The 451,630-nt window shown below is 67.9% G+C and carries 456 protein-coding genes, 4 tRNA genes, 3 pseudogenes and 1 riboswitch (2 of these 464 running past the window's edge); of the genes and pseudogenes, 179 read left to right on the plus strand and 284 right to left on the minus strand.

The window, feature by feature from the left end:
- The 6 genes from G6N34_RS18025 to G6N34_RS18050 all read left to right on the plus strand — a co-directional run.
- Positions 1-855 carry the 3' portion of an acyl-CoA thioesterase gene (locus tag G6N34_RS18025; protein WP_085149250.1) on the plus strand. Its footprint begins 45 nt before the window's first position, so the window shows 855 of its 900 coding nt (coding positions 46-900); its start codon lies beyond the left edge, outside the window; its stop codon occupies positions 853-855.
- Entirely contained in the window at positions 856-1,545 is a 690-nt protein-coding gene (locus tag G6N34_RS18030; RefSeq protein WP_085149253.1) for a histidine phosphatase family protein, read from the plus strand.
- Positions 1,546-1,596: 51 nt separating this feature from the next.
- Entirely contained in the window at positions 1,597-3,597 is a 2,001-nt protein-coding gene (locus G6N34_RS18035) for an SDR family oxidoreductase (RefSeq protein ID WP_109788300.1), read from the plus strand.
- Between the two features lie 210 nt (positions 3,598-3,807).
- Positions 3,808-4,920 carry an Rv2629 family ribosome hibernation factor gene (locus G6N34_RS18040; RefSeq protein ID WP_085149258.1) on the plus strand — a complete coding sequence of 371 codons (1,113 nt, stop codon included), beginning with the start codon at positions 3,808-3,810 and terminating at the stop codon, positions 4,918-4,920.
- A gap of 18 nt (positions 4,921-4,938) precedes the next feature.
- A complete protein-coding gene (locus G6N34_RS18045; RefSeq protein WP_085149261.1) occupies positions 4,939-5,367 on the plus strand; it encodes a pyridoxamine 5'-phosphate oxidase family protein in 429 nt (142 codons plus the stop codon).
- A 51-nt stretch (positions 5,368-5,418) separates the two neighbouring features.
- Entirely contained in the window at positions 5,419-6,462 is a 1,044-nt protein-coding gene (locus G6N34_RS18050; protein WP_085149264.1) for a nucleoside hydrolase, read from the plus strand.
- Positions 6,463-6,468: 6 nt separating this feature from the next.
- Here G6N34_RS18050 and G6N34_RS18055 read toward each other — a convergent pair whose 3' ends face one another.
- The 4 genes from G6N34_RS18055 to G6N34_RS18070 form a co-directional block, all read right to left on the minus strand.
- Positions 6,469-8,055, minus strand: coding sequence for a DNA polymerase Y family protein (locus G6N34_RS18055; protein WP_085149267.1), 1,587 nt, complete (start codon positions 8,053-8,055; stop codon positions 6,469-6,471).
- A 1-nt stretch (position 8,056) separates the two neighbouring features.
- A complete protein-coding gene (locus G6N34_RS18060) occupies positions 8,057-8,728 on the minus strand; it encodes a DnaE2-dependent mutagenesis accessory factor ImuA' (RefSeq protein WP_085149269.1) in 672 nt (223 codons plus the stop codon).
- Positions 8,729-8,918: 190 nt separating this feature from the next.
- Positions 8,919-10,520, minus strand: a complete 1,602-nt coding sequence (gene guaA / locus G6N34_RS18065; protein WP_085149272.1) for a glutamine-hydrolyzing GMP synthase — start codon at positions 10,518-10,520, stop codon at positions 8,919-8,921.
- Positions 10,521-10,551: 31 nt separating this feature from the next.
- Positions 10,552-12,285, minus strand: a complete 1,734-nt coding sequence (locus tag G6N34_RS18070; RefSeq protein WP_085149274.1) for a GMC oxidoreductase — start codon at positions 12,283-12,285, stop codon at positions 10,552-10,554.
- Positions 12,286-12,459: 174 nt separating this feature from the next.
- Between G6N34_RS18070 and G6N34_RS18075 the strand changes: the two genes are divergently transcribed.
- Positions 12,460-13,353 (plus strand): type IV toxin-antitoxin system AbiEi family antitoxin, encoded by an 894-nt coding sequence (locus G6N34_RS18075; protein ID WP_109788301.1) that lies wholly within the window; start codon positions 12,460-12,462, stop codon positions 13,351-13,353.
- A gap of 59 nt (positions 13,354-13,412) precedes the next feature.
- Here G6N34_RS18075 and G6N34_RS18080 read toward each other — a convergent pair whose 3' ends face one another.
- Positions 13,413-14,540, minus strand: coding sequence for a GuaB3 family IMP dehydrogenase-related protein (locus tag G6N34_RS18080; protein ID WP_109788336.1), 1,128 nt, complete (start codon positions 14,538-14,540; stop codon positions 13,413-13,415).
- Between the two features lie 22 nt (positions 14,541-14,562).
- Entirely contained in the window at positions 14,563-16,113 is a 1,551-nt protein-coding gene (gene guaB / locus G6N34_RS18085) for an IMP dehydrogenase (protein ID WP_085149283.1), read from the minus strand.
- Positions 16,114-16,237: 124 nt separating this feature from the next.
- Here guaB and G6N34_RS18090 point away from each other — a divergent pair, with 124 nt between their 5' ends.
- Complete coding sequence (locus G6N34_RS18090; RefSeq protein WP_085149286.1) at positions 16,238-16,642, plus strand: DUF5319 domain-containing protein; 405 nt, start codon at positions 16,238-16,240, stop codon at positions 16,640-16,642.
- A 16-nt stretch (positions 16,643-16,658) separates the two neighbouring features.
- On the opposite strand, the gene G6N34_RS18095 is transcribed toward G6N34_RS18090, so the two are convergent.
- The 3 genes from G6N34_RS18095 to G6N34_RS18105 all read right to left on the minus strand — a co-directional run bounded on the left by G6N34_RS18095 (position 16,659) and on the right by G6N34_RS18105 (position 19,262).
- Complete coding sequence (locus G6N34_RS18095) at positions 16,659-17,801, minus strand: anti-sigma-D factor RsdA (RefSeq protein ID WP_085149289.1); 1,143 nt, start codon at positions 17,799-17,801, stop codon at positions 16,659-16,661.
- Positions 17,794-18,372, minus strand: coding sequence for a sigma-70 family RNA polymerase sigma factor (locus tag G6N34_RS18100; protein WP_085149293.1), 579 nt, complete (start codon positions 18,370-18,372; stop codon positions 17,794-17,796). The genes G6N34_RS18095 and G6N34_RS18100 overlap by 8 nt, the downstream gene beginning before the upstream one ends.
- A gap of 89 nt (positions 18,373-18,461) precedes the next feature.
- The gene (locus G6N34_RS18105) at positions 18,462-19,262 is read right to left on the minus strand and encodes a hypothetical protein (protein WP_109788337.1); all 801 of its coding nucleotides are present in this window, start codon (positions 19,260-19,262) and stop codon (positions 18,462-18,464) included.
- Positions 19,263-19,623: 361 nt separating this feature from the next.
- On the opposite strand from G6N34_RS18105, the gene G6N34_RS18110 reads away from it, so the two are divergent.
- Positions 19,624-19,914 carry a WhiB family transcriptional regulator gene (locus G6N34_RS18110; RefSeq protein WP_085149298.1) on the plus strand — a complete coding sequence of 97 codons (291 nt, stop codon included), beginning with the start codon at positions 19,624-19,626 and terminating at the stop codon, positions 19,912-19,914.
- Here the strand turns inward: G6N34_RS18110 and G6N34_RS18115 are convergent.
- From G6N34_RS18115 to G6N34_RS18125, 3 genes are all read right to left on the minus strand, one after another.
- On the minus strand, positions 19,839-20,696 hold the full coding sequence (locus G6N34_RS18115; protein WP_407663278.1) for a DUF4349 domain-containing protein: 858 nt from the start codon (positions 20,694-20,696) through the stop codon (positions 19,839-19,841). The genes G6N34_RS18110 and G6N34_RS18115 overlap by 76 nt on opposite strands.
- 70 nt (positions 20,697-20,766) lie before the next feature.
- A complete protein-coding gene (locus G6N34_RS18120; protein WP_085149303.1) occupies positions 20,767-22,320 on the minus strand; it encodes an HD domain-containing phosphohydrolase in 1,554 nt (517 codons plus the stop codon).
- Between the two features lie 16 nt (positions 22,321-22,336).
- On the minus strand, positions 22,337-23,074 hold the full coding sequence (locus tag G6N34_RS18125) for a hypothetical protein (RefSeq protein ID WP_085149306.1): 738 nt from the start codon (positions 23,072-23,074) through the stop codon (positions 22,337-22,339).
- 83 nt (positions 23,075-23,157) lie between these two features.
- On the opposite strand from G6N34_RS18125, the gene G6N34_RS18130 reads away from it, so the two are divergent.
- A complete protein-coding gene (locus G6N34_RS18130; RefSeq protein WP_085149309.1) occupies positions 23,158-24,411 on the plus strand; it encodes a DUF7373 family lipoprotein in 1,254 nt (417 codons plus the stop codon).
- On the opposite strand, the gene G6N34_RS18135 is transcribed toward G6N34_RS18130, so the two are convergent.
- The 9 genes and pseudogenes from G6N34_RS18135 to groES all read right to left on the minus strand — a co-directional run bounded on the left by G6N34_RS18135 (position 24,412) and on the right by groES (position 33,815).
- Positions 24,412-25,161 carry an SDR family oxidoreductase gene (locus G6N34_RS18135; protein WP_085149312.1) on the minus strand — a complete coding sequence of 250 codons (750 nt, stop codon included), beginning with the start codon at positions 25,159-25,161 and terminating at the stop codon, positions 24,412-24,414.
- Positions 25,162-25,189: 28 nt separating this feature from the next.
- Positions 25,190-26,248 carry a 3-deoxy-7-phosphoheptulonate synthase gene (locus G6N34_RS18140; RefSeq protein ID WP_085149315.1) on the minus strand — a complete coding sequence of 353 codons (1,059 nt, stop codon included), beginning with the start codon at positions 26,246-26,248 and terminating at the stop codon, positions 25,190-25,192.
- 437 nt (positions 26,249-26,685) lie between these two features.
- On the minus strand, positions 26,686-27,492 hold the full coding sequence (locus G6N34_RS18145; protein WP_085149318.1) for an enoyl-CoA hydratase: 807 nt from the start codon (positions 27,490-27,492) through the stop codon (positions 26,686-26,688).
- 32 nt (positions 27,493-27,524) lie between these two features.
- Complete coding sequence (locus tag G6N34_RS18150; protein WP_085149320.1) at positions 27,525-27,794, minus strand: hypothetical protein; 270 nt, start codon at positions 27,792-27,794, stop codon at positions 27,525-27,527.
- Positions 27,795-27,856: 62 nt separating this feature from the next.
- A complete protein-coding gene (locus tag G6N34_RS18155) occupies positions 27,857-29,383 on the minus strand; it encodes an adenylate/guanylate cyclase domain-containing protein (protein WP_085149323.1) in 1,527 nt (508 codons plus the stop codon).
- A gap of 55 nt (positions 29,384-29,438) precedes the next feature.
- Positions 29,439-29,945: a lipocalin family protein gene (locus G6N34_RS18160; protein WP_085149326.1), complete on the minus strand. Its 507-nt coding sequence runs from the start codon at positions 29,943-29,945 to the stop codon at positions 29,439-29,441.
- Between the two features lie 48 nt (positions 29,946-29,993).
- A pseudogene (locus tag G6N34_RS18165) lies at positions 29,994-31,509 on the minus strand (adenylate/guanylate cyclase domain-containing protein).
- 294 nt (positions 31,510-31,803) lie between these two features.
- Positions 31,804-33,429 (minus strand): chaperonin GroEL, encoded by a 1,626-nt coding sequence (gene groL, locus G6N34_RS18170; protein ID WP_085149329.1) that lies wholly within the window; start codon positions 33,427-33,429, stop codon positions 31,804-31,806.
- Positions 33,430-33,512: 83 nt separating this feature from the next.
- Positions 33,513-33,815 carry a co-chaperone GroES gene (gene groES, locus G6N34_RS18175; protein ID WP_003929249.1) on the minus strand — a complete coding sequence of 101 codons (303 nt, stop codon included), beginning with the start codon at positions 33,813-33,815 and terminating at the stop codon, positions 33,513-33,515.
- A 248-nt stretch (positions 33,816-34,063) separates the two neighbouring features.
- Here groES and G6N34_RS18180 point away from each other — a divergent pair, with 248 nt between their 5' ends.
- Positions 34,064-35,641, plus strand: a complete 1,578-nt coding sequence (locus tag G6N34_RS18180; protein WP_085149332.1) for an HNH endonuclease signature motif containing protein — start codon at positions 34,064-34,066, stop codon at positions 35,639-35,641.
- Between the two features lie 9 nt (positions 35,642-35,650).
- Here the strand turns inward: G6N34_RS18180 and G6N34_RS18185 are convergent, their stop codons facing one another.
- From G6N34_RS18185 to G6N34_RS18225, 9 genes are read right to left on the minus strand one after another with little or no spacing between them, the layout of a single operon-like run.
- Entirely contained in the window at positions 35,651-36,100 is a 450-nt protein-coding gene (locus G6N34_RS18185) for a nuclear transport factor 2 family protein (protein WP_085149335.1), read from the minus strand.
- Entirely contained in the window at positions 36,097-37,122 is a 1,026-nt protein-coding gene (gene tsaD / locus G6N34_RS18190; protein ID WP_085149338.1) for a tRNA (adenosine(37)-N6)-threonylcarbamoyltransferase complex transferase subunit TsaD, read from the minus strand. Before tsaD ends, G6N34_RS18185 begins: the two co-directional genes overlap by 4 nt.
- The gene (gene rimI, locus G6N34_RS18195) at positions 37,119-37,595 is read right to left on the minus strand and encodes a ribosomal protein S18-alanine N-acetyltransferase (protein WP_085149341.1); all 477 of its coding nucleotides are present in this window, start codon (positions 37,593-37,595) and stop codon (positions 37,119-37,121) included. Before rimI ends, tsaD begins: the two co-directional genes overlap by 4 nt.
- Positions 37,592-38,230, minus strand: coding sequence for a tRNA (adenosine(37)-N6)-threonylcarbamoyltransferase complex dimerization subunit type 1 TsaB (tsaB, locus tag G6N34_RS18200; RefSeq protein ID WP_085149344.1), 639 nt, complete (start codon positions 38,228-38,230; stop codon positions 37,592-37,594). Before tsaB ends, rimI begins: the two co-directional genes overlap by 4 nt.
- Entirely contained in the window at positions 38,227-38,697 is a 471-nt protein-coding gene (gene tsaE, locus G6N34_RS18205; RefSeq protein WP_085150034.1) for a tRNA (adenosine(37)-N6)-threonylcarbamoyltransferase complex ATPase subunit type 1 TsaE, read from the minus strand. Before tsaE ends, tsaB begins: the two co-directional genes overlap by 4 nt.
- Positions 38,690-39,778, minus strand: coding sequence for an alpha/beta fold hydrolase (locus G6N34_RS18210; RefSeq protein WP_234812740.1), 1,089 nt, complete (start codon positions 39,776-39,778; stop codon positions 38,690-38,692). The genes tsaE and G6N34_RS18210 overlap by 8 nt, the downstream gene beginning before the upstream one ends.
- Positions 39,775-40,929: an alanine racemase gene (alr, locus tag G6N34_RS18215; RefSeq protein ID WP_085149347.1), complete on the minus strand. Its 1,155-nt coding sequence runs from the start codon at positions 40,927-40,929 to the stop codon at positions 39,775-39,777. The genes G6N34_RS18210 and alr overlap by 4 nt, the downstream gene beginning before the upstream one ends.
- Positions 40,930-40,966: 37 nt before the next feature.
- Entirely contained in the window at positions 40,967-42,355 is a 1,389-nt protein-coding gene (locus G6N34_RS18220; RefSeq protein ID WP_085149350.1) for a glutamate decarboxylase, read from the minus strand.
- Between the two features lie 10 nt (positions 42,356-42,365).
- Positions 42,366-43,781, minus strand: coding sequence for an NAD(P)H-hydrate dehydratase (locus G6N34_RS18225; RefSeq protein WP_085149352.1), 1,416 nt, complete (start codon positions 43,779-43,781; stop codon positions 42,366-42,368).
- Between the two features lie 32 nt (positions 43,782-43,813).
- Here G6N34_RS18225 and G6N34_RS18230 point away from each other — a divergent pair, with 32 nt between their 5' ends.
- Complete coding sequence (locus G6N34_RS18230) at positions 43,814-44,149, plus strand: hypothetical protein (RefSeq protein WP_165763631.1); 336 nt, start codon at positions 43,814-43,816, stop codon at positions 44,147-44,149.
- Positions 44,150-44,160: 11 nt separating this feature from the next.
- On the opposite strand, the gene glmS is transcribed toward G6N34_RS18230, so the two are convergent.
- Positions 44,161-46,029 (minus strand): glutamine--fructose-6-phosphate transaminase (isomerizing), encoded by a 1,869-nt coding sequence (gene glmS / locus G6N34_RS18235; RefSeq protein WP_085149355.1) that lies wholly within the window; start codon positions 46,027-46,029, stop codon positions 44,161-44,163.
- A 66-nt stretch (positions 46,030-46,095) separates the two neighbouring features.
- Between glmS and G6N34_RS18240 the strand changes: the two genes are divergently transcribed.
- Entirely contained in the window at positions 46,096-46,938 is an 843-nt protein-coding gene (locus tag G6N34_RS18240; protein WP_085149357.1) for a dienelactone hydrolase family protein, read from the plus strand.
- Here the strand turns inward: G6N34_RS18240 and G6N34_RS18245 are convergent.
- The 11 genes from G6N34_RS18245 to G6N34_RS18295 form a co-directional block, all read right to left on the minus strand.
- On the minus strand, positions 46,935-47,165 hold the full coding sequence (locus G6N34_RS18245) for a biotin/lipoyl-containing protein (protein WP_085149360.1): 231 nt from the start codon (positions 47,163-47,165) through the stop codon (positions 46,935-46,937). The two genes, G6N34_RS18240 and G6N34_RS18245, sit on opposite strands and share 4 nt — an antisense overlap.
- 28 nt (positions 47,166-47,193) lie before the next feature.
- Complete coding sequence (locus tag G6N34_RS18250) at positions 47,194-47,388, minus strand: ferredoxin (RefSeq protein ID WP_234812741.1); 195 nt, start codon at positions 47,386-47,388, stop codon at positions 47,194-47,196.
- Positions 47,385-48,533 carry a thiolase family protein gene (locus G6N34_RS18255; RefSeq protein WP_085149363.1) on the minus strand — a complete coding sequence of 383 codons (1,149 nt, stop codon included), beginning with the start codon at positions 48,531-48,533 and terminating at the stop codon, positions 47,385-47,387. Before G6N34_RS18255 ends, G6N34_RS18250 begins: the two co-directional genes overlap by 4 nt.
- Entirely contained in the window at positions 48,533-48,952 is a 420-nt protein-coding gene (locus tag G6N34_RS18260) for a Zn-ribbon domain-containing OB-fold protein (RefSeq protein ID WP_085149366.1), read from the minus strand. The genes G6N34_RS18255 and G6N34_RS18260 overlap by 1 nt, the downstream gene beginning before the upstream one ends.
- Complete coding sequence (locus tag G6N34_RS18265) at positions 48,949-49,257, minus strand: 2Fe-2S iron-sulfur cluster-binding protein (RefSeq protein ID WP_234812742.1); 309 nt, start codon at positions 49,255-49,257, stop codon at positions 48,949-48,951. The genes G6N34_RS18260 and G6N34_RS18265 overlap by 4 nt, the downstream gene beginning before the upstream one ends.
- Before the next feature lies 1 nt (position 49,258).
- Positions 49,259-50,386 carry an acyl-CoA dehydrogenase family protein gene (locus tag G6N34_RS18270; protein ID WP_234812743.1) on the minus strand — a complete coding sequence of 376 codons (1,128 nt, stop codon included), beginning with the start codon at positions 50,384-50,386 and terminating at the stop codon, positions 49,259-49,261.
- Positions 50,379-51,356, minus strand: a complete 978-nt coding sequence (locus G6N34_RS18275; RefSeq protein WP_234812744.1) for an acyl-CoA dehydrogenase family protein — start codon at positions 51,354-51,356, stop codon at positions 50,379-50,381. The genes G6N34_RS18270 and G6N34_RS18275 overlap by 8 nt, the downstream gene beginning before the upstream one ends.
- Entirely contained in the window at positions 51,353-52,843 is a 1,491-nt protein-coding gene (locus G6N34_RS18280; protein ID WP_085149372.1) for an AMP-binding protein, read from the minus strand. The genes G6N34_RS18275 and G6N34_RS18280 overlap by 4 nt, the downstream gene beginning before the upstream one ends.
- A gap of 5 nt (positions 52,844-52,848) precedes the next feature.
- On the minus strand, positions 52,849-53,889 hold the full coding sequence (locus tag G6N34_RS18285; RefSeq protein WP_085149375.1) for an alpha-ketoacid dehydrogenase subunit beta: 1,041 nt from the start codon (positions 53,887-53,889) through the stop codon (positions 52,849-52,851).
- A complete protein-coding gene (locus G6N34_RS18290; RefSeq protein ID WP_085149377.1) occupies positions 53,886-54,872 on the minus strand; it encodes a thiamine pyrophosphate-dependent dehydrogenase E1 component subunit alpha in 987 nt (328 codons plus the stop codon). The genes G6N34_RS18285 and G6N34_RS18290 overlap by 4 nt, the downstream gene beginning before the upstream one ends.
- 373 nt (positions 54,873-55,245) lie before the next feature.
- Positions 55,246-55,857 carry a TetR/AcrR family transcriptional regulator gene (locus G6N34_RS18295; RefSeq protein WP_085149380.1) on the minus strand — a complete coding sequence of 204 codons (612 nt, stop codon included), beginning with the start codon at positions 55,855-55,857 and terminating at the stop codon, positions 55,246-55,248.
- Between the two features lie 137 nt (positions 55,858-55,994).
- Between G6N34_RS18295 and G6N34_RS18300 the strand changes: the two genes are divergently transcribed.
- On the plus strand, positions 55,995-56,828 hold the full coding sequence (locus G6N34_RS18300) for a TauD/TfdA dioxygenase family protein (RefSeq protein WP_085149383.1): 834 nt from the start codon (positions 55,995-55,997) through the stop codon (positions 56,826-56,828).
- 1 nt (position 56,829) lies between these two features.
- A complete protein-coding gene (locus G6N34_RS18305; RefSeq protein ID WP_085149386.1) occupies positions 56,830-57,459 on the plus strand; it encodes a carboxymuconolactone decarboxylase family protein in 630 nt (209 codons plus the stop codon).
- Between the two features lie 6 nt (positions 57,460-57,465).
- Here G6N34_RS18305 and G6N34_RS18310 read toward each other — a convergent pair whose 3' ends face one another.
- Genes G6N34_RS18310 through chvE form a run of 7 tightly spaced genes read right to left on the minus strand, consistent with a single transcriptional unit; the run spans position 57,466 to position 64,661 of the window.
- The gene (locus G6N34_RS18310) at positions 57,466-58,383 is read right to left on the minus strand and encodes an aldose 1-epimerase family protein (protein WP_085149389.1); all 918 of its coding nucleotides are present in this window, start codon (positions 58,381-58,383) and stop codon (positions 57,466-57,468) included.
- The gene (locus G6N34_RS18315) at positions 58,380-59,483 is read right to left on the minus strand and encodes a galactokinase (protein ID WP_085149392.1); all 1,104 of its coding nucleotides are present in this window, start codon (positions 59,481-59,483) and stop codon (positions 58,380-58,382) included. Before G6N34_RS18315 ends, G6N34_RS18310 begins: the two co-directional genes overlap by 4 nt.
- Complete coding sequence (gene galT / locus G6N34_RS18320; protein ID WP_234812745.1) at positions 59,480-60,565, minus strand: galactose-1-phosphate uridylyltransferase; 1,086 nt, start codon at positions 60,563-60,565, stop codon at positions 59,480-59,482. Before galT ends, G6N34_RS18315 begins: the two co-directional genes overlap by 4 nt.
- Entirely contained in the window at positions 60,562-60,777 is a 216-nt protein-coding gene (locus G6N34_RS18325; RefSeq protein WP_085149398.1) for a hypothetical protein, read from the minus strand. Before G6N34_RS18325 ends, galT begins: the two co-directional genes overlap by 4 nt.
- Positions 60,778-60,781: 4 nt before the next feature.
- Positions 60,782-62,014: a multiple monosaccharide ABC transporter permease gene (mmsB, locus tag G6N34_RS18330; RefSeq protein ID WP_085149401.1), complete on the minus strand. Its 1,233-nt coding sequence runs from the start codon at positions 62,012-62,014 to the stop codon at positions 60,782-60,784.
- Positions 62,011-63,564 carry a multiple monosaccharide ABC transporter ATP-binding protein gene (gene mmsA / locus G6N34_RS18335; RefSeq protein ID WP_456320147.1) on the minus strand — a complete coding sequence of 518 codons (1,554 nt, stop codon included), beginning with the start codon at positions 63,562-63,564 and terminating at the stop codon, positions 62,011-62,013. The genes mmsB (G6N34_RS18330) and mmsA overlap by 4 nt, the downstream gene beginning before the upstream one ends.
- The gene (gene chvE / locus G6N34_RS18340; protein ID WP_085149404.1) at positions 63,561-64,661 is read right to left on the minus strand and encodes a multiple monosaccharide ABC transporter substrate-binding protein; all 1,101 of its coding nucleotides are present in this window, start codon (positions 64,659-64,661) and stop codon (positions 63,561-63,563) included. Before chvE ends, mmsA begins: the two co-directional genes overlap by 4 nt.
- A gap of 281 nt (positions 64,662-64,942) precedes the next feature.
- Here chvE and G6N34_RS18345 point away from each other — a divergent pair, with 281 nt between their 5' ends.
- The 8 genes from G6N34_RS18345 to araA are packed head-to-tail and all read left to right on the plus strand — an operon-like array spanning position 64,943 to position 74,391.
- The gene (locus G6N34_RS18345; RefSeq protein ID WP_085149407.1) at positions 64,943-65,923 is read left to right on the plus strand and encodes an ABC transporter substrate-binding protein; all 981 of its coding nucleotides are present in this window, start codon (positions 64,943-64,945) and stop codon (positions 65,921-65,923) included.
- Positions 65,923-67,452 (plus strand): sugar ABC transporter ATP-binding protein, encoded by a 1,530-nt coding sequence (locus G6N34_RS18350; protein WP_085149409.1) that lies wholly within the window; start codon positions 65,923-65,925, stop codon positions 67,450-67,452. Before G6N34_RS18345 ends, G6N34_RS18350 begins: the two co-directional genes overlap by 1 nt.
- Positions 67,449-68,477 (plus strand): ABC transporter permease, encoded by a 1,029-nt coding sequence (locus tag G6N34_RS18355; protein WP_234812746.1) that lies wholly within the window; start codon positions 67,449-67,451, stop codon positions 68,475-68,477. Before G6N34_RS18350 ends, G6N34_RS18355 begins: the two co-directional genes overlap by 4 nt.
- 5 nt (positions 68,478-68,482) lie before the next feature.
- Positions 68,483-69,469, plus strand: a complete 987-nt coding sequence (locus G6N34_RS18360; protein ID WP_234812747.1) for an ABC transporter permease subunit — start codon at positions 68,483-68,485, stop codon at positions 69,467-69,469.
- Entirely contained in the window at positions 69,466-70,512 is a 1,047-nt protein-coding gene (locus G6N34_RS18365; RefSeq protein ID WP_234812748.1) for a LacI family DNA-binding transcriptional regulator, read from the plus strand. The genes G6N34_RS18360 and G6N34_RS18365 overlap by 4 nt, the downstream gene beginning before the upstream one ends.
- A complete protein-coding gene (araB, locus tag G6N34_RS18370; protein ID WP_085149413.1) occupies positions 70,509-72,176 on the plus strand; it encodes a ribulokinase in 1,668 nt (555 codons plus the stop codon). The genes G6N34_RS18365 and araB overlap by 4 nt, the downstream gene beginning before the upstream one ends.
- A complete protein-coding gene (locus tag G6N34_RS18375; RefSeq protein ID WP_085149415.1) occupies positions 72,173-72,883 on the plus strand; it encodes an L-ribulose-5-phosphate 4-epimerase in 711 nt (236 codons plus the stop codon). Before araB ends, G6N34_RS18375 begins: the two co-directional genes overlap by 4 nt.
- Positions 72,880-74,391 carry an L-arabinose isomerase gene (araA, locus tag G6N34_RS18380; RefSeq protein WP_085149417.1) on the plus strand — a complete coding sequence of 504 codons (1,512 nt, stop codon included), beginning with the start codon at positions 72,880-72,882 and terminating at the stop codon, positions 74,389-74,391. Before G6N34_RS18375 ends, araA begins: the two co-directional genes overlap by 4 nt.
- 6 nt (positions 74,392-74,397) lie before the next feature.
- Here araA and G6N34_RS18385 read toward each other — a convergent pair whose 3' ends face one another.
- The 5 genes from G6N34_RS18385 to G6N34_RS18405 all read right to left on the minus strand — a co-directional run bounded on the left by G6N34_RS18385 (position 74,398) and on the right by G6N34_RS18405 (position 79,348).
- A complete protein-coding gene (locus tag G6N34_RS18385) occupies positions 74,398-74,940 on the minus strand; it encodes a TetR/AcrR family transcriptional regulator (RefSeq protein ID WP_085149419.1) in 543 nt (180 codons plus the stop codon).
- Positions 74,937-76,385: a carotenoid oxygenase family protein gene (locus G6N34_RS18390; protein WP_085149421.1), complete on the minus strand. Its 1,449-nt coding sequence runs from the start codon at positions 76,383-76,385 to the stop codon at positions 74,937-74,939. Before G6N34_RS18390 ends, G6N34_RS18385 begins: the two co-directional genes overlap by 4 nt.
- 113 nt (positions 76,386-76,498) lie before the next feature.
- Entirely contained in the window at positions 76,499-77,137 is a 639-nt protein-coding gene (locus G6N34_RS18395; protein ID WP_085150050.1) for a TetR/AcrR family transcriptional regulator, read from the minus strand.
- Between the two features lie 37 nt (positions 77,138-77,174).
- A complete protein-coding gene (locus G6N34_RS18400) occupies positions 77,175-78,575 on the minus strand; it encodes an aromatic ring-hydroxylating oxygenase subunit alpha (RefSeq protein WP_085149423.1) in 1,401 nt (466 codons plus the stop codon).
- Positions 78,572-79,348, minus strand: a complete 777-nt coding sequence (locus tag G6N34_RS18405; protein ID WP_085150053.1) for an SDR family NAD(P)-dependent oxidoreductase — start codon at positions 79,346-79,348, stop codon at positions 78,572-78,574. The genes G6N34_RS18400 and G6N34_RS18405 overlap by 4 nt, the downstream gene beginning before the upstream one ends.
- Before the next feature lie 127 nt (positions 79,349-79,475).
- Here G6N34_RS18405 and G6N34_RS18410 point away from each other — a divergent pair, with 127 nt between their 5' ends.
- The 11 genes from G6N34_RS18410 to G6N34_RS18460 are packed head-to-tail and all read left to right on the plus strand — an operon-like array spanning position 79,476 to position 91,425.
- Positions 79,476-80,759 carry a cytochrome P450 gene (locus G6N34_RS18410; protein WP_085149426.1) on the plus strand — a complete coding sequence of 428 codons (1,284 nt, stop codon included), beginning with the start codon at positions 79,476-79,478 and terminating at the stop codon, positions 80,757-80,759.
- Positions 80,756-81,592 (plus strand): MlaE family ABC transporter permease, encoded by an 837-nt coding sequence (locus tag G6N34_RS18415; protein WP_085149429.1) that lies wholly within the window; start codon positions 80,756-80,758, stop codon positions 81,590-81,592. Before G6N34_RS18410 ends, G6N34_RS18415 begins: the two co-directional genes overlap by 4 nt.
- A 1-nt stretch (position 81,593) precedes the next feature.
- Positions 81,594-82,451, plus strand: a complete 858-nt coding sequence (locus tag G6N34_RS18420) for an ABC transporter permease (RefSeq protein ID WP_085149432.1) — start codon at positions 81,594-81,596, stop codon at positions 82,449-82,451.
- On the plus strand, positions 82,451-83,713 hold the full coding sequence (locus tag G6N34_RS18425; protein WP_085149435.1) for an MlaD family protein: 1,263 nt from the start codon (positions 82,451-82,453) through the stop codon (positions 83,711-83,713). The genes G6N34_RS18420 and G6N34_RS18425 overlap by 1 nt, the downstream gene beginning before the upstream one ends.
- Positions 83,710-84,750: an MlaD family protein gene (locus tag G6N34_RS18430; RefSeq protein WP_085149438.1), complete on the plus strand. Its 1,041-nt coding sequence runs from the start codon at positions 83,710-83,712 to the stop codon at positions 84,748-84,750. The genes G6N34_RS18425 and G6N34_RS18430 overlap by 4 nt, the downstream gene beginning before the upstream one ends.
- Before the next feature lie 2 nt (positions 84,751-84,752).
- On the plus strand, positions 84,753-85,784 hold the full coding sequence (locus G6N34_RS18435; RefSeq protein ID WP_085150057.1) for an MCE family protein: 1,032 nt from the start codon (positions 84,753-84,755) through the stop codon (positions 85,782-85,784).
- The gene (locus tag G6N34_RS18440) at positions 85,781-86,884 is read left to right on the plus strand and encodes an MCE family protein (RefSeq protein ID WP_234812749.1); all 1,104 of its coding nucleotides are present in this window, start codon (positions 85,781-85,783) and stop codon (positions 86,882-86,884) included. The genes G6N34_RS18435 and G6N34_RS18440 overlap by 4 nt, the downstream gene beginning before the upstream one ends.
- The gene (locus G6N34_RS18445; RefSeq protein ID WP_085149440.1) at positions 86,881-88,005 is read left to right on the plus strand and encodes an MlaD family protein; all 1,125 of its coding nucleotides are present in this window, start codon (positions 86,881-86,883) and stop codon (positions 88,003-88,005) included. The genes G6N34_RS18440 and G6N34_RS18445 overlap by 4 nt, the downstream gene beginning before the upstream one ends.
- Positions 87,963-89,282 (plus strand): MlaD family protein, encoded by a 1,320-nt coding sequence (locus G6N34_RS18450; protein WP_234812750.1) that lies wholly within the window; start codon positions 87,963-87,965, stop codon positions 89,280-89,282. The genes G6N34_RS18445 and G6N34_RS18450 overlap by 43 nt, the downstream gene beginning before the upstream one ends.
- Positions 89,283-89,295: 13 nt before the next feature.
- Positions 89,296-89,937: a hypothetical protein gene (locus G6N34_RS18455; RefSeq protein ID WP_085149442.1), complete on the plus strand. Its 642-nt coding sequence runs from the start codon at positions 89,296-89,298 to the stop codon at positions 89,935-89,937.
- A 27-nt stretch (positions 89,938-89,964) separates the two neighbouring features.
- Complete coding sequence (locus G6N34_RS18460; RefSeq protein ID WP_085149444.1) at positions 89,965-91,425, plus strand: carotenoid oxygenase family protein; 1,461 nt, start codon at positions 89,965-89,967, stop codon at positions 91,423-91,425.
- Here the strand turns inward: G6N34_RS18460 and G6N34_RS18465 are convergent.
- Positions 91,403-92,098, minus strand: coding sequence for a DUF3298 domain-containing protein (locus G6N34_RS18465; protein ID WP_234812751.1), 696 nt, complete (start codon positions 92,096-92,098; stop codon positions 91,403-91,405). The genes G6N34_RS18460 and G6N34_RS18465 overlap by 23 nt on opposite strands.
- Before the next feature lie 254 nt (positions 92,099-92,352).
- Here G6N34_RS18465 and G6N34_RS18470 point away from each other — a divergent pair, with 254 nt between their 5' ends.
- Positions 92,353-93,393, plus strand: coding sequence for an LLM class F420-dependent oxidoreductase (locus G6N34_RS18470; RefSeq protein WP_085149446.1), 1,041 nt, complete (start codon positions 92,353-92,355; stop codon positions 93,391-93,393).
- An 8-nt stretch (positions 93,394-93,401) separates the two neighbouring features.
- Here the strand turns inward: G6N34_RS18470 and G6N34_RS18475 are convergent, their stop codons facing one another.
- The 6 genes from G6N34_RS18475 to adh all read right to left on the minus strand — a co-directional run bounded on the left by G6N34_RS18475 (position 93,402) and on the right by adh (position 99,280).
- Positions 93,402-94,745 (minus strand): hypothetical protein, encoded by a 1,344-nt coding sequence (locus G6N34_RS18475; RefSeq protein ID WP_109788302.1) that lies wholly within the window; start codon positions 94,743-94,745, stop codon positions 93,402-93,404.
- Between the two features lie 2 nt (positions 94,746-94,747).
- Positions 94,748-95,041: a hypothetical protein gene (locus G6N34_RS18480; RefSeq protein ID WP_109788303.1), complete on the minus strand. Its 294-nt coding sequence runs from the start codon at positions 95,039-95,041 to the stop codon at positions 94,748-94,750.
- A gap of 40 nt (positions 95,042-95,081) precedes the next feature.
- Complete coding sequence (glmM, locus tag G6N34_RS18485; RefSeq protein WP_085149452.1) at positions 95,082-96,419, minus strand: phosphoglucosamine mutase; 1,338 nt, start codon at positions 96,417-96,419, stop codon at positions 95,082-95,084.
- Between the two features lie 74 nt (positions 96,420-96,493).
- Positions 96,494-96,991, minus strand: a complete 498-nt coding sequence (rpsI, locus tag G6N34_RS18490) for a 30S ribosomal protein S9 (RefSeq protein WP_109788341.1) — start codon at positions 96,989-96,991, stop codon at positions 96,494-96,496.
- A gap of 11 nt (positions 96,992-97,002) precedes the next feature.
- On the minus strand, positions 97,003-97,446 hold the full coding sequence (gene rplM / locus G6N34_RS18495; protein ID WP_085149455.1) for a 50S ribosomal protein L13: 444 nt from the start codon (positions 97,444-97,446) through the stop codon (positions 97,003-97,005).
- 310 nt (positions 97,447-97,756) lie between these two features.
- A complete protein-coding gene (adh, locus tag G6N34_RS18500) occupies positions 97,757-99,280 on the minus strand; it encodes an aldehyde dehydrogenase (RefSeq protein WP_085149457.1) in 1,524 nt (507 codons plus the stop codon).
- Positions 99,281-99,440: 160 nt separating this feature from the next.
- On the opposite strand from adh, the gene G6N34_RS18505 reads away from it, so the two are divergent.
- A complete protein-coding gene (locus G6N34_RS18505) occupies positions 99,441-99,980 on the plus strand; it encodes a TetR/AcrR family transcriptional regulator (RefSeq protein ID WP_234812784.1) in 540 nt (179 codons plus the stop codon).
- Here G6N34_RS18505 and G6N34_RS18510 read toward each other — a convergent pair.
- The 6 genes from G6N34_RS18510 to eccCb form a co-directional block, all read right to left on the minus strand.
- Positions 99,952-100,884: an alpha/beta hydrolase gene (locus G6N34_RS18510; RefSeq protein WP_234812752.1), complete on the minus strand. Its 933-nt coding sequence runs from the start codon at positions 100,882-100,884 to the stop codon at positions 99,952-99,954. The two genes, G6N34_RS18505 and G6N34_RS18510, sit on opposite strands and share 29 nt — an antisense overlap.
- Before the next feature lie 99 nt (positions 100,885-100,983).
- On the minus strand, positions 100,984-102,273 hold the full coding sequence (locus G6N34_RS18515) for a GAF domain-containing protein (RefSeq protein WP_085149463.1): 1,290 nt from the start codon (positions 102,271-102,273) through the stop codon (positions 100,984-100,986).
- A gap of 103 nt (positions 102,274-102,376) precedes the next feature.
- Positions 102,377-102,673 carry a WXG100 family type VII secretion target gene (locus tag G6N34_RS18520; protein WP_085149466.1) on the minus strand — a complete coding sequence of 99 codons (297 nt, stop codon included), beginning with the start codon at positions 102,671-102,673 and terminating at the stop codon, positions 102,377-102,379.
- Positions 102,674-102,682: 9 nt separating this feature from the next.
- Complete coding sequence (locus tag G6N34_RS18525; RefSeq protein WP_165763632.1) at positions 102,683-102,994, minus strand: WXG100 family type VII secretion target; 312 nt, start codon at positions 102,992-102,994, stop codon at positions 102,683-102,685.
- Between the two features lie 67 nt (positions 102,995-103,061).
- A complete protein-coding gene (locus tag G6N34_RS18530) occupies positions 103,062-104,216 on the minus strand; it encodes a type VII secretion-associated protein (RefSeq protein ID WP_085149468.1) in 1,155 nt (384 codons plus the stop codon).
- Positions 104,213-107,767: a type VII secretion protein EccCb gene (eccCb, locus tag G6N34_RS18535; RefSeq protein WP_109788305.1), complete on the minus strand. Its 3,555-nt coding sequence runs from the start codon at positions 107,765-107,767 to the stop codon at positions 104,213-104,215. Before eccCb ends, G6N34_RS18530 begins: the two co-directional genes overlap by 4 nt.
- Before the next feature lie 92 nt (positions 107,768-107,859).
- Here eccCb and G6N34_RS18540 point away from each other — a divergent pair, with 92 nt between their 5' ends.
- Both G6N34_RS18540 and mycP read left to right on the plus strand, forming a co-directional pair.
- A complete protein-coding gene (locus G6N34_RS18540; protein ID WP_085149471.1) occupies positions 107,860-108,798 on the plus strand; it encodes an EsaB/YukD family protein in 939 nt (312 codons plus the stop codon).
- A complete protein-coding gene (gene mycP, locus G6N34_RS18545; RefSeq protein WP_085149474.1) occupies positions 108,798-110,126 on the plus strand; it encodes a type VII secretion-associated serine protease mycosin in 1,329 nt (442 codons plus the stop codon). Before G6N34_RS18540 ends, mycP begins: the two co-directional genes overlap by 1 nt.
- Here the strand turns inward: mycP and eccB are convergent.
- Complete coding sequence (gene eccB, locus G6N34_RS18550) at positions 110,082-111,419, minus strand: type VII secretion protein EccB (protein WP_234812753.1); 1,338 nt, start codon at positions 111,417-111,419, stop codon at positions 110,082-110,084. The genes mycP and eccB overlap by 45 nt on opposite strands.
- A gap of 51 nt (positions 111,420-111,470) precedes the next feature.
- Positions 111,471-112,523, minus strand: coding sequence for a polyprenyl synthetase family protein (locus G6N34_RS18555; protein ID WP_085149477.1), 1,053 nt, complete (start codon positions 112,521-112,523; stop codon positions 111,471-111,473).
- Between the two features lie 99 nt (positions 112,524-112,622).
- Here G6N34_RS18555 and G6N34_RS18560 point away from each other — a divergent pair, with 99 nt between their 5' ends.
- Positions 112,623-114,134: a hypothetical protein gene (locus G6N34_RS18560; protein WP_085149480.1), complete on the plus strand. Its 1,512-nt coding sequence runs from the start codon at positions 112,623-112,625 to the stop codon at positions 114,132-114,134.
- Complete coding sequence (locus G6N34_RS18565) at positions 114,131-114,850, plus strand: hypothetical protein (protein WP_085149482.1); 720 nt, start codon at positions 114,131-114,133, stop codon at positions 114,848-114,850. The genes G6N34_RS18560 and G6N34_RS18565 overlap by 4 nt, the downstream gene beginning before the upstream one ends.
- Before the next feature lie 3 nt (positions 114,851-114,853).
- Here the strand turns inward: G6N34_RS18565 and G6N34_RS18570 are convergent, their stop codons facing one another.
- Positions 114,854-115,555 (minus strand): hypothetical protein, encoded by a 702-nt coding sequence (locus G6N34_RS18570; RefSeq protein ID WP_085150073.1) that lies wholly within the window; start codon positions 115,553-115,555, stop codon positions 114,854-114,856.
- Positions 115,556-115,632: 77 nt separating this feature from the next.
- Between G6N34_RS18570 and G6N34_RS18575 the strand changes: the two genes are divergently transcribed.
- From G6N34_RS18575 to G6N34_RS18590, 4 genes are all read left to right on the plus strand, one after another.
- On the plus strand, positions 115,633-117,069 hold the full coding sequence (locus G6N34_RS18575; RefSeq protein WP_085149485.1) for a hypothetical protein: 1,437 nt from the start codon (positions 115,633-115,635) through the stop codon (positions 117,067-117,069).
- Positions 117,070-117,078: 9 nt separating this feature from the next.
- Positions 117,079-117,846 (plus strand): hypothetical protein, encoded by a 768-nt coding sequence (locus tag G6N34_RS18580; RefSeq protein ID WP_085149487.1) that lies wholly within the window; start codon positions 117,079-117,081, stop codon positions 117,844-117,846.
- A gap of 21 nt (positions 117,847-117,867) precedes the next feature.
- Positions 117,868-119,934 (plus strand): FAD-dependent oxidoreductase, encoded by a 2,067-nt coding sequence (locus G6N34_RS18585; RefSeq protein WP_109788306.1) that lies wholly within the window; start codon positions 117,868-117,870, stop codon positions 119,932-119,934.
- 85 nt (positions 119,935-120,019) lie between these two features.
- On the plus strand, positions 120,020-123,268 hold the full coding sequence (locus G6N34_RS18590) for an ATP-binding protein (RefSeq protein ID WP_234812754.1): 3,249 nt from the start codon (positions 120,020-120,022) through the stop codon (positions 123,266-123,268).
- Here G6N34_RS18590 and G6N34_RS18595 read toward each other — a convergent pair.
- Both G6N34_RS18595 and G6N34_RS18600 read right to left on the minus strand, forming a co-directional pair.
- A complete protein-coding gene (locus G6N34_RS18595; RefSeq protein WP_085149490.1) occupies positions 123,253-123,711 on the minus strand; it encodes a DUF3237 domain-containing protein in 459 nt (152 codons plus the stop codon). The genes G6N34_RS18590 and G6N34_RS18595 overlap by 16 nt on opposite strands.
- Positions 123,712-123,778: 67 nt before the next feature.
- A complete protein-coding gene (locus G6N34_RS18600) occupies positions 123,779-124,333 on the minus strand; it encodes a CGNR zinc finger domain-containing protein (RefSeq protein ID WP_085150079.1) in 555 nt (184 codons plus the stop codon).
- Positions 124,334-124,430: 97 nt separating this feature from the next.
- On the opposite strand from G6N34_RS18600, the gene G6N34_RS18605 reads away from it, so the two are divergent.
- The 4 genes from G6N34_RS18605 (at position 124,431) to G6N34_RS18620 (ending at position 127,507) form a co-directional block, all read left to right on the plus strand.
- Positions 124,431-125,429, plus strand: coding sequence for an EamA family transporter (locus tag G6N34_RS18605; protein WP_085149492.1), 999 nt, complete (start codon positions 124,431-124,433; stop codon positions 125,427-125,429).
- A gap of 10 nt (positions 125,430-125,439) precedes the next feature.
- Positions 125,440-126,099 (plus strand): cutinase family protein, encoded by a 660-nt coding sequence (locus tag G6N34_RS18610; RefSeq protein ID WP_085149495.1) that lies wholly within the window; start codon positions 125,440-125,442, stop codon positions 126,097-126,099.
- A 43-nt stretch (positions 126,100-126,142) separates the two neighbouring features.
- Entirely contained in the window at positions 126,143-126,805 is a 663-nt protein-coding gene (locus G6N34_RS18615) for a cutinase family protein (RefSeq protein WP_234812755.1), read from the plus strand.
- Between the two features lie 75 nt (positions 126,806-126,880).
- On the plus strand, positions 126,881-127,507 hold the full coding sequence (locus tag G6N34_RS18620; RefSeq protein WP_085149498.1) for a cutinase family protein: 627 nt from the start codon (positions 126,881-126,883) through the stop codon (positions 127,505-127,507).
- Between the two features lie 6 nt (positions 127,508-127,513).
- On the opposite strand, the gene truA is transcribed toward G6N34_RS18620, so the two are convergent.
- From truA to infA, 8 genes are all read right to left on the minus strand, one after another.
- Positions 127,514-128,410: a tRNA pseudouridine(38-40) synthase TruA gene (truA, locus tag G6N34_RS18625; RefSeq protein ID WP_085149501.1), complete on the minus strand. Its 897-nt coding sequence runs from the start codon at positions 128,408-128,410 to the stop codon at positions 127,514-127,516.
- Positions 128,411-128,417: 7 nt separating this feature from the next.
- Positions 128,418-128,945: a 50S ribosomal protein L17 gene (gene rplQ / locus G6N34_RS18630; RefSeq protein ID WP_085149505.1), complete on the minus strand. Its 528-nt coding sequence runs from the start codon at positions 128,943-128,945 to the stop codon at positions 128,418-128,420.
- A 92-nt stretch (positions 128,946-129,037) separates the two neighbouring features.
- Positions 129,038-130,090, minus strand: a complete 1,053-nt coding sequence (locus G6N34_RS18635) for a DNA-directed RNA polymerase subunit alpha (RefSeq protein WP_085149508.1) — start codon at positions 130,088-130,090, stop codon at positions 129,038-129,040.
- Positions 130,091-130,162: 72 nt separating this feature from the next.
- Entirely contained in the window at positions 130,163-130,768 is a 606-nt protein-coding gene (gene rpsD, locus G6N34_RS18640; RefSeq protein ID WP_085149511.1) for a 30S ribosomal protein S4, read from the minus strand.
- Positions 130,769-130,791: 23 nt separating this feature from the next.
- A complete protein-coding gene (gene rpsK / locus G6N34_RS18645) occupies positions 130,792-131,205 on the minus strand; it encodes a 30S ribosomal protein S11 (protein ID WP_085149513.1) in 414 nt (137 codons plus the stop codon).
- A 4-nt stretch (positions 131,206-131,209) separates the two neighbouring features.
- Positions 131,210-131,584, minus strand: a complete 375-nt coding sequence (gene rpsM / locus G6N34_RS18650) for a 30S ribosomal protein S13 (protein ID WP_068252661.1) — start codon at positions 131,582-131,584, stop codon at positions 131,210-131,212.
- Positions 131,585-131,753: 169 nt separating this feature from the next.
- Positions 131,754-131,867: a 50S ribosomal protein L36 gene (rpmJ, locus tag G6N34_RS18655; RefSeq protein ID WP_003879483.1), complete on the minus strand. Its 114-nt coding sequence runs from the start codon at positions 131,865-131,867 to the stop codon at positions 131,754-131,756.
- A gap of 48 nt (positions 131,868-131,915) precedes the next feature.
- Positions 131,916-132,137 carry a translation initiation factor IF-1 gene (infA, locus tag G6N34_RS18660; RefSeq protein ID WP_003418601.1) on the minus strand — a complete coding sequence of 74 codons (222 nt, stop codon included), beginning with the start codon at positions 132,135-132,137 and terminating at the stop codon, positions 131,916-131,918.
- Between the two features lie 289 nt (positions 132,138-132,426).
- On the opposite strand from infA, the gene G6N34_RS18665 reads away from it, so the two are divergent.
- From G6N34_RS18665 to rfbC, 9 genes are all read left to right on the plus strand, one after another.
- Complete coding sequence (locus G6N34_RS18665) at positions 132,427-132,933, plus strand: NfeD family protein (RefSeq protein WP_085149516.1); 507 nt, start codon at positions 132,427-132,429, stop codon at positions 132,931-132,933.
- Between the two features lie 81 nt (positions 132,934-133,014).
- Positions 133,015-134,529 (plus strand): flotillin family protein, encoded by a 1,515-nt coding sequence (locus tag G6N34_RS18670; protein ID WP_085149519.1) that lies wholly within the window; start codon positions 133,015-133,017, stop codon positions 134,527-134,529.
- 50 nt (positions 134,530-134,579) lie between these two features.
- Positions 134,580-136,268, plus strand: coding sequence for an NAD(P)/FAD-dependent oxidoreductase (locus G6N34_RS18675; protein ID WP_085149522.1), 1,689 nt, complete (start codon positions 134,580-134,582; stop codon positions 136,266-136,268).
- A 4-nt stretch (positions 136,269-136,272) separates the two neighbouring features.
- A complete protein-coding gene (locus G6N34_RS18680; RefSeq protein ID WP_085149525.1) occupies positions 136,273-137,721 on the plus strand; it encodes a sensor histidine kinase in 1,449 nt (482 codons plus the stop codon).
- Positions 137,722-137,734: 13 nt separating this feature from the next.
- Positions 137,735-139,243: an ATP-binding protein gene (locus tag G6N34_RS18685; protein ID WP_085149528.1), complete on the plus strand. Its 1,509-nt coding sequence runs from the start codon at positions 137,735-137,737 to the stop codon at positions 139,241-139,243.
- On the plus strand, positions 139,240-140,091 hold the full coding sequence (locus G6N34_RS18690; protein ID WP_085149531.1) for an LLM class F420-dependent oxidoreductase: 852 nt from the start codon (positions 139,240-139,242) through the stop codon (positions 140,089-140,091). The genes G6N34_RS18685 and G6N34_RS18690 overlap by 4 nt, the downstream gene beginning before the upstream one ends.
- Before the next feature lie 19 nt (positions 140,092-140,110).
- Complete coding sequence (locus tag G6N34_RS18695; protein WP_085149534.1) at positions 140,111-140,971, plus strand: LLM class F420-dependent oxidoreductase; 861 nt, start codon at positions 140,111-140,113, stop codon at positions 140,969-140,971.
- A gap of 10 nt (positions 140,972-140,981) precedes the next feature.
- The gene (gene rfbB / locus G6N34_RS18700) at positions 140,982-141,977 is read left to right on the plus strand and encodes a dTDP-glucose 4,6-dehydratase (RefSeq protein ID WP_085149537.1); all 996 of its coding nucleotides are present in this window, start codon (positions 140,982-140,984) and stop codon (positions 141,975-141,977) included.
- A gap of 1 nt (position 141,978) precedes the next feature.
- Positions 141,979-142,569, plus strand: coding sequence for a dTDP-4-dehydrorhamnose 3,5-epimerase (rfbC, locus tag G6N34_RS18705; RefSeq protein ID WP_085149540.1), 591 nt, complete (start codon positions 141,979-141,981; stop codon positions 142,567-142,569).
- Here the strand turns inward: rfbC and G6N34_RS18710 are convergent.
- Positions 142,566-144,593, minus strand: coding sequence for a serine/threonine-protein kinase (locus G6N34_RS18710; protein WP_085149543.1), 2,028 nt, complete (start codon positions 144,591-144,593; stop codon positions 142,566-142,568). The two genes, rfbC and G6N34_RS18710, sit on opposite strands and share 4 nt — an antisense overlap.
- Positions 144,594-144,723: 130 nt before the next feature.
- On the opposite strand from G6N34_RS18710, the gene G6N34_RS18715 reads away from it, so the two are divergent.
- The 3 genes from G6N34_RS18715 to mmsB (G6N34_RS18725) are packed head-to-tail and all read left to right on the plus strand — an operon-like array spanning position 144,724 to position 148,303.
- Entirely contained in the window at positions 144,724-146,244 is a 1,521-nt protein-coding gene (locus tag G6N34_RS18715) for a CoA-acylating methylmalonate-semialdehyde dehydrogenase (protein WP_085149546.1), read from the plus strand.
- 10 nt (positions 146,245-146,254) lie between these two features.
- The gene (locus G6N34_RS18720) at positions 146,255-147,415 is read left to right on the plus strand and encodes an acyl-CoA dehydrogenase family protein (RefSeq protein WP_085149549.1); all 1,161 of its coding nucleotides are present in this window, start codon (positions 146,255-146,257) and stop codon (positions 147,413-147,415) included.
- A 12-nt stretch (positions 147,416-147,427) separates the two neighbouring features.
- Positions 147,428-148,303: a 3-hydroxyisobutyrate dehydrogenase gene (gene mmsB, locus G6N34_RS18725; protein WP_085149552.1), complete on the plus strand. Its 876-nt coding sequence runs from the start codon at positions 147,428-147,430 to the stop codon at positions 148,301-148,303.
- Here the strand turns inward: mmsB (G6N34_RS18725) and G6N34_RS18730 are convergent.
- The 7 genes from G6N34_RS18730 to secY form a co-directional block, all read right to left on the minus strand.
- Entirely contained in the window at positions 148,290-148,691 is a 402-nt protein-coding gene (locus G6N34_RS18730; protein WP_085149554.1) for a hypothetical protein, read from the minus strand. The two genes, mmsB (G6N34_RS18725) and G6N34_RS18730, sit on opposite strands and share 14 nt — an antisense overlap.
- Before the next feature lie 231 nt (positions 148,692-148,922).
- The gene (locus G6N34_RS18735) at positions 148,923-149,426 is read right to left on the minus strand and encodes a MarR family winged helix-turn-helix transcriptional regulator (RefSeq protein WP_068246448.1); all 504 of its coding nucleotides are present in this window, start codon (positions 149,424-149,426) and stop codon (positions 148,923-148,925) included.
- A gap of 20 nt (positions 149,427-149,446) precedes the next feature.
- Entirely contained in the window at positions 149,447-150,205 is a 759-nt protein-coding gene (locus G6N34_RS18740) for an anti-sigma factor family protein (protein ID WP_085149557.1), read from the minus strand.
- On the minus strand, positions 150,202-150,693 hold the full coding sequence (locus G6N34_RS18745) for a sigma-70 family RNA polymerase sigma factor (RefSeq protein ID WP_085150083.1): 492 nt from the start codon (positions 150,691-150,693) through the stop codon (positions 150,202-150,204). Before G6N34_RS18745 ends, G6N34_RS18740 begins: the two co-directional genes overlap by 4 nt.
- Before the next feature lie 105 nt (positions 150,694-150,798).
- Entirely contained in the window at positions 150,799-151,605 is an 807-nt protein-coding gene (map, locus tag G6N34_RS18750) for a type I methionyl aminopeptidase (RefSeq protein ID WP_085149560.1), read from the minus strand.
- A 9-nt stretch (positions 151,606-151,614) separates the two neighbouring features.
- The gene (locus G6N34_RS18755; RefSeq protein ID WP_085149563.1) at positions 151,615-152,160 is read right to left on the minus strand and encodes an adenylate kinase; all 546 of its coding nucleotides are present in this window, start codon (positions 152,158-152,160) and stop codon (positions 151,615-151,617) included.
- Positions 152,157-153,482 (minus strand): preprotein translocase subunit SecY, encoded by a 1,326-nt coding sequence (gene secY / locus G6N34_RS18760; protein ID WP_085149566.1) that lies wholly within the window; start codon positions 153,480-153,482, stop codon positions 152,157-152,159. The genes G6N34_RS18755 and secY overlap by 4 nt, the downstream gene beginning before the upstream one ends.
- A gap of 277 nt (positions 153,483-153,759) precedes the next feature.
- Here secY and G6N34_RS18765 point away from each other — a divergent pair, with 277 nt between their 5' ends.
- The 4 genes from G6N34_RS18765 (at position 153,760) to G6N34_RS18780 (ending at position 157,419) form a co-directional block, all read left to right on the plus strand.
- Positions 153,760-154,671 (plus strand): class I SAM-dependent methyltransferase, encoded by a 912-nt coding sequence (locus G6N34_RS18765; protein ID WP_085149569.1) that lies wholly within the window; start codon positions 153,760-153,762, stop codon positions 154,669-154,671.
- Positions 154,672-154,736: 65 nt separating this feature from the next.
- Positions 154,737-155,594, plus strand: coding sequence for an SAM-dependent methyltransferase (locus G6N34_RS18770; protein WP_085150085.1), 858 nt, complete (start codon positions 154,737-154,739; stop codon positions 155,592-155,594).
- On the plus strand, positions 155,594-156,511 hold the full coding sequence (locus G6N34_RS18775; RefSeq protein WP_085149572.1) for a class I SAM-dependent methyltransferase: 918 nt from the start codon (positions 155,594-155,596) through the stop codon (positions 156,509-156,511). Before G6N34_RS18770 ends, G6N34_RS18775 begins: the two co-directional genes overlap by 1 nt.
- A complete protein-coding gene (locus tag G6N34_RS18780; protein ID WP_085149574.1) occupies positions 156,508-157,419 on the plus strand; it encodes an SAM-dependent methyltransferase in 912 nt (303 codons plus the stop codon). Before G6N34_RS18775 ends, G6N34_RS18780 begins: the two co-directional genes overlap by 4 nt.
- 6 nt (positions 157,420-157,425) lie before the next feature.
- On the opposite strand, the gene sppA is transcribed toward G6N34_RS18780, so the two are convergent.
- Positions 157,426-159,207 carry a signal peptide peptidase SppA gene (sppA, locus tag G6N34_RS18785; RefSeq protein ID WP_085149577.1) on the minus strand — a complete coding sequence of 594 codons (1,782 nt, stop codon included), beginning with the start codon at positions 159,205-159,207 and terminating at the stop codon, positions 157,426-157,428.
- Positions 159,208-159,274: 67 nt separating this feature from the next.
- On the opposite strand from sppA, the gene G6N34_RS18790 reads away from it, so the two are divergent.
- The gene (locus G6N34_RS18790) at positions 159,275-160,507 is read left to right on the plus strand and encodes a serine hydrolase domain-containing protein (protein WP_085150087.1); all 1,233 of its coding nucleotides are present in this window, start codon (positions 159,275-159,277) and stop codon (positions 160,505-160,507) included.
- Between the two features lies 1 nt (position 160,508).
- Here G6N34_RS18790 and G6N34_RS18795 read toward each other — a convergent pair whose 3' ends face one another.
- The 29 genes from G6N34_RS18795 to rpsJ all read right to left on the minus strand — a co-directional run bounded on the left by G6N34_RS18795 (position 160,509) and on the right by rpsJ (position 181,763).
- Positions 160,509-160,853, minus strand: a complete 345-nt coding sequence (locus G6N34_RS18795) for a DUF732 domain-containing protein (RefSeq protein ID WP_085149581.1) — start codon at positions 160,851-160,853, stop codon at positions 160,509-160,511.
- 215 nt (positions 160,854-161,068) lie between these two features.
- Positions 161,069-161,518 carry a 50S ribosomal protein L15 gene (rplO, locus tag G6N34_RS18800; RefSeq protein WP_085149584.1) on the minus strand — a complete coding sequence of 150 codons (450 nt, stop codon included), beginning with the start codon at positions 161,516-161,518 and terminating at the stop codon, positions 161,069-161,071.
- The gene (gene rpmD, locus G6N34_RS18805) at positions 161,515-161,697 is read right to left on the minus strand and encodes a 50S ribosomal protein L30 (protein WP_068246330.1); all 183 of its coding nucleotides are present in this window, start codon (positions 161,695-161,697) and stop codon (positions 161,515-161,517) included. The genes rplO and rpmD overlap by 4 nt, the downstream gene beginning before the upstream one ends.
- A gap of 2 nt (positions 161,698-161,699) precedes the next feature.
- Positions 161,700-162,401 (minus strand): 30S ribosomal protein S5, encoded by a 702-nt coding sequence (rpsE, locus tag G6N34_RS18810; protein WP_085149587.1) that lies wholly within the window; start codon positions 162,399-162,401, stop codon positions 161,700-161,702.
- 31 nt (positions 162,402-162,432) lie between these two features.
- Complete coding sequence (gene rplR, locus G6N34_RS18815; protein WP_085149590.1) at positions 162,433-162,840, minus strand: 50S ribosomal protein L18; 408 nt, start codon at positions 162,838-162,840, stop codon at positions 162,433-162,435.
- Positions 162,841-162,842: 2 nt separating this feature from the next.
- Positions 162,843-163,382 carry a 50S ribosomal protein L6 gene (gene rplF / locus G6N34_RS18820; protein WP_085149593.1) on the minus strand — a complete coding sequence of 180 codons (540 nt, stop codon included), beginning with the start codon at positions 163,380-163,382 and terminating at the stop codon, positions 162,843-162,845.
- Between the two features lie 18 nt (positions 163,383-163,400).
- Positions 163,401-163,799 carry a 30S ribosomal protein S8 gene (rpsH, locus tag G6N34_RS18825; protein ID WP_085149595.1) on the minus strand — a complete coding sequence of 133 codons (399 nt, stop codon included), beginning with the start codon at positions 163,797-163,799 and terminating at the stop codon, positions 163,401-163,403.
- Between the two features lie 96 nt (positions 163,800-163,895).
- On the minus strand, positions 163,896-164,081 hold the full coding sequence (locus G6N34_RS18830; protein ID WP_085096437.1) for a type Z 30S ribosomal protein S14: 186 nt from the start codon (positions 164,079-164,081) through the stop codon (positions 163,896-163,898).
- A gap of 4 nt (positions 164,082-164,085) precedes the next feature.
- Complete coding sequence (rplE, locus tag G6N34_RS18835) at positions 164,086-164,649, minus strand: 50S ribosomal protein L5 (protein WP_085149598.1); 564 nt, start codon at positions 164,647-164,649, stop codon at positions 164,086-164,088.
- Positions 164,649-164,966, minus strand: a complete 318-nt coding sequence (rplX, locus tag G6N34_RS18840; RefSeq protein ID WP_068246347.1) for a 50S ribosomal protein L24 — start codon at positions 164,964-164,966, stop codon at positions 164,649-164,651. Before rplX ends, rplE begins: the two co-directional genes overlap by 1 nt.
- The gene (rplN, locus tag G6N34_RS18845; protein WP_003883432.1) at positions 164,967-165,335 is read right to left on the minus strand and encodes a 50S ribosomal protein L14; all 369 of its coding nucleotides are present in this window, start codon (positions 165,333-165,335) and stop codon (positions 164,967-164,969) included.
- A gap of 247 nt (positions 165,336-165,582) precedes the next feature.
- Positions 165,583-166,491: a formylglycine-generating enzyme family protein gene (locus tag G6N34_RS18850; RefSeq protein WP_085149601.1), complete on the minus strand. Its 909-nt coding sequence runs from the start codon at positions 166,489-166,491 to the stop codon at positions 165,583-165,585.
- A gap of 5 nt (positions 166,492-166,496) precedes the next feature.
- Complete coding sequence (locus tag G6N34_RS18855; protein ID WP_234812756.1) at positions 166,497-167,210, minus strand: LpqN/LpqT family lipoprotein; 714 nt, start codon at positions 167,208-167,210, stop codon at positions 166,497-166,499.
- A gap of 3 nt (positions 167,211-167,213) precedes the next feature.
- Positions 167,214-169,565, minus strand: coding sequence for an arylsulfatase (locus G6N34_RS18860; protein WP_085149604.1), 2,352 nt, complete (start codon positions 169,563-169,565; stop codon positions 167,214-167,216).
- A gap of 80 nt (positions 169,566-169,645) precedes the next feature.
- The gene (locus G6N34_RS18865) at positions 169,646-171,331 is read right to left on the minus strand and encodes a glycosyltransferase family protein (RefSeq protein ID WP_085149607.1); all 1,686 of its coding nucleotides are present in this window, start codon (positions 171,329-171,331) and stop codon (positions 169,646-169,648) included.
- Positions 171,328-172,824 (minus strand): glycosyltransferase, encoded by a 1,497-nt coding sequence (locus G6N34_RS18870; protein ID WP_234812757.1) that lies wholly within the window; start codon positions 172,822-172,824, stop codon positions 171,328-171,330. The genes G6N34_RS18865 and G6N34_RS18870 overlap by 4 nt, the downstream gene beginning before the upstream one ends.
- Positions 172,821-174,335: a hypothetical protein gene (locus tag G6N34_RS18875; protein ID WP_085149610.1), complete on the minus strand. Its 1,515-nt coding sequence runs from the start codon at positions 174,333-174,335 to the stop codon at positions 172,821-172,823. The genes G6N34_RS18870 and G6N34_RS18875 overlap by 4 nt, the downstream gene beginning before the upstream one ends.
- Position 174,336: 1 nt before the next feature.
- Positions 174,337-176,268, minus strand: coding sequence for a hypothetical protein (locus G6N34_RS18880; RefSeq protein WP_234812758.1), 1,932 nt, complete (start codon positions 176,266-176,268; stop codon positions 174,337-174,339).
- Between the two features lie 133 nt (positions 176,269-176,401).
- The gene (rpsQ, locus tag G6N34_RS18885; RefSeq protein ID WP_085149613.1) at positions 176,402-176,698 is read right to left on the minus strand and encodes a 30S ribosomal protein S17; all 297 of its coding nucleotides are present in this window, start codon (positions 176,696-176,698) and stop codon (positions 176,402-176,404) included.
- Positions 176,698-176,931, minus strand: a complete 234-nt coding sequence (gene rpmC, locus G6N34_RS18890; RefSeq protein ID WP_068246371.1) for a 50S ribosomal protein L29 — start codon at positions 176,929-176,931, stop codon at positions 176,698-176,700. The genes rpsQ and rpmC overlap by 1 nt, the downstream gene beginning before the upstream one ends.
- Complete coding sequence (gene rplP / locus G6N34_RS18895) at positions 176,931-177,347, minus strand: 50S ribosomal protein L16 (protein ID WP_085149615.1); 417 nt, start codon at positions 177,345-177,347, stop codon at positions 176,931-176,933. The genes rpmC and rplP overlap by 1 nt, the downstream gene beginning before the upstream one ends.
- A gap of 3 nt (positions 177,348-177,350) precedes the next feature.
- Complete coding sequence (gene rpsC / locus G6N34_RS18900; RefSeq protein WP_085149618.1) at positions 177,351-178,175, minus strand: 30S ribosomal protein S3; 825 nt, start codon at positions 178,173-178,175, stop codon at positions 177,351-177,353.
- Positions 178,175-178,669 carry a 50S ribosomal protein L22 gene (gene rplV, locus G6N34_RS18905; protein ID WP_085149621.1) on the minus strand — a complete coding sequence of 165 codons (495 nt, stop codon included), beginning with the start codon at positions 178,667-178,669 and terminating at the stop codon, positions 178,175-178,177. The genes rpsC and rplV overlap by 1 nt, the downstream gene beginning before the upstream one ends.
- Positions 178,669-178,950, minus strand: coding sequence for a 30S ribosomal protein S19 (gene rpsS / locus G6N34_RS18910; protein WP_003892827.1), 282 nt, complete (start codon positions 178,948-178,950; stop codon positions 178,669-178,671). The genes rplV and rpsS overlap by 1 nt, the downstream gene beginning before the upstream one ends.
- An 18-nt stretch (positions 178,951-178,968) precedes the next feature.
- On the minus strand, positions 178,969-179,805 hold the full coding sequence (gene rplB, locus G6N34_RS18915) for a 50S ribosomal protein L2 (protein WP_068246385.1): 837 nt from the start codon (positions 179,803-179,805) through the stop codon (positions 178,969-178,971).
- A 24-nt stretch (positions 179,806-179,829) separates the two neighbouring features.
- Positions 179,830-180,132, minus strand: a complete 303-nt coding sequence (gene rplW / locus G6N34_RS18920; protein ID WP_068246388.1) for a 50S ribosomal protein L23 — start codon at positions 180,130-180,132, stop codon at positions 179,830-179,832.
- Entirely contained in the window at positions 180,132-180,788 is a 657-nt protein-coding gene (gene rplD / locus G6N34_RS18925) for a 50S ribosomal protein L4 (RefSeq protein WP_085149624.1), read from the minus strand. Before rplD ends, rplW begins: the two co-directional genes overlap by 1 nt.
- A 2-nt stretch (positions 180,789-180,790) precedes the next feature.
- Positions 180,791-181,444, minus strand: coding sequence for a 50S ribosomal protein L3 (gene rplC, locus G6N34_RS18930; protein ID WP_085149627.1), 654 nt, complete (start codon positions 181,442-181,444; stop codon positions 180,791-180,793).
- A gap of 13 nt (positions 181,445-181,457) precedes the next feature.
- The gene (gene rpsJ, locus G6N34_RS18935) at positions 181,458-181,763 is read right to left on the minus strand and encodes a 30S ribosomal protein S10 (protein WP_003883485.1); all 306 of its coding nucleotides are present in this window, start codon (positions 181,761-181,763) and stop codon (positions 181,458-181,460) included.
- Between the two features lie 369 nt (positions 181,764-182,132).
- On the opposite strand from rpsJ, the gene G6N34_RS18940 reads away from it, so the two are divergent.
- Complete coding sequence (locus G6N34_RS18940; protein WP_085149630.1) at positions 182,133-182,606, plus strand: hotdog fold domain-containing protein; 474 nt, start codon at positions 182,133-182,135, stop codon at positions 182,604-182,606.
- An 8-nt stretch (positions 182,607-182,614) separates the two neighbouring features.
- On the opposite strand, the gene G6N34_RS18945 is transcribed toward G6N34_RS18940, so the two are convergent.
- Positions 182,615-184,144 (minus strand): carboxylesterase/lipase family protein, encoded by a 1,530-nt coding sequence (locus G6N34_RS18945; RefSeq protein ID WP_179965842.1) that lies wholly within the window; start codon positions 184,142-184,144, stop codon positions 182,615-182,617.
- Between the two features lie 165 nt (positions 184,145-184,309).
- On the opposite strand from G6N34_RS18945, the gene G6N34_RS18950 reads away from it, so the two are divergent.
- The 3 genes from G6N34_RS18950 (at position 184,310) to G6N34_RS18960 (ending at position 188,339) form a co-directional block, all read left to right on the plus strand.
- A complete protein-coding gene (locus G6N34_RS18950) occupies positions 184,310-185,563 on the plus strand; it encodes a cytochrome P450 (RefSeq protein ID WP_085149636.1) in 1,254 nt (417 codons plus the stop codon).
- Positions 185,564-185,688: 125 nt separating this feature from the next.
- The gene (locus tag G6N34_RS18955) at positions 185,689-186,936 is read left to right on the plus strand and encodes a cytochrome P450 (RefSeq protein ID WP_276061501.1); all 1,248 of its coding nucleotides are present in this window, start codon (positions 185,689-185,691) and stop codon (positions 186,934-186,936) included.
- A gap of 137 nt (positions 186,937-187,073) precedes the next feature.
- Positions 187,074-188,339, plus strand: coding sequence for a cytochrome P450 (locus G6N34_RS18960; RefSeq protein WP_109788311.1), 1,266 nt, complete (start codon positions 187,074-187,076; stop codon positions 188,337-188,339).
- On the opposite strand, the gene G6N34_RS18965 is transcribed toward G6N34_RS18960, so the two are convergent.
- Positions 188,305-188,955, minus strand: coding sequence for a TetR/AcrR family transcriptional regulator (locus G6N34_RS18965; RefSeq protein WP_085149645.1), 651 nt, complete (start codon positions 188,953-188,955; stop codon positions 188,305-188,307). The two genes, G6N34_RS18960 and G6N34_RS18965, sit on opposite strands and share 35 nt — an antisense overlap.
- A 90-nt stretch (positions 188,956-189,045) precedes the next feature.
- Here G6N34_RS18965 and G6N34_RS18970 point away from each other — a divergent pair, with 90 nt between their 5' ends.
- Positions 189,046-190,641, plus strand: coding sequence for an MFS transporter (locus tag G6N34_RS18970; protein ID WP_085149648.1), 1,596 nt, complete (start codon positions 189,046-189,048; stop codon positions 190,639-190,641).
- On the opposite strand, the gene mftG is transcribed toward G6N34_RS18970, so the two are convergent.
- From mftG to mftA, 7 genes are all read right to left on the minus strand, one after another.
- Positions 190,625-192,088: a mycofactocin dehydrogenase MftG gene (gene mftG / locus G6N34_RS18975; RefSeq protein ID WP_085150095.1), complete on the minus strand. Its 1,464-nt coding sequence runs from the start codon at positions 192,086-192,088 to the stop codon at positions 190,625-190,627. The two genes, G6N34_RS18970 and mftG, sit on opposite strands and share 17 nt — an antisense overlap.
- A 5-nt stretch (positions 192,089-192,093) precedes the next feature.
- Positions 192,094-193,506, minus strand: a complete 1,413-nt coding sequence (mftF, locus tag G6N34_RS18980; RefSeq protein WP_085149651.1) for a mycofactocin biosynthesis glycosyltransferase MftF — start codon at positions 193,504-193,506, stop codon at positions 192,094-192,096.
- Entirely contained in the window at positions 193,503-194,276 is a 774-nt protein-coding gene (mftE, locus tag G6N34_RS18985) for a mycofactocin biosynthesis peptidyl-dipeptidase MftE (RefSeq protein WP_085149654.1), read from the minus strand. The genes mftF and mftE overlap by 4 nt, the downstream gene beginning before the upstream one ends.
- A 113-nt stretch (positions 194,277-194,389) precedes the next feature.
- The gene (gene mftD / locus G6N34_RS18990) at positions 194,390-195,574 is read right to left on the minus strand and encodes a pre-mycofactocin synthase MftD (RefSeq protein ID WP_085149657.1); all 1,185 of its coding nucleotides are present in this window, start codon (positions 195,572-195,574) and stop codon (positions 194,390-194,392) included.
- A 4-nt stretch (positions 195,575-195,578) separates the two neighbouring features.
- The gene (gene mftC, locus G6N34_RS18995; protein ID WP_085149660.1) at positions 195,579-196,769 is read right to left on the minus strand and encodes a mycofactocin radical SAM maturase; all 1,191 of its coding nucleotides are present in this window, start codon (positions 196,767-196,769) and stop codon (positions 195,579-195,581) included.
- Entirely contained in the window at positions 196,766-197,098 is a 333-nt protein-coding gene (gene mftB / locus G6N34_RS19000; protein ID WP_085149663.1) for a mycofactocin biosynthesis chaperone MftB, read from the minus strand. The genes mftC and mftB overlap by 4 nt, the downstream gene beginning before the upstream one ends.
- 1 nt (position 197,099) lies before the next feature.
- The gene (gene mftA, locus G6N34_RS19005) at positions 197,100-197,195 is read right to left on the minus strand and encodes a mycofactocin precursor MftA (RefSeq protein WP_109788312.1); all 96 of its coding nucleotides are present in this window, start codon (positions 197,193-197,195) and stop codon (positions 197,100-197,102) included.
- Between the two features lie 104 nt (positions 197,196-197,299).
- On the opposite strand from mftA, the gene mftR reads away from it, so the two are divergent.
- Positions 197,300-197,893, plus strand: a complete 594-nt coding sequence (gene mftR, locus G6N34_RS19010; protein WP_085149668.1) for a mycofactocin system transcriptional regulator MftR — start codon at positions 197,300-197,302, stop codon at positions 197,891-197,893.
- 68 nt (positions 197,894-197,961) lie between these two features.
- Here mftR and G6N34_RS19015 read toward each other — a convergent pair whose 3' ends face one another.
- Positions 197,962-198,846 carry a type IV toxin-antitoxin system AbiEi family antitoxin gene (locus G6N34_RS19015; RefSeq protein ID WP_085149671.1) on the minus strand — a complete coding sequence of 295 codons (885 nt, stop codon included), beginning with the start codon at positions 198,844-198,846 and terminating at the stop codon, positions 197,962-197,964.
- 183 nt (positions 198,847-199,029) lie between these two features.
- Between G6N34_RS19015 and G6N34_RS19020 the strand changes: the two genes are divergently transcribed.
- Together G6N34_RS19020 and G6N34_RS19025 are read left to right on the plus strand one after the other, a co-directional pair.
- Positions 199,030-199,560, plus strand: a complete 531-nt coding sequence (locus tag G6N34_RS19020; protein ID WP_085149674.1) for an RNA polymerase sigma factor — start codon at positions 199,030-199,032, stop codon at positions 199,558-199,560.
- Positions 199,557-200,846, plus strand: coding sequence for a VOC family protein (locus tag G6N34_RS19025; protein WP_085149677.1), 1,290 nt, complete (start codon positions 199,557-199,559; stop codon positions 200,844-200,846). Before G6N34_RS19020 ends, G6N34_RS19025 begins: the two co-directional genes overlap by 4 nt.
- Positions 200,847-200,924: 78 nt before the next feature.
- Here G6N34_RS19025 and G6N34_RS19030 read toward each other — a convergent pair whose 3' ends face one another.
- Both G6N34_RS19030 and G6N34_RS19035 read right to left on the minus strand, forming a co-directional pair.
- Complete coding sequence (locus G6N34_RS19030) at positions 200,925-202,106, minus strand: NAD(P)/FAD-dependent oxidoreductase (RefSeq protein ID WP_085149679.1); 1,182 nt, start codon at positions 202,104-202,106, stop codon at positions 200,925-200,927.
- A gap of 52 nt (positions 202,107-202,158) precedes the next feature.
- Positions 202,159-202,611 (minus strand): Rv2324 family transcriptional regulator, encoded by a 453-nt coding sequence (locus G6N34_RS19035; RefSeq protein WP_085149682.1) that lies wholly within the window; start codon positions 202,609-202,611, stop codon positions 202,159-202,161.
- Positions 202,612-202,735: 124 nt separating this feature from the next.
- On the opposite strand from G6N34_RS19035, the gene ddaH reads away from it, so the two are divergent.
- The 4 genes from ddaH to G6N34_RS19055 are packed head-to-tail and all read left to right on the plus strand — an operon-like array spanning position 202,736 to position 207,249.
- Positions 202,736-203,596, plus strand: a complete 861-nt coding sequence (gene ddaH, locus G6N34_RS19040) for a dimethylargininase (protein ID WP_085149685.1) — start codon at positions 202,736-202,738, stop codon at positions 203,594-203,596.
- Complete coding sequence (gene rocD / locus G6N34_RS19045) at positions 203,593-204,870, plus strand: ornithine--oxo-acid transaminase (protein WP_407663238.1); 1,278 nt, start codon at positions 203,593-203,595, stop codon at positions 204,868-204,870. The genes ddaH and rocD overlap by 4 nt, the downstream gene beginning before the upstream one ends.
- Before the next feature lie 19 nt (positions 204,871-204,889).
- Positions 204,890-206,371 (plus strand): amino acid permease, encoded by a 1,482-nt coding sequence (locus G6N34_RS19050; RefSeq protein ID WP_085149691.1) that lies wholly within the window; start codon positions 204,890-204,892, stop codon positions 206,369-206,371.
- Positions 206,368-207,249 (plus strand): universal stress protein, encoded by an 882-nt coding sequence (locus G6N34_RS19055; protein WP_085149694.1) that lies wholly within the window; start codon positions 206,368-206,370, stop codon positions 207,247-207,249. The genes G6N34_RS19050 and G6N34_RS19055 overlap by 4 nt, the downstream gene beginning before the upstream one ends.
- A 3-nt stretch (positions 207,250-207,252) precedes the next feature.
- Here the strand turns inward: G6N34_RS19055 and G6N34_RS19060 are convergent, their stop codons facing one another.
- The 10 genes from G6N34_RS19060 to G6N34_RS19105 form a co-directional block, all read right to left on the minus strand.
- On the minus strand, positions 207,253-208,101 hold the full coding sequence (locus tag G6N34_RS19060; RefSeq protein ID WP_085149697.1) for a mycofactocin-coupled SDR family oxidoreductase: 849 nt from the start codon (positions 208,099-208,101) through the stop codon (positions 207,253-207,255).
- Positions 208,102-208,172: 71 nt separating this feature from the next.
- Positions 208,173-209,417, minus strand: coding sequence for an arginine deiminase (locus G6N34_RS19065; protein WP_085149699.1), 1,245 nt, complete (start codon positions 209,415-209,417; stop codon positions 208,173-208,175).
- 12 nt (positions 209,418-209,429) lie between these two features.
- Positions 209,430-210,887 carry a basic amino acid/polyamine antiporter gene (locus G6N34_RS19070; protein WP_085149701.1) on the minus strand — a complete coding sequence of 486 codons (1,458 nt, stop codon included), beginning with the start codon at positions 210,885-210,887 and terminating at the stop codon, positions 209,430-209,432.
- Positions 210,884-211,099 carry a hypothetical protein gene (locus tag G6N34_RS19075; protein WP_085149703.1) on the minus strand — a complete coding sequence of 72 codons (216 nt, stop codon included), beginning with the start codon at positions 211,097-211,099 and terminating at the stop codon, positions 210,884-210,886. The genes G6N34_RS19070 and G6N34_RS19075 overlap by 4 nt, the downstream gene beginning before the upstream one ends.
- Before the next feature lie 113 nt (positions 211,100-211,212).
- Positions 211,213-212,052, minus strand: coding sequence for an SHOCT domain-containing protein (locus G6N34_RS19080; RefSeq protein ID WP_085149705.1), 840 nt, complete (start codon positions 212,050-212,052; stop codon positions 211,213-211,215).
- 148 nt (positions 212,053-212,200) lie between these two features.
- The gene (gene tuf / locus G6N34_RS19085; protein WP_085149707.1) at positions 212,201-213,391 is read right to left on the minus strand and encodes an elongation factor Tu; all 1,191 of its coding nucleotides are present in this window, start codon (positions 213,389-213,391) and stop codon (positions 212,201-212,203) included.
- Positions 213,392-213,502: 111 nt separating this feature from the next.
- Positions 213,503-215,605, minus strand: coding sequence for an elongation factor G (fusA, locus tag G6N34_RS19090; RefSeq protein WP_085149709.1), 2,103 nt, complete (start codon positions 215,603-215,605; stop codon positions 213,503-213,505).
- Positions 215,606-215,684: 79 nt separating this feature from the next.
- Positions 215,685-216,155, minus strand: a complete 471-nt coding sequence (gene rpsG / locus G6N34_RS19095; protein ID WP_085149711.1) for a 30S ribosomal protein S7 — start codon at positions 216,153-216,155, stop codon at positions 215,685-215,687.
- The gene (rpsL, locus tag G6N34_RS19100; RefSeq protein ID WP_068245964.1) at positions 216,155-216,529 is read right to left on the minus strand and encodes a 30S ribosomal protein S12; all 375 of its coding nucleotides are present in this window, start codon (positions 216,527-216,529) and stop codon (positions 216,155-216,157) included. Before rpsL ends, rpsG begins: the two co-directional genes overlap by 1 nt.
- A gap of 277 nt (positions 216,530-216,806) precedes the next feature.
- On the minus strand, positions 216,807-217,433 hold the full coding sequence (locus G6N34_RS19105) for a TetR/AcrR family transcriptional regulator (RefSeq protein WP_085149713.1): 627 nt from the start codon (positions 217,431-217,433) through the stop codon (positions 216,807-216,809).
- Between the two features lie 160 nt (positions 217,434-217,593).
- On the opposite strand from G6N34_RS19105, the gene G6N34_RS19110 reads away from it, so the two are divergent.
- Positions 217,594-217,971 carry a DUF3060 domain-containing protein gene (locus G6N34_RS19110; RefSeq protein WP_109788313.1) on the plus strand — a complete coding sequence of 126 codons (378 nt, stop codon included), beginning with the start codon at positions 217,594-217,596 and terminating at the stop codon, positions 217,969-217,971.
- 5 nt (positions 217,972-217,976) lie between these two features.
- Positions 217,977-218,372, plus strand: coding sequence for a DUF3060 domain-containing protein (locus tag G6N34_RS19115; protein ID WP_179965775.1), 396 nt, complete (start codon positions 217,977-217,979; stop codon positions 218,370-218,372).
- 13 nt (positions 218,373-218,385) lie between these two features.
- On the opposite strand, the gene G6N34_RS19120 is transcribed toward G6N34_RS19115, so the two are convergent.
- Genes G6N34_RS19120 through G6N34_RS19135 form a run of 4 tightly spaced genes read right to left on the minus strand, consistent with a single transcriptional unit; the run spans position 218,386 to position 222,453 of the window.
- Positions 218,386-219,150, minus strand: coding sequence for a crotonase/enoyl-CoA hydratase family protein (locus G6N34_RS19120; protein WP_085149716.1), 765 nt, complete (start codon positions 219,148-219,150; stop codon positions 218,386-218,388).
- Positions 219,147-219,884, minus strand: a complete 738-nt coding sequence (locus G6N34_RS19125; protein ID WP_085149718.1) for a PaaX family transcriptional regulator C-terminal domain-containing protein — start codon at positions 219,882-219,884, stop codon at positions 219,147-219,149. Before G6N34_RS19125 ends, G6N34_RS19120 begins: the two co-directional genes overlap by 4 nt.
- A gap of 1 nt (position 219,885) precedes the next feature.
- Positions 219,886-220,797, minus strand: coding sequence for a crotonase/enoyl-CoA hydratase family protein (locus G6N34_RS19130; RefSeq protein WP_085149720.1), 912 nt, complete (start codon positions 220,795-220,797; stop codon positions 219,886-219,888).
- A 27-nt stretch (positions 220,798-220,824) separates the two neighbouring features.
- Positions 220,825-222,453, minus strand: a complete 1,629-nt coding sequence (locus G6N34_RS19135) for an acyl-CoA dehydrogenase family protein (protein WP_085149722.1) — start codon at positions 222,451-222,453, stop codon at positions 220,825-220,827.
- A 94-nt stretch (positions 222,454-222,547) separates the two neighbouring features.
- Between G6N34_RS19135 and G6N34_RS28095 the strand changes: the two are divergent.
- Positions 222,548-222,781, plus strand: a pseudogene (locus G6N34_RS28095) (cupin domain-containing protein); the annotation flags it as partial.
- On the opposite strand, the gene G6N34_RS19140 reads toward G6N34_RS28095, so the two are convergent.
- The 6 genes from G6N34_RS19140 to G6N34_RS19165 all read right to left on the minus strand — a co-directional run bounded on the left by G6N34_RS19140 (position 222,710) and on the right by G6N34_RS19165 (position 237,654).
- A complete protein-coding gene (locus tag G6N34_RS19140) occupies positions 222,710-223,897 on the minus strand; it encodes a phosphatase PAP2 family protein (protein WP_407663279.1) in 1,188 nt (395 codons plus the stop codon). The pseudogene G6N34_RS28095 and the gene G6N34_RS19140 sit on opposite strands and share 72 nt — an antisense overlap.
- Positions 223,898-224,021: 124 nt before the next feature.
- Positions 224,022-227,975 (minus strand): DNA-directed RNA polymerase subunit beta', encoded by a 3,954-nt coding sequence (locus G6N34_RS19145; RefSeq protein ID WP_085149724.1) that lies wholly within the window; start codon positions 227,973-227,975, stop codon positions 224,022-224,024.
- 39 nt (positions 227,976-228,014) lie between these two features.
- On the minus strand, positions 228,015-231,539 hold the full coding sequence (gene rpoB / locus G6N34_RS19150) for a DNA-directed RNA polymerase subunit beta (protein ID WP_085149725.1): 3,525 nt from the start codon (positions 231,537-231,539) through the stop codon (positions 228,015-228,017).
- A gap of 379 nt (positions 231,540-231,918) precedes the next feature.
- On the minus strand, positions 231,919-234,822 hold the full coding sequence (locus G6N34_RS19155; protein WP_133057714.1) for an alpha/beta hydrolase family protein: 2,904 nt from the start codon (positions 234,820-234,822) through the stop codon (positions 231,919-231,921).
- 139 nt (positions 234,823-234,961) lie between these two features.
- Entirely contained in the window at positions 234,962-236,041 is a 1,080-nt protein-coding gene (locus G6N34_RS19160) for an ABC transporter ATP-binding protein (protein ID WP_085149729.1), read from the minus strand.
- Positions 236,042-236,139: 98 nt separating this feature from the next.
- The gene (locus G6N34_RS19165) at positions 236,140-237,654 is read right to left on the minus strand and encodes a carotenoid oxygenase family protein (protein ID WP_085149730.1); all 1,515 of its coding nucleotides are present in this window, start codon (positions 237,652-237,654) and stop codon (positions 236,140-236,142) included.
- Between the two features lie 71 nt (positions 237,655-237,725).
- On the opposite strand from G6N34_RS19165, the gene G6N34_RS19170 reads away from it, so the two are divergent.
- Positions 237,726-238,403 (plus strand): TetR/AcrR family transcriptional regulator, encoded by a 678-nt coding sequence (locus tag G6N34_RS19170; protein WP_085149732.1) that lies wholly within the window; start codon positions 237,726-237,728, stop codon positions 238,401-238,403.
- Positions 238,404-238,466: 63 nt separating this feature from the next.
- Here G6N34_RS19170 and rplL read toward each other — a convergent pair whose 3' ends face one another.
- From rplL to G6N34_RS19195, 5 genes are all read right to left on the minus strand, one after another.
- On the minus strand, positions 238,467-238,856 hold the full coding sequence (rplL, locus tag G6N34_RS19175) for a 50S ribosomal protein L7/L12 (RefSeq protein ID WP_085149734.1): 390 nt from the start codon (positions 238,854-238,856) through the stop codon (positions 238,467-238,469).
- A gap of 48 nt (positions 238,857-238,904) precedes the next feature.
- Positions 238,905-239,498, minus strand: a complete 594-nt coding sequence (rplJ, locus tag G6N34_RS19180; protein ID WP_085149735.1) for a 50S ribosomal protein L10 — start codon at positions 239,496-239,498, stop codon at positions 238,905-238,907.
- Positions 239,499-239,770: 272 nt separating this feature from the next.
- The gene (locus tag G6N34_RS19185; RefSeq protein WP_085149738.1) at positions 239,771-240,673 is read right to left on the minus strand and encodes an ROK family protein; all 903 of its coding nucleotides are present in this window, start codon (positions 240,671-240,673) and stop codon (positions 239,771-239,773) included.
- Positions 240,673-241,302, minus strand: a complete 630-nt coding sequence (locus G6N34_RS19190; RefSeq protein WP_109788314.1) for a DUF7158 domain-containing protein — start codon at positions 241,300-241,302, stop codon at positions 240,673-240,675. Before G6N34_RS19190 ends, G6N34_RS19185 begins: the two co-directional genes overlap by 1 nt.
- Positions 241,299-245,456 carry a glycoside hydrolase family 38 N-terminal domain-containing protein gene (locus G6N34_RS19195; RefSeq protein WP_085150101.1) on the minus strand — a complete coding sequence of 1,386 codons (4,158 nt, stop codon included), beginning with the start codon at positions 245,454-245,456 and terminating at the stop codon, positions 241,299-241,301. Before G6N34_RS19195 ends, G6N34_RS19190 begins: the two co-directional genes overlap by 4 nt.
- Positions 245,457-245,629: 173 nt before the next feature.
- Between G6N34_RS19195 and G6N34_RS19200 the strand changes: the two genes are divergently transcribed.
- Together G6N34_RS19200 and G6N34_RS19205 are read left to right on the plus strand one after the other, a co-directional pair.
- Positions 245,630-245,794: a hypothetical protein gene (locus G6N34_RS19200; protein ID WP_163645439.1), complete on the plus strand. Its 165-nt coding sequence runs from the start codon at positions 245,630-245,632 to the stop codon at positions 245,792-245,794.
- Between the two features lie 33 nt (positions 245,795-245,827).
- Positions 245,828-247,102, plus strand: coding sequence for an amidohydrolase (locus tag G6N34_RS19205; RefSeq protein WP_085149739.1), 1,275 nt, complete (start codon positions 245,828-245,830; stop codon positions 247,100-247,102).
- A gap of 13 nt (positions 247,103-247,115) precedes the next feature.
- Here G6N34_RS19205 and G6N34_RS19210 read toward each other — a convergent pair whose 3' ends face one another.
- Positions 247,116-248,066 (minus strand): helix-turn-helix transcriptional regulator, encoded by a 951-nt coding sequence (locus G6N34_RS19210; RefSeq protein ID WP_085149741.1) that lies wholly within the window; start codon positions 248,064-248,066, stop codon positions 247,116-247,118.
- Between the two features lie 62 nt (positions 248,067-248,128).
- On the opposite strand from G6N34_RS19210, the gene G6N34_RS19215 reads away from it, so the two are divergent.
- The 6 genes from G6N34_RS19215 to G6N34_RS19240 all read left to right on the plus strand — a co-directional run bounded on the left by G6N34_RS19215 (position 248,129) and on the right by G6N34_RS19240 (position 253,602).
- A complete protein-coding gene (locus G6N34_RS19215; protein WP_085149743.1) occupies positions 248,129-248,665 on the plus strand; it encodes a DinB family protein in 537 nt (178 codons plus the stop codon).
- A 1-nt stretch (position 248,666) separates the two neighbouring features.
- Complete coding sequence (locus G6N34_RS19220) at positions 248,667-249,278, plus strand: DinB family protein (protein ID WP_085149745.1); 612 nt, start codon at positions 248,667-248,669, stop codon at positions 249,276-249,278.
- Between the two features lie 67 nt (positions 249,279-249,345).
- Positions 249,346-250,704: an ABC1 kinase family protein gene (locus G6N34_RS19225; protein ID WP_085149746.1), complete on the plus strand. Its 1,359-nt coding sequence runs from the start codon at positions 249,346-249,348 to the stop codon at positions 250,702-250,704.
- The gene (locus G6N34_RS19230) at positions 250,704-251,618 is read left to right on the plus strand and encodes an alpha/beta fold hydrolase (RefSeq protein ID WP_085149748.1); all 915 of its coding nucleotides are present in this window, start codon (positions 250,704-250,706) and stop codon (positions 251,616-251,618) included. The genes G6N34_RS19225 and G6N34_RS19230 overlap by 1 nt, the downstream gene beginning before the upstream one ends.
- 167 nt (positions 251,619-251,785) lie before the next feature.
- The gene (locus G6N34_RS19235; protein WP_085149750.1) at positions 251,786-252,652 is read left to right on the plus strand and encodes a cyclopropane mycolic acid synthase family methyltransferase; all 867 of its coding nucleotides are present in this window, start codon (positions 251,786-251,788) and stop codon (positions 252,650-252,652) included.
- A gap of 89 nt (positions 252,653-252,741) precedes the next feature.
- Positions 252,742-253,602 (plus strand): cyclopropane mycolic acid synthase family methyltransferase, encoded by an 861-nt coding sequence (locus tag G6N34_RS19240; protein ID WP_085149752.1) that lies wholly within the window; start codon positions 252,742-252,744, stop codon positions 253,600-253,602.
- A 27-nt stretch (positions 253,603-253,629) separates the two neighbouring features.
- On the opposite strand, the gene G6N34_RS19245 is transcribed toward G6N34_RS19240, so the two are convergent.
- From G6N34_RS19245 to G6N34_RS19310, 14 genes are all read right to left on the minus strand, one after another.
- Positions 253,630-254,232 carry a M15 family metallopeptidase gene (locus G6N34_RS19245; RefSeq protein ID WP_085149754.1) on the minus strand — a complete coding sequence of 201 codons (603 nt, stop codon included), beginning with the start codon at positions 254,230-254,232 and terminating at the stop codon, positions 253,630-253,632.
- Positions 254,233-254,306: 74 nt separating this feature from the next.
- Positions 254,307-255,014 (minus strand): 50S ribosomal protein L1, encoded by a 708-nt coding sequence (rplA, locus tag G6N34_RS19250; RefSeq protein WP_085149756.1) that lies wholly within the window; start codon positions 255,012-255,014, stop codon positions 254,307-254,309.
- An 88-nt stretch (positions 255,015-255,102) separates the two neighbouring features.
- Positions 255,103-255,531 (minus strand): 50S ribosomal protein L11, encoded by a 429-nt coding sequence (gene rplK / locus G6N34_RS19255; protein WP_068250595.1) that lies wholly within the window; start codon positions 255,529-255,531, stop codon positions 255,103-255,105.
- A 65-nt stretch (positions 255,532-255,596) separates the two neighbouring features.
- Positions 255,597-256,400 (minus strand): transcription termination/antitermination protein NusG, encoded by an 804-nt coding sequence (gene nusG, locus G6N34_RS19260; RefSeq protein ID WP_085149758.1) that lies wholly within the window; start codon positions 256,398-256,400, stop codon positions 255,597-255,599.
- Between the two features lie 31 nt (positions 256,401-256,431).
- Positions 256,432-256,890, minus strand: a complete 459-nt coding sequence (gene secE / locus G6N34_RS19265; protein WP_085149760.1) for a preprotein translocase subunit SecE — start codon at positions 256,888-256,890, stop codon at positions 256,432-256,434.
- 88 nt (positions 256,891-256,978) lie between these two features.
- A tRNA-Trp gene (locus G6N34_RS19270) sits at positions 256,979-257,051 on the minus strand.
- 145 nt (positions 257,052-257,196) lie between these two features.
- Positions 257,197-257,700 carry a (3R)-hydroxyacyl-ACP dehydratase subunit HadC gene (gene hadC, locus G6N34_RS19275; protein WP_085149762.1) on the minus strand — a complete coding sequence of 168 codons (504 nt, stop codon included), beginning with the start codon at positions 257,698-257,700 and terminating at the stop codon, positions 257,197-257,199.
- Between the two features lie 14 nt (positions 257,701-257,714).
- Positions 257,715-258,143: a (3R)-hydroxyacyl-ACP dehydratase subunit HadB gene (gene hadB, locus G6N34_RS19280; protein ID WP_085149764.1), complete on the minus strand. Its 429-nt coding sequence runs from the start codon at positions 258,141-258,143 to the stop codon at positions 257,715-257,717.
- A complete protein-coding gene (gene hadA, locus G6N34_RS19285; RefSeq protein ID WP_085149766.1) occupies positions 258,130-258,609 on the minus strand; it encodes a (3R)-hydroxyacyl-ACP dehydratase subunit HadA in 480 nt (159 codons plus the stop codon). The genes hadB and hadA overlap by 14 nt, the downstream gene beginning before the upstream one ends.
- A gap of 68 nt (positions 258,610-258,677) precedes the next feature.
- The gene (rpmG, locus tag G6N34_RS19290; RefSeq protein ID WP_068250576.1) at positions 258,678-258,845 is read right to left on the minus strand and encodes a 50S ribosomal protein L33; all 168 of its coding nucleotides are present in this window, start codon (positions 258,843-258,845) and stop codon (positions 258,678-258,680) included.
- 43 nt (positions 258,846-258,888) lie between these two features.
- Positions 258,889-258,962, minus strand: a tRNA-Met gene (locus tag G6N34_RS19295).
- Between the two features lie 39 nt (positions 258,963-259,001).
- Positions 259,002-259,074: transfer RNA gene (locus G6N34_RS19300), tRNA-Thr, on the minus strand.
- Between the two features lie 103 nt (positions 259,075-259,177).
- Positions 259,178-260,425, minus strand: a complete 1,248-nt coding sequence (locus G6N34_RS19305) for a globin domain-containing protein (RefSeq protein ID WP_085149768.1) — start codon at positions 260,423-260,425, stop codon at positions 259,178-259,180.
- Positions 260,422-260,871 (minus strand): RrF2 family transcriptional regulator, encoded by a 450-nt coding sequence (locus G6N34_RS19310; protein ID WP_085149770.1) that lies wholly within the window; start codon positions 260,869-260,871, stop codon positions 260,422-260,424. The genes G6N34_RS19305 and G6N34_RS19310 overlap by 4 nt, the downstream gene beginning before the upstream one ends.
- Before the next feature lie 99 nt (positions 260,872-260,970).
- Between G6N34_RS19310 and G6N34_RS19315 the strand changes: the two genes are divergently transcribed.
- The 4 genes from G6N34_RS19315 to G6N34_RS19330 all read left to right on the plus strand — a co-directional run bounded on the left by G6N34_RS19315 (position 260,971) and on the right by G6N34_RS19330 (position 263,852).
- Entirely contained in the window at positions 260,971-261,687 is a 717-nt protein-coding gene (locus tag G6N34_RS19315; protein ID WP_085149772.1) for an MBL fold metallo-hydrolase, read from the plus strand.
- Between the two features lie 77 nt (positions 261,688-261,764).
- The gene (locus G6N34_RS19320) at positions 261,765-262,460 is read left to right on the plus strand and encodes a phospholipase effector Tle1 domain-containing protein (protein ID WP_085149774.1); all 696 of its coding nucleotides are present in this window, start codon (positions 261,765-261,767) and stop codon (positions 262,458-262,460) included.
- 75 nt (positions 262,461-262,535) lie between these two features.
- Complete coding sequence (locus tag G6N34_RS19325) at positions 262,536-263,234, plus strand: crotonase/enoyl-CoA hydratase family protein (RefSeq protein WP_085149775.1); 699 nt, start codon at positions 262,536-262,538, stop codon at positions 263,232-263,234.
- A 9-nt stretch (positions 263,235-263,243) separates the two neighbouring features.
- A complete protein-coding gene (locus G6N34_RS19330) occupies positions 263,244-263,852 on the plus strand; it encodes a TetR/AcrR family transcriptional regulator (RefSeq protein ID WP_085149777.1) in 609 nt (202 codons plus the stop codon).
- Positions 263,853-263,924: 72 nt separating this feature from the next.
- Here the strand turns inward: G6N34_RS19330 and G6N34_RS19335 are convergent, their stop codons facing one another.
- The gene (locus tag G6N34_RS19335; protein ID WP_085149779.1) at positions 263,925-264,395 is read right to left on the minus strand and encodes a carboxymuconolactone decarboxylase family protein; all 471 of its coding nucleotides are present in this window, start codon (positions 264,393-264,395) and stop codon (positions 263,925-263,927) included.
- 53 nt (positions 264,396-264,448) lie between these two features.
- Here G6N34_RS19335 and G6N34_RS19340 point away from each other — a divergent pair, with 53 nt between their 5' ends.
- Together G6N34_RS19340 and G6N34_RS19345 are read left to right on the plus strand one after the other, a co-directional pair.
- Positions 264,449-265,432 carry a pirin family protein gene (locus G6N34_RS19340; RefSeq protein ID WP_085149781.1) on the plus strand — a complete coding sequence of 328 codons (984 nt, stop codon included), beginning with the start codon at positions 264,449-264,451 and terminating at the stop codon, positions 265,430-265,432.
- On the plus strand, positions 265,429-265,758 hold the full coding sequence (locus tag G6N34_RS19345) for a GNAT family N-acetyltransferase (protein ID WP_085149783.1): 330 nt from the start codon (positions 265,429-265,431) through the stop codon (positions 265,756-265,758). The genes G6N34_RS19340 and G6N34_RS19345 overlap by 4 nt, the downstream gene beginning before the upstream one ends.
- Positions 265,759-265,762: 4 nt before the next feature.
- Here the strand turns inward: G6N34_RS19345 and G6N34_RS19350 are convergent, their stop codons facing one another.
- Both G6N34_RS19350 and usfY read right to left on the minus strand, forming a co-directional pair.
- Positions 265,763-265,987, minus strand: coding sequence for a hypothetical protein (locus G6N34_RS19350; protein WP_085149785.1), 225 nt, complete (start codon positions 265,985-265,987; stop codon positions 265,763-265,765).
- Positions 265,988-266,235: 248 nt separating this feature from the next.
- A complete protein-coding gene (gene usfY, locus G6N34_RS19355; RefSeq protein WP_085149787.1) occupies positions 266,236-266,553 on the minus strand; it encodes a protein UsfY in 318 nt (105 codons plus the stop codon).
- Positions 266,554-266,668: 115 nt separating this feature from the next.
- Between usfY and G6N34_RS28510 the strand changes: the two genes are divergently transcribed.
- Both G6N34_RS28510 and G6N34_RS19365 read left to right on the plus strand, forming a co-directional pair.
- Positions 266,669-266,887 (plus strand): hypothetical protein, encoded by a 219-nt coding sequence (locus G6N34_RS28510; protein ID WP_165763626.1) that lies wholly within the window; start codon positions 266,669-266,671, stop codon positions 266,885-266,887.
- A gap of 7 nt (positions 266,888-266,894) precedes the next feature.
- Positions 266,895-267,995 carry a DUF2855 family protein gene (locus G6N34_RS19365; protein WP_234812760.1) on the plus strand — a complete coding sequence of 367 codons (1,101 nt, stop codon included), beginning with the start codon at positions 266,895-266,897 and terminating at the stop codon, positions 267,993-267,995.
- A 4-nt stretch (positions 267,996-267,999) separates the two neighbouring features.
- On the opposite strand, the gene G6N34_RS19370 is transcribed toward G6N34_RS19365, so the two are convergent.
- On the minus strand, positions 268,000-268,752 hold the full coding sequence (locus tag G6N34_RS19370; protein WP_085149791.1) for an O-methyltransferase: 753 nt from the start codon (positions 268,750-268,752) through the stop codon (positions 268,000-268,002).
- Between the two features lie 126 nt (positions 268,753-268,878).
- On the opposite strand from G6N34_RS19370, the gene G6N34_RS19375 reads away from it, so the two are divergent.
- Positions 268,879-269,664 (plus strand): methyltransferase family protein, encoded by a 786-nt coding sequence (locus G6N34_RS19375; RefSeq protein ID WP_179965777.1) that lies wholly within the window; start codon positions 268,879-268,881, stop codon positions 269,662-269,664.
- On the opposite strand, the gene G6N34_RS19380 is transcribed toward G6N34_RS19375, so the two are convergent.
- Both G6N34_RS19380 and G6N34_RS19385 read right to left on the minus strand, forming a co-directional pair.
- Positions 269,594-270,532 carry a membrane protease subunit, stomatin/prohibitin gene (locus G6N34_RS19380; protein ID WP_085149793.1) on the minus strand — a complete coding sequence of 313 codons (939 nt, stop codon included), beginning with the start codon at positions 270,530-270,532 and terminating at the stop codon, positions 269,594-269,596. The genes G6N34_RS19375 and G6N34_RS19380 overlap by 71 nt on opposite strands.
- On the minus strand, positions 270,529-272,001 hold the full coding sequence (locus tag G6N34_RS19385; RefSeq protein WP_234812761.1) for a PE-PPE domain-containing protein: 1,473 nt from the start codon (positions 271,999-272,001) through the stop codon (positions 270,529-270,531). The genes G6N34_RS19380 and G6N34_RS19385 overlap by 4 nt, the downstream gene beginning before the upstream one ends.
- Before the next feature lie 93 nt (positions 272,002-272,094).
- Between G6N34_RS19385 and G6N34_RS19390 the strand changes: the two genes are divergently transcribed.
- A complete protein-coding gene (locus G6N34_RS19390) occupies positions 272,095-272,328 on the plus strand; it encodes a hypothetical protein (protein ID WP_407663239.1) in 234 nt (77 codons plus the stop codon).
- 64 nt (positions 272,329-272,392) lie between these two features.
- Here G6N34_RS19390 and G6N34_RS19395 read toward each other — a convergent pair whose 3' ends face one another.
- Positions 272,393-272,707 (minus strand): ArsR/SmtB family transcription factor, encoded by a 315-nt coding sequence (locus G6N34_RS19395; RefSeq protein ID WP_085149797.1) that lies wholly within the window; start codon positions 272,705-272,707, stop codon positions 272,393-272,395.
- Positions 272,708-272,807: 100 nt separating this feature from the next.
- On the opposite strand from G6N34_RS19395, the gene G6N34_RS19400 reads away from it, so the two are divergent.
- Positions 272,808-274,019, plus strand: a complete 1,212-nt coding sequence (locus G6N34_RS19400; RefSeq protein WP_085149799.1) for an MFS transporter — start codon at positions 272,808-272,810, stop codon at positions 274,017-274,019.
- 80 nt (positions 274,020-274,099) lie between these two features.
- Here the strand turns inward: G6N34_RS19400 and G6N34_RS19405 are convergent, their stop codons facing one another.
- The 5 genes from G6N34_RS19405 to G6N34_RS19425 form a co-directional block, all read right to left on the minus strand.
- Complete coding sequence (locus G6N34_RS19405; RefSeq protein WP_085150107.1) at positions 274,100-275,413, minus strand: HNH endonuclease signature motif containing protein; 1,314 nt, start codon at positions 275,411-275,413, stop codon at positions 274,100-274,102.
- A gap of 146 nt (positions 275,414-275,559) precedes the next feature.
- The gene (locus tag G6N34_RS19410; protein ID WP_234812762.1) at positions 275,560-276,414 is read right to left on the minus strand and encodes a DMT family transporter; all 855 of its coding nucleotides are present in this window, start codon (positions 276,412-276,414) and stop codon (positions 275,560-275,562) included.
- A 56-nt stretch (positions 276,415-276,470) separates the two neighbouring features.
- Positions 276,471-277,442 carry a tripartite tricarboxylate transporter substrate binding protein gene (locus G6N34_RS19415; protein ID WP_234812763.1) on the minus strand — a complete coding sequence of 324 codons (972 nt, stop codon included), beginning with the start codon at positions 277,440-277,442 and terminating at the stop codon, positions 276,471-276,473.
- Positions 277,439-278,323 (minus strand): SDR family oxidoreductase, encoded by an 885-nt coding sequence (locus tag G6N34_RS19420; protein WP_085149803.1) that lies wholly within the window; start codon positions 278,321-278,323, stop codon positions 277,439-277,441. The genes G6N34_RS19415 and G6N34_RS19420 overlap by 4 nt, the downstream gene beginning before the upstream one ends.
- Before the next feature lie 236 nt (positions 278,324-278,559).
- Positions 278,560-278,642: transfer RNA gene (locus tag G6N34_RS19425), tRNA-Tyr, on the minus strand.
- 124 nt (positions 278,643-278,766) lie between these two features.
- On the opposite strand from G6N34_RS19425, the gene G6N34_RS19430 reads away from it, so the two are divergent.
- From G6N34_RS19430 to G6N34_RS19445, 4 genes are all read left to right on the plus strand, one after another.
- Entirely contained in the window at positions 278,767-279,258 is a 492-nt protein-coding gene (locus tag G6N34_RS19430) for a YajQ family cyclic di-GMP-binding protein (RefSeq protein WP_085149805.1), read from the plus strand.
- Between the two features lie 72 nt (positions 279,259-279,330).
- Positions 279,331-280,842 carry a flavin-containing monooxygenase gene (locus G6N34_RS19435; RefSeq protein ID WP_085149807.1) on the plus strand — a complete coding sequence of 504 codons (1,512 nt, stop codon included), beginning with the start codon at positions 279,331-279,333 and terminating at the stop codon, positions 280,840-280,842.
- A 139-nt stretch (positions 280,843-280,981) separates the two neighbouring features.
- On the plus strand, positions 280,982-281,266 hold the full coding sequence (locus tag G6N34_RS19440) for a hypothetical protein (RefSeq protein WP_085149809.1): 285 nt from the start codon (positions 280,982-280,984) through the stop codon (positions 281,264-281,266).
- A gap of 67 nt (positions 281,267-281,333) precedes the next feature.
- Entirely contained in the window at positions 281,334-282,359 is a 1,026-nt protein-coding gene (locus G6N34_RS19445; protein WP_085149811.1) for an NAD(P)H-dependent glycerol-3-phosphate dehydrogenase, read from the plus strand.
- Between the two features lie 2 nt (positions 282,360-282,361).
- Here G6N34_RS19445 and G6N34_RS19450 read toward each other — a convergent pair whose 3' ends face one another.
- A complete protein-coding gene (locus G6N34_RS19450; protein ID WP_085150111.1) occupies positions 282,362-282,895 on the minus strand; it encodes a hypothetical protein in 534 nt (177 codons plus the stop codon).
- A 476-nt stretch (positions 282,896-283,371) separates the two neighbouring features.
- Between G6N34_RS19450 and G6N34_RS19455 the strand changes: the two genes are divergently transcribed.
- The 10 genes from G6N34_RS19455 to G6N34_RS19500 are packed head-to-tail and all read left to right on the plus strand — an operon-like array spanning position 283,372 to position 293,935.
- Positions 283,372-284,190, plus strand: coding sequence for an MlaE family ABC transporter permease (locus G6N34_RS19455; RefSeq protein WP_085150113.1), 819 nt, complete (start codon positions 283,372-283,374; stop codon positions 284,188-284,190).
- A 1-nt stretch (position 284,191) separates the two neighbouring features.
- A complete protein-coding gene (locus G6N34_RS19460; protein ID WP_085149813.1) occupies positions 284,192-285,049 on the plus strand; it encodes an MlaE family ABC transporter permease in 858 nt (285 codons plus the stop codon).
- Complete coding sequence (locus G6N34_RS19465; protein WP_085149815.1) at positions 285,050-286,663, plus strand: MlaD family protein; 1,614 nt, start codon at positions 285,050-285,052, stop codon at positions 286,661-286,663.
- On the plus strand, positions 286,660-287,715 hold the full coding sequence (locus G6N34_RS19470) for an MCE family protein (RefSeq protein ID WP_085149817.1): 1,056 nt from the start codon (positions 286,660-286,662) through the stop codon (positions 287,713-287,715). Before G6N34_RS19465 ends, G6N34_RS19470 begins: the two co-directional genes overlap by 4 nt.
- Positions 287,708-288,754, plus strand: a complete 1,047-nt coding sequence (locus tag G6N34_RS19475; protein ID WP_085149819.1) for an MlaD family protein — start codon at positions 287,708-287,710, stop codon at positions 288,752-288,754. The genes G6N34_RS19470 and G6N34_RS19475 overlap by 8 nt, the downstream gene beginning before the upstream one ends.
- Positions 288,751-289,869: an MCE family protein gene (locus G6N34_RS19480; RefSeq protein ID WP_085149821.1), complete on the plus strand. Its 1,119-nt coding sequence runs from the start codon at positions 288,751-288,753 to the stop codon at positions 289,867-289,869. The genes G6N34_RS19475 and G6N34_RS19480 overlap by 4 nt, the downstream gene beginning before the upstream one ends.
- Positions 289,866-291,170 (plus strand): MlaD family protein, encoded by a 1,305-nt coding sequence (locus G6N34_RS19485; RefSeq protein WP_085149823.1) that lies wholly within the window; start codon positions 289,866-289,868, stop codon positions 291,168-291,170. The genes G6N34_RS19480 and G6N34_RS19485 overlap by 4 nt, the downstream gene beginning before the upstream one ends.
- On the plus strand, positions 291,167-292,420 hold the full coding sequence (locus G6N34_RS19490) for an MlaD family protein (RefSeq protein ID WP_085149824.1): 1,254 nt from the start codon (positions 291,167-291,169) through the stop codon (positions 292,418-292,420). The genes G6N34_RS19485 and G6N34_RS19490 overlap by 4 nt, the downstream gene beginning before the upstream one ends.
- Before the next feature lie 25 nt (positions 292,421-292,445).
- Positions 292,446-293,132 (plus strand): Rv1363c family protein, encoded by a 687-nt coding sequence (locus tag G6N34_RS19495; protein ID WP_085149826.1) that lies wholly within the window; start codon positions 292,446-292,448, stop codon positions 293,130-293,132.
- Positions 293,133-293,137: 5 nt separating this feature from the next.
- Positions 293,138-293,935 (plus strand): DUF3298 domain-containing protein, encoded by a 798-nt coding sequence (locus G6N34_RS19500; protein ID WP_085149828.1) that lies wholly within the window; start codon positions 293,138-293,140, stop codon positions 293,933-293,935.
- Between the two features lie 27 nt (positions 293,936-293,962).
- Here G6N34_RS19500 and htpX read toward each other — a convergent pair whose 3' ends face one another.
- The gene (htpX, locus tag G6N34_RS19505; protein WP_085149830.1) at positions 293,963-294,871 is read right to left on the minus strand and encodes a zinc metalloprotease HtpX; all 909 of its coding nucleotides are present in this window, start codon (positions 294,869-294,871) and stop codon (positions 293,963-293,965) included.
- Between the two features lie 72 nt (positions 294,872-294,943).
- A complete protein-coding gene (grcC1, locus tag G6N34_RS19510; protein ID WP_179965778.1) occupies positions 294,944-295,951 on the minus strand; it encodes a nonaprenyl/(2E,6E)-farnesyl/geranylgeranyl diphosphat synthase in 1,008 nt (335 codons plus the stop codon).
- A 21-nt stretch (positions 295,952-295,972) separates the two neighbouring features.
- Here grcC1 and menJ point away from each other — a divergent pair, with 21 nt between their 5' ends.
- Both menJ and G6N34_RS19520 read left to right on the plus strand, forming a co-directional pair.
- The gene (gene menJ / locus G6N34_RS19515; protein ID WP_220097369.1) at positions 295,973-297,205 is read left to right on the plus strand and encodes a menaquinone reductase MenJ; all 1,233 of its coding nucleotides are present in this window, start codon (positions 295,973-295,975) and stop codon (positions 297,203-297,205) included.
- Positions 297,202-297,723 (plus strand): GAF domain-containing protein, encoded by a 522-nt coding sequence (locus G6N34_RS19520; RefSeq protein ID WP_085149834.1) that lies wholly within the window; start codon positions 297,202-297,204, stop codon positions 297,721-297,723. Before menJ ends, G6N34_RS19520 begins: the two co-directional genes overlap by 4 nt.
- On the opposite strand, the gene G6N34_RS19525 is transcribed toward G6N34_RS19520, so the two are convergent.
- The 9 genes from G6N34_RS19525 to G6N34_RS19565 form a co-directional block, all read right to left on the minus strand.
- A complete protein-coding gene (locus tag G6N34_RS19525; protein ID WP_163645446.1) occupies positions 297,702-298,085 on the minus strand; it encodes an SgcJ/EcaC family oxidoreductase in 384 nt (127 codons plus the stop codon). The two genes, G6N34_RS19520 and G6N34_RS19525, sit on opposite strands and share 22 nt — an antisense overlap.
- Positions 298,086-298,144: 59 nt before the next feature.
- The gene (locus G6N34_RS19530; RefSeq protein ID WP_234812765.1) at positions 298,145-299,353 is read right to left on the minus strand and encodes a cytochrome P450; all 1,209 of its coding nucleotides are present in this window, start codon (positions 299,351-299,353) and stop codon (positions 298,145-298,147) included.
- A 41-nt stretch (positions 299,354-299,394) separates the two neighbouring features.
- Positions 299,395-300,147 (minus strand): SDR family oxidoreductase, encoded by a 753-nt coding sequence (locus tag G6N34_RS19535; protein ID WP_197746692.1) that lies wholly within the window; start codon positions 300,145-300,147, stop codon positions 299,395-299,397.
- 31 nt (positions 300,148-300,178) lie between these two features.
- The gene (locus tag G6N34_RS19540; RefSeq protein ID WP_207576304.1) at positions 300,179-301,483 is read right to left on the minus strand and encodes an amidohydrolase family protein; all 1,305 of its coding nucleotides are present in this window, start codon (positions 301,481-301,483) and stop codon (positions 300,179-300,181) included.
- 10 nt (positions 301,484-301,493) lie between these two features.
- Positions 301,494-302,480: an enoyl-CoA hydratase/isomerase family protein gene (locus G6N34_RS19545; RefSeq protein ID WP_085149842.1), complete on the minus strand. Its 987-nt coding sequence runs from the start codon at positions 302,478-302,480 to the stop codon at positions 301,494-301,496.
- A gap of 25 nt (positions 302,481-302,505) precedes the next feature.
- Positions 302,506-304,167: a class I adenylate-forming enzyme family protein gene (locus G6N34_RS19550; protein WP_085149844.1), complete on the minus strand. Its 1,662-nt coding sequence runs from the start codon at positions 304,165-304,167 to the stop codon at positions 302,506-302,508.
- Positions 304,168-304,182: 15 nt separating this feature from the next.
- Positions 304,183-304,716: a VOC family protein gene (locus tag G6N34_RS19555; RefSeq protein WP_133057715.1), complete on the minus strand. Its 534-nt coding sequence runs from the start codon at positions 304,714-304,716 to the stop codon at positions 304,183-304,185.
- Positions 304,717-304,727: 11 nt separating this feature from the next.
- Positions 304,728-305,582, minus strand: coding sequence for a phytanoyl-CoA dioxygenase family protein (locus G6N34_RS19560; protein WP_085149848.1), 855 nt, complete (start codon positions 305,580-305,582; stop codon positions 304,728-304,730).
- Between the two features lie 65 nt (positions 305,583-305,647).
- Complete coding sequence (locus G6N34_RS19565) at positions 305,648-307,057, minus strand: amidohydrolase family protein (protein ID WP_163645448.1); 1,410 nt, start codon at positions 307,055-307,057, stop codon at positions 305,648-305,650.
- 191 nt (positions 307,058-307,248) lie between these two features.
- On the opposite strand from G6N34_RS19565, the gene G6N34_RS19570 reads away from it, so the two are divergent.
- The gene (locus tag G6N34_RS19570) at positions 307,249-307,893 is read left to right on the plus strand and encodes a TetR/AcrR family transcriptional regulator (protein WP_163645451.1); all 645 of its coding nucleotides are present in this window, start codon (positions 307,249-307,251) and stop codon (positions 307,891-307,893) included.
- A 32-nt stretch (positions 307,894-307,925) separates the two neighbouring features.
- Here G6N34_RS19570 and G6N34_RS19575 read toward each other — a convergent pair whose 3' ends face one another.
- Positions 307,926-308,852, minus strand: a complete 927-nt coding sequence (locus G6N34_RS19575; protein ID WP_085149854.1) for an SDR family NAD(P)-dependent oxidoreductase — start codon at positions 308,850-308,852, stop codon at positions 307,926-307,928.
- A gap of 289 nt (positions 308,853-309,141) precedes the next feature.
- On the opposite strand from G6N34_RS19575, the gene G6N34_RS19580 reads away from it, so the two are divergent.
- Positions 309,142-310,326, plus strand: a complete 1,185-nt coding sequence (locus G6N34_RS19580; RefSeq protein ID WP_085149856.1) for a cytochrome P450 — start codon at positions 309,142-309,144, stop codon at positions 310,324-310,326.
- A 53-nt stretch (positions 310,327-310,379) separates the two neighbouring features.
- Positions 310,380-310,796, plus strand: a complete 417-nt coding sequence (locus tag G6N34_RS19585; protein WP_085149858.1) for a VOC family protein — start codon at positions 310,380-310,382, stop codon at positions 310,794-310,796.
- A 57-nt stretch (positions 310,797-310,853) separates the two neighbouring features.
- Here G6N34_RS19585 and G6N34_RS19590 read toward each other — a convergent pair whose 3' ends face one another.
- Complete coding sequence (locus tag G6N34_RS19590) at positions 310,854-312,089, minus strand: TetR/AcrR family transcriptional regulator (protein WP_085150119.1); 1,236 nt, start codon at positions 312,087-312,089, stop codon at positions 310,854-310,856.
- A gap of 282 nt (positions 312,090-312,371) precedes the next feature.
- On the opposite strand from G6N34_RS19590, the gene G6N34_RS19595 reads away from it, so the two are divergent.
- The 11 genes from G6N34_RS19595 to G6N34_RS19645 are packed head-to-tail and all read left to right on the plus strand — an operon-like array spanning position 312,372 to position 323,228.
- Positions 312,372-313,184, plus strand: coding sequence for an MlaE family ABC transporter permease (locus G6N34_RS19595; protein WP_085150121.1), 813 nt, complete (start codon positions 312,372-312,374; stop codon positions 313,182-313,184).
- Positions 313,181-314,047: an MlaE family ABC transporter permease gene (locus G6N34_RS19600; RefSeq protein ID WP_085149860.1), complete on the plus strand. Its 867-nt coding sequence runs from the start codon at positions 313,181-313,183 to the stop codon at positions 314,045-314,047. The genes G6N34_RS19595 and G6N34_RS19600 overlap by 4 nt, the downstream gene beginning before the upstream one ends.
- Positions 314,047-315,525 (plus strand): MCE family protein, encoded by a 1,479-nt coding sequence (locus tag G6N34_RS19605; protein WP_085149863.1) that lies wholly within the window; start codon positions 314,047-314,049, stop codon positions 315,523-315,525. Before G6N34_RS19600 ends, G6N34_RS19605 begins: the two co-directional genes overlap by 1 nt.
- Positions 315,522-316,568 (plus strand): MCE family protein, encoded by a 1,047-nt coding sequence (locus tag G6N34_RS19610; protein ID WP_085149865.1) that lies wholly within the window; start codon positions 315,522-315,524, stop codon positions 316,566-316,568. The genes G6N34_RS19605 and G6N34_RS19610 overlap by 4 nt, the downstream gene beginning before the upstream one ends.
- Positions 316,569-317,624, plus strand: coding sequence for an MCE family protein (locus G6N34_RS19615; protein WP_308213230.1), 1,056 nt, complete (start codon positions 316,569-316,571; stop codon positions 317,622-317,624).
- On the plus strand, positions 317,621-318,727 hold the full coding sequence (locus G6N34_RS19620) for an MCE family protein (RefSeq protein ID WP_085150123.1): 1,107 nt from the start codon (positions 317,621-317,623) through the stop codon (positions 318,725-318,727). Before G6N34_RS19615 ends, G6N34_RS19620 begins: the two co-directional genes overlap by 4 nt.
- Positions 318,728-318,733: 6 nt before the next feature.
- Positions 318,734-319,792 carry an MlaD family protein gene (locus tag G6N34_RS19625; RefSeq protein WP_085149867.1) on the plus strand — a complete coding sequence of 353 codons (1,059 nt, stop codon included), beginning with the start codon at positions 318,734-318,736 and terminating at the stop codon, positions 319,790-319,792.
- Positions 319,789-321,003, plus strand: coding sequence for an MlaD family protein (locus G6N34_RS19630; protein ID WP_085149869.1), 1,215 nt, complete (start codon positions 319,789-319,791; stop codon positions 321,001-321,003). The genes G6N34_RS19625 and G6N34_RS19630 overlap by 4 nt, the downstream gene beginning before the upstream one ends.
- The gene (locus G6N34_RS19635; protein WP_085149871.1) at positions 320,990-321,562 is read left to right on the plus strand and encodes an Rv1363c family protein; all 573 of its coding nucleotides are present in this window, start codon (positions 320,990-320,992) and stop codon (positions 321,560-321,562) included. The genes G6N34_RS19630 and G6N34_RS19635 overlap by 14 nt, the downstream gene beginning before the upstream one ends.
- Positions 321,563-321,583: 21 nt before the next feature.
- Entirely contained in the window at positions 321,584-322,489 is a 906-nt protein-coding gene (locus G6N34_RS19640; RefSeq protein WP_085149873.1) for an oxygenase MpaB family protein, read from the plus strand.
- 4 nt (positions 322,490-322,493) lie between these two features.
- A complete protein-coding gene (locus G6N34_RS19645; protein ID WP_234812766.1) occupies positions 322,494-323,228 on the plus strand; it encodes an oxygenase MpaB family protein in 735 nt (244 codons plus the stop codon).
- A gap of 19 nt (positions 323,229-323,247) precedes the next feature.
- Here G6N34_RS19645 and G6N34_RS19650 read toward each other — a convergent pair whose 3' ends face one another.
- On the minus strand, positions 323,248-323,934 hold the full coding sequence (locus G6N34_RS19650; RefSeq protein WP_085149875.1) for a demethylmenaquinone methyltransferase: 687 nt from the start codon (positions 323,932-323,934) through the stop codon (positions 323,248-323,250).
- A gap of 95 nt (positions 323,935-324,029) precedes the next feature.
- Here G6N34_RS19650 and G6N34_RS19655 point away from each other — a divergent pair, with 95 nt between their 5' ends.
- Positions 324,030-324,854, plus strand: a complete 825-nt coding sequence (locus tag G6N34_RS19655) for an SDR family oxidoreductase (protein ID WP_085149877.1) — start codon at positions 324,030-324,032, stop codon at positions 324,852-324,854.
- Here the strand turns inward: G6N34_RS19655 and G6N34_RS19660 are convergent.
- On the minus strand, positions 324,851-326,005 hold the full coding sequence (locus tag G6N34_RS19660) for a glycosyltransferase family 4 protein (protein ID WP_085149879.1): 1,155 nt from the start codon (positions 326,003-326,005) through the stop codon (positions 324,851-324,853). The genes G6N34_RS19655 and G6N34_RS19660 overlap by 4 nt on opposite strands.
- 78 nt (positions 326,006-326,083) lie before the next feature.
- Positions 326,084-327,397, minus strand: a complete 1,314-nt coding sequence (locus G6N34_RS19665; protein ID WP_085150129.1) for an HNH endonuclease signature motif containing protein — start codon at positions 327,395-327,397, stop codon at positions 326,084-326,086.
- 240 nt (positions 327,398-327,637) lie between these two features.
- Between G6N34_RS19665 and G6N34_RS19670 the strand changes: the two genes are divergently transcribed.
- Positions 327,638-328,306, plus strand: coding sequence for a DsbA family protein (locus tag G6N34_RS19670; protein WP_085149881.1), 669 nt, complete (start codon positions 327,638-327,640; stop codon positions 328,304-328,306).
- Here G6N34_RS19670 and G6N34_RS19675 read toward each other — a convergent pair.
- The 8 genes from G6N34_RS19675 to G6N34_RS19710 form a co-directional block, all read right to left on the minus strand.
- On the minus strand, positions 328,281-328,802 hold the full coding sequence (locus tag G6N34_RS19675) for a DUF3592 domain-containing protein (RefSeq protein ID WP_085149883.1): 522 nt from the start codon (positions 328,800-328,802) through the stop codon (positions 328,281-328,283). The genes G6N34_RS19670 and G6N34_RS19675 overlap by 26 nt on opposite strands.
- Entirely contained in the window at positions 328,799-330,445 is a 1,647-nt protein-coding gene (gene menD, locus G6N34_RS19680) for a 2-succinyl-5-enolpyruvyl-6-hydroxy-3-cyclohexene-1-carboxylic-acid synthase (protein WP_085149885.1), read from the minus strand. Before menD ends, G6N34_RS19675 begins: the two co-directional genes overlap by 4 nt.
- A 12-nt stretch (positions 330,446-330,457) precedes the next feature.
- The gene (locus G6N34_RS19685) at positions 330,458-331,243 is read right to left on the minus strand and encodes an alpha/beta fold hydrolase (RefSeq protein ID WP_085150131.1); all 786 of its coding nucleotides are present in this window, start codon (positions 331,241-331,243) and stop codon (positions 330,458-330,460) included.
- Positions 331,243-331,992, minus strand: a complete 750-nt coding sequence (locus G6N34_RS19690; protein WP_085149887.1) for a DJ-1/PfpI family protein — start codon at positions 331,990-331,992, stop codon at positions 331,243-331,245. Before G6N34_RS19690 ends, G6N34_RS19685 begins: the two co-directional genes overlap by 1 nt.
- A 50-nt stretch (positions 331,993-332,042) precedes the next feature.
- A complete protein-coding gene (locus tag G6N34_RS19695; RefSeq protein ID WP_085149888.1) occupies positions 332,043-333,032 on the minus strand; it encodes a GlxA family transcriptional regulator in 990 nt (329 codons plus the stop codon).
- Positions 333,033-333,094: 62 nt separating this feature from the next.
- Entirely contained in the window at positions 333,095-334,069 is a 975-nt protein-coding gene (locus tag G6N34_RS19700) for an o-succinylbenzoate synthase (RefSeq protein WP_085149890.1), read from the minus strand.
- On the minus strand, positions 334,066-335,643 hold the full coding sequence (locus G6N34_RS19705; RefSeq protein ID WP_085149892.1) for a long-chain-fatty-acid--CoA ligase: 1,578 nt from the start codon (positions 335,641-335,643) through the stop codon (positions 334,066-334,068). The genes G6N34_RS19700 and G6N34_RS19705 overlap by 4 nt, the downstream gene beginning before the upstream one ends.
- 69 nt (positions 335,644-335,712) lie before the next feature.
- The gene (locus tag G6N34_RS19710) at positions 335,713-338,487 is read right to left on the minus strand and encodes an FAD-binding and (Fe-S)-binding domain-containing protein (RefSeq protein WP_085149894.1); all 2,775 of its coding nucleotides are present in this window, start codon (positions 338,485-338,487) and stop codon (positions 335,713-335,715) included.
- Positions 338,488-338,524: 37 nt separating this feature from the next.
- Between G6N34_RS19710 and G6N34_RS19715 the strand changes: the two genes are divergently transcribed.
- Together G6N34_RS19715 and fadD8 are read left to right on the plus strand one after the other, a co-directional pair.
- Entirely contained in the window at positions 338,525-339,244 is a 720-nt protein-coding gene (locus G6N34_RS19715; protein WP_165763639.1) for a GntR family transcriptional regulator, read from the plus strand.
- Between the two features lie 42 nt (positions 339,245-339,286).
- On the plus strand, positions 339,287-340,909 hold the full coding sequence (gene fadD8 / locus G6N34_RS19720; RefSeq protein ID WP_085150133.1) for a fatty-acid--CoA ligase FadD8: 1,623 nt from the start codon (positions 339,287-339,289) through the stop codon (positions 340,907-340,909).
- 105 nt (positions 340,910-341,014) lie between these two features.
- Here the strand turns inward: fadD8 and G6N34_RS19725 are convergent, their stop codons facing one another.
- Genes G6N34_RS19725 through G6N34_RS19740 form a run of 4 tightly spaced genes read right to left on the minus strand, consistent with a single transcriptional unit; the run spans position 341,015 to position 344,047 of the window.
- Positions 341,015-341,641 carry a class I SAM-dependent methyltransferase gene (locus G6N34_RS19725; RefSeq protein ID WP_234812767.1) on the minus strand — a complete coding sequence of 209 codons (627 nt, stop codon included), beginning with the start codon at positions 341,639-341,641 and terminating at the stop codon, positions 341,015-341,017.
- Positions 341,638-342,396, minus strand: a complete 759-nt coding sequence (locus G6N34_RS19730) for a PIG-L deacetylase family protein (protein WP_085149898.1) — start codon at positions 342,394-342,396, stop codon at positions 341,638-341,640. Before G6N34_RS19730 ends, G6N34_RS19725 begins: the two co-directional genes overlap by 4 nt.
- The gene (locus G6N34_RS19735) at positions 342,393-343,337 is read right to left on the minus strand and encodes an acyl-CoA dehydrogenase family protein (RefSeq protein ID WP_085149899.1); all 945 of its coding nucleotides are present in this window, start codon (positions 343,335-343,337) and stop codon (positions 342,393-342,395) included. The genes G6N34_RS19730 and G6N34_RS19735 overlap by 4 nt, the downstream gene beginning before the upstream one ends.
- Positions 343,334-344,047, minus strand: a complete 714-nt coding sequence (locus G6N34_RS19740) for a glycosyltransferase family 2 protein (protein WP_085149901.1) — start codon at positions 344,045-344,047, stop codon at positions 343,334-343,336. Before G6N34_RS19740 ends, G6N34_RS19735 begins: the two co-directional genes overlap by 4 nt.
- A gap of 63 nt (positions 344,048-344,110) precedes the next feature.
- On the opposite strand from G6N34_RS19740, the gene G6N34_RS19745 reads away from it, so the two are divergent.
- From G6N34_RS19745 to G6N34_RS19770, 6 genes are all read left to right on the plus strand, one after another.
- A complete protein-coding gene (locus tag G6N34_RS19745; RefSeq protein ID WP_085149903.1) occupies positions 344,111-344,827 on the plus strand; it encodes an HAD family hydrolase in 717 nt (238 codons plus the stop codon).
- Positions 344,824-345,282 carry a nitroreductase family deazaflavin-dependent oxidoreductase gene (locus G6N34_RS19750; RefSeq protein ID WP_234812768.1) on the plus strand — a complete coding sequence of 153 codons (459 nt, stop codon included), beginning with the start codon at positions 344,824-344,826 and terminating at the stop codon, positions 345,280-345,282. The genes G6N34_RS19745 and G6N34_RS19750 overlap by 4 nt, the downstream gene beginning before the upstream one ends.
- An 85-nt stretch (positions 345,283-345,367) precedes the next feature.
- On the plus strand, positions 345,368-346,285 hold the full coding sequence (locus G6N34_RS19755; protein ID WP_085149905.1) for a 1,4-dihydroxy-2-naphthoyl-CoA synthase: 918 nt from the start codon (positions 345,368-345,370) through the stop codon (positions 346,283-346,285).
- A gap of 254 nt (positions 346,286-346,539) precedes the next feature.
- Entirely contained in the window at positions 346,540-347,949 is a 1,410-nt protein-coding gene (locus G6N34_RS19760; RefSeq protein WP_163645453.1) for an HNH endonuclease signature motif containing protein, read from the plus strand.
- 184 nt (positions 347,950-348,133) lie between these two features.
- On the plus strand, positions 348,134-348,979 hold the full coding sequence (locus G6N34_RS19765; protein WP_085156218.1) for an SDR family oxidoreductase: 846 nt from the start codon (positions 348,134-348,136) through the stop codon (positions 348,977-348,979).
- A gap of 51 nt (positions 348,980-349,030) precedes the next feature.
- Complete coding sequence (locus G6N34_RS19770) at positions 349,031-349,417, plus strand: VOC family protein (protein WP_085156215.1); 387 nt, start codon at positions 349,031-349,033, stop codon at positions 349,415-349,417.
- Here G6N34_RS19770 and G6N34_RS19775 read toward each other — a convergent pair.
- Genes G6N34_RS19775 through G6N34_RS19785 form a run of 3 tightly spaced genes read right to left on the minus strand, consistent with a single transcriptional unit; the run spans position 349,414 to position 351,282 of the window.
- A complete protein-coding gene (locus G6N34_RS19775; protein ID WP_085156212.1) occupies positions 349,414-349,719 on the minus strand; it encodes a DUF3349 domain-containing protein in 306 nt (101 codons plus the stop codon). The two genes, G6N34_RS19770 and G6N34_RS19775, sit on opposite strands and share 4 nt — an antisense overlap.
- 7 nt (positions 349,720-349,726) lie before the next feature.
- Complete coding sequence (locus tag G6N34_RS19780) at positions 349,727-350,011, minus strand: hypothetical protein (RefSeq protein ID WP_085156209.1); 285 nt, start codon at positions 350,009-350,011, stop codon at positions 349,727-349,729.
- Entirely contained in the window at positions 350,011-351,282 is a 1,272-nt protein-coding gene (locus G6N34_RS19785; protein ID WP_085156261.1) for an inorganic phosphate transporter, read from the minus strand. Before G6N34_RS19785 ends, G6N34_RS19780 begins: the two co-directional genes overlap by 1 nt.
- Before the next feature lie 218 nt (positions 351,283-351,500).
- Here G6N34_RS19785 and G6N34_RS19790 point away from each other — a divergent pair, with 218 nt between their 5' ends.
- Genes G6N34_RS19790 through G6N34_RS19805 form a run of 4 tightly spaced genes read left to right on the plus strand, consistent with a single transcriptional unit; the run spans position 351,501 to position 354,156 of the window.
- Positions 351,501-351,803, plus strand: a complete 303-nt coding sequence (locus tag G6N34_RS19790) for a DUF3349 domain-containing protein (RefSeq protein WP_085156206.1) — start codon at positions 351,501-351,503, stop codon at positions 351,801-351,803.
- A gap of 50 nt (positions 351,804-351,853) precedes the next feature.
- Positions 351,854-352,948 (plus strand): o-succinylbenzoate--CoA ligase, encoded by a 1,095-nt coding sequence (gene menE, locus G6N34_RS19795; RefSeq protein ID WP_085156258.1) that lies wholly within the window; start codon positions 351,854-351,856, stop codon positions 352,946-352,948.
- A gap of 42 nt (positions 352,949-352,990) precedes the next feature.
- Positions 352,991-353,605, plus strand: a complete 615-nt coding sequence (locus G6N34_RS19800; RefSeq protein ID WP_085156203.1) for a pyridoxamine 5'-phosphate oxidase family protein — start codon at positions 352,991-352,993, stop codon at positions 353,603-353,605.
- A gap of 23 nt (positions 353,606-353,628) precedes the next feature.
- Positions 353,629-354,156 carry a hypothetical protein gene (locus G6N34_RS19805; protein WP_085156200.1) on the plus strand — a complete coding sequence of 176 codons (528 nt, stop codon included), beginning with the start codon at positions 353,629-353,631 and terminating at the stop codon, positions 354,154-354,156.
- On the opposite strand, the gene G6N34_RS19810 is transcribed toward G6N34_RS19805, so the two are convergent.
- Entirely contained in the window at positions 354,145-354,468 is a 324-nt protein-coding gene (locus tag G6N34_RS19810) for a branched-chain amino acid transport AzlD family protein (RefSeq protein WP_085156197.1), read from the minus strand. The genes G6N34_RS19805 and G6N34_RS19810 overlap by 12 nt on opposite strands.
- On the minus strand, positions 354,461-355,156 hold the full coding sequence (locus tag G6N34_RS19815) for an AzlC family ABC transporter permease (protein WP_085156194.1): 696 nt from the start codon (positions 355,154-355,156) through the stop codon (positions 354,461-354,463). Before G6N34_RS19815 ends, G6N34_RS19810 begins: the two co-directional genes overlap by 8 nt.
- Positions 355,157-355,254: 98 nt before the next feature.
- Between G6N34_RS19815 and G6N34_RS19820 the strand changes: the two genes are divergently transcribed.
- Positions 355,255-355,956: a response regulator transcription factor gene (locus G6N34_RS19820; protein ID WP_109788670.1), complete on the plus strand. Its 702-nt coding sequence runs from the start codon at positions 355,255-355,257 to the stop codon at positions 355,954-355,956.
- Positions 355,957-355,958: 2 nt separating this feature from the next.
- Positions 355,959-356,987, plus strand: coding sequence for a sensor histidine kinase (locus G6N34_RS19825; protein ID WP_085156254.1), 1,029 nt, complete (start codon positions 355,959-355,961; stop codon positions 356,985-356,987).
- A gap of 5 nt (positions 356,988-356,992) precedes the next feature.
- Here the strand turns inward: G6N34_RS19825 and G6N34_RS19830 are convergent, their stop codons facing one another.
- Both G6N34_RS19830 and G6N34_RS19835 read right to left on the minus strand, forming a co-directional pair.
- The gene (locus G6N34_RS19830) at positions 356,993-358,123 is read right to left on the minus strand and encodes a nitronate monooxygenase (RefSeq protein ID WP_085156187.1); all 1,131 of its coding nucleotides are present in this window, start codon (positions 358,121-358,123) and stop codon (positions 356,993-356,995) included.
- Between the two features lie 172 nt (positions 358,124-358,295).
- A complete protein-coding gene (locus G6N34_RS19835) occupies positions 358,296-359,072 on the minus strand; it encodes an S-methyl-5'-thioadenosine phosphorylase (protein ID WP_085156183.1) in 777 nt (258 codons plus the stop codon).
- Between the two features lie 69 nt (positions 359,073-359,141).
- Between G6N34_RS19835 and G6N34_RS19840 the strand changes: the two genes are divergently transcribed.
- Positions 359,142-360,011, plus strand: coding sequence for a 1,4-dihydroxy-2-naphthoate polyprenyltransferase (locus G6N34_RS19840; RefSeq protein ID WP_085156180.1), 870 nt, complete (start codon positions 359,142-359,144; stop codon positions 360,009-360,011).
- 20 nt (positions 360,012-360,031) lie between these two features.
- On the opposite strand, the gene G6N34_RS19845 is transcribed toward G6N34_RS19840, so the two are convergent.
- Positions 360,032-360,586, minus strand: coding sequence for a Clp protease N-terminal domain-containing protein (locus G6N34_RS19845; protein ID WP_085156177.1), 555 nt, complete (start codon positions 360,584-360,586; stop codon positions 360,032-360,034).
- A gap of 4 nt (positions 360,587-360,590) precedes the next feature.
- Positions 360,591-360,824, minus strand: coding sequence for a helix-turn-helix domain-containing protein (locus G6N34_RS19850; RefSeq protein WP_085156174.1), 234 nt, complete (start codon positions 360,822-360,824; stop codon positions 360,591-360,593).
- 177 nt (positions 360,825-361,001) lie between these two features.
- Between G6N34_RS19850 and G6N34_RS19855 the strand changes: the two genes are divergently transcribed.
- From G6N34_RS19855 to G6N34_RS19865, 3 genes are read left to right on the plus strand one after another with little or no spacing between them, the layout of a single operon-like run.
- The gene (locus tag G6N34_RS19855; protein WP_085156171.1) at positions 361,002-361,877 is read left to right on the plus strand and encodes a polyphosphate polymerase domain-containing protein; all 876 of its coding nucleotides are present in this window, start codon (positions 361,002-361,004) and stop codon (positions 361,875-361,877) included.
- A gap of 9 nt (positions 361,878-361,886) precedes the next feature.
- The gene (locus G6N34_RS19860; RefSeq protein WP_085156168.1) at positions 361,887-362,564 is read left to right on the plus strand and encodes a DUF4956 domain-containing protein; all 678 of its coding nucleotides are present in this window, start codon (positions 361,887-361,889) and stop codon (positions 362,562-362,564) included.
- Positions 362,564-364,069 carry a CotH kinase family protein gene (locus tag G6N34_RS19865; RefSeq protein WP_085156166.1) on the plus strand — a complete coding sequence of 502 codons (1,506 nt, stop codon included), beginning with the start codon at positions 362,564-362,566 and terminating at the stop codon, positions 364,067-364,069. The genes G6N34_RS19860 and G6N34_RS19865 overlap by 1 nt, the downstream gene beginning before the upstream one ends.
- 4 nt (positions 364,070-364,073) lie before the next feature.
- On the opposite strand, the gene G6N34_RS19870 is transcribed toward G6N34_RS19865, so the two are convergent.
- Both G6N34_RS19870 and G6N34_RS19875 read right to left on the minus strand, forming a co-directional pair.
- Complete coding sequence (locus G6N34_RS19870) at positions 364,074-364,328, minus strand: DUF6480 family protein (protein WP_085156164.1); 255 nt, start codon at positions 364,326-364,328, stop codon at positions 364,074-364,076.
- A 42-nt stretch (positions 364,329-364,370) separates the two neighbouring features.
- On the minus strand, positions 364,371-364,652 hold the full coding sequence (locus G6N34_RS19875; RefSeq protein WP_109788678.1) for a DUF4229 domain-containing protein: 282 nt from the start codon (positions 364,650-364,652) through the stop codon (positions 364,371-364,373).
- Between the two features lie 61 nt (positions 364,653-364,713).
- Between G6N34_RS19875 and G6N34_RS27635 the strand changes: the two genes are divergently transcribed.
- Entirely contained in the window at positions 364,714-364,890 is a 177-nt protein-coding gene (locus tag G6N34_RS27635) for a hypothetical protein (RefSeq protein ID WP_276061378.1), read from the plus strand.
- Between the two features lies 1 nt (position 364,891).
- On the opposite strand, the gene G6N34_RS19880 is transcribed toward G6N34_RS27635, so the two are convergent.
- The gene (locus tag G6N34_RS19880) at positions 364,892-366,166 is read right to left on the minus strand and encodes a MinD/ParA family ATP-binding protein (protein WP_085156251.1); all 1,275 of its coding nucleotides are present in this window, start codon (positions 366,164-366,166) and stop codon (positions 364,892-364,894) included.
- A gap of 234 nt (positions 366,167-366,400) precedes the next feature.
- Here G6N34_RS19880 and G6N34_RS19885 point away from each other — a divergent pair, with 234 nt between their 5' ends.
- Positions 366,401-367,153: a serine hydrolase gene (locus G6N34_RS19885; protein WP_085156248.1), complete on the plus strand. Its 753-nt coding sequence runs from the start codon at positions 366,401-366,403 to the stop codon at positions 367,151-367,153.
- 173 nt (positions 367,154-367,326) lie between these two features.
- On the opposite strand, the gene ccsB is transcribed toward G6N34_RS19885, so the two are convergent.
- Genes ccsB through hemL form a run of 6 tightly spaced genes read right to left on the minus strand, consistent with a single transcriptional unit; the run spans position 367,327 to position 373,226 of the window.
- Positions 367,327-368,313, minus strand: a complete 987-nt coding sequence (gene ccsB / locus G6N34_RS19890) for a c-type cytochrome biogenesis protein CcsB (RefSeq protein WP_085156162.1) — start codon at positions 368,311-368,313, stop codon at positions 367,327-367,329.
- Positions 368,313-369,872 carry a cytochrome c biogenesis protein ResB gene (gene resB / locus G6N34_RS19895; RefSeq protein ID WP_085156245.1) on the minus strand — a complete coding sequence of 520 codons (1,560 nt, stop codon included), beginning with the start codon at positions 369,870-369,872 and terminating at the stop codon, positions 368,313-368,315. Before resB ends, ccsB begins: the two co-directional genes overlap by 1 nt.
- Before the next feature lie 47 nt (positions 369,873-369,919).
- Positions 369,920-370,696, minus strand: coding sequence for a cytochrome c biogenesis CcdA family protein (locus G6N34_RS19900; protein ID WP_085156160.1), 777 nt, complete (start codon positions 370,694-370,696; stop codon positions 369,920-369,922).
- Positions 370,693-371,304, minus strand: a complete 612-nt coding sequence (locus G6N34_RS19905) for a TlpA disulfide reductase family protein (protein WP_085156242.1) — start codon at positions 371,302-371,304, stop codon at positions 370,693-370,695. The genes G6N34_RS19900 and G6N34_RS19905 overlap by 4 nt, the downstream gene beginning before the upstream one ends.
- 2 nt (positions 371,305-371,306) lie before the next feature.
- Positions 371,307-371,891, minus strand: a complete 585-nt coding sequence (locus tag G6N34_RS19910) for a histidine phosphatase family protein (protein WP_276061532.1) — start codon at positions 371,889-371,891, stop codon at positions 371,307-371,309.
- A 27-nt stretch (positions 371,892-371,918) separates the two neighbouring features.
- The gene (gene hemL / locus G6N34_RS19915) at positions 371,919-373,226 is read right to left on the minus strand and encodes a glutamate-1-semialdehyde 2,1-aminomutase (protein WP_085156153.1); all 1,308 of its coding nucleotides are present in this window, start codon (positions 373,224-373,226) and stop codon (positions 371,919-371,921) included.
- 128 nt (positions 373,227-373,354) lie between these two features.
- Here hemL and G6N34_RS28315 point away from each other — a divergent pair, with 128 nt between their 5' ends.
- Positions 373,355-373,489, plus strand: a complete 135-nt coding sequence (locus G6N34_RS28315; protein WP_264016714.1) for a hypothetical protein — start codon at positions 373,355-373,357, stop codon at positions 373,487-373,489.
- 46 nt (positions 373,490-373,535) lie between these two features.
- Here G6N34_RS28315 and G6N34_RS19920 read toward each other — a convergent pair whose 3' ends face one another.
- Complete coding sequence (locus G6N34_RS19920) at positions 373,536-375,728, minus strand: molybdopterin-containing oxidoreductase family protein (protein WP_085156151.1); 2,193 nt, start codon at positions 375,726-375,728, stop codon at positions 373,536-373,538.
- Positions 375,725-376,204: a limonene-1,2-epoxide hydrolase family protein gene (locus G6N34_RS19925; RefSeq protein ID WP_085156148.1), complete on the minus strand. Its 480-nt coding sequence runs from the start codon at positions 376,202-376,204 to the stop codon at positions 375,725-375,727. Before G6N34_RS19925 ends, G6N34_RS19920 begins: the two co-directional genes overlap by 4 nt.
- A 67-nt stretch (positions 376,205-376,271) precedes the next feature.
- Here G6N34_RS19925 and G6N34_RS19930 point away from each other — a divergent pair, with 67 nt between their 5' ends.
- Together G6N34_RS19930 and G6N34_RS19935 are read left to right on the plus strand one after the other, a co-directional pair.
- A complete protein-coding gene (locus G6N34_RS19930; RefSeq protein WP_085156145.1) occupies positions 376,272-376,655 on the plus strand; it encodes a nitroreductase family deazaflavin-dependent oxidoreductase in 384 nt (127 codons plus the stop codon).
- Between the two features lie 268 nt (positions 376,656-376,923).
- The gene (locus G6N34_RS19935; RefSeq protein WP_085156142.1) at positions 376,924-377,310 is read left to right on the plus strand and encodes a nitroreductase family deazaflavin-dependent oxidoreductase; all 387 of its coding nucleotides are present in this window, start codon (positions 376,924-376,926) and stop codon (positions 377,308-377,310) included.
- On the opposite strand, the gene G6N34_RS19940 is transcribed toward G6N34_RS19935, so the two are convergent.
- From G6N34_RS19940 to G6N34_RS20005, 14 genes are all read right to left on the minus strand, one after another.
- Positions 377,294-377,776 (minus strand): pyridoxamine 5'-phosphate oxidase family protein, encoded by a 483-nt coding sequence (locus G6N34_RS19940; protein ID WP_085156139.1) that lies wholly within the window; start codon positions 377,774-377,776, stop codon positions 377,294-377,296. The genes G6N34_RS19935 and G6N34_RS19940 overlap by 17 nt on opposite strands.
- An 8-nt stretch (positions 377,777-377,784) precedes the next feature.
- A complete protein-coding gene (locus tag G6N34_RS19945) occupies positions 377,785-378,381 on the minus strand; it encodes a TetR/AcrR family transcriptional regulator (protein WP_085156136.1) in 597 nt (198 codons plus the stop codon).
- Entirely contained in the window at positions 378,378-379,244 is an 867-nt protein-coding gene (locus G6N34_RS19950; protein ID WP_085156133.1) for an oxygenase MpaB family protein, read from the minus strand. Before G6N34_RS19950 ends, G6N34_RS19945 begins: the two co-directional genes overlap by 4 nt.
- Before the next feature lie 94 nt (positions 379,245-379,338).
- The gene (locus G6N34_RS19955) at positions 379,339-380,409 is read right to left on the minus strand and encodes a GGDEF domain-containing protein (protein WP_085156130.1); all 1,071 of its coding nucleotides are present in this window, start codon (positions 380,407-380,409) and stop codon (positions 379,339-379,341) included.
- A 34-nt stretch (positions 380,410-380,443) separates the two neighbouring features.
- Entirely contained in the window at positions 380,444-382,564 is a 2,121-nt protein-coding gene (locus tag G6N34_RS19960) for a heavy metal translocating P-type ATPase (RefSeq protein WP_085156127.1), read from the minus strand.
- A 16-nt stretch (positions 382,565-382,580) separates the two neighbouring features.
- Positions 382,581-382,853, minus strand: coding sequence for a hypothetical protein (locus G6N34_RS19965; protein ID WP_085156124.1), 273 nt, complete (start codon positions 382,851-382,853; stop codon positions 382,581-382,583).
- Positions 382,850-383,467, minus strand: coding sequence for a transport-regulating membrane protein Mce1N (locus tag G6N34_RS28105; protein ID WP_234813088.1), 618 nt, complete (start codon positions 383,465-383,467; stop codon positions 382,850-382,852). Before G6N34_RS28105 ends, G6N34_RS19965 begins: the two co-directional genes overlap by 4 nt.
- The gene (locus G6N34_RS19975; RefSeq protein WP_085156121.1) at positions 383,467-383,925 is read right to left on the minus strand and encodes a hypothetical protein; all 459 of its coding nucleotides are present in this window, start codon (positions 383,923-383,925) and stop codon (positions 383,467-383,469) included. Before G6N34_RS19975 ends, G6N34_RS28105 begins: the two co-directional genes overlap by 1 nt.
- A 19-nt stretch (positions 383,926-383,944) precedes the next feature.
- Positions 383,945-384,367 (minus strand): hypothetical protein, encoded by a 423-nt coding sequence (locus G6N34_RS19980; RefSeq protein ID WP_234813087.1) that lies wholly within the window; start codon positions 384,365-384,367, stop codon positions 383,945-383,947.
- On the minus strand, positions 384,364-385,344 hold the full coding sequence (gene hemB, locus G6N34_RS19985) for a porphobilinogen synthase (RefSeq protein ID WP_085156118.1): 981 nt from the start codon (positions 385,342-385,344) through the stop codon (positions 384,364-384,366). The genes G6N34_RS19980 and hemB overlap by 4 nt, the downstream gene beginning before the upstream one ends.
- Before the next feature lie 12 nt (positions 385,345-385,356).
- Positions 385,357-387,006 (minus strand): bifunctional uroporphyrinogen-III C-methyltransferase/uroporphyrinogen-III synthase, encoded by a 1,650-nt coding sequence (locus G6N34_RS19990; protein WP_085156115.1) that lies wholly within the window; start codon positions 387,004-387,006, stop codon positions 385,357-385,359.
- Between the two features lie 24 nt (positions 387,007-387,030).
- Positions 387,031-387,966 carry a hydroxymethylbilane synthase gene (gene hemC, locus G6N34_RS19995; protein ID WP_085156112.1) on the minus strand — a complete coding sequence of 312 codons (936 nt, stop codon included), beginning with the start codon at positions 387,964-387,966 and terminating at the stop codon, positions 387,031-387,033.
- A gap of 4 nt (positions 387,967-387,970) precedes the next feature.
- Positions 387,971-389,341, minus strand: coding sequence for a glutamyl-tRNA reductase (locus G6N34_RS20000; protein WP_085156109.1), 1,371 nt, complete (start codon positions 389,339-389,341; stop codon positions 387,971-387,973).
- A gap of 133 nt (positions 389,342-389,474) precedes the next feature.
- Positions 389,475-389,747 (minus strand): glutaredoxin family protein, encoded by a 273-nt coding sequence (locus G6N34_RS20005; protein WP_085156106.1) that lies wholly within the window; start codon positions 389,745-389,747, stop codon positions 389,475-389,477.
- A gap of 175 nt (positions 389,748-389,922) precedes the next feature.
- Between G6N34_RS20005 and G6N34_RS20010 the strand changes: the two genes are divergently transcribed.
- Together G6N34_RS20010 and G6N34_RS20015 are read left to right on the plus strand one after the other, a co-directional pair.
- Complete coding sequence (locus G6N34_RS20010) at positions 389,923-390,723, plus strand: HAD family hydrolase (protein WP_234813091.1); 801 nt, start codon at positions 389,923-389,925, stop codon at positions 390,721-390,723.
- Positions 390,724-390,784: 61 nt separating this feature from the next.
- Positions 390,785-391,279 carry an FAS1-like dehydratase domain-containing protein gene (locus G6N34_RS20015; RefSeq protein ID WP_085156100.1) on the plus strand — a complete coding sequence of 165 codons (495 nt, stop codon included), beginning with the start codon at positions 390,785-390,787 and terminating at the stop codon, positions 391,277-391,279.
- 53 nt (positions 391,280-391,332) lie between these two features.
- Here the strand turns inward: G6N34_RS20015 and G6N34_RS20020 are convergent, their stop codons facing one another.
- The 9 genes from G6N34_RS20020 to G6N34_RS20060 form a co-directional block, all read right to left on the minus strand.
- Complete coding sequence (locus G6N34_RS20020) at positions 391,333-392,400, minus strand: lysophospholipid acyltransferase family protein (protein ID WP_085156097.1); 1,068 nt, start codon at positions 392,398-392,400, stop codon at positions 391,333-391,335.
- A gap of 37 nt (positions 392,401-392,437) precedes the next feature.
- The gene (locus G6N34_RS20025) at positions 392,438-393,508 is read right to left on the minus strand and encodes an SDR family oxidoreductase (protein WP_085156094.1); all 1,071 of its coding nucleotides are present in this window, start codon (positions 393,506-393,508) and stop codon (positions 392,438-392,440) included.
- A 96-nt stretch (positions 393,509-393,604) separates the two neighbouring features.
- A complete protein-coding gene (locus G6N34_RS20030) occupies positions 393,605-393,706 on the minus strand; it encodes a 30S ribosomal protein bS22 (RefSeq protein ID WP_003402602.1) in 102 nt (33 codons plus the stop codon).
- 158 nt (positions 393,707-393,864) lie between these two features.
- Positions 393,865-394,113, minus strand: a complete 249-nt coding sequence (locus G6N34_RS20035; RefSeq protein ID WP_068244189.1) for a cell division/environmental response transcriptional regulator — start codon at positions 394,111-394,113, stop codon at positions 393,865-393,867.
- Positions 394,114-394,263: 150 nt separating this feature from the next.
- On the minus strand, positions 394,264-395,163 hold the full coding sequence (gene proC, locus G6N34_RS20040) for a pyrroline-5-carboxylate reductase (RefSeq protein ID WP_109788668.1): 900 nt from the start codon (positions 395,161-395,163) through the stop codon (positions 394,264-394,266).
- 76 nt (positions 395,164-395,239) lie between these two features.
- The gene (locus G6N34_RS20045) at positions 395,240-396,073 is read right to left on the minus strand and encodes a thioesterase family protein (protein WP_085156088.1); all 834 of its coding nucleotides are present in this window, start codon (positions 396,071-396,073) and stop codon (positions 395,240-395,242) included.
- A complete protein-coding gene (locus G6N34_RS20050; RefSeq protein WP_085156085.1) occupies positions 396,070-396,915 on the minus strand; it encodes a sugar phosphate isomerase/epimerase family protein in 846 nt (281 codons plus the stop codon). The genes G6N34_RS20045 and G6N34_RS20050 overlap by 4 nt, the downstream gene beginning before the upstream one ends.
- A gap of 15 nt (positions 396,916-396,930) precedes the next feature.
- Positions 396,931-398,028 (minus strand): Rv0497 family membrane protein, encoded by a 1,098-nt coding sequence (locus G6N34_RS20055; protein ID WP_085156082.1) that lies wholly within the window; start codon positions 398,026-398,028, stop codon positions 396,931-396,933.
- Positions 398,025-399,029 (minus strand): Ppx/GppA family phosphatase, encoded by a 1,005-nt coding sequence (locus G6N34_RS20060; RefSeq protein WP_085156080.1) that lies wholly within the window; start codon positions 399,027-399,029, stop codon positions 398,025-398,027. Before G6N34_RS20060 ends, G6N34_RS20055 begins: the two co-directional genes overlap by 4 nt.
- 110 nt (positions 399,030-399,139) lie before the next feature.
- Here G6N34_RS20060 and G6N34_RS20065 point away from each other — a divergent pair, with 110 nt between their 5' ends.
- Complete coding sequence (locus tag G6N34_RS20065; RefSeq protein ID WP_179965780.1) at positions 399,140-399,919, plus strand: DUF3109 family protein; 780 nt, start codon at positions 399,140-399,142, stop codon at positions 399,917-399,919.
- Positions 399,920-399,956: 37 nt separating this feature from the next.
- Here G6N34_RS20065 and G6N34_RS20070 read toward each other — a convergent pair whose 3' ends face one another.
- From G6N34_RS20070 to G6N34_RS20100, 7 genes are all read right to left on the minus strand, one after another.
- Positions 399,957-400,628 (minus strand): class I SAM-dependent methyltransferase, encoded by a 672-nt coding sequence (locus tag G6N34_RS20070; RefSeq protein ID WP_085156078.1) that lies wholly within the window; start codon positions 400,626-400,628, stop codon positions 399,957-399,959.
- 138 nt (positions 400,629-400,766) lie between these two features.
- The gene (gene regX / locus G6N34_RS20075) at positions 400,767-401,453 is read right to left on the minus strand and encodes a two-component sensory transduction protein RegX (RefSeq protein ID WP_085156075.1); all 687 of its coding nucleotides are present in this window, start codon (positions 401,451-401,453) and stop codon (positions 400,767-400,769) included.
- A gap of 30 nt (positions 401,454-401,483) precedes the next feature.
- Complete coding sequence (locus tag G6N34_RS20080) at positions 401,484-402,668, minus strand: sensor histidine kinase (RefSeq protein WP_085156072.1); 1,185 nt, start codon at positions 402,666-402,668, stop codon at positions 401,484-401,486.
- 148 nt (positions 402,669-402,816) lie between these two features.
- Positions 402,817-403,563 (minus strand): phosphoglyceromutase, encoded by a 747-nt coding sequence (locus G6N34_RS20085; RefSeq protein ID WP_085156069.1) that lies wholly within the window; start codon positions 403,561-403,563, stop codon positions 402,817-402,819.
- A gap of 55 nt (positions 403,564-403,618) precedes the next feature.
- Entirely contained in the window at positions 403,619-404,119 is a 501-nt protein-coding gene (locus tag G6N34_RS20090) for a type III secretion system chaperone family protein (protein ID WP_085156066.1), read from the minus strand.
- Positions 404,116-405,417, minus strand: a complete 1,302-nt coding sequence (mshA, locus tag G6N34_RS20095; RefSeq protein WP_085156063.1) for a D-inositol-3-phosphate glycosyltransferase — start codon at positions 405,415-405,417, stop codon at positions 404,116-404,118. The genes G6N34_RS20090 and mshA overlap by 4 nt, the downstream gene beginning before the upstream one ends.
- 56 nt (positions 405,418-405,473) lie before the next feature.
- Positions 405,474-406,709, minus strand: coding sequence for an ROK family transcriptional regulator (locus tag G6N34_RS20100; protein ID WP_179965781.1), 1,236 nt, complete (start codon positions 406,707-406,709; stop codon positions 405,474-405,476).
- Positions 406,710-406,906: 197 nt separating this feature from the next.
- On the opposite strand from G6N34_RS20100, the gene G6N34_RS20105 reads away from it, so the two are divergent.
- Positions 406,907-407,653 carry an SDR family oxidoreductase gene (locus tag G6N34_RS20105; RefSeq protein ID WP_085156058.1) on the plus strand — a complete coding sequence of 249 codons (747 nt, stop codon included), beginning with the start codon at positions 406,907-406,909 and terminating at the stop codon, positions 407,651-407,653.
- Here G6N34_RS20105 and G6N34_RS20110 read toward each other — a convergent pair.
- Positions 407,634-408,947, minus strand: a complete 1,314-nt coding sequence (locus G6N34_RS20110; protein ID WP_085156056.1) for a L,D-transpeptidase — start codon at positions 408,945-408,947, stop codon at positions 407,634-407,636. The two genes, G6N34_RS20105 and G6N34_RS20110, sit on opposite strands and share 20 nt — an antisense overlap.
- A gap of 48 nt (positions 408,948-408,995) precedes the next feature.
- Positions 408,996-410,099, minus strand: coding sequence for a UDP-N-acetylmuramate dehydrogenase (locus tag G6N34_RS20115; RefSeq protein ID WP_109788667.1), 1,104 nt, complete (start codon positions 410,097-410,099; stop codon positions 408,996-408,998).
- Here G6N34_RS20115 and G6N34_RS20120 point away from each other — a divergent pair.
- Genes G6N34_RS20120 through G6N34_RS20130 form a run of 3 tightly spaced genes read left to right on the plus strand, consistent with a single transcriptional unit; the run spans position 410,087 to position 411,919 of the window.
- On the plus strand, positions 410,087-410,590 hold the full coding sequence (locus tag G6N34_RS20120) for a DUF2505 domain-containing protein (RefSeq protein ID WP_085156051.1): 504 nt from the start codon (positions 410,087-410,089) through the stop codon (positions 410,588-410,590). The two genes, G6N34_RS20115 and G6N34_RS20120, sit on opposite strands and share 13 nt — an antisense overlap.
- 12 nt (positions 410,591-410,602) lie before the next feature.
- Positions 410,603-411,115, plus strand: coding sequence for a DUF2505 domain-containing protein (locus G6N34_RS20125; protein ID WP_179965782.1), 513 nt, complete (start codon positions 410,603-410,605; stop codon positions 411,113-411,115).
- A 30-nt stretch (positions 411,116-411,145) separates the two neighbouring features.
- The gene (locus G6N34_RS20130; RefSeq protein WP_085156045.1) at positions 411,146-411,919 is read left to right on the plus strand and encodes a class I SAM-dependent methyltransferase; all 774 of its coding nucleotides are present in this window, start codon (positions 411,146-411,148) and stop codon (positions 411,917-411,919) included.
- A 77-nt stretch (positions 411,920-411,996) separates the two neighbouring features.
- Here the strand turns inward: G6N34_RS20130 and G6N34_RS20135 are convergent, their stop codons facing one another.
- Positions 411,997-413,532, minus strand: coding sequence for a high affinity choline transporter 1 (locus G6N34_RS20135; protein WP_085156042.1), 1,536 nt, complete (start codon positions 413,530-413,532; stop codon positions 411,997-411,999).
- A 30-nt stretch (positions 413,533-413,562) separates the two neighbouring features.
- Positions 413,563-413,668: riboswitch (guanidine-I (ykkC/yxkD leader) on the minus strand.
- Between the two features lie 287 nt (positions 413,669-413,955).
- On the opposite strand from G6N34_RS20135, the gene G6N34_RS20140 reads away from it, so the two are divergent.
- Positions 413,956-414,471 (plus strand): MarR family winged helix-turn-helix transcriptional regulator, encoded by a 516-nt coding sequence (locus G6N34_RS20140; protein ID WP_234813086.1) that lies wholly within the window; start codon positions 413,956-413,958, stop codon positions 414,469-414,471.
- A 72-nt stretch (positions 414,472-414,543) separates the two neighbouring features.
- On the opposite strand, the gene G6N34_RS20145 is transcribed toward G6N34_RS20140, so the two are convergent.
- Positions 414,544-415,914: a hypothetical protein gene (locus G6N34_RS20145; protein ID WP_085156039.1), complete on the minus strand. Its 1,371-nt coding sequence runs from the start codon at positions 415,912-415,914 to the stop codon at positions 414,544-414,546.
- A gap of 390 nt (positions 415,915-416,304) precedes the next feature.
- Here G6N34_RS20145 and G6N34_RS20150 point away from each other — a divergent pair, with 390 nt between their 5' ends.
- Complete coding sequence (locus tag G6N34_RS20150; RefSeq protein ID WP_085156036.1) at positions 416,305-417,120, plus strand: carbon-nitrogen hydrolase family protein; 816 nt, start codon at positions 416,305-416,307, stop codon at positions 417,118-417,120.
- Positions 417,121-417,248: 128 nt separating this feature from the next.
- Entirely contained in the window at positions 417,249-418,106 is an 858-nt protein-coding gene (locus tag G6N34_RS20155) for an LmeA family phospholipid-binding protein (RefSeq protein ID WP_407663280.1), read from the plus strand.
- Between the two features lie 90 nt (positions 418,107-418,196).
- On the opposite strand, the gene deoC is transcribed toward G6N34_RS20155, so the two are convergent.
- From deoC to G6N34_RS20185, 6 genes are all read right to left on the minus strand, one after another.
- Positions 418,197-418,880: a deoxyribose-phosphate aldolase gene (gene deoC / locus G6N34_RS20160; protein WP_085156030.1), complete on the minus strand. Its 684-nt coding sequence runs from the start codon at positions 418,878-418,880 to the stop codon at positions 418,197-418,199.
- Between the two features lie 10 nt (positions 418,881-418,890).
- The gene (locus G6N34_RS20165) at positions 418,891-419,289 is read right to left on the minus strand and encodes a DUF2599 domain-containing protein (RefSeq protein WP_085156028.1); all 399 of its coding nucleotides are present in this window, start codon (positions 419,287-419,289) and stop codon (positions 418,891-418,893) included.
- A gap of 5 nt (positions 419,290-419,294) precedes the next feature.
- A complete protein-coding gene (locus tag G6N34_RS20170) occupies positions 419,295-419,579 on the minus strand; it encodes a DUF2516 family protein (protein WP_085156025.1) in 285 nt (94 codons plus the stop codon).
- A gap of 54 nt (positions 419,580-419,633) precedes the next feature.
- Entirely contained in the window at positions 419,634-420,269 is a 636-nt protein-coding gene (locus G6N34_RS20175; RefSeq protein WP_085156022.1) for a heparin-binding hemagglutinin, read from the minus strand.
- 60 nt (positions 420,270-420,329) lie between these two features.
- Entirely contained in the window at positions 420,330-420,746 is a 417-nt protein-coding gene (locus G6N34_RS20180) for a helix-turn-helix domain-containing protein (protein WP_085156019.1), read from the minus strand.
- A 94-nt stretch (positions 420,747-420,840) separates the two neighbouring features.
- Entirely contained in the window at positions 420,841-422,232 is a 1,392-nt protein-coding gene (locus G6N34_RS20185) for a DUF445 domain-containing protein (RefSeq protein ID WP_085156016.1), read from the minus strand.
- Between the two features lie 112 nt (positions 422,233-422,344).
- On the opposite strand from G6N34_RS20185, the gene G6N34_RS20190 reads away from it, so the two are divergent.
- Both G6N34_RS20190 and G6N34_RS20195 read left to right on the plus strand, forming a co-directional pair.
- Positions 422,345-423,046 carry a TetR/AcrR family transcriptional regulator gene (locus G6N34_RS20190; RefSeq protein ID WP_085156012.1) on the plus strand — a complete coding sequence of 234 codons (702 nt, stop codon included), beginning with the start codon at positions 422,345-422,347 and terminating at the stop codon, positions 423,044-423,046.
- A gap of 23 nt (positions 423,047-423,069) precedes the next feature.
- On the plus strand, positions 423,070-423,927 hold the full coding sequence (locus tag G6N34_RS20195) for a PPK2 family polyphosphate kinase (RefSeq protein ID WP_085156009.1): 858 nt from the start codon (positions 423,070-423,072) through the stop codon (positions 423,925-423,927).
- A gap of 417 nt (positions 423,928-424,344) precedes the next feature.
- Here G6N34_RS20195 and G6N34_RS20200 read toward each other — a convergent pair whose 3' ends face one another.
- From G6N34_RS20200 to G6N34_RS20215, 4 genes are all read right to left on the minus strand, one after another.
- Entirely contained in the window at positions 424,345-425,217 is an 873-nt protein-coding gene (locus G6N34_RS20200; RefSeq protein ID WP_085156007.1) for a cyclopropane mycolic acid synthase family methyltransferase, read from the minus strand.
- 168 nt (positions 425,218-425,385) lie between these two features.
- Positions 425,386-426,246 (minus strand): 3-hydroxybutyryl-CoA dehydrogenase, encoded by an 861-nt coding sequence (locus tag G6N34_RS20205; RefSeq protein ID WP_085156004.1) that lies wholly within the window; start codon positions 426,244-426,246, stop codon positions 425,386-425,388.
- Between the two features lie 78 nt (positions 426,247-426,324).
- Entirely contained in the window at positions 426,325-427,611 is a 1,287-nt protein-coding gene (gene aceA / locus G6N34_RS20210; protein ID WP_085156002.1) for an isocitrate lyase, read from the minus strand.
- Between the two features lie 295 nt (positions 427,612-427,906).
- Positions 427,907-428,725 carry an acyl-[acyl-carrier-protein] thioesterase gene (locus G6N34_RS20215; RefSeq protein WP_085155998.1) on the minus strand — a complete coding sequence of 273 codons (819 nt, stop codon included), beginning with the start codon at positions 428,723-428,725 and terminating at the stop codon, positions 427,907-427,909.
- A gap of 125 nt (positions 428,726-428,850) precedes the next feature.
- Between G6N34_RS20215 and ramB the strand changes: the two genes are divergently transcribed.
- Both ramB and G6N34_RS20225 read left to right on the plus strand, forming a co-directional pair.
- Positions 428,851-430,266 (plus strand): acetate metabolism transcriptional regulator RamB, encoded by a 1,416-nt coding sequence (gene ramB / locus G6N34_RS20220; protein WP_085155995.1) that lies wholly within the window; start codon positions 428,851-428,853, stop codon positions 430,264-430,266.
- Between the two features lie 22 nt (positions 430,267-430,288).
- Positions 430,289-430,837 carry a carboxymuconolactone decarboxylase family protein gene (locus G6N34_RS20225; RefSeq protein WP_085155992.1) on the plus strand — a complete coding sequence of 183 codons (549 nt, stop codon included), beginning with the start codon at positions 430,289-430,291 and terminating at the stop codon, positions 430,835-430,837.
- A 7-nt stretch (positions 430,838-430,844) separates the two neighbouring features.
- Here the strand turns inward: G6N34_RS20225 and G6N34_RS20230 are convergent, their stop codons facing one another.
- From G6N34_RS20230 to G6N34_RS20250, 5 genes are all read right to left on the minus strand, one after another.
- Positions 430,845-431,756, minus strand: coding sequence for a hypothetical protein (locus G6N34_RS20230; RefSeq protein ID WP_085155989.1), 912 nt, complete (start codon positions 431,754-431,756; stop codon positions 430,845-430,847).
- Complete coding sequence (gene lpdA, locus G6N34_RS20235; protein ID WP_085155986.1) at positions 431,756-433,150, minus strand: dihydrolipoyl dehydrogenase; 1,395 nt, start codon at positions 433,148-433,150, stop codon at positions 431,756-431,758. The genes G6N34_RS20230 and lpdA overlap by 1 nt, the downstream gene beginning before the upstream one ends.
- 57 nt (positions 433,151-433,207) lie before the next feature.
- Positions 433,208-433,744: a hypothetical protein gene (locus G6N34_RS20240; RefSeq protein ID WP_234813085.1), complete on the minus strand. Its 537-nt coding sequence runs from the start codon at positions 433,742-433,744 to the stop codon at positions 433,208-433,210.
- A complete protein-coding gene (locus tag G6N34_RS20245; RefSeq protein WP_085155983.1) occupies positions 433,737-434,015 on the minus strand; it encodes a putative holin in 279 nt (92 codons plus the stop codon). Before G6N34_RS20245 ends, G6N34_RS20240 begins: the two co-directional genes overlap by 8 nt.
- Before the next feature lie 62 nt (positions 434,016-434,077).
- Positions 434,078-434,569 (minus strand): DUF779 domain-containing protein, encoded by a 492-nt coding sequence (locus G6N34_RS20250; RefSeq protein ID WP_085155980.1) that lies wholly within the window; start codon positions 434,567-434,569, stop codon positions 434,078-434,080.
- A gap of 35 nt (positions 434,570-434,604) precedes the next feature.
- On the opposite strand from G6N34_RS20250, the gene G6N34_RS20255 reads away from it, so the two are divergent.
- The 5 genes from G6N34_RS20255 (at position 434,605) to G6N34_RS20275 (ending at position 439,221) form a co-directional block, all read left to right on the plus strand.
- Positions 434,605-436,623 carry a prolyl oligopeptidase family serine peptidase gene (locus tag G6N34_RS20255; RefSeq protein ID WP_085155977.1) on the plus strand — a complete coding sequence of 673 codons (2,019 nt, stop codon included), beginning with the start codon at positions 434,605-434,607 and terminating at the stop codon, positions 436,621-436,623.
- A gap of 62 nt (positions 436,624-436,685) precedes the next feature.
- On the plus strand, positions 436,686-437,012 hold the full coding sequence (locus G6N34_RS20260; RefSeq protein ID WP_085155974.1) for a DUF2563 family protein: 327 nt from the start codon (positions 436,686-436,688) through the stop codon (positions 437,010-437,012).
- The gene (locus G6N34_RS20265) at positions 436,991-438,502 is read left to right on the plus strand and encodes a putative alpha/beta hydrolase (protein ID WP_085155971.1); all 1,512 of its coding nucleotides are present in this window, start codon (positions 436,991-436,993) and stop codon (positions 438,500-438,502) included. Before G6N34_RS20260 ends, G6N34_RS20265 begins: the two co-directional genes overlap by 22 nt.
- A gap of 34 nt (positions 438,503-438,536) precedes the next feature.
- Positions 438,537-438,872 (plus strand): hypothetical protein, encoded by a 336-nt coding sequence (locus tag G6N34_RS20270; RefSeq protein ID WP_085155968.1) that lies wholly within the window; start codon positions 438,537-438,539, stop codon positions 438,870-438,872.
- Between the two features lie 4 nt (positions 438,873-438,876).
- A complete protein-coding gene (locus G6N34_RS20275; RefSeq protein ID WP_085155965.1) occupies positions 438,877-439,221 on the plus strand; it encodes a hypothetical protein in 345 nt (114 codons plus the stop codon).
- A 2-nt stretch (positions 439,222-439,223) separates the two neighbouring features.
- Here the strand turns inward: G6N34_RS20275 and G6N34_RS20280 are convergent, their stop codons facing one another.
- On the minus strand, positions 439,224-440,075 hold the full coding sequence (locus G6N34_RS20280; protein WP_085155963.1) for a hypothetical protein: 852 nt from the start codon (positions 440,073-440,075) through the stop codon (positions 439,224-439,226).
- A gap of 186 nt (positions 440,076-440,261) precedes the next feature.
- Here G6N34_RS20280 and G6N34_RS28110 point away from each other — a divergent pair.
- Positions 440,262-440,813 (plus strand): annotated as a pseudogene (locus tag G6N34_RS28110) (long-chain-fatty acid--ACP ligase MbtM); the annotation flags it as partial.
- A gap of 2 nt (positions 440,814-440,815) precedes the next feature.
- Here the strand turns inward: G6N34_RS28110 and G6N34_RS20285 are convergent.
- Together G6N34_RS20285 and G6N34_RS20290 are read right to left on the minus strand one after the other, a co-directional pair.
- Positions 440,816-441,325 (minus strand): mycothiol transferase, encoded by a 510-nt coding sequence (locus G6N34_RS20285; RefSeq protein ID WP_085155957.1) that lies wholly within the window; start codon positions 441,323-441,325, stop codon positions 440,816-440,818.
- A gap of 19 nt (positions 441,326-441,344) precedes the next feature.
- Positions 441,345-441,737, minus strand: coding sequence for a VOC family protein (locus tag G6N34_RS20290; RefSeq protein ID WP_085156226.1), 393 nt, complete (start codon positions 441,735-441,737; stop codon positions 441,345-441,347).
- Between the two features lie 22 nt (positions 441,738-441,759).
- Here G6N34_RS20290 and G6N34_RS20295 point away from each other — a divergent pair, with 22 nt between their 5' ends.
- The 3 genes from G6N34_RS20295 (at position 441,760) to G6N34_RS20305 (ending at position 445,316) form a co-directional block, all read left to right on the plus strand.
- Positions 441,760-443,481 carry an N-acyl-D-amino-acid deacylase family protein gene (locus G6N34_RS20295; protein ID WP_085155954.1) on the plus strand — a complete coding sequence of 574 codons (1,722 nt, stop codon included), beginning with the start codon at positions 441,760-441,762 and terminating at the stop codon, positions 443,479-443,481.
- A 78-nt stretch (positions 443,482-443,559) separates the two neighbouring features.
- Complete coding sequence (locus tag G6N34_RS20300) at positions 443,560-443,934, plus strand: hypothetical protein (protein WP_085155950.1); 375 nt, start codon at positions 443,560-443,562, stop codon at positions 443,932-443,934.
- Between the two features lie 62 nt (positions 443,935-443,996).
- Positions 443,997-445,316, plus strand: coding sequence for an MFS transporter (locus tag G6N34_RS20305; RefSeq protein WP_085155947.1), 1,320 nt, complete (start codon positions 443,997-443,999; stop codon positions 445,314-445,316).
- A 182-nt stretch (positions 445,317-445,498) separates the two neighbouring features.
- Here the strand turns inward: G6N34_RS20305 and groL (G6N34_RS20310) are convergent, their stop codons facing one another.
- Positions 445,499-447,124 (minus strand): chaperonin GroEL, encoded by a 1,626-nt coding sequence (gene groL, locus G6N34_RS20310; protein ID WP_085155944.1) that lies wholly within the window; start codon positions 447,122-447,124, stop codon positions 445,499-445,501.
- A gap of 644 nt (positions 447,125-447,768) precedes the next feature.
- Here groL (G6N34_RS20310) and G6N34_RS28320 point away from each other — a divergent pair.
- A protein-coding gene (locus tag G6N34_RS28320) for a PGRS repeat-containing protein (protein WP_179965783.1) crosses the window boundary here: on the plus strand, positions 447,769-451,630 show its 5' portion. 1,451 nt of this gene lie beyond the right edge of the window; only the first 3,862 of its 5,313 coding nucleotides appear in the window; the start codon lies at positions 447,769-447,771; the stop codon falls past the right edge of the window.

Raw genomic sequence — 451,630 nt, forward strand, 5'->3', positions numbered from 1 at the left:
GAAGTCAGTAGAGACGGCGTTGGCGGCGGGGCCTTCCTCGGTCCGCAACCCGAGGACGGGATCGAACGGACCCGAGTCTACGGCGGTCAGGTGGCCGCGCAGGCCATCGCGGCTGCCGGACGCACCGTGACCGACCGCCGTCCGCACAGCCTGCACTTGGCGTTCCTGCGGCCCGGCGATCCGACCCGGCCGCTGCGGTACGAGGTCACGGCATTGCGGGAGGGCCGGACGTTCTCGACGCGCCGGGTCACCGCCCTGCAGGGCGACGTGGCGGTGATGGAGGCACTGGCGTCCTTCATCGTCGACATCGACGGCTACGGACACCAGATCCGGATGCCGGATGTGCCTCGCCCCGAACAACTGCCCGCCGTGGAAGATCAACTGCGCAGCCATCTGGCGAAGACCGGCGGCGACCAGCAGTACGTGTCGTTGATCCGGTTCCGCGTCGCCGAGATGCGGTATGTCGACCCGCCGCCGCGGATCGCGATCGACGAGCCCACTGGCGATGCGACGGTGAGCCGACTCTGGCTGCGACTGCGGGAGGACCCGCCCGCCGAACTGCTGCTGGACCCCCTGCTGGGGACCTGCATGCTGGCCTACATCAGCGACTGGACGATCCTGGATCCCCTGCAGGCCGCGATCGGGCGCACCTGGCAGGAGCTGGAGGTGATGGCCTCGGTGGATCACGCCATGTGGTGGCACCGACCCGTCGACTTCTCCGACTGGCTGCTGTACGACCAGCGCTCCAGCACCGCCGGCGGCGGCCTGGGGTTGGGCAATGGCGCAATCTTCAACGCCGACGGTTCCCTGGTCTGTACCGTGACGCAGGAGGGCTTCGTAGGGAGGCGGCGCTGAATGAAGGTGCTCGCGTGCGTGATTGCGGTGGTCCTGCTGGTCGCCGGATGCAGCTCCGGACCCCCAGCGCCCGAGTCGATCACGCTCACCTTTGTTCGACACGCCCAGTCGCAGGGCAACGCGTCAGGTCTCATCGACAGTTCGGTACCCGGCCCCGATCTCAGCGAAGAGGGCCGCAGTCAGGCCCAAGCCGCCGCAGATGAATTGCGCGACAAGGATTTCGACGGAATTTACGCCTCGGACATGGTGCGCACGCAGCAGACCGCCGCGCCGCTGGCCGCCGACCTGAACGAGCAGGTGGAGGTGTTGCCGGGCCTGCGTGAGATCGAGGCCGGGTGGTTCGAGGGCACTTCAGAGGCAACCGCGGCCGAGACGTATTTCCTGGCCCCGGTGCAGTGGCTGGACGGCAATCTCGCCGTCGCGATCCCCGGTTCGATCACCGGTAAGGAGTTCAACGATCGGTTCACGGCCGCGGTCGCCGAGATCTACGACAGCGGCGACAAGAATCCGGTGGCCTTCGCACACGCCGGGTCGATCATGCTGTGGACACTGCTGAACGTGCAGAACCCCAACGACAGCCTGCTGCGGACCCGACCGCTGCCCAACACCGGCCGAGTGGTGGTCGAGGGCAACCCCATGACCGGGTGGCGGCTGGTCAACTGGGACGGGATCACCGACTTCGGAGCCTAGGACTGTCAACATTCATTGACAGACGTGTTGTGACGCGCCACGATGCACTGCATGAACTATGTCGTTACCGGCGGTACCGGGTTCATCGGGCGACGCGTCGTGACCAGACTGCTGGCCTCCGATCCGACGGCCCAGGTGTGGGTGCTGGTGCGCCGCGAATCGCTGTCGAGATTCGAACGACTGGCCATCGACTGGGGTGAGCGTGCCCACGCCCTCGTCGGCGACCTCACCGCGCCCGACCTCGGCCTGAACGCCGAGTCGTGCGCCGAACTCGGGCAGATCGACCACGTCGTGCACTGCGGAGCGATCTACGACATCGCCGCGTCCGACGCACACCAACGCGGCGCCAACGTCGACGGCACCCGTGAGGTCATCGCGCTGACCCAGCGCCTCGGCGCTATCCTGCACCACGTGTCCTCGATCGCGGTGGCCGGGGACTTCAACGGAGTGTTCACCGAATCGGACTTCTCCGTCGGCCAGAATCTGCCCACGGCCTATCACCAGACCAAGTTCGAGGCCGAGCAGTTGGTGCGCAAGGCCGACGGCCTGCGCTTCCGGGTCTATCGCCCGGCGGTCGTGGTCGGCGACTCGACCACAGGCGAGATGGACAAGATCGACGGTCCCTATCACTTCTTCGGCGTGCTTTCCAGGCTCGCGGCGCTGCCCCGGTTCACCCCGATGGCCCTGCCCAACACCGGACGGACCAACATCGTGCCGGTCGACTACGTGGCCGACGCCCTGGTGGCCCTGCTGCACGCCGAGGTCACCGACGGCACTGAGAACGGCACGACGTTCCACCTGACCGCGCCCAAGTCGATCGGCCTGCGCGGGATCTACCGCGCACTGGCTCCTGCCGCCGGACTGCCGCCGCTTCGCGCCTCGCTGCCGCGCGCGGTCGCCGCCCCGGTGTTGCACGCCCGGGGTGTGGCCAAGGCCTGGCGAAACATGGTCGCCGCGCAGTTGGGGGTGCCCCCGGCGGTGCTCGACGTCATCGACCTGCCCACGACGTTCACCTCCGACAACACTCGGGAGGCATTGCGCGGCAGCGGAATCGACGTGCCCGAGTTCGCCGACTACGCCCCTGCCCTGTGGCGGTACTGGGCCGCGAACCTGGACCCGGACCGGGCCAGACGCATCGACGCCGACGCGCCCCTGGCCGGGCGCCACGTCGTCATCACGGGTGCCTCAAGCGGTATCGGACGCGCCTCGGCGATCGCGGTGGCGGGCCGCGGCGCCACGGTGTTCGCGGTGGCGCGCAACGGCGAGGCCCTCGACGACCTGGTCTCCGAGATCCGGGCCGCGGGCGGGCAGGCCCACGCCTTCACCTGTGACGTCACGGATTCGGCGTCCGTGGATGCCTGCGTGAAGGACATCCTCGCCACGTTCGGCCACGTCGACTACCTGGTGAACAACGCGGGTCGCTCCATCCGGCGCTCGGTCACGGCGTCCACCGATCGGCTCCACGACTACGAGAGGGTGATGGCGGTCAACTACTTCGGCGCCGTGCGCATGGTGCTCGCACTGCTGCCGCACTGGCGCGAGCGTCACTTCGGCCACGTGGTCAACGTCTCGAGTGCCGGAGTGCAGGCGTCGACCCCGCGGTACTCGGCCTACCTGCCGAGCAAGGCCGCGCTCGATGCGTTCGCCGACGTGGTGTCGACCGAGACACTGTCGGACCACATCACCTTCACCACGATCCACATGCCGCTGGTGCAGACTCCGATGATCGCGCCGTCGAAGCGGTTGAACCCCGTGCCGGCGATCAGCGCAGAACACGCCGCGGCCATGGTCGTGCGCGGCCTGGTGGAGAAACCCGTGCGGATCGACACGCCACTGGGCACCCTGGCGGACGCGGGCCTGTACTTCACACCGCGGTTGAGTCGACGTGTGCTGCACCAGCTTTACCTGGGCTTCCCCGATTCGGCCGCGGCCCGAGGGGTGGCCCCCACCCGCGATAGACCGCCAGCCCGCCCGGCCCGCGCACTGCCCCTGCCGCGGGTGCCCCGTCCGGTCAAGCGGGCCGTGCGACTCGTGCCCGGCGTGCACTGGTGACCGGCCCGATCGCACTGGCGTACCTGTTGGCCAGCTGCGAGGCGAACTCATCGGTGATCTGCCCGACCTCGAACCGGGGGGCCCTAATACCCTAGCGGTGTGGTCCGGACGGCCCTGTCTGGGCACGCAGGGACGGATCACCATCGAGGCATGCCGAACAGCAGACCCCTCCGCCCGCACGGTGCATATGCACGAGAGCTCGGTCAAACGATGCAGCCAGAACAGTTCAGGCCGTTGATGACCGCCAAGGGTCCGTTTGTGTCGGTGTACATCGACGACTCGCGGGACGTCACCGACGCGGAGGCACAGTTGGCGGCGATGTGGCGTGATCTGCGTACGCATCTCGAGCGTGGGGGCGCCGACTCGGAGGTCATCACCTCTCTGGAACAGGTGATTCTGAACGGCCGGCCGGCGGTGGGCCATCAGGGGCGTGCGGTGATCGCGACGCACGAGGGAATCCTGCTCGAGCAGCATCTCAAGACACCACCGTCGTCCACCCTGCTCCGCATCTCCGAGTACCCCTATCTGCTGCCGCTGCTGGACCTCGGAAGCCCCCCGCCGACCTATCTGCTTGCCTCCGTTGACCGCGAGGGCGCGGACATCACGGTCCGCCAGGGGGGCAACGTCCGGAAGGAGAACGTCGAGGGGGACGGCTATCCGGTGCACAAACCCGCCTCGGCCGGGCGGGGCGAGTACGGCGACAGGCAACACACCACCGACGAAGCCGTCCGGACCAATGTCCGCGCGGTCGCGGCCCGCATCGTCGAGCTGGCCGACCAGACCGGTCCAGAGGTCGTGTTCGTGTGCGGGACGGTGCGGTCTCGCGGCGATGTGGTTTCCGAACTGCCGAAACGAGTGGCGGAGCGGGTCTGCCAGCTGGGGGCGGGCGCCCTTGGCCACCGCGTCCGCGAATCGGAGGTCGCGGGGCTCATCGATGACGATTACCAGCGCCGCCGGGTCGCCGAGGGCGCCGAGATCATCGACCGCGTGTGGGCCGAGAAGGGACGGGGTTCGGAACTGCTCGCAGAGGGGATTCGGCAGGTGTGCACGGCACTGCGATCCGGCTATGTCGACACCCTGGTGATCGGCGATCTCGCCGATGCGACGGTGCTCACGGGCGACGGGCGGACCACGGTCGCCCCCGATGCCGACACACTGTCCGAACTGGGGGAAGCCCCACGGGGGGTGGCGCGGGCCGATGAGGTGCTGCCGTTCGCGGCCCTGAGCCTGGGGGCGAACGTGGTCCGCCTTTCCCATCTCGATGTCACCGATGGGATTGCCGCCCTGCTGCGCTATGCCGTCACCGTTCCACCGGCAGAGTGAGCGAAGGGATCCGTACCGATGCTCGGCGAACTCACCCCCGCGCAGATCGAGGAACTTCTGGGAGCAGAGGTCGTCGGGCGTATCGGTTGTATCGACGCCGGGCGGCCCTATGTGGTGCCCGTCTGCTACGTGTATGACGACGGTGCGGTCTACGGCCACACCACCGAGGGCCGGAAACTGCAGGCTATGCGCGCCGACCCCGACGTATGTTTCGAGGTCGAGCAGGTCGAGGACGTGACACGCTGGCGCAGTGTCGTCGGGTGGGGCCGGTTCGAGGAGTTGGACGGCGCCGCCGCCGAAGAGGGTCTGCGCCTGCTCTTCGACCGGTTGATGCCGCTGCTGCGTCCGGGCGGGGCGGAGGCGCCGCCGGACCACACCGGATTTCTGCACGCGGCGGTGTTCCGCATCCGCCTCGATGAGTTGACGGGGCGGTTCGAAGGCCCCTGAGCCCCGCGCACGCCCGGTGTGCGTGGGCGAGGCGGCCGATAACATGGACCGATGCCCACCGTCTTCGCCGATGTGGACACCGGCGTCGACGACGCCTTCGCCTTGGCGTATCTGCTGGCCAGTCCCGACGTCGACCTCGTCGGCATCGCCTCGACGGCGGGAAACACTGGTGTGCAGCAGGTCTGTCGGAACAACCTGGCCCTGCTGGAGTTGTGTGGAGCCACCGGCATCCCAGTCTCGGTGGGTTCGGCACTGCCCCTGAGTATTCCGCTGCGCACGGCGGAGGACACGCACGGCCCTACCGGTCTGGGCTACGCCGAGTTGCCCGCTCCAACAACGCAACCCAGCGGCTTCGACGCCGCGGAGGCATGGATTTCCGCGGCCCACGCACACCCCGGCGAACTCATCGGCCTGGCCACCGGGCCGATGACCAACCTGGCACTGGCGCTGCGAGCCGATCCCGAACTGCCGCGCCTGCTGCGCCGGCTGGTCATCATGGGCGGGTCTTTCGAGTACCGCGGCAACACCACACCGGTGTCCGAGTGGAACATCGCGGTGGATCCCGAGGCCGCCGCGGAGGTGTTCGCGGCGTTCGGCGCCCAGTCCGGTGCACTGCCGCTGGTCTGCGGCCTGAACGTCACCGAGAGCATCATGGCCACCCCGCAGATCTTGGCCCGCCTGGCCGATGCCGCGGGATCCCCGACGACGGAGATGAGTCCGCAGGATGTGCGGGGCACACGGTCGACGGCCACCAACCCGCTGATCCGCGTGCTCGAGGACGCGATGCGGTTCTACTTCGAGTTCCATTTCGATCAGGGCGAGGGCTACCTGGCGCATCTGCACGACCCCTTCGCGGCGGCCGTGGCGCTGGACCCGAGCCTGGTGCGCACACGCTCCGCGACCGTCGACGTGGAACTGCACGGCACGTTGACCCGCGGTATGACGGTCGCCGACTTCGGTGCGCACTGGAATCGGCCACCCAACGCCGCGATCGTCGTGGGCGGGACACCGCAGCAGTCCGCACCGCTGGCCGACGTGTTCTTCGAGCGTTACATCGCCCGCGTGGCACCGTTCGCGCGCCGGCTGGCCAGCTAGACCCGGCTACTCGTAGACCCCCTCCACATACCAACGACGCTTCCGATAACACAGCAGCAGCGCTGGACCGGACTCCGTCGCCGACGAACCGTCCTCCAGAAGCACCTGGGCCCGTGCGGTGCGACCGGGGGCGTCCTGATCCCACCAGCGTTCATCGACCGGCCACGGCCCCGTCCACCAGCGCAACCGCCCGCAGTGCTCGCGGTGCGGGGCGTCGAGCCGGGCCGGCTCGGCCGAGAACAGCCCCCGGGATGTCACACGCACCGAATTCCCCTGCTCATCAAGGAGTTCTACCGGGTCGTCGAGAAGCACCGCGGGCGCGGGCTCCGGCAGCGACCCCGGCCACGGCCGATCCGGGTCGGCCCGCGGCACCAGTTCATCACCGAGCGGGGTGAAGGTGATGCGTTCGGAGGGGCCGCGCCCGCCGCTGAGCACCGGCACCTGCACCGCCTCCGGGCCCAGCAGACCCTGAACCCGGACCAGTGCGCGACGGGCGCGCAGCCGATCCTCGTCACCGACACCGCCCCACAACGGCAACTGCAGCGCCCCGGCGGAGACCACTTCGACTGGGTGCAGACGCAGCACCACGATCGGGCCGCTGGGCCGGTCGGCGGCATGCCGCCGGTTGAGCCAGCCGTCCAACTGCCAGCGGATCCGGTCCGCGGTGGCATCCTCGGTCAACGGTTCGGCGCATCGCCACACCCGGGTCAGTTCTTCGCCGTTGCTGGTGACGGCGTGGATGGCCAACCGCGTGCAGCCCACACCCGCCGACTCCAGGCTCCTGTGCAGCTGACCCGCGAGCGTGCGACCCGCGAACGCGGCGGCGTCCACCCTGTCGATGGGCGGGTCACAGTCCAGCACGGCGTCCCGCTCGGGCGGCAGCTCACGACCGGAGGGGCCACGGACCTCCTCGGCGCGCACCATCCGGTGCGCGGCCACCGCATCCGCACCGAACCGCGACGACACATCCGTACGCGGCAGTGCGGCGAACTGGCCGAAACTGCGAATACCCAACCGCCACAACAGATCAGCCAGGTCCTCCCGCCCCGGGGCGGACAGGCTCGGCTCGGCGGCCAGCTGCCGGATCGACAACGTGGACAGGAAGTCGGCGTCCTCCCCCGGCGCCACGACACGCCCTGCCCGCGCCGCGAACACCGCGGAGGCCAACTGGTCGGCCACCCCCACCTGACATTCGGCACCCGCGGCGGCCACCGCATCCACCAACCGTTCCCCGGCGGCCTGTTCGGACCCGAAGTACTTCGCGGCGCCCCGCACCGAGAGCACCAGCAGACCCGGTCGCAGCACTTCGGCCCGCGGTACCAGGTCATCGACGGCAGCGATGACCGACTCGAAGAACCTGGCATCCCGGGCCGGGTCTGCCGCCACCACGGCAAGCTGCGGACACCGAGCCTGCGCCTCGCGGCGCCGCAGGCCCCGCCGAACCCCGGCGGCACGGGCCGCCGAGGAGCACGCGACCACCCGATTGGCCAGCGTCACCGCCACCGGCGCCGTGGCGGGAAGCCCCATGGCCTGCGCCGCCGCGACGGCGGGCCAGTCCATGCACCACAGCGCCAGAACCCTCGAGTGCGTCATTTCAACTCACCCGAGTGGCGCATCTGCCCCGCGCCCGCAGCGCCAGGCGGACCCGCCCGACCCGGCCATAGCCGGACACACATCCGCCTGTCAGTTCGTAACCGCGGACCCGGGCGTCCAACCGCACGGATGCTCCCTGCCAGTCGGTTCCGGTGACCAGAAGCGTGCAGCCCTTGTGTCGCGCCCGCGCCGTCAACGTTCGCGCCCGCGCGGGCGGCACCGCGCGCCCCGTCATGTCGAGCACCACCAGATCCATGCCGTCCATCAGCACCGCGGCCACCTCGAGCGGATCGGCCCCCGGGTCGGGGATCACCGCCACCCGGTCGAGCGTGGCGCCCATCTCCGCCGCGGCCAGCAGGCTGGCTCGGGGCATGCCCACCAGAGCCGCGAAACCGCCTCCGGCCGTCACCGCGGCGACCATGCTCAAGGGCAGGGAACGCGCTCCGGACAGCACCCCGACGACCCCTCTGGGCAACCCGCGAGGGAGCAGTTCAGCCAGGGATTCCGGCACCGGCAGCAAAGTTTCCGGTGCTTCGACAGGCTGATTCGGGGCGCCCATGCCGCGGCGTGGGGCACCGACTTTCCCGGACACCGCCGCGATCTGCCTGCGGAGGCGTTCCACCTGTTCAGAGCGATTTTCCGGGCTTTCCTGCCGGGAAAGTGCCGCCGTCATCGCCCACCCTTCGCCGTCCGTCGAACACCGCGTGTTCGAAAATATGTTCGATGCAGCGAGTAAACACCCACCCCCCGACAAGCGTCAAGCGGGCTGCGATGTCAGAGGCGCACGGTGCGCAAGTGAACTCGGCGCCGGAAATTCCGGCGCCGAGAGCGGTGAAACTACAGGCTTGAGGGGGACCCTGCGGTCACTCCCACTCGATGGTGCCCGGCGGCTTGCTCGTCACGTCGAGCACCACGCGGTTGACCTCCGGCACCTCGTTGGTGATCCGCGTCGAGATGCGCTCCAGCACCTCATACGGCAGCCGCGTCCAGTCGGCCGTCATAGCGTCCTCGCTTGAGACCGGGCGCAGCACCACCGGATGACCGTAGGTGCGGCCGTCGCCCTGCACACCGACCGACCGGACGTCGGCCAGCAGCACCACGGGGCACTGCCAGATGTGGTGATCCTGGCCCGCCGCCGTCAACTCCTCCCGCGCGATCGAGTCCGCGCGCCGCAGCGTGTCCAGACGCTCCGCGGTGACCTCGCCGATGATCCGGATGCCCAAGCCCGGTCCCGGGAACGGCTGGCGCGCGACGATCTCCTCGGGCAGGCCCAGTTCACGTCCGACCGCCCGCACCTCGTCCTTGAACAGCAGTCGCAGCGGTTCGACGAGCTTGAACTTCAGATCCTCGGGCAGTCCGCCGACATTGTGGTGGCTCTTGATGTTGGCCGTGCCGGTCCCGCCGCCGGACTCCACCACGTCGGGGTACAGCGTGCCCTGCACCAGGAAGTCGACCTCACCAGCTGACTCCTCGCGCGAGCGCTCGTCGGCGGACCCGCCGTCCTGCACGACGTCGCGCACCGCACCCTCGAACGCCCGGATGAACTCGCGGCCGATGATCTTGCGCTTGCCCTCGGGGTTGGTGACCCCCGACAACTTCTCCAGGAACGTGGCCTCGGCGTCGACGGTCACGAGCTTGGCTCCGGTGGCGGCGACGAAGTCGCGCTGCACCTGCGCCCGCTCCCCCTCCCGCAGCAGACCGTGGTCGACGAACACACACGTCAGGCGGTCACCGATGGCGCGCTGCACGAGTGCCGCGGCCACCGCGGAGTCGACACCGCCGGACAGACCGCAGATCGCGCGTCCGTCGCCGATCTGCTCACGGACCTGCGCGACCAGGCTGTCGGCGATGTTGGCCGCCGTCCAGGTGGCGTCGATGCCCGCGAAGTCGTGCAGGAAGCGGCTCAGCACCTGCTGGCCGTGCGGCGAGTGCATCACCTCGGGGTGGTACTGCACGCCGGCGAGCCTGCGCGCGCGGTTCTCGAACGCCGCGACGGGCGCACCGGAGCTGGTGGCCACCACATCGAAACCCTCGGGCGGATGAGTCACGGCGTCCCCGTGGCTCATCCACACCGGCTGTGTTTCGGGCAGGCCCGAATGCAGCTCACCGCCAGCGACTTTCAGTTCGGTGCGGCCGTATTCACTGGTGCCGGTGTGCGCGACGGTGCCGCCCAGGGCCTGCGCCATGGCCTGGAAGCCGTAGCAGATGCCGAACACCGGGATGTCGAGGTCGAACAGGCCGGGATCCAAGGTGGGTGCGCCGTCGGCGTACACGCTGGCCGGCCCGCCGGACAGCACGATGGCCCGCGGCTCCTTGGCCTTGATCTCCTCGACGGACGCGGTGTGCGGGACGACCTCGGAGAACACCCGCGCCTCGCGGACCCGACGGGCGATCAACTGGGCGTACTGGGCGCCGAAGTCGATCACGAGAACGGGGCGGGCGGCGGCTGACGACTGCGAATCCACCGGTTCAGTCTAGTGGCGGGCCAATCGGCCGTTAACCCGTGGAGCTTGCCGGCTCGATCGGCAGCCACCGCAGCGCCCCGGGTGCGGACGCCGGGACCACCGGATGCTCGGGCGCGACGGGGTCGAGCCGCCGATATGGCTGCCCCTGCTCGGGCCGCAGATCCTGCCCATTCCTGTTGGGCCACAGCGATGCTGCGCGCTCGGCCTGCGCGGTGATGGACAGCGACGGGTTGACCCCGAGGTTGGCCGAGATGGCCGCACCGTCCATGACCGACAGTGTCGGATAGCCGTAGACCCGCTGATACGGGTCGATCACACCGGTTTCCGGGCTGTCGCCGATGGCCGCCCCACCGAGGAAGTGTGCCGTCAGCGGGATGTTGAACAGCTCACCCCAGGTACCGCCCGCGACGCCGTCGATCTTGGCCGCGATCCGCCGGGTGACCTCATTGCCTGCCGGAATCCACGTGGGGTTGGGCTCGCCGTGACCCTGCTTGCTGCTCATCATCCGGAACCCGAACCGGGTCTTACGGGTGAACGTGGTGATCGAGTTGTCCAGATGCTGCATCACCAGCGCGATCAGGGTGCGCTCACTCCACCGATGGGTGTTGAGCAGGCGCAGCATCTTGCGCGGTTCGCTTCGGGCACCGTCGACCAACTGCCGCCAGCGCGGCACATCGGTGCCCTCGGGTCCGGTGCCGTCGGTCATCAGGGTCTGCAGCAGCCCCATCGCGTTGGAGCCCTTGCCGTACCGCACGGGTTCGACGTGGGTGTCGGACGTCGGGTGGATCGACGACGTGATCGCGACGCCGTGGGTGAGGTCCAGATCCGATCCGACCTCGAGACGCCCCGCGCCGACGATCGACTCCGAGTTGGTGCGCGTGAGCACGCCGAGTTTGTCGGACAGCTTGGGCAGCGCGCCCCTGTCGCGCATCTTGAACAGCAGGCGCTGCGTGCCGTAGGTGCCTGCGGCCAGGACCAGGTGCGTCGCGGTGAACGTCCGACGCTTACGCAGGCCCGAACCGGTGCGCGCCGTCCGGATTTCCCACAGGCCGTCGGCCCGCTGCGTGAATCCGGTCACGGTGGTCATCGGATGCACCTGTGCACCAGCCGATTCCGCGAGGCCGAGGTAGTTCTTGACCAGAGTGTTCTTGGCGCCGTAGCGGCAGCCCGTCATGCACGATCCGCATTCGATGCACCCGGTGCGTTCCGGTCCCGCTCCGCCGAAATACGGGTCGGGAACCTGCTTTCCGGGCGCCTTCTGTCCCTCTGGGCCGAAGAACACCCCGACCGGGGTGGGCACGAAGGTGTCGCCGACGCCCATGTCGTCGGCGACTTCTTTCATGATGCGGTCGGCGTCGGTGAAGGTCGGATTGGTCACCACGCCGAGCATGCGCTTGGCCTGCTCGTAGTGCGGCATCAGTTCGGTGCGCCAGTCGGTGATGTGCTTCCACTGCGGGTCGTTGAAGAACGGGTCCGGCGGCACGTACAGCGTGTTGGCGTAGTTGAGCGAACCACCGCCCACTCCGGCCCCGGCCAGGATCATCACGTTGCGCAGAAGATGGATGCGCTGAATACCGAAGCACCCCAACCGCGGGGCCCACAGGAACTTCCGCAGGTTCCACGAGGTCTTGGCAAAGTCGGCGTCCTCAAACCGCCGACCGGCCTCGAGCACGCCGACCCGATAACCCTTCTCGGTGAGTCGCAGCGCCGAGACACTGCCTCCGAAACCCGACCCAATGATCAGAACGTCATAATCCGGAGCCATGGCCCCAGTATGGCCCTACCGACGGGTAACCCACCAAATCTCTGCGCCTCGAGCAGACACAAACTCACATTGTTTTGGCGTCTCACGTGCGAGTTTGTGTCTGCTCGCGGGTGGACGTGGGGCCTGTGGATGTGTGAGCACACTGGAGGAGCACACCTGCACACCATTCGGGACGTGGACAACGCCGCCATCGCCCTCATTCACCGCCTCGGCGGCTTCGCCACCACTCAGCAACTCCTGACCGTCATCACCCGCCAACAGCTCGACGTCGCAGTTCGGCGGGGAGACCTGACCCGGCTCTGGCGCGGCGTCTACGGGCTGACAACGCCGGACCTCGTCGGGAGGTTGCAGGCACTGGACCTGTTTCTCGGCACCCCGGCGGTCGCCTGCCTCGGCACGGCCGCCCGGTTGTACGGATTCGACACCGAGAACACCACTGCGATCCACATCCTGGACACCGGGGCTCGGGTCAGACCCACCGTCGGGCTCATGGTCCACCAACGGGCGGGCGCCCCGCTGCAACGCGTCTCCAGCCGCCTGGCCACCTCCCCCGCGTGGACCGCCGTCGAGATAGCCCGTCAGCTGTCCAGACCGCGAGCATTGGCGACGCTCGACGCAGCACTGCACTCCGTGCGCTGCACGCCGGACGAGCTGGCCAGGGCGGTGCTCGACCAACGGGGCCGCCGTGGAATCGTCGACGTCCGAGCGCTTCTCGAACACGCCGACGGCCGCGCGGAATCGGGAATGGAGAGCGAGGCTCGTCTGGCGATGATCGACCGCGGGCTGCCGAAACCCGAACTGCAATACGAGATCCACGGCTTCAACGGTGAGCTCTGGCGTAGCGACTTCGCGTGGCCAGAGGCCATGGTGTGCGCGGAGTACGAGAGCATCGAATGGCATGCCGGACGAGCAGAAATGCTGCGAGACAAGAAGAGGTTCGCCGGCATTCAGCAGTGCGGCTGGACCGTGATCCCGATCGTCTCCAGCGACGTGCGGGTCAACCAGGCCGAATTCACTGACCGGATCGCGCACCACCTGTCCACGGCGAGCAGACACAAAATCGCATGATTCTGCCCGAATTCGTGCGAGTTAGCGTCTGCTCGCGGGGAGGGAAGAGCGCCCGGGGGTTAGCTCCCGACGGTCAGGCCGACCTTCTGGAACTCCTTGAGGTCGCAGTACCCGGCCTTCGCCATTGACCTGCGCAGGCCGCCGACCAGGTTGAGCCCGCCGAACGGGTCATCCGACGGTCCGCTGAGCACCTGGTCCAGCGTGGGCCTCTCCTCGACCGCGATCTGCAGCAGAGCGCCGCGAGGCAGCGACGGGTGCGCGGCGGCGGACGGCCAGAACCAGCCGTCACCCTGCGCCTCGGCCGCGGCCGCGAGCGGGGTGCCCAGCACCACCGCGTCGGCACCGCACGCGATGGCCTTGGCCAACTCGCCGGAGGTGTGGATGTCGCCGTCGGCCAGCACGTGCACGTACCGACCGCCCGTCTCGTCGAGGTACTCACGGCGCGCGGCGGCGGCGTCGGCGATCGCGGTGGCCATCGGCACGCTGATGCCCAGCACTTCGTCACTGGTGGTCGCGCCCGCCGTCGAGCCGTACCCGACAATCACGCCTGCCGCGCCGGTGCGCATCAGATGCAGCGCGGTGCGATGGTCGAGCACACCTCCGGCCACCACTGGGACGTCGAGTTCGGAGATGAAGGTCTTGAGGTTGAGCGGCTCGCCGTCGGAGGCGACGCGCTCGGCCGAGATGATGGTGCCCTGGATGACCAGCAGGTCGATTCCGGCCGCCACCAGCGCCGGGGTCAGCGCTTGGGCGTTCTGCGGGCTGACCCGGACCGCGGTGGTCACTCCGGCCTCACGGATCCGCGCGACGGCGGCGCCGAGCAGGTCGGGGTCCAGCGGCGCGGCGTGCAACTGCTGCAGCAGCCGGATCGCGGCCGTCGACTCGGGCTCCTTGGATGCGGCGTCGACGACCTGGGCGATCTTGGTCTCGACGTCGGCATGCCTGCCGATCAGGCCCTCGCCGTTGATGACGCCGAGGCCGCCGCGGCGGCCCAGCTCGATGGCGAACTCCACCGACACCACGGCGTCAGTCGGGTGGCTGACGACCGGGATGTCGAACCGGTAGGCGTCCAACTGCCACGTCGTCGACACATCCTGGCTCGAGCGCGTCCGCCGGGACGGCACGATGTTGATGTCGGCGAGTTCGTAGGTGCGCCGCGCGGTGCGGCCCATGCCAATTTCGACCATGTCGCGCACGGACTGGTCCCCCTTAGCGCGAGTAGTAGTTCGGTGCTTCGACGGTCATCGTGATGTCGTGCGGGTGGCTCTCCTTGAGCCCCGCCGGCGTGATCCTCACGAACTGCGCCTGCTGCAGGTCCTCGATGGTGGCCGCTCCGGTGTAGCCCATCGAAGCCCGCAGACCGCCCGTGAGCTGGTGGATCACGGTCGACAGCGGACCACGGAACGGCACCCGGCCCTCGATGCCCTCGGGCACGAGCTTGTCTTCGGAGAGCACGTCGTCCTGGAAGTAGCGGTCCTTGGAGAACGACCCACGGACCGCGCCCGCGGCGCCGCGCCCCTGCATCGCTCCGAGCGACCCCATGCCGCGGTAGCTCTTGAACTGCTTGCCGTTGACGAAGATCAGGTCGCCGGGCGACTCGGCCGTGCCCGCGAGCAGCGAGCCCAGCATGGCCGTCGACGCGCCTGCGGCCAGCGCCTTGGCGATGTCACCCGAGTACTGCAGGCCACCGTCGGCGATCACGGGTACACCCGCGGGCTTGCACACCGCGACGGCCTCGAGGATCGCGGTGATCTGGGGTGCGCCCACGCCGGCCACGACGCGGGTGGTGCAGATCGATCCGGGGCCCACGCCGACCTTGACCGCGTCGGCGCCGGCTTCGATGAGTGCGGCGGACGCGCCCCGGGTGGCGACGTTGCCGCCGACGACATCGACGCGTTCCCCGACCTCACCCTTGAGCTTGCTGACCATGTCCAGGACGCGGCGGTTGTGCGCATGCGCGGTGTCGACGATCAGCACGTCGACACCGGCGTCGACCAGCGCCATCGACCGCTCCCAGGCGTCGTCACCGACACCCACTGCGGCGCCGACGAGCAGGCGGCCGTCCCTGTCCTTGGTGGCCAGCGGATGCTGTTCGGTCTTGACGAAGTCCTTGACGGTGATCAGGCCCGTGAGCTTGCCGTTCCCGTCGACGATCGGGAGCTTCTCGATCTTGTTGCGGCGAAGGAGTCCCAGTGCGGCGTCCGCGGTGACACCCTCGCGCGCGGTGATCAGCGGCGCCTTAGTCATGACCTCGGAGACCGGCTTGTTCAGGTCCACCTCGAAGCGCATGTCGCGGTTGGTGATGATGCCCACCAGAGAGCCGTTGTCGTCGACGACAGGCAGGCCCGAGATACGGAACCGGGCGCACATCGCGTCGACCTCGGCCAGCGTGTTGTTGGGTGAGCACGTCACCGGGTCGGTCACCATGCCGGCCTCGGACCGCTTGACGGTCTCCACCTGGCCGGCCTGCTCGGCCAGCGGCAGGTTGCGGTGCAGCACACCCATGCCGCCCGCGCGGGCCATCGCAATCGCCATCCGGGACTCGGTCACGGTGTCCATGGCCGAGCTGACCAACGGCACCTTGAGGCGGATGTTGCGGGTCAGCTGGCTCGAGGTGTCGGCCGTGGCGGGAATGATGTCCGACGCGGCGGGAAGCAGGAGGACGTCGTCGAAAGTCAGTCCCAGCATCGCGATCTTGTGCGGGTCATCCCCACCGGTGGGCACGGCGGTGTGCTCGGCGTCAGACAGGGGTCGAGCCATTAAGGGGGCCTCCACTAAGGCATGCGGGCGATGAGGACATCCTATCGGCTCGCAGGACGGATGCCGCCATGCCTCACCCCGGGTATCGCTGGCCTAGCCCAGCGGGTCTGCGTACTGTAGAGGCGTGCGCGACCATCTACCTCCGGGATTGCCGCCAGATCCGTTCGCCGACGACCCCTACGATCCGTCGGCCGCGCTGGACGCCATCGAGCCGGGGCAGCCGCTGGATCCTCAGGAGCGCGCTGCCGTCGAAGCCGATCTCGGCGATCTGGCGGTCTACGAATCCCTGTTGGCGCACAAGGGGATTCGCGGGCTCGTGGTCTGCTGTGACGAATGCCAGCAGGACCACTACCACGACTGGGACATGCTGCGCGCCAACCTGCTGCAGCTTCTGGTGGACGGCACCGTCCGCCCGCACGAGCCCGCTTATGACCCCGAACCCGACGCCTATGTGACGTGGGACTACTGCCGGGGCTACGCCGATGCGTCTCTCAACGAGGCGGCCTCGGAAAGTGACGGATATCGCTGATCAGGCGCACGCCTGATCAGCTCTCCTCTTCGTCTGCTCCCGGCACCGGGATTTCGATGACATCGCCAGGCACCGTCGTCGTGGTGATGCTGTTTCCGCTCTGAGGCGCCTCCTCGGCGGCCTCGACCGGACTCGCCGACGTCGGCACGGTCCGCAACGACGATCCCGGCGTCACGGCCGCCGACGGCACGCTGGTCGGCGGTGCCTCCAGGGCCGGCGCCACCGCAGCCGTCGTTGTGGTCGTCGTGGTGGGCGGGGTGGTCGTCAGGGTGGGCGCCGTGCTCGTCGCGGTCGGAGCCGTGGTGACCGCGGTGGACGGCGCGGTCTCGGTGCCCGAGGGTTGCGCAGGCTCCGTCGCGGGCTCAGTCGGCTCCGACGACTCCGTCGGGGGCACCGACGTCTCCGAGGGTTCCGTGGACAGTGGCGTCGTGGTGGCGGGAGTCTCGCTCGGCACAGTCACGTCCGTGCTCGGCACCGTGCTCGTCACCGGAGGCAGTTCCAGCAGCGTGACCCCGGGCGGCGGCGGTACGGGCACTTCGCCCGGCGCGACGACCGGAAGGCTCGCGTTGGGATCGCGGGTGCCGACCTTGACGCTCAGCTCGTTGTACTGCTGGATCAGGTCGGTCTTGGCCTCGACGTTGTCGACGGACTCCACCGACGACGTCACCTCGGCCAGCTTGGCCTGGGCCTGCTCCCAGTCACCCGTTTCGATCAGGCGCGCAACCTCGGCCATCTTGGTCTGCGCGGCGAGCGTCACGCGATCGTCGCGCACGCCCTGCGACTCACCGAACAGCGCCGTGCGCAGCCCGTACATGGCATCGCCCGGTTGGGCACCACCCACCAGTGCGCCGAATCCGCCGATGCCCAACACAGCCGCGGCCGTCGAGGCGACCAGGGTCAGACCACGACGCGATCCGCGCTGAGTGGGCCGGCGCGCGGCCAACCCGTCCTCGAGCGCCGCGGCGGCCTGGTCCTCGGTCACCATCCGGGACGACGACGGGGTCCGGACGTCGTCGCGCCAGCCCTCAAGCAGAGCGAACAGTTCGGCATCGGCGCGGTCCGCGGGACGGACCCGGCGCTGCCCGGCCAACGCGTCGAGAAGCATGTCGGTGCGGGCGATGTCTTCGAGCGACTCGGGCCCGGAGGCGAAATCAGGCATAGTCGTACCCCGTCGCCGTGATCTGCGTTTTCAGCTTCGCCAATGCACGGTGCTGGGCGACCCGAACGGCTCCTGCGGTACTGCCGACGGCCTCCGCCGTCTCCTCGGCGGACAGGCCGACCACGACGCGCAGGATCAGGATCTCGCGCTGCTTCTCGGGCAGCACCTGCAGCAGCGCATTCATGCGCTCCCCCGCGTCGACGTTGATCGCCATCTGCTCGGGCCCGCTCTCCAGGGAGTACCGCTCCGGCACGGAGTCCGTGGGTTCCGCACGATTACGGGCCGCCGCGCGATGCGCGTCAGCAACCTTGTGGGCAGCGATGCCGTACACGAATGCCAGGAACGGTCGTCCCTGATCCTGGTAGCGCGGCAGCGCCATCATGGCGGCCAAGCACACCTCCTGTGCGACGTCGTCAGCTGAGAGGCCACTGCGCTCCGCGGTTCCGACACGAGCCCGGCAATACCGAACCACGATCGGGCGGATGGTCTCCAGCACTTCCCGGAGCGCATCACGATCGCCAGCCACTGCCTGAGCAACGACAGCGTCGAGACGTTCTCCTGGAATTGTCATCGACGGCGGTATCTCCAACGTTACGAGCCGGACATATACCGGCGGCGGGGCTGGCTAAACAATAACGGCGCGGGCGCGGGCCACGACGGTCACCGCGCGCACCAGACTCCCCCGCGATGTTCCACCAACTTCGCGGCGGCGTCGCGGATCTGCGCGATCTCGGCGTCTGGGCGCGTCGCGCTGCCGATGCCGCACAGCAGGCTGGCGACGGCCCAGTGCAGCGGAATCAGCCCGTGGTGCGCGGTCTCGTCCAGGACTTTCTCGGCGTGGGTCCTGGCGTCGTCGACGCGACCGGCGCAGCACAGCGCGGCCGCCAGGACGACGTCGCTCTTGACCCGGTGCCGTACGGACCGCTGCCCCTGCGCCAGTTCGACTCCGCGACGGGCATGGTCGAGTGCGGTGTCCCCGTGGCCTGTGGCCATCGCCAGTTCCGCGCTGACCCACTGCACCCGCACGGCCGCCCGGTCGGGGTGTCCGCCGTCGGCCATGACGTCGCGGGCGGCGAACAGCAGTCGTTCGGATGCGGCGAACCGCGCCATCCCGAGGGCATCGGCGGCCAGGCCCACCAGTGCGTCCAACCGCGCTTCGACGTCGTCGCCTGCGGCCAGCAGCGCGCGGCCGTCCCAGCCGCGAGCCAGGCCGTGCCAGCCCAACTGGCGCAGCAGCGATGCGTGGGTGCTCAGGGCCAAGGACCGCAGCGGGCCGTCCAGCTCACACCGACGGACGCCGGCCAGTTCGCTGTAGGCCTGCCCGTAGTGCCCCTGGCCGGCCGCGGCGACAGCGCGCCACCAGGCTTCGGCCGGGGCCTCGGCGGCCGGCAGCGGCCAGGTGCCAGGACATTCGCCGAACGCTGCGCTTTCGAGGCTGACGGACGAGAATGACCGGGACACCGCCCGCACGCTACCAATTCTCGGGTTAACAGTTCGTCTTGCGAATGTTACGAGCGTGTCAACTGCCTATTGATCGGCAGGAAACCGGCGGTGTCGCGCGTCGTCGCCGAACTGGGCCTATTCAGGTTCAGAGTGATTCGAAGAGCCCGCATTAGCACGGTTCGCGCCACATAACCTCTCAAATGATGAACGTGACGTAAATTCTCACGCTGCGGCTATGTCATTGCGCACAGGGGGTGGCTATTGACGCGCTTTCATGCCCGCTTCTACTTTGTGGAGGCAATCGAGTAGTCATCGGCGACAGCACTCGAACCCACGTTCCTATGCAAGGCAACGGAACTCGGCGACAAGGGGTTTAACTATGCCGCAGCCGCAGCAACTACCCGGGCCCAATGCTGACATCTGGGATTGGCAGATGCAGGGCATGTGCCGGGGTGTCGAATCCTCGATGTTCTTCCATCCGGACGGCGAGCGTGGCCGGGCCCGTGCGCAGCGTGAGATGCGCGCCAAGGAGATGTGCCGGCGCTGCCCGGTGATCGCCCAGTGCCGTTCGCACGCGCTGGCCGTCGGAGAGCCCTACGGAATCTGGGGCGGGTTGTCCGAGTCCGAGCGCGAGCTGCTGCTCAAGCGCGGCATCCGCCGCAGCGCCTGACGCAACACCACGACCACGCCGTAGACCAGGGCGGCCGCCACCACCAGCGCGCCCAGCCACGGCAGCCACCAGCCGAGCAGCAGGACCAGATCCTTCACGAGGCCGACCAACGCATCCCAGCCCCGGTGAACCTCTCCGAGGAAACCGGAGTAGCGCTGGGGTGCGGGTCCGCCGATCTGCTCGGCGACGAAGTTGACGTCGACCGTGCTGTAGTCGACCTGTTCCCCCAACTGCGTGCGCTGCGCACGCAGGCTGTCCAAATCGGCCTGGCGCTGTGACAGCGCGTTCTCGGCCGCGATCAGTGCCTCCGGATCCGCGGCGTCCCGCATGATCGCCAGCAGTCGATCGACCGACGTCTGCAGCGCCTTGATGCGGGCGTCGAGATCGACCCGTTGCGAGGTCACATCGTCGGCGCGGGTGTCGGTCGACTCGACGACGCCGAGGTCCTTGAGCTCACGGAGGACCTCGTCCAATCGGTCGGCCGGGACTCGCAGCACCACAGCCGCGGACGCGCGTCCGGACCCCGAACCCGCGTCCTCGGTCCGGCTGTCGACGCGGCCCCCGGAATCTTCGGCGATCACCGCGGCGCGGTCAGCCGCCGCCGAGGTGTCGGGCACGGTGATCACAATCGACGCGGTCTTGACCACGTCACGTGTGACCGCAGACTCCTGCGGTTGGGGGCCGGAGGCTGGTGCGGGCGCCATCTTGGCGTCCTCCGGGGCCAGCGCCGGCCCGCTGGAGATCTCGCCGGGGGAACCTCCAGCACACCCAGTCAATGCCACGATCAACAGCAGCACCGGCGAAACCCAGCGGATCCACCCCGTCCCCACGGTCATGCCTGCAAGGTAGCGATCAGCGGGGGGTTCCGGCAATGCCGTGCTGCAGCGCGTACATGCTCGCGCCGATCCGGTTCGACACGCCGACCTTGGCGTAGATCCGTTCGACGTGGTTGCGCGCGGTCTTCTCACTGATCACCAGGCGGACCGCGATCTGCTTGTTGGAGGCGCCGCCGGCCACCAGACGCAGCACCTCAATCTCGCGCGGTGTCAGCCGCCCCGATCCCCCGGTGGGGCGCCGCGGCAACCGCCCAGCGGCGTACAGCACCGCGTCGGCCGCGACGCCGTCGAGTTCCCCGGCGGCGACGCGGGCGGCCAATCGGCGTTGCGCGTCGTCTGGCGACATCTCGGATCGGTACGGACGCGGTTCCAGCGCCGACTGATAGGCGACCGCGGCGGCCAGGATCCTGTCGGGCAGACCGAGGGCAGGTCCGGCAAGCCCGGTCGGGTAGCCGGACCCATCGAGATGTTCGTGGTGGGTTCCGGCCAGTCTCGCGATGTGCTCCAGGCCGCTGACCTGACGCAGGATCCGCGTCGTCAGATACGGATGCAGGCGGACCCGCTCGAACTGCGCGGGCGTGAGTTCGCCCGCCTTGGACCAGATCTGGTTGGAGATCCCGATCCGTCCCAGATCGTGCACGTGCCCGGCCCGGCGGGCTCGTGTCGCCACTGCGGCGTCCAGTCCCGCGACCGCGACGGCGTCTGCGGCCAGCCGCGCCACGCCACGCGAATGCCCAAGCATGAAAGGACATTTGAGGTCGACGAAGTCGCCGAGTGCACACAACAGCGCGTCGAGTCCGTCGTCGTCGAGATGTTCGTCGCGGTCGGGCGCCTCGTGCAGTGCCGCGGCCCAGCTGTCCCCTGCCCCGGGCCCCGCGAGGATCTGCTCGGCATCCCTGACGACGACGTCGACGATGTCGGGATCGAACTGACCGCGGCGACGGTCGGTCACCATCGCCACGGCCTTGTCGACCCCGCCCACGCGGTGGTGGACCTCAGTCATGTCCGCGACTTGAGCGACGCGCATCGCAATCGGGATGGCGTCGCCACTCACGCCGCAGGGCAGGCCGCCGCCGTCGTACCGCTCGAACGTGAACCGCAGCGCCTCCTGGACCGCCGGGCTGAGCCCCATGCGCTCAGCCAGCAGCACCGCGGACGCACAGTGCGAATGGATCAGCTGGGCGATATGACCACGGGCGCCGGCGACCAGCGTCGTCAACACCGACAGCCTGCGCACCAACGGTTCGCCTCTGGCGACGTTCGACAGCACGAACCGGAGATACGGAATCCCCGACCAGTCGACGAAGTACGAATCGTGGCGCACCGCGATGTCGTCACCGAACCAGCGGGCGTATTCGTGGGAGTCGGCGTGACAGCCGATCCACATGATCAGCGTCGAGTAGTAGATGACGTCGCGGGTTTCCCGGTCCAGGCCCAGGCGGTCGGCGATGCGCGTGCCGATCAGGGCCGAGCGCAGCATGTGCTCGGCAGGCTGTCCCAGACCGAGGTCGACCGCCACCGACAGTGCGGCGAGCAGTTCGGCTCGGCTGGGACCGCTTTCGGAGTCCATCGGCCGATTGTGCTCCTCAGGTGCGTGCCAGCGCAGCGTTCGCGGCCTGACTGAATCGCGCCTGGCCCACGACGCCCAGCCCTCGTTGCGGCAACCGGAAGTCACCGAGGCGGGCCTGTGTGCGCAATGGTGCGACGGAACCCAGGTCGACGCCGTCCAATTCGGCGTGGGACGCGCAGACCTCCCACATCTGTTTGGGCGCGACGCGGAACCGCTGTCCGTTGGGGGAGGCCCCGGCCAGACGGATCTGACCTGCACCCAGGAGCATTCCGGCCGAGCGGCCGATGACACCCAGCGCCGAGGAACTCGTCCACGCGCGTTCGGGCAGCGTCGTGCCGATGCGGCTGAGCAGTCGGGTCGTGGGTGTCGCACGAAAGGCCACGGTCCACCGCAGCTTCTCGGGGATCGTCACCGTCAGGGTGTAGTCGTCGTCCCAGTGCGTCTCGATGGGGCACTGGACGGCGTCGACCGACGTGGCGGAACTGAAGTACCGGGCGCAGCTGAGGGGCCCCGGCGTGGTGGCGTAGAACGTCCACACGCCTTCGGGATCGCGGTGCCACACCGACCGGTAGCCCGGAATCGACGGCGGCAGAAAGGATGCCGCGGGAAAGTCGCGCAGCGCCAGATAGTGACCGCTGGCGAAGGGCAGGCCCATGACGCCGAAGACCGTGAACCGGTCGCCGTCGCCGGACGGGAGAGACGGGGCAGCTGCCACCTCGGCGGCAGCTGTCTGTGGTGTGTGTGAATGAGTCATAGCGCGATCGTCGCGCTCCTCCGACGGGGACCGCATGGGGCGGTTGCCTCATCTCTTCGGCCGGCATGAGACATGCTGTAGGCATGAGACTCCTCGTCAGCCTCATGGCCGCACTGCTCGTCACAGGCTGCTCGGCCGCCGTCGAAGGCAATGCGATCACACAGACCGGGTCGTCGGACAACGACGGTGTCGACGTGGCGGTGTTGGACACGGGCGACTACGCGGTGGCTGCGGGTCCGCCGTTCGCCACCGCCGGCGAGGTCTCCCCCACCTCGGGGAACATCGTGGAGGCCCATCGGATGGCCAGCTTCGTGGTGGGGCCCTGGCAGGTCAACAACGCGTTCCGCAGCCGGGGCGATGTCCTGCTGACGTCGAGCACCCTGCCTCTGCCGACGATCGACATCGTCAAGTCCGCCGGCGCGATCCCGAACGAACTGGCCGATGTCATGGGCGCTCACGGGTTCGTGACGGCCTTTTCGACGCTGCGCTTCTCCGACGCCACCCCCACGGGTTCGTTGCTCAACATGGTGGTCCGCTTCGCGGATCCCGCGGGGGCCGCCGCCGCGGCACGTGAGATGGCCGAGAAGAACCCCCTGCCGCCCGGTGCGAGCCCGCGGACGCCGGTCGACGTAGGTCATCCCGATGCGTTGGCCACGATCTACGAGAACCCGGGGACCGGTGAAATCGTGGAGTCCTTCACGCCGTACAAGTCGTATGTCTTCATCAATCGCGCTTGGGTCAAACGTGTTCCCGGGGAGATGTCCCACTCCCCCAAAGCGCTGATTCAGGGGGTCATCGGCGACCAGAGGAAACGGATCGACACTTTCAAACCCACCCCCATCGAGAAGCTGGGCGACCTCCCCATGGACCCCACCGGCCAGATGCTGGCCGCCACCCTGTGGAACCTGGACAACCAGGCACCCGCAAATATGGGCGCCTGGCCTTCGGAGGCCTGGGTGCACTTCGAGACCGACCCGGTGAAGTCGGCGGTGCTGTTCCGCGACGGCGGCGTGGATTACGTGTCACAACGCCGGGCCACGGTGTACCGGGCCCGCGACGACGAGGCGGCCCGCAAGGTCGCGGCCGGGCTCGGCGAGCAGGCCAGCGCCGAACCGGGCGTGAGTCCGGCGCGTCCCGTGAAGGGACTTCCGCAGGCCCGCTGTTACACCCGGGCCCGGGGCGAATCCAGCACGTCCGCGATCTCCTGGCAGCGGGTGCGCTGGCAGCACAAGTGCGTCGCCTTCACCGATCGGTTCGCGTTCACGGTGTTCTCGAGCGACCTGACCGATGCCCAGCAGCAGATTTCGGCGCAGTACCGAATCCTGGCGGGCCGCTGACTAACTCGCGCCCGCGGCCAGCCACTGCTCGAAGGTCGTCGGCGCGATACGCGCGCCCGGGCCGGGCAGCAGCACGTTGCCGGCCAAGGACAGATCCAACGGACCCGACCACGTCGGAACCAGCTTGACGTCCCTGCCCAGCACGGTGTTGGTGCGACGGGCCATGTCGACGAGGTCCTGCGTCTCGGGCCCGGCGACGTCCACGTGCCTGCCCTGCGGTGCGCCCGTCGCCACCTCGGCCAACACCGCGGCAATGTCGTCGGGAGCGATCGGCTGGATCAGAAGTGGCGCGATGGTCGCGACACCCTCGCACTCGGTCCAACTGCTGGCCAACCCGGCGAAATCGTGGAACTGCGTGGCGGGCACAATCGTCCACGGCACCGGACCCGCTTCGATCAGCCGCTCCTGCTCCCGCTTGCCGACGTAATGTGCTGTGCCGCCGTCAATTCTGTTGATCCCGACGATCGACAGCAGCACATGGTGCCCCACTCCCGCGCGCGCCTCGGCGGCCAACAGGTTCGTCGTGGTGGCACCGAAGTAGTCACGGGTCTCCTCGGGGCTGATCGGCGGCGAGCTGATCGTGTCGATCACCGCGGCCACACCCTGCAGCGCGACGTCCAGACCGTCGCCCGTGATCAGGTCGACCCCACGGGACCGACTGATCCGGACCACCTCATGACCGTCCCGTTCGAGCACAGCCGCGGTTCGAGCACCGATGTTGCCGGTCGCGCCGGCCACTGCAACACGCATGATGGGCCTCCCAGCCCTCAGTGTCGTCTCAGTCGGCGCGCTTGGCCAGCCCTCGCAGCACCAGATCCGTCGCCGCCCAGTCCATGCATTTGTCGGTGACCGACTGGCCGTAGGTCAGCGGCTTCGCCTCGGGAGCCTGAGCGCCGGCCACCAGGAAGCTCTCCAGCATGACGCCACTGATCGGCAGGCCGTCGCGCACCAACTGCGCCACCTCGTCGGCGACGCCGGCCTGGCGGATGTGGTCCTTGCCGGAATTGGCGTGGCTGCAGTCGATCACCACACGTCCGGGCAGACCGGCCTTGGCGAGCCTGTCGGCGGCTTCGCGCACCGACTCCGCATCGAAGTTGGGACCACCGGTGCCGCCGCGCAGAATGACGTGGCAGTCCTCGTTGCCCTCGGTGCTCACGACCGCGCCGCGGCCCATGTCATCCATGCCGAAGAAGACATGCTGTGCGGCAGCGGATTTCGCGCCGTCCACCGCAACCTGGATGTTGCCGTCGGTGCCGTTCTTGAACCCCACCGGCATCGACAGGCCCGACGCCAGTTGGCGGTGCACCTGCGACTCCGTGGTGCGTGCGCCGATCGCGCCCCAGGCGACCGCGTCGGCGATGTACTGGGGGCTGGTGGGCTCCAGGAACTCGCAGCCCACCGGAAGGCCGATGTCGATGATGTCGAGGAGCAGTTGGCGTGCGACGCGCAGACCACGGGCGACGTCGAAGGTGCCATCCATATCGGGATCGTTGATCAGGCCCTTCCACCCCACCGTCGTGCGCGGCTTCTCGAAGTAGACCCGCATCACGATCTTGAGGCTGTCCTTGAGCTCCTCGGCCACCTTCACGAGTCGACTTGCGTACTCCAGTGCGGCCGCGGGGTCATGCACTGAGCAGGGCCCGACCACGACCAGCAGGCGGTCGTCACGGCCGGCGAGGATCGCGGCGATCTCGTCGCGGTCGCGGGCGACGCGTTCCGCCCGGCGGCCGCCCAGCGGGAACTCCGTGAGCACGTCGTGCGGGCTGGGGATCTCGCTGAAGCTGCGGATCCGGCGGTCTGACGTCGCGGGAGCCGCGGCGGTCTGAGCGAGGTTCATGTCCTTGGGTGCCTTTCTGATGTGGACACCTGCGGAAACCCGGTGCCCTTGAATGACGAAAGGCAGCAACCTGACGGTCACTGCCTGGGCTCCGGGGGAATGCGTGCGTTAGTGCTGCGCTTTGTCGGCTCCGCCCGGAGCCTCCATAAAGCGCCAATAGCTGGCACACACACCGATGTTCACGGCGTCCAGGTTATACCGGCATTCGACGACGGCCAAACCGGCACCTGTGAGGGGTCACGGTATCGGCGTTGCCCACGGCTCCACGTTCGACATGGCTGTGGCCACAGGATCTCCGGAGAAAATAGCGTTCAGCCCCAGGAAGGGTGTCATCACAATGTTTGCTGATGCAGCCGCAGGGGCGCGGATTGCGATAGCTCGAGCCGCGGTCGAACCCGACGAGGAGGGCTTCCTGTCCGACATGCATGCCAACGGGTTCACAGGGCATCGCGCGTCCTCGTCGCCCGCGCTTTCGCCCAGTCGGGCGTGCGCTTGTCGATGAATGCCTGAACGCCCTCGAGTGCGCTGGGCTCCATCATGTTGCAGGCCATGGCGGCGCCAGCATCCGCATAGGCGGCGGCCATACCGACCTCGATCTGCCGGTAGAACAACGTCTTGCCCATGGCGATGGCGACCGCGGGCTTGGCGACGATGCTTGCCACCAGCGTCTCGATCTCGTCGTCCAACGCGTCGGCCGCAACCACCCTGTTGACCAGTCCCGACACCTTGGCCTGTTCAGCGGAAACGAAGTCACCAGTGACCAGCATCTCGAAAGCAGTCTTGCGCGGAACGTTTCGTGACAGAGCGACACCGGGCGTCGCGCAGAACAGTCCGGCATTGACGCCGCTGACCGCGAAGCGCGCGTCGTGGCTCGCGACAGCGAGATCGCACATCGCGACCAGTTGGCAGCCCGCGGCCGTCGCGAGACCGTGGACTCGCGCGATGACGGGCACCGGCAGTCGCTGGATCGACAGCATCACGGCGGTGCACTGGGCGAACAGGCGCTCGTAGTACTCGAGCGAGGGCTCGGCCCGCATCTCCTTGAGGTCATGGCCGGCGCAGAACGCCTTCCCCGACGCTCCGAGCACGACGACGCGCACCGTCGGATCCTCGGCCAGTGCGTCGAAGGCCTCACCGAGCGCCGACAACATCGCTTCAGACAGGGCATTGAAGGCCTGGGGGCGGTTCAACGTCAACGTGACCACGCCACGATCGTCACGGCGTTGCAGCAGCAGTGGGTCCATGACCGACGGACGCTAGCACCGACCGTCAGCCGCTAGATGCACACATAGCCCGTGACATAACCGTACGGACCGGTGGCGCCGACGCAGGCATCGATTCCGTTGACCCAGCCCGGCCCCCAGTTCCCGTGTCCGTGTCCGCGCCCGGGCCCGGGGCCCCAGTCATCCCCACCGTGATGGGGCTTCTGGGGAAAATCGATGCCGGGAGCGTTCGGAGCGGCGACGGCCACGCTGGCCCCCATCAGGCCTCCGGCGCTCAGACCGACTGCCAGAACCGCTATCGCGAGTGTGTCTTTGAGCTTCATCTCACTTCACCTCGATGCAGTCGAGCCTACTGCGGGATCGAGCCCATTGACACCCCCGTCGCTCAGCGATTCTGCGATGACGAGGCCGCGGAATCCGCGGCGAGGGCGAAGACCTTGGTCACGCCCGACTTCCCCTTCAGCCCGTGGGCACCCCGGTCCACCAGTTCGCGCGGTCGCGTGTTCAGGGCGTCGACGGTCTGCCCGGTCAGCAGTATCGCGTCACCGGTGGCCTTGGTCAGTTGCTCGACGCGAGCCGCCACATTGACCGCATCACCGATCAACGTGAACTCCAACTTGCCCGCCCCACCGATCGTGCCGGCGATCACCACACCGGTGTTGATCCCGATCCCGACCCGAATCCCACCCTTGAACCACTCCTGCACCAGACGCACAATCTCCACCGCCGACCGCAGGGCCGCATCGGCATGACCCACAAGATCATTCGGCGCGCCGAACACCGCCAACGCCCCATCACCGAGGAACTTGTTCACATGCCCGCCAGCCTCCACCACCGCGGGCACCACGATCTCAAACAACGCATTCAACCGAGCCACCGCGTCCTCGGCAGTGGTGGCCTCGGCCCACGGCGTGAAATCCCTTATGTCGACGAACATCACCGTCACCTCCCGACGCTCCCCGGTGAACACGTCGTCGCTCTGTTCCAGCAACCGCGCCGCCAACACCGGATCCACATACGTCCCGAACGCCGCCTGAAGCCGTTGCCGCTCAGCCAAACCCGCCTGCATCCGGTTGAACGAGCCCGCCAGCGCGCCGAGATCGTCATCCTGCACCACCGGCAGGCGTTGGCTGTAATCCCCGGCAGCGACACGCTCAGTGCCTTCGGCGAGATCGCTGATCGGTTGCAGCAGAGGCGAGTACGCCGCCCACAGCGACGGCCCGATGACCAGCACCAGTGCACCGCCGAGCGCGACAGCGAGTCCCGGACCGTGCCTGGCCACGTCGAACACGGCTCCCAGAATCGCGCCCGCCACGGCGAACGCGAACCCGACCGCGAGGATGGCGACGTTGGTCCAGGTGGCGAATGTCGGGCGCGAGCGAGGCAGGACGTCGCCGAACTCCGCACTCGAGGCAATTGCCGCCCTGGCCGGTCGCAGCGTCGCTTCGACGATGCTGTGCAGAGTGATCAGCTGGCCGGCAGTCCCGGCAATCGCACCCAGGATCGCGTACTGAATGAGACGCCAGCCGCTCGCCCCGGCGATCATCCCGACGCCGACAAAGAGCGCCGCGACCCAGACCACGGTGACGACCACGCCCCGCGCTATCAAGCTCCGGCCATAGCTGTAGGTGGCGCGCAATGCGCTCTCCCCGTCGACGTCGTCGCCGGCGGCCCACCGCTCGACGACGCGGACAGCCTTTCCGCCGGGAAGCGCCACGACATACAGGTACGCCGCCACGCCGGCCACGGTCACCGCAGCCGCCTCGACGTAGCGATCAGAGCGCTCGAACGCGACGATGCCCAACGACCAAGCGAGATAGACCGGCAGCGCCAGCGACCACATGACCGCCCAGCACGCCCACGAGTAACTGGCCTTATACCGATCCCACGTCCATTGCCACATGCGATCCATGCCAATCAACGAAACACCCCCGGCGGTCACACCGGGGGTGTTTCGGGGGTCGGTGTCAGAGCATGTCGTCGGTCACACGACGACCGGACTGCGTCGGCCTGATCCACTGTGTGAGGTCGTACCCCTGCCGTGTCGCCTCTGCGAGGTAAGCCGCCTCGGTGGCGTCGTCGACCTGAGGTTCTCGGGCCAGCAGCCACAGGTTCTTGCGGTCGGGGGTGCCGACCAGAGCCACCGAGTAGTCCTCGTCCAGCTTGAGCACCCAGTAGTCGCCCTTGGTGAACGGGATCCACCGCAGCAGTTCCGGCAGGAACGACACCTGCAGCCGGCCAGCCCTGCCCGGCACCGTGGTGGCCCGGGCGAGCGCCTGAGACGGCGCGCCCTTCTTGTCGAGGCACCGGTTGTCTACGCGCACACTCCCGTCGTCCTGGACCGTGTATTCGGCGGTGATGTCGGAGGCTTCGGCCTGCTCCCAGCGCAACGGAAGCCGGCCGATCTCGTACCACAGCCCGCTGTAGCGGTTGAGGTCCAGAGCGTCGACGGAGGTGACGGCGGACTGACTCATGAAAACTTCTCCTTGTCGTGACATGGACTTGTCGTGAAATGGACGGCGTCAGCGACTCGTGGCCGCGTCGAGGCCGAAGACCCGAACCGGAGTCGACTTGCCCTTGAGCACATGCGACCCCCGATCGATGAGGCCCGAGGGACGAGCGGCCAGCCCGTCGACGCAGCGGTCGGTGAGCAGGATCGCGTCCCCGGTGGTCTTGGTCATCTGCTCCACCCGAGCCGCCACGTTGACCGCGTCACCGATCAACGTGAACTCCAGTTTGCCGCCGCCACCGATGGTGCCCGCGATCACCACCCCGGTGTTGATGCCGATCCCCACCCGAAGCCCACCGGCGAACCGCGCCGTCACCAGACCCTGAATCCGCACCGCCACCCGCACCGCCGCATCCGCGTGGCTCACAAGGTCATTCGGCGCACCGAACACCGCCAGCGCACCGTCACCGAGAAACTTGTTCACGTGCCCGCCGGCCTCGACCACCGCGGGCACCACGATCTCGAACAACGCATTCAACCGCGCCACCGCATCTTCAGCAGCGTTGGCCTCCGCCCACGGGGTGAAGTCGCGGATGTCGACGAACATCACCGTCACCTCACGACGCTCACCGATGAACACGTCATCACCCTGCTCCAGCAGCCGCGCCGCCAACCCCGGATCCACATACGTCCCAAACGCGGCCTGAAGACGTTGCCGCTCAGCCAAACCCGCCTGCATCCGATTGAACGACGCCACCAGGACACCCAAGTCGTCATCCTGCACCACCGGCAGACGCCGCGAATAGTCACCCCGCAGCAACACGCTTCGTCCCCTCAGCCAGATCCCGAATCGGCTGCAGGGAGGGCGCAAAGGCGGCCCCTACTGTGATGGGAAAGCCGAAGATCACTGTCAGCACGAGGCCGACGAGAATCCACAACAGCGGCGCCTCAACGGTGCCGACGAAGATCGTGGTCAGGATGGCCCCGGAGAACGCGAACGACATCGCGGCAGCGAGCATCGACAACCTGGTCCAGGTCGCAAAGGAAGGGCGCGGGCGGGGCAACGCGTCTCCGTGATCCGTCAAGTCAGCGAGCGCGATGCGGACCGGTCGCATGGGTGCCTCCGCCAGGGTGTGCACACCCACCAGGTGTGATGCGAAGCCCGCGACACAACCCGCCAAGGCGTAGTGAACGAGCCGAGACCCAGATTGGCCCGCAAGACTGGCGACCACGAGCAGCAGTAACCCGGCCCCGACGACGATTGTCGCCAACGATCTGCCGATCACTCGCCGCGAGTAGGTGTAGGTCTCTTCGAGCACTTGTGCCGTATCGATGACACAGCCCTTGGACCACTCCCGTAACGACCTCCACACACCCTGTCCTGGCAGGATCACCACGTAGGCGACCATCAGCACAACGATGCCGGCTGCGAAGGCCGCTGAGGAATATCCCCGGGAGTGCTCGGACGCCACGACTGCGAACGACAAGAAGAGGTAGATCGGCAGTGCTGCGACAAAGGCCACCGCCATCCAAGCCCATGAGTACACCGCCTGATGGCGATCCCACGCCCACTGCAGGATGCGATCCATCCCAACCTCAGCCTTCTGCTGGACTGAGGCGGCAAACCGTCACCGGCTCCGACGTGCCCGTCACCGCGTGTGCAGTCAGCCGGTGCTCGATCGTTCTCCCGACGTGCGCCATTCAGCCCCCCTCGCCTCTAGCGGACTTCCAGTGTTCACCTCTGGGGTGTCGTGTGCCGTCGAATGTGCAGCCTCTGGTGCCGAAACGCAGATTTTGCGCGAAAGGCTGCACATTCGATGCAGCCCGAGGACGAAAACACCCCCGGTCCAACAAGGACCGGGGGTGTCTCGGGATGCTACGAACTAGTGAGCGTGACCGTGATGGCCGTGCCCGTGACCGTCGTCATCAGCCTCGACCGGCTTCTCGACGATAGCCGTCTCGGTGGTGAGCACCATGCGGGCCACCGAGGCGGCGTTGAGCACTGCCGAGCGGGTCACCTTGACCGGGTCGATGACACCGTCGGCCACCAGGTCGCCGTACTGCAGCGTCGCGGCGTTGAAGCCGTGGTTCGCGGGCAGTTCGCCGACCTTGTTGACCACGACGGAGCCGTCGAGACCAGCGTTGGTCGCGATCCAGAACAACGGAGCGGTCAGAGCGGTGGCGAACACGTCGACACCGACAGCCTCGTCACCAGACAGCGATGACCGCAGATCGGCCAGCACCTTGCGGGCCTGGACCAGGGCGGAACCGCCGCCGGCCACGATGCCCTCCTCGACCGCGGCCTTGGCCGCAGCGACCGCGTCTTCGACACGGTGCTTGCGCTCCTTGAGCGCGGTCTCGGTGGCGGCGCCGACCTTGATGACGGCAACGCCGCCGGCCAGCTTGGCCAGGCGCTCCTGCAGCTTCTCCCGGTCCCAGTCGGAGTCGGTGGTCTCGATCTCGGCACGCAGCTGCGCCACGCGGCCCTTGACGGCCTCGTCGGTGCCGCCGCCGTCGACGATCACGGTGTCGTCCTTGCTGACGACGACCCGCCGCGCGGTGCCGAGCACGTCGAGGCCGGCCTCTCGGAGCACCAGGCCGACGTCGGGGTTGACCACCTGCGCGCCGGTGACGATCGCGAGATCCTCGAGGAACGCCTTGCGACGATCGCCGAAGAACGGAGCCTTGACCGCAACGGCCTTGAGCGTCTTGCGGATCGCGTTGACCACGAGCGTGGACAGCGCCTCACCCTCGACGTCCTCGGCGACGATCAGCAGCGGCTTGCCCGACTCCGCGACCTTCTCCAGCAGCGGAAGCAGATCCGGCAGCGAGCTGATCTTGTCGCGGTGCAGCAGCACCAGCGCGTCCTCGAGGACGGCTTCCTGCGAGTCGAAGTCGGTGACGAAGTAGGCCGACAGGAAGCCCTTGTCGAAGCCGACGCCGTCGGTGACCTCGAGCTCGGTGTTCAGCGTGGAGGACTCCTCGATGCTGACAACGCCGTCGGTGCCGACCTTGGTCATGGCCTCGCCGACCAGTTCGCCGACCTCTTCGTCACGCGAGGAGACGGTGGCGACCTGGGCGATCGAGGTCTTGCCCTCGACCGGCGTGGACGCCGCGAGCAGCGCCTCAGAGACGGCGTCTGCGGCCTTGCCGATGCCCAAACCGAGGGCGATCGGGTTGGCGCCGGCAGCGACGTTGCGCAGACCGGCCTTGATGATCGCCTGGGCGAGCACGGTAGCGGTGGTGGTGCCGTCACCGGCGACATCGTTGGTCTTGGTGGCGACGGACTTGACCAGCTGAGCGCCCAGGTTCTCGAACGGATCCTCCAGATCGATATCCCGGGCGATGGTCACGCCGTCGTTGGTGACGGTGGGGCCGCCGAACGCCTTGGCCAGCACCACATGCCGGCCGCGCGGGCCCAGGGTGACCTTGACCGCGTTGGCGAGCTTGTCGACGCCGACCTCCATGGCGCGACGCGCGGTTTCGTTGAATTCAATCTGCTTGCTCATAAATGTCTTTCGCTAGGACGAGCACCGCCCCGGGCATCACCCGCATGTGAGCGCGGGGACGACCGGGGCGGAACACGAGTCGCTTACTTGGAGACGACAGCCAGCACGTCGCGAGCCGACAGGATCAGGTACTCCTCGCCGTTGTACTTGATCTCGGTGCCGCCGTACTTGCTGTAGATGACCACGTCGCCCTCGGACACGTCCAGGGGAATCCGCTTCTCGCCATCCTCATCCCAGCGGCCGGGGCCAACTGCGACGACGGTGCCTTCTTGCGGCTTCTCCTTGGCGGTGTCGGGGATGACCAGACCGGACGCGGTCGTGGTCTCGGCCTCGTTGGCCTGAACGAGGATCTTGTCCTCGAGTGGCTTGATGTTCACGCTCGCCACGATTGGAGCCCCTTCACTTATAGGTGTGTGTTTTCGGCAGTGGTCCGTGCCCTCGCGCCGTCGTCGCGGGTGCCGACACCAGAGCGGGTCCGACTGCCGTCTAGCACTCTATACATGAGAGTGCTAGCGCTCAAGAGTGGGATGCGCTTGGTTGATGCCTGATCGCCACGAGCGAAACCAGCTCGTCAAGGAGTTTGCAGGCTCCGCGTCGGCGGATTTTGTCGGTGGGCCGTGGGAGTATAGAACACATGTTCGATCAGATGCTTCCGGGTCCCGAGGTGTTGGGTGACCTCGACGACGCTGCACTGATCGACGCCCTTCAGGGTTGGGATCGCGCGGTCAACGCCGCCGAGGCCCGCCGACTGGCTGTGGTCGCCGAGATGGGCCGCCGCAGCCAGAAGTACTCCCACTTGACGCGGTGTGCCGTCGATGACTGGGATGCGGTCACCGCGCAGATCTCGTGTGCGTTGAACATGGGGCACGGGCGGGCCGAGACGCTGCTCGACACTGCGGTGCTGCTGCGGGATCGCTACCCGCAGATCGCGGCACTGTTCATGGCCGGGCGGATCGGGGCGCGCACGGTGGCGCTGATCGAGGACCGCACCCGCCTGGTCGACGCCGCCACCGCGGCCGAACTGGATGCGGTGTTCGCCGCCGATGCCGAAGACTGGGAGGCGCTGTCCTGGTACAAGCTGGAGCAGGCCATCGACACCTGGATCCAGCGCCACGACCCAGCCGCGGTGCGCCGGGCGCGCCGCACCCTGCGTTCCCGGTATTTCACCGTCGGAGACCCTGTCAACGACGAACCCGGCGCCACCCATGTGCGCGGCCGACTCGACACCGTCAACGCCCAGCTGTTCGACCAGCGGCTCAAAGTGATGATCACCGGGGTGTGCCCGGACGATCCCCGCACCCTGGATCAACTCCGCTCCGACGCCATCGGGGCCCTCGGTGCCGGGGTATGGCACCTGGCCTGCCGCTGCGGCAACCCCGACTGCGCCGCCACCGCCCCGGACGCGGCCGCCACCAGCGTCGTCGTGCACATCGTCACCGACACCGGGGTGCTGGCCGAACCCGTCGACCCCGAACTCGACGGCCCAACCCCCGAACCCGACGCCGACGGCAACTCAGACACTGACCCCGGCGACACCGACGAGTCGACGGACGATTCAGAGGAGCCGGATGAGCAGCCCGGGGAGGAACCCCTGGCGCCCGCCGCGTCCGCCCGCCGGTCGCCCGGAGTCATCCCCGGCATTCGCAACGGCGTTGTCCCCGCACCGCTGCTGGCCGGCTTGATCGCCCAGGGCGCCCACGTCCGGTTCGTCGGCATGCCCGACACCGCCCCCGAACCGCGGTACCGACCCTCGACGGCGCTGCAGCGGTTCGTCCGCGCCCGGGATCTGACGTGCCGGTGGCCCGGCTGCGACAAACCCGCCGAGGCCGCCGACATCGACCACACCACTCCCTGGCCGGCAGGGGCCACGCATCCGTCGAACACCAAATGCAACTGCCGCCACCACCACCTGGTCAAAACCTTCGTCGACGGCTTCACCGACCAACAGTCCCCCGACGGCACCGTCGTGCTCACCACCCCCACGGGGCATCGCTACACCACCGCACCGTTCGGGGCGTTCCTGTTCCCCGGCCTGCGCACCGACACCGGCCCAGCGCCCTCGGGGCCACCGAACCCGTCCCACCCCGGCAAGCTGTTGATGATGCCCGCGCGCAAACAGACCCGCGCCCAAACCCGCCAACACCGCATCAACACTGAGCGCAGACTCAACGAAACCGAACTCGCCGAACGAGCTCAGCCACCGCCGTTCTGATCCGGCATCTCACTCCTGAGTGAACTGCCGCGGATCGATCAGCAGATGGTCGGACACATCGCCGAGCATCTCAATCACCACGGTGCGCGCGGTGAAATACCAATCATCGCCATCGCGCGAGAACGTGTCGGCATACCGACCCACGACTATGGGCTGCAAAGGCACCATCGAAGTCTGCTGCACCACACAGAAAGTCGACCGCGCCGAAGCCACGTCGCCGTCGACCTCGACGATGGGATTGAGCACCAGGTGCCGGGTGCGCGGGGTGTTCCCGAACTCGGGAAAGCGCCGGGTCGTGCCGGCGAACAGGTCCGCGATGGACTGCGCCCCCGCCACACCCATGAATGAACCGCGCCCCAAAAGCACACCGACGCCGTCAAAGTCACCGGCGTCGATCAACTCGGCATAGCGGTACAGCAGATCGGTGATGGCCATCCGATCGGCCACCACCGCGCTCATGCGACCTGGCTCCGAACGACGGGCAGGCCGGGATCGCTGGCCACTCCCAGCGGCGACGCGGGCGCACCGGCGGCCACCAGATGTGCGGCGAACGAGGCGATCATCGCCCCATTGTCGGTGCAAAGCCGGGCCCTGGGCACCCGAAGTGTGATACCGGCTGCGGCGCAACGCTCTTCGGCCAGCTCACGCAGCCGCGAGTTCGCGGCCACACCGCCGGCGATGATCAGTGTCGAGACACCCAGGTCGGTCGCGGCGCGCACGGCCTTGCGGGTCAGCACATCGGCGACGGCCTCCTGGAAACCCGCGGCGACATCGGCAGGCCGGGCATCGGGATGGCGTTCCATATGACGCGCGACGGCGGTCTTGAGGCCCGAGAAACTGAACGCGTAGGGATCATCGCGCGGTCCGGTCATCCCGCGCGGAAACACGATGGCGTCCCGGTCACCGGTGCGCGCAAGCTCATCGAGCACCTTGCCGCCCGGATACCCCAACCCCAGCAACCGCGCCACTTTGTCGTACGCCTCCCCCGCGGCGTCATCGACGGTGGTGCCCAATTCGACGATGGGCTCACCCAACGACCGCACATGCAGCAGGTGAGTGTGCCCGCCGGACACCAGCAGTCCCACGCTCTCGGGCAACGGGCCGTGGTCATAGACGTCGGCGGCCAGATGGCCACCCAGGTGGTTGACGGCGTAGAACGGCACATCCCAGGCCGCCGCGTAGGCCTTGGCCGCGGCGACACCGACGAGCAGCGCACCGGCCAACCCGGGGCCGATCGTCGCCGCCACCACATCAGGACGCGAGACACCCGCCGTCTCCAGAGCGCGCCGCATGGTCGGGCCCAGCGCCTCGAGGTGTGCACGCGACGCGATCTCGGGCACCACTCCGCCGAACCGCGAGTGCTCGTCGACGCTGGAGGCCACCTCGTCGGCCAACAGCGTCACGGTGCCATCGGCGCCCAGGCGTGCAATGCCGACACCGGTTTCGTCACAAGAACTTTCGATCGCCAGGATGACGGTCATGCGGAACCTCCCAGGTCCAGACGCATCGTGTAGGCGTCGGCGCCGCTGCCCGGGTAGTACCGCTTGCGCAGTCCGATCGTGGCGAAGCCGACACTCTCGTACAGGGCGATCGCCGCGACGTTGTCCGTGCGGACCTCCAGGAACACCGACCCGTCGCCGGCGAAGGCCAGCAGATCATCGAGCAGCCTGCGACCGATCCCCCGCCCATGAAAAGCCGGGTCGACGCCGATGGTGTGCACCTCATGCTCGAACGGCGGGGTCCGGCCCAGACGAGAGATACCCGCGTAGCCCACCAGCACACCGTCGATCCGGGCGGCGACATAGTGATTGTGGTCAGACTCCAACGTCTGCCGGAATGCCTTGGCGGGCCAGGGATCATCGCCCGCGAAAAGCTGCGCCTCCAACTGCGCGCACCGATCGGCGTCGCGGAACTTCAGCGACTCGATCGCGACGGCCTCGGTCTGCCCCGTCATGCCAACCCGCGTTCGGCCAATGTCTTGGCATCGGGTCGGCGCAGATACAGCGGAACCAGAGGCTCGGGCTCGGAATCCCAATCCCGCACCGCGGCAACCAGACCCAGCGATGACGGATACTCCGGCCCGATGACCTCGCCCGGGAACAGCGCGGCCTGGGCGGGTGTACCGGCCACCGTAGTCACACCGTCGATCGGTACATCGGCGGGTGCCGCGACATCGGGACCGTCCACGCGCAGGCCATCGCGGTACCGCGCCCAGTAGACCTCTTTACGGCGCGCGTCGGTGACCACCAGCACGTCGCGGGAGATCTGTGCGCCGATGCCGTCCAGGCTGCACACCCCGAACACCGGGATCGACAGCGCATGCCCGTAGGCCGCGGCGGTCGCCATCCCGACCCGCAGGCCCGTGAACGGCCCCGGACCGCAGCCCACCACCACCGCACCGAGATCCGACATCGACAGCTGCGCATCGGCAAGGGCGCCAAGCACATTGGGTGTCAGCCTTTCCGCGTGCGCGCGAGGATCAACGGTCACCCGCTCACCGAGCAGCACCGCGTCACCCGCACCGCGCGACACGATGCCCGCGGTGACTGCGGGTGTTGCCGTGTCGATCACCAGGACCACAGCCGTCACGTCGCACTCCAAGTCCAGGTCGCGGTGCGCACCTCGGAGTCGGAGGCGCGGTCCAACCGAATGTCGAGGTGATGGTCGGAAAGCCGTTCGGCCAGGCCCTCACCCCATTCGACGACCACCACGGCATCGTCGAGGTCGGTGTCGAGATCCAGCGAGTCCAACTCGCCGAGCAGGTCGGCGGCGGCATGGTCGAGCAGGCGGTACACGTCGACGTGCACCAGGGCGGGCCTGCCGTCCTGACGGGCCCGGTGCAGGCGGGCCAGCACGAAGGTCGGCGACGTGATCGGGCCGTCGACGTCCATGGCCTCGGCGATGCCCTTGGTCAGCACGGTCTTACCCGCGCCCAGCGGACCGGACAGCACCACCACGTCGCCGGCGCTCAACTGCCCACCGAGTTCACGCCCCAACGCCTGCGTGTCCTCAGCGGTGACCAGAGTCGCGGTCCCCGACCGCGTGGACTCAGCCACGGGGCCGAACCCGTTCACGCAACCGCCGTGTCATGGCCACCAGCCTGCTCGGTGTCGCCCGTTCCACCAAACCGATCAGCGCGGCGTTGATCAGTTCAGGCTGTTCCATCTGCACCAGATGGCCCGCGCCGCCGATGATCAGCAGTTCGGCCTTGGGCAGCACATCGGCCATGTCAGCGGCGTGCTCTGGGGTGGTCAGCACGTCCGCGGACCCGCACGCGATCAACGTCGGCAGCGGTTCCAGCGTGCGCAGTCCCTGCCACTCGTCATGCACTCCGAGTGCGTGCAGGAAGCCCACCATGGTCTTGACCGGCGTCGCGTGGATCATCTCTTCGGCGTAGCGGGCTACGGTCGCACTGACCAGGGCGTCGCCGAAGGACGCGGCCCGCAGGATCGGCGCCAGCACGGCCCGCACCGCGCCGCGCCCGCGGTGCAGCAGGTTCGGGGCGTATCGGGTGGCGAATCTGGCCGCCTCCAGCGCCGGGTTCTGCAGGATCTCGCCCAGCGGCGAGCGCGAAATCCCTTCTCCCGCAGAGGAGATGATCGCGGCGCCGACGATGTGGGTGCCGTACTGCTCGGGGAACTGCCGGGCGTGCGACAGCACCGTCATACCACCCATCGAATGCCCGACCAGGATCACCGATCCGCGCGGAGCCAACAGGGTGATCACCGTCTCGAGGTCCTTGCCGAGTTGTTCGACGGTGTAGGTCTTGTATGACGCGATGCCGGACTGCCCGTGGCCGCGCTGGTCGTAGAAGACCATGCGCACCTGATCACCCCACACCTCGGCCAGCGCGCGGCGCTGAAAGTGAAAGGCGCCCATGTTCATACAGAATCCGTGGGCGAACACCACGGTCACCGCGGCATCGACCGGGCCCACCTCGCGGACGGCGAGGTCGACGCCGTCGGGTGTGGTCACCACGGAACTGCGGTCGCTGGCGAAGACACCGAAATCCTCACCGGCCCAGCGATCCTCGCGGCGCGCCCGGCCAGCGACCGAGCGCGCGGTCGACACGCCGGCGACCGTGCCCACCGTGCCGAGGCCTGCCAGGCCGGCCAGCCACCGGCGTCGTGCCCTCACGCGCGCCCCGCCTGGGTGTAGACGCGGGTGATCCGGCCGCGGGGGCTGGTCACCACCTCGTAGTGGATCGTGCCGATCAGGTCGGCCCACTCGGCGGCCGTCGGCTCACCCGAGGTGCCGGGACCGAACAGGATCGCCCGATCCCCCTCGACCACGTCGACGGCCCCGGGGCCGAGATCAACCAAGAACTGGTCCATGCACACCCGACCCACGCTGGGGCGGCGGATGCCGTTGATCGAGACCTCCATCCGGCCGCCGAGCGCGCGGAACACGCCGTCGGCGTACCCGAGCGGGATCAGCGCGACGGTGGTGTCCCGGTCGGCGATCCAGGTGTGGCTGTAGGAAACCCCGTCACCCGCCCTGATCGGCCTGACCATCACGACCGGCGCCGACAGAGTCATCGCTGGGATCAGGTCGGGGTCGACAAGTCCGGGCACCGGGTTCAGCCCGTACATCGCGATACCCGGACGGACGATGTCGAAGGCAAGGTCAGGCCGTGTCAGCACGGCCGGCGAGTTGGCCAGATGCGCCACCTCGAACTCGACGCCGCCCCGCCGGGCCTGCGCGATCAGGTCGCGGAACCGCTGCGCCTGCAGATCGTTGGTCGGGTGGTCGGGTTCGTCGCCGTGCGCCAGGTGCGACATCAGCCCCCGCACGTGCACCGCACCCTCGGCCTGCGCGCGCGCCAACGCGTCGACCAGATCGGGCAAGTCCGACGCGGCCACGCCGTTGCGGCTCAGGCCGGTGTCGGCCTTGACCGTGATGGACGCGACGACGCCCGCCCGGCGGGCCGCCTCGACGACGTCACCGAGTTGGCGCAGCGACGACACGCCGATCTGCACGTCGGCAGTCAGTGCGGGAGCGAAGTCGGTGCCCTGGGGATGCATCCATGTGAGCACGGGGGCTGTGATTCCCGCCTCACGCAGCGCCAGGGCTTCGGCGACGGTCACGACGCCGAGTTCGGCGGCACCGGCGCGCAGCGCGGCCCGCGCGACCTCGACCGCGCCGTGGCCATAGCCGTCGGCCTTCACGACGGCCATCACCTGCGCCGAGCCGGCGTATTCGCGCAGCGTACGGACGTTGTGTTCGATGGCGCCGAGGTCGATGACCGCGCTCGGGGTCACCACATCGGCGGTTGTGGGCGGGTTCATGTCATGATCACCGCCCTCAAGTGTCCCAGGCCGGCCGTCAGTGAGCGAAATGCTCCTCGTCGGCGAAGCCGCCGACACCGACCTTCTTGAGCTTCGCCAGCACCTCCACGAGGTCGTCGCGCAGCGCCCGGGCCAGGTTCGCCGAGAACCCTTCACGCACCACAACACGCAGCACAGCGACGTCCTCGGCGCCCTCCGGCATGGTGTAGGCCGGCACCTGCCAGCCGTACCCGCGCAGCAGCGATGAGATGTCGAACACAGTGAACTTCGTCCCCTCGACGAGCTTGAAGGCGACCACCGGGATGTCGGAGCCGTCCGAGATCACCTCGAAGTGGTCCATGTCGGCCAGCTCATGGGCCAGCCACTGCGCGTTCTCCGACAAGCAGCGCATGACCTGCAGGTAGCCGTCGCGGCCCAACCGCAGGAAGTTGTAGTACTGCCCGACGACCTGATTGCCGGGCCGGGAGAAGTTCAGCGTGAACGTCGGCATGTCGCCGCCGAGGTAGTTGACCCGGAACACCAGCTCCTCCGGCAGGTGCTCGGCGCTGCGCCACACCGCGAAACCGAGACCCGGGTAGGTCAGGCCGTACTTGTGCCCGCTGACGTTGATCGACACCACCCGCGGCAGCCGGAAGTCCCAGACCAGGTCGGGATGCAGGAAGGGCACGACGAACCCGCCGCTGGCGGCGTCGACGTGCACCGGGACGTCGGGCTTGCCCTCGATGGCGGCAAGCGTGTCGAGGGCCTCGCAGATCTCGGCGACGGGTTCGAGTTCCCCGGTGAACGTGGTGCCGAGGATCGCCACCACGCCGATGGTGTCGTCGTCGACCGCGTCGACCACCTGCTCGGGGGTGATGACGTAGCGGCCCTGCGCCATCGGCAGGTAGCGCGGTTCGACGTCGAAGTAGCGGCAGAACTTCTCCCACACCACCTGCACGTTGGCGCCCATGACCAGGTTGGGGGTGCGGCCCTTCCACTCCTCGCCGCGCTGTTCGAGGCGCTGCCGCCACTTCCACTTCAGCGCCAGGCCGGCCAGCATCACCGCCTCGCTGGACCCCACGGTGGACACCCCGATGGCGGTGGACGGGTCGTCGTCGCGCAGATTCTCGGCGTGGAACAGGTCGGCGACCATGCACACACAGCGCTGCTCGATGGCCGCGGTGACGGGGTACTCGTCCTTGTCGATCATGTTCTTGTCGAACGTCTCCGACATCAGCTCGGCGGCTTCGGGATCCATCCAGGTGGTGACGAAGGTCGCCAGGTTCAGCCGCGAACTGCCGTCGAGCATCAACTCGTCGTGGATGAAGCGGTAGGCCGCCTGCGGGTCCATCGACTCGTCGGGCAGTCGCAGCGCCGGGATCGGCGAGGTCGACAGCCGTCCGGTGTAGGCGGGCGCAAGGGAGGAGTGACGGGAGACGTTCGGCATGACGTCCTTTCTAGAGGATGCTGGCGATCGAAGTCCGGATACACGCCAAGATTCCCGACGCCGATGTCGGCGCCGCGGCGGGTCCGGGACTCGACGCGGCCAACGCCGCGGCGCGGGTGTGCACAAATGCTGCCGCGGCGGCGGCCTTCGCCGGCGCCAGTCCAGCGGACAGCAGCGCACCGATCACTCCCGACAACACGTCGCCCGACCCGGCTGTGGCGGCCCATGAGTCCCCGGCGGGATTGAGATGGACCGACCCGTCCGGGTCGGCGATCACCGTGACGTTGCCCTTGAGCAGCACTGTCACGCCGAGGCGCGCCGCCAGTTCTCGGGTCGCGCCCACGCGGTCCGCCCCCGGCGGCGCACCGGCGAGGCGTTCGAACTCCCCCGCGTGCGGAGTCAGCACGGTCGGGTTCGCGCGGCCACGCACCCAGTCCGGGTTTCGGGCCAGGATGGTCAGGGCGTCGGCATCGGCAATCACCGGCAGGTCCACCGCGAGCACGTCGCGCAGGGTGGCGGCCGACGCGTCATCGGTCCCGAATCCCGGGCCGACGACCCAGGCCTGCACGCGCCCGGCGTCCGCGAAGTCGTCGACCGCGATCACCTCGGGCCAGTGCGAAACCACCTCGGCCGCAGCGGTTCCGGCGTACCGCACCATGCCGGAGTGCGTGGCCACCGCAGCGCCCGCGCACAGGATCGCCGCGCCGGGATAGGTGTGTGATCCCGCCAGCACACCCGTCACGCCCTGGGTGTACTTGTCGTCGGCGCGGCCTGGGACGGGCCACAGTCGGCGGACGTCGGCGGCTTCGAGACTCCGCACGTCGGTGGGCGGCAGGTCCAGGCCGATGTCGATGAGTTCCACGCGTCCGCAGTCGGCCAGCGCGTGCACGGGTTTGAGGCCACCGAATGTGACCGTCAGGACGGGGCGCACCGCGGGACCGGTGACGGCACCGGTGTGCACGTCGACTCCGCTGGGGATGTCGACGGCCACCACGGGCGCCGACGTGCTCGCGAAGACCGCGGCGGCGTCGGGACGAAGCGGGCCGCTGCCGGAGATGCCCACCACGCCGTCGATCACCAGATCGGTTGCCGGACCGATGCTTTGCACAACGCGTCCGCCGGCGGCCAGGAATGCCCGCAGTGCCGCGGGGTGGGTGTGGTCGGGACGCAACAACACCGCGTCGGCCGCGGCGCCCCGCCGACGCAGGAAAGTCGCGGCCCACAACGCATCTCCACCGTTGTCGCCGGACCCGACGACAGCACACACCCGCCGTCCGGCGATGCCGCCGGAGCGCTCACGCAGTTCCCGGGCGATCGCGGTGGCCAGACCGAACGCGGCCCGCCTCATCAGCGCCCCGTCGGGCAGGCTGGCGAGCAGTGGCGCCTCGGCGGCGCGGATCGCATCAGCGGAGTAGTAATCGCGCATCGTCAACCAGCGTAGACGTAGCATCAGCCAGCATGAAGCCCCCGATATCTGGTGTGGACCTGGGCATCTCAATCGCCGCCCTGGCGCTGACGGTGTTCGGCGCCGCGGGCGCGGCCTTCCTGGCGGTCATGTTGATGGCGTTCACGGACAACTGCCCGCAGCCCACGTGCGACATCGATGCCGGCGTCACATGGGTCTTCACGGGTTTCGGCGCGGCCGTAGTGATCGCTGTCGCCGGGGTGGTGGCGACCATCGTGGCGCTGACGCGACGGGTCCGGGCGTGGCCGTTCGCCGTCGGCACCCTGGTGCTGTGTGGGGCGGCCTGCCTGCTGGGGATCCTTGGCTACACCGCCGCTGTTGGTGGCTAGCTACTCGCTGGCTACTCGACGGTGACAGACTTCGCCAGGTTCCGCGGCTTGTCCACGTCATAACCGCGGGCCTGCGCCACCGCGGCGGCGAACACCTGCAGCGGGATGGTCGACAGCAGCGGCTGGAAAAGGGTTGACACGGCCGGGATCTCGATCAGGTGATCGGCGTAGGGCCGCACGGTCTCGTCACCCTCCTCGGCGATCACCACGGTCAGCGCCCCACGGGCCTGGATCTCGCGGATGTTCGACAGCAGCTTGGAGTGCAGCATCGCGGCGTTCTTGGGTGAGGGCATCACCACGATCACCGGCAGACCGTCCTCGATCAGCGCGATCGGCCCGTGCTTGAGCTCGCCGGCCGCAAACCCCTCGGCATGCATGTAGGCAAGTTCCTTGAGCTTGAGCGCACCCTCGAGCGCCACCGGGTAGCCCACATGGCGACCCAGGAACAGCACGGTCGGCGAAGCCGCGAACCGCTTGGCCACCGCGGCCACGGCGTCCATCCGGGTCAGCACCTCGGCGACCAGCGTCGGCATGGCCTCGAGTTCGCGGTATTCGCGCTGCACCTCGTCGGGGTACTTGGTGCCGCGGGCCTGCGCCAACGCCAGACCGACGAGGTAATTCGCGGCGATCTGGGCCAGGAAGGTCTTGGTGGACGCGACGCCGATCTCCGGCCCCGCGCGGGTGTAGAGCACCGCGTCGCATTCGCGCGGGATCTGGCTGCCATTGGTGTTGCAGATGGCCAGCACCTTGGCCTTCTGCTCCTTGGCGTGCCGCACGGCCTCGAGGGTGTCGGCGGTCTCGCCGGACTGCGAGATGGCCACGACGAGCGTGCTGCGGTCCAGTACGGGGTCGCGGTATCGGAACTCGCTGGCCAATTCGACCTCGACGGGCAGGCGGGTCCAGTGCTCGATGGCGTACTTGGCCAGCAGGCCCGAGTGGTAGGCCGTACCGCAGGCCACCACGAACACCTTGTCGACCTCGCGCAGTTCCTGGTCGGACAGGCGCTGCTCGTCGAGCACGATGCGGCCATCGACGAAGTGCCCCAGGAGGGTGTCGGCGACAGCCTGTGGCTGCTCGGCGATCTCCTTGAGCATGAAGTACTCGTAGCCACCCTTCTCGGCGGCCGACAGGTCCCAGTCGATGTGGAACTCACGGGCATTCGCATCATCGCGATTGCCCTGGAAGTCGTAGATCTCGTAGCCGCCGGACCGGATGATCACGGCCTGGTCCTGACCGAGTTCGACGGCGTGGCGGGTGTGCTCGATGAACGCGGCCACATCGGAGCCGACGAACATCTCGCCCTCACCGATGCCGACCACCAGCGGGGTCGACCGGCGTGCCGCGATGATCGTGTCGGGGTCGTCGGCGTTGGCGAAGACCAGCGTGAAGTGACCCTCCAGGCGGCCGAGCACCGCGAACACCGACGCGGGGAAATCTCCCGCCGTGGGACCGGAGTGGTAGGCCCGTGCCACGAGGTGCACCGCGACTTCGCTGTCGGTGTCGCTGGCAAACTCCACGCCCTCGGCCTCGAGTTCGGCGCGCAGCACCGCGAAGTTCTCGATGATGCCGTTGTGCACCACGGCGAGCCTGCCGGTGGCGTCACGGTGCGGGTGGGCGTTGCGGTCGGTCGGCCGGCCGTGGGTGGCCCACCGGGTGTGCCCCATACCGGAAGTGCCCGCCAGGTCGGCGGCGTCCGTTTCGGCCAGGGCTTCTTCCAGGTTGGCCAGGCGTCCGGCGCGCCTGCGGACGGTCAGACCGCCATGGCCGTCGAGCAGGGCCACTCCGGACGAGTCGTAGCCCCGGTACTCCATGCGGCGCAGCGCATCGACCACGACGTCACGGGCGGGCCGATGCCCGACGTAGCCGACGATTCCACACATGACTGCCCAGGGTAGTGCAGAGCGCCGGTATCCCCGTCCCGAGGCGACGTGAGCTAACGTCATCGGGTGGCCAGCACCAAGAGACTCCTGTCCGCGTTGAGCCGCCGGGGTCCGCATCGTGTTCTGCGCGGTGACCTGGCCTTTGCCGGCCTGCCGGGGCTCGTGTACACGCCGGCGTCGGGGTTCAACCTGCCCGCCGTGGCGTTCGCGCACGATTGGGTCACATCTGCCGAGCACTACGCGGGGACGTTGGAGCACCTGGCGTCCTGGGGCATCGTCGCGGTGGCCCCCGACACCGAACGCGGCCTGGCGCCCTCGGTGCTGAATCTGAGCTTCGATCTGGGCACGGCCCTCGACATCGCCGCGGGCGTCCGGTTGGGGCCGGGTCAGATCAGCGTGCACCCCGGCAAATTGGCCGTGGCAGGGCACGGCTTCGGCGGTTCCGCGGCCGTGTTCGCCGCGGCCGGAATGGGCGAGCGCCTCAAGGGAGTCGCGGCGATCTTCCCCGCGATCACCAAGCCTCCCTCGGAACAGCCCGCGGCGGGGTTGAAACTGCAGGGCCTGATCCTCAGCGCACCGGGCGAAGCGATGACCCTGCGCTCGAACGCCACGATGCTGTCCCACGCGTGGCCGTCGGCCATCCACCGGACCATCGTCAAGGCCGAGGCGGCCGGCCTCGGCGAGGGCAGGCGCTGGGCGAAGTTCGTCGGACTGAGCGGCACCGACAGGCGCACGCAGAAGGCCGTGCGGGCGCTGCTGACCGGATACCTGCTGTTTCGCCTGACCGGCGACAAGACCTACCGCGACTTCGCCGACCCGCAAGCGCAGTTGCCGGGCACCGAGGTGCCGTCCGAGGAGTTGGCCCAGATCACCGTTGAGGACCGGATCACCGCACTGCTGCGCCGTTAGGTCTCCAGCACACCCAGGGTGGTGCCGACCGGGTAGGTCTCCTCGGACTGCACCTCGCCGTAGCGCAGCACACCTGCCGACGGCGCCGGGATGTCGGTCTCGACCTTGTCGGTGCCGACCGTGTACAGATCCTCGCCCTCGGCGACCGCGGTGCCGTCCGGCACCAGCCAACCCATGAACGTGCCCTCGGTCATGGTCACGTCGAGTTTGGGCATCTTGATCTCCATGCGCACCCTTCTTTTCGGTGATGTGCAGTCAGCGATGTGCAATCAACGCGCGGGCGGGGCAGGCGGCCACCGCCTCGTCCGCGAGTTCCTGGTCCGCGGCGGGGATCTCGTCGACCAGCACCTGCGCCATTCCGTCGTCGCCGACGGCGAACAGATCCGGTGCCGCCGCTTCACACAACCCATTGCCGACGCAGAGTTGTTGATCGACAGTCACTTTCATCATCGGGTCAGGATTGTGGTGGCACTCAGGCCAGGCGCGCCGTACACGTGCGCCAACGCCACCTTCGGCCGGTTCGGCACCTGACGCGCACCCGCGTGGCCGCGCAACTGCTGCACGTTCTCGTGGATCTGCCGCAGGCCCGACGCCCCGATGGGTTCCCCGTTGGCCAGGCAGCCCCCGTCGGTGTTGACGGGCAGGCGTCCAGTCAGTTCGGTCTCCCCGGACTCGATCAGGTGCGCCTGCTCGCCGTCGGCACACAGGCCCGTTTCGGCCAGGTGGATGATCTCGGCGCCGGCGTCGGTGTCCTGCACCTGCGCGATGTCGACGTCACTCGGTGCGATGCCGGCCATCTCGAACGCCGCGCGGGCCGCGTCGACCGTCGGGCTCACACCACGCCGGACCGACAGCGACGGACTGAGCACTTCGAACGAGCCTGGCCGTCGGGTGCGCACGGCCGACCCGGCGACGTACACCGGATGCGGACTGAACTCCTTGGCCCGCTTGGCGTTGCACAGCACCAACGCCGCCGCACCGTCGCCCGGTGAGCACAGCATGAACTGCCGCAGTGGGTCCGACAGCATCATCGAGGCGTCGATGTCGGCCTCCGACAGGGGTTTCTGCCGCCATGCGTTCGGGTTGAGCGAACCGTTGCGGAACGCCTTGGCCGCGACCTTGGCCAACAGGCGTTCCGGCAGGTCATGCTCGTGGAGGTAGCGCTGAATCTTCAGGGCGAAGAACTGCGACGTCAGCGCCAGGCCTGTGGTGCCGTACCACTCGCCGAGGCCCATGGCCAACGGGTCGATCGTGAACGCACCGCGCGGGTGCGAGTCGAAGCCGACCACCACGGCGAACTCGGCGGCGCCGGAGGCGATGGTGTGCACCGCCGAGATCAGCGAACTGCTGCCCGTCGCGCACCCGTTGAACACGTTGACGAACGGCACTCCGGTCAGGCCCAGTTCGGAGACCAGGGTGTCGGCGGATCCGCCGGACATGCTGCCGCCCACCGCGTAGTCGATGTCCGGCCACGACAGCCCGGCGTCGTCGAGCGCCATCCGCACTGCGCGGACGGCCTCCTGACGCACCGAGGTGTCCTGATACCGGCCGAAGGGGCGGCAGCCCACTCCGATGATCGCCACCTGATCGGTCATCACGGCTCCTCGGGAGTGAAGGCGAAAGTGACGGCCCGCGTGCCGGTTTCGGTGGGGACGTCGAGTGCGGTCAGCTGCATGGGCATACCGATCCGCAGTCGCCCGGGATCGGATTCGGTGAGCCGGGCCTCAACGATGACCTCGCCCGGCAGTTCGACGTAGCCGACGCCGTAGGCCTCGAAGTCCTCACCTGCGGGCACGTACGGCGGACTGGGCGGTGGGAACCGTTGAACGGTCCAACTCCACAGCGTCCCTCGATCACCGAGTCTCGTCGCGGTGATGTCTTCGGCCCCGCACGCCCGGCAATACTGCGGCACCGGGAAATCGACCTCCCCGCATGCACCGCAGCGTCCGCCGATCAGTCGCGGAGCGCCGTCGACGAATTCGAGGATTCCTGGATCCACTGATGCTGCGGTCATCTCCGCACTCCTCTCTTGAGCACCACCACGTCACCGAGTACCCCGGCCTGGCACGCCAACCGGACATGCTCACCGCGACCGCCTGGACCACCGACCAGGTCCCGCAGGGAACGCGCCTCCTCGTCGGACGCCTCCGACAGATGATCGGGATGCTCGAGCACCTCGACATGGCACACGAGGCAGTCCCCCTGTCCCCCACACACGGTCGGCCACCGGTACCCGGCGACCAACGCCGCCGCCATCACGGTCTGGCCGTGCTCCGCGGTGAACTCGAGGCCCTTGGGCCGCACCGTCACGAGCGGCATGTCACCCTCGCCGCAGCTCACGCCACGGCCTTCCGCGGAACGGGTCGATCTCGCGGTCCAGACCCAGCACACGTTCGGCGATGATGTTGCGCTGGATCTCCGAGGTGCCGCCCGCGATGGTCAACCGGCGAGTGTCCAGAAGGGAGTGCGCTTCGGCCGGCATGGTGTCGCCGTCCCAGCACGCTGCCCGCGCGCCAGCCAGTTCGAAGCCCAGTTCGCTGATCCGCTGCGACATCTCGGAGAGCACGAGCTTGGTGATCGACCCGTTGGTGCGCTGGGTCGTCAACGCGAGCGCACGCTCGACGGCGTACAGCTGCGCCAGACGGTCTCGAACCTCGGGATCACGCCAGGCCCCGGTTTCGCGGGCCAAGGCGAGCACCGGCGCCAGCGGAACGCCGCTGGCATCCGTGGTCTCGGACAGCCCCGAACGTTCGGCCCCCAGCGTTGTCATCGCGACGCGCCACCCGTCGTCCACCGCACCCAGCACGCTGCCCGCGGGCAGCACCAGGTCCTCGAGGAACACCTCGCAGAAGTGTTCGTCGCCGGTGATCTGTTTCAGCGGACGCACGGTGACACCCGGTGCCTCCATGTCGACCAGGAAGCACGTGATCCCGGCATTCTTGGGTTTCTCAGGATCGGTGCGCGCCAACAGCATTCCGTATCGGGACTCGCTGGCGAACGAGCTCCAGACCTTCTGGCCGTTGATCAGCCAACCGTCGTCGACGGGCACCGCTCGGGTGGCCAGGCTGGCCAGATCCGATCCGGCGCCGGGTTCGCTGAACAGCTGACACCACATGTCGGTCCCGGCCGCGATGCCGGGCAGGTGACGCTCCTGCTGTTGGGCGGTGCCCCAGGTCATGATCGCCGGGCCGATCAGCGTGATGGGCACGAAATGGTGCGACGGAAGTTGCGCGCCGTACGCGGCGAGCACCGACCGGACGACGGCCGCCTGCTCCTCGGAGTACCCCAGTCCCCCGTGCTCGGGCGGCCAATCCGGGACGCTGTAGCCCGCCTTCCCCAATTCGGCGAACCAACTCGCGGCCTCGGTGTCGCTTGGCCAGGTCTGCGGCAGGTGGGTGCGGACCCACTCCTCGACCTGAGTCCGCAACGCCGCCAGATGCTCAGACATTGATGCCATCCCTGCGATCGATGAGGTCGGCGAGCAGCCTGCGATGCTGCGCCGCGGAACCGGTCAGCGCGGTGACCGCGTGTGCGCGGCGCAGATACCGGTGTGCCCAGTGCTCCCACGTGATCGCGATGCCGCCGTGCAACTGGACGGCGGCCCTGGTCACCGACAGGGCGGCATCGCGGGTCAGCGTCGCGGCCACCGCCAGGTCCAGGTCGTCGAGGTTCGCCGCGGCGCCGTAGACCGCCGAGCGCGCGAGCTCGACGGCGGACAGCAGGTCGGCCAGCCGGTGTTTGACGGCCTGGAATGAGCCGATGGTGCGACCGAACTGCACCCGGGTGCGCAGATAGTCCACGGTGTGGTCGAACGCATGCTGGGCCACACCCAGAAGTTCGGCGGAGATCACCAGGCTGGTGAGCAATGCTGCGGTGGCCGCAGCGGTCTCGGCTTCCGCCCCCTGCAGCAGGTTTCGCGGACGGGCGCCCTGTGCGGCGATGCGGGTGAACTCACGCGAGAGGTCCAGGCCGGACAGCGGCGTGCTGGTGACACTCTCGGCGTCCAGCCAGGCGATGCTCGCCGGGCCCGTCACGATGACCTGCGACGCGCCTGCGCCACCCCAGACGGGCTCGGACACAACATCGACGGTGTCCTCGTGCACGATCAGGTCGGTCACCGGGGTCACCGTGGCCCCGACCGTGCGTGTGCCGTCCCGCAGTGGCGCGAGCAGCGTCTCGTCACCCACCGCGCCCGCGATGACCGAGGGCACCAGTGGTCCGTCGAACAGCGCGGCGCCTGCCTCCTCGGCCAGAATTGCGAGTTCGGATGGGGTGCAGTCAGGCTGCCCCACATCGAAGACCAGGGCGTCGGCCCCGATATCAGACATCAGCCGCTGCCACGTGGCGGTGTCGCCGCCGGCGAAGAATGACCGCAGCACGTCGCGCAGCGCCTGCTGCTCTTCTGATTCCCCACTCACGATGACCTCACCGACAGATATGCGTCGCGCAGCTTGCGCTTGTTGAGCTTGCCCATGGCCGACCGCAGATCGGAGCCGACGAACTCGATGAAGGCCGGGCACTTGTAGTGCGCCAGCCGATCTCGGGTCCAGGTCACCAGTTCCGCGGCGTTGACCTGCGCACCCGCAGTCGGGCGGACGAGTGCCACCAACTGTTCACCGAGGTCGGCGTGCGGAATTCCGATCACCGCCACGTCCGCCACGGCCGGATGGGTGCGCAGCACGGCCTCGGATTCGGCCGGGTAGACGTTGACACCGCCGCTGACCACCATGTCGGTGGCGCGGTCGGTGAGGTACAGGTAGCCGTCGGGGTCGAGATAGCCGATCTCACCGATGACGAACACGTCCTCGGCGATGTAGCTGCGCCGGGTCTTCTCCGGGTCGCCGTGGTAGCGCGGGTGCGCACCGGTCAGGGACCGCACGCACACCAGGCCCTCCTGACCGGGCGGCAGCACGGTGCCGTCCTCGGCCCGGATGGTCAGCTCGTAGCCCGGCATGGCCCTGCCCACCGAACCGGGATGGGCCAGCCACTCCGCAGAGTCGATCATGGTGACGGTACCGGCCTCAGTGGAACCGTAGGCCTCCAGCAGCACGGGACCGAACCACTCGATCATGGCCCGCTTGACGTGCACGGGGCACGCCGCACCGGTGTGCACGATCCGGGTGATGCTGCTGACGTCGTAACGGTCGCGAATGTGCTTGGGCAGAGCGAGGAGTCGGGAGAAGTGCGTGGGCACCATCATGGTGGCCTCGATACGTTCCGCTTCGATGGCCGTCAGCACCTGCCCGGCGTTGAAGCGCTGCATGATCACGAGCGGGGTGCCGGCCATCAGGCCCCGCACCCCCGTCATGGGGCCGGTGTGGTGCATGGGCGCGACCACCAGGTGACGCCCGTTGGCCCGCACGGGTGACGCCGCGATGAGGTCGACGTGCTCGATCATGTTGGCGCCGCCGGGGAACATCTGGTCGGGCAGCGTCACACCCTTGGGCCGTCCGGTGGTGCCAGAGGTGTAGTACAGCGGCTTGGCTGGCCGGATGGTGGTGGGCGGTTCGTCGTTCGGGGCGTCGGGCACCCCCGCGGTCAGATCGACGACCTGCACCTCGACCGCCGCGGCGCGGGCCGTCGGCGCCGTGCGCGCACTGCACAGCACGGTGTGCACCGCCGCGTCACGCAGGATGTAGCCCACCTCGTCGGCGGTCAGGTGGAAGTTGACCGGCACGGCCGACAACCCGGCGTAGGTGACGGCCAGGTGCGCCAGCGCGGTGTGCACGCTGTTCTCGCCGAGCACCGCGACCCGCTGATCTGGCTGGATGTCCTGGGCCAGCAGCCAATTCGTGGTTCGGTTGAGCACGTCGTTGAGTTGGGCCCACGTCCACGATGTGGTGCCGTCCGTGATGGCGACCTGATCGGGAACCTGTTGCGCATGCTGCGCGATGCCGTGCACCACGCGACTTATCCGTTCGCCGACACCGTGACGCGAGATCGCTTGATCGTGGAGGTGGTCGCCGCGATGATCGCGTCGACGCTGGGCACGAAGGCGTCTTCGAGGACCTTGGCGAACGGGATCGGGGTGTTGGCGCCCGCGACACGCTGCACCGGAGCACCCAATTCGTCGAACAGGTTCTCGGTGATCAGCGCGGCCAACTCAGCACCGAACCCATTGCGCCGCACGGCCTCGTGGATCACCACGGCGTGCCGGGTGCGGGCCACGGACTCCAGGATCGTGCGCTCGTCGAGCGGGACCAGGGACCGCAGGTCGATGACCTCGGCCTCGATGCCATGCTCTTCGGCCAATCGCTGCGCCGCGGCCACCGCGTCGTGCACCTGCCGGCCATAGCTGATCAGCGTGACGTCACTGCCTGGCCGCACGGTGGCCGCCGATCCCAGCGGCACCACGTGGTGGCCGACCGGAACAGGCTGCGGGGGTGCGAAGTACAGCAGGCTCTGCTCGATGAAGACCACCGGGTCGGGGTCGAAGATCGACGCGGTGAGCAGGCCCTTGGCGTCGGCCGGGTTGCTGGGCACGACGACCTTGAGACCGGGGATGTGAGTGACCCATGCCTCGAGCATCTCGGAATGCTGTGCACCGAACTGCATTCCCGCACCGGCGGCGCACCGGATCGTGAGCGGCACGGTCGTCTGCCCACCGGACATGTAGCGCAGTTTGGCCGCGTGGTTGGACAACTGATCCATGCACACCGCCAGGAAGTCCATCAGCATGATCTCGGCGACGGGGCGCATGCCGGCGATCGCGGCCCCGATCGCCGCGCCGACGATGGCCTGCTCACTGATCGGGGTGGCGCGCACGCGGTGCGCGCCGTACTTCGTCGACAGCCCAGCCGACACCTTGAACACGCCGCCACTCGGGTCGGCGATGTCCTCACCCAGGAGCAGCACGGTCGGGTCGCGGCCCAGAGCGTCGTCGAGTGCGCTGCCGATGGCCTGAAACCCCAGCATCGGCGTGGTCTCTGCGGCCTTGACGGGGTCGGTCATGCCAGCACCTCCTCGTAGACGTCGGTGCGCCCTTCAGCCAGGTCGGGCAGTGGGGAGGCCTCGGCATACTCGAAGGCCTCCTGGACCTCCGACTTGGCCTGGGCCTCAATGGTTTCGATCTCGGACTCGCTGAGCACGTCGTTGTCCAGCAGCCAGGCGCGAAAGCGCAGCACCGGGTCCGCGGCGCGTTCGCGTTCGAGTTCACCGGGTTGCATGTACTCGTTCTGGTCCGACATCTGGTGGCCGAAGAACCGGAACGTCATGGCCTCGATCAGGGTGGGCCCGTCGCCGGCGCGGGCGCGGTCGACGGCCTCCTTGGCGGCGCCGTACATCGCCACCGGGTCGTTTCCGTCGACCCGGACCCCGGGCATGCGGTAGGCCGCGGCGCGATCGGCGACGCGGTCGACGCTGGTGCCGTCCTCGAACGACGTGTGCTCGGCGTAGCGGTTGTTGTGGCAGCAGAAGATCACCGGCAGCTTCCACAGCGCCGCGAGGTTGCAGGCCTCGTGGAAGGCCCCGATGTTGGTGGCGCCGTCACCGAAGTTGACCACCGTGACGCGGTCGCCGCCCTGCACCTGCGAGGCCCACGCCAGGCCGGTCGCGATCGGCAGGCCGCCGCCGACGATGCCCGTCGTGACCATGAGGCCGCTCTCCGGGTGGGTGATGTGCATGGGGCCGCCCTTGCCCTTGCAGGTGCCGGTGGCCCGGCCGAAGAACTCCGCCCACAGCGGCTTCATCGGCACACCCTTGGCGAGGTGGTCATGCAGGCCGCGGTAGGTGGTCACGACGTAGTCGGTGGGCCGCAGCACGGCACCCATGGACGACGAGACGATCTCCTGCCCGCGCGGCGAGTAGTACTGCGCGCTGACCTGCCCGGTCAGGATGAGCGCTCGAAACTTCTCGTCGCAGACCTTGATCCGGGTCGCGGTGGTGAAGATGCCGGTCAACTCGGCGGCGCCGATGCCGAGGTCAGACGGACTCATAGGGCCCCCATGTATTAGTCGGCTGGATAAATAATATGTAACAGGAGTCACTTCTTCATGTCAATCGCCTGGGACCGCTGGATTTCGCCCTGGCCTCGCAAAACCAGAGAGGCCCCACGCTTCAGTGGGAGGCCTCCCCTGCGAACTACGCCGAGGGATCACTGTCAGAAGGGGCTGCCGACTCGAGGCGGCGGAACGGGCAACGCCGAGTGGCCGCTGAAGACATCGAGATCGTCTTCACCACCCTGTCGGTGACATGGTGACAGCCGCGATGACAGATCACGCATCCTCGCCGAGTTGCGGGCTCGAGGCCGACGATATCGCCTCGCAGGAAGTTAGGCGGTCGCCTAGGTGGAATCCTGCGCGGGTACCGCTACACCTCGGCGTTCGACTCCACTCGGGGCAGCTCGTGATCGTCGAGAAGCTCTCGCACGAGTTCCATCGTGTTGGCGTGCCCGGTGGTGATACCCATGGCCGATTCCAGCACGATGAGCCGGCCGACGGCCGCGATGAGGACCGACACCACATCCGGCGGCAGGGCAGCGTCGCCGCGCTCACCGCGCTCACCGCGAAGGATGAAGGTCAAAGCGGCGACCTGGGCTTCGCGGAACTTCTCCGCACCGGCGGCCAACTCCGCCCGGATCTCCTCGCGATGATTTCCGAGTGCCATGAACTCGGTCAGCAGCCCGACTCCGCGCGGGTCAACAGTCATGTCCCACAACGCATGCAGCGGCTTTTCGGCGGTCAGTGCGGCGCGCTGCGCCTCCAGGCTGGCCTCGGTGCCGCGATGCAACACGGCCAGGTACAACTCCCCCATCGTCGGGAAGTAGTAGTAGACCAGCGCCCGCTGCACGCCGGCCTGTTCTGCGACACGACGAGAAGTCGCGGCGGCATAGCCCTCGGTGAGCATGATGTGCGCACAGGCATCGAGGATCTTGTCTCGCATACCCGTGTCGCGCACACCAACCCGGTCCGGTCTCGCCATGTGTCGCCCCGTCCTGTCCCACAGTCACCGCGCCGCCGAGTGGTCGTGTCCACACCCTTGACCCAAGAAACCAGCGAGTGCTAAGCATATGCCCAGACTTTCATTGGGCGGTCGCCTAATTACGAAGGCAGGTACACATGCCCGTCAGCATTGCCCCCATCTCGGAGTCCATCGGCGTCGCGGTGTGCGGACTGAACAGCAGCGACTTCACCGTCGAGCAGACAGCAACCCAGTGCCGGCAACTGTTGGCCACACACGGTGTCGTCGTCTACCGCGAAGCCCACATCACCGACGCCGATCTGGTGACGTTCAGTCGCATGCTGGGCGAGGTGGTGATCGCCCGTACCGGGGGCCACCCCGACTTCCCCGAGATCTCACCGGTCAGCATGGATCCGTCCAAGAGCGCACTCGCCGGACTTCGCCGCAGCACCATCTTCTGGCATACCGACGGTTTGACTGATGCGGTGCCTCAGAAGGCAACTCTGCTCACTGCCCGCGAGGTGGCCGACGACGGCGGCGACACTGAATTCGCCAACACGTACGCGGCATACGACACCCTGCCCCCAGAGCGGAAGGCTGAGATCGGCGACTACCGCGTCGTGCACAGCGTCGCGGCATCGCAGTTGCTCCTCGAACCCGATCCGAGCCCTGAGCAGCTCGCCAGGTGGAACAGCGCTCCACGCCGGGAACACCCCTTGGTCTGGACGCACGCCGACGGACGCAAGTCCCTGCTCATCGGCGCCACAGCGGGCGACATCGTCGGGATGGATCACGACGCCGGCCGCGCCGTGCTGGATGACCTCCTCGACTGGTCGACCCAGCCGCAATTCGTCCTGCATCACACGTGGACGGTCGGCGACCTCGTCGTCTGGGACAACACCGGAATGCTGCACCGCGCCATCCCCTACGAACCGACCTCCCGGCGACTGATGCACCGCACCACCCTGGTCGGAGAGGAGGCCATCAGCTGACATGGCACGCATAGAACCCTTGCCCCCCAAAGAGTTTCCACCGCAGATGCGGGAGGCGCTGGCCGCACTGCGCCCACCCAATCCGCGGCATGAGCCGCTGCCCACCACCGACCGCCCCAAGGCGCTGCACGTGCTCGGGGCCCTGGCTCACCACCCCGATCTGGCCCGCGCCTACTTCACCTTCAACGGCCACCTGCTGTTGGGCACGACGCTGAGCGAGCGACACCGCGAACTTCTGGTCATGCGCGTCGCCGCGGTGCGCAAGTGCGGCTACGAGTGGGCCCAGCATCTGTTCGTCGCGCGAGACGCAGGACTGACGGACGAGGAGATCGGACGCATCGCCTATGGGCCGGATGCGCCGTTCTGGAGCCCCTTGGAGGCCGCGATGTTGCGCGCGGCTGACGAGCTCATCGATCCGGGCGCGATCAGCGAGTCGACGTGGCAGACCCTGTCGGCCGAGTTGGACGCCAAACAACTGCTCGATCTGATCTTCACTGTCTGCGGCTACGACACCCTGGCCAGGATGTTCGGCTCGCTGGAGTTGACCATCGACGACGACATCCCGGCGCTGATGGCCCGGTACGACGAGCTGTTCCCCGGTCGCGACAGCTGGCCTGCCGAGCCATGGTGACCCGGATCAGATCATGGCGTACCGGATCGCCCAGGTCGCCGACAGCGCATCGCCGGGCTTCAGCCAGCGCAACCCCACGCCGTGGTTGAACGCATCCGCGGGAGCGGTCATGGGCTCGAGCGCGACCGCGGTCACGGATCCGTCACCACGCGGGAACGCTCGCGTGGTGAAGACATGGACGTAACCGAAATGCCGGTCGCCCCACAGTGACACGGTGCGTCCGTCCGGCGCGCGCAGCGACGCCAGCGTGGCACCCTCATCGTTGTCCACCGCCCACGCGTCGTCGAGATCCAGGTCCGCCACAGTGCGCCCACCGCGAAGATCCCAGTCGGTTCCGTCCACCGCGGTGACCCCGACGGGGATGAGCCGGTCATCGACGTCGATGTGGCGGCAACCGTTGACTGACAGCGTCAGTGCCTCGGTCGGCACGTCGCCGATCGCCAGAAACGGATGCGCCCCGAGGGCGACTGGAGCACAGGCGGTCCCGACGTTGCGGACAGTGTGTGTGGCAATCAGCCCGTCGGCGACCAGACGGTAGCGGACCGAGGTGTCGAGCGGGAACGGGTAGCCGCGCTGCGCGCGCACCAGGGCGCTGAGCCTGATCGACGAGTCGGAACGCACTGTGGGCACGTAGGCGGTGTCCCGGAGCAGCCCGTGCAGTGCGCTGCCGGTGCCGGGGTCGGTGAGATCGAGTTGCTGAGTGCACCCGCGGTGAGCCCAGCGGCCGCCGCGCACTCGATTCGGCCATGGAACCAGCACCGTCCCGCAACTGTGCGGCACGGGCTGACGATCGTCGACACCCGCGGTGAGGTCGACCCCGTCGATTGAGAGGTGCCGGATCGCTGCGCCCACCTGCGCGATCTGCCCGCGAATCGACCGTCCGCCGGCACGCAGGGTGAGCTCATACTGAGATCCGCCGGTCACGAGATGTGCTCGCCCGCACCGGGTCCGGCCTGCGTGGCGACGATGCTCGGCGCGGGGTGTCCGGCCCGCCGCACGGTCTCGCGCACGGCCTCACTGACGACACCGGAACGCGCGCCGTCGACAAGGGCGATGACGCACCCGCCGAATCCGCCGCCGGTCATCCGGGCACCGAGTGCGCCTGCGTGCACCGCGGTGTCGACGATCAGATCCAGGTGTGCCGTGGTGATCTCGAAGTCGTCGCGCATCGAATCGTGCGAGGCCGACAACAGCCCGCCGACGTGGCGGTAGTCGCAGGCCTGCAACGCGACGACCATGTCGTGGACCCTCACGTTCTCGGTGAGGACGTGCCGGGCGCGGCGGGCGTCCACGGGGTCCGGCACACCCGACAGCACCGAGATTCCCTGCCCCTGGACCTCCCGCAGGGAGGACACCCCGAGGGCCGCCGCGGCACGCTCGCATGCCGCCCGTCGGGTGGCGTACTCGCCGTCGGCGTGGCGGTGCACCGCGCGGGAGTTGATCAGCAGCAGAGCCAGCCCGTAGGCCTCGGGGTCGAACGGCACCGGACGCGTCGTGAGGTCGCGAAAGTCGACGAGCAGCGCCCGCCGGGATTCGGCGCACAGGACCGCGGTCTGATCCAGCAGACCCGTAGGGGTGCCGACGTATTCGTTCTCTGCGCGCTGAGCGATCCTGGCCCGGTCCAGCGGGTCCATGAGTTCACCGGTGGCCGCGAGCATCGCGCCGAGCACCGCGCACTCCAGCGCCGCCGACGACGCCAGACCCGAGCCCATGTCGACTCCGCCGCTGATGGACATCACCCCGCCGGGGACGCGTTTGCCGGCGCGTCGAAGTGCCCACACCACGCCCGCCACGTAGGCGGCCCACCCGGTGACGTCTCCGGGCACGGTGTTCAGCGCGATCCGCACCGATCCCGGCACGCGATCACTGTGCACCTCGAGCGCGTCGCAGGCGTCGGGACGCAGGGTCACCGAGGTGCGGACGGGAAGCGCGATGGGCAGGGCGAGACCGAGGTTGTAATCGGTGTGCTCCCCGATGAGGTTGACCCGACCGGGCGCCGAGTACCGAATGACCGGCCCTGTCATCGCAACCGTCGCAGTCGCTCGGCGACGGCCTCGGGAACGGTGTCATTGACGAACGCCCCCATTGCCGATTCCGAACTCGCCAGGTACTTCAGTTTGGTGGCGCTGCGTCGTATCGACATCAGCTCCACACGGAAGCGGCCCTCACGGTGCGCGTCGGAGTCGCTGTACTGGTGCAGGGCCGACATGTACGGCAGCGGCTCGCCGTACAACTGATCGAACCTGCGCAGGATGTCCAGGTACATCCGCGCGAAGGCGTCGAGTTCGACCTCGGAGAGCTGAGTCAGGTTGCGCACGGGCCGGTTCGGGTGGATGTGCACCTCCACCGGCCACCGCGACGCGAACGGCACGAAGGCGGTGAAGGCATCGTCACGGGCGATGATCCGGGAGCCGTCAGCGACCTCGTCGGCGAGGATGTCGGCGAACAGGTTTGTGCCGTGCCGCACCCGGTGGGTGCGGGCCTGCGCCAGCATGACGGAGGCCCGCGGAGTCAGGTGCGGGAAGGCATAGATCTGGCCATGTGGATGGGTCAGCGTGACACCGATCTCCGCACCCCGGTTCTCGAAGCAGAACACCTGCTCGATCCCGGGCCGGGCCAACAGGTCGGCGCTGCGATGGCGCCAGGCGTCGACGACCAGTCGGGCGTGCGCCTCGTCGAGGTCGGCGAACGACCCGGAGTGGCTGCTGGAGAACGCGACGACCTCGCAGTGTCCCCGGCCGGGCGCAGACACGAAGCCCTGAGGACATTCGACGGCGACAGGACCGCCGCGGCCGGACAGGCTCGGGAATCGGTTCTCGAACGTCACCACGTCGTAGTCGGGGGCGGGCACCTCGCTGGTGAGCCCGGACGGTCCAGGGCAGAGCGGGCATTCGGCCGCCTCGGGTTGGTGCGTGCGGTCCTGGCGGAGCGCGGCGATGATCACCCACTCGCCAGTCTGGCGGTCGTAACGCAGCTGCGATTGCGCACTGTCGCGAACCGGCAGCGCTCGACGGTCGTCGACCGGCGCGGGAACGTGTCCGGGCAGTGAGAAGAACAGCAGTTCGCGCCCATCGGACAACGTCCACGGCACCGGGGTGACGCTCACGGGCTGGCTTTCCGGGCGGTCTGCACCCGCAGCCAGGGCCGGCGCAACTCCTGCTCGATGCGGGCCTTCTCTGCCGAGACGATGCTCTCGACGCGGGCTGCGAGCTGCTCGGGGGTCATCCCGAAAGTCATCATCACCGCGTCGGCGGGTGGACCGCCGTAGCAGACCCAGCTGCGGACATAGTCGAGGATCTCGCGGTCGAACCGGTCCATCTCGTCAGGACCCGCCCTTCTTCTTGTTGTAGACATCGAAGCCCACCGCCGCCAGCAGGACCAGCCCCTTGATGACCTGCTGCACGTCGCTGCCGATACCGATCAGAGACATCCCGTTGTTGAGCACCCCGAGGACGAAGCCGCCGATGATCGCGCCGAACACCGTGCCCACGCCGCCGTTGGCCGAGGCGCCGCCGATGAACGCCGCGGCGATGGCCTCCAACTCCATCCCGATGCCGGCCTGGGGGGTCGCGGAGTTGAGTCGCGCCGCGAACAGCAGCCCGGCCAAAGCCGACAGCAGGCCCATGTTGACGAACACCAGGAACGTGACGCGCTTGGTCTTCACACCAGACAGCCGGGCCGCCGCGGAGTTCCCGCCGACCGCGTAGACCTGCCGGCCGAAGACGGTGCTGCGCATGACGAATGCGTAGACCACGAAGGCGACCGCGAGGATGACCCCGACCACGGGCACACCGCGATAGCTCGCGAGCACCAGGGTGAAGGCCCCCAGTGCCGCGACGATGCCCACACACTTCAGCACGAACCAGCCCACCGGCAGGACGTCGAAGGCGTAGCGCATCTGCGTCCGTCGGGCTCGGACCTGCTGCCACACCGCGGCGCACATCACCACGGTCCCCAGGATGACCGTGGGCCAGTGGTACATGCTCGCGTTGCCCAGTTCGGGCAGGAACCCGCTGCTGACCTGCCCAAAGCTGCGGGGGAACGGGGCGATCGACTGTCCCTCCAGCAGATACTGTGTCGCCCCGCGGAACACCAGCATGCCCGCCAGGGTCACGATGAACGAGGGGATGCCGACGTAGGCGATCCAGAACCCCTGCCACGCGCCGATGAGCGCGCCCAGCAGCAGGCAGAGCGTCACCGCGATGGGCCACGACATGTTGTGGTGCACCATCAACACCGCCGACATGGCGCCGACGAAACCGGCGATCGACCCCACCGACAGGTCGATGTGTCCCGAGATGATGACGATGACCATGCCGATCGCCAGGATCAGGATGTAGCCGTTCTGCTGCACGATGTTGGTGACGTTGAGCGGTTTGAGCAGAATGCCACTCGTCCAGACCTGGAACAGGATGACGATGAGGGCCAGCGCGAGGACCATCCCGTACTGCCGAAAGTTGCCGCGAAGCAGCGATTTCAGCCGCTGTCGCGGTGATTCCGGGGCCGAAGGCGCAGGCGTGCTGGACCCTGCGTCCAGTGTCGAACTGGTGGTCATGTGGTCGGTCCCTTCATCATGAAATGCATCAACGTCTCCTGCGCGGCATCCGCGCGGTCCACCTCTCCGGTGACCCGGCCCTCGTTGAGCGTGTAGATCCGGTCGCACAGACCGATCAGCTCGGGCAGTTCGGAGGAGATGACGATCACGGACTTACCCTGCGCCGCAAGGCGGTTGATGATCGTGTAGATCTCGTACTTAGCTCCGACGTCGACACCGCGCGTCGGTTCGTCGAGTATGAGCACGTCGGGGTCGGCGAACACCCACTTGCTCAGCACCACTTTCTGCTGGTTTCCGCCGGACAGACTGCCCGTGGTGGTCCGCACCGATGGCGCCTTGATCTGCATGTCGGTGCGGAAACCCTCGGCGACCAACGTCTCCTCATGCTCGTTGACGACGCCCGTTCTGCTCACCTTCTGCAGCGATGCCAGGGTCACGCTCCTGGCGATGTCGTCCATCAGGTTGAGCCCGTAGTGCTTGCGGTCCTCGGTGACGTAGGCAAGGCCGTGGCCGATGGCCTCCGGGACCGTGCGGGTACGAATCTGTTTGCCGTCCTTGACGACTCGCCCTGCCGTCTTCCGTCCGTAGCTGCGCCCGAACACGCTCATCGCGAGTTCGGTGCGGCCGGCTCCCATCAGCCCCGCCAGACCCACGACCTCGCCACGCCGGACGTTGATGGAGACCGAGTCGACGACCTTGCGTTGCGGGTCCAGGGGGTGGTGCACGGTCCAGCCCTCGATCGCCAAGGTGACCTCACCGATCGGATGACCTGACCGCGCCGGAAAACGATCGACCATGTCGCGGCCCACCATGCCGCGGATGACGTGCTCCTCGGTGAGCCCGGACTCGACCGCGTGAGTCTCGATGGTCTGGCCGTCGCGCAGGATGGTCACGGTGTCGGCAACCCGCATCACCTCGTTGAGTTTGTGGGAGATGATGATGCAGGTCAGCCCCTCACCGGTGAGTTCGACCATGAGGTCGAGCAGATGGGCACTGTCGGCGTCGTTGAGCGCCGCCGTGGGTTCGTCGAGGATGAGCAGTTTGACCTTCTTGGACAACGCCTTGGCGATCTCCACGAGTTGCTGCTTACCGACACCGATGTCGCTGATCCGGGTCTGCGGGCTCTCGCGCAGTCCCACTCGGTCGAGCAGTCGTTGCGCGTCTGTCATGGTCTCGTGCCAGTTGATGATGCCCGAGGAGGCGTGCTCGTTGCCGAGGAAGATGTTCTCGGCGATGGACAGCACCGACACCAGCGCGAGTTCCTGGTGGATGATGCCGATGCCGCGGCGCTCGCTGGACCGGATGTCCTTGAACTCGCCCGGCATTCCGTCGAACGTGATCTCGCCCTGGTAGCTCCCGTGCGGATAGACCCCGCTGAGGACTTTCATCAGCGTCGACTTGCCGGCACCGTTCTCACCGCAGATGGCGTGGATCTCGCCCGCGCGCACCGTGAGGTTGACATCGCTCAGCGCCGTGACGTTGCCGAAACGCTTGGTGATGCCGCGCATCTGGAGCAGCGGCGCCCCCGCCGTCCCACGGGTGTCGGTCACGCGAGCTGCGCCGGTGTGTAGTAGCCCGAGTCGATCAGGACCTGCTGGTAGTTCGTCCGGTCGACGCTCACTGGGTCGAGCAGGAAGGCGGGCACCACCTTGACGCCATTGTCGTAGGTCTTGGTGTCGTTGACCTCGGGCGTGCCTCCGGTGAGCAGCGAATCCGTCATCTGCACTGCGGCTTTCGCCAACTCGCGGGTGTCCTTGAACACGGTCTGGGTCTGCTCGCCGGCGACGATGGACTTGACCGATGCCAGCTCTGCGTCCTGGCCCGTCACGATCGGCAGCGGGTTGTTCGGCGTTCCGTATCCCGAACTCTTCAGGGCCGAGATGATGCCCAGGGACAGGCCGTCGTACGGCGACAGGACCGCGTCCACGCGACCGCTGGTGTAGGCGCGGCTCAGCAGGTTGTCCATTCGGGACTGCGCGAGCCCGCCGTCCCAGCGGAGCGTGGCCACCTGGCCGAACGAGGTCTGACCGCTCTTGACGACGAGTCTGCCGCTGTCCAGGTAGGGCTGCAGCACGCTCATCGCGCCGTTGAAGAAGAACGTCGCGTTGTTGTCGTCGGGTGACCCGGCAAACAGTTCGATGTTGAAGGGGCCGGCGCCGTCCTTCACGCCGAGTGAGTCCACGATGTAGGACGCCTGAAGCACCCCGACTCCGAAGTTGTCGAATGTTGCGTAGTAGTCGACGTTTTCGGTGCCGCGAATCAACCGGTCATAGGAGACCACGGGGATTCCCGCGTCCGCTGCACGCTGCAGTGTGTCGGTCAGCGACGAGCTGTCGATCGGGGCGATCACCAAGGCCTTCACCCCCTTGGTGATCATGTTCTCGATCTGTGAGACCTGGTTCTGCACAACGTCATCGCCGTACTGCAGATCGGTTTCGTAGCCGAGGTCGGCAAACTGTTGGGCGATGTTGGCGCCATCGGCGACCCAACGCTCCGACGACTTCGTCGGCATCGCGATGCCGACGGTGCCCGAGCGGTCTCCCCCTGGGTTCACCGCCTCGGTCTGAGCTTGGCGACCGCAGCCAACGGCGGTCACCGCGGCCACCACGGCAAGGGTGCCCACGATTCGAACAATGCTCTTTCGCATTCAAATCCTCCGGTTGCTTCACCGCGCACAGCGACGCAGACATCTAGCCCCAACGAAATGTGAGCGCTAACATTCCCGATTTTGTGATGCGTCTCACGCTTTGTCAAGGGCCGAGTTTGACCCACCCGCGATGCGGTCCACCCGTTGACACATCTCGAATGTGAGCGTTAACATCTGCCTGGGTGTTACGCCCGTCACACCGTCTTCGCACCTCGCACCCGCCGACAGCACCGCGTCAGCACCGCGCTGACCTCGGCAGAAACCAACTTGAAGGAGTCACTGTGAAGAGATCTCGCTCTGCGATCATCGGGATCGCCGCGGTGGTCGCCTTGGCCGGCTGCGGCAGCGGCCCCGCCCCCGCCGGCGAGCCCGGCGGCCACGGCGGTCAACTGACGATGGGGTTCTCCCAAGTCGGCGCCGAGAGCGGCTGGCGAACCGCCAACACCCAGTCCATTCAGGACGCGGCCAAGGCCGCCGACGTCAACCTGAAGTTCTCCGACGCGGGCGGCAAGCAGGAGAACCAGATCGCGGCCATCCGTTCCTTCGTGCAACAGCGCGTCGACGTGATCGCGTTCAGCCCGGTCGTTCGCACCGGGTGGGACGCGGTGCTGCTGGAGGCGAAGAACGCGGGCATTCCGGTCATCCTCACCGATCGCGCCGTCGACACCGAGGAGACCGACGTCTATCGGACGTTCGTCGGCGCGGACTTCGTCGCGGAGGGCAGGCGCGCCGGTGACTGGGTGGTGCAGCGACACGCCTCGGCACCCGGGCCCGTCAACATCGTTCAGTTGGAGGGCACCACGGGTGCTGACCCGGCCATCGAGCGCAACACCGGATTCGCGGAGGCGATCGCCGCCAACCCCGATCTGAAGATCATCGCCTCGCAGAGCGGCGATTTCACCCGCTCGGGCGGCAAACAGGTGATGGAGGCATTCCTCAAGGCCCACCCGAAGATCGACCTGGTGTTCGCCCAGAACGACGACATGGGCCTCGGAGCGATGGAGGCCATTGAGGCCGCGGGCCTCAAGCCTGGGAAGGACATCGAGATCGTCGCGATCGACGCCACCCACGACGGCATGGCGGCCCTGGCTGCAGGCAAGTTCAACTACATCGTCGAGTGCAACCCGCTGATCGGACCGCAGCTGATGGAACTGGCCGCGGACGTGGTCGCGGGCAAGCCGATCCCGGCGCGGGTGGTCATCCCGGACGAGGCCTTCGACTCCCAGCAGGCCGCTGCCGCATTGCCGGACCGCAAGTACTGATGACTGCGGTGGTCTCGGCACCCGGTGTCACACCGACAGTGCAGATGCGGGACGTCACTGTCGAGTTCGGCGGCGTCAAGGCGCTCGACGGGGTCGACTTCCGGCTGTTGCCCGGTGAGATCCACGCGCTGATGGGCGAGAACGGCGCCGGAAAGTCGACGCTGATCAAAGCTCTCACCGGCGTCTACGACATCACGTCCGGCAGCGTCGCGGTCGGCGGTGTCGAACAGCACTTCACCGGGCCTCGACAGGCGCAGCAGGCCGGCGTCAGCACCGTCTACCAGGAGGTGAACCTGTGCCCCAATCTGACTGTGGCAGAGAACATCCTGCTGGGCCGTGAACCACGTCGCCGCGGCCGCATCGACCACCGCGCGATGAATCACCGGGCCGCGGATCTGCTTGCCGAGCTCGACCTGACCATCGACCCCAGGTCCACCCTGGGAGCTCACCCGATCGCCCTGCAGCAACTCGTGGCGATCGCGCGGGCGACGGCGGTCTCGGCGCGGGTGCTGATCCTCGACGAACCAACCTCCAGCCTGGACGCCGACGAGGTGACCGAACTGTTCCGCGTCATGCGGCGGTTGCGCGACGACGGCGTGGCTATTCTGTTCGTCTCCCACTTCCTGGACCAGGTCTACGAGATCTCTGACCGAATGACCGTGCTGCGCAACGGCTGTCTGGTCGGCGAATATGAAAGCGCCGAGTTGGACCGAACGCAGCTGGTGGCGGCCATGCTCGGACACGAACTCGCTGTGTTGGAGGAGATCGGAGGGTACGCCGCGGCCGAGCACGGCCACAGCGGCCAGACGGTACTGGCCGCGCGCGGGGTCGGCCGCGCCCCCGGTGTGCACCCCATCGACCTCGATCTCCATCGCGGCGAGGTCGTCGGCCTGGCCGGTCTGTTGGGATCCGGCCGAACTGAGGTGGCGCGACTCCTGTTCGGCGCCGACCGCGCCACCACCGGAGAGATCCGCATCGACGGAGCCCCTGTCACACTGCGCTCCCCGCGCTCCGCCATCGCGCGCGGCGTCGCGTTCTGCTCGGAGGACCGCAGGGGCGAGGGCATCATCGGTGAGTTGACGGTCCGCGACAACCTGGTGCTGGCCGCGCAGGCTCGGCGGGGATTCGCCCGTCCCCTGCCCCAGAAGACCAAGGACGCTCTGGTGACGCACTGGCTGGAGCGTCTCGACATCCGGCCCCGGGACCCCGATGCGCTGGTGAAGAACCTCAGCGGCGGCAACCAGCAGAAGGTCCTGCTCGCGCGTTGGCTGATCACGACACCCCAGGTGCTCATCCTCGACGAACCCACCCGGGGTGTCGACGTCGGCGCCAAGGCGCAGATCCAGAGGCTCGTTGCCGAGTTGGCCGCCGACGGTATGGCGGTGGTGTTCATCTCCGCAGAACTCGAGGAGGTGGTGCGGATCAGCGACCGCATTATCGTCCTTCGCGAGGGTCGCTGCATCGCGCGGACCGGCGCCGACACCACCGTCGGCGAGCTCACCGCACTCATCGCCGGGGGTGGCCGGTGACGACGCTGCGGGAAACCCGGACCCGACTGACCGCGTCACCGCTGGTGTGGCCGGCCCTGGCGCTGATGGCGCTGCTCATCCTCAATGTCATGCTGACGCCGAGCTTTCTGAGCATTCGGGTGCAGGACGGTCACCTGTTCGGGAGCCTGATCGACATCCTGCGCAACGGCGCCCCGACCATGCTGGTCGCGCTCGGCATGACGCTGGTGATCGCGTGCCGCGGGATCGACCTCTCCGTGGGCGCGGTGGTCGCCATCAGCGGCGCCCTGGCCTGTGCGCACATCGCCTCGGCCGCGGACCCGGCCAGCGCGAGCACCGCCATCACCGCTGTGGGCATCGCCCTCGGAGTCGCGGTCGCACTCGGTTGGTGGAACGGACTGCTGGTCTCGGTGTGCGGAGTTCAACCGATCATCGCGACCCTGGTGCTGATGACGGCCGGTCGCGGCATCGCACTGCTGATCACCGACGGACAGATCGTCACAGTGACCAACGCGCCATTCAGGCTTCTGGGCGCCGGATACCTGTGGGGACTGCCGGTGGCGATCCTGGTGAGCCTGTCGATGTTCGCGCTCGTCGGCGTGCTCACCAGGCGCACCGCACTGGGCATGCTGCTCGAGTCGGTCGGCATCAATCCCGAAGCCAGCAGACTGGCCGGGGTTCGGCACCGCACCATCGTCTTCGCGGTGTACGTCTTCTGCGCACTGTGCGCAGGTGTCGCGGGGCTGATGATCGCGTCGAACATCTCCGCGGCCGACGCCAACAACGCCGGACTGTGGATCGAGATGGATGCGATTCTGGCCGTCGTGATCGGCGGAACATCGCTCGCCGGTGGGCGATTCAGCCTGACCGGCACCATTCTCGGGGCATTGATCATCCAGACCCTGACCACCACGGTGTACACCGCGGGCATCACTCCGGAGGCGACACTGGTGTTCAAGTCGCTGGTCGTGATCGCGGTGTGCCTGCTGCAGGCACCGAAGTTCCGGGCCCTGCTGTCGCGAAAGGCACCCGCATGGGCACACTGACCGCGGTGAGACCCCGCAAGGTCACCACCGAGATTCGCCGGCGCGTCCACGGCAGGCACCTGTCCCCGCTGGCCTCCCTGGCCCTGTTCACGGCGCTGTTCACCGCCGTGATCACAGGCTACGACTTCGCCAGTCCCACCCAGGTCTTCCTGAACCTGCTCGTGGACAACGCCCACCTGATCGTCCTGGCCGTGGGTATGACGTTTGTGATCCTCACCGGCGGAATCGATCTCAGCGTGGGAGCAGTGGTTGCGCTGTCCACCGTCGTCCTCGCGGCCACCCTGCAGGCAGGGTGGCCGACACCCGCCGCTGTCGGGGCCGTGCTGCTGATCGGGCCCCTGCTCGGACTGCTCATGGGTGTGGTGATCGAGCACCTCGATGTTCAACCGTTCATCGTGACTCTGGCGGGAATGTTTTTGGCCCGCGGTCTGTGCTACGTGATCAGTGTCGACACAATGCCGATCAAGGATCCGCTGCTCCGGCAGTTCGGACTCGACTACGTGTACCTCTACGAGGACAAGTTCATCCGCTGGTCGGTGGTGGTCGCGATCCTTGTCGTGGCCATCGCGGGATGGGTTCTGCATCAGACCCGGTTCGGCAGAACCGTGTACGCCGTCGGAGGCAACCGGCAGTCGGCACAGTTGATGGGCCTGTCCGCGTCCCGCGCGACAGTGTCGGCGTATGCGATCAGCGGCCTGTGTGCCGCTCTGGCCGGACTTCTGCTCGGCGCGCAGAAACTCTCCGGCTACAGTCTCAACGGCGTCGGCTTGGAACTCGACGCGATCGCGGCCGCGGTGATCGGCGGGGTACTGCTCTCCGGCGGTGTGGGTTTCGTGCTGGGATCAGTCATCGGGGTGCTGGTGCTGGGCACCATTCAGACGTTCGTGACCGCGGCCAACCTCGACTCCTATTGGACCCGGATCATGACCGGCGTCCTACTGCTTGTGTTTGTTCTCGTTCAGCGACTAGTGGTGAGGAAGACAGGCTCATGAAAGACCTTCCCGGACAATCGATCACACCGAAACCGGTGATGGCTGATGTCGCGCGCCTGGCGGGGGTCAGTCACCAGACGGTCTCCCGGGTCATCAACGGCTCGCCCAGCATCCGGCCCACCACCAAAGCACGCGTCGAGCAGGCGATCGCCGAACTGGGCTACCGCCCCAACACCGCGGCGCGGGCTCTGGTGACCAGACGCTCCGGCATCATCGGCATCGTCGGCACCAACGGCGCACTGTACGGACCCTCGAGCATTCAGCGTTCGGTCGAGGAGGCCGCACGGGCTGCCGGCTACTTCACCAGCATGGTGCCGTTGGCGGAGGTCACCCGCGAGGCGCTTCGCGACGCGCTCGAGCACCTCGCTCGCCAGTCGGTGGAAGCCATCGTGATGATCGCGGCCCAGGACGACGCGCTCGCCGTGGCCCGGTCCGCCGAGGCCGGGATGCCGATGATCGTCGTCGAGGGCGACCTGTCGGGAAGCGGACTCAGCGTCGGTGTCGACCAGATCGCCGGCGCCCGGCAGGCCACCGAACACCTCATCGACCTCGGCCACCGTGAGATCGTCCACATCGCGGGTCCGACGACCTGGACGGAGGCCAAGGGCCGCCGGATCGGATACGAGGAGGCGATGCGCGCGGCCGGGCTGACCCCACGTGTCCTCGCCGAGGGTGACTGGACACCGGCCTGCGGCTATCAGATCGGGCGCGAACTGGCGCGGGAGGGCGGGGAGGGCCGAAAGGGCTGCGCCACGGCGGCGTTCGTCGCCAACGACCAGATGGCGATCGGCGTGCTGCACGCCCTCGTCGAAGCCGGCCGCTCCGTGCCCGGCGACGTGAGCGTCGTCGGGTTCGACGACATTCCCGAGGCCGCCTACCTGAATCCGGCCCTGACCACCATCCGGCAGGACTTCAAGGCGGTCGGTCAGCGCGCGATCGAACTGGTGATCGCGACGCTGGAGGGGACGCCGGCCAGCGTCGCGCTGCTGCCCCCCGAACTGATCGTCCGCGACAGCACACGACAGCGGGAGGAGTCGGCATGAGTCATGACAAGTACACGGTGGGAGTCGATTTCGGCACCCTGTCTGGACGAGCGGTGGTGATCCGGGTGCGCGACGGGCACCAACTCGCCGTCGCCGAGCATGCCTACCGGCACGGGGTCGTCACCGACACCCTGCCCGGGGACACCGCGCAACTTCCGCCGCAGTGGGCGCTGCAGGTCCCCGCCGACTACGTCGAGGTGTTGCGCACCGCGGTCCCACAGGCCGTCGCCACGGCCGGGATCGACCCGGCCGACGTCATCGGCATCGGCACCGACTTCACGTCCTGCACCATGGTGCCGGTGCGCGGGGACGGCACTCCCCTGTGCGAACTCACCGAGTTCGTCGACCGACCGCACGCGTACGCCAAGCTGTGGCGGCACCATTCGCCCCAGCCACAGGCCGACCGCATCAACGCCGTCGCGGCCCGGCGTGGCGAGTCCTGGCTGCCCCGGTACGGGGGGCTGATCTCCAGCGAATGGGAATTCGCCAAGGCATTGGAGATCCTCGACGAGGATCCTCAGATCTATGACGCCATCGACCATTTCGTGGAGGGCGCCGACTGGATCGTCTGGCAGCTGTGCGGCAGTTACGTCCGCAACGCATGCAGCGCGGGATACAAGGGAATCCGTCAGGATGGCCGGTACCCGACCCGGGAGTTCCTGGCCGAGGTCCGTCCCGGGTTCGCCGACTTCGTCACCGACAAGCTCGACCACCCGATCGGCCAGCTGGGAGATCGCGCTGGAGCTCTGACCGCACAGGCCGCGCAGTGGACGGGCCTGCCGCAGGGCATCGCGGTGGCCGTCGGCAACGTCGACGCGCACGTCACCGTCGCTGCCGCCGACGCGCTGCAGCCGGGACGCCTCGTCGCGATCATGGGCACCTCAACCTGCCACGTACTGAATTCGACCGAGCTGCGCGAGGTGCCCGGCATGTGCGGCGTGGTCGACGGCGGAATCTCCGAGGGCATGTGGGGATACGAGGCGGGCCAGTCCGGGGTCGGCGACATCTTCGGCTGGTTCGTCGACAACTGCGTCCCCGAAAGCCACCACATCGAGGCGCGCCGCCGCGGCCTCTCGGTGCACGAGCACCTGACCGACCTCGCCAGCCGGCAGCGGGTGGGTCAGCACGGTCTGGTGGCCCTGGACTGGCACAGCGGAAACCGGTCGGTGCTCGTCGATCACGAACTCTCCGGCGTGATGATCGGGCAGACGCTGCAGACCACCTGCGTCGACATGTACCGCGCGCTCCTGGAGGCCACGGCGTTCGGCACCCGGATGATCGTGGAGACCTTCGTTGCCAGCGGCGTCGCGGTCGAGGAGTTGGTGGTGGCCGGTGGCCTGCTCAAGAACGCACTGCTCATGCAGATCTACGCCGACGCGGTCGGATTGCCACTGTCCATCGTGCCCTCGACCCAGGCCCCGGCGCTGGGGGCCGCCATCCACGCCGCCACCGCCGCCGGCGCCTTCGGTGACGTGCCCGAGGCGGCCGCGCAGATGGGCGGACGCGTCCGCGACGCCTACACCCCGATCCCCGAGAACGTCGCGGCCTACGACCGCCTCTACCACGAGTACGTCGCGGCCTACGAGTGGTTCGGGCGGGGCAACGACATGATGCGTCGACTCCGGCGTATCGACACCCGAGTTGCCTTGGGAGCCCAGGCATGAGCATCACCTCCGATGTGACCCGCACGATCGCCGACCTGCGCGACGAGGTGTGCGCCCTCCATTCACAGCTCACCCACTACGAGTTGGTGATCTGGACCGCGGGCAACGTGTCAGCCAGGGTTCCCGGACGCGAACTCATGGTGATCAAACCGTCGGGCGCGGACTATGCGTCGCTGACGGCCGAGGACATGGTGGTCTGCGACCTGCACGGCAATCTCGTCGACGGCGCGCTCAACCCGTCGTCGGACACCGCCGCCCATGCCTACGTCTACCGTCACATGCCCGAGGTGGGCGGCGTGGTGCACACACACTCCACGTACGCCACCGCGTGGGCCGCGCGCGGCGAACCGATTCCCTGCGTGCTCACGATGATCGCCGACGAGTTCGGCGGCGAGATCCCGGTGGGACCGTTCGCGCTGATCGGTGACGACTCGATCGGCCGCGGGATCGTCGAAGCCCTGCGCGGCAGCAGATCTCCCGCGGTGCTGATGCGCAACCACGGTCCGTTCACCATCGGGCGCACCGCCCGCGACGCGGTGAAGGCCGCCGTGATGGTCGAGGACGTCGCCCGCACCGTGCACATCAGCCGGCAACTCGGCATCCCACCCTCGCTCGACGCGGCCGACGTCACGGCCCTGTTCGAGCGTTACCAGAACGTGTATGGCCAACCCGGCCACCTCGAGGAGACCCAGGAGAACCCGCGATGATCGCGTCTCGACTCGCCACCAGCCAGGTGTGGCTCATCACCGGCAGCCAATCGATGTACGGCCAGGACATCCTGGACCAGGTGGCCGATCAGTCCCGTCAGATCGCCGACCGCCTCGATGCCGCCGCCGAGATCCCGGCGACCGTGCGCTGTCTCCCGGTCGTGACCGACCCCGACCAGATCGCGCGGGTGTTCGCCGAGGCCGACGCCGCACCGGAGTGCGTCGGTGTGATCACCTGGATGCACACGTTCTCCCCGGCCAAGATGTGGATCCGGGGCCTGAAGACACTGCGTAAACCGCTGCTGCACCTGCACACCCAGTTCGGTGTCGAACTGCCCTGGCACAGCATCGATATGGACTTCATGAACCTCAACCAGGCCGCGCACGGGGACCGCGAGTTCGGCTACATCCAGTCGCGGCTGTCCACCGCGCGCAAGACGGTCGCCGGCCATGTCAGCGACCCGCACACCCGCGCACGCATCGGGTCGTGGGTGCGCGCCGCACTGGGCGCCGCCGAACTGTCGACGCTGCGGGTGGTTCGGTTCGGCGACAACATGCGCGGGGTCGCCGTCACCGAGGGTGACAAGGTGGAGGCGCAGGCACACTTCGGCGTTTCGATCGACAGCTTCGGCGTCAACGATCTGGTGGACGTGGTGCGGGCCGTACCGCAGGCCGACGTGGACAAGTTGGTGACGGAGTATGAGCACACCTATCGTGTCGCCTCCGAACTGCTCCCCGGCGGCGACCGGCACTCGTCGTTGCGTGACGGTGCCCAGATCGAACTGGGACTGCGAAAGTTCCTCGTCGACGGCGGATTCCACGCCTTCACCACCAACTTCGAGGATCTCGGCGGGTTGCGTCAGCTGCCGGGGTTGGCCGTACAGCGATTGATGGCCGACGGGTACGGGTTCGGCGGCGAGGGCGACTGGAAGACCGCGATGATGCTGCGCACCGTCAAGGTGATGGCCGAGGGACTCCCCGGTGGCACGTCGTTCATGGAGGACTACACCTACGATCTGACACCCGGTCAGGAGCGCATCCTCGGTGCGCACATGCTCGAGGTCTGCCCCAGCATCGCCGCCGGGACACCGACACTGGAGGTGCACCCCCTGTCGATCGGCGGCCGTGAGGACCCCGTTCGACTGCGGTTCACCGCGGCGCCCGCAGACGCGGTGATCGTCGGCATCTGCGATATGGGCAGCCGATTCCGGCTGGTGGCCAATGAGGTTCGCGTCATCGAACCGACCGCTGAACTGCCGAACCTGCCGGTCGCCTGTGCGGTGTGGGAACCCAGGCCGTCCTGGTGCACCTCCGCTGAGGCGTGGCTGATGTCCGGCGCGCCGCACCACACCGTGCTGACCACGGCGGTGGACACCGAGATGCTCGACGACTTCGCCACGATCACCGACACCGAACTGCTGATCATCGACGACACCACCACGGTGCGAGGCTTCCAGCGGGAACTGAAGTGGAATGACGTGTACCACCACGTCGCCGCCGGACTCTGATCCTCCTCAGGCGTTGCGCAGCGCGGGCAGCACGATGGTGTCGACGATCTCCTCGACATCCAGCCGTCCCTTGACGCCGAACACGCGGCGGCCCATGGCCAGTGACGGCAGGATGTCGGCGACATACCGCAGCTTCTCGGCGGCCGGATTGAGTTCCCCGCGGGCGACCGCGGCCCGGATGGCCCTGCGCGTCGCCGCGATCACCGGGCCGCCGAGGTTCTCCTGCACGGCCTTGGCGAATTCCGGGTCCATGGTCGCGGTGTGCCCGATCGCGAGCATGAACCCGGCCGACCGCTGTTTGGAGTGGTCCACGGCGCGCCCGATCGCGATCAGGTCGGCGCGCAGGTCGCCGTGGTCGATCTCGCCGACGGGGTGCACGGCATACCGGATGGCGGCGAGCACCAGTGCCTTCTTGCCGCCCCACGATCCGTAGAGCGTGGCCTTGCTGGCGTGCACACGTTTGGCCAGCGCTTCCATCGAAAGTCCCTCGTAGCCACCGGCGCTGAGCATGTCCAGCACGGCCTCGAGGATCTCGGCCTCGCGCGTCACCTGGCGAAGGCCTGTTCATAGAGAGGGCTGTCCACGCTGTAGTAGCTGCAGTGGAAGCCGCTGGGCACCCGGAACGGGATCACCGCACTGGCGATCGGACCGGCCGCGATGTCACCCGCGTCGAAGATCACCAGTTCGCTCTCCGTCGCCTCCTTGCGGTGGATGAGTGTCACGGCGTACCCGTCCGCCTCTGAGGTGCTGCCCACGCGCGGCGCGAAGATCAGCTCACCGGCCGCGGTGCCCGCGCCGAAGTGGAAGAGGTCTTCGGCACCGGTGTGAGTGTCCACCCGCAGTGCGGAGTCCATCCCCTCGACCCGGCCGTCGGTCGAGTTGAGGTTGCTGTTGGCGAAGGCATGCCTGCTGCGGTCGGCCATCAACCGGTCATCGGGCCTTGGGAACTGGATATCGCGGTCGTTGATGATCTCCTCACGCCACGGTTCGACACCGGTGGGGTCGATGGTCCAGCGCCGCAGGCTCTGCTGGGTCTCCTTGTGGGAGGCGCGGTTTCCGTGGACATCGGGGAACAGCGCGGTGCCCTCGGCGGCCGCGACGTCGGCGATGATCCTGCCGTCCTGCTCCCAGGCGTTGGCCTCGTGCAGCATGTGCCGCGGGTCGATCTCGATCCAGCGCACGTCGTCGGCGGTGCCGTTGCGCGGCATGATGCCGAGCTTGCTGGGCCGATCCGGGACCCAGGCCGTCATCGGACCGCCGGCCATCGCGCGTTCCAGGCTGAACTCCAGAGGGTTGACCGGGAACACCACCCAGTTCTCGGTGAGCAGGAACGTGTGCATCATCGTCATGTGCGGCACTCCGATGTACTCGGTCTTGGTCGGGGTGCCGTCGGCGTCGATGACGTCGTAGCGGATCACGGCCTCGCCGGCGAGGCCGTGCACGGCGTTGCCGATGTTGACCAACTCACCCGTGCGGTGGTCGACCTTCGGGTGCGCCGAGAACGTCGTGGTGATGAGGTCGCCGTAGGTGTGCTCGCCGACCGTGTCGAGGCTGCGCGGATCGAGCGCGACGGGCGGGGCACCCTCCATGAGCGCCAACAGTTTTCCGCCGTGGATGATGACGTTGGTGTTCGCGGTGTTGTACCGCGTGCCGAGCGATGCGGGGTCGGCGGTCATGGGGTTGCCGAGCACCCCGAACAGGCGGCGCCCCTGCCCCTGCTCCAGCAGGAACTTGTCGGTGCGGACCCACCGGTTGCGCATCGACACCCGACCGTTCTCGATGTAGAACGCGTACACCATGCCGTCGCCGTCGAACCAGTGGTAGTCCTCGTCGGTCGGTGGGTACAGCGGTTCGGCGCCGTTGCGGTAGAAGACCCCGGCCAGGTCCGACGGGATCTGGCCGCGGATCAGCAGATCCGGCGCGTCGACCTCCATCCGGTTGGGCTGGTGGTGTCCGGTCAGAAACGGACTCTCCCGAATCAGGTTGGCGTCCATGCGCTCTCTCCACCGATGTCGAGTGTTCGGCCAGTGTCGAAGGTCTGCCGCAGCCGGGCCACGGTCTGCGCGGGTTCAGCTGTCATTCCTGCCTTTCCGGGCAGGACGACACCTCAGGAACCGGTGCTGCCCTCGCCCGTCAGAATCAATGCGTCGAAAAGCTGTGTCATGGCGTCCAGCGCGTTGGCGTCAACAGAGGCCGCGGCGTGCGCGAAGCCGTCGACCACGGCGCTGATCATTCCTGCCACCAGCAGGGGGTTTGCGTCGGCGGGGATGTGCCCACCCTGCTGTCCGGTCATCACGGCCTCGGCCAGGGAGGCGCGCATGCCCTCGGTCTGCTGGGTGAAGATGTCGGTCAACTCCGCGTGCCGGCGCGCGTCGACGGGCGCGGCGGCCACGAAACCCGCGAGTTCGGGCGACTCGTGGTTGATCCGGATGGCCTCCATCAGGATGGCCCGCAGCAGCTCCGGCACGGTGTGCGCACCAGCCATCGCGGCCCTGCTGCGCGTGACGATGTTGCCGTAGACGTACGTGCAGACGGCCTCGAACAGCTTGCGTTTGGCACCGAAGTGGTAGTACACCGAACCGGCCGTGACTCCAGCCATTTCGGCGATCAGGCTGTTGGTGGCGGCCCCGTAGCCGTGCTGCGCGAAGCAGCGGCAACCCGCCTCGATCACCCGCTGCCGGGTGTCGAAGCTGTCGCTGCCCGCGGGACGACCCGGGCCCGTTCGCGCCACTCTGGTGTCAGCCATGGACCAATCATGGCGCACGGCACCGGCGCGCAGGCGGTCAACCGTCACCGCGGAGGCATCTGTCGAGGTCCTGGTGGAACTGCCTGATCCGAACCTCCTGGTAGTTGGCCAGCGTCACCCCCGGCTTGGTCATGGACCGCAGGCCGCGCTGGATCCTGGGCAGATTGGCCAGGTCCTGGTTGAAGACCGCGCACAGTCCGCCCAGTTCCGGTGCGTCGTTGTAGTCCTCGTCGGGCCCGAGCCAATGCACCGGGGCCGTCTTCGGCTTGGGCACGCCCGGCGGCAGCGGGATCAGCAGCATGATGTCGAAGATGCATCGGTTGGGGTCGTTTCCGTAGGGCCGGAATCGGTAAGTCAACGGCGCCCCGACGCCCGCCCACGGCACCATGTTGGGGAACACGAAGTACTGGATCGCGTCGAGCATCTCGGAGTCACTGGTCGTCGACAGATCCGCCCCGGTGGTCTGCGCCAGGTTCTCCCGCATCGCGGCCGCGACGATCGGGCGCGCCGAGGCCCCCTCGGGGACTTCGAACGCGCCGACCCCCTCGGGAAAGAAGTCCCGGAACATCGCGTCGAGCACATCCTGGGGTTCCAGCGGTTCCAGGTGCGGGCTGCTGGTGGCCTGCGGGGTGATCATCCGGTTGAAGCCCGGCAGGCCGTCGGTCCGGGGATATACGTCGTACTGCGTGTTCGAGTCCCCGAGGTACTCCAGCAGTTGCGGATGGGTCGCGATCACGTGGTAGGACTCCAGGAACGCCTCCATGCCGACTTTCCAGTTGCAGTCGATCACCTTGGCGACGTGCACGGCCTTGAACCGGTCCGCCAGGTTGAACGGCGCGAAGTGCTTGTCGAGGTCGCCCAGATATTTCGCGAGCGGCGGGGCGTCTGCGTCGGGGTTGACGAACACGAACCCCGCCCAGAGTCCGACCTGCGCCTCGGGCAGCGCGAACTTCTGGTCATCGACATGCGGGAAGTCCCACCGGCACGGCACATCGGTGAGCGCACCCTCCAGGCTCCACGTGAATCCATGGAAGGGACAACGCAGTTGGTTGACCCGGCCCTCGTCATCGCACAGTCGGGTGCCGCGGTGCAGACACGCGTTGTGGAAGGCCTTGATCTCCCCCGACGCGCTGCGCACCACGATCAGCGACAGGTCCGCGACGTCGTACACGTGGTAGTCGCCCGGCTCGGGGATGTCCTCCTCCCGGCATGCGAGCTGCCAGGTGCGGTTCCAGACGCGCTTGACCTCGAGCTCGTGGAACTCCTGCGAGAGGTAGCGCTGGATGTCGATGTCCTCGGAGCCGAGGTAGACCGCAGACTCCTCGAGCAGCGGCGCAGGCACCTCGCGGCTGTCCGTCGCCAGCAGGCTCTGCACCGTCGGCCCCGACGACCGGGCTGTCCCCGGTTCGGGCTTCGTGCGATCCGTCGTGTCGGTCACTGGGCTGCTCCCGTCGCCGTCAACTGTTCGAAGTACTGTCCGACCGCCGTCCCGATGAACGCCGAGCCGTTGACCCCCCAACCCCCGTCGACGTACAGCGTCTGGCCGGTGATGTAGCTGGCCTGCGGTGAGGCCAGGAAGGCCACCGCCTGCGCCACGTCGTCGGGGACACCCAAGCGCCCCAAGGGCATCGAGTCGCCGATCGCGGCCTGTAGACCCGGGTCCGCGAACTCGCCTTCGGTGCCGTCGGTGAGCACCAGGCCCGGGCCGACGGCGTTGACGCGAATCCGCCGAGGAGCGAACTCGGCGGCCATCTGCTTGGTCAGGGCCGAGATCGCCGCCTTGGAGGCCGGATAGATGCCGCGGCCCACACCCCCGAGATCGCCGAGCACCGATCCGAGGTTGACGATGGCACCCCCGCCTGCGGCGAACTTCGGCAGCAGGGCCTTGGTCACCAGCCAACTGCCGAGCACGTTGACCCGCAGCACCGCAGTGATGTCGGCCTCGGTGCTCTCGTCGAGGGTCTGGGAGCGCCAGATGCCGGCGTTGTTCACCAGCACGTCGACGGTTTCGACCTCTGCGGCCAGGGCGGCGACGTCAGCGGCGTCGGAGACGTCGCAGGCCACGGCCCGTCCGCCCACCGCGTCGGCGACCTCCTTGGCCGCGGCGAGGTCGATGTCCGCCATGACCACCCGCGCTCCGTCGGCGGCGAGACGCGCTGCGATCGCACGCCCGATTCCCTTTCCGGCACCGGTCACCACGGCTGTCGGCACGTCTTCCTCGCTTCCCCGGTCATCGAGATCGATCACCCTTGTTTATGACTTAGCTCACTATTATATTGGTCCACCAATTAGTCAAGCGCTCGACCGCAGTCCCCTTCGACACCCTCTGGAGACGGTTTTGACCGACATCGCGAACCCCGCCAACGCCTGCCCGGTCAGCTCTTTCGACCCGCTTGACCCGGAGACCATGCAGTGCCCGCACCCCTGGTACCAGTCACTTCGCCGCGATGCGCCCGTGCACTTCGTCGCGAGTCGGGGCATGTGGTTCGTCACCTCGAAGGACCTGGTTGACGAGGCGCTGCTGAATCACGACGTGTTCTCGTCGGCGTTCGGGCTGCCCCAGATGCCGCCGCCGGACTCGGTGGCCGAGGAGGTCGCGGCGATCGCGGCAGAGGGGTGGGAGCACCTGCCGACGCTGCTGACGGCCGACCCGCCCGAACACCACTACTACCGCCGGATGGTGGCGCGCGCGTTCACGCCGCGGTTCGTCGCGCAACGGGAACCCGAGATCCGCCAGATCGTGGCCGACCTGCTGGCCGAGATCCCCGAGGGGCAACCGATCGAGTTCGTGGAGGCGTTCGCGGCACCGCTGCCGCTGCACATCATCGCGGCCGCCCTCGGCGTCTCCGATGACCGCATCGACGACTTCCGGCGTTGGTCGGATCAGTTCGCGCTGACCCTCGGCGCCGAGATCGACGCCGACGGCGCCCTCGAACAGGCTCGCAGCCTGCTGGAGTATCAGCGCTACTTCGTCGCGCAACTCGAGGACCGGCGCACCGACCCGCGCGACGACCTCATCACGGGTCTGGTGCAGGCGTCCAACGCAGGCGACGACGAACCGTTGAGCAACGGTGCGGCGCTGAGCATCATCCAGCAGATCCTGATCGCCGGCAACGAGACCTCGCGCAAGCTGATGACCGGCACGCTGCACCAACTGGCACTCAACCCGACGTGGTGGAACTGGTTCAAGGAGGATCCTGCAGCGCGCTCGGCCGACCTGGTCGAGGAGGCACTGCGCTTCCTGACCCCCGTGCAGTCGATGTTCCGCATCACGAAAGCCGAGGCGACACTGGGCGACTACACGATCCCGCCGGGCTCCATGGTCGTGCTGGCCTTCGGCTCGGCCAACCGCGACGAGGCACAGTTCGCCGACGGTGAGGAGTTCAACCCGGCACGTGAGAATGCCAAGTCGCACTTGGCCTTCGGCTCGGGAATCCACACCTGCCTCGGTGCGTCTCTGGCCCGCCTGCAGGCCAGGATCGCGCTCGAGGAACTCGCCACCCGCTACGCAGGAGTCACCCTGGCCGATGACAACGACTTCGAGTACGAGCCGAGCTTCATGCTGCGCGGACTCAAGCGACTGTCACTGGTGTTCGACGCCACTGGGGGCCACCGGTCTTGACCGCGCACCCGGCGAGCACCCAGATCGCCCAGTGGTCCAGGGGTTATCTGGACCGCCACCCGTTCCTGGCGTTGCGCACCGTCGGCGGTCAATGTGTGCTGGCGGTGCGCACGTTCCAGCACATGACCGTCGACATGGTCCGTGGGCGCTTCCCGTTCACCGAGTTCGTCGAGCAGGCCGTGTTCATGGCCCGCACCGCGGTGGTGCCCACCCTGTTCGTCGCCGTACCGATCAGCGTGACCCTGGCCATCCAATTCAGCCTGCTGGCAGGACAACTCGGCGCCACCTCGCTCGCCGGAGCCGCCAACGGGCTTGCGGTGATCCGGCAGGGCGCCCCCCTGGTCGCGGCGATCCTGATGGCCGCCGCGGTCGGATCGGCCACCAGCGCGGACCTGGGCTCACGCGCCATCCGCGAGGAGACCGACGCCATGGAGGTCATGGGCGTGTCCGTGATCCGGCGACTCGTGGTCCCACGCTTGGCGGCCAGCGTCCTGGTCGCGGTGTGCCTCACCGGCTTCACGTGCTTCATCGGTTTTCTGGCGGGCTACGCGTTCACGGTGATGCTGCAGGGTGGAACGCCCGGCAGTTACACCGCGACGTTCTCGTCCTTCGCGACCGTCGACGACCTCGTCGTCACCCTGGTCAAGGCCGTGGTGTTCGGGGTGATCGTCGCGATCATCTCCTGTTACAAGGGACTGTCCACCCATGGCGGACCGGCCGGTGTCGCCAACTCCGTCAATGCCGCTGTGGTGCAGTCGATCCTGCTTCTGCTGCTGGCCAACGTCCTGATCAGCCAGATGTATCTGGTGCTGTTTCCCAAGGCGGGGTTCTGACGTGGCCGCCACCACCCATCTGCCGCTGGGAGTCCGACCCGTCGTCAACACGGGGCAGTCGGTGCGCGTGCAGATGGACCGGATCGGCCACATGGTGGCGTTCTTCTTCCGCACGCTGGCCGGCATCCCCATCGTTCTGAAGCGCTATCCCCGCGAATTCCTGCGACTGTCCTCCGACATCACCTGGGGCAACGGGTCGATCGTGGTGGGCGGAGGCACCGCCGGGGTGGTGTTGGTGGTGGGCGCCGCGGCCGGGGCCGTGGTCGCGATCGAGGGCTACAACGCGCTGAACCTGCTGGGCCTGGGTCCGGCCACCGGACTGATCACCGCCTTGGCGACCGTGCGTGAACTCGCACCGATGATGGCCGCGCTGGCCTTCGCGATCCAGGCCGGTTGCCGGTTCACCGCCCAGTTGGGCGCCATGCGCATCTCCGAGGAGATCGACGCGCTGGAATCGGTTGCCATCAGGCCCATTCCGTACCTCGTGACCACCCGCGTGCTGGCCTCGGCCCTGGCGGTGATCCCGCTGTTCGTGGTGTGCCTGGCACTCAACTTCCTGGTGTGCGAGTTCGTGGTGTCGATGGCCAGCGGCCAGGCCTCGGGCACCTATCTGCACTACTTCACGCTCATGCTGTCGGGCCGCGACATGTTCTTCGCCGTCATCAAGGTCGGGGTGTTCGTCGCGATCATGTCGACGGTGCAGTGCTACTACGGCTTCTACGCCAGCGGCGGGCCACGCGGGGTGGGCATCGCCGCCGGACGCGCCATGCGCGCCAGCATCACGCTGATGGTGATCGTCAACATGTTCATGACGATGGCGTTCTGGGGCATCGACTCCGGCGGAAGGTTGGGTGGCTGATGCCCAACCGCTTCGAACTCGACGGCCGGGGACCGTCCAACGGCGCGCTGCTGCTGACGTGCCTGGCATTCGCTCTGGTGTGCGCGCTGGCGCTGACCCTGATGGTCGCGAAATCCAATGGTGCACTGGACCGCCAGGTTCGCGTCGTCGCGAGCCTGCCCAGCGTCGGCGACGGACTGCCGCCGAAGTCCGACGTCAAGTTCCGCGGCGTGCTGGTCGGCATGGTCCGCAACGTCACGCCCAGCCTCGACGGCAGCCCCAATATCGTCTCGATCGACCTCGATCCGAACCACGCCCGGGGTATCCCCGCGACCGTCACCGCGCGCATCGTCCCCGGAAACGCCTTCGCGGTCTCGACCGTGCAACTCGTCGAGCACGGCGCTGGGCCCGCGATCGCAGGCGGTGCGGTGATCCAGCAGGACGACAGCCTGCCGACCCAGCTGTTCCAGACGACGCTGGTCAAACTGCGGGAACTCGCGGCAGCCGTCGGCCGACCCGACGGTGACCGCACTCTCGGTCTGCTGCAGACGATCTCGGAGGCGACCTCGGGCAAGGGTGTGCAGTTGACCGCGGCCGCCCAGGGCCTCAACCGGATCGTCACCGAGATGAACGAACTGGAGGCCGAGGAGACCGGGCCACCCACGCTGGAAACCTGGAACTCGGCCATCGCGGCGCTGCAGACCACGGCACCGGAGCTGGTGGACTCCCTGCACGCGGCCGTTGCGCCCATGCGCACGGTCGCAGAACAGCACAACGAACTGGCCAACCTGCTCTCCGGCGCCAACCACACGATGGGCACGCTGCGCACCGCGATGGACAACAACGCCGACCGCCTCGTCGGCATCACCACCAACCTCACGCCTGTCGTCGGCGTGCTGGCCGACCGGTCGGCGAAGTTCCCGGCCGTGGCCGTCGGCGTCAACAACGTCATCAACGGCTTCTTCGACGAACTGTGGACCCGCACAGGCAAAAAGGTCACGTTCACCTTCAAACTCGTTGTCGCGCTGGCGCCGCTGCGGCTCTACACCCGGGCCGACTGCCCCGTGTACGGGGACCTTCTCGGTCCCAGCTGCGACACCGCACCCGAGACCACCCCGATCATCGACACCCGGGGCCTGCCCGACCCCCGCGCCTACGTCCCGCCCCCGGGTACGACGGTGCCCGAACCGGGGTCGGTCGCCGACGAACTGCTGCTCGGTGCCGTCGACACCCCGCCCCCGCCGGAGGTGTTCGCCCCCGCCGAAGCCCCGGGGCCGCCATGACCAGCGCGCATCGAAACCTGGTGTGGCTCGCGCTGTTCGTCGTGGGCTGCCTGGCCCTGACCTGGACCATCTTTGTGACGCTGCGCCGCGACGTGACCGGATCCACGCACACCTACTCGGCGGTGTTCACCGACGCCACGGGTCTGCGCGCGGGTTCCGACGTCCGGATGGCGGGGGTGCGCGTCGGCCGTGTGGACGCCGTGGCACTCGACAACGACATGGCCCGAGTCGAATTCCGGGTCGAAAGCAACCAACCCGTCACCGGCAACACCAAAGCCTCGGTGATCTACCAGAACATCATCGGCCAGCGCTACATCGACCTGTCGCTGGCCGACTTCGGGCAACCCCAGCGGCTGGAGGACGGCGCCCAGATCCCGCTCGAGCACACCGCACCGTCGTTCGACGTGACCAACCTGCTCAACGGATTCGAGCCGATGTTCACCCTGCTGGACCCCGACAACCGCGGGAACCTGTCGACCGCGCTGATCAATGCGCTGCAGGGCGACTCGCAGTCCCTGGTGGTGCTGATCGGTGAGACCTCCCGGCTGGCACGGTCACTGGCCGGACCCGACGAGGTGCTTGGTCAGGTCATCGACAGCCTCAACGCGGTGACCGCCAACCTCGCGTCCCGCGGCACGCAGTTGCAGGGCACCCTGGTGCACCTGCGGGCGGTGGTGGCCGACCTGAACTCGCACCGCGACGAACTGGTCACCTCGACCGGGTCGATCTCCCACGTGGTGGGCCGACTCTCGGCGATCTCCTCGGCCGCCCGCCCCGAACTGCAGGACATGCTGCACCGCCAACCGGGCATGTTGTCGACGATGGTCGCCAAGCGCGACGAGTGGGCGACCGCGGGCGCCAACCTGCCCGCGATCCTCAAGGGCGTCGCGCGCATCACCGGCGACTCGACGGCCATGAGCGCCATGCCGTGCGACTTCAACTTCACGCTCTTCAACTTCCTCAAACCCATCATCCCGACGATCGCCGACGCGGCCACCCCCGGTGGTCAGCGCAAGTACTCGGCGAAGTGCAGGTGATCATGACCAGACCTCGCACCCTCGAAGACCGCAGCACGCTGATGCTCGGCACCCTCGCGGTGCTCGCACTGGTCGCGCTCGTCGGCGGCACCACGCTGGTGAACTCGCTGCACCTGGGCAAGAAGACCTACACCGCGGAGTTCCTGCAGGCCGCCAATCTCCGCGCGGGCGATCAGGTCAGCATCGCCGGCGTCCCGGTCGGCACGGTCAACGCGACCACGCTGACCCGCGACCGCGTCCTGGTCACGATGAAACTCGAAGGTGGGGTCAAGCTCGGCGCGCAGACCAGGGCTGCGATCAAACTGACCACGGTGCTGGGTTCGCGCTACGTCGAACTGCGACCCGCAGGCCGTGATCCGCTGACCGACAACCGGATCCCGTTGGCCAACACCGCCGTTCCCTACGACCTGCAGAAGCTGCTGCAGGACTCGACCCGCACGTTCGAGGACGTCGACGCGCAACGGTTCGCGGAGTCCCTGCAGACCGTGGCCGGCCAACTGCACGGTGTCCCCGCGGTGCTGCCCGAGGCGCTGGCCGGCGTCCAGGACCTCTCCATGGTGATCGCCGACCGCCGGGCGCAGATCGCGGATCTGCTGAAGAACACCGCGACCGTGGCCAAGATCCTGGGCGATCAGCAGGAGGACCTGGGCGCCCTGGTGACGCAGGGACGGGAGTTGACGCAGGAGATCGTGGCGCGGCGCGCCAGCGTGGACCGACTGCTGGTCGCCGCAACCGAACTCATCACGACGATGCGCGATGTCACGGTCGACGACCGGGGCGACCTCGACCGGATGCTGGCCGACGTCCGCGAGGTCATGGCGATGTTCGGTGATCACGAGGACCTGCTGCGCAACCTCTTCCAGATCATGCCGATCACCATGCGCAATGTCGCCAACGCGACCGGCACGGGCCCGTTCCTCGACTTCATGCTCCCGGGCGGCCTGATGGTCGACTCCTGGATGTGTGCGATCAGCGGGCGCGCCGAACAGTGGAAGTGGCCCGAGCGCTACCAGTACTTCAAGGACTGCGAATGATCAGGCGAACCGTGGTCATGGCCGTCGCGCTGACCGTCGTGGCGATCGCCGTCGGCGGTGCGTACCTGATCTGGCCGACCGAGAAGTCACCGCTGCGGGTCACCGCGCACTTCGACAACGCCGTCGGCCTGTATGAGGGCAACACCGTGGCCGTGCTGGGCATGCCCGTCGGGCGGGTGTTGTCGATCAAACCCGGCGGCGACCACGTCAACGTCGAGTTGGAGATCGATCCGGGGATCGACCTCCCCGCCGGTGTCCAGGCAGTCACCGTGGGCACCTCGATCCTCACCGACCGCCATGTGGAACTGACCCCGCCGTACGACGGCGGGCCGAAACTCGCCCACGGCGACGTGCTCAGCATCGAATCCACCCGCACCCCGATCGAATTCGACCGGGTGCTCAAGATGGTCGACACGCTCGGCACGGCGATGGGCGGGGACGGTCATGGCGGCGGCCCGCTGGCGGACATCACCGCCGCCACATCAGACATCACCTCCACCAGCGGCCAACAGATCAAGACCGCGCTCGCGAGCCTGTCGGATGCACTGCGCAGCGGCGCGGACGGGGGTGCGGCCACCAAGGCCAACATCGACACCGTCGTCACCGAACTGAGCCGGCTCACCGACGCCGCCGCACGCAACGAGGGGCAGGTGCGGGAGTTCGGCACCTACGTGCGGCAGGTCAGCGACATCCTGGCCGAAAACAACGTCGGCGGCGGTGACACCGGCCGCAAACTCAACGAACTGCTGGGCCAGATCAACGGCCTGCTCGACACCAATGAAGATCACCTCAAGGCGACAGTCGGCAGCACCGCCCGAATGAGCCGGGCACTCGTGGACTACCGGCGTGAGCTGGCCGAGGTGTTCGACGTGGCCCCGCTGGCGATCGACAACGTCTCCAACGCGATCGACATGGACAACGGAATGCTGCGCGTCGGTGCGCATTTCGACTCGGTGTTCTTCGACAGCTCGATGACCAAGGAGGTCTGCAACATTCTGGGGTTGCGCCAACTCGGCTGCCGCACCGGCACCATCACCGACCTGGGGCCCGACTTCGGTGTGACGTCGGTGCTCGAGGGGATGACGAGGTTGGCCGAATGACCGCCCGCATCCGCCTTGCGTGCGCGACCGCCCTGGTTCCCGTCGTCGTCGCGGGCTGTTCGGGCGGGGTCGAGCAGTTGCCGCTGCCCGCCCCCGGGCTGTCCGGGCCGACCTACGATCTCTCCGCGGAGTTCGCGAACGCGCTGAACCTGCCGCACCGCGCCAAGGTCCGGGTCGGCGGCGCCGACGTCGGCGAAGTCATCGCCATGCGCGCGCAGAACTACGTCGCCGTCGTGGACATGCGCATCGTCGACGGCGTGCGACTGCCGAAGGGCACCACGGCCGAACTGCGTTCGGCCACACCGTTGGGCGACGTCTTCGTCGCGCTGCGCCCACCGGCGCAGGTCGGCGCCCAACCCGTGCTGCTGGGCAACGGTGACACCATCTCACTGGCGGCCACGCAGGCCGCGGCCACCGTCGAGCAGGTGCTCGCCACGACCTCGCTGCTGGTCAACGGCGGCGTGATCCGCAACCTCACGCGGGTGCTCAACGGTGTCGGATCGTCGGTGGGCAAGGACGGTGAAGGGCTGACGACGCTGATCCGGGAATCACGCGCGCTGGTCTCGACGATGTCGGCCCGCACCGAGGAGATCCGGACCGTCCTGACCCAGACCTCGGACCTGGCGCAACAACTCAACGAGCGCCGCGATCAGATCAACGGCCTGCTTGACTCGTCGGCGCCGGCGCTGATGACCATCGCCGCCAACACCGCGGCCATCGTCGAACTCATCAACCAGATCGGTGCGCTCACCAGCCATCTGCAGAAGTTCCCGGCCATCGCGGGCACCGACACCCGCAGCCTGGTACGCGACCTGAACACGCTGTCGCGGTCCTTCAACGACGTCTCCACCGACCCGCGCGTGTCGATGGCCAACTTCATGCGGGCCATCCCCGCGGTGCTCAAAATCTTCGGCAGCAACGCCGCCGCGGCCGACGTCGACCTGCAGCAGGTCGCGCTCGGGCACATCCCGGACATGAACCACCTGGGCGATCCGGCCTTCACCGGACCCAAGTGGGCCAACTGGGAGAACATGGTCGGCTCGATTCGGTTCGTGCTGACGCAACTGGGTGACCGGGTGTGGGGACCCGAGCGCGGCCGGATCTGGGGGCCGCCGCAATGAACGTGGTCGAACCGGTCGCCGCGGCCATCCTGCGGGTGATCTCGAGCGGGCGCTCGCGCAGGCTGCTGCTGTCCTGCGTCGGCCAAGTGGTCCTGGTCGCCGTCGGCGTGTCCTATCTGTCGTTCGGCGCGCTGCGGTTCAACCCGTTCGCCGAACAGATGACCGTGCAGGTGCAGTTGGCCGAGTCCGGTGGGCTGCTCGCAAGCCAGGACGTCACGGTGCGCGGCATCCCGGTCGGTCGCGTGCAGTCGGTCGAATTGGCCGACGACGACGTGCTGGTCACCGCGCGTCTCGATACAGACCTGCGAATTCCGCTGCGCGACACCCTTGTCCGGGTGTCCGGCCTGTCACCGGCTGGCGAGCAGTACCTGGACTTCACGCCGACCGACACGTTGGGCCCGTTCATCGGCGACGGCACCGTCATCGGCCGCGGCCAGACCGAGACCCCGATTCCACTGTGGCGCCTGCTGACCGACATCGACGGTGTGCTCGCCCAGGCCGACCCCGCGCAGATCCGCTCCGTCATCGACGAACTCGGGGTCAGCGAGCAGGGCCCCGAGAAACTGCGCGAACTGTTCAACGGCGCACAGCTTCTGCTGTCCACGCTCGACGGCGTGCTGCCACAGACCATGACGCTGCTGCGCAGCAGTCGCACGGTGTTCCGCATCCTCGACGAGTCCTCGGCGGGCCTTGCGGCCCTGTCGGACAACCTGTCCGGGTCGCTGGGCGGCATCGCCGAGAAGGACGGCGGCATCCGGCACCTGCTGGATCAGACGCCGGGCGTGCTGGCCTCCCTCGACCGCGTGATCGCCGACAACTCACCGACCATGGTGCAACTGCTGGGTGACCTCACCACGGTCGCCGAACTGTCTCTGGTCCGGGTGCCCGCGCTGGACCGGATGTTCAACGACGAGCGCCAACCCCTGCTCGACGGCGTCAGGTCCCTGATGCACGACGGTTCGATCTGGGCGATCGCCGACATCTACCCGCGCTACGTGTGTGACTACCCGCATCGCCGGGACGTGCCGTTTGTGCCCAACTACCCCGAACCGTTCATGTACACCTACTGCCAGAACGACGATCCCGGCGTGCTGATCCGCGGCGCCCGCAACGCCCCGCGACCGCCCGGTGACGACACCGCCGCTCCCCCACCGGGACTCGACGTGCACCGCCGTACCGACCCCACCCCGATCACCGACCACACCATCGAACTGCCGTATGGCGGTCCGGTACTGCCACCCGAGTCCCAGCCCATCCGCCAGGGCACCCGTTACTGACGAAGGAGCCGTCATGCTGCTCGACGACCTGCTGATGCGTTCGATGCTCAAACGCGTCGGAGACCTGCCCGAGTTCGTCTTCCTGCCGACGCTGCGCCTGGTGGCCGACGACCGTGACGCGGTCGAGTCAAGGTGGTCAGCGGTGGCCGCGCAGCGCAGGGGCGGACCGTTGTTCGAGTCGCCGCGGCGCGCATGGGAACGCCGCTACGGGCAGTTCGTCCGCGAACTGGAGTTCGTCAGCACCGAACTGCTCAAGGTGCTGCCGGAACCCGCGGTCGAGGAGTTGATCTCCGACGCGGTGTCCCAGCGCCTGAAACGATGGCTGCGCCTGATGATGCCGATGTTCGGCGCCGTGAAGGTCGTGCCGGAGTCGCTCTACCCGCGGGTGATGGACACCGGCGTGCAGTTCGCGACATTTCTCGTCGGCCCGATCCGCCGAGTGGGCGAAGAACCCGACGGCACGCTGGTCTACGACATTCCCGAATGCGCCATGCACACCACGGCAGGCACCGGTGCCGCACAACCGCACTCGTGCCTGATGGGCTGTAAGGCCGCATGCGAGAAGGTCTTCCCGGCCTCCTCGGCGATGCCCCTCGAATTCGATCCGCACCTGCCCGGACTGTCGTGCACCCTGCGCGTCCGCAAATCAGCCTGACTGTTCACCTTTCGATCGGAGACCGCCATGACCAGTCCCACCGCCGACAGCATCTCGGCCTACACCCCGCTCTACGACGAATACGACTACGTCATCGACGACGTCGAGGGAGCCCTGCCCCAAGACCTCCGCGGCACGCTGTACCGAAACGGCCCGGGCAAGCTCGAGGCCGGGGGCACCCCGCTGGGGCACCTGTTCGACGGCGACGGCATGCTGTCGATGTTCGCGATGTCGGACGGTCAGGTGCACTTCCGCAACCGCTATGTGCAGACCCAGCACTATCAGAAGTCGATCATCTCCGAGGGCGCCCCGTTTCGCGCGCTGGGCACCATGCGCCCGGGTGGGCTGCTCGCCAACGCGCTGAGGTTTCCCGCGAACGTCGCCAACACCAGCGTGATCATGCACGCCGGAAAGCTTTTGGCGTGCTGGGAGGGCGGACGTCCGACGCAGTTGGATCCCGACAACCTGCGCACCATGGGCGAGCACGACTTCGGCGGCGAGCTCAAATGGCTCGGCGCGTTCTCGGCCCACCCGAAGTGGGACCCCGAGACCGGGGAGTTGTTCAACTTCGGCATGGCGATGATGCCGGTGCCGAAGCTGATCTGCTACCGCGTGGACCGGCAGGGCAGGATGAACCGGCTTGGCAGCCTGCGGCTTCCGGGGCCCATGTTCAACCACGATGTCGGACTCACCAAGCGCTACATGGTGTTCGTGATTCCGCCGCTGGTGTTCCCACTGGCGAAGTTCTTCGGCGCGGCGTTCGGCCTGCGCAACTATATGGACGCACTGGAGTACGACGCGTCGATGGGCACGACGATCGGTCTGGTGCCCCGCGACGGCGGAAAACCGTTGGTGTTCCATACCGATCCGCTGCTGCACCTGCACCTGTCGAACGCCTACGAGGACGGCGACGACACCGTGGTCGATCTGCTGAACTACCACGCGACCTGGGAGCAGTTGAACGGCCAACTGTCGGCCATCGATCAGCTGACCGACACCGCGACGATGCCCTACGGCGGACATCCCACGCGGGTGCGCATCTCACGGGCCGGCCGAATCACGATCGAGGAGTCCACCGGACTTCAGGGCGAGTTCCCGTCGATCAACTCCCAATACATGTCCAGACGCAACCGCTACACCTACCTGACGGCAGGCCTGGACGGCAGCGCGTTCCCGAACGCGATCGCCAAGGTCGACGACGACTCCGGCACCGAGACCATGTACCGCCTTCCGGACGGGCACCTGCCGCATGAGGCGGTGTTCGCGGCACGTCCCGGCGGTGTCGCCGAGGACGACGGGTGGCTGCTGATGCCCGTCGTCGACGGTGTGGCCAACACCGCGAACCTGAGCATCCTGGACGCGCGCGACATCGAGGCCGGACCCGTGTACACCGGCAGGCTGCGCCATCACCTGCCGTTGACGTTCCACGGGTGCTACACGCCCCGCGTCGCTCGTCCGCAGTCGGCTAGGCAACCGGTGCGGGGATGAGGGGCGCGAAGACCGGTGCGATCAGGTCCGCGATCGCCGCCCCCGGCACGCTGACGACGGTGACGCCGCGGCCGAACTGACCGTGCGGGAAGTGCAGCTCGATGCCGTCGTCCGTGGGCAGCCAGTACCGGAAGTTGTCGTCGACCGGCGCGACTTCGCTGCCCCACTGCCGGCCCGGCATCGCGGCCTTGGTCACCGCGGAGAGACGGTTCAGCCCCGCCTGCTTGTCGAGGAAGAGGTTGTCCCAGCTGAGCAGAATTCCGCTGCGATTGTCGAAAACTCTGGTGGCGAGAGTTTCGATCGGCATATTCGGCATATTGGTGTTGTAAACGCCTCTGAACAATGCGGAAACGGTCATGGGCGCGAATTGCAGATTCCCCTCGATATTGAGCGTCCAGGGATTGGTTTTGGTGGCACTCGGTTCGTAGGTCGCAACCTGGCCGCGCGCCTCGGCGTCGATGATCTCGTTGATCCTGTCGGCGATCACGGCGTCACCGCCGATGACCCTCTGGTAGTCAACCCTCCATTCGCCCAGCTCATCTGGGCTGCCACCTTCGATCAGGGCCGGCGCCGCCGCGTAGCCCGGGTTTGCGCCTGCGGGTTCGGCTGCGGCGGGTGCGGCACTTATCCAGAGCGCGCACAGAAGAATTGTCGATGCGATGATTCGCGACATGCCCCACCCTTTTCTCGCTGAAATTCAATGTATCGTCTTGGGTGGCTAAATTGGAGCGTTCGGGCGTTTGGGGCCCGACCTTCGTCCGCGACACTTAAACCACTGCGATGACACACCGGGGAACGTCGCAGACGTTTAAGTCTCGGCGCGGGCGGGGTGGGGACGAGCGGCGGACCGCGGTACACGCCGGCCCGCGTCCCGCTCCAAGAAACCCCGGGGTGCTCCAACCAACTGGTTGGTGGTAGAACCTTCCTATGCGCACTGGAATCTTCCTGGGGTACGCCGGCGGCTTCCGCGAGGCCGCCGAGCAGGTCGTGGAGTTGGAGAAGGTCGGCGTCGACCTCGTGTTGGTGGCCGAGGCCTACTCCTACGACGCCATCAGCCAACTCGGCTACCTGGCCGCCAAAACGTCGACCATCGAACTCGGCACGGGTGTGGTGCCCATCTACACCAGGACCCCCAGCCTGCTCGCCATGACCGCGGCGGGCGTCGACTACGTCTCCGACGGCCGCATGCGGCTCGGCATCGGCACGTCGGGCCCGCAGGTGGTGGAGGGCTTCCACGGCCTGCCGTTCGACGCCCCAATGGGACGCACGCGCGAGGTCGTGGAGATCTGCCGTCAGGTGTGGCGCCGCGAGCGCGTCAACTTCGACGGCAAGCACTACCAACTCCCCCTGCCGGCCGACAGGGGAACGGGCCTGGGCAAGCCACTCAAGCTGATCAACCACCCTGTCCGCGAACGCATCCCAATCCACATCGCCGCGCTGGGCCCCAAGAATGTCGAGCTGACCGCCGAGATCGCCGAGGGCTGGCAGCCCGTGTTCTTCATGCCCGAGAAGGCCGATGACGTGTGGGGTGAATCGCTGCGGGCCGGTTTCGCCAAGCGCGACCCCGCACTTGGTGAACTCGACGTGATGGTGTCGGCCAGCCTCGCCATCGGCGACGACGTTGAGGACCGGTTGGAGTGGGCCAAACCCCAACTGGCGCTGTACCTCGGCGGCATGGGTGCGCGCGGCAAGAACTTCTACCACGCATTGGCCACGCGGTACGGCTTCGGCGAAGCCGCCGACCACATCCAGGATCTGTACCTGGCCGGCAAGAAGCAGGAGGCCGTCGCGGCCGTGCCGGATGAACTGGTCCGCGCGACGTCGCTGATCGGCCCGGCGGGCTACGTCAAGGAACGGCTGGCGGCATTCGCCGAAGCCGGGGTCACCACGATGCTGACGCATCCGCTGGGTGTCGACACCGCCGAGGTGGTGCGCTTCAGCGAGCAGTTGGTGGAACTCGCGCACTGAGCCTCGTCTCACTGACCCACCTGCGGCAGTTCGTCGGCCGCCATCTCACAGGGGGTCGCGGGTTCCGGCGGGGGCGCGGGTGCTGACGGAGGGCAATCGGGGTCTGGTGGCGCTTCGGGGTCCGCCGCTGCGCCTTCGGGCGCGGGTCCGGGCGCGGGTCCGGATTCCTCGGGGTCTGGCTCTGCCGAGTCCGGCTCTGCTCCGCGGCCTGGCTCTGCCTCTGATTCTTCTGCATCCTCCCCGGCCTCATCTTCGGCGGCTTCCGATTCGGCATCGTCGCCCGTGAGGCCTTCATCCGATTCGGCGTCGGGCTCAGGCACCGGATCGGGTGCGGCTGGGTCCAGGTTCGGCTGATCGAGCCGAGGTGGATCAGCCAAGCCGCCGAGGTTGCCCAGCTCAGGCAGCGTGAGGGGTGCTGCCGGAGCGGGCGCAGGCGCCGGTGGCGCGGGATTGGCGCCAAGCGCCTCGGACATCGGTGCGGCGGCGGGGTTGGCGACCACCGGCTCAGGTATCGGGGCAGCCGCAGGACCGGCGGCGAAGGGTTCCGGCAGCGCAGCCGCGGGCGGTATCGACCCGGCAGGCGTGGGGACTCCCAGCGGCGCAGCCGAATTCACCCAGTTCGGAGTCACGCTCGCCGGGACGGCGGCGGGGACAAGGTCGGCGCGCGGCCCCATGTCACCGGGGATCTCGAACTGCGCCCGACGTGCGGAGCGGATGCGATCCAGAGCCGTGCGGTAGGCGGCCCGGATCGCCGCAGTCGCCGACTGCATGTCCCCCACCCACTGCTGCCCGATGACGGCATCGACGAACGGTCTCACGTGGCGATCGACAATGCCCACCGCCGTCTCGTCGGCCTCCCCCGCCAGGACGGCCCGGGCCGCAGGAAGCCAACTCCCCTGCTGCGCACCGCGCGCGGCGGCGGCGGTCGCGGCCACCCTGCCGTCGACGGCGCGCCACACCTCGTCGCGCAGGTCGGCACAGGCCGTCGCCGCGTCCAGCCATGCGCTCGTCACCAACTGCGCTGCCGCACAGTGCCGTTGCACGAACTCCACACCGGACTCGGCGCCGGGCCCGGCCCAGCCCGCCTGCAGCGCCCCGACCTGCCTGCGCGCCAGGGCGATCGCGTCCCCCAGTGCCGAGGCGCCGTCCCGCAGGGTCACACAGTCGGCGTCAAGCAGCGCGAGTTCCACACCGTCTTCGGCGGAATACAATTCGCGGACCTGACCGGGGTGCGCCGTCAACTCGGGATGGGAGTACCCACGCATGCGGCACGCCCAGACATAGGTCGAGAAATCCTCGACCGCGGGCACCCCCTCGGACAACCGGGCCGCGACATCGAATCCGGGAGCCAAGGTCAGCCCACGGCCGCGGCCGCCACGCGGTCGGCCTCGCTGTACCGCGCGATACCCGTGTGCAGGCTCGCGGCGATCTCGCCCGCCGCACGCGACCAGAGCGCGCAGTCGGCGATCAGGCCCTCCGCCGCGCGCCGCCACGCATCACCGTCAGCGATGTAGGCACGACCCGCGCTGGCGCCACTGAAACGCCACGGGCACTGCGCCGTCCGCGAAACCGTCCGCGCCAGGTCTTCGAAGTTGTCAGCCACCGCGCGCAGAGCAGCCTGATCGACGCGCACATCCTGTTGTCCCATGTCTGTCAGACGGGACAACCGGCGATCCGGTTCCCCGGATCTACTGCGCTCTGCTGACCGCCTCGGCCACGCGCGCGGCCACCAGGCTCGCGGTGTCCTCGTCGGCGGCCTCCACCATGACCCGCACCAACTGCTCGGTTCCCGACGGGCGCAACAGGATTCGTCCGGTGTCGCCGAGCTCGAGTTCGGCCTCACGCACTGCCGTCTGCACCTCGGGCGCCTGCGCCACGGTGGCCTTGTCCGCGACAGCGACGTTGATCAGCACCTGCGGAAGTGTGCGCATGGTCGCGACCAGATCGCTCAGCGGCCGCCCGGTCTGGGCCATCCGGGACATCACCCGCAGGCCCGTGACGATGCCGTCGCCCGTGGTGCCGAACGCGGGGAGCACGATGTGCCCGGACTGCTCACCACCGAGGGTGAACTCCCCGGCGCGCAGTTCCTCCAGCACATAGCGGTCACCGACCGCCGTGGTGCGGACGGAGATACCGGCCTCCCGCATGGCCAGATGCAGACCCAGGTTGCTCATCACGGTGGCGACCAGGGTGTTCGACGCGAGTTCGTCGGCCTCCTGCATGGCCAGGGCGAGCACCACCATGATCGCGTCGCCGTCGATCACCGCGCCCGTGGCGTCGACGGCCAGGCACCGGTCCGCGTCGCCGTCGTGGGCCAGGCCGAGGTCGGCACCGTGCGCGAGGACCGCGGCCCGCAGACCGTCGAGGTGTGTGGAGCCGCAGCCGTCGTTGATGTTGAGCCCGTCCGGGGCCGCGCTGATGGCCACCACATTCGCACCCGCGGCGCGGTAGGCGGCGGGGGCGGCGACGGACGCGGCGCCGTTGGCGCAGTCGACGACAACGGTCAGGCCGTCCAGACGAGTGGTCGCGGCCTTGGCCACATGGAGCAGATAGCGTTCCAGGGCGTCCTCGGCGTCGACGATCCGGCCGATGCCGGCGCCGACGGGGCGCTCTCCCGGACCCGCAGCGACGAGTTCGGTGATGCGGTCCTCGGTGTCGTCGTCGAGTTTGTGGCCACCGGGGCCGAAGATCTTGATGCCGTTGTCCGGCATGGGGTTGTGCGAGGCGGAGATCATCACGCCGAAGTCAGCGTCATAGGCGTTCGTCAGGTAGGCGACCGCCGGGGTGGGCAGTACACCGACGCGAAGGGCGTCGACACCTTCGCTGGTCAGACCCGCGATCACCGCGGCTTCGAGCATCTCGCCGCTGGCGCGGGGATCCCGCCCCACCACCGCCACGCGACGCCGGGCGGGCCCGCTTCGGGCCAGTTGCCGCGCCGCGGCAGAACCCAACGCGAGTGCCAGTTCGGCAGTCAGATCGCGGTTGGCGAGTCCTCGGACACCATCGGTGCCGAACAGTCGACCCATGCACACCTCTCCATGAAACGCCGGAGGCGGGCGTGTCGAAGTGTGCGACACGCCCGCCCCACCAACAGCAACGATCAGCGCTTGCTGTACTGCGGCGCCTTGCGGGCCTTCTTGAGGCCGTACTTCTTGCGCTCGATGGCACGCGGGTCACGCGTGAGGAAGCCGGCCTTCTTCAGGGCGGGGCGATCCTCGGGCGTCACCAGGATGAGGGCACGGGCGATGGCCAGGCGCAACGCGCCAGCCTGACCCGAGGGGCCTCCACCATCGAGGTGGGCGTAGATGTCGAAGGCGTCCACCCGATCCACGGTCACCAGCGGAGCCTTGATCAGCTGCTGGTGAACCTTGTTCGGGAAGTAGTTCTCCAGGGTCCGGCCATCCAGGTTGAACTTGCCGGTGCCGGGCACCAGGCGGACGCGGACGACGGCCTCCTTGCGGCGGCCGACGGTCTGGATCGGGCGGTCGATGTAGACGGGCTCGCGGGGAGCGGTCTCGTCAACGACTTCCACGTCAATAACCTCGACAGCCTCGGGGGCTTCGACAGCCTCGGGGGCTTCAGTGGTCTCTTCGGTCACATCGATCTCGGTCACTGGCTCACCTGCTTGATCTCGTACTTCACCGGCTGCTGGGCCGCGTGCGGATGATCGGGACCCGCGTAGACCTTCAGCTTCTTCTGGATCTGCCGACCGAGCTTGGTGTGGGGCAGCATGCCGATGACCGCGTTCTCAACGACGCGGGTCGGGTGCTTCTCCAGCAGCTCACCGATGCTGCGCTTGCGCAGGCCGCCGGGATAACCCGAGTGGCTGTAGGCAAACTTGTTGGTCAGCTTGTCGCCGCTGACGGCGATCTTTTCTGCGTTGACGATGATGACGAAGTCACCGCCGTCGACATTGGGCGTGAACGTCGGCTTGTGCTTGCCGCGCAGCAGGGTGGCTGCCGCGACGGCAAGGCGGCCGAGCACCACGTCCTGGGCGTCGATGACGTACCACTCACGCGTGGTGTCACCCGCCTTAGGCGTGTACGTAGGCACAGCTCTACCTCTTGATTTCTTCTCGGGTTGATCCCGGGTTCTCACCGGGCGCCGGTCTGGTGCGAGCGACACGAGCAATCCCCGGCGACCGACATTGACCCGGGACTCGCCGCCCTGAGCAGGGCAGCCGCACACCAACGGAGGAGCTTACCCGGTGTCATCAGCGCAGGTCAAAACGCCTCTGCTGGGGAGAATGAGACGACCCCCGGGCCGAAGCCCGGGGGTCGCGTGCGGCTGTGTTTCGGGGGGCCAAACACTCCCCGCTCAGCGAGCAGGCGCCGACTCCAGCCCACTCGCGGTCAGGTGGGGCTCAGAAGAAGCCCTGAGCCTTGTTGGAGTAACTGACCAGCAGGTTCTTCGTCTGCTGGTAGTGGTCGAGCATCATCAGGTGGTTCTCCCGCCCGATGCCGGACTGCTTGTATCCACCGAACGCGGCGTGCGCGGGGTACTGGTGGTAGCAGTTGGTCCACACGCGGCCGGCCTTGATGTCGCGTCCGGCGCGGTAGGCGGTGTTGCCGTCGCGGCTCCACACGCCGGCGCCCAGGCCGTACAGGGTGTCGTTGGCCAGGTTCATCGCGTCGTCGTAGTCCTTGAAGGACGTCACCGCGACGACGGGACCGAAGATCTCCTCCTGGAAGATCCGCATCTTGTTGTGGCCCGTGAAGATCGTCGGCGCGACGTAGTAGCCGCCGTTGAGGTCGCCACCGAGGTCGGCACGCTCGCCACCGGTGATGAGCTGCGCGCCTTCGCTCTTGCCGATCTCGATGTAGGACAGGATCTTCTCGAGCTGGTCGTTGGAGGCCTGCGCGCCGATCATGGTCTCGGTGTCCAGCGGGTCGCCCTGGCGCACGGCCTTGGTGCGGATCGCGGCCATCGCCAGGAACTCGTCGTAGATGTCGGCCTGGATCAGGGAGCGCGACGGGCAGGTGCACACTTCACCCTGGTTGAGGGCGAACATCGTGAAGCCCTCGAGCGCCTTGTCCTGGTAGTCGTCGTTGGCGGCCAGCACGTCGTTGAAGAAGATGTTGGGGCTCTTGCCGCCCAGCTCCAGGGTGACCGGGATCAGGTTCTGGCTGGCGTACTGCATGATCAGCCGGCCCGTGGTGGTCTCACCGGTGAAGGCGATCTTGGCGATGCGGTTGCTCGACGCCAGCGGCTTGCCCGCCTCGACGCCGAACCCGTTGACGATGTTGACCACACCGGCGGGCAGCAGGTCCCCGATGACCGAGAACAGGTACAGCACCGAGGCCGGGGTCTGCTCGGCGGGCTTGAGCACGATCGCGTTGCCCGCGGCCAGCGCGGGAGCCAGCTTCCAGACGGCCATCAGGATCGGGAAGTTCCACGGGATGATCTGCCCGACCACACCGAGCGGCTCGTGGAAGTGGTACGCGACGGTGTCGCCGTCGATCTCGCTCAGCGAGCCCTCCTGCGCGCGGATCGCACCGGCGAAGTACCGGAAGTGGTCCACGGCCAGCGGAATGTCGGCGTTGAGCGTCTCGCGGATCGGCTTGCCGTTGTCCCAGGACTCCGCCAGTGCGATCGCCTCGAGGTTCTCCTCGATGCGGTCGGCGATCTTGTTGAGGACGATGGCCCGCTCGGACGCGGATGTCTTGCCCCAGGCGGGCGCGGCGGCGTGCGCGGCGTCGAGCGCCTTCTCGATGTCGGACTCGTCCGACCGCGCGACCTCGCAGAACACCTCACCCGTGACCGGCGTGCGGTTCTCGAAGTAGCGGCCCGCGCTCGGCGCCACCCACTCGCCGCCGATGTAGTTGTCGTAGCGGGCGTCGAACGACATCAGGGCGCCGTCGGTGCCGGGACGTGCGTAGACAGTCATGGTTGCAACCTCTCAAAATGTGTCGGTTGTCACTCAACCTAGAAGCGTGAGGGTTGCACCACGGTTGCAACGGTCATAGTCATCGCTGCAGAATCTGCAGATCATCAACGCCCCACGCAGAACACCTCGCCAGGCGCGGTCCCGGGAGACCCTGGACGTCCTGGTGGAGGCGGCCGCGCAGGTGTTCTCGCGGGAGGGGCTGTCCGCCACCACCAACCGCATCGCCGAACGTGCCGGAGTCTCGATCGGCACCCTCTACCAGTACTTCCCCGACAAACACGCCCTGCTGCGGGCCATCGCGGCCCGCCATGTGCGTGACGGGGAGCGGCGGTTGACCTCGCTGTTCGACCGGTTGCGCACCGAGGCGCCCGCGTTCGACGAGACCATGGCGTGCGTCCTGACCGAACTCGTCGACCTGCACCGCGACCGCCCGGCGTTGCATGCCCTGCTTCACCGACTGACCACGACCAGTGCTGACATCGAGGAACTGCAGGACTTCGAGGACAGACTCTGCGGTGAGGTGGCCTTCCACCTCAAGCGTTGTGAGCGCGGCGGCGACGACCCCGACCAGCTCGCCCGGACTCTCGTCGCCGCGGTCGACGCGCAGTTGCATCGAGTGCTGACCAGGACCGGCTACGGCGACGACGCCGTCGAGCAGTTGTGCCGCACGGTCACCCAGCTTGCTCCAGAACGGCCCTGACCGTCTCCCGCCCCGCCTCGGCGAGCTGCGTCAGACCAGGCTCCTCGATCGGGTAGTGCCCGCAGTTCTCCAGCATCACCGTTGCGGTTGTCACCGAGATGCGTTGCAGGAAACGAAGGCTCACCTCGGGTGGGGTCCAGGCGTCGGCGGCCGGGGCGACCAGGGTCACCGGCGCGCCCCGATACCGCTCCGGCGGCGTGTGCCCAAAGTTCAGCCAACTCGACAGGAATCCCAAGGGCACCCGCGCACCGCCGCCGCGCGGATCTGACGCACACAGCGTGGCCAGGCCGGGGTCACCGCTCATCGCGGACATGTCGGCCAGCCAGCGGATAGGCACCCGCACCGACCCCACCACCGGACTGATCGCACGCAACGCAACATCACTGAACCTGCCGCCGGGGAACCGGGCCACGGCCTCGCGCACCGCTGGGTCCTCGGTGTCCAGCAGAGACGTCGCGAGCACGGCCGCCACCCCACCCGTGCGGGCGGCCGCCTCGTAGGCCAGCATGCCGCCCATGCTCGCGCCGAACAGGATGATCGGGCGTGGGTCCCGTCGGCGTTCGGCCTCGATGATGTCGCACATCAGGTGGACCCAGTCCGAATACCGGACGGCACCCGGTCGGGGTTCTTCGGTGTAGCCGTACAGGGGCAGATCCGGGGCCAGCACCTCGACGCCCTCGGCGGCCACGAGACCCGCCAGCGGCCACAGTGCCGCCGAGTACCCGCCGCCGCCGTGCACCAGAATGCCGCGCACCGGGGCCGTCGGGTCACCCCCGCGGGCGATGTGGACGCGGCGGCCACGCCAGGGCATCCACGTCGAGTGCGGTGCCGCCGTCGGCGCCCGACGCGCGGCGGGCAGGAAGGCCGCGTACCGGTCGATCACGCTGTTCATGTCGCTGGTCATGACTCGATCGTGGGTGCCCGCCGCGGTGCTGACAACTCGCTTTCAGGTGTCCATTCCGCGCAGGTCAGGGCGCGTGTGGCGAGGACTGCTCAGGTTTTCTCAACCGAGCGCGAAGTCGATGCCGGCCAGGTGACCGCCGGCCTGTGCGCGGCTGGCGGTGTCGGGGGCGCTGCGGTGCAGCGCTTCCCAGCCGTCGCGGTCGTCGCGGCCTTCGGGCAGATCGAGCCACCGCCGCAGGAGCTGGGGCTGCTCCGCTGCCTCGGCCAGCACCGCGGCGCGCAGCGTTGCCGACAACTGCGTGCGCAGCCGGGCGATCGCCGGCGATGCCGACTGGGGCAGCAGCGGGCCCTGGTAGCGCGCCAGGGCAGCGTCGACGTCACCGGCGTCCAGGGCCGCGAAGACCTCGCCGACGTCGGTGGTGATGGGCAGCGTGAGCCGGTAGGGCCGAGACCCCAACTGCGGGCTGCCGATCACCTTGCGCAGCCGGGACATCTCGGCGCGCACGGTGACGACGTCGAGGTCCTTGTCGTCGAGCAGCAGCGCCAGGTGATCGGCGCTGAGCCCCTCGGGGTGGCGGCTCAGCAGCACCAGGATGTCGGCGTGCCTGCCGGTCAACTGCGATGCGCGCAGGTGCCCGAACTCATCGGTGACGACCCAGCGCGGGCGATCGGCGCCGAGGACCACCAGGTGCGGCTGGGGTTCGGCAGGTTCGGGCGCCGCACCGGTCAGCCTCAGCAGCGCCAGATGGTTCTCCACCGCGACGGCCGTCGCGCGCACCAGCGCCAGCGTCTGCGGCGAGGCGATCTGCACTCCCCCAGTCAGGTCGATCGCCCCGAGCAGCGCACCGCTGTCTGGGTCATGCACGGGGGCGGCCGTGCAACTCCACGGCTGCACAATGCGGGAGAAGTGCTCGGAGCCGTGGATCTGCAGTTCGCGGTCCAACGCCAGCGCGGTGCCGGGCGCGTTGGTGCCCGCTCCGCGTTCACTCCAGTCCGCACCGGGCACGAAGTTCATCTGCTCGGCCTTGCGCTGCGCGACCGCGTCGCCTTCGACCCACAGCAGGGTGCCGTCGGCCGACGTCACAGCCACCAATGCGCCGGACTCCATGGCGTCCTCGACCAGGAGGCGACGGATCACCGGCAGCGCCGGGGCCAGCGGATGCCGGTCCCGCATGTCGGCGATGTGCTGGGCAGCCGACGACTCGCGTGCGCCGCCGATGTTGGGATCGACTCCCTTGGCCAGGCTGCGCTGCCAACTCTGCGCGATCAGCGGGCGCACGATCTCGAGATCGGCCGCCCCGACCTCCCCAGCCAGAAACTTCTCGTGCGCCGTCCGGACAGCGCGCGCCCGCGAGGGGTCGCTTCGTGCTGTCTTGTCCGCCGAGCTCACGTGCGTTGACGATACGCCGGATGCCACGGGGCATGTACGGCGTCTGCGCGGCCCCGGCTGGCTCTCCTTCCGGCCGGGGCCGCGCAGCGGTCTGATGCCGCGGCTACCGGTACCAGGTGGTGGCCGCGTGCCGATCGGCGTCCGCAACGGCGGCGGTTCCGTCCCGCACCGCGTTGCCGAGGCGGACGAGGATGTCGTTGAGAGCGGTCGCGGCGCGGTTCCACCGGGTCTGTTCGACGCGGTAGGCGGCCGCCGCGTCTCGCGTCCACACCTCCTGCAGCGGGGCGATCGCGGCCTTGAGGTCGTCCAGCAGCGCATTCAACTGCGTTGCGGTGGCGTGGATCTCGCGCCGCACCCCCGCCTCGATCTCTCCGAACTGATAGGACAGCACCGGGTCCATGGCGTCGCCCTACAGGTCCGCGACCGCGGAGCCGAGGTGGCGGGCGTGGGTGTCGGCGGCCTCACGCAGCGACTGCTCGTTGGCCCGGATGGTCGCGGCGATGCCGTCCAGCGCGCCGCACAGCCGGTTCGATTCCGCGCCCCAGCGCCCCACGGCGTCCTGGAACACCGTGGCCGCGGGCCCACTCCAGACCGACGGCGGCACCGAGGTCATGCGCGAAAGAAAGGTCTGCAGCAGCGCACGGACCTCGGCTCCGCGAGCGTCGGTGGCGGCCGCGGCTTTGGCCATCAACACGAAATCTGTGGACAGGGTGTCCGTCATCGGTTCTCTCCTCTTCCTTTTCCAGCTGTTGATCATTGGACGGTGCTGCACCTGAATCGGTTCCACATCAGCGGATCTCGCGCGCCGTTCGCACCGCGTCGTCGCACGCCTGCGCCACGTCCTGCTCGGCGCCGCGACGGCTCTGGCAGCCGATCCCGATCCGGGTGTCGCCGTCGACGAGCACCAGCCAGCGGATGTCCCGGCCATCGCGCTGTTCCCGGTAGCTGACGACGTGGCGCCCGCCCCGCTGATCCCGCGGATTGAAGTCGACGAAGACGCCGGGCGACTGCGCGTCGAGCGACGTCCACAGATCCGTGGCGACCTCGGCGATCCCGCGCCCTGGCACCGGGGCCTGCGTCACGTGCAGGACCGCCGCCGCATCGGGCGAGATCACCTCCACTCGTCTCGAACCGGGCCCGGTCACGACGTGACGGACGGTCCAGTGCTGTGGGATCACGGCGGTCACGCGGCCCTCGACGAGTGTCGCCGTGGGCCCTGCCGCGCTCTGTCGCGGCGAGGTGCCGATCCACGAGATCGCCCCTGCTGACAGCAGTACCGCGGTGGTGACTGCGGCCACGAGAAGTCCGATGCGGGGGCGCTGCGACGTGGGCTGTTCGGCCTCGGCGGCGGCCGGGGCCCATCGAAGTGGGTCCACGGTGCGGCAGGCTCGTCCCTGGCCGGCCAGGCGGTCGGCGATGTCATTCATGAGTGCCTGCGCGCCGGGCACATCGACGGGAGCATCGATCCACACCGGTCCCGGCCGGTCCAGCACTGCGCGCACCACCTCGGCCACGACGGCCGCCCTGTCGTCGGACAGCACGGGGCGCGGTAGGGCGCTGGGCTCCTCGGAACCACGGATCAGTACGAGCCTTGGTGCGATCTCCACCATTGCGGCCCCGCCGTCGGTCACCATGTCCGCGCGCGTGACGCACGCCGCCGGGCTCACAAGGGTGGCGGCGCCCTCGGCGAGTACGGCGACCCGCGCGGGCCGCCACCACGTGGGATGGACCAGCGTCGCCGCGTCGGCGCCATCGAGCAGCGGTTCGAGAAGACGTCGCCACACCTCGGCCGTGGGCACGACGCTATCGCCGAGGACTGTCAGGGCGTCGACGTCGTGGTCGAGCACCGCCGCGGTGAGCGCGGGATCCGCTTTAGTCGTGCGCCCTTCACTGCGCATCCGCACGGACACCGGACCCACCTCGCACACCACGGCACGAGTCATGCTCGGCTCCAGGCTGTTTGGATGATCTGCTGTCCACCGGAGCGCGTGACCAGAACACCTCGTCCGGGCGGCAGCAGCCGTGCTCGTCCCGCCGCCAGCCCTGCGCCCTCGTCGGCGCCGGTGCTCAACTGCAGTCCCGCCGCGTCCCCGTCACGCACGGCGGCCAGCACCGGTTCGTACAGGGCGCGACCCGCACCGGCACTGCGCCGCGCGATCACCATGTGCAGGCCGATGTCGCGTGCGTGCGGCAACACGGGAAGCAGCACCGAGAACGGATCCCCCGCCGCGACGAGGTCGTAGTCGTCGACCACGAGGAACACCCGGCGCGGGACGCCTCCCGCGCCGATGCGCTGGTGCAGGTCGGGAAGCAGGTCGCCAAGTGCCGCGGCCACCCGCGCGCCGGTGGTGGCGTGCCTGACGGTCCGCGGCGGGTCCAGGGTGCGTCGCGGATCGACCACGACCACGTCCGCCGTCTCGGGCAATTGCCGTACCACGGTGCGCAACACCGAGGTCTTGCCCGAGCCGGGGTCGCCGAGGATCACCAGGTGTGGCTGCTGGTCGAAATCGAGAACGGCGCTGGATAATTGGGTCTCGTCGATGCCGAGGATGACGGTGTGTTCGGCGGCGTGGTCGTCGAGATCCGCGAGTTCCACCAGTGTGGGCAACACCCTGATCGCAGGCGCGCGCAGACCGGGATGAGAGGCCACCAACTGCTCCCCGGCACGGTGGGTGGCCTCGGCCAGTCCGGTCGGCGACCCCTGTCCGTCGAGCCTGGGCAGCGCCACCGTGAGAGGCATACCGTCGTCGGCAAGTCCGCGGCCGGGGCGGCCGACGGGGACACCACGGGCGGCCCGTCGATCGATCTCCGAGTCGAGAGGATCCGCCAACCGCAGCTCGATGCGGGTACCGATCTGATCGCGCAGTGCGGGCCGCAGGTCGGCCCACCTGGTCGCGCCGATCACGACATGCACCCCGACCGAAAGCCCCTCGGCCGCAAGCGCGGTGATCGATGCGTCCAACGCCTCGTTGTCCTGCCGAAGGGACGCCCACCCGTCCACGATCAGGAGGACGTCACCGTAGGGATCGTCGTCTGGGCCCTGCGGCCGAAGCCGCTGGTACTCGGCCATCGAATCGGCACCCACTCGGGCGAACAACACCTCCCGCCTCCGCACCAACGCACTCAGTTCCGCCACGGTGCGCGCCGCCAGTTCGGTGTCCCGCCGACCCGCGAGTGCTCCCACATGAGGAAGCGCCCGCAGCGGACCCAGCCCGCCACCGCCGAAGTCCAGGCAGTACATCTGAATTCGGCGTGGTGAATGCGTGGCGGCCAGCGCCATGGCCAGAGTTCGCAGGGTGCAGCTCTTGCCGGACTGCGGCGCACCGATCACAACGACGTTGCCCGCCGACCCGGACAGATCCACCGTGAGCGGCACCCGGCGCTGGTCGAAGACGCGGTCCACCATGCCGATCGGGACCCGCAGATCGGCCGCCGGCACCTGTGCGAGCACGGCGTCCAGGGCCGGTGATCGCTGCAGTGGGGTCAACCAGACCTGATGCGCTGGTACTCCCTGCCCCGCGATGCGGTCCAACGCCGCGTCGAGGACCGACGGGACGCTGCGACGCACCGGCGGCGGGGGTGCCTCTTCTGCGACCGCGACGGTGAAGAGAACTGGCCTACCGCAGATCTCAGCGACCGAATGTTGGGGCGCGCGCGTCGGGCCGGAGACGTAGGAGGCCGTGAACCGGATCGGTTCGGCGGCACCGACCTTGAGGAACCCGTTGCCCGGCGACTGCGGCAGTTCGTAGGCGTCGGCCACACCGAGCACGGCCCGGGATTCCGCGGCTGACAACGTCTTGAGGCAGATGCGATAGGACAGATGGGATTCCAGGCCGCGCAGTCTGCCCTCGTCGAGGCGCTGGCTGGCCAGCAGCAGGTGGATGCCCAGCGAGCGACCGAGGCGGCCGATCGCGCCGAACACGTCGATGAACTCCGGGTGGTGGGTCAGGAGTTCCGCGAACTCGTCGACGATCACCATCAGGGACGGAAGAGGTGGCAGCGCAGCACCGCCGGCCCGGGCCCGGGCGTAGTCGGCGACACCCGCGAGATTGCCGGCTTCGCGCAGCAGGCGCTGGCGGCGAGTGATCTCCCCGGTCAACGCGTCCTGCATCCGATCAACCAGATACGACTCGTCCGCAAGATTGGTGATGACGGCGCTGACGTGCGGGGACCGCTCCAGGCCGAGGAACGCCGCGCCCCCTTTGAAGTCGACGAGAATCAGGTTGAGGGTCTCCGAGGGGTGTGCGGTGACCATCCCGAGGGCGATGGTCTTCAACAACTCCGACTTGCCCGAGCCCGTCGCACCGATGCACAGACCGTGCGGGCCCATGCCGCCCGCGGCCGCCTCCCGAATGTCGAGGGACACCGGTTCACCGCAGCCGGCGACGCCCAGGGGAACGCACAGCGTGTTGCCCTCGGGCCGGCTGTCCATTAGGTCCGGCCATTCGGTGCCGCGGCGCACAGGTGCACCCCCGTGCGGGGCCAGCGTGCGCGCGAAGGCCAGGGCATGCGCCAGGGACATCAGATCCGGTTCGGGCACCCCGACGGGGTCCCACCACGCCCCGTCCGCGCCCAACTGGACCGTGGTGTCGGCGCCGTCGCAGGGGCCGACGGTCAGCACGGACACATCTGGCGGCAGGCTCTGCATGGCGACGCCAGGCTGGTCGACCACGATCAGGAGGTGTGCGCCCGCCCGGCGGGCGGCCACAGCGGCGGTGAGGCTGCCGTACACCGTCGCCTGATCTACGTGCGGCAACCACTTGATCCAATCCCACTGTGCCTCCGTCATCGCCGTGATCACTGCGGTCACCGAGAGGGCATCCGGTCCGTGCGCCAGAACCGATCGGCAGAGCATGTTGCGCAGGAACGCGCGGGCCTGCGGCGGTGGGCCCGCGACCGCCGTCGCCCGGTGGGCCAGCACGTCGACGACGACAGGCATGCCGTCGAGCACCGTGTGCCGGGACAGGAGATCCACCAGTGCGGATTCGCCGAGCGGATCGGGCACCTCGCCGCCCTGACGCGGCTCACCGCGTACGGGCATGTGGTCCGGCGCGCCATGGCCGATACCGATGCGCACCGGGCCGCCCTGCCACATCGTCCCGGATCCGACTGCGGCCCAGAGCTCTTCGACGTCCGGGTGTCGACGCAGCGCGTGGGCCCGCTGCGCCTCGGCGCGCGCGGTCAGCTCATCACCCACCCGGTGCAGGTGCTCGAGGTAATCGTCGCGCTCGCGGTCCAGGCCGCCCCGGCGGGACGTCCCCGAGGCGAAGGCCAGGGAGGCCAGCGTCGAGCCGATCATCATCACGGGGAACATCAACGACGTCGCACCGTGCTGACCGAACCCGCCGGTGGCACCGAGCGCGATCATCACCGCGACACCGATCAGCAGACCGACCGACGGCAGCAGCCGAGTCCACCGCCCGGACACCTCCCGCGGAAGTACGGGCGGCGCGACGATCACCACGATGCGCTCGTCGTCTGTGCGGTCCACCACGGAAGCGAACGTAAGCAGCCCGCGCGTGGGCGGCAATTCACCTGTGGACGACTGTGCACACGAGGCACTGGGGCGTGGCTAGCGTTCGGGCCATGTCCTCATCCCCCAATGACGCTCGTCTCGTGGCGATTCGGTGCGGCGACAACATGTTCGACGTCGCGCTGCCTGGCGACGTGCCGCTGTCCGAGATGATGCCCGCGCTCTGCGAGTTGGGCGCCGTGCCCGCCGCCCAGGCCACCCACGTGAGCACCCCGTCGGGTCCGCTGGACTCGTCGCGGACACTGGCCGAACTCGCGGTCGCCGACGGCACGCTGCTTCTGCTCGGCACAACGACTCCCGCACCCCGACGGCGTCCCGCGACCGACGCCGCCGAAACGGTCGCGCAGTGGGCGACGAGCCCGCAGGCCCCGCATCTCGTGGCGCCCGCCGTACTGGCCGCGGTGCTCGTGTTCGGCGCGGTGGCCGCGGCCGCGGCGCTCCCGCACGCCGCAGGCGCACCGCGACTCCTGCTGGTGGCCGCGGCGGTCATGGCGGTCGCACTGCTCGGTGCGCGGTGGCGGCCCGACTCCGCGCAGGTGGCGATGCCCGCGGCGATCGCCGCGGGAGTGCTCACGGTGGCGCTGCTGCCCGCGACGATCCTCGGAGCGCACCTCACCACGGCCACCGTCGCGGCGGGCGCCGCAGCGGCAATGGTGATGGCGACGGCGGGCCGCATCGCCCCCCTGGTCGCCCGGGCGCCGGACGACGCCGCTGCCCTGCTGCGCGCGCATCGGCACGTCGTCAGCGGTGCAGCCGGGGCGACGGCGGTGTCGGCACTGAGCACGGTTCTGTGCGCAACGGGGTGGTCGCACGTCGTCTTCGGCGTGCTGGTGGCCTCGGTGCTGCTGGCCCGGACCTACCGGTGCGCGGCCGCTCCAGCGGGCGGACTCCCTCGCGCGCTGACGGCATGCGAGAACGCACTGCTGGTGGCGGTCCCGCCGGCGGCGGTCTGGGCGTGCGGCGGTTACGGCGCTGTGAGCGGCGCGCTGTGATGCGCACGGTTGCCGCACTGCTCACCTCGGCCGTGCTGGCGGTGGCCCCAAGCGCGCTCGCGCCGACGGCGCATGCGTTGACGCCGCCAGTCGTCGATCCGAGTCTGCTGCCGGAACCCGCTCGCCCTGTGCCGCCGCGACCGACCGTGCAGCGCGACGCCTGCGTCATCGGAAGTGCGGTGAAACCCGCTGCCGCACAGGGCTCTCCGCTGAGCGCGCTGGGTATTGACACACTCTGGACGCTGACCCGGGGCGAGGGGCAGCGCGTCGCCGTGATCGACACCGGCGTGGCACCACACCACCGATTGGGGAAACTCGAGGGTGTCGGCGACTACGTCGCCTCTGGCGACGGCACGCAGGACTGCGATGGGCACGGCACGGTCGTGGCGGGCCTGATCGCGGCCGCACCCGATTCCGCCGACGGGTTCTCCGGTGTGGCGCCCGCGGCGACGGTGCTCAGTGTGCGTCAGTCGAGCACCAGATTCGGCCCGGCTGACGAGCCCGCGACGTCCGGGTTCGGCGACGTCGACACCATGGCCCGCGCCGTCCGCGTCGCTGCTGACAGTGGTGCGACCGTCATCAACATCTCGGTCGTGGCGTGCGCGGAGGGCGACCTCGCGGACCGCGCACTCGGCGCCGCACTCGCCTACGCCGTGGACACCAAGGACGTCGTCGTGGTGACAGCCGCGGGAAATGTCGGTGGCCCCGTCCGCTGCCCCCGGCAACCCGAAGGTCAGGCCGCGCAGTGGGACACCGCCACGGTGGCGGTCAGCCCGGCCTGGTACGACGACTACGTCCTCACGGTCGGGTCCGTCGCCGTCGACGGAGCCCCGTCCGCGTTCACCCTCGCCGGCCCGTGGGTGGATGTCGCCGCGCCCGGTGAGGCTCTGGTGTCACTGAGCGCATCTGGCGGCGGCCTGGTGGACGCGCTGCCGTCGGCCGCCGGAGATGCTCCGATCTCGGGGACCAGTTACGCCGCGCCGATCGTCAGCGGGCTGGCCGCCCTGATCCGGTCGCGGTTCCCCGAACTGACGGCGCGCCAGGTGATGCAGCGCATCGAGACCACCGCGCATCGCCCAGCCCGTGGCTGGGATCCGGCGGTGGGAAACGGCGTCATCGACCCGGTCGCCGCGTTGAGCAGCGAAGCGCCCACGACGCTGACCGAACAGCCGGAATCGCTTGTCGAGGTCACGCCCGCTGCCACCGGCGATGACCGCGCGCGGACCATCGCCGTGGCGGGCGCGGGGGCCTGCATCGCGGTGGCGATCGCGGCGTGGGGATCATCAGCCGTGCGGCGGCGCGGCCGCGGCGACGTCTCGCCGCACTGACGCCGCCGCGCGGGACAACTCGGGCCCTTCGGGCAGCGCAGCGACCAGCGGCCACGGGCCCGGCACGGGGTGTTCGGGTAGGCCCAGCAGGCCCGCGGCTTCGGCGTCGACTCCGAACCGGGCCCCGGTGTCGGTGACGAGCACCCCGGTCCCGGGCCCACGCTCGGGCCGCACGTACAGGCTTCGGCCGGGCGGGACGGACACCTCGTCGAGCGCTGGGCCTGCGTCGTCGGCCTGCGCAAGCCGGGCCGGAACCCTCCCGTTGGGCAACGGGAGCGCGTCAGAGGTGGTGACAGTGACGCGTCCGGAGTCCCAGTGCACGCACACCCATTCGCCTCCTTCGCCAGGCCGGTCCAGTCGGTCTGGATAGCTTGAGACCGCAAGCGCGCCGACGACCGGGACTGCGGTCAGGGCGTCGGGAGACAGGATCGGTATCACACGGGCTCCACCCGCGGTGCGGATCAGGTCGGCGGCGAGTCCGGACACGGACTGAACCCCTCCCGCAAGCACCACGAAATACTTTGGTCCCGAGGACCTTTCGATCCGAACCACATCCCCGATGCGCAGTCCGGGCAACTGCGCGGGCCCCGGATTACCCGCCCCGGGGATGTGCGGGGCCACCAGCGGCGGGGCCTCGGGCAGCGTGTTCAGCAGGGTGGCCGACACCGGCACGGGTTCAACCTGATCAAGTTGCAGTGCACGCGACACCGCCGGGTCGGCGACGTCCACCACGGCCCGGGTGCCGGCATACAGCAGGTGCGTGGTCCCGGTCGGTCCGGTGACGAACACCGCCTCGCTGCCGGCGGGTGAGTCGGACGGCATCGGTGCGCCTACGAGGACGACCGTGCGGGGCCCGTCACACACGGTCCAGGTCGCCTCGTCGCCGTCGAGGCTGGTGCCGACCTGTGCCGGTGCACCTGGGATGCCGAGCGTCGCACCGCGTTCGAACGTCGCCAGGGCATCGGGTCGCACCGCACGCGGGCCGCCGCCGTGGCGCGTGATCAGGCGCGCCGAGGTCAGGTTGAGAACGGGATGCAGCGTCTCCTCGATACGCACGTAGAGCGCGCCGTCGTCGCGGTCCATCAGGATCTGGGCATCCCCCACATCGGTACCGGGACGCAGCATCGACAGCGCAACGCTGCCGACCAGGCCTGCCGTGGCGACGACGGCGCCCGTGCCGATCCAGAACGACCTCGCCCGTGGCCCGTCGGGCCCACCGCGGGCGACGCCGCGGTCCAGCGCGCGTTCCATGCGCCGCGCCAGGTAGCGCCGGCCATCCGCCGGAAGGGTCACGGTCCGACCGTAAGTGGACCGTGCCGATGAGGTGTTCGACGATCCCCAGGCTCAGCGCCAGCGGGCCCAGACGTAGGGCACCAGTGATCGCAGGAAATCCAGGTCCGGCCCGGCGTGGGCGTCGGCGAACGCCTCCTCGAAGTAGTCCTCGGCTGTGAGCAGGATTCCCTCGGCAAACTCGGAAGTGAAATTGATGCAGTCGTAGTCGTCCATGAGCGCGCGAATGGTGCGCACCATGTCCTCCGAACGTTCGGCGCGGTGCAGTCGCAGGTAGTCGCGGACGAAGTCACGGTCGGAGCCGGTCGCCGTCGCCATCAGGTGCACCAGCGTGAGAGTGCGTTTGCCCTCGTAGAGATCGCCGAGGATCTCCTTGCCGTACATCGCCTCGTCACCGATGAGGTTCAGCAGGTCGTCCCGGATCTGAAAGGCGGCGCCGAAATGGAACCCGAACCGCACCAACGCCGAGAGCTCGGCCTGCCCTCCCGTCGCGATGATCGCGCCGACCCGCAGGGGATGAATGGTGGTGTACCAGCACGTCTTGTGCATGATCAGGTTGAGATAGTCCTCGGGACCGAGATCGACGATCTCGTCCAACTGCCAGCCGGCTTCGGTGGCCTGCCCCTCCAGCGTCCGTAACGCCATGGTGTCGAACTCACCCCACACCAGTTCTGCGAGGTCGCGATCCAGCCGTCGAGTGGCGCGGCGCAGCACCTGACCGGCGACCACCGCCAACCCGTCGCCCGCGTTCAATGCGGCGGCCACCCCGTGCTCGGCAGCCAAGGTCGGCCGGCCGCGGCGCATCTCGCTGCCGTCCGCGATGTCGTCGTGCACCAGGAATGCGTTGTGCAGCAGCTCGATTGCCACCGCCACGCCGAGCAGGTCATCGGCGCTGCCGCCGAACGCGCGGCCGGACGACATGCACAGCGCGGGCCGCAGCGCCTTTCCGGGCCGGGCGGGGTATTCACGCATCGGCCCGTACAGCCATTGCACGGGGTCACCGTCTGGCATGGCGTCCAGCATCGAGTTGCGCACCACCCGGCCGACCTCCCGCAGGCGGGTCTCGACGCTCGAGATCAGGCCGGTCCGGTCAGCGGTACTGGTCATCTAAAACGTCGCCCACCACGTGGTTTCCTCCCCCGATGGCGCATCATGGACGCCAAGTACCGCTTATGCTAAGCCCGACACCGCTCGGGGGGGTCACACATGGTGGAACCGCAGGCACAGCTGGCGTGTTTCGGTGCGATCGATGAGGCACTGCCCAAATGCAGCCCCGGCACCGTGCAGATGGTCGAGGAGCAGCTTCCCGGTGTGACCCGGCCCGGGCGGCGCGGGTGGTACGGCGAACTGCAGCGCTTCCTGTCGAAGAACGAGGACGCGCTGCGACCCGTGGACGGAGAGCAGCCCGCGTCCGTCATGTTGCCGGATTTCGCCGACGCGGTGTCCATGGTGTTGGACGAACCCCGTGAACGGATCCTGGGCACCGAACCCGTCGCGGTCCGCGCGCCCACCGCGCAGGACCTCATCGAGGACTGCGCCAGCAACGCCTCGTCCCTGATCCGGGCCTCCACGGTGATCAACAAGATCGTCGAGGCGGAGAACGGCACCCACGTGTTCGGCGAGAAGGCCGCCGACGCGCTGCTCTTCGATGGCAATGTCGACCCCCTGGCCGTGGTGGTGAACCACGCGACCGCGCTGCCCGAGGACCGCAGCGTCGAGATCGCCTCGAAACTGCGGGCCTCCACGTCTCGCGCGGAGGTCGATCAGACCCTGCGCGAGATGGTCAACGAGGACCCCGACACGGTGTCGCTGCGCATTGAGGATCACTACACGGCCAGGCTGCGGAACCTGAAGGGCCGGTGGTCGAGCATCCTTTCCTCGGACTGGCAGCGGCCCGAACTCACGCTGGAACAGTTCAAGAGATTCATCGAACCGCGCAACTGGCATCTGCTCTATGACTTCTTCTCCGCGATGGAGTGGAATCGGCCGCAGACGTCCAACGGATGGACCCGAATCCTGGAGGTCGTCAGCCCCGACCCCCTCGATCGGTGGATGCTCAAGACCACGCTGCGGTACTGGAAGACGGAGACCAGAGACGGCGGAATCTGCATCAACTACGACCTCGCGGAGCTGCGGGATCCCCACGACTCCAGGCTGGTCGAGGTCGACAACGGCTACATCTGGATCACCAACCTGGACCGGGACGATCCGGACGCCGGAGTGCGGGTTCGGGCCAGCAAGGAGCTGCGCATCCGCGGGCTGAGCCCCACCGCCACGGCGGCCCTCGGGATCTACACCGGCTGGCCGGACGCGGCGGCCCAGCTGCTCACCGCGAAAGCCGCATCCCCTCCCGACGGGTGCATCGAGTTCGGTCCGGTCTCCCCCACCGAGGAGCCGGCCCATGCCGGCCCACACGAGGGCGCCGACACATCAGATACCGATGAGCTGGGCCAACCCACTGCTCCCACAGAAGCGCCCGATCTTCCCACCGGATGGCGCGAGGCACTGCTGGACAACGCGCAGACCCAGGCGCTCGAGTTCACCCAGACAGTGTCAGACCTGACAAAGGAGACGGTGAACAAGTGGAGTGACGGCATCAAGCCGAGCGACATCATCGATATCGGCACCGACTGGGGAACCACGCTGACGGACTTCGCGATGTCATCGTTCGAACAGGCCGTCAACACCGTGCGCCCGCCTTCGAAGGAGTCACCGTGACCACAGACGACGGGTCCAGATCTGAATACGACCCGATCATCGAAGGTGTGCAGGAAGCTGCCGAGAAGGCGCTGAAACGCGCCACCAAAGTGGCCACTCAGGCGTCCCGGAAGATCAACAGAGAGGAGTACACGGCCCGCGACCTCATCCTGACCATGACGGAGATGGTCGAGATCGCCGCGACCGGGGGCGCCGAAATCACCAGGCGGTCAATGACAAACACGCCACCCGGCCTCAAGCAGGTCGCCGAGTACTCGCGTGCCGTCGGGCGACGGTTCATGCAGGAGGCGCGCGGTGTCTCGTCCGACGCCACCGCGAGGATCGACAAGGGCACCTACGATGTCGACGATGTGGTGATGTCGATGACCAGGCTGGTCGATTTCGCCATCGTCGGCGGCCTCGAAGTCGCACAGACCCTGTTCAGCGGTCCGGCCCAGTTCGATGCCGGGATTGTCGAGATACCGATCGACGTGCCCCCCGGCGAGGCGGGCCACAAGCCCAAGCTCGGAGCCGTCAAGGTGTGCCGCTACGGCGACGACGAGAAGACCAGAGTCCCCTCTCGCCGAATCACTTTCGAGCCTGCCCCACCCGACGAGGCCGGGGGGAACTACATCCTGAGGTTCCGTACCCGCGAATTGCCCAGCGGGGTATACACAGGGACCGCGGTCGTGGACGGTCAGACCGTCGGCTTCGACTTCTCGGTTGACGCCACCTGATCCTCAGCGGTCGTTGAGTTCCGAGGCCACCACGAGCAGCACGGGCAGCCAGACGTCGGGCTGCCCGTCGGCCAGCAGTGTCCCCCGGTAGCTTCCCGGTGCATGGTCATCGGCGACATCCACTTCGATGATGATGCCGCGACTGGACCGGGCCGGCATCGCGACCACGTCGGGTTCGAAACGCACACAGTCACTTTCGATGACCGCACCATCGTGGGCCAGCAGGTCGCTGCACCGCAGCCGCACCTTGCCCATATCCTCGGGACCACCGTTGTGCAGCCACACCTCGGTCGAGACCGCGCCCGGCCCATCGGCGTTCAGGACCACCTGTCCGGCGGCGTCTGACGTCCGCAGGTCGAACATCGCCGGGCCCGACGTGGCCTGCTGGGCGAATGTGTCTTTGACGGAGTTCGCGAGTTGGCCGAGCATGCTCTGCCAGGTCCCGAGCGCGCGCTCCACGTCGATGCCGCCCGGGGCTGACGGGCCGCCTTCCGAGGTGTCCTGTTGTTCGGACCGTGACTCTGACTCCGGTGCCGAGAATTCAAGATCCGCAGCCATACTGATGAAGCGATCGACGACCTCCCGGGCCGCACGGAAGCCGCGCGCCTGGACCGCGCTCAGCGCGCGCGCGTTCACCACCGGATCGAAGACGGCACCCCACGGAAGATCGGCAATGCTGCCGTCCTCATACACCGAATCGGCCATCTGTTCCCCCTCGATGAACCTCCACATACGCGCTGTACGACGGTATGCTAATTCCGCACCGCGGGGGAGGTGGGGGAATGCCGGTCCAACACTCTGTACTTGCGCTCTATGGCGCGGTCAGTGACGCGCTCTTTGAGCTCAACAGCCCGGGTGGGCCAGACGGCCCTGAGGCCGACCAGGCACGGGAGCAAGCCCGCAACATCACCGGGTTCGCCGGAAGCACCGGCGAAATCGGTTGGTACGGCGAACTGTTCAGGTACTTCAGTGATCACCCCACCGAGCCCACGGCCGAACCCGAACCGCTGATCCCACCAACGCTCGAGGACGCGGTGCAGGAGTTCGAGGGAATCGTCGACGGCGGCATCACCTCGGACGAGGACGGTCTGGCGCCCTCATGGGCAAGCCGCGCAATCGAAGCGGCGTTCGTGCTCGACAATGTCCGACGGGCGACCGATCCAAGCGGGGAGTTCGACCCCGTTCTCGACCTGGTGTTGGCGGCGACACCTGTCTTCCCCGGTATCGACGGCGGTGTCCTGGGCAGGGCGGCCGCGACGGCGTTCGCCGAGACGATCCGGGCCCAGAACATCACCACACTGCGGGGTCTGCACAAGGCACTGAAGACCAACAGCCCGCTGCATCCGGCCATCGCGACAGCGACCATCGACCCCCGGTTGCGCAAGGTCAAGGACGAGTACTGCGCTGTCGTCCGAACCTCGGTGAAGTGGCCCGACGTCACGCTGGCCAAGCTGAAGCGCGGAATCAGCCCCGTCAACTGGAACAAGTACTTCAGCGGCTTCTTCTGCGAAATGACAGCAGAACCCTCAAACACCTACGGTTGGACGCCGATTCGCGAAGAGGTGAGCGGCGAATGCGGTCGCTACCGGCTGCGGACGCCACTGAAGTTCTGGAGCGGACTTCAGGGCTCCGGACTGTTCCTCAACTATGACTTCGACACCGGCAGCGGATGGCCCCAGGCCGACAAGATGGTGCTGGTGGACAACGGCTACATCTGGATCACGCTGTTGGACCCGAGTGATCCCGACGCCGGGGTGCGCGTCCGCACCAGCAAGGAACTGCTGATCAGCGGAATGAGTGCCACCGCGCTTGCGGTGATGGCCAGAACCATGGGCTATGCCACCAACGCCACCGACATGTTCCGCAAACTGCAGGCCTACAAGGGCGCCCTCAAGGACTTCACGGCGTCGGTGGCCCCACCCACGCCGGTCCCGCCCAAGGACACCTCGACGACGTGGCCCGTGGTCATCCCCCAGCTTCCCGCCGACATCCGCGACGAGATGTGCCGCGACACCAATCGGGTTCTCAAAGGCAGCCTCGACGACGCCAACCTGTGGTTCCACCAGTACATGAATCGGTGGAACGACGGCATCGACGCCGACGATTTCGACGATCTCACCAACCTCATGAGCGCCCTGTTGCGCGGGCGCACGAAAGACGCCTTCAACACCGCGACGGAGAACTTTCGGCCGAAGCCCACCGCGGGCTCAACACCCTAGGAGCGACCGATGGAAGATCCCGCAGTCGTCGCCAACCGCCTGACCCAGACCGCCAAGGGAATCGCCGATCAGGCCCGGGCCATCGCCACGCAGGCCATCGCCGAGTCCGCCGACGTCTCGACCTACACGACCGGCCAGTTCATCGACTCCTTCACCAAGTCCGTCGACCTCGCCGTGCGAAGCGGGATCCAGCTGACCAAGGACGTCATCGACCGGCCCCCCGCCAAGCCCGATCCTGGTGAAGAGGGGCGTCGGCAGGTCGCCGACGTCATGGAGTCCATCGGACGCCGGATGATCCGGCAGGCGGGGGCCGTCGCCCGAGATGCCGCCGGCGAGTTCGAGAAGAAACCCAACAGCCCGGACGTCTGGACGAGGTCGATGGTCAAGTTGGCCAACATCTCGCTGCTCGGCTCGATCGAACTGGCCGAGACCGCCCTCATCGGACCGGCGAAGTACGAGCGACCCGTCACCCTCTCCGATAGCTTCGTCGCTCCGGGCAGCGTGGACCGGCTGCTCCGTCTGAAGGTGGGGGAACCGGGCGGTGGCCTGCGCCGGCCGGGCACGTCCGACGAGATCCCGGCGGCCCTGGTGTCCTTCCATTTCGCGGGGAAGGGCGGCAACAAGCCGCTGCCGCAGGACGTCCTGCCCAAGGACAAGAAGAGATTCCGGATCGGCGTTGATCCCCGGCCACTGGTCAGCGGCATCTATGTGGGTACGGTCGAGGTCGTGGTCGGCGGGAAGACGACCACGACGGTCCCCGTCGAGATTGCGATCTGACGTGACGGAGACATCTCGCGCGTGACGGACCGCAGAAAGAAGGTCGCCATCCTCGGTGGCGGCATGGCTGGACTGACCGCAGCATGGCGCCTCAGCGAGCCCGGTTGGCAGGACCGCTTCGAGTCGATCACGGTGTATCAGCGCGGCTGGCGTCTCGGCGGGAAGGGGGCCTCAAGTCGCGGCGAGAACGGCCGCATCGAGGAGCACGGCCTGCACGTATGGCTGGGGTCCTACGAGAACGCGTTCACGCTCCTGCGTGAGTGCTATGCCGAACTCGACCGTGCCACAACGGATCCAGAGAGCCCAATCCACACCTGGGACCAGGCCCTGGTTCCCGCCAATGATCTGGGTGCCGCCGACTTCTTCGACGACGAATGGCAGGTGTGGCTGGGCCGGTTCTCGCGCACCGCCGATCAACCGGGCGACCCCGATCCCGACAAAGGACCGTTGACGGTGATCGGGTTCTTCGAGCGGACAATGCAACTCATCCGCGATCTGGTGGAGTCGATGAAGACTGAACCCGACACGGGACTGACGCTGTCGGTGTCCCCGACCCCGCCCAAACCCGCCGGCACACTGCTGCAGACAGTGCAGCGCGCCGTCCTCGCGGCCACCATCGCGATGCTCAACCCACGCCCGCAGCACGAAGCGGGCACCGACCTTCTGGGACAGGTCCTGGACGCGGTTCGCGAGACGCTCGATTACGAACGGCGCACCGACCATCGGCGAACGTGGATCCTGATCTCGCTGCTCACCGCGACCGCGCGCGGGATGATCGTGGACAACCTGATGACTGACCCGCGCGGGTTGCGCGCCATCCAGGACGAGGACTTCAGCGATTGGGCACTGCGCCACGGTGCGCACCCCGACACCGTCGACTTCCCCCTGGTTCGGGCCATGTACGACATGGTGTTCGGTTGGGACAAGGCCGATCCCGACAAGCCCGCGTTCGGCGCCGGACTGGGTGTTCTGTTCACCGGGGTGATGCTGTTCCGCTACAGGGGCGCGATCTTCTGGAAGATGACGGCCGGCATGGGCGACGTCGTCATCGCGCCGCTGTATCAGGCGCTGCGCGAGCGCGGCGTGGCCTTCGAGTTCTTCCACCGTGTCGATTCATTGCACCTCGACACCCCTCACCATGCGATCGAATCGGTGACGCTGGGCAGGCAGGTACGTCTGGCCGCCGGTGTCGAACGCTACGAACCGCTCACCACGGTCGGCGGACTGCCGGTCTTCCCGGATCGCCCGTTGGCCGATCAGATCGAACCCCGCGAGGGCCTTGCGAGCCTTGAATCCCATTTCGGGAGCCGCGACGACGTCGAGACTCGTGTCCTGCGCCGTGGTGTCGACTTCGACCAGATCGTGTTGGCGGTGTCGCTCGGAATGCTGCCGATCATCGCGGACGAACTGATCGAGGACCGCCCCGAGTGGCAGGACATGACGACGAAGCTGCACACGGTCGCCACACAGGCGTTCCAACTGTGGCTACGGCCTGACCACGAGACGCTGGGCCTGCGCTGGCCGGGCGCGACGATCAGCGGATACGTCACGCCCTACGACACGTGGGCCTCGATGCCCCAAACGCTGTGGGCCGAGCAGTGGCCCGACGATGACAAGCCCGGCACGGTCGCCTACTTCTGCGGCCCGTTGCACACCGATTGGCCCACCTCGCGTGAGGACGCTGAGTTCGCCGCCGAGTGTGAGCGCCGCGCGCAGTCCGAGATTCTCGACTACCTGCAGGACCACGTGCGACTGTTCTTTCCCAACGCGGTGACCGAGGACGGTTTCGCGTGGCACATGCTCACCGGAGTGAACGGCCACCGGGGCAGCGCTGCGCTGGCAACGCAGCACGTCAGCGTCAACATCGACCCCTCCGACCGCTATGTGCAGTCGGTACCGGGGACCGACCGCTATCGACTCCGACCAGACGAGAGCGGCTACGACAACCTCGTGCTGGCAGGCGATTGGACTGACTCCGGAATGAACGCCGGTTGCATCGAATCCTCGGTTCTGTCGGGCCTTCAAGCCGCCAACGCGGTACTCGGCCGAGGCCGGCACCACCGCATTCGGGGGTTCTACATTCCTTGAGGATTATGTGAGCGCCGACGGCGCGGATGACGCGCCCGAAAAAATTGACTGCGCAACTTCGCCGCTGTCGGGTCACAATCAGTCTGTGGACGGCAGCCCGGGGCGGCGGCAGGCTGCGATCGATGAACTGCTCGACCGCGCTGTAGCCGCAGTCAACAGCGGTGATCGCGAAGCAGCACGCGATCTCGCGGGACAGGTGCTGGCAGTGGACAGCACCAACGCCGACGCCGAAGATCTGCTGGTCGCGCCCATGGAGGACGGCGAACTGCGCCGCCTGACCATCATGTTCGCAGACCTCGTGGACTCGACCGCGTTGTCGACACGCATTGACCCCGAGATCTACCGCACGGTCGTGGGCCGCTACCGCGACGAGGTGCTGCGCACCGTCAACCACTACGGCGGTCACATCGGCAACACCAAAGGCGACGGGCTTCTCGCGGTGTTCGGACACCCACGCGCGCACGAGGACGATGTTCGGCGCGCCGCGCAGGCCGGTCTGGACATCACCAGGGCCATCGACCAGCTGAGCTCCCGGGTCAACCGCAGCTTCGGCTTCGAGATCGACGTTCGGGTCGGCATTCACCGCGGGCTCGTCTATCTCGACACCGCTCAGGACGACGTCTACGGATTCGCGGCGAATCTCGCCGCCCGGATGTGCAGCGTCGCCGAACCGGGCACCGTCGCGGTCTCGGATGCGGTGGCGAGCCTGATCCGCGACAGCTTCGAGCTCGAGGCCCGCGCTCCTCAAGCGGTCAAGGGTGTCGACGGAGAAGTGGTGCCCTTCCGGGTCATCTCCGAACAGGACGCCGTCTCGGACACTCAAGCGGGGCCGATGATCGGCCGCGAATCCGAACTCGCGGCCCTGTCGGATCGGTGGAGTGAGGCCGTTGCCGGCAGCTCGACGACCCTGAGCATCGCGTTCCAGGGGGAACCGGGCATCGGAAAGAGCCGCATCGCCCGTCATGCGCTCACACTGGCCACCGACGCCGGCGGCGTCCCGCTGGAACTCGTCGGGTCGCCGTTCCACACCGACGTCGGTATGCATCCCGTTCGCAAGCTGCTCGAGCGACGCTGCCACATCCGCAGGACGACCGGGCCGGGCGAACGGCTGCAGAACCTGTGCGACGAGGTGGCGGCCAGAGGCCTCGACGTGGAGACCGTGGTGCCACTGCTCGCGCCTGTCCTCGGCATCACGCCAGACCACGGCTACCGACCCGCTGCCGCTGAGGGGCAGCGCCTGCAGGAGCGCATCGCGGGTGCGATCACCGAGTACCTCGTCGCGTGTCTCGACGGCAGGCCCGGGGTCCTGCTGGTGGAGGACATGCACTGGTTCGACCAGAACACCACCGCCCTTGTCCGTTCACTGCTGCACGCCAACCTCGGTCGCCTGCTGGTGGTGGTGACGTCGCGCGACCGCGCCTCGCTGCCCGAGTGCACAGAGACCACCGTGGTGGAGCTGAAACCGCTCACCTCCGGCGAGACCGACCGCCTCATCCTCGCGCTGCACCCCGATTCGTCCCTCACCGAACGACGAGCCGTCCGGCGGCGCTGCGACGGTGTGCCGTTGTACATCGAAGAAGTGGTCGCCAAGATCAAGAGTTCGCCGTCGCAGACCGACTCCGATCAGCAGGTGCCCGACTCGCTCTACGAAGCACTGTTCGCCCGGTTGCGGGCGAGCGAACGCTCACTTCGGTTCGTCGAAGCCGCAGCCACCGTGGGAGACCACTTCGACCGTGCCGTCGTCCGTTCTGTGATCGACGTGTCCGAGGACGAGGTCGACAAAGTCATCGGCGAACTCGAAGACAGGCTCGTGCTGCAGCCGGTGAGTGAAGATGTCTGGCGGTTCCGGCACGAACTCCTCCGAGAGGTCGCCGCGGAGCTGCCGCCACCGAGCATTCGGCGCAGACTGCACGGCCGAGTCGCGGAGGCCCTCACCGCGGAATCCAGCCACGGTGAACCGGACTGGCCTTTGATCGCGCAGCATTTTGAGAAAGCGCGCCGGTACGACGAAGCCACCTCCGCGCACCACAAGGCGTCCTCTGCCGCCCGTCGGCGCGGTGCACTGAGCGAGGCGCGCAGCCACCTCTCGAGTGCGCTCGCACAACTGAGCCTGCTGGCACCGGGCCCCGAACGCGATCACCGCGAGGTGAGTCTGCTTCTGCGCCATGGCTTTCTCACTGCGGCCGCCGAGGGCGCAGGCAGCGCACAGGCGGCCGCGGACTTCGAGCGCTGCCTGATACTGAGCGGCACCGACCCGCATGCCGATGAGTTGTTCGCCACCCTGATGGCACTTTTCACCTACTACGTGAACCGAGCGGATCTGCAGCGGGCCGATGCGGTGGTGACCACGTTGCGGGTCGGTGTTGACGGCGGCCGGGACTGGTGGCGCTCGGAGAATCTCGCCGGTGCCGGGGTCGTGTGCTGGCTTCGCGGCGAATTCGACAACGCGGCAACCCATCTCGAGGAAGCCGCGAGAATGGCGACGGCACGCGGCGACCACAATATCGAAGCTGAGTGGTTCGCCCCCTTCGATCCAATGGTTCTGGATCTCACGACCCTGGCTCAGGCCCGTTGGGTCCGTGGCGATCTGGCAGGCGCTGACGATGCACTGCGACGGGCCACCGCGCGCGCGGCCGAACTGGACTTCCCGCAGGGCCCGTTCAGCCACTGCTACGCCCGTTACGTCGAAGCCACGATCGCCGTCGAGGCCGGCCAGGCCTCCCGCGCACTCGAAGCCAGTGCCGACATCAGTTCCGTTGGCGCACAACATGGCTTCGACCAATGGATCGCAGCGGGCGCGTTGATGAACCAGTGCGGCGGGGCGGTGACCACTCTGCGGGCCGAACCCCCGAACCCTGTCGCACTGGAGATTCCGATCCAGATGCTGATCGGCTGGGTGACCGCGTGCCGGGCTCTCGAGACCAGGGGATTTCTCACGTCATTCGACGGGTTCCTGGCACGGCTTCTGCTCGCGGCGGGACAACCAGCAGAAGCGCGCCGACGGATCGAAGACGGCCTTCAGTTGGCTCGCGACACGGGAATGCACTACTACGACGCCGAACTGCTTCGCCTGCGCGCCCACACGCACACCGACCCGGCGCAGGTTCAGGCCGATCTGGAGGCGGCCCGGAAGTCGGCGTCGCGCACGGGTGCCAACGGTTTCGCATTGCGCGCCGCGCTCGATGAGCATCGACTGCGCGGGCCGTCCGCACTCGACTCCCTGCGCTCGGCCGTAGAACGGATGCCGGCCGACGGAACATGGCCGGAGGTCGAGATCGCGCGGGGAATCGTGCGGGGAATCGTGGACGAGGCGGACGCTCACAGCACGCGGTGAACCTCGTACTCAACCCTGCCCCCTTCGACCGCATGCCCACGGGCCACGAAGGTCGAACGGTTCACCCAGGAATAGCGCGGATCACCTGTCTCCAGGCGCGGCGCCGTTCGGAAGTACTGGTCTTCGTATCGGGTCCCGCCGCCGGTGGCCAGCGCTGAGGCGACGACCTCGTTGATCTCGAGCAGACCGAAGTACTGCACGAAGATCGAGGCGCCGTCAAAGGTCTTGAACTGCAGACGGACATCGATGCGGCCGTAGCCGTCGGCTCCGACCAGAATCCAGTCGCCCCCGCCTGAAAGCACCTCGCCCTTGAGGCGCTCACCCGTCACCTCGCCACCGACCACCTCGAAACAGAGCCGCTGCCCGAGAGGTCCCGGTCCGACGTCGACAGCGGGATTCAACTGCGCCCAAAAGGTGAATTCATGCGACAGCTCAACGCCCATTGCGCCCCCCACGCTCGGCTGATCCCCCCACGATAGAGCCATCGACACGCCTATGACCCGGCTTCCGCTAGCCCTGGTTCGCGCGCCGTTCGCGGTAGGCCGCCACGTGCTGCCGGTTGCCGCAGTTGCCCGTGTCGCAGAACATCCGCGAGCGGTTGCGCGACAGATCGACCAGCACAGCCGAACATTCGGGCGCCGAGCACGTCTTGAGCCGGCGCAGTTCGCCACCGCGGATCAGGTCGGCCAGGGCCATCGCCATCTCGGCACCCATCCGCTGGGCCAGTGGATCGTGGATCGAGGCCAGGTGCAGATGCCACTCGGGCATCTCCGGGTGCCGGGTCAGCCAGGGTGAGGCCCTGGTGTCGGACAGCAGCGCGTTGACGGCGGCCACCGTGCGCTCCTCCTCGTCGGCACCGGCCCAGATCTGGCCCAGCCGTTCGCGCAGTCGATGCACCTCGGCGAGCTCGTTGTCGTCCCGGTCGCGCCGCCCGGTCCACCCGTACCCGTCGAGGTACGCGTCGAGCGTGGACTGATCCCCGAGCTGCTCCCCCTCGACGCGGTCGCTGTTGACCAGCGCACTCGCCGCACGAAGTGTGAGCTCCGTGTCATGAGTGAAATTCAATTGACTCATGACTCCTCCCTGTCCTATGGTCATGACCAAAGTCGATTTTACTCATTACATGGATTTCCACGGGATTCCCGCAGGTTAAGGGGCCGCAATGCTGACGACAAAGTCGAGCGTCAACCACTTCCGCGTCGGACTGATGTTCGCCGTGGCGTCCGCGCTGAGCTTCGGCATGTCCGGCCCCTTCGCCAAGGCGCTCATGACCGCGGGCTGGAGTCCCACTGCCGCCGTCACCGCCCGCCTGGTCGGCGGCGCCGTGATGATGGCGATCTTCGCGAGCTTCGTCCGGCCCCGATGGTGGGCCGAGGCCCGGCGCCACCTCAAGACGATCGTGATCTACGGCGCCGTCCCGATCGCGGGCGCGCAGTTGTGCTACTACAACGCGGTCGACCACCTGTCGGTCGGAGTCGCGCTGCTCCTGGAGTACACCGCGCCGATCCTCGTGGTCGGCTGGCTCTGGGCCACCACGGGCCGGCGCCCCACCGGCCGCACACTGGCTGGCGTCGCGCTGGCCACCGCGGGAATCATGCTGGTGCTCGACGTCTTCAGCGGCGCCCACATCAACGCGGTCGGCGTCATCTGGGCGGCGGGCTCCGCGGTCTGCGCAGCGTGCTACTTCATGATGAGCGACACCACGGCTGCCACCCCGGACACCGAACCGCTGCACCCGATCACACTGGCCGCCGGCGGCCTGATTGTCGGCGCCGTGACCGTCACGCTCCTCGGTGCCACCGGAATCATGCCGTTCACCGTGACCTCGGCACCTGTCACCGTCGCCGGATTCACGACGTCGTGGGTGTTTCCCGCGCTCATGTTGGCGCTGGTCAGCACCGCGGTGGCCTACACCCTGGGCATCGTCGGCATCGCGATGCTGCGGCCGGGCTTCGCCTCCCTGGTGGGCCTGGCCGAGGTGCTGTTCGCGGTGCTGTGGGCCTGGCTTCTGGTCGGCGAGGCGATGACGCCGATCCAGGCGATCGGCGGTGCGGTGGTGCTCGCCGGGCTGGCGTTGGCCCGCACCGGCGACCGGACCGCGGCCTCCGTGGGCAGCCCAACTGACGACATCCAGCCAACCGCGGCCGCCTCCACTCGCTAGCATCTTCGCTGTGTCCGCATCCAGCCTCCGCAGAATCGTCTCTCTGACTGGTGCCGCACTCACCCTGGCGCTCGCCGCCACCGTGTTGCCGGCCACTCCCGCCCCCACCGCAGCGGCCGAAGGCTGCCCCGACATCGAGGTCGTGTTCGCGCGAGGCACCGACGAACCCCCAGGCCTCGGCCGCGTCGGGCAGGCGTTCGTCGACTCGCTGCGCGGACGCGTCGGGGGCCGCAGCGTCGGAACCTACGCCGTCAACTACCCCGCCTCGTGGGACTTCCTCGCCGCCGCGGGTGGAGCCAACGACGCCAGCGGCCACATCCAGTGGATGATCGCGAACTGCCCCGACACCCGACTCGTACTGGGCGGGTACTCGCAGGGCGCCGCGGTGATCGACGTGATCGCGGCAGTCCCGGTGCCCGGGGTCGGCTTCACCGCGCCCCTGCCCCCGAACACCCCTGAGCACGTCGCGGCGATCGCGGTGTTCGGCAACCCGTCGACCAGACTGGGTCTGCCGCTCACGACCAGCCCGGTGTGGGGATCGCGCTCCATCGATCTGTGCATCGCCGGCGACCCGGTGTGCTCGGGCGGTGACGACATCCCCGCGCACAGCAACTATGGCCCCGCAGGCCTGACCAGCCAGGCCGCCGCATTCGTGGCCGGCCTGCTTTGACGCCAAATTCGGTTAGACAGTTTAGATATGTGAGGATGACCCCATGCGTCTGATGCGAAGGACCGCCGTCGCGGCGTTGTCGGCTCTGACACTTCTCACCGGGACTGCCGCGGTGTCGGCAACTGTCGCCACGGCCACGGCGGAACCGTGCCCCGACGTCGAAGTGGTCTTCGCGCGCGGCACCAGCGAGCCGGCCGGGGTCGGCCGGGTCGGGCAGGCACTCGCCGACCAACTGCAGGGTCAGCTCGGTGGCCGCAGCGTGGGCACCTACGGCGTCAACTACCCGGCGACCTACGACTTCATGGCGGCTGCCGACGGCGCCAACGACGCCACCAACCGCATCTCCGTGATGGCCCAGCAGTGCCCGTCGACGCGGATCGTGCTCGGCGGCTACTCGCAGGGCGCCGCAGTCGTCGACATGCTCGTCGGGGTCCCGCCGTTGGGCAACAGGGTCGGCTCGGTGGGCTCGGCTCCCCCGCTGCCCGCCAGCCTGCGGGAAAATGTGGCTGCCATCGCAGTGTTCGGCAACCCGTCGGCGAAGTTCGGAGTACCGGTGACGTCCGGCAACCTGGGCGGCCGTTCCATCGATCTGTGCAGCGACGGAGACCCGATCTGCTCCGACGGTCGCAACCCGTTCGCGCACACGAATTACGAGTCCGGACCCATGATCGGCCAGGCCGCGGGCTTCGTAGCCCAACTCGTTTAGCGCGCGTTCGCTACCATTGACGCCGTGGGCTTCCGCCGTCGTAGCGCTGGATTCGGGGCAGGCGTTCTCGCCGTCATGTCCCTCTTCGTCACACCCCTGGTGATTCCGCATGCCGCGCAGGTCATTCCAACCGCCTCCGCGGCGTGCTCCGACATCGAGGTGGTGTTCGCCCGCGGTCGGCTTGAACCGCGCGGCGCGGGGCAGATTGGAAACGCGTTCGCCAACGGTCTGCGCTCCAAAACCGGACGCAGCGTCAACCTCTATTCGGTGAACTATCCCGCCAACAGCGAGGTGGACATCGGCGCGAACGACATGAGCCGCCACATCCAGGGAATCGCGAACTCCTGCCCCGACACCCGCATCGTGGTCGGCGGGTACTCGCTGGGCGCCGCGGTCACCGACGTGGTCCTGGCCGTCCCGATGCCGTTCTTCGGTTTCACGAATCCGCTGCCCGCCAACGCGGAACAGCGCATCGCGGCAGTGGCACTCTTCGGCAACGGGATTCAGTGGGTCGGGCCGATCGGCAACTTCAACCCGGTCTATCGCGACCGGACCATCGAGTTGTGCCACGGTGACGATCCGATCTGCAACCCGACCGATCCCGAGAATTGGGAAGCCTATTGGCCGGACCACCTTGCCCCGGCGTACATCAACGCCGGAATGGTGAATCAGGCCGTCGACTTCGTCGTGGGCCGCCTGTAGCCCGACCTACAGGTCGTCGGCGCTGCGCACGTCGCGCGTGACGACGTTGCGCGCGGTCAACTGATCGTCCGGCGGATAGTCCACACCCACCAGGGTCAGGCCGCGCGCCGGGGCGGCCGGGAATTCGCTCGAGCGCGCCGTGGCGCCGAGCAGACCGCCGATCCAGTCCGGGTCGCGCCGCCCCTCCCCCACCGCGAGCAGCGCACCCACGAGGGAGCGGACCATGTTCCAGCAGAACGCATCCGCGGTGACGTAGGCACGCACCTGAGTACCCGTACGCTCCCACTCCAGTCGCTGCAGTTCCCGAATGGTGGTCGCACCCGGTCGATGTCGACAGAACGCGGCAAAATCACGCAGTCCCATGAGTTCTGATGACGCCGCGTTCATCGCCTCGAGATCCAGCGGACGTGGCCACGGCGTGACGAACCTGGCCTCCTGCGGGTCGACCCCGTACGGCGCCGTCGACAGCCGATAGACGTAGTGCCGGCGCAGCGCCGAGAACCGGGCGTCGAATCCCGCCGGCGCGCGCCGCACGTCGCGCACCCGCACATCGGTGGGGAGGAACCGGCCCAATCTCCGCACCAGCGCGAGGAACTCGGGTTCGCCCGGACGGGGCGTGCGCGAGTAGGCATGCACGAGCGCCTCATCCGGCACGTCGACGTGTGCGACCTGACCGGTCGCGTGCACACCGGTGTCGGTACGCCCCGCGGCCCGCACCACCACCGGCACGCGGAACACCGTCGTCAGCGCCTCATCGAGTACACCCGCCACGGTGCGCTGTCCGGTCTGGGCCGCCCACCCGGCGAAATCCGTGCCGTCGTAGGCGATCTCAAGCCGCAACCTCACCGGGCGGTGATCTACGCGAACATGCCCGCCACCGGAATCGGTGACGGGCATGTTCATCGGATGACTACTTGTCGTCGTCAGCCTTGGCTTCCTCGGCAGCAGCCTCGGGGGCCTCCTCAGCGGCAACCTCGGTGGCCTCCTCGGCCGGAGCCTCGGTGGCCTCTTCGGCCTTCTCCTCAACCTTGGCCTGCGAAGCTGCGGCGCGACGGGCGCGGTCGGCCTCGGAGGTCACGGTCTTCTCCCGCACCAGTTCGATGACCGCCATGGGGGCGTTGTCGCCCTTGCGGTTCTCGACCTTGATGATGCGGGTGTAGCCGCCGTTGCGGTCTGCGTAAAAGGGGCCGATCTCCGCGAACAGGGTGTGCACGACATCCTTGTCACGGATCTTCTTGAGCACCTCGCGGCGGTTGTGCAGATCGCCCTTCTTGGCGTGGGTGATCAGCTTCTCCGCGTACGGCCGCAACGCGCGGGCCTTGGGCTCGGTCGTCTTGATCCGGCCATGCTCGAAGAGCGAGGTGGCCAGGTTGGCCAGAAGGGCCTTCTGGTGCGAGGACGACCCGCCGAGGCGAGGACCCTTAGTGGGCTTGGGCATTGCGACTTCTCCTAAATGGGGCCGGCCCCCGTATCAGGTAGGACCGGGACGGATCTCTTGCGAGATGTGGTTAGAGCTTGTTCGGTTTCCCGCTACAGCTGTTCGGTTTCGGCATAGTCCTGGTTGTCATCCAGGTCGTAGCCGGCATCGCTGTTCCAGGTGCCGGTGGCGACGTCATAGCCGGCGACCTCGGACGGATCGAAGGTGGCCGGGCTGTCCTTCAGCGAGAGACCCAGCTGATGCAGCTTGATCTTCACCTCGTCGATGGACTTCTGACCGAAGTTCCGGATGTCCAGCAGATCGGACTCCGTGCGGGCGACGAGCTCGCCCACCGTGTGCACACCCTCGCGCTTGAGGCAGTTGTACGACCGCACCGTGAGGTCCAGATCATCGATCGGCAGCGCGAAGCTGGCGATGTGATCGGCCTCGGCGGGCGACGGCCCGATCTCGATGCCCTCCGCCTCGACGTTGAGTTCCCGTGCCAGACCGAACAGCTCGACCAGGGTCTTGCCTGCCGACGCCAGGGCGTCACGCGGGCTGATCGAGTTCTTGGTCTCGACATCGAGGATCAGCTTGTCGAAGTCGGTGCGCTGCTCGACGCGCGTGGCCTCCACCTTGTAGGTGACCTTGAGCACCGGGGAGTAGATCGAGTCGACCGGGATGCGGCCGATCTCGGCACCAGAGGCCTTGTTCTGCACGGCAGGCACGTAACCGCGGCCCCGCTCGACGACGAGCTCGACCTCGAGCTTGCCCTTGTCGTTCAGCGTCGCGATGTGCATGTCGGGGTTGTGCACCGTCACACCCGCGGGCGGAACGATGTCACCCGCGGTGACCTCACCCGGTCCCTGCTTGCGCAGGTACATCGTGACCGGCTCGTCCTCTTCGGACGACACGACCAGGCCCTTGAGGTTCAGGATGATGTCGGTGACATCCTCCTTGACCCCGGGCACGGTGGTGAACTCGTGCAGCACACCGTCGATGCGGATGCTGGTGACCGCTGCGCCCGGGATGGACGACAGCAGCGTGCGCCGCAGCGAATTGCCAAGGGTGTAACCGAAACCCGGCTCCAGCGGTTCGATGACGAACTGGGAGCGGTTGTCGGCGAGAACCTCTTCGCTCAGTGTGGGTCGCTGAGAAATCAGCATGGTGTTTCTTCTCCTTCTCGGCACCCGCTATTTGATGCCGGTCGGTGCTCCGCAGAGGGTCTGCGGAACCTCTTACTTCGAGTAGAACTCGACGATCAGCTGCTCGGAGAGCGGCACGTCGATCTGCGCACGCTCGGGCAGCTGGTGCACGAGGATGCGCTGACGCTCGCCCACGACCTGCAGCCAGGACGGGATCGGCCGGTCACCCGCGGTCTCCCGCGAAATGATGAACGGATCCGTGTTCAGCGACTTGTCCTTGACGTCGATGATGTCGTACTGCGACACCCGGTAGCTCGGGATGTTCACCTTGACACCGTTGACGGTGAAGTGACCGTGGCTGACCAACTGACGGGCCATCCGGCGGGTGCGCGCGAGGCCGGCGCGGTACACGACGTTGTCCAGCCGGCTCTCCAGGATCCGGAGCAGGTTTTCGCCGGTCTTGCCCGACTTGCGGTTGGCCTCTTCGTAGTACTTGCGGAACTGCTTCTCCAGCACTCCGTAGGTGAAGCGAGCCTTCTGCTTCTCCTGGAGCTGGGTGCGGTATTCGCTCTCCTTGATCCGCGCGCGGCCGTGCTGGCCGGGCGGGTAGGGACGCTTCTCAAACGACTGATCTCCCCCGACCAGGTCAACGCCGAGGCGGCGCGACTTGCGGGTCATCGGTCCGGTGTAACGAGCCATGAGTCTGTACTTCCTCTTTCCCGCTAGACCCGGCGCCGCTTGGGCGGACGGCAGCCGTTGTGCGGCTGCGGGGTGACATCGGCAATGGCGCCCACTTCGAGGCCGGCGGCCTGCAGCGAGCGGATGGCGGTCTCACGGCCGGAGCCGGGACCCTTGACGAACACGTCGACCTTCTTCACGCCGTGCTCCTGCGCCTTGCGGGCAGCGTTCTCGGCGGCCAGCTGGGCGGCGAACGGGGTGGACTTACGCGACCCCTTGAAGCCGACATGGCCCGAGGACGCCCACGCGATGACGTTGCCCTGCGGATCGGTGATCGACACGATGGTGTTGTTGAACGTGCTCTTGATGTGAGCAGCGCCGTGCGGGACGTTCTTCTTTTCCTTGCGACGGGCGGTCTTGCCGCGCTTGGCGCCCGCGGCCTTCTTCGGTGGTGCCATCGGGTTACCTAGCCTTCTTCTTGCCGGCGATGGTGCGCTTGGGTCCCTTGCGGGTGCGCGCGTTGGTCTTGGTCCGCTGGCCGCGCACCGGCAGGCCACGGCGGTGCCGCAGGCCCTGGTAGCAGCCGATCTCGATCTTGCGGCGGATATCGGCCTGCACCTCGCGGCGCAGATCGCCCTCCACCTTGAGGTTGCCCTCGATGTAGTCGCGCAGCTGAGTCAGCTGATCATCGGTCAGGTCCTTGGTGCGCAGATCCCGGTCGATACCGGTCGCAGCCAAGATCTCCTGGGAGCGGGTACGGCCAATGCCGTAGATGTAGGTCAGCGCGATCTCCATGCGCTTGTCGCGCGGAAGATCGACGCCCACTAGACGTGCCACAGTGGTGTGTTCCTTTTCTCTGCGGAGGTTTCGTTCCCAGTCCGTTCCCGCCGCTGGCGGGGTCCGGCCTCCGAACCGGACGTGGCTGAGCGGCGTATCCGCTCAGTGGTGCTGGGAGGTCTGCATTCAGTTATGGGGTGTTGCGTGCGTCCGCGACAGCCGAAAGGTGTCAGCCCTGCCGCTGCTTGTGGCGCGGATCGGAGCAGATCACCATGACCCGCCCGTGCCGGCGGATCACCCTGCACTTGTCGCAGATCGGCTTGACGCTCGGGTTGACCTTCACGGCAGTTTCGATCCTTTTGCTCGGTTGTTCTTGGCGTGGTGCGCGGGGTTACTTGTAGCGATACACAATGCGGCCGCGGGACAGGTCATAGGGAGAAAGCTCCACTACGACGCGGTCCTCGGGCAGGATGCGGATGTAGTGCTGCCGCATCTTGCCGCTGATGTGCGCGAGCACCTTGTGTCCGTTCTCAAGCTCAATGCGGAACATCGCATTGGGCAGAGGCTCGACCACGCGGCCCTCGACCTCGATGGCACCGTCTTTCTTGGCCATACTCTTCGGCGATCCTGTCGTCTGGTGTTTCGTATCTTCTGTTGGTTACGTGTCTTCGTGCTTCGCTAGCGCCCGTGCTCGGAGCAGCCTGCGTCCCGACTGAAACAAACGTGAATCTCGTCCGGGAATTCCGAGACTTTCCAGAAAGCACGCAAGAAGTCGGCACGTGAAGCCGCACCGCCGACCAACGATACTCGCTCACACGCCAGGCTCCAAAATTCCCGCCACCGAGCAGGCCCCCGAGGTGCTTGAATCGTCTCACGGAGTTCTACGGGGAGGGGAATCACCGGTGACAGCGGTCTACTTGGCGGCGTTCGCGGTGGGTGGAATCGCGGTTCTGGTCACGCTGCTGCTGACCGATCTGGACTTCGGCGCCACCCATGACGGACTGCCCTTCCTGAGCCTGACGAGCCTCTCGGCCGGTCTGCTCGGGGCGGGCACCGGCGGCCTGGTGGCCGGCTGGGCCGGGGCGGGACGGGTCGGCGCCGGGGTGATCGCCGCGATCAGTGCGGTGGCCCTGATCGCCGCACTGCAGGGTGTGCTGCTGCCCTACCTCCGCCATCAGGAGTCCAATTCCGCGCAGGGCCGGTCCTCCTACATCGGGCGGTTGGGCACCGTGACGCTCGAGGTGCCGCAGGACGGCTGGGGTGAGATCGCGTTCGTCGACGCCGACGGCAACCGGGTCCGGGCCCGCGCCGTCAGCGCCGAACCGTCCGCACTGCCCAAATCCACGCCCGTCTACATCAGCGACGTCGACGCCGACTTCGTCCATGTTGTCGTTGTCCCGGAGCACTAGTTCCAGAGCTCCAGCCGCCGCAGCACCAGCCGTCCAGAGCACGAGCAGTTCCCGAGTACTGACAAGCCAGAAAGGCTCCTCATGTCCAGTCTGCTGATCATCATCGTCGTCGCCGTCGCTGCCCTGCTGCTGTTCGTGGCGCTGCCGCTGATCTACGTCAAGAACTACATCAAGGTGCCGCCGAATGAGGTCGCGGTGTTCACCGGACGCGGCACGCCCAAGGTGGTGCGCGGCGGAGCGAGGTTCCGGATGCCCGGCATCGAGCGCGTCGACATCATGAGTCTGGAACCCTTCAACGTCAGCATCAATCTGCAGAACGCGTTGTCCAACAACGGCGTTCCGGTCAACGTCGAGGCCGTCGGCCTGGTCCGAATCGGGTCGGCCGACGAGGCCGTGCAGACCGCGGTGCAGCGCTTCCTGACCTCCGACTTGAACGAACTGCAGCGCCAGATCAACGAGATCCTGGCCGGCAGCCTGCGCGGCATCACCGCGACCATGACCGTCGAGGACCTCAACTCCAACCGAGACAGCCTGGCACGCAGCGTGGTCGAGGAGGCCGGCGGCGACCTGGCCCGGATCGGCATGGAGGTCGACGTCCTCAAGATCGCAGGCATCTCCGACGCCAACGACTACCTGAAGTCGCTGGGCCAGCGGCGCATCGCCGAGGTCAAGCGCGACGCCACCGTCGGCACCGCCGAGGCCGAACGCGACGCGCAGATCCAGTCGGCCAAGGCCCGCCAGGAGGGCTCGATCGCCCAGGCCGAGGCCGACACGGCGATCGCGACCGCCAACCAGCGCCGCGACGTCGAACTGGCCCGGTTGCGCGCCCAGACCGAGGCCGAGAACGCCCAGGCCGACCAGGCCGGCCCGCTGGCCAACGCCCGCGCGCAGAAGGACGTCGGCATCGCCACCGAGCAGGCCGAGGCGGCCCGGGTGCAGGCCCGTATCGAGGTCGAGCAGCGCCGCGCCGAACAGGCTCAGGCCGCGCTGCAGGCCGACGTCATCGCGCCCGCGGAGGCGCAGCGACAAGCCAACGTCGCGATCGCCGAGGGCCAGCGGCAGGCCGCGATCCTGGCCGCCGAAGCCAACGCCGAGGCCAAGCGGCGCGCCGGTCAGGCCGACGCCGACGCCCGCAAGGCCGCGGCCGACGCACTGCGCGTCGAGCAGCAGGCCGAGGCCGACAGCCTTGCGGCCAAGCTGGTCGCCGAGGCCGCAGGCAAGAAGGAGCTCGCCGACGCACTGCGCGCCGAGCAGCAGGCCGAAGCCGCGGGCATCGAGGCCAAGCTGACGGCCGAGGCCGTCGGCAAGAAGGAGATCGCCGCGGCGCTCAACAGCTACAACGCCGACGCGGCCCGACTGCTGATGCTGCCCGACGTGCTGGCCTCGGTGGTCAAGGCCACCGAAGCCGCCGCCGCCCCGCTGGCGTCGGTGGACAGGCTCTCGATCATCGGCGGCGCCTCCGACGCCCAGGACGCGGTCGGCGCCCTGTTGGGCGTCAGCCCGATCGCGGTCGCCAAGATCGTCGAGAGCCTGCGGGCCTCGGGGATCGACCTGGCCGAGATGCTCACACCGAACTCGCACTCTTCGGCGCAGTGAATTGGTCGGGCCCTGCCAAGAACTCGCAGGACCGCGCATACTTGACTGCGATGACCGCACCCGCCGCCGCGCCTCGCAAACCCATCATCCTCACGGTCGACGACGATCCCGCTGTGTCTCGGGCGGTGGCCCGAGATCTGCGTCGCAAATATGCCGAGACCTATCGGATCGTGCGCGCCGAGAACGGCCCGGACGCGCTGGACACGCTGCGCGAACTGAAGCTGCGCGGCGACACCGTCGCGGTGTTCGTCGCCGACTACCGGATGCCGGCCATGAGCGGCATCGAGTTCCTCGAGGCGGCCATGGACCTGTACCCGATGGCCCGGCGCGTGCTGCTGACCGCGTACGCCGACACACACGCCGCGATCGACGCGATCAACGTCGTCGACCTCGACCACTACCTGCTCAAGCCGTGGGATCCGCCCGAGGAGAAGCTCTACCCCGTCATCGACGCGCTGCTCGAGGCGTGGAACGCCGACGGCGGGCACCCGATGCCGAACACCAAGATCATCGGCCACCGCTACTCGCGGCGGTCCTCGGAGGTCAGGGAGTTCCTGGCCAGCAATCGGCTGCCGTACCACTGGATCTTCGCCGACGACGACGAGGGACACCGCCTGCTGGAGGCCGCGGGTCTCGACGACCGCGCCCTGCCCGTCGTGATCACCGAGACCGGTGAGCCACTGGTCGACCCGTCCAACACCGAGTTGGCGGGCCGACTGGGACTGTCCACCGAACCGCGAGCCGACTTCTACGACCTCGCAGTGATCGGCGGTGGCCCAGGTGGTCTGGCCGCCGCGGTCTACGGCGCCTCCGAGGGCCTGCGGACCGTGCTGATCGAGGCCGTCGCCACCGGCGGACAGGCCGGGCAGAGTTCGCGGATCGAGAACTACCTCGGCTTCCCCGACGGCGTGCGCGGTGATCAACTCGCCGACCGCGCGCGCAGGCAGGCCGAGAAGTTCTCGGCGGACCTCATCACCACGCGGGAGGCCGTCGCGCTGGAACTGCACGGCAACACCCGCACCATCCGGTTCGCCGACGGCGGGTCGCTGGACTGCCGCTCGGTCGTACTGGCCACGGGTGTGTCCTACCGCGAACTCGACGCCGACGGCTGCCACAGCCGTGACGGCGACGACTCCAGCCTGATCGGCCGGGGTGTCTACTACGGGGCCGCCACCTACGTCGCCGCCGAATGCGAGGACCAGGAGGTCTACGTCGTCGGCGGGGCCAACTCGGCCGGGCAGGCCGCAATGAACCTGGCGCGCAAGGCCGCCCGCGTGCACCTCGTGGTCCGCGGCCCGTCGCTGGAGGCCTCGATGTCGTACTACCTGATCCAGCAGATCGAGGCGACGCCCAACATCGAGGTGCACACCAACACCCGGGTGTGCCGGGCCTTCGGCGGCGAGGGGCTGGAGAACCTCACCCTGATCGACGGCACGACCAACCAGACCACCGACGTCGGCTGCACCCAACTGTTCATCTTCATCGGCGCGCAACCGCGCACCGACTGGCTGCCCGACGCCATCGCCCGCGACGACCGCGGTTTCGTGCTGTCGGGCCCCGATCTGAAACCGGACTCCGGGTGGCCGCTGGATCGTCCCCCGCATCACCTGGAGACCAGCGTGCCGGGGGTTTTCGTCGCGGGCGACGTGCGTGCCGAATCCGCGAAGCGGGTGGCCGCGGCGGTCGGCGAAGGGTCGATGGCCGTGATGTTCGTACACCGCTACCTGGCCGAGACCTGAGCCGATGTCCGCCTCATGCCAGCGCGACGAACTGCGCACGCTGTTCCTGTTCGAATCGCTGAGCGACGACCAGCTCGACAGGCTGTGCCGCGACGGCGCCATGGCGACAATCGAGCCCGGCCCGATCTTCGCCGAGGGCGAGCCGGCGACATGCCTGTACGTGCTGCTCGAGGGTGAGATCGCGTTGTCGAAGCGGTCCGGCGGCGCAGACATCGAGACCCTGCGGTCCTCGCAGCGCGGCGCCTACCTGGGCGCATGGTCGGCGTTCCTGGAGGACGCGCAGACCTACGAGGTCTCGGCGCGCGCGATCCGCCCGTGCCGGATGTTCGTCCTGGACGCCACCTGCCTCGGCGAGTTCATGCGCACCGAATTCCCGATGGCCTGCCACTTCCTGGTGGGCCAGTCCGTCGGCAGATTCCGCCAGAGCCGCATCCTCGGACCACATGACCGGCTGATCCAGTTGGGACAGCTGACCGCCGGGCTCACCCACGAACTCAACAACCCCGCGGCGGCCGCCGTGCGCGCCACCGCAGAACTGCGCTCACGCATCGCGAGCCTGCGCCACAAACTCAGTCTGCTCGCCGACGGTTCGATCGATCGCGAGGCGATGTCCGATCTGGTGCAGATCTCCGACGAAGTGGCCGAACTGATCACCAAATCGCACGATCTGACGCCGCTGCAGAAGTCCGATCGCGAGGATGAGATCGGCGCCTGGCTCCAGCAGCGCGGCATCGACCGGGCCTGGCAGTTGGCCCCGACCTACGCCGAAGCCGGCCTGGACACCGATCACCTCGAGCAGATCGTGGCCACCCTGGCCCACCATCCGGGTGCCGACGCCTCGGCCGTGCTGCGCGGCGCTGTCGAGTGGTTGACCTGCACCATCGAAGCCGAACTGCTGATGGCCGAGATCACCGACGCCACCACGCGGGTGTCGGATCTGGTCGAGCAGACCAAGCAGTACACGCAGCTGGACCGCGCGCCGTTCGACTACGCCGACGTCCATGGCCTGTTGTCGACCACGGTCGGCATGCTCGCGCACCGCCTCGGCACCGATATCGCGGTGGTGACGGATTTCGACGCCACCCTGCCGCCCCTGCCGTGCTGGCCGGCCGAACTCAACCAGGTCTGGACCAATCTGATCGACAATGCCGCCACCGCCATGCGCGGCGGGGGCACGCTGACGCTGCGCACCCTGCACCAGGGGGACATGGCCCGCGTCGAGGTGTGCGACGACGGTCCCGGCGTCCCCGACGACCTGCGGGAGCGCATCTTCGACCCGTTCTTCACCACCAAGCCGATCGGAGAGGGCGTCGGCCTGGGGCTGGACCTCGCGGCCCGGGTCGTGGACAAGCACGGCGGCAGCCTCTGGGTGGAATCCGCACCAGGCGATACGCGTTTCATCACAGTGTTGCCGCTGACCCTGCCCTTCTCCGACACCGACACCGCCATCTAAGGAAGGACTCCTCATGGGCCATGAATGCCTTCCCGAGGAACTGCGGTCACTGTTCCTGTTCGAGGCACTGTCGGACACACAGCTGGAAACGCTGTGCAAGGACGGCCACATCGCGCTCTTCGAACCCGGGCCGATCTGCGTCGAGGGTGAACCGGCGACGTGTTTCTACGTGCTGCTCGACGGCGAACTGGTGATGTCGAAGCGGTCCGGCGGCGACGACATCGAAACCCAGCGCACCTCCCAGCGCGGCGTGTACTGCGGCGCGTGGGGCGCCTACGTCGAGGGCATCCCCCACGTCTACGAGTCCTCGGTGCGGGTGACACGGCCGTCGAAGTTCTTCGTGCTCGACGCCTCGGCGTTCGCGCGGTTCGTCAAGTCCGAGTTCCCGATGGCCGTGCACCTGCTCGAGGGGCTCAAGGTCGGCGGCCTGCGTCAGCGCCAGATCCTCGGCCAGCGGGAGAAGCTGCTGGCCCTCGGTCAGCTCTCGGCCGGCCTCACCCATCAGCTGAACAATCCCGCCGCGGCGACCGGACGCGCCGTCGCCGACCTGCGGGACCGGGTCGGCAAGATGCGGTTCAAGCTCGCGATGCTGGCCGACGGCAAGTTCACCCCGAACGCGATGCGCGCGCTGCTGCAGATCCAGGACGAGGTGGCCGAGCACGTGGCCAAGTCCAAGGGACAGGAACTGACGGCGCTGGAGACGGCCGACCGCGAGGACCAGCTGGGTCAGTGGCTCGAGGACCACGAGATCGAGGCGGCCTGGGACTACGCGCCGACGTTCGTCGAGGCCGGCCTGGACACCGACTGGCTGGAACGGGTCTCGGCCACTGTCGACGGTACCGACGACTCCGCGACGCTGCGCGGCGCCGTCGGCTGGATGAAGTACACGATCGACGCCGAACTGCTGATGAATCAGATCGCCGAGGCCAGCAAGCGCATCTCGGCACTGCTCGCGGGCGCCAAGCAGTACTCCCAGATGGACCGCGCGCCGTACGCGCCGACCGATGTGCACGAACTGCTGCACAGCACGCTGATGATGTTCGGCGACAAGATCGGCAAGGACAAGCCGGTGCAGTTGGTCAAGGAGTACGACAAGTCGCTGCCGCAGCTCCTCTGCTATCCCGGCGATCTCAACCAGGTGTGGACCAACATCATCGACAACGCCATTCAGGCGATGGACGGCCACGGCACGCTCACGGTGCGCACCGCACGCGAGAGTGAGGACATGGTCCGGATCGAGATCTGCGACGACGGTCCCGGCATCCCCGAGGACGTGCGCGAGCGGATCTTCGAGCCGTTCTTCACCACCAAGCCGTTCGGCGAGGGCACCGGGCTGGGCCTGGACCTGGCCTGGCGCGTCGTCGCCGAAAAGCACCACGGCAACATCCGAGTCGAGTCCGTCCCGGGTGACACCCGGTTCATCATCCTGCTGCCGCAGCAGGCCCCGGCGCCCGAAGTCGCGCCACCCAGCGAGATCACTCCGGAACAACCGTCCGGTCCAGTGGGGTTGCAAGCGCCATGACCGGTAAACCAGATCTCGGCCGTTACGGCGTCTTCGGCCACTTCACGCAGTTTCAGCAGCTCTCCCCCGACGAGCTGAAGAGCATCGAGGCCCTCGGCTACGGCGCGATCTGGGGCGGTGGGTCCCCGCCGGCCGAGTTGGACTGGGTCGAACCACTGCTCGCCGCGACCGAAACCCTCACGGTCGCCACCGGAATCGTCAACATCTGGTCTGCGGCGGCAGGCCCGGTCGCCGAATCCTTCCACCGCATCGACACCGCCCACCCCGGCCGCTTCCTGCTGGGCATCGGCGTCGGACACCCCGAGGCACTCGCGGAGTACCGCAAGCCCCTCGACGCTCTGGGCGCCTATCTCGACGAACTCGACACCCACGGCGTGCCCAAGGATCGCCGCGTGATTGCCGCGCTCGGTCCGCGGGTACTAGAGCTTTCGGCGCAGCGCAGCGCCGGCGCACACCCGTACCTGACCACACCCGAACACACCGCATGGGCCCGCGAGATCCTGGGTCCGTCAGCCTTCCTGGCTCCCGAGCACAAGGCCGTGCTGACCACCGATGCCGACGTGGCCCGCACCGCGGGCCGCAAGACCCTGGACATCTACTTGAATCTGAAGAACTACGTGAGCAACTGGAAGCGACTGGGCTTCACCGACGCAGACGTGGCCAAGCCGGGCTCGGACGCGCTGGTCGACGCCGTCGTCGCTTACGGGACGGCCGAACAGATCGCGCAGCGCCTGCAGCAGCATCTGGCCGCCGGCGCGGATCACGTACCTGTCCAGGTGCTCACCGGCCGTGACACGCTGGTCTCCGCGCTCACCGAACTGGCCGGCCCACTGGGCCTTCGCGCCTGACGCCGACGAGAGGACTCCCATGACCGACCCAGTGGCACTCAAACCCGATCTCGGCTTCTTCGGCGTGTGGACCGCGGGCCCGGTGACTCCCGACGAGGCCGTCGAGATCGAACGGTTGGGCTACGGCGCGGTGTGGGTCGGCGCCTCACCGGCCGCCGACCTGTCGTTCGTCGAGCCGATCCTGGAGAAGACACAGGCCCTGCAGGTCGCGACGGGCATCGTCAACATCTGGTCGGCGCCGGCCGACGAGGTCGCCGACTCCTACCACCGCATCGAAAAGGCTTATCCGGGCAGGTTTCTGCTGGGCGTCGGGGTGGGCCACCCTGAGCACACGCAGGAGTACACCAAACCGTACGACGCCCTGGTGGCCTACCTCGACGCGCTGGACGCCAAGACCGTGCCTACCAGTCGGCGGGTCCTGGCCGCCCTCGGACCGAAGGTGCTCAAGCTGGCCCGTGATCGCAGCGCGGGCGCGCACCCCTATCTGACGACGCCCGAGCACACGGTGCAGGCCCGCGAGCTTGTGGGCAACACGGTCTTCCTGGCACCCGAGCACAAGGTGGTGCTCACCACCGACGCAGCCGCGGCGCGCGAACTCGGCCGCCAGACGGTCGACTTCTACCTCGGTCTGTCCAACTACGTGAACAACTGGAAGCGCCTGGGATTCAGCGACGCTGACGTCGAACGGCCCGGCAGCGACAAGCTCATCGACGCGGTCGTCGCGCACGGCACCACCGATGCGATCGCGGCCCGGCTCACCGAGCATCTGGAATCCGGGGCCGACCACGTCGCGATCCAGGTGCTCGGTGATCGTGACCGCCTGCTGCCCACTCTGGCCGAACTGGCCGGGGCACTGGGGTTGTCCCGAGTCGCCGGATAGGCTTTCGGCCATGCGTCTGCTGGTGACCGGCGGCGCCGGGTTCATCGGCGCCAACTTCGTGCACAGCACTGTGCGCGACCATCCCGAGGACGTCGTGACGGTCGTCGACGCCCTGACCTACGCGGGCAGTCGGGAGTCGCTGCGCGGCGTCGAGGATTCCATCGAGTTGGTCGAGGGCGACATCGCCGACGTCGACGTCATCGACCCCCTGGTCGCGGCCGCCGACGCGGTGGTGCACTTCGCGGCCGAGACCCATGTCGACAACGCGCTGGCCGACCCGCGACCGTTCCTGCACTCCAACGTCACGGGCACGTTCGCGGTGCTCGAGGCCGTCCGCAGGCATGGCGTCCGCCTGCACCACGTCTCGACCGACGAGGTGTACGGCGATCTCGAACTCGACGGTCCGACGCGCTTCACCGAGGCCACCCCCTACAACCCGTCGAGCCCGTACTCGGCCACCAAAGCCGCGGCCGACATGCTGGTCCGGGCCTGGGTCCGGTCCTTTTGTGTGCACGCCACGATCTCGAACTGCTCCAACAACTTCGGCCCCTATCAGCACATCGAGAAGTTCATCCCGCGCCAGATCACCAACATCCTCACCGGGCGGCGGCCCAAGCTCTACGGCACGGGCGCCAATGTGCGCGACTGGATCCATGTCGACGACCACAACAGCGCGGTGCGGGCCATTCTGGAGCGCGGCGAGGCGGGCCGCACCTACCTGATCGGCGCCGACAACGAACAGTCGAACCTGGCTGTGCTCCAGTCACTCCTGGCGATCATGGGTCGCGACCCCGACGACTTCGACCACGTGACCGACCGCAGCGGGCACGACCTGCGCTACGCGATCGACCCGTCGACCCTGCGCGACGAACTGGGGTGGACGCCGGCGCGCACCGACTTCACCGAGGCGCTGCGCGAGACCGTCGAGTGGTACCGCACCCATCCCGACTGGTGGGCACCGCTGAAGGACGCCACCGAGTCCTCCTACTCCAAGCGCGGTCAGTGACATGAGTTATCGCGAACTGTCGATCCCCGGGGCCTTCGAGATCACCCCGAGGCTGCACACCGATTCCCGTGGTGTGTTCTTCGAGTGGTTCACCGACCCCGAGTTTCAGCAGTTGGCCGGGCATCGGTTCGACCTGCGCCAGGCCAACTGCTCGGTGTCCTCGGCCGGCGTGCTGCGCGGCCTGCATTTTGCGCAACTGCCGCCCGGACAGGCCAAGTACGTCACGTGCGTGCGTGGGTCGGTGTTCGACGTCGTGGTGGACATCCGCATCGGGTCGCCCACCTACGGCCGTTGGGACGCAGTGACTTTGGACGAGCGGGCGCGCAACTCGGTGTACCTGGCCGAGGGATTGGCGCATGGCTTTCTGGCCCTGCAGGACGATTCGACGGTCATGTACCTGTGCTCGTCCGGCTACGACCCGCAGCGCGAGCACACCATCTCCCCCATCGACCCGGCGATCGGCATCGACTGGCCCGACACGGTGTTCGGGTCGGTCTCGACGCTGTCGGAGCGGGACCGGGCCGCGCCGACGCTGGCCGAGGCCGCCGCCGCGGGACTGCTGCCCACCTGGGAGGAGCCCCAGCGCGGCTAGTGCACCTGCCGCGCCAGGGCCGCCACCAGGGCGTCGTCGAGGTGTTCGACCGCGCCGTAGTCCACGGTGTTGATCGCCGCGACGAGGTCGGGGGCGTCGACGATCACGGTGGCGCCGGAGTACAGCGCGAACGGCCTGGGCAGACCGTTGTAACCGCCGTCGGCCGCCGCCGAGTCGGTGCGCACCACGACCCGCACATCCGTGCGGATGTCGTTGATCGACGCGGCATCCGGCAGCACACGCACGTCCCCGACGTCGGTGCCCGTGGGCTTAAGCGCAGCGGAGTAGACGAAGCCCAGGCCCTCGAGGTAGGCCGCGATCGGGGCATCCGCCAGCACGACCGAGAGCCCCGAATCCGCGACGAGCAGCACCTCGATGTTCTTTCCCGCGAAGGCCGGGTGGGCCGCCCGGATCTCGGCCTGCCGGTCGTCGGCGGCGGCGATCAACCGCTCCGCCTCGCCCGTGCGCCCCAGCATGCGGCCGATCCACGTGAGCTGATCACGCCACGTCCACGTCTCACCGTTGACGGGGCGCGTCACGGTCGGGGCGATGCGGGCGAGTTCGGCGTAGGTGTCGTCGTCGATGCTGCCGGTGTCGATGATGAGGTCGGGTTTGGCCGCGGAGACCGTCGCGGTGTCGATCGAAGCCAGCACCGCCGGATCTCCCGTGACCCGCCCGGCGTCCCAGCTCGGCAGGCGACCACCGGGGGCGACGATCGCGACAGGCTGGACCCCGAGCGCCAGCACGGCGCCGCCGTCACCGGGTCCGAGCGCGGCGACCGCATGCGGTTCGGTGGCGACCTCGGTGCTGCCGTGTTGGTGTTGAAGGGTCTGCGGCGTGAAGCCGCCCTCCTGGCCGTTCGGCCAGAGAAAGGCGGTGCCCGCGACCACGGCCACCACGAGCGCGGCGGCCACGGCCGCCCACGGCCAGCGCCGCCGCCGGGGAGGCGACTGTGGCGGCGGAGATTGGGCCGGCTGCGGTGGCGGCGACTGGTGTGGTGGCGGGGGCGCGAAGTGCGGCTGAAGATGCGGTTGTGAGTGCGACTGCGGGCGCGCGTCGGTGGGATAGGTGATCGCGCGGTCCGTGAATGTGGGCGCCGGGGTGTTCCACGGGGCGGTGGGCGCGACCGGGGGTTGCACGGTCCCCGACACCGGGCCCGCCCCCGACACATAAGGCGGCAGCGGCGCAGACCCGCCCTGCAGCACGGCCGCTGCCGCATCGGTGAACTCGCGGGCGGTCTGACAGCGCTCGTCCGGGTTCTTCGCCATGCCGCGGGCGAACACCGCGTCGATCGCGGGCGGCAGATGCGGCACGTGATCGGTCAGCCTCGGGATGGGCTGGTAGAGGTGGGCGGCCATCACCGCGTGCATGCCCCCGGCCGACGCGTATGGCGTCTTTCCCGTCAGCAGCATGAACAGCGAGCACGCCAGGGCGTAGATGTCGGCGCGGCCGTCGATGCGACCACCGGAGAGTGATTCAGGCGCGGCGTAGGCGACGGTCGCCATGACCGTCCCGGTCATCGTCAGATTCTCGCTGTCGTCGAGTGCCCGCGCGATGCCGAAGTCGGCCAGCAGTGCGCGCTCACCGTCGGGGTCGAGCAGGAAGTTGGCGGGTTTGACGTCGCGGTGCACCAGATTGCGCCGATGCGCGTAGTCCAGGGCCTTGGCCACGTCGCCGGTGATCTGCAGGGCCCGGTTCACCGTCATGCGGTTCTCCTGCAGTTCCTTGAGCGCGTCGCTGCCCGCGACGTACTGCATGGCGATCCACAGGTGGCCGTCGTCGCTCTCCCCGCGGGTGTAGACCGTGACGATGTTCGGGTGGTCGAGCGTGGCGGCCAGATCGGCCTCGCGCTGGAAGCGCGTGCGGAACGCGGGGTCGCTGGACAGCTCGCCGCTGAGCACCTTGAGCGCGTCCTGACGCGGCAGCACCGGATTGGCGGCCAGGTAGACCGTGCCCATTCCGCCGGCGCCGAGAACCTTGAGGATGCGGTACCCCGACACCAGGGTGCCTTCGCTGAATGCCATCGACGTTCAGCTTATGGGGCCGACGCGCCACTGCACCGGCTTGCCGGAATCGGACTCTTGCGTCCGGGCGAGCCAATTTACTAGGATATCCAAGTATCTCCCCCCATCACCGACTTCCCTGGGACTTCTCATGACCACACAGATTCCGCATTTCATCGACGGTCGCCGCAGCACGCTCGCCTCCACGCGCACCGCCGACGTGTTCAACCCCAGCACCGGTGAGGTGCAGGCCCAGGTGCTGCTGGCATCGGCCGCCGACGTCGACACCGCGGTGGCCTCGGCCGTCGAGGCGCAGAAGGAGTGGGGCGCATGGAACCCGCAGCGCCGCGCCCGCGTGATGATGAAGTTCGTCGAACTGGTCAACGCCAACGTCGACGAGCTGGCCGAACTGCTCTCGATCGAGCACGGCAAGACCGTCGCGGACTCCAAGGGCGACATCCAGCGCGGCGTCGAGGTCATCGAGTTCGCGATCGGCATCCCGCACCTGCTCAAGGGTGAGTTCACCGAGGGCGCGGGCACCGGCATCGATGTCTACTCGATCCGCCAGCCGCTCGGCGTCGTCGCCGGCATCACGCCGTTCAACTTCCCGGCGATGATCCCGCTGTGGAAGGCCGGCCCCGCGCTGGCGTGCGGAAACGCCTTCATCCTCAAGCCGTCCGAGCGCGACCCCTCGGTCCCGCTGCGCCTGGCCGAACTGTTCCTCGAGGCCGGCCTGCCCGCCGGCGTGTTCCAGGTCGTCCAGGGCGACAAGGAGGCCGTCGACGCCATCCTGACGCACCCGGACATCCAGGCCGTCGGCTTCGTCGGCAGCTCCGACATCGCGCAGTACATCTACTCCACCGCGGCTGCGCACGGGAAGCGTTCGCAGTGCTTCGGTGGCGCCAAGAACCACATGATCATCCTGCCCGACGCCGACCTCGACCAGGCCGTCGACGCGTTGATCGGCGCCGGCTACGGCAGCGCCGGTGAGCGGTGCATGGCCATCAGCGTCGCCGTCCCGGTGGGCAAAGAAACTGCGGACCGCCTCCGAAACAAGCTTGTCGAGCGCGTCAAGCAGCTGCGCGTGGGCCACAGCCTGGACCCCAAGGCCGACTACGGCCCACTGGTCACCGGCGCCGCACTCGAGCGGGTCCGCGACTACATCAACCAGGGCGTCGAGGCCGGCGCCGAGGTCGTGGTCGACGGACGCGAGCGCGCCACCGACGAACTCACCTTCGACGACCAGAGCCTCGAGGGCGGCTACTTCATCGGCCCCACCCTCTTCGACCACGTCACCACCGACATGTCGATCTACACCGACGAGATCTTCGGTCCGGTGCTGTGCATCGTCCGCGCCGAGGACTACGAAGAGGCGTTGAGCCTGCCCACCAAGCACGAGTACGGCAACGGCGTCGCGATCTTCACCCGCGACGGTGACGCCGCCCGCGACTTCGTCTCCCGCGTGCAGGTCGGCATGGTCGGCGTGAACGTGCCGATCCCGGTTCCGGTGGCCTACCACACCTTCGGCGGCTGGAAGCGGTCCGGCTTCGGCGATCTCAACCAGCACGGCCCGGCGTCGATCCAGTTCTACACCAAGGTCAAGACCGTCACCGAGCGGTGGCCGTCGGGCATCAAGGATGGCGCGGAATTCGTCATCCCGACAATGAAGTAGGTCGGAGATCGTGTTCGAACCAGACGACGACGAGCGCGTCATCGCAGAAACCGCTGCTGCGTTCGCCGCCAAACGCCTTGCGCCGCATGCCCTGGACTGGGATGCCGAGAAGCACTTCCCCGTCGACGCCCTGCGCGAGGCCGCGGAACTGGGTATGGGTGCCATCTACTGTTCCGAAGAGGTCGGAGGAAGCGGGCTGCGTCGCCTTGACGCGGTCCGCATCTTCGAGGAACTCGCGGCGGCCGATCCGGCCATCGCGTCCTTCATCTCCATCCACAACATGTGCGCATGGATGGTGGACACGTACGGCACCGGAGAACAGCGCAAGACGTGGGTGCCCAAGCTCGCCTCGATGGAGAGCATCGCCAGCTACTGCCTGACCGAACCCGGTGCCGGATCGGACGCCTCGGCGCTGCGCACCCGCGCCGTCCGCGACGGTGACGGATACGTGCTCGACGGCGTCAAGCAGTTCATCTCCGGCGCAGGCACCTCCGATCTCTACGTGGTGATGGCCCGCACCGGAGGCGAAGGCCCGCGCGGCATCTCGGCCTTCGTCGTCGAAAAGGACACCCCGGGACTGAGTTTCGGGCCCAACGAGGCCAAGATGGGCTGGAACGCGCAGCCCACCGCCCAGGTCATCTTCGAGAAGGTGCGGGTTCCGGCCGACGCCCTGCTCGGCGGCGCCGAAGGTGAGGGCGCGGGCTTCGGCATCGCGATGAACGGGCTCAACGGCGGTCGCATCAACATCGCGGCCTGCTCGCTCGGCGGTGCCCGCACGGCGTACGAGAAGGCCGCGGCCTACGTGCGGGACCGGGAGGCCTTCGGCGGATCTCTCATCGACGAGCCCACCATCAGGTTCACCCTCGCCGATATGGCGACGGCCCTGGAGACGTCCCGGATCATGTTGTGGCGCGCCGCGTCCGCGCTCGACGCCGGGGCGGCCGACAAGGTCGAACTGTGCGCCATGGCCAAGCGCTACGTCACCGACTCCTGCTACGACGTCGCCGACTCCGCACTGCAGTTGCACGGCGGCTACGGATATCTGAAGGAATACGGGCTGGAGAAGATCGTCCGGGATCTGCGGGTGCACCGAATCCTGGAGGGCACCAACGAAATCATGCGTGTGGTCATCGGACGGGCCGCCGCGGCCCGGGCCCGCGCCAGTGCATAGAAGGGATCCATCGTGACCACTGTCGCTTTCCTGGGACTCGGCCATATGGGCGGCCCGATGGCCGCCAACCTGACCGGCGCCGGCCTGGCCGTGCACGGCTTCGACCCCGTCGCCGCTCTCAAGGATGCGGCCGCCGCCAACGGTGCGTCGGTCTTCGACACCGGTGCGGCGGCGGTGGCCGACGCCGACGTCGTGATCACGTCACTGCCCAATGGCGCGGTGGTCAAGTCGGTCTACGCCGAGATCCTGCCCGCGGCCAAACCCGGCACGCTGCTCATCGACACGTCGACCATCTCGGTGGACGACGCCCGTGAGATCCATCGGCAGGCCACCGACGCGGGCATGGCGCAGATCGATGCGCCTGTCTCGGGTGGCATCAAGGGCGCGACGGCGGGCACGCTGGCGTTCATGGTCGGCGGCGAGGACGCCGACGTCGAACGGGCCCGGCCGATTCTGGATCCCATGGCGGGCAAGATCATCCACTGTGGCGCCTCGGGCGCCGGCCAGGCCGCGAAACTGTGCAACAACATGGTGCTCGCGGTGCAGCAGATCGCGGTGGGTGAGGCGTTCGTCCTCGCCGAGAAACTGGGCCTGCCCGCGCAGTCGCTGTTCGACGTCATCACCGGCGCCACCGGCAACTGCTGGTCCGTGCACACCAACTGCCCCGTCCCCGGCCCCGTTCCGACGTCACCGGCCAACAACGACTTCAAGCCCGGCTTCGCCACGGCCCTGATGAACAAGGACCTGGGCCTGGCGATGGATGCCGTGAAGTCGAGCGGATCGACCGCGCCGCTGGGCACCCACGCCGCCGAGATCTACGCCAAGTTCAACGAGGACCACTCGGACTTGGACTTCAGCGCCGTCATCGAACTGCTCAGGCAGGGCTAGACCGGATCACCCCGGCGTTCACCCAGTCGGGTCGGCCTTCGCGACGGCCGACCCGATTGGCCGCGGCGGCCACCGGTTCGACCACCGTCGACAGCAGCACCACGAGCCCGGCAGCCGCGACGGCAAGGGCCGCGACGCGGCGGTCGGCCACCAGTGCGGCGCACTCCCCCGCGTAGTCGCTCGCGACGAACGCCGGACCGGCCAGCGCGCGTTGCTGGGCGTTGAGGGCGTCCATCCGCTGCGCGACGGAGGCATCCGCGCCCCACCCGGTACCGCAGCCGATCCGGAACCCGCCGCGGTCCACCGCGCCGAGTTGCAACGGGAGAAACAGCGCCAGCAGCGCCCCAAGAACCGCAGCCGCCCCGAGCAGTCTCAATCCTGCGAACACCGGCCTACCCACCCCAATAGCCCCAGACACCAGCGAACCTTTCTACATAGCTCTCCGCAGACTCGCGGTCAGAGCCAGCAACGTGACGTGTCAGGACTTTATGCAAACCAGCGCGGTTTTACCAGCGAATGGCGAAGAATGTGACCCGCCACTCACCGCGATGTCCACGGGCATCAGAATGTGCTCAGCTACGTGTTTGCGAAACGTTGCGCCGGAGTTCACCCGCACGCGTCAGAAGTCGCCCGCGTGCCTGCGCAGGGTCTCGATCGAACCCGACAGCGCGGCGGTCTCCTCGGGTGAGATCCCGATGTCCGCGAAAACCTTCTCGTTCAGCGTCACGGTCGCGTCTTCCACCGTCGACCGACCGAGATCGGTGATCTCCACCAGCGTGGTGCGACCGTCGGTGGGGTGCGGCACCCGGCGCACCAGCCCACCGGCCTCCAACCGCCGAATGGCATGCGTGACGCTCGTGACGTGCACCTGAAGCCGGTCCGAGGCCTTGGTGATCGGCAGGGCCCCGTTGCGGCTGAAGGCCAGCAGTCGCAGCAGCTCGAACCGGGAGAAGCTCAGATCGTATGGGCGCAGCGCATTCTCGACCCGGGCCAGCAGAATCTGGTGGGCCCGCATGACCGACGTGACCGCCACCATGCCGTCGGCGACATCGCCCCAGCCAGCCCGCTCCCAATTGAAGCGGGCCTGGGCGATCGGATCGGGCGGCTCGGCGGTCTCGGCCATCCGCACATTCATACCCCATGTCACAGGGTGCGCTGCAACAACACATCCCCGGTGTCGGCCGAGACGATCTGCACCGAGGCGATCTGCTCCATCGGCATCGACGTGCTGGCGCTCGGCAGCGCCGTGGCCGCAGGCAGGGCCCGCCACGTCGCCAACCGCGTCTGGCTGCCGTCGCGCCCCACCGCCACCATCGCCAGGGTGTCGCCGGTGTCCCCGTCGTCGTCGGAATGACCGTTCGAGTCGGCGGCCCAGCTGTGATACGTGCACTCAAGCTGGATGTGTGTGCCCCAGTCTCGGCTGGACAACGCGACCGTGGCCTCGTACTCCGAGGCCACCACGGGCGTCATCGGCATCGCCTGCACGATGTTGCCGGCCCCAGAGTCACCGGCGCCGAAGACACCCGAGCGCAGCGTCACGAACACCGCCAGCAGGAGCGCAACGGCCGCGACCGTGGCCACTGCGGCCGTGGCCAGCCGGATCCGATGCCTGCGGGCCTGCACTCGCGCCAGCAGGTTGTCCAGGAGACGCTCGGGAAGCGGTGGGGCCGCCATGACCGTCCCACAGTCGCCCGCCGCGGCCACGGCGTCGCGGTCCAGGAGCGCCAACAGGGCCGGCATGCCACTGATGGCCGACACCGCCTCCCGGCAGCCCGCGCAGCCCGCCAGGTGACGCTCGTACTCGTGGCGTTGCGCAGTCGACAACGAACCCAGGACATAGGCGGCGTCCCACAGTTCGTAAGGATCGGCACCAGTTCCCTGCGCGCCGACGTCGGCGGTCATCGAGTCACCCCCATCTCCTGAAGTGTCAGGCGCAGCGCCCGCACCGCGTAGTGCAGTCGCGATTTCACAGTCCCCTCGGCGATGTCGAGGTCGGCGGCGATCTGCGCCGTGGTCCAGCCCAGGAAGTATGACCGGCGGATCACCGCGCGGTGATCGTCGGACAACCGCGCCAGCGCATCGCCGACGAGCAGACGATCCAGCGCCGCGTTCACTTCGGCGGCACCGGGCCCCTCCGGTTCGGGCGCCGACTCCAGCGAGGTGACCTCGCGGCGGAATCGGGCGCTGCGCCGTTCGTCGATGATCATGTTTCTGGCCACGGTGAACAACCAGGCCCGCGCCGACCTCTCCCCGTCCTGGGTCACCTCGGGATGCTGCCAAGCCCGCAGCAGCGTCTCCTGGACGACATCTTCGGCCCTGGTCCGGTCGCCGGTCAGGTGCACCGCATAACGCCACAGCGCGGCGGCGTGCTCGTCGTAGAGCACCCGCATGAGCTCAGGCTCGGGATCATCCTGGTCGTACACCGTGTCACCAACCTCTCGCCGGTGAAACGAGACCGGTGAGCTATCGGTTCAAGTGTGCGCCTGCTCAGGTGATCAACCGAGCGGCAAAGTCAGGATCCTCGGCCCGTCCTCGGTGACGGCCACGGTGTGCTCCCAGTGCGCGGCCCGGGTTCCGTCGGTGGTCACCACGGTCCAGTCGTCGTCGAGCACCTCGGTGTGGACGGTGCCCAGCGTGAGCATCGGCTCGATGGCCAACACCGAGCCCACCTCGAGGTGCGGCCCGCGACCGGGGCGGCCCTCGTTGGGCAGGAACGGATCCATGTGCATGCTGCGGCCGATGCCGTGTCCGCCGTAGCCCTCAACGATCCCGTACTTGCGGCCGTACTTCACCTCGGCGGCGCGCGTGCCCTGTTCGATGGCGTGCGAGACGTCGGTCAACCGGTTGCCGGGCAGCATGGCCGCGATACCGGCCTCCATCGACTCCCGGGTTGCCGCCGAGAGCGATTCGTCGGCCGGGATCAGCTCGCCGATCCCGAACGTGACCGCGGAGTCGCCATGCCAGCCGTCGACGATCGCGCCGCAGTCGATCGACACCAGGTCACCCACGACGAGCACCTCAGACGCCGACGGGATGCCGTGGACGACACGGTCGTTGACCGACGAGCAGATCGTCGCCGGAAAACCGTGGTAGCCGAGGAAGGACGGGGTGCCACCGCCGTCGCGGATCACCTGCTCGGCGATCTCGTCGAGGTCCTTGGTGGTCATGCCGGGCGCCGCCGCCTCGCGCACAGCGTTCAGGGCTGCGGCGACCAGGCCGCCTGCCACGGCCATTGCGTCGAGTTCGGCCGCACTCCGCTGCGGGACGACCTTGCGACCGCGAAGACCCGGCAGCGAAACCATGACGAGCCCCTAGATGCCGAGCGACGTGAGGGCGCGCGCGAAGACCTCGTCCAGCGCACCCACGGCGTCGACCGTCTTGACGGCGTCGCCGTAGTGGTCCAGCAGCGGTGCGGTCTCCTCGCGGTAGACCCGCATCCGGTTGCGGATGACGTCCTCGGTGTCGTCGGCGCGACCGCGGCCCTTGAGCCGAGCCACCAGTTCGTCCTCGGGAACCCGGAACTCCAGCACCGCGTCGAGCGCGAGGCCACGCTTGGCGAGCATCTCTGCCAGCGCCTGGGCCTGCTCCACCGAACGCGGGTAGCCGTCGAGGATGAACCCGTTGGCCGCGTCCGCCTCGTCGAGACGGTCGTCCACGAGTGCATTGGTCAGCGTCGCGGGCACCAGGTTGCCGGCGTCGAGGTACTTCTTGGCTTCCAGGCCCAGTTCGGTCTCATTGCTGATGTTGTGCCGGAACAGGTCACCGGTCGAGATCTGCGGGACTCCGAGCTTCTCGGCCAGCTTGACGGCCTGGGTCCCCTTGCCCGCACCGGGCGGACCGAGCAAAACGATTCTCACTTCAAGAACCCTTCATAGTTGCGCTGCATCAGCTGGCTTTCGATCTGCTTCACGGTGTCGAGGCCGACACCAATCATGATGAGCACCGCGGTGCCGCCGAACGGCAGGTTTTGGACTCCGCCGCCGCTGCCCATCTCGAGGAACAGGTTGGGCAGGACCGCGATGACACCGAGATAGATCGAACCCGGCAGGGTGATTCGGCTCAGGACGTACCGCAGGTAATCCGCGGTGGGACGGCCGGGGCGGATGCCGGGGATGAAGCCGCCGAACTTCTTCATGTTGTCGGACTGCTCGTCGGCGTTGAACGTGATCGACACGTAGAAGTACGTGAAGAAGATGATCAGGCCGAAGTAGACGGCGATGTAGATCGGATCTGCGGGGTTGGTCAGGTGCTCGGCGATGAACTTGTTCCACCAGCCGTTACTGGCCTCGGTGCGCCCGCTCTGAATCAGCTGCGTGATCAGGTTGGGGATGTAGATCAGCGAGGACGCGAAGATCACCGGGATGACGCCCGCCTGGTTGACCTTCAGCGGCAGGTAGGTCGAGGTGCCGCCGTACATGCGCCGGCCGACCATGCGCTTGGCGTACTGCACCGGGATGCGGCGCTGGCCCTGCTCGACGAAGACCACGCCGACGATGATGATGAACGCCGCGATGCACACGAGCGTGAAGACCATGCCGCCGCGGCCGTCGAGGATCGACTTGCCCTCGGCGGGGATACGGGCGGCGATGCCGGCGAAGATCAGCAGCGACATGCCGTTGCCGATGCCGCGCTCGGTGACCAGCTCGCCCATCCACATCACCAGGGCCGCACCCGCGGTCATGACGATGACGATGACGACCAGGTTGAAGATGCTCTGGTCAGGGATGATGTCGAGCGTGCAGCCCTGCAGCAGGCCGCCGTTGGCCGCCAGCGCCACGATCGACGTGGCCTGAAGGATGGCCAGCGCGATCGACAGATAACGCGTGTACTGCGTCATCTTGGCCTGACCGGCCTGCCCCTCCTTGCGAAGCTGCTCGAAGCGCGGGATGACCACCGTCAACAGCTGCACGATGATGCTCGCGGTGATGTAAGGCATGACGCCGACCGCGAAGACCGCCAACTGCAGCAGAGCGCCGCCCGAGAAGAGGTTGATCAGCGAGTAGATCTGGCCCGACTCACCGCCACTGACCTGCTCGATGCACTGCTGGACATTGCTGTAGTTGACACCGGGTGAGGGCAGCGAGGCACCAGCGCGATAGAGAATCACGATGCCCAGCGTGAAGAGGATCTTGCGCCTCAGGTCAGGTGTCCGCAGCGACGAGATGAAAGCTGAGAGCACTCTTCCTCCTGGGCAGCCGACGGATGCCGACGGCGTGCCGATGGGGCTGGCTTGTATCCGGCTAAGCCAGCGACGGGTTTGACCATTTCAGACGCGCCGAATCCGGCGGCGTCCAGCAGTCTACGAGAGTAACAGCTGGTGTTGGTACGCCCCGCATCGCGCACGTGTCACCGCGCCACGCGCGTCGGGCTTCACAGCATTCGCTCAGTTCGGCGGGCGTACGCTCGAAACAGCTCGTTATACAGTCTAATGATCTTCAGTTCGGAGGACTCCCCTCATGCCACGCACTGAGAACGACACCTGGGATCTGGCCTCGAGCGTGGGAGCCACAGCCACCATGGTGGCCGCGGCCCGGGCGGTGGCCAGCCGCGAAGAACATGCGGTGATCGATGATCCCTTCGCCGAACCACTGGTTCGCGCCGTGGGCATCGACTTCTTCACGCGCCTGGCCAGCGGCGAACTCCACCCCGCCGACCTCGACACCGAGGAGTCGCCGGCCGGAATGCGCCGATTCGCCGACGGGATGGCCGCCCGCACCCGTTTCTTCGACGACTTCTTTCTTTCCGCTGGCGAGGCGGGCATTCGCCAGGCCGTGATCCTGGCCTCGGGCCTGGACGCCCGCGGCTTCCGCCTGGCGTGGCCCGCGGGCACCGTGGTCTTCGAGATCGACCAACCCGAGGTCATCGCGTTCAAGACCGAGACACTGGGCGGACTGAACGCAGCGCCCACCGCCGAACTGCGGCCCGTCGCCGTCGACCTGCGCGCCGACTGGCCCGCCGCGCTCCGGGAGGCGGGCTTCGACGCGAGCGCCCCGACCGCGTGGATCGCCGAAGGACTGCTCGGCTACCTGCCTCCGGACGCCCAGGACCGACTGTTGGATCAGATCACCGCACTGAGCGCCCCGGGGAGTCGCTTCGCCGCCGAGAGCGTGCCCAGCCACCCCGATGACGATGAGGTCCGGGACCGGATGAAGGCCTCGGCCGATCGCTGGCGCGAGCACGGCTTCGACATCGACTTCTCGGAACTGGTGTTCCTCGGTGAGCGCGCCGAGGTCTCCGAGTACCTGCGCGCCCACGGGTGGTCCACCACGTCCACCACGGCCAACGACCTGCTGACCCGGTACGGGCTGCCCCCACTGGGACCGGACGAATCCTTCGCCGAGATCACCTACGTCAGCGCGGCCCGGTGAGCACAAGGTCGCGGTCCGACGCCGACAGCTGGGACCTGGCGTCGAGTGTGGGCGCCACGGCCACCATGGTCGCGGCGGCGCGCGCGCTTGCGTCCGCGGATCCCGATCCGCTGATCGATGATCCGTACGCCGCTGCCCTGGTGCGCGCGGTCGGCATCGACTTCTTCACCAGGCTCGTCGACGGCACGCTGGACTCCGGTGACGATCGCAGCGCCACGGCGGTCCGACTCATGGTCGACGCCATGGCGGTGCGCACCCGATTCTTCGACGACTTCTTCCTCGACGCCGGACGGGCCGGGATCCGGCAGGCCGTCATCCTGGCAGCCGGACTGGACTCGCGGCCGTACCGGCTGGCCTGGGCGCCCGGCACCGTCGTCTACGAGATCGACCAACCGAAGGTCATGGCGGCCAAGGCGGCCGCCATGTCCGAGTTGGGCGCGACACCGGCCACCGCGCATCATGCGGTAGGCGTCGACCTGCGCGATGACTGGCCCAAGGCCCTGTGTGACAGCGGTTTCGACCCGACCTCCCCTGCCGCGTTCAGCGCCGAGGGCCTGCTCATGTACCTGCCTCCGGAGGCCCAGGACCGGTTGTTCGACGACATCACCGCGTTGTCGGCCGCCGGCAGCCGCATCGCCACCGAGTTCCACGGCGGCGACTTCGGTGCGAGCATGGCCGAGCGCACGCAGGGTCTGACCGGGGCGTGGCAGGCCGACGGCTTCGACCTCGACCTGGGGACACTGATGTATCACGGGGAACGCAGCAACGTCGTGGACTACCTGCTTGACCGAGGGTGGCAGGTGCACACCCGCGACCGCGCTGACGTCTACCGCGACTACGGAAAGCAGTTCCCGAGCGACGAGATGATCGCGCCACTGCGAAATTCGGTGGCAGTGACAGCGATCCGAGACCAGGAGAAGTGATGACCCGCACCGACGACGACACCTGGGATCTGGCCTCCAGCGTGGGCGCCACCGCGACCTCGGTCGCCGCCTCCCGAGCCTTCGCCACCCGGCAGGCCGACCCGCTGATCACCGACCCCTACGCGCACCTGCTGGTCAAGGCCGTCGGCATTCCGCACTTCAACCGCGTCGCCGACGGCGAGATCGACTTCGACACCGATCCGCTGTTCGACAGCCAGACCATGTGCGAGCAGATCGCGGTGCGCACCCGGTTCTTCGACGACTTCCTCACCAGTGCGACGCAGGCCGACGACGGACCCGGCATCCGGCAGGTGGTGATCCTGGCCTCGGGCTTGGACACCCGCGCCTACCGGCTGCAATGGCCCGCGGGCACCGTGGTCTTCGAGATCGACCAGCCGACCGTCATCGACTTCAAGACCCGCGTTCTCGCCGATGCGGGCGCCACACCGGCCGCCGAGCGCCGCACCGTCGGCGTCGACCTGCGCCACGACTGGCCGCAGGCGTTGCGCGACGCGGGGTTCGCCCCGGACCGCCCGACGGCCTGGATCGCCGAGGGGCTGCTGATCTATCTGCCGCCGGACGCCCAGGACCGGTTGCTCGACGACATCTCGGCACTCTCGGCGCCCGGAAGTCGGCTGGCCACCGAGCACATGGACTCCCGCGCACTCAACGGCGACTGGGCCAAGGCGCTGACCGAACGCGCCCGCAGGCACGGCAGCGACATCAGGCTCGACGAACTGTTCTACACCGGCGAGCGCACCTCGGCCGCCGACCATCTGACCGCCCACGGCTGGCGCACCACCATCGAAACGACCCGCGAGGTCTACCGCGCCAACGGGTTCAACCCGCCTGCCGACGAACTGCTCGGCATGATTGGCGATTCCGGCTATCTCACGGCGACACTGGAGCGCTCATGACTCGCACGCCCGACGACTCCTGGGACCTGGCCTCCAGCGTCGGGGCCACCGCCACGATGGTGGCCGCGGCGCGCGCGCTGGCCAGCGCGGCACCCGATGCGCTGATCCACGACCCGTTCGCCGCTCCCCTGGTGCGTGCGGTCGGCATCGAGTTCTTCACGCGCATGCTCGACGGAGACCTGGACCTCTCCGCGTTCCCGAATGGATCGCCGGAGCGCGTCCAGGCGCTGATCGACTCCATGGCCGTGCGCACGAGGTTCTTCGACGACTGCTGCACCGCGGCCGCCGCGGCCGGCGTGCGCCAGTTCGTCATCCTGGCCTCTGGCCTGGACTCGCGGGCCTATCGCCTCGACTGGCCGGACGGCACGGTGGTCTACGAGATCGACCAACCCGACGTGGTCGAGTTCAAGTCCCGCGCACTGGCCAACCTCGGTGCGCAACCCACCGCCGACCGCCGCACGGTGGCGATCGACCTGCGCGACGACTGGCCGTCGGCGTTGCGGGACGCGGGCTTCGACGCAGGCGTCCCGACGGCGTGGCTGGCCGAGGGCCTGCTGATCTACCTCCCGGCTGAGGCCCAGGATCGGCTGTTCGACCAGATCACCGAGCTGTCCGTGCCGGGAAGCGCGGTCGCAACCGAGTACGCGCCGGGCATCATGGACTTCGACGCCGAGAAGGCACGCGAGATGTCGGAATCACTGCGCACGCAGGGCCTCGACCTCGACATGTCCTCACTGGTCTACGCCGGGCAGCGCAGCCACGTCATGGAATACCTCGGCAGCCTGCGCTGGCACGTGACGGGAGTCCCGCGCAACGACCTGCTCACCCAGGCCGGCCGGCCGCTGCCCCCAGTCGACGACAACGACGCGCTCGGCGAGATCGTCTACGTCAGCGCGCAGTTGAGCTAGCCCCGGTCAGAATCGGCTGTTCCCCAGCCACACAGCGTTCGCCCCGGTCAGCTGGCGCTGCGCCGAGTCCACGCCCGCGGCCAGACCACGCACCACCAGCGCCGTGGCCGCCTCCGGCAGCGACGCAGCGCGCTGCGAGGACGGCTTGGGACGCAGCATCTCCCGCATCGACGACCCCGGGAAGCTGACAACCTTGACCTTGACGTCGGGGTCCAGGCCGGCCAGCACCTTGGCCCGGCGGACCGCGGTGCGCAGTCCGCCCAACTCGTCGACCAGCCCGTGCTCGTGCGCGTCGGCGCCCGTCCAGACCCGTCCGCGGGCCACCTCGTGCACAGCCTCGACGGTCAGTCCGCGGCCCTCGGCGACCCGTTCGACGAAGTCGGCGTAGAGCAGATCCGTCTCGGCCTCCACGCGCGCGCGCTGCTGGTCGGTGAACGGCGCGTTGGTCGACCAGGCATCGGCGTTCTCGTTGGTGCGCACGGCGTCGAAGCCGACGCCCAACCGGCCCTTGAGGTCTCGCGCGATGAGCTTCCCGGTGATCACCCCGATGGACCCGGTGATCGTGCCGGGGTTGGCGACGATCTCATCGGCGGACATCGAAACGTAGTAGCCCCCTGAGGCGGCGACGGAACCCATCGACGCCACAACGGGCTTGCCGGCCTCGCGGGCCCGGACCACCTCACGCCAGATGGTCTCCGAACCGCTCACCGAGCCGCCGGGGCTGTCGACCCGCAGGACGATGGCCGCGACCCGGTCGTCGGCGACGGCCTCGCGCAGGGCCGCCGCGATCGTGTCGCCGCCGGCGCTGGCGCCGCCGATCGGCAACATCTGGCGGCCTCCGCGACCGCTCACGATCGGTCCGGCCACCGTCACGACCGCCACCGAAGCGCGACCTCGGCGCCCCGGCACCGAGACGCTCGGCAACTCAGGCCGACCGGTCCGGGCATAGCGGGCCAGATACAGCCGCGGCGGTGCGTCCTCGCTGTCCGGCGGAACCCCCTCGACCCCAACCAGTTCGGCGATCCGTCCGTAGGCTTCGTCACGGAAGCCGATCCGGTCGACCAGGCCCCCGGCCACGGCGTCGTCGCGCAGCAGCGGAGCGCGGTCGGCCAGCGCATCGACGGCCGCGACGTCGAGGTTCCGCGAGGCCGCGACGCCCTCCCACACCTGGGCGGCCAGGCTCTCCACCATCCGGGCGTCGGCCTCGCGGTGCGCCTCGGTGTAGCCGTCCTCGGTGAAGATGTTGGCCGCCGACTTGTACTCACCGCGCGCGACGAACTGCGCCTCGATGCCTGCCTTCTCGAACGCGTCGCGCAGGAAGAGCGGACTGGTCGCGAAGCCGATCAGCCCGACCGTGCCCGAGGGCTGCATCCACACCTCGCCGAAAGCCGAAGCCAGGTAGTAGGACAACGTGCCGGGGTAGGTCTCCGCCCATGCCAGCGAGGGCTTCCGGGCGGTGAACTCGATGATCGCGTCGCGCAACTCCTGGACCGGTCCGGGAGGTGCGGCGGTCATCTGCACGCGGGCGATCAACCCGGCCACGCGATCGTCGTCCGCGGCCCGGTGGATCGCGGCGACGGTCTCGCGCAGCGTCAGTGGACGGTCCGCCCCGGTGAGGGCCGAAAGCATCGCCAACGGGTCGAATCCCACGGTCTCCGGCGGCGCGTGCTGCAGGTCCAGTTCCAGGACGCACTTGTCGGGCACGCCGTGATGACGGGCGGTGTCGACCCGACGCACCAGGGCACGGACGTCGTCGGGGCCGGGAACGCCGGACAGGAAGGAGAACATGAATTCGAGCGTACCGACGCTGCGAATCGCCGCCGCGGGACATAATCCCGGCAGTCAGGAGGTGGCCATGGTGTTCACGGTGCAGGTCTCGTCGGAACTGATCGGCGGGGATGTCGACGAGGGGTACGGCCGGGTGGCCGACGCCTTCCGCGCGAACTTCGCGTCAGGCCGTGAGGTGGGCGCCGCGTTGACGGTCTACCGCGACGGGGTCAAGGTCGTCGACCTGTGGGGCGGATACCGCGACGGCTTGGCGAGGTCACGGTGGCGCCCGGACACCATGGTGAACACCTTCTCGACGACGAAAGGGATTGCGGCGCTGACGATGGCGCACGCGGTCTCACACGGGCTGCTCGAATACGACGCACCCGTGAGCCGGTATTGGCCCGCGTTCCGCCGCAACGGCAAGGACACCATCACGGTGCGTGAACTGCTGGCGCATCAGGCCGGGTTATGCGCGCTCACACCCGTGCCCACCCTGGCCGACGTCGCGGATCCCGACCGCCTCGAACCCATCCTGGCGGCGCAGCGCCCGGCGTGGACTCCCGGCACCCGGCACGGGTATCACGCCGTGACGCTGGGATGGTTTGAGTCCGAACTGATCCGCCGCACCGATCCGCAGGGCCGGACCCTGGGACGCTACTTCGCCGAGGAGATCGCCTCGCCCCTCGGGGTGGATTACCACATCGGCCTGCCCGCCGAGATGGACCGCGACCGTATCGCCTTCATCCACGGCTGGCCGCGGATCGAAGCGATGCTCAATGCGCGCAGCCTTCCCACGGGCACGGTGCTCAACTCGATGAACCCCTTCGGGCTCTTCAGCCGCGCCGCAGGCATACCGGCCGGAGTCAACGCGTACCGCAGTGATTACAACCGAGACGACGTCCGCGGCGTCGAAATCCCGTCGGTCAACGGCACCGGCACCGCACGCGGCGTTGCGCGACTGTACGGCGCCGCGGCCACCGGCGGACATCAGGTCGGCATCAACGCCGAAACCCTTGCGGCGCTGCAGGAGTCCCCGCGGCCGCCGTCCGGTGGAACACGCGACAAAGTGCTGGGCATCCACCCCGCGTACTCGCTGGGATTCAGCAGGCCCGATACGGCGTTCGTCTTCGGTTCTTCGGATCGTGTGTTCGGCACCCCGGGACTCGGCGGATCATTCGGGTTCGCCGACCCCGACACCGGAATCGGCTACGGCTACGTGATGAACCGACTGGGCTTCCACCTCGTCAGCGACCCGCGTGAACTCGCGCTGCGCCAGGCGTTGTTCCGCGACGTGCTCGGTGCCCGCCCGCAGAGCTGATTCAGCGGCCGATGACCGACCCGTGCTGCGGGCAGTAGATCACGACCGAGGCGCGCATCAGGCCCACCGCCTGACCACGCTCCATCCCGCTGTTCCGCAGGGTGGTGACGACCCCGCGCACGGTCGGCACTGGGTTGACGTTGCTGGCCAGACCCTTGTCGAGCATGTCGCAGACGCCGCGCCCGACCTCGGGCAGGTCCACGTTGGGGCCGAACGGAATGTTCAGTGACTTCACGGCAGCGGCGAACTGCTCGTCCGGGGTGTTGGCCCCGGCAGGCCCGGCGGCCACGACCCCGGCGACGAACGCCAGAGCCGTCATCGCGGCTGCGGTACGACGGCGAACCATGCTCCTCCTCGGACTCTCTCGATAGGCAGTCTAACCACATCCCACGCCGGACGCCGTGCGAGTGCGGCTCTCGAGGTGTACACCGAATCAGGACCAGAAAGCGTTACATCGCGGCATGTTTCGCTGCGGCGTCGGCTGCGGCGGCTACCGGCCCTGAGCCCATAACGCAGTCAGCCCCCGACACCACAGGGGTGCGGGGGCCGACAGTGCGTGCTCTAGGCCAGTTCGGTGGCGCTGCCGCCGGCGGCCGTGATGGCCTCGCGTGCGCTGGCGCTGAACTTGTGCGCCGACACATCGACCTTGGCGGTCAGCTTGCCATCGCCCAGCACCTTCACCAGGGTGTTCTTGCGAACCAGGCCCTTGGCGACCAGTTCGTCGACACCAACGGTGCCGCCCTCGGGGAACGCCTTGGCGAGCTCGCCGACGTTGACGACGGCGTACTCGGTGCGGAACCGGTTGCGGAAGCCCTTGAGCTTCGGCAACCGCATGTGGATGGGCATCTGGCCACCCTCAAAGGTCACCGGCACGTTCTTACGTGCCTTGGTGCCCTTGGTACCGCGGCCAGCGGTCTTGCCCTTCGAGCCCTCGCCGCGACCCACGCGGGTCTTGGCCTTCTTCGAGCCGGGGGCCGGCTTCAGATCGTGGAGCTTGATGACTTCGCTCATTTGACTTCCTCCACCTCGACGAGATGGTGAACCACGCGGATCAGGCCGCGCGTCTGCTCGTTGTCCTCGCGAACCACCGACTGGCGGATCTTCCGCAAGCCGAGAGTACGCAGGCTCTCCCGCTGCTTCCAGCGTGCGCCGATGATGCCGCGCACCTGGGTGATCTTCAGTTCAGCCATGACTAGTTGCTTCCTTCACGCGCTGCGGCCGCGGCCAGCGCCTCGCTCTCGCGACGCGCACGCAGCATGGAAGCCGGCGCGACGTCCTCGATGGGCAGGCCACGACGGGCCGCCACCTCTTCGGGCCGCTGCAGCAGCTTGAGCGCGGCAACGGTGGCGTGCACCACGTTGATCGCGTTGTCGCTGCCCAGCGACTTGGCCAGCACGTCGTGCACGCCGGCGCATTCCAGCACCGCGCGGCAGGCGCCACCGGCGATGACACCGGTACCGGGGCTGGCCGGACGCAGCATGACCACGCCCGCGGCCGCCTCACCCTGCACCGGGTGGGTCACCGTGCCACCGATCAGCGGGACGCGGAAGAAGTTCTTGCGAGCCTCTTCGACGCCCTTGGCGATCGCGGCGGGCACCTCTTTGGCCTTGCCATAGCCGACACCGACCATGCCCTTGCCGTCGCCGACGATCACCAGCGCGGTGAAGCTGAACCGGCGACCGCCCTTGACCACCTTCGACACGCGGTTGATCGTGACGACGCGCTCGATGTAGTTGTTCTTGTCGCCACGGTCGTCGCGGCCACGGCCACCACGGTCGTCACGACGCCCACGGCGGTCGTCGCGGCCGGAACCGCGGTTGTCGCGCTCGTCATTACGGCTGCCGGCAGTGGGGGCGCCGGTCTCCGGGGTGCCCGAAGTCTGCTCCGCCATCATGCGGTCCTTCCGTTGTTGAAAAAGTCAGTCATCAGAACTCGAGCCCTCCCTCACGGGCGGCGTCAGCCAGTGCCGCGATCCGACCGCCGTAGGTGTACCCACCACGGTCGAACACGATGGCGTCGATGCCGGCGGCCTTGGCGCGCTCGGCGATCAGCTGACCGACCCGGACGCTCTGGGCCTTCTTGTCGCCGTCGACCGAACGCACGTCGGCCTCGATCGAGGAGGCGGCGGCCAGAGTGGTGCCGGTCAGGTCGTTCACGAGCTGCACGTGGATGTGCCGCGACGACCGGTTGACCACCAGACGGGGACGCTCGGCGGTGCCGTGCACCTTCTTGCGCAGCCGGGCGTGCCGACGGATTCGCGCGGTGCGCCGCGTGGCAGAGATGTTCTGCCCGACGGGCTGATGCTTCTTCTCAGTCTGCGTTGCTTGAGCCATAGCTACTTACCTGTCTTTCCGACCTTGCGGCGGATCTGCTCACCCTCGTAGCGGATGCCCTTGCCCTTGTAGGGGTCGCTCTTCCGCAGGCGGCGAATGTTGGCCGCGATCTGGCCGACCTTCTGCTTGTCGATGCCGGAGATCGAGAACTTCGTCGGGGTCTCGACCGCGAAGGTCACGCCCTCCGGAGCGGTGATCAGCACCGGGTGGCTGTAGCCCAGGGCGAACTCGAGGTCGCTGCCCTTGGCCACCACGCGGTAACCGACACCGAAGATCTCCATCTTCGTGGTGTAGCCCTCGGTGACACCGGTGACCAGGTTGGCGATCAGCGTCCGCGAGAGCCCATGCAGGCTGCGGTTATGCCGGTCGTCATCCGGACGGGTGACCACGATGGCGCCGTCGTCGTCGCGCGAGACCGCAATGGGCTCGGCGACCTGAAGCGACAGCGAGCCCTTCGGGCCCTTGACGGACAGGTTCTGTCCATCGATTGCGATGTCGACTCCGGAGGGAACCGGAACCGGCTGCTTACCAATACGAGACATATTTAAATCCGCCTTCCGCTACCAGACATAAGCGAGGACTTCGCCGCCCACGCCCTGTCGTGCTGCCTGACGGTCGGTGAGCAGGCCCGAGGACGTGGAGATGATCGCCACGCCCAGGCCGCCGAGCACCCGAGGCAGATTGGTGGATTTCGCGTACACCCGCAGACCGGGCTTGGACACCCGGCGGAGGCCGGCGATGCTGCGCTCGCGGCTGGGGCCGTACTTGAGTGAGACGACCAGCGACTTGCCCACGCGGGCATCCTCGGTCCGGTAGTCAGTGATGTAACCCTCGCTCTTGAGGATCTCGGCGATGTTCGCCTTGATCTTCGAGTGCGGCAGGGTCACCTCGTCGTGGTACGCCGAGTTGGCGTTGCGCAGACGTGTCAAGAAGTCTGCGATCGGATCCGTCATTGTCATGACAGGTGTGTCACCTTCCTCGCGGCGGTTCCCGGTCCGAGTGAACTCGGCAGGCCTACCGCGCCCTTCTAAAGTTGGTCTGTTCGGCCTGGTCGCTTACCAGCTGGACTTCTGGACGCCGGGCAGCTCGCCTGCGTGCGCCATCTCGCGCAGGCAGATGCGGCACAGCCCGAACTTGCGGTAGACCGAGTGGGGCCGGCCGCACTTATTGCAGCGGGTGTAACCACGCACCGCGAACTTCGGCTTCTTGTTGGCCTTGTTGACCAGAGCTTTCTTTGCCATCTGCTCAGTTCTCCTTGAACGGGAAGCCGAGGGCCCGCAGCAGCGCGCGACCTTCGTCGTCGTTGGTCGCCGAGGTGACGACGGTGATGTCCATACCGCGCGGGCGGTCGATGGAGTCCACGTCGATCTCATGGAACACCGACTGCTCGGTGAGCCCGAAGGTGTAGTTGCCGGTGCCGTCGAACTGCTTGGGGCTCAGCCCACGGAAGTCGCGGATACGGGGCAGCGAGATCGAGATCAGGCGATCGAGGAACTCCCACATCCGGTCGCCGCGCAGCGTGACGCGCGCGCCGATCGGCATGCCCTCGCGAAGCTTGAACTGCGCGATGGACTTGCGGGCCTTGCGGATCTCCGGCTTCTGGCCCGTGATCAGGGTGAGGTCGTTGACGGCGCCGTTGATCAGCTTGGCGTCGCGGGCGGCGTCACCGACACCCATGTTGACGACCACCTTCACCACGCCCGGGATCTGCATCACGTTGGCGTAGTTGAACTCGTTGTTGAGCGCGTCCTTGATCTCTTCGCGGTAGCGCTGCTTCAGCCGGGGCTGAACCTTCTCTGCAGTGGTCATCAGATGTCCTTGCCGTTGGTCTTGGCGATGCGGACGCGCTTGCCGCTCTCTTCATCGGTGCGGTAGCCGACGCGGGTGGGCTTGCCGTCCGAGTCGACGACCATCACGTTGGAGACGTGGATCGGTGCCTCCTGGGTGACGATGCCGCCCGACGACGCGCCACGCTCATTCGCCGAGACAGGGGTGTGCTTCTTGATGCGGTTGACGCCCTCGACCAGGACCCGGTTGCGGGTCGGGTAGGCCTGCAGGACCTTGCCCTTGGCACCCTTGTCCTTGCCGGAGACGACGAGGACGGTGTCGCCCTTGTGGATCTTCATTTACAAAACCTCCGGAGCCAGCGAGACGATCTTCATGAAGCGCTTCTCGCGCAGCTCGCGACCGACCGGCCCGAAGATGCGGGTACCGCGCGGATCGTTGTCGGCCTTGATGATGACGGCCGCGTTCTCGTCGAACTTGATGTAGCTGCCATCGGCGCGACGACGCTCCTTGACGGTGCGCACGACGACGGCCTTCACGACGTCGCCACGCTTCACGTTGCCGCCGGGGATGGCGTCCTTAACGGTGGCCACGATGACATCACCGATGCCGGCGTAGCGCCGCGACGAGCCGCCGAGCACGCGGATGCACAAGATCTCCTTGGCGCCCGTGTTGTCGGCGACCTTCAGCCGCGATTCCTGCTGAATCACTCGATCTCCTCAGACCTGAATTGTTCGTGTGCACGACAGAGGACCTTTCCTGTCCGATAATCGATACTCGGGCAGGCGAAATAACCTGACATGCGCGGTCTTTGTCACCGAAAGGCACGCGGGGCCAACAGACATACAGACATCCGTCAGCCGAGGTCTGCCCACGGCAACCCCTAGAGTCTAGGTGACGAGCCGGTCAGCGCCAAATCGCCGCAGTTCGAGGCCGTACACCCGCCGTCTGGCGGGATCACACGACGCAGCGGAAGCCGATGTGCGTCGTGGCGCTGTCCTGAGACTGCGGCGAACGCGCGGCGGGTCGATAACGGTGGCAGTACTCAGGTGCGCACAGATGCGAACCGCCCTTGAGTGCCTGGTTGACGGCCGGATCGGCGCGCTGTTGCGCCTTGGCGGACGGGGTGCAGCAGCCCTTCTCCCCCACGTTGTTGTCTCTCCCACCCTCCCCCACCCTGTGGTGTCTCGAGTACACAGTGGTGGTCCATTCCCACACGTTGCCGATCATGTCCACCAGGCCGAACGCATTGGCCGGGAAGGTGCCGACCGGGGACGTGCCGACCCAGCCCAGCGTGCCGTCGTTGCGGTACGGGAACCGGCCCTGCCAGGTGTTGGCCATCAGGGTCCCGTCGGGCGCCGCATCGTCGCCCCAGGCATAGGTGCGCGTCGATCCGGCCCGCGCGGCGTACTCCCATTCGGCCTCGGTGGGCAGGCGCCGGCCGGCCCAGGCCGCGTAGGCGCACGCGTCCGGGTAGGCGATCTGCACCACCGGGTGGTCGTCGCGGCCGTCGAGGGAGCTCTGCGGACCGAACGGGTGCCGCCAGCTAGCACCGGGCACCCAACGCCACCACTGCCGCCAGTCCCGCAGGTCGACGGGGCCCTGGGTCGGGGTGAACACCAGCGCGCCGGGAGCAGGGTCGGCCTCGGCCACTCCCGGATAGTCGGCGGGGTCGAGGGGACGCTCGGCAATCGTGAGGTGCCCGGTGTCGGCGACGAACTCGGCGAACTGCGCGTTGGTCACGGGATGCCGTTCGACGGCCAAGGGGCCCACGGTCACGGTGTGGATCGGCGCCTCGTCCGGATAGAAGCTCGTCGACCCCATGCGGAAGGTGGCGCCGGGCAGTTGGACCAACTCAGAGAGCATCGAGTTCAGGGTATGACGATCGGGAAGTCGGCCAGCAGCGTGTCTTTCGCCGCGGCCAGATCGGCCGAGGTGTTGGGCCCCTGCAGGTGGATCGTGACCAGGTAGTTGCCGGTGTTGGTCCAGATGTGCGTGATCCGGTTCGCGAAGTCGATGCCCTCGCCCGGTGCGTCGGCCCACGTCCCGAACAGCCGTTGCCCACTGAAGCCGCAGAACTCCGCGGGCAGCGTGTTGACCACCGAGAAGTCCGAGCGGGCGAACAGTTCGTCGTTGTACTGCGTGAACGCCTCGGCCGGTTCGAGGTCCGTCTTGACGATCGTCACCTCACCCGAGGTGCCCTCGGGACCGGTGAGTGTCAGAGCGGTGCTCCCCTGCCCCGGCGTCGACGACCATCCTTCGGGCACGGTGATGGTGATCCGGGGCGCCGCGGGATCTGAGACCGAGGCCCGAGTGGCCTCCCCCGTGCCGGCCGGTGTCGGCATGCAGATCAACGCGTTGGGTGGGATCCGATCCGGCGACGTGGGCACCACTCCGGGAACCTCTGATGACGCCGACGCCGACTCCGATGTCGGCGCGGACGTGGCCGCGTCGGTGGTCGAGGTCGCCGCGTTCGGCGCAACGCCGCTGCTGGTGGCCACCGCGATGCCGTCGGACGGCTGCGAGCATGCCGAGACCGCGAGCACGACGGACACCGCGACGGCGATGCATCTCCCCCTCGACAACGTTCAGTCCTTCGCGAACGCCGCGGCGAGTTCTCGTTCGACGTCGACATACGGCGTGCCCGAGATGTCCACGACGGCCTTGGCGATGCTGCCGCCGGTGAAGGCGAAGGGCGCCTGATAGCGGGGCGACACCGACTGCCCGGCGTTGCGGCCGACCGAGACACCCGCGCCCGCAAGACCGAAGCTCGCGGGATGCGTGCGCACGCCCTCGAGGGTGGCCACCACCGCGTCGTCGACGTGCAGCGTCACGGTGCCCAGTGGCGTGTGGCTGCCCTCGACCGTGCCGGTCCGCTCCCACCGCACACCGAAGATGTGCGCGCCGACGGTCACCGCGTTCTCGGCGGCGACGGCCTGCTCGTCCTCACCCATGAAGTTGTAGATGTAGTGCAGCGCGCCGTCGGCGACATAGAGGACGTGCCCACCGTGCCCGCCGCCGTGCTTGTAGAGCACACCGCTGGCGTTCTCATCGGTCACCGTGGTCTCCACCAGCACCGAGAAGGACTGGCCCCGAAGTTCGACGGCCGCGCCGAGGCCGACGGGGGCCGAGTGGGGGTAATAGGTGAAACTCGTGCGCGCCCCGGTCAGGTACGGCCGCTCCCGGGAGTACACCTCGAACATGTTGAGGTCAGCCAACGGCAGTCCGTTGTACTTGTGGGCCTCGCTGAACCACAGCGCCTTGAGCTCCTCGACTCGCTCGGGGTACTGCTCGGCCAGATCGTGGCACTGGCTGCGGTCGGATTCGATGTGGAACAGCTCCCAGCGGTCCTCGTCGAAATGACCCCAGCCCGACGGTGTCGCGGCGTGCAGCGTGTTGGCGAACCAGCCCCGGTGCCAGATGCCCCGAGTGCCGAGCATCGCGTAGAACTGCGTCTCCTTGCCCGTCGGCAGGTCCGGATTCCTCAGTGCCGCAGCAAAACTCGTGCCATCGAGGGGTTTCTGCGGCACCCCGCGAACGGTTGCGGGCGGCGTGATGTCCAGCAGTTCGAAGACGGTGGGCGTGACGTCGGCGACGTTGATGTAGTTGTCACGCACCTCACCGTGCGCCGCGATTCCGGACGGCCACGAGATGATCGCGGGGTCGGCGATGCCGCCCTCGTGGGACGCGTAGCGCTTGAACAGTTTGTAGGGCGTGTTGAACGCCATCGCCCAACCGGTCGGATAGTGGTTGTAGGTCTGCGGGCTGCCGAGTTGGTCCTTGAGGTGCAGGCTCTCCTCGATCGTGTCGACGTAGCCGTTGAAGAACTTGACCTCGTTGACCGACCCGTTGGGTCCACCCTCGCCGGATGCCCCGTTGTCAGAGATCACCACGATCAGGGTGTTGTCCAACTGACCGGACTCCTCGAGGTAGTCGAGGACGCGCCCGATCTGGGCGTCGGTGTAGCTGAGGAACCCGGCGAACACCTCGGCCATCCGGCAGAACAGGCCCTTCTCCTGCTCGTCGAGCGAGTCCCACGGACGCACGGTGTCCTGCAGCGGCCATGGCTCGCCGTTGGGTCCCGTCAGGTCGGCGTAGGGGTTGATCGGCGACAGTTCGGTGTCGGGCGGGACGATGCCCAGCCTCTTCTGGTTCTCCAGGACGATCTCGCGGTATCGCTCGTAGCCCATGTCGAAGCGGCCCGCGTATTTGTCGGCCCATTCGGCGGCCACGTGATGCGGAGCGTGCCCGGCACCCGGACACACATAGCTGAACCACGGCTTGTCGGGGGCGATGACCTTGGCGTCGCGGATGAACTCGATCGTGCGGTCCGCGAGGTCCTTCGAGAGGTGGTAACCCTCTTCGGGCGTCGCCGGCGGTTCCACCGGATGGTTGTCGTGGACGAGGTCCGGATACCACTGGTCGGTCTCCCCGCCCAGGAATCCGTAGAACCGTTCGAACCCGCGGTTCAGTGGCCAATGTCGTTTCGTGGCGGCAAGATTCGCCTCCTCGAGCGGAGTCAGGTGCCACTTGCCGACGCAGTAGGTGTTCCAGCCGCGCTCGGCGAGCACCTCCGGCAGCAGGGCCGTCTCGAACGGGATCCGACCGCTGCTGTTCGGGAAGCCGTCGGTGAACTCCTCGATGGTCGCCATCCCGACCGTGGTCGCGTTGCGTCCCGTCAGCAACGACGCCCGAGTCGGCGAGCACAGCGCCGTGGTGTGGAACTGCGACAACCGGACGCCGCGATCAGCGATGCGGCTCATGTTGGGCATGTCGACCAGGCCGCCGAAGCAGTCCCAAGTCGCGATTCCGATGTCGTCCCACACCAGATACAGCACGTTCGGCGCGTTCTCGGGTGCGGTCGGCGCCGCGAACGGCCCCCAGTCCGGCTCGGAGTCGCGGATGTCGAGCTCGATCCGCCCCTTGAATTCGGTGGCCATGGTGAAATCCGATCTGTTGGTCACATCCGCGGCGACACTACACCGAGAAATGGCTGCTGAACGGCTGATTTGAGCCCGTGTCACGCACCCTTTGCGGACGGTTCGGTGACCCGGTAGAGCCGCCAGTCCGGCTGGCTGTCGCCGTCGTTGGGGATCTCGAGTTCCAAGGTCGCGATGTCCGCCCCGGTGTCATACAGCGTGGGGTACCGCTGGTTCAGCGCATCCGAGACGCCGCGGCCCGTCGGCGGCACCGCCAGCAGGTACTTGATGCCACCCTCCGAGGGGTTGTTGAGCAGAGCGGTGAAGTCCGGATCAGACGGCACCACAAAGGTCTTCGGCCGCTCCGATGCGGCCACCACCGCAAAGCCGTACACGGTGTCCGTGATCACCGAACTCTCCGGCAGATCCAATGCGTCCAAGTACTCGGCGACCCGGCGTTCGGTCGAGAACGTCGCCGCGATGCGACGTTCCACGGCCTTGCGGGGGCTCGTGTCGTCTGGGTCCGGATTGAGCACGGTGCTCAGCGCGTACTCCTGGGGCGCGTACGCAGGCAGGGTCATCCCCTTCACTGTCACCGGAATGCCGGCCGCCAGCACCAGCGCGACCGCCGCGTAAGAGATCCGCGTGGGCCGGGTGCTGGCTGTGTCGGAGGGGGCGGGCGCGTGGCGGCCGGGCCTCTTGGGCTTCGCGAACTGCCCGTCCGGCACGGCCAACAGAGCCATGGTCGCCGCGAATGGGATGGCGACGATATAGAACCGCAGGAACCCGAACGTCGCGCCGCTGGCGTAGGTGTAGGCCTGGAACGCCAGCACCGCGCCGTACATCAGCAGCGGCACCACGAGCATCGCCGCATGCGGCCTGCGCCAGCGCAGGAAACCGGCCCATGCCGCGATCGGCAGCAGTGTCGGCGCCAGCAGTGTGATGCACACCGCCGCGAAGGACAGGCCCGCCCCGAAGCTGGCCACCGGCTCACCGCCGGACTGCTCCAGGATCGCCTTGTTCCCGTACTGCGAACTGAACTGCGCGAAGGCGTCGCCCGTGATCAGCCAACTGGCCGCGGCCCACCCGAGGAACGCCATGAATCCGGGCAGGCTGACCAGAAGGACATCGAGGATCGCGCGGCGTAACCGAGGCGCCCGACGGGCCCTCATGAATGTCGTGACGCCGACGATCAGACCCGCCGCCGCGACGGTGCCGACCGCGTCGTAACGGGTCAGGTATGCCAGCCCCATCGCGACCCCGCCCGCAGCCACCAGGTGATGCACGTCGTCGTCGACGACCCACAGGATCAGCCGCCGCACCGACCACACCAGGAAGAAGAGGAACGGCGCCTCGCTCATGCCGTTGGAGCCGTAGAACACGATCATCGGGTTGAGCGCGAACAGCGCGGTGATCGCGCACGAGTAACCGCGGGGCAGACCGCGATCACTGCCGGTCGAGAAGATCTGGATGACCGTCCCCGCCATGAACAGTGCCGACATGACCGAGCCGGCGAGCGCGTAGGCGGTGAGCTCGGGCCAGACCGGGGCCAGCACGATCACCGGCAACTGCACCAGCGCCGTCAGCGGGGTGAAGATGAACCCGATGGCGGCCAGGTGCGGATCGCGGCTGTAGAGCACACTTTCGGCGGACTGCACACGCGAGAGCGCATCGCCGATGATGAAGCCCTGCTTCACCTGCAGCCACCAGCCGACGCCCAGATAGAGCAGAAGCGTCGCGACGAAAATGATCTGTTTGCAGCGCCGGTCGCTCACTGCTCCCGTCACGTGGTCGGCTCCGCATCGGAGTCGGCCTCGTCGGGCCGGGCCGACAGACCGTGGAACGTCTTCTCCCAGTACGACGGGTTGCGGATGAGCTGATAGCACCCCTTGGCGGCCGCGACGCTCATCATCAACCAGAACGCGGGGACTGTGAGAACGGGGATCAGCAGGTCCGACCGATCGTCCTCGCGCAGCGCGATCATGTTCATGAACAGCGTGGCCGCGTTGCCAAGCACCAGCGCGATCAGCGCGGGAAAGTAGATGTACCAGGGGAACACCGCCCCGACCAGCGCCGGCTGCCCAAGGAACCACAGCACGGTGATGAGCCAGAACAGCAGGTTCAGCACCGCGATGATGGGAGTGCCCGCCAGCACGAGGGTGAAGCGCAGGAAGCTGCGCGGACCCAGGATGCGGAACAGCTTCACCGGTTGTCGTACATGCACGAGCCAGGTCTGCAGATACCCCTTGTACCACCGCGACCGCTGCCGAACCCAGTTGATGGGATCGCTGTTGGCCTCCTCGAGCGTCGCCGAGTCGATGACCGCGGTGTGGTAGCCGGACGCGTCGATGCGCAGGCCCAGATCGGCATCCTCGGTCACGTTGAACGGATCCCAGGCACCGATCTCGTCGAGGATGTCGCGTCGCAGGTGGTTCGACGTGCCGCCCAGGGGAATCGGCGAGGTGCTGCGCATCATGCCGGGCAGCAGGTATCCGAACCACAGCCCGTACTCGGCCGTGAACCAACCGGTCAGCAGGTTCTGGTTGCCGTTGTGGTACTCGAGTTTGGCCTGGACACAGGCGATCTTGTCGGGCAGTCCGCGGAAGGCCGCCGCCACCCGGCGCAGCTGCAACGGTTCGGGCAGATCCTCGGCGTCGTAGATCGTGACGATGTCGCCGGTGGCGAAGTGCAGGCCGTAGTTGCACGCCTTGGGTTTGGTCCTGGGCTCGGCCGGCGGCACCAGCACGATCGTGATGACATCGGACTCACCGCATCTGCGGGCCGCGGCGATCGTGACGTCGTCGTCGGCCTCCAGCAGGAGCAGCACCTGGAGCTTGTCGCGGGGGTACTCCAGCTGGGACATCGCGCCGATGAGGTCCCCGACCACCTCGGGTTCGCCGTAGGCGGGCACCAGGATCGTGTAACGCGGCAGTTCGCCGTCGGGAATCGCGCGGGCCTGCTCGTCGGAGATCGTGATCGGCCGCGACGCCAGGCCCGTCTTGAAGATCAGCACGCGGTCCACCATCGTCAGCACGTAGCCGAAGGTGCACAGGCCGATCAGCGCCACGGCCGTACCCATCGGCTGCCAGACCGCGAACGCGACGACGATCACCAGCAGCGTGATCAGGACGGGCTTCTGCCAGCCGTACACCGCCTGTGATGCGGACTGCAGCGGATGCTCCTCGCGCAGACCGTTGATCGCCCGGTCGAGCGCGTACTGCTTCTCCTCGTCGGTCGCGGTCTCCACAATCCGCGGCCAGTCCCGCGCGGTCGTGGTCACGGGTTGACCCCCAGCGGCTCGAGCTGGGCCCGCACGAGCGCGTTCGCGAACTCGATCAGCAGCCGTTCGTCCTTGAACTCGGGAGCGGAGTCGAGCAGCGCCGCGTTGCCGCGGAACAGCACCGTGAACATCGAGTTGAGGGTGGCCGTGAGGTCCCCGGTGGGTTCGGGGAAGTGTGCGGTGTCCTCGTGGTTGTCCACCGCGATGATCAGGATGCGTTGCGAGGTACTGCCATTGGTCCAGGTCCACTGGATGCGATCCCAGGTCACCAGCAGGCTGTCGTCAACGACGGTGAACATGCCGGCCTGCACGCCGAACGACAGGCTGACCGGCTTGATCTCACTGGTCCGGGCGCCCTCGAGGTGATAGAGCATGCGGGCCGGGTAGATGCTCAGGGAGTATGGACGATTCGTCGTCACCGTGTCGACCATGAGGGTTCGGGGACGGGCGAATTTGTCGAACCGGGGGTCCCCGGAGTCTGCGACGACCTTCTGCCTGACCAGGGTCGCGTCACCGCCGTACAACCGGTTCACCCAGTCGTAGGTCTCGATGTCCGCGACATGCCAGCCGCTCGGCATGGTCAACGGGGCGTCGAAGCGCAGGTTGTCCACATGCAGTGGGGGCGCAAATCCCACCTGGGGCAGGCGCACCAGCGAAAGCCCGACCGCGATCACGAGCACGAGCGGGACCGCCGACCAGATCTGTTTGGCGGCAACCGGTTCGACCTTGCGGTCGAGCAGCCGTTTGGGCTCGCCGCGGCGGGAGAACAAGAACATGCCCGTGCCCACCACGCAGATCGCCACGAGCGGCGGCACGTACTGATAGACCACGAGCGGTGCGTTCGGCGTGAAGACCGCCATACCGCCGAGGATCGTGAGACCCAGCGCCCAACCCCCGAGCGAGCCGTACACCCCGCGGGTGAAGTCCCGCCCGACCGCGATGCCGATCGCCACACCGGCGATGATCATGGTTCCCACGCCCCCGGCGATCTTGTTGCCGCCCAGGAGGAACACCATGATGTAGTACGGCAGCGGGAAGATCATGAACAGCAGGCACCACACCCAGGCGAACCGGATCATCGGCCGCAGGCCGAACAGCGCGACGCTGGCGCTGGCGACGAACATCCACAGGGCCACCAGGTCCAGCCTGAGCAGGTTGTAGTACAGCGAGTAACGCTGCAGCAGCACGGCATGAATCAGAAGCGAGAACACCAACCCCATGACCCCGACGATCACGTCGGTCTGCCGATCATGGATCGGCAGTTCGGTGCGGTGGCGCCGCGCCAGCCCGATCGCGGCCAGGACGCCGGCCACCGGGACCAGGAAGACGTAACCACCCATGCCGCCGCCGGTCACGGTCTGCACCGAACGAATCAGGGTGTCGTGGAACGCGAAGACGGTCAGGATCGCGATGTAGGCCCACCGCAGGATCAACCGGTACACCGGGTGCAGGCGCTCTTGCCACGGTGGCCGTCGCACCTGCGGCGGCGGTGTGCTCGCAGGGGCCGTCACGTCACTCGCTCGAAGGCCTGCGCCGCACCAACCAGACCAGGCCGACGACCGCCGCACCGGCAGCGAGACCGCCCGCGGCCAACCAGGGCAACCGCGACGACGACGTGGCTGTCGCATCCGTGTCGGGCTCCAGCCCGCCGGGCACCGTCACGGGCGCGCGGCCAGGCACCGACACCAGACCGACCCCATTGAGCGCCGACCAACGCCGCGCATCGGCGTCGAGCCACGTGAGCAGGTTGTCGAGTTCGTCGACCGCACCGCCGTTGGAAGTCGCCACCAGAATCGAGCGGCCATCGTGCACGACGGTCTGCAGGGACCCGAACCGCACCTTGGGATCGAGCGTGAGGGTGGTCGGCTCACCCTCGTCGTCGAGCACGTCGAGGGTCATCGGGACCGTGTCGGGCGCCTTGATCGCAAGCTGGATCTGCGGGTGGCTCCACCCTTCGGCGTCGATGAGCACGGCGGGGTGCGGCGACGAGACCGCCTCCTCGATCGGCGTCACCTCGATGCCGAAGGGCAGCGCGGACACCCGCTGCAGCCCCGTCAGGATCTTCACCGCGCGGATCAGGTCGGCCAGTGGATCACGGTCCATGTCGAGGCCGACCTGCAGTCGCGGCATCATCGCCTGCGGCAGCGACTGAAACCCTTTGACCACCGGCGGGTGCGCCGCCTTGCTCGTCACCACGGTCGAGCCGTCGATGGTCAGCGTGACCGGCTGGAACTCACCGCATCGTCCGGTGTCTCCGGAGATGTTCACCTGCACCGCCAGCGTGGTGTTGCGCTGCAGCAGACGGTCCGGGACCTCCACCCAGCGGTCGATCGTGCCGCTGGGCGCGACGGGCCACCGCGCGACGATCTCGCCACCCACCGACGCCACGACCTGTCCGCCGATCGTGGTGGGCAGCGGCGTATAGGAACCGATCAGATGGACCCGAACCCCCTTGACCGAGCGGCCCATCCGGGTCTGGTCGAGATTGACACCCACCTGAGGGTTCAGCGCGATGGCGTTGACACCGGGCTGTCCCAGGTCACGGATGGTGGTCTCGTCCCTTGCCAGTTGGGGCACCGACTTCAGCGGCCCCGCGACGGCCTTGGAGCTCAAGGCGAATCGGCCGACCCCACTGGTCAGCAGGCGGGTCTGGTTGGTCAACTCCGAAGGCGGGCCCGAGATCAACAGCGCGGGAAGGGGTTCGGGACCGACCAGTGAGAGGCCGGCGTCGGGCCCCTCGGACACCACGATGTGGCGCTCCAGCGGCGCCGCCCCCTCACCGGGGACGGGCGCCGGGCCAGCCAGCGACTCGACCACCACTTGCGGGTGCTGAGCCCCGTAGTGCGCCGTGACGGCCGTCGCCAGCCTCACCACCGCATCCGCTTCGGCCCGCGACGGTGATTCGCCGACTTGGATGACCAGCCGCCGCAACACGGGCGGCAGGAAGTCAGCAACCGTCGTCGGCGAGGCTTCGGCGCCGACGAACGTGATAGCTGAATTCGCAAGGCGCAGCGGATTGGACGGATCCAGGCAGTAACCCTCGACCGGCAGGAGGTAGCTGCGCACCAGCACGCTGGCCGAATTGTCCTGCACTTCAACGCCGTTGAGCGGGATGGCCAGCGGGCCGCCCTCGGGTGGAAGTTCGACGCTGGTCAGCAGTCGATTGTCCTGGCTGACCGTGACACTAGCGCTGCGCACGTTCACCGGCAGCTGCACGGTGACGTTCAGCGACTCCGGTGTCATCCCTTGGGGCACAGGGATGTTCAGCATCACGGTGCCGTTCTGACCGTAGAACAGCAGATCCGGTTCGGAGCCCAGCTCAGGCAACGGCAGCGTCGGCGAACCGAACAGCAGCGGATCGGCCGAGGCGGTCGGTGCCAGGGGAAGCGCCAGAAGGCCGAGTGCCACAAGAAGTCTGACAAGGGAGTTGCGGCAGCGGTTCATCGGACAACAGCCTAGATCATCCCGGCAAATCTATTTGCCGAAGACGACAAACACATTTCCGCCCGACAGCAAAGAGCCCCCGACCTCAGTGAGGTTCAGGGGCTCTTCGATGAAGCGTAAGCGGCGAGGCCGATTACTTGGCCTTCTCCAGGATCTCGACCAGGCGCCAACGCTTGGTCGCCGACAGGGGGCGGGTCTCCATGAGCGACACGCGGTCGCCGATGCCGGCTTCCCCGTTCTCGTCGTGGGCCTTGACCTTCTTGGTGGTCCGGATGATCTTGCCGTACAGCGGATGCATCTTGCGGTCTTCGAGCTCGACCACGATGGTCTTCTGCATCTTGTCGCTCACGACGTAGCCGATAGCGGTCTTACGACGGCCACGAGGCTGCTCGGTGGGCGCGGTGTACTTCGGCCCCTTGGTATCTGCCATTACGAATCCTCACCATCGGGTCCGGCGGCCAGACCCAGTTCACGTTCGCGCAGCACCGTGTAGACGCGCGCAATTTCCTGACGCACCGTGCGCAGCCGACGGTTGTTGTCGAGCTGGCCGGTCGCCATCTGGAAGCGCAGGTTGAACAGCTCTTCCTTCGACTCACGCAGGCGGTCGGTCAGCTCTTCGTCGGTGAGCTCGCGCAGTTCGCCAGCGGAGATTCCCACTGCCATCAGAACTGCTCCTCTCGGGTAACGATGCGTGCCTTGATCGGCAACTTGTGGATCGCGCGAGTGAGTGCCTCACGCGCTGTCTTCTCATCGGGGTAGCTCAGCTCGAACAGAACGCGTCCGGGCTTGACGTTGGCCACCCACCATTCCGGCGAACCCTTACCGGAACCCATGCGGGTCTCGGCGGGCTTCTTGGTCAGAGGCCGGTCCGGGAAGATGTTGATCCAGACCTTGCCACCACGCTTGATGTGCCGGTTGATCGCGATACGAGCGGACTCGATCTGCCGGTTGGTGAGGTAGGTGTGCTCCAGGGCCTGGATGCCGTAATCACCGAAGCTGACCGAGGTGCCGCCGCTGGCGATGCCCCGCTGCTTGGGGTGATGCTGCTTGCGGTGCTTGACCTTACGAGGAATCAGCATTTGTCAGCTCTCCGTTTTCTCAGCGGCGCCACCGGCAGCCTCGGCTGCGGCGGGCGCCTCTTCGGTGGCGGCACGGCCGGCGTCGGTGCTCGTGGCAGTGGTGCCCGAAGCGCCACTGCGACGCGGGCGGCTACCCGAAGGACGCTCACGACGCGGACGGTCGGAACCGGCCGGTGCGGCGGCGGGCAGCTCGCGCTTGCCGCCGACGACGTCACCCTTGTAGATCCACACCTTGACGCCGATGCGACCGAAGGTGGTCTTGGCCTCGTACAGGCCGTAGTCGATGTCGGCCCGCAGCGTGTGCAGCGGAACGCGGCCCTCGCGGTAGAACTCCGAGCGGCTCATCTCAGCACCGCCGAGGCGGCCCGAGCACTGCACCCGGATGCCCTTGACGTTGGGCTGACGCATCGCCGACTGGATCGCCTTGCGCATCGCGCGGCGGAACGCCACACGGTTGCTCAGCTGCTCGGCCACACCCTGCGCCACCAGCTGCGCCTGGGCCTCGGGGTTCTTCACCTCGAGGATGTTCAGCTGGACCTGCTTGCCGGTCAGCTTCTCCAGGTCGGTGCGGATGCGGTCGGCCTCGGTGCCGCGGCGACCGATCACGATGCCGGGACGCGCGGTGTGGATATCCACTCGAACCCTGTCACGGGTCCTTTCGATCTCCACGTCGGCGATGCCGGCGCGCTCCAGGCCCGTGGCCAGCAGCTTGCGGATGGCGACGTCTTCCTTGACGTAGTCCGCGTACTGCTTGTCGGCGTACCACCGGGACTTCCAGTCGGTGGTGATACCGAGGCGGAAGCCGTGGGGGTTGATTTTCTGGCCCACTACTCCGAGCCCTCCTTCGCTTCTGCAGAAGCCTTGGTCTTGGTGTCAGCCTTGGCGGGAGCCTTCTTGGCGGTCGCGGCCTTGCTGGCCTGCGCCCGACGCGAACGCGTGCTGCTGGCCGAGGCGCCGGCCTTGCGGTCCGGACGGCTCTCGACGATCACGGTGATGTGGCTCGTGCGCTTGCGGATCCGGTACGCACGCCCCTGGGCGCGCGGACGGATGCGCTTGGCGGTCGGGCCCTCGTCGGCGTAGACCGTGGCGACCACGAGGGTCGTCGGGTCCAGGCCGTCGTTGTTCTGCGCGTTGGCCGCCGCACTGGCGATGACCTTGGCCACCGGCTCGCTGGCCGCCTGCGGCGCCCACCGGAGGATGTCGAGCGCCTCGGCGACCGACTTGCCGCGGACCAGGTCGATGACGCGGCGAGCCTTGCTCGCGGACACGCGCACGAACTTCGCCTTGGCCGTGGCGGACGGGTATTCAGTCGTGGTAGTCATCAGCGGCGCTTACTCTTCCGGTCGTCCTTGATGTGACCCTTGAAAGTCCGCGTCGGGGCGAACTCGCCCAGCTTGTGTCCCACCATCGCCTCGGTGACGAACACCGGGACATGCTTGCGACCGTCGTGGACGGCGAAGGTGTGACCGATGAAGTCGGGGATGATGGTCGACCGACGGGACCAGGTCTTGATGACCTGCTTGGTGTTCTTCTCGTTCTGGACGTCGACCTTCTTGAGCAGATGGTCGTCGACGAACGGGCCCTTCTTGAGGCTGCGTGGCATCGTTTATTCCTTCCCGGCCTAGCGCTTCTTGCCGGTGCGCCGGCGGCGGACGATGAGCTTGTCGCTCGGCTTGTTCGGCTTGCGGGTGCGGCCCTCAGGCTTGCCCCACGGGCTGACCGGATGGCGACCGCCGGAGGTCTTACCCTCACCACCACCGTGCGGGTGGTCGACCGGGTTCATCACGACACCACGAACGGTGGGTCGCTTGCCCTTCCAGCGCATACGGCCGGCCTTGCCCCAGTTGATGTTCGCCTGCTCGGCGTTGCCGACCTCGCCGACAGTGGCGCGGCAGCGGACGTCGACGCGGCGGATCTCACCGGACGGCATACGCAGCGAGGCGTAGGTGCCCTCCTTGCCGAGCAGCTGGATGCTGACGCCGGCCGAGCGGGCCAGCTTGGCTCCACCACCGGGGCGCAGTTCCACAGCGTGGATCACGGTGCCCGCGGGGATGTTGCGCAGCGGCAGGTTGTTGCCCGGCTTGATGTCGGCGTTCGGCCCCTGCTCGATCACGTCGCCCTGCTTCAGGCCCTGGGGCGCGATGATGTAGCGCTTCTCGCCGTCCAGGTAGTGCAGCAGCGCGATGTTCGCGGTGCGGTTGGGGTCGTACTCGATGTGAGCGACCTTGGCGTTGACGCCGTCCTTGTCGTGGCGACGGAAGTCGATCACGCGGTAGGCGCGCTTGTGGCCACCACCCTTGTGGCGAGTGGTGATGCGGCCGTGGGCGTTACGTCCACCCTTGCCGTGCAGCGGGCGAACCAGCGACTTCTCCGGATGGTCGCGAGTGATCTCGGCGAAATCGGAGACGCTGGCACCGCGGCGACCGGGGGTCGTCGGCTTGTACTTGCGAATTCCCATGTCAGTTAATCCCTTACCCGGCGGTTACGCCGGCGCTCCGAAGAGGTCGATCGGCTTGCTGCCCTCGGCCAGCTTGACGATGGCACGCTTGGTGGCCTTGCGCTGTCCGTACCCGGTGCGGGTGCGCTTGCGCTTGCCCTGGCGATTGGCGGTGTTCACGGAGTCGACCTTGACGCTGAAGATCTTCTCGATGGCGATCTTGATCTGCGTCTTGTTCGAATCCGGGTGCACCACAAACGTGTACACGTTGTTCTCGATCAATCCATAGGACTTCTCGGAGATGACCGGAGCCAGGATGATGTCGCGGGGGTCAGTCACGGTTGCCATCAGGCCGAAACCTCCTCGGTGGCAGTGTTGGCGGTGTTGGCCTCGATGTAGGCCGTCAGCGCCTCCACCGAGAACACCACGTCGTCGGCGTTGAGCACGTCGTAGGTGTTCAGCTGGTCGGGCGCGATCACGTGAACGCCCGGCAGGTTGTTCACGCTCTTGGCGCTGACCACATCGGAACGGCCGATGACGACGAGCACCTTCTTGCGGTCGGTCAGCGACTCCAGGAACGTCCGTGCACCCTTGGTCGACGGGGTCTGGCCGCTGACCAGTTCCGTGACCGCGTGGATGCGCGCGTTGCGAGCCCGGTCCGAGAGCGCCCCGCGCAGGGCGGCGGCGATCATCTTCTTGGGGGTGCGCTGGCTGTAGTCGCGCGGCTTCGGGCCGTGCACCACGCCACCACCGGTGTACTGCGGTGCGCGGGTCGAACCCTGACGCGCGCGGCCGGTGCCCTTCTGGCGGTACGGCTTACGGCCGCCGCCGGAGACCTCACCGCGGGTCTTGGTCGAGTGCGTGCCCTGGCGGGCGGCTGCGAGCTGAGCGATGACCACCTGGTGCATCAGCGCGATGTTGGGCTCGACATCGAACAGGCTGGCGGGCAGCTCGACCGTGCCGTCCTTCTTGCCTGCCGGCGTCAAAACGTCAATTTTTGCCATGACTACTTCTCACCTCGTTTGATCGCGGTGCGAACCATGACGAGTCCGCCGTTGCGGCCCGGGATAGCGCCCTTGATCAACAGCACGCCGTTCTCTGCGTCGACCTTGTGCACCTTCAGGTTCTGCGTGGTGACCTTGTCGCTGCCCATGCGGCCCGACATGCGGGTGCCCTTGAAGACACGACCCGGGGTGGCGCAGCCACCGATCGAGCCGGGCCGACGGTGCACTGCCTGCGCGCCGTGGCTTGCGCCCTGGCCACGGAAGCCGTGGCGCTTCATGGTGCCTGCGAAGCCCTTGCCCTTGCTGGTGCCGGTCACGTCGACGTACGCGCCGTCGGCGAAGATCTCGGCGGTCAGCTCCTGGCCGACCTCGTACTCAGCGGCGGCGGCTTCGTCGTCAAGACGCAGCTCGGCGAGATGCCGGCGCGGGTTGACTCCTGCAGCGTTGAACTGACCGGTGACCGGCTTGTTCACCTTGCGCGGGCTGATCTCGCCGTAGGCGAGCTGCACTGCGCTGTATCCGTCGCGCTCCGTGGTGCGGATGCGCGTCACGACGTTGGGCCCGGCCTTGATGACCGTCACGGGAACGACCTTGTTGTTCTCATCGAACACCTGTGTCATGCCCAGCTTGGTGCCCAGAATGCCTTTACGTGCCATTTTCCTAGGACTCCTACTGGATGTTCACGTCGACGCTGGCCGGCAGATCGATGCGCATCAGAGCGTCAACGGTCTTGGGCGTCGGGTCGAGGATGTCGATCAACCGCTTGTGCGTCCGCATCTCGAAGTGCTCCCGCGAGTCCTTGTACTTATGCGGAGACCGAATGACGCAGTACACGTTCTTTTCGGTCGGCAGCGGCACCGGTCCGACCACACTGGCGCCCGTCCGGGTGACCGTCTCGACGATCTTGCGCGCCGAGGCGTCAATCGCCTCGTGGTCGTAGGCCTTGAGCCTGATGCGGATCTTCTGTCCCGCCACGCTTCTCCTACCTCACTGTCAGTGACTGGATCCCATGTCAGGACCCAGTCGGGTTCAACCGTCGCACCCTGGCGCAGACTTCGCGCTCGCGTGCCGCCGCTCTTTACCTGTCTCTGGTTCACCGGCCCCCGCGGTCGGGCGTGTCGCCTTACGCTTTCCCGCCCGCGACAATGAATTCACTGATCGCGATCGAGAATGGGGCCGGACGCGTCCGTGCGGACGCAGGCCGTATGCCTCGCGCCGGTGGGCCACAGAGGGCACCAATCCGGCTCAAGGCAACCCGAACAGTATGCCCTAGATCCCAGCCTGTTCCAAATCCCTGCCCGAACCCGGCACCCAGCCGACCTTACTCCCCAGTAAGATACTGCCATGACGAGTCCCACCAGCACCTACCGGATGTGGCAGCGTCTGTCACCGCGGCCCGCGGGCAGGCTCCTGTTCTCCGCCGCGGCCATGGCTCGGGTCCCCTATTTCGCCTCGGTGCTGCCACGCATCGACCGCATGGAGCCGGGATGCGCGCAGGTGTCCGTGCCGAAGTGGTTCTTCGTCCACAACCACCTGCACACTGTGCACGCGATCGCCTCGTGCAACGCCGCCGAGATCGCGATGGGCATGCTCATGGAGGCCACGGTGCCCACGACCCATCGGTGGATCCCCAAGGGCATGACGGTCGCCTACCTCGCCAAGGCCACCACCTCACTGCGGGCGACCGCGCGACTGGATCCGCCGGACTTCGACGCCATCACCGAGGGCGTCGAGGTGGTGGTACCGGTGAGCATCGCCGATCGCAGTGGCCAGGAGGTCGTGCGCGCCGAGATCACGACCTGGGTCACGCCGCGCTGACTCGTCGTCTAATTCTGGGCCCAGAAGTCGCACTGATGCTCGTCGCGAAATGAGGTGAAAGCCTCGCTTCCGCCAAGCTTCAGCGACATCCACGCCGGGTCGGTGCCAAAGGCCTGCCAATCGCCGCCGGGCTCACCCGTGCGGACGAACTCGGTCCAGAACGCGATCATCTCGTCGGACAGGCGCTGTTGCTCGGCGTTGAGCGCGGGCGCGCCACCGACGTCGAACAGGTAGCGCAGTTCGAGCGAGTGGCTCGCTCCGACCGGGAACGGCACCTCGCGAAGTGGTGGCGGCGTCGGCGCGGTCCGGTCGTTGAATTCGTAGGCGTAGACCGGGGAATGGGGTGCGATCGCCGCGCCCATCCGGTCCGCCGGACACGCGAAGACGCCGTCGGTGACCGCGGCCGAATACGCCAGTTCGACGCTCCCGCCGTACCGCTCGAGCGGGTAATGCTGCGCGACGCTGACCGCGTCCGCGCCGAAGGTCTCGGACAGTTCCTCCGGGTACTCGGCGGCGGTCGGCGCATGGCCGGACCGCAGGAACTTCAGTGCGGCGAACAGGGTGAACTCGTCGCGCGTGGTCCCGATCAGGATCGGCACGCGCGACGCCGACGTCGCGTCGAGGACGGCGGCCGGATCGGTGGGCAGTTCCGGCGTGCCCGTCACGGGCCCGCTGAGGCCGTCGTCCCCGATGGAGAAGAAGGAGGGCGAGCGCTCCAGCGCGGTGGCCGGAAGACCGCGCAGACAGGCCGCGGCTGTGGCCGGGTCGCCACAGCCCACCTCACGCGCATAGCGCAGACTCACCTCGCGCGCCTCGGACAGGTTGGCCTGGGCCTGACACGGCCCGCTCTGCAGGATCGCGGCCCGGAACAGGCCGGCGGACTCGCGCGCGACCAGGTGGTCGCACACCGACATCGCGCCCGCGCTCTGCCCCGCGATGGTCACCTTCGCCGGATCGCCGCCGAACCGCGAGATGTTGTCGCGCACCCAATGCAGGGCGGCCTGCTGGTCGAGCAGGCCGTAGTTGCCGTGCCCGAGCGACGGATGTGCGAGGAACCCGAGTGCGCCGAGTCGGTAGTTGATGGTCACGACGACGATGTCGCCCTTCTCCACCAGCCATGACGCGTCGTACATGTCGCCGCTGCCGTTGGCGAAGCCGCCGCCGTGGATCCACACCATGACGGGGCGGCCCTGCGCTCCGCGGGGGCTCCACACGTTCACCGACAGACAGTCCTCGGAGTCCCGTCTGCCCGTGCCCGGGTCCAGGGCGGTGTCTTGGATGCAGCGCGGGCCGGGGTCGCTGGCATCGCGCAACTCGGTCCACGGCGCTGCCGGTTGCGGCGGCGCCCACCGCAGGTTCCCGACAGGCGGGGCGGCGTACGGGATGCCGCGGAACAGCAGGTGCCCCGGCGCCACGAGTCCCCGCACGGGCCCTGACGCGGTGTGCACGAGCCCGGAGTCCAGACCGGGATCGGCCCCCTGCCGCTCGGCCCTGGTGCTGGTGCTGGTGCCGCAGCCGGCCATCACGACGACGGCCATCAGGGCCGCGGCGAGCACGGCCACCACGTGGGCGAACGGTCGCCTGGGCACAGCTGCCGAGCTTACCGACGTCAAGCCGGGGCCACCTTCCTCACACGCTCGCGGGACCATCCCCTACAGTGCTCTTGACACCCGTCAAGTTTCATTCCAAGTGAGGTTCCCAACATGAGCACCCAGGTCACCCATGACGCCGCCAAGGTGCTGGCCGAGCCGAGAGCCTATGCCGACGAGCAGCGGCTGTACGCCGCTCTGGCCCAGCTGCGCAAGGAGACGCCGGTGGCCTACGTCGACGTGCCCGGCTACTACCCCTTCTGGGCGATCACCAAGCACGCCGACGTCATGGCGATCGAGCGCGACAACGAGCTCTTCATCAACGCTCCGCGGCCGATGCTGATCACCAAGGAGAAGGATGATGTCGCCAAGGCCAACCTGGCCGCCGGCGGTGGCATCCGCACCCTGATCCACATGGACGACCCGCTGCACCGCGACATCCGCAAGATCGGTGCCGACTGGTTCCGCCCGAAGGCGATGCGTGCGCTCAAGGAGCGCGTCGACGAGCTGGCCAAGGTTTACGTGGACAAGCTGGTCGAGAAGGGTCCGGAGTGCGACTTCGTTCAGGAGGTCGCGGTCAACTACCCGCTGTACGTGATCCTGTCGCTGCTGGGCCTGCCGGAGTCGGACTTCGACCGGATGCTCAAGCTGACGCAGGAGATGTTCGGCAACGACGACGAGGAGTTGGGCCGAGGCGGGAAGTCCGCGGAGGAGCTCAGCGCGGTCATCCTCGACTTCTTCAACTACTTCACCCAGCTGACCGCCGACCGTCGGGCGAACCCCACTGATGACTTGGCGTCGGCCATCGCCAACGCGAAGCTCGACGGCGAGTACCTCAATGACGTCGACTGCCTGTCGTACTACGTGATCGTCGCCAGCGCCGGCCACGACACCACCAGCGCCGCGATCTCGGGCGGCCTGATGGCTCTGGCCGAGAACCCGGATCAGCTGGCGCGCCTCAAGGCCGACATGAGCCTGATGCCGCTGGCCACCGAGGAGATCATCCGCTGGTCCGCTCCGGTCAAGGAGTTCATGCGCACCGCCACGGCCGACACCGAGGTGCGCGGCGTGCCGATCAAGGAGGGCGAGTCGGTTCTGCTGTCCTACGTCTCGGCCAACCGCGACGAGGACATCTTCGAGAATCCGCACAGGTTCGACGTCGGCCGCGACCCGAACAAGCACCTGTCGTTCGGCTACGGCGTGCACTTCTGCCTGGGCGCCGCCCTGGCGCGGATGGAGATCAACAGCTTCTTCACCGAGCTGATCCCGCGCCTGGACTCGATCGAGCTGGCCGGGGATCCGCGGTTCATGGCGACGACGTTCGTCGGCGGACTCAAGCACCTCCCGATCCGCTACTCGGTGCGCTGAGCGACGGTGTGACGCGGGTCGGCCCCGCAGCCTCTCCGTAACCCCGATCACATACACTGCGCTTGACACCCGTCAAGCGCAGTGTCTGTTTGAGGAGCGTGAGGAGTCCCGTGGGCACACCGACCATGAACCAGGAATCGCAGGACGCCGCCAAGGCCCTCGCGGATCCGACGGCCTACGCTGATGACGACCGCCTGCACAGTGCGCTCGCCCATCTGCGGGCGAACGATCCGGTCGCCTTGGTGGATCAGTGGCCGTACCGCCCGTTCTGGGCGATCACCAAGCACGCCGACATCATGGCCATCGAGCGCGCCAACGACCTGTTTCTGTCCGAACCGCGCCCACTTCTGGTCACCGCCGACGCCGACGATCTCGCCAAGGCCCAACTCGAGGCCGGCATCGGCCTGCGCACGCTGATCCACATGGACGATCCGCACCATCGCGACATCCGCAAGATCGGCGCCGACTGGTTCCGCCCGAAAGCCATGCGCGACCTGAAGATTCGCGTTGACGAACTTGCCAAGCGCTACGTCGACCGGATGCGCGACATCGGCCCGGAATGCGACTTCGTCACCGAGATCGCGGTGAACTTCCCGCTGTACGTGATTCTGTCGCTGCTCGGCCTGCCCGAAGACGACTTCGGCCGCATGCACATGCTGACGCAGGAGATGTTCGGCGGCGATGACGACGAGTACAAGCGCGGCACCACGCCCGAGGAACAGTTGGCCGTCCTGACCGACTTCTTCAACTACTTCGCGGCGCTGACCGCGTCGCGGCGGGCGAACCCGACCGAGGATCTGGCGTCGGCGATTGCCAACGGCCTGATCGACGGCGCACCGATGTCGGACATGGACACGTTGTCCTACTACGTCATCGTCGCCAGCGCCGGCCACGACACCACCAAGGACGCGATCTCCGGCGGACTTCACGCTCTCATCACCAATCCCGCTGAATTGGCCCGCCTGCAGGGCGATCTGGACCTGATGCCGACCGCGGTCGAGGAGATGATCCGCTGGTCCACCCCGGTCAAGGAGTTCATGCGCACGGCGGCCGAGGACACAGTCGTCCGCGGTGTGCCGATCGCCAAGGGCGAGTCGGTCTACCTCGCCTACGTCTCGGGCAACCGCGACGAGGAGGTCTTCGAGGATCCCTTCCGATTCGACGTCGGTCGAGATCCCAACAAACACTTGTCCTTCGGTTACGGCGTGCACTTCTGTCTGGGGGCGGCACTGGCTCGGATGGAGATCAACAGTCTGTTCACCGAACTGCTGCCCCGGCTGGAGTCGATCGAACTGGCGGGGCGCCCGGAACTGTCGGCTACGACGTTCGTCGGCGGCCTCAAGCATCTGCCGATCCGCTATTCACTGCGGTAATTCCGATCCACGGACCTTCATCCGCGGGGACGAAAGTCCTCTCTTTCGCAAAAGCCTTCCCCGGCCGACAGCCATGGCCGAGACTATTACTGACACCTGTCAGATTTCTGACGGGACGGATCGCGAGGAGTTCGACCTTGAGCACGCCGACGACAGCCCGCCAAGCCAGTGAACAGGGACGGGCACTGGCGGACCCCACCGCCTACGCCGACAACGACCGCCTGCACGCCGCGTTGACCTGGCTTCGCGCCAACGAGCCGGTCACCTGGGTGGACAACCCGCCATACCGCCCGTTCTGGGGTGTCACCAAGCACACCGACATCATGGACATCGAGCGCGACAACGAACTCTGGATCAGCGAACCGCGCCCGCTTCTGCTGCCGGCCGAAGCCGAGGACGTGATCAAGCGGGATCAGGAGGCCGGCATCGGCCTGCGCACGCTGATCCACATGGATGACCCGCACCATCGCGACATCCGCAAGATCGGCGCCGACTGGTTCCGCCCCAAGGCGATGCGCGACCTCAAAGTCCGCGTCGATGAGTTGGCCAAGCGCTACGTCGACCGGATGGCCGAGATCGGACCCGAGTGCGACTTCGTCACCGAGATCGCGATCAACTTCCCGCTGTATGTGATCCTGTCGCTGCTCGGTCTGCCCGAGGAGGACTTCCCGCGCATGCTCAAGCTGACGCAGGAGATGTTCGGCGGCGAGGACGCCGAACATAAGCGGGGTGAGGGCACCACCGAAGACCTGATGGCGGTGCTGCTGGACTTCTTCAACTACTTCTCGGCCCTGACCGCATCACGGCGCGCGAACCCGACCGACGACCTGGCGTCGGCCATCGCCAACGGCACCATCAACGGCGAACTGATGTCCGACATGGACACCTTGTCCTATTACGTCATCGTCGCAAGCGCCGGCCACGACACCACCAAGGACGCCATCTCGGGCGGGATGTGCGCGCTCGTCGAGAACCAGGATCAGCTCGCCCGCCTCAAGAACGATATGAGCCTGATGCCGCTGGCGGTCGAGGAGATGATCCGCTGGTCGACGCCGGTCAAGGAGTTCATGCGAACCGCGACGGCCGACACCGAGGTCCGCGGCGTGCCGATCGCCAAGGGTGAGGCCGTGTACCTCTCCTACGTCTCGGCCAACCGCGACGAGGAGATCTTCGAGAATCCGTTCGCGTTCGACGTCGGGCGCGATCCCAACAAGCACCTGTCCTTCGGCTACGGCGTGCACTTCTGCCTGGGCGCGGCCCTGGCCCGCATGGAGATGAACAGCCTGTTCACCGAACTCGTGCCGCGACTGGAGTCCATCGAACTCACGGGTGAGCCCGAGTACTCCCAGACGATCTTCGTCGGTGGGCTCAAACACCTTCCGATTCGGTACTCGCTGCGCTGATCTCGGCGGAGGGCTTTTTGCCGTACACGTGCAGGAAACCCTCAACCGAAGCCCGCACGGTCTCCCGGTAGTCGGCATCGACCAGGGTGCTCAGCTTCGCGGTCACCAGCGGTCCGAGCAGCAGCATCATGGCCGTCGCACGGTCGAACTCGACAAGTTCGGCAGCCGCCTGCGGGCTGTCGAAGATCGCATCAAACGGGGCGGCGTACTGCTGGGCGATCCGTTCGCGCAGCGTGCGCACCTCGGGACTGTCGCCGGCCTCGGGCATCTGATCCAGGTCACGCCCGAGCGCCAGCCAGTTCATCGCCGTCAGCAGTGCGGGCGCCTCGGCGATGTGCTCGGCCCATGCCTCCATCAGGCCGATCAGCCGATCCCGCAACGTGCCGTCCTCGGGAGGCATCGGCGCGGGCGGAATCAGGCTCTGGAAGGCCGCGGCCAACAGGTCGGTACCGCTGGGGAAATGCCGGTACAGCGTCGCCCTGGCCACATTGGCCCCGCGCAGCACCGCGTCGACGGTGACCGCGTTGGGGCCGCCCGTCCGCAGCAGCGTCGTAGCCGCCTCGAGGAGGCGCGCGCGCGAACGCGCGGGCCGCGGGTCGGTGCGCCCTTCAGTCATGACTCCCCTCCCTGACCCCATCGGGGACGACTGCCGCGCACGAGACTGTTAGTCTCGAAAGTATCCAGCATGCCGAGGGAAGGCGTTGCCATGGGAGTGGTCACCTCCACTCAGCCCGATCAGGATACCGAGGCGCGGCCGGCAGCCATGTCCACGCGGGCCCGGGTGTGGACGGTGATTCTGGCCTGCTTCGGATTGTCGCTGGTGATGTCGTCCATGGTGGCGCTCAACACCGCCCTCGGCGACATCGCCGTCGAGACGGGCGCCAGCCAGACCCAGCTGACGTGGATCGTCGACAGTTACACCCTGGTGCTGGCCTGTCTGCTTCTGCCCGCCGGAGCCCTCGGCGACCGGTTCGGCCGCCGCGGGGCGCTGATCGTGGGTCTCGTGGTCTTCTCGCTCGCGTCGGTGGCCCCACTGATCTGGATGACGGCAGACACCCTGATCATGGCGCGGGCCGCCGCCGGCGTCGGCGCGGCCTTCGTCATGCCCGCCACGCTGTCGCTCATCACGACCGCCTATCCGCGCGACGAACGGGCGAAAGCGGTGGGGATCTGGGCGGGCGTCTCCGGCGCGGGCGGCATGATCGGCATGCTCGGTTCGGGAGTGCTGCTGCGCTACTGGGAGTGGCCGTCGATCTTCTGGGCCTTCGCACTCTGCGCGGCTGCCCTCGTGCCCCTCACGCTCACGATGCCGAACTCCCGCGACGACGATCCGAAACCGCTGGACTGGATCGGTTCGATGTTGATCGGTGCGGCCGTGGCCGCATTCGTCCTCGGCATCCTCGAGGCGCCGATCCGCGGATGGAGTGATCCGGTGGTGTATGGCTGCCTCGTGGCGGGCGCGCTGCTGGCCGGCCTCTTCGCCCTCGTCGAACTGCGCCGGCGCCATCCCCTCCTCGATGTCCGACTGTTCGCCGACACTCAGTTCGCGACGGGCGCGGCCTCGGTGACCGTGTTGTTCCTGGCGCTGTTCGGGTTCTTCTTCGTGATCATCCAGCACGTCCAGCTCATCATGGGATACAGCGCCCTGATGACGGCCTTTGCGATCTCGCCGCTCTCCGTACCGATGCTGGCGCTGTCCGCGACGTCGTTCTGGTTCGTGCCGAAGCTGGGGCTGCGCCTCGTCGTCTTCCTCGGGCTGATGCTCATCTCAGTGGGCTACCTGATGCTGCGCATCCTCGAAACCGACTCCCCCTATTGGCATCTGGCCGTACCGATGCTCGTGCTCAGCTGCGGCATCGGCCTGTGCGTGGCGCCGACCACGTCGGCCATCATGACCTCGGTGCCCGACGCAAAGCAGGGCGTTGCCTCGGCGGTCAACGATGCGACCCGCGAGATCGGCGCGGCCCTGGGCATCGCACTGGCCGGTTCCATGCTCGCGTCGCAGTACACCAGATCCGTTGCGCCGGAGTTGAACACCTTCCCTGAACAGATTCAGGAGGCAGCAGGACGGTCCCTGGGCGAGGCGATGGGCGCCGCCGAGCGCCTCGGACCGCAGGGCCAGGTGCTGCTGGATCTGAGCCGGGCGGCGTTCGTCGACGGCGTCCACGCGTCACTGACGGCACTGGCGATCCTCATCGCGGTGACCGCCGTGCTCATCGGACTGTGGGCACCGGGACGCGACGGGCGGCAGTTGGCGTTCGTTCGAAGGTTCCGGGCGCGCAGGCTCACGCGCCAGGACTGACAAACCCTGCCGCCCGGTGGGCCAGCATCACCGTGGTGGCGTGCGGGCCGCGACTGAGCGCCGACGGCAGGACGGAACCGTCGATCACCCACAACCCCTCGACTCCGCGCACCCGACACTGCTCGTCGAGCACGGCGCGCGGATCGTCGGCGCGACCCATCGGCGCACTGCCACCCAGGTGCTGCGAGGTGGACCAGGAATGCTCACCGACTTCGGCTGCCGTGCCGATGATTTCGCGGACCACCTCGGTGCCGTATTCGAGCCGCTTGATGTCGTCCGCGACCCGGTCGTAGCGGTGTTCGATCTCAGGTGGCGTCGTGGGGTCCGCGGACACCAGGGCCACGCTCGCATACGACTGGGGCTTCATCAGCGCCACGCCGAGATGCGGCCAGTCCGGGTGGTCGGCCCCGACGCCACCGACCATCGCCACGAAACCACCTGTGTAGGGCCGGATCTCGAGATCATCGGCGATGCTGAGGACCACCTCTAGCACTGGGCGGCCGGGTTCCACCGACCAGTTCGTGGGCAGCACCCACTCGGGGTGGTCGACGCAGTGCATCCCGACCGGAAGCGGTTGCACCACGGGCACCCCCGCACGGCGCAGCGCCGGCTCCGGTCCGATGCCCGAGAGCATCAGCAGATGCGCGGTACCGATGGCGCCACTGCTCAACACAATCCGGTCGGCCGTCAGCGTCGTCACGCCGTCGGGGCCCTCTGGGCCGTGGGGCCTGGTGACGTCCACGCCCACCGCGCGTCCCCGGTGGAACCGGATCCGCAGAACACGGGCGCGGGTGAGCACCGACAGGTTCGGCCGCCTCATCGCGGGCACCAGGAATGCCGCACCCGGACCCATTCGCCTGCCCTCGACGATGTTCAGGGGTACGCGTCCCACCCCTGAGGGCAGTGCTCCGCTCTCGACGCCGTTGAGGTCCGGCAGCCACGCGACCCCGGCACGCTCGCAGGCTTCGAGGAAAAGTGCTGTGGCCCCGACGTATTCGGAGGTCCGCTGGACGTGGATGGGCCCGCTGTCGCCGTGCAGTGGTCCGTCGAAGTCCAGATCGGTCTCGACGGCGCGGTAGTGCGCGAGCACCGTGGGCCAGTCCCACCCGGGCAGGTCCCACGCGGCGATGTCGGCGGGCACCGCGCGGCAGAAGTAGCCGCCGTTCACGGCCCCCGACCCACCGACGGTGCGACCGCGCACCAAGTGGGCGGTCCGGGGCGGATCCTGCGTCAGCACCGACGCGTAGCGGGTCACCAGTTCGCTGTCCGAACCGATGGGCAGCAGCGTGCCGCTGTCGGTGAGCGCCTGCACTCCAGGTTCGGCGGGTCCGGGGCCGGTCTCCACCACGGTCACGGAGCACTGTGGATCTGACGAAAGTCGCTCCGCGAGCACCGATCCGGCGCTTCCCGCACCGACGATCAGAACATCGCTGTGTGCGGAGGCTATGGCCTTCACGCCTTGATCTGCGGCTTGAGCGGTGTCACGGTGCGCTCCTGCACCGCACCACACCACAGTCCCGCGCCATAGGCCAGGTCGTCGAGTCGCTTCATCAGCACATACGACACCAGGCCCAGGGGCCTGGTGTCGTCGCTGACGTGCTGGCGCCGGTTCAGCCAGTCGACGGCACCGTCGATGATCGCGGCGGCCAGCACGGCCCGACGGCACCGCTGCGACACCACCGCGAGGACCAGCGACACCGGCCAGTAGTGCCTGCAGACCGCCGCGGCCAACTGCATGGCTGCGGCCCCCAGTCCACTGGCCGCCACGTAGGCCACGTCGCGGGGGTTGGTCTCGGGTCCGCGCAGCCCGCGAGAGATGCGGCGACCCGTGACCGCCGCGGCGCCCAGCGAGGCCAGCACACCCACGCGCGATCCCAGCCCGAGCAGCACCCAGGCCAGCAGCATCCACCCCGAGATCACCATCGGGGCGGTCTTGTCCGGGTGCCTGCTGGACAGCGGGGCAGCGGAACCTCCGTAGAATGCCTTGCGCACCAACCAATCTCGGACGTCGGTGCGGTGATCGTGGGCGACTTGGGCGATGGGTTCGTAGCGCAGTCTGGCCCCCGACTCCACCAGGCGCCAGCACAGGTCGACATCCTCGCCCGACAGCAGGGCCTCGTCGAAGCCGCCGAGATCGAGCACCGCGGCGCGCCGGCAGATGATCGCGGCACTGGGGACATAGGACACCGTCCCGTACGGCAGCACGGGCGCCTCCCGGTGCCCGAGGTCCAGTGACGACCGGACCGCCTCGTAGCGGGCCACCAGGTTCTCCTCGGCGTTCAGGCCGACGATGCGCGGCGCCACCAACGCCACGGTCGGGTCGCAGAAATGGCCGAGCAGTGCTTCGAGCCACCCCCGCCGGGGGACCACATCGGAGTCCAGGAACGCCACGAAGTCCGTCGAGCAGGCCAGCAGCCCCGTGTTGCGGGCCGCCGCGGGTCCGCGGTTTGCGGGGTGCCGAAGCACCGAGACGTCGCAGTGCGCGCCCGCGACGTCGGCCGTGCTGATCGGTGTCGCCGAGCCGTCGTCGACCACGACGACCCGCAGCCCGCGCAGCGCCCCGAGCAGCCGGGTGAGTCCGGTTATGTTGTCCCGCACCGGAATGACGACCGTCACGTCGCGGTGCGAGGGACCGGTGGCCGGGCGGGGATGGGCCACGGTCGCGTCGAGCAGGGTCCGGGCCAACTGGGCGCTGACGGCGTCCCGCACCTCGAGGCGGCCGCCGTCGAGCATGTCCTGCGCCGCGGGCGCCAGCCTCAGCAGTCGGGTCGGCGTGCCGCCGAGCAGGGCCGAGCCCTCCCCGAGCACCCGCACCCGGCGGTCGACCTGCACCGCGAATCCGTTGGGCAGTCGGGGCGGGGTCATATCAGCATCCCGTCGTCCCGCGGGGTCCACCGGCGCAGCCGCTGCGCACAGTCGGCGACCATCTCGGCGAAGAGTCGCCTGCCCTCTTCCGCGGTTGCTGTGGTCGGGTCCCCCAAGATTCCCACCTCACTCACTGCGGCCACTCCCCCACGGCGCATGCTGGGCATCAGGTCTACCAGCGGTGCGCAGTTGCCCGGGCGGGAATGCTCGAATCTCACCTCGGACGGCGAAATATGTAGTAATACAGACGTTTCTGTGTGCCCCGCGTGCGCGTCGCCACCGCGGACCGTGCATGACGACCAGGCGGCGTCGCGACCCTCTGACCTGAGCAGACGCACCGCAGCACGCAGCGCCTCGACATTGCCGCCGTGCCCGTTGACGAACACCAGCCGGCCAGCCCAGTGCGTGGCGGACCGGCCGAACTCGACCAGAACGTGACGCAGCGCCTCGGTGCCGATCGAGACGGTGCCTGCGAAGCCCTCATGTTCGCCACTGGCGCCGTAGGGCACGGCGGGCGCCAGAAGGTACCGGGGGCCCGCGTCGGCGTCGTCCAGGCCGTCCTGAGCCGCCGTCTCTGCCACCACCCGGGTGGCCGCGGTCGCCACGGCCGTGGCGATGCGGGTGTCGGTGTCCAGCGGCAGGTGCGGTCCGTGCTGCTCGGTCGAGCCCACCGGAATCACCACGACTGGTGAGGCAGCGATGAGGTCCCTCGACGTCGAGGGCCCCAGCTCCGAAGGCGAGACCACTCGCCGATGGTAGGCCCAATTCATCTGCCGTGCCCCAATTGTTCGCCGTCGAGGACGATCAGCTCACAATCTCGCGAACGACACGCCCGGGCAGGGTTCACCTCCGCCACGTCTGCCACGTCAGTAACAGGGCGGCGTCAGGCGCGGGGAACTCCCAGCGCCCGGGTGAACCCCTCGGGGATCAGGATGTCGTCGGGGGTCAGGTCATGGATCGACGAGCGACCCAGTCCCATGAGCGCCGAGTCGATGCCGCCGTGCAGGATGTCCAGGACGTTCTCGACGCCGGCCTGACCCTCGGCGGCCAGGCCCCACAGGTAGGCGCGGCCGATCATGACCGCACGCGCACCGAGTGCGACGGCCTTGACCACGTCGCTGCCCCGGCGGATGCCGCCGTCGAGCAGGACCTCGACCTGATCGCCTACGGCCTCGGCCACGGCGGGCAGGCAACGGATCGCCGCGGGGGTGCCGTCGAGGTTGTTGCCACCGTGATTGGAGACCGAGATGGCCGAAACACCGGCGTCCACAGCACGTTTGGCGTCGTCGACGCGCACGATGCCCTTGAGCATGAACGGTCCACCCCACTGCTCGCGCAGCCAGGCGATGTCCTCCCAGGTCGGCGGCGGGGTACCCATCCACTCGCCGTAGGCCTGGAAGAACGGCGGCCCGGGTTCACCCTTGGCGGCCTGGTTCGGCACCCGCAGGTTGGGCGGGGCCAGATGTTTGCCGAACGCCCACAGCCAGCGCGGCTTGGTGATGGCCTCGGGCGACATCTTGATCATCGTCTTGAGGTTCATCGCCTCGGGGATCTTGGGGCTGCCCCAGTCGCGCCCGTGCGAGAAGCTCCAGTCGGTGGTGACGATCAGGCCGACGGCCCCGGCCTCCTTGGCGCGCTGTGCCCGGGCCAGGATGGCGTCGCGGCTGCCGAGCCAGTAGATCTGGAAGAAGATCTTGCCGTTGACGGCGACGACGTCCTCGATCGGCTTGCTGGCGAAGGAGGAGAGCCCCATCGCCGTGCCGCGCGCCGCGGCGGCCCGCGCGACGGCGACCTCACCGTCGGGGTCGACGGCCTGCACGCCGGTCGGCGAGATGATGACGGGCAGTGAAATCTCCTGCCCCATCACGGTTGTCGCCATATCGCGCTTCTCGGGCGCGCCCACCACGTGCGGTGCGAATCCGAGTTCACCGAAGGACTCGACGTTGTCGGTGACCGTCAGGCCCTTCTCGCTGGCGGAGATCAGCGAGGAGTAGACGGACTTGGGCAGCCGTTTCTTCGCCCGTTGCTGGGCGATGGCGACGGTTTCGAACCAGGTATCGCGTGCCATGAGATCAGAGGGGACTTTCGTTGCAGAATTTCTTGGGCGGGACAGTGAGCAGGGTCAGCGGGATGGGACCCGCCGGCGTCTTCCGGTTCCCGGTGCGGGAATGGTCGACGCTGGATTTGGGCACGGTGCGGTCGGCCGACAGCGCCGATTCGCCGTAACCCTGGACGCATTCCGGATCAGGTCCGTCCATGGGCAGGCCCGTGAAGAACTTGGCGGCCATGCAGCCGCCGCGGCATGCGTCGAAGTGGCCGCAGCTTGAGCAGGCTCCCGCCGACTGCGGTTCGCGCAGTTCGCGGAACAGCGGCGCATGCTTCCAGACGGTGTCAAAACCTCCGTCGGACACCACATTTCCGGCCAGGAACCGGTCGTGGATGGCGAACGGGCACGCGTAGACGTCGCCCACCGGGTCGATCAGGCACACCACTCGGCCCGCACCGCACAGGTTCAGGCCCGCCAGGGCGCCGGGCTCACCGAGGCCGGACAGGTGGAAGAACGAGTCGCCGGTCAGGACGCGATCGCCGCGCGCGACCAGCCAGTCGTAGAGCTGCACCTGCTGCGCGGGGGTGGGGTGCAGTTCATCCCAGACGTCGGCGCCGCGGCCCGAGGGGCGCAGGCGAGTGATACGCAGCGTGGCGCCGTACCGGTCGGCGAGCGCCTTGAAGTCGTCGAGCTGGTCGACGTTGTGGCGGGTGACCACGACGGAGATCTTGGCGTCGGAAAAGCCTGCCGCGGAGAGGTTCTCGAGCGCGCGGACGGCCATCGCGAACGAGCCGGGGCCGCGAACCGCGTCGTTGACCTCGGCGTTGGCGCCGTCGAGGGAGATCTGGACGTCGACGTAGTCGCTGGCTGCGAGCTTGGCCGCCACCTCGGGCGTGATGCGCACGCCGTTGGTGGAGAACTTGACCCCGACGTGGTGCTCGGTGGCGTAGTCGACGAGTTCCCAGAAGTCCGACCGGACCGTGGGCTCACCGCCGCCGATGTTGACGTAGAACACCTGCATGCGTTCGAGCTCGTCGATGATGTCCTTGCACTGTTGCGTGGACAGCTCGCGGGGGTCTCGCTTGCCCGACGAGGACAGGCAGTGCACACAGGCGAGGTTGCAGGCGTAGGTCAACTCCCACGTCAAGCAGATCGGTGCATCCAGACCGCGTTCGAACTGGTCGACGAGTCTGGGCACGGGCGCGACTGACGTCACCGGTCCTCCGAAGTCTTGGGTTGGGGTTCAAGCATTTTCGATTCGGCCAGTACCGCAAGGGCGTGCAGGTACGGCTGTTGGGCCGAGTCGTCGATGCCGACGGCGCGGCAGGCGCTGCGCACGTCGGGATGAGTGTCCAGGGACTGGACCAGTTCGAGCACCGTGCGGTTCTTCAGGAACGACAGCTTGCGGGTGCCGAAGTGGTAGAGCAGCGCGCCGAAGGGTTCCGGGCGCACCGCGACCTGGGGATGAAGCCGCCAGCCGCGATCAGCATCGAACCGACTGGCGCGGTCGATGCCGTCAGCGATCGCGGCCGGCGAGTTCGTCATGTCAGTAGACGCCGCACATGCCGTCGATGGAGACCTCTTCGACCAGGCTCTCCGTGACGAGGGCCTCGCCGGCGACGACCTGCTGATCCTGTTCCATGGTGTTCACCTTTCGTTGTGTGAGACTCGACACCTCGGGTCTGTGCGGAACACAATATGGCATCGGGTGCCTAAACGCTAGAGATGGGTCGAAGGAGGGTGGACATGCGCGACGATCAACCCGACGCGCCACGCGTCGGACGGCGGCGTTCCACCACCCGCGATCACATCGCGGAGGTCGCGATCGAGCTGTTCAGCGCGCACGGCTTCGACGCCGTCAGCGTCGACGACGTCGCGCAGGCCGCGGGCATCGCCCGACGCACCCTGTTCCGCTACTACGCGTCCAAGAGCGCGATCCTGTGGGGGGATTTCGACACCCACCTGCGGCAGTTCCGCGATCTGCTCGCCGACATCGACGACTCGGAACCCCTGGGGGCGGCGCTGCGCTCGGCACTGTTGGCGTTCAACACCTTCGACGCGGCTGAGGAGGTGCACCACCGCGAGCGGATGCGCGTGATCCTGGAAACCGATGAGCTGCAGGCATATTCGATGACCATGTACGCGGGCTGGCGGGAGGTCATCGCCGACTTCGTGGCGGCCCGCACTGACGCCAAGACCACCGATCTGGTGCCTGAGACCGTGGCCTGGACCATGCTCGGGGTCGCGCTGTCGGCCTATGGGCAGTGGCTGGCCGACGAATCGGTCTCCCTGCTCGACGCACTCGGTGCGGCCTTCGACGTGGTGGCCACCGGGATCTGAGAGCCCTTCCCCGCGAGCGTGCATGTCTGCGCCCGACACGCCGCGTCAGCACCGTGTTCTGCGCACGCTCACGCCGCCGCAGCCGCCAATGCGGCGGCGATGCGGTGCACCATCACGTCCGGGGTCCGCCGCACATCGACGTCGACGACGGACAACAGCGTCCACTTCATCTCCTCCAGCGCGGCCCGTTTGCGGCGATCACGGCGGAACGCCTCGGGGTTGCTGTGCCACGCGAAACCGTCGTACTCAACCGCCACCTTCTGCTCGGGCCAGGCGAAGTCCAGGCGCCACAGGTTCCCGTGAAGGTCGACGACCTCGTACTGGAGAACGGGGGCGGGCAGCCCTCTGTCATGCATGACGAGGCGGGATTCGCTCTCCATGGCGGACTCGGCCAGGGGTGAGGCCAGCTCCAACAGTTTGCGCACTCTGACGATCCGACGCCGGCCCGCCTGCAGTTTCGCGGCACGCAACAGATCGGCACGGCCGCATGTGCTGCTGCGCAGCGCAGCGTCCAGTGTGGCCAGCGCCCGCGGACGGCGCAGTGATCGCGCGACCTCGATCGCTGTCCATGCCGGCGCGGTGGCGGGTCTGCCGTCGACCGTCGCCAGCGGCGCCCCCTCACGCCGATGCACCACGAGCCCGTCGCTGGAGCGCAGCTGATGGCCCCGCGGGGTGAGCACGTGCAGATCCCGATTGTCCTCGGTGTCGAAACCGTATGCGGCAGCGGCGGTCCCGAGACAGATCGCGACGGGTTCACCTGCGCGCAGATCCAGGCCGGCCAGCCGAAGGTGGTTGTCGATCTCGCCGCGCGCATACACTCCCGTCCACACCGGCACGAACAGTCCGGAGGCCACACCCGACTCGAACCGGGCTCTGCCGACCACAGCCCTCAGCTGACCTGTGTGGGCGACACCACCCTGCGATGCGAACAGTCGATCAAGCGCCTCATCCATGCCAGGAGAGTGCGGGCGCGACGTCGATCGTCGTATTCACCCGGATCCGGCCTGTGGACAACTCCGCGAGCGTGCGCAGAACACGGCCCGAGCGCGGCGTGTCCGGCGGAGACATGCACGCTCGCGAAGAAAAAGTCCGAGAAAGGGCGTCGGAGTTTCGGTCCCCGCGGCGACGATGAGGGTGTGAGCGCCGAATCGGATCGACCGGACGCTCCGCACGCACTGTTGGCGCTGTACGACGAGGCCCTGCCGGTGATCTACGGCTACTTCGTCCGGCGCTGCGGTGACCGCGGAACGTGCGAAGACCTGACGTCGGAGACCTTCCTGGCGGCGATGGACGCCGCCCGCAGGAAGGATCCGCCGCCGATCGGCCTGCCGTGGCTGCTCGGTGTGGCGCGACACAAGTTGGCCGACCACTACCGGCGCGGGATGGACCGGTTCACCACCCCGGTGGCCGAACCGCCCGAACCACCGGGTGACGACCACTGGGACGCCGAACTGGACCGCATCGTCGCCGAGAGCGTGCTGGCCCGGTTGTCCGAGCCGCACCGCGCCGTCCTGGCCCTGCGATATCTGGACGACCGCTCGGTGCCCGAGTGCGCCGATGCGCTCGGACGCACCGTGCACGCCACCGAAGCCCTGCTGGTCCGCGCGAGGCGGGCCTTCAGAGCCCAATACCCGGAAGCCCAATACCCGGAAGGAGGAACGTCATGAGCCCGTTCGACCACGACCCATTGAGCGTGCTGCACGGCGGCGACCTTCCGGTGTCCCCCGACCCGGAGTTCGCCGCGCGCCTGCGCCGGCGACTCGAGTCGGCCCTGTCACTGCCCACTGGAACGGAAGGAGTCATCATGAGCGGCACCACATCTGCGCTCGAGGACCTCACCACCGGAACCACCGCAACCACCGGCGAGCGCCCGCGACCCGCGGCCCTGCCCTACCTGACGGTCGGCGACGCGCGCGCGGCCCTGCGCTGGTATGTCGACGCCCTGGGCGCCCGCGTCACCGGCGACCCCGTGGTGATGGCCGACGGCCGCATCGGGCATGCCGAACTGGCCCTGGCCGGCGGCGTGCTCTACCTGGCCGACGAGTACCCCGAGATCGGCCTGCGCGCACCAACCCCGGGTGCGGTGTCGGTGAGCCTGATGCTCGACGTCGACGACACCGACGCCGCACTGGCGCGCGCCCGCGAGCACGGTGCGCACGTCGAACGAGAGCCGTACGAGAACTACGGTTCGCGCAGCGCCAGCATCGTGGACCCGTTCGGTCATCGCTGGATGCTGACCGGCCCGTTGACCGGCGCCGCCACACCCATCCAGCACGGCGACGTCGGCTATGTGTCGGTGTGGACGCCGGACGCGGCGCGCGCCGCGGCGTTCTACGGTCACGTGCTCGGCTGGACCTATGACCCGACCACCCGTCAGGTCACCAACACCGAAGCACCGATCGGGATCTTCGAGGTGGACGGACCCAGCACGCTGTTCTGCTGCTACGCCGTCACCGATCTCGACGGCGCCCGCGAGTCGATCAGGGCGGGGGGCGGCACACCGGGCACGGTGCGGGAGTACGACTTCGGCACGGTGCTCGACGCCACCGACCCGCAGGGCACCCCGTTCGCGGTGTTCACCCCCACCCGCGGTACACCGCGCCCGGCGCTGAACGGCACTGGGCCCGGCGAGCTTTCGTACATCACCTACGAGGTCGCCGATTCAGCGGCGTTCCGATCGTTCTACTCCCGGGTGCTGTTCTGGTCGTACCAACCAGGCCGCATCGACGACGGCTGGCAGATCGACGGCACCCAGCCCATGGCCGGTGTCGCGGGCGGCAGCGCGCAGGTCACGACGGTGCCCATGTGGACCGTCGCCGACATCGACGACGCCGTCACGAGAGTGCGGGAGGCCGGGGGCTCAATTCTGCAGGAGCCGACGCCGCAGCCCTACGGTCGGATGGCCGAGTGCACCGACGACCAGGGCGCACGGTTTTACCTCGGCGAGTTCTGAAAGAACTTGCCCGCGAGCGTGCGCAGATCACGGGCTGAGCACGGCGTGTCGGCCGGCGACATGCACGCTCGCGGCGGGTCAGCCCAGGACGTCGGAGATCGGTGCGCCCGCGGCGATCTTGGCCCGCACCTTCATGACCTTGCCGGGCATGCCGCCGCCGACCACGCCGGCCACCACGCCGTCGCGCTCGTAGTAGGCGAGGAACTTTCGGCCGTCATCCTCAACAATGTGCACGATGTCGTCGGCCTCGGGTTCGCCCAGGCACTGGATCTTGACGTCGTACTGATCGCTCCAGAAGTAGGGCACGACGACGGCCTCGGGCGGTTCCTTGCCCAGCAGCACGGGCACCAGAACGCGGGCCTGCTCGGCGACATTGCTCCAATGCTCCACGCGGGCTTGGTGTCCCGTGGCGTCCTTCCAGGAGGCCACGTCACCGAGTGCCCACACGTGCGGCGTGCTGGTACGTCCGACGTTGTCGCACACGATGCCGTTGTCGATCTCGATGCCGCTGCCGTCCAGCCAGTCGGTGGCGGGCCGCGAGCCGATGCCGACCACCACGAGGTCGGCCTCGACCTCGGTGCCGTCCGACAGCGTCACCTGCTGCACCGCGTTCTCGCCGGCCACGCCGGAGACGCCGACGCCGGTGCGCACGTCCACGCCCTCGGCGCGGTGCAGGCGGGTCACCAGCGCACCGATCTGGGTGCCGAGCACCGAAGCCAGCGGTTCGGGCTGGGGCTCGACCAGCACGACCTCGACGCCCCGCTTGCGCAGGCTGGCCGCGACCTCGCAGCCGATGAAGCCAGCGCCGATGATCACCGCGCGGCGGGCCGTCGCGGCCTGGGTGCGCAGCTTCTGGCTCTCGTCGTAGTTGCGCAGGACGTGAATACCCTCGAGATCCGGGAACGACGGGATCCGCTTGGGCACCAGACCCGTGGTCACGATGAGCTCGTCGTACTCGACGGTGCTGCCGTCGGCCAGCGTCACGGTCTTGGCGGCGGTGTCGACGCCCGTGGCCGCCGAGCCCAGTCGCAGCGTGATGTTGTTCTCGTCGTAGAACTCGCGCGGCTTGAGCGTGACCTCGGCGAGGTCGTGATCGTCTTTGTGCAGCACATCCTTGGACAGCGGCGGGCGGTCATAGGGCAGATGAACCTCGTCACTGACGATGACGATGTCCCCTGCGAACTCCGCGCGACGCAACTGCTCTGCCGTCCGGGATGCGGCCAAACCGCCGCCGACGATAACGATCTTCTCGGTGCTCACGAGGACTGTTCTTACACGATTGTCTTGATCTTGGGACTGCCACCCCGGGCTGTCACTGTGACCAGCGGGCCCTGTCGATGATGTTCGACAGCACCACGATGCTCTCGCTGCGTTCGATGTCGGCGCTGGAGCGGATGCGTTCCAGCGCGGTCTCCAGGTGGCGCATATCGCGCGCCAGCACATGCAGGATCGCATCCGAGGTCCCGGTCACGGTCGCGGCGCTGACCACCTCCGGGATGTCGACCCAGGCGCGGCGCAACTCGTCGGGCGCGATGGTGCCGTGGCAGTAGACCTGCACATAGGCCTCGGTGGTCCAGCCGAGCGCATTGCGGTCGATCACCGTGGTGAAGCCGCGGATCACGCCCGCGTCGAGCATGCGGTCCACCCGACGTTTGACGGCCGGTGCCGACAGGTTGACCCGCTCACCGATCTCGGCGTAGGTGGCCCGGGCGTGCTCGGCGAGTTCGGTCAGGATCTGCTCGTCGGTTTCGTCCAAACGGTCCACAGACATCCATTCCCTCCTCATGCGCAACAGATCGCCTCCAGGCGCCCATTTGCACAACAGATCGTACGCCTACGCGCAATATTCGTTGATTGATTGCATCATCGGCCCTCAATACCATCGATTCATGACGATTTCCGACGCCTTCCCCGCCGCGATCGCCACCCACTCCGAGCCGACGACTGTCCGCACCGCGCGGGTGCGGCGGTACGCCATGACACCGCCCACCCATTTCGCGGTGGAGTACGCCATCAACCCCTGGATGGACACCAGCACCCCGGTGGACACCGACCTCGCACTCGCGCAGTGGAACTGCCTGCGGCAGATCTATCTCGATCTCGGGCACTCGGTGGAGCTCGTCGACCCCGCACCTGGACTTCCCGACATGGTCTATGCCGCCAATGGCGGGTTGATCGTCAATGACCGAGCGGTGGTGGCCCGCTTCAAGTTCCACCAGCGAGCGGACGAGGCACGCGCCTACGCCGACTGGATGACGGCCCGCGGATACCCGCCGATCACCACCCAGCACACCAACGAGGGCCAGGGCGATCTGCTGGTGGTCGGCGCGACCATCCTGGCGGGCACCGGTTTTCGCACCGACGAGGCCGCCCACGCCGAGATCGCGGCGGCGGTCGGTCTGCCGGTGGTCACCCTCGAACTCACCGATCCGCGGTTCTACCACCTCGACACCGCGCTGGCGGTGCTCGACGACACCACGATCGCCTACTACCCGCCGGCGTTCACGACCGCATCCCGTGCCCGCCTGCTCGCGCTGTTCCCGACCGCGATCGAAGTCGCCACCGCCGACGCCTATGTGCTGGGCCTCAACGCGGTCTCCGACGGTCGCCATGTCGTCCATCCCGCCGCCGCCACCGGGTTCGCGGCGCAGCTTCGCGCCGCGGGCTTCGTCCCCATCGGAGCAGATCTCTCAGAGCTGCTCAAAGGTGGCGGATCCGTGAAATGCTGCACTCTGGAGGTGTATCCGTGACCATCCTGGATGACGTGACGGAGACGGCGGGCACTGAGCCCAGCGCCGCCACCCGCGCCGCGATCGAGGTGGAGGCGCGCCACACCGCGCACAACTACTCCCCGCTGCCCGTCGTGGCGGCCTCGGCCGAGGGCGCCTGGATCACCGACGTCGACGGCCGCCGACACCTGGACTGTCTGGCCGCGTATTCCGCGGTGAACTTCGGGCACCGCCATCCGCGGATCACCGCCGCCGCACGCGCCCAACTCGACGCCGTGACGCTGGTGAGCCGCGCGTTCCACTCCGATCGCCTGGGCCCGTTCTGCGCGGCGTTGGCCGAACTGTGCGGCAAGGAGATGGTGCTGCCGATGAACAGCGGCGCCGAGGCCGTCGAGACCGGCATCAAGGTGGCCCGCAAATGGGGTGTCGACGTCAAGGGCGTGGCCGCGGATGCGGCCAACATCGTCGTCGCGCACAACAACTTCCACGGTCGGACCATCAGCATCGTGAGCTTCTCCTCCGATCCGCTCGCGCGCGGCGGGTTCGGGCCGTTCACCCCGGGGTTCCGGGCCGTACCGTTCGGGGACGCCGACGCGGTCGCGGCCGCAGTAGACGACAACACCGTCGCGGTGCTGCTCGAACCCATCCAGGGTGAGGCCGGGATCATCGTGCCGCCGGCCGACTTCCTGCCCCGGGTGCGCGAGATCTGCACGCGGCGCAATGTCCTGCTGATCGCCGACGAGATCCAGTCCGGCCTGGCTCGCACCGGGCGCACATTCGCGTGCGACCACTGGGATGTGGTGCCCGACGTGTACCTGCTGGGCAAGGCCCTCGGCGGCGGTGTGGTGCCCGTGTCGGCGGTGGTGGCCGACGCCGACGTCCTGGGTGTCCTGCATCCGGGCGAGCATGGGTCGACCTTCGGCGGCAACCCCTTGGCCGCGGCGATCGGCACCACGGTGGTCTCGATGCTGGCGACCGGCGAATTCCAGGCCCGCTCGGAAGAACTCGGCACCCGTCTGCACACCCGCCTGCGGGCGCTGCTCGGGCACGGTGTGCGCGAAGTGCGGGGCCTTGGCCTGTGGGCGGGCGTCGACGTCGACCCCGCGCTGGGCAGCGGCAAGCAGATCAGCCTCGCGCTTGCCGCACGCCGGGTGCTGGTCAAGGACACCCACGGTTCCACGCTGCGGTTCGCCCCTCCCCTGGTGATCACCGCCGACGAGATCGACTGGGCAACCGAACAGTTCGCGGCCGTGTTGGCCGATGCCGCAGTACGACAACCGAATCGAGCAGTGTAGGCGCACACCAGGAGGCACCATGACGTCACCGCCGGCGACCCTCGCGCAACAGATGCTGCGGCGCAGACCCGTCGTCGGCGCGCCCGTCGCGCACGGTGCCTCCGACCATCTGAAACGCAGCATCGGCACATTCCAGCTGATGATGTTCGGCGTCGGGGCGACGGTCGGCACCGGAATCTTCATCGTGCTGCAGGAGGCCGTCCCCAAGGCCGGACCCGCGGTGCTTGTGTCCTTCGTGCTCGCCGGTGTGGCGGCCGGCCTGTCGGCGCTCTGCTACGCGGAGATGGCGTCGGCGGTGCCGGTCTCGGGGTCGACCTACTCCTACGCCTACACCACCATGGGCGAAGTCGTCGCGATGGGCGTCGCGGCCTGCCTCCTGCTCGAATACGGCGTGTCGACATCGGCCACCTCGGTCGGGTGGAGCGGTTACCTCAACGAACTGCTCAACAACGTGTTCGGGTTTCGAATCCCGCATGCGTTGACCGCGGCCCCATTCGGCGAGGATCCGGGACTGGTCAACCTGCCGGCCATGATCCTGATCCTGATGTGTGCGCTGTTGCTGATCCGCGGGGCCAGCGAGTCGGCCGCGGTCAACACAGTCATGGTGCTCATCAAGCTCGGGGTGTTGGCGCTGTTTGTGGCCATCGCGTTCACGGCGTTCACCACCGACCACTTCGAGGGCTTCTGGGACAAGGGCTTCGAGGGCATCACCATGGGTGCGGCCACCATCTTCTTCACGTTCATCGGCCTGGACGCGGTGTCCACCGCGGGTGACGAGGTCAAGAATCCGCAGAAGACCATGCCGATTGCGATCATCGGCGCACTCTTCGTGGTCACCACCGTCTATCTGCTGGTGGCCTTCGCCGGTCTGGGTACACAGGACGCCGACGACTTCGGTTCCGCCGAACAGTCCGAGGCCGGGCTGTCGGTGATCCTGCGCAACATCCTGGGCGGGCAGACCTGGGCCAGCAACATCCTGGCGCTGGGCGCGGTGATCTCGATCTTCTCCGTGACCCTGGTGGTGATGTACGGGCAGACCCGCATCCTGTTCGCGATGGGCCGCGATGGACTGCTGCCGTCCCGGTTCGCGCGGGTCAACCCCCGAACCATGACGCCGGTGTCCAACACCGTCATCGTGGGGACGGTCACCGGCCTGCTGGCGGGGTTCGTTCCGCTGGACTACCTCTGGGATCTGGTGTCGATCGGCACACTGGTCGCGTTCATCGTCGTCTCGATCGGCGTGATCATCCTGCGAAGGCGCGAACCCGACCTTCCGCGCGGGTTCCGGGTCCCCGGTTACCCGGTGACACCCGTGCTGTCGGTGGCCGCGTGCCTTTTCGTGCTGTACGGCCTGCCGCGGATCACCTGGCTGTGGTTCTCGTTGTGGGTTGGTGCGGTGCTGATCTTCTACCTGGTGTGGGGCCGCCGTCACAGCGCCCTGGTCGACGGTGGCGACGGCGTCATCGCCACCGCGGCGCCCGGCGCGGAGGACGCGAAGTGACCGTTCTGGTCGGCTATCTCGCTGGCAAATGCGGGCACGCTCCACTGAACCTCGCCGTCGAGGCCGCGCGAACGCTGCACACCGACCTGGTGGTGGCGGCCGTGGTGCCCAAGCCGTGGACCACACCGTCGCCCGCGCGGATCGACGCCGAATTCGCCACCTACGCACAGCAGTTGGGCACCGACTCCGAACGCGAGGCCCGCGCCCACCTGGCCACCATCGCCGAGGGCATCACGATCAGCCACCTGTCGGTGCCCAGCCGCACCGCCGGTGACGGACTTCTCGAGGCTGCCGAACGCACCGATCCCGACGTCATGGTCGTCGGGTCGTCGTCCAGCGGCGCGCACGGCCAGGTGGTGTTGGGTTCCACGACGGACTGGCTACTGCACGCCTCGCCGGTTCCCGTGGCGATCAGCCCGCGCGGTTACCGCGGGTCGCGCGCGGGCCGGTTGCGGCGCATCACGTGCGCCTACTCCGGCACCACCGAGTCCATCCGGGTGGTTGAGCGGGTCGCGGAGTTGACGGCGAATCTCGACGTCGCGATGCGCGTGGTCAGTTTCGCCATCCGAGGGCGCACGATGTTCCCGCCCGAGGTCGGGCTGCACGCCGAGGACTCACTGCTGGACACCTGGGCCGCGCGACTGCGGGAGCTGACCGCAAAACTCAAGTCCGACAACGTCGTCGGCGATGACGTCGAACTGCAGGTGGTCACCGGCAACGGCTGGGATCAGGCGCTGGACGCCACCGAGTGGGACGACGGTGACCTGTTGACGCTGGGCACCAGCTCGCGGCGCAGCTTCAAGGGTGTCTTCCTGGGGTCACACGGCGCCAAGATCATCCGGCACAGTCCGGTGCCAGTGCTGGTGCTGCCGGCCTGAGCCTCAGTGCTTCATCACGCCGCGGTCCACGGCGATCTGTGACCCGGAGATGGACATCGACGTGTCACCAGCCAGCCAGGCCACCACGTCGGCGACCTCCTCGGGCGACATGAACTCCTGCAGACCCAACTTGGGGTCGCGCGCAACGGGTTTGAACGGCATAGGCGCGAAGCTGTGCAGGAACTGGGGGTACTTGCCGAAGATCTCGCCCATGGCCTCCGGCTCGATCATGGGCGTGTCGATCGAGTACGGGTGGATCGAGTTGACCCGGATGCCGAACTCGCCGGCCTCGATGGCCAGCGCATTGGTCAGCGCCACCAGGCCGTGCTTCGACGCCGCATAGTGCGCGTTGCCCGGGGTGGCCTTGAGCCCCGCCGAGGAGCTGACGACGATGATCGACCCGCCGTTGCCCGCCTCGATCATCGCGGGCAGTGCGGCCCGGAGGGTGCGCCACGTCCCGTTGAGGTTGACGTCGATCACGGTGTCCCACTGCTCTTCGGACATCTCCCAGATCCGGCCCCAGCTGAGGATGCCCGCATTGGCGACGATGATGTCGAGGCGGCCGAACTGTTCGACGCCGTCGGCGACCACCTGCTGCTGCGCGGCGAGGTCGCGGATGTCCACCTCGCGCGCCAGCACCTTGCGGCCCGCGGCCTCGACGAGACGGACGGTCTCGGCGAGGTCCTCCGAGGTCGGCATCGGGTAGGTGACGGTGTCGGACACCGGTCCGCAGATGTCGATGGCGATGATGTCGGCACCTTCGGCGGCCAGCCGGACGGCGTGCGCCCGACCCTGACCCCGGGCGGCGCCGGTCACCAAAGCCACGCGTCCCAGCAGCGGTTCCGTGGGCATTCCGGAGGTCCTTTCCTCGACGACTTGCGAGCCCAGGCTAGCAGCCGAACTAGAACGTGTTCCAGGTTCGCTCAGGACAGCGGATCACGGATGATCGGGCAGGTCATGCAGTGCCCGCCGCCGCGACCGCGGCCCAGTTCGGCGCCCACGATCGTGATCACCTCGATGCCGGCCTTGCGCAGCAGCGAGTTGGTGTGGATGTTGCGGTCATAGGCGAAGACCACGCCAGGTTCGACAGCCACCAGGTTGTTGCCGCTGTCCCACTGCTGACGCTCGGAGTCGTACTTGGTGCCACCGGTCTCCACGACGCGCAGTTCCGCCAGATCCAGGGCCGCGGCCACGACCTCCACGAACGGCTTGTTCTCCTCGATGACCGCGACACCTGGTTCGGCGTCGTCGGGCACCAGCGTGAACGGCGCGATGTTGTCGACGATCTGGGGGTACACCGTCACCACGTCCCGGTCGGCGAAGGTGAACACCGTGTCCAGGTGCATCGCTGCACGAAGTTTCGGCATGCCTGCCACGATCACCTTGTCGGCGACGTTGTTCGCGAACAGTTCGGCGGCCACCTGCGTGATGGCCTGGCGCGACGTGCGCTCGCTCATCCCGATGAGCACCACCCCGTTGCCCGGGATCAGGACGTCGCCGCCCTCGAAAGTCGCCAGCCCCCAGTTCTTCTCGGGGTCACCCCACCACACCGAGGAGCCGACGAAGTCCGGGTGGAACTCGTAGATGGCCTTCATCAGCAGGGTTTCGTCGTGCCGCGCGGGCCAGAACAGCGGGTTCAGGGTCAGGCCGCCGTAGATCCAGCAGGTGGTGTCGCGGGTGTAAAGCGTGTTGGGCAGGGGCGGCATGAGGTATTCGGTGACCCCGGTGTCCTCGCGGGCCAGTGCGCGGTATCCCCGGCCCAGGTCGGGCGGCAGGTCCCTCGTGGACATCCCGCCGATCAGGAACTCGGTGAGGCGCCGTGGCACCAGTTCGTCGAGGAACGCACGGGTCTCGTCGACCAGACCCAACCCCACCTCATTGGGCACGATCTTGCGGTCCAGCAGCCAGTCCCTGGCCTCGGGGATCTCCATGGTCTCCGTCAGCAGGTCGTGCAGTTCGATGACCTCGACGTCGCGGTCGCGCATCTTGTCCATGAAGTCGAAGTGGTCGCGTCTGGCGTTCTGCACCCAGAGCACGTCGTCGAACAGCAGGTCGTCGCAGTTCGTCGGGGTGAGCCGCTCATGCGCCAATCCCGGTGAGCACACCAGAACCCTGCGCAACTTGCCGACTTCGGAGTGGACACCATAGGTGTCGGACGGTCTGCTCATAAGTCGTCCTCTCTAGATCTGGATGGAACCGGACACCAGGCCGTACACCCCGCCGATCGCGCCGGCGACGATCACCAGGAACAGCAGCAGTTCGGCCGGACGGAACACCCGCAGCCCACGCTGCCTCCGCGCCATCCAATACAGCAGCGCACCAGGCGCATAGAGGATGCAGGACAGCAACAGGTGGTCCCAGCCTGCCGCATACACCAGGAACAGGGTGTAGAACGTCGCGATCGCGGCGATGATCATGTCCGGAACCAGTGCGCGCCGGTCCTCGTAGGTCTCACGGGTGATGGTCAGCTTCAAGGCATATCCGGCGGCCAGCAGATATGGGATCAGCGCCAGCGCCGCGGTCAGGTCCAGCATGAAATCCAGTGCGTTGTCGGAGAACAGCAGCAGGATCAGCAGCAGTTGCACCAGACCGCCCGCCATCATCAGCGCGTTCACCGGTGCGCCGTTGGCGTTCTCGCGCGCCAGGAAGCGCGGCATATCATCGGATTTGGCTGGGATGTAGAGGATCTCGGCGGCCATCAGTGTCCAGGCCAGATACGCGCCCAGCACCGACAGGATCACACCGAGTCGGATCAGCACCGACCCCCACGGGCCGACGACGGACTCCAGCACCGAGGCCATCGACGGTTGCGACGTCTCGGCCAACTCCGACTGCGACATCACGCCGTAAGACGACATTGTCACCAGCATGAACACCGACAGCACGGCCAGGAAGCCGATCACCGTGGCACGTCCCACGTCGGAGCGCTTGCGGGCGAACCGGGAGTACACGCTGGCACCCTCGATGCCCAGGAACACGAACACCGTGATCAGCATGGTGCCCTTGGCCTGTTCGAAGAGCGAGGCCCACGAGTAGCTTCCGTCGCCACCCCAGAAGTTGCCGGTGAACACGTCGGCCTTGAATCCGATGCCCACGAGCAGGATGAACATGATGATCGGGACGATCTTGGCCCAGGTCGCGATCCGGTTGATGACCGCGGCCTCCTTGACACCGCGCAGGATCAGATAGAAGAACAGCCACACCCCGATCGAGGAGATCACCACCGCGATGACGGTCGATCCGTCACCCAGGGCCGGAAAAAGCGCCGGGAACAGCGAACCCAGCGTGGCCATGATGAGCACCCAGTAGGACGTGTTGCCCGCACACGCCGAGGCCCAGAATCCGAACGCCGAGTTGAATCCCACGTAATCGCCGAAACCCGCCTTGGCATAGGCGAAGATGCCGGCGTCCAGGTCGGGCTTGCGGGTGGCCAACCGCTGGAAGACGAAGGCCAGCATCAGCATTCCGGCGCCCGCGATGGTCCACGCGATCAGGGCACCGGCCACCCCGGCCTCGATCGCGAAGCGACGGGGCAGCAGGAAGACCCCGGATCCGATCATCGATCCAATGACCATGGCGGTCAGGGTCGGGAGGCTGACCTTGTTGGCCGTGTCCTGAGCCTCGGTGGTGCTCATCATGCCCCTTCTGAATCTGGAACAGGCTGCGCGGCAATGATTCTGAATCCCGTGACACTGAGTGCCGGGCTGAAGATGTTGAAGGGCGCGAACGGCAGATACGCCACCGTCGAGACCCCCAGCACCGCGCTCATGAACGCGCCACCGCGCAGTGAAATCAGGGCGTCGAGCAGCGACGGGGACTTGAGCGACCGCACATCCTGCGCGCCTGACACGTCGATCCCCCCGCCCCCACGCCGAAAACCCGGCCGTGGCGGACGTTATCAGGATCGAGGAGCCGACACGCCTTATTTACCATTAGGTCAGTTGAATAGTTGGTGGGAGCCGTTCACAGTTCGGCGAGGATCTGCTGGCGTTTCGCGGTGTACTCAGCGTCGGAGATCGCGCCCGTGGCGCGCAGGGTCTCAAGCTGTTGCAGTCGCTCGGCGGTCGACGGCGGCGGGGGCGCCAGCACCGGCGGGGCACCCAACGGCGCTCCCGCGGGCGCGGGGTCCGGGGTGGACTGCTGGGGCGCGACCGCACCGCGCACGACGGCCATCACCTGCCGGCGCACGGCCGGAGTGGAGCGGATGTCGATGGTGGAGGACATCGGAACTCCGTTGTCCTTGAGGATCTTCATGATCTCCATCAGCGGACCGGCCTGCCCGGACAGGTCATAGGTGCGGCCGTCCTCGTCGAGCGTGAACTGCGCGGGCACCACACCGCTGACCAAAGCGCTTCGGTTCCAGTCGATCTGGAGATTCTGCGTGCCGGGTTCGACCAGGACCGCGAGGTGGCGCGAGGTCAGCATCGGCAGCCGATCGATGGACCCGATCACCCTGTCCTCGGCGGTGAAGGGTGCAATACCGGGCGCCTCGACCTGCAGGGTCAGCTTCACCAGCGGTCGATCGTTGATGCGCGTACCGGTTTCGGTCATGCCGACGATGCGCGCGAGCGCCAGGGTGCCGTGCTGTTCCAGCAGGCTCGCCTTGGCCGCGGCATTGGCGCCGTAGTTGGCCAGCCACAGGGCGGCCAGCACATCGAGGGCCGTGACCACCAGACCGGTCCAGAACATCCATTTCAGCAGGGGGTCGGCACCCAGGGCGAAGTACATCGCCAAAAAGATCGGGCCCACAAGACCACCGCAGAGAAGCACCATGCCCTGAGCCTTGAGATAGCGCACCAGCATTCGCGGACATCCTTCCCCCGATGGATCCTCGCGCAAGACTAATGCAGGTGCGAATACAGAAGTCCCCCATTTCCCGTGGGAAATGGGGGACTTCCGTCAGATCAGATTCGCCGAGGCGAAATCACTTAGATGATCCCGTAGGCGGAGCCTACTTGATGATCTTGGTGACCCGGCCGGCGCCGACGGTGCGGCCACCTTCGCGGATCGCGAACCGCAGACCCTCGTCCATGGCGACGGGCTGGATCAGCTTCACGGAGATGTCGGTGTTGTCACCGGGCATCACCATCTCGGTGCCCTCGGGGAGAGTCACCACGCCGGTCACGTCCGTGGTACGGAAGTAGAACTGCGGGCGGTAGTTGTTGAAGAACGGCGTGTGGCGGCCGCCCTCGTCCTTGGACAGGATGTAGACGCTGCCCTCGAAGTCGGTGTGCGGGGTGGTGGTGCCGGGCTTGACCACAACCTGGCCACGCTCGACGTCCTCACGCTTGATACCGCGCACCAGCAGACCGACGTTGTCGCCAGCCTGGCCCTGATCGAGCAGCTTGCGGAACATCTCGACACCGGTGACGGTGGTCTTGGTCGTGGTGGGACGGATGCCGACGATCTCGACTTCCTCGTTCACGTTGATCACGCCACGCTCGACGCGACCGGTGACCACGGTGCCACGGCCGGTGATGGTGAAGACGTCCTCGACGGGCATCAGGAACGGCTTGTCGGTCTCGCGGACCGGGTCCGGGATCGACTCGTCGACCGCATCCATCAGATCCTCGACGGACTTGACCCACTTCGGGTCACCCTCGAGTGCCTTCAGCGCCGACACCTTGATGACCGGGGCGTCCTCGTCGAAGTCCTGGGCGGCCAGCAGTTCGCGGACCTCCATCTCGACGAGCTCGATGAGCTCCTCGTCGTCGACCATGTCGGCCTTGTTCAGCGCGACCAGGATGTAGGGCACGCCGACCTGGCGGGCGAGCAGCACGTGCTCGCGGGTCTGCGGCATCGGGCCGTCGGTGGCGGCGACCACCAGGATTGCGCCGTCCATCTGGGCGGCACCGGTGATCATGTTCTTGATGTAGTCAGCGTGACCGGGGGCGTCCACGTGTGCGTAGTGGCGCTTCTCGGTCTGGTACTCCACGTGGGAGATGTTGATCGTGATACCGCGCTGACGCTCCTCGGGCGCATTGTCGATCTGGTCGAATGCGCGCGACTCGTTCAACGCCGGGTACTTGTCATGCAGAACCTTGGTGATTGCTGCAGTCAGCGTGGTCTTGCCGTGGTCAACGTGACCGATGGTCCCGATGTTGACGTGCGGCTTCGTCCGCTCGAACTTCGCCTTCGCCACTTCTGTGTCCTCCTGGACTAGTTGGTGCTTTGGTTAAAGCAGTGTGTATTTCTTCAGTTGTGTGGTCCGTGAAGACCGTAGGGCAGGATTACTCGCCCGTCGCGTCCGCGACTATTCGCCAGTCGCCTTAGCGATGATCTCCTTCGACACGTTCGCCGGAACTTCGGCGTACGAGTCGAACACCATGGAGTAGTTGGCCCGGCCCTGAGTCTTCGACCGAAGGTCGCCGACGTAGCCGAACATCTCCGACAGCGGCACCTGCGCCTTGACGACGCGCGCACCGCTGCGCTCCTCCATGGCCTGGATCTGGCCACGGCGGGAGTTCAGGTCGCCGATCACGTCACCCATGTAGTCCTCGGGGGTGATGACCTCGACGGCCATGATCGGCTCCAGGATGACCGGCTGGGCCTGTCCTGCTGCCTTCTTCATGACCTGAGAACCGGCGATCTTGAAGGCCATTTCAGACGAGTCGACGTCGTGGTAGGCGCCGTCGAGCAGCGTGACCTTCACGTTCACCAGCGGGTAGCCGGCCAACACGCCGTACTGCATGGCGTCCTGGCAGCCCGCATCCACCGAGGGGATGTACTCGCGCGGGATACGGCCACCGGTGACCTTGTTCTCGAACTCGTAGGTCGCACCGTCCTCGCCGACGAACGGCTCGAGGTTGATGAGGACCTTCGCGAACTGGCCCGAGCCACCCGTCTGCTTCTTGTGGGTGAACTCGATGTTCTGGACTGCGCGCTTGATGGTCTCGCGGTAGGCCACCTGCGGCTTGCCGACGTTGGCCTCGACCTTGAATTCGCGGCGCATGCGGTCCACCAGGATGTCCAGGTGCAGCTCGCCCATGCCGCCGATGACGGTCTGGCCGGTGTCCTGGTCCAGGTGCACCTTGAAGGTGGGATCCTCTTCGGCGAGCTTCTGGATCGCCGTGCCCAGCTTCTCCTGGTCGCTCTTGGTCTTGGGCTCGATCGCCACCTGGATCACCGGATCCGGGAAGGTCATCGACTCGAGCACGACCTGGTTGTTGGGATCGCACAGGGTGTCGCCGGTGGTGGTGTCCTTGAGACCGATCACGGCGTAGATGTGACCGGCGGACGCCCGCTCGACCGGGTTCTCCTTGTTGGCGTGCATCTGGAACAGCTTGCCCAGCCGCTCCTTCTTGCCCTTGGTCGAGTTGACCACCTGGGCACCGGACTCGACCTTGCCCGAGTAGACGCGCACGTAGGTGAGCTTGCCGAAGAACGGGTGCACGGCGATCTTGAACGCCAACGCCGAGAACGGCTCGTCGACCGACGGCTTCCGGCTGATGACCTCGTCCTCCTTGCCGGGCACGTGGCCCTGCACGGATTCGACGTCCAGCGGCGACGGCAGGTAGTCGATGACCGCGTCCAGCATGGGCTGCACGCCCTTGTTCTTGAACGCGCTGCCGCACAGCACCGGGTAGATCTCGCTGTTGACGGTCAGCTTGCGGATCGCGCCCTTGATCTCGTCGATCGACAGTTCCTCGCCACCGAAGAACTTCTCCATCAGCGCATCGTCGGTCTCGGCGACGACCTCGAGCAGCTCATTGCGGTACTGCTCGGCCTTGTCGGCCAGATCGGCGGGGATCTCGACGGTCTCGTACTGCTCGCCCATCTTGGTCTCGCCGCGCCAGACCTTCGCGTTCATCTCGACCAGGTCGATGATGCCCTCGAAGTCGTTCTCGGCGCCGATCGGCAGCTGGATGACCAGCGGCTTGGCACCGAGGCGGTCCTTGATGGTCTGCACGGTGAAGTAGAAGTCCGCACCCAGCTTGTCCATCTTGTTGACGAAGCAGATACGCGGCACGTCGTACTTGTCGGCCTGGCGCCACACCTGCTCGGACTGCGGCTCCACGCCCTCCTTGCCGTCGAACACGGCAACGGCGCCATCGAGCACGCGCAGCGAACGCTCCACCTCGACGGTGAAGTCGACGTGACCGGGGGTGTCGATGATGTTGATCTGGTTGTTGTTCCAGAAGCACGTGACGGCAGCGGAGGTGATGGTGATACCCCGCTCCTGCTCCTGTTCCATCCAGTCGGTGGTGGACGCACCGTCGTGCGTTTCACCGATCTTGTAGTTGACACCCGTGTAGAAGAGGATGCGCTCGGTCGTCGTCGTCTTGCCGGCGTCGATGTGCGCCATGATGCCGATGTTGCGGACCTTGGTCAGGTCGGTGAGCACGTCTTGTGCCACGGTGAGATCCCGTTCTTTCGCTCAAGTGGTTAAGTGGTGCGCTGGCGCCGACGGCGGTTGCCCACCGCCGGCACCGAAATCACCAGCGGTAGTGCGCGAAGGCCCGGTTCGCCTCGGCCATCTTGTGGGTGTCCTCGCGCCGCTTGACGGCGGCACCCAGGCCATTGCTGGCGTCGAGGATCTCGTTGGCGAGACGCTCGACCATGGTCTTCTCGCGGCGGGCCTTGGAGAAGCTCACCAGCCAGCGCAGCGCCAGCGTGGTGGAGCGCTCCGGGCGCACCTCGACCGGCACCTGGTAGGTGGCGCCACCGACGCGGCGGCTGCGGACCTCGAGGGCCGGCTTGACGTTGTCAAGGGCGCGCTTGAGGGTGACGACCGGATCGGTGCCGGTCTTCTCGCGAGCCTGCTCCAGCGCACCGTAGACAATGCGCTCGGCCAGGGACTTCTTCCCGTCCAGCAGAACCTTGTTGACCAGCTGGGTCACAAGCTGCGACCCGTACACCGGGTCGTTGACCAGCGGACGCTTCGGCGCGGGGCCCTTGCGCGGCATTAGCTCTTCTCCTTCTTGGCGCCGTAACGGCTGCGTGCCTGCTTGCGGTTCTTGACACCCTGGGTGTCCAGCGAGCCGCGGATGATCTTGTAACGCACACCCGGCAGGTCCTTCACACGACCACCACGCACCAGCACCATCGAGTGCTCCTGCAGGTTGTGGCCCTCACCGGGGATGTAGGCGGTGACCTCGACCGCGCTGGTCAGCCTGACGCGGGCGACCTTGCGAAGCGCCGAGTTCGGCTTCTTCGGGGTCGTGGTGTACACGCGGGTGCACACGCCGCGACGCTGAGGGCTGCCCTTCAGGGCCGCGGTCTTCACCTTGGCAATCTTGTCGGTGCGACCCTTGCGGACCAGCTGGTTGATGGTTGGCATGTACCGGCTTTCTGTGTTGCTTCCGTGCTTCTTGGTTACTGCTAGGTCTGTGTACTGCGGTTATACCTCGGTCACGTCCCCCGCGCCCGGGCGTGTCGCACGCACTCGCATCGAGGTGTCGATGCGAAACTTACACATGCGAATTGGCCCGGCGTGTGGGCACGCTAGCTCGTATTCAGCGCCGCGTGCACCCGCGTAGGCCAGGCACGAGCTACCACAATACCAGCACTGAGCAGCCCAACAAAACCTGCGCCTGAGCGGTCTATTCGCAGGTCAACTAGCTTCGGTGTGTCAGGCCCGTCGTCAGTCGTACGACCATATCCGAGAAGACGGCGTCCGTGTCGACGTCGTCCATCACACCGGTCATCTCCAACAACACGAATCCGTGCATGGCCGACCAGAACTCGAGCGCGGCATAGAAGGCGTCCTCACCCTTGAGCCCGTAGGACTCCAGCACCGCGATGACCGGTGCGGCCGCATCCTTGGTGGCGGCCGAGTACTCGGGGTCGTCGTCGCCGAAGGGCATCCGGGTGAACGCCGAGTAGCGGCCCGGGTGATGGTGCGCATAGCTGCGGTAGGCGCCGGCCATCACCATGACGGCGTCATCGCGCGTGCGACCCTCCCCCACGGTGTTGAGCATCCCGATGATGTCGCCGATGACGCGCATGCGCACGGTGCGGCGCAGATCGTCGAGGCTGTCGACGTGGTTGTAGAGCGACGGCCCCTTGGTCCCGAGGTGATTGGCCAGCGCGTTGATGGTCAGCGCGTCCCAGCCCTCCCGGTCGAGGAAGGTCAGCGCCGCGTTGACGATCACGTCGCGGCTCAGTTTCGTCGACCTCGCAGGCGCTCGGCCCCCGGCGCGCGACCGCGCACCCGCCTCGGGTGAGTCAGGTCGTGCGGCCATGAGGTTCCTTGCCTGGTGCAGTTGAGGGACGACGGTCAGCGATGAACTCTAGTTGACCGGACGGCGCAGACGCCGATCCCGCGCGGTCCCTGTCCAGACAGTGTCCCGGGGACGTAGTCTCTCCCCCACGGGACACCACCGACGCGGGAGGCACCAGAAGGTGAAGAGGACGAACTGGACGATCGGCGCCCTGGCCGCCACTGCCGTTGTGACGGCCGCGGGAATCGCGGTGTCGCCGGCGGCGCAGGCCAAGTTCAACGACACCCACATCATCGGGGTCGGGGTCGTGCAGACCGTCGACTGCCAGGACGCGACGCTCTTCATCAACGGCGCCAACAACATCATCACGGCCCTGGGCAGCTGCTGGGCGATCACGATGCAGGGCTCGAGCAACACCGTCATCGCCGACAACGTCGTCAACGACATCACGGTGTATGGGTTCGACCAGACCGCGCTGTTCAAGACCGGCAATCCCGCCCTGGTCGACCGCGGCCGGGAACTGGGCATGACCAACCGTGTGGATCGGGTGCCCGCCTGAGTCCGGTGCGCCGCCCAGTCGTCCTCATCGTCGGGGCCATCCCCGCACTTGCACTCGGCCTGATCGGCTGCGGCTCGGACGAGCCTGCCGCAACCACCCAGACCTCGGGAGTCAGCGCACCCACCGGCTTCGGCCGCACTCTGCACTACAGCTCGTTCGGTACCAAGGCCGACATCGACTGCGGCGACCGACGCCCACTGGACGTCTCAGGTTCCAACAACATCCTGACGGTCACGGGGACGTGCTCCTCGGTCACGATATCCGGCGCCGACAACCGCCTGCGGGTCACCGACATCGCCGACTCGATCGTCGTCACAGGCCTGAACAACACCGTCCTCTACGAGAACGGCGAGCCCGAGATCACCGCCAGCGGCACGGGCAACGACATCCGACGGGCCTGACGCAGGCTTTCGGTCAGGCCTTCTGCCCATGCCGGCCTGCGCCGTCGGCGAAGCGCCTGGCGCCCGCCAGCGACTCCTCGGCCACGTAAGACAGGCTGGCGAACTCGGCGTCGATCGCCTCCGCCTCGGACAGGCCCCACTGTCCCAACGCCGATGCGCGGTCGGCCCGCAGACACCGTTGCGGCAGCGCGGCGAGTTCGGCGGCCAACTCTTCGGCCGCCGCGCGCGCCTGACCCGTGGGCACCACGCGGTTGGCCAGCCCGATGGCGTGGGCTTCCTGCGCGTCGACCGCGCGACCGGTCAGGATCAGGTCCATCGCGCGGCTGTGCCCGATCAGTCTGGGCAGCCGCACAGTGCCGCCGTCGATGAGCGGCACACCCCAGCGCCGGCAGAAGACGCCGAAGACCGCGTCCTCTTCGGCCACCCGCAGATCGCACCACAGCGCCAACTCCAGACCACCGGCCACGGCGTAGCCGCTCACCGCGGCGATCACCGGTTTGGACAGCACCATGCGTGTCGGGCCCATCGGACCGGGACCGGTGCGGTGGGTCTGGTTGACCTCCGACGTGCCGAAGGCCAACAGATCGGCTCCCGCGCAGAAGGTTCCGCCGTCGCCCCACAACACCGCCACCGAGGCGGACGCGTCGGAGTCGAACTCCTCGAACGCCGCGACGAGTTCGGCGGCAGCGGGCCCGTTGACCGCATTGCGGGCCCCGGGCCGATTCATGATGACCGTGGTCACCGGGCCGTCGCGTTCGACGCGCACTCCACCACTCATCGGTTCGCCTCCTGGAGTTGGTTGATCGGGTCGCGACGGGCGACAAGCTCGTCGGCGAAATCGGTGTAGGCGCGGCGCAGTTCGTCGGCCGGCCAACCCTCGGGCAGCAACTCTGCGGGCAGCACCGGGTCGGTGAGCAGGTGGCGCACGATGCCCGCGGCCGCCACGAACCGCCCCGACATCTCCCCCGCGTCGGCCAGCGTCGCCAGCAGATCCCGGGCCGCCGCGGCCCACGCGTCAAGGTCCCACAACTGCGCCACCAGCGTCTCGGGCGCGGACTCCCGCACACCGAACACCCGCACCACTGAGCGCACCTCGTCGGGCAGGTCGGCCTCGAGGTTGTCCGGGCGCAGCCAGACGCCCTCGCGAAGTTCGGCGAATCGACTGTCCTGCAGCGCCTTCCGCAGAGTGGAGCGATCCCTGGCGTCGATGCCCACGGTCGTGATCACCAACATCACCCAGGACCCGTCCCATGCCCGCAGCCGGGGATGCACGGCGTCGTCCTGGCGGCGCTGACGCGCCAGGAGCCGGTCCGAGAGCCGGTACCCGTCGGCCGAGCGCACCAGGTCACCCGCGCTCACCATGCGCGTCAACGCGACCCGCAGCGCCGACTCCTTGATGTCGAAATCGGCTGTCAGCCGGACTAATTCGGCTGCCGACGCCCATGCGGGATGCGCACCGAGCAGCACCGACAGCACGACCGAGCGGGCGGTCAGCCGCCTCAGCGTCGGCATCTCACACCCCCGACGCGCGCCTGCCGTGGTCACCGCGCGGTTCATCGCGGTGCCGCACGGCCTCGCGGAACCCGTGCGCGGTGGCGTCGGCGACGAAGGCGTGCCCCTCCGGGGTGTGCCGAGCGATCCCGTCGAACACCGTGCTGATCATCTGCGAGGTCGCCACGCCCTGGTTCAGAAGTGCGGTGTTGCAGGCCAGTTTCGCCATGATCAGCTGATTCACGGGCATCGAGGCGATCCGCTGGAGGAGTCGCTCGGTGCGCTCGTCAAGGTCCTCGGGTTCGGGCGCCTCGACCGCGAGCCCCCATTCGGCGGCCTGTGCGCCCGTGATGCAGTCGCCCGTGAACAGCAGGCGTTTGGCGCGCTGGTCACCGAGTCGGTGTGCCCACAGGCCGGCGGCGGGCACACCCCACACCCGCATCGGCGGGTACCCGATCTTGGCGTCGGCGGCCGCGATCACCTGGTCGGCGTGCAGTGCGATGTCCGTGCCGCCGGCGATGCAGTAGCCGTGAATTTTGACCACGGTCGGCTTGTCGGCGTGCATGAGGCTCGCGAAGCCCCGGACGAACCGGCTCATCATCTGGTAGTCGATCATCGGGTCCCAGGGCTGATCGGGCAGGTGGTTGACTGCCTGGGTCCTCCCGTCGAGCACCGTGCCACGGCGGTCGCCGCCGCCGCCCGCCGACGACGACCCGTCGGCGTAGGCGCCCAGGTCGAAACCCGCGCAGAACCCCCCGCCACGCCCGGACACCAGGATCACGTGCACTGTCGGGTCGAGGTCGGCGCGTTCGACCAGCGCGGCCAACTCGGCCGGGGTGTCGGCGACGATAGCGTTGCCCCGCTCGGGCCGGTTGAACGTGATCCGCGCGACCCGATCGGTGACCTCATAGGTCATGGTCTTCAGCTCATCCACGCGCCCTCCGCCTCCCCGTGAGGGCGGTCATCCCTTGACCAGTGCGCGCTCGAGGATCGGTGCGACGTCGAGGCCCGCGGGCATCGTGCCGTAGGCCCCTCCCCATCGCCGGTCCAGGCGCGTGGCCAGGAACGCGTCGGCGACGGCCGGATGCCCGTGCCGCACCAGCAGCGCGCCCTGCATCGCCAGGCAGATGTCCTCGGCCACCTTGCGACCGCGGAACGCAATCGTCTCAAGGTCGCCGAGCTGCGGCTTCAACTGCGCGATGTGCGCGTCGAGACGGGCGTCGGCACCCGCGGCCTGCGCGAGTTCGTCGAACAGCACGTCCACCGAGTCGGGCCGAGTGGCCATGGCGCGCAACGTGTCCAGCGCGCTGACGTTGCCAGAGCCCTCCCAGATGCCCATCAGCGGCGCCTCGCGGTACAGCCGCGGCATCCCCGAGTCCTCGACGTAGCCGTTGCCGCCCAGGCACTCCATGGCCTCGGCCGCGTGCCCGGTCGAGCGCTTGCACACCCAATACTTGGCCGCGGCCAACCCGATGCGGCGCAGCAGCGACTCACGCTCGTCACCGCGGACCGCGCGGTCGGTGGCCCCGGCCATCCGGAACGCCACCATCGTCGCGGCCTCGGCCTCGACGGCCAAGTCCGCCAACACATTGCGCATCAGCGGCTGGTCGATCAGGTACTCGCCGAAGGCCTTGCGGTGCGTCGCGTGATGCACCGCCCGCGCCAGGCCCGTGCGCATGCTGGTGGCGCTGCCCAGCGCGCAGTCGAGGCGGGTCAGGTTGACCATCTCGATGATGGTCGGGACGCCGCGCCCCTCGTCGCCGACGAGCCACGCTGTCGCGCCGTCGTATTCGACCTCGCTGGACGCGTTGGCGTGGTTGCCGAGCTTGTCCTTGAGGCGCACCAGGTTCATCCGGTTGCGGGTGCCGTCGGGCAGCACGCGCGGCAGGAGGAAGCAGGACAGACCGCCGGGCGCCTGGGCCAGGACGAGGAAGATGTCACACATCGGGGCGGAGGTGAACCACTTGTGCCCGGTCAACGAATAGCTGCCGTCGCCGTTGGGGACGGCCGCAGTGGTGCCGGCCCGCACGTCGGATCCGCCCTGCTTCTCGGTCATCGACATGCCCGCCGTGATGCCGGCCTTGGCGGTCGGCACCGTGAGTTCGGGGTCGTAGACCCGAGAAGTCAGCAGTGGTTCGTAGACGGCGGACAGTTCGGGATTGTGCCGCAGGGCGGGAACCACGGCGTAGGTCATCGAGATCGGGCAGATGTGCCCGGGTTCGGGTGTCCACACCGAGGTCTTGGCGGCGCGGATGACGTGGGCGCCCGGACGATCGTCCGCCCACGGCGCGGCGTGCAGGCCGTGCGTGATCGCAGTGCGCATCAACTCGTGGTACGCGGGGTCGAACTCGACCTCGTCGATGCGGTGGCCCGTGCGGTCGTGGGTGTGCAGCACCGGGCGGTTCCGATCGGCGAGTTCACCCCAGCGTTGAGCCTGCGCGGTCCCGGACAGCGCGCCCAGCGTGGCGATCTCATCCAGTCCCCACTCCCCGCCCTCGCGCACGATGGCCTCGGTGAGCACCGGCGAGGTGGCCGGGTTGTGATCCTCCAACGCGGGGACCTGATTCGTGACGACGTGAGTGTCCGACATGAGTCCGATGTTACATATCTACGACGGTTGTCGGAAGCATGTAATGGATAGGGTGACTGCCATGCAGCCCAACACGTCGGTGTCCGCCGCCTCGATGAACCTCAGCCATGAACCCGTACCCGCCGATCAGGCCGTCCGCGGCGCCCCGACCACGGCTGTCGCCGAACTCGGCGAGTTCAACGGCCTGGAGGTCGGCGTGTGGGAGATGAGCCCGGGAGTGATGACCGACGTCGAGGCCGACGAGGTCTTCGTGGTGCTATCCGGTGCGGCCACCGTCGAGTTCGCCGACGACACTGCGAGCCTGACCCTCGGACCCGGCGACGTCGTGCGACTGGCCGCCGGCGCGCAGACCGTCTGGACCGTCACCGAGACCCTGCGCAAGGTCTATCTGAGCTGACCCGTCGGCGCGGCGCCGGTCCATCGCCGCCAGGATCCACACGACGGCCAGGGCCAGTGCCCACCCCAGCAGGATGTCGATCACGTAGTGCTCGGCCGAGTACACCAGTGTGAACGCCATCGTCAGCACGTACGCCACCAGCACGGGACGCCACCACGGGTTGATGCGGTTCCACAGGAACAGCGCGATGCCCAGGCTCAGTCCCGCATGCAGCGACGGGATCGCGGCCACCAGGTTCACACTGGCCTGCCCCTGGTCGAGCAGGGCACGTGCGGTGTCGAGGTTGAGCACACCCCAGCCACGCGTGGAGATCCGCTCCACCCAGTCGTGCGCACCGGCCTGACTGTGCGCCATCGCGCCCAGCACGCCGCCGTCGGGAACGCCGCGGGCGGAGGTGAACATGCACGCCGGGTTCGCGGGCCCGCCGGCCACGTCGTCGGCGGTGCACCTCGCGGCCGCCCACGGCGGCGCCGCGGGCAGCAGCGTATAGATCACCAGCCCTGAGAATGACAGCGCGACAAAGAGTTTCGCGAACCTCTTCCACTCCTCACGATTGCGCAGCCACAGCACCGCGGCGATCACGTACGGCAGGATGAAGAACGACATGTAGGTGGTGCTGATGACCACCTCCCACCACGGCGGGTGCGCCTGCTTGAGCTGTTCCTGCAGCCACACCGTCGGCATCACGCCGAAGAACATCCACCGGTCCACGTCCGCCTGCCAGTGCCACAGGGTCGGGCGGCCGATCAGGTCAGCGGCGCCGCGCGAAAGGTCGTAGACGATGAGAATGAACGCGAACGGCAGCCAGTCCCGGATCACGTACAGCACCCGGCGCCGGCCGATGCTGGCCGCGGCCAGACCCGCGCAGATGTAGACCAGCAGCAGTTCCCGGTTGAAGGCGAACCCGTCGGTGACGGTCAGGAACACGACGACCGCGGCCCAGGTCGTCATGGCGATCCGCCGGATCAGAGTCAGGCGGCGCTGGAGCGCACGCCCCTCTGGTGACTCCGCCGCACGCACGACGGGCGTCTCGTCAATCGCCGACACGGGAGCCTCTCGATAGGTGGAGTGAGCATAGTTCACGTCATGTCCCCCTCCCCGCAACCGAAGCCCCGCGCACGAAAAGCCCCCGACTGGTTACCCAGTCGGGGGCTTCTCGAACTGCTTTCGACTACCGGTAGTCGGAGTAGCCGTAATCGTCCAGCGGAACGGCAGCGCCGGTCCCCTGGCCGAAGTCCGGGCTGTAGTACTGATCCTCGTAGGACGGGATCGTGTACGCCGCAGCGCGGGCCTCTTCGGTCGGCTGCACCGCGATGTCGCGGTACCGGGCGATGCCGGTGCCGGCCGGGATCAGCTTGCCGATGATCACGTTCTCCTTCAGACCCTGCAGCTTGTCGCTGCGGCAGTTGATCGCCGCATCGGTGAGCACACGAGTGGTCTCCTGGAACGACGCCGCCGACAGCCACGAGTCCGTGGCCAGCGATGCCTTCGTGATACCCATCAGCACCGGGCGGCCGGCCGCGGGCTCATTGCCCTCGGCCACCACGCGACGGTTCTCCGACTCGAACTCGCTGCGCTCGGTCAGCGAACCGGGCAGGAATTCGGTGGCACCCGAATCGATGATGGTCACACGACGCAGCATCTGGCGAACGATCACCTCGATGTGCTTGTCGTGGATCGACACACCCTGCGCGCGGTACACGTCCTGGACCTCGCCGACGAGGTGCACCTGCACCTCGCGCGGGCCCATGACACGCAGCACCTCGTGCGGATCTGCCGAACCCTCCATGAGCTGCTGACCGACCTCGACGTGGTCGCCGTCGGCGAGCAGGCGCTCGGTGCCGTCGTCGTGCTTGAACACGCGCAGACGCTGACGCCGGGAGAGCTTCTCGTAGACCACTTCCTCGCCACCGTCGTCCGGCACGATCGTGATCTTGTAGAACTTGTCGCTCTCCTCGAGGCGGACCCGCCCGGTGACGTCGGCGATCGGGGCACGGTTCCGCGGAACGCGGGCCTCGAACAGCTCCTGAACACGGGGCAGACCACCGACGATGTCGGCGCCGCCGGTGACACCACCCTGGTGGAAGGTACGCATCGTCAGCTGCGTGCCGGGCTCACCGATCGACTGCGCGGCGACGATACCGACGGCCTCGCCGATGTCGACGAGCTTGCCGGTGGCCATCGAGCGGCCGTAGCAGTACGCACACACACCGGTGCCGGTGGTGCAGGTCAGCACCGAACGGACCTTGACGGTCGTGATGCCCGCGGCCAGCAGCGCGTCGATGGCCGGGTCGCCCAGGTCATGTCCACGCTCGACCACGACGTTGCCGCTCTCGTCGACCGCATCCGAGGCCAGGGTGCGCGCATAGGCGCTGGTCTCGACGTGCGGATCGCGGATGAGCGTGCCGTCGGCCTGCTTCTCGGCGATCGTGACGGTGATGCCACGCTCGGTGCCACAGTCGGCCTCACGGACGATGACGTCCTGCGACACGTCCACCAGACGACGGGTCAGGTAACCCGAGTCGGCGGTGCGCAGCGCGGTGTCGGCCAGACCCTTACGGGCACCGTGGGTGTTGATGAAGTACTCCAACACCGTCAGGCCCTCGCGGAACGAGGACTTGATCGGGCGCGGGATGAACTCACCCTTCGGGTTGGTCACCAGACCCTTCATGCCGGCCAGCGTTCGAGTCTGGGTGAAGTTACCCGTGGCGCCCGAGTCCACGATCGTGATGATCGGGTTATCGGACGGGTAGTGGGCCCGCAGTGCCTGGCCGACCTCTTCGGTGGCCTCCTGCCAGATCTTCACCAGGTTCTCGTTGCGCTCGTCCTTGTTGAGCGCACCGCGTTGGTACTTCTTCTCGATACCGTCGGCCTGGGCCTCGTAACGTTCGAGGATCTCGGCCTTCTCCGGCGGCACGATGACGTCCGCCATCGAGACGGTGACACCCGAACGGGTGGCCCAGAAGAAGCCGGCGTCCTTGAGCTTGTCGACGGTCTGCGCCACGACGATCATCGGGTAGCGCTCGGCCAGATCGTTGATGATCGCGGCCTGGACCTTCTTGTGCATCTGCTTGTTCACGAACGGATAGCCCTTGGGCAGCAGTTCGTTGAACAGCACGCGACCCAGCGTGGTCTCCGCGGTCCAGGCGTCGCCGGCCTTCCAGCCGTTCTCGAACAGCTCGGCCTCGATCTCGGCCGGCGGACGCTGCTGCGTCAGGCGAACCTTGATCTTGGCGCGCACGCTCAGCGCACCGCGGTCGAAGGCCATGATGGCCTCAGCCGGGCTGCTGTAGACGCCGCTCTCCGGCTGATCCTTGGCCGCCGGGGTGTACTCGCCGGTGTCCCCGGCGATCTCGGTGGTCAGGAAGAACAGACCGGTCACCATGTCCAGTCGGGGCATGGCCAGCGGCCGGCCCGACGCGGGCGACAGGATGTTGTTCGACGACAGCATCAGGATGCGAGCCTCGGCCTGCGCCTCCGCCGACAGCGGAAGGTGCACGGCCATCTGGTCACCGTCGAAGTCGGCGTTGAAGGCCTCACACACCAGCGGGTGCAGCTGGATGGCCTTGCCCTCGACCAGCTGCGGCTCGAAGGCCTGGATGCCGAGGCGGTGCAGCGTGGGTGCGCGGTTCAGCAGCACGGGGTGCTCGCCGATGACCTCTTCGAGGACGTCCCACACCTGCGGGCGCTGACGCTCGACCATGCGCTTGGCGCTCTTGATGTTCTGCGCGTGGTTCAGGTCGACCAGACGCTTCATCACGAACGGCTTGAACAGCTCCAGCGCCATCAGCTTGGGCAGACCGCACTGGTGCAGCTTGAGCTGCGGGCCGACCACGATGACCGAACGGCCCGAGTAGTCGACGCGCTTGCCGAGCAGGTTCTGGCGGAACCGGCCCTGCTTGCCCTTGAGCAGATCGGACAGCGACTTGAGCGGACGGTTGCCCGGCCCAGTGACCGGACGGCCGCGACGGCCGTTGTCGAACAGCGCGTCCACCGACTCCTGAAGCATGCGCTTCTCGTTGTTGACGATGATCTCGGGCGCGCCGAGGTCGATCAGTCGCTTGAGCCGGTTGTTGCGGTTGATGACGCGGCGGTACAGATCGTTGAGGTCGGAGGTCGCGAAGCGGCCACCGTCCAGCTGCACCATCGGGCGCAGCTCCGGCGGGATCACCGGCACGGCATCGAGCACCATGCCCATCGGCGAGTTGCCCGACTGCTGGAACGCGGCCACGACCTTGAGTCGCTTGAGCGCACGCAGCTTCTTCTGGCCCTTGCCGTTGCGGATGGTGTCGCGCAGGCTCTCGGCCTCGGCGTCGATGTCGAAGGTCTCGATGAGCTTCTGGATCGACTCCGCGCCCATGGCGCCCGTGAAGTACTCGCCGTAACGGTCGATGAGCTCGCGGTAGAGGTTCTCGTCCACGATCAGCTGCTTGGGAGCCAGCTTGGTGAAGGTGGTCCAGATCTCGTCGAGCCGGTCCAGCTCACGCTGGGCCCGGTCACGCAGCTGACGCATCTCGCGCTCGCCACCGTCGCGGACCTTGCGCTTGACGTCGGACTTGGCGCCCTCGTCCTCGAGTTCCTTCATGTCGGCCTCGAGCTTCTGGGCCCGGGCCTCCAGGTCGGCATCGCGCTGATCCTCGACGGCCTTCTTCTCGACGACCATCTCGGCCTCGAGCGTGGAGAGCTCGTTGTGCCGCATCTCGTCGTCGACAGAGGTGATGACGTACGCCGCGAAGTAGATGATCTTCTCGAGATCCTTGGGCGCGAGGTCCAGCAGGTAGCCCAAGCGCGACGGAACGCCCTTGAAGTACCAGATGTGCGTCACGGGTGCGGCCAGTTCGATGTGGCCCATCCGCTCACGGCGCACCTTGGCGCGAGTCACCTCGACGCCGCAGCGCTCACAGATGATGCCCTTGAAGCGGACGCGCTTGTACTTGCCGCAGTAGCACTCCCAGTCGCGAGTAGGTCCGAAGATCTTCTCGCAGAACAGCCCATCCTTCTCGGGCTTGAGCGTGCGGTAGTTGATGGTCTCCGGCTTTTTGACCTCGCCGAAGGACCAGTTCCGGATGTCGTCCGCGGTGGCAAGGCCAATGCGGAGTTCATCGAAGAAGTTGACGTCGAGCACGTAAACTCCCTTTCCCCTGTACGGGATAGATATGGCTAGTTAGGCGAGATCCTCGACGGACGCGGATTCGTTGCGAGACAGGTTGATTCCCAGGTTCGCAGCAGCGCGCTCCAAGTCCTCGTCGTCACCGTCACGCATTTCGATCGCGGCGCCGTCGCTGGAGAGCACCTCAACGTTGAGGCACAGCGACTGCAGTTCCTTGAGCAGCACCTTGAACGACTCGGGGATGCCGGGCTCGGGGATGTTCTCGCCCTTGACGATCGCCTCGTACACCTTGACGCGCCCGACGGTGTCGTCGGACTTGATCGTCAACAGCTCCTGCAGCGTGTAGGCAGCGCCGTAGGCCTGCATGGCCCAGCACTCCATCTCGCCGAACCGCTGACCACCGAACTGCGCCTTACCACCGAGCGGCTGCTGGGTGATCATCGAGTACGGCCCGGTCGAACGGGCGTGGATCTTGTCGTCCACCAGGTGGTGCAGCTTCAGGATGTACATGTAGCCGACCGTGACCGGGTACGGGAACGGCTCGCCGGAACGACCGTCGTACAGCGTCGCCTTGCCGTCACCGTTGACCATGACCTCGCCGTCGCGGTTGGCCAGCGTCGAGGACAGCAGACCCTGCAGCTCCTCTTCGCGGGCACCGTCGAACACCGGGGTGGCGGTCTTGGTGTCGGACGGGGCGCTGTGCAGCTCCTCCGGCAGCTTGGACGCCCACTCCGGGACTCCCGCGGCGACGTCGATGTTCCAGCCCGTCTTGGCGACCCACCCGAGGTGGGTCTCCAGGATCTGGCCGATGTTCATACGACGCGGCACACCGTGGGTGTTCAGGATGATGTCGACCGGGGTGCCGTCCGGCAGGAACGGCATGTCCTCGATCGGCAGGATCTTGCCGATGACGCCCTTGTTGCCGTGGCGTCCGGCCAGCTTGTCGCCGTCGGAGATCTTGCGCTTCTGCGCCACGTACACGCGGACCAGTTCGTTGACGCCGGCAGGCAGCTCGTCGTCATCCTCGCGGCTGAACACGCGGATGCCGATGACCTTGCCCGACTCACCGTGGGGAACCTTCAGCGAGGTGTCACGGACCTCACGGGCCTTCTCACCGAAGATGGCACGCAGCAGGCGCTCCTCCGGGGTCAGCTCGGTCTCACCCTTAGGGGTGACCTTGCCGACCAGGATGTCGCCGTCGCGGACCTCGGCGCCGATGCGGACGATGCCGCGCTCGTCGAGGTCGGCGAGCACCTCATCGGAGACGTTCGGGATGTCCCGGGTGATCTCCTCGGCGCCCAGCTTGGTGTCGCGGGCGTCGATCTCGTGCTCCTCGATGTGGATGGACGTGAGCACGTCCTCCTCAACCAGGCGCTGCGAGAGGATGATGGCGTCCTCGTAGTTGTGGCCCTCCCACGGCATGATCGCCACGAGCAGGTTCTTGCCCAGGGCCATCTCACCGTTCTCGGTGCAGGGACCGTCGGCGACGACCTGACCGGCCTCGACGCGCTGCCCGGAATCCACGATCGGGCGCTGGTTGGCGCACGTGCCGTGGTTGGAGCGGGCGAACTTGCGCATCCGGTAGGTCTGGCGGGTGCCGTCGTCGGCCATCACCGTGATGTAGTCGGCGCTGACCTCTTCGACCACGCCGGCCTTCTCGGAGACGACCACGTCACCGGCGTCGATCGCGGCACGCAGTTCCATGCCGGTACCGACCAGCGGCGCCTCGCTGCGGACCAGCGGAACCGCCTGGCGCTGCATGTTGGCACCCATCAGGGCGCGGTTGGCGTCGTCGTGCTCGAGGAACGGAATCATGGCCGTGGCCACCGACACCATCTGGCGCGGCGAGACGTCCATGTAGTCGACCTCGGTGGGCGTCACGAACTCGACCTCGCCGCCCTTACGGCGGACCAGGATCTTCGCCTCGGTGAACTGGTTGTCGGCGCCGATCGGCGAGTTGGCCTGCGCCACGACGTGGCGGTCCTCCTCGTCGGCGGTCAGGTAGTCGATCTGGTCGGTGACCACACCGTCGACGACCTTGCGGTACGGCGTCTCGATGAAACCGAACGGATTGACCCGCGCGTACACCGACAGCGAGCCGATCAGGCCGATGTTCGGACCCTCAGGGGTCTCGATCGGGCACATGCGGCCGTAGTGGCTGGAGTGCACGTCGCGGACCTCGAGGCCCGCGCGCTCACGGGACAGACCACCGGGGCCCAGCGCCGACAGGCGACGCTTGTGGGTCAGACCCGACAGCGGGTTGTTCTGGTCCATGAACTGCGACAGCTGGCTGGTGCCGAAGAACTCCTTGATCGCCGCCACGACGGGACGGATGTTGATCAGGGTCTGCGGCGTGATCGCCTCGACGTCCTGCGTGGTCATCCGCTCGCGGACGACACGCTCCATACGGGACAGGCCGACCCGGATCTGGTTCTGGATCAGCTCACCCACGGTGCGCAGACGACGGTTGCCGAAGTGGTCGATGTCGTCGACGTCCACGGGGACCTCGACGCCGCCGGGGGCGGTCATCACGGCGGGCTGGCCGTCGATCGAGGCGTGGTGCAGGCGCACCAGGTACTCGATGGTGGCCGCGATGTCCTCTTCGGTCAGCGTCGAGCTGGTGATCGGCTGGCCGGCGTTCAGGCCCAGCTTCTTGTTGACCTTGTAGCGGCCCACGCGGGCCAGGTCGTAGCGCTTCTCCTTGAAGAACAGGTTCTCCAGCAGGGTCTGCGCGGACTCCTTGGTCGGGGGCTCGCCCGGACGCAGCTTGCGGTAGATGTCCAGCAGCGCCTCGTCGGTGCCGTTGGTCGGGTCCTTCTCGAGCGTCGACATCATGATCTCGGAGAAGCCGTAGCGCTCCACGATCTGCTCGTTGGTCCAGCCCAGCGCCTTGAGCAGCACGGTGACCGGCTGACGACGCTTGCGGTCGATGCGGACACCGACGGTGTCGCGCTTGTCGACGTCGAACTCGAGCCAGGCGCCGCGGCCCGGGATGACCTTGACGCTGTGCAGGGTCTTCTCGGTGGACTTGTCGATGTTGGCGTCGAAGTAGACACCGGGCGAACGGACGAGCTGCGACACGACGACGCGCTCGGTGCCGTTGATGATGAAGGTGCCCTTTTCGGTCATCATCGGGAAGTCGCCCATGAAGACCGTCTGGCTCTTGATCTCGCCGGTGTTGTTGTTGATGAACTCGGCCGTGACGAACAGCGGGGCCGCGTACGTCATGTCCTTGTCTTTGCACTCGTCGACTGGAGCCTTGACCTCGTCGAAACGCGGGTCGGTGAAGCTCAGCGACATCGAGCCGGAGAAATCCTCGATCGGCGACAGCTCGTCGAGAACCTCCTCGAGCCCACCCTTGGGGTCGACATCCCCACGGTCGACGGCGCGCTCACGCCAGCGATCGGCTCCGATCAGCCACTCGAACGATTCCGTCTGAACGTCGAGCAGCCCCGGAACCTCGAGCGGCTCACGGAGCTTGGCGAAGGAAATACGGTTGGGTGCTCCTGGGACGGAGTTGTTCGTGGTGGCTACTGACTTGCTCTGGCTAGAGACTGCCAAGATGCATCCTTCCAGCACCTCATGCGACTGGCGGAAGCCCAGAAGACCGGGTCCGCACGCCGCGCTATCTGCGTCGGTATCGGCTGGTTGACAACCAGACCCGCAACCACGGCACAGAACGAGCTTCACTGAGCAGAGCTCAGGCAAGACCTACGGTGTCGATGCTGATGATGGGCAGGAGGCAGCCAGCGCAACGTCCAACAATAGCGCAGGACGGCGCATTCCTCAACTACCGCTCGGTAACACCTGCATGGTTCGCCTTGGTGACCCGAAGGCAGGGCGCTGGCTGGCGTCTGAAACTACCGGTGCGAACATGCTGGGAAACAGATTGGCCCCTGATCGCCCGTCCGTCAAGAGGTGACGCGCCGAAGGTGGGGAGTTCGCGGTGCCGGCCCGTTCAGGCCGCCACCTGCACGGGGCTTCGCACCGCGTCGTGGCTGGGGCGGGCCCCCACCCCGGAGTCCAGCCGCACCACCCGGGCTCCACCGATCATGGTCGAACCCGGCTCGCCGTAGTAGCCCGCGCAGTCGCCTGCGCACACCCCGGTCTCGGGGCTGATCCGGTCGGCCAGCATGTCGGCGACCCAGCCTGCGGCCAGCGTGGGCACGGCCGCGGAGTTCTGCGGTGTGGAGTAGCCGCACACCAACCCCGCCAGCGGGCCCGAATTCACCCCCTCGGCGTCGATGTGGCTGCCTCCGGTCACCAGCACCCCGACGAAGCGCCCCGCCCGTTCGGAGGTCAACACGTCGGTGCCCGAGCCGAACGCATTGCACAGACAGGGCTCGGCGGCGATCTGGTAGACGGGGACCCCCGTGGACTCCAGCCTGCGCAGGCCGGTGCGCATCGCGCCGCCGCCGTCGACGGCGTCCAACAGCACGACACCCTTGAAGTCGCCGAGGTCGGCACCAGAGGCGGCGAGGTACCCCGCCGCGGCGGTGACCAGGTTCCCGCCCGCGGAATGCCCGGCCAGGACGAACTCGCTGGGCAGCTCACCGGTGAATCCCGCCGCGGCCGCACTCGCCGACAGCGCCGCCCGATCACCGGAGAACAGGGTCGCGACGGCCTGCTGCGTCGGGGCGCCGTTGATCCAGAAGCCATCTGCGGTAAGGAAATTCGATGACATCGAGGGTGCGACCACCACGGCGCCAGTGCTGCGCGCCAAGTCGGCCGCCAAGGCGCTGACGTTGTCGTTGCTGCGGAAGAACCCGTGCTGCAGGTAGATCACCCCGGTCGGCTCGGCGTCGGGGAAGTACCAGTCCGCCTCGACGGTGCGCCCTTCGGAGATCTGCAGTGCAGACGTGCCCACCGTGACGCCGGGACCCGGTGAGGACGGCGCCCCGAGCAGCGCGCCGGTCACGTTCGAGACGATCAGGTTCACCAGCTGGGTGACGACGCCGGGCCGGTCGGCGCCGGGGCGCGAGTCGATCACGACGGCCGTCGCGGCGCCGGCGGCGGTCTCGACGGTGAACCGTTGCCCGGGTCCGGCGTACTGACCCGCACAGTCGTCCTCGCATTTACCGGTCGCGGGGTCGACTCGGCCGGAGAACATGTCATCGATCCAGCCCACCGACAGGTCCTGCACGGCCAGCGGATTCTGCCGCTGCGGGATGCCCGCGATCAGGTAGGCCAGAGTCTGGGTGAGCGGGTTGTGGCCCAGCATCGCGTCCATGTGCACACCGCCGACGAGCACCACACCGTTGAACTTCCCAGGTCGGGCGTCGGAGAGTTCGCCGTCGACGTGGCTGAACATATTGAGGGGGTTCAGCGGGGCGCCGAGTTCGTACACCGGCACGTAGCCGCTTGGGTCGCCGCTGGCCTCCAACGCCGCCAGGCGGGCCATCGCGTTGGGCATGATCGGCGAGATCGGCACCGCGTCGTACACGATCACGCCCGCGAGTTGGTTGGGGGCGTCAGGGTCCGTCTCCCGCTTGAGCAGCAGACCCTCGGCGTAGTGCCCCGCGACGCCCGGCGCGAATCCCCCGCCCAGGGAGTGCCCGGTCAGCACGAACCGATCGGGCAGCGTGATGTCATCGCGACCGGCCTTGTCCAGCGCGGTCCGCAGGCTGTCGTTCAGCGCAGTCCGGTCGTCGTCGAGGTACAGGTCGGCCACGGCCTTGTGCATGGCGTCGCCGCCCAGCCAGATGCCGCCCGCGGCGAACGGGTTCGAGGTCAGGGACGTGACGACCACGACGCTGTTGGTCCGGTCGGCCAGGATCGCCGCGGTGTAGCTGTACATCGGGCCGTTGGCGAGGAAGCCGTGCTGCAGGTGGATCAACCTGTCGGGCGCGGGTTCCCCCTCGGCACGGATGGGCAGGTACCAGTCGGCAGGGACCTCGTTCCCCTCGGTGATCTCCAGCGTGGAACTGCTGACCTGGACTCGGTCACGCAGGTTCGGCGGGACCGCGGGCGGGCCCTCGAGCACTCGGGTCAGCGCCGAGTAGATCGTGAACAGGACGGTGCTCAGCACCGTCACCGGTCGGGGTGTCTCGGTGCGGGTGGGATCGAGCAGGGCCCTCCCGATGGGATCGATCAGGCGGGCTGCCACCTCGTCGAGGCGCGCGAGGGGCCGGCGCAGCACGGCCTGCGTGGTCGGCACCGCGGTGGTCGAGGACTCCGAGACTGTGCGCTCGACGGTGAACGTGGGTTCGGACCCGGCATCGGTGCCGGCGAGGGCGTCGGCGGCGATCCCGACGCCGGTCTCGACAGCTCGCCCGGTCGGGCCGTCGGCGTCCTTGGTGACCCAGTGCTGGGCGACTGCACCCTCGACAGCCTGGCGCCGCGGCGTCGCCCTGAGCGCCTCCCGCACACGGTCGGGAATCGCTGCGATGTCCTTGTGGGCCGCGGGCCGCGGGTCGCTCTCGTGGGCCCGCTCCCCCGCAACCTGGCCCGCGACGGACTGCCCGGCTCGGTCGAGGCTCGCTTCGATTCGCGACACCGCTTGCTCGCCAAGCTCTTTCACCGACTCGGCGGCCTCGCGAAGACCGTCAAGGCCACGATCGGTGGGCGTCCGGCGCGGCTTCGGCGGCGCCGCGGTGCCGTCAGCCCCGACAGCCGTCCCAGCACGGGTCTCGACCTCGGTCGAGCGCTCGGCCCGAGTCCGAAGGTCGCGCAGCGAGGTCCGGAGGTCGCGCGCGGCGGGCCGTTGCGGGCCGCTGTCGGCAGCCGACGACGGGCCGCGGTCACCCCCGGCGTCGCTGTCGCCGCCGGTGTTGGCGCCGGCCGCACCGGCCCCGACGAGCACGCTCATGGACAGTCCGGTGGCGACAACGCCCACACTCAGCCACCCCGACACTCGCGCCACCGCTCCCCCTTGAGAAGTTAACGACAATCGGCGGATGCTAACAGCCCGCGGACACTGCCCGAGGGCGTTTGGGGCACACACGAAGAGGCCGACACCCATTCGGTGTCGGCCTCTTTCGTGTTCTGGTCAGACGGGGCGGTCAGCTCTCGCTCTGCACCGGGATCGAGGCCGTCGGGGTCTCGTCATCGGTGCGGTGACGCGCGGTGGCGTCGTCGGCCAACTGGTGCACCGGGTACTGGTTGCCGCCGTCGAGGTCGTCGCGAATGGCCTCCTGGGCGGCGGGCGGCAGCGTGTGCAGGATCTCGCGCACGCGGGCCTGACGGCGGCCGACGGCCTTGCGCTCGGGCAGACCCGGGGTGGCCTGGATCTGCGGGGGCACGCCCTCGATGTCCTCGACGCCACCGTCGTGGTGGCCGGCGTCGGCCATGGCCTGCTCTTCGGCCATCGTCGACTCGTCCTTCTCCTCGGACATGCCGATCGGGCCGATGCGGCGACCGTTGAGGAACTGCTTGACGACGGGTTCCTCGCTGGTCAGCAGCACCTCACGCGGACCGAACATCACGAGGTGCTTGCGGAACAGCATGCCCATGTTGTCCGGCACGGTGCGCGCGATGTTGATGTTGTGCGTCACGATCAGGATCGTGGCGTCGATCTGCGCGTTGATGTCGATCAGAAGCTGGGACAGGTACGCGGTACGCACCGGGTCCAGACCCGAGTCGGGCTCGTCGCAGAGGATGATCTGCGGGTCGAGGACCAGCGAACGCGCCAGGCCGGCACGCTTCTTCATACCGCCGGAGATCTCACCCGGGAACTTGTTCTCGTCGCCGGCCAGACCCACCATTTCGAGCTTCTCCATGACGATGTCACGGATCTCGCTCTCCTTCTTCTTGGTGTGCTCGCGCAGCGGGAACGCGGTGTTGTCGTAGATGTTCATCGAGCCGAACAGCGCGCCATCCTGGAACATCACGCCGAACAGCGTGCGGATCTCGTAGAGCTCCTTGGCCGAGCACTGGATGATGTCCGTGCCGTCGACGATGATCTTGCCCCGCTCGGGGCGCAGCAGGCCGATCAGCGACTTCAGAAAGACGGACTTACCGGTACCGGACGGGCCCAGGAGCACGCTCACTTCGCCGGCGGGGACGTCCAAGGTGACGTCCTCCCAGATTCGCTGGGACCCGAACGACTTTGTCAGCCCCTCAACCTGGATACCAATGCCCACGCGAAGATCCTTCCACCTATATACCCGAAGTAACCACGGGCCACGGCCTGTGGTTTGAGTCACTGTAACCTATGGCCGTTTCTGACACGCCCTTTGTGTCAGGGCTGGGACTCTGCCGGGCACCAGTTTCCGTGGAAGCCCATCGGAACGCGTTGCGGCAAGTGCACGCGGGCGACGGTTTCGAGGCTCTGGGCGTCCAGAATCAACAGCTGACCCTCGTCGGCGTCCAGATCGTGCCCGAACCCCATCAGAACACCGTCGTCCTCGGCCCTCGAGCCGGGATTGGGCACGAAGGACACCTCCCCGACGAGAAGCCGGCTGTCCAGCGGCGCGACGGACGTCGCACCCGTCGCGTAGTCCTGCTTGTAGACCGCGGTCCGGGTGATGCCCCCGCCGAACGTGTTCTCGGTGCCCACGGTGTAGCCGTAGCGGTGCCGCGCGCCGGTGAGTGACTCGTTGATCCGAGGAAACTCCTGCTCGCGGTCGTCGCGGCGTTCGGTGCGCACGGCGCCCGTGGTCAGGTTGATCTCCCAGCGGTCCAGGGTGGGATGCCCCTCACCCGGGCCGCGCCGGTCTTTGTCGAACATCCGGCCGTGGCGGACGACGTCGAGCACCAGCACCTCGTGCCCATCGCGGTCCTCGCTGTAGGCGTTGAGCGGGTGGAACACGTAGCAGGGTTCGATATCGAACCAGCGGACCTGGTCGTTGCCGCCCTCGCGCGGCATGACGCCGATACGGGCGGGATAGGACTCGTTCCAGGCGAACGGCAGCGCGGAGATGGGATGCGTGTCGGCGTTGATGCGTGCCGCGATGGGCCCAGGCACCTTCACCCGACCGGCCAACGCCGAGACCACCATGCGCGCGGGCGCGCGCAGCCACTTCGGCACGGTCACAGGGACCACCTCGCCCGGGTCAAAGGTGACGGGCAGGTCGTAGATGACGACGTACTTCTCGGTGAGCGAGAAGTCGTGCATCATCGGCGATCCCGAGACGCTGATGTCGACGGTGCGACGGGCGCGACCCGCGGTGTCGATCACCGAGTACTGCACCGTGCGACCACGCGCGAATGAGTATGAGATCGCATGCAGCTCACCGGTTTTGGGATCACGATGGGGATGGGCGGTGTAGCCGCCGTATAACGTGCCGTCGAAGTCGCAGGTGCCGATCGTGTCGAGTTCCTCGGTGAGCCGATACTGCGCGCCACCGCCCTCGACCAGTGCCAGCGTCTGACCGCCGTGCGACAGCACATTCGTGTTCGGGCCGACCGACAGCATGCCCGCCCGCGGATCGAGTGCGGCGATGCGCGACTCCCCCAACTTCCGCGACACGGACGGCGTGCGCACCCAGCGATTGCGGTACCACTGCGCGGCGCCGTCCCGCAGGGACAGGCCGTGCACCATGGCGTCGCCGGAGAACCAGTGGTAGGCCGCCGGGTCCACCTCGGCGACCGGATTGGGACCGTTGCGCAGGTACCGGCCGTCGAGGTGCGCCGGGATCTCCCCGGTGACCTTGAGGTCGGTCGCGGTGACCTCGCTGCGCACAGGGGCCAGGAAGCCCTCCAGATACGGGTTGGCGACGTCCTTGCCTGGTTCCACTGCAGTCACGGTGATCAGTCCCCTCGGTGTATAACACTGTTATGACGGCGTTATCAGGAGGCTACGCGCATCGTGGGAGGATCACAACGATGGATTCGGCCAAGACTGCGCTCAGCGTGCGCGACGAGCTTCTGCGCGCGGCCGTCGGGCTGCTCGACGACCATGGCCCCGACGCCTTGCAGGCCCGCAAGGTCGCGGCGGCCGGGGGCACCTCCACCATGGCCGTCTACACGCACTTCGGCGGCATGCGCGGGCTGATCGCCGCCGTGGCCGAGGAGGGGTTGCGGCAGTTCGACGGCGCCCTGACCACGCCTGAGTCCGACGACCCCGTGGCCGACCTGCTGGTGTGCGGGGCCGCCTACCGGAGGTTCGCGAACCGGCGGCCCCACCTGTACCGCCTGATGTTCGGCAGCACCAGCGCGCACGGCATCAACGCTCCCACCCGCAATGTGCTGACCCTGTCCGTGGACGAGATCACCGTGCACCACCCCAGCCTCGCGCACGTCGTCCGCAACGTGCACCGCTGCATGCAGGCCGGGCGCATCGCGGGCGACGCGGAAGACGACGCGTCGGTGGTGGCGACCTCGGCCCAGTTCTGGAGCCTGGTGCACGGCTTCGTGATGCTGGAACTGGCGGGGTACTACGGCGGCGACGGCACAGCCGTCGGACCCGTGCTCGGGGCCATGACGGCCAACACGCTGGTGGCCCTCGGCGACACCCCCGAGGCGGTGCGGGCCTCACAGGCGACCATGACTGCCCGCCTGTAGCCCCCACAGACAGCAGAATCCCCGGAGATCGCGGGGATCTCCGGGGATTCTGAAGAGCTGAGACTACTTGACGGTGACCGTGGCGCCGGCGGCCTCGAGCTTGGCCTTGGCGTCCTCGGCGGCGTCCTTGGCGACCTTCTCGAGCAGCGGCTTGGGGGCGCTGTCGACGAGATCCTTGGCCTCCTTGAGGCCCAGGCCGGAGACGATCTCACGGACGACCTTGATGACGCCGATCTTCTTGTCGCCGGCACCCTCGAGGATGACGTCGAACTCCGACTGCTCCTCGGCGGCCTCGGCGGCAGCGCCACCGGCGGCGGGGGCCGCGGCAACGGCGACCGGGGCGGCCGCGGTGACCTCGAAGGTCTCCTCAAACTTCTTCACGAACTCCGAGAGCTCGAGCAGGGTCAGTTCCTTGAACGCGTCGAGCAGTTCATCGGTGCTGAGCTTTGCCATGTTGGCGGTCCTTCCTGGATGTGTTTGTTACGGGTGGTTGGTCTGGTGTCACTCGGCGGAATCGGCAGCGGCCTCGGGGGCCTCCGCCGGTGCCTCTGCCTCGGCCGGGGCCTCGGCGGTCTCGCCCTCGGCCGCACGCTTGTCCTGCAGGGCCGCCGCAAGGCGGGCGACCTGCGAGGCCGGAGCGTTGAACAGCGCCGCAGCCTTGGACAGGTTGGCCTTCATGGCGCCCGCCATCTTGGCCAGCAGCACCTCGCGCGACTCGAGATCGGCGATCTGCTCGACCTCGGCGACGGAGAGCGCACGGCCCTCCATGTAGCCGCCCTTGATGACCAGCGCCTTGTTCTCCTTCGAGAACTTCTTGAGCGCCTTGGCGGCGTCGACCGGCTCACCTTCGATGAACGCGATCGCCGTCGGGCCTGCGAACAGCTCGTCGAGACCTTCGATGCCTGCCTCAGCCGCCGCACGCTTCACCAGCGTGTTCTTGGCGACGGAGTAGGTGGCCGAGCCTCCGAGCGAGCGCCGCAGTTCAGCCAGGTTGGCCACCGTCAGACCGCGATATTCGGTCACGACGGTCGCAGTCGAGGCCTTGAACTGCTCGGTGATCTCTGCAACGGCGGTGGCCTTGTCAGCCTTTGCCATGCATGCCTCCTGATGGTGTCGTGTGGTTGCGCTCCACGCGTTCCAAGCTCACGGGCGAAGGACCCCGGAAATAAACGACGCCCCGACGCAGGCAGCGGCGGGGCGTGGAATGCTGCTGACGCAGGTCAGCGGTTCTTGCCTCGTCCTCCTGCGTGGGCCGCCGGGATGTTTCCCGGACCTTCAACCGATTGCTCGGTGACCGACGGTCTTTGGTGGATCGTGGACCACCATAGCCGACAGTGGCCGATCAGCCAAAACGGCTCTTCTCTCCTCTACCGCAGCAGCGCCGCGGCACCCACGAGGCCCGCGTCCCCACCGAGCGCGGCAGGCACCACCTCGATGTCCGCGATGAAGCTCAGGCCGGCGAACTGCGCCAGCGCGGCCCGCACCGGGTCGAACAGCAGCGGACCCGAACGCGCCACACCCCCACCGATCACCACCAGGTCGAGGTCGCACACCGCACCCACCGACGCGATCATCGCCGCGACGGCCGTCGCCGACCGCGCGAAGGCGCGCAGGGCCACCGCATCACCGGCAGCGGCGTCGGCGGCGAGGGTCTTCGCGTCGGCGTCCCCGGTGGGTTGCCAGCCGTTGGCCCGCGCCCAGGCCGCCATGTGGGGTCCGCTCGCGATCGTCTCGACGCACCCCCGGCCGCCGCAGGAGCACTGCTCCCCCGCGACGTCGACCACCACATGCCCGACATGCCCGGCATTGCCGGTCCGGCCGTCATACGGCTCGCCGTCGAGCACCAGGCCGCCACCGATTCCGGTCGAGACGACCATGCCCAGCAGGAACGCCGCGCCCTGTCCGGCGCCGCGCCAATGCTCGCCCAGTGCCATGCACAGCCCGTCGCCGCCCAACCGCACCGGCACCCCGGGTAGGGCCGCGGACACCCGCTCCCGGATCGGGAAGCCGCGCCACGCAGGCACATTGATCGGCGCGACGGTACCGGCAGGCAGGTCGACGGGACCCGCCGAGGCGATGCCGACACCGCGCACCGTTCGGCCGGCGGCCATCTCGGAGAGGAGTCCCTCGACCACGGTCCACGCGGCCTCGGGGTCGGCGTCCCGCGGGGTGGGGCGTTGTTGCGAGTCCACGAGGGAGCCGTCGGCGTCGACGAGTCCTGCGGCGATCTTCGTTCCGCCGATGTCGAGGGCAAGTGTCAGTTCGGTCATCAGTGCCTGTGGATGTTGTCGGGTTGGCGGGGATCGCCTGGATGCTCGAATCCTGGTGCGAGGCAGACGAGTTCAGACCGCAACTCCTCGATCCAGAGCCGGAAGGCGCGCCGCCGTGCGGCACCCAGCAGATGCGCGGCGACGACGGCCCGCACCTGTGACAGCGGCGGCGCGGTGGGTGTGGCCTCCCAGCCGTCGACACCCGGGCGGCCCACCGCGAACCGCAGGGGGTTGCGTCGGTGGTAGGACTCGACGTCCTCGGCCGAGACCGTGACATCGCGGGTCACGTGCGCGAACAGCGCGCGGGCGACGGGGTCGGCGAGCGCCGCGGCCGTCACGCTGCCGACCTCGTGACCTGCGATGCCGTCGGGCAGGATCGCGGCCAGATCCGGCGCCTGCCCGGGGGCAACGCCGAGGCGCGCGGCCTCGGCCGCGACGACGCGTTCGGTGACGATCAACTGGGTCAACCAGCGCCGCAACTGCCTTCCCTCGCTGGTGCCCGCAAGCGGCAGCGTGGCCTCCGGCATCTGGGTGCGCAGCAGCGCCTCCCGGCGGTCGACGTCGGCGACCGTGACCGGCGCGCCCGCCACGTGCGCGGCCACCCCGCTCACCGAACGAACCGTGTTCATCGGACCACCACCCTGACCGCGGGGGTGTAGAGCAGCTCACCGGCGGCGGCCACCCGGACCAGCGCCCACCACTCGCCGGGCCCAACCCACGGCGGGGGCGCCACGTCGAACTCCAGGTCCACAGCGCCGCGGGCGGGCAGCACCACGCCGATCACCGCGGGCCCCAACCATTCCCAGGTTCCCCACGGGCTGATCAGGTGAGCCTCCGCCGCCAGGTCGGCGTGCGCATCCGTGCTGACCCGCACCGTCAGGCACTGTGTGTGCCCGGCCGCGACGACGACATCGGACGGGCCCGACTCCAACCGCAACACGTCGCCGGGGTCCTCCCCGATCGCGATCAGGCAGACGTCCTCGACGGTCTGTCGCCACGCGCGCGGGACGTCGCCGTCCAAGGTCAGCTGGGCGCGGACGGGATACCGACCCGGCGCTGCGCCCGACGGTCCGGCGATCCGGACCTTCGCTTCGCGGTACGCGCCGGGTTCCAGTCGCACGGGCAGGCGGTCCGGCGTCGCGGTCCATCCCTGCGGGCAGAGCACCTCGATCCGCCCGGTGACCTCGGCGTCGGTGCAGTCGCTGGCGACGGTCAGGCGCAGCGTCACCTCCTCGTCGGTCGCGGTCACACGGTGCGGGTGCAGGTGTGCGACCGCGGGCAGGCCACCCAGGGGAGCCGGACCTCGGTTGTGCAGCCAGTAGCGCGCGTACAGCGGTTGCGCGGCCTCGGTCTCGGGCACCAACGGCCCGTGGTCACGGCGAGTCCGCTCACGCGTCGCGAATTCCGCGACCACGGTGGCGATCTCGTAGCCGTGCAGCGAATCCCCCAACCGCGGGTCACTCGGGATCTGCTCGAGCAGATCCGCCCTGCCGACCACCCGGATGTCGGCGACGTCTGAGGTGACGCCGAAAACGGTGTCACGGCCCAGGGTTTCGACGAGCCGCAGGGTGACGTGGCCCCCCGCCGTCGCGCAACGGCCCGCCGGCGTGGGATTGCCCGTCAGTTTGAGTGCGTCGAGGTTGACGGCCGCGGAGTCGACACCGAGCAGTGACCCCGACGCCGCGATCGGTGTCACCTCGTCCGTGGCGAGAGCCACCAGGGGGCGGGAGTACTCGGCGCTGCGCAGTGGCAGGCCCGCATCGCGCCAGTCCCCCTCGGCGACCACGAACGCGTAGTCGAAGGTGTGCGACCAGTGCTGCAGCTGGAAGTTCGAACCGTCCGGGGCGGTGCGCTTTTCGTGTGTGGTCCACACGCCCGACGGCCATCCGATGCATGACCTCATGAGCGAGGTGTGCAGCGTCCCCTCGGTGTCGACGGCAAAGCTCGGCACACCGCGATTCAGCAGGGCCGCGGTGCGGTGTTCGAACGTCGCGCCCGGCGAGCCCGCCCGGGGCGACACCAGGATCTCGGCATCGCCGAGGTCGGCGGTCACCGCCGCAACGGCCCGGGCCAGCAGTGCCTCGTCGCGGCCCGCGACAATCAACACCGGAAGAGCTGTCACCGCACGCAGATCGGCGTCGGGCACCCACTCGTCGGCCAGTGCGGAGGCGGCGGGCACGAATACGCGCGCGGTGCCGTCGGCGTCGAGGCGACGGTGCAGTTCGACGGTGAAAGACGGGTCCGCCGCGGCCAGCACCGCCGCGGTGAACGCGTTGCGGTCGGGGCCGCCGACGGCGATGCGGGTGTCGGGAAGGTTGGAGTCGACGTCCAGGTGCCCGTACCGGGGTCGGTCGGCACCCGAGCAGGTCGCGGTGACTCCGGCCCGCACCAGCGCGACGAGCAGGTCTCGCGCCAGGTCTGCGGACTCGGCTTCCGAGGGCGTCACCACCTCGGCGACCGCGACGGCGTGGGTGCCGGAGTCCCCCAGCCTGATCCGGACGGCCGAGGACAGCCCGAACCAGCTATATGCGGGGTTCTCCAGGGTCCACGGGTGCACCGCGGTGTCCACCGAGTCGGCTGATCCGGGTTGGTGCAGCAGGCCGAACCCGCGGCCGATCACGGCGTCGCCGACCTCGCTGACCGGCACCGCACCGGGAATCGGCGTGGGCCACCGCAGACGCAGCAGGCGGTCGACGCCGGTGAACTCGTCGATCGTGGTGCGGCAGTCGACGCGGTCGATGCCGTCCCACAACGTCAGTGTCTGGGTGTACCGCAACAAGCCGTTGATCCGGCCCTGCACCACCACGCGCTGCCCGATCGGGCACTCGTACACGCTGACCTCGGCCGGGCTGTCGCCCGAACCCACGACGGGTCCCTTGGGCAGCAGATGCCACGGGCCCTCCCCGGCCTGAGGGTGCGCCGAATACTCCTCGTAGACCGCCAGTTCATTGGCCACCCGGCCCGGCGCCACCCACTCCCGGCCCGCGCTGCGCACCGAGACCACACCGCCACCACGGGCTGGGTCGACCCGGACCGTCATGTGCGCGCTGGCGATTCCGACGCCGTCGCGTGGGCGCCAGCCCACCGCACCTGGTCCGTCCACGAGGCGGTAGGACCGCCACCCCAACGCGGGGACGTCGCGTGCCAGCCAGGTCAGGGTGTGGCCGTCGTCCTCGACCAGCACCGGCACGTCCTCGCCCGTGTCGTCGACGATGCGGGTGGCACCCGCCCGCGTCACGTGCAGCGAGACCACGTCGGTCCTGTTGTGCGCCAGCGGATTCCAGACCGTCACCGATCCCGATCCGAGCGTCTCTGTGAGCACCGCCAGCGCGCGGTCGCGGGCCGTGCGACCTATCTCCCAGGCGTCGCGCCACCCGGTGAGCAGGTCCAGATAGACCTGGTCGGACTCCGACCCGGTGATCGCGTCGTGGTGCGCGCCGTAGGCCAACTGCACCCAGGCCTTGGCGAACGCCGGTTCGGGATAGTCGACACCGGCGAGCAGATGCGCGAACACCGCGAACCTCTCGGCGTCGAGCACCGCGGCCTCAGCGGCGCGGTTGGCCTGCTTGGTGTCGATGAACGACACGTCCTTGCCCGTGTAGATCGGATTCATGTCCCGCGTCTGCGGCGACGCCGCCACCTCGCGGGAGCTCAGTTCGGCGCGCACCGCGGCGAAGAACTCCCGCGGCAGCGCGCACACGAACTTCGGCCAGCAGTAGCGCGCGGCCCAGTCGCGGTGGATCTCGGTGACCCATTTGTTCGGCGGTGTGTAGTCGGTGCCGACGGGCAGCAGCACGTTACGGGTGGCCGCGACCTTCTTGAGGCCGGCGAACAGCGTCCATGTCGCCGCCTCGGCTTCGGCCAACGTCGCGGACGAGTCCATCCACCACCCCGCCGAATAGTGCGCGGGCATGTAGTGCGTGAGCAGGCCGACCCCCGACGGAGCGATCCACTCGAACTCGCTGGCGAACTGCATACGTTCGGGGTCACCGTCACCGGCCATCGGGCCCCACTGGTGGTGCGGGCCGCGCGCCCACGAGCTGGAGCTCAGCCCGGCGTCGGCGGCCATGCCGGGGAACTGCGGATCGTGGCCGAACACGTCCAACTGCCATGCGGTCGACGGGTCGGCGCCCAGAACGTCACGCTGAAAGCCGATGCCGGCCACGAAGTTCCGGATCGCGGTCTCGGGACTCGTGAGGTTGGTGTTGGGCTCGTTGTAGGTGCCGCCCATGATCTCGACGCGGCCCTGCCGAAGCAGGCGGCGCAGGTCGTCGCGGGCCTGTGGGTGGGTGTCCCAGTACGGCTTGAGGTAGTCGACCTCGGCCAGCACGAACCTGTAGTCCGGATCGCGGCGTGCCATCTCGAGATGGGCGGAGACCAACTCGAAGCCGTTGGTCTGCCGGGCCCGGCCGGGCGGGTCCTCGGTCCACTCGCTGGTGTAGGCGGCCTGGGTGTTCCACCACACCGGGTCGTAGTGGAAGTGGCTGACCATGTACATCGTCCACCCGGGTTCGGCGTCGACGAACGTGAACTCGAACCGAACGTGACCGGCCTCGACGACGGCGGGCCTGCGGCGGCCCGGCGCGACGTCGGTCACGCCCACCGCAACCTCCGCGACACCGTCACCCACGCCGGTGAGCGCATCGCCGCCGGTCAGCCCGGCGCCGGTCACCCGCACGGGTGTCGCGGCCGTGGCGCCGGTGTAACCGACGCGGACCACCTGCGCAGGCCCGTCATCGGTCCCGACGAACAGCTCCGTGGGCTCCGCGGAGGTCACCGACAGCGACATGTCTCAACTATTGCCGGATCTCGCGGCGACGGCAGGAGTCTGCCGGAAGACACACCGCGCGGATCACCGCCGGGATCAACGGCCCAACACTGTTCGGCAACAGTTCACATACACGCTGACCTGCTGCGGGTGCCAGCGCGCGCATGCCGTGCCAAAGTGGAGTCATTGTGAGTGACGACATGCAGTACAGCGCCGGGCGCAGGACGCCGTGGCGGGACCCGCTGTCGATGGGCTGGCAGGCCCACCGACGGATCCTGCTGCTGCGACTGCGGTGGCATTCGTCGGCGACGAACCGCCGCGACGGAGGCATCATGCGCTCCCACGGGCGCTAGCTGGGAGCACCGCGGTATCCGACGGGAGACCACATGACCGGCTCCACGAAGGCCGCTGAAGACGTACTGAAGGGCCTGGCCGGTGTCCGCACCTGGCAGCAGGACTGCTATGTCGACCTGCACAGCCATCCCGAGCTTTCGCATCAGGAGTTCCGCACCGCACGCATCGTCGCCGACCGACTCGGCGTCAGCGGGTACCAGGTCCACACCGGCGTCGGTGGCAGCGGAGTGGTGGGAGTCCTGGCCAACGGCAGCGGGCCCACCGTGCTGTTGCGCGCCGACATGGACGCGCTTCCCGTGCGGGAGGTCACCGGCCTGCCGTATGCGAGCACGGTACGCAGCACCGACGCCGAGGGCCACGAGGTCCCGGTGATGCATGCCTGTGGACACGACGCCCACGTGGCGGCGCTGCTCGGGGCCGCACAGCTGTTCGCCGACGGCACCGAGCACTGGTCGGGCACGCTCGTCACGCTCTTCCAGCCCGCCGAGGAGACCTCGGACGGCGCCAGGGGCATGGTCGCGGACGGGCTGGCGGACCTGTTGCCGAAGGTCGATGTCGCCTTGGCTCAGCATGTGTTCCCGATCCCGGCCGGCACGGTCGGTGTGCACAGCGGGCCGTTCATGGCCAGCGCCGACAGCATGCGCATCACGGTGCACGGCCGCGGGGCGCACGGCTCGATGCCGCAGGCGTCCGTCGACCCGGTGGTGCTCGCGGCGATGATCGTCGTCCGGCTGCAGACGATCGTGTCCCGCGAGGTCGCCCCCACCGAATCCGCGGTGCTCACGGTCGGCAGCATCCAGTCCGGCAGTGCCAGCAACGTGATCCCCGACCGAGCCGTGCTGGAGTTGAACATCCGCACCTACAGCGACACGACACGCACCGCGATCCTCGATGCGATCCAGCGGATCGTTCGTGCCGAGTGTGCGGCGTCAGGATCTCCGGCCGAACCCGAGTTCGAGATGTTCGGCCGATTCCCTCTGACCGACAACGACAGCGACGTCACCGCGCGCGTGACCGAGGCGTTCACGGGTTTCTTCGGGGACAGCTGCTGGCAGATGCCGCAGGGCACCGGCAGCGAGGACTTCAGCGAGATTCCGTCGGCGCTGGGCGTGCCCTACACCTACTGGGGGTTCGGCGGCGCCGACGCCGCGAAGTTCCGGGCGGCCAGCGACAGCGGCCGTGTCGCACAGGACATCCCGGTCAACCACGCTCCGAACTTCGCGCCGGTCATCCAGCCCACCCTCGACGTCGGCACCCAGGCCCTGGTGGTCGCCGCGATGGTCTGGCTGGCACGAAGTCCCCAGTGATCCCCAGCGACCCTCAGGTCGCGACCCGCGCCAGGCGCTGGGCCACCGTCCGCGCCGCGGCGGCCACTTCGGGCGGTTCCAGGATCTCGAAATGCTCGCCCACCAGGGCCAGCCACAGCACCATACGTTCGGGATCGTCGGCGCCGGTGGTGACGATGCAGGAGTTCGTCCCGTCGGCCTCCACAGTTACCGACGACGGTGAGAAGTGCTGTGCCACAACCTCTGCCGGACAGTGGTAACGCACGCGGGCCACGTATCGGTAGGACGAACTGCTGATCGCCCGGCTGACGTGGGTCGCGGCGTCGGGCGCCTCGCGCGGGGCGAACGTCGTACCGCGCGCGGTGACGTCACCCATCCGGTCCAGCTGCAGGGTGCGCCAGTCCTGCCGGTCGCGGTCGTAGGCCAGCAGGTACAAGCGCCGGCCCGTGGTCACCAGCTGGTACGGCTCGAGTCGGCGTTGCGTGACCTCCCCGGCCAGAGCCGTGTACCGGAGGTCCACGTGCTCGTGGTCGCGGCTGGCGCGGGCCAGGGTCATCAGCGTCTCGGGATCGACGGTGGTGTCGACACTGCTGGTCAGCGTCACGGTGTTGTCGTGCACCGCGGCCACCTGTGACCGCAGCCGCGACGGCATCACCTGGTCCAGCTTGGACAGTGCGCGCAGCGCGGACTCCCCGATGCCTGCGACGCTCCCGCCGGCTGCCAAGCGCAGGCAGACGGCCATCGCGACGGCCTCGTCGCCGTCGAGCAGCAGCGGCGGCAGCGCCGCGCCCGCACCCAACTGGTACCCGCCGCCGTGCCCGGTGCTGGCCTGCACGGGATAGCCCAGCTCGCGGAGCCGTTCGACGTCACGGCGCACGCTGCGGCCCGTGACACCCAGCCGCTCGGCCAGTTCCGCGCCCGTCCACACCCGCCGGGACTGCAGCAGACCGAGAAGCTGCAGCACACGGCCCGTGGTTTCCGACATAGAAAAAAGTATGCGCGCTTCTAGGACAGAAACTGTCCGCAAATGCTGCGAGGGTTGGTGTCATGGCAGTCGACAACCTCACCGAAGCGCTGGTCTACCAGCTCGAATACCACTGGACGGAGCAGTTGCGCCCCCGCCTGGATGGGCTCACCGACGACGAGTACCTCTGGGAACCCGTACCCGGGGCCTGGACCGTGCACCCGGACGGGTCCATCGACTTCACCTACCCGCAACCCGAACCCGCACCGTTCACGACCATCGCGTGGCGACTCGGGCACGTGATCGTCGGCGTGCTCGCGGTGCGGGCTCACCACCACTTCGGTGGTCCGCCCGCCGACTACGCCACGTGGAGCTGGGCCACCGACGCCGGCACCGCACTGCGCCAACTGGATGCCGCGTACTCCGACTGGATCGCCGGGGTCAAGGCACTCGATGACGAGGCGCTCAGCCGCCCGATCGGTCCGGCCGAGGGCCCCTGGGCCGAGCATCCGATGCTCGATCTGGTGTTGCACATCAATCGCGAAGTCATCCATCACGGGGCCGAAATCGCCCTGCTCCGAGACCTTTACACGCACACCCACACGAACCAGGAGAACTGACATGCCCGCAATGCCCCCGCCCATCGCCGACGAGCGCGCCGGCCTCAGGGAGTACATCGCCGCCCAGCAGTACGCCTTCCACGCCGTGGCGTTCGGGCTCACCGACGACCAGGCCCGCGCCACCCCGACGGTCAGCGCGCTGTCCATCGGCGCGCTGATCAAGCACGTCACCAGCTGCCAGCGGGGCTGGATGGAGCGCGTGTCCGCCGCGCCCGAGGCGACACCGGCCGATCAGCGCTCGCAGGAAGAACAGGCCGCCGACTACGCCAGCGAGTTCGTCATGCGCGAGGACGAGACGCTCGCCGAGATCCTGGAGCGGTTCGAGGCCGTCAACGCCGACACCATGCGGGCGATCGACACCGTCGACCTCGGCGCCCCGGTGCCGATCCCGAAGGATGTCCCCTGGTTCCCCAAGGATTTCGACGCGTGGTCGGTGCGCTGGGCGTTGTTCCACCTGATCGAGGAGCTGGCTCGACATGCCGGCCACGCCGACATCATCCGGGAATCCATCGACGGCGCGACCCTGTATGAACTGCTGGCCGGACTCGAGGATTGGGAGCCCACCGAATGGCTGACCCCGTGGGGCAAGGCGCCCGTGGCGCCGGAGGGCTGACCCGTCGAGTCAGTGACGCGCGTCACGCTCGTTGAAGGCAAAATGCGGGGTTTGGCACACTACAACAATGAGTTCAACCAAAAATCACCGGGAGGTGGCCAGACTCGACCGGGTTCCGTTGCCGGTCGAGGCCGCCCGAATCGGCGTGACGGGTTGGCAGCTCACCCGCACCACCGCGCGCGTCGTCACCAGACTGCCTGCCCGTGGCTCGTGGCAGACGAAGGTCATCAAGGAGATCCCGCAGACCTTTGCCGACCTCGGCCCCACCTACGTCAAGTTCGGCCAGATCATCGCCTCGAGCCCGGGTGCGTTCGGCGAACCGCTGTCCCGCGAGTTCCGCACGCTGCTCGACGCCGTGCCGCCGGCCGACACCGAGGAGGTGCACCGGCTCTTCAAGGAGGAGTTGGGCGACGAGCCCAGGAACCTCTTCAAGCACTTCGACGAGCAGCCGTTCGCCTCGGCGTCCATCGCGCAGGTGCACTTCGCGACGCTGCACAGCGGCGAGGAGGTGGTGGTCAAGATCCAACGCCCCGGCATTCGCCGAAGAGTGGCCGCCGATCTGCAGATCCTCAAACGCTTTGCGCAACTCGTGGAGATCGCCAAACTCGGCCGACGGCTCTCCGCGCAGGACGTCGTGGCTGACTTCTCCGACAATCTCGCCGAGGAACTCGACTTCCGCATCGAGGCGCAGTCGATGGAGGCCTGGGTCAGCCATCTGCATTCGTCGTCGCTGGGCCGCAACATCAAGGTGCCCGACGTGCACTGGGACTTCACCACCCAGCGCGTGCTGACCATGGAGCGCGTTCGCGGCGTGCGCATCGATGATGTGGCCGCGATCCGCAAGCAGGGGTTCGACGGCACGGATTTGGTGAAGGCCCTGCTGTTCTCGACGTTCGAGGGCGGTTTGCGGCACGGCCTGTTCCACGGCGATCTGCACGCGGGCAACCTTCTGGTCGACGAGCAGGGCCGCATCGTGTTCCTGGACTTCGGCATCATGGGCCGCATCGATCCGCGCACCCGCTGGCTGCTGCGTGAGCTCATCTACACGCTGCTGGTCAAGAAGGACCATGCGGCCGCGGGCAAGATCGTGGTGCTGCTCGGCGCGGTGGGCAACGTGAAACCGGAGAAGCAGGCCGCCAAGGATCTCCAGGCGTTCGCCGAGCCGCTGACCATGAAGACACTCGGGGATATGTCCTACGCCGACATCGGCAGGCAGTTGTCGACGCTGGCCGAGGCCTACGACGTCAAGCTGCCCCGCGAACTCGTGCTGATCGGCAAGCAGTTCCTCTACGTCGAGCGCTACATGAAGCTCTTGGCACCGCGATGGCAGATGATGAGCGACCCACAGTTCTCGGGCTACTTCGCCAACTTCATGGTGGAGGTCAGCCGCGAGCACCAGAACTCCGACAGCGAGGTCGAGGCTTGATGGAGACCGCGGTGCGCACCGGTGTCGCACGCTCCGGCGACCTCGAGATCCACTACGAGGACATGGGCGACCCGAGCGACCCGGCGGTCCTGCTGATCATGGGCCTGGGCGCACAGCTCCTGTTGTGGCGCAAGGGTTTCTGCGAGAAGCTCATCGCCCGCGGCCTGCGGGTGATCCGGTTCGACAACCGCGACGTGGGTCTGTCGAGCAAGCTCGACGGTCAGCGCATCGATGGATCGCAGTACCCCAGCATGGTCCGCTCGGTGCTCGGCCGGCGAAGTCCCGCGGTGTACACACTCGAGGACATGGCCGACGATGCGGTGGCCGTGCTCGACCACCTCGACATCGACCGCGCACACATCGTCGGCGCCTCGATGGGCGGCATGATCGCCCAGGTGGTGGCGGCGCGGCACGCGCACCGGACCACGTCGCTGGGCGTGATCTTCTCCAGCAACAACCAGGCCGCCCTGCCTCCGCCCGACCCGCGCGCTCTGTTCGCGATCATCAAGGGCCCGCCCGTCGGGGCGCCGCGCGAGGCCATCCTCGACAACGCCGTCCGGGTCACCAAGATCATCGGCAGCCCCGCCTATCCGACCCCGGAGGATCGCATCCGCGCCGACGCGGCTGAGGCCTACGACCGCTGCCACTATCCGGTCGGGGTCGCGCGGCAGTTCGGCGCGATCACGGGCAGCGGCAGCCTGCGGAACTACGACCGCCAGATCAGCGCACCCACGGTCGTCATCCACGGTCTGGCCGACCGCCTGATGCGGCCCGCGGGAGGCCGCGCGGTGGCCAACAACATCTCCCAGGCCCGTTTGGTGCTTTTCCCCGGCATGGGACACGACCTCCCCGAGGCGCTGTGGGACCCCGTCGTCGACCAGCTTGACCTCACGTTTTCCTACGCACGGGCCTGAATTACTGACGCGTCGGATAAATGACGTAATTCTGACATGGGGTGACCCCACGTTGCCGAGATCACGGATCGCCTTAACCATGGAGGAGATACCTGGGGGTGGATCAGGTTCCTTCGGGGGGAACAGTGTGCCCGCCTCTTCCAATATTCCTGGAAGGCAGCTCGCCTGTGCCAAAAGCGCTCCAACCGCACTTCGACGACGTCCAAGCGCACTACGACCTGTCAGACGACTTCTTCCGGCTGTTCCTGGACCCGTCGCAGACCTACAGCTGCGCGTACTTCGAGCGCGACGACATGACGCTCGAGGAGGCTCAGCTCGCCAAGATCGACCTCTCGCTGGGAAAGCTCGGTCTTGAGCCCGGGATGACGCTGCTCGACATCGGCTGTGGCTGGGGGGCCACGCTCATCCGCGCCCTGGAGCGCTACGACGTCAACGTCGTGGGCCTGACCTTGAGCCGCAATCAGAGGGACCACGTCGAGGCCCGACTGGCCGCCAACCCCAGCCAGCGGTCCAAGCGGGTGCTGCTGCAGGGCTGGGAGCAGTTCGACGAACCGGTGGACCGGATCGTGTCGATCGGGGCGTTCGAACACTTCGGACATGACCGCTACGCCGACTTCTTCACCATGGCCTACAAGGCGTTGCCTGCCGACGGCGTGATGCTGCTGCACACCATCACCGCGTTCAATCCCAAGAACGCGGAAAGCCTGGGCATTCCCCTGACCTTCGAACTGGCGCGATTCGTCAAATTCATCCTCACCGAGATCTTTCCGGGCGGACGTCTTCCGTCGATCGATATGGTCGAAGAGCACGCCACGGCGGGCGGTTTCGACGTCGAACGGGTGCAGTCGCTGCAACCGCACTACGCGCGCACCCTGGACCTGTGGGCCGCCGCGCTGGAGAGCCACCGCGAGGAGGCCATCGCGGTCCAGTCCGAGGTGGTCTACGACCGATACATGAAGTACCTCACAGGATGTGCCAAGCTCTTCCGTAACGGGTCAACCGACGTCTGCCAGTTCACCCTCAAGAAGCTCTGAAGTCGCTTCCGTTGGGCGCGCTGCGTAGGGTCGTGTCCGTTATCCAGTAGCGTGTGTTCGAGATCACTAGTGGTGGGAGTCTGCACCAGATGTCCAAATTGAAGCCGAAGTACGAAGAACTACAGTCCATCTACGACATCTCGAACGAGTTCTACGAGCTGTTCCTCGGGCCCACGATGGGCTACACGTGCGGTTACTTCGAACGCGACGACATGACCGGCGACGAGGCCCAGATCGCGAAATTCGATCTCGCGCTGGGAAAGCTGGGACTTGAGCCGGGGATGACGCTGCTCGACGTCGGCTGCGGATGGGGCGCGTGCATGCAGCGCGCCATCGAGAAGTACGACGTGAATGTGATCGGACTGACGTTGTCCGGCGAGCAGCGCAAGTACGCCATCGACAAGCTGGCGAAGGTGCCGACCGAACGCAGTGTCGAGGTCCGCCTGCAGGGCTGGGAGGAGTTCGACGACAAGGTCGATCGGATCGTGTCGATCGGCGCGTTCGAGCACTTCGGTTTCGAGCGGTACGACGACTTCTTCAACACGGCCTACGACGCACTGCCCGACGACGGCGTGATGCTGCTGCACACCATCACCGGGTTCGACATGCGGCGCGCCAAGGAACTCGGTCTGCCGATGACCTTCGAGTTGGCTCGGTTCGCGAAGTTCATCATGACCGAGATCTTCCCCGGTGGCCGCCTGCCGTCGGTCGACAAGGTCCAGGACCACGCCTCGAAGGCCGGCTTCGACGTCGCCCGCACCCACGAGATCGGCCCGCACTACGTGCGGACCCTTCAGGGCTGGGCCGAGCAGCTTGAGGCCCACAAGGAGGAGGCGATCGCCCTGCAGGGCCAGGTCGTCTATGACCGGTACGACAAGTACCTCAACGGCTGCGTGAACCTGTTCCGGGTCGGCCACACGAGCGTTCACCAGTTCACACTGGCGAAATAGCAACTGCGCCAACGTCCCCCGGCCGGCTCAGGTCAGGGGGACGTTGAGCAGTGGGCGCTGTTCACCGGCGCCGGGTCCGTCGAAGTGCCACCACTCGCCGGAGTACACCGTCAGCCCGCCGCCGGCCATCGCCTCACGCAGCAGCGCCCGGTTGGCCTGCTGTGCAGCGCTGACGCCGTCGGTGGCGTAGGCGTGCGCGGTCGGCGAGAAGTCGTCGAAGTCGGTGCCCATGTCCAGCAGACGCCCCGATGCCTCAGCCACCGTCACGTCGACCGAACGGCCGGCGGTGTGGCTGCGGGCGTAGTTCCCCGGCCGCGCGACCCAGTTGGGGTCCGGCACCGCCTCGAACATCCGAACCTGAACCTCATGCGGCCGATAGCAGTCCCAGAAGACCAGCCGCCGGCCACTCTCGCGTAACGCCGCGGCGGCCGTACGCAGCCCGGGCGCAATCGAGTCGTGCACCAAACAGCGTGCGTCCGGCGGATACAGTGCCATCCCGACGAAGTTGGTGGCCGTGGCGTAGCGCAGATCGACGATCGCGTCGGGGACGACGGTGTGCACCTCGACCAGTCCGGCTTCGGTGGACGTCGTGGGTGCGGCGTGGGCGGTCATCGGCGTACTCAGCAGCATGAGCAGAGCTCCAACAACAGACGTGGGCCCGCTGCAGAAGAATCTGTGCAGCGGGCCCACGTCTGTTGGTGAGATCAGGCTTCGGTGAAGTTCCGGGTCACGGCCGGGTCAACCGGGATGCCCGGGCCCGTCGTGGTCGAGACCGTGATCTTCTTCAGGTACCGGCCCTTGGACGACGACGGCTTGGCGCGCAGGATCTCGTCGAGCGCCGCACCGTAGTTCTCGGCCAGCTTGTTCTCGTCGAAAGAGGCCTTGCCGATGACGAAGTGCAGGTTGGCCTGCTTGTCGACGCGGAAGTTGATCTTGCCGCCCTTGATGTCGGTCACGGCCTTGGCCACGTCCGGGGTGACGGTTCCGGTCTTGGGGTTGGGCATCAGGCCACGCGGACCAAGCACCCGGGCGATCTTGCCGACCTTGGCCATCTGATCAGGCGTCGCGATCGCCGCGTCGAAGTCGACCCAGCCACCCTGGATCTTCTCGATCAGGTCGTCGCTGCCCACGACGTCGGCGCCGGCGGCCGCAGCGGCCTCGGCCTTGTCACCGACCGCGAACACCACTACGCGGGCGGTCTTGCCGGTGCCGTTGGGCAGGTTGACGGTGCCGCGCACCATCTGGTCCGCCTTGCGGGGGTCGACACCCAGCCGGATCGCGACCTCGACGGTGGCGTCCTGCTTCTGCGACGACGTCTCCTTGGCCAGCTTCGCGGCCTCGAGCGGGGTGTAGAGCTTGGTGCGGTCCACCTTCTCGGCGGCTTCGCGGTATGCCTTGCTGTTCTTGCTCATTGGATTTCCAATCAGTTTCGTTGGAGTCGTGGTTTCCGGGCCGATGCCAGCCCTCCCACGGGGGTGCGGATCTGTCGATCCGCGTCGCTTACTCGACGGTGATGCCCATCGACCGGGCGGTGCCGGCGATGATCTTGGCGGCGGCGTCGATGTCGTTGGCGTTGAGATCTTCCTTCTTGGTCTCGGCGATCTCACGCACCTGATCCCAGCTGACCGAGGCGACCTTGGTCTTGTGGGGCTCACCGGAACCCTTCTGCACACCAGCGGCCTTGAGCAGCAGCTTGGCGGCGGGCGGGGTCTTCAGTGCGAACGTGAAGCTGCGATCCTCGTAGACGGTGATCTCCACGGGGATGACGTTTCCGCGCTGCGACTCGGTCGCGGCGTTGTACGCCTTGCAGAACTCCATGATGTTGACGCCGTGCTGGCCGAGCGCGGGACCAACCGGCGGGGCGGGGTTCGCCTGGCCGGCCTGGATCTGCAACTTGATCAGCCCAGCGACCTTTTTCTTCGGGGCCATGGGTGTGGTGTTCCTTCTTTTTCCTCAGGGCTCAAATGAGCCCACTTACTAGCCGAGAAAGTCGGCTAAATCTTGGCGACCTGGTTGAAGGTCAGTTCGACGGGTGTCTCGCGACCGAAGATCGACACCAGCACCTTGAGCTTCTGCTGCTCGGCGTTGACCTCGCTGATCGATGCGGGCAGCGTCGCGAACGGGCCGTCCATGACGGTGACCGACTCGCCGACCTCGAAGTCGACCAGGATCTCCGGGCGTTCCAGCGTGGCCTCGGTCGAAGCACCGGCGCTGGCCGCGCCCGCGGTGGACTTGGCGGCCTTCTTGGCCGCGCCCTGCGGCAGCAGGAACTTCACGACGTCGTCGAGCGAGAGCGCGGTGGGCCGCGAAGTCGCGCCGACGAAGCCCGTCACACCGGGGGTGTTGCGCACGGCTGACCACGAGTCGTCGGTCAGGTCCATCCGCACCAGGATGTAACCGGGCAGCACCTTGCGATTGACCTGCTTGCGCTGGCCGTTCTTGATCTCGGTGACCTCTTCGGTCGGAACCTCGACCTGGAAGATGTAGTCGCCGACATCGAGGTTCTGCACGCGGGTCTCGAGGTTGGCCTTCACCTTGTTCTCGTAGCCCGCGTAGGAGTGGATGACATACCAGTCGCCGGGCCTGGTGCGCAGGTCCTTCTTGAGCGCCACTGCAGGATCTTCGTCTTCGGCCGGCTCCTCGGCTGCGGCTTCCGCAGCCTCGGTCGCGTCGGCTTCCGCGTCGGTGACCGTCTCGTCGACAATGACATCGCTGACATCGCCAATGGCGCTCTCGGCGCCCTGGACGACTTCGTCGCCAGACTCAGCCGCGGGCGTATCGCCCTCGAAGCTAGTCACGGTTGTCAGTCCTTCCTAGGTGAAATCTCGGTCAGCCGAACACCAGCAGGACCAGCTTGGCCAACCCAAGGTCGGTCAGGCCGATCAGCGTCACCATGAACGCCAGGAACACCAGCACCACGGAGGTGTAGGTCACCATCTGCTTGCGGTTCGGCCAAATGACCTTGCGCAGTTCGGCGACGACCTGCGAGAGGTACGTCCAAACGAACTTGAACGGTGCCAGGATGCCCCCGGAACCGTCCTTATCCTTCGCCTTCGCCTTGGCCTTGGACTTGGTCGCCTTCGCGGCCTTGTCGTCATCCTTGGCGTCATCGGCGTCGGCACCGGTCTCGCTGTCCTCGGCGGGAGCCTCAAGAACACGCCGTGACCGCTTGCCGGTGGGACGCGCAGGCGCCACAACCGCACCGCGGCCGGCGTCGGTGCCGTCGCGGCGACCGTCGTCCTCCGTGCCGTCGCCCAAGGCGTCGGCACTGTCGCGCTCGTCGCTCACCGCACGCTCCTTAGCTTCACCTGCTGCAGCCCGTCAGGCTGATTGGTCCGCATGTCTCCAGTGTCCACATTGCCAGTATTCAGTTGAGCAGGGGCGACAGGACTTGAACCTGCAACCTGCGGTTTTGGAGACCGCTGCTCTGCCAATTGAGCTACGCCCCTCTGAGCCGAAGTCGACTCGTCGGTTACTGCTGAGGCCCACACAACTCGCGCGCTCTCCGATCGGTCAGTTGCGAACCGCCGGACAGCGCGCTTGTTCTGGGAGAAACCCCGAGGTCCGAGTGTACAACGGGGCTACAGCCTGTTCCTAATCCGCCACCCGGGTCACCTGGCCGGTGACAACGTCGAACTTGACCTTGGCCGATCCGTCGCCCTGCTGCCCCATCATCGTGGTGAAGGCCTCCAGGACGACCTCTCCGGTCTCGTCGGTGAGCACATTGCGGGTCACCACGATGTCCGCACCGAACCGCTCATCGACCGAGTGCACGTGCATGACCGCGCTGAGCTTGTCGCCCACCTTGATCGGCCGGTGGTAGAGGAACTGCTGGTCAACCTGGACGATCTGCATGGTCTCCATGCCCAGGTCGATCGTGCGGAAGAAGTACTGCTGAACCAGCAGTGCGATGGTCGAAACGAAGGTCAGCGGGGCAAGCAGGGTGTCGTAGCCCAACTCGGCCGCGGCCTTCTCGTCGTGGAAGGACGGATCGTCGTTCTTGACCGCACGCGCGTACTCGCGCACCTTCTCGCGGCCCACCAGGAAATAGTCCGGGTATTCGAGGACCAGTCCGCGGATGTCTGTCTTGAGTGCCATAAGCCCGACCTCGCCTACGCCAGCTTGGCGGTGGCGATGGCGCGGCCGAAGATCTTCTTGCCGCCGGTCGTCGCGTTGATGGCGATGGTGACCGACTTCGAATCCTCGTCGACCGACTTGACCCGGCCGTTGAAGACGATCTCGGCGCCCTTGCCGTCGTTCGGCACGGGGACCACCGCGGTGAAGCGGACGTTGTACTCGGTGACCGCGCCCGGGTCGCCGACCCACGTCGTCACGTATCCACCGCCGAGACCCATGGTCAGCATGCCGTGGGCGATCGCGGTGTCCAAACCGACCAACTGGGCGATCTCGTCGTCCCAGTGGATGGGGTTGAGGTCACCGGACACACCCGCGTAGTTGACGAGATCCTGCCGGGTCAGCGGAATTACCTTCTCAGGCAACTCGTCGCCCACCTTGACCGAACTGAACTCACGCAGAGCCATCGCTGAAACCACTCTCTCCGTCTTCTTCGCTACGCCCCGCAAGCGTGGTGTAGGACTCCTGAACTAACTCGCCATCCTGGTTGGTGATGATGTTCTTCGTGACGATGATGTCGGTGCCATGCGCTTTGCGTACGGCATGCACGTAAACGTCGCAGAACAACTTGTCGCCCACCTGGATGGGCTTGAGGAATTTCAGCTCCTGATCGACCTGGACGATCTTGGCGTCCTTGATGCCGATGGAGGCGTCGTCGAAGAAGGCGATCTGCGCCTTGTAGCCGAAGATGCTGATGAACGTCAGGGGCGCCGGCAGTCCGGTGTAGCCCATTTCGACGGCCGCATCGTCGTCGAAGAAGAACGGGTCGTCGTGCTTGACCGCGACCGCGTGCTCACGGACCTTCTCGCGCTCGACCTCGTAGTGGTCGGGATAGCGGAAATGCATCCCGACGATCTTCTCGGACAGAGCCACAGGCCAGAACCTACCTAGTCAACCTCGGCAGACCAACGTCTGCGCAACACGGGCGTCGCGAGAGCGGGTCAGCGCGATTCGCGGTGCGCCTGGTGCTTGCCGCAGTTCGGGCAGAACTTCTTCAGTTCCAACCGGTCAGGGTCGTTACGGCGGTTCTTCTTGGTGATGTAGTTGCGGTGCTTGCACACCTCGCAGGCCAAAGTGATCTTGGGCCGGACATCGGTACTGGAGGCCACGTCAGTCGTCCTTCTTCTTCGCGTTCTGCGCGCTTATGTCTTGTAGCGGTGGGGGGACTCGATCCCCCGACCTCACGATTATGAGTCGTGCGCTCTAACCAGCTGAGCTACACCGCCCCGGATCGACGCGGCCGGTGCCCCGCCCGGCGTCCACCGAGCCCCCTAACGGAATCGAACCGTTGACCTTTTCCTTACCATGGAAACGCTCTGCCGACTGAGCTAAGGGGGCGGTACCTACTTCAGACCCACGCCTCTCGGGTGGGCCTTAAAGAGGGTACAGTCTGCGGCTTTTCAACACCAAACCGCAGGTCAAACGCGCCTTTTTCGCCACTTCAGGCCAGCAGCCAGTCATTCGGGCTGAAAAGTTCGCAGTGCACACGGTGCCCCGCGACCCCGGAATCGGTCAGTTGGGTGCGCACGTTCGACACGAACGCGTTGCCGCCGCAGAGGTAGATCTCGGCACCGTCGGGCACTCCCCGGGTCACGTCGGCCAGGTTCAGCAGGCCCGCGTGGACGCCGGGGCGCCCGCCGGTCAGGCCGTCCTCGTACCAGACGTCGAGGGTCGCCCCCGGCAGTTGCGCGACCAGTTCACTCTGGCGCTCCCGCAACGCGTGCTGCCCGTCGCCGCGGTCGGCGTGCAGGACGGTCACCGCGGTGTCCGAACCCTGCGCGACGAGCGCTTCGAGGATGCCGATCATCGGCGTGATGCCGATGCCCGCCGAGATCAGGACCAGCGGGGCGTCGACGGATCCCGGCACGGGCAGATCGCCGAAGGGCACCGTGACGTCGACCAGGTCGCCGACGCACACGTTGTCGCGGATCCAGGTGGACACCTCGCCGGCGGGCGCATCGCCGACGGCGTCGACGGGTCGGACCGCGAACGTCAGGTCGCCCTGCGCCGGCGCGTTGATCAGGCTGTACTGCCGCAGTTGGCGCGCGCCGTCAGCCATCGTCACGCCGACCGAGACGTACTGGCCGGGCGCGAACGCGTCGATGCCGCCAGACAGGGGACGGACCGTGATGAGCACCGCGCCCGAGGGGTCGGCGACCCGCGCCACCACACGGGCGCGCCGGTAGACGTCGCCGTCGGCCACACCAGCCTGCGCGTAGAGGCCACTCTCGAGTGCGATCAGGGTGTCGGCCATCAGCCAGTACACCCGGTCCCACGCGGCGGCCACCTCGGCCGTCACGGTCTCCTCGCCCAGGACCGCCACGATGGCCGCGAACAGGTTGTCGTGCACCACCGGGTACTGCTCGGCGGTCACCCCCAGCGACGCATGCTTGTGTCCGATCCGCGACAGCAGTTCGGCGGGGTGAGGCAGGTCGGGATCCACCAGGTGGGTCGCGAACGTCGCGATCGAAGCCGCCAGAGCCCGCTGCTGGGCGCCCTGAGCCTGGTTGCCCCGGTTGAACAGATTCCGAAGCAGCTCAGGGTGATTGGAGAACAGGCGCCGATAGAACTCACTCGTGATCTCGTCGATGTGCGCGCCGATGAGCGGCAGGGTCGCCTTGACGATTTCGGCGTGGTGGGGTTCGAGTTCGTCGCGGACTGCGGCCGATTCCCCGGCGGTGACGGTCATGGGTGGTGCCTCTCTGTGGACAGTTGCAGAACAACCGGCAGGCGGGAGCCGCCGGCGAGATCGGTGACGGTGTAGCGGTCCAGTTCGCGGTAGAAGGCCTCCTTGGCCTCAGCCAGCGCGCGGCGCAGGCGGCAGCCCGCGACCAGCGGGCAGGGCCGCTCGCCCGCGCAGTCGATGACTTCGCGGTCGCCCTCGAGGTGGCGCACGAGCCAGCCGATGGAGGCGGTGCGGCCCGCCTCGGTCAGCTCCAGCCCCCCGACGCGACCGCGCCGCGCGTTCACCATGCCCAACTCGGAAAGGCGCGAGACCGCCTTGGCGATGTGGTGCTCGGACGCGCCGGCACCCCCCGCGATCGTGCGGGTGGTGACGCGTCGGCCGTCGGCCTCACCCGCGGCCAGGAGCATCATCGCCCGCAGGCCGAGATCGGTGAACCGGGTCAACTGCATGGGGTGAACCTATAAATTCCGCATCGTGGATGCGACTTTTTCGGCTGTGGAGTCAAACACCCCATGAAGTGCGGTTTTTTGACCTGCAATGATGACCCCATGGCTAATGACGACCGCCTCTACTTTCGGCAACTGCTCTCCGGCCGCGACTTCGCGGCGGGTGACCCGATCGCGACCCAGATGCGCAACTTCTCGTACCTGATCGGCGACCGCGAGACCGGGGACTGCGTCGTGGTCGACCCCGCCTACGCCGCGGGCGACCTCCGCGACATCGCACAGGCCGACGGCATGCAGTTGTCCGGCGTGCTGGTGACCCACCACCACCCCGACCATGTCGGCGGAACCATGATGGGTTTCACCCTCAAGGGCCTGGCCGAGCTCATGGAATTGCAGAGCGTGCCCATCCACGTCAACACCCATGAGGCGGAATGGGTTTCGCGGATCACCGAGATCCCACTCTCCGATCTGACCGCCCACGAGCACGGTGACAGGGTCAGCGTCGGCGCCATCGAGATCGAACTCCTGCACACCCCCGGCCACACCCCGGGCAGCCAGTGCTTCCTGCTCGACGGCCGTCTCGTGGCCGGCGACACGCTGTTCCTCGACGGCTGCGGGCGCACCGACTTCCCCGGCGGCAACGTCGACGAGATGTTCCGCAGCCTGCAGCAGTTGGCCGGCCTGCCCGGCGACCCGACAGTGTTCCCCGGGCACTGGTACTCGGCCGAGCCGAGCGCACCCCTGGAGGAGGTCAAGCGCAGCAATTACGTCTACCGCGCGTCGAACCTCGACCAGTGGCGCATGCTCATGGGCGGCTGACCGGCAACAGGTAGCCGACTACGCGCGATTTCGACACCCGCCCCGACGACTGTGGGCGCCATGGTCCACATCGCGATGTGCTTCGACGACGCGGCCCGCGACGCAGGCGGCAACGTCGCCGCGCTGGTCCGTCTGCTCGACATCGATCACCAGCTGGTCTGGCACGGGCCGGCGCACGCCGCGGCGCGCGGCCCCCGGTTCCGGTGCATTTCCTGGGGCTCTGGGACGGACTCGAATCCCCTGCCGGACAGCAGGATTCCCCGTTCACCGGCCTGGACAACGTCCTCTGCGGCCGGCATGCCGTGGCCATCGACGAACGCCGGGCTGGCATCGAGGTTCGCTCACCCCGCATCGACGAGGTGTGGTTCCGCGGAACCCACGCCGACGTGGTGGGCGCCCGCGGGGCGGATTCGGAGTGCAACCGCGCCGCGCGGGAGTGGGTGCTGGCCGGCGCGTGGGCCGTCGGCCTCGCCCATCGCAGTGACGCCGCACCGCCGGTCCTGACACCGTGCGATACGAGGGCCTCCGATCGTCGAACCCCTGCGATGAGTCTGCTCGCGGGGGTGCGGCTGTCCATGCGCCGCCGGACGATCCCGGACGGCGCGCAGGTGCACCGCAGCGTCGAGACCCATCTGCGGGCCGACGACCGGTACTGGCGGCGCCTGCCGCACTGGGTCACCTGGGCCGACCCCGAATCACCGGCGCAGCCTGTGCCGGACGTCGGGACCACCCTCGGAACCACTGCCACAGTGGAGGCGGCCAGGGCCTCTTGACGTTTCGTAACAATGTTACGTAACGTCGGTCCCACCGCTCCGCACAAGCGCGCGGGGCCGATTCGAGGAGCATTGATGAGCGGTCCGGTCACCTATCGCCACGACGATTCCATTGCGGTCATCACCCTCGACGACGGCAAGGTCAACGCACTGGGACTCACGATGCAGGCCGCGATCAACGATGCCCTGGACAACGCCGAGCGCGACGACGTCGGCGCCGTCGTGATCGCGGGCAACGACAAGGTGCTCAGCGGCGGGTTCGACCTGAAGGTCTTCCAGTCCGGAGACGCCGAGGCCGCAGTCGCGATGCTCAAGGGCGGGTTCGAACTCTCGCACCGCCTGCTGTCCTTCCCCACGCCCGTCGTGATGGCCTGCACCGGGCACGCGATCGCCATGGGCGCGTTCTTGTTGAGCAGCGGCGATCACCGGATCGCCGCCCCGGGCTACAACATCCAGGCCAACGAGGTCGCCATCGGCATGGTGCTGCCGTATGCCGCACTCGAGATCATGAAGCTGCGGCTGACACCCTCGGCGTACCAGCAGTCCGCAGGCCTGGCCAAGGTGTTCTTCGGCGAGTCGGCCCAGGCGGCGGGGTACATCGACGAGATCGTCCTCGCCGAAACCGTTCTGGAGCGCGCCGAGACCGTTGCGCGGGAGTTCGCCAACCTGAACCAGCGGGCCCACCACGCCTGCAAGATGCGCGCCCGCGAAGCGGCACTGGCCGGCATCCGCGCCGGAATCGAGAATATGGCGGCCGAACTCGGGCTGGCCTGATCCGCGACCATGGCCAGGCCCAAGCAGCGCACACCCCAGCTGCGGGACCGGGTCCTCGCGACCGCGGTCGACGTGCTCAGCCACGACGGCGTGTCCGGCTTCACCACACGCCGCGTCGCCGAGCGCGCCGGCACGTCGGTGCCCGCGGTCTATGAGCTGTTCACCGACAAGGCCGGCCTGGTCGAAGCCGTGTATTTCGAGGGCTTCCGGCGGCTGGGCCGGGCGCTGGCGCAGGTGCCCGAGACCGACTCACCGCTGACCGATCTCGAGCAGCTGATCCCGGTGTTCCGCCGGTTCTGCCTGGACCACCCGGCGCTGGCCCGGGTGATGTTCTCGCGCCCCCTCCAGGACTTCGACCCCACCCCGGCCGATCTCGGCGTCGGCCAGCCGACGGTGCGCGATGTCCTGCTGGCCAAGGTGCGCCGGTGCGTCGAGACCGGCGCGCTGCGAGGCGATCCCGTCGACATCGCGCACGTCCTGCTGGCGCTCGCGCAGGGCCTGGCCGTCCAGGAGGGCGGACGCTGGCTCGGCGGTTCCGAGGAGTCTGTCGACCGGCGATGGCGGGTGGGGGTGCAGGGACTGCTGCGGGGGTTCGCGCCCCAGCTCAGGTGCCCGTGAGATCCCGTGCCCGCCCTGTTTCCGCCCAAAGGCAGCCTTCGGCGCATCCGTGGGCCGCGCTGACCCCGCCGGTCACTCTTCGGGCCGCACGACGTGCCCGCTCATCACCGACACCCGGTTGAACGCGTTGATGGCGGTGGCCACCCAGACCACCGCGGACAGCTCGTCGGGAGTCAAAGCCATTGCTGCGCGCGCGTATTCGCGATCGAGAGTGTCGCGGTCGGGCAGCGTCGTGGTGACCTCGGCGAGTCGCAGCGCGGCCTGCTCACGCTCGTCGAACAGTTCGGTGTCGCGCCACACCGACACGGTGGCCAACTGCTTGTCGGAGACTCCGGCGGCGCTCGCGCGCCGGTGATGGATCTCCAGACAGGACGCACAGCCGTTCAGCTGGGACACCCGGATATTGACCAACTCGACCAGGCTGCGCGGCAGGCCCGCCTCCTTGGCCACGGTCGACACGGTGTTGGCGACGCCGACCAGGGCCTTGTAGGCCGTCGGCGACTGCTTGTCGATGTGGATGTGCTCGATGCGCTCGGTGTCCATCCTCGGCCTTCGTCGGCGAGTAGTGTCGATTTCGATCGTAGGTGAGGAGTCAGGTGAGCAATCTCGAGACCGCGCCGGTCGAATTCGATTGCGCAGCCACTCCGTCCGCCACCGTCGAGATTCTGCAGCCACGCGATGTACCGCTGGGCGGGCCACGGGCCATGCGGGTGCAGCGCACCCTGCCGCAGCGGCAACGCTCCCTGATCGGCGCCTGGTGCTTCGCTGACCACTACGGCCCCGAGGACGTCCGGTCACGGCCGGGGATGGACGTCGCGCCGCACCCACACACGGGGCTGTCGACGGTCAGTTGGCTGTTCAGCGGTGAGATCGAGCACCGGGACTCCGCGGGCGTGCATGCCATGGTCCGCCCCGGTGAACTGAACCTGATGACTGCGGGTGCGGGGATCTGCCATTCGGAGGTTTCGACACCGAACACGACGTTCCTGCACGGACTTCAGCTGTGGGTGGCGCTGCCCGATCAGGCCCGGCACGGCCCCCGCGACTTCCATCATCATGTCCCGCCTCCGGTCGATCACGAGGGCGCCACGATCCGTGTGTTCCTGGGCGAACTGGCGGGCTCGCGTTCGCCGGTCCCGACCGCCACGGCGCTGCTGGGCGCCCAACTCAACCTGCCGAGTGGGTCCAGCGTGCAGTTGCGCGTCGACCCGGACTTCGAGCACGGCGTCATCGTCGACAGCGGCACGTGCGAGGTTGCCGGCGCCCGCGTGCGGCCCCGCGAACTGGCGTATCAGGGCCCGGGCCAGCAGGTCCTGACGCTGGCCACCGTCGGCGACGAACCGGTCCGCGCGGTGCTGCTCGGCGGCGAACCGTTCACCGAGGATCTGCTCATGTGGTGGAACTTCGTCGGCCGCACCCACGACGAGATCGTCGAGTATCGCGCCCAGTGGCAGGCCGAGTCCGACCGATTCGGCCGCGTCGAGGGCTACACCGGCCCGCTGGCCCGAATTCCCGCACCACCCCTGCCCGGCACCCGACTTCGACCTCGCACTCCCACAATCCGAAAGGACTCGCCATGACCCTGGTGGACAAGACCGGAGCCCCCGTCACCGTCACGAAGGAAGCCGACCGCTATCTCGTCGGCGTGGAGGGCCAGGACGTCGGACTCGCGCAGTTCGCCGAGCGCGACGGTCAGCGGGTGTTCTTCCACACCGAGGTCGACGAGGCGTTCGGCGGGCGCGGACTGGCGACGGTCCTGATTGGGGAAGCGCTGGCGGCGACGCGCGCCGACGGGAAACGGATCGTGGCGGTGTGCCCGATGGTGGCGGCCTACGTCGGCAAGCACCACGAGTTCGACGACATCACCGATCCGGCGACGCCGGAGATCCTGCAGTCTCTGCAGTAGCGGGTCAACAGCCGACGCGGCAGAAGAAGGCTCCGGCGATCAGACCGATGGCGATCGCCAGGGCGGGCTGACCACTGGACACTGCCATGGCCACACCCGTGACCGCAGCGATGCCGATGAAGAACAGAAGAATCCCCATCAGGACCCGGACTCCGCTGATGGATCCCCCAGCGGCGTGCGGAACCACCTTCTTCGACTGACCCAGTGGGCCGTCGTTGAGTCCGACCATTGCGATCCCTTCCGTTATGGCGTGGAACACAGTGTAGGACATTTTGTGCCGTAGACCACACTGACACCCGCATTGCTGAATGTAAGCCCAACTAACGTGTTTGCGCAGGTTGATGAGGGTGACTAAGCAACTCATTGCCTTGCTGAAACGATCCGGCTCGGAGCGGCCGGGCCCGCGCGCTGCCCACGAAGCGAAGCGGCATTCACCCGCCCGTCGGCGGGCGGCCGGCGGGTTCCTCGGAGTCCGCGTTACGCGGCGCGCACGTGCGACACGGGGTCGGCGGTCGGATGCTCAGCCATCCACCGCCGCTCGACGCGCTTGACTCGCTGATGCTCCAAGGTGACCAAACCCGCCCCCGCGGTGACGAGGGCCCCGGCGATCAGCGCCAGGATCAGCGTCAACTCGCGGTTGCCGTACGCCGTCGCGGCGATCGTGCCCGCGATCAGCGCGGTCCCCAGGCCGATGAGCAGCAGGCCGGGCAGCCACAGAGTGTCGATGAACGACTCACCGGCATGCGGTTGGGTGGTTCGGGCGTGATCGACGGGGTCGTGAAACGCACCCTTCATCGCCCCTCCCTTCCTCGCAGAGACCCCTCCAGGCTACGCCGATTGTGATACATGCCACAGCCCGCGGTTGCTCGAGGTGCGAGGATCTGACCGTAGCGACGAAGGAGTCGAATACATGGCGGTCAGCAATCCGTGGCGGTACCCGCCCGGCGTTCCGCGTTGTGATCCGCCAAGGGCCGAAGGCCGGTTTCACTCGATCGTCTCGCTCGACGACGCTGCGGCCGCATCGAACCATCTGCCCGATGTCGAACTTCTTCTCATGCCCGACGAGAGCCACCTCGGCGGTTTCGCGGCCGCCGACGACGTCCTGTCCTTCATCCACTCGCAACTGTGAGGCCTCAGTGACCAAACGATTCGAAGTCCAGCGCAACGCCATCCGCGAGACACGCTGGGCCGAAACACCTTCCGCGTCACTTGAGGACGGTCAGGTCCGCCTGCACGTCGACGCGTTCGCGCTGACGTCCAACAACATCACCTATGCGGCGATGGGCGATGCGCTGAACTACTGGGCTTTCTACCCGACCGGCGATCCCACCACGGGCTGCGTCCCGGTCTGGGGATTCGCCGACGTCGTCGAATCCCACTGCGGCGGAGTCGAACCCGGCGAGCGGTTCTACGGGTACTGGCCGATCGCGGACGAGGTCGTGTTGGCCCCGACCGACGTCGGCCCCGGCGGCTTTTCCGAAAGCTCTCCGCATCGTCGCGAACTGCCCCCGTTCTACAACCGGTACGTGCGCTGCAGCGCCGACCCCGGCTACTCAGCCGACGGCGAGGCGCAACAGGCACTGCTGCGCGGGCAATTCGGTACGGGGTTCCTGCTCGACGACTTCTTCGCCGACAGCGATTTCTTCGGCGCTCGGACCGTGGTGTTGTCCAGCGCCTCAAGCAAGACCGCTTACGGCGCCGCGTTCTGCCTTGCGCAGCGCAGGGATTCGGCCGTCGGGGTTCGCGTCATCGGCCTGACGTCGCCGGGCAACCTGGACTTCGTCACCTCACTGGGCTGCTACGACCACGCGCTGACCTACGGCGAGGTGGCCACGGCACTGCCCGAGGCGCCCTCGGTGTACATCGACTTCAGCGGCAGTTCCGCGGTGCGGGCCGCGGTGCATGAGCGCCTCGCCGACCGCCTGAAGTACAGCTGCGCGGTCGGTGCCACCCATTGGGACGCTCCTGCCGGCGGCACCGAACCGCTCCCCGGGCCCGCCCCGACGCTCTTCTTCGCCCCGTCTCAGATCGAGAAGCGCATCGCCGACTGGGGCCCAGCGGGTCTGCAGCAGCGCGTCGCGGCCTCGTGGGCCGCCTTCATCGAACCGGTCACGCGAGCCGAGAACCCGTGGCTCACCGTGGTCCGCGGCACCGGGCCCGCGGCCATCGAGGCCACCTACACCGCGCTGCTCGACGGCACCGTGCCGGCGAACGAAGGCCACCTCCTGTCCGTGTAGGCCCCTAGCCGAGATACTGCGACTCCAGCACCAGGTCGGGCAGCATGCTCTGGTACTCCACGTGAGTCCTGTGCTCGGTGGTGTCCCAGCTGTGGCCCTGCTGCCTGCGCATATAGGCGCGGTACTTCGGGGCGCCGGGAATGCGGACGTTGTCGGCCACGACGATCGATCCCGGGTGCAGCCACCCGTGGTCGACGATGCTGTGCAGGTCATCGAGGTAGGCGCTCTTGTCGTGGTCGATGAACACGAAGTCGAGCGCGCCCGGGCCGAAGGGCGGGCTCGCGGCCAGCGCGCCGAGGGTGGACCCGCCGTCACCGATCGACCCGACCACACAGTGCATCCTCGCGTCGACCCCGGCGTGCGCCCAGATCCGACGGGCGATCTCGGCGTTGGCGGCCGACAGTTCCACCGAGTACACCACCGCGTTCGGTGCGGCCCGCGCGATCCGCAACGCGCCGTAGCCGCAGTAGGTGCCCAACTCGAGCGCCAGTCGAGGGTCGGCCCGCCGCACGGCCGCATCGAGCAGCAGCCCCTTCTCGTCGCCGACATTGACCAGAAACGACTGGTGGTAAGCGAATTCGTCGATGGTGGCGAGCACGTCGTCGACGTCACCGGCGCGAGCGTGTCTCTCGACGTACTCCGCGACCGCGGCCTCACGCCCATCACCGACCTGACCACCGCGGTTGATCCGGTTGGCGCCGAGCGCCATTCGCCAGAACGACAGCCGCAACATCGGCACATGGCGTCGCACGTCCATTCCTCCACGGTACGTCGTGTGCCATTGCGGATGCCCCCGTCCGGGACGACACTTGGCCAAGGGGGAACCCACGTCCGGGCTGGGGGGTCAGAGACGGTGGAGTCGCACGGCGATCGAACGCGCGCCATGGTTGCGCTCGCATACGGCGTGGTGTGCCATGCGTGCTTCGGCGCAGGCGTCGCGGCCATGGTGATCGCGATGTACTTCGGCATGAGCCGCAGCCTGGGGTCGGTGTCACCGCCGTGGAACTGGCTGGTCAACGCTGCGCTGCTGGCGCAGTTCCCGGTGGCCCACTCGTTGCTGCTGACCGGCCGAGGCCGCGCGGTGCTGGCCCGGTTGGCGCCGTCGGGCACCGGGCCGACGTTGTCCTCGACCACGTTCGTCGTGATCGCATCGGTGCAGATCCTGGCGCTGTTCGCGCTGTGGTCGCCCACCGGTGTGGTGTGGTGGCGCGCCGGCGGTGTGGTGCTGGTGGCGATGACGGCGCTGTATGCGTGCGCGTGGCTGCTGCTCGGGAAGGCCATGGCCGACGCGGGCCTGGGCCTGCAGACGGGGAGCCTGGGTTGGGTGGCGCTGTGGCGCCATCGCGCGGCGCGCTATCCACCGATGCCCGAGCACGGTTTGTTCCGGCTGACGCGCCAACCGATCTACGTCGCGTTCGCGTTGACACTGTGGACCGTGCCGACGTGGACGCCGGATCAGCTTGCCGTGGCCGTCGTGTTCACCGCGTACTGCGTTGCCGCGCCCCGGTTCAAGGAGGCCCGCTACCGGCGCATGTACGGCGCCGCCTTCACCGAGTACGCCCGTGGGGTGCCCTACTGGCTGCCCCGGTTGCGGATGCTTAACCGCCCTGCGGCACCACGTACGTCGGCTGGTACGGATTCTGACCGGCCTCGATGGCCTGGGCCCTGAGATAGTCCTCGGCGCTCGGGTAGCCGGCGATCTCCGCCTGCTTCTGCAGCGCCTTCTGCCGGGCGAGTTCGGTCTGAGCCTGCGCGGCCGACTTCTCGGCCTCCGCCTTGGCCTTCGCCGCGTTGGCGTCGGCAACGCCCTTGGCCTCGGCCGCCCTGGCGTCGGCGATCGCCTTCTGCTCGGCGATGATCGCCTCCTTGAGACCGGTGTCCAAGGGGTCCGGCTTCATCACCGTCACCTGGAAGTTGGTGAAGAACTCGCGCCCGTCCGTACGGGCCTTCGATGCGCTGGGGAGAGCGTCACGCAGCGCGTTCTGGAACTCGATGCGCACCCTCTCGTCGTTCCAGATCTCGCGCCAGGTGTACTTCTGAGCCACGCTGATCAGCACCTGCTCGGCGGGTTGGCCGATCGCGTACCGCAGCAGGTTCACCCATCCGGTGGTGACCAGACCGTCGTCGTCCAGCCAGCCCTGGTACTTGGTGCCGAAGTCACGATGGAAGTCCATCAGCATGGCGCAGTCGGTGGTGAGGTCGAACGTGATGACCACCGGCACACGGAGTTCGGCCGGGGCCGTCGCGTTGGAGACGACCGTGGTGGCCTCCGCCTCCGAATCAGGACCACCCGTCGCGTCCCAGCTGATCTGCCGCGACGGATAGCGGTAGGCGTCGAAGCCGCCCGGCGGGTTGAACTCCGAGGTCTCCGGGTCGATGCACCCCTCGACCTTGGGGTCGGTGGGAATCAGCAGGTAGTCGTCCACCTTGACCGCCGTCTGCCCCGGCCCCACCTGGGTGGCGCAACTCGACAGAATCAATCCGACGACCACAAGTCCCACCGTTGCCGCGGCGACGACCACGGCCCGGCGTTTCATGACTCGTCACCGCCGGTCTGCGATGCGCTGCCCTCGGACGGGCTCGCCGCCCCGCCGCCAGCCTCAGTGTTCTGGGAACCCTTGCGCGACAGCACCTTCGCGACCCGGTCGGCGATCCTGCTGGTTCGCGGCGCACGGTCGGCCGCGCCGTCCGCGGCGTTGTCGTTGGCGGCGGCGTTGGCGGCGGCGGCGTTTCGGGTGGTGATCCGGTTGCGTGGGCCCAGAGTGGACTTCCACCGCGCCTTCAACTCCGCCGCGGTCTCCCCGGTGTCACTCAGCCCCGAAACCTGGCCTTCGTCATCGGTTTTCGGCTCAGAGGGGAGGTTCGAGGTCGTCGGCGACGGGGTGATGCCGAGGTCCTTCTTCAGGTTGTCGAAGCCCTCACGGATGGCGTCCGGCAGCTTCTTGAGCGCCTTGACCGCCACGTCCGGCGGGGTGAAGAGGCTGGCCGTGATGTAGCGGTCCGGGTTGGCCACCGGGTCGTTGTCGGGGTAGGACGCGTCGACGATGACCTTGAGCGCGGGTTGCAGGAAGTCGGCGACCATATTGCCGAGCTTTCCGCCCCAGTCGCGCAGCGGTTGCAGCATCGGCAGACCGTTGGCCCGATAGGTGACATAGGCGGTGTTGGTGTTGCCCTTCGAGTCCAGTGGCACCTTCGTCACGGTGCCGTCGACCTCGACGATGTAGTGGTAACCCTTCTCCAGGACGGGTTCTCCGGTGATGGGGTCCTTGGCGCCGGGATGTTCCGGATCCTCGGGCAGGCCCGTGAACGCCTGCGATTTGTACCGGTAGGCGTAGGCGATGATCGAGTTGAGCAGCGCCACCACGTTCGTCACATAGGCGGGGGCGCTCGAGTTCCAGGCGTATTCGTAGCCGACGTCGACGATGTCGACGCCCTCGTCGGTGGGCGTCGGCCACGGGTACACCCCGAGGATGGTGAACGGGATGTAGCGCGACCCGTAGCCGCCATTGGGCCGGTTGACGTTGTTGTCCAGGATCCAGCGGGTGTTGAGCACCAGGTCCCGGTCTTCCTGATTGCCGCTGCCCAGCAGCAGGAGCATCGTGACGGTCGCCGCTCCCGAACCGCGTCCGGACGTCAGCACCAGGTCCGGTTCAGCGTCACCGACGTTGTTGCGCAGCGCGGCTTTGAGGTTGTCGGGGTTGACGTTGTAGGGGAACAGCGAGAACTTCGACACCACCCTGTCCCCGCCCTCCGGGACATATTTGGCGTACCAGTCCAGGCCGTAGAACTTGTCGATGCCGTCGGCGTTCCAGTTGGTGGCGCTGCCGTGGGTGATGAGCGCAGTGAGGTCGACACCCCGCGACACCGGCGCCGGCGGGGCCGTCGTCGCGACGGCGCCGACCCCGAGCGCAGTGGTCAGGGCGACGCTGCCGACGAAGGCCGGTACGCACGCACGTCGAAATCCGCCGCTGACCAAGATTGCCTCCCCGAAGATGATCTCGGTCACACCGACCGCTGAGCGAAGTGAAGATATCAGCAGATGGGCGTGGGTGCGGGGTCGATACAGTGACGGGCGTCAGTTCGATACGAAAGGTAGGCGATGGCTGCGATGCCCAAGAAGCGCTGGAGTGAGCTCTCCCCCAAGGCCAAGGTGGCGATTGTCGCGGTGGCGGCCGTCGATGCGGGACTGCGGGCCTGGGCGCTGCGTGACCTCGCTGGCCGGGATGCCGCGCACGTCAACGGACCGAAGTGGGTGTGGGTCGGGGCCCTCGGAACGCTGAGCACCTCCGGCATCGCGCCCGCGGCCTACCTGTTGGTCGGCCGCAGATCCTGATGTTCCGTTGAGCCCGCACTGAGGGCGGGATTTCCGCGGCGAACTCTCCGCCCTCAGTGCGGTGTCAACGTGCGCTGACCTCCCGGTTGGCGCTTCCCACAACGGCTTCCAGAAGCCCTGGCAGCGCGGCGTCGACCTCAGTGTCACGCAACCGCTGAAACGTCAGGCCGTCGACGACCGAGCGCTCGATGAGTCCGGCCTCGCGCAGGATCTTGAAGTGATGCGTGGCGGTCGACTTGTTGATGTTGTCGTACAGCGCGGCGCACTTCACGGCCTCACCCGCATTGCGCAGTCGGCGGACCATCTCCAACCGAACGGGATCCTGCAGTGCGGCCAAAACCTGATGCAACGCACCCACCGGATGGTTGGTCTCCCCCATGTGCTGTGCCCCTCATCACGCGAAAACTGAGTTTGATGCCCATCAAACCACGCGTAGGCTCTGACGGGTTCGATGTTCATCAAACCCGACAGGAGAGCCCATGTCGTCGGCCTCGGCGGATGCCACCACCGGGAGTCAGGATCAGCGCTGGGCCTATGCCCTGCTGCTCGTCCTGAGCGGCGTCGCGCTGGGGGTGTCCGGCATGCCGGCCCCGCTGTACGGCATCTACGAGACGACGTGGCATCTCTCGCCGCTGGCCACCACCATCGTGTTCGGCGTCTATGCGTTCGCCGCACTGGCCGCCGTGCTGGTGTCGGGACGGATCTCCGACGTCGTGGGCCGCAAGCCCGTGCTGCTGGGGGCGCTCGTCGCGTTGATCGTCGGCCTCGTGCTGTTCCTGCTGGCGCAGAACATCGTGCTGCTGCTGATCGCCCGCGCCATCCACGGCGCCGCGGTGGGCTCGATCGTCGTGGCCGCCGCCGCGGCACTGCTTGATCTGCGACCCGATCACGGCATGCGCTCCGGACAGCTCAGCGGCGTTGCCTTCAACATCGGCATGACGGTGGCCATCGTCGTGTCGGCCGGGCTTGCCCAGTACGCACCCCATCCCCTGCGCACGCCGTACGCGGCGGTCGCGGTGGTGTGCGCCGTCGTGGGGGCGGGCGTGCTGGCGCTGCGGGAGACGCACACGTCGCGGGCGGCGGGCCCGATCCGGATCTCCAAACCCGCTGTGGCACCGGAGATCAGGCAGGACTTCTGGTTCGCCGCGCTGGGCGCGATGGCGTCGTGGTCGGTGCTGGGCGTGCTGCTGTCGCTGTATCCGTCACTGGCCGCCCATCAGGCACACATCGACAACCTGCTGTTCGCGGGCGGGGTCGTGGGCACCACTGCCTTCGCGGCCGCGCTCGCCCAGATGGCCGCGACCCGAGTGCCCGCGCACCTGGCCGCGATCTTCGGTGACATCGGCATGGCCGTCGCACTTCTGGTGACCATCCCGGTGCTGGTGCTGCAGTCCTGGCAGCTGGTCTTCGTCGCCGCGGCCCTGCTCGGTGCGACGTTCGGTCTGGGCTTCGGCGGTTCGCTGCGTCACCTGTCGAAGGTGGTGCCGACCGATCAGCGCGGCGAGACGATGTCGGCGTTCTACGTGCTGGCCTACAGCGCGATGGCCGTCCCGACGATCATCGCCGGATGGGCCGCCACGCGCTGGACCCTGGCCACGGTGTTCCCGTGGTTCGCGGCGCTCACCGCGCTGGCCTGCGTGGCCGCAGCCGTCGTCGGCGCCGTCACCATGCGCAAGCAAGCTTCCCGCTGACACACCGCGCTTCCGCTGGCACCGCACTGGGTCGGGCATTACGTAAGTACGCCGGCCCCAGCGCGGTCTCGACGCACCAGCTACAGGTACTCGTCCTTGGGTTGGACGGTGACGATCGCGTCCCGCATCTTGTCCTGCGATGGAGGTTCGTACGCCGTGTACCACCACCAGTCGCAGCGCTCCCCGGAGGTCCCGGGGTAAGGCCGCACCTGCGGCGGGGGTCCATGCGGTCGCCGCGCCAACGACCCGTCCTGCAGCAGTTGCCCGTCGCAGTCGAGAACTTTGAGCCGACTGGCCGGGCCCAGGACAGTGATCTCACCCTTGTGGTGCATCCGATGGTGATACGGACACAGCAGCACCAAGTTCTCCAACTCGGTTTCTCCGCCGTCCTCCCAATGCTGGATGTGATGGGCATGCAAACCCCTCGTAGCCCCGCACCCCGGCACAGCGCACGTGGGGTGGCGATGCTCCAGGGCGCGGCGCAACCGCCGGCTGATCGTGCGCGTGGTGCGCCCCGACCCGATGACCTGCCCGTCACGTTCAAACCAGACCTCGCAGGTGGCATCACAGGCCAGGTACCGGCGGTCGGCATCCGACAGAGCCGGCCCCAGATGCAGATTGGCCAGCTTCTCCTCGACATCGACGTGCAGCACCACCGTGGTGCGATGCCCCTGCGGGCGCGCGGTGGCCTCGGCATCCCAACCTGCCTCCACCAACCGCATGAAACCGTCTGACAACGTCGGAAACGGTGGACGACGCAACTCATCACGATTGTGCCCAGTGTCGGATTCATCAGCGTTGTGATCACGCTTCCACTCACCGATCATGGCTTCATGGTGCGAGGTCAGTCCGGCCTCGAACTTCGCCGACTCGATCGCCGGGAGCGTGATGCGCCACGTGACGGTGTCCTCACCCACACTCTTGGACACCGATGCCTGCGGCACCGGCTTGGGTTCCGGCTCTGGGCGCGGCTCCAGCTTGATCGCCTTCTTGAGCTGGCTGACCGAGGCGTGGGTGGCGAACGCCCTGTAGTGCTCATCGGAACCCTCGCCGGCGCGTCGCGCGATCACCCCGACCTGATCGAGTGACAACTGCCCCTCGCGCAGCGCACCCACACAGCGCGGGAACTCCTCAATCCGCTCGGCGATCGCCGCGATGGACTTCGCGTGCTCCGCCGACGCACCCAGCCGCCAGGCCAACAACCCTGCCAGCGACCGACACCCGGTGTGGCCCCACAACCCGTCCATCCGCGCCGCGATCTCGACGATTCGGCCATCGATCGCGTTGCGCTGCCCCGCCAACTCGGACAGTTCGTCGTACAACCTCATCAGACGGTCAGTCCGCAGCTCGCCCGGTTGCTCAGCAACCAAGCCGGGACCCGTCATCGAGGACATGACCACAGTCTCCCAGCAGGGTCCGACAAATTTCGGACCCGAGAGACGCCGCCGCACGCCCTCCCAGCGAGACCGCGCTGAGGACGGCCCGAGACTGCGAATTCCTGCGGGATTTCTCGCAATCGCCACAGTCTCGGCGCGAGAGACTACGGGTCAGCTTCGACAACCGTCTCCGGTTCGCGCGCAGTGGATTTGGCCCGGATCGCGATCAGTCCGCCGCCGATCACCAACACCATGCCCGCATAGGTCAACAGCGTCGGCGAATGGCGCCAGACGACCCAGTCGATCACAGCGGTGAACACGATCACCGAGTAGATGAACGGGCCGACCTTCTCCGCTGGAGCGTAACGGTACGCCAGCACGATCAACGCCTGCGACAGCACCTGCGCGAAACCCAACGCGCCCAACCACATCCACGTTTCCTTGGGGAAGGGCTGCCAGTCCACGACCGCAATCGGCAGTGCCATGACGGTGGACAACAGGAAGTAATAGAACAACAACCTGGCCATCGGCTCGGTGGCCCCGAGCCAGCGCACCGACATCATCGCGACCGCAAGCAGCACGGCACCCGCCAACGCGGACAACTCACCGGCGCCGAAACTCTTCCCCTGGGGTTGAAGCACGAACATCACCCCGATGAAACCGACGCCCGCACCGATCAGCGTCAAGGCCGAAATCCGTTGCCGCGACACCATCCATGCGATGAGCGGCATCCACAGTGGTGCGCTGTACGTCAGCAGAGTGGCGTTGGCCAGCGGTATCACGGTGATGGCGAAGAAGAGGCAGTACCAGCAGGCGGTTCCCGCGCCGGCGCGCAGTACGTGTAGACCGAAGCGGTCAGTTCGTACGAATGACCATCCACCTCGCACCGCGACCGGGATCAGGAACAGCAGTCCGACGAAGTTCTGGAACAGGAGCAGAACCCCGGTCGAGGTGTACTGGCCGGTCACCTTCGCCAGTGCGCCGACCAGGGCCACGCAGAAGAAGGCGAGAGTGGTCAAACCCGCTCCCAGGAGCAGGTTCTCGGGCCTGCGGCCCGACACTGTCTTCGCCGTGGTCACGACGCTTCGAGAGCGGCTCTGACGTCGGCCTGGGTGTCGGCGAGGAACGCCTGAAACTCGTCACCGACCATGAACGTCGTCGTGAAGTGACTGCGCTCGGCGGTCTGCTTCCAGGTGGGCGTCTCCACCATCTTCGCGAGTGCCTGCTGCCAGAAGTCCACGGCGTACTGCGGCATGTTCGGCGGACCGTACAGTCCGCGCCAGTTCGAGAGGGTCACATCGAGGCCCTGCTGCCGGGCGGTGGGAACGTCGAGGCCGGGCAGGGGATCCTCGGCCAGCACTCCGAGGGCCTTGAGGTCGCCGGACGTCACTTGGTCGACGAACTCGCTCACCCCACCGATGGCAACCTCGATCTCACCGTTCGCCAGTGCGGCGATCTGATCGCCACCCCCCTGCTGGGTCACGTAGTGCACCGTGGCGGGGTGACCGCCCGCAGCGGAGACCAACAGATCGAAGGGTGCCTCGTCGTCGCGCGCGGCACCAACGGCGACGCTGGCCGGGTCGGCTTTGATCGCGGCCAGCAGATCGGTGAGGTTTGTGAACGGGGAGTCGGGTCGAGTGACGACGACGTAGTACTCGGTCATCAGTCGGGCGATCATCGTGACGTCTTGGTATCCGTACCGGGAGTTGCCGCTGAGCTGATTGGCCATCATGGACAGCGACGTGACCGAGACCTGATTGTCAGCACCGTTGTATTCCTCGACCATCGTGGCGAGGAAATCGGCGCCGCTGGCACCGGGTCGGTTCTGCACCGGCAGCGGCACATCGACGAGGTGCTCCGCCTGCAGTGCGTCGACAACCGAGCGGATCGTCAGGTCGAACCCGCTGCCCGGGTTCGCACCCGCCGTCATCGTCACCGGACCGGTCGGGTACGGCGCGGCGGCAGCGGTCGGTCCGAAGCCGTGGCACGCGGTCAGCAGCAGCGACACGACCAGTACGGCGCGGGTGGTCACAGTCTTGATGATCAAGGTCGCCTGCTCTCTGATTGGGTGGACTGAGGCATCCTGGCGTTCAAGCGGTTGGTCTCACGCTCCAAGATGCTGTTGAGCATGCGGGGCGCGACGACGTCGAGGGCACGGAGCGCAAGGGCCTTCCTGGGTGCGATGCGGATCGGTCGGGTCTTGGCGGCGGTCACCATCCAGTCAGCGGCTTCGTCGGAGGTGAGTGCGACGAGGCCGTCGTAGGCGCGAGTGGGGGCGATCATTGGTGTGGCCACCAGCGGGTAGTACACCGTCGTGGAGTGCACTCCGGAGCGGCCCCACTCGGTGTCGATGACACGGCTCACTGCGCTCAGTGCCGCCTTGGATGCGTTGTAAGCGGCGAACATTGGCGACGACTCCGGCAGCACGCGCCATGTGGCGACGTTGATGATGTGCCCGTCGCCGCGTTCGAGCATGCCGGGCGCAAACCCTCGGATGAGTCGCAGTGGCGCGAAGTAGTTCAGCGCGGTGACCCGTTCGACGTCGTGCCAGCGTTCCAGTGACTCGATCAGCGGCCGTCGGATGGATCGAGCGGCGTTGTTGATCAGGATGTCTACGGAGCCAACCTGATCAACGAGCGCGTCGACCTGGTCGAGGTCGGCGAGGTCGGCACGGATCGCAAGGGCGTCGCCGCCGGTGTCGGTGATCTCTCGGACGAGGTCGTCCAGCACGTCCTCCCGCCGTGCCACCACGATCATGGTGGCGCCCTCGGCGGCCAACTTGCCTGCGGCGACCGCACCGATGCCCGACGATGCTCCGGTCAGCAGGATGCGTTTTCCCCGCAGATCGATGGGCGACCGGGCCGGCCAGCGCGGCATCGGGCGCATACCGGCCAGGCGCACGGCCCTCTTGACGTTGTCGGGGATCACTGGCAGCACTCCGGTCGGGTCGGCGCCCCCGTCATCAAGGCGACGATCAGGGTGTCGTCGCCGGGTTCGGCGTCGATTAGCAGCGACTTTAAGGGTCCGCTCACGATCACCGATTGCGTTAGCGTGAATTTCGCGTCTGATTGACACCGCTCTGAGGGCGCTGTGTCGCCGAAATCACCGCCGTGAGTGCGGTCTCAACGCAATCAGGCCCCCTCGAAGAGGGGGCCTGATCAGTGTGGCAGGTACAGGATTCGAACCTGTGTAGGCGTTAGCCGACGGATTTACAGTCCGCTCCCATTGGCCGCTCGGGCAACCTGCCGGGTCTCGCGCCTCGCTCGGGGAACCAGCCCCGCGTTTGGTGCGAGTAGCAGGGTACAACGAGGATGTACTGAATACGAAAACGGCACCACACAGCCACCACCGAGCAGAGGGGATGGAATCCAATGGCGGATTCATCGTTCGACGTCGTGAGCAAGGTCGACCGCCAGGAGGTCGACAACGCGCTCAACCAGGCGGCCAAGGAGCTGTCCACCCGGTTCGACTTCCGCGGTACCGACACCACCATCGCCTGGAAGGGTGAGGAGTCCATCGAACTGGTCAGCTCGACCGAGGAGCGCCTCAAGGCCGCGGTCGACGTGTTCAAGGAGAAACTGGTCCGCCGCGACATCTCGATGAAGGCCTTCGACGCCGGCGATCCGCAGGCCAGCGGCAAGACCTACCGGCTCACCGGCACCCTCAAGCAGGGCATCGACAGCGAGAACGCCAAGAAGATCACCAAGATCATCCGTGACGAAGGCCCCAAAGGCGTCAAGGCGCAGATCCAGGGCGACGAGATCCGGGTGAGCTCCAAGAAGCGCGACGACCTGCAGGCCGTGATCTCCCTGCTGAAGGGCTCCGACCTTGACGTCGCGTTGCAGTTCGTCAACTACCGGTAGGGCTACTGGCCCAACCGGTGGGTTGGTGCCTATCTTGGGAAGTGACGAACCCCACATCGCGATAGGGCAGGTATGACGGCGATCGAGCACGACCCCACCACGGACACCGGCGACCGCGCAGAGGAGTTCGATGTCCTCATCGTGGGCGCGGGCATCTCCGGAATCGGAGCGGCCTACCGCATCTCCGAACGCAACCCGGGGATGTCCTACGCGATCCTCGAACGCCGCGAGCGCATCGGCGGGACGTGGGACCTGTTCCGCTACCCCGGGGTGCGGTCGGACAGTTCGATCTTCGGCCTGAGCCTGCCATACGAACCGTGGACCCGGCGCGAGGGCATCGCCGACGGCGACCACATCCGCGAGTACCTCACCGACACCGCGCGCAAGCACGGAATCGACCGCCACATCCGGTTCGGTAACCGCGTCCACACCGCCGAATGGGACTCGGACACCGACACCTGGACGCTGCGCGCGGACGAGGGCGGGGCCGAGAAGGTGTACCGGGCCCGCTTCGTGTTCTTCGGCAGCGGCTACTACAACTACGACGAACCGCACTCCCCCGACTTCGCGGGCAGCGAGACGTTCGAGGGCCCGATCGTCAACCCGCAGCACTGGCCCGAGGACCTCGACTACGCGGGCAAGCGCGTCGTCGTGATCGGCAGTGGCGCCACTGCGGTGACGCTGGTGCCCGCACTGTCCCGCACCGCCGAGAAGGTGACGATGCTGCAGCGCTCACCGACTTACATCGCGCCGGGACCGCGCGTGCACCCACTGTTCGACGTGTTGCGGAAATACCTGCCCCGCAGGGTGTCCCATTCCCTCGCGCGCTGGTACTTCTCCACCGTCGAGTGGGTCACCTACATGCTGTGCCAGAAGTTCCCCACCATGATGAAGGGGTTCTTCCGGCGCCAGGCGCTCACGAACCTGCCCTCGGGCTATCCCATCGACGTGCACTTCAAGCCGACGTACGACCCCTGGGATCAGCGCGCGTGCCTGGACGCCGACGCCGACCTGTTCGAGGCGATCTCGGCCGGTCGCGTCGAAATGGTGACCGACCGCGTCGACCGGTTCGACGCCACCGGAATCTGGCTGAAATCTGGGCAGCACCTGCCCGCCGACATCATCGTGACCGCGACCGGCCTGCAGTTGCAGGCCCTCGGCGGCGTCACAATCGTCGTTGACGGCACCGAGATCAAGCCTGCGGAACTGTTCGCCTACAAGGCGCACATGCTCGAGGGCATCCCCAACCTGGCCTGGTGCATCGGCTACACCAACGCCTCGTGGACCCTGCGCGCCGACATGACCGCGCAGCAGGTCGCAAAACTGTTGGAGTACATGACCTCCCACGGGTACACCCACGCCTATCCGCACCGCGGCGACGAACCACTGCAGGAGAAGTTCGCCTGGGACCTCAAGGCCAACTACGTATTGCGCTCCCCGCACGCGCTGCCCAAATCCAGCACCAAGCGGCCGTGGGTCGTCCGGCAGAACTTCTTCGCCGATGCGATCGACCACCGTTTCGACCGCATCGAGGAGTCGATGATCTTCGGTCGCGCTCCTCACCGCAGCGCGCTGTCGGCCTGACCCGCCGACAGCAGATTCCCAGCCGCAGCGCAGCGTCCTGCCGGGCCCGATCGCCATGCTGGTCATCAACTACGACCGAGCCGATCGAGGTGACTTCAGTATGGACAGAACTGCAGGGTCCCGTAGAAGAAGACGGGCCGTGGGCGCGATGACGGCGGCGGGCACACTGCTGCTCCTGGCGGGCACCGGCCTCGCCGAGGCCTCCAAGGCGTTGCCCGATGTGGACGGGTTGTCGTGGGGTGCAGCCAAGAAGGTGCTTGAGGACGACGGCTTCAGCCCCAGCGTGGCCTCAACAACCGGCGACCGCGAGAAATGGTCCGACTGCGAGGTGACCGACGTGCGGGAGGCCGCACAGATGACGGGGTCCATGAACGACGTCACGGTGGCGTTGAACTGCGACATGCAACCGACCAGGAAGGGATGACCAGCGCGACACACGAGTTCGGCTGATCTGCCGGTCAACCCCCGTCCTGACCAATACGCTGATCGCCATGTCTTCAGCGCAACGCGAACCCAAGGTTGTCGTGCTGGGCGGCGGGTCGTGGGGAACCACCGTGGCAGCCATCTGCGCCCGTCGAGTGCCCACGCTGCAGTGGGTGCGATCGGAGCAGACAGCCAAGGACATCAACTCCCATCACCGCAACAGCCAGTACCTCGGCGACGCGGTCATACTGCCGGAATCGCTTCGGGCCACCAACGATTTCTCCGAGGCGGCCCACTGCGCGGACGTGATCGTGATGGGCGTGCCCTCGCACGGCTTCCGCGCGGTGCTGTCCGAACTCGCCAAGGAACTGCGCCCGTGGGTGCCGGTGGTGTCCCTGGTCAAGGGTCTCGAGCAGGGCACCAACATGCGGATGAGCCAGATCGTGAACGAGGTGCTGCCGGGCCACCCCGCCGGGATTCTGGCCGGGCCCAACATCGCCCGTGAGGTCGCCGAGGGTTACGCGGCCGCGGCCGTGCTGGCCATGCCGGACCAGAGCCTGGCCGCCAACCTGGCGAACCTGTTCCGCACCAAGCGTTTTCGCACCTACACCACCGACGACGTGATCGGCGTCGAGATGGCGGGCGCGTTGAAGAACGTGTACGCCATCGCGGTCGGCATGGGGTATTCGCTGGGTATCGGCGAGAACACCCGCGCCATGGTGATGGCCCGCGCGGTGAGCGAGATGGCCAAGATGGGTGAGGCCGCGGGCGGTCACCGCGACACCTTCGCGGGCCTGGCGGGCATGGGCGACCTCATCGTCACCTGCACCTCACAGCGCAGCCGCAACCGCCACGTCGGCGAGCAACTCGGCCAGGGCAAGTCGATCGACGAGATCATCGCGGCCATGAACCAGGTCGCCGAGGGCGTCAAGGCCGCCAGCGTGATCATGGAGTTCGCCGAGCAGTACGGCCTGAACATGCCGATCGCGCGTGAGGTCGACGGCGTGATCAACCACGGGTCGACGGTCGAGCAGGCCTACCGCGGCCTGGTCGCGGAGAAGCCCGGCCACGAGGTGCACGGGTCGGGCTTCTAGCGTCAGTTGGCGTACGGGTTGGTTCCCTCGGGGCGGTAGAGCAGCGGGTTGACCTCGAGCAGGAAGCTGCCCGCGGGGCTCAGCACAAATCCGGTCTGGTCCTGGGAGTTGACGCAGATCGTGGTGGCGGCGCCGTCGTTGGTGCAGCTGACGGTCCGGAAGCTCATGCGGGTGTTCGGAGGAAGCTGCTTGACGTCGCCGAAGGCCCCGAAGATCGGCCGGTCCGACGACGTGAACGCCGGGGCGCCCGCTGGGCCGGCACTGACCACGTTGGCCCCACCCGGCGCGGCCGGGATGGGCCCGCTGCAGCCGTAGGAGCCGTTGATGCGGTCGAACGCACAGATCAGGCCGTCAGGAGTGCCGAACGCGTAGTAGCGGTCGCCCAGCACCGAGTACTCGACCGGACTCACCGGCGGGAACGAGTTGACGTTGGGAATGGTGGGCGGGGCGGCCGGATCCGCAGCTGCCGTTGCGGGCAGGGCCAGCGCGCCCGCGGCCACTGCCGCGACCGCCGCGGTACGCACGATGCTCAACACCTGGTTCACACTAGGTGGTCGTCTTTCACCCTGCACAGCGTTACTCCGCCGGAACGCGCACAACGACACCGATGACGTGACATCATCACGCTACGGCCGACGCCAGTCGCCGCCACGGGCGCCGAATGGGGCGATCAGCCCCACGGCCGCCAGAATCATTTCCCCTAGCTAAGTTAACGTTCGTGACAATTCTGACGCACCGGTGAAGCTCCCTGGCTGTTCCCGGTTCGACGGCCCATAACCCGTCTTACGTGCGGTTTTGCTGCGGCCATGCGCCATCGGATCGCGGCGCATCATGTTTACGGGAATTCTGACGAAATCGGTGACACGGCCGCTGCCCGCCGCTACGGTGTCCAAGTTGGTAACACCGGTAGTCAGAAGCCTGGCTCGGATGAGGTGTCGATCCGGGGAATGGGGAGGATCATTTGGCTGCGCCGGTTGAGAAGGCGACTCCAAGCGGTGCCCCGCAGTCGGGCATCCGCGAGATCGAGGACTGGGGCGCCGGTTACGTCCGGCGACATCCGCTGGCCTCGCTGGCCACTGTCGGCGATCAGTTCGTCCTCGGTCTGCGCACCCTGCAGTACCTCTTCATCGACCTGGTGACCGGCCGCTTCCAATGGCGGGAGTTCATCAAGCAGGGCGCGTTCATGGCCGGCACGGCCGTGGTCCCGACAGTGCTGGTGGCACTGCCGATCGGCGTCACGCTCTCCATCCAGTTCGCTCTTCTTGCCGGTCAGGTCGGAGCCACCTCACTCGCCGGGGCGGCCAGTGGACTCGCGGTGATCCGGCAGGCCGCATCGTTGACGGCGGCGATCCTGATGGCCGCTGCCGTCGGGTCAGCCATCACCGCAGACCTCGGCTCTCGGAAGATGCGCGAGGAGACCGACGCCATGGAGGTCATGGGTGTCTCGGTGATCCGGCGCCTGGTGGTGCCGCGCTTCGCCGCGGCCGTGATGATCGGCGTCGCGCTGACGGGCGTCGTGTGCTTCGTCGGCTTCCTGGCCAGCTACCTGTTCAACGTCTACTTCCAGAACGGCGCGCCCGGCAGTTTCGTGGCGACCTTCGCGTCGTTCGCGACCACCGGCGACATGGTCGTGGCACTGATCAAGGCCGTGATCTTCGGCGCGATCGTGGCGGTGGTGTCCTGTCAGAAGGGGCTGTCCACGGTCGGTGGCCCGACGGGCGTCGCCAACTCCGTGAACGCCGCGGTCGTCGAGTCCATCCTCATCCTGATGATCGTCAACGTCGCGATCAGCCAGCTGTACATCATGCTGTTCCCGCGAGTGGGGCTGTGACATGACGGCGTCCAGTTACACCCCCAAACTCCTCTCACCGTGGATTCGGCTCTACCGGCGGGCCACCGTTCCGATCATCCGCCTCGGCCACATGCTGGTGTTCTTCGTCCGCGCGATCGCCGCCATCCCCGTCTCGCTGCGCCACTACCGCAAGGAGTTCGTCCGACTGCTGTCCGACATCGCCTGGGGCAACGGGTCGTTGGTGGTCGGCGGCGGCACCGCGGGCGTGGCGGTGGTCCTGGGCATCACCGTCGGTGCGCTGGTCGGCATCGAGGGCTACAACTTCCTGGACCTGCTCGGCCTCGGCCCCGCGACCGGCATCATCTCCTCACTGGTCAACACGCGGGAACTGGCGCCCATCGCGGCGTCGCTGGCCTTCGCCACACAGGCCGGATGCAGGTTCACCGCGCAACTGGGATCGATGCGCATCGCCGAGGAGATCGACGCCCTCGACGCCGTCGCGATCCGGCCCATCCCCTATCTCGTGACCACGAGGCTGATGGCGTCGGTGGTCGCGGTGATCCCGCTGTACGTGGCGTGCCTTGCCGTCAGCTACCTGACCACCCAACTGGTGGTGCGGTTGATCAGCGGCGGCGCGACGGGGTCCTACCTGCACTACTTCACCTTGATGCTGTCCGGTCAGGACATCGTCTACTCGCTGTGCAAGGCCATCATCTTCGTGTGGATCGCCTCGACGATCCAGTGCTACTACGGCTTCTACGCCGCGGGCGGGCCCGAGGGTGTCGGCGTGGCCGCGGGGCACGCGATGCGGGCCAGCATCACCGTCGTGATCATCGTCAACATGCTGCTGACCATGGCGTTGTGGTCGGTCGATGCGGGAGCGAGGTTTGGCGGTTAGATGACGTCCAACTCCTGGGAACCCGACGGCCGGGGCGTCGCGGAACGCCACCTGCTGCTGTGCGGTCTCGCGGTGCTCCTCGTAGCGACCGTGGTGTCGGTGACGCTCGTGGTGAAGGCCACCGGACGCCTGGACCCCCACGTCCGCGTCGTCGCCGCGCTGGTCAACGTCGGCGACGGACTGCCGCAGCGCTCCGACGTCAAGTACCACGGCGTCCTGGTCGGCATGGTGAACTCCGTAACGCCTGCCGCACACGGCAATCCGAACTATGTCGACATCGACCTCAAGCCCGAGTACGCCGGATCGATCCCGGAGACCGTCACGGCACGCGTGGTCCCCAGCAACGTCTTCGCGGTCTCGTCGGTCCAACTGGTGGACCGCGGTGCCGCACCGGCGATTCAGGCCGGCGCGCAGATCCCCGAGGACACCGAACTGCCGACGGTGCTGTTCCAGACCACGATCAGCAAGCTGCGCGACATCCTCGCCGCCACCGGACGTGGCCGCGAGGACAAGACCATCGGCCTTCTCGCCGCGATCAACGCCGCCACCGAGGGTCGCCGCGGCGAACTGCTGACGTCCGGCGCACAACTGAACCGACTGGTCGACGAACTCGACTCCATTGTCGCTACCGAACCCGGACCCACCACGGTCTCGGCCCTGACCGACGCGGCCCGCGGACTGCAGCACACCGCACCCGAACTCGTGGACGCCCTGCATCAGGCCGTGCAGCCCATGCGGACCGTGGTCGAACAGCAGGCGGAACTGACCGCGCTGATCAACGGCGGCCTGCACACCACGGGCACCACCCACACCGCGCTGAGCAACCACTCCGATCGGCTCGTGAAGATCACCGGCGAATTGACCCCGGCCGTGGGCTCCATCGCGGAGATCGCGCATCACTTCCTGCCCGCCTTCGTCAAGCTCAACGGGCTGGCCGACAAGTACTTCAACGAGGTGTACGTTCCCGAACTCGGCATCGGCAACATGAGGGTCAACGTGTCGTTCACGCCGTCGTACGCCTACACCAGGGCCGACTGCCCGCGGTACGGAGAACTGAAGGGCCCCAGCTGTTTCACGGCCCCGCTGGTCCCCGTCCGACCGCAGCTTCCCGACGTGGTGCTGCCGCAGAACTATCAGCCGCCCAAGGACCTCGCACCGCCGCCGGGAACGGTCCTGGGCGCAAACGGAAATCTGGTCGCGGTCGGACCGCCGTACATCAACCCGAATCCGAGCCTGGCCGACCCCAACCCACCGCTACCGCCGGGCATGAACCCGTCGCCGCCGGTTCCGGGTACGGCGAATCCCGCGCTGATCCCCACCCAGCCCCCGCCGGTGCCCTTGTCGCCGCCGGCCCCGGTGGCACCCAAGCCGGGCAGCCCGCCGCCGGCAGCACCGGCCGCTCCCGCGGCACCCGCGGCACCGCCGGGATTCTCCGCCGAGAGCGCATCATTCGGCGGCAACGTCGGCCCGGTCGGCAGTGAACAGGAGCGTCTTGCGCTCGGCGCCGTCACCGGTCAGCCCGTGAACTCGGCCACCCAACTGCTGCTCGGCCCGGTGGCGCGCGGAACCACCGTCACGCTGGGCAGCCAAGCAGGCGAAGGAGGTTCGCGATGAGGTACCGCGGAGCACTCGTCGGACTGTCGCTGTTCATGGTCGTGGCACTGACTCTGACCTGGCTGGTCTATGTGACCCTGCGCCGCGACGTCGCGGGGCACACCGTGCCGTACGCCGCGGTCATCTCGGACGTGTTCGGCCTGCGCGAGGGTGACGACGTCCGCATGGCCGGTGTGCGCGTCGGACGCGTCGAGAAGATCGAGTTGCAGGGCGACGTGGCCAAGGTGTCGTTCGTGGTGCAGAGCGATCAGCAGGTCCTCGGCACCACCGTGGCCTCGGTGATCTACCAGAACATCGTCGGGCAGCGTTATCTCGGCCTGTCCCTGGGCAAGCTCGGCGAACCCGGCCCACTGCCGCCGGGAAGCGTGATCCCCCTGGAGCGCACCGATCCGTCGTTCGACGTGGGAACGCTGCTCAACGGCTACGAACCGCTGTTCTCGGTGCTCAACCCGCGCGACGCCGACAACCTCACCAAGGGAGTGATCGAGTCGCTGCAGGGCGACAACGCGTCGATCGCCTCGTTGGTCGACCAGACCTCGAAACTCACGGACTCGTTCGCGGGCCGCGACGAGGAACTCGGCCAGGTCATCACCGACCTCAACTCCGTGGTCGGCAATCTGGCGCAGCACAACGACACGCTTGACCAGGTGATCGGTGAAACCCGGTCCATGGTCAGCACATTCGAGGCCCGCCGACCCGAATTGGTGGCCTCGATGGGGTCGATCTCGTCGGTCGTGCGGCAGCTGTCGGCGATCTCCGACGAGGTGTACCCGCCGCTGCGAGAACTCGTGACGAGGGAACCCGGTTTCGCGCAGCACCTGGTCAGCATCGAACCGCAGTTGGCCTACACCGGCGCGAACCTGCCACTGCTGCTCAAGGGATTCGCCCGGGTCACGGGAGAGGGCGCCTACATCAACGCCTACATCTGCGACCTCAACCTCACCGGGTTCTTCCCCGGTCTCAACGACGTCGTGCCGATCATCGTCGACGCCGCGACCCCGGGTGGCAAGGCCCGATACACCCCGAGATGCAGGATCACCGAGAATGGCTGAGCAGAAGACAAAGCCGCGCGTATGGCAGCGACCGGTGGAGAGCTGGAACCGGACCTGGCTCGGCTTCATCGCGGTGGCGGTGGTCGCGGCCCTGATCGGCACACTGCTCGCGATCAAGGTCGCCGACGTCGGCTATCGGCACTACACCGCGCGTTTCCTGCAGGCCGCGGCGCTGCGTCCGGGCAACCCGGTCATGATCGCCGGCATCCCCGTCGGCGAGGTGACCGACATGAAACTCGCGGGTGACCACGTCGAGGCGGCCCTCAAGGTCCGCGGGGACATCACGTTCGGGCAGAACTCCCGCGCCACGATCAAGATCACCACGATCCTGGGTTCCCGGTACCTGTCCCTGCATCCCGCGGGCCCGGGAACACTGCCGGACGACACCTTCGACCTCGACCACACCGAGGTGCCGTACGACCTGCAGGAGGCGCTGTCCGACGTCACGACCACCTTCGAGCAGGTCGACTCCGACAAGTTCGCCGAGACCCTGGGCATTCTGGGCAAGCAGATGGACGCGTTGCCCGCGATCGTGCCGCAGGCCATGCAGAACACCCACACCCTGTCGACCATCGTCGCGCAGCGCCGCGACCAACTCGGCTCGCTGCTGCAGACCACCGAGATGGTGACCAACACGCTGCGCAGGCAGCAGTCGACGCTGGGCAATCTGGTGAACCAGGGCAACAGCCTGGTCGGCGAGTTCGTCTCGCGCCGTGACTCTTTCCGGTCGATGATGGCGGGCCTGACCAATCTCGTGGAGACGTTGAGCGGCATCGTGATCGACGATCGCCCCGAGTTGGAGGCCCTGCTGCAGAACATCCGCGAGCTGACCGACATGCTCAGCCAGCACGACGACCTTCTGCGCAGCATCCTGCAGTCCGGGCCCGTCGCGCTGCGCGGCATCACCAACACCACCGGCACCGGCAATGCCGCGGACCTCCACGCCCCCGGCGGCCTGCTGGTGGACTCGTGGATGTGCGCGATCAGTGGACGGGCCGAGCAGTTCGGCATGATCCCGTACTACAAGGACTGCAAATGACCAGGGGTAGAAGCAGACTCGTCGCCGTGGTCACGACCGTGGTCGCCTTGACCGTGGTCGTCCTCGCGGCCGGCGGGATGTTCGTGCAGAACAGGCTGAACGCCATCTCGGTGACCGCGCAGTTCGACAGCGCCGCGGGACTCTACGAGGGCAACACCGTCGCGGTGCTGGGCATGCCGGTGGGTCAGGTCACCAGGATCACGCCCAAGGGCAGCTACGTCGAGGTCGAGTTCACCGTGGACAATGACGTCTCGGTGCCCGCCGACGTGCAGGCCGTCACGATCTCGAACTCGATCCTCACCGACCGGCAGATCGAACTGACTCCGGCCTACACGGGCGGGCCGAAGTTGGCGAACAAGGCCACCATCGGGCTCAACCGAACCAGGACACCGATCGAATTCGCCCGGGTGCTCGACGTTTTGGACAAGATGGCCGGGTCACTGCGCGGCGACGGCAAGGGCAACGGCCCCCTGGCGGATGTGGTCAACGCGAGTGCCGCGATCGCCGACGGCAACGGTCAGATGATGAAGGACGCCCTCGGCGAACTGTCGAATGCGCTGCGCCTGAGCAGTGAACGCGGTGACGTCACGCGCGACCAGTTGACCACGATCATCCGCAACGTCAGTTCGCTGATGCAGGCAGCCGCCGACAACGACGGCACACTGCGCGAATTCGGTTCCACGGTGCGGGCTCTGAGCCAGATTCTGGCTGACGAGAACCTGGGTACCGGAACCACGGGCCGCAAGATCGACGACGTCATCAAGCAGGTCAGCGAGGTGCTCGACAAGCATCGCGACACCGTGAAGCAGATCATCTCCAACAGCGACACCGCGCTGACCACGACGGTCGACCACAAGCGGGATCTGGCCGAGTTCCTCGACCTCGCGCCGATGACGCTGGACAACCTCTACAACGTCATCGACCAGAAAAACGGCGCGGCGCGTGCGCACGTCCTGGTGGACAAGGTGCTGTTCGACACCCAGACCATCAAGGAGGTCTGCAACATGATGGGCCTGCGCCAACTCGGTTGCAGCACCGGAACTCTGCAGGACTTCGGCCCCGACTTCGGGCTGGCCTACGTGCTGGATGGCCTCGCGGCGATGGGACAGAAATGATGACCCGGGGCAACCGACGAGCCAGACTCGTTCTGCCGCTTGCCATGGCCGCATGCCTGAGCGCATCGGCATGCGCGACGGAGGGCCTGGGTTCGTTGCCGCTGCCCGCCCCCGGTGTGGGTTCCGGCGGGTACACCATCACCGCGGTGTTCTCCAACGCGCTCAACCTCCCCGAGGACGCCAAGGTCAAACTCGCGGGCGCCGATGTGGGCCAGATGGAGTCGATGGTCGCCACCAACTACACCGCGGTGGCCACGCTGCGCATCATGGACGGCGTGCGCCTGCCCCACGGCACCACGGCCGAACTGCGGTCGGCCACCCCCTTGGGCGACGTCTTCGTGTCGGTGCGGCCACCGGCCACCGTCGACCCGAACGCACCACTGCTGACCGACGGCGACACCATCGACCTGGACTCCACGACCTCGGCGGCCACGGTCGAGTCCGTGCTCGGCTCGGCCGCGATCCTGGTCAACGGTGGGGCCGTACGCAACTTCACCAACATCATCAACGGCCTGGGCAAGGCGACCGGCGATCAGGGCCACGCGTTCGGTGCGCTGATCGACAAGACCAACCGGACGCTGGGCAAGCTCAACGCCCGGTCCGGTGACATCGAGACCGCGATGACCGAGACCAGTCAACTGGTGGCGCAGATCGAGGCGAAGAACGACACCCTCGGCGAGTTGATGAACCAGGCCGGTCCGGCCACCCGGACCCTGGCCGAGAACACCACGGGCATCGCGGATCTGGTCAGGACGCTCGGCGACACCGGAGATCAGCTGAAGAAGTTCCCGTCGGTCGCGGGCACCGACACCAGCGGGCGCAGCATGATCGCCGACGCCAACCAGATCGCCGGCGCCTGGAACGATCTGGTGCTGGCCCCCGACGCGACGCTGTACTCGCTCAACCGGCTGATGCCGCCACTGATCAAGGCCACCGCCGGCAACTCGCTGGCGACTCGGGCCAGCATCGACCGGCTGATCCTGGGGTCCATCCCGGACATCGGGTTCGCCGGGGATCCCGGACTGCACGGCCCCAAGCGCTACAACTGGGAGCAGCTGGTCGGCTCCTTCAAGTACACGCTGTGGCGCCTGCAGGAGCGGGTCGTGGGCAGGGGTCCGGGAGTTCCGCAGGTGCCCGTGATCCCCAGCCCGACAGAGCCGGGCCAGATCATCGTGGCCCCCAACGCCGAGGCGCCCCCGCCCGGTCCGGCGCCAGCCGAAACTCCGCCAGCCGAAACGCCACCCGCGCAGAGCCCGGCGGGACCGCCGCCCGCTCCCCTGCCGGCTGAGGCACCACAGTGATCGGCACCGTCGCCGACGGCATCGTGGGAGTGGTGCGCGCCGGACACCGCCGCAAGGCATGGTTGTCTGCGGCCGCCCTGATCCTCACGCTCGTCGTGGCCACGGCCTACCTGCTGCTCGGCGCGCTGCGGGTGAACCCGTTCGCCTCGAGCTACCGAGTCACCGTGGAACTTCCGGAATCCGCGGGCCTGCTGCCGAACCAGGACGTGACGCTGCGCGGCGTCCCCGTGGGCAAGGTCGAACGCCTCGACATCACCCCGGACGGCGTGAACGCCGTCGTGAACGTGAAATCGTCTGTGCAGATTCCGGTCTCCAGTGATGTCAGGGTGTCGGGGCTGTCCCCGGCCGGTGAGCAGTACATCGACTTCACGGCCAACTCGGACAGCGGCCCCTTCCTGGCGGACGGCGGTGTCATCGAAAAAGGTAGGGCGGGAGTGCCGGTCAGCCTCGCCGATCTGCTGGCCAACGCCGACGGGGCCCTGGCCCAGGTCGACACGGAGAAGATCGAGCTGATGAAGCGCGAACTGAGCCTGAGTCAGGCCGGGCCGCAGAAGCTTGCCGACATCATCGACGGCGGGACATTCCTGCTGTCGACGCTCGACTCGGTGCTTCCGGAGACCACGAGCATGCTGCGCTCCAGTCGCGTCGTCCTGACCATGGTCGCCGACAAGAACGCCGGAATCGACGTCGCCTCAGACAATCTGAACCAGACTCTCGGTGGGATCGCCGAGATGAGCGAGGGATTCAAGCGCCTCACCGATCAGGCCCCAGAGGCGCTGACGAAGGTCGACAACCTCTTCACCGACAACTCCGACACCATGGTCGGCCTGCTCGGCAACCTCACGACGACCTCGCGTCTGCTCTATCTGCGGGTGCCCGCACTCAACGCGCTGTTCCCGGACTACCGCACCTCGGTGCTCGACGCCCTGGGAAGCATCATGCACGACAAGGGATTGTGGGCGACGGCCGATATCTACACGCGATATTCGTGCGAGTACGGGACCCCGCGCCGGGCACCGTCGGCGATCGATTTCGCCGAACCGTTCATGTACACCTACTGCCGCGACGAGCATCCCGGCGTGCTGGTCCGCGGCGCGAAGAATGCGCCGCGCCCCGCCGAGGAGGACAACGGGGCCGGTCCGCCGCCCGGCGCCGACCTGGGCCGCGTCACCGATCCGACGCCCAAGGGGCGGTTCTCGATTCCGACGGAATACGGCGCTCCTGCGCCGTCCTTCGAGCCACCCCGTTGACACCCGACCCGTAGAGGAGACATCGTTGCCTGTGGCTTCTGACAACAAGTCCGACATCAAACCCGAGAGCGAGTCCGCGGATAAGGCGGAGGAGCAGGTCGACTCCACCTCGGAATCCGACGCCGACACCGAACTCGTCGACGAGGTGGACGCGGCGTCCGACGCCGAGGCTGACACCGACGAGGACAGCGAGACCGACACCGAATCGGAGGTCGAATCCGAATCCTCGCCGAAGCGCCGGGGCCGCGTAGCCATCGTCGCGGCGGCCGTGGTGCTGGCCGCGGCACTGGGCGGGGCCGGGTTCCTCGGCTGGAAGGTGTGGGACCTCACGAGCGTCGCCTCCGCGGGTCAACAGGCCCAGGACGCCGCGGTCGCCTACGCGCAGGTGCTCACCAGCATCGACTCGAACAAGGTCGACGAGAACTTCAACCAGGTGCTCGACGGCGCCACGGGTGAGTTCAAGGACATGTACTCGCAGTCGAGTGTGCAGTTGCGCCAACTCCTCATCGACAACAAGGCGGCCGCGCACGGCGTCGTCGTCGACTCGGCCGTGCAGTCGGCGTCGCGGGACAAGGTCGTCGTCCTGCTCTTCGTCGACCAGGCGGTGTCCAACACCAACGTCCCGGACCCGCGCATCGACCGCAGCCGGATCAAGATGACGATGGAAGACGTCGACGGCCGTTGGCGGGCAAGCAAAGTCGAACTGCCCTGATCGCGATGAACACCGTCGCGATCCGCACCTGCCTGGCCGCGGTGGCCGTCGTCGCGGCCGGCGTTCTGAACGCACCCTGCGCGGGGGCGGCGGCCGCGTCCTTCTGCGCCGAACTCGACGGACAGTGGGACGGGCTGTACTGCCGCACCGCCGTCACGGCACCGCGCAATGCGGTCCGTGACATCAAGGTTGCGGTCCCCGCCGAACTGATCGACGACGTGACCGCCGGCCCGGTGATCCGGGACTACCTGACGAATCTGGTGGGCAACTGGCGGCGGGTGGCCCAGACGATGGTCGCGGACAGTTGGGGTGAGGGGAACTACGAGATCTTCCGCCGCGGTGACACGGTGTCGGCCGTGTTTCGGGAGACCTATCACGCCGACGGGCCCGACTTCAACAACGCCTATCGGACCTTCACGTTCGATCTGGCGGGCGGTCGCCAACTGAGCCTGGCGGACCTGACCAAGCCGGGCACAGACCCGCTGACCGCGATCCCCCCACTTGCGCACCCTTTCGTCGTGCAGGCACTCGATGTGGCACCGCCTGCCCACCAGCCCGGCACGTATCCCTTTGTGCCGGAGCGCTGGACGCCCGACAAGGTGTACTCGGGCGGGTACAAGGCGTGGGCCCTGACCCCTGACGAACTGATCCTCTACATGCCGGACTATCCGGTCGGCCGGGACTCCCCGACCGACTTCACGCCCGGAATCATGCAGTGGAACATGGACGGCGGAACCGTCAAGGCACACATCCCGCTCGCGGCTTTGGCGCCGGTGCTGAGACCCGAATTCGGCGGCGTCTGAGGCGAAGCCGGCGCGGCTGACCCGGCGTCAGTAACCGCCGGGCGGACGCGTGCCGTCGCGGCCCGCCATATCCTCGAGGCGCCGAATCCGGTCCTGGATGGGCGGATGCGTCGAGAACAGCTTGCCGATGCGCTCACCCGAGCGGAACGGGCTCGCGATCATCAGGTGCGCCTGATCGGCCAGCTTGGGGTCCGGCGGCAGCGGCGCCTGCTCGACCCCGCCGGAGATCTTGCGCAGGGCCGACGCCAGCGCCAACGGGTCACCGGTCAACTCGGCACCCGACTGGTCGGCCTGGTACTCACGCGAGCGCGACACCGCCATGCGGACCACGGTGGCGGCAAGGGGGCCGAGAAGCTGGATCAGCAGCAGACCCAGGAAGTTCCCGCCGCCCTGGCGGTTGTTGTTGCCGAACATGCCCGCGATCCACGCGACGTTGGCCAGCGCGGTGATCACCGAGGCCATGGCGCCGGCCACGCACGAGATCAGGATGTCGCGGTTGTACACGTGGGAGAGCTCATGTCCCAGCACGGCGCGCAGTTCGCGTTCGTTGAGGATCTGAAGGATCCCGGTGGTGCAGCACACCGCGGCGTTGCGCGGGTTGCGGCCCGTCGCGAACGCGTTCGGGTTGGCGGTGTCCGAGATGTAGAGGCGCGGCATGGGCTGGTGCGCCGTGGTCGCGAGTTCCCGCACGATGCGGTGCATCTCGGGCGCCTGCAGTTCGGTGACCGGCTGTGCGTGCATGGCCCGCAGGGCCAGCTTGTCACTGTTGAAGTACGTGTAGGCGTTGGTGCCGAGCGCGAACAGCAGCGCGACCCAGATCCACGTGGTCGAGCCGGTCGACTGGGCGAACAGCGCGCCGATGAACATGATCAGCCCGGTGAACCCCAAGAGCAGCACAAAGGTCTTGATGCGGTTACCCGCCGGGTGCCACGTCATCAGCGTCCTCCTGCAATGTCGGTCTCCTGCGCTGATTAAACGCTCACCTGGGCTCGCAGGTTCCCGTAGGGGTTATCCGTGTCGGTTCACGGTGTAGTCGACCAGCGACGCCAGCGCCTGGCGACCGGGTGAGTCCGGCAACTGGTCGAGCTCGGCGCGTGCCTTCGCGGCGTATTCGCGCACGGTCTGCTTGGCCTTGGCGATGCCCGAGGAGACCCGCAGCAGCCCCAGGGCCTCGGCCACCAGTGCGTCGTCCTCGACCGGTTCTTTCAGCAGTTCCCGGAGGCGCTCGGCGTCGGGACCGGTCTCGCGCAGCGCGTAGAGCACGGGAAGGGTGTGCACGCCTTCGCGCAGGTCGGTGCCGGGGAGTTTGCCGGACTCGTCGGGGTCGCTGTCGATGTCGATGATGTCGTCGGAGATCTGGAACACCATGCCGACGATGCCGCCGAGGCGCGCGAGGCGCTCGATCTGCTCGGGGTCGGATCCGGAGAATGTCGCACCGAAGCGACCCGACGCGGCGATCAGGCACGCCGTCTTCTCGTAGACCACCTTGAGGTAGTGGTCGATGGCGTCGACGCTGTCGGCCGCGCCCCGGGTCTCGCGCATCTGCCCTGTCACGAGTTCGGCGAACGTGTCGGCGATCACCAGGACCGCCTCGGGCCCCAGCCTCGACACCAGACGCGACGCCGTCGCAAACAGGTAGTCACCCGCCAGGATCGCGATGTTGTTGCTCCACCGGGCATTGGCGCTGGGCGCGCCGCGCCGGACCTGAGCCTCGTCCATGACGTCGTCGTGGTACAGCGTGGCCAGGTGCACCATCTCGATGACGGCGCCCGCGATGGTCACCTCGGTGGCCGCCGGGCGAGGGCCAAGGGAGGCCGCCAGCACCGTGAACAGGGGCCGGAAACGCTTTCCACCTGCCAGGAACAGATGCTGGACGGCCTCTGCCATCAGATCGTCCGCACGACCGAGTTCGGCCTGCATCAACTGCTCGATCTGGGCCACTCCGTCGCGGACGCTCTGCGCGAATTCGGCGTCCCCGAAGTCCACTCCCGCCACCACGCTCGCCGGTGTCCTCATTGGTCCAACATACTGGGAACCGTGAACAGCTACGTCGCCCATACCGCCGAGGTGGTCGTCGTCGGCGCCGGACCGGCGGGTTCGGCGGCCGCGGCCTGGGCCGCCCGCGCGGGCCGGGACGTCATCGTGATCGATTCCGCGACGTTCCCGCGCGACAAGACCTGCGGCGACGGTCTGACGCCCCGCGCGGTCGCCGAACTTCAGCTTCTGGGGCTGGGCGGTTGGCTCGACGAGCACATCCGGCACCTCGGACTGCGCCTGGCGGGTTTCGGCTCGGAGGTCGAAGTCCCTTGGCCGGGCCCGTCCTTCCCGTCCACCGGCTCCGCGGTACCCCGCACCGAACTCGACGACCGGATCCGCCAGGTCGCCGAGGATTCCGGCGCCAAGATGCTGCTCGGAGTCAAAGCCGTTGACGTCGAACATGATTCGGTGGGTCGAGTGACGGCGGTGGTGCTGGCAGACGGATCCCGCGTGGAATGCCGCGCGCTGATCGTCGCCGACGGCGTCCGTTCGACGCTGGGCCGCGTCCTGGGCCGAGAGTGGCACCAGGAGACCGTGTACGGCGTCGCGGCCCGCGGGTACGTGGCCTCCCCGCGCGCCGACGAACCGTGGATCTCCTCGGACCTGGAACTGCGGTCCACCGAAGGGGCCGTGCTTCCGGGCTACGGGTGGATCTTCCCGCTGGGAAACGGTGAGGTGAACATCGGCGTCGGCGCGTTGGCCACCGCCAAGCGACCCGCCGACGTCGCGCTGAAACCCCTGATCAGGCACTACACCGACCTCAAACGCGCGGACTGGGGTTTTGAGGGCCCACCCCGCGCCGTGGCCTCGGCGCTGCTGCCGATGGGCGGCGCGGTCTCGGGTGTCGCGGGCCCGAACTGGATGCTGATCGGCGACGCTGCGGCCTGCGTCAACCCACTCAACGGCGAGGGCATCGACTACGGCCTCGAAACCGGGCGGTTGGCCGCCGACCTGCTGGACTCCCCCGACGTCTCGGCCGCGTGGCCCGCCCTGCTGCGGGCGCACTACGGCAAGGGGTTCTCGGTGGCTCGCCGGTTGGCGCTGTTGTTGACCCTGCCGCGGTTCCTGCCGCTGACGGGTCCGATCGCGATGCGTTCGACGGCGCTGATGGGCATCGCGGTGCGCGTCATGGGCAACCTGGTCACCGACGAGGACGCCGACGCGATCGCTCGGGTGTGGCGGGTCGCCGGGGCGGGTTCGCGGCGCATCGACCGCCGCAAGCCGTTCACGTGAGCACCGCAGCCGGGGGCGACGCCGACGCCGAGGTGTACCGCGCGCCGTTGCGGTCCCGGCGCGACGACATCGATCCCGGCCTCACTCAGGCTCGGGCACTCGCCGAAGGGGTGTGTGGATTCGGCGGCGCACTGGACCCCGCGCCCGCCGATCTGGACACCGCCCTGCTCCTGGCCGCCGAGCAGTACGACCCCAGGGTGAGTGCGCGCATCGAACGGTTCGCCGGCATCGCGCCGGGGGCGCTGGTGTGGACGCGCGACGCCGACGGCCTGTACCGGCTGGGACGCCTAGACGGGCCGTGGCGCTACGACTCCTCGGCGGAGGCACAGACCGTGGACCTGGTGCACGTGCGCGACTGCACGTGGCGCGCGACGCCGTTCATCGAGCGCGACATCCCCGCGGCCGTGGTCGCCACATTCGCCCGCGGCGGCCGCAACTTCCAGCGAATCCACGATGACGCCGTCGGGCGGGAGTCTCAGCGCCTCTGGCAGACCCCTCAGTCGTCCTTCGGCGGGTAGTAGTACTCGCGCCAGGCGCTGATCTTCTCGCCTTGGACCTCATACGCGCCCATGACCGGCCAGCTCTTCTGTTTGCCGTCCACGATCCAGTGGTCGACGCGCTCCATCAGCACGACGTTGCCGTCGACGGCGAGATACCGGACCTCGAGGTCAACGCACTTCCCCCCGGCGAAGAACGCCTTCATCATCTCGTGGATGGCTTCGCGCCCAGACAGTTTCGGCCAATCAGGACCGATGTCAAAGGTGGCATCCTCGGCGAAGTGGCTGATGACCTCGTCGACATCGTTGCGGCCCCATGCGGCGATCTCGGCACGCACGACCTGTTCGGCCGTCGTCGTTGTCCCGTCGGTTTGTGGTGACACTGTGTGTTGACTCCTTTGGTCAGTCGAACGTTCGGACGAAGATTCGCCCGGGTATCTGGTTACGGCACCAGCAGAGGCAGCCGCTCCCAGCCCCGCACGGTCGAGGTGGGAGACAGACTGGCGGCCTCGAGGTCAACCTCCCATTCCGGGAAGCGCGTCAGCATCTCCTCGAGCGCAATTCGGCCCTCGAGTCGTGTCAGCGCCGCGCCCAGACAGAAGTGCGCGCCGACCCCGAAGGTCAGGGGCGAGGAAACCCTGCGGTGGATGTCGAAGCGGTCGGGATCGCCGTAGACACGATCGTCCCGGTTGGCCGCGCCTGCGACGAACAGCATCGCGCTGCCCGCCGGCACGACCTGGCCGTGGAACTCCGCGTCGACCGCGACGTACCGCCCAATGTGCGGGGCGGGCGTCTCGTACCGCAGGATCTCCTCGACGGCGTTCGGGATCAAGGAGAAGTCCGCAACGAGTTCGCGACGCTGGTCGGGGTGTTCGGCCAACACCTTGGCCGTCCATCCGATCAGCCGCGTGGTGGTCTCGTTGCCTGCTCCTGCGACGACCTGGACGTAGGCGAGGATCTCGTCGCGGGTCAGGCGCCGCTGCGTGCCCGTCTCGTCCACGAACTCCAGATGCAGCAACTCGCTCATGATGTCATCGGACGGGTTGTCCACCCGCCAGTCGAGGTACTCGGCGAACACGCCACCCCGAACCAGGGTGTCCTGCTTGAACTTCATGGCTTTGCCGGGCGCCACCCGCAGGTTCGCATCGCTGCGGTCGCGGATCTGCTCTTGATCCTGCTCCGGGATGCCGAGCAACATGCCGATGACGCGCATCGGCATCTGCGCGGCGAATTCGGCAATCAGGTCGAACCGCTTGGAGCCGACCAGCGGGTCCAAGCAGGCCGCGGAGAACGCTCGGATCTTCGGCTCCAACGACGCCACCGTCTTGGGCGTGAACATCTTCGACACCAGCTTGCGGTGGATCGGGTGCGTCGGCGCATCCTCGTAGATGACCAACCCGGGCGGCATCTCAATGCCCGACTTGATCAGCTCGAGGATGTTGCCGCGGCTGGACTTGAACGTGTCACGGTCCGCCAAGCCCTTTGCGACGTCCTCGTGTCGGCTGAGCGCGTAGAAGTCGTGCCGCTCGTTGTAATACAACGGTGCCTCGTCGCGCAGCCGCCGGAACGTCGGGTACGGATCCCGGTTGATGTCCAGGTCATACGGGTCGTAGTACACCTCACTGGCGGGCACCACCTGCTGGGTCGACACTTGTCCGCCTCCTTCACTGAGTTCCACCGGGTCTGAACGGGTCATGCCCCCATACCGCCGTCCACCGCAATCGCCTGGCCCGTAAGGAAACCCGGCGCATCGTCACAGAGCCACACCGCGATGTCGGCGATCTCGCCCGCCTCGGCAAGCCGGCCGATCGGCGCCGCCGAGAGCAGGGTCTCGATGACCTCGGGCGACATCGACTGGCGGAACATCGGGGTGTCGACGGTGCCGGGACACACGGCATTGATGCGTATCCCCTGGCTCGCATACTCGCGCGCGGCGACCCGGGTCAGTCCGACGACTCCGTGTTTGGCCGCCGTGTAGGCCGGCACGGTGGGCGCAGCCCGAAGCCCGGCCACCGAAGCACAATTGACGATCGCCCCGCCACCCGACTCGATGATCGCAGGGATTTGATGACGCATGCACGACCACGTCCCGGTCAGGTCGACCGCGATCACGCGGTTCCAGTTCTCCATGGTGCACTCGGCGGTCGGCTTCCCGTGTTCGCCGTCGATCCCCGCGGAATTGAACGCGGCGTCCAGCCTGCCGTACATCGCCACGGTCTGGGCAACCGCATCGGCGACCGCCGCGTCGTCGACCACGTCGCAGGGTACGAAAGTACATGTGCCCAAAGAACTCAGCTCGGCCTCAACCTTGGCGCCGGCCTCCTCGTCGACGTCGGCCAATGCCACCGCATAGCCGCGCCGCACGAACGCCTCGGCCGCGGCACGTCCGATACCCGAGCCCGCGCCGGTGACGAAGACGACCTTCTGATGCTGCGCTATGGGCACTGTTCCTCATTCCTGGGGGGACGCATCGCTTCTACCGGACCAGCACGCCGCTGAGTTCGGTGTGTCGCCTTTCGGCCGTGCGCTCCCCCAACCGGTCGATCACCAACGCCCCGTCCCGGACGACGGCCCGCAGCGCTTCGTCGGGACGTGCGAGCAACGACAGGTCCGCCACCGGGTCTCCGTCCACGATGATCAGATCCGCCAGGGCCCCCGGTTCGATCACTCCGACCCGGGCCGGCGGATCCACCAGCAGCTCACCGGCATTGGCGGTGCCCCAGCTGAGCACCTGTTCCGGGGAGAGGCCGTCGATCTGGCCGTAGTAGGCGAACTCACGACCATAGTTGCCCACCTGATGGTCCAGCGGGTCATCGTCCATGAGGTCGCGGAACACCCCGCTGTAGTCATCGCCGATCAGGATGCGCACCCCGGCGGCCTGCGCCGCCGGCAGCATGGCGCGGACGTGTTCGTACTGCTCCCGTCGCACACCCATACTTTCGCCATAACCGAGGTCGAGCACGCTGCGAAGGAAGATCAGACTCGGCACCCAGAAGGTGCCTGCTTCGGCCATCGCGGCGATGACTTCGTCGTCCACCTCATCGCCGTGGTCGACGACATCGAGTCCGAGTTCGATGCATTCCATGATCATCGCCTTGTCGGCGACATGGGCACGGACCTTGGCGCCACGTTCGTGCGCGGTGCTGATGATCGCGGCGATCTCGGTGCGAGACATGTTGCGGATCGTGCGATTCGGCTGACCGTGACCGGCGCTGGCGAAGATCTTGATGGTCTCGGCGCCGCGGTTGATCTCCTGGCGGACCAGTGTGCGCAGGGCATCCGGGCCATCGGCGCACACGTCTGTCCCTGGCGTTTCATAGGCTTTCCACCAACGACCGCCGTTGTTCATGTCGCCTGTGGTGCCGAGATGATGCCCGCACGCGCGGATTCTCGGTCCACAGATGATGTCCTCTTCGATGGCCATCTTCAGTTGCGCATCGATGTCATTGGAGCAGGAGGCGCCCGAGAAGCCGGTGAACCCGCTCTCGAGCAGCACCCGGCAGGTGCGGACCCCGATCGCCATCAAGACGCCCGGTGGGCGTTCCTTGCCCAGCCGATCGCTGTCGGCGATGTTGAACTTGTAGAAGTCCGAATGCAGATGACTGGTGATCAGACCAGGCATCAGCGTCATGCCGCCGGCGTCGATGACCTCAGCCGGTGGCACCGGCGACGCATCGTCGATCGCCGTGATTGTGTTCCCGTCGAGCGTGACACTGTGTCTGCCGGGCAGCAGCTTTCGGCCGTCGAAGACCTTGGCGTTGGTGATCACCAGCATGGTCATAACCTCCGAACTAGTTCGCGGCCCGACCCCGCCGGCTCAGTCGCCAGTCGGGGGGAAATTGGCTGTCGTTGTCCTTGACGGTGTCGGTCAGGTTGCCCAGCGTGTCCTCGTCCAGTTCCATGCCCGCGGTATTTGGATCGGGCATCAGTTGGTCGAGGGTGGACTCCAGCAGGCCCGCGACGATGCTGCCCATGTACTCGCCTTGGTGCTGTTTGTAGATCTCGAAGAAGGTCTTCTGCGCGAACACGGTGTCGGTGGGTCGGCTGCGCGAACAGGCCAGCGCATACTTGTCGGTCATCGCCTCGAGGTCCTCGAAGGGCACCACCGCGTTGACGAAGTTGCAGTCGTACATCTCCTTGGCGGTGAACGGCCGGCCGGTGAACACCATCTCCATGAACTTGCGCGCGCCCATCGTGTTGCACCACTGCCACTGTCGCGCGGCGAAACCCGCGTAACGCCATGCGGCGTGCCCGAACAGTGAGTCTTCGGAGGCGACGACGATGTCGGCGTCGGCGGCCTGGTAGAAGTGCCACCCGTAGCAGTAGCCACGAACCTCGAGAATGCTGATCTTCTTGAAGTCCTGCAGGCTGCGCATTCCGGCGCTGGGGTCGGTGTAGAACTGCACGGTCGACGCGCGCCGGCGGTAGGTGCCCACCGGCGGGTAGGTCACGTCGGCGTCGTCGGGAACTCGCACCGCCTGATTCATGCTGCCCTCACCGCGGCCCGCCATGGTGTCGAGCAGTTCGGCGAGGTCGGCACCACTGCCCAGGTTGGGGCCATTGGCCCGGATGACGAGAACCTTCACGTCGTCGTCGATGCTGGCGTTGTGCACCAGGTCGGCGTAGCGGTGCTGGGCCCCGATCGTCATCGCATTGAGCTCGTTGGCACGGTCGAGCGTGATCGTCGCGATCTTGGTCTTGGGGTCCTTCTCGTAGAGCACGATCTGCTCCGGTGCAGGGCGGTCGTCGCGTTCCGTGCGCTGTGCCTGTTCGGTCATCTGCCAAGCTCCTTGTGGGTGTTGGTCAACCTGCGCCAATGGCTGTGTCCATGCAATGGGCTGTCGGTTCTGGGCTCACGTGGGCTGCGACCATCTCAGTCAGTTCGAACAGCCGCACCTTGCCGGTCGGCGTCCTGGGTATGTCGTCGTGGGTGACGAACACGATCCGGCGCGGCACCTTGAAGCTGGACAGTGTTTGGCGCAGCGCCGACCTCAGGTCGGCCTCGGACGGGGCGTGGCCGGCCGCCGGCACCACCGCCGCGGCGACGAGCTCGCCGATCTCGGCGTCCGGCAACCCCGTGACGAGCGCGAGTTCCACCTCGGGGAGCGCGTTGAGTGCCGCCTCGACCTCCAGCCGGGATACGTTGGCGGAGTTCGTCTTGATCATGTCACTGATCCGCCCGACGAAGAATGCGTAGCCGTCGGCATCGATACGCACAAGGTCCTTGGTCGGGAAGAAGCCGTCTGTGGTGAACACCTCGTCGCGGGGCACCTTGTAGAGGCCCGTCATCAAGGCGCCGCCCCGCAGGTGCAGTTCGCCGACCTCACCGGGGGCGACCTCGAGGCCGGTCTCCGGGTCGACCACCCGCCGTTCGATCCCGTTCACCGCGCGGCCGGCGGCGCCGGCCTTCGACTCCGGGAGCCGTCGCGTGACCGGCTCCGCGCTGTGCGGTGCGAAACTCTCCGACATCCCGAGCATTCGGGTCTGCAGGTGTCGCGGGATGGATTCGCCGTTCTCGTCGCGGGTCGGCCCCGTGGTGATCTTGATGTTTTCGAGGTTGCTGCCGCGGGCCTTGGCCGCCGCCTGCAGCCTTGCCAGCATGTGCCAGATGACGATGTTGGTGATCCCGTGTGCCTCGATGGTGTCGAGCACGACGTCGACGTCGGGACTGGTGGGATACACCAACGTGCTTCCGGTGCTCAAGACCTGCAGCGCGGCTGATATGCCGCCCATCCAGAAGGCCGGCAGTAAGGACAGGGTGCGATCCTCCGGTTGCACATCGAAGTAGGTCGCCAGGACCGGAGGCTGGCGGGCGACCGCCCACTGGCCGTGCACGACCGCCTTCGGAGCGGCCGTGCTGCCCGAGGTGTAGACCACGAACGCGTCGTCACCGGGCACCACCTCGTCCTCGACGGCGGCCAGCAGCGTGGTATCCGGCGCGTCGGGTCCGTCGGCGCGCACCAGGAGGTCCTCGATCGAACGCGCCCAGGGCAGACCGGCGCAGTCGTCGAGCCACACCGACCGCAGATAGGGCGCCGCGGGCAGGCGTAACGCCGCGGGGTTCGCGGAGTCCAGCCCCGGCAGGGCCGCCTCGATGTTGCGCCCGAAGTCACGGGACAGAAAGCGACGCAGACCGATCAGGATCTGCGCGTCGCTGGTACGGACGATGTGCGCCAGCTCTGTTGGCGTGGTCAGTGTGCTGATCGGGGTGACCAGCGCACCGATGCGCAGCGCGGCGTAGAACGCGGTGAGCAGCAGCGCGCTGTCCGGAGCGAGGATGGCGATCCGGGTGCCCTTTCCGGCACCGCTGGCCAGGAATGCGCGAGCCATCCTGGCGCAGCGCTGGTCCAGATCACGGTAGGTCTGCGTCTCTCCGGCATGGATGAGCGCGGCGTGGTCCGCGCGCGCGGCGACGACCTCGGCGAACAGTCTCGGGAACGTCGATGCGGGTTCGGTGCGGTTCATCGGTTCGGGTCCGGCTCAGAACCGGGTGATCGGGTTGACGCCGTCCCACGCCTGTGCTGCGGCGCGCATCGCGGCGAACCCCGCCTCCCGCACCGGACTCGGTTCAAGCAACTCGACCATGAATCCGAGCGTGGGCGTGGTGTCCACCCAACACGTTCGACTGTTGCCGATGCGAGCCTCGAACGCGAGCTCTGCTCCGCCGGCGATGTAGGCGTCGCGCTCGGCCTCGTAGTCGGTACAGACCAGTGCCATGTGATGCAGGCCGGACTCTCCCCTGCCGAACACGTCCCGGAACACTCCCGGTTCGTCGTTGTCCTGGCAGACCAGTTCGACCTGCAGGTCGCCCGCATACGCGATGGCCGCGGTCACCGTCGGGAAATCGGCGGGGGCTCCGCGATGCCTGCCGTCCACGCAGTCCACGCCGTCGAACCAGAAGAACGGTCCGACGCCGGCACTGCGCGACCAGGATTCGATGGCCTTGTTCAGGTCGGGAACCAACCAGCACACCTGCATGAAGTTCCGGTTGGGGAATGGCAGCCCATTCGTCAAGGAAATGTCCTTCAGCCGATCAGCGGGAAGCGCTCGTCGTTGAGCGCCTCCCACGGCGCCATGTCTGTGGTGTCGAAGTTCGGGCACGGCGAACCGTTCCAGCAGATGTCTTCGGGCTGAACCACCAGCAGGTAACCCCAGCGGGGCCGGTCCATCATGTTGGCGCCTGCACCGTGGATGGTCAGGTGCGTGTGCACGGTGATGTCGCCCAGCTCGTAGGTCATCTGTTCGCTCATCTCCAGATCACGCAGCTCCGGGAAGACGGCCAGCGCATCACTTCCGCCGTAGGTCGTGTAGTCACCGAGGACTCCAAGTCGATGCGATCCACTGACGAACGACATCGTGCCTGCGTCGGGACCGTACGGCTCCAAGGGAATCCAGAACGTCATGCCGCCGGTACGGTCCACCGCGAACGTGATGTAGTCCTGGTGGAACGCCGTGGCGCCGTTGCCACCGTGCCGAGAGGACTTGGTCGACGGCAGCTTTGGCACGAAGAAGTCGTTGTAGTACCTGATCCCGACGGGCGCTCCGGCATTGTTGCGCCGACCCAGCAGCTTCGTCGCACTCTTGCCGATCTCGTCGATCAGGGGCCGCAGGACGGGATTGGAGAGCCCACCACTTCGCTCGGCGTTGAAGTACGCCAGCGCTCCTTTGGCCGCACCGTCTGAACCCACCGTCATGCCCGCCTTCAGCGGGTTGCTGTCGGCGTCCTCCCCCATCTTGGCCTGAGCGAGCTCCAGCATTCTGGCCAGCACATCGGGGTCGACAAACCGCTTCAGCTTCACCCAGCCGTGCTCGTGGAGGTGTTCGACCTCCTCGGCAGTGACCAGGCGGCATGGTGACTTCAGACCGGTGGAATCATCCATGGTGGGCAGTGATCTCCTCGCAGACAGGGGGTTTCGCACGGCGTGCCGGTCCGGCCGGCACCCGATCAGATGAAGATGCCGGGCCCGGTGCGGAAGGCGTAGAGACCCACCACGGCATCCTCGGGCAGAACGTAAGGGGTGGCGACCTCGGCCACCGTCGGGCCGATCCGTTCGGCCACCTTGGCCAACTTGTCGCGGTCGAGGCCGTACAGGTCGATCGCGGTCTCGCCCAGAAACTTCTGCGTGTACTTCGGGTCGATGTCGGAGAAGGTGAACCGCATCGCCTCGCGCGTATCGGGAAAGGTCCCCTCGGCATGCGGGTAGTCGTCGCCCCACATGACGTTGTCGACCAGGTCGTGTTCAACGGAGAGCTTGGCTTCCCCATTGGACATGAAACTCGCACCGATGTAACAGTTCTGGCGGAAGTACTCCGACGGCGGCTTGGGCAGCTTGGCGCGGATGGCGGCGCCGGTGGGACCGTGGTAGAGCCCGTCCATGTCGGCCATGGCGGCGGGCGCCCAATCCACCCATTGCTCGGTGAGCACCAGCTTGAGGTTGGGATAGCGCTCGAAAACGCCACTGAAGATCATCACCCACAGCCCGCGACGGGTCCGGAACGGCGTCTCCATCATGTACATCATCTGTGCGCCCTGCCCCTCGTAGGGGTAGTGCTCTCCGCCGCCACCATGAGTGTTGACGGACATGCCGGTGTCGTTACAGGCTGCCCAAAGCGGTTCCCACGCAGGGTCGTTGAGCATCGGGAAGTCGCCCCGCGGCGCTGGAAGATTGATTCCCTTCAGGCCGGCCTCAGCCGCCCACTCCACCTCCTTGGCACATGCACTCAAATCCGAGATCGGGATGTGGGCGATGCCGGCGTGCCGTTCCGGCGCCAGCGACACGAAGTCCGCCAGCCACCGGTTGTAGATCCGCACTCCGACCTGTTCGAGATAGTCGTAGGCGGTGTCGCCCCAACTGATGAGCCCGGTGGTCGAGAACGGGATGGACTGGCCGTTGAGCCCACCGTGGAAGATGACGTCCGCGGCCACACCCTGCTCGTCCATGTCGGCGATACGCGCGTCGTGGTCCTGCAATCCGGGCGCCAGGCTGTGCTCGTAACTGCGTTGCAGGAACCGGGCACCGACCTGATCGGCATTGCGAATGCCTGCCTGCTTGCCGAACTTCTCCGCTTCGGCCTCGCCGAGCTTCTTGACTTGATCTTTGCCCCGCTCGGCCTGCGACTTGCCCAGTGACCAGCTCTGCTTCCCACCGGATTTGGCTTCGGAGGACCGCCAGCTCAACAGACCCTGACTCTCCATCTCCGCCACGAAGCGGTCGAAGTCATCGAGGTGTTTGGCGTCGCAGTACGGGCGCAACTGGTCCTTCACGGACGGGCCGACGTGGCTGTCGATCGACATCACCACGTAGCGCTGGTGATCGGTTTCCCTTCCGACAGAACCGGACTGATCGCGCGACATGACCTTCCCCCTTGAATCTGTTGCGTCACTGTGGGCCGTCGCGCCGCACAACGTGGCTGACGCTCGGGCGATCCCCTGAGGCGATGTTAGGCACGCTACCGCGCTTTTTGCAACAGTGTTGTACTTTTGCACCGATGTGGCAAAAGCGGCCCGCAGGCAGCGAGGCAAGCCCATTGACTAGGGTTTTCGTTATGGGGTCCAGGGTTCAAGAGCGGACGAGTCGACATGTGCTCGACGCCGCGCGGACCTTCATTGAGGCTCACGGCGTGGAGCAGCTTTCGATGCGCCGACTGGCGAGTGAGGCGGGCGTCAGCGTCCGCACGCTCTACAACCATTTCGGCGACAAGGACGGCCTGCTGACCGCGCTGGTCCAACGCTCATTGGACTCGATTGACGTCGCCGTTCACCACCTGACCGCCACTGATCCGATCGAACGGATCTGGGAGGCGATCGCCGTCTCGATCGACAAGACGGTGGCCGAAGTGCCCAAAGCTGTGGTCAGGGCCGTCGTGATGGACGATCGCCTGGTTGACCTGGTGAATGTCCGCTGGACCGGGTGGGACCTGATCGTCGCCGAGATCGGCGCGGCCACCAGAGCGGGGGCACTGCGGGCCGATATCGAACCGGCACTGCTGGCCGAGCATGCCGCGATGGTGCTGTTCCATCTGCAGCGTCGGTGGACCGCCGGCGACCTCGACGATGCCGAACTACGCGCAGGTGCGCTGCATGCCTTCGACATCTGCCTGCTCGCCGTCGCAAAACCGCAGGCGCGCGGACGAATCCTCGAGCACGCTCAGTCCCTCACCGCCGACCGCCCGCGGCTCACCGGAGCCTGAAAATTCTTCGCGCGACCATGCCGGGCCGCTCGTCACTGTGAGCGCAGCGCACTGAACTTGTCGTCGGTCGACGGAACCTCGGCACCATCGACGTCCAGCACCGCTTCCATGTTCTCCGCAATGGTCTCCGCCGTCAGCGCGGAGCGACGCAGGCCCTTCGCCGCGACGAAGGCCAGTCGTGCCACACCGCCCATTCCGACCTGCAGCACCTCCCCGTTCAGACGGCACACCTCATGCGCCAGATATGCCACGGCCGGTGCACACAATTCGGGCGGCATACTGGCGTTGACCTGTGCGATCTTCTCCGGCGACATCCCGTACAGCGACGAGAGACTGTCGCAGTGGTCGGCCGAGAGACGCGTGTAAGCGCGCGGCGCGACGGCATTGACCCGGATGCCGTCGGCCAGTCCTTCGGTCGCCAGATTTCGGGTCAGTCCGTACACGGCGCCTTTTGCTGACGCGTAGCTGGTCAGCCCGGACACTCCGCCAAGCATGGCCTCGGAGACGGTGTTGACGATCCGGCCGTAGCCGGCCGACCGGAAGTGTGGCCACGCCGCCCTGATGACGTAGAGGGTTCCGAAGAAGTGCACGTCAAGCATGCTGCGAAACTGGTCGAGCGACAGCGCCTCGAAGTCCGCGGGGTCGTGGATACCGGCGTTGTTGACCACTATGTCGAGCCGGCCGAAGGTGTCCAGTGCCGAATCGACGATCGAGGTCGCCTCACGCTCGTCTGCCACCGACACACAACATGCGATGGCCTCGCCGCCGAGTTCCCGGATCTCTCGGGCCACTTCGTCCGCAGGGACCGACGACCTACCGTTCCCCTCGGGGTCGACGCCATAATCCGCAACGACGACGCGCGCACCCTTCTGCGCCAACAGGAGTGCGTGACCGCGGCCAATCCCACGACCTGCGCCGGTGACGATCGCAACCCTGTCATCAAAACGTAACTCAGACACGCCTTTTCCCTCCGCCGCCGACAGGACTGGTTCGCGACCCTACCCCTCTTGGAACCCCGGAAAACAGGCGATTCGCGAACGTCTCACGGAAAGCGTTGTGCACCAGTCAGTTTTATGCCCGATTGCGCCGACATCCTTGACCGGGGATCCACCGGTCTGCTAAGCAGGTGCTCAGCACCTTTCATGCGTTCAGGAGATCACCTGTGCCCACTTCACGTCCCGCCGCGCCCGGTTCGACCACCGACCCGACGCGTCGCCAGCGGCAAAACCACGTTCAAGTGAGGTGCGCATGACCGCCGCGCCCACCGATGCCGCGCTGTACTACGACCCGTATAACGTCGACCTGAACATCAATCCCCACGCGGTGTTCGCTCGGATCAGGGAAGAGGCGCCGCTCTACTACAACGAGCAGCACGACTTCTATGCCCTGAGCCGCTACGCCGATGTGAACGCCGCGGTCATCGACCATGAGACGTTCATCTCCGGCCGCGGGGCCGTGCTCGAGATCATCAAGTCCGGTATGGAGATCCCGCCGGGCACCCTGATTTTCGAGGACCCACCGATCCACAACATCCATCGCAATCTGCTGTCGCGGATGTTCACACCCCGCAAGGTGCTCGCGCTCGAACCCCAGATCCGCGAGTTCACGGCGCGCTGCCTCGATCCACTCGTCGGATCGGATCGCTTCGACTTCGTCAACGACCTCGGCGAGCAGATGCCGATGCGCGTCATCGGCATGCTGCTCGGCATTCCCGAAGACCGGCAACGCCAGATCACCGATCACGGTGAAGAGATCCTGCAGGGACAGAAGGTCCAAGGACTGGCCACCGGTGAGGTTTTCGCAGAGTTCATCGACTGGCGTACCGAACACCCGTCTGACGACATCATGACTGATCTCCTCAACGCCGAGTTCGAGGATGAGACCGGCACTGTTCGTAAACTGCGCCGCGACGAACTCCTCCTGTACCTCACGGTCATCGCCACCGCCGGCTCGGAAACCACCACCCGACTGATCGGCTGGGCCGGCAAGACGCTGGCCGAGCACCCGGATCAGCGCCGCGATCTCGTGGAGAATCCCGCGTTGATTCCCCAGGCGATCGAAGAGATTCTCCGCTGGGAGCCTCCGGCACTGCAGATCGCCCGCTACGTCACCCGCGATGTCGAGTACTACGGCCAGACCGTACCGGAGGGTTCGGCGATGCTCATGCTCGTCGGCGCCGCCAACCGGGATCACCGCCGGTTCGCCCCCAACGGGGACGTCTTCGACATCCACCGAGAACAGCACTCCCACATGACTTTCGGTGCCGGCACACATTTCTGCATGGGTAATGCACTGGCCCGACTCGAGGGCCGCATCGCACTCGAGGAGATCCTCAAACGTTTCCCCGAATGGGAGGTCGACTGGCCCAACGCCGTGGCCTCGGAGACCGCCGCGGTACGCGGATGGGCCGCCATGCCCACCCTGCTGCCCTGACCGGAGAACATCGGCAACTGGTGGGACCCTCCCACGCACATCGGAGGCACCGAATGCACCGAATTCTGCTCAGTACGTTCATCATCGACGCCCCCTCGGACGTCCACGAGGAGACGGCTCGATTCTGGGCGGGCGCCCTCGATGCCGAGGTGGTGCAGCCCCGAGGTGGCCGCGACTACCGCATCCTCGAAGGCGCCTCCGACGATCTCCGCATCGTGGTTCAGAACGTGCATTCCGACCGCCCCGGGGTGCACTTCGACATCCACACCGATGACCTCGCTGCCGAGATCGAACGCCTCGTGGGACTCGGCGCGAAAATGGTCGATGATTCGTTCGCCACACATCCCGGACAATGGGTCATCATGTCCGATCCGTCAGGCAAGCAGTTCTGCGTGGTCTACGCCCTCAACCCTTTGCGTCCGCAGGCAGACCGCGACGCATTCGAAAGAAAAGCCAAGCAGGTCAGCTGATCTGTTCACCGGCACGGTCGGCAGAGGACGTGCCACTTTCGTTCGCCCACGACCCTGTCATGCCGACAAGTCCACCGCTATGCCGTCGTCGTCAGGGATGTCGATCGACGTGTCGCTCTGTCCGATCAGGGTTGTCGTGACAAGCGACCGCACGCGCGCCCGGGTGTCGTCGGAGTCCTGGTGCCCGACCAACCGCCCGAGGTCGACGACGAGCGCGAACGCCGCGTGCACCACGCATCGCGCCTCGGCCACGTCGTACTCGGGTTGGACCGCGGCGACCAGGGTCGCCCACGCCTCGACGGTCGCACGTTGAATGTTGCGCAGCACGCGCTTCTCCGAGGCGGGCAGGTTGGTGCGTTCGGTGTGGTAGACCTGCGCCAGTTCGGGATTCTCGAACGATCTGGCGATGTAGGCGTCCACCAGCAGGGACAACGCACGTACCGGATCAGGCTCTGCGGCAAGGATTCTCGACACGTCTGCCGAAACTCGGTCGGCGACGCGACGGAAGGCCGCGGCCAGGATGTCGGACTTGCCGGTGAAGTACCGATAGATGCCCGAGGCCGTCATGCCGACCGCCCCCGCGATGTCCTCCATGCTGGTCTGGTGATAGCCGCGGTCATGGAACAGATGCAGTGACTGCTGCAGCACCGCCTCGTACTTGCCCGCGGCCACCGGCCCGCGCTCGTGGGCCCGCGCATGCGAATTCTCCGGCGGCAGAGGCACGTCGAGCAGGTCGGCGGTACGACTGGTCAACAGGGCGCGGATCTGGCCGGCACCAAGTTGGGTGTGGTGGTCCGAGATCGACCCGATGACACTGAGCGCGGCCGAGGACAGGGTCCACCGATCGCGGCCCGAAAGGTCCGGCCGCAGTTGGCGAAGCGGCACCTGCAGGCGCCGGTTTACGAGCTTCAACTGGTCCACCAGTTCGACCTGATCGTCGTCGTTGAGATAGCGCGCCTGACGGCGATACAACCCACCGGTGCCACGGTTGGCGAGCGTCGCCTCGATCAACGCGGCCAGGATCTGGTCGCGCAGGTCGACCGGATCAACGTCCTCGGCGTCGTCGACAAACGCGGTGCAGTCACTCAGGTGGCCCCCGAGCGCCATCACGGCGTCCCGGAACAGGTGGTACTTGCTGGGCGAATGGCGGTACAGTGCCGCCGCCGAGATGCCGACTCGCCCCGCGATGTCCTCCATGCTCACGGCGTGGAAGCCGGACTCGCCAAAGGCGTCCGCCGCGGCCCGCGCGATCTGGGCTTTGCGGTCGCGAGGACGCCTGCGCACCGAGGACATGGCCGCCACCGTAACCTACGTAGCCCCCACATACGAAGCGGAATTTGGTACAACATCCGGTGACGGGGACAAAGGCGCGATTCCTCCCAAGAATGCGCCTGAACAGGGAACCAAGGCGCTCATTCCCTCGCCAAGGGGCCGTGACAGCCACGTAACCGGTGGATGAATTGTCATTAACTTATGGCTTGCGCGGGCCCTCGTTGCTGTGACATGCTCCACACGACCGGGGGGTCGGAGCGGCTGCACCCACGGGCGCAGTGGAGCTTTTTCGGGAAGGACGTCATGACGTACGAGCTGCCGGCATCGAAGGGGCCGGTCCGTGACCTCATGGTCCAGGGCGGCTACGTGCTCGGGTTCTCCGTGCAGGCGCTGGCCAGTGTCGTCGTCGCGATCGCCCGCCGCCGTCTGGCGCTCGAAGAGCTTGTGGCACAGACCCTGTTCATCGGCCGCGTCTGCACCGGACCCGCACTGCTGCTGATGATGCCGATCGGGGTCTTCATCGCGGTCTCGGTCGGCGAACTGGCGGGCCGGATCGGGGCCGGCGGATACTCCGGTGCCGTCGTCGCGTTCATCGTCGTGGGCCAGGCCGCGGCGCTGGTCTGCGCGCTGATGATGGCGGGCGTGGCCGGTTCGGCGATCTGCACCGACCTCGGTTCCCGCAAGATCCGCGAAGAGGTCGACGCCATGGAGGTGATGGGCCTCGACGTGATCGAGCGCCTGGTGGCCCCGCGTCTGATCGCCGCTGTCATCGTGTCGATCGCGCTGTGTTCGATGGTCACCTTCGGCGGCGTGTTGGCGTGCTACCTGTACCACATCGGCGTCCAACACCTGCCTGCCGGAACGTTTCTCGCGACCTTCAGCCAGTACGGCCGGGTCTCCGACTTCGGCATGGCGCTGGTCAAGGCCGCGGTCTTCGGCCTCACCGCGACACTGGTCGCGACCTTCAAGGGCCTGCATGCCAAGGGCGGTCCCCGCGGGGTCGCCGACTCCGTGAATGAGGCCGTGGTGCTCGCGTTCGCGCTGGTGTTCATCCTCAACACGATCCTGTCCGCGCTGTACACCGTGGTGGTGCCTGCGGTGGGGAGCTACCGATGACCGCTCTGGCGTATGTGAAGAACACGGCCGCGGTGCACCGGGTCACCAAACCCGCGAGCGCGGGATACGAGGCGCTCGCGACTGTCGGCCAGCACGTCAGCTTCTACTTCAAGGTGCTCGTCACGTTGCCGTATGCGTTGGTGCGGTACCGCAAACACACCCTGGGCCAGGTCGGCGAGGTCACCTTCGGCACCAGTTCACTGCTGTCCGGTGGTGGCACCATCGGCATCGTCTTCGCGATGTCGCTCGCGGCGGCCATGATGCTGGGCGTCGAAACCCAACGCGGCCTTGACCTCGTCGGCATGAACACGATGGCCGGCATGCTGGCCGCGATCGCCAACACCCGCGAACTGGCTCCCGTCGTGGTCGCGATCGCCCTGGCCGCCAAGGTCGGAACGGGCTTTACGGCGCAGATCGGCGCCATGCGCATCTCCGACGAGATCGATGCGCTGGACGCGATGGCCCTGCGATCGGTGCCGTTCCTCGTGGGCACCCGCGTGATCGCGGCCGTCATCTGCGTCATCCCCATCTACATGATCGGCCTGCTCGCCAGCTATCTGTCCACGCGCACGGTCGTGGTGTTCTTCAACGGTGCCTCCCCCGGCACCTACGACTACTTCTTCCATCTGGCACTGAGCCCGCAGGACCTGCTGTACTCCGGCATCAAGGCCATCGTGTTCGCGATTGTGGTGGCCCTGGTGCACTGCACCTACGGCTATTTCGCGTCCGGCGGTCCCGAGGGCGTCGGCCAGGCCGCCGGTCGCGCGCTGCGCACCGCCATCCTGGCGATCGGGGTGCTCGACGTCCTGCTCACGTTCGCACTGTGGGGCCTGGTCCCCGAGATCCCCGGGATGGGTGTGTGATGGCCGGGCGCAGAGCGTTTCTCCCCAGCCGGCCCTGGCTCGCGGTGCGCGGCGTGCTGGCGGTCGCGGTCGCCGGATGCGTTGCGGCACTTCTGGTCGGCCGCGCCACCGGCAATCTGGACCCCACCGAGGACGTGTACGTCGGCGTCCCCGTCTCGGCGGGCCTGATCACCACCTCGGCTCCCGTGCGCTACCGCGGCGTCAATGTCGGCCGGATCGCCGAGATCGAGTCCGGCACCCAGACCTCGCGGGTGCGGTTGACCATCGACCGCGAATCGATGCCGCTGATCCCGGATTCGGTGGTGGCCCGCATCGTGCCCCGCACATTCTTCGGCGACATCTACCTGCAGTTGGCCGACGGACCGCACGGTGTCAGCGGCCAACCGCTGGCCCCCGATGCCACCATCGCGATCGACGACAGCGCCGACGCCCTGGCGCTCTACGACGTGTTCAAGAAGATCGTCGACGTCTTCTCGACCATCAAACCCGAGAAGATGCAGTCCGCGTTGACGGCCGTGAGTCAGGCGCTGCGCAACCGCGGCGGTCAGATCGGCTCCACGATCGACAACCTCAGCGCCGTCTCCGCGACGCTGACCCCGACGATGACCCAGTTCCTGGACGCCACACCGCAGTTCCGCGAAGTGATGTCGTCACTGCACACCGCGACCCCCGACATCCTGACCACCCTGTCGGCCGCCACCGAGGTCTCCAACCGGATGGTCGACGACAGCGCGGGGTTCGGTACCGCACTCTCGAGCATGTCCGACCTCGCTGCGGTGCTCACACCGTTCGTCGCCGACCACCATGAGTCGCTGATCCGGATCGTCGACTCCGCGGGCCGGATCATGGCGACGACGGCGGGTTCCCCCGGAGCACTGGCCGAAACCCTGTCCGGGGTCAAGACCTTCGGCGACGCCGGGTCGCGTGCGTTCGGCACCGGCAAGTTCAACATCACCGCGGTCGCGACGTTCGCCGGGCCCATGCCCTACTCAGCCGCCGACTGCCCGGTCTACGGCACCACCTACGGTGCGCACTGCGCCGACTCCGACCCGTTCAACCCGGTTCCGACGAGCCCGCTGCACATCCCGGTGCCCGAGGACTTCGACATGAAGTCCCAAGCGCCCGTGGCATTCCTGCCCGAGGGCCAGCGTCGCGGCGGCGTGCCGCCCCCGCCCCCAGCGGCGCCCCCGGTCCCGCCGCCTGCTGAGGCTCCGCCCGCCGGCGCCCCGCCGGTCGAGGCGCCCGTCGCTCCCCTGCCTGGCCCCGCCCCCGGTCCCGGCGCTGGGTTCCCGGCCGAGGCCGCGCCGGCATCGGTGATCGTCGGCGGCGACCGCGAGGCACACGCGCTGTCGGTGCTGGAAAGCGAAGTCCTCAACCACCGCGATACGAGCGGCCACACGCCGCCGGGCACGCCCAATATCGCGACCGTGGTCATGCTCGGTCCGCTGGTCCGGGGTACGGAGGTGCGGGTCGGATGACGATTCGTTGGCAGGCCTGGACCAAGGTCGGCGCGTTCTGCGCGGCCGGTGCCGCGAGCGCGGTGCTCGTGGTCAACACGCTGTCGGTTCCCGTGCGCGGCAGCACCTACACCTACACCGCGCAGTTCAGCAGCGTCGAGGGTCTCAGCGTCGGAAACCCGGTCACCATGAACGGCATTCGCATCGGCCGGGTCGACTCGATCCGGTTCGCGAACAACGGTCAGGGCACAGCGCGCGCCGACGTCGAACTCGAGGTCAAATCGCAGTACACGCTGACCTCCGACGTCACCGCGGCGGTCCGCTACGGCGACATGCTGGGCGCGCGTTACATCGCGCTGGCGAATCCGGGCGGCTCGATCATGTCGGTCTCCACCGATGAGGCGCCCACCCTGCTGGCCGACGGCGGCGTGATCCCGTTGGCCCAGACCACCCCGGCGGTGGATCTGACGGCGCTGCTCAACGGGTTCAAGCCATTGTTCGACGCGCTCGAACCCGCGCAGGTGAACACCCTGACCCGCGGCTTCGTCGAGACGTTCAGCGGCCAGGCGCAGACCGTGACGGCGCTGCTGACGCAGATCGCCACCATGACCTCGTCGATGGAGCACAACGAGCAGATCTTCACGACGCTCATCTCCAACGTCTCGTCGCTCATGCAGTCGGTGAACGTGCGCCAACCCCAACTCGAGGAGATGCTCGGCGGCCTGCAGCGGTTGACCGACACAGTGACCGGCCCCGACGGACAGTTGGAACTGCTGCTCGACCAGAGCAACTCGGTGCTCGCGACGCTGGCCGCCACCGTGACCCAGTCGGGCGCCGCCTACGGCGAGGCCATCACGGATCTGAAGTCGATGCTGGGCGTCTGGGAGACCACCACGCCGGAGTTCGAGGGCCTGCTGGGCAGGCTGCCGGGATTCGCGGACGCCATCAACCGGGCCAGCAGCTACGGCGGGTTCATGAGCCTGTACCTGTGCAACTTCACGATCAAGATCGCCCGGCATGAGGCCAACATCTTCGGAAGCCGACACACCGAGGGGTGCCTCTAGATGATGTTCCTGGTCAAGCTCATCGACCTGTTCGTCGGCGCGGTCATGTTCCTTCTCAAGAAGGACCGTGGCCACAACCCCACGGTCCCCTACGCGTTGGGCGCACTGGGCAGCATCGGCCTCGTGGTGCTCATGCTCATCACGATCGGTCTGCCCCGACTCACCTACCAGATGCGCACCGACGCCTTCACTGCCGAGATGGCCAACGCCAGCGGGCTGACGACGGGTGACCCCGTCTACGTCGCCGGTGTGCCCGCCGGTCGCGTCGAGAACGTCGAACTGGCCGGTGACCACGTCCGCGTCGGGTTCCGCCTGGACGACGGTCAGCCCCTGGGCAACCAGACCACCGCGACCGTCCGGTTGCGCACCGTGCTGGGCAAGCGGTTCCTCGACGTGATGCCGGCCGGCACCGTCAATCCCGAAGACGGCAACGTGATTCCGCTGGCGCGCACCACGGTGCCGTACAGCCTGGACGAGGTCGGCCGCAAGGCCGAGGACGCCGCGGTGGGTGTCGACCAGGCCATGCTCACCGAGGCCATGCGCACGGTCAACGACTCGATTCCAGCCGACAACACCGACCTGAGTGCGGCGCTGGCCGGAATCAGCAGCGCCAGTGCGGTCTTCGCGCGCAACGGCGACAAGTTCGACGAGCTGCTGCGCATCTCGCGGTCGCTGTCGGATCTGATGGTCAAGCAGAACGACGCGGTGACCGGTACCGCCGCCAGCGCGGCCCGCATCATCTCGGCGCTCACCGCCCGCCGCGACGCACTGGGGCAGATCGTCACGAATCTGCGTGCCGTGGTGCGGGAACTGGCGGCGGTGTACTCCGCCAAACAGCAGGACTTCAGCGAGGTGATCGGTCAGTTGCAGCGTGTGACAGCCACTTTGAAGGCCGGAGCAGACCGCATCGACGCGACGCTGCAGAACATGCCGCCGGCCCTGCGGGCCGTCACCAACTCCACCGGCAACGGCAACTGGGCCGACGTCAACTCGCCGTCGGTGATCATGCCGGACAACCTGCTGTGTGCCCTCAACGTGCAGAGGACGTGCCGATGACCAGGCGGGCCGCAGTCTTCGCGGCGGTGCTGATCGCGTTCATCGGCGGCGCCGGGTGGTATGTGTTCGCGCGCACCGACAACGCCCGCACGCTGCACGCCGACTTCACCTACATCAACGGCATCTACGCCGGAAGCAAGGTCACGGTGCTCGGCGTGCCGATCGGACGCGTCACCGCGGTGACACCGCAGGGCACCACGGTGCGGGTGTCGATGTCGCTGCCCTCCGACGTCTCGCTGCCCGAGGACGTCAACGCCTACATCATGAGCCCGGCCCTGATCAGCGACCGCAGCGTCGACCTCGGACCGGCCTACACCGGCACAGGCCCGGCCCTTGTTGAGGGCCAGGTGATCCCGGTCGAGCGCTCGCATGCACCGATCACGTTCGACTCCATGCTGGGCAGCCTGAGCACGCTGACCGAATCGCTGGGCCCCGACCAGGGTGACCTCGGCCAACTGCTGTCCCGGGGCGCCGACCAGTGGCGCGGTCAGGGCAAGCAGTTCAACGCCGCGGTGCGCAACCTCAGTTCGGCGACCGGCGTCCTCGGTGCCCGCGCCGAGGACATCGATGCCGTCGTCGGCAACCTGAACACCATGATGACGGCCTTCAACCAGCGTCAGGTCTCCCTCAACGACCTGGTGAACTCCCTTGGCGCGCTCGGTGACTCGTGGGCCGACCAGGACCTGGACATCACCGGCACCATGACCGACCTGCGCACCGTGCTCGACTCGGTCAGCGCCGTGGTCAACGAGCACAGCGAAGACCTCGGCGCGGTCGCCGAGAACCTCAACGCCGTCGGCGACATCCTCACCCACAGGCAACCCGAACTCGCCGAGTTCATGGACCTGGTGCCGCTGATGATGCAGAACCTGTCGAACACCATCGGCCCCGATCGCCGCGGCCGCATCCGTCTCAACGTGTCCTCGGTGCTGACGCAGTTCGCCGACGCACACAACTTCTGCGAGCGCACCCAGTGGCCGATCTGCTCGGGAATCGGCCTGGTCAACCCCATCGAGTTCCCGATCAGTCGCTCCGATCCACTGGGCATCGTCAGCGCCGTCACCGGCGTGATCCCGCCCCCGAACCCGAACCATCCGAGGTGAGCGCCCATGCGTAAACCATCGTCGACCGCGGTCGCGTTGACGGCCATCGGCGCGCTGAGCGCGACCGCGTTGTGGGCCGCCTCCGACCTCGGCATCCAGGATCTTCCATTGGGCCGCAGCACCGCCGGAGAGAGCATGACGGTGACCGTGGTGCTGCCCACGGCGGACGGCATCGCGATCGGCGCCGACGTGCGTGACGGGCAGAAGGTCGTCGGCCGGGTCAGCTCACTGCATCTCGCGACCTCGGGCGCGTCGGTCCAACTCAGCGTGCGCGCCGACAGCAATCTGCCGAGCAACACCATCGCGAGCGTGGAACTGCCCTCGGCGCTGGGCAATCCGTTCGTCCGACTGTCCGCACCGGCCCAACCGACCGCCGCGATCCTGCGTGACGGCGACGTCATCCCGCCCAGCCAGACCGAACTGGGTCCGCAGATCGAGACCGCGCTGGCGACGTTCGGGGCGTTGATGTCGCGCAGTGGTGTCGACCAGTTGACCACGATCGTCGCCGAACTCGACAAGGCGTTCGGCGGGCGTTCGGAGAAGATCCGCGGCCTGATCGACGCGATGTCGGTGCTGGCCGCCAAGACTCAGGAGCACCAGGGCGAATTCGACCAGGCCCTGACCCTGGCCGCCGACATCAGCACGCAGTTCGAACGCGAACAGCACACTGTCGACCGCTATCTCGACGCGCTTCCCCGGGTGGTGGCGATGCTCGACATCCAGCGCGCCAAGATCGCCACGCTGTTCGCCTCGACCACCGCGCTCGCGTCGACCGCCAACGCGGTCTTCGCCCAGGCCGACACCGCGGCGTTGGTGCAGGACGCGGGCGCCGTGGTCAAGGAGTTGGGCAGCTACAACGACCGCCTCAACGACACGCTCGCCACCATGAACAACTTCCTCGACAAGTTCGGTTCGTCGGTCAAGGGCGACTACCTGATGTTCGACGGGGCCCTGGACATTCCGGGCACCATCGACAAACTGCTCACGGGCGGCCTGATCGTCAACGGCACCCCGATCACCGGCCAGGAGGCACTGGACGGATTCCTCTCGGGGGGCCTGCATTGAGAAGACTCGTCGTCGTCCAGGTCGCCATCTTCGCGGTGATCGCCGCGATCGTGGTGCCCTTCGGCATCCGATTCGTCGCGGGCTCACAGGGTTTCCGCACTCCCCTGCTGCTGAACGCCACGATGACCGACGCGTTCGGGCTCACCGCGGGCACCAGTGTGACCGTGCGCGGCGTCGAGGTCGGCACCGTCGACGACGTCCGACTGGGTCCCGACGGCACCGCCCGGATTCGGCTGGCCGTCGACCCGGACACCCGCATCCCGCGGGACGCCATCATGACCGTCGGCATGGGCACCGCGGCCGGCATCCAGAGCGTCGACCTGCTGCCGCAGTCCAATGACGGGCCGTACCTGGCGTCCGGCGACACCGTCGCCGCCCCCGCCGATCGGCAGCCCGTCCAGATGGATCAGGTCATGGCCGAGGCGGGTCGTCTGGCCAAGAAGATCGACGCCAAGGCCGTCGGCGACGTCTCGACCGAACTGTCCGACTCGTTCAGCGGTTTGGGCCCGAGCCTGGCCGCGCTGATCGACAACGGTGCGGACATCTCGCAGCGAATCCATGCTCGTTTCGGAGAACTCGAACCGCTGATCGCCGGCACCGTCAACCTGGTGACCACGATGGCCGGTCAGGGCAACAGCTTTGTGCGCGGCATGAACGCCAGTGCCCGGTTCACGACACAACTCGACGACAGCGGACCGGTGTTCCTCTACCTGACCGACCACGCGCCCGAGACGCTGACGTCGGTGCAGAAGGTCATGGACACCTACCGCGACACGTTCGGCGCCACGCTGGCCAACCTCGCGACCGTCGCGCCGATCATCGGTGACCGCACCGAGTCGCTGCAGACCGGCCTGCAGGCGATCCCACAGGGGCTCTATGACCTGTCGTCGATCGTGAAGAAGGACCGCGCGGACTTCGCGCTGATCGCCACGCAGGGTCCGGTGTGTGTGCACGACGTCGACCGGCGCGCGATCGGCGACCTCAGCCCGGTGCAGCCCAACCTGGTGCGGTACTGTCCGCCGTCGCCGGACATGCAGATGCGCGGCGCGGTCAACGCCCCGCGGCCCAACGACCTGGGCATGCAGAATTCCCAGATCCCCGGCGGCGTGATCGGCCCACCCGTGGCCCGCGACCCGATGAAGATCCCGACGCTGGCCGAGCTCGTCTACAAGTGGCGAATGATGTTGAGAGGTAACGATGTCCCGCGATGAGGTAGACACCCTGGACGAAACGGTCGACGTGGATGCCACCGATTCGGCCGAGACCGGGGCCGCCGACGAGGGCTCGCGACCCGCACGCGCCTGGCCGCGCCGCGTGCTCGCCGGTACGATCGTGGCCGCGTTCGTCGCCCTGGCCGGCGCACTGGGCTACACGCTGTATCAGCAGAGCGAACTGCAGCGCCTGCAGAGCGAGGCCACCGCGACCACACGCGACTACCTCACCGCGATGGCGTCGTTCGACTATCAGAACCTGGCCGCCAACAAGGGCACCATCACACAGCGTTCCACACCCGAGTTCGCCAAGAAGTACGACGAGATGGTGGCGGCCCTGCGCGACATCGTCGTCACCAGCAAGGGCGTGGCGGCCGCGACCGCCGAACACGTCGCGGTCGAGCAGTTCGACGGCGAGCGCGCCACCGTGGTCGGGTTCGTTGATCAACAGGTCACGAATGTGACTGCCCCGCAGGGGAACAAGCAGCGCTACCGAATGGTGGTGTCGCTGGTCCGCGATGGCGACCGGTGGCTCGTCGACGACGTCAAGACCCTCTGATCCACCTCGAAAGGACACGCGATGCCAGCTCAGTACGCCACCGCCGATGCAGCGCCCCGACTGACCTGCGAGCAGACGCGGATCCAGATCACCCAGCGCACCCCGCGCTGGGAACGCAAGAAGGAACTCGACCTCACCGACGCGCTCGACTTCTGGTCCGCGGCAGGCTCGGCGGCCAACGTCGCGATGCAGATGAGCTGGCCCGAGGTCGGCTACGGCGTCGCGGAGAGCCGCGTGGAGTCGGGGTCACTGATGCACCACCCGTGGAAGCGCCTGCGCACGACGGCCCAGTACCTGGCGGTCGCGATCCTGGGCACTCAGGAGGAGCGCGACGCCTACCGCGAGGCGGTCAATGTCGCCCATCGGCAGGTGCGCTCCACCGAGGACAGCCCGGTGAAGTACAACGCGTTCAACCGTGAGCTCCAATTGTGGGTTGCGGCCTGCCTGTTCATCTTCTACGAGGACACCCACCAGCTTCTGCACGGCGCGATGACCGAGGAGCAGGCCGAGACCTTCTACCAGAGCGCCATCACGATCGGCACCACGCTGCAGGTGCTCGAAGACCAATGGCCGGCCACCCGCAAGGATTTCGACGCTTACTGGAACACCGCGTGCGAACGCATCGAGATGGACGACTTCGTCCGCAACTACATCCTGCACCTGCTCGACCTGAAGATGATCAACGTGATCCCGCGCCTGATCCTCGCGCCGCTGTTGAAGTTCCTCACCAACGGCTTTCTGGCACCGGTGTTCCGCGAGCAGATGGGCCTGGAGTGGAGCGATGAGGACCGGCGCCGGTTCGAGCATCTGTTCCTGTTCGTCTCGTTCGTCAACCGATTCATCCCGCGGTTCATCCGCACGTACAACTACACCGTGCTGATGAAGGACCTGCGTCGCCGCATCAAGCGCAACAAGAGCATCCTCTGAACGCGTGACCGGCGAACTGCTGCGGCGTCACCTCGGTGACCGCCGTTTCCTGTTGATGCTCCCGCGCGCGGTGTGCCTGCAACTGCTGCACCCGACCATCGCGCGCGGCATCCTGGAGCACGCCTTGATGCGCGAGCGAATCTGGTTGCACAAGAAGCGAACTGTGCCCGCCTTGATCCGCATCGCCTACACCGATCGGGAGATGCGGCGGTTCATCCAGTTCGCGCACGAACACGTCAAGGGCACCGACGAGCAGGGTCGGCCCTATCACGCGCTCAATCCCGACGTGTTCCACTTCCAGCACGCGACGTTCGTCGAGACGCTGGTGACGATGGTCAACACGTTCATCGGCCCTTTGGACGCCGACGAACATGAACGGTTGTACCAGGACTGCTGCGAGTGGTACCGCCGCTACGGGATCTCCGACCGCCCGATGCCGGGAAGCTGGGCCGACTTCACCGAGTGGTTCTCCCATGAGTGCAACACGGTGCTGTCGGCCGGTCCGCACTTCGAACCGTTCCGCGACCAGATCTTCGAACCGACCGACTGGTGGCCACGTGTGGTGCCACGCGGCGCGATTCGCGCCATGCAGCACCCTTGGGCCGTCGAGCTCACGGGGGTCACACCGTCTGCGTCAGATCGCCTGTCGCTGCGGATGTTCGCCGGCGTCTGCCGGGCCGGCGCGGGAGTTGCGGCGCTGCGCGCGCCAGCGGCGCTGAGGGAGCCGGTCAGTTCTTGACGAGTGAGTTCTTGACGAGTCAGTTCTTCACAGCGGCGTGCAACGCCACGATCCCGCCAGTCAGGTTGCGCCACCGCACATTCGACCATCCGGCGTCCGCGATCTGGCGGGCCAGTGTCTGCTGGTCCGGCCACGCCCGGATCGATTCGGCAAGGTACTCATAGGATTCCGGGTCACTGGAGACCACCCGGGCCATCGCGGGCAGGGCCCGCATCAGGTACTCCTTGTAGACATAGGAGAACACCGGCACCGTCGGCGTGGAGAACTCGGACACCACCAAACGGCCACCGGGCTTGGTGACCCGCGCCATCTCCCGTAGGCCCCCGACGTGGTCGACGACATTGCGCAGCCCGAAGCTGATGGTCACGGCGTCGAACACCGCGTCGTCGAACGGCAGGTGGGTCGCGTCGCCGGCCACCTTGGGCACGGGCCGACCCGCGCCTGCGGTGAGCATGCCCACCGAGAAGTCACAGGCCACGCACCAGGCGCCCGACTTGGCCAGTTCCACAGTGGACACCGCGGTGCCCGCCGCGAGGTCGAGCACGTTGTCGCCGGGACCGATCCGCAACGCCGCACGGGTGGCCCGCCGCCAGGCGCGGTCCTGGCCGAGTGACAGCACGGTGTTGGTCAGGTCATAGCGGCGGGCGACGGCGTCGAACATCGACGCCACCTCGCGAGGGTCCTTGTCCAACGATGCGCGGCTCACTCGGTTAAAGCTACCTGTGAACTTTTCCCTGTCGGGAATGGGCGTATGCCCTCAGAGTTTGTACCCGGGTAGAAGCGCACAGGGGAAGAGGAGACATGGCAGACAAGGTTTGGTTCATCACCGGGACATCACGTGGATTCGGCCGTGAGTGGGCGATCGCGGCGCTGGAGCGCGGCGACAGGGTGGCCGCGACGGCCCGTGACACCGCGACACTGGACGATCTCGTGGCCAAATACGGCGACGCACTGCTGCCGATCACACTCGACGTGACCGACCGCGCGGCCGACTTCGAGGCGGTGAAAACCGCGCACGAGCACTTCGGCCGCCTCGACATCGTGGTCAACAACGCCGGCTACGGGCAGTTCGGGTTCATCGAGGAACTGTCCGAGGCCGAGGCACGCGATCAGATCGAGACCAACGTGTTCGGCGCACTGTGGATCACGCAGGCCGCGCTGCCGTATCTGCGGGCCCAGCGCAGCGGGCACATCATCCAGGTGTCGTCGATCGGCGGCATCTCGGCGTTCCAGAACGTCGGCATCTACAACGCCTCGAAGTTCGCGCTGGAAGGTTTCTCACAGGCCCTGGCGCAGGAGGTCGAGTCGTTCGGGATCCGCGTGACTCTGGTGGAACCGGGCGGCTTCGACACCGACTGGGCCGGGCCGTCGGCCAAGCACGCCACCCGGTTGCCGGACTACGAGGAGATCCACGAGGCGGCTGAACTGGCGCGCGCCGAGCGCCTCGGCAAACGCGGTGATCCCGAGGCGTCGGCGAGGGCGATCCTGAAGGTGGTCGACGCCCCCGAACCTCCCCTGCGGGTGTTCTTCGGCGCGCAACCGCTGCAGGTGGCCAAGGCCGACTACGAGCAGCGGATCAAGACGTGGGAGGAATGGCAGCCCGTCGCGGAGTTGGCGCAGGGTTAGGCGGGCTTGCGCTGCTGTCCTGCGGGGCGCCCAGCGATCGCCTGTTCGTGGAGGACCTGCTCGTAGTGGCCGAGCAGTTCCTCGCAGAGCACCGGCCAGGTGCGGCCCAGGACACTGCGCCGTGCGGCCGTCGCATAACGCGGCCGCTCGGCCAGCAGGTGGTCGACCACGAGTGGCAGGCGCTGTTCGAACTCGCCGACCGGCAGCAGCAGCCCCGTCTGCATCGGCGTGACGAGGTCGCGCGGGCCGCCGGCATCGGGGGCCACCACGGGCAGGCCCGAGGCCATGGCCTCCTGGACGGCCTGGCAGAACGTCTCGTGTTCGCCGGGGTGGACGAAGACGTCCATGCTGGCGTAGGCCGCGGACAGCGCCTCGCCGTGCAGTTCCCCGGTGAACACCGCCGAGGGCAGCGTGGCGGCCAGTTTCGCGCGGTCGATCCCGTCGCCGACGATCACGAGTTGCAGGTCGTCGCGGTGCGCCAGCGCTGCCAGGCGTTCGACGTGCTTCTCGGGGGCCAGTCGTCCGACGAACCCCACTATCGGTCGTCCTTCGGGTGACCACTGTTCGCGGAGTGCCGTGCTGCGTGCCGACGGCGCGAAGCCGGTGACATCGACACCGCGGGCCCACTTGTGCACCCGTGGGATTCGATGTGCCTTGAGGCTTTCGATCGCCGACGTGGACGGCGCCAGGGTGCGGTCGGCCTTCGCGTGCACCTGCCTTGTCCACGCCCAGGCCATCTTCGCGGCGATCGGAACGCCGTAACTCTCGGCGAACCCCGCCACGTCCGTCTGGAACACCGCCACCGCGGGCACTGTGAGATCACGCGCCGCGCGCACGCCGCCCCAGCCGAGCAGGGCCGGGGACGCGAGGTGGATGACGTCGGGGTCGAAGCCGCGCAGCACCTGCCGCATCCGCGGCCACGGGATGCCCAGCGGCAGTGACGTGACCTTGGGGAACATCCGCGACGGCACCCGGTGCACCCGGACGCCGTCGTGCAGGCGGTCGGCGGGTGGTTGCCCGGGCGGGTTGTCGGGGGCGATCACCAACGCTTCATGTCCGGTGCGGCGCAGGTGCTCGAGCACCCGAAGCACCGAGTTGCTGACGCCGTTGACGTTCGGGAGGAAACTCTCGGCCACGATTGCGACGCGCACGTCTGCGACGGTGCCAGCACGGTCTTTCCGGAAGGTTGCCGTCAGGCAGACACGACACGAACGTGTGAGGCGGGTTGGCTACAGGTACTCGTCCTTGGGTTGGACGGTGACGATCGCGTCCCGCATCTTGTCCTGCGATGGAGGTTCGTACGCCGTGTACCACCACCAGTCGCAGCGCTCCCCGGAGGTCCCGGGGTAAGGCCGCACCCGCGGCGGGGGTCCATGCGGTCGCCGCGCCAACGACCCGTCCTGCAGCAGTTGCCCGTCGCAGTCGAGAACTTTGAGCCGACTGGCCGGGCCCAGGACAGTGATCTCACCCTTGTGGTGCATCCGGTGGTGATACGGACACAGCAGCACCAGGTTCTCCAACTCGGTTTCTCCGCCGTCCTCCCAATGCCGGATGTGATGGGCATGCAAACCCCTCGTAGCCCCGCACCCCGGCACAGCGCACGTGGGGTGGCGATGCTCCAGGGCGCGGCGCAGGCGCCGGCTGATCGTGCGCGTGGTGCGCCCCGACCCGATGACCTGCCCGTCACGTTCAAACCAGACTTCGCAGGTGGCATCACAGGTCAGGTACCGGCGGTCGGCGGCAGACAGAGCCGGCCCCAGATGCAGATTGGCCAGCTTCTCCTTGGCATCGACGTGCATCACCACCGTGGTGCGATGCCCCTGCGGGCGTGCGGCGGCTTCGACGTCCCAGCCGGCCTCGACCAGTCGCATGAAGGCGTTGGGCAACGTCGGAAACGGCGGACGACGCAACTCATCACGATTGTGCCCGGTATCGGATTCATCAGCGTCGTGATCACGCTTCCACTCACCGATCAAGGCCTCATGGTGCGACTGCAGTCCGGCCTCGAACTTCGCCGACTCGATCGCCGGGAGCGTGATGCGCCACGTGACGGTGTCCTCACCCACACTCTTCGACACCGAAGCTTGGGGTTCGGGCTTGGGAGCCCTGTCCGGGCGCGGCTCCAGCTTGATCGCCTTCTTCAACTGACTCACCGAAGCGTGGGTCGCGAACGCCCTGTAATGCTCATCGGAACCCTCCCCCGCACGGGCGGCGATGACTCCGACCTGATCGAGTGACAACTGCCCCTCGCGCAGTGCGCCCACACAGCGCGGGAACTCCTCAATCCGCTCGGCGATCGCCGCGATCGACTTCGCGTGCTCCGCCGACGCACCCAGCCGCCAGGCCAACAACCCTGCCAACGACCGACACCCGGTGTGGCCCCACAACCCGTCCATCCGCGCCGCGATCTCCACGATCCGGCCATCAATCGCGTTGCGCTGCCCCGCCAACTCCGACAGTTCGTCGTACAACCCCATCAGACGGTCAGTCCGCAGCTCGCCCGGTTGCTCAGCAACCAAGCCGGGACCCGTCATCGAGGACATGACCACAGTCTCCCAGCAGGGTCCGACAAATTTCGGACCCGAGAGACGCCGCCGCACGCCCTCCCAGCGAGACCGCACTGAGGGCGGGAGCGCCGAAATCACCGCCGCCAGTGCGGTTTCAACGCAAGAGAGCTCCACGGGACCGCGAATCCCACCGGAATTTCTGGCAGCCACCGCAGGCTCGACGCACGAGGGAACGGTCACAGCCGGGGTATCTTCGTCTGAATCGGAAGGGGCGGCATGCGAAGGATCTTGGCGACAGTGGCCGTGGCCGCATCAGCGGTGCTCGCCGTGGGCTGCAGCGCAGCGGTCGAGGGCACCGCACAGGCCGTTCTGAACCCGCCCGGGGTCATGATGTCCGACGACGGCGGCGGCATCGTCGCTGGCGCCCGCGACGCCGCGGTGCGCATCGAGATCTATGCCGAACCGCAGTGCGCACACTGCGCGACCCTGCAGTTCAAGTTCGGCGACGAACTCAAGGGCCACTTGGCATCCGGGCGCCTGGCGGTCACCTACCGGCCTCTGACTTTCCTGGACCTGGGCTCGCGCGGGTACTCCGCCGCGGTCGTCGACGCGCTGTTCCTTGCGGTGGATCCCGCCACGCTCGCCGATCAGTTCCAGACTTTCGTCGCGGAGTTGTGGGCCAATCAGCGCCTCGCGTACAGCCGGTACACAGGCGAAGACTTCGCCAGGATGGCGACCGCTGCCGGGCTGTCCAAAACCGTGTCCGAGGCCATCAGCTTCGGCAGGGCGACCGTCGACCCCGATGAGGTCACCGACGTCAACGCCGAACTCCTCCTGACCATCGAGGGCAGCGTGCACACCCCGGTGGTCTACAACCTGAGCGACGACAGCGTCATCGACATCTCCGATGACGACTGGCTCAACGACCTGATGCGCCAAGCCTGAGTTCGCCGGATTCGTCGATCCGCCGTTCGAGCGCGACAAGCCCGATCAGCGCGCCCAGAGCCACGATCCAACCGACCACGGCGATCGACCCGGCCGGGATGATGGCCAGCGCGGCGGTACGGTCCTGCACGCGCACGAGGTCGGGATCGTCCTTGTCGTACTCGACGTAGATCCGCATGCCGGTGGCCAGTTCGGACGGGTAGAGCACACCGAGTTCAGGACGGTAGGTGACCCGATCCGGCGTGACGAACTCGATCGTCGACCGGCGCGGGCCCGCACTGAGCACCTCGGCCTGCGCCACGCCCATGTTCGCCTCGATCTGACGGTCGTTGCGCCACGCACCTGCCACCAACAGCAGCGACTGCAGGGTCACCACGAAGACCGCGACCCAGACACCGACCTTGGTCCATCGCAACACTTTTCGTGTTGGCGAGTCGTCGACACCGTCCGCAATCCGCGGCAGCAGCAGCGCTAACTGCCTGCGGTCGAGCCTCACAGCGCGGCCTTGATCGACGCGTGCAACTGCCGCAGCGACGATCGGTCGGCCTTCACCTCCAGCACGCGCATACCGGAGTGCGGCTCGTCGAGAACGGCGGCCAAGGCCTCGATTTCGACCTGCTGACACTCGACGTGGTAGGCCCGGCACAGCGCGGCGACGTCCACGTCATGCGGCGTACCGAAGATTCGCGAGGACACATCGGAGAACCGCGGGTCACCCTGCTCGAGGAGCTCGAAGATGCCGCCGCCGTTGTCATTCGACACCACGATGGTCAGGTTCGCAGGAGTGGGCTCCGTCGGCCCGACCAGAAGCCCCGAACTGTCGTGCACGAACGTCAGATCGCCGATCAGCGCGACGGTCCGGCCACCCGTTAGGTCATGGGCCAGCGCGGCGCCGATCGCGGTGGACACCGTGCCGTCGATGCCCGCGACGCCGCGGTTGGACCGCACCTGGATCGCGCGCGGCCCCGCCGTCACGAGGCCGGCCAGCGCGATGTCGCGCACCGGGTTGGACGCACCGAGCACCAGTTGGTCGCCATCGCGCAGGGAGTCCGCGACCGCGGCCGCGACGTGCAGTCCCGTCGTCAGCGGGTGCGCACGCAGTTGGCTGCGCACCGCATCGACGGCGTGCCGGTTGACCTCGGCGCAACGCTGCAGCCACGCGGCCCCGGGGGTGCCTGAGATTACGGCCCGCGTGCCGGTGGCCAGCGAGTTGCCCGAGACGTCGGGCCAGCGCGGGCCCGTCGTCAGAGCGAAGACCGGCACCGAGGGGTCGGCGAGCAGCGCCGACACCGGGCGGTGCAGTGTCGGCCGGCCCAGCATGATGACCTGCGCGGGCCGCAGCAACGGCAGCGCCAGCGGGTGCAGCGGGTTGGCCGGCTGCGGCGCGGTCGGTTCGGCGACGGTGGGCAGCCCCGCGAGGTTGGGGTGCGAGCCGGCGCCGTGCCCCGCGATCACCAGGGTGTCGGGGGTGACGTCGATGTCCAGCGGCTGATCGAACGTGACGGGTGGGGTGTAGGTCCACGGCCTGCCGTCGGGCCTGCCCTGCGGGATCTCGGCGTCGTCGACATGCTGCGGGTCGGGCACCAGCGGCTCCCGAAGCGGGATGTCGAACTGCACGGGGCCGGCGTTGCCGCTGCGGGCACCGGTGGCGGCGACGAGAACCCGGCAGGTCGCCGAACGCCACTGGGCGTTGAGTGCGGCCATCTTCTCCGGCGCGTTCTCGGCCAGGCCCAGGCTGATGCTGGCCCGCACCTGCGTGCCGAAGTAGCCGAGCTGTTCCATGGTCTGGTTGGCGCCCGTGCCCAGCAGTTCGTAAGGCCGGTTGGCGCTCAACACGATCAGCGGCACGCGGGCATAGTTGGCCTCGATGACGGCGGGTCCCAGGTTGGCCACGGCCGTGCCGGAGGTCATGGCGACGCACACCGGGGCGCCTGCCGCGACCGCCAATCCGATGGCGAGGTAGCCCGCCGTGCGCTCGTCGATGCGCACGTGAAGCCGCAGGCGGCCGGCACGGTCGGCGGCCTCCAACGCGAACGCGAGCGGTGCGTTGCGTGAGCCCGGGCACAGCACCACATCCCGGACACCGCCGCGGATCAGCTCATCGACGACGATGCGCGCCTGAGCTGTCGATGGGTTCACCACAACACTCTGTCACATGGGCAGGCGGCCGAAGAATTCCAGCATCGCGTTGTTGACCGCGTCCGGCTGCTCGATGAATCCGAGGTGTCCAGCGTCACGTATCTGCAGGTGGCGGGCCTTGGGTATGGCGTCGGCCACTTCTTTGCCCAGGTGTGGGGGCAGCACCAGATCGTCGGCGAACGAGATCACCATGACCGGCGTCGTGATGGCGCGGTAAGCGGCCAGTCGGTTGCCCTCCGGCTTGACGTCGAACTGGCACCGATTACCCGGCGTCGCCCTGACGGGCCACATGGTGAACATCTCGATCCAGTCCCCCGCCACCCGGTCGTTGTTCAGGGTCGCGGGCGAGAAGTTCTCCAGCATGCGGATTTTGGCGTCGAACTCGGGCGGAAGTTCGACGCCCGCGTCGAGTCGGATCTCCTCGGCGCGACGGAAGAAGTCCCGCGTGCGGTCATGCCGGCCGCGGGTCGCCATCAGCACGGCCTGCTTCACGAGGTCGGGGCGCGCGAGCATCAGTTCCTGGGCGATGAACGCACCCATCGAGACTCCGACCACCCGGGTCGGCCCGCCCACCAACTCCTCGATGAGGGACACGGTGTCGGCGACCATGGTCTCGGTCGTGAACCCGTTGGCGTTCTCAGTGGCGCCGACGCCCCGGTTGTCGAACGTGATGGTGCGGAAACCGGCCCGAAGGAACGCCGGGACCTGATGCAGGTGCCAGGTGCGGCCCGCACCGCCGTGACCGGCGATGAACAGGACCGGATCCCCCTTGCCGCGGTCGTCGTAGGCGAGATTTATCACCCGCCCACGTTAGCGGAGCGCTTCTGCCGCCCGCGTCGCCTGCCGCGCACGACGTCGATCGCGCGATCCCACAGCAGCAGCGTGCTGGCCTTGAGCAGAGCGGGCTTGACCATGTCCTTACCCAGCAGCGCGGCCGCCGTGGCCTTGGTCGCCGCAGACGCCTTCGACACGTGCCCCGAGTCGAAGGGTGGCTGCGGGTCGTACTCGATGCCCAGTTGGATGGCCTTGGCCTTGTCCTCGCCGCCCAACTGCGCGGCCAGCCACAGGCCCAGGTCAATCCCCGCCGACACTCCTGCGGCGGTGACGATGTCGCCCTCGTGGACCACGCGTTCGTCGCCGACCGGCACGGCCCCGAGCATCTTGAGCGCAGGCAGCGTGGACCAGTGCGACGTGGCGCGTCTGCCGTCGAGCAGGCCCGACGCGGCGAGCACCACAGAACCCGAGCACACCGACGTCGTCCACGTCGCGGTGCGGTGGGTGTCGCGCAGCCACGCCAGCACCTTCTCGTCCCTGGCGACCTCGACGGTCCCGGGTCCGCCCGGCACGAGCACCACATCGGGTGCGGGCGTCTCGTCGAACGTGTGGGTGGCCCCGATCACCAGGACACCGGAATCCGCAGTGATGGGGCCGATCTCGTGCCAGACGAAGCGGACCTCGGTGTCCGGCAGTCGATGCAGGATCTCGTAGGGCCCGATGAAGTCCAGGGCCGTGAAGGTGGGATAGAGGACGATCGCGATCTGGGTCATGAGGACTCCTTGTTGGTTCAGATGAGGTTCTGTTCGGGTGGAGCTACTGGTCAGGCGAACTGTCTGCGGTACTGGTCGGGTGAGACGCCGATGCGGCGAACGAAGTTGCGGCGCATGGTTTCCGCGGTGCCGAACCCGCACCGCGACGCGATCGCCACGACCGTGTCGTCGGTCTGTTCGAGCAGGCGCCGGGCGGCGTCGGTGCGGATGCGTTCGACGTAGGTGGCCGGGGCCTCCCCGACCTCATCGGTGAAGACCCGGGTGAAATGCCGCGGGCTCATCGCGGCGCGCTTCGCGAGGTCGGCGACGGTGTGCGTGGCGCCGGGCTGAGCCTCGATGGACTCCTGCACCTCGCGGATGGGTGAGCGCTTGGCCCGCGGCATCCACACCGGCGGCGCGAACTGGGTCTGCCCGCCGGGGCGGCGCAGATAGAGGACCAGATAGCGGGCCACGGTCTGGGCGACGTCGGTGCCGTAGTCGTCCTCGACCAGCGACAGCGCGAGGTCGATGCCCGCCGTCACCCCGGCCGCGGTCCACACGCGCTCCGAACTGCGCACGAAGATCGGCTCGGGGTCGACGTCGACGCCCGGGAACTCCTCGGCCATCCGGTCAGCGAACGCCCAGTGCGTGGTGGCACGGCACCCGTCGAGCAGACCGGCCTCGGCGGCCAGGAACGCACCCGTGCACACACTCACGACGCGGCGAGCACCGCGCGCCGTCTCACGGATCCACCCCATCAGGTCGGGGTCGTCACGGACCTCGGCGGTGCCGCCGCCGCCGGGAAGCACCAGCGTGTCGACGGGTCCGGAGGGCAGCGGATCGGCGGCCAGTTGCAGACCGCTCTCGGTGCGGATCGGCGCGCCGTCCTTGGACACCACGCTGACGTCGTAGCCGATCTCTGGGCCTCCGACAGAGTTGTCTGCGGTCGGCGCGGCGTCAGCGGCCAGGACCAGCCCGGCCGTGTGGAACACCTCGAACGGGCCCACCAGGTCGAGCGACTGAATGCCTGGGAAGGCCAGGAGCACCACCGATCGCCGCATGTGCTCAATCCTGGTCCCGAACCCGCATGGCGTCTATGCCATGCACCCCACAGATCAGGACATCAGCGGTTCGCCAGCACGGCGTGGCAGTCCCGAACCCGCCGCAACCACCAGTCCAGGCGCGGCGCGGGCGCCCGCAGGGCCGCCAACCGCGCCGGGTCGGGCACCACGGTGCGCACCGGCAGGAACCCGTCGACCGGGGTCGGCGCGTCGGCGGGGTCCACCACGTCCTCGACGAAGAACCCACCGGTGCCCAGGCCACAGGCATGCGACAACGTGGGCAGGGCCGCCGCCGCGCGCACGCCGAGAGCGATGCCCACCGCGGAGTCCAGCGCACTGGAGACCACCACCGGGATGTCGATCTGCTCGGCGATGCGCAGCATGCTCGCCACCCCGCCGAGCGGTGCCACCTTCAGCACCGCGATGTCGGCGGCGCCGGCGCGCACGACGTGCAGGGGATCCTCGGCCTTGCGGATGCTCTCGTCGGCGGCGATCGGGGTGTCGACGCGGCGACGCACCTCGGCCAGTTCGGCCACGGTCCGGCAGGGCTGTTCGACGTATTCCAGTGGACCGTTCGCGGTCAGCGCACCGATCGCCGTGACGGCGTCGTCGACCGACCATCCCGCGTTGGCGTCCACCCGCACCGCGGGCATCAGGGCCCGCACGGCGTCGACGCGCGCGACGTCGTCGGCCAGGGTCTGACCTGGTTCGGCAACCTTGACCTTGGCGGTCCGCGCGCCGGGGAAGCGCGCCAGCACGTCGGGAACCGCCGAGGCCGGCACGGCCGGCACCGTGGCGTTGATCGCGACGCGGTCCCGGCGTGGAGGCGGGATGCCCACGAAGGCGGCTTCGATTCCGGAGTTCAGCCATGCCGCGGCCTCGGGTGCGTCGTACTCCGGGAAGGCACTGAACTCACCCCACCCAGCGGGGCCGTCGATCAGCGCGACCTCGCGCTCGGTGATGCCGCGGAACTTGATCCGCATGGGCAGCACCACGACGTGGACGCGCTCCAGAATCTCGTCGAGTGCGGGGATCACACCGTGGCCCGGTCGCGGCCTTCCCAGAACGGCTTGCGCAGATCCCGTTTCAGGATCTTGCCGGTGGGATTGCGGGGCAGAGCGTCGAGGATATCGACGGATTTGGGGCACTTGTAATGGGCCAACCGCTCACGGCACCAGTCGATGAGTTCCGTTGTTTCAACGGGGTTCTCCAGCGCCACAACCGCTTTGACCGCCTCACCCCATTTCTCGTCTGGCACGCCGAAGACCGCGACCTCCGTGACGGCGGGATGTTCGGCCAGTGCGCGCTCGACCTCGATCGAGTAGATGTTCTCTCCCCCGGAGATGATCATGTCCTTGAGGCGGTCCTCGACGTAGATGTAGCCGTCCTCGTCGACACGGCCGATGTCGCCACTGCGGAACCACCCGTCCTCGGTGATCGCCTCGGCCGTCGCCTCCGGTCGGTTGAGGTAACCCTTCATGAGTTGTGGTGTGCGGAACCACAACTCACCCTGTATCCCGGTCGGCACGTCCTGGAAGGTGTTGGGATCGACGACCCGCAGTTCGACCTCGGGCGTCACCCGGCCCGCGCTCAACACCCGCTCGGGATGGTCGGGGTCGCGGTGCGCCTCGGGCATCAGGTGGCTGACCACACCGCAGACCTCGGTCAGGCCGTACACCTGCATGAAATCGGTGTCAGGCCAGTGCTTGATGGCCTCACGCAGCAGGGGAAGCGGCATCGGCGCGGCACCATAGGTGAAGGTTTTGAGCCGGCCGAACAGCTTGATGGCGTCCTCACCCGCCGACAGCACCATGGCGAGCACCGCGGGCACCAGGAAGGTGCGGTTGGCGCCGGCCAAGATGGCGCCGGCCAGGGAGGCGCCATCGACCTCGCGGGTCATCACGGTGGGGACGCCGTCGTGGATGCCGACCTGGACGTACGACGATCCGCCGACGTGGAACAGCGGCATGGACACCATGTTCTTGTCACCGTCGTCGAAGGTCCAGCCGTCGTGGGAGTTGATGGTGTGGGCGATCAGGTTGCGGTGGCTCAGCTCAACGCCTTTGGGCCGGCCCGTGGTGCCCGAGGAGTACATGACCAGCACGGTGTCCTCAGGATCGGTGCCCGCGCTGCGGCCGACGGGCGTGGAGTCGGAGTCGGCCAGCAGTTGTTCGTACTCGTCGCCGTCCCCGCCGTCGGGGGTGACCGTGACGATGCGCGCCACCGCGGGCAACCGGTCGGCAATGGCGTCGATCGCCTCGCGCAGTTCGGTTCCGACGATCAGGAACTTGGCGCCGGAGTCGTTGAGGACGAAGTCGAGTTCATCGGCGGCCAACCGGAAGTTGACGACCGCGGTGGCCGCGCCGAGGGAACCGGCCGCGAAGGTCAGTTCCACACAGGCCGGGTGGTTCTTGTCGAGGAACGCCACGACGTCACCGCGACCGATGCCCATCGCGCTCAACGCTCCGGCCAGTCGGCGGACCCGGTCGTTCCACTGAGCCCAGGTCCAGGTGCGGTCGAGGTAGGTGATGGCTTCGGCGTCGGGCGTCTGCGCGGCCCAATGCGCCAGGCGATCGTCGAGGAACTGCGGCCGAGGGGCTTGAGTCTCCATGCCGCACGAGCTTGCCATGTCTTGGTGGGCTGCGAATGGGGTTCGGGTGGCTCGGCTTCGCGGCCCGCCTCAGAGCGCGGCGGCCAGCAGTTGCGCCAGGTGGGTGCCGCGCCGGTCGGTCAGATCAGCCACCTGCGTGCGGCACGAATACCCGTCGGCCAGGATCGTCGCCTCCGGCGGCGCCGCGGCGACCGCGGGCCGCAACTGCAGATCGGCGATCGCGACCGACACGTCGTAATGGCCCTTCTCCACGCCGAAATTGCCTGCCAGGCCGCAGCATCCGCTCAACCGCTGCACGTCGGCCCCGGCCCGCTTGAGCAGTTGCGCATCGACGGACCAACCCATCACAGCATGGTGATGACAGTGCGGCTGAGCCACCACGGACTGCCCCGTCAACGACGGCGGCTCCCAGCCCCGTGCGGTGAGCAGTTCGGCGAGCGTCTGGGTGCGTCCGGCCACCTCGTCGGCCGCGGCGCCGACGAGTTCGGCGGCGTCCGAGCGCAACACCGCGGTGCAGGACGGTTCGAGGCCGACGATCGGGATGGGACGTTCCGACAGCGCCGAGACCGTGCGGCCAAGGATCTTCTTGGCCGCATCGAGTTGGCCGGTGGAGATCCAGGTGAGCCCGCAGCACTGCTGCCGGTCCGTCAGTTCGGGGGCATAGCCGGCGTTCTCCAGCACCGCGACGGCGGCCTGGCCGACCTCGGGGGTGAAGTGGTTGGTGAACGTGTCGATGAACAGCAGCACCGGGTCACCCGTGGTGCGTGGTCTCCGGTCGAACCAGGTGCGGAAGGTCTGCGGTGCGAACTGCGGGACGGCGCGGCGGGAATCCACACCGGCCATCGACATTCCGAGCCTGGCCGCTCCGGGCCACCGGGTCGCGGCGTTGGCCAGGCGCGGCGCGCGACTCGCCGCACGCGCCCATCGCGGCAGCCAGCCCAGCGAATAGTGTGCGGCGGGACGCCTTCTGCCGCGGTAACTCTGATGCAGCACTTCGGCTTTGAACGACGCCATGTCGACCCCGGTCGGGCAGTCCGACAGGCAGCCCTTGCACGACAGGCACAGATCCAGCGCCTCATGCACCTCGGGTGAGCGCCACCCGCCCGTCACCACTGTGCCGTTGACCATCTCCTGCAGCACCCTGGCGCGACCCCGCGTGGAGTCCTTCTCCTCGCGGGTGGCCTGATACGACGGGCACATCACACCGCCGGTGCCGCTGTTGTCGGCCCGACACTTCCCCACTCCGGTGCAGCGGTGCACGGCCTGCGTGAAGTCGCCGCCGTCATGGCGATAGGCCAGCGCCAGATCGCGGCGGATAACGGGTGCGGCGGGTTCACGCAGGTCGGCGTCGAGCGGATTCGGGCGGACCAGCACGCCCGGGTTGAGCAGGTTCTGCGGGTCGAAGACGTCCTTGACCGCCTCGAACAGCGCGATGGCGTCCGGTGAGTACATCATCGGCAGCAGTTCGCTGCGGGCCCGGCCGTCACCGTGCTCGCCCGACAGCGACCCGCCGAACCCGGCGACATGTGTGGCCGCGGCGGTCAGGAACTCCCGGAACATCGCGGTGCCGCCGGGTTTCTGCAGCGGGAAGTCGATGCGGATGTGCAGGCAGCCGTCGCCGAAGTGGCCATAGGGCAGGCCCGTCAGCCCGTATTCGGCCATCAGGGCGTCGAACTCGCGCAGATAGGCGCCGAGGCGTTGCGGCGGCACCGCGGCGTCCTCCCATCCGGCGTGCGCCGGCAGTCCCGCGGGACTGCGACTCGACAGCCCGGCGCCGTCGGCCCGGATCCGCCACAGCTGCGCTGCCTGCGCGGTGTCGGTGACCACGCGGGACTCCACCGCGCCGCAGTCGGCCGCCAGGGCTTGGGCCCGGGCCAGGGTGTCGCCGAGGTCCTGGCCCGCGATCTCCACGAACAGCCAGGCCGCGCCTGCGGGCAGCGGTGGAACCGCCTGGGGCCCCCGGCGTTCGCGCAGCACATCGACGATCCGCGAGTCGATGCCCTCGCATGCCGTCGGCCCGTGCGTGAGCACCGCGACGACTGCGTCACCGGCCTGCGCGATGTCCGGGTAGCCCAGCACCACCAGGACGCGGTGCGCCGGGTCGCTGACCAGTCGCACGGTCGCCTGAGTCAGGACACCGAGGGTGCCCTCGCTGCCGACGAGCATCCTTGCGACATCGAAGCCGTTCTCGGGCAACAGGTTCTCCAGGGCGTAACCCGAGACCTGCCGGGAGAATCTGCCCATCTCGGTGCGGATCGTGCCCAGTCCGGCGGTGGTCACGCGGCGCAGATCGGCCAGCATGGACTCGTCGTCCAACGGTGCGCCCGCGCCCGTGATGCCCCGCACGCTCACGACGTTGTCGCTGGTGCGGCCATATCCCAGCGCGCGGGTGCCGCAGGCGTTGTTGCCGATCATGCCGCCGATCGTGCACCGGGACGACGACGAGGGGTCCGGACCGAACCGCAGCCCATAGGGTTTGGCGGCGTGCTGCAGATCCTCCTGCACCACACCGGGTTCCACGACGGCCGTCGCGGCGTCGGGATCGATCGACAGCACGCGGCGCAGGTGCGCGCTGAAGTCGAGCACCAGGCCCGTACCCACCGCGTTGCCCGCAATCGAGGTGCCCGCACCGCGCGCGGTCAACGGCACCCCCTCGGCGCGGCACACCTGGAGCGCGGCCGCGATCTCATCGACGTGCCGGGGTCGCGCGACCACAAGGGGCGGGACGCGGTACAGCGAGGCGTCGCCGGAATAGGCGGCGCGGGTGGTGCCGTCGTCGCGCACATCGGACACCCCGGCGCGGCGCAACAGACCTGCCAGCGCTGCTCGATCCATTTCTAGCATGCTACACCTCGTGGCATGCTACGTTCACACCGTGGCGATGGGACTACCCGACCCGCAGACCCTCCCCCCTGACGGGCGACGCATGGAGGCTGTCGTCGCTGCCGTACGGGCGGCGATCGACGACGGCCGGATGACGCCGAATGTGCGCTACTCGGTCTACCAACTCGCCGAGTCCTTGGGCGTGTCCCGCACCCCGGTGCGTGAGGCACTCCTTCGCCTCGAAGAGGTCGGACTGGTCGAATTCCAAGCGAGGCAGGGTTTTCGGATCCTGCTGCCCCGTGCGGCCGACATCGCCGACATCTTCGCGGTGCGCCTGGCACTGGAGTTGCCGGCGGTGCGCCGAGTCGCGGCGACCGGATTCCCGCACGACCAACTGCTGCGGCATCGGGACCTGATGCGGGCCGCGGCAACCGCAGGCGACGAACGCGCGTTCGTCCAGCACGATCAGCGCCTGCACGACCTGATCCTGGAACTCGCGGGCAACGCCCGCGCCCGCGGGATCGTCAGGGGCCTGCGGGAGACCACTCGCCTGCTCGGCGCCTCGACCGCCGAGAAATCACGAACACTCGTCGACATCGACGCCGAGCACGCCCCGATCGTCGATGCCCTCCTGCGTGGACAGCCCGACGAGGCCGCGGCGGCCATGGAGGTGCACCTGGTCAGCACGGGAAAGCTGCTCGTCGGCCAGGCCCTGCGCGACGAATGCGGCCACGCCGACCCCGCCGAGATCGAGGCCGTCTGGGCCGCGGCCAACTGACGGAGGTGTACTGGAAATGGAACACGTTCTAGTGTGGTTCGCATGAGTGACGAACTGCTGCGCCACCCTGTCCACTCCGGTCATCTGCTGATCGGTGCGCTGAAGCGGCACAAGGACAAGCCCGTGCTGCACCTCGGCGACACCACCCTGACCGGCGGTCAGATGGCCGAGAAGATCAGCCAGTACGTGCAGGCGTTCGAGGGCCTCGGCGCCGGATCCGGCGAAACCGCGGGCCTGCTGTCGCTCAACCGCCCCGAAGTCCTGATGATCACCAGCGCCGGCCAGACGCAGGGCTATCGCCGGCTCGCGCTGCACCCACTCGGCTCGCTCGACGACCACGCCTACGTGTTGTCGGACTCCGGCGCGACGTCGCTGATCATCGACCCCAACCCGGCCTTCACCGAGCGGGCGATCGGCCTGCTGGGCAAGGTCGGCACCCTCAAGCAGGTGTTGACCATCGGCCCCGTCCCGGCCGAACTCGCCACGGCGGCAGAGGGCGCCAACGTGACCGTTCTGGACCTCACGGCCGAGGCCGACAAGTACGCCCCGCGCCCGCTGGTGGCCGCCAATCTGTCGCCCGACCACGTCAACGGGTTGTCGTACACCGGTGGCACGACGGGCAAGCCCAAGGGCGTCATGATGACCACCCGGGCCACCACCACGATGACGACAATCCAACTCGCGGAATGGGAATGGCCCGAGAGCCCGCGCTTCCTGATGCTGACGCCGCTGTCGCATGCCGGCGCCGCGTACTTCCTGCCGACCCTGATCAAGGGCGGCGAGATGCACGTGATGGCGAAGTTCGACCCGGGTGCCGCGCTGAAGTACATCGAGGAGCACCGCATCACCGCGACGTTCGTGGTGCCCGCGATGCTCTATGCGCTGCTCGATCACCCCGACTCGCGCACGCGCGACCTGTCGTCGCTGGAGACCGTGTACTACGGCGCGTCCGCGATCAACCCCGTCCGCCTGGCCGAGGCCATCGACCGGTTCGGCCAGATCTTCGCGCAGAACTACGGGCAGTCCGAGGCCCCGATGGCGATCAGCTACCTGGCCAAGAAGGACCATGACGAGCAGCGCCTCACGTCGTGCGGTCGGCCCACGCTGTTCGCGCGGTGTGCACTGCTGGACGCCGACGGCAATCCCGTGCCGCAGGGCGAGGTCGGCGAGGTGTGCGTGTCCGGGCCGCTGCTGTCGGGCGGCTACTGGCAGCTTCCCGAGGAGACCGCGAAGACCTTCCGCGACGGTTGGCTGCGCACGGGCGATATGGCCCGCGAGGACTCCGACGGGTTCTGGTTCATCGTGGACCGGGTCAAGGACATGATCGTCACCGGCGGGTTCAACGTGTACCCGCGCGAGGTCGAGGACGTCATCGCCGAGCATCCCGCCGTCGCGCAGGTGTGCGTGGTGGGCACCCCTGACGACAAGTGGGGCGAGGCCGTCACGGCCGTGGTCGTGCTGCGGGAGGCCGCTCGCCACGACGAGGATTCGATCGCGACCATGACCGCCGAGATCCAGGCCGAGGTCAAGGACCGCAAGGGTTCGGTGCAGGCACCCAAGCAGGTCGTCGTCGTCGACGCGCTGCCGGTGACCGGCCTGGGCAAGCCGGACAAGAAGGCCGTGCGGGCAAGGTTCTGGGAGGGTGCGTCGCGCTCGGTGGGCTGATCCCCCGTCACCGCGTGTGCCAAATTGTGCGAAATTGTCGCTATTTCAAGTGATTTGCATGCCAAACCGCACACAAGTCGCGCCATTCTGCGATCACGGCACCGATCACCGGACCACGCCGGGAAGACCCTCCCGCATCGCCACCGAGGCACCCACCCCGGTGTCGAACACCTCGATGACGACATCGCGGTCGCAGTAGCGTCCGATCGACTTCAGTCCGTGCGTCGAGGCGATGATGTCGGTCGCGATGTCACCGGTCAGCGGGTAATCGATCACCTCGTGTCGCCAGTGCGCCGCGACCACCGTGGTACCGGGCATCAACCGTGCACACTCGCGGTTCAGCACCGCCGACAGCAGACCGGCGTTGAAGTAGTACGCGACCTCGGAGAGCACCACCAGATCGAACGCCCCCTGCGGCCAGGGCTGGTCCAGGGAGGCCTGCGCCAGCGTTACCTGATGGCGGCAGTTGAGTCGGCGCAACCGCTCGTCGGCCACCTGCAGGGCGCCTTCGGCCACGTCGATCGCGGTGACGTGGTCGCACCTCTCGACGAGGCGCTGGGTCAGGGTGCCGATGGAACAGCCCGGTTCGAAGGCGTGCCGGTACTGCCGGTTCGGCAGCATCGCGGTGGTGATCGCGTACTTGCGCTGTTCGTACCAACGCGTGGACAACTGCCAGGGGTCCTCTGCGGCCGCATAGATGCGATCGAAGTAGTGGTCGGGCAGCCTGCTCAACGGAACACGACCTCCCCCACTGCGAGCAGGCGGCGGAGCACGAAGGGTGGCACCACGGGTTCGACGCCGGGTGCGGGCGGTTCCATCTGACTGCGGAAACAGTTGATGGCATGGTGTTTCCGGCCCAGCGCCGAGCGGGTCACCGCCACCGATTGGGCCCTGTCCCACGGCACATCCGGGTCACCCGGGCTGGCCCAGTGCCACATCCACATCGGATACTCCAGGAGCGGGTTGCCTGCGCGGTGCGCGGCCGCGGCAGCGCTCGCACCGACCGCCTCGTGGTCGGGGTGTCCGTCCCCGCGCCACGTCGCCGCACACCACATCCCGGGGCGGTCCAGCAGGATCAGGGTGAGCAGTTCCGTCAGCGTGTCGGTGTGCTCGTCCAACCGGCCATCGGGAAAGCCCAGGTGAATCGGTTGCCGAACACCGAGAAGCCGTGCCGCTGCATTCATCTCGTTGCGGCGACGACCCTCGAGACGAATCCTGTCGAACGCCGACAGATCGCGGTAAGCGGCGCCGCCGTCACTGGCGGAGACCACGTCGACCTGGACACCGCGTTGGGTCAGGGTCGCGGCCAGGCCACCCACCCCCAACGTCTCGTCGTCGGGATGCGCTGCCACCACCACCAGTCCAGGGCAGTCCGCGAGGTCCAGTTCGGGCATCGGCGGCCTGGGCAACCACTGCGCAACCGGGGTGCCGCCCTCCGACAACGGCATGGCGGCAAAGCGCGCGCAGTTGCTGACCACCGACGTCATCGGTGCGTTCCCGCCAGGGCGCCGAGGGCCGCGAGGTCACGTTCGGCATGACTCTGTCGCACGTAGACGGACAGGTCTGCCACCCGACGGGCGTGTCGATCATCCGTGCACAGCGGAACCGGACCCAATGCCCGCGCCGTGCGCGTGATCGCCTCGTCCACCGCGGTCTCCGCGACCGCCCGGACCCGCCGGGCCAACATCTCACCGCGTCCAGCACGGTCGAAGGGGTCGGCGTCGATCTCTGCCGCCGCCATCGCGAGAACCGCCTCGGCGGCAGTCAGCGCCGCATCGACCGCGCCCAGATGCGCCAGCGCATGCTCGTCGGCGGCGCCCGACGCAACACTGTCGTACAGAGGTTGCGCGACGGCCTGCGCCCCGCCCAACCAACATGCCGCGACGCCGATGGCGCCGTGCCAGAAACCCGGACGATTCAGGTAGTCGCCGGGCTCACCCACGGGGACCGCCGGCGTGTTGGTGAACTGCACTGCGCGCGTGTCACTTCCGGCCATGCCGGGGTTCGCCCACGTGCTCGGCAGCGGGCGGACACTCTGGCCCGTCAACGTGACGGCGTACAGACCCCGTTGACCGTCGGCGTCGGCGGCCGTCACCAGCGCGTTGGTGCAGAACGACGCTCCCGAACACCACGCCTTGGTGCCGTTGAGAAGCGACGTGCCGTCGGACGTCGCCTCGGCGACCAGAGTCGCCTCGGGAGCCTCGGCCGCCCACACGCCCCACACTTCATTGAACTGCACCGGTTTTCCGCCGAGTTCGTGCAGAATCGCGACAGCATCGAGATGAGCTTCGGCAATCCGCGCCGCGGTGATGTCATCGCGGGCCATCTCGGTCAGAAGTCGCCAGCGCCGCGCGGTCGCCCCCGACGCGGGCAGTGGCAGGTCAAGCCGACCGATGTCGAGCCAATGCGAGATCACGCCCGCCGTCATACTGAATCCTTCACTCTCACAGGGGAACCGTCGGTCAGGTCACGCAGGTGCCTGGCGAATCCGCGGGGCGCGCGACCGGTGAGTCGCGACGAGGTGGCCACCGACAGACGTGTGTCGCGTCGGATCCGCAGGCTCGCGGCCTCGAACCTGTCCACCAGGTCGACGTCCTCCCCCGTCGGCAACGCGCGGAAACCGCCGACGTCCCAGTACGCATCGGCGCGAAAGCCCATGTTCGCGCCGTGGACGTGGCCGTGCCCGTCAGGGTGTCGGCGCGCGCGGTAGCGGGCCAGGTAACGCCGAACCACGTCGGGGGGCAGCCCGCGCCAGTTCGAGACCCGCACCACGCCCAGCACCATGTCGGCGTCGGCGCGCAGTTGCCGGACCAGCCAGTCCGGGTCGACCACGCTGTCGGCATCGGTGGTCGCAAACCAGGTGGGTCCACCTGGGTGAAGTTCGCGCGCGCGGTGAAAGCCCGCGGCCCGCGCGGCACCGACGTTTCCGACGTCCGTCATGACGACTTCGACCGCCGACCCGAATGAGGCCGCGGCCGCCTCCGTGCCGTCGTCGCAGTCGTCGAGCACCGCCACCACGGAGACCGGCAGGGAGGCCCGCGTAGCAGCGGTCAGGACCGCGCGCAGGCACAACGGCAGGTGCTCAGCTTCGTTGTGCGCTGGGATCACCACAGCGGCGCGTTGGTAGACCACCGACATGGCTGATAAGTAGCCGTTCGCGACGGTTTCCACACATTCCCCAGCGAGCGATGCGGTGGCACCATGGAGGTCGTGCAGTCCCTGCGACGTCTCAAAGCCGTTCTGTTCGACTTCTCCGGCACGCTGTTCCGCCTGGAGGAGAAGGACAGTTGGTTCGAGGGAATCAAGCTGCCGGGCCAGGCCGGCCGGCAGATCGACGGCCACGTTCAAGCCGAGTTGATGCGCAGGATGACCGCGCCGACCGGGCATATGGTCCCGATGGGACCCAACGAGCACTACGCCTGGACCAACCGCGACCTCGAGCCGGACCTGCACCGCGAGGCTTATCTGCACGTGCTGCGGGAGTCCGGCGTCACCGACCACCACGCCGAGTCGCTGTATCAGCGCCTGATCTCGCCGTCGTCGTGGACTCCGTACCTCGACACCGCAGACGTCCTGCGCAAGCTGTCGAAGGCCGGCATCCGGACCGCGGTGGTGTCCAACATCGCCTTCGACGTCCGCCCGGCGTTTGAGGGGATCGAGGCGACGGACCACGTCGATGAGTTCGTGCTGTCGTATGAGGTGGGCGCCGTCAAACCCGATCCGAAGATCTTCGCGACCGCGCTGCAGCGCCTTGAGGTCGAGCCCGCCGAGGCGATCATGGTCGGCGACAGCGAGGAGGCCGACGGCGGGGCGCAGGCGCTGGGGTGCGAGTTCGTGCTGGTCGATCCGCTGCCCGTCGCCGACAGGCCCGACGGGCTGCGGCGCGCACTGCTCCATCACGGCGTGGACGTTTCGTGAGTGAACGCATCCGGCCGCCGTGGTGGCTCAAGCCGCTGAACAAGGTCCTGATCGCCAGCATGCGCCTCGGTCTACCGACGTTCGGCAGAGAGATGCCAATGGTGCTGACGGTCGTCGGCCGCAAGTCCGGCAAGCCCCGCTCGACGCCGATCACACCGATGATCGTCGACGGGCAGCGCTACGTCGTCGGCGGATTCCCCGGAGCGGACTGGGTGCGCAACGCCCGCGCCAACCCCGTCGCCACCCTGACCAGGAATCGTCGAGACGAGCGCGTGCACATGACCGAGATGTCGGTCGAAGAGGCGCGGCCGCTGCTGCGACAGTTCCCCGTCCTGGTGCCCACGGGTGTGGAGTTCATGAAGAACGCGGGTCTGGTCAGCAGCGACGACGCACCCGAGGAGTACGAGGCCCTGGCCGGGCGGTGCGCGGTGTTCCGGTTCGATCCGCTGGAGTGAGGCCGCAACGGCTTCGATCCGCTGGATCGACGCCCCGACGATCCGCTGGAGTGAGGCCGCAACGGTCCGACTACGGTGTGATGTCGTGAGCGAGAACCCCTTCGATCCCAGTCTGTGGCGGCCGGTGGACGGGTTTGCCGATCTGATCGACATCACCTACCACCGCCACGTCGACAGCGCGGGCCGCCTGCAGCCGACCGTGCGCATCGCCTTCAACCGGCCCGAGGTGCGCAACGCGTTTCGCCCCGGCACGGTGGACGAGTTGTACCGCGCGCTGGATCACGCACGGATGTCCCCCGATGTGGGCGTCGTGCTGCTGACCGGCAATGGGCCGTCGCCCAAGGACGGCGGCTGGGCGTTCTGCTCGGGTGGGGATCAGCGCATCCGCGGGCGCACCGGGTATCAGTACGCCTCCGGCGATACGGCCGACACCGTCGACGTCGCGCGTGCCGGCCGCCTGCACATTCTTGAGGTCCAGCGCCTGATTCGGTTCATGCCGAAGCCCGTGATCTGCCTGGTGAACGGGTGGGCCGCCGGTGGCGGGCACTCGCTGCACGTGGTCTGCGACCTCACGCTGGCCAGCCGCGAGCATGCCCGGTTCAAGCAGACCGACGCCGACGTCGGCAGTTTCGACGGCGGTTACGGCAGTGCGTATCTGGCGCGACAGGTGGGCCAGAAGTTCGCGCGTGAGATCTTCTTCCTCGGCAAGGCCTACACCGCCGAGCAGATGCACCACATGGGTGCGGTGAACGAGGTCGTGGACCACGCCGACCTGGAGAACGTCGCGCTGGAGTGGGCGGCGGCGATCAACGGCAAATCGCCTCAGGCACAACGCATGTTGAAGTACGCGTTCAATCTGCTCGACGACGGTCTGGTCGGTCAGCAGTTGTTCGCGGGCGAAGCCACCCGGTTGGCCTACATGACCGATGAGGCCGTCGAGGGGCGCGACGCCTTCCTGGAGAAGCGCGACCCCGACTGGGATCCGTTCCCGCGGTACTTCTAGGGGTTGTGGAAGTTCGGCTGTCCGTCCGTTTCGGCAGCCTCGTGTCCGGTGACCCGTCGGCGCTGCATGCCGCCGGTGTCGTTCCGACACGCCAGCAACGCCGTTCAGGCGCCCTTGGTGCCCGCACAACGAACCTGCACCGCACGATGAGCAATCCATCGCGCCAGCGGAACCACTGAAATCCCTTCTGCCCCTTGGGTTTCTCCTGCCACATTTCGACGAATTTTGTCGGTAAGTCGAACTAGTGTTCGAATATGACTTCGGTGACCGACCTGCTCTCTGAGCTGGAGGCCACCCACGCCCAACTCGTCGCTGCGACCGTCGATGATCTCTCGGCAGAGCAGGTGCTCACGGTGATGGAACGCCTGCAGAAAATGAGCTGGGCCAGCGCGACGGTCGACCACAAACTCATCACCCAGTTGGAGGAACTCGGCCCCGAAGCATTGGGTGGGGACAAGGTCACCAAGGTCCTGACCCATCGGTTGCGAATCTCCGCCGAGGAAGCCCGCCAACGCGGCGCCGATGCCGAGGCGTTGGGTCCCCGGCGGGCGATGACCGGCGAGGTGCTGGACCCGGTCATGCCCAATGTGGCCGCGCAGGTGGCCGAGGGCCGGGTGGGGCCCGCACACGTGAAGAGCATCCGGGAGTTCTTCACAGCCCTGCCCGACCACGTCGACCTCAGCGCCCGAGTCGCGGCCGAGGAGTTGGCGGCCGGGCATGCCTCCACGCTGGGCGTGCCCGACTTCCGGGCCGCGTTGAACCGGATGCTGCTGTGGCTCGACCCCGACGGCTCCTTCAACGACGCCGACATCCAACGCCGCCGAGGGATCACCTTCGGTAAGCAGGGTGCTGACGGGCTCATCCGGGTCAGTGGACACCTCACCCCGGAAGCCTGGGCGGTCTGGGAACCGGTGATGGCGAAAAACGCCGCACCCGGGATGTGCAACCCCGACGACGAGGCACCGTGTGTCACCGGCAGGCCCTCAGAAGCGCAGATCAAGGCCGATCACCGCACCAAAGCTCAACGCCAGCACGACGCCCTGCTCGCCGGCGGCCGCATGATCCTGGCTTCGAAGAAACTCGGGAAACTCAACGGCCTGCCCGTCACCGTCATCGTCACCACAACCTTGAAAGAACTGCAGTCCGGGGCCGGGTTCGGGATCACCGGCGGCGGATCTCTGTTGCCGATGCGTGACCTGATCCGGATGGCCTCCCACGCCTTCCACTACCTGTCGGTGTTCGACGACGACGGGCAAGCCCTCTACCTGGGGCGGGCCAAGCGGATCGCCACCCCCGCCCAACGCCTGGTCCTGTTCTCCAAAGAACGCGGCTGCAGCGCCCCCGGATGCACCGCCTCGTTCTACCAATGCCAGGTCCATCACGCCGCCCAAGACTGGATCGAGGGCGGAGAAACCAACGTCAACGAACTCACGTTGGCCTGCGGGACCGACAACCGCAAAGTCGGACCCGACGGCTGGGCCACGCGGATCCGCGATGACGGCCGCTGCGAATGGATCCCACCACCACACCTCGACAACGGTGGACCACGGGTCAACGACCACCACCACCCCGAAAACCTCCTCAACCCCTACAAGGAGGACAACGAAGCGCGGCCCGGACCACCCCAGTCAGGTGCCGATGGCCCCGACCCCGACGGCGAGTGAGCCGTCGGGGTGACTGGGGGTGCGCACGGTCCGGATCACCGGCGCAGGTGCAGTCGACTGGCGTCGACGCCGGCCGCGAACGAGGGAGCCGGGGGCACGGGCGCAGCTGGCCTGGGACGGCGAAAGCTGAGGGGTGGGCAGGGACCACGGAGGCTGACAGGTGCGCGAATTAGAGTGCAGTGTCGTGAACCCCCTGCGCCGCCTGACGGACTCCCTGGCAATGGCCGGAATGCGTCCCCCGCTGAGCCTGCCCACCGGCACACGCATCGACCTGCGTGGGAAACGAGTGCTGCTGACGGGTGCGTCGTCGGGCATCGGGGCGGCCGCGGCCGAACAGTTCGCCAAGGCGGGCGCGTCGGTGATCCTGGTGGCCCGACGGCAGGAACTGCTCGACGAGGTCACGGCGCGGATCACGGAGAGCGGCGGCGAGGCGCGGGCCATCGCGTGCGACCTCACAGACCTGGAGGCCATCGACGCGCTCGCGGAAACCGTTGGCGCCGTGGATATTCTGATCAACAACGCGGGACGTTCGATCCGCAGGCCGATGGCCGAGTCGCTGGACCGCTGGCATGACGTCGAACGCACCATGACACTGAACTACTACGCACCACTGCGCCTCATCCGGGCATTCGCCCCAGGCATGATCGAGCGCGGCGACGGCCACATCATCAACGTCGCCACGTGGGGTGTGATGAACGAGGCCGCGCCACTGTTCGCGGTGTACAACGCCTCCAAGGCAGCTCTGTCGGCGGTCAGCCGAGTCATCGAAACGGAGTGGGCGCCCAAGGGCGTGCACTCCACCACGTTGTACTACCCGTTGGTCGCGACGCCGATGATCTCGCCGACCAAGGCCTACGACGGTCTGCCCGCGCTGACCGCCGAGGAGGCGGGTGAATGGATGATCCGCGCCGCACGCACCCGACCCGTGCGCATCGCTCCGCGGATGGCGGTCACGGCCCGCGCTGTCGACGTCGTCGCACCGGGTCTGCTGGCGAACATCATGAAACGACAAGGCATCCAACCGACCTGATCCCGGTGTGTCGCACGTGAATACGAGTGGTCACCCACAAGACTGACCCCCATGGAGATTCTGGCCAGTCGGGTGCTGCTCCGGCCGGCGGACTACGAGCGGTCGCTGGCCTTCTACCGCGACACGATCGGATTGGCGATCGCCCGTGAATACGGCGGCGGCACGGTGTTCTACGCGGGCCAGTCGCTGATCGAACTGGCCGGGCACGGCGGCCCACCGGCAGGCGCACCCCCGTTTCCCGGCGCGTTCTGGTTGCAGGTCCGTGACCTCTACGCCACGCAGGCCGAACTCCAAGCGCGAGGCGTAGAGATCGCCCGGGAGGCGCGACGCGAACCGTGGGGACTGCACGAGATGCATGTCGCCGATCCCGACGGCGTCGACCTGATCTTTGTGCAGGTGCCCGAGACGCATCCGCTGCGTCGCGACACCCGGGACTAACGCGCCGGCGCCGCCAACGGCCACCCGACGGACGCCAGTCGCGCCGCCACCTGGTGGATCTCCTCCGGGTTGGGCTCCTTCTCGGCAACCTCGCGAATGGCCTGCTCGATCTGTTCCGGCGTGACCGGATCCGCATCGCTCTGCAGCAGCACCACCCGCGCAGCGAGTTTGACCTCTTCTTCGGTGAGCGTGCGGGTCAACAGCGCCAGCAGCGGGAAGTAATCCTTGGTCGGGATGCCGTGCGGGTAACCGTCATGCAGCCAGTGCAGGACGTTGTCGAGAACGCTGGAGTTTTCAGACACGCAGACCTCACTTCTTGGGGACGAAGGGGAACAAGTCGACGTCGAAGTGATGAATGACCGTCGTGCGCGTGATCCACAGGATCGCCGCGACAATCACCAGTCCGACGAATGCGAACAACAACAGACCGAGGAATTTCAGCGCGGGGTTGGGTGCCCGCGTCGCGCCGTCCACGTCGACCTCACCGGACCCGGCCGAGTAGGACACCAAGCCCACCGCGAACAGCGCGGGCAGACCGGCACCCAGGACCAGGCCGACCAGGAGCACTCGGAAGATGCTGTCGAGGTAAGGCATCAGAGGGTCCCTGCCTTGGTGTCGTCACTGGACACCGACGACACAGTCGGGTCTGGAGTGAGGTCTGGCATCTGCGCGGGCACCACCGAATTGGTGGTGGCGTCCCAATCGGCGTTGACGTTGGTGTGGTCGACCTTCTGCTGCTGCGCGCGCCACCACATGTAGTAGGACAGGCCGACCAGGATGCTGAAGATCACCAGGTCCCCGATCAGCGGCGACGTGATGCCTGCGATGCCGTGCGAGAGCCAGAACGTCACCGCACCGACGAGACCGGCGGCGGGAAGCGTCACGAGCCATGCAACCGCCATGCGACCGGCGACGGCCCAGCGCACCTCGGCGCCCGGCTTGCCGACACCCGATCCCAGGATCGAACCGGTGGCGACGTGCGTCGTCGACAACGCCATGCCCGCAGCGCTCGAACTCAGGATGATGGCCGCCGACGACGCCTCGGCCGCGAGGCCCTGCGGGGACTCGATCTCGACGAGGCCCTTGCCGAGCGTGCGGATGACACGCCACCCGCCCAGGTAGGTGCCCAGGCCGATGGCCAGCGCACAACTGGCGATCACCCAGAACGGCAGGCCGTTCTCCTTGACGTCACCGGTCAGATGGCCGGTGGTGATCAGCGCGAGCGCGATGACACCCATCGTCTTCTGTGCGTCGTTGGTGCCGTGCGACAACGCGACCAGGGAAGCCGTCGCGATCTGCCCCCAGCGGAAGCCCTGCTCACGCTGACGCTTCGAGACCCGCCGGGTGATGCGGTACACCATCCAGGTGCCGCAGGCCGCGACGACGCCTGCGATCAGCGGAGCGGCGAGCGCCGGGATCAGCACCTTCTGCGTGACGCCGGACCAGTTGACGCCCGCAAGGCCGATCGCGGCGAGGCCCGCACCGATCAGACCGCCGAAGAGCGCGTGCGACGAACTGGACGGGATGCCGAACAGCCACGTGAGCAGGTTCCAGAGGATGCCGCCGATCAGGCCGGCGAAGATGATCGTCAGACCCATCGAAGCGTCGATGGTGGGCAGAAGTGAGCCGGTTTTGCCGTCTTGAATCTTGAGCACCGACGTCGTGACAGTCACGGCGACCTCGACCGAGAGGAATGCGCCCACGAGGTTGAGCACTCCCGCGAGCAGCACCGCGGTCTTAGGCCTGAGCGCCCGGGTTGCGATCGACGTCGCCATGGCGTTTCCGGTGTCATGGAAGCCGTTGGTGAAGTCGAAAGCCAGGGCTGTTGTGATCAACAGCACCAAGATGATCAGCTCGGCGCTCATGGTGCTCATTCTGTAGCCACACCATGCGATTTACCTAGCCGCGCCACGCACCAGAATACGGAGCGACCAGGCACTTTGCCTGGGTGGTAACTGTGTTCATCTACTGTTCATCTTCTGTCTGGAACCCGTTGGGGACCGCTGGCGCTCGCTGGCGAACCCGGGTGTGTTGCAGCACACTAGGATCCTGGTCGAGCCACCACTTATCAGGAGCCGACGCCGTGAATCGTTTTCTCAGCGCCATCGTCTCCTGGCTGCGCGCCGGGTACCCCGAGGGCGTGCCTCAAAACGATTACCTGCCGTTGCTGGCGCTGCTCTCGCGCCGGTTGACTACCGACGAAGTCAAGATCGTGGCGCGTGAGCTCACCAGTCGCCCGGAATTCGACGACATCGACATCGGCACCGCCATCATGCGGATCACCGACGAACTGCCGTCGGCCATCGACGTCGAACGCGTCCGCGAACGGCTCGCCGCCAAGGGGTGGCCGCTCGACGATCCCCGAGACGGGGAGGTCAGCGAATAGCCCCGCTACGCGCACTGGTCGTTCCCCCGGGCCCGTCGGCGTCCCCGATGATGGCCGCACTCGACGTCGTCCTCGACGGCACCGCGAGCGCGGTGCTGCCGATTCCCGGTGGCGACCTTCGCCAAAGTGATCTGCTCACAACGTCATTGCGCGTTGGCGAGGACATCGACGACGACGTCGCACTGGTGGTGTCCACCTCGGGAACCACCGGAACCCCGAAGGGCGCGATGCTGACCGCGGCCGCACTGGTCGCGAGCGCGTCGGCGACGCATGACCGCCTCGGCGGCCTGGGCACCTGGCTGTTGGCGCTTCCGGCCCACCACATCGCCGGGATCCAGGTGCTGATCCGCAGCGTGACGGCCGGCACGGTGCCCGTCGAACTCGACGTGTCCGACGGGTTCGACGTGACGGCACTGCCCGCCGCGGTGAGCGCGATGGGTTCGGGGCGCCGGTACGCGTCGCTGGTGGCCACCCAACTGGCCAAGACGCTGACCGATCCGGCAGCCACCGAGGCGCTCGCCGAACTCGATGCCGTGCTGCTCGGCGGCGGCCCGGCGCCCCTGCCGGTGCTGCAGGGCGCCGCGGCCGCGGGCATCACGGTGGTGCGGACCTACGGCATGAGCGAGACCGCGGGCGGATGCGTATACGACGGCGTTCCCCTCGACGGCGTCGAGGTCCGCCTGGACGATTCGCGCATCGAACTCGGCGGCGCCACGCTGGCCAAGGGGTACCGCAATCCGCAGGACCCGGACCCCTTCGCCGAGCCAGGCTGGTTTCGGACCGATGACGTTGGTGCGCTTGATGATTCGGGCGTGCTACGCGTGCTGGGCAGAAGCGACGACGCGATCAGCACCGGCGGACTGACAGTGCTGCCCCAACTCGTCGAGGCCGTGCTCGCGACGCACCCCGCCATCGCCGAGTGCGCGGTCTTCGGCGTGCCCGACAACCGACTGGGACAACGCGTGGTCGCGGCCATCGCCCTGGTCGACGGCGCCGACACACCGACGATCACCGAACTGGCCGCGCACGTCGGCCTGGCGCTGGACAGGACCGCCGCGCCGCGCGAGGTGCACGTCGTCGACGAACTGCCCCGCCGCGGCATCGGCAAGGTCGACCGGCGCGCACTGGTGCAGCGGTTCGGCTGACGGAGCCACCGAACACGGCCTGACCGCGGGCATGATGGCGGCATGCGTCGCGAGATTCACACCGTCGAAGAACTGCGCGCCCTCGTCGGTCATCCGAACGAGTTCGTGGCCAACAAGGTCCGCGACAGGCTGGCCCCCATCCATCGCGACTGGCTGGCGCACTCCCCACTCGGCTTCGTCGCCACGACCGACGCCGAGGGTCGCGTGGACGTGTCCCCGAAGGGCGACCCAGCCGGCTTCGTCCATGTCCTCGACGACACCACAATCGCGATTCCCGAACGTCCGGGCAACAAGCGCGTCGACGGGCATCTCAACGTGCTGCAGCGCCCGCACGTCGGAACCCTGTTCCTGATCCCTGGCCGCGGTGACACGCTGCGCATCAACGGGCGCGCGACCATCGTGGCCGACGCCGACTATTTCGACGCCATGACCGTGCAGGGCAAGCGCCCCATCCTGGCCCTTGAGATCGCCGTCGAGGAGGTGTTCTTCCACTGCGCCAAGGCATTTCTGCGTTCCGACGCCTGGCGGCCCGACACGTGGAACCCCACCGCGCTGCCCAGCGTCGCGCAGATGGCCCACGCACTGCGGATGGGTGTGAGCCTCGCCGAGTTGGAGCGCTACTACGACGAGGACAATGTGCGCACCATGCTCTATTGACCGGTGTACTAGCGTGGTCGGCCATGGCCGGTTGTACGCGGATCGTCGCTGGCGGGATCGCCGTCGCAGCGGGTCTTGCCGTCGCACCGCAGGCCGCGGCCGAACCGACCCCAGTACCGGCACCGGCACCGGCACCAGAATTACCCCAAGCACCCGAGCCCGCCCCGCCCCCGAATGCCACGTGGCATGGCCCGCTGGCCCAGAGCGACGGCCCCATGGGCCCCGCGGGCCTGCCGCTGGGGACCGCAGGAGCCGAGATGGTGCTGGGCCAGGCGCAGGCTCCGAGCGCGCCTGGTGCCGACCCCGGTGCCCCACCGCCGCTCAACGCCTGGAACAACGCGTATCTGCTGCCGCAGCACACCGAGCCCGCCGCACCTGGTGACGGCACCGTCGTCGGGGTGGCACCGGGCGCCGAGAACACCAACGCGAGCCAGTGGGACTACCTGCGGCGGCTCTACGGGATGCACCGGGACGGCGGGCTGACGGGCGCGCTGCTGGGGCAGGCGCCCGCCGGTGAACGCCCAGAACTTGCGCCAGGCTCAGAAGGCTGACATCAGCACGACGTAGACGACGGTGCCGGCCAGGATGCTGAGCAGCGCGTGCCCACGCCATATGTGCAGACCCGCGGTCACCACCACCGCGATCGCGAGCCACACGAGATGCAGCCCGCCGGAAGCCACACCGGGGCGCAGCGTGTAGACCATCAGCATCACCATGACGCCGACCGGCATGTGGACGCTCAGATACTTCACGACCGCGCTGTGCCGCATGGGCGCCAACACCGCGAACGGCAGTGCGCGCAGCGCCCAGGTGACCGCCGCGGCCACCAACACCAGGACCGCGATGTGCGCGTTGTCAGGCATCGCGCCTGCGGTCCACGACAAAGCGCATGATCAGCACCGCGGTGAACGCCGCGAACGCGCACACCAGAAGCTGTCCCGGCGCGACGATCCACGCCGCCCCCGCGCACACGGCAGCCGAGACTGCGGTGAGACGGTCGGGGCGCTGCCGGTAGGCATCGATGGCCAGCACGATGAACAGCGCGGTCAGCGCGAAGTCCAGTCCCTGCAGCCGCTCAATCGGCAGGGCCTCGCCCAGCGCGCCTCCGATCGCCGCACCCGTCACCCACAGAAGTTGCAGCAGCACCTGCATCGTCAGGATCGGCCGGGTGGTCCACGACGAGGCCTCGGGGCTGACGCCGACGGCGTAGGCCTCATCCGACAGCGTGTAGGTGCTGTAGAGCCTGGCCGCCACACCGCGCACCCGGTGCAGCGGGAACGACAGCGCATAGAACACGTGCCGGGAGTTGACGATGAAGGTCGTCAGCGCCACCGCGGCCACCGGCGCTCCCGTCGCGGCCAGACCCACCATGAGGAACTCGAGCGAACCGGCGTAGATCACAGCCGCGAACACCGGCGCCCACCACCACGCCAGGCCCGCGTGCACCACCAGGAACCCGAGTGCCATCCCCAACGGAATGAAGGCCAAACCGATGGGTGCCGTGACCTGTGCGACCCGTCGCACATTGTGCGGCGACGGGTCTTCGGACATGGCTCCACTGTGTAACACCCCGGCCGCGGCAGCCCAAACCGCGGCCTTGGCGCAGGTGATGGGGTTTCAGCGCGGCCAAATCAGGCTACCGTCAAGGTGTGGGGGCACACGTGTTGATCGCCGACGACGACCTAGTCCTGCGGGACATGGTCCGTCGGTACCTGGAACGCGACGGTATGGAGGTCGCGGTGGCCGGTGACGGCCATGAGGCGCTGCGCCTGCTGGGCAGTGAGCACATTGATGTCGCGGTGCTCGACGTCATGATGCCGGGCCCCAACGGCATCACGCTGTGCCGCGGTCTGCGGCAGGCCGGTGACTACAGCGTGCCCGTGATCCTCCTCACCGCCCTGGGCGAGGAGGACGACCGGATCGCGGGTCTGGAGGCCGGCGCCGACGACTACCTGACCAAACCTTTCAGCCCGCGCGAGTTGGCGCTGCGGGTGCGTTCGGTCCTGCGCCGAGCCAGCACGCCCCCGAGCACGCACCCCGCGCAGATCACGCTCGGCAACATGACGGTGTCGGCCGCGGCCCGCACCGTCACGGTCGACGGCAGGCCGATCGGCCTGACCAACCGCGAGTTCGATCTTCTGCTGTTCTTCCTGACCCACAGCGGCACGGTCTTCACCCGTGAGGAACTGCTCAGCCAGGTGTGGCGCTGGGACTACGGCGACCTGTCCACCGTGACGGTGCACGTCAAACGTCTGCGCTCGAAACTCGGTGAGCACCACCGCATCCAGACCGTCTGGGGCCGTGGGTATCTGTGGCAGCGCGACCTGTCAGCTCCCGAGCCCACCCGGTGACGATCCCCAGTGATCTGATCAAGATCATCGCCATCGCCCTGGCGTGCTCCATCCCCGTGGTGCTGGCCGGTGCCGTCACGATCCGGCTGGCCCGGTCCTGGTCGCTGGCGGCCAGCATGGTGGTGCTGGTGCTCATCCCGTTGGTCGCGACGTTCACCGGCGTGCTGGGCGCGAACGGTTTCATGATGACCGGCTTCGAACGCAGCGTCGAGAAGTCCACGAGCGTGGTCCTTCTGGTGGTGTCTGTGGTGACCATTCCCGCGGCCGTCATGCTGGGCCGGTATCAGGCCCGACGCACGGTGTGGGAGCAGGAGATTCGGGATGCCGAACGCGCCGCCGAGAAGTCACGGCGCCGACTGGTGGCGTTCGTGAGCCACGACCTGCGCACCCCGCTGGCCGGGATCCGCGCGGTCGCCGAGGCGATCGCCGACGGCGTCGTCACCGACGACGACATCCGCAGCCACGCCAAACACATCGAGCAGGAGTCGATCCGGCTGTCGGAGATGGTGGAGGACCTCTTCGAGATGTCGAAGATCAACGCGGGCGCGGTCACCACCCGATTCGACACCGTCGCACTCGACGAGGTCGTCGATGACGTCGTGGCCGCCCACCGCATCGCGGCCGGGCGCTCGAAGGTGGCCTTGCGCACGCAGTTGCCCGCCGAACCTGTCCGCGTGATCGGGAGCCATCGGGCCCTGACCCGGGTCCTGTCCAACCTGGTCGCCAACGCGATCGCGCACACCCCCGACGATGGAGCGGTGACGCTGTCGCTGGGCCGCGACGGCGACGTGTGGGTGCGCGTCGACGACACCGGGGTCGGCATCGACGAGGCCGACCTGGCGCGGGTCTTCGACGTCGCCTATCGCGGCTCGAATGCCCGGGTGCCGCGGGCGGATTCGTCGCTGCCCAGCGGGTCCGGACTGGGTCTGGCGATTGCGGCGGGACTGGTGGCGGCCTACGGCGGCACGCTCACCGCGCACAACACCGACGTCGGCGCGCGGTTCGAGGTCCGGCTTCCGCGCGCCGACTGAGCCGGTCAGTCGTCGAGCGAACCGGACAACCGCTCGGCGGCGGTCACGTAGTCCTCGATGAACTCCAGCACGACCTCACGGGCCGGCTTGACCTTGTTCATCAGGCCGACGCCCTGGCCCACGAAGTAAGTGGCCAGCGCCTGCGCGCCCTCGTGGCCGGTGGCGGCCAGCTTGTCGATGCGGCGCAGCTGGGGCTCGACGAGCATGTTCTGCAGCGGCAGCGGCAGGGTCGGATGCCCGCCAGGAGTGGGCGCCCAAGCCTTGGTCCAGTCCGAGACCAGCTGGCGCGCAGGCTTTCCAGTGCGCCCGGTCGACCGGATGGTGTCGCGGGAGGAGGCCGCAAGCATTTTCTTCACGGTGGCCGGCGCGGTCTCGGCCTCCTCTGTGGTCAGCCACACCGAACCGGTCCAGGCGCCCGCGGCGCCCATCGCGACGCAGGCCGCCATCTGCTTACCGGTGACGATGCCGCCCGCGGCCAGCACCGGCACGTCGCTGCCGACGCTCGCCAGGGCATCGAGCACCTCGGGCACCAGCACCAGGGTGGACACCTCACCGCAGTGTCCGCCGGCCTCGGTGCCCTGCGCGATGATGAGGTCGACACCGGCCTTGACCTGCTTGAGCGCGTGTTCCTTGGCGCCCACCAGCGCGGCCACGGGCACACCTGAGGAGCGTCCCGCCTCGATCATGTAATCCGGCGGCACGCCAAGCGCGTTGGCCATGAGCTTGATGGGATGCCGCAGCGCGACCTCCAGAAGCTGCTCACCGGTGTCACCGGACAGGCCGCTTCCACCGAGGCGCGGCTTCTTCTCCTCGACCGGGATGTCGTGGCCGGCAAGCAGTTCGGTGACGAACTCCCGGAATTCGCCCGGGATGCGGTCGGCCAGCTGCGTCGTCGACACGTTCTCGCCCTTGCCCTCGAACTTGGCGGGCACGATGATGTCGACGCCGTAGGGCTTGCCCTTGACCTCGGAGTCGATCCAGGCGAGTTCCTGCTCAAGCTGGTCAGGGCTGTACGCGGTGCCGCCGAGCACGCCGAAACCGCCCGCATTCGTGACCGCAGCGACGACGTCGCGGCAGTGGCTGAAGGCGAACAGGGGGAACTCGATGCCGTATTGATCGCAGATCGGAGTCTTCACCCGGCCAGTATGACTTGACGGGTGTCAAAAACTCAATGGGCGGTGTCAACGGCCCGATCCGCCGCCGAGAATGCCGGCACGGCTGCGGTCGATGCGTGGCAACCGCCCAGAAGGCAATTTCGCCGCCGCAGATCTCGCCGCCGCAGTGTCGCCACCGCAGATCTCGCCGCCGCTACGGCAACTCGAACGGCAGCTTCACCCCGTCATGCGCCCGACAGTGCGCGCAGGCCTCCTCGTCGTCCACCTGGTCCAGTGCCTCGTGCACGAGCTTCTTGAACGGCACCAGGTTGCGCTGGAACTCAGCGAAAACGTCGACGGCCTTGACACCCGTCCCCGCCTCCACCCCGGCATCCAGGTCGGTCACCAAAGCGATTGCCGAATAGCACATTTCGAGCTCACGAGCCAGAACGGCCTCGGGGTGGCCCGTCATGTTGATCAGCGTGAAGCCCTGCCGCGCGTACCACTGGCTCTCGGCTCGCGTGGAGAACCGCGGGCCCTCGATCACCACCATGGTGCCGCCGTCGACGACCCCGGGAAGACCCGTGGCCGCGGCGCGGAGTCCTGGACAGTACGGGTCGGCGAAACTGACGTGGATGCCGCCCGCGTCGAAGTAGGTGGCAGGCCGGCCGCTCGTACGGTCGACGAGCTGATCCGGGACGACGACGGCACCGGGCCCCAGCTCCGGCGTGAGGCTTCCGACCGCGCAGGGGCCGAAGACGCGGCGCACGCCGAGCGCCCGCAGCGCCCACATGTTGGCCCGGTAGGGCACGGTGTGCGGCGAGAACTCATGGTTCATGCCGTGGCGCGGCAGAAACGCCACCTCGTGCCCGCCGACGGTGCCGACCGTGACGGCCGCGCTGGGGGCGCCGTAGGGCGTGTCCAGGCCGATGCTTCGCGCCTCCGGGCCGAAGAACGAGTAGAAACCGCTGCCGCCGATCACTCCGAGCATCCGACCATTGTGGGGCCGCTGCGCGATCCTGCCGAATCCGGGCGGCGGTTCAGATGGGACGATCGACGCATGGCCACCGTCGCACAGTGGATTGAAGGCGCCCGACCCCGGACACTGCCGAACGCGGTGGCTCCGGTGCTGGCCGGAACCGGCGCGGCCGCCTGGCTCGGTTCGGCGGTGTGGTGGAAGGCGCTGCTGGCGCTGGTGCTGTCACTGGCGCTGATCATCGGCGTCAACTACGCCAACGACTACTCCGACGGCATCCGCGGGACCGACGACGAACGCGCGGGACCGCTGCGCCTGGTCGGCTCGCGCGTGGCCTCGCCGCGTGCCGTGCTGACCGCGGCGATCGTGAGCCTGACCATCGGCGCGGTGGCCGGCCTGGCACTGGCCCTGGCGAGCAGTCCATGGCTGATCGCCGTCGGAGTGGTCTGCATCGCCGGCGCGTGGCTCTACACGGGCGGCTCAAAGCCCTACGGCTACTCCGGTTTCGGTGAGATCGCAGTCTTCGTGTTCTTCGGCCTGGTCGCGGTGCTGGGCACGCAGTACACGCAGGCCCTGCAGATCGACTGGGTCGGCGCGGTCGCGGCCGTGGCGGTCGGCGCACTGTCGTCGGCCGTGCTTGTGGCCAACAACCTGCGCGACATTCCGACCGACACGACGTCGGGCAAGATCACGCTGGCGGTCCGACTGGGTGACCGGCGCACGCGGGGCCTGTACGTGGCCCTGGTGGCGACGGCCGGGGTGGCGACGGTGCTGTTGGCACTCGCGACGCCGTGGTGCCTGACCGGTCTGGTGGCCGCTCCCCTCGCGCTGCGCGCGGCCCGTCCGGTGGTCTCCGGCGCCCTGGGCCCCGCGCTGATTCCGGTGCTGCGCGACACCGGGCTGACGATGCTGGTGTGGGCCATCGCGGTGACGCTGGCGCTGGCGTTCGGCTGAGTGAGCCGTTCAGGCCGCCTCTAAGCCGCCTGGTCGAGCAGCGCCGCGACCGCGGCGCGCAACTGCGCGGGGTAGACGTGCTCGGCGATCAACCCGACCGTCGCGCGATCCCCGCCGCGCAGCAGGGCCAGCACCAGGTGCTCGGCGCGGATCTCCCGGCCCTTGTGGGCCAGCGCTTCCCGCAGCGCGATCTCGAGCACCTTCTTGGCGTCGCGACTGAAGGACAGATGCCCACGGCGGCGCCGGCGTCGCCCTGAGCGCTGCAGTGCGTCGTCGAAGGCATCGGGCCCGAACGACGCGTTGACGGCGTCACGCACCGCGTGCAGATCGATGCCGATGGCGCGCAGGGCCTCGGCCTCGTCGTCGAATCCGCTGTCGTCGGCCTTCAGCCGGGCCCGCACACCCTCAGCGGTCAGGCCGAAGCCGTCCAACACGGCCCCCAACGCGTCGTCGGCACTCTGCAGGACCCCGAGCAGCACGTGTTCGGGACCGATGACGCGGGCGTTCAGGTCGCGGGCCTCCTCCTGTGCCAGCATCACCGCCACCCGAGCGTCGCGCGTGAACCTCTCGAACATCCGCTCACCGCCTCCGGTTGTACTTCTGATGTACGGCCTGGCGACTGACTCCGAGCGCATCGGCGATCGCCTGCCAACTCCAGCCCTGTTCCCGGGCGTTGGCGACGTGCAGGGCTTCGAGGCGCTCCTGCAGGCGCTGCAGTGCGCGCACGGCGCGCAGGCCCGCCACCGGGTCGGTGTCACTGAGACCGCCACCTAGATCGTCGGCGGCCGCATCGTCGGGCAGTGGCTCGGCCATGCTTGTCAAGATAACTTGACGGATTCGCTGCGTCAATGAACCTTGACAAAGTGCGGGCTTCAAGGTCCTGACCAGGGCGGAAATCTGGGCCACAGCCCTTACACAGCTGGCACACATCCGCGTCGCCCATGATGCTTCCCCGCAGCAGTCAACAACGAAAGAGCAGGTTCCGTCGTCATGGGTGTGTTCGACCGGTTCGCCAGAAGGTCGCAGGAACACCCTCGGCACAGCTACGAGGATGTCCCCACCCAGCCGACGGGCTACCAACAGACCGCGAGTCGGTTGCACGCGTTCAACCGCTACGAGATCAAGTACCTGCTCGACGAGTTCAAGGTTCCGCAACTGCGCGAGGCACTCGGCGAGCACATGAGCGCCGACCCGTACTCACCGCACGGCGGGTATCCGGTGACGTCCCTGTACTACGACACGCCCGATCTGCGCTTCTACTGGGAGAAGATCGAAGGTCTGCGGTTTCGCCGCAAACTGCGGATGCGTCTCTACGGCGACCCCTCCGACTGCACCGACGAGACACCTGTGCAGATCGAGATCAAGCAGAGGGTCAACAGGGTCACACAGAAACGCCGGATGGCCCTGCCGTACGCCACGGCGAGGGCCTGGCTGGACCATCGCGAACCACCGCAGTCCAGCGGCACCGAGCGTGCGTTCGTCGACGAGGTGAGCACGCTGATCGGCAACCTCGATCTGCGGCCCATCGTCACCACGGGCTATCTGCGCGAAGCGTTCGTGGGACGCGACGCAGACCTCGGCCTACGGGTCACCATCGACCACCGCGTGCACGGCCGGGACCGCGACTTCGGATTCGCCTCCGGCGCGCAGAACCGGTTCATCATCCCGCCCCGGTTGGCGATCGTGGAGATCAAGGCCAACGAGCGGGTGCCCTACTGGGTCACCGACCTGGCCGCACGGATCGACATGTCCGTCGTGCGGATCTCGAAGTACTGCCAGTCCGTGCAGGCCTTCGAGCTGGCACCGCGGTCCCGGCACGGCGCTCCCGAACTCTCGTTCGACGAATTCCCTTCTGTATCAAGCTGAAAGAACAACATGACCATCGATCTGCAAGACCTCAGCGGCACCTTCACGGTGTTCGACGTGGCGGCCTCACTGGCGCTGTCATTCGTGCTGGCCTCCGTCATCGGATGGGTCTACCGCTACACCCACAAGAACGTCTCCTACAGCCAGTCCTACGTGCAGACCCTGGTCATGGTGTGCATGGTGATCTCGGTGATCATGCTGGTCGTCGGGTCCAACATCGCCCGCGCATTCGCCCTCGTCGGCGCACTGTCGGTGATCCGATTCCGCAACGCCATCAAGGAGACTCGCGACGTCGGGTTCATCTTCCTGGCCATGGCCGTCGGCATGACCACGGGCACCCGCTTCTACGTGCTGGCGGTCGCGGCCACCGTGGTGATCTGCCTGGTGCTCGTCATCATGTACCGGTTCAACTGGTTCAAGCTCGACGTACAGCGCCAGGTGGTCAAGGTGCAGGTGCCGCCAGAGCCTGAGTACACCGCCCGCGTCGAGGACGTGCTGATCGAGTTCTGCAGCGAATTCGAGCTCGTCTCAACGGAATCAGCCCGTTCCGGGGCACTCACCGAGCTGTATTACACCGCTGCGCTGAAGAAGGGCCGCACCTCCGGTGAGCTGATCCCCGCGCTGAGCGCGGTCAACTCCGGACAGCGCGTGACAGTCCTGACCGGGTACGACCAGACCGACATCTGATGCCCGAGGCTTGCAGGACCGCGCCGCCGCCGCGACGGCTCGTCCACCGGCTTCCGGTCCGTCTGCGGCAGCATTGGAAACTGCTCGCGGCGCTGGTGGTGGTCACCGTGACCCTGGCCGCGGCGTTCGGCCAGACCACCATCCGCCCGTACATCACGGGTGACGTCGCGGTGATGCGCTCTGAGATCACCGACAACATCGCAGGCACCGTCGACCTGTTCGACCCGGCCGTCGAGCACAGCCTCGTCGTCGACATCACCCCCGCCGAGTATCAGGCCATGGTCTCGGCGTACGAGTCCGACGGCGAGAAGAAGTGGGTCACGGCCGACGTCACGCTCGACGGGACCGTGATCAGTGACGCCGCGGTGCGTCTGAAGGGCAACTCGACCCTGATGGGCCTGCGCGGCGACTTCCCGCCGCCCGGGGAAGGCGCGGGCCCGGCTGGCCCGCCACCCGGCGGTCCACCGCACGGCGCACCTGGTGCTCCCGGGGCGGGTCCTCCGCCCGGCGACCTCAAGGGCGACCCGATGGCGATGTTCCACAACGCCGACCCCGAGGACCCCACGACGCTGCCGCTGTTGATCAGCTTCAACGAGAACGCCGACGGGCGCGGGTACCAGGGCATGACCGAACTGTCGGTGCGCCCCGGCACGCCCGTTCTCAACGAGGCCCTGGCACTGTCGCTGACCGCGGCCACCGGGCAGCCCACGCAGCGCTTCGCCTACGCGGCCTACACGATCAACGGACAGACGACGACGCGCCTGCTGCTCGAACACCCCGACGAGACCTACGCCGAGACGCTCTTCGACTCACCCGGCTACCTCTACAAGGCGGATGCGAACTCCACGCTGGCGTTCAAGAGCACCGATCAGTCGGCGTACGCCGGGCAGTTCAAGCAGATCAACTCGGCCGAGGCCGGCAACCTGGCGCCCATCATCAACTTTCTCCGGTGGCTCGAAGCCGCCGATGAGGACGAGTTCGACGCGCACCTGGCCGACTGGGTCGACGTCGACTCCTTCGCCCGCTACGTGGCCACCCAGAACCTGCTGATCAACGCCGACGATATGGCCGGGCCGGGCCAGAACTACTACCTGTGGTTCGACCTCGCCACCAAGAAGCTGTCGGTCCTGTCATGGGACCTCAACCTGGCGATGGTCGGGGACGCGGCGATCGGGCCGGACGACAAGGTGGAGCTTCCGCCCCCACCGCCCGGAGTGAACCTTCCCGAGCCACCCGGCGGCTTCGAGGCACTCTTCAAGGGCAATCCGCTCAAGGAGCGGTTCCTCGCGTCGACGGAGTTCGCACCGGCCTATCACGACGCGTATTGGGAGCTCTACGACGAGATGTACGCCGACGGGCGGGCGCAGGCCCTGCTCGACCGGATCGCCGCGACGATCCCGCTGACCGACGGGCTCAGCCGCGAGGACCTGAACCAAGCCGTGCAGTCGACGCGCGACTGGATCGACCAGCGCGTGAACAGGCTCGAGGAACTGCGGCCGCGATGAGGGGTCAGCCCAGCGCGCCCGTCATCCTGGCGATCAGCAGCACCGCGGCGGCCACGAACAGCAGGATGAACACCGCTACGGCGGCGAACGCCACGACCGAGGTGGGACTGGCGCGGTGCCGCACGGGTGGATCCGCATTGGACGTCGCCGACAGCTGATCGGAGTCCGGCGGTGTGTCGCCGGGTTCGACGCCGCCGCCGTCAGCCAGCCCCGGGGTCTGGTCCGGCTCGGGATCGGGAGACTTGGGTTGATCCGTCATCCCGGTGTGTTCCACCGGGGACCGGATCCAAACCTTCTGGGGCTACTCGGCCTTGCCCTCATCATCGCCACGAAGGCGGGCCTGCAACTGCTCCCGGTCGCGGCGGCGGCGCACGTCGACGGCCGCGATGCTGGCGGTGGCCTTGCGACGAAGCGGCGCGAACACCCACATGCCCAACGGCAGGGCCACGACGATCGCGAACAGCAGCGCCACCACCAAGGGCACCTTGACGCCGAACAGCGACGCCCCGTAGAAGATCACGGCGGCCAACGCCGCCACCAGAGCCAGCCGCGCCAGCAGGTAAGCCAGAACGTCGAGCACCATTCCGCCGGTGGAGCGATCATCATCAGCCACGACTTGAGCCTACCGACGCGCGTATATTCAGATGAAGGAGGTTTCCGTGCACTACCTGCTCCTCATACTGTTCATCAGCGCCCTCGCCTACGGCGGGTGGCGAATGGTGCGTGCCTACCAGGCCAGACCGCAGACCCGGGTCATCGGTCCCGATGACGACCCCGAGTTCCTGTGGCGCCTCTCCCGCGGCGACAACAAGCCGAAGTGACCTAGCGCGACGGGCCCGGCCGGAAGTCAGCCGGGAAGCCGTCGGCGACCACGGCAGCCAGATCGAGCAGTGCCTCCCGTGTCGAGGGCTTGAGTCGGTCCAAGCTGATCTCGGCGCCCTCTTCCAGGTGCGGATCGAATGGCACCTGTCGCACCGCTCGGCAGCGCCGGGAGAAGTGATCGACGACCTTCTGCATGTCGACCTTGCCTGAGCGTGGCCGCACCGCGTTCACGACACAGACCGAACTGCGCACCAGCGCCTCGTGGCCGTGCGCCTCAAGCCAGTCGAGCGTCGCCGACGCACTGCGCGCACCGTCCACCGAACCCGAACTCACCACGATGAGGGTGTCGGCCTGGGCCAGCACGGCCGACATCGCCGAGTGCATCAGACCCGTCCCGCAGTCGGTCAGCACCAGGCTGTAGAAGCGCTCCAGGACGTCGAGGGTCCGCGTGTAGTCCGGTGAGCTGAACGCATCCGAGACCGCCGGATCGCTGTCCGAGGCCAAGACCTCCAGACGGTTGGGCCCCTGTGAGGTGTAGCGGCGCACATCGCTGTAACGCGCCACATGGTCGGCGTCGCGCAGCAGATCGCGGACCGTGGCCGGCGTCTGCAGGGCCACCTTCTGGCTCAGCGTGCCGCGGTCGGGGTTGGCGTCCACCGCGATCACCCGGTCACCGCGGATCGAGGCGAGCGTCGCCCCGAGCGTCGCAGTGATGGTTGTCTTGCCCACACCGCCCTTCAGGCTCAGCACCGCGATCTTGTAGCAGCCGCCCAACGGCCGGTTGACGTGCGCGACGAGATTGCGGTGATGCGTCTCCTTGGCGCTCTCCCCGACGTTGATGAGCTTGCCCGACGCCAGGTAGACCGCACGCCGCCAACCGTGCATGGGAGCGGGTTTCACGGGACGCAGCAGCGCGTGGGTGGACAGGTCCGGATACGGCGACTGCGGCACGGCTGGCTGATACTGCGACAGCGGCGGGTTCTGCGCGGGGTGCGGACCCGTGGGGTGCGGACCCGTGGGGTGTGGACCCGTGTATTGCGGTCCCGGCGCGGGGCCCGTCGGCGGCGGGCCGTAGTAGGGCGCACCGTACGGCGCGGCGGCGGGGATCCCGGTCGCGGGCGTCGCGGTGTTCCAGTCAGGCTCTGCCGCGGGCGCGGGCACGGGGGCAGACGGCGTCGCGAAACGATGTTCGGCGCGGAAACCGGCGCTGGGCGTCGGTTCGGGCGCCGAATGCCGGGCCCCGTCCTCAGGGTCGCGCGGTTCGGCCTGCGTCAACCACGTTGGCGGATCGGTGTTCTCGGGGTCACGATGATGGTCTGCACTGGGCGCAGGCTGCTCGGTCACCTTCGCGCACTCCCCCCATCCGACGACATTGGGTGCACACTATCGCAGGCGCTGCCGGCAGGTCAGTCGGCGCGAGCCCCCTCGGCGGGCCTACCGCGTGATCGTCAGCACGGATGCGAGGGTGGCGCAATGCGCTGGTTAGCGGGTGTGGTCGTGCTGATCGCGATGACGGCGCTGGCCCCGGTTCCGACGGCCCGCGCCGTGCTGGCGCAGCGAGTGAGCAGCGCCGACGCCTACCTGGCCACCCGGCCGGGGACCGTGGGCTACGTCGTGCGCGACCGGCTCACCGGTCAGGCCTACCGCAACACCGCGGCCGCAACGCCGATCTGGACCGCGTCGACCATCAAGCTCGCCATGGTGGTCGATCTGCTGTCCCGCGAGCGCGCGGGTCAACTGACCCTGACTCCCGCCGACCGACAGCTGATGTCGACCATGGTGCGCACCTCCGACAACGCCGCGGCCGACACACTCTGGGACCGCTACGGCGGCGCCGACCACACCGCGTTCAATCGGAATTTCCCCGCCTACGGCCTGACCGGGGTGCGCCCGCAGCCCGGATTCGGCGACGTGTACCCGTACTGGGGTTTCCAGAAGGCGACGGCCGACGACTTCGACCGGCTGATCAACTTCACCCTGACGCGACTGCCCGCCGCCGATGCCGCGGCCATCGTGGCGGAACTGCAACGGGTGGGAACCAACCAGCATTGGGGTGTGTGGGGCGCGGGAGCCTCGATGGCACCTGGCAACAAGAACGGGTGGTCCCAGGAGGAGGGCGGCTGGGTGGTGAACTCGGTCGGCTTCGCCGGGCCGGGTCAGCGGTACACGCTGGCAGTCATGAACTCACTCGGCGGCCACGGCGGTTTCGACGACGGCGTCGAGACCACGACCACACTTGCCAAGATCCTGCTGGCGCCCTGAGCGGCTGGGCGCGATAGCCCCGAACGGCCCTGAGCGCCCGATTATGTGCGGAATTGTCGCGAATTCGGCGATTTCACCTGCAATTCCGCACATTTCGTGACGGCGCCGGGCGCGGCTGGGGCAGCCGGGCCGCGGCGCGCGCTCCGGGGCGCGGCAGCCTAGGCGGCTCAAACTCAGCCGACGCCGGCGTACGAGTGCAGGCCGACCGTCACGAGGTTGATGAAGAACAGGTTGAACACCATCGCGACGAAGCCGACCACGTTGATCCAGGCCGCCTTGCGGTCACGCCAACCCGCGGTCGAACGCGCGTGCAGGTAGGCGGCGTACACCACCCATGCGATGAACGACACGGTCTCCTTGGGATCCCAGCCCCAGTACCGGCCCCACGCCTCCTCGGCCCAGATGGCACCGAAAATGACACCGAAGCCGAACACCGGGAACGCGAAGATCGTGGTGCGGTAGGCGATGCGGTCCAGCGTCTGGGCATCGGGCAGGCGCGAGACGATCCCGGGCAGGAAGCCCTCGGCATCGGCGGCACCGAAGCGCGACATCTTGAGCAGGAACAGGATGCTGGCCACACCCGCCACCAGGAACACCCCGGAACCGAGGCTCACGATCGAGACGTGGATCGGCAGCCAGTAGGACTGCAGCGCGGGCATGACGGGCGCCGCGTGGCTGTAGAGCCAGCGGCCCGAGACAGTCAGCAGAATCAGCACCGGCACCAGTACGAACACCCACAGCGCGCGATACTGCGGCTTGCGCAGCACCACGGCGGCGGCCAGTAGACCGCACAGGCTCGTGAGGTTGATGAACTCGTACATGTTGCCCCACGGCACGCGACTGGTGGACAGCCCGCGCAGCACGATGCACGCCAGCAACAGCGCGATGCCGAGGTAGGTCAGCGCCAGCCCGGCCCGGCCCACACGTTCGTCGACCGAGCGGCCCTGCGCCTTCTGCACCACCCCGGGGGTGGCACTGTCGGCGGCGACCGTCGACCCCGCGCCGGCCGCGACGAGTTCACGCTCGCTGACCTTGCGACTGCGGCTGTAGGCCAGTTCCACGGCCAGCAGCAGCAGCGCGACGACGAGCACCACGATCGAGGACGTGAAGGCCCAGTCGGAATAGCGGGCCAAGCCGAGGTCCACGTGCTCGGAGATCATCACACCTTCTCTCTTGCGGTCGCCGGATCGACCGCGGCATCCGGGGCAGGCGCGAGCAGCCGTTCGACGAGGCGTTCGAACTCATCGCCCCAGCCGGAGTTGTCGGTACGCGCCAGACCACCCAGTTCGACGTTCACGGTACCGGCGACATCGGCATTCTCCGCATCGGCGGCCGCGACCGGGGACAGCCGCACCCAGATCCGCCGCCGGCGCACGACGAGCGACACCAGCAGGCCCGCCATCATTGTGAGCGCGAACACCAGGACCCACACCTGCGCGGGGTCGTGCGACACCTGCAGGTTCACGAACGGCGTCACGCGCTCGAACCGGACCACGGTGCCGTCGTCGAGACGGACGTCCTGGCCGAGTCGCAGGTTGACCCGGTCGACCTTGGTGAGCCGGCCCTGGTCGATCATCCGCGGGTCGAGCGTGAACAGGGACTGCGGCCTGCCGGTGTCGAGCCCGGTGTCGCCGCGGTAGATGTCGACGGCCACGGCCGGGTTGTTCAGCGCGGGGAAGCTCGACGACAGCAGTGTGCCGTGCAGCAGTTCGGTGGGCGCCAGCAGGCCCTGGATCGCGATCTGGTTCTTGCGGCGTTCGCCCTCGTCGGGATACATGCCCGCGGGCGGGTCGATGCGCATCACACCGGACGACAGCAGCGTGAGCTGGTCGTCGGGCCGCCACTGGATGGTCTGCGAGCGGGTCTGGCCGTTGGGGAACGTCACGGTGAAGGTCGGCGCGTAACCGTGTCCCTGCAGGTACACCCGGTCACCACCGACGCGCAGCGGGCGGTTCACCTCGAGCTTGTAGGGCTGCCACTGGCCGGACACCAAGTCCTCGCCCACCTGGTAGTCGATGTTCGCGCTGAACGACGTCGCCTGCCCGTTGTCCAGGTAGTTGGCCTCGAAGTCGTTGACCCGGATGCACATCGGGTACAGCGACGTGCCGTCCACGGTGTTGCCGGCCCGGAATGAGTCGAACGCGGCGGGCGACGCCGAGCAGAAGCCGGGACCGCGGTCGGCGATCACGATGACGTTGCCCTCGTAGCCGAACATCTTGCCCGCCGCGACCGCGACCAGCAGGCCGAGCAGCGAGAAGTGGAACACCAGGTTGCCGAACTCGCGCAGGTAGCCCTTCTCCGCCGACAGTTCGGTCGTGCCGTCCTGCTCGCGGATCACCGTGCGCCACCCGCGCAGGCGCGACGCCATCCGCTCGGCCACGGCGCGCGGCGCACCGGTCACCGATCCCTCGGCGTGCTTGGGGAGACGTCCCAGGTTGCGCGGGGCCGGGACGGGCGTCGCGCGCAGCGTGCGTGCGTGCTCGATCATCCGCGGGGTCAGACACCCCACCAACGACACGAACAGCAGCACGTAGATCGCGGTGAACCAGAAGCTTCCGAACACCTCGAAGAACTGGAAGCGGTCCAGCCAGGGGCCGATGGTCGGGTGTTGGGCCAGGTACTCGTCGACCTTGCTGGCGTTCAGGCTGCGCTGCGGCAGCAGCGCGCCGGGCACCGCGGCCAGAGCCACCAGGAACAGCAGCACCAGGGCCGTGCCCATCGATGTGAGACCACGCCATGTGTTGCGGACCAGGGCGAACAGTCGGGTCACAACGGAAGCCTCACGTCACTGATGAACGCGTCGCGCACCCACGAGATGAACTCGTTCCAGGCGCCCGTGACCAGAGCCAGTCCGACCAGGATCAGCAGCACCCCGCCGACGATCTGAATGATCCGGGTGTTGCGGCGCAGCCAGCCCAGGGCCCCGACGGCCCACGAGGATCCGAAGGCCAGCACCACGAACGGGATACCGAGACCCAGGCAGTAGGCGATCACAAGCGCGACGCCACGGGCGACGCTGGCGCCGTCGGTCGCCGAGGCCACGGTGATCACGCCGGTCAGCGTGGGCCCCAGGCACGGCGTCCACCCGAGGCCGAACACGGCACCCAGCAGGGGCGCACCGGCGACGGTCGACAGCGTGCGCGGCGTGAACCGCACCTGACGCTGCATGGCCGGGATCAGACCGATGAAGGCCAGACCCATGATGATGGTCAGCACGCCGCCAACCCGTTGCAGCACAATCTGATTGGTGATCAGGGTGGTGGTCGCACCGAGCACGGCGACCGTACCGAGCAGGAACACCACGGTGAACCCCGCGACGAACAGCAGCGCCGAGCCTGCCACCCGAAGCCGCGTCGAGGTGCTGACCTTGACCGTCCCGGAGTCCGGGTCGTCGACACCGACGACCGCGGCCAGATACGACAGGTAGCCGGGCACCAGAGGCACCACGCACGGCGACGCGAAGGACACCAGGCCCGCCAGCACGCACACACCCAGCGCCAGCAGCAGCGGCCCGTTGGCCGCGAGGTCGGCCGCGCCGGTCACGGCGCCGACTCCCCCGCTGGTTCGGCGGCCAGGCGCTGCACCACGGGCAGCAGGTCCTCGGCCAGCAGTTCGCGCAGGAACACCGCCGCCACCCGGTGCTCGCGGTCCAGCACGATGGTCGACGGGATCGCCGACGTCGGGTACTTGCCGCCGAACGCGATCATGGTCCGCATCGGCGGGTCGTAGATCGACGGGAACGTGACATTGCGGTCGCGGATGAAGTCCTCGGCGGCCTGCCTGTCATTGTCGCGGACGTCGATCCCCAGGAACGCGACGCCCTGCTCCCGAGTGTCGTCATAGACCTGCTGCAACTCGCTGATCTCGGAGCGGCACGGGCCGCACCACTGACCCCAGACGTTGATGACCACAACCTTGCCCGCGAAGTCGTCGAGCGAGAGCTGCCGATCGGGGTCCATCAGGTCGGGGCCCTTGATCGGTCCCGGCCGCCCGCGGTCGGCGGGCGGGTCGTAGAAGATGTCGGTCTTGCCGCCCGGCGCGACGAACTCGAAACTGCCGCCCTGGGCCACGGCGTCGTCGCCGGTGGCGCAGCCGGAGAGCACGAGGCAGGCGGTCACTGCCGCCAGCATCGCGATCACTCGACTGCACATGGTCACAGACCCGCCGCCGGTTCCCGGTAGGAGACGTCGATCAAACGGTCGCCCTCGTAGGTCAGTGTGGTCAGCGACGCCAGGTTGCACTGCCGCCGACGCGGGTCGTGCGCCAGCCGCCTGCCCTGCATGGACCGGCGCAGGGTCTCGACCGGAAGCTGGTGGCTCACGCAGACCACCTCGTGGCCCTCGCCCTTGAGCCGTGCGCGTTCGACCGCGGCAGACATCCGTGACGCGATCTCCGTGTACGGCTCACCCCAGGACGGCGTGAACGGGTTGCGCACCTGCCACCACACCTTCGGGTGGCGCCAGACGCCGTCACCGGGCGACATGCGCTTGCCCTCGAAGTAGTTGGCCGACTCGATCAGGTCGTCGTCGGTGTCGATCGCGAGTCCGTGCACGGCCGCGATCGGGGTCGCGGTCTCCTGCGCGCGCTGCAGCGGCGAGGCGAACACCGCGACGATGTCGTTGTTGGCCAGCGCCTCAGCGACGGCCTTGGCCTGGGCCCGGCCGCGTTCGGAGAGGTGGTACCCGGGCAGGCGGCCGTACAGGATGCCCTCGGGGTTGTGCACCTCACCGTGCCGCATGACGTGCACTCGGGTGGTCACGCTCACTCAGGCCTCCGGATCAGTCGCCGCGGCGGCGGCGTGGGCTGCGGCGGGCAGGGCCGCCTCGATGCGGGCGAAGGCCTCGTCGTCGAGAGCCGCCGAGACGAACCAGGCCTCGTAGGCGCTGCACGGTGGGTACACCCCGGCGTCGAGAAGCGCGTGGAAGAAGGGCGGGAACCGCCAGGTCTGGCTGGCCCGGGCCGACGCGAAGTCAGGGACTTCGTCCTCGGTGAAGAACACCGACAACATGTTTCCGGCGCGCTGAACCCGATGCACCACACCGGCTTCGGTGAGCGCCCCGGCGAGCAGGCCGGCCAGTCGGTCGGCGTTGGCATCGAGCTTGGCGTAAACGCCGGCATCGGCCGCACGCAGCGTGGCCAGTCCCGCGGCCATCGCGACGGGGTTCCCCGACAGCGTCCCGGCCTGATACACGGGCCCCAGCGGGGCGAGCTTCTCCATGACCTCACGGCGGCCGCCGAAGGCCGCGGCGGGCAGGCCACCGCTCATCACCTTGCCGAAGGTGAACAGGTCGGCGTCCACCGGATCGAGGCCGTACCAACCGCTGCGGCTGACCCGGAAGCCCGTCATCACCTCGTCGATGATGAGCAGGGCGCCGTGCTCGGCGGTGATCCGGCGCAGCGCCGCGTTGAAGCCGGGCTTGGGCGGCACGCAGCCCATGTTGCCGGGGCTGGCCTCGGTGATGACGACGGCGATCTGGTCACCGTGTACGGCGAAGGCCGCCTCGACGGCCTCGACGTCGTTGTACGGCAGCACGAGGGTGTCGGCGGCCGTGGCTCCGGTGACGCCGGGTGACGACGGCAGGCCCAGCGTCGCGACACCCGATCCGGCGTCGGCCAGCAGGGCGTCGACGTGGCCGTGGTAGCAGCCCGAGAACTTGATGACCTTGGGCCGCCCGGTGAAGCCTCGGGCCAAGCGCACCGCGCTCATGGTGGCCTCGGTGCCCGAGTTCACCAGGCGCACCCGCTCCACCGGGGCCACGCGGTCGATGATCTCGGCGGCCAACTCCGACTCGGTCGGGGTGGGCGCGCCGAAGGACAGTCCGTGCGCGGCGGCCTTGGTCACGGCCTCGACCACCGCGGGGTGGGCGTGACCGAGGATCATCGGCCCCCAGGAGCACACCAGGTCGACATAGCGGTTGCCGTCGGCGTCGGTCAGCTCCCAACCCCGACCCGAGGTGATGAAGCGCGGCGTCCCGCCGACGGCGCTGAAGGCCCGCACCGGCGAGTTGACCCCGCCCGGGATCACGGCCGAGGCGTCGGTGAACAACTTGGCGGAGCGATCGGTACAGCTCATGGCCACCAGTGTCCCAGTTGGGGCGACCGGCTTCTGCTACAGGGTGTAGTTGACCTGGCCGGACCGCTGTTTGCCGGCGGCGGGAATCGGCAACCCAACCTCGACGCACGATGAGATGGAGGTGCGACATGCGCGCCGACGAGGGTGACGAATCCATCGAGGAACTCGCGAAAGACGCTGGCAAGGCTCAACAGAAGCTTGAGGACACGGTCGATGAGAAGCCCGGGTGCGGGCACGTCAAACCACCACACCGCGAGACCTGACGACGGGGCTTGAGAGATCGGTCACACGGCCCGTGAACGGGGGTATTCAGTTGCCCAAGTGGCTGGCCCGAACCGCTTCAATGCGGGCTGGGACACCGTTGAGCACCGCCATGCCGGCGAGCCTCTCGAGTTCGTCGCTGGACGTCGACACCAGTTCGTTGACGTTGGCGCCAGCCGCCTGGTTGGCCCGCTGCCACCCCCCGGCATGACCCCAGCCGTGTGGCACCGCGATGGTGCCCGGCTGGAGATCGTCGGTGATCTCGGCGTGGGTCTCGATGGATCCGTGCGGCGAGGTGATCCGCACCCGGTCGCCCGTGGCCAGGCCCGCGTCCGCGGCGTCCGCGGGACTGATTCGGGCCCGATGCCTGCGGTCCCCCTTCATCAGCGTCGCACTGTTGTGCATCCAGGAGTTCTGCGAACGCATCTCCCGCATGCCGATCATCATCAGCGGAAACGCCGGATCGTCCGGATGCCGGTCGCCGAGCCTGGCCGCCTCGACGAGGATCTCCTCGGGCTCAAGCACAACCCTGCCGTGGTCATGGTGGATCACCTCGGAAAGGATGCCCGCGGGCGCCCGCTCGGCGAGTACCACGCCGTGCGGATTCTCGCGGAGCCGTCGGGGGTTGAGCCCCCCGCGCCGAAGTCCGAACCGGTCACCGTAGGGCCCGGTCCGCAGCAGCAGTTCCATCAGGCGCCGTGGCGTCATCCGGGCGATGCCGCGGCGGTCGAGCCAGGCCAGCACGCCGTTGAAGCGCTGCAGCGGACCGGTGGCGAACATCGCCAGGCCCATCCGCCGGGCCAGCTCGTCGAACACCTCCCATTCGTTTCTGGCCTCGCCGTACGGCTCGAGCACCGGTTCGGCGGACTGCAGAAACACCGTCGACGACGACCAGGCGAACCCGAACGGCAGATCGTGGCGTTCCAGAAAGGTCGTGCTGGGCAGGATGTAGTCGGCGTGCTTGTTGGTCTCGGTGATGTACAGGTCCAGCGAAACCATCAGGTCCAGCTGCTCGAGCGCCGACTCCAGCTTCGGCCCGTCGGGCACCGTCAGCACCGGATTGCCCGCGGTGACGAACAGCGCGCGCATCTGGCCGGGGCCGGGGGTCTGGATCTCCTCGGCCATCAGCGCGGCCGGGAACGTGCCGATGACGTCGGGCAACCCACCGATCCGCGAGGTGGCCTTGTTGTAGGTCAGCCGTCCGGTGCGCTCCCCCATCTCCTCCAAGGGGATCACGGCGCGCGGCATGAGCAGTCCGCCGGCGCGGTCGAGGTTGCCGGTGACGATGGCCAGCGCATCAAGCAGGTAGGACACCAACGTGCCGTGCCGGCCCAGGCAGGCACCCACCCGGCCGTAGGCGGCGGCTGACGGCGCGGCCGCGAAATCGCGGGCCAGTGCGCGCAGCGTCTCGGCGGGCACACCGGTGCGCTCCGCGGTGTCCTCCGGAGGGAACTGTGCGGCGAGGTCGCGCAACCGCGACGCCCCCGTGGTCTGCTCGGCGATGGCCTGCTCGTCGGCGAGGCCGTCGGCGAAGATCACGTGCAGCATCGACAGCAGCAGCCACGCGTCGGAGTCTGGACGCACCGGCAGGTGCTCGTAGGCGCGGGCGGTCTCGGTCCGGCGCGGGTCGACGACCACCACGCGACCGCCCCGACGGACGATGTCGGCGAGGTCGTCCTTGATCCGCGGGGTGCGCACGGCGCTGCCGTGCGACACCAGCGGGTTGGCGCCGAGCATGAACAGGAAGTCGGTCCGCGGCAGATCGGGGAACGGGATCTCGAAGGCCGCGCCGTAGAGCAGCTTGCTGGCGACGAATCGGGAATTAATGTCCTGCGAGCCCGACGAGTACTGGTGATGAGCACCCAGGCGCGCCATGAACAACCCCGACCACAGCCCGGTGGCGTAGCCGAAGGCGGTGGGATTGCCGAAGTACTGGCCCACCGCGCCCCCGCCGTGGGTGGCCATGATCTCGGAGAGGCGGCGTGCGATGTCGTCGAGCGCTTCGTCCCAGCCGACCCGTTCTAATGTGCCGTCCGCCGTGCGGCGCAATGGGTGCAGGACGCGGTCCGGATCGTTCTGGACGTCGGTGAAGGCGATGCCCTTGGGGCAGGCGCGGCCCCCCGACAACGCATGGTCGGGGTCCGGGCGCAGCGACAGCAGCCGTCCGTCCTCGACGGTGGCGATCAATCCGCACAGCGGTTCGCAGATCCGGCAGTAGGTGACGTGTTGATCCACAGTCATGGTCGGGCTCCTTCCAGTGGCAACCTCGGGCGCAGAGCGGGGATCGCCGCACCGAGCACTGCACGCAGAACAGACTTGGTGATGTCGAAGAAGTCGAAGTAGTCCCGCCACAGGGTGATTCGGCCGTCCTCGACCTCGAAGACGCCGCAGACCCAGAACTGGAACCGGAACGGCCCGATGATGCTGACGTCGGTGCGCTCGGTCAGCACCACGTTGCCGTCGACGGCCATCCGGTGCGTTCGGACCTCGAAATGTGTTCCCGGCCTGCCGAACAGGATGCGCAGGAATCGGACCGCGCCGTCTCGGCCGTGGATCTCCGGCATGCCCACGTTGTGGTAGATCAGGTCCGGGTCGAGGTGTTCGGGAATGGCGCCGAAGTCCTCGGCCTCACAGGCCGCCAGGAAGCTCTGCACCACCTGACGTGGGTCGGTGCTCACCGGGCCATTATGTGCACAGTGCGCCCACGGACGTGACATTTTCAGCCGAATATGTCAACCACGGCGCGGTCTCGACGGACCGGGGTCCGGGGCGTTGAATGGGGGTATGCAGCTGCCGCAGTGGCTGGCCCGGTTCAACCGGCACGTGACCAACCCGATCCAGCGGATCTGGGCGGGATACGCGCCCACGATGGGGATCCTCGAACATGTGGGCCGCAGGTCCGGCCGGTTCTTTCGCACGCCCCTGACCGTGTTCTGGACCGACGACGGCGTCGCGATCCTGCTGACCTACGGACCCGACCGGGACTGGTTGAAGAACATCACCGCGGCGGGCGGTGGCACGCTCAAACGCTACGGTCGCACATTCGCGGTGACCGATCCCCAGGTGGTCACCAAGGCCGAGGCCGCCGAGCATGTGACGGGGTTCGGCCGGGTGCTGTTTCGCGTGCTGCCGTTCGACAACGGCGCCGTTCTGCTGCGCCGGGGCTGAATCCCCCGCGCGGGTGCGGGCACGCTGATCCGTTCCGTCGCGCGGGCACCTCCAGATAAACGTGCGAGCGCGGCGCGCAGGTCGTCGAGTCTGTGTCCCGCATCGAACTCCAGCAGTGCGGCCTCGGCGGTCATGCCGACCCACAGTTGCGCGGCCCGATACGGCTGGGGCCAGCCAGTGCCGCGAAGTCGGGTTCACACAGGGGGTATTCGACAAATCAGGGTGACATACGCCCACATCTCACGCACGTCTTCAGCAGAATCGGGTGATGGTCCGGTTTTCTCAACGACGCGCCGAGTTCAACCGCAGAGTCACCAACCGCCTGGTCCGGCCCCTGTCGGGATATCTCCCGATGTGGTCGATCGTCGAGCACACCGGCCGCCGCAGCGGTGCGACGTATCGCACGCCGGTGTCGATGTTCTCCACCCCCGACGGCGTGGCCGTGCTGCTCCCCTATGGGCCGCAACGGGATTGGATCAGGAACCTGGAGAGCGCGGGCGGCGGCCGGGTGAAGTTCGCGGGCCGCACGTTTGCGGTGGATCAGCCTCGCGTGGTGCCGACGACGACGGCGCTCGCCGATCTCAAGACACCGTGGCGACAGCTGATGGCGCGTGCCGGGATCGACGACACTCTGTTGCTCAGGCGTGCCAGCTGAGGACGTCGCCGACGCCCTGCGTCATCACGGTGCCGGGCATGACGCGCAGCCGATACGGCGCCACCCGCCAGGCCGCGAATCCCTCCGCGGTCGGTCCGTCGCGCCATTCCGGAATGATCGCGGGGTCATATCCCACCGGAGCAGGCGCGGCCTTGAACTTCTCCCACACGCGCGTGCGGCCGTCGTCGTCGAGCACCCAGGTCACGGCGCACTCGGCGCTGCAGGTGGATTGGGTCGGCGACCAGTAGTTCAGCGATACGTACGGGTGGGCCGCAATATCGGCCTCCTTGATCGGGGTGCGCCACACCGCAATCCAGCCCGTGAGCGTCGCGCCGTCCCATTCCCAGATCGGGTGCAGGACCCTGCTTCGAGGCCTGCCGTCGGCGTCGACCGTGGCCGCCGAGGCCCAGACGATCGAATGGGCCATCTGGACGAAGCTTTCGGCGGTGTCCGCCAGCGTTGCCATGTCCCCCTTTATACGGACACCGCGCGCAGCGCCGCGGGAAGACTGGGCAGAAAGTGCGTGGTCGCGAAGGCTCGGATGTCCTCGGCGGTCTCCAGTGGCTGCAGACTCGGCAACAGCAGCGCCATGAGCGAGTACCGCAGGATGGCATCCGCCAGCGCGGACACCGTCTGCGGGCCGACCCTTTCGGCGAATCCGACCGGGAAGATCACGTGCAGCGCAGCGACGATCCTGGCCACCGCCGCGGCGTAGTGCTGGTGGGCCAGTTCGACCGCCAGCGCCGGATCGTCGGTGATCATCCGATTGAGCACGCGGTGGTCCCGGAACTTGACGATGGCGGCCGTGAAGGCCTCGACATAGATGTTGGCCTTGGGACCGGCGCTCTTGATGTGCTCGGCGATCTCGAGGAACAGGCCCTCGTTCTCGCGGTCGATGACGGCGGCCACCAGCTCGTCCCGGCCGGCGAAGCGCCGGTAGATCGTGGTGCGGCTGACCCTCGCCCGGCGGGCGACGTCGTCGAGCGCGACCCGGCGGAAGCCGTGCCGCTCGAACTCCGCCAACGCCGCGTCGAGGATCGCGGCGGTGGCGGGATCGGATCCGCCGGCTATGGCGTGACCCCTTCGCGCGCGTAGGCGGCCTGCGCAAACTTGCTGTAGCGCAACGACATCGGCAGCCGATCCCAGATCGCGTTGACGGGGCGTGAGCGCCAGAACGCGGCGAAGCGCTGGTAGCGCCGCTCCTGCCGCTCGGTCCAGGGCAGGCCGAGCATCTCGCGGGCCTTGGGCGGCAAGCCTCCGGTGGTCAGGAACGCCGCGACCGGATTGAACACCGGCGCAACGAGTTTCCAGACCAACGGCGAGACCGCCTTGGGCTTGGGGAAGCCCTTGGTCACGTAGCCGACGCCGTAGAGGGCGGTCTTGTGCGGGACGACGACGCTCTCCATCATGCGGTCCCAGTACTGCACGAACTCGGCGTAGTCGGCGGGCAGGATCCGGTCACTCACGCCGTAGCGGCGGTACCAGGTCTTGGACTCGGCGTAGATCTGCTCACGCTCGGCATAGGTCAGGCGCTTGACGAAGGTGTCGGCGAAATACAGCACCTGTTCGACGAACGTGGCGTGCGCCCAGAAGTAGGTCTCGGGGCTCAGCGCGTGGTAGCGCGAACCGTCGGGCATGTCGCCCTTGATGTCGGTGTGGAAGTCCCGCACCCGGGTGCCCGCGTTGTCCTGCTCGGACCCGTAGACGGTGTTGAAGATCGGCGGGATGGTGCGCCGCAGCCGCTCGGCGGTGTCGGAGAAGAACACCGAGTGGTCGAGCACCCCCTGGCCGAGTTCGGCGAGCATGTTCTGCAGCACCGCGGGCCGCGGTCCGATCAGAAACATGCGGTTGTCGCCGAACCACCGCCAGGTCAGCGAATGGGCGTCGAGGGGCGCGGCGTCCGACTTCGGCTCGGCATCGACCAGTTCCGTCATGGGTACAGTGTTACAGGAATTGAACTTTGTGCCAACACCCAGCTCCGAGGGTGTGGCGGAGCACACGCGATGGGCGAAAATAGGCCCACGGCCCTCACAGTCGGGGCGACTGCCCCACCTTCTTCTGCGCGTACAGGTTCGCGTCGGCCGACTCCATCGCGACCCTCAGCGCCTCGGCCGGTTGCGGCGCGGCGAGCGCAACCCGCGCAGCGCCGACGCTGACCGCAAAACCCGTGGCACCGCTGACCGCCGCGCGGATCACCTGCGCCAAGTCCTCGACGGCGATCACCGCCTCTGCGGGCAGGGCCGCCGCGAACTCGTCGCCTCCGAGGCGCGCGACGACGGCGTCAGGTCCCAGCACCACGTCCAGCGACCGCGCCACGCTGACGAGCGCCGCATCTCCCCCGCCGTGCCCGACGGTGTCGTTGATGAGCTTGAAGTCATCGACGTCGAGCAGTACCACGACGACCTCCACCCCGGACGCGATGAGTCGATGCGCACGCTGTTCGAAGGCCCGCCGGTTCCCGATCCCTGTCAGGGAGTCGGTGGTCGCCGAGGCGAAAGTGCGCGCGATGCTCTGCCGGACATCGGCGGTGTACAGGGCGTGCAGGGCCACGGTGCCGTTCACCGCGAGCAGAGCGGTCGCGACTCGTGCGATCGTTCCCGCGACGTCGTGGTCGCCCGACCGGATCATCACGACGCCGATCGCGACGACGACGGCACTGGTGAACACCACGTGGACCGCGCAGGCGACTGGGCGCACGAAGTGGGATGCGTACGCGCCGACCACGCCGAAAAGCAGCGTGCCGAACAATGCGTACTCGGCATCGGAATATGTCAACACCGACGCCGTGATGGCCAGGTCGGCGTAGGCGACGAAGAGCAGGGGCCCGTGCCGCCACCTGCTCCGATTGGACCACCACACCGCGCCCAGATGCACGCGGCTCATCGCCACCGACACCGGGACCACCGTCGCGCAGAGAAGTACCGCGATGATGCTCGCGGTACGCGTGGCGGGACCGTCGGCGGCGTACACCGAGACCATGCCGACGGCGCCGAACACCAGAACGAACGCCGAGATGGCATACCGGAAGACACGCTCGCGAATCAGGAGATCCGCGAGCACCTCCCGCTGCTGACTGCGTGTGCGAAAGTCGTCGCGCACGGTCAGGAGCTTAGCGTTGAATCCCCGTTCAGTGTCACCGGAACGAGCGCAGTCGCAGGCTGTTGACCACCACCAACACCGAGGACGCGGCCATCGCGGCCCCGGCGATCATCGGGTTGAGCAGTCCCAGCGCCGCGAGCGGGATCGCCGCGACGTTGTAGAAGAACGCCCAGAACAGGTTGACCCGGATGGTGCGCAGCGTCCGGGCGGACAGTCGCAGGGCGGTCGGCACGGTGCGCAGATCGCCGCGCACCAGCGTGATGTCGCCCGCCTCGATCGCGGCATCGGTCCCTGTGCCCATCGCCATGCCGATGTCGGCGGTGGCCAGCGCGACCGAGTCGTTGACACCGTCGCCGACCATCGCGACCCTGCGGCCCTGCGCCTGCAGGTCCCTGACGACGTCGGCCTTCTCGGTCGGCAGCACGCCGGCGATCACATCCTCGGGAGCGATGCCGACCTGCTCGGCGACCCGGTCCGCCACGGCCTTGGCGTCGCCCGACAGCAGCACCGGGCGCACCCCCATGGCCTTGAGTTCGGCGATCGCCTCGACACTGGTCCGCTTGACGACGTCGGCGATCCGGATGCTGCCGCGCACCGCGCCGTCCCACGCCACATCGACCCGGGTCTCGGCGACATCCGCGTCGTGCGCGGCGGCCTCGGCGCGGCTCACCCGCACCCGCACCCCCGCGACGTCCGCACTGACGCCGACGCCGGGTTCGTTGGCGAAGTCGGTGACGCCCGGCACGGACAGTCCCCGTTCCCGAGCGGCCGCGACGATCGCGGCAGCCAGTGGGTGCTCGGAGGCGGCCTCGACCGCGGCCGCGCGGGACAGCAGTTCCGCGGCGTCCTGCCCGTCGCGGGGGTCCACGCCGACGACGCTCATCTGGCCGGTGGTCACGGTGCCGGTCTTGTCCAGCAGCACGGTGTCGATCCCACCGACGGCCTCGAGCACGTGCGGGTCCTTGATCAGCACGCCGAGTTGGGCGCCGCGCCCGGTGCCGACCAGGATCGCGGTCGGGGTGGCCAGGCCCAGTGCACACGGGCAGGCGATGATCAGCACCGCGACCGCGGCCGTGAACGCGGCGACGGCCGTCCCGCCCGCGGCCAGCCAGCCGAACAGGGTCAGCGCGGCGATGATCAGGACGACGGGGACGAAGACCGCCGAGATCCGGTCGGCCAACCGCTGGATGGCGGCCTTGCCGTTCTGCGCCTCGGTGACCAGCCGCCCCATCCGCGCCAACTGTGTGTCTGCGCCGACCCGGCTCGCCCGCACCCGGATCCGGCCGTAGGTGTTGACCGCGCCGCCCAGCACGGCGTCGCCGGGCCCGACATCGGTGGGCACCGACTCCCCGGTCATCGCGGAGGTGTCCAGTGCCGTAGCGCCGTCGGCCACCACACCGTCTGTCGCGATCCGCTCACCGGGGCGCACCACGAAGACGTCCCCCACCTGGAGTTCGGCGACCGGGACGCGCACCTCGACGCCGTCGCGTTCGACGACGGCGTCCTTGGCGCCCAACGACAGCAGGGAGCGCAGCGCCTTGCCCGCCGAGCGCTTCGCCTTGGCTTCGGCGGTGCGGCCCGCCAGCAGGAACACTGTGACGGCAGCGGCCACTTCGAAGTACAGATGACCGTGTCCATGCCCGCCGGTCGCGATCACGGTGTACACCGACCACAGGTAGGCGGCCAGGGTGCCCAGTGAGACCAGGGTGTCCATGGTCGACGCCCGGTGGCGCGCGGCCCGCACCGCGGCGCGGTGGAACGGGTACCCGCCCCAGAAGACGATGGGCGTGGTCAATGCCAGCACCAGCCACTGCCAACCGGCGAACTGCCAGGCCGGGATCATCGACACCGCGACGATGGGCAGCGCGAGAGCGGCGGAGACCGCCAGGCGCGGCAGCAGCGAGTCCTCGTCGGACTCCTCCGACTCGGGCGTCGCGGTCGGTTCGATCACACTGGCGTGGTAGCCGGCCGATTCGACGGCCCGGATCAGATCCTGTTCGTCGACGTCACCCCCGTGTTCGACGTGGGCCCGTTCGACCGCGAAGTTCACCGACGCCGACACCCCGTCGAGTGCGTTGAGGCCCCGCTCGATGCGGGCGGCGCACGACACGCACGACATCCCGGCCAATCGCAGATCTGTCACCGTCAGGCTCATGACGGCCAATATACCCCTATGGGGTATATGCGCGGGGGGCTACCGAATACGCCCGGACTCGACGCAGCCGAGCTGTGCCCAGCACCGCCATCACACCGGCGACGGTGGCCGCGATCAGCGCCAGCAGCAGCAGCGGCGGAGAGAACGCGACCGACGTGGTGCTCGGCTCCCCCTCCATCACGGGAGCGACCTGCACGAACGACCGCGCCGCAAGCCAGCTGAGCACGCAGCCCACCGCGGCGACTGCGGCCACCACCAGTTCGAGGCGTCCGCGACGCTGCGGGGTCACGGTTTACCGCTGGGTTCGGCGCGCTCTTCGACCAACGGCGTCAACGCCATGCGCAGGCCCTTGTGGTTGCGGGCCCACGCCTGGGCGGTGCGCCCACCGGTCAACCGCAGGCCGATCCCGGTCCTGCCGCGCGGGACACCGGTCAGTTCACCCAGTGCACGGGAGGCCTGCCACTTCTCGACCGTCGCGCGGTCGGTGTCCGGTTCCTGCGGTTCGGGTTCGGCCTTCTCGGCCAGATCGGCGGCATCGATGCCGGCCTGCCGCAGCGCGCGGTTGGTCAGGGCGTTGTTCTTCGCCACGATCCGGCCGTCGTAATGCCTGCGCCCGGTCACCTTGGGCGCCGGGTAGACCTTGACGATCTCATCGACGTTGACGGTCTGCGTGCCCTGCCGCAGGTGCGTCCGGGTCAACTCGACCGAGGTGTGGATCCGGGCGGCCTTGACCTGCAGCGCGACGAACCCCGACACCAGCACCAGGAAGGCGATCGGGACCACCCACTGCACGCCATTGCCGCTGGACAACTGCACCATCATCATCGCGACCGCGGACGCCGGACCGGCCAGCACCCAATACCAGCTGGCGCCCGGCTCGGAGAACAGTGGCTGGTCATCCATCAACGTGCTCCCTCATCGCGTGCGCCCGCCCCGAACCACTCCGCGGCCGCGGGCCTGGTCAACGACACCGCCGAGCCCATCACGAGGACCAGCGCCAGCAACGCCACCAGATGCACCCCGGCAATCACCGCCAGCAGCCCGATCAACACCACGGCCGCGATGCTCAGCGCGATCGCCGAGCGCCGGAACCGGGCATCGCCCGAGCGCATGCGGCCCGCCACATACGCCAGGCTCACGCCCACCACGACGCAGAACACCCCGGCGGCGCGGTGCAGGGTCAGATAGTCGCGCACCGTGTCGTCGGACACCGACTCTGCGGCGACGGCGCGGACGGAGTCGAAGTTGGTGGCCAGAGCGATCATGCCGCCGAACATCAGCAGGACGGCGCCGAGCACCAGGAGCCAGAAGGCGATGTCGACAATGCGGGGCCGGGCAGAAGGCGAAACTGGATCAGTCATCGACGAGCCAGCCTAGCCGTCACCTGGTGAAGTACGCGTGCGCCTCCGGGCGGTGCAGCAGATAGATGCCACCTGCGACCAGGACCGCACCGAAGATGCCGGTCACCGCGTAGATCACCGCGCCTGCCTCCGACCGCTCACCGGCGAAAAGATTGAACAGGACATTGACGATCGAGGCGAGGCCGCCCGCGGTGAGAACGGTCCTGGCCCACCGATACCCCGAGCGCATCAGGATCAGGAACGTGACCACGACCGCGACCAGGATCACCGCGACGAACACCGAGAAGGCCACCACGACGGGCACGCTCGCCCTGCTGGTGACCGCGTCGGTCAGGTAGCCGACGATCAGAAGTGGCAGCGCCACGACCCACAGCCAGAAACCCGTGACGACGTCCTCGGGCCGCTGCTGCGGGTTCCGCGCCGGCGGCACAGGTGCGGTCACGCGAGCCAGGTGGCGGCCTGCACCGCGAAGTACGTCAACACGAAGTCCGCGCCCGCGCGGCGAATGCCGACCAGGGACTCCAGTGCGGCGGCGGGACCATCCACCCATCCGTTGGCGGCGGCGGCCGCGATCATCGAGTACTCGCCGGACACCTGGTAGGCGGCCACCGGCACCGGCGAGACCTCGGCCGCGGCGCGCACGATGTCCAGATACGACATCGCGGGTTTGACCATCACCATGTCGGCGCCCTCGGCGATGTCGAGTTCGATCTCGCGGACGGCCTCGCGCGCATTGCCGGCGTCCTGTTGGTAGGTGCGGCGGTCGCCGGTGAGGCTGGAGGCGACGGCCTCGCGGAACGGACCGTAGAACGCCGACGCAAACTTCGAGGCGTACGCCAGGATCGCCACTCCCGCGTGCCCTGCGGCGTCCAGACCCTCGCGGATGGCCGCGACCTGACCGTCCATCATGCCGCTGGGCCCCACCACGTGCGCACCCGAATTGGCCTGGGCCACAGCCAACTTCACATACTGAACGTTGGTGGCGTCATTGTCGACACGGCCCCGGTCGTCCAGAACGCCGCAGTGCCCGTGGTCGGTGAACTCGTCCAGGCACGTGTCGGCCATCAGCACGGTCGAATCGCCCAGATCCTTGGCCAGGTCCCGCAGCGCGACGTTGAGGATGCCGTCCGGGTCGACGCCCGCCGACCCCAGCGGATCCTTGTCGGCCTCGCGGGGCACGCCGAACAGCATCAGGCCACCCACGCCCGCGGCCACGGCCTCGGCGGCCGCGGCCCGCAGGGACTCCCGGGTGTGCTGCACGACGCCGGGCATCGACGCGATCTCGCGCGGTTCGTCGATGCCGTCGGCGACGAACATCGGCAGCACCAGATGTCGTGGCTCCAGCGAGGTCTCGGCGACCAGGCGACGCATGGCGGGCGTGGTGCGCAGACGCCGGGGACGAATGCTGGGATGGCTCATGGGTTCTGGACCCTAGCGCCGACGGCTCTTCTTGCGCGGCGGAGGCAGCGCACCCTCGGCGCGCAGCCGGGCCGCGTGTTCAGCCAGCGCCTCGACCAGCGGTCCGACGGCAGCCGTCTCGGGCTGGACGTCGACGCGCAGACCGAACTCGGCAGCGGTCTCGGCGGTCTTGGGCCCGATGCACGCGACGATGGTCCGGGCGTGCGGCTTGCCCGCGATCCCGACCAGGTTGCGCACCGTCGAACTCGACGTGAAGCACACGGCGTCGAAGCCGCCGGTCTTGATCATCTCGCGGGTGTGCGCTGGCGGCGGTGCCGCACGCACCGTGCGGTAGGCCGTGACGTCCTCGATCTCCCAGCCGCGTTCGCGCAGACCCTCGGCCAGTGTCTCGGTGGCGATGTCGGCCCGCGGCAGCAGCACGCGGTTGACCGGATCGAAGATCTCGTCGTACGGCGGGAACTCGTCGAGCAGGCCCAGGGAGGACTGCTCACCGGCGGGCACCAGTTCGGGGCTGATGCCGAACGCGCGGACCCGATCCGCGGTGGCCTCGCCCACGCAGGCAATCTTCACACCCGAGAACGCGCGCGCGTCCAGACCGAACTCGCCGAACTTCTCCCACACCGCACGGACGGCGTTGGTCGAGGTGAACACGACCCACTGGTAGCGGCCGTCCACCAGACCCTTGACCGCACGCTCCATCTGGGCGGGGCTGCGCGGAGGCTCGACGGCGATCGTGGGCACCTCGATCGGCAGGGCGCCGTGGGTGACCAGCTTGTCGCTCATCTCGCCGGCCTGATCCTTGGTGCGCGGCACGAGCACGGTCCAGCCGTACAGCGCGCGACTCTCCCACCAGTTCAGCTTGGCGCGGTGGGTCACGGTGCGGCCGATGGTGACGACCAGCGGACCGGTCAGCGGACCGGCGGGGTCGCTGGCGCCGATCGCGGCGCGGTCGGTCAGCTCGGCCAGCGTGGCCTCGACGCTGCGCTGTGCACACGTGGTGCCCTGCGCGGTCACGACACACTGCGTGGTCTCGACGAGCCCGTGCTCAATGAGCGTGCGGGCCGAGTCGGCGAGGTGCTGCGGCGTGGCGTGCAGGATCAGCGGGCCAGGTGCGGCCGCCAGGGCGGCCCAGTCCACGTCCCCGCGGACGTCGGCCACGGTGTGCGACGAGCCGAGCGGCAGACCGGCGTAGGTAGGCACGGCCGTCGACGCGGGCAGGCCCGGGGCGATCTCGAACACCATGCCGGCCTTGGCGACGGCCTGGACCTCGGCGAGCACCGAATCCACCGACAGCGGATCGCCGGCCACCAGACGCACCACGTCGACGCCGAGCTTGGCCTCATGCGTCAGGGTCTTGGCCACCTCAGCCGGATCACCGAGCGCGGGCCGGATGTCCGGGCCCTGCTGCACGGTCACCGCTGCGGGCTCGGCCGGGGCCGAGTCGCCGTCGCCGGTGGCCTTGGGTGCGGGAGCCGGTCCGGACGTCGGCGGCAGCTCCGATCCCGCCAGCGCCAACACGGGCTCCGGAACGTCGGGGTCGGTGAAGACCAGGGCAGCGTTGGCCAACACCACCCGCGCGCGCGTCGTCAGCAGACCCGGATCACCCGGTCCCGAACCGACGAACATGATGCGCCCCGGCTTCGGCTTACGCCCTCGAGTCATCTTCAACTCCTGCCTTCGCCTGTACTAGCCTGTCGTGCTGTCTGCACCCAACAGCTCTCGCGCGCCCAGTTCGAACAACTCCGCGGCCACGGAGAGCCCGAGTTCTCGTGCCCGCTCGGGAGTCCCGATTCCGGACGCGCGGATCACGTCGGATCCATCCAGCGCCGCCACGCATGCGCGCAGCGACAGTTCTTCGAAGACGTTGCCATCCTCATCGATCGACTCGACCACTTCCGCGATCGCGCCCACCGGTGCGGAACAGCCCGCCTCCAGTTCGGCGAGCAGGGTTCGCTCTGCGGTGACCGCCGCGCGGGTGTCGGCGTCATCCAACTCCGCCAACATCTCCACGAATGCGGTGTCACCGGCACGGCACTCGATCGCCAACGCCCCTTGAGCCGGGGCCGGCAACATCTGTACCGGCTCCAACGTCTCGGTGACCACATCGAGGCGTCCGATACGGGCCAGACCCGCTCGGGCGACCACGACGGCGTCGAGATCGCCGCTGCTTACCCTGTTCAACCTGGTATCTAGGTTGCCTCGTAGGGGGCGGATTTCCAAACCGAGACCCAGTGCTTTAAGCTGTGCCGCCCTGCGCACGGACGACGTGCCGACGACGGACCCCGTCGGCAACTCCCCGAGCACCATGCCGTCACGGGCCACCAGGGCGTCCCTGGCGTCCTCACGAGGCGGGGTCGCGGCGATCGTGAACCGCGGATCGACGGCCGTCGGCAAATCTTTGTAGGAGTGCACCGCAACGTCGACCTGATTGTCGGCGATGGCCTCGCGCAGGGCCGCAGTGAAAACGCCCACACCGATCTCGGCGATGGGGGCCGCCGAACGGTCCCCCTCCGTCGAGATGATGACGAGTTCCGCGGCATGGCCGCGTGCGATCAGTGCGTCTCTGACGGTCCCCGCCTGTGTGGTGGCCAGCAGGCTGCCTCGGGTGCCGATTCGGATCAAGTGTTCACTCAGACTGTTCGGTAAAAGCGTCGAAATCCGTTGCAACCAAAGGCAGTTCGCCTGCGGTGGCGACGGCGTCGACAGCGGTGGGATCGAGTTCGAACAGTTCGCGCAGCGCCTCGGCGTAGGTGTCGCCGCCGGGGGCGCTGGCTAACTGTTTGACCCGAACGGTGGGTGCGTGCAGGAGTTTGTCGACCACGCGGCGCACGGTCCGCGCAACCTCGTCACGGTGCGTGAGGTCCAGGCCCGGCAGGCGGTTGTCCAACCGGAGCAGTTCGGCCTCGACGACGTCCGCGGCGCGCTGGCGCAGCGCCGTCACGGTCGGCGTGACCTCGGCCATGCGCTGCCCGGCAAGATAGGTGGCCACCTCGGTGGCGACGATGGAGCGCGCGGCGGCGGCGTCAGAGGACGCGGCCTTGGCCGCGGGCTCGCGCTGGATGCGATCCATGTCGATGACCCAGACGCCCGGCAGACCCGCCACGGCGGCGTCCACGTCGCGTGGCATGCCGAGGTCGCAGATCACCAGGGGTCGGCCATCGGTGCGGCCTGCGTTGCGGCGGGCCAGCGCCAGGTGCGCGTCGGCCAGCGACAGCACCGGAGAGACCGCACCGGTGCTGCTGATCACCACGTCGGCCTCGGCCAGCGCCATCGGCAGGTCGTCCAGACCGAGGGCGGTGGCCGCCACGCCCTGCTCGCGCAGGTTGGCGGCAAGGCGCAGCGCTCGGTCCATGGAGCGGTTGACCACTCGCACGACGGAGACTCCGGCCCGGATCAGGTGTGCACCGCTGAGTGCGCCCATCGACCCGGCGCCCACCACCACGGCCGTGCGGCCACGCAGCCCGGACAGTCGCTGGTCGGCCATGCCCAGCGCCACCGACACCACAGAGGCGCCCGCGGCGTCGATCGAGGTCTCGGAGTGGACGCGCTTGCCGACCGCGAGCGCGCGCTGCGACAACTCGTGGAGTGTGCGGCCCACGGTGTGGTTCGCCTCGGCGGACGTGTAGGCGCGACGGACCTGTCCGAGCACCTGCTGCTCGCCGATCACCGCGGAGTCCAGACCCGAGGCCACGGAGAAGAGATGCTCGACGGCCGCCTCGGCGTAGCGCACGTAGGCGTACTTGGTCAGGTCGGACATCGCCATGCCGGAATGGTCGGAGAGCACCTGTCCGATCGCGGTCAGGCCGCCGTGGAAGGCCTCCACCACCGCGTACACCTCGACGCGGTTGCAGGTGGACAGCACCATGGCCTCGGTGACCAGCGGGGACTGCAGGATCCGGTCGATGATCTTGGTCTGTTCGGCCTCATCGGTCGACAGCTGCTCGAGGACGGAGACAGGCGCGCTGCGGTGCGAGACACCAAAAAGCAGGACACTCACAGCGCCATCCCAGCGACCATTCGAGCAATCACCCAGCACGCTCCCTTGCCGCTTATCAGGTGAAGAGACTTACGCTCAATCTGAGCACAACGGTAGCCGCTCACCTGCGCCGTCACCAAATTCCCCCATGATGTCATGTGCCACAGTTCCGGTCTGCGAGGTCCCGGCGCAGCCGGGGTTCGTCCACCTCCCAGTAACTGTGTTCTGCGCCGTCGAGCAGCACCACGGGCAGGCGGTCGCCGAACTCGGCCCGCAGCGACGCGTCGCCCGCGGCCGCCGCCGCGTCGACGTCGACGTCGCTCAACTCGAAGCCGAGTTCGTCGGCCAACGCCGCCAGTTGGTCGTGCACACGCACACAGATCTGGCATCCGGCTCTGGTCAGCAGGCAGACCTGCGCGGGGATCATCTGCCGAATTGTGGCATTTGGATAGGGTTACGAGGCAAGTGCTCCGCGCCCGTGCGCGGCGGGTCATCCGAAGGGGGTGTGCGTGGCAGATCAGCCGTCGGACGGCCAGTCGCCCGCCGGGGACGACACGACCTGGCAGGCGGGTGCGCCCAGCGCGGAGGCCGCGGTCGAGCATCTGGCCGACGAGCCCAAGCCACCGGCGCCGGCCGACCTGACGGCCGCGGCGTTCTTCGACGTGGACAACACGATGGTGCACGGCTCGTCGCTCGTGCACTTCGCCCGCGGACTGGCAGCGCGCAAGTACTTCACCTACCGGGACGTGCTGGGGTTCGTCTACGCCCAGGCCAAGTTCCAGCTGACGGGCCGCGAGAACAGCGAGGACGTGGCCGAGGGCAAGCGCAAGGCGCTGTCGTTCATCGAGGGCCGCCCGACCACCGAGCTGGTGGAACTCGGCGAGGAGATCTACGACGAGATCATCGCCGACAAGATCTGGCCCGGCACGCGCGATCTGGCCCAGATGCACCTCGACGCGGGTCAGCAGGTGTGGCTCGTCACGGCGACGCCCTTCGAGTTGGCCGATACGATCGCCCGCCGCCTGGGCCTGACCGGTGCGTTGGGCACCGTCGCGGAGTCGGTCGACGGCGTCTTCACGGGCCGCCTGGTCGGCGAGATCCTGCACGGCACGGGCAAGGCGCATGCCGTGCGTGCCCTGGCGATTCGCGAGGGGCTGAACCTGCGCCGCTGCGCGGCCTATTCCGACAGCTACAACGATGTGCCGATGCTGTCGCTGGTCGGGACCGCGGTGGCGATCAACCCCGACGCCGACCTGCGGGACCTGGCGCGCAAACGGGGCTGGGAGATCCGCGACTTCCGGACTGCCCGCAAAGCCGCCCGGATCGGGGTTCCGTCGGCGTTGGCGCTCGGCGCCGCGGGCGGGGCGCTGGCCGCGATCGCGTCACGGCGAAACGAGCGCTGAGACCGCCGTGTTATACCGTCGCTAAGCACGTCGTCACTGACCGAAGGACACATCGCCAGTCATGGTTGCTGAAGAGATCATCGGAACGCACTACCGCTACCCCGACAAGTTCGTGGTCGGCCGGGAGAAGGTGCGCGAGTACTCCACAGCTGTGCTCGACGACCACGGCGCCCACCACGACGAGGCCGCGGCCGCCGAACTCGGCTATCCGAGCCTGGTCGCGCCGCTGACGTTCATCGCGGTCGCGGGGCGCCGGGTACAGATGGAGATGTTCAAGCGGTTCGACGTGGGCATCAACATCGCCCGCGTGATCCACCGCGACCAGAAGAACAAGTACCACCGCCCGCTGGTCGTGGGTGACGAAATCTACTTCGACTCCTACCTCGACTCGGTGATCGAATCGCACGGCACCGTGATCGCCGAACTGCGCGCAGAGGTGACCGACGCCAACGGCGAACCCGTGATCACCAGCGTCGTGACGATGATCGGTGAGGCCGCGCACGACTCCGAGACCAACGAACAGGTCGCCGCGATCGCTGCTCGCCTGGGGATGTAGCGACCCGGGCGGCAGGCGCGGGCCTCGCGCAGGCCCGAACATCAGGTCCGGCCTCAGCCGAAGAACATGCTCCGGCGGTTGGCCAGCAGTCGGTACAGCGTGTGCTGAATGGTCTCGCGGACGTGGTCGGTGAGTTCGAACGTCACCATCGGGTCCTCGGCCGCGCTCTCCTCGTACTCGGCCGTCGAGATCGGCGCGCCGAACTCGATGTGCCACTTCGACGGCAGCGGCACCATGCCCACCGGCCCGGCCAAGGGGAACAGCGGCGTCACCGGGAAATACGGCAGGCCCAGCAGGCGTGCCAGCAGCTTGACGTCGGCCATCATCGGATAGATCTCCTCTGACCCGACGATCGAGCACGGGATGATCGGCGCCTTGGTCCGCAGCGCGGCCGCCACGAACCCGCCGCGGCCGAACCGCTGCAGCTTGTAGCGGTCCTTGAACTGCTTGCCCAGGCCCTTATAGCCCTCGGGGAACACCGCGGTGAGCTCGCCGCCCTCGAGGAGTCGGTGCGCGTCGGCCGTGCAGGCCATGGTGTGGCCGGCCTTGCGCGCGGCGTGCCCGAGCACCGGCATGTCGAACACCAGGTCAGCGGCCAGCAGGCGCAGATCCCGCTGGGTCGGATGGTGGTCGTGCACACCCACCGCCAGCATCAGGCCGTCGAACGGCAGCACCCCGGCATGGTTGGCCACCACGAGTCCGGCGCCGTCGACGGGCAGGTTCTCGACACCGCTGACCTCGACCCGGAACCACGACTTGAAGATCACCCGCAGCAAAGGCAGGAATATGGCCTCGTTGAGGTGTTTGTCGAAGCCGAATTCATCCACGACGTAGTCGCCCATGAGTCGCTGTCGGACAAATTCAGCAACCGAGGCGATCTTGACCGCGAGGTCGTTGGGCGCACCCGGTTCGCCGTCTGGACCGCCCGCGGCGGCGCGATGCTGATCGATCTCACGCACGACCGAGGCAAGCTGCTCGGCGGTCGCCCTGGTGTCGGGATCGGACAGCAGCGACGGATGTCGTCTCGCCGCGTCAGCGCGTTGGCCGGCTCTCCGGGATGACGCTGCACGGCTCGAATTGCCATGCAGCGGAATGACTTTTGCTCGCCCGTCACCCGCCACGCTCAATACCCTCTCCCCCGACGAAAGTTCTGCATGTCTAGCTCCCCCACCGCTGAGCCACGGCCACCGCACGCGTCTCCACCGAGCGTACCCACCGCGGATCGACAATCGGAGTCAAACCCCGACCGCGCACGTAGTCGTCGAACGCCTCGAGCGTGGTCCACTTCGGGTGGTACCCCAACTCGGTGCGCATCCGGGTCGTGTCCATCACCCGGCCGTAGGCCATGTAGCGAAGTTGGTCGCGGTTGATCTCGGTGCCGCCCGCGGCCCGGCGCAGCGAATCCACCACGCGCACCCCGGTGGCCGGCAGTGGCAAAGCCAGCCGCCCCGAGCGCCGGATCGCCTGCGACATCATGATCACGCCGCTGGCACCGATGTTGAAGGTGCCGGCCCGGCCCGCCCTGGTCGCGTGCTCGAGGGCGCCCAGAGCGTCCTGCTCATGCAGAAGCTGAAGGCGCGCATCGCGGCCGACCGTCGTGGGCACCACGGGACCGGCCAGGTAACGCGACAACTGCGTGTCCATCGCGGGCCCGATCATGTTGGCCAGGCGCAGGATGGTCACGCTGATGTCGGGCCGCCTGCGTCCCAGACCTCGGGCGTAGCCCTCGATGTCGATGCTGTCGCGCGCAAAGCCCTCGCCGAGTGGACGATGACTGGTGCTGTCCTCGGTGAACATCACCGGGTCGAACGCGCTGGACCCGTAGACCTCGGAGGTGGACTTGAGCACCACCCGCCGAACCGTGGGGGCCTTCTGACAGGCCGCGAACAGCTGCATCGCGCCCATCACGTTCAATTCCTTGAGCGTGGCCCGGCCACCGCTGCCAGGGGCGTATGAAGCCGCCGCCGCGTGCACCACGGTGTCCACATCGCCGTTGCGAATCACCTTGGCGATGAAGGGGTTTCGAATGTCGGCCCGAACGAATTCGGCGCGACCCATCCGACGCTGCAGATCCTTGCTCGGAGTCACCGCGTCCACCGCGATGACCTTCTCGATCGAGGAGTTGGCCGCCAGTCGCGCCGTCAGGTAACCGCCGAGGAATCGGCAGGCTCCGGTGACCAGAACGACTTTGGGCGGTGCAGGGGTGTCCTTGGGGTCGCCCGAATCCATGTGGACAGGCTACCGGTCGTGCGGCGCCCAGGCATGCCCAGCGACGCTGCCGAAGGCAGGTCGCGGGCACATTCCCAGGGCCCGCACAGACTCGGGTTACTTACCGAGTTTTCTGCGCTGCACCCGGGTCCGACGCAACAGCTTGCGATGCTTCTTCTTCGACATACGCTTGCGCCGCTTCTTGATAACTGAACCCATGAACTCCGCTGCCTACCTAAGGGATGCGCCGCACTCGAGGGGCGCGCCGACACGACTTAACCCGGCCACCTTACCGAAGGCAGGCCCCCAAACCGAAATGGGGGCATGCCGCGACGGTCGAGGCTGGCCGGGCCCAGCCAGTACCGGCGTGCGCCGATCTAGCCGGCGTCGAAGTACGAGGTCTCCAGCAGGTCGTGCACGGCCTTGGCGTGCACACGGAACGACCGGCCCACTCGCACGGCAGGCAGTTCGCCGTTGTGCACAAGCCGGTACACAGTCATCTTGCTGACCCGCATGAGGCTGGCGACCTCGGCGACAGTGAGGAACTGGGTCCTGGCGGCCGGTTGGCCATCCGCAGATCCAGAGTCCCGCTTTCCACCGGCCGATGGCCCGTTCATAGACGTCATCGCAACCCAATCAATCAGGCACGGCCGGCCCCAGCGGCTTCCCCTCCGCTGGCACGAACGCGTGCATACAACGAGGAGAATAGCGGGGCTGATGGGGTTGCTGCGACGGGTGTGGGGTAATCCGTCGAAAATTCGCGCACCCCATTTGAATTACTCTGATGTGATTCCGAGCTGCTCAGAGCGGATTTTCGCCGCGATCACGGCGTTGTCCACGGCTGCCCGCAAACCACCACGCTCCAGCTCGCGCAGGCCGGCCGCTGTGGTGCCCCCAGGGGACGTCACAGTCGCCCGGAGCTGGGCCGCTGTGGTGTCCACGCTGGTGCCCGGTTTGGACCCCGCAGCGCCACCTGAGGCCTGCTCCCCACCCTCCAGCAACATCGCGGCCGAACCCGCCATGGTCTGCACCACCAGGTCGGTGGCGACGGCACGCGAAAGGCCGGCGGCCACGCCCGCATCCACGAGGGCCTCGACCATCAGGAAGAAATACGCCGGACCCGAGCCCGACACCGCGGTCACCGCGTCCAGTTGACCCTCCGCCACGGTGAGGACGGCGCCGACGCAACTGAACACCTCGGACACGGCCTTGAGCTGTTCGGCCGTGGCGAACCGGCCGGGCGCCAGCGCGCTGACCCCCGCACCCACCAGGGCGGGCGCATTGGGCATCACGCGGATCACGGGCGCCCCGGCGGGCAGCTTGGACTCGTAGAACGACGTCGGCACCCCGGCGGCCACACTGACGAACACCTGCTCGGCACTGTCGGCCTCGGCCTTGGCGGCGGCCTCGGCGACGTCGCCGATGACCAGTTCGACGTCGGCGGGCTTGACCGCGATGAGCACGAAGTTGGCGTGCTCTGCCGCGTCGGCGACCGAGGCCACCTGCACCGAGTACTTCTCCGACAGGTACTTGGCCCGCTCCGGTGTCTTCTCGGAGACGACGAGGTCCCTCACCTGCCTGCCGGCCCGCAGAAGGCCCGCCAACAGAGCCTCACCCATACTTCCGCCGCCGATGATCGCGATTCTGGCCATGACGAAAGACCCTATCGCCCGCATTGCCGTGCAGCGCGGCTGCACGGCCCCCGAGGCGGATCGTGACGGACGAACGGATGCCCAGCCCTCACAGAGGAGGCTAGGGGGCGGGAACGAGCGCCAGCTGGCGGGTCTGCACGACGATGCGCCCCGTGCTGTCGACCACCACGTGATCCTCGTCGAACCAGTCCTGGCCGATCTGCATCGTGGAGGCGACGATGCGCAGCCACCCGTCGGCCGGCACGCCGCGCAGGTACGCGGTGAGCTGCACGGTGGGCGCCCATCCGGTCCGGCCCACCGCGAACGTCACCGGCATCGAGATGTCACCGCACATCAGCGCGAACAGCACGTCGAGATCGTCGTGGCGCGGGCGCACCCAGATGCGCGTCTTCGGGGACTGCCCGTCGGCGACCGTGCGCAGCCCCGACATGTCGGGCCGGATGTCGCAGCCCGCGGCGAGATGGTTGATCTCGGCCAGCGGGTGTCCGGGCTCGATCGGGCCGAACTCCGGCGGCGGCTCAACCGGCATGTCCGCGTGTGCGGTGCCGACCGCGAGCAGCGGAGGCGCGTCGTGCTCGGGGTGCGCCAGGGTGACCGAGGCGCGCACGGCCACCCGGTCCCCCTGCGTCAGCTCGACGTCGACCAGGCTCACCCGGCGGCCACGTTTGCGGATCGCGGTGACCAGCCGCACCGAGCCCGGGTCGGGTGCGGTGAGGAAGCTCGCGGACACCGCAACGGGCTGCTCGGGTCCGTCGCCGCCCAGCGCGAGCCGGGCGGCCTTGGCGCACAACGCCAGCATCACACCGCCGTGCACCTTGGGCCCGATGGTCCAGTGCAGGTTCAGCTCTCCCGCGAAGACGGGGTCGCCGGACTCAGATCCGTCCTCCACCCGGTGCAGCGCCATGGCCCGGGTGAAGCTCGCCGATTCGGTCATCGCAGCAGGTTGGCCCGGGCGAACTGCAGCGACTCGGTCAACAGTTCCTCACGCTCGGCCTCCGAGCGCGCCCCCGATGTCGTGACCTCGAGAACCACATGGCCGCTGAAGTCGCTGCCGGCGAGCATCTGACACACCTCCACGGTGGGCTGGGTGCCACGCCCCGGCACCAGGTGTTCGTCGGCCGAGGCGCCGTTTCCGTCGCACAGGTGCAGGTGCACGAGTCCGTCGCCCATCCGCTGCGCCATCTCGAGCGCGTCGGTGCCCGCGGTGGCGGTGTGCGACAGGTCGAGCGTGTAGTGGGCGTGGTTGCCCTCGAGCGGGTCAAAGGACGGCGCGAACGCCGAGATCCCCACACCCGGTCCCCCGCCGCGCTTGCGCATCCGCTCGATCGACGTCTGACCGACCCCGAAGAACCGGTCGGCGCGGAACGGGAACATGTTCTCCACGGCGACCAGCACGTCGCTGCCCGCCTCCAGTTCGGCGACCTGCTCACTGAAGCCCTCGGCGTACCGCCGCTGCCACCGGAACGGCGGATGGACCACCACGGTCTGCGCACCCAACTGCTCGGCGGCCCGCACGCTGCGCTCAAGCTTGGCGATCGGGTTGGCCCCCCATACGCGCTGAGAGATCAGCAGGCACGGGGCGTGCACCGACAAGACCGGCACCTGATAGCGCTGGGACAGTTCCTCGATGGCGTCGATGTCCTGGCTGACCGTCTCGGCCCACACCATGAGTTCGACGCCGTCGTAACCGAGTCTCGCGGCGTACTCGAAGGCGGCCTCGGTGCGCAGGGGGTACACGGAGGCTGTCGACAGGCCGACCTTGATGGCTGGGCGCACGAATGCCAGGGGTGCCTAGTTCGCCTGCAGCAGCGCAAGCGGGCCGAAGGTGACCAGTGCACCCACGGCGACGGCGGTGAGCGTGCTGCCGATGTCCTCGGTCTTACGCACGATCCGGACACCCACGACCAGCCCGAGGATGATCAGCACCCCGAGCGCCAGCGCGACGAGGCTGTTCCACTTCCAGAGCTGGTCGAAGGCGATGAACAGACCGGCACCGAAGGCGACCGCGATGATGGACTGCAGTGCGATCGAGGCGCCGTGCGCCACGAGTTGACGGCGTGTCATCGGCTCGTCGAGGTCGCGCTCGATGTCCTCGTCGTCCTCGTCGAAGCCGTCGAGTTCGGCCACCGCATCGTCGTCGTCGGGCGCGCTCGACCGGCGGCGGGCCAGATCGTCGGCGACGGTCTCCCCGCCGAACAGCGTGTGGTCGTCGGCGTCCGCGAACGACGGGTCGCCGATCCCGAATTCATCGGGGATCAGTCCGGCGTCGGCCGACTCGGTGTCGGCGGTCAGGTCGAGTTCGGTCTCGACGTCCTTGAGATCGATCGGATCGGGACTCATCGTCTCGGCGGACGCACCGTCCGGCCGTCGACCCCCGAGCGGCACTGCCTCACCGCTGCGCACGGGACGCGGGTAATGACTGCGTTCGGGTGTCCCCGGGCGACCCCGTCGCGGCAGCGGGTCTCCTGAGCGTTCCAGCGGGGTCCGGCGCTCACGCACGGGCTCGTCGGCGACGGGCCGCGGCGCGGGGGCGGTGCCGTTGACCCGGCCGCGGGCGGGATCGGGACGGGACGGGACGCGACGCGCGGACCGCCGCGGTGTGGGCGCCTCTTCGGTGGCCGTCTCGGCGGCGGCTTCCGGCGCGCGCTCGGCAGCCTCGTCGGCGTCGGCGGTGTCGTCCGGTTCGTCTTCGCGGACGACGGGGATCTCGCCGGTCCGGATGATCGGGATCTCGCCGGTGAGTTCGGCGACGGTCACGGCGTCACTGTTGCCACGGCGGCGCCGGCGACGGCCGCCGACGGGCGGTGCACCGATCGTGCCGTTCTTGGCCAGCAGTTCGGCCACCGAGATCGGGCGCGTGCCGTTTGCGCCGTTCTCTGGTCCAGTCATCGTCTGTTGCCTCCCGCCCGGCTCTCCCCAACCTTGTCAGCGTCCCCCACCTGCGTCTCCACGAAATCGGAACCGTCGGCTTCACTGTCGAGCTTGCGCAGGATCAAGCCCTCCCGCAACGCCCACGGGCAGATGTCCACGACTTCCAACGACAGCGCTCGCATACTCGCCTCCGCCACCAGGGCGCCCGCCACGATCTGGGGGGCCCGTTCGGCGCTGACTCCTTCCAATTCCGCACGGTCAGCCGCGGTCATCCTAGAGATGAACGCTATGAGTTGTCTGAGACCGTTGGCTGTCAGTGTCCTCTTGACTCGCGGCCCGGCGCCCGAAGGGGCCGCACCGGTGAGTCGCGCCAGGGACCGGAACGTCTTGGAGGAGGCCACCGCCAGGTCTGGGCTGCCCGCCGCCAGGACCGTCTTGCGCGCGTCGGCGAGTTCGGTGTCCAGCCAGTCGCGCAGCATGGCCACCCGGCGCCGGCCCGGCGGGTCGTCCGGCAGCCACTCCCGGGTCAGCCGTCCCGCACCCAGCGGCAGCGACAGGGCCACCTCGGGCTCCTCGTCCACGCCGTTGGACAGTTCGAGTGAGCCGCCGCCGATGTCGATGTTGATGATGCGACCCGCACTCCAGCCGTACCAGCGCCGCACCGCCAGGAAGGTCAGCCGCGACTCGTCGCGGCCCGACAGCACCTGCAACGCCACGCCCGTCTCGGCGGCCACACGGGCCAGCACCTCTTCGGAGTTCGTGGCGTCGCGGACGGCGGATGTGGCGAACGCCATGAGTTCGGCGCAGCCCGAACTGGTCGCGATCTTGGCCAACTCGTCGATCGTGGCGACCAGCCTGTCGGCGCCCTTGCGGGTGAGCTTGCCGGAGCTGTCGATGGCCTCCGCGAGTCGAAGCGCGGCCTTGGTCGAACTCATCGGCGTGGGATGGCCACCACGACGTGCGTCCACCACCAACAGGTGAACTGTGTTGCTTCCCACGTCGAGCACGCCCAATCGCACGCCTGTCAACCTAGCGCGGCGGCGTTACGGACGCGGAAGCGCCCGCGCAGAAGGCCTTCGGCGCGGCGCTGGGCGGTGAATTCGACGGATGTCGTCTACCGTTGAATCTCGTGGCAGGCGGTGTGCATCCGGGTGAAGTCGAGTTGGACTTCCCGCGCGAATGGGTCGAGTTCTACGACCCCGACAACGACGAGCATCTGATCGCCGCCGACATGACCTGGCTGCTGTCCCGTTGGACGTGCGTGTTCGGCACGCCGGCCTGTCAGGGCACCGTTGAGGGCCGACCCGACGACGGCTGTTGTTCGCACGGCGCCTTCCTGTCCGACGACGATGACCGGGCCAAACTGGACGACGCGGTCAAACACCTGACCGACGAGGACTGGCAGTACCGGGAAAAGGGCTTGGGCCGCAAGGGTTATCTCGAGATGGACACCTACGACGACGAGCCGAACCTGCGCACCCGGAAGTACAAGGGCGCGTGCATCTTCCTCAATCGTCCGGGTTTTGCCGGCGGCATCGGCTGTGCGCTGCACAGTAAGGCGCTCAAGCTCGGCGTCAATCCGTTGACAATGAAGCCCGAGGTCTGCTGGCAGCTGCCCATCCGGCGCACCCAGGAATGGGTGAAGCGGCCCGACGACACGGAGATTCTCAAAACCACGATCACCGAATACGACCGCCGCGGTTGGGGTTCGGGCGGCGCGGACCTGCACTGGTACTGCACCAGCGACCCGGCCGCACACGTAGGCGCCAAGCCGGTCTACGAGTCCTACGGACCGGAGTTGACCGAACTCCTCGGTGAGAAGGCGTACGCCGAGCTGGCGGCGATGTGCCGGCGCCGCAGCGCCCTGGGCCTGATCGCCGTGCACCCCGCGACCCGCGCCGCGGAGTGACCCTCTCCTCACAGTGACCCTCAGCGCACGGTGACCCTCAGCGCACCCGGTTGGCCTCGGCCCACACACTGCCCGCGGTGAACCCCTCGGTGCTGGTGATCTTGAGCTGGTGCTCGTCGGCCAGCATCCGCTCGACGCCTGCATCGGCGGGCCAGTACCGCGCGTGCACGGCCGCGGCCATCGTGGTGCCGCGCACCGGGTCGATCCGCCACACCGACACCACCGACATTCCTACGTCCGACAGCATCCGGATCAGCGTGTTCAGCGAGTAATAGGCGAAGTGGTTCGGCGACAATGAATCCCATCGGCCGCAGCGCACCAGGTCGGCGACCGAGTCGAACTGCAGCAGCAGCACCCCGCCGGGCGCGGTGGCCTCGGCCAGCGTGCGGAACGCCGACCGCTGGTCGGGGTCGTGTACGGCGCCGAAGTTGTCGACCACGATGTCGGCCTGGCCGCCGAAGACGGGGGTGAACCCCATCTGCGTCAGCAGCGGCAGCCAGCTGCCGCCGTGCCTGCCGCCGAACTGCCGCACGGTGTCGCCGACCAGCAGTTCGGCCGCATCAGCCGTGCGCAGCATCTGGGTGACCTCGTCCCCACTGGGCTCGGGATAGTCCAGACAGGGCAGGGCGGCGTCCGCACTGTCAGCGTCGAGTTGGGCCAACGTGCATTCGATGCACAACGCCAGCGCGACACTGCCCAGGTCGATCACCCGTTGAACGGCATGCGATCCACATGCTCGACAAGTACCCCCACCATGCACGATCAAGCTCCCCCACGTCGACACACCTCGAGGCGCCGCCCCGACATCCCCGAGGGGTTCCACCCTACAAGTCGGCGCGGGTGCGCGTCAGCCCTCCAGCTTGTAACCGAGGCCACGCACCGTCACCAGCCGCACCGGATTGGCGGGATCGGGCTCGATCTTGGAGCGCAGCCTTTTCACGTGGACGTCGAGTGTCTTGGTGTCCCCGACGTAGTCGGCGCCCCACACCCGGTCGATCAGCTGACCGCGGGTCAACACCCGACCGCTGTTGCGCATCAGGTATTCGAGCAGGTCGAACTCTTTGAGCGGCAGCGTGATCAGCTCTCCACCGACACTCACGACGTGCCGTTCAACGTCCATTCGGACCGGGCCGGCCTCCAGGACGCCGTCGTCGACGCCGCCCTCGTCGGCGTCGCCGCCCCGGCGCAGCACGGCCCGGATCCGCGCGATCAGTTCGCGCGCCGAGTACGGCTTTGTGACGTAGTCGTCAGCACCCAGTTCCAGGCCCACGACCTTGTCGATCTCGCTGTCGCGGGCGGTGACCATGATCACCGGCACGGCCGAGCGGGCCCGAAGCTGCCTGCAGACGTCGGTGCCGCTCATTCCGGGCAACATCAGGTCCAGCAGCACGATGTCGGCGCCGGAACGTTCGAACTCGGCCAATGCACTCGGACCGTCGCCGACAACAGTGGCTTCGAATCCCTCCTTGCGCAGCAGAAAGGCCAAGGGATCGGCCAGCGACTCCTCGTCCTCCACGATCAGCACACTGGTCATCGACGTAATCGTCCTCTCCTCACAGGGGTTCTACTCGGGTGACTCTGCGCCGTCGTCGGCGTCGGGGCAGGCGGGAATCGACAGCGTGAAGGTCGATCCGGTGCCCAGTTGGCTCCACAGCCGGATCGAGCCGTTGTGGTTGGCGGCGACATGCTTGACGATCGCCAGGCCCAAACCGGTCCCGCCGGTGGCGCGCGACCGGGCCTTGTCGACCCGGAAGAAGCGTTCGAAGACGCGCTCCTGATCGGCCTTGGCGATGCCGATCCCGCGGTCGGTCACGGCGATCTCCACATAGGCGCCGCGGCGACGCTTGCTGACCGACACCGTCGAACCCTGCGGCGAGTACGCGATGGCGTTGGAGATCAGATTCGCCAGCGCCGTGGCGAGCAGCGGCGGATTCCCCAGCACCTGCAGCCCCGACGGGGCGTCGGCGGTGACACTGATGTCGGCATTGTCGGCGGCCAGCTTGTTGCGCGAAATCGCCTCCGCAACAACGCTGTCCACGTCCACGGAGTCGAGGTCCGGCAGTTTCTCGGCACCCTGCAGGCGGGACAGTTCGATGAGTTCGCCGACCATGTCGGCAAGGCGTTTGGACTCCGCGAGCACCTTGACGCCGAAGCGGCGCACGGTTTCGGGGTCGTCGGCGGACTCGAGGATCGCCTCGGCCAGGACGCCGATGGCGCCGACGGGCGTCTTGAGCTCATGGCTGACGTTGGCGACGAAGTCACGTCGGGTCGCCTCGACTCGGGCGTGGTCGGACTGATCGTCGACGAACACCACTGCGAACCGGCGGTCGTCGTCGGTCAGCAGGCGGACGTGGCCGCGCACCGACAGCCCCGAACGTCCCGCGGCGGCCCGTTTGGGCGCCGGCGTCAGGTCCACTTCGGTGTTCTCACCGGTCTCGAGGGTGTGCTGTGCGGCGGCCCAGGCTCGGTCGTCGAGCAGTCGGTCGTGCACGAGAGCCAGTTCGCCGTGCCGGGCGCGGTCGTTGACGAAGACCACGTCGCGGAAGGCATCCACGACAACGATGCCCTGCGGGGAGAGTTCAACGATGCGTTTGAGCATCTGGGACACCGTGATGCCGGCCAGTTCCGCGGCGCGGCGACGCCGCCGCTCCACGATCATCGGCCACCACTGGGCACCGATCACGGCGCCCACGACCAGCGCCAGCCCAGAGGCGACCCCGGCGAGGATCAGCGCCGATACGACACTCACGCGAAAAGCGTACGCATCCGGTGAACGTCATCCCAGCAGCGTGCGGCCAAAGCGGGACATGTCACAGCGTCCTGAGCAGGAGTTCGCCCGCTGTTAACCCTCGTTCAACTCCTGTTTGCGCGCACCTCACCTCGGGCGCGTCCTGCGGCTACTTGGCCCCTTGGCTGGCCACGGCGGCGGCGCCCGCGGCGGCGGCCTCGGGGTCCAGGTAGGTGCCGCCGGCCACCTTGGGCTTGAGGTCGGCGTCGAGGTCGTAGCGCAGCGGGATGCCGGTCGGGATGTTCAGGCCCACCACGTCCTCGTCGCTCATCCCGTCCAGGTACTTCACCAGCGCGCGCAGGGAGTTGCCGTGCGCGGCGACCAGCACTGTCTTGCCCGCCCGAAGGTCCGGCACGATGACCTCTTCGAAGTACGGGACGAACCGGGCCACGACGTCGGCCAGGCACTCGGTCAGCGGACCACCGCCGATGCCGGCGTAGCGCGGATCGGCGTCCTGGCTGTACTCGCTGCCCTTCTCGATCGGCGGCGGCGGGGTGTCGTAGCTGCGCCGCCACGCCATGAACTGCTCTTCGCCGTACTTGGCCTTGGTCTCGGCCTTGTCCAAGCCCTGCAGCGCGCCGTAGTGCCGCTCGTTGAGCCGCCAGTCCCGGGTCACCGGAATCCACAGCCGGTCGGCGGCGTCCAGCGCCAGGTGCGCGGTGGTGATCGCGCGGCGCAACAGCGAGGTGTACAGCACGTCGGGCAGCAGACCCTGCTCGGCCATCAGCACCCCGCCGCGCACGGCCTCGGCGCGGCCCTTGTCGGTCAGGTCGACGTCGACCCATCCGGTGAAGAGGTTGAGCGCATTCCATTCGCTCTCGCCGTGACGGAGCAGGACCAGGGTGGAGTCAGCCATGCCTGGAATCTTCTCATGCCGCCGCCGAGGCGCGCGTGGGCGGCGACCGTGGGCCTCAGGCCTCGTCGCCGATCAGGTGCGCGAACGCCTCAAGGTTCTTCAGGGACTCCCCGCGGGACACCCGCCAGGCCCACTCCCTCTGGATGGACGTGCGAAAACCCAGCTCCAACAACGTGTTGAAGTCGCCGTCGACGGCTTCGAGCACCTGCCCGAGGATCCGGTCGATCTCGTCGGCCGTGACGGACTCCAGTGCGAGCAGTCCCACGAGGTAGATGTCGCCGACGTTGTCGAGGGTGTAGGCGACACCGTAGAGCCTGCGGTTGCGTTTGAGCAGGAAGCGGTAGACCTCTTCGAAGTTCTCGTCGGGCCGCCGGCAGACGAACGCCTCGACCCGCACCGAGTGCTCGCCGATGCTCAGGATGGTGTTGGTCTTGAGCTTGCGCTCGCCGGGCAGTTCGACCACCAGGGCAGGCAGCCCGCCGTGGGTGTCCTTGTGCAGGCTGAACGTCAGCTCGCGCTCGTTGAGCGCATCTTCGATGATCTGCTGAGTGCTCATGCGCGCACTCCCCGGCGGCGGGACCAGCGCAACCCGGCTCGCCGAGGCGCCGCGAGCGGGTCACGCGTGGCGGCACGCTCGTGCGTGTGCGCGTAGTCGGCGATCGCGCGGCGGTAGGCCTCGAGCAGGGAGTCGACGGTGTGGTCCCACGAGAACGTCGCGGCATGGCGGACCGCGGCCGCGCCCATCTCGTCTCGGCGGGCGCGGTCCTGGCCCAGCAGATCGCCCAACACCGCCGCCCAGTGGTCCGGGTCGTGGTCGGGCACCAGGGCACCGGACACACCGTCGCGCACCGCGACCGGCAGTCCGCCGACGGCGGCCGCCGCCACGGGGGTGCCGCAGGCCTGGGCTTCGACGGCCACCAGGCCGAAGGATTCGGAGTAACTGGGCACGGCCACCAGATCGGCGGCCCGGTAGACCTTCACCAGGTTGTCCCGCGACTGCGGCGGCAGGAACGTCACCCGGTCGCTGATGCCGAGATCGTCGGCCAGACGCAGCAGGCCGTCCGGCGCGGCCAGTCCGCTGCCCGACGGTCCGCCGGCGATGACGATGCGCACGCCGGGGAGCTTGGCGGCCGCACGCAGCAGCACGTCGGGCGCCTTGAGGGGCTGGATGCGACCCACGAACGCAACCGTGGGTTCGTCGGGGAGGCCGAGGGCGCGACGCGCGGCGTCGCGGTCCCCCGGGGTGAAGGTCGCAAGATCGACGCCGGGATGCACGACGTCGATGCGCGTCGGGTCGGCGTTGTGCAGCGAAACCAGTTGGCGGGCCTCGTCGTCGGTGTTGACGATCAGTCGATCGGCCTCGTCGACGACCTGCTGTTCACCGACCGCGCGCAGGGCTGGTTCGGGGGCGTCGCCCTCGGCCAGCGAGGCGTTCTTGACCGCGGCCAGGGTGTGGGCGGTGTGCACCAGCGGAACTGCCCAGCGGTCTCGGGCCAGCCAGCCGACCTGACCCGAGAGCCAGTAGTGCGAATGCACGATGTCGTAGTACCCGGGTTCGTGGGTGGCCTCGGCCCGAAGCACCCCGGCGGTGAACGCACACAACTGCGTGGGCAGATCGTATTTGTCGAGTCCCTCGAAGGGCCCGGCGACGACGTTGCGCACCAGCACTCCGGGCGCGACCTGGACCACCGGTTCGTCCGACGACGACGTGGCCCGGGTGAAGATCTCGACCTCGACGCCACGCTGCGCGAGATGCAGGGCGGTCTGCAGGACGTAGACGTTCATCCCGCCGGCGTCGCCGGTTCCCGGTTGAGCCAACGGCGAAGTATGGACCGACAAGACCGCGACACGCACACCTCATGCTTACACCAGAGGCCTGCGCGACCGGGAAGCGCCTGTACGGGACTGGTTCAGGCGGTGGCCCGCGGGCGGCTCGCGCGGCGCAGCGCACCCAGCGGATCGGCGTACAGCGGACCGAGCGAGACGACACCCGCGCCGGCTTCCTGCACGCGGTTGCCGAAGCCGGTCACCCGGATCTCGCGTGCGGGCAGCACCGATTTCGCGGCGAACGCCGACTCCACCAGCGACAGCGCCTCGGGATATTCGGTGAACGCCTGGCCGCCGACGACGAGTTCGTCGGGGTTGAGCAGATCACGCAGCAGCGCGACCGCCTCGCCCAGCACCCGGGCGCGTTCCGCCAGAAGCTGCTGTGCGATCTCGTTGCCACGGCGCGCGGCAGTGACCACCGCGGCGACCGTGGACGCCTCGGACGTCAGGACACCGTGCCTGCGGGCCGCCGAGACGATGGCCTCGTCACTGACCGTGGACTCCAAAGAGCCTGTGCCACCGAGCAGTTCGGAATTGGCGGGCAGGTTCGCGATGGTGCCCGGGCCGCTCGACGGGCTGTGCACGCGGCCGTCGATCACCAGGGCGTAGCCGACCGTCTCACGGGCGTACACGTACAGGCTGGTGGCGGACTGACGGCGTCCGCTGAGCAGAAGTTCGGCACCGGCCATCGCGTCGACGTGAGCCGCGACGGACACCGGCAGACCGAGCGCGTCGGCCAGCACGGGGCCGACGGGCGCCTGAGTCCAGCCCAGTCGGGGGTGGTCGACGATGCCCAGCGCGCTGTCGACCGTGCCACCGATGGCGACACCGACCCACAGGGTCTGGCGCCGGTGCCAGCGGCTCAGGTAGCGCTGCACGCTGCCGGCCAGGGTGGCCAGCGCCGCAGTCTGGGTGCCGCGCGGGGTGGGCGTCTCGACGGTGTCGAGGGTGCGCCCGAACAGGTCGGTCGCGACGATGCTGGTGGTCCTGGCGCCGATGTGCACGCCGACGGTCAGGAACGGCTCATGGTTGATCTCGACGGGAACCCGGGGCCTGCCGATGGCGCCGGAGACCGCGAGGTCGGCGCGCTCACGCAGCAGACCGGCGTCGAGCAGCGCTGTGACCTGGCGGTTGACGGTCGCGATCGAAAGTTTGGTGGTGCTGGCGATGGTGTCGCGGGCCACTGGGCCGCGCTGCCGGACAGCGGCGAAGACCGAGGCGGCGGCGCCGTCAGCGACCTTCAGCGCCGGGGAGACGATCTGATGGCGCGAACGCAGCGGGTGAATGTGGGAGACGGCGGTGATGGTGTTGGTGCGCACAGTGTTGTCCTTGGGTCCGATTCGGTTGGGGCACTTAGGGCCGCGTCAACCGACTCAGAGTTGGACTCGTCAGGCGCGGCAGAAACCGGGACAACAACACGACAGCACGCCACACGCAACAGCGTGCGGAGCACTCGTCATTCCCATGTACCGCTTGGACACGAGGCGAACTTAGCACAGTTATTAGAGTTGTTCCGATGACGCACGCACCGAAAAGAACAGCAGTGGTCACCGGCGCCAGCTCGGGGATCGGCGAAGCTGCCGCGAAAACCCTTGCCGCCCTTGGCTTTCACGTCGTGCTCGCGGCACGCCGCGCGGACCGGATCGAACGACTCGCCGCCGAAATCGGCGGGGAGGCCGTGGTGACGGACGTCACAGACGACGCATCCGTCGCCGCCCTGGCGCAGCGTCTGGACCGCGTCGACGTGCTGGTCAACAACGCCGGCGGGGCCAAGGGGCTCGAACCCGTCGCCGACGCCGACCTCGACCATTGGCGGTGGATGTGGGAGACCAATGTGCTGGGCACGCTGCGTGTCACGCGCGCACTGCTGGACAAGTTGGTGGCCTCCGGTGACGGCCTGATCGTCACGATCACCTCGATCGCGGCGTTCGAGACCTATGACGGCGGTGCGGGTTACACCGCGGCCAAGCACGGTCAGGGCGCACTGCACCGCACCCTGCGCGGCGAACTTCTGGGAAAGCCGGTGCGGCTGACCGAGATCGCCCCGGGCGCGGTCGAGACCGAGTTCTCACTGGTCCGATTCGACGGTGACGAGCAGCGTGCGGACTCGGTGTACTCCGGGATCACGCCGTTGGTGGCCGAGGACGTCGCCGAGGTGATCGGGTTCGTCGCGAGTCGGCCGTCGCACGTCAACCTCGACCAGATCGTGATCAGGCCCCGGGATCAGGCGCCGAACGGACGGTTCAACCGCCGGGCTCAGTAGTGCTGGTCGGCGTGCCGGACAGCGTCGGCGCACCACTGGGGGTGGCGGGCGCGGTGCTCGGCAGCGAGGCCGGGCTCTTCTCGTCGGTCAGCGCCGACATCGCCGTCCACTCGGACCAGTCGACCGCCCAGTCCCAGATGTCCCCGTCGGCGTAGGACAGATCGATCCGCGTCCCCGTCACCTCGACCGGGTCACCGTAGAGCGCGGAGTTGAAGTACTGCTCGGCGTCCTCGAGCGACAGGTTGATGCACCCGTTGGTGACGTTGCTGTTGCCCTGGGCGCCCGAACTGGCCGGGTTCGCGTGGATGAACTCGCCGTTGTTGGAGATGCGCACCGCGAACCGTTCGCGGATGTTGGCGTAGCCGGCCGCCGGGTTGGTCATGTAGAAGTCCTCGTACTTCTCCGTGACCACATGGATGCCGCTGCGGGTGACATTGCGGTCCAGGTCGCCCTCGCCGTAACTGCACGGGAAGTCCATGATCACGCCCTCGTCGGTGATCACCTGGATTCGATGGCTGGACGCCTCGGCCTTGACCACCTGCCGTCGTCCGATGGTGATGTCGAGGGTGGAATCGGCTGCGCCATAAGCCCTGTCGCCGAACGGCACGCCGTAGAGCTTGGCGTCCACGCGCACCGTGGTGCCCGCCGGGTAGTAGTCCCGGGTCCGCCAGTGCACGCGGGAACCCCCGGCCTCGTCGGGAAGCCACGCCCAGCCGCCCTCGACGGGAGGTTCGGTCGTCACGGTGAGCGCGCGCTCGACGGCTGCCCTGTCCCCCTCCGCGATGGAGGCGTCGAACTGCAGGATGATCGGCGCGGCCACGCCCACGGTCTGGCCGTCGGACAACTGGAACTGCCCGTTGACGGTCTGATCGGGTTGCAGCGTCGTGAAGCTGCCCTCGATCGGCACGGCGTTGCCGTCCAGACCGACCGCGGACCCGGTCCACGTGTACTCCACGCCGTAGCCCAACGGCTCGGTGACCTCGAACATCGTGCGGTCGCGGTCGAGGCGGCCTGCGACCGCCCGGCCGTCCGGGTTGGTCAGGCTGATCTTCTGAAGGTGACCGCCAGTGACCTTGACGCCCACGCGATCGGTGGGCAGGACGTCGATGGCGTCCTTGGCGGGCGTGAACGACAGGTCCGCCGACGCCGGCGGCCCGCTTTCGGCCTCAGGTCCGCCCGATCGGCCCGCACAGGCGGCCAGCACGCCGGGAGCCACCGCACCCAGCGCCAACGCGGCCAATGCCGTGCGCCGGGAGAGCGGCGGGCCTGAGGCCGGGTCGCGGTGGGGTCTCACGTGAACCCAGGGTACGGACCCACTCGCGGGGCCCGGGAATCCAGCGGCTCAGATCACAGCGCCGACGATCACCGGTTCGGGTTCGAGCGTGATGCCGAAGGCGTCGCGCACACCGGTGCGGATCCGCCGTGCGAGCGCCAGGATGTCGGCGCTGTTCGCGGTGCCGCGGTTGGTCAACGCCAGGGCGTGTTTGGTGGACAGCCGCGCGGGCGCATCCGCGCCGGGGAAACCCCTGCCGAAGCCGGCCGCCTCGACCAGCCACCCCGCGGCCAGTTTGACGTCGTCCCCGGCCGGGTAGTGCGGCACTCGCCGCCCGGGCACTTCGGCCTCGATGGCCGCGAACGTCTCGCGGCTGACCACCGGATTGGTGAAGAAGGAACCCACGCTCCAGGTGTCGTGGTCGGCGGCGTCGAGCACCATGCCCTTGCCGCGGCGCAGCGCCAGCACGGCCTCGCGGACGGCAGACGCCTTGACGCGGTCGCCGGCAGCAGCGCCGAGCGCCGTGGCCAACTCGCCGTAACGCAGCGGGGCGCTGCGTCCGCTGGGGTCGAGCGCGAACTCGACCTCGAGCACACAGCGCGTGCCCGCGGACTCGCCGTGCTTGAGCACGCTGGTGCGGTATCCGAATCCCAGGTCGTCGCCGGTGACCCACGTCACGTCACCGCTGCGCCGGTCCAGCAGCTTGACGCGGCGGATCACCTGGGCGACCTCGACGCCGTACGCGCCGACGTTCTGCACTGGTGTGGCTCCCGCGGATCCCGGGATGCCCGACAGGCATTCCAGGCCGCCCAGGCCCGCCTCCAACGCGGCCACCACGACGTCGTCCCAGACCGCGCCCGCCTCGGCGCGCACGGTCTCGCCATCGACCGTCACTTCTGCGTTGGCGATGCGCACGACCACCAGATCGTCGAGGTCGTCGGACAGGACGACGTTGGATCCGCCCGCGAGGACCAGTGGACTCTCGTCGCGCAGTTCGGTTAGCGCCGCAACGACCTGTTCGGTGCTGGTGCACGTGATCACGCTGCGCGCGACGGGGCCGACACGCAGCGTCGTCAGCGGCGCGAGTGGCACTCGATCAGCCACCGCTGCACCCGCGAACCGTGAACTCGCCACGGGCCGTAACGGTAGCGTCTGCAGCCATGGCCCGTTCATTCGACTTGGCGGCCGAGTACCAGGGCAGCGTCGCGGAGGTCCACTCGGCGTTGTGCGACAAGAAGTACTGGTTGGCCAGGCTCGCCGACTCCGGGGCGGACGACGCCGTCCTGGATTCCCTGACCGTCGGCGCCGACGGTGGCGTCCGGGTCGCCACCACGCAGGTGCTGCGCGCCGATCGACTGCCCGGCCTGGTGACTCAACTGCACCGGGGGGACCTGCGGATCACGCGTCAGGAGGTCTGGTCTCCGGTGACCGACGGGACCTCGAAGGCCACGATCACCGCGGCCGTCCCCGGCGCGCCCGTGGCGGTCACCGGATCCGGCCGACTGTGGGGCACCGCGACGGGTTCGAAGGCCGATTTCCGGGTTGCGGTCGAGGTCAAGATCCCGCTGGTGGGTGGAAAGGTCGAGGGGTTCATCGGCACTCAACTGGTGGATCTTCTGGTCAGTGAGCAGCGCTTCACCAGTTCCTGGATCGCGCGCGACTAGACTCCAGCAACCATGAGTCGACGGATGGACTACACGGTCACCTTCGACGTTCCCGTCGAACAGGTGTACGCCGATTTCACCAGTAGGAAGTACTGGGACAGCCTGATGGCGGCCTATGGGTGGCTCACCCCGCAGTCCGAGGTCACGCACTTCTCCAGCAACGGTTCGGGCACCGACATCGTGTTCCGGCAACTGCTGCCGCGGTCCGAACTGCCGCCGATCGCCCGGTCGGTGATGCCGGCCGACATGGTGATCACCCGCGAACAGCACTTCGACCCGTTCGACGATGCGCAGCGCCGGGTCACGGGCAGCTACCGGGCCACCGTGCCTCGCGGGCCGGGCCACTTCGGCGGCCAGTATCTGCTCACCGAGGGCGAGTCAGGCACGCAGATGCGGCTGGCCAGCGTCTGCAAGGTGACCATCCCGTTGATCGGCGGCACACTCGAGCAGCTCATCCTGTCCAACATCACGATGCTGTTCGACGCCGAACGGCAGTTCATGGCGGACTGGGTCGCGCAGCACTGACGCAGGAGGCCGACCATCTCTTCTCGACCGATCGGGCAGCCGACCCGCGGGACCACGGGCCACAATCGCCTGCGCCGCGGCGACCGCTGGCTGGTGCAGTCCCCGCGGGTCGCCGCGGCGCTGAGCACTGCCCCTGATCCGCTCGTCGTCGACCTGGGTTTCGGAGCCCTGCCGGTGACGACGCTGGAGTTGGCGTCGCGCCTGCGCGCGGTGTACCCCGGGGTCCGGGTCGTCGGGCTCGAGATCGACCCCGACCGGGTGCGCGTCGCACGCGCCGCGGCGGACGACGACAGGGTGCGATTCGCGGTCGGTGGCTTCGAATTGGCCGGCCTGCGGCCGGTCCTGGTGCGCGCGTTCAACGTGCTGCGGCAGTACCCCGAGCGCGAGGTGGCCGCTGCCTGGTCGACGATGCAGGCCCAATTGTCCCCCGGCGGACTGATTCTCGACGGGACGTGCGATGAGTTGGGCCGCCGGGCGTGCTGGGTGCTGCTTGATCAGTCGGGCCCGATCAGCCTGACGCTGGCCTGCGATCCCGCCCACATCGAGCGGCCGTCCGACCTGGCGGAGCGACTGCCGAAAATCCTGATCCACCACAATGTTCCGGGCCAACCGATCCATCGCCTGCTGACCGACGCCGACCGGGCCTGGGCCGCTGCCGCCGGACACGGGGTGTTCGGGCCCCGCGCCCGGTGGCGCGCGATGCTGACCGCGCTTCGCGACGACGGCCTGCCCGCCGAGACGCAGCGCCGGATGGGTCGTGACGCGGTGCTGACGGTGCCGTGGGGCTTAGTCGCGCCGAGCTGACGCACGCAACGCCGAGATCGACATCAGGGCTGTGCGAGAACGCGATCCACAGCCCTGATGTCGATGTCGAAGCGGGTTTACACCGGTTCCGGCTCGCGCCTGTCCGCGACCGCGGGCACCGTGTCCGCTGGGGCGCGATCGAGCACGTCGTCGAGGTCCTGCGCCGTCTGGATGTCGAGTCCGCGCAGCGCCGCCGGCGGGGTCATCAGCGCCACCGAGACATAGGTGACGATGGCCACGGCGAACGCGATGAACGTCGGCCAACCGTCAAACGACGGGCTCACCAGATCGTTGGGGATGTACAGGATGGTGTTCTCGACGCCGTACATCGTGGGCGTCAGCACGAACAGGGTCAGGCGGACCACCAGACCCGCGACGATCGCGGTGACCGCGGCACGCGTCGTGCCGCGTCGCCACACCAGACCGAGGATGAACGGCACCACCAGGCAGGCCAGCATCAGGTCGAACGCCAGGGTCAGCAGGATGCCGGTCTGCTTGACGTAGATCGCGAACGTGATCGCGAACAGCGTCATCGGCACCATCGCGATGCGGGTGGCCCGAAGAAGCGGATCACGTTGTCCCGCAACGTGAACGCGGCGAACTCCGCCGAGGTTGCGTACGCACACATTGGAGATCGCCAGGATGGCGCCGTTGGCGGTGCTCATCGAGGCGCCGACGAGGCCGCACAGCACCAGGATCGTCAGGCCGATCGGGGCGTACTGGTCCAGCAGCACGAACAGCACGGGGCCGCCGAGTTCCTCGGGCAGGATCGAATGTGCGCCCAGCACAACGAGTCCGAACGGAACGCAGATCGCGACGGTGCCGGCCGCGGCCGTGAAGCAGGCCTTGCGGGCCGCCTCGGGACTCTTGGCGGAGAACACCCTCGCCATGAAGTCGATGGCCACGATGTCACCGATGCCCAGGGCGATCAGGGTGGCCCAGTTGATCACGGCGCCCTGCGCGGGATCCGACATCTGGCCCAGCGCGAACGGTCCGGTGCCCTCGGCGATGTCGAGGCCGTGGCTTGTGGTCATCCACACCAGCAGGCCGATCGCGCCGGCAAGGATCAGTGCCATCTGGATGATCGCGGTGTAGGCGTCGGCGATCAGACCGCCGGTTCCGGTGTAGGCCACCGCAATTGCGGCGATCAGCACCACGCCGAGCCAGTAGGGCATCCCCAGGAAGTAGTTGAACAGGAATCCGCCCGCGACCAGGTTGCCCGCCACCAGCATGCAGAACGCGACGGCCAGCAGGATTGACGCCCCCACCTCGACCGCCCGGCCGAACCGGAGTCGGTAGTAGTCGGGGAACGACGTCAGCCCCATCCGGTTCATCGGTTTGGCGAAGAACAGACCGGTGATGGTCAGGCACAACGCCAGCCCCAGCGGCAGGCAGGCACCGGCCCAGAACCCGAATTCGAAAGCCAGATCGGTGTTTCCGAGTGTGGCGTTGGTGTCGACCGCGGCCCCCATGAGGGCACCGCCGACCAGCCAGTACGGCAGCATTCGGCCGCCGACAAGGAAATTGGAGCTGTCCCCCTCGATGCGCTTCGAGACGAGGAAACCTACGGCGACGACGACTGCGATGCTCAGAGCAACGCCCAACAGAATCATTTCGGCAAGAGCCTCCTGAACGAACCTGGAGTCTCCCGGGCTTTTCCCCCGCCGTGGAACGACCCGCGCCGATGCCGGTCGTCTGCGTCTCTCGGACCAGACCCGCGGATGCGACGGAACCCTAGACGCGCCTCACACGTCGGTGTGAGTCGCTGCTCAGCCAAACCGGGAATCGTTACGGTACGCGCCTCCGGGCGTTAACGGTGTGTTGCAGGATCCTCTCCGCGGACAGCGGTCGCCAGCGCGCCAGCGGCCGTCTTCCGACCCTCGCATCGAACTACTGTCATTCACATAAGATCCCATTTTATAAAACTGTCGATCGACAGACCGACTCAAATACATGCACTAAAATCCCATTTTTACCTTGGTGATTGTTATTAGCTGGTCAGCTAATAACACGTTGCAGATTGGAGTCAGTGGTCGATGGACGACATGGCGTCGCCGAACTCGGACGGCACCGCAACCACGAGTCGATGGGATCAGCTGCCCGGGCTCGACGACGATGAGCAGAACGCCTGGCAGCACTTTCTGAACTCCTCAACGCACCTGCTCGGGACGCTGGATCACAGGCTTAGGGCGATGCACAGACTGTCCCTGCTGGACGTGCGCCTCCTGAGCCTGCTGGCCAAATCCGGGAGGGGCGCGGTCCGCATGAGCGAGCTCGCCCACGAACTGATGCTCATCCCCAGTCGGGTGACCGCACACGTCGGCCGCCTGGAATCCGAGGGGCTGGTGAGCCGGCGACCCTGCCCGGATGACCGTCGGTGCGTGATCGCCCGCATCACTCAGCACGGCATGGCACGCCTGGCGCCGGCGCTGCGCACGTACGCGCACACCGTCCGGGCGTTGTACCTCAACCCACTGGACCGGCGGCAGATGACAGCGCTGGGGCACAGCTGCGGCCGCATCAGCGAAACGCTGCGGGACGAGTCCCACTAGACCGAGTCGGCCCCGCACTCAGTCGAGGGCGCTGAGTGCGGGGCCGAGTCAGTGGTCAGGCGACTTCAGTGATCAAGCCGCCGCGTCTGCGGTGTCAGCCTGGCTGCCGGCGCTGTCCCGCTTGGCCTGCCGCTCGGCCTTGGCCGCGTCACGCTGGGCCTGACGCTCCGCCTTGGCCGCGTCACGCTTGGCCTGACGGTCCGCCTTGACGGCGTCGCGGTCCGCCTTGGCGGCCTCCCGCTTGGCCTGGCGATCCGCCTTGAGGTCCTTCGCCGGAGCCTCAGCCGCGCCGTCGCCGAGCGAGCCGCTGTCCGAGCCGCCAACCGAGCCGTTGTCCGACGAGGACTCCGACGGGGCCGCCCCGCCGCTGCCCGCACCGCTGCCCGCACCGAGGTCGGCCGCGTCCACCACGGGCGCTGCCGGAGTCTCGGGCGTCTCGACGGACCCGGCAGCGGGATCGGCCGCCGGGGCGGCGCCCTCGGAATCCGTAACGGAGACGTTCAGCGCGATCGCCGACTTGCCCAGATCCGGCACCGCGGCCACCGAGTCGTCGGCGACCTCCGCCGTGGTCATGGCCGCGACCCTCTCCCCTTCGGCCGGGGCCGGGTTCCAGCCGAGCGCGATCGCCAGATACTCGCGAAGATTCTGCAGGTTCGCGGCCAGGCCGCCGTTGAGGCCCCTGCTCATGTCCAGCAGGCCCGGCGCCGGGATCGCGATGCCCATGAAGTTGATGTTGCCGTACCCGTTGACCACCGCGTTGAACAGATCAGCCGGAACGTTGAGCACGGCGTTGACGACGGCCACCGGATCCAGGTTCTTGATTCCGTCGAAGACCTCCTGCGCAGTGTGCGCCAGGGCGTTGATCGGCGAGATCAGCGCGCCGCCGAGGGCCAGCGACAGGAACAGCACCGTCTCCGGGGCGATCAGCGTGTTGATGAAGGCCGCGGCGTTGCCGACCATGCTCTGACCGACTTCGAGGAAGGGCTGCAGGACCAACAGCGCACCGAGGCCCACGCCCAGCACCGGGTTCAGCAGATCGCTGACGGCAGTTTCGATGTCGCCCGCCATCAGGCTGGCCACCGCGGCCTGCAGCGCGGCCGGGACCGAGGCGATCCCGCCGACGATCTGTTCGGCCGCCACGCCCAAGCCAGTGAAGATGTGCTGCGCGTTGCCGATCGCGTTCGCGAGGAGCTGCCCGGCGACCGGAGCCGGGGCGCTGGCCACATACGCGATGAGTTCCTCGACGTTGAGCGCGGTGGCCCCGAAGACCTCGATCCACCTGTCAATCGGGTTGGTCATCAGCGCGACGTCCGAGGCGACGGCGTGCAGCGACGGGATCTGGACCTCGGGCAGGGTCGGGGTCACCAACGGGGTGAGCGCGATCGCGCTGGCACCCACGAAGGCGACGCCGGCGGTGAGATACGAGCGGGCTGAGACGTTCAAGATGTTTCCTTTCGAAACGAACTGTGACGAACGTGGCGAAAGCTAGCTGAGAGAAAGCTGAGATCCCTGAGAAATTGACAAAAGGGTAAAGAACTCGCGGAGCCGATCGCCTGGACCGCAAACACGCGGCGTGATCCGCATCACTGCAAGACCGGGATCAACCCCGGCGAACGCCGAGATCGGCAAATACGAGGCCGGTGGCCCGAAATTTCAAAGCGCAACCAGTGCTACGCCGCGAATTGACACGTGTTACATCAGTCCCAGGGAGGCTCTATGAGCCCTGCAGCCTGCAGGAGGCCGCGATAAGCACTTACCAGAAGGTAACGAAATATAACGTGTGTCAGCGCCAGTCGGTCGCTCCTGTTGACCTGCGGGCCTAGCCTTGGCTTCATGCGCATCGCCCTCGCACAGATCTCCAGCGGCACGGACCCGACCGCCAATCTCGCCACGGTTACGGACTTCAGTCGACGCGCGGCCGACGACGGCGCCCGCCTGGTGGTGTTCCCCGAGTCGACGATGTGCCGGTTCGGGGTGCCCCTGGCGCCGATCGCCGAACCCGTCGACGGTCCGTGGGCCGACGGGGTGCGCCGGATCGCCGAGGAATGCGGGCTGACCGTCGTGGCCGGCATGTACTGCCCCGCCGCCGACGGACGGGTCACCAACACGCTGATCGCGGCCGGGCCCGGCGTCGACACGCACTACGACAAGATCCATCTCTACGACGCATTCGGCTTCCGCGAGTCCCAAACCGTCGCCCCCGGGTTCGATCCGGTGACGATCTCCGTCGACGACGTCACCGTGGGAATCACGACGTGCTACGACATCCGGTTCCCGCAGTTGTACCTGGAGTTGGCCGACCGCGGCGCCCAGGTGATCACCGTCAGCGCTTCGTGGGGCGCCGGCCCAGGAAAGCTCGACCAGTGGACGCTGCTGGCGCGGGCCCGCGCCCTGGACACCGGGAGCTTCCTCGTCGCGGTCGATCAGGCCTATCCCGGTGACGAGATCGCCGCCACCGGACCCACCGGTGTCGGCGGCAGCGTCGCCGTCGGCCCGTTCGGCCAGGTGCTCGCGTCGGCGGGTCCCGATCCCGAGCTCATCGTGTGCGATGTGGACGTCGATGCCGCAGGTCAGGCCCGGGAAACCCTGGGTGTGCTGACCAACCGGTCGGCGTTCAGTGCGCGGGATAAGGCAGAATCGCGCAGGTGACGAATCCGCCACAGGGTGAGGACCCCTCGAAGTGGTCCCGCCCCACCCAGGCCAACCCCGCACAACCCGTCGGCGCCACCGAGCGCATTGAGCGGGTTCCCGGCGCCGAGGCCCGACCGACCGAGCGCATCGAGCGCCCGGACGCCGTCGACCCCGCCACCGCGTACATCCCGCGTCAGGACGCGCCGCCGCCTGCCGCGCCTGGCGCCGTGCCGCCCCCAGAGCAGCCCAAGAAGGGCGGCGCGCTGGGCCGGCTGTTCAAGGACCCGCTGTCGATCGTGCTGGTGCTGGTGATCGTCGTGGCGCTGGTCATCGCCGGCGTGCTGGGCGGCGAACTGTATGCCCGCAATCGCGCGGACTCGATCGTCTCCAAGATCGTCTCGTGCGTGGTCCAGGACAAGGCGACGGCGTCGTTCGGGGTCGTGCCGCCGTTCCTGTGGCAGCACGCGAACAAGCACTACACCAACCTCTCGATCAAGACCGAGGGCAATCAGGTCCGCGATGCCAAGGGCATGAAGCTCGACATCAACATCAACGACATCAAGCTGTCGGACAACCCGGACGCCAGTGGCGGCACGGTCGGCTCGATGGTGGCCCGCATCGACTGGTCCTCCGACGGCATCAAGCAGTCGGTGCAGAACGCGATTCCACTGTTCGGCGGGTTCATCTCCAACGTGACGACCGATCCCGGCGCGGGCACCCTCACCCTGGATGCCGGCCTGGGCAGCGTCACGGTCAGGCCGGAGGTCGTCAACGGCGGGTTCTCGATGGAGGTCATGAACGTCAGCGGCCTGGGCTTCTCGCTGCCGCGCGAGACCGTGCAGCCCGCGCTGGACATGTTCACGGGCGAACTGACCAAGAACTACCCGATGGAGATCCACGCCGACAGCGTGGAGGTCACCGACAGCGGCATCGTGGCTCAGCTGTCGTCGCAGAACTCGACCATTCCGCCGGGCACCGAGGATCCCTGCTTCTCGGCCCTGTAGGGCTCGTCATCAGGGCGGCGAAACTGCACTCAGGGTTGTGACCCGGGCTGGTCCGCAGCCCTGTATGCAGTCTCGGCGCTCGCAGGAGTCTCAGGACAGCCCGTCGAGCACCGCACGGGTGCCCGAAAGACCCAACCGGGTTGCCCCCGCGTTGAGCAGCGCGATCGCATCGGCGGCCGTGCGGATGCCGCCGCTGGCTTTGACGCCCAGGCCCGCGGACCGCACCGCCTCGGCCATGATCTCGATCGCCGCCACGGAGGCGCCTCCGGACGGGTGAAAGCCCGTCGAGGTCTTGACGAAGTCGGCGCCTGCATCGACCGCGACCCGGCACACCGTGGACAACGCCTCGGGCCCGGCCAGGCTCAGCAGTGCCGCCGATTCGACGATCACCTTGAGCACCGCATCCGGTGTCGCCGCGCGCACCGCCGCGATGTCGGCGGCCACGTCGTCGAACTCCCGCGCGATCGCCGCGCCGATGTCGATGACCATATCGACCTCGACGGCACCGGCCTCGACGGCCAGGGCCGCTTCATGGGCCTTGATCTCGGGCGCGTGCTTACCGGAGGGGAACCCCGCGACCGTGGCGACGGCGACGGAGGCGCCGGACAGCGCCAGCGCGACCGTCGGCACCATCGGCGGCGACACGCACACCGCGAAGACACCCAGTTCGGCGGCTTCGGCGGCCAGAGCCCGGACGTCGTCGGCGGTGGCCTCGGGTTTGAGCAGGGTGTGATCGACCAGGCCGGCGACGCGGCTACGGGTCCACTCAGTCATGGGGTGACTTTCAGAAGGGTTCTTCGGTGCCGCCGGGATTGCAGCCAGTCTCGATCATGGTCGCGGCGTCCACTTCGGGCCGCCACGGCTCGAGGTTCCAGCTGGTCTTACCGGGCTGCGCGAACTCCGCGAGCTGCCAGTGGCACAGGAACTGTTCGCGCATACCGGGCAGGTCGGCGTCGGGGGCCTGGGCGAGCACCTGTTCCCAGGCCGTCTGGCCGATCGACATCGTGCCCAACTGCGCGGCCTCGGCCCGCGCGGCCTGCGTGGGATAGACCCGCAGACTGGACAGGTCACCCCATTTGACCCATTCGGTGTGGTCGACGAGCGAGGTGTCGCCGGCGTGCGCGGGGGCTGCGCTCAGGAGGGCCGTCGCCGCGACGGCGACCGCTGCAAGCAAGCGTCGCATCGTCGTCAGCGGGACTTTCCCTGGACTTCAAGCAGTTTGGGCCGCACGTCCGCCAGGTACACACCGGCGGCACATGCGCAGATGGCGGCACCGAAGATGCCACCGAGGAGGAACAGCAGCAGGAGGGCGACGCCGAGAATCGCCAGCCACACAGGCTTGGTGAGCTTGTCGACGGCGGTGTAGGCGTCGGCCCGTTGCATGGCAGCGTGGACGAATGCGTACAGCCCGACGCCCGCGGCGGCAATCACAATGACGAACGCGATGACGCCCGTTAGGTTGGCGAGGATCACCTCACCAGCCTAAGCGGGCGTCATCGGTCAGTCGATTCCAGGTGGCTCGACGAGCTACTTCTGGGTGACCTTCTTGGCCGGGGCCTTCTTGGCGGGAGCCTTCTTGGCCGGGGCCTTCTTGGCGGGAGCCTTGGCGGCGGCCTTCTTCACCGGCTCGGCGGCCTCCTCGGTCTTCTTCGGGAGTTCGACGCCCACGAGCTTGGCGGCGCGCTCACCGACGGCCCGGGTCTGGGTCGCGACCGTGCCCAGAGCGTCCTGGGTCAGCTCGACGGCCTGGTCCACGTAGCCTTCGGCACGCTCGGCGACGTCCTCGATGGCCGGCTGGGTGCGCAGGCGCTCGATCGCGGCCTCGCCGCGCTCGACCAGCTTGGTGTAGGTGCTCTGCGCCTGCTCGGCGTAGCCCTCGGCGACCTTGCGCAGTTCGTCGGCGGTGAGCTTCTCGCGCAGCTCACCGAACTCCTTGGGCAGGTCTTCCTGCAGCTTGGTGATGCGGTCGCGGGTCTCGTCGACACGCGCGTTCAGCGCGGCACGACGCTCCCCGACGGCGGAGCCGGCGTCGGTGCGGGCCTCTTCGGCACGCTCGCGCAGGGCGGCCACGATCTCGTTCACGGTGGCCAGGGCCAGGTCGGCGGCGCCGACGGCAGCCAGCAGCGGAGCCTTCAGATCTTCGATGGTCGGGTTCTCGGCCATGGTGTTTCCTTTCGATTGAAACTCAGGTCTTGCAGTCATTTCGCGGTGGTGGGACATCGATCAGTCAGTGGTCGACTCCTCACCTGCGACGAGTTCGGCCGGGGCCGCCGCCGCTTCGTTCTGTTGCAGGAACGAGTTGTAGATGTCGAGCAGCACCTGCTTTTGACGTTCGGTGATCGCGATGTCGACGACGATGGCGTCCCGCACTGCGTTGCCCTGGCCGGGCTCGAGGATCCCGGCCTGGACGTAGAGCACCTCTGCGGAGACCCGCAGCGCTTTGGCGATCTGGTTGAGCACCTCGGCAGAGGGCTTGCGCAATCCGCGTTCAATCTGGCTCAGGTACGGATTGCTGACACCGGCTTTCTCGGCGAGCTGCCGAACCGAAACCTGCGCTGCTTCGCGCTGGGCCCGAATGAAGCTGCCGATGTCGGAGGCGGCGTTGGTCACCACGGCGGCAAGCTTGTCGTCCTGCGACATGGCGCACCTCCTCGCACTTGTTTCGAATGTCAGAACCTGACACTTGCCCACAGTACACCGAGTGCTAACAATTGCAAGCACCTGCTAGCGCAGGTCAGAATATGATTTGCGCCACAGAGTAGATGACCAGGCCGGCCAGCGCGCCGACCACAGTGCCATTGATTCGGATGAACTGCAGGTCGCGACCGACGTGCAGTTCGATCCTCCGACTGGCGTCGTCGGCGTCCCAGCGCTCGATGGTTTCGGTGATGATCGAGGTGATCTCGACGCCGTACTGGCCCACCAGATGCTGCGCGCCGCGCACCAGCCAGTCCTCGACCTTGTCCCGCAGTTCGACGTCGTCGCGCAGCGACTCCCCGATCCGCACCACGGAGTCGGCGATGCGGCTGCGCAGCGTGCTCGACGGGTCGTCGACACCGTCGAGCACCAGCCGCTTGAGCGTCTTCCACGCGGTCTCGGCGGCCCGGGCGACCTCGTCGCGGGCCAACAACTGCTCCTTGACGTTCTCGGCCTTGGCTATCGTCGCCGCGTCGTTCTGCAGGTCGTCGGCGAACTCGAACAGGAACCGGGTGGCCGACTGGCGCAACTCGTGGTTGGGGTTGCGCCGGACCTTGTCGGTGAAGTCCATCAGCTCGCGGTGGATGCGGTCGCCGACGAGTTGGTCGACGAACTTCGGGGACCAACTCGGGGAATCCCGGGTCACCACGCGCTCGATGGTCTCGCCGGCGTTCAGCGACCACTGGAAGGCGCGGTCGCACAGCAGCTGGATCAACGCCTCCTGGCGGTTCTCGGCGAGCAGTTGGGCCAGCACTCGGCCCACCGGTGGGCCCCACTGCGGTTCGGCGATGCGGCGCACGAGCATCCGGTCGATGATCTGCTGGATGTCGTCGTCGTTGAGCAGTTCGACCAGCACCCGCAGCACCGTCGAGGCCTCGCTGGCCACCCGCGCGGCGTGCTCGGGTTCGGCGAGCCACTTACCGAGCCGACTGGGCACGTCGGCATCGCGCAGCTTGGTCTCGATCACCTCGGGCGACAGGAAGTTCTCCCGCACGAAGCTCCCCAGCCCCTCACCCAGCTGGTCCTTCTTGCGCCGGATGATCGCGGTGTGCGGGATCGGGACGCCGAGCGGATGCTTGAACAGCGCCGTGACCGCAAACCAGTCCGCGAGCGCGCCGACCATGCCCGCCTCTGCCGCGGCCCGCACGTAACCGACCCAGCCCGGCGCCCCGCCGCCCTTCTGCGCCCACGTGCAGACCAGGAAGATCACCGTGGCGGCCAGCAGGAAGCCCAGCGCGACGAGTTTCATTCGGCGCAGGCCGCGGCGGCGCTCCTCGTCAGCGACTGGATCTGCCCCCGCGAACGACTCCGCCAGCGAGCCCCGCTCCGACATCGCGGTGGCTCCCGCCAACAGCGACGGCAGGGCGGACCCGCCGCTTCTTGACCCCGGCAACTCCGATCGTTCAACCACCTCACCATCATCCGCCATGGTCGAGCGGGGGCACCGGGATAAGCCCAACCAGTTAATGTGACTGCGAACCCGTCGTGCGCCGGGTCGGCCCGTATTATGGAGGGCACCTACCGAACGGATCCGCACGAAAGTGGCTCAAAGAACCGAACCGGGCGCCGTCCGAATCGACGGCCGCAAACGGCGCTGGCATCAGCACAAGGTCGATAGACGCAACGAGTTGGTCGACGGCACCCTTGAGGCGATCAGGACCCGTGGCCGTGACGTCAGCATGGACGAGATAGCGGCTGAAATCGGCGTTTCGAAGACGGTTTTGTACCGCTACTTCGTGGACAAGAACGACCTGACCACAGCCGTCATGATGCGGTTCGCCCAGACCACTCTGATCCCCAACATGGCCGCCGCGCTCTCCACCGATCTGGACGGGTACGACCTCGTTCGCGAGATCATCCGGGTGTACGTCGAGACCGTTGCCGCGGAGCCCGAAATCTACCCATTTGTCTTCGCGAACAGCTCCGCCAGCAAAAGCAAGGTCATCGCCGACAGCGAACGGATCATCGCCGGAATGCTGGCCGTGATGTTCCGGCGCCGCATGCAGAAGGCCGGAATGGACACCAAGGGCGTCGAACCGTGGGCGTACATGATCGTCGGTGGAGTCCAGTTGGCTACGCACTCCTGGATGTCGCACCGGCGGATGTCCTCGGATGAGTTGATCGACTACCTGACCATGCTGGCCTGGAACGCACTGTGCGGCATCGTCGAGGCCGGCGGGTCCCTCGAATTGTTCAACAGCGTGCCGCATCCCTCGCCGGTGCTGCCGTCTCCCCAGGAGTGATTGGTCCTCTAGGCTGCCATCGTATGGCCGATCTGCCGTCACTGTGGACCCACGAGCCACACCGCGTCCTGGCGTTCAAGCCGGGCGACCGGGTGTCCGACATCGACACCCACGCGACTCCGGGCTTCGACGGCAGTAAGGCCGACGCACCGGCGCTGCAGGCCGAGCGCAACGAGCGCTTCGCGCAACTGCAGGAGATGCTGTACGCCAACGGCCGCGCCGGTGACACCCGCTCGGTGCTGCTCGTGCTGCAGGGCATGGACACCGCGGGCAAGGGCGGCATCGTCGAGCACGTGGTGGGGGCGGGCAGCCCGATGGGCATCCGATACACCAGCTTCGGCGTCCCGACCGCCGAGGAGCGCGCACACCACTACCTGTGGCGGATCCGCAACGCGCTGCCGGGCCCCGGCCTGGTCGGAGTGTTCGATCGATCGCACTACGAGGACGTCCTGGTGGTGCGCGTGCGAAACCTCGTCCCGCCCGACGTGTGGGGTGCCCGCTACGACGAGATCAACGCGTTCGAACGCGAGCTCACCGAGGCCGGGACCACGATCGTCAAGGTCGCGATGTTCGTCTCGCTCGAGGAGCAGAAGCAGCGTCTCGCCGAACGGCTGGAACGGCCCGACAAGTACTGGAAGTACAACCCCGGCGACGTGGACGAGCGGGCGCTGTGGCCCGCCTACCAGGAGGCCTATCAGGCCGTGCTGGACAAGACGTCGACCGAGTGGGCGCCGTGGCATGTGGTGCCGTGTGACCGGAAGTGGTACAGCCGGCTGGCCGTCACCGAACTGCTGATCGAGACGCTGAAGTCGCTTGACTTGTCTTGGCCGCCAGCGGATTTCGATGTTGAGGCGGAGAAGAAGCGACTGGCCGCTTCGTAGCGGGGCGACGATCCCCCCGGCGAAGCCGGGCGTGAGAAGCCACGCAATCAGACCAATCGGGGCGACGAACCCCCCGGCGAAGCCGGGCGTGAGAAGCCACGCAATCAGACCAAGCGGGGCGACGAACCCCCCGGCGAAGCCGGGCCCCGGGCCCTCGCGGCCGAAGCCTCCCCAGACGCCGCGGCCGAAACCCTGCTCCGCCGCGAGCCTGTAGTCATCGAGGCCCCCTCTCGACAAAGTCCTCGATGACTACAGGCTCGGTGCGACAGGGGGCGTGCGGTTTCGAGGCCGGGTTGGGCGACGCGAGCGCGACACAGGCTGGCGCGACGACCAGCGCTCACCCCAGTGCGCGACCTCCCCCAGAAACACTTTCGCCGGGTGTCAATGGCTGACACCCGGCGAAAGAAAGAGCTGAAACTACTTGACCAGCGTGAACTGACCCACGTTGGTGATGCCGCGACGGAAGAAGTCCGCGCACCCCGTCAGGTAGTGCATGTAGCGGTCGTAGACCTCTTCGGACTGGATCTCGATGGCCTTGTCACGGGCGTTCTCGAGGTTCTCGGCCCACATGTCCAGCGTGCGCGCGTAGTGCGGCTGCAGCAGGTGGGTGCGCTCCAGGGTGAAGCCCGAGCCCTCGGCGAGCTTCTCGATGTCCTCGACCGCCGGAAGCTGTCCACCGGGGAAGATCACCTCGCCGATGAACTTCATGAACTTCAGGTCGCTGATCGTGAGCTTGATGTTGTTCTCGCGGAAGAACGCCTGGGTGTGCGCCAGGATCGTATGCAGCAGCATCCGGCCGTCGTCGGGCAGAATGTCGTAGGCGCGCTCGAAGAACAGCGGGTAGCGCTCGGCCTTGAAGGCCTCGAATGCACCGATCGACACGATGCGGTCCACCTTGTCGGTGAACTCTTCCCAGCCCTGCATCCGAATCTCGACGCTGCGCTTGGTGTCGAGGCCGCCCAGCAGCTTGCGGCTGTACTCGCTCTGGTTCTTGCTCAGCGTGATGCCGATGACGTTGACGTCATACTTCTCGACAGCGCGACGCAGGGCGCCGCCCCAGCCACAGCCGACGTCGAGCAGCGTCATGCCCGGTTCGAGGTTCAGTTTGCCCAGCGCCAGATCGAACTTGGCGATCTGCGCCTCCTCGAGGGTCATATCGTCGCGCTCAAAGTAGGCGCAGGTGTATCCCATGGTGGGATCGAGGAACAGCGCGAAGAACTCGTCCGAGACGTCGTAGATCGACTGCGATTCCTCGTAGTAGGGCGCAAGGTCCGGTTCGACCGATGACATGCTCCGTGACACTCCTTGTTCTAGAAAATGCGCGGGTCTGAGCAATCAGCTCCGACAACAGGCGGGCGTCTGCGACACCCGCTCCCCGACCCGGACCCGAAAGTCCATCGCTCGTTAGGCTAACCAACGCGGAGGCTTCGCGCCAAAGTGCGTCGGCTTTCCGCGACGTCAGTACTTATAGAATCCCTGACCCGATTTCTTGCCCAGCAAACCCGCCTCGACCATGCGCTGCAACAGCGGCGGGGGGCCGTAGAGCGGCTCCTTGAACTCGTCGAACATCTTGTCGGCGATCAGCTTGAGGGTGTCGAGGCCGATCAGATCCGACAGCCGCAGCGGCCCCATCGGATGCGACAGTCCAGCGACCACCGCTTTGTCGATGTCCTCGACGGTGGCGACACCCGCCTCGGCCATCCGGACCGCGGACAGCAGGTAGGGCACCAACAGCGCGTTGACCACGAAGCCGGACCGGTCCGAGCACCGCACGACCTGCTTGCCCAGCACCTCGCCAGCGAACTTCTCGGTGCGCTCGAGCGCGCCTTCATCAGTGACGAGAGTCTTCACCAGTTCAACGAGCGGCAGTACCGGAACGGGGTTGAAGAAGTGCAGACCCAGGACACGCTGCGGGTTTTTCGTCGCGGCCGCAATCTTCATGATCGGAATGCTGGAGGTGTTCGATGCCAGCACTGCATCGGGATCGGTGATCACCGCGTCGAGTTCGGCAAAGATCTTGGCCTTGACCGTCTCGTCCTCGATGACGGCCTCGATCACCAGCTGCCGGTCGGCGAGGTCCTTCAGGTCCGTGGTGAAGCTCAGGCTCTGGAGCGCGCGGTCGCGCTCCTTCTCGGTGATCTTGCCGGAGCTGACGCCCCGCTCGAGGGACTTGACGATCCGGTTGCGACCGGCGGTCACCAGGGCTTCGCTGGTCTCGAAGACGCGCACGTCCACCCCGGCCCGTGCCGTCACCTCGGCGATGCCGGCACCCATCTGGCCCGCGCCGACGACTCCCACGCGTTCAATCGAATTGCTCACTGCTTCACCCTCATCTCACGAATATGCGACAGGCCCCGCTCAAGAAACCTGAGCGGGGCCTGCACTGTCAACAGTCGATCAGTGGAACTGGCCCTCTTCGGTCGAGCCCGCGAGTGCGGTGGTCGACGAGTTGGGGTCCACGGTGGTGGCGATGCGGTCGAAGTAGCCGGCGCCCACCTCGCGCTGGTGCTTGGTGGCGGTGTAGCCGCGCTCCTCGGCCGCGAACTCGCGCTCCTGCAGCTCGACGTACGCCTTCATCTGCTCACGGGCGTAGCCGTAGGCCAGGTCGAACATCGAGTAGTTCAGGGCGTGGAAGCCGGCCAGCGTGATGAACTGGAACTTGAAGCCCATCGCGCCCAGCTCCTTCTGGAACTTCGCGATGGTCGCGTCGTCCAGGTGCTGCTTCCAGTTGAACGACGGCGAGCAGTTGTAGGCCAGCATCTGGTCCGGGAACTCGCTCTTGACGCCCTCGGCGAACTTCTTGGCCAGCTCGAGATCCGGGGTGCCGGTCTCCATCCAGATCAGGTCCGAGTAGGGCGCGTAGGCCTTGGCACGGGCGATGCAGGGCTCGAGGCCGTTCTTGATCCGGTAGAAGCCCTCGGAGGTGCGGTCACCGGTGATGAACGGGCGGTCGCGCTCGTCCACGTCGGAGGTGATCAGCGTGGCGGCCTCGGCGTCGGTGCGGGCGATGACGACGGTAGGAACGTCAGCCACGTCGGCGGCCAGGCGGGCAGACGTCAACGTGCGGATGTGCTGCTGGGTCGGGATCAGCACCTTGCCACCGAGGTGGCCGCACTTCTTCTCCGAGGCCAGCTGGTCCTCCCAGTGCGAGCCGGCGACGCCCGCGGCGATCATGGCCTTCTGCAGCTCGTAGACGTTCAGCGCGCCACCGAAGCCGGCTTCACCGTCGGCGACGATGGGGGCCAGCCAGTTCTCCACCGAGCGGTCGCCCTCAACCTTGGCGATCTCGTCGGCGCGCAGCAGCGCGTTGTTGATCCGGCGCACGACCTGCGGCACCGAGTTGGCCGGGTAGAGGCTCTGGTCGGGGTAGGTGTGGCCGCTCAGGTTGGCGTCACCGGCGACCTGCCAGCCCGACAGGTAGATGGCCTTGAGGCCCGCGCGCACCTGCTGGACGGCCATGTTGCCGGTCAGCGCGCCGAGCGCGTTGACGAAGTCCATGTCGTGCAGCTGGTTCCAGAGCACCTCGGCGCCGCGGCGGGCCAGGGTGGCCTCCTCGACGACGGAGCCCTGCAGCGCGACGACGTCGGCTGGCGTGTAGGTGCGGGTGATGCCCTTCCAGCGCGGGTTGTTGTCCCAGTCGTGCTGGATCTGTTCGGGGGACTTCGGGGTGCCAACGGTGGACATGGGCTGCCTCCTCAAGAAGCGTTGAAACGTTGCGACTCTGCGTCATTCCAAGTCGCTGGGGCGTTGCCGGGATCGCCGGTTTGTTAACGCCCCAGCGGCTTCACTGGTGTGCTGTAGCCACGATGCCACTGTCCATATGTGCAGGTCCACCCGTTTCCATTGCCAACTTTGGCAACGATGCCCGCAGTATTTGCAAATCTTGCGAAGAACACCACACCTGAACCGGTTCAGTCGCTACTCGCCGGTAACTTCATCGGCGCAGGTCACCCCGCCAAAACACAGGACAAACGTACTGTTAAAGCGGGAAGAGCGCCGCGACGGCCTTGACGTCGCCCCCGACCGCATATGTGAGCGTTCTAACAGTCCGGTCTGCGAGTTCGGCGCCGAACTTGTCGGTCGACGCTGCCGGATAGGTGTGCAGCAGGATCTCCAGATCGTCGGTGAGCGCCACCGCGGAGTCGTGCTCGATGGTCACCCGCAATGGCTCCTTCAACAGTTCCGGCGCGGTCTCGAGGTAGTCCTCCACCACACTCCAGTAGACGGAGTTGTTCATGTGGTCGTAGAGATCGATGTCGGTGACCCGCACGGGGAACCTGCGCACCTGCTCGGCGTCCTCGCGCGAGCCCGCCTTGAGGTAGGCCTTCCAGCGCAACCGATCCACCTCGGTCGTGCGCCGCAGGCCGGCCAGGAAGTCCTCGGAGATGCGCGACGGCCCCTGGGTCTCCCGGCTGAAGTGGATCCAGAACGCCTCGGACTCGATGAGCCCGCCCTTGCGCCCGTCGATGCGCACCCGCATCTCGCACCACCGGTTCGACGTGCCCGAGCACCAGCGCCGCAACCTCAGGATCTCCGGGCCCTCGATGGGCTTCACCAGGTCGATCATGGTTCGCCGAACGATCCACGCCGGGTGCACATCCTCATAACCGAGTTGGCGCAGTTGGTCCTGGCCGACGTCCTGGATGTGCCGGGCGGCGCCGTCGAACCGCAACCTGGCGTCGCGGTCTACGTCGGCCATCCGCAACGGCCACTCGACGTCGAACACATCCGGATGCGGGTCCGGTACGGGCATCAGCGTCTTGCTCAGTCCCGAATTCGTCGCACTGCTGTCAGCCATCACATTCCCTTCAATCCCGCATCCTCCGCCCCTGGCGCGATCATGCCAAACCGGCCGTTGCGCGCCAATGACGCGGCCTTGCCAACCATGCGAAGCGCCGGTTAACAGCGCGTACCCTGACCTCAGTGTCCAAGACGTATGTGGGCTCGCGGGTCCGCCAACTCCGCAGCGAGCGCGGCTTCAGCCAGGCCGCGCTGGCCCAGATGCTGGAGATCTCGCCCAGCTACCTCAACCAGATCGAGCACGACGTTCGACCGCTGACCGTCGCTGTGCTGCTGCGCATCACCGAGGTGTTCGGCGTCGACGCCACCTTCTTCGCCTCGCAGGATGACACCCGTCTGGTCGCCGAGTTGCGCGAAGTCACGTTGGACCGCGACCTCGGGATCGACTTGGACCTGCCCGAAATCGCCGACGTGGTCAATGCTCACCCCGATCTGGCCAAGGCCATGGTCAACCTGCACCGCCGCTACCGCCTCACCGCCGCACAACTGGCGGTGGCCACCGAGGACCGCTTCAACGACGGCAGCGGCAGTGGGGCCATCACGATGCCCCACGAGGAAGTCCGCGACTTCTTCTATCAGCGGCAGAACTACCTGCATGAACTCGACACCGCGGCCGAGGATCTCACCGGACGGATGCGACTGCACCGCGGCGACATGGCCGGGGACATCGCGCGGCGACTGTCGCAGTTGCACGGCGTGCGGATCGTCAAGCGCATCGACCTCGGCGACACCGTGCTGCACCGGTACGACCCGGAGACCAAGACGCTGGAGATGAGCGCGCAGCTGTCCACGGGCCAGCAGGTGTTCAAGCTGGCCTCCGAACTGGCCTACCTGGAGTTCGGCACCCTCATCGACAACCTCGTGGAGGAGGGCAAGTTCACCAGCGACGAGTCCCGCACCCTGGCTCGACTCGGGCTGGCCAACTACTTCGCGGCGGCCGCGGTGCTGCCCTACCGGCAGTTCCATGAGGTGGCCGAGAACTTCCGCTACGACGTGGAACGGCTGTCGGCGTTCTACTCGACGAGCTACGAGACCATCTGTCACCGGCTTTCGACGCTGCAGCGGCCGTCCATGCGAGGGGTGCCGTTCTCCTTCGTTCGGGTGGATCGCGCAGGCAACATGTCGAAACGCCAGTCCGCCACCGGTTTCCACTTCTCCTCCACCGGCGGCACCTGCCCCCTGTGGAACGTCTACGAGACGTTCGCCAACCCGGGCAAGATCCTGGTGCAGATCGCCCAGATGCCCGACGGCCGCAGTTACATGTGGGTGGCACGCACCGTCGAACGGCGGGCCGCGCGGTACGGCCAGCCCGGCAAGACCTTCGCGATCGGCCTGGGCTGCGAACTGCGGCATGCCGGGCGACTCGTCTACTCGCAGGGACTCGACCTCTCCGACCGGAACGCCACCCCGATCGGCGCCGGTTGCCGGGTCTGCGAACGCGACAACTGCCCGCAACGCGCGTTCCCCGCGCTGGGTCGCGCCCTCGACCTCGACGAGCACCGGTCCACGGTCTCGCCGTATCTGGTCAAGCGGGGCTGACGCCCCCGTACCGTGGAGCGCGATGACACTTGAACCCACCCGGGTCCCGGTGACCCGCACGCTGCGTGACGTCGGACCGATCAACTGGGCGATCTGCGCGCTCGGTGCGCGGGGAATCCGTGCGCCGCAGTTCCATCTGTTCAACGCCATGTCGCGGCACAGCCTGCTGTTCTGGAGTTGGCTGCCCTATTCGGGAGTCCTGCTGTACTGGGGACGGCTGTCGCGGCGCGACGCCGAAGTGGTGATCCTTCGCGTCGGGCACCTGCGCGAGTGCGAGTACGAACTGCAGCAGCATCGGCGCCTGGCCCGCTCCCGCGGCGTGGACGCGGACCTGCAGCAGAAGATCTTCGAGGGTCCCGACGCCGAGGGTTTGTCCGACAAGGACCGGATCCTGGTCCGCGCGACCGACGAGTTCATCCTTCAGCGTGAGGTCTCGGCACCGACGTGGGCTGCGCTCTCAGCTCAGTTGAACCGCCGTCAGTTGATCGAATTCTGCCTGCTGGCAGCACAATACGACGGCCTGGCGGCCACCATGAACACCTTGAAACTGCCGATGGACTTTCCGGACTGACGCGCCGTCAGCCGAAGGTCTTGACGTCCTCGGCCGAGACGACGAAGCCCTGCATCGGCCCACCCGCTGCGCCGACGCATGCGACGCCGCCGTCCTCGGTCGCCATGCAGGTCGCCCCGAACGCGTCGATGCGATGTCCGGTAGGAAGTTCACGAATGTCACCGGGATACGTCGGCGCGCTGAACGGCGGACTGCCGGCCTTCCGCGTTCCCGCCGTCCCGGGAAGCTGCACGAACACTTCGTCGTCACCGCCTGCGATGCCCGGAAGCTTCCCGTCGCAAGCGATCTCGCCGCCACTGAACATCGCCATCTTGCAGGTCAGCCCACCCACCGTGAACACCGGGAAGACGTTCTTGGGGCCGATGCCCACGGTGTAGCTGTCGTCGCTGCCGATGAAATCGTTCGGATCCGGCATTCCGGCGGGAAGACCGGGGGTGCGCGGCCCGATGCCGGTGCCGTCCGGCGAGATCGTCATCCATGCCGTCACCGGTGTTCCCTTGGTGCACACGGTCTTCGACCCCTCGCCCACGGCGCACTCGAAGTCGGCGAAGCTGAGCTTGTGACCGACGGTCAGCACACGCGCGGCCGCGCCCGTCGGCTTCACGAACGCCGGATTCGGCGTCGCACGAAGGCCACGAGTGGGCTGATCGGCGGCCAGCACGATCTCGTTGACCGCCGTCGGCACGCCCGGCAGGGCGCCGTCACAGCCGGCCCGCCCCTGCGCCGGCCGGATGGCACACAGCAGGCCGTCGGGCGTCTGGAAGTACACCTCACCGCCGTTGGCGGCCGTGTCGAGGAACGGTTCCACCGGAACCGCTTTGTACTCCCGCAGATTCGGCGCCTCCGGCGATGCCGCCGCAGGCACCGCCCCAGCCAGCATGACCAGGGCGGACGCCGCGGTGAGCAGAAGTGTCTTCATCAGAAGTTGATCATGTGTCCGACCAGTCCGTGGAAGCACTCCTGCAGTGCCTCCGACAGAGTCGGGTGGGTGTGGACATTGCGGGCCAGTTCGTTGGCGGTCAGATCCCACTTCTGAGCCAGCGTCAGTTCGGGCAGCAGTTCGGAGACGTCGGGGCCGATCAGGTGGCCGCCGAGCAGTTCGCCGTACTTCTTGTCGGCGATCAGCTTCACGAAGCCCGTGGGGTCGGCGAGGCCATGTGCCTTTCCGTTGGCGGTGAACGGGAACTTCGCGACGACGACGTCGTAGCCCTCGTCCTTGGCCTGCGCCTCGGTCAGACCGAAGCTGGCGACCTGGGGCTGGCAGAACGTCGCACGCGGCATCATGCGGTAGTCGCCCAGCGCCAACGTGTCTGCGCCCCCGATGGTCTCGGCCGCGACCACACCCTGCGCCTCGGCGACGTGCGCCAACTGCAACTTGCCCGTGACGTCACCGATCGCGTAGATGTGCGGCACGTTGGTGCGCATGTAGTCGTCGATGCCGATCGCCTTGCGGTCGGTCAACTGCACGCCCGCGTTCTCCAAGCCGAAGCCCTCGACGTTGGGCGCAAAACCGATGGCCTGAAGCACTTTGTCGGCCTTGAGTTCGTCGGTCTTGCCGTCCTTGCTGACCGCGACCGTGACCGTCGATCCGTCGTCGGTGATCTTCTCCACCTTGGTCCCGGTCAGGATCTTGACGCCGAGCTTCTTGTACTGCTTTTCGATCTCCTTGGACACCTCGGCGTCCTCGTTGGGCAGCGCGCGGGGCAGGAACTCGACGATCGTGACGTCGACGCCGTAGTTCTTCAGGACGTAGGCGAACTCCATGCCGATGGCGCCGGCCCCGGCGATGATGATCGACCCCGGCAGGTCGCGGGAGAGAATCTGGCTCTCATAGGTGACGACGTTCTCGCTCAACGACGTGCCGGGCACCAGACGCGTGCTGCTGCCCGTCGCGATGATGGCATGAGCGAAGGTGACGGTCTCGGTGCCGCCGTCGTTGAGGTCGACGACGAGAGTGTTGGCGTCCTTGAACTTGCCGTACCCGTGCAGTTCGGTGATCTTGTTCTTCTTCATCAGGAAGTGCACTCCGGCGACTCGGCCGTCGGCGACCTTGCGGCTGCGATCGAACGCAGCGCCGTAGTCGAACGTCGCCTCACCGCTGATGCCGAAGGTCTTGGCCTCCTTGGTGAAGATGTGAGCCAGTTCGGCGTTGCGCAGCAGCGCCTTGGACGGGATGCACCCCACATTGAGGCACACGCCACCCCAGTACTTGGGTTCGACGACCGCGGTGTTCAAGCCCAGCTGGGCAGCGCGTATCGCCGCGACATATCCACCAGGGCCGGCTCCGAGTACGACAACGTCAAAATGAGTCACGGCGACCAGCCTAGTGGTGCGATGTCAGCCGCGCGGACGGATCCTGGTCGCAGAGGGTCAGGGCGTGAGCCAGCCGAACACGTACATCCCGTAGAGCGCCGCGGCTGCGGCCCCCGACGCGAACGGCGCCGTCAGCACCGCGATCGACGCCATGGCCAACCGAGGCTTCTGCTCGGCCATCGACAACAGCAGTGCGGCCACCACACACGCGATCACGTACACCAGCACCGAGAAGTCCGGCCAGGTCTTGTCCACCGCGTGGAACCACCAGTAGAAGAAGCCCAGGCCGACGGCCCCTGCCACGGCCCACACACCCGATGTGACCAGCAGTAACTTCCACCACTTGACGTACAGATACTGCCCCGGGACCACCACGGGCGGCACCGGCACAGGGATCGGCTCGGAGTTCTCGAGCGCGTCCTGCGGTCCGGAGTCGACGGCCTCAGGCCGGGGCCCCTCGTCGACCAGGACGTCGCCACCGCCCAGGGGCATCGGATGCGGACCGGTGTCGAAGATTGGCGCGTGATGCGGTTCGGTCAACGGCAGGGACGCAGTGTCGAACGGGGTGAACCATGGCGATCGGGACTCAGGCACCATGCACCACCTGGATCAGGACCAGCGCCGCGAACCAGCCCGGAGCGATCGCCGCGACGAAGGCGCCCAAGGCGGTCACCCACCGTCGGCCGGACGTCATGATGAGCGCCATCCCCAGGATGGTGGGGGCTCCGAGCACGACTGCGATCGCCGCGTCCGGGCGCATCGAGGCGTGCACCAGCAGCGTCACGGCGACGCCCAGCACCACGCCGGCGGCCGCGCCGATCAGCATCGCTGCGCTCAGTGGCCAAGCCCTCGGAAGGGGTATCACACGAGCACCGTACGACGCCCCGCGTCGAGGACTTCACATCCACGCGCGCCGTGGCCGGACAGTTACCGATTTGGTACCGGACAGGCGTCTGCGGCGTGGGCGACGATGTCGCCACGAGGCCCAGGCGGCCGCGCCCCCCGCTCGAACTGTGCGCCCGTAATCGCAGGCAGCTGAGCCAACTGCTCGGTCTCGGCGGCCGTGAACGCCCGTCCCCGCGACAGGAACCGCACCCCGTCGGGCGCCTCAAGGCTGAATCCGCTGCCCCGGCCAGCTACCAGGTCGATCACCAACTGAGTGTGCTTCCACACGTCGAACTGGGGTCCTGAGATCCAGACCGGCACGCCCTCGGGCTGCCGTTGGCAGGTGACGTCGAGAAGGCCCAGAAGCACGTCGCGGTCCCCGACCACGAAGTCCCCGTCGGGGTAGCACATCGGTGAAGATCCGTCGCAGCAGCCGCCGGACTGATGGAACATGAGCGGCCCCGTGCGTCGCTGCAGCTCCGTCAACTGTTCGGCCGCGGCCCGGGTGAGGCGCACGCGAGTGGGGACCTCCATGCGCATCACAGTACTGCCGCGGCCACAATGGCGGGATGCCCGAGCGAAGTGGTGTTGACCCGTACCTGTGGTTGGAGGACGTCGACGGCGAGGCCGCCCTCGACTGGGTGCGCGCGCACAACGACCCCACCCTCGCCGAACTGTGCGACGACGAGTTCGAGCGAATGCGCGCCGAGGCGCTCGAAGTCCTCGACACCGACAGCCGCATCCCCTACGTGCGGCGCCGGGGCGAGCACCTGTACAACTTCTGGCGCGACGCGGCGAATCCGCGCGGGATCTGGCGCCGCACGACGCTGGAGCAGTACCGCACCGATTCGCCGGACTGGGACGTGTTGATCGACGTCGACGCGCTGGCCGCCGCCGACGACACCAACTGGGTGTGGGCCGGGGCCGACGTGATCGAACCGGAATTGTCCCGCGCACTGATCAGCCTCTCGCGCGGCGGATCGGACGCCGCGGTGGTGCGCGAATTCGACATGGTCACACGCGAGTTCGTCGACGGCGGGTTCGAGGTCGCAGAGGCCAAGACCAACATCACCTGGGCCGACCCCGACACCGTGCTGATCGGCACCGACTTCGGTGCGGGGTCACTGACCGACTCGGGATATCCGCGCCTGGTCAAAAGGTGGCGGCGCGGGCAGGCGCTGGCCGACGCCGAGACGCTGTTCTCCGGTTCACCGCAGGACGTCATCGTCGCCGCGGCGGTGGACCGGACGCCGGGTTATGAGCGCACGTTCATCCGCCGGGCCGTCGACTTCTTCAACGACGAGGTCTACGAACTGCAGGCCGACGAGTTGGTGCGTATCGACGCACCCACCGATGCGTCGGTCTCGGTGCACCGTGACTGGCTGCTGATCGAACTGCGCAGTCCATGGTTCGTCGGCACCGTCGAGCACCCGGCCGGCGCGCTGCTGGCGGCCGACTACAACGAGTTCACCTCCGGTACAACGCAGTTGGCGACGGTGTTCGAACCGGACGCGCACACCGCGCTGTTGCACTACGCCTGGACGCGGGACCGGTTGATCTTGGTGACGCTGGCCGACGTCGTGAGTCGTGTTGAGGTGGTGACGCCGGGCGCGTGGACCCGCACGCCCGCCCCGGGAATCCCCGACAACACCAACACCGTGATCGTGGCGACGGACCCGGACGGCGACGAGGTCTTCCTGGACTCCAGCGGTTTCGATGCGCCGTCGCGCCTGCTGTGCGGGCCCGCGGACGGGCCGCTCGAGGTGGTGAAGGCCGCGCCCTCGTTCTTCGATGCGGACAACATCAGCGTCACTCAGCATTTCGCCACCTCTGCGGACGGGACGGCGATCCCGTACTTCGTCGTCGGCCCGCGGGACGCCACCGGACCCCGCCCCACCCTGCTCGGCGGGTACGGCGGCTTCGAGGTGGCCCGCACCCCGGGATATGACGGCGTGCTGGGCCGCCTCTGGCTCTCGCGCGGGGGCACATACGTGTTGGCCAACATCCGCGGCGGCGGGGAGTACGGCCCGCAGTGGCACACCCAGGCGATGCGGGAGAACCGGCACAAGGTGTACGAGGATTTCGCCGCTGTCGCAGCCGATCTCGTCGAGCGCGGGATCACCACCGTGGAGCAGTTGGGCGCCCAGGGCGGCAGCAACGGCGGCCTGCTGATGGGCGTGATGCTGACGCAGTACCCCGAGCACTTCGGCGCACTGGTGTGCCAGGTGCCGCTTCTGGACATGAAGCGCTTCCACCTGCTGCTGGCCGGCGCCTCCTGGGTCGCCGAGTACGGCAACCCCGACGAGCCCGCGGACTGGGAGTTCATCTCGAAATACTCGCCGTACCAGAACATCTCGGCCGACGCGAATTACCCGGCGCTGCTGATGACCACGTCGACGCGCGATGACCGCGTGCATCCGGGGCATGCCCGCAAGATGACGGCCGCACTCGAGGAGGCTGGTCATCGGGTGCGGTACTACGAGAACATCGAGGGCGGGCACGCCGGTGCCGCCGACAACGCGCAGACCGCGTTCAAGTCGGCGCTGAGCTACTCCTTCCTGCATCGCATGCTCACGCCGGGTGAATAGACAAACCCGCAGGCATCGTTGAGGGTTCATCTCGGTACGTTTTCGCACCGAGGGGGTTACACATGCAGGTCCACACCGGGCAGATGCGGACGGGGGCTCAGCACTCCTACACCGCGGCCGGATTCGCCGACGAGGGCGTGACGGCCCTGACCAGGTCCAGCGTGACCGGCAGGATGTTCGGCGATTTCGCCGACGCCGAGGCGTTCGGACAGTCGATGGCCGGTGCGCAGACGCAGCACAGCCGGCGTCTGCGCGGCCACGAACGACGACTCGGAGTCCTCGGCGACAAGACCCACGTGATCGCGTCGTCGTTCGACGAGATGGAACAACGCAACCGCGCAGCTCTGGAACAGGTTCGGTCGCAGCTGTGGTCGAATACCCAGCCCTGACCCACATCAGCGTCCCCGAACTCGTCGCCGCCGCCGGTGATCCCTGGGCGCTGGATGCCACGTTGCGCGCCGGTGACCCCGGCCAGATCGCCGAACTGTCGCGGGCCTTCTACGCGGCTGCGGCGTGCACCGAGGAGACCTGGGGCGAATTCTCCTCTGCCAGTGGTCGTTTCCAGCGGTCCTGGAATCGCGAGTCCGGCGAGTTCCCCATCAACGACGCGGCCGAACTGCGGCGCGTCGCGCAGAGCCTGCGCGTGCAGAAGGACGAACTGCCCGCGATCGCGACCGCGCTGCAGAACATCGCCGCAGACCTGGCGGAGGCGCAGCGGATGTCGGATCTCAAGATCGACAAGCTCAACGGTCAGCTCGGATACTTGGACATGCTGATCGGTGACGCGTTGTCGCGCGATGTCGATGCTGATGTGTCCGGGTACGAGGACCGCGCGATCGAGAACACCAGCAGCACCCGGGATTCCATCCAAGGGCACCGTGACGCCTATGGCACGCGGTTGCAGCAGGCCGAGGCGAGGCTGCGGCTTGAGCACGGGTACGACCCGGCGGCGATCGAGGATGTCGACGGCGACGCGGAGGCGGGACCCGGACAGCGTGGCCGCACTGCCGAGCAGTTCTACGAGGCCAACCAGCGCGCCAAGGATGAGGCGTTGGTCAACGCGACCGGCGAGATGACGCCGGAGAAGGCCGACGCCGCGGCCCGGTTGCGGGACTTCGGCACCGTCACCGACCCCGCGGCCGATTCCGAGGCGCGGCGGTTGGCCGGGGAGCGCCTCGACGATTTCCGGATGGCCAACTTCGTCGGGCCACTGCCCCTCGACCCACTCACCGGCGCCGATGCTCGCGCCCGAGCGCGCAACCGCCTCGACATGCAGAGCCAGCTTGAGCAGGGGCTGGTGCGGCTCGGCGAGGGGCAGACGTTCCCGATCGCGGCGATGACGCCGGATCAGGCCAGCGAGTTCATGAACGTCGCCGAACGCGATGCCCGGGTCGCAGTGGTCACCGACGCCCGCAATGGTCTGGTCGCGGCGGGCATGTCCGACGGCGGAGCCAGGGACGTGGTCCGGGGACTGCTGACACCCACGGGCCTGGTGGCCACGGGCGCCCAGACATACGGCCACAACGTGCCCACCAACGCGCACGCATGGCCGGCCGCGCTGTCACCGGCGGACGCCAAGGTGCTGGCCAAGGTCGCAGGTCCGGTCGGCCTGGTGACCAATGTCTACCAGCTGGGTATGGCGGGTCAGGACTGGATCCAGGGCGGCAGCAACGAGGACTTCGGCCGCGCCGCGGGCAGCACACTGGGCGGCGCCGCCGCCGGGACTGCGACGATGCTCACCGCCGGTTCATTCTTCGGCCCGGGAGGAACCGCAGTGGCGGCCGTGGGCGCCGTCATTCTTTTCGGCGGCATCGGTCCCTGGGAGGGCCTCGCTGGAATGGGCGGAGCGTGGGTGGGCAGCCAGTTCGACAATCCGTGACAATGCGATCAACAGACTGGAGGGGGATTCCGCAGTGACGGCCCGCATCGTGTTCGGAAACCTGGCCCTGGTGGGACTTGCCATCGCGGGTGCGCTGAGCCTGTTCCCGCTCTGGCGATCACGCACTCTGTCGCCCGACGCGATCAAACGGCGCACCTACTGGTCCGGCACGGTCATCGCCACTGTGTGCATGTTCCTGGCCGCGTGGCCGGACTGGAGAGTCGGCCTGTTCGTCTCCACCGCCGTCGGGCTGACGCTGGTGGTGCTCGCGGGCCGCTACACCCGCCACATCAAGATCCGCGGCAGGGTCTACGGAATGCCCGGCGCCAACGTCCCTGACCGTCCACCGTCACGCGCACCGGAGGACTGATCAGATGAGCGGATTCATCACTCCGAATATCCTGTGGGATCTGGCCATAGTGTGCTTGGTCATTGCGACCTTGACAGGCATCTTCCCGTTGTGGAGGTCGCGGTCGCTGTCACCCGATGTCATCATGCGCCGCACCTATTGGGTCTGCACCGTCCTCACGATGCTGTTCGCCTTCCTCGCCGTGTGGCCGGAGTGGCCCGCTGGCCTGTTCGCCTCGTCGGCCATCGGTCTCACGCTCGTGGTGTTTGCCGGCCGCTACACCCGTCACATCAAAATCCGCGGCAAGGTTTACGGAATGCCGGGCACCAACGTCCCCGACCGTCCACCGTCACGGGCCCCCAAGGACTGAGCTCAGTTGGGCGTACGCACCGTCCGACCGATACCGCCCAGCAGCGCGAACACCACGCCCAGGACCACCAGCGCTCCCCCGGCCGCCAGCGTGATGTTGAGCCACTGATGCATGCTGTCGGTGACGTGCCGCAGCAGTGCGTCCGCGATCTGGCGGATGTCGCCGCTGGTGTCGGCCAGCGCCGAATCCACGCGCCGGCGCCCCACTTCCAGGCCCGCCCAACCCGCGGCCCCGACCAGCAGCCCCGACACTCCGAGTGCGGCCAAACCCTTGCCCTTTGAGCGCGCCGACGCCAACGTGAGCAGCGCGCACACCCCGGCGAGCACCGCCGCGCCCACACTGACCCACGGCGCCCACGCCGCGACCGGCCGAAGTTGGCCTGGCCGAATCGAATCCGGCGCGTTCTGGGTCAGCGGCACCGGAAGGCTCTGCGGCACCGAGATGTTGAACCGCTGCAGGGTTTCAGTGAACTGCGAGTCCTGCAGCATGGGAGCGAGGTCGATCACCCAGCGCCCCTGCGGATCGGTGTCCGACGACACCGTGTCGGTGAACATCCAGCGGTGGGCCACCCGATTGGCCTGGGCGAACTGCCCGGGGAAAGCCGAACTCGCGGTGTAGGTCGACGCGACCAGCGAGATGGCGCGCTCGTTACCGGTGTACCCGAGGTTCACCACCTGAGTGGTCAGTTCGTTCGCGACGGCGCGTTGCAGCACCGGGTCGGCGGCAGCCTGCTCGGTGAACGCCGCATACCCGTCGAGGTCGACGAGGTTCTTCTGCGCCCACGCCGACGGCAGCGCCACAGCGAGCGCTGCCGTGGCCACCAGCCACAACAACGCCGTCAGCACAACGCGCATCGGTTCCTCCCTTGTGGGCTGGCGCTGAACGGATCGGCCTGGCCGACCACGTCGTAGTCCTTGTTGTCGTAGTCCTTGTTGTCGTAGTTGAACTTACCGGGCAGGAGATGGGCACCGGGTTTCTGTGTTGCTGTGTGCGCGCCCGGGGGTCGTGTTTCCGCGGGGTGACGACGGACGCCCCGGTGCCTGTCGGGGCTGCCGATGTGGCAGGCACCCACGTCGGCGTTCTCAGCGCTGCCGTTCCGCTGGCTCAGTTGGCTCGGAACGACTCGCGCCACGCTGACCGCAGCGCCGATTTTCGCCTACCGCGTGCTGGGTAGATACGCCAGCCGCCTCCCCGAAATCGACTTGCGTGCAGTACGATTCGCGCTCAACGGCGGCGAGCCCGTCGGTTCGGTTTCGACACACGCGCGATGTGCCCGGCCTACGGATGGCCGAGTCGACCTGCGCGGTGTCGATCACCCGTCGACACCCCGGTGTCCGAGGCCGTCGGCCGCGATGCCGGAGAAGTCGAGATCCGCGGCGCGTCGATGATGGACGGTTTACCTCGAATCCGCGCCGATCGGCCGCGACGACTGGTTCAGCACAGGCGATCTCGGCTACCTCACCGCCGAGGGGCTCGTGGTGTACGGACGAGTCAAGGAGCTCATCCACATCGCGGGCCGCAATGTGTTCCCCAGCGAGATCGAGCGGATCGTCGGTCAGGTGCCGGGCGTGCGCGCCGGTGGTGTGGTGGCAGGCTAGAGGCTCCCGCGCACGTAGGCGGCCTGCCCCAGATGCTGGGCGCAGTCGTCGACGATGCTGACGAGGCGGGCCGAGGCCGTGACAGGCGGATCCCAGTTGCGATCCACGATGCGGGCCAACTCCTCATCCGTCAGCGTCGTCACGTAGTCCAACGTCATCGCGTGCACCGCGTGGTAGTACCCCGCGAGCAGTTCGGCCGCGACCACCACCTTGGCCACGTCGTCGGCGGAGTGGCCGTATCCGGTGTCGTCGCGGGGCAGGTCGAGGCCGAAGCGGTCCACCCAGCCGTCACTGGTCCACACCTGGTCGACACCAGCGATATCGGCGACCTGCGCGTCCTGCACCCGAGCGCTGTGCCAGATCAGCCACGCAATCGTGTTGGCGTCCGGCGCGGGCCGGTACGTCGCCATGGCCTCCGTGAGGTCTTCGGTCAGTTCGTCGACGTGTTCGATCAGGCGCGTGAAGAAGTCGCGGAGAAGTTCTTGAACTGCTTCGTTGGTGGCCATGGTTCGACGCTACGCCGGGCTACTGCGCGGGACCCCCGCCATGGAAGACCGCCTCGACGTTGTTGCCGTCGGGATCGCGCACGAAGGCGCCGTAATAGTTCGGGTGGTATTCGGGCCACAGACGCGGTTCATGCAACGGTTCGGCGCCCAACGCCAGCGCGGTGCGGAAGAAGGTCTGCACACTCTCGGGGCTGTCGGCCTGGAACGCGATGTGCACCTCGCGGTTGCTCTGCTCCTTGGCGTCACCCGCCGCCAGGTCGGCGATCCAGAACGCCGGATGGCCGTCCCTGCCGTAGCCGATGGCCACGCCGTGATCGAGTTGCCTGGTGTAGCCCAACACCCCCAGCACCTTGTCGTAGAACTCCTGTGAGGCCGCCCAATCGCCACAGTTGATTCCCAGGTGATCCATCATGTCGCCACCGTACATTCGAGCTATGACATTTGATCTGGTCATCCGACACGGCACCATCGTCGACGGCCTCGGCACTCCCCCCTTCGTCGGCGACGTCGCCATCCACGACGGCGTGATCGCCGCGATCGGCACGGTCGAGCAGACTGGAACCCGGGAGATCGACGCGACCGGACTGCTGGTCACCCCCGGGTTCGTCGACCTGCACACGCATTACGACGGTCAGGCCATCTGGAGCGACCGCCTGACCCCGTCGTCGGCGCACGGCGTCACCACCGCGATCGTGGGCAACTGCGGCGTCGGCTTCGCGCCGTGCCGCCCGGCCGACCACGACGTCCTGGTGGACGTGATGGCCGGTGTCGAGGACATCCCCGGCGTGGTGATGGTCGACGGCCTGCCCTGGAACTGGGAGACCTTCCCCGAGTTCCTCGACACCCTGGACTCCGGCCGACGCGACATCGACATCGCGGCACTCCTGCCGCACTCGCCGCTGCGGGTGTACGTCATGGGACAGCGCGGCATCGACCGCGAACCCGCCACGCCTGAGGACCTTTCGCAGATGCGCAAGCTCGCCGCCGAGGCCGTCCAGGTCGGCGCGCTGGGATTCGCATCGTCGCGGTTCACGCTGCACAAAACCATCAGCGGCAAGCCCATTCCGAGCTACGACGCCGACCAGGCCGAGATCGAGGCCATCGCCCGCGGTGTCCGCGACGCGGGCGGCGGCCTGATCCAGTTCGTCCCCGACCTGGTGGCCGGCGATTACGAACCGGTCCTGCAGACGGTCTTCGACGTCGCCACCGACGTCGGCCTGCCCGTCACGTTCACGCTCGCGATCGGCAACGCCGGCGAACCGTACTACCTCGACGCCCTGACCATGGTCGAGAAGACCAACGCCAACGGCGGCGACATCACGGCGCAGATCTTCCCGCGCCCCATCGGCCTGGTGCTGGGCCTGTCACTGTCCGGCAATCCGTTCGTGCTGTACCCGTCCTATCAGGAGATCGCTCACCTGCCGCTGGCCGAGCGCGTCGCCGAGATGCGCAAACCCGAAGTACGGCAACGGATTCTGGCCGACACACCCGGCAGCGGGCACCCGTTGATGTTCGCCGCTCAGCTGTGGGACTGGATGTTCCCGCTGGGCGAGCCGCCGAACTACGAGCCCAACCCGGCCGACAGTATCGGCGCCCGGGCCCGCGCCCGCGGTGTGAGCCCGCTCGAGGAGGCCTACGACCGGGTGCTCGACGACGGCGGCGAGGCCATGCTGCTGGTGACGCTGGCCAATTTCCGCGACGGCTCCCTGGACACCGTGGCCGAACTGCTGCGCCGCGACGACGTGGTGCTGGGCCTCGGCGACGGCGGTGCGCACTACGGCATGATCTGCGACGCGTCGTTCCCGACGTATCTGCTGACGCACTGGGTGCGGGACCGCGCCCACGGCCGGATGCCGGTGGTCGATGCCATCCGCGAACTCACCTCGGTGCCGGCCCGAGTCGCCGGCCTGGCCGACCGGGGCCGGATCTCCGTCGGCTACAAGGCTGACCTCAACGTCATCGACGCCGACGCGATGCGCCTGCATCGGCCCGTCGTGGTCAACGACCTGCCCGCGGGTGGACGCCGGCTGGATCAGACCGCGGACGGCTACGTCGCGACCATCGTCTCGGGGCAGGTGATCGCCGAGAACGGCGTGCCCACCGAGGCGCGCCCGGGCCGTCTGGTGCGGGGCCGCCAGTCCGCACCGGTCGCATGACGCGTCGAGTCTGAGCGCTGTTCCAGCGACAGATCCACACACTCGCGACCACCCGGGCCGCGGACGTATCCTCGGCTCATGAGCGTCAAGGTGGATGTGGACAAGCTGGCTGACACGCTGGCCGACTTCCCCTTCGGCTACCTGATCACGGTCGGAGACGACTTCCGCGCGCACACCGTGGCCGTCTCCCCCGTCCTCGTCGATGGGGCCCTGGACGTCGGGTCCGTGGGGGACACCACGCGACGCAACGCAGGAGCGCACGCCGCCGTCACGGTGATCTGGCCGCCTGCCGACGCCGGGGGTTACTCGCTGATCGTCGACGGGCAGGCCGAGGTCACAGACGCGGGCCTGCGGGTGGTTCCCGCGCGGGCCGTGCTGCACCGCAGGGCCGCCCCCCAGTCTGCGGCCGCGGCCAAGGGCCACCTGCATGACTGCGTGCCGGTCAAGGACTGACTTCGGATCACGCTGCGCATAACTCTTGTCATGGTGGGCAGAGTTTGGCTTACTCGATCCACGTGTCTGTAAGTACCGCCGCGGTCGAACCTGATCCCTCTGCCCCCGTCTCTCCCCAGGCCCGCACGGCGCTGTGGGCCAGCCTGGTCGGTACGACGATCGAGTGGTACGACTTCTTCCTCTACGCCACAGCCGCGAGCCTGGTGTTCAACCACGCCTTCTTCCCGGATCAGTCCACGTTCGTCGGCACGATGCTGTCGTTCGCGACCTTCGCGGTGGGCTTCGTGGTGCGCCCGATCGGCGGATTCGTGTTCGGGCACATCGGTGACCGCATCGGCCGCAAGAAGACGCTGGCCATGACGATGTTGCTGATGGGCGGTGCGACGGCCCTGATGGGTGTGCTGCCGACCGCGGCGCAGATCGGCGTGCTGGCGCCCATCCTGCTGCTGCTGTTGCGCATCGTGCAGGGCTTCGCCCTCGGCGGCGAATGGGCCGGTGCGGTCCTGCTTGCCGTCGAGCACGGTCCCGCGCGGCGTCGCGGCCTGTTCGGCAGCATCCCGCAGGTGGGGCTGGCGCTCGGATTGGCTTTGGGCACCGGCGTTTTCGCGCTGCTGCAGATCGTGCTGCCCGACGACGCCTTCCTGACCTACGGGTGGCGGATCGCGTTCCTGTTCAGCATCGTGCTGGTGATCTTCGGTGTGGTGGTCCGGTTCAAGGCCACCGAGACACCGTCGTTCGAGAAGGTGCGCGACAGCGACGACCGGGCCGCCGTGCCACTGCGCGAGGTGTTCCGGCCGCCGGCGCTGCGCTCGACGGTTCTGGGCATGCTGTCGCGCTGGGGTGAGGGCGCGGCGTTCAACACCTGGGGCGTGTTCGCCATCGCGTACGCCACCAGCACGCTCAAGCTCGAGAAGGTCCCGGTCCTGATCGCCGTCACCGCTGCGGCCCTGCTGATGGCCGCGCTGCTGCCGGTGTCGGGCCTGCTGTCGGACCGGTTCGGCCCCAAGCGGGTCTATGTCGCAGGGATCGCGGCCTACGGGCTGGCGGTGTTCCCGGTGTTCGCGCTGTTCGGCACCAAGAACCTCTGGCTGTACGCGATCGGGATGCTGCTGGTCTTCGGCGTCATCCACGCGCTGTTCTACGGCGCGCAGGGCACGCTGTACGCCTCGCTGTTCCCGGCCCGCATCCGCTACACCGGACTGTCGACGGTGTATCAGCTGTCGGGTGTGTTCGCCTCCGGCATCACCCCGATGATCCTGACGGCGCTGATCGCCGCGGGCGGCGGGTCACCGTGGATCGCGTGCGGTTATCTGGTCACGACGGCCGCGATCAGCGTGGCGGCGACGTTGGCGCTGCAGCCCAGACCGCTCTCCGAGCTGTAGTCAGACCGGACAGGGGCACCTGCCGCGCCGAGAAGAGGCGCGTGAACACAAAAACCCCAGGTCGCGTGTTCACCAGACTCTTCTCGACGGCCCCCAGATAAGCGACGGGCCGGCACTCGCCCCCAGACAAAGAAAAGCCCCGGTGCGCCAAGCGCACCGGGGCTTTCCTTGAAGAGCTGGACTCAGAAGTCCATGCCGCCCATGCCACCGGTCGGGTCGCCGACGGGAGCGGCGGCCTTCTCCGGCTTGTCAGCGACGACGGCCTCGGTGGTGAGGAACAGCGCCGCGATGGACGCCGCGTTCTGCAGCGCCGAGCGGGTGACCTTGACCGGGTCGGCGACGCCGGCCTTGAGCAGGTCCTCGTACACACCGGTCGCGGCGTTGAGGCCGGTCCCCTGCGCAGAGTTGGTGACCTTCTCGGCGACAACACCGGGCTCGAGGCCCGCGTTGAAGGCGATCTGCTTCAGCGGAGCCGACAGCGCGACGCGCACGATGTTGGCACCAGTGGCCTCGTCGCCTTCGAGCTTCAGCTCGTCCAGAGCCGGAGCCGACTGCAGCAGAGCCACGCCACCACCGGCGACGATGCCCTCTTCGACGGCGGCCTTGGCGTTGCGCACGGCATCTTCGATGCGGTGCTTGCGCTCCTTGAGCTCCACCTCGGTGGCAGCTCCGGCCTTGATCACCGCAACACCGCCGGCCAGCTTGGCCAGGCGCTCCTGCAGCTTCTCGCGGTCGTAGTCGGAATCGCTGTTCTCGATCTCGGCACGGATCTGAGCCACCCGGCCCTGGATCGCGTCGGCATCGCCGGCACCCTCGATGACGGTGGTCTCGTCCTTGGTGACCACGATCTTGCGGGCCTGACCCAGCAGCGCGATGTCGGCGGTCTCCAGCGAGAGGCCGACCTCTTCGCTGACAACCTGGCCACCGGTCAGGATCGCGATGTCCTGCAGCATGGCCTTGCGGCGGTCACCGAAGCCCGGGGCCTTGACGGCGACGGACTTGAAGGTGCCACGGATCTTGTTGACCACCAGGGTCGACAGAGCTTCGCCCTCGACGTCCTCGGCGATGATCAGCAGCGGCTTGCCCGACTGGATGACCTTCTCCAGCAAGGGAAGCAGGTCCTTGACCGTCGAGACCTTCGACGAGACCAGCAGGATGTACGGATCCTCGAGGACCGCTTCCTGACGCTCGGCGTCGGTCACGAAGTAACCCGAGATGTAGCCCTTGTCGAAGCGCATACCCTCGGTGAGCTCCAGCTGCAGGCCGAAGGTGTTGGACTCCTCGACGGTGATGACACCCTCGTTGCCGACCTTGTCCATGGCCTCGGCGATCAAGTCACCGATGGTCTGGTCGCCAGCAGAGATACCAGCGGTAGCAGCGATCTGCTCCTTGGTATCGATTTCCTTGGCCGACGCGAGCAGGGTCTCGCTGATCTTCTCGACGGCCTTCTCGATGCCGCGCTTCAGGCCGAGCGGGTTGGCGCCGGCGGCGACGTTGCGCAGCCCTTCGCGAACCAGAGCCTGGGCGAGCACGGTGGCGGTGGTGGTGCCGTCGCCAGCGACGTCGTCGGTCTTCTTGGCGACCTCTTTGACCAGCTCAGCGCCGATCTTCTCGTACGGGTCCTCCAGCTCGATCTCCTTGGCGATGGACACACCATCGTTGGTGATCGTGGGGGCGCCCCACTTCTTCTCCAGGACGACGTTGCGACCCTTGGGGCCCAGCGTCACCTTTACCGCGTCGGCGAGGGCATTGAGGCCCCGCTCGAGGCCGCGACGGGCCTCTTCGTCATACGCAATTGTCTTGGCCATTGCGAAGTGTTTCCTCCGGATTGGGGATGCACGTCTTCTGGTCGGAATCAGCGCCCGCGACGGACGGCTTCGGGTGTGCTCCGCAGTGCGGACCCTTGGCCTCGCTGCCCCGACCTAGCACTCACTGGTCGCGAGTGCCAACTGCATTCTTAGCACTCGAGCCCTGCGAGTGCAAGATTCTCCGCCCGGGGCGAAAAGCGGCGAATGCGCAGCCCGCAGGGGTTTCGCGAAGCTCATCAGGAAACCTGCCGTCGCCTTATCGGCGACCGGGTGTTCGACACTCAAAAAGTCGCCGTTCCCGCAACGCGCGACGGCGAACGAGAACACGTTCCAATTCATGTCCCCACACAGGTAATTCCCAGGTTTCCGACCGTCCGACCGCACGTTCGTCCAGCATCAACCGACCCGAGTCAGTTTGCCTCAAACGTTAGCTAAAGCAAGTTTTTTGGAAATCACCGCCGATCAATGCGGTCAGCTGGGGCCACCCATGAAGGTGTGCATATTTTCTAGAACATGTTGCAATTCTGACTACGACTGATGTTAGTCTGCTCACGATTTCTTAAGGAACGTGACACAACTCACCATTGAAGGAGATGCACCACGTGTCGAGGGAGAGCAGTGCAACGGGGCGTAGTCGGCAGGGCATGACACGTCCCCTGGCGACAGCGGGGTTGGCGAGCGTGGCGTTGGCGGGTGCCGGCGTCATGCTCCTGCTTGGGCCGGATTCACCGACGATCAGGTCGGTGACCGCAGACATCGAACTGGTGAGCAGCGAATCAGACACCACGGCCTCCGACCGCGGTTCGACCGCGGGAGGCGCGGACGCCAAAGATCGCAGGTCGCAGCGCGCCGAGAGAACCAAACCTTCTCAGATCTCGAGCGAGCGCACCGACCGCATCAAGAAATCCCTCGACGAGCGCGTCCGGCGCGCAGGGCCCAAGCCCTCGCGCGACGACAGCGCCGTCGCGGATCTCCCTCGGAATCCCCTGCGGGACTGGACCCCACGTAGAGGGCCGAAGTCCGAGGCGCCCACCACATCCGCCGACGCCGACACAGACGCCGTCGAGATGCCCCAGCGTGGTCAGTGGCGCACCCATGCAGGCGTGCTGCCCCGCACCCGCGACGCTGCGGAGAGCACCGCACCAGCACGCCGTTTCGGTGACCTGGCCGGTCGGGTGGCCGACGCTCTGAACAAGCCCTCGCCGACGACCGGCGAGGAGACCGCCACGATTGGCGCGCCCGCCGCGTCCCCGCCGAAGGAGCGGATCGCCCCGATCACGGGCCTGCTGTCGGCAGTCACCCTCGGCACGCTCCTGGCCCCCAACGCGCCGTCGGACGCGAGCGACCTTCCCGCGACGTGGGCCGCGTTGGCCTTCGTGCGCCGCCAGACGGACGACACCGCCGACCGGGTGCAGCAGGCACTCGATGAGCAGATCGTCACCACCGTACTGACGACCGCCGACGGCCCCTCGACCACCGCGGTGGTCCGTCTTCCCTACAGCGTCAATGCCACCGCGATCATCAACTGGCTGGTCTACCAGCCCCTGCACGGCATCACACAGCTGATCATCACCAGCCCCATCGGTACCGCCGTCGCCGGCGTGATCAACCACGTCACCGGGGTGTACCTGATCGGCAACGGCGCCGACGGCACACTGGAGAACCCCAACGGCGGTAACGGCGGACTCCTGATCGGTGACGGCGGCAAGGGCTTCGACGGCACCGCGTACGGCGTGGCCGGAGGCAACGGCGGCAACGCAGGCTGGTTCGGCAACGGTGGCGCAGGTGGCGCGGGCTGGGCCGGCCTCGACGGCGGCAACGGCGGCAACGGCGGCTTCCTCCTCGGAATCGGCGGCAACGGCGGCACCGGCGGCGCGGCCGCGGGCGGCAACTTGGGCTTCGACGGCGGCAACGGCGGGCACGGCGGCAATGCCACCGGCTGGTTGTTCGGCATCGGCGGCAGCGGCGGCCAGGGCGGCGGCGGCGTCACCGGCGCGGCCGGTGCGGACGGCGACTGGCTGATCGACCACGGCAATGGCGCGGGCAACGGCGGCGACGGCGGCATCGGTGGCGGTAACGGCGGTAAGGGTGGAAACGGCGGCAACGCAACCGGATTCCTCTTCGCCAACGGCGGCAACGGTGGACAGGGCGGTAACGCGGGCACCGGCGGCGTTGGTGGTGCCGGCGCCGCAGGCGACGCGACCCATCTCATCGGCGGCAGTGGCGGCACCGGCGGCACGGGCGGCGGCACCGCAGGCCTCGGCGGCACGGCAGGCGTCGGAGGCGGGTTCCTCGCTCTCCTCGGCCACGCGGGTGCAGCAGGCATCGCCGGAACCCGCGGCACGGGCGGTGCCGGTGGCCGCGGTGGCGACGGCTACGCCCTGATCTCCGGATCGGGCGCCACAGGAACTGCGACCGCCGGAGCGGGCGGCGCAGGCGGCGCCGGTTCGGAGGGCACCACCGCAGGAACCGGATTTGGCGGCGGCGGTGGCGGCGGCGGCGGCGGCGCCGTCATCCAAACGAGCAACGGCGGGACAGCCTCTGGTGTCGCGACCGGCGGAGCGGGCGGCGCCGGCGGCGCGGGTACGACGACCGCCGCCGGCGGCACCGGCGGCACCGGCGGGATCGGCCAGATCATCGCCGATGGCGCGGGCAGCAGCTCCGACGGTGACGTCACCGGCGGTGACGGCGGCAATGGCGGCAGCAACGGTGGCACCGGTGGTGCCGGCGGCTTGGCGAGCATCAACGCCGGCGAAGCCGGAACCGCTGGCGGAACCGTCACCGGCGGACGAGGCGGCAACGGCACCAACGCCGGCATCGGCGGCAACGGCGGCTGGGCCGAGATCCAGGCCGGCTACCCGACCCTCAACCTGGTCGGGGGCACCGCCAGCGGCACCGCCACCGGCGGCAACGGCGGCAACGCCACCAACGCCGGCACTGGCGGCAACGGCGGCGGAGCACTCGTGATGGCCGCGGGCACCGGCGCCATCGCCACCGACAACGACGCCACCGGCGGCAACGGCGGTGCGGCCAGCGCCAGCGGCGCCACCGGCGGCGACGGCGGCTTCACCAACATCGCCGCCCTCAACGCCACCATCACCGGCAGCACCGCGACCTCCGGCCACGGCGGCGCAGGCAACGGCGGCAACGGCGGCAAGGGCGGCGACGGCTGGATCCAGGCCTACGACCCCGCAGGCCCGACAGGCACCGTCATCACCGACGGCACCTCCCACGCCGGAAACGGCGGCAACGGCGGCGCCAACGGCACCGGCGGCGCAACGGGCGGTGACGGCGGCGCCGGCGGCAACAGCACCTTCTGGAAGTTCGGCGGTCAGCAGTCCGACGGCGAGAGCACCTCCAGCGGCGCCGGCGGCCACGGCGGCAACGGCGGCGAATCCGGCGTCGGCGGCACCGGCAACGGCGGCAAGGGCGGGGCCGGCGGCCACGGCGGCAGCAGCACCTCCGGTTCCACCGGCCACGGCGGCGCCGGCGGCAACGGCGGCAACGGCGGTGCCAACGGCGCGCTCGGCGGCAACGGCGGCGCAGGCGGCAACGGTGAAGGCGAAGGCGCCACCGGCGGTGACGGCGGCCAGGGCGGCGACGCCGGCACCTACGTCATCGCAGTCCTCAATGGCAACGGCGGCAACGGCGGCAACGGCGGCGCGGCCACCGTCCGCGGCACCAACGGCGGCACCGCCACCGGAACCGCCCAAGGCGGCAACGGCGGCAACGGCAGTGACGGCGACATCGACGGGAACCGCGGTGGCAACGGCGGTGTCGGCGGAGCCGCCGAGGTCCTCGCCAACGGCACCGGCAGCAGCGCCGCCGGCGAGGCGACCGGCGGTGACGGCGGCAACGGCGGCAGCAATGGCGCTGCGAGTGGTGCGGGCGGCTTCGCCGGCATCAATGCCGGCGAAGGCGGAACCGCCAGCGGAACCGCCACCGGTGGGCGCGGTGGAACCGGCACCAGCGGGGGCACCGGCGGCAACGGCGGCTGGGCCGAGATCCAGGCCGGCTACCCCACCCTCAACCTGACCGGCGGCACCGCCAGCGGCACCGCCACCGGCGGCAACGGCGGCAACGCCACCAACGCCGGCACTGGCGGCAACGGCGGCGGAGCACTCGTGATGGCCGCGGGCACCGGCGCCATCGCCACCGACAACGACGCCACCGGCGGCAACGGCGGTGCGGCCAGCGCCAGCGGCGCCACTGGCGGCGACGGCGGCTTCACCAACATCGCCGCCCTCAACGCCACCATCACCGGCGCCACCGCGACCTCCGGCCACGGCGGCGCAGGCAACGGCGGCAACGGCGGCAAGGGCGGCGACGGCTGGATTCAGGCCTACGACCCCGCAGGCCCCGCGGGCACCGTCATCACCGACGGCACCTCCCACGCCGGCAACGGCGGCAACGGCGGCGCCAACGGCAACGGCGGTGCCATCGGCGGCAACGGCGGCGCCGGCGGCAACAGCACCTTCTGGAAGTTCAACGGCCAGGAGTCGATCG

Source organism: Mycolicibacterium confluentis, assembly GCF_010729895.1.
Lineage (GTDB): Bacteria > Actinomycetota > Actinomycetes > Mycobacteriales > Mycobacteriaceae > Mycobacterium > Mycobacterium confluentis.

Excerpts from the sequence above, each read along its gene's own strand:
- G6N34_RS18030 (WP_085149253.1), top strand. The coding sequence starts at position 856 with ATGAAGGTGCTCGCGTGCGTGATTGCGGTGGTCCTGCTGGTCGCCGGA.
- G6N34_RS18035 (WP_109788300.1), top strand. The coding sequence starts at position 1,597 with ATGAACTATGTCGTTACCGGCGGTACCGGGTTCATCGGGCGACGCGTC.
- G6N34_RS18040 (WP_085149258.1), top strand. The coding sequence starts at position 3,808 with ATGCAGCCAGAACAGTTCAGGCCGTTGATGACCGCCAAGGGTCCGTTT.
- G6N34_RS18045 (WP_085149261.1), top strand. The coding sequence starts at position 4,939 with ATGCTCGGCGAACTCACCCCCGCGCAGATCGAGGAACTTCTGGGAGCA.
- G6N34_RS18050 (WP_085149264.1), top strand. The coding sequence starts at position 5,419 with ATGCCCACCGTCTTCGCCGATGTGGACACCGGCGTCGACGACGCCTTC.
- G6N34_RS18055 (WP_085149267.1), bottom strand. The coding sequence starts at position 8,055 with ATGACGCACTCGAGGGTTCTGGCGCTGTGGTGCATGGACTGGCCCGCC.
- G6N34_RS18060 (WP_085149269.1), bottom strand. The coding sequence starts at position 8,728 with ATGACGGCGGCACTTTCCCGGCAGGAAAGCCCGGAAAATCGCTCTGAA.
- G6N34_RS18070 (WP_085149274.1), bottom strand. The coding sequence starts at position 12,285 with ATGGCTCCGGATTATGACGTTCTGATCATTGGGTCGGGTTTCGGAGGC.
- G6N34_RS18080 (WP_109788336.1), bottom strand. The coding sequence starts at position 14,540 with ATGGTCGAAATTGGCATGGGCCGCACCGCGCGGCGCACCTACGAACTC.
- guaB (WP_085149283.1), bottom strand. The coding sequence starts at position 16,113 with ATGGCTCGACCCCTGTCTGACGCCGAGCACACCGCCGTGCCCACCGGT.
- G6N34_RS18095 (WP_085149289.1), bottom strand. The coding sequence starts at position 17,801 with ATGCCTGATTTCGCCTCCGGGCCCGAGTCGCTCGAAGACATCGCCCGC.
- G6N34_RS18100 (WP_085149293.1), bottom strand. The coding sequence starts at position 18,372 with ATGACAATTCCAGGAGAACGTCTCGACGCTGTCGTTGCTCAGGCAGTG.
- G6N34_RS18110 (WP_085149298.1), top strand. The coding sequence starts at position 19,624 with ATGCCGCAGCCGCAGCAACTACCCGGGCCCAATGCTGACATCTGGGAT.
- G6N34_RS18120 (WP_085149303.1), bottom strand. The coding sequence starts at position 22,320 with ATGGACTCCGAAAGCGGTCCCAGCCGAGCCGAACTGCTCGCCGCACTG.
- G6N34_RS18125 (WP_085149306.1), bottom strand. The coding sequence starts at position 23,074 with ATGACTCATTCACACACACCACAGACAGCTGCCGCCGAGGTGGCAGCT.
- G6N34_RS18130 (WP_085149309.1), top strand. The coding sequence starts at position 23,158 with ATGAGACTCCTCGTCAGCCTCATGGCCGCACTGCTCGTCACAGGCTGC.
- G6N34_RS18135 (WP_085149312.1), bottom strand. The coding sequence starts at position 25,161 with ATGCGTGTTGCAGTGGCCGGCGCGACCGGCAACATCGGTGCTCGAACC.
- G6N34_RS18140 (WP_085149315.1), bottom strand. The coding sequence starts at position 26,248 with ATGAACCTCGCTCAGACCGCCGCGGCTCCCGCGACGTCAGACCGCCGG.
- G6N34_RS18145 (WP_085149318.1), bottom strand. The coding sequence starts at position 27,492 with ATGGACCCACTGCTGCTGCAACGCCGTGACGATCGTGGCGTGGTCACG.
- G6N34_RS18150 (WP_085149320.1), bottom strand. The coding sequence starts at position 27,794 with ATGAAGCTCAAAGACACACTCGCGATAGCGGTTCTGGCAGTCGGTCTG.
- G6N34_RS18155 (WP_085149323.1), bottom strand. The coding sequence starts at position 29,383 with ATGGATCGCATGTGGCAATGGACGTGGGATCGGTATAAGGCCAGTTAC.
- G6N34_RS18160 (WP_085149326.1), bottom strand. The coding sequence starts at position 29,945 with ATGAGTCAGTCCGCCGTCACCTCCGTCGACGCTCTGGACCTCAACCGC.
- groL (WP_085149329.1), bottom strand. The coding sequence starts at position 33,429 with ATGAGCAAGCAGATTGAATTCAACGAAACCGCGCGTCGCGCCATGGAG.
- G6N34_RS18180 (WP_085149332.1), top strand. The coding sequence starts at position 34,064 with ATGTTCGATCAGATGCTTCCGGGTCCCGAGGTGTTGGGTGACCTCGAC.
- G6N34_RS18185 (WP_085149335.1), bottom strand. The coding sequence starts at position 36,100 with ATGAGCGCGGTGGTGGCCGATCGGATGGCCATCACCGATCTGCTGTAC.
- tsaD (WP_085149338.1), bottom strand. The coding sequence starts at position 37,122 with ATGACCGTCATCCTGGCGATCGAAAGTTCTTGTGACGAAACCGGTGTC.
- rimI (WP_085149341.1), bottom strand. The coding sequence starts at position 37,595 with ATGACGGGGCAGACCGAGGCCGTCGCGATCGAGTCGCTGAAGTTCCGC.
- alr (WP_085149347.1), bottom strand. The coding sequence starts at position 40,929 with ATGAACCCGCCCACAACCGCCGATGTGGTGACCCCGAGCGCGGTCATC.
- G6N34_RS18220 (WP_085149350.1), bottom strand. The coding sequence starts at position 42,355 with ATGCCGAACGTCTCCCGTCACTCCTCCCTTGCGCCCGCCTACACCGGA.
- G6N34_RS18225 (WP_085149352.1), bottom strand. The coding sequence starts at position 43,781 with ATGCGCGATTACTACTCCGCTGATGCGATCCGCGCCGCCGAGGCGCCA.
- G6N34_RS18230 (WP_165763631.1), top strand. The coding sequence starts at position 43,814 with ATGAAGCCCCCGATATCTGGTGTGGACCTGGGCATCTCAATCGCCGCC.
- glmS (WP_085149355.1), bottom strand. The coding sequence starts at position 46,029 with ATGTGTGGAATCGTCGGCTACGTCGGGCATCGGCCCGCCCGTGACGTC.
- G6N34_RS18245 (WP_085149360.1), bottom strand. The coding sequence starts at position 47,165 with ATGGAGATCAAGATGCCCAAACTCGACGTGACCATGACCGAGGGCACG.
- G6N34_RS18250 (WP_234812741.1), bottom strand. The coding sequence starts at position 47,388 with ATGATGAAAGTGACTGTCGATCAACAACTCTGCGTCGGCAATGGGTTG.
- G6N34_RS18255 (WP_085149363.1), bottom strand. The coding sequence starts at position 48,533 with ATGACCGATCAGGTGGCGATCATCGGAGTGGGCTGCCGCCCCTTCGGC.
- G6N34_RS18260 (WP_085149366.1), bottom strand. The coding sequence starts at position 48,952 with ATGACCGCAGCATCAGTGGATCCAGGAATCCTCGAATTCGTCGACGGC.
- G6N34_RS18265 (WP_234812742.1), bottom strand. The coding sequence starts at position 49,257 with ATGCCGCTCGTGACGGTGCGGCCCAAGGGCCTCGAGTTCACCGCGGAG.
- G6N34_RS18270 (WP_234812743.1), bottom strand. The coding sequence starts at position 50,386 with ATGTCTGAGCATCTGGCGGCGTTGCGGACTCAGGTCGAGGAGTGGGTC.
- G6N34_RS18285 (WP_085149375.1), bottom strand. The coding sequence starts at position 53,889 with ATGACCGACCCCGTCAAGGCCGCAGAGACCACGCCGATGCTGGGGTTT.
- G6N34_RS18290 (WP_085149377.1), bottom strand. The coding sequence starts at position 54,872 with ATGAGTCCGTCTGACCTCGGCATCGGCGCCGCCGAGTTGACCGGCATC.
- G6N34_RS18295 (WP_085149380.1), bottom strand. The coding sequence starts at position 55,857 with ATGGCGAGACCGGACCGGGTTGGTGTGCGCGACACGGGTATGCGAGAC.
- G6N34_RS18300 (WP_085149383.1), top strand. The coding sequence starts at position 55,995 with ATGCCCGTCAGCATTGCCCCCATCTCGGAGTCCATCGGCGTCGCGGTG.
- G6N34_RS18305 (WP_085149386.1), top strand. The coding sequence starts at position 56,830 with ATGGCACGCATAGAACCCTTGCCCCCCAAAGAGTTTCCACCGCAGATG.
- G6N34_RS18315 (WP_085149392.1), bottom strand. The coding sequence starts at position 59,483 with ATGACAGGGCCGGTCATTCGGTACTCGGCGCCCGGTCGGGTCAACCTC.
- G6N34_RS18325 (WP_085149398.1), bottom strand. The coding sequence starts at position 60,777 with ATGGACCGGTTCGACCGCGAGATCCTCGACTATGTCCGCAGCTGGGTC.
- mmsB (WP_085149401.1), bottom strand. The coding sequence starts at position 62,014 with ATGACCACCAGTTCGACACTGGACGCAGGGTCCAGCACGCCTGCGCCT.
- chvE (WP_085149404.1), bottom strand. The coding sequence starts at position 64,661 with ATGCGAAAGAGCATTGTTCGAATCGTGGGCACCCTTGCCGTGGTGGCC.
- G6N34_RS18350 (WP_085149409.1), top strand. The coding sequence starts at position 65,923 with ATGACTGCGGTGGTCTCGGCACCCGGTGTCACACCGACAGTGCAGATG.
- G6N34_RS18365 (WP_234812748.1), top strand. The coding sequence starts at position 69,466 with ATGAAAGACCTTCCCGGACAATCGATCACACCGAAACCGGTGATGGCT.
- araB (WP_085149413.1), top strand. The coding sequence starts at position 70,509 with ATGAGTCATGACAAGTACACGGTGGGAGTCGATTTCGGCACCCTGTCT.
- G6N34_RS18375 (WP_085149415.1), top strand. The coding sequence starts at position 72,173 with ATGAGCATCACCTCCGATGTGACCCGCACGATCGCCGACCTGCGCGAC.
- araA (WP_085149417.1), top strand. The coding sequence starts at position 72,880 with ATGATCGCGTCTCGACTCGCCACCAGCCAGGTGTGGCTCATCACCGGC.
- G6N34_RS18390 (WP_085149421.1), bottom strand. The coding sequence starts at position 76,385 with ATGGACGCCAACCTGATTCGGGAGAGTCCGTTTCTGACCGGACACCAC.
- G6N34_RS18395 (WP_085150050.1), bottom strand. The coding sequence starts at position 77,137 with ATGGCTGACACCAGAGTGGCGCGAACGGGCCCGGGTCGTCCCGCGGGC.
- G6N34_RS18425 (WP_085149435.1), top strand. The coding sequence starts at position 82,451 with ATGCCCAACCGCTTCGAACTCGACGGCCGGGGACCGTCCAACGGCGCG.
- G6N34_RS18430 (WP_085149438.1), top strand. The coding sequence starts at position 83,710 with ATGACCAGCGCGCATCGAAACCTGGTGTGGCTCGCGCTGTTCGTCGTG.
- G6N34_RS18435 (WP_085150057.1), top strand. The coding sequence starts at position 84,753 with ATGACCAGACCTCGCACCCTCGAAGACCGCAGCACGCTGATGCTCGGC.
- G6N34_RS18440 (WP_234812749.1), top strand. The coding sequence starts at position 85,781 with ATGATCAGGCGAACCGTGGTCATGGCCGTCGCGCTGACCGTCGTGGCG.
- G6N34_RS18445 (WP_085149440.1), top strand. The coding sequence starts at position 86,881 with ATGACCGCCCGCATCCGCCTTGCGTGCGCGACCGCCCTGGTTCCCGTC.
- G6N34_RS18455 (WP_085149442.1), top strand. The coding sequence starts at position 89,296 with ATGCTGCTCGACGACCTGCTGATGCGTTCGATGCTCAAACGCGTCGGA.
- G6N34_RS18460 (WP_085149444.1), top strand. The coding sequence starts at position 89,965 with ATGACCAGTCCCACCGCCGACAGCATCTCGGCCTACACCCCGCTCTAC.
- G6N34_RS18465 (WP_234812751.1), bottom strand. The coding sequence starts at position 92,098 with ATGTCGCGAATCATCGCATCGACAATTCTTCTGTGCGCGCTCTGGATA.
- G6N34_RS18470 (WP_085149446.1), top strand. The coding sequence starts at position 92,353 with ATGCGCACTGGAATCTTCCTGGGGTACGCCGGCGGCTTCCGCGAGGCC.
- G6N34_RS18480 (WP_109788303.1), bottom strand. The coding sequence starts at position 95,041 with ATGGGACAACAGGATGTGCGCGTCGATCAGGCTGCTCTGCGCGCGGTG.
- glmM (WP_085149452.1), bottom strand. The coding sequence starts at position 96,419 with ATGGGTCGACTGTTCGGCACCGATGGTGTCCGAGGACTCGCCAACCGC.
- adh (WP_085149457.1), bottom strand. The coding sequence starts at position 99,280 with ATGACTGTCTACGCACGTCCCGGCACCGACGGCGCCCTGATGTCGTTC.
- G6N34_RS18510 (WP_234812752.1), bottom strand. The coding sequence starts at position 100,884 with ATGACCAGCGACATGAACAGCGTGATCGACCGGTACGCGGCCTTCCTG.
- G6N34_RS18520 (WP_085149466.1), bottom strand. The coding sequence starts at position 102,673 with ATGGACCCGGTGCTGTCCTATCAGTTCGGAGAGATCGAGGCGGGGGTG.
- G6N34_RS18525 (WP_165763632.1), bottom strand. The coding sequence starts at position 102,994 with ATGACGGACACCCTGTCCACAGATTTCGTGTTGATGGCCAAAGCCGCG.
- G6N34_RS18530 (WP_085149468.1), bottom strand. The coding sequence starts at position 104,216 with ATGACTCGTGCCGTGGTGTGCGAGGTGGGTCCGGTGTCCGTGCGGATG.
- G6N34_RS18540 (WP_085149471.1), top strand. The coding sequence starts at position 107,860 with ATGTCCTCATCCCCCAATGACGCTCGTCTCGTGGCGATTCGGTGCGGC.
- mycP (WP_085149474.1), top strand. The coding sequence starts at position 108,798 with ATGCGCACGGTTGCCGCACTGCTCACCTCGGCCGTGCTGGCGGTGGCC.
- G6N34_RS18555 (WP_085149477.1), bottom strand. The coding sequence starts at position 112,523 with ATGACCAGTACCGCTGACCGGACCGGCCTGATCTCGAGCGTCGAGACC.
- G6N34_RS18560 (WP_085149480.1), top strand. The coding sequence starts at position 112,623 with ATGGTGGAACCGCAGGCACAGCTGGCGTGTTTCGGTGCGATCGATGAG.
- G6N34_RS18570 (WP_085150073.1), bottom strand. The coding sequence starts at position 115,555 with ATGGCCGATTCGGTGTATGAGGACGGCAGCATTGCCGATCTTCCGTGG.
- G6N34_RS18575 (WP_085149485.1), top strand. The coding sequence starts at position 115,633 with ATGCCGGTCCAACACTCTGTACTTGCGCTCTATGGCGCGGTCAGTGAC.
- G6N34_RS18580 (WP_085149487.1), top strand. The coding sequence starts at position 117,079 with ATGGAAGATCCCGCAGTCGTCGCCAACCGCCTGACCCAGACCGCCAAG.
- G6N34_RS18595 (WP_085149490.1), bottom strand. The coding sequence starts at position 123,711 with ATGGGCGTTGAGCTGTCGCATGAATTCACCTTTTGGGCGCAGTTGAAT.
- G6N34_RS18605 (WP_085149492.1), top strand. The coding sequence starts at position 124,431 with ATGCTGACGACAAAGTCGAGCGTCAACCACTTCCGCGTCGGACTGATG.
- G6N34_RS18615 (WP_234812755.1), top strand. The coding sequence starts at position 126,143 with ATGCGTCTGATGCGAAGGACCGCCGTCGCGGCGTTGTCGGCTCTGACA.
- G6N34_RS18620 (WP_085149498.1), top strand. The coding sequence starts at position 126,881 with ATGTCCCTCTTCGTCACACCCCTGGTGATTCCGCATGCCGCGCAGGTC.
- truA (WP_085149501.1), bottom strand. The coding sequence starts at position 128,410 with ATGAACATGCCCGTCACCGATTCCGGTGGCGGGCATGTTCGCGTAGAT.
- rplQ (WP_085149505.1), bottom strand. The coding sequence starts at position 128,945 with ATGCCCAAGCCCACTAAGGGTCCTCGCCTCGGCGGGTCGTCCTCGCAC.
- G6N34_RS18635 (WP_085149508.1), bottom strand. The coding sequence starts at position 130,090 with ATGCTGATTTCTCAGCGACCCACACTGAGCGAAGAGGTTCTCGCCGAC.
- rpsD (WP_085149511.1), bottom strand. The coding sequence starts at position 130,768 with ATGGCTCGTTACACCGGACCGATGACCCGCAAGTCGCGCCGCCTCGGC.
- rpsK (WP_085149513.1), bottom strand. The coding sequence starts at position 131,205 with ATGGCACCACCGAAGAAGGCCGCGGGCGCCAAGCGCGGCAAGACCGCC.
- infA (WP_003418601.1), bottom strand. The coding sequence starts at position 132,137 with ATGGCCAAGAAAGACGGTGCCATCGAGGTCGAGGGCCGCGTGGTCGAG.
- G6N34_RS18670 (WP_085149519.1), top strand. The coding sequence starts at position 133,015 with ATGTCCAGTCTGCTGATCATCATCGTCGTCGCCGTCGCTGCCCTGCTG.
- G6N34_RS18675 (WP_085149522.1), top strand. The coding sequence starts at position 134,580 with ATGACCGCACCCGCCGCCGCGCCTCGCAAACCCATCATCCTCACGGTC.
- G6N34_RS18680 (WP_085149525.1), top strand. The coding sequence starts at position 136,273 with ATGTCCGCCTCATGCCAGCGCGACGAACTGCGCACGCTGTTCCTGTTC.
- G6N34_RS18685 (WP_085149528.1), top strand. The coding sequence starts at position 137,735 with ATGGGCCATGAATGCCTTCCCGAGGAACTGCGGTCACTGTTCCTGTTC.
- G6N34_RS18690 (WP_085149531.1), top strand. The coding sequence starts at position 139,240 with ATGACCGGTAAACCAGATCTCGGCCGTTACGGCGTCTTCGGCCACTTC.
- G6N34_RS18695 (WP_085149534.1), top strand. The coding sequence starts at position 140,111 with ATGACCGACCCAGTGGCACTCAAACCCGATCTCGGCTTCTTCGGCGTG.
- rfbB (WP_085149537.1), top strand. The coding sequence starts at position 140,982 with ATGCGTCTGCTGGTGACCGGCGGCGCCGGGTTCATCGGCGCCAACTTC.
- rfbC (WP_085149540.1), top strand. The coding sequence starts at position 141,979 with ATGAGTTATCGCGAACTGTCGATCCCCGGGGCCTTCGAGATCACCCCG.
- G6N34_RS18710 (WP_085149543.1), bottom strand. The coding sequence starts at position 144,593 with ATGGCATTCAGCGAAGGCACCCTGGTGTCGGGGTACCGCATCCTCAAG.
- G6N34_RS18715 (WP_085149546.1), top strand. The coding sequence starts at position 144,724 with ATGACCACACAGATTCCGCATTTCATCGACGGTCGCCGCAGCACGCTC.
- G6N34_RS18735 (WP_068246448.1), bottom strand. The coding sequence starts at position 149,426 with ATGGCCGAGACCGCCGAGCCGCCCGATCCGATCGCCCAGGCCCGCTTC.
- G6N34_RS18740 (WP_085149557.1), bottom strand. The coding sequence starts at position 150,205 with ATGACCGCCGACGTCGGCGCGCAGGGAACTGGTGCCGATCCTTACGAA.
- G6N34_RS18745 (WP_085150083.1), bottom strand. The coding sequence starts at position 150,693 with ATGCGGGTGCTCTACGACGAGCACGCCGCCGCGCTGTGGCGTTATGCG.
- map (WP_085149560.1), bottom strand. The coding sequence starts at position 151,605 with ATGGTTTCGCTGCCGGGTCTTCGCGGTCGCAAGGTCGTCCCGCAGCGG.
- G6N34_RS18765 (WP_085149569.1), top strand. The coding sequence starts at position 153,760 with ATGCCACGCACTGAGAACGACACCTGGGATCTGGCCTCGAGCGTGGGA.
- G6N34_RS18770 (WP_085150085.1), top strand. The coding sequence starts at position 154,737 with ATGGTCGCGGCGGCGCGCGCGCTTGCGTCCGCGGATCCCGATCCGCTG.
- G6N34_RS18775 (WP_085149572.1), top strand. The coding sequence starts at position 155,594 with ATGACCCGCACCGACGACGACACCTGGGATCTGGCCTCCAGCGTGGGC.
- G6N34_RS18780 (WP_085149574.1), top strand. The coding sequence starts at position 156,508 with ATGACTCGCACGCCCGACGACTCCTGGGACCTGGCCTCCAGCGTCGGG.
- sppA (WP_085149577.1), bottom strand. The coding sequence starts at position 159,207 with ATGTTCTCCTTCCTGTCCGGCGTTCCCGGCCCCGACGACGTCCGTGCC.
- G6N34_RS18790 (WP_085150087.1), top strand. The coding sequence starts at position 159,275 with ATGGTGTTCACGGTGCAGGTCTCGTCGGAACTGATCGGCGGGGATGTC.
- G6N34_RS18795 (WP_085149581.1), bottom strand. The coding sequence starts at position 160,853 with ATGGTTCGCCGTCGTACCGCAGCCGCGATGACGGCTCTGGCGTTCGTC.
- rplO (WP_085149584.1), bottom strand. The coding sequence starts at position 161,518 with ATGAGCGAAGTCATCAAGCTCCACGATCTGAAGCCGGCCCCCGGCTCG.
- rpmD (WP_068246330.1), bottom strand. The coding sequence starts at position 161,697 with ATGGCTGAACTGAAGATCACCCAGGTGCGCGGCATCATCGGCGCACGC.
- rpsE (WP_085149587.1), bottom strand. The coding sequence starts at position 162,401 with ATGATGGCGGAGCAGACTTCGGGCACCCCGGAGACCGGCGCCCCCACT.
- rplR (WP_085149590.1), bottom strand. The coding sequence starts at position 162,840 with ATGGCTCAAGCAACGCAGACTGAGAAGAAGCATCAGCCCGTCGGGCAG.
- rplF (WP_085149593.1), bottom strand. The coding sequence starts at position 163,382 with ATGTCTCGTATTGGTAAGCAGCCGGTTCCGGTTCCCTCCGGAGTCGAC.
- rpsH (WP_085149595.1), bottom strand. The coding sequence starts at position 163,799 with ATGACAATGACGGATCCGATCGCAGACTTCTTGACACGTCTGCGCAAC.
- G6N34_RS18830 (WP_085096437.1), bottom strand. The coding sequence starts at position 164,081 with ATGGCAAAGAAAGCTCTGGTCAACAAGGCCAACAAGAAGCCGAAGTTC.
- rplE (WP_085149598.1), bottom strand. The coding sequence starts at position 164,649 with ATGACCACTGCAGAGAAGGTTCAGCCCCGGCTGAAGCAGCGCTACCGC.
- rplX (WP_068246347.1), bottom strand. The coding sequence starts at position 164,966 with ATGAAGATCCACAAGGGCGACACCGTCCTCGTCGTCTCCGGCAAGGAC.
- G6N34_RS18850 (WP_085149601.1), bottom strand. The coding sequence starts at position 166,491 with ATGCTCTCTGAGTTGGTCCAACTGCCCGGCGCCACCTTCCGCATGGGG.
- G6N34_RS18860 (WP_085149604.1), bottom strand. The coding sequence starts at position 169,565 with ATGGCCACCGAATTCAAGGGGCGGATCGAGCTCGACATCCGCGACTCC.
- G6N34_RS18880 (WP_234812758.1), bottom strand. The coding sequence starts at position 176,268 with ATGAACCGCTGCCGCAACTCCCTTGTCAGACTTCTTGTGGCACTCGGC.
- rpsQ (WP_085149613.1), bottom strand. The coding sequence starts at position 176,698 with ATGGCAGATACCAAGGGGCCGAAGTACACCGCGCCCACCGAGCAGCCT.
- rpmC (WP_068246371.1), bottom strand. The coding sequence starts at position 176,931 with ATGGCAGTGGGAATCTCCGCTGGCGAACTGCGCGAGCTCACCGACGAA.
- rplP (WP_085149615.1), bottom strand. The coding sequence starts at position 177,347 with ATGCTGATTCCTCGTAAGGTCAAGCACCGCAAGCAGCATCACCCCAAG.
- rplV (WP_085149621.1), bottom strand. The coding sequence starts at position 178,669 with ATGACTACCACGACTGAATACCCGTCCGCCACGGCCAAGGCGAAGTTC.
- rpsS (WP_003892827.1), bottom strand. The coding sequence starts at position 178,950 with ATGCCACGCAGCCTCAAGAAGGGCCCGTTCGTCGACGACCATCTGCTC.
- rplB (WP_068246385.1), bottom strand. The coding sequence starts at position 179,805 with ATGGGAATTCGCAAGTACAAGCCGACGACCCCCGGTCGCCGCGGTGCC.
- rplW (WP_068246388.1), bottom strand. The coding sequence starts at position 180,132 with ATGGCAACCGTGACTGACCCCCGCGACATCATCCTGGCTCCGGTCATC.
- rplD (WP_085149624.1), bottom strand. The coding sequence starts at position 180,788 with ATGGCAAAAATTGACGTTTTGACGCCGGCAGGCAAGAAGGACGGCACG.
- rplC (WP_085149627.1), bottom strand. The coding sequence starts at position 181,444 with ATGGCACGTAAAGGCATTCTGGGCACCAAGCTGGGCATGACACAGGTG.
- G6N34_RS18940 (WP_085149630.1), top strand. The coding sequence starts at position 182,133 with ATGACGAGTCCCACCAGCACCTACCGGATGTGGCAGCGTCTGTCACCG.
- G6N34_RS18945 (WP_179965842.1), bottom strand. The coding sequence starts at position 184,144 with ATGGCCGTCGTCGTGATGGCCGGCTGCGGCACCAGCACCAGCACCAGG.
- G6N34_RS18950 (WP_085149636.1), top strand. The coding sequence starts at position 184,310 with ATGAGCACCCAGGTCACCCATGACGCCGCCAAGGTGCTGGCCGAGCCG.
- G6N34_RS18955 (WP_276061501.1), top strand. The coding sequence starts at position 185,689 with ATGAACCAGGAATCGCAGGACGCCGCCAAGGCCCTCGCGGATCCGACG.
- G6N34_RS18965 (WP_085149645.1), bottom strand. The coding sequence starts at position 188,955 with ATGACTGAAGGGCGCACCGACCCGCGGCCCGCGCGTTCGCGCGCGCGC.
- G6N34_RS18970 (WP_085149648.1), top strand. The coding sequence starts at position 189,046 with ATGGGAGTGGTCACCTCCACTCAGCCCGATCAGGATACCGAGGCGCGG.
- mftF (WP_085149651.1), bottom strand. The coding sequence starts at position 193,506 with ATGACCCCGCCCCGACTGCCCAACGGATTCGCGGTGCAGGTCGACCGC.
- mftE (WP_085149654.1), bottom strand. The coding sequence starts at position 194,276 with ATGAATTGGGCCTACCATCGGCGAGTGGTCTCGCCTTCGGAGCTGGGG.
- mftD (WP_085149657.1), bottom strand. The coding sequence starts at position 195,574 with ATGGCACGCGATACCTGGTTCGAAACCGTCGCCATCGCCCAGCAACGG.
- mftB (WP_085149663.1), bottom strand. The coding sequence starts at position 197,098 with ATGACGAACTCGCCGGCCGCGATCGCTGACGGCATCGACCGCGCCAGT.
- mftA (WP_109788312.1), bottom strand. The coding sequence starts at position 197,195 with ATGGAACAGGATCAGCAGGTCGTCGCCGGCGAGGCCCTCGTCACGGAG.
- mftR (WP_085149668.1), top strand. The coding sequence starts at position 197,300 with ATGCGCGACGATCAACCCGACGCGCCACGCGTCGGACGGCGGCGTTCC.
- G6N34_RS19015 (WP_085149671.1), bottom strand. The coding sequence starts at position 198,846 with ATGGATGAGGCGCTTGATCGACTGTTCGCATCGCAGGGTGGTGTCGCC.
- G6N34_RS19025 (WP_085149677.1), top strand. The coding sequence starts at position 199,557 with ATGAGCCCGTTCGACCACGACCCATTGAGCGTGCTGCACGGCGGCGAC.
- ddaH (WP_085149685.1), top strand. The coding sequence starts at position 202,736 with ATGACGATTTCCGACGCCTTCCCCGCCGCGATCGCCACCCACTCCGAG.
- G6N34_RS19050 (WP_085149691.1), top strand. The coding sequence starts at position 204,890 with ATGACGTCACCGCCGGCGACCCTCGCGCAACAGATGCTGCGGCGCAGA.
- G6N34_RS19060 (WP_085149697.1), bottom strand. The coding sequence starts at position 208,101 with ATGCCCACGGAACCGCTGCTGGGACGCGTGGCTTTGGTGACCGGCGCC.
- G6N34_RS19065 (WP_085149699.1), bottom strand. The coding sequence starts at position 209,417 with ATGAGCAGACCGTCCGACACCTATGGTGTCCACTCCGAAGTCGGCAAG.
- G6N34_RS19070 (WP_085149701.1), bottom strand. The coding sequence starts at position 210,887 with ATGATGAGCACCACCGAGGCTCAGGACACGGCCAACAAGGTCAGCCTC.
- G6N34_RS19080 (WP_085149705.1), bottom strand. The coding sequence starts at position 212,052 with ATGCTGGTGCGCTATCTCAAGGCTCAGGGCATGGTGCTTCTCTGCGGT.
- rpsG (WP_085149711.1), bottom strand. The coding sequence starts at position 216,155 with ATGCCGCGCAAGGGCCCCGCGCCGAAGCGTCCGCTGGTCAACGACCCG.
- rpsL (WP_068245964.1), bottom strand. The coding sequence starts at position 216,529 with ATGCCAACCATCAACCAGCTGGTCCGCAAGGGTCGCACCGACAAGATT.
- G6N34_RS19105 (WP_085149713.1), bottom strand. The coding sequence starts at position 217,433 with ATGGCCGCACGACCTGACTCACCCGAGGCGGGTGCGCGGTCGCGCGCC.
- G6N34_RS19120 (WP_085149716.1), bottom strand. The coding sequence starts at position 219,150 with ATGAGTGGTGGAGTGCGCGTCGAACGCGACGGCCCGGTGACCACGGTC.
- G6N34_RS19125 (WP_085149718.1), bottom strand. The coding sequence starts at position 219,884 with ATGCCGACGCTGAGGCGGCTGACCGCCCGCTCGGTCGTGCTGTCGGTG.
- G6N34_RS19135 (WP_085149722.1), bottom strand. The coding sequence starts at position 222,453 with ATGTCGGACACTCACGTCGTCACGAATCAGGTCCCCGCGTTGGAGGAT.
- G6N34_RS19170 (WP_085149732.1), top strand. The coding sequence starts at position 237,726 with ATGGATTCGGCCAAGACTGCGCTCAGCGTGCGCGACGAGCTTCTGCGC.
- rplL (WP_085149734.1), bottom strand. The coding sequence starts at position 238,856 with ATGGCAAAGCTCAGCACCGATGAACTGCTCGACGCGTTCAAGGAACTG.
- rplJ (WP_085149735.1), bottom strand. The coding sequence starts at position 239,498 with ATGGCAAAGGCTGACAAGGCCACCGCCGTTGCAGAGATCACCGAGCAG.
- G6N34_RS19185 (WP_085149738.1), bottom strand. The coding sequence starts at position 240,673 with ATGACCGAACTGACACTTGCCCTCGACATCGGCGGAACGAAGATCGCC.
- G6N34_RS19190 (WP_109788314.1), bottom strand. The coding sequence starts at position 241,302 with ATGAACACGGTTCGTTCGGTGAGCGGGGTGGCCGCGCACGTGGCGGGC.
- G6N34_RS19205 (WP_085149739.1), top strand. The coding sequence starts at position 245,828 with ATGACCGGCTCCACGAAGGCCGCTGAAGACGTACTGAAGGGCCTGGCC.
- G6N34_RS19210 (WP_085149741.1), bottom strand. The coding sequence starts at position 248,066 with ATGTCGGAAACCACGGGCCGTGTGCTGCAGCTTCTCGGTCTGCTGCAG.
- G6N34_RS19215 (WP_085149743.1), top strand. The coding sequence starts at position 248,129 with ATGGCAGTCGACAACCTCACCGAAGCGCTGGTCTACCAGCTCGAATAC.
- G6N34_RS19220 (WP_085149745.1), top strand. The coding sequence starts at position 248,667 with ATGCCCGCAATGCCCCCGCCCATCGCCGACGAGCGCGCCGGCCTCAGG.
- G6N34_RS19225 (WP_085149746.1), top strand. The coding sequence starts at position 249,346 with ATGAGTTCAACCAAAAATCACCGGGAGGTGGCCAGACTCGACCGGGTT.
- G6N34_RS19230 (WP_085149748.1), top strand. The coding sequence starts at position 250,704 with ATGGAGACCGCGGTGCGCACCGGTGTCGCACGCTCCGGCGACCTCGAG.
- G6N34_RS19240 (WP_085149752.1), top strand. The coding sequence starts at position 252,742 with ATGTCCAAATTGAAGCCGAAGTACGAAGAACTACAGTCCATCTACGAC.
- G6N34_RS19245 (WP_085149754.1), bottom strand. The coding sequence starts at position 254,232 with ATGCTGCTGAGTACGCCGATGACCGCCCACGCCGCACCCACGACGTCC.
- rplA (WP_085149756.1), bottom strand. The coding sequence starts at position 255,014 with ATGAGCAAGAACAGCAAGGCATACCGCGAAGCCGCCGAGAAGGTGGAC.
- rplK (WP_068250595.1), bottom strand. The coding sequence starts at position 255,531 with ATGGCCCCGAAGAAAAAGGTCGCTGGGCTGATCAAGTTGCAGATCCAG.
- hadC (WP_085149762.1), bottom strand. The coding sequence starts at position 257,700 with ATGGCACTCAAGACAGACATCCGCGGACTGGTCCTCGAATACCCGGAC.
- hadB (WP_085149764.1), bottom strand. The coding sequence starts at position 258,143 with ATGGCTCTGCGTGAGTTCAGTTCGGTCAAGGTGGGCGACGAGTTGCCT.
- G6N34_RS19305 (WP_085149768.1), bottom strand. The coding sequence starts at position 260,425 with ATGACCGTCACCGCCGGGGAATCGGCCGCAGTCCGCGACGAACTCGAA.
- G6N34_RS19310 (WP_085149770.1), bottom strand. The coding sequence starts at position 260,871 with ATGCAGTTGACCCGGTTCACCGATCTCGGCCTGCGGGCGATGATGCTC.
- G6N34_RS19315 (WP_085149772.1), top strand. The coding sequence starts at position 260,971 with ATGGCTAATGACGACCGCCTCTACTTTCGGCAACTGCTCTCCGGCCGC.
- G6N34_RS19325 (WP_085149775.1), top strand. The coding sequence starts at position 262,536 with ATGAGCGGTCCGGTCACCTATCGCCACGACGATTCCATTGCGGTCATC.
- G6N34_RS19330 (WP_085149777.1), top strand. The coding sequence starts at position 263,244 with ATGGCCAGGCCCAAGCAGCGCACACCCCAGCTGCGGGACCGGGTCCTC.
- G6N34_RS19335 (WP_085149779.1), bottom strand. The coding sequence starts at position 264,395 with ATGGACACCGAGCGCATCGAGCACATCCACATCGACAAGCAGTCGCCG.
- G6N34_RS19345 (WP_085149783.1), top strand. The coding sequence starts at position 265,429 with ATGACCCTGGTGGACAAGACCGGAGCCCCCGTCACCGTCACGAAGGAA.
- G6N34_RS19350 (WP_085149785.1), bottom strand. The coding sequence starts at position 265,987 with ATGGTCGGACTCAACGACGGCCCACTGGGTCAGTCGAAGAAGGTGGTT.
- usfY (WP_085149787.1), bottom strand. The coding sequence starts at position 266,553 with ATGAAGGGTGCGTTTCACGACCCCGTCGATCACGCCCGAACCACCCAA.
- G6N34_RS28510 (WP_165763626.1), top strand. The coding sequence starts at position 266,669 with ATGGCGGTCAGCAATCCGTGGCGGTACCCGCCCGGCGTTCCGCGTTGT.
- G6N34_RS19370 (WP_085149791.1), bottom strand. The coding sequence starts at position 268,752 with ATGGACGTGCGACGCCATGTGCCGATGTTGCGGCTGTCGTTCTGGCGA.
- G6N34_RS19375 (WP_179965777.1), top strand. The coding sequence starts at position 268,879 with ATGGTTGCGCTCGCATACGGCGTGGTGTGCCATGCGTGCTTCGGCGCA.
- G6N34_RS19380 (WP_085149793.1), bottom strand. The coding sequence starts at position 270,532 with ATGAAACGCCGGGCCGTGGTCGTCGCCGCGGCAACGGTGGGACTTGTG.
- G6N34_RS19390 (WP_407663239.1), top strand. The coding sequence starts at position 272,095 with ATGGCTGCGATGCCCAAGAAGCGCTGGAGTGAGCTCTCCCCCAAGGCC.
- G6N34_RS19395 (WP_085149797.1), bottom strand. The coding sequence starts at position 272,707 with ATGGGGGAGACCAACCATCCGGTGGGTGCGTTGCATCAGGTTTTGGCC.
- G6N34_RS19400 (WP_085149799.1), top strand. The coding sequence starts at position 272,808 with ATGTCGTCGGCCTCGGCGGATGCCACCACCGGGAGTCAGGATCAGCGC.
- G6N34_RS19405 (WP_085150107.1), bottom strand. The coding sequence starts at position 275,413 with ATGTCCTCGATGACGGGTCCCGGCTTGGTTGCTGAGCAACCGGGCGAG.
- G6N34_RS19430 (WP_085149805.1), top strand. The coding sequence starts at position 278,767 with ATGGCGGATTCATCGTTCGACGTCGTGAGCAAGGTCGACCGCCAGGAG.
- G6N34_RS19435 (WP_085149807.1), top strand. The coding sequence starts at position 279,331 with ATGACGGCGATCGAGCACGACCCCACCACGGACACCGGCGACCGCGCA.
- G6N34_RS19445 (WP_085149811.1), top strand. The coding sequence starts at position 281,334 with ATGTCTTCAGCGCAACGCGAACCCAAGGTTGTCGTGCTGGGCGGCGGG.
- G6N34_RS19460 (WP_085149813.1), top strand. The coding sequence starts at position 284,192 with ATGACGGCGTCCAGTTACACCCCCAAACTCCTCTCACCGTGGATTCGG.
- G6N34_RS19465 (WP_085149815.1), top strand. The coding sequence starts at position 285,050 with ATGACGTCCAACTCCTGGGAACCCGACGGCCGGGGCGTCGCGGAACGC.
- G6N34_RS19470 (WP_085149817.1), top strand. The coding sequence starts at position 286,660 with ATGAGGTACCGCGGAGCACTCGTCGGACTGTCGCTGTTCATGGTCGTG.
- G6N34_RS19475 (WP_085149819.1), top strand. The coding sequence starts at position 287,708 with ATGGCTGAGCAGAAGACAAAGCCGCGCGTATGGCAGCGACCGGTGGAG.
- G6N34_RS19480 (WP_085149821.1), top strand. The coding sequence starts at position 288,751 with ATGACCAGGGGTAGAAGCAGACTCGTCGCCGTGGTCACGACCGTGGTC.
- G6N34_RS19485 (WP_085149823.1), top strand. The coding sequence starts at position 289,866 with ATGATGACCCGGGGCAACCGACGAGCCAGACTCGTTCTGCCGCTTGCC.
- G6N34_RS19500 (WP_085149828.1), top strand. The coding sequence starts at position 293,138 with ATGAACACCGTCGCGATCCGCACCTGCCTGGCCGCGGTGGCCGTCGTC.
- htpX (WP_085149830.1), bottom strand. The coding sequence starts at position 294,871 with ATGACGTGGCACCCGGCGGGTAACCGCATCAAGACCTTTGTGCTGCTC.
- grcC1 (WP_179965778.1), bottom strand. The coding sequence starts at position 295,951 with ATGAGGACACCGGCGAGCGTGGTGGCGGGAGTGGACTTCGGGGACGCC.
- G6N34_RS19540 (WP_207576304.1), bottom strand. The coding sequence starts at position 301,483 with ATGACCATGCTGGTGATCACCAACGCCAAGGTCTTCGACGGCCGAAAG.
- G6N34_RS19545 (WP_085149842.1), bottom strand. The coding sequence starts at position 302,480 with ATGACCGAACAGGCACAGCGCACGGAACGCGACGACCGCCCTGCACCG.
- G6N34_RS19550 (WP_085149844.1), bottom strand. The coding sequence starts at position 304,167 with ATGAACCGCACCGAACCCGCATCGACGTTCCCGAGACTGTTCGCCGAG.
- G6N34_RS19560 (WP_085149848.1), bottom strand. The coding sequence starts at position 305,582 with ATGGATGATTCCACCGGTCTGAAGTCACCATGCCGCCTGGTCACTGCC.
- G6N34_RS19565 (WP_163645448.1), bottom strand. The coding sequence starts at position 307,057 with ATGTCGCGCGATCAGTCCGGTTCTGTCGGAAGGGAAACCGATCACCAG.
- G6N34_RS19570 (WP_163645451.1), top strand. The coding sequence starts at position 307,249 with ATGGGGTCCAGGGTTCAAGAGCGGACGAGTCGACATGTGCTCGACGCC.
- G6N34_RS19580 (WP_085149856.1), top strand. The coding sequence starts at position 309,142 with ATGACCGCCGCGCCCACCGATGCCGCGCTGTACTACGACCCGTATAAC.
- G6N34_RS19585 (WP_085149858.1), top strand. The coding sequence starts at position 310,380 with ATGCACCGAATTCTGCTCAGTACGTTCATCATCGACGCCCCCTCGGAC.
- G6N34_RS19590 (WP_085150119.1), bottom strand. The coding sequence starts at position 312,089 with ATGTCCTCGGTGCGCAGGCGTCCTCGCGACCGCAAAGCCCAGATCGCG.
- G6N34_RS19595 (WP_085150121.1), top strand. The coding sequence starts at position 312,372 with ATGACGTACGAGCTGCCGGCATCGAAGGGGCCGGTCCGTGACCTCATG.
- G6N34_RS19600 (WP_085149860.1), top strand. The coding sequence starts at position 313,181 with ATGACCGCTCTGGCGTATGTGAAGAACACGGCCGCGGTGCACCGGGTC.
- G6N34_RS19605 (WP_085149863.1), top strand. The coding sequence starts at position 314,047 with ATGGCCGGGCGCAGAGCGTTTCTCCCCAGCCGGCCCTGGCTCGCGGTG.
- G6N34_RS19610 (WP_085149865.1), top strand. The coding sequence starts at position 315,522 with ATGACGATTCGTTGGCAGGCCTGGACCAAGGTCGGCGCGTTCTGCGCG.
- G6N34_RS19615 (WP_308213230.1), top strand. The coding sequence starts at position 316,569 with ATGATGTTCCTGGTCAAGCTCATCGACCTGTTCGTCGGCGCGGTCATG.
- G6N34_RS19620 (WP_085150123.1), top strand. The coding sequence starts at position 317,621 with ATGACCAGGCGGGCCGCAGTCTTCGCGGCGGTGCTGATCGCGTTCATC.
- G6N34_RS19625 (WP_085149867.1), top strand. The coding sequence starts at position 318,734 with ATGCGTAAACCATCGTCGACCGCGGTCGCGTTGACGGCCATCGGCGCG.
- G6N34_RS19635 (WP_085149871.1), top strand. The coding sequence starts at position 320,990 with ATGTCCCGCGATGAGGTAGACACCCTGGACGAAACGGTCGACGTGGAT.
- G6N34_RS19640 (WP_085149873.1), top strand. The coding sequence starts at position 321,584 with ATGCCAGCTCAGTACGCCACCGCCGATGCAGCGCCCCGACTGACCTGC.
- G6N34_RS19655 (WP_085149877.1), top strand. The coding sequence starts at position 324,030 with ATGGCAGACAAGGTTTGGTTCATCACCGGGACATCACGTGGATTCGGC.
- G6N34_RS19665 (WP_085150129.1), bottom strand. The coding sequence starts at position 327,397 with ATGTCCTCGATGACGGGTCCCGGCTTGGTTGCTGAGCAACCGGGCGAG.
- G6N34_RS19670 (WP_085149881.1), top strand. The coding sequence starts at position 327,638 with ATGCGAAGGATCTTGGCGACAGTGGCCGTGGCCGCATCAGCGGTGCTC.
- G6N34_RS19690 (WP_085149887.1), bottom strand. The coding sequence starts at position 331,992 with ATGACCCAGATCGCGATCGTCCTCTATCCCACCTTCACGGCCCTGGAC.
- G6N34_RS19695 (WP_085149888.1), bottom strand. The coding sequence starts at position 333,032 with ATGCGGCGATCGGTGGTGCTCCTGGCCTTCCCAGGCATTCAGTCGCTC.
- G6N34_RS19705 (WP_085149892.1), bottom strand. The coding sequence starts at position 335,643 with ATGGAGACTCAAGCCCCTCGGCCGCAGTTCCTCGACGATCGCCTGGCG.
- G6N34_RS19710 (WP_085149894.1), bottom strand. The coding sequence starts at position 338,487 with ATGCTAGAAATGGATCGAGCAGCGCTGGCAGGTCTGTTGCGCCGCGCC.
- G6N34_RS19715 (WP_165763639.1), top strand. The coding sequence starts at position 338,525 with ATGGGACTACCCGACCCGCAGACCCTCCCCCCTGACGGGCGACGCATG.
- fadD8 (WP_085150133.1), top strand. The coding sequence starts at position 339,287 with ATGAGTGACGAACTGCTGCGCCACCCTGTCCACTCCGGTCATCTGCTG.
- G6N34_RS19730 (WP_085149898.1), bottom strand. The coding sequence starts at position 342,396 with ATGACGTCGGTGGTCAGCAACTGCGCGCGCTTTGCCGCCATGCCGTTG.
- G6N34_RS19735 (WP_085149899.1), bottom strand. The coding sequence starts at position 343,337 with ATGACGGCGGGCGTGATCTCGCATTGGCTCGACATCGGTCGGCTTGAC.
- G6N34_RS19740 (WP_085149901.1), bottom strand. The coding sequence starts at position 344,047 with ATGTCGGTGGTCTACCAACGCGCCGCTGTGGTGATCCCAGCGCACAAC.
- G6N34_RS19745 (WP_085149903.1), top strand. The coding sequence starts at position 344,111 with ATGGAGGTCGTGCAGTCCCTGCGACGTCTCAAAGCCGTTCTGTTCGAC.
- G6N34_RS19760 (WP_163645453.1), top strand. The coding sequence starts at position 346,540 with ATGACTTCGGTGACCGACCTGCTCTCTGAGCTGGAGGCCACCCACGCC.
- G6N34_RS19770 (WP_085156215.1), top strand. The coding sequence starts at position 349,031 with ATGGAGATTCTGGCCAGTCGGGTGCTGCTCCGGCCGGCGGACTACGAG.
- G6N34_RS19780 (WP_085156209.1), bottom strand. The coding sequence starts at position 350,011 with ATGCCTTACCTCGACAGCATCTTCCGAGTGCTCCTGGTCGGCCTGGTC.
- G6N34_RS19785 (WP_085156261.1), bottom strand. The coding sequence starts at position 351,282 with ATGAGCGCCGAGCTGATCATCTTGGTGCTGTTGATCACAACAGCCCTG.
- menE (WP_085156258.1), top strand. The coding sequence starts at position 351,854 with ATGGCCGCACTCGACGTCGTCCTCGACGGCACCGCGAGCGCGGTGCTG.
- G6N34_RS19800 (WP_085156203.1), top strand. The coding sequence starts at position 352,991 with ATGCGTCGCGAGATTCACACCGTCGAAGAACTGCGCGCCCTCGTCGGT.
- G6N34_RS19805 (WP_085156200.1), top strand. The coding sequence starts at position 353,629 with ATGGCCGGTTGTACGCGGATCGTCGCTGGCGGGATCGCCGTCGCAGCG.
- G6N34_RS19810 (WP_085156197.1), bottom strand. The coding sequence starts at position 354,468 with ATGCCTGACAACGCGCACATCGCGGTCCTGGTGTTGGTGGCCGCGGCG.
- G6N34_RS19815 (WP_085156194.1), bottom strand. The coding sequence starts at position 355,156 with ATGTCCGAAGACCCGTCGCCGCACAATGTGCGACGGGTCGCACAGGTC.
- G6N34_RS19835 (WP_085156183.1), bottom strand. The coding sequence starts at position 359,072 with ATGCTCGGAGTGATCGGCGGCAGCGGTTTCTACTCGTTCTTCGGCCCG.
- G6N34_RS19840 (WP_085156180.1), top strand. The coding sequence starts at position 359,142 with ATGGCCACCGTCGCACAGTGGATTGAAGGCGCCCGACCCCGGACACTG.
- G6N34_RS19845 (WP_085156177.1), bottom strand. The coding sequence starts at position 360,586 with ATGTTCGAGAGGTTCACGCGCGACGCTCGGGTGGCGGTGATGCTGGCA.
- G6N34_RS19850 (WP_085156174.1), bottom strand. The coding sequence starts at position 360,824 with ATGGCCGAGCCACTGCCCGACGATGCGGCCGCCGACGATCTAGGTGGC.
- G6N34_RS19855 (WP_085156171.1), top strand. The coding sequence starts at position 361,002 with ATGGGTGTGTTCGACCGGTTCGCCAGAAGGTCGCAGGAACACCCTCGG.
- G6N34_RS19860 (WP_085156168.1), top strand. The coding sequence starts at position 361,887 with ATGACCATCGATCTGCAAGACCTCAGCGGCACCTTCACGGTGTTCGAC.
- G6N34_RS19865 (WP_085156166.1), top strand. The coding sequence starts at position 362,564 with ATGCCCGAGGCTTGCAGGACCGCGCCGCCGCCGCGACGGCTCGTCCAC.
- G6N34_RS19870 (WP_085156164.1), bottom strand. The coding sequence starts at position 364,328 with ATGACGGATCAACCCAAGTCTCCCGATCCCGAGCCGGACCAGACCCCG.
- G6N34_RS19875 (WP_109788678.1), bottom strand. The coding sequence starts at position 364,652 with ATGGTGCTCGACGTTCTGGCTTACCTGCTGGCGCGGCTGGCTCTGGTG.
- G6N34_RS27635 (WP_276061378.1), top strand. The coding sequence starts at position 364,714 with ATGAAGGAGGTTTCCGTGCACTACCTGCTCCTCATACTGTTCATCAGC.
- G6N34_RS19885 (WP_085156248.1), top strand. The coding sequence starts at position 366,401 with ATGACGGCGCTGGCCCCGGTTCCGACGGCCCGCGCCGTGCTGGCGCAG.
- ccsB (WP_085156162.1), bottom strand. The coding sequence starts at position 368,313 with ATGATCTCCGAGCACGTGGACCTCGGCTTGGCCCGCTATTCCGACTGG.
- resB (WP_085156245.1), bottom strand. The coding sequence starts at position 369,872 with ATGGGCACGGCCCTGGTGCTGCTGTTCCTGGTGGCTCTGGCCGCGGTG.
- G6N34_RS19905 (WP_085156242.1), bottom strand. The coding sequence starts at position 371,304 with ATGTGCAGTCGAGTGATCGCGATGCTGGCGGCAGTGACCGCCTGCCTC.
- G6N34_RS19910 (WP_276061532.1), bottom strand. The coding sequence starts at position 371,891 with ATGCGGCACGGTGAGGTGCACAACCCCGAGGGCATCCTGTACGGCCGC.
- hemL (WP_085156153.1), bottom strand. The coding sequence starts at position 373,226 with ATGAGCTGTACCGATCGCTCCGCCAAGTTGTTCACCGACGCCTCGGCC.
- G6N34_RS28315 (WP_264016714.1), top strand. The coding sequence starts at position 373,355 with ATGCGCGCCGACGAGGGTGACGAATCCATCGAGGAACTCGCGAAAGAC.
- G6N34_RS19920 (WP_085156151.1), bottom strand. The coding sequence starts at position 375,728 with ATGACTGTGGATCAACACGTCACCTACTGCCGGATCTGCGAACCGCTG.
- G6N34_RS19925 (WP_085156148.1), bottom strand. The coding sequence starts at position 376,204 with ATGTCACGTCCGTGGGCGCACTGTGCACATAATGGCCCGGTGAGCACC.
- G6N34_RS19930 (WP_085156145.1), top strand. The coding sequence starts at position 376,272 with ATGCAGCTGCCGCAGTGGCTGGCCCGGTTCAACCGGCACGTGACCAAC.
- G6N34_RS19935 (WP_085156142.1), top strand. The coding sequence starts at position 376,924 with ATGGTCCGGTTTTCTCAACGACGCGCCGAGTTCAACCGCAGAGTCACC.
- G6N34_RS19940 (WP_085156139.1), bottom strand. The coding sequence starts at position 377,776 with ATGGCAACGCTGGCGGACACCGCCGAAAGCTTCGTCCAGATGGCCCAT.
- G6N34_RS19950 (WP_085156133.1), bottom strand. The coding sequence starts at position 379,244 with ATGACGGAACTGGTCGATGCCGAGCCGAAGTCGGACGCCGCGCCCCTC.
- G6N34_RS19960 (WP_085156127.1), bottom strand. The coding sequence starts at position 382,564 with ATGAGCCTGACGGTGACAGATCTGCGATTGGCCGGGATGTCGTGCGTG.
- G6N34_RS28105 (WP_234813088.1), bottom strand. The coding sequence starts at position 383,467 with ATGGATGACCAGCCACTGTTCTCCGAGCCGGGCGCCAGCTGGTATTGG.
- G6N34_RS19975 (WP_085156121.1), bottom strand. The coding sequence starts at position 383,925 with ATGACTGATCCAGTTTCGCCTTCTGCCCGGCCCCGCATTGTCGACATC.
- hemB (WP_085156118.1), bottom strand. The coding sequence starts at position 385,344 with ATGAGCCATCCCAGCATTCGTCCCCGGCGTCTGCGCACCACGCCCGCC.
- G6N34_RS19990 (WP_085156115.1), bottom strand. The coding sequence starts at position 387,006 with ATGACTCGAGGGCGTAAGCCGAAGCCGGGGCGCATCATGTTCGTCGGT.
- G6N34_RS20005 (WP_085156106.1), bottom strand. The coding sequence starts at position 389,747 with ATGATCCCCGCGCAGGTCTGCCTGCTGACCAGAGCCGGATGCCAGATC.
- G6N34_RS20015 (WP_085156100.1), top strand. The coding sequence starts at position 390,785 with ATGGTTGCTGAAGAGATCATCGGAACGCACTACCGCTACCCCGACAAG.
- G6N34_RS20025 (WP_085156094.1), bottom strand. The coding sequence starts at position 393,508 with ATGGATTCGGGCGACCCCAAGGACACCCCTGCACCGCCCAAAGTCGTT.
- G6N34_RS20030 (WP_003402602.1), bottom strand. The coding sequence starts at position 393,706 with ATGGGTTCAGTTATCAAGAAGCGGCGCAAGCGTATGTCGAAGAAGAAG.
- G6N34_RS20035 (WP_068244189.1), bottom strand. The coding sequence starts at position 394,113 with ATGACGTCTATGAACGGGCCATCGGCCGGTGGAAAGCGGGACTCTGGA.
- proC (WP_109788668.1), bottom strand. The coding sequence starts at position 395,163 with ATGCGGGCGATAGGGTCTTTCGTCATGGCCAGAATCGCGATCATCGGC.
- G6N34_RS20045 (WP_085156088.1), bottom strand. The coding sequence starts at position 396,073 with ATGACCGAATCGGCGAGCTTCACCCGGGCCATGGCGCTGCACCGGGTG.
- G6N34_RS20055 (WP_085156082.1), bottom strand. The coding sequence starts at position 398,028 with ATGACTGGACCAGAGAACGGCGCAAACGGCACGCGCCCGATCTCGGTG.
- regX (WP_085156075.1), bottom strand. The coding sequence starts at position 401,453 with ATGACCAGTGTGCTGATCGTGGAGGACGAGGAGTCGCTGGCCGATCCC.
- G6N34_RS20085 (WP_085156069.1), bottom strand. The coding sequence starts at position 403,563 with ATGGCTGACTCCACCCTGGTCCTGCTCCGTCACGGCGAGAGCGAATGG.
- G6N34_RS20090 (WP_085156066.1), bottom strand. The coding sequence starts at position 404,119 with ATGAGCACTCAGCAGATCATCGAAGATGCGCTCAACGAGCGCGAGCTG.
- G6N34_RS20105 (WP_085156058.1), top strand. The coding sequence starts at position 406,907 with ATGACGCACGCACCGAAAAGAACAGCAGTGGTCACCGGCGCCAGCTCG.
- G6N34_RS20120 (WP_085156051.1), top strand. The coding sequence starts at position 410,087 with ATGGCCCGTTCATTCGACTTGGCGGCCGAGTACCAGGGCAGCGTCGCG.
- G6N34_RS20115 (WP_109788667.1), bottom strand. The coding sequence starts at position 410,099 with ATGAACGGGCCATGGCTGCAGACGCTACCGTTACGGCCCGTGGCGAGT.
- G6N34_RS20125 (WP_179965782.1), top strand. The coding sequence starts at position 410,603 with ATGAGTCGACGGATGGACTACACGGTCACCTTCGACGTTCCCGTCGAA.
- G6N34_RS20135 (WP_085156042.1), bottom strand. The coding sequence starts at position 413,532 with ATGATTCTGTTGGGCGTTGCTCTGAGCATCGCAGTCGTCGTCGCCGTA.
- G6N34_RS20140 (WP_234813086.1), top strand. The coding sequence starts at position 413,956 with ATGGACGACATGGCGTCGCCGAACTCGGACGGCACCGCAACCACGAGT.
- G6N34_RS20150 (WP_085156036.1), top strand. The coding sequence starts at position 416,305 with ATGCGCATCGCCCTCGCACAGATCTCCAGCGGCACGGACCCGACCGCC.
- deoC (WP_085156030.1), bottom strand. The coding sequence starts at position 418,880 with ATGACTGAGTGGACCCGTAGCCGCGTCGCCGGCCTGGTCGATCACACC.
- G6N34_RS20165 (WP_085156028.1), bottom strand. The coding sequence starts at position 419,289 with ATGCGACGCTTGCTTGCAGCGGTCGCCGTCGCGGCGACGGCCCTCCTG.
- G6N34_RS20175 (WP_085156022.1), bottom strand. The coding sequence starts at position 420,269 with ATGGCCGAGAACCCGACCATCGAAGATCTGAAGGCTCCGCTGCTGGCT.
- G6N34_RS20180 (WP_085156019.1), bottom strand. The coding sequence starts at position 420,746 with ATGTCGCAGGACGACAAGCTTGCCGCCGTGGTGACCAACGCCGCCTCC.
- G6N34_RS20185 (WP_085156016.1), bottom strand. The coding sequence starts at position 422,232 with ATGGCGGATGATGGTGAGGTGGTTGAACGATCGGAGTTGCCGGGGTCA.
- G6N34_RS20195 (WP_085156009.1), top strand. The coding sequence starts at position 423,070 with ATGGCCGATCTGCCGTCACTGTGGACCCACGAGCCACACCGCGTCCTG.
- G6N34_RS20200 (WP_085156007.1), bottom strand. The coding sequence starts at position 425,217 with ATGTCATCGGTCGAACCGGACCTTGCGCCCTACTACGAGGAATCGCAG.
- aceA (WP_085156002.1), bottom strand. The coding sequence starts at position 427,611 with ATGTCCACCGTTGGCACCCCGAAGTCCCCCGAACAGATCCAGCACGAC.
- G6N34_RS20215 (WP_085155998.1), bottom strand. The coding sequence starts at position 428,725 with ATGGCTGACAGCAGTGCGACGAATTCGGGACTGAGCAAGACGCTGATG.
- G6N34_RS20225 (WP_085155992.1), top strand. The coding sequence starts at position 430,289 with ATGACACTTGAACCCACCCGGGTCCCGGTGACCCGCACGCTGCGTGAC.
- G6N34_RS20230 (WP_085155989.1), bottom strand. The coding sequence starts at position 431,756 with ATGAAGACACTTCTGCTCACCGCGGCGTCCGCCCTGGTCATGCTGGCT.
- G6N34_RS20250 (WP_085155980.1), bottom strand. The coding sequence starts at position 434,569 with ATGGAGGTCCCCACTCGCGTGCGCCTCACCCGGGCCGCGGCCGAACAG.
- G6N34_RS20255 (WP_085155977.1), top strand. The coding sequence starts at position 434,605 with ATGCCCGAGCGAAGTGGTGTTGACCCGTACCTGTGGTTGGAGGACGTC.
- G6N34_RS20260 (WP_085155974.1), top strand. The coding sequence starts at position 436,686 with ATGCAGGTCCACACCGGGCAGATGCGGACGGGGGCTCAGCACTCCTAC.
- G6N34_RS20275 (WP_085155965.1), top strand. The coding sequence starts at position 438,877 with ATGAGCGGATTCATCACTCCGAATATCCTGTGGGATCTGGCCATAGTG.
- G6N34_RS20280 (WP_085155963.1), bottom strand. The coding sequence starts at position 440,075 with ATGCGCGTTGTGCTGACGGCGTTGTTGTGGCTGGTGGCCACGGCAGCG.
- G6N34_RS20285 (WP_085155957.1), bottom strand. The coding sequence starts at position 441,325 with ATGGCCACCAACGAAGCAGTTCAAGAACTTCTCCGCGACTTCTTCACG.
- G6N34_RS20290 (WP_085156226.1), bottom strand. The coding sequence starts at position 441,737 with ATGATGGATCACCTGGGAATCAACTGTGGCGATTGGGCGGCCTCACAG.
- G6N34_RS20295 (WP_085155954.1), top strand. The coding sequence starts at position 441,760 with ATGACATTTGATCTGGTCATCCGACACGGCACCATCGTCGACGGCCTC.
- G6N34_RS20300 (WP_085155950.1), top strand. The coding sequence starts at position 443,560 with ATGAGCGTCAAGGTGGATGTGGACAAGCTGGCTGACACGCTGGCCGAC.
- groL (WP_085155944.1), bottom strand. The coding sequence starts at position 447,124 with ATGGCCAAGACAATTGCGTATGACGAAGAGGCCCGTCGCGGCCTCGAG.